General features: G+C 53.9%; 392 protein-coding genes and 1 pseudogene (1 of these 393 only partly in view). 179 read left to right on the plus strand and 214 right to left on the minus strand.

The features are described from left to right. The 6 genes in view from hfq to DS878_RS09230 are tightly spaced (at most 37 nt apart) and all read right to left on the minus strand, a layout consistent with a single transcriptional unit that may run on beyond the window. Positions 1-200, minus strand: partial view of an RNA chaperone Hfq gene (hfq, locus tag DS878_RS09205; RefSeq protein ID WP_096781132.1) — the 5' portion only. It extends 52 nt beyond the left edge of the window; 200 of the gene's 252 nt are visible here — the first part of the coding sequence; it begins with the start codon at positions 198-200; its stop codon lies beyond the left edge, outside the window. A 37-nt stretch (positions 201-237) separates the two neighbouring features. After that, positions 238-1,254 (minus strand): tRNA (adenosine(37)-N6)-dimethylallyltransferase MiaA, encoded by a 1,017-nt coding sequence (miaA, locus tag DS878_RS09210; protein ID WP_113815683.1) that lies wholly within the window; start codon positions 1,252-1,254, stop codon positions 238-240. 13 nt (positions 1,255-1,267) lie between these two features. Further along, positions 1,268-3,184, minus strand: a complete 1,917-nt coding sequence (gene mutL / locus DS878_RS09215) for a DNA mismatch repair endonuclease MutL (RefSeq protein ID WP_113815684.1) — start codon at positions 3,182-3,184, stop codon at positions 1,268-1,270. A gap of 32 nt (positions 3,185-3,216) precedes the next feature. Then, positions 3,217-4,578 carry an N-acetylmuramoyl-L-alanine amidase gene (locus tag DS878_RS09220; protein WP_410003470.1) on the minus strand — a complete coding sequence of 454 codons (1,362 nt, stop codon included), beginning with the start codon at positions 4,576-4,578 and terminating at the stop codon, positions 3,217-3,219. 31 nt (positions 4,579-4,609) lie between these two features. Next, entirely contained in the window at positions 4,610-5,107 is a 498-nt protein-coding gene (gene tsaE / locus DS878_RS09225; protein WP_113815685.1) for a tRNA (adenosine(37)-N6)-threonylcarbamoyltransferase complex ATPase subunit type 1 TsaE, read from the minus strand. After that, on the minus strand, positions 5,104-6,666 hold the full coding sequence (locus tag DS878_RS09230) for an NAD(P)H-hydrate dehydratase (RefSeq protein ID WP_113815686.1): 1,563 nt from the start codon (positions 6,664-6,666) through the stop codon (positions 5,104-5,106). The genes tsaE and DS878_RS09230 overlap by 4 nt, the downstream gene beginning before the upstream one ends. 147 nt (positions 6,667-6,813) lie before the next feature. Between DS878_RS09230 and queG the strand changes: the two genes are divergently transcribed. Continuing rightward, positions 6,814-7,893: a tRNA epoxyqueuosine(34) reductase QueG gene (gene queG / locus DS878_RS09235; protein ID WP_113815687.1), complete on the plus strand. Its 1,080-nt coding sequence runs from the start codon at positions 6,814-6,816 to the stop codon at positions 7,891-7,893. On the opposite strand, the gene orn is transcribed toward queG, so the two are convergent. Then, positions 7,888-8,430, minus strand: a complete 543-nt coding sequence (orn, locus tag DS878_RS09240; RefSeq protein ID WP_113815688.1) for an oligoribonuclease — start codon at positions 8,428-8,430, stop codon at positions 7,888-7,890. The genes queG and orn overlap by 6 nt on opposite strands. Before the next feature lie 143 nt (positions 8,431-8,573). Between orn and rsgA the strand changes: the two genes are divergently transcribed. Continuing rightward, positions 8,574-9,629 carry a small ribosomal subunit biogenesis GTPase RsgA gene (rsgA, locus tag DS878_RS09245; protein WP_113815689.1) on the plus strand — a complete coding sequence of 352 codons (1,056 nt, stop codon included), beginning with the start codon at positions 8,574-8,576 and terminating at the stop codon, positions 9,627-9,629. Positions 9,630-9,648: 19 nt separating this feature from the next. Here the strand turns inward: rsgA and motB are convergent, their stop codons facing one another. Then, complete coding sequence (gene motB / locus DS878_RS09250; RefSeq protein WP_113815690.1) at positions 9,649-10,608, minus strand: flagellar motor protein MotB; 960 nt, start codon at positions 10,606-10,608, stop codon at positions 9,649-9,651. A gap of 25 nt (positions 10,609-10,633) precedes the next feature. Continuing rightward, the gene (gene motA / locus DS878_RS09255; protein ID WP_113815691.1) at positions 10,634-11,485 is read right to left on the minus strand and encodes a flagellar motor stator protein MotA; all 852 of its coding nucleotides are present in this window, start codon (positions 11,483-11,485) and stop codon (positions 10,634-10,636) included. 199 nt (positions 11,486-11,684) lie between these two features. Between motA and asd the strand changes: the two genes are divergently transcribed. Then, a complete protein-coding gene (gene asd, locus DS878_RS09260) occupies positions 11,685-12,542 on the plus strand; it encodes an archaetidylserine decarboxylase (RefSeq protein WP_113815692.1) in 858 nt (285 codons plus the stop codon). A 48-nt stretch (positions 12,543-12,590) separates the two neighbouring features. Here asd and epmA read toward each other — a convergent pair whose 3' ends face one another. Then, the gene (epmA, locus tag DS878_RS09265) at positions 12,591-13,559 is read right to left on the minus strand and encodes an EF-P lysine aminoacylase EpmA (RefSeq protein WP_113815693.1); all 969 of its coding nucleotides are present in this window, start codon (positions 13,557-13,559) and stop codon (positions 12,591-12,593) included. A gap of 7 nt (positions 13,560-13,566) precedes the next feature. Further along, on the minus strand, positions 13,567-14,142 hold the full coding sequence (gene efp / locus DS878_RS09270; protein WP_113815694.1) for an elongation factor P: 576 nt from the start codon (positions 14,140-14,142) through the stop codon (positions 13,567-13,569). 45 nt (positions 14,143-14,187) lie between these two features. On the opposite strand from efp, the gene epmB reads away from it, so the two are divergent. The 3 genes from epmB to DS878_RS09285 all read left to right on the plus strand — a co-directional run bounded on the left by epmB (position 14,188) and on the right by DS878_RS09285 (position 19,548). Further along, positions 14,188-15,237 carry an EF-P beta-lysylation protein EpmB gene (gene epmB, locus DS878_RS09275; RefSeq protein ID WP_113815695.1) on the plus strand — a complete coding sequence of 350 codons (1,050 nt, stop codon included), beginning with the start codon at positions 14,188-14,190 and terminating at the stop codon, positions 15,235-15,237. Between the two features lie 228 nt (positions 15,238-15,465). Continuing rightward, complete coding sequence (locus tag DS878_RS09280; RefSeq protein WP_113815696.1) at positions 15,466-17,274, plus strand: GTPase; 1,809 nt, start codon at positions 15,466-15,468, stop codon at positions 17,272-17,274. 189 nt (positions 17,275-17,463) lie between these two features. After that, positions 17,464-19,548, plus strand: coding sequence for an EAL domain-containing protein (locus DS878_RS09285; protein WP_113815697.1), 2,085 nt, complete (start codon positions 17,464-17,466; stop codon positions 19,546-19,548). Positions 19,549-19,578: 30 nt separating this feature from the next. On the opposite strand, the gene serB is transcribed toward DS878_RS09285, so the two are convergent. Both serB and parC read right to left on the minus strand, forming a co-directional pair. Beyond that, on the minus strand, positions 19,579-20,811 hold the full coding sequence (serB, locus tag DS878_RS09290; protein ID WP_113815698.1) for a phosphoserine phosphatase SerB: 1,233 nt from the start codon (positions 20,809-20,811) through the stop codon (positions 19,579-19,581). Beyond that, complete coding sequence (gene parC, locus DS878_RS09295) at positions 20,804-23,098, minus strand: DNA topoisomerase IV subunit A (protein WP_113815699.1); 2,295 nt, start codon at positions 23,096-23,098, stop codon at positions 20,804-20,806. The genes serB and parC overlap by 8 nt, the downstream gene beginning before the upstream one ends. 279 nt (positions 23,099-23,377) lie before the next feature. Between parC and DS878_RS09300 the strand changes: the two genes are divergently transcribed. Next, positions 23,378-23,641, plus strand: coding sequence for a hypothetical protein (locus tag DS878_RS09300; RefSeq protein WP_113815700.1), 264 nt, complete (start codon positions 23,378-23,380; stop codon positions 23,639-23,641). A gap of 101 nt (positions 23,642-23,742) precedes the next feature. Next, positions 23,743-25,380, plus strand: a complete 1,638-nt coding sequence (locus DS878_RS09305) for a methyl-accepting chemotaxis protein (protein WP_113815701.1) — start codon at positions 23,743-23,745, stop codon at positions 25,378-25,380. 32 nt (positions 25,381-25,412) lie between these two features. On the opposite strand, the gene DS878_RS09310 is transcribed toward DS878_RS09305, so the two are convergent. After that, entirely contained in the window at positions 25,413-25,997 is a 585-nt protein-coding gene (locus tag DS878_RS09310) for a YceI family protein (RefSeq protein ID WP_113815702.1), read from the minus strand. A gap of 55 nt (positions 25,998-26,052) precedes the next feature. After that, positions 26,053-26,613, minus strand: a complete 561-nt coding sequence (locus DS878_RS09315) for a cytochrome b (protein ID WP_113815703.1) — start codon at positions 26,611-26,613, stop codon at positions 26,053-26,055. A gap of 537 nt (positions 26,614-27,150) precedes the next feature. Here DS878_RS09315 and DS878_RS09320 point away from each other — a divergent pair. Next, positions 27,151-28,446, plus strand: a complete 1,296-nt coding sequence (locus DS878_RS09320) for an EAL domain-containing protein (RefSeq protein WP_113816632.1) — start codon at positions 27,151-27,153, stop codon at positions 28,444-28,446. Here the strand turns inward: DS878_RS09320 and DS878_RS09325 are convergent. From DS878_RS09325 to DS878_RS09345, 5 genes are all read right to left on the minus strand, one after another. Next, complete coding sequence (locus tag DS878_RS09325) at positions 28,433-30,208, minus strand: SLC13 family permease (protein WP_113815704.1); 1,776 nt, start codon at positions 30,206-30,208, stop codon at positions 28,433-28,435. The genes DS878_RS09320 and DS878_RS09325 overlap by 14 nt on opposite strands. Positions 30,209-30,329: 121 nt before the next feature. Continuing rightward, positions 30,330-32,225: a DNA topoisomerase IV subunit B gene (parE, locus tag DS878_RS09330; RefSeq protein WP_113815705.1), complete on the minus strand. Its 1,896-nt coding sequence runs from the start codon at positions 32,223-32,225 to the stop codon at positions 30,330-30,332. 113 nt (positions 32,226-32,338) lie between these two features. After that, on the minus strand, positions 32,339-32,857 hold the full coding sequence (locus tag DS878_RS09335; RefSeq protein ID WP_113815706.1) for a protease complex subunit PrcB family protein: 519 nt from the start codon (positions 32,855-32,857) through the stop codon (positions 32,339-32,341). After that, a complete protein-coding gene (locus DS878_RS09340; RefSeq protein WP_261977718.1) occupies positions 32,854-35,562 on the minus strand; it encodes a S8 family serine peptidase in 2,709 nt (902 codons plus the stop codon). Before DS878_RS09340 ends, DS878_RS09335 begins: the two co-directional genes overlap by 4 nt. A gap of 119 nt (positions 35,563-35,681) precedes the next feature. Further along, complete coding sequence (locus DS878_RS09345) at positions 35,682-36,302, minus strand: TetR/AcrR family transcriptional regulator (RefSeq protein ID WP_261977719.1); 621 nt, start codon at positions 36,300-36,302, stop codon at positions 35,682-35,684. Positions 36,303-36,461: 159 nt separating this feature from the next. Between DS878_RS09345 and DS878_RS09350 the strand changes: the two genes are divergently transcribed. The 6 genes from DS878_RS09350 (at position 36,462) to DS878_RS09375 (ending at position 45,368) form a co-directional block, all read left to right on the plus strand. Continuing rightward, a complete protein-coding gene (locus tag DS878_RS09350) occupies positions 36,462-38,258 on the plus strand; it encodes an acyclic terpene utilization AtuA family protein (protein WP_113815708.1) in 1,797 nt (598 codons plus the stop codon). A 22-nt stretch (positions 38,259-38,280) separates the two neighbouring features. Further along, on the plus strand, positions 38,281-39,147 hold the full coding sequence (locus DS878_RS09355; protein WP_113815709.1) for an SDR family oxidoreductase: 867 nt from the start codon (positions 38,281-38,283) through the stop codon (positions 39,145-39,147). Between the two features lie 10 nt (positions 39,148-39,157). Beyond that, positions 39,158-40,774 carry an acyl-CoA carboxylase subunit beta gene (locus DS878_RS09360; RefSeq protein ID WP_113815710.1) on the plus strand — a complete coding sequence of 539 codons (1,617 nt, stop codon included), beginning with the start codon at positions 39,158-39,160 and terminating at the stop codon, positions 40,772-40,774. Between the two features lie 384 nt (positions 40,775-41,158). Continuing rightward, on the plus strand, positions 41,159-42,313 hold the full coding sequence (locus DS878_RS09365) for an acyl-CoA dehydrogenase family protein (RefSeq protein ID WP_113815711.1): 1,155 nt from the start codon (positions 41,159-41,161) through the stop codon (positions 42,311-42,313). 119 nt (positions 42,314-42,432) lie between these two features. Then, positions 42,433-43,254, plus strand: a complete 822-nt coding sequence (locus DS878_RS09370) for an enoyl-CoA hydratase/isomerase family protein (RefSeq protein WP_113815712.1) — start codon at positions 42,433-42,435, stop codon at positions 43,252-43,254. Between the two features lie 152 nt (positions 43,255-43,406). Next, positions 43,407-45,368 (plus strand): acetyl/propionyl/methylcrotonyl-CoA carboxylase subunit alpha, encoded by a 1,962-nt coding sequence (locus DS878_RS09375; protein ID WP_113815713.1) that lies wholly within the window; start codon positions 43,407-43,409, stop codon positions 45,366-45,368. 1 nt (position 45,369) lies between these two features. On the opposite strand, the gene DS878_RS09380 is transcribed toward DS878_RS09375, so the two are convergent. Next, entirely contained in the window at positions 45,370-46,350 is a 981-nt protein-coding gene (locus DS878_RS09380) for an NADPH:quinone oxidoreductase family protein (RefSeq protein WP_113815714.1), read from the minus strand. 225 nt (positions 46,351-46,575) lie between these two features. Here DS878_RS09380 and DS878_RS09385 point away from each other — a divergent pair, with 225 nt between their 5' ends. The 5 genes from DS878_RS09385 (at position 46,576) to DS878_RS09405 (ending at position 51,243) form a co-directional block, all read left to right on the plus strand. Beyond that, positions 46,576-47,196, plus strand: coding sequence for a trimeric intracellular cation channel family protein (locus tag DS878_RS09385; RefSeq protein ID WP_113815715.1), 621 nt, complete (start codon positions 46,576-46,578; stop codon positions 47,194-47,196). A gap of 100 nt (positions 47,197-47,296) precedes the next feature. Then, positions 47,297-48,595 (plus strand): NCS2 family permease, encoded by a 1,299-nt coding sequence (locus tag DS878_RS09390; RefSeq protein ID WP_113815716.1) that lies wholly within the window; start codon positions 47,297-47,299, stop codon positions 48,593-48,595. Positions 48,596-48,624: 29 nt separating this feature from the next. Continuing rightward, on the plus strand, positions 48,625-49,167 hold the full coding sequence (locus DS878_RS09395) for an adenine phosphoribosyltransferase (protein WP_113815717.1): 543 nt from the start codon (positions 48,625-48,627) through the stop codon (positions 49,165-49,167). Between the two features lie 55 nt (positions 49,168-49,222). Beyond that, positions 49,223-49,885 carry a fumarylacetoacetate hydrolase family protein gene (locus tag DS878_RS09400; protein ID WP_113815718.1) on the plus strand — a complete coding sequence of 221 codons (663 nt, stop codon included), beginning with the start codon at positions 49,223-49,225 and terminating at the stop codon, positions 49,883-49,885. A 47-nt stretch (positions 49,886-49,932) separates the two neighbouring features. Beyond that, entirely contained in the window at positions 49,933-51,243 is a 1,311-nt protein-coding gene (locus tag DS878_RS09405; protein WP_113815719.1) for an ABC1 kinase family protein, read from the plus strand. A 79-nt stretch (positions 51,244-51,322) separates the two neighbouring features. Here the strand turns inward: DS878_RS09405 and DS878_RS09410 are convergent, their stop codons facing one another. After that, positions 51,323-52,006 (minus strand): SIR2 family NAD-dependent protein deacylase, encoded by a 684-nt coding sequence (locus DS878_RS09410; RefSeq protein WP_113815720.1) that lies wholly within the window; start codon positions 52,004-52,006, stop codon positions 51,323-51,325. Further along, the gene (locus tag DS878_RS09415) at positions 52,006-53,409 is read right to left on the minus strand and encodes an FAD-binding oxidoreductase (protein WP_113816634.1); all 1,404 of its coding nucleotides are present in this window, start codon (positions 53,407-53,409) and stop codon (positions 52,006-52,008) included. The genes DS878_RS09410 and DS878_RS09415 overlap by 1 nt, the downstream gene beginning before the upstream one ends. Positions 53,410-53,601: 192 nt before the next feature. Between DS878_RS09415 and serA the strand changes: the two genes are divergently transcribed. Next, the gene (gene serA / locus DS878_RS09420; RefSeq protein ID WP_113815721.1) at positions 53,602-54,831 is read left to right on the plus strand and encodes a phosphoglycerate dehydrogenase; all 1,230 of its coding nucleotides are present in this window, start codon (positions 53,602-53,604) and stop codon (positions 54,829-54,831) included. Between the two features lie 80 nt (positions 54,832-54,911). On the opposite strand, the gene DS878_RS09425 is transcribed toward serA, so the two are convergent. Continuing rightward, positions 54,912-55,568 carry an OmpA family protein gene (locus DS878_RS09425; RefSeq protein ID WP_113815722.1) on the minus strand — a complete coding sequence of 219 codons (657 nt, stop codon included), beginning with the start codon at positions 55,566-55,568 and terminating at the stop codon, positions 54,912-54,914. An 80-nt stretch (positions 55,569-55,648) separates the two neighbouring features. After that, entirely contained in the window at positions 55,649-56,665 is a 1,017-nt protein-coding gene (locus tag DS878_RS09430) for an alpha/beta hydrolase (protein ID WP_113815723.1), read from the minus strand. Positions 56,666-56,744: 79 nt separating this feature from the next. On the opposite strand from DS878_RS09430, the gene DS878_RS09435 reads away from it, so the two are divergent. Then, positions 56,745-57,638, plus strand: a complete 894-nt coding sequence (locus DS878_RS09435) for an alpha/beta hydrolase (RefSeq protein ID WP_113815724.1) — start codon at positions 56,745-56,747, stop codon at positions 57,636-57,638. Here DS878_RS09435 and DS878_RS09440 read toward each other — a convergent pair. From DS878_RS09440 to DS878_RS09450, 3 genes are read right to left on the minus strand one after another with little or no spacing between them, the layout of a single operon-like run. Continuing rightward, the gene (locus tag DS878_RS09440) at positions 57,616-57,894 is read right to left on the minus strand and encodes a GIY-YIG nuclease family protein (RefSeq protein WP_113815725.1); all 279 of its coding nucleotides are present in this window, start codon (positions 57,892-57,894) and stop codon (positions 57,616-57,618) included. The genes DS878_RS09435 and DS878_RS09440 overlap by 23 nt on opposite strands. Beyond that, a complete protein-coding gene (locus DS878_RS09445; RefSeq protein WP_113815726.1) occupies positions 57,887-59,287 on the minus strand; it encodes a sigma-54-dependent transcriptional regulator in 1,401 nt (466 codons plus the stop codon). The genes DS878_RS09440 and DS878_RS09445 overlap by 8 nt, the downstream gene beginning before the upstream one ends. After that, positions 59,284-60,756 (minus strand): ATP-binding protein, encoded by a 1,473-nt coding sequence (locus DS878_RS09450; protein WP_113815727.1) that lies wholly within the window; start codon positions 60,754-60,756, stop codon positions 59,284-59,286. The genes DS878_RS09445 and DS878_RS09450 overlap by 4 nt, the downstream gene beginning before the upstream one ends. 189 nt (positions 60,757-60,945) lie before the next feature. On the opposite strand from DS878_RS09450, the gene DS878_RS09455 reads away from it, so the two are divergent. Further along, positions 60,946-61,344, plus strand: a complete 399-nt coding sequence (locus DS878_RS09455; RefSeq protein ID WP_113816635.1) for a DUF4168 domain-containing protein — start codon at positions 60,946-60,948, stop codon at positions 61,342-61,344. A gap of 87 nt (positions 61,345-61,431) precedes the next feature. Here DS878_RS09455 and DS878_RS09460 read toward each other — a convergent pair whose 3' ends face one another. From DS878_RS09460 to DS878_RS15530, 4 genes are all read right to left on the minus strand, one after another. After that, a complete protein-coding gene (locus tag DS878_RS09460; RefSeq protein WP_261977723.1) occupies positions 61,432-62,235 on the minus strand; it encodes a mechanosensitive ion channel family protein in 804 nt (267 codons plus the stop codon). An 8-nt stretch (positions 62,236-62,243) separates the two neighbouring features. Then, a complete protein-coding gene (locus DS878_RS09465; protein WP_261977725.1) occupies positions 62,244-63,518 on the minus strand; it encodes a hypothetical protein in 1,275 nt (424 codons plus the stop codon). Between the two features lie 15 nt (positions 63,519-63,533). Continuing rightward, the gene (locus DS878_RS09470; RefSeq protein ID WP_113815728.1) at positions 63,534-64,373 is read right to left on the minus strand and encodes a 23S rRNA (adenine(2030)-N(6))-methyltransferase RlmJ; all 840 of its coding nucleotides are present in this window, start codon (positions 64,371-64,373) and stop codon (positions 63,534-63,536) included. Positions 64,374-64,478: 105 nt separating this feature from the next. Continuing rightward, positions 64,479-64,637, minus strand: a complete 159-nt coding sequence (locus DS878_RS15530) for a hypothetical protein (protein WP_222837452.1) — start codon at positions 64,635-64,637, stop codon at positions 64,479-64,481. Between the two features lie 223 nt (positions 64,638-64,860). Here DS878_RS15530 and DS878_RS09475 point away from each other — a divergent pair, with 223 nt between their 5' ends. From DS878_RS09475 to DS878_RS09495, 5 genes are all read left to right on the plus strand, one after another. Continuing rightward, on the plus strand, positions 64,861-66,159 hold the full coding sequence (locus tag DS878_RS09475) for an imelysin family protein (RefSeq protein WP_187298774.1): 1,299 nt from the start codon (positions 64,861-64,863) through the stop codon (positions 66,157-66,159). Between the two features lie 139 nt (positions 66,160-66,298). Then, a complete protein-coding gene (locus tag DS878_RS09480; RefSeq protein WP_113815729.1) occupies positions 66,299-67,714 on the plus strand; it encodes a di-heme oxidoredictase family protein in 1,416 nt (471 codons plus the stop codon). Between the two features lie 11 nt (positions 67,715-67,725). Further along, complete coding sequence (locus tag DS878_RS09485) at positions 67,726-68,781, plus strand: imelysin family protein (RefSeq protein WP_113815730.1); 1,056 nt, start codon at positions 67,726-67,728, stop codon at positions 68,779-68,781. 13 nt (positions 68,782-68,794) lie between these two features. Next, positions 68,795-69,895 (plus strand): DUF1513 domain-containing protein, encoded by a 1,101-nt coding sequence (locus DS878_RS09490; RefSeq protein WP_113815731.1) that lies wholly within the window; start codon positions 68,795-68,797, stop codon positions 69,893-69,895. A 185-nt stretch (positions 69,896-70,080) separates the two neighbouring features. Further along, a complete protein-coding gene (locus tag DS878_RS09495; protein ID WP_113816639.1) occupies positions 70,081-71,352 on the plus strand; it encodes an MFS transporter in 1,272 nt (423 codons plus the stop codon). A gap of 24 nt (positions 71,353-71,376) precedes the next feature. Here DS878_RS09495 and DS878_RS09500 read toward each other — a convergent pair whose 3' ends face one another. The 7 genes from DS878_RS09500 to DS878_RS09530 form a co-directional block, all read right to left on the minus strand. Next, on the minus strand, positions 71,377-71,748 hold the full coding sequence (locus tag DS878_RS09500) for a DUF4870 family protein (RefSeq protein WP_113815732.1): 372 nt from the start codon (positions 71,746-71,748) through the stop codon (positions 71,377-71,379). A gap of 65 nt (positions 71,749-71,813) precedes the next feature. Further along, positions 71,814-73,460 (minus strand): methyl-accepting chemotaxis protein, encoded by a 1,647-nt coding sequence (locus DS878_RS09505; protein WP_113815733.1) that lies wholly within the window; start codon positions 73,458-73,460, stop codon positions 71,814-71,816. Positions 73,461-73,687: 227 nt separating this feature from the next. Next, positions 73,688-75,718, minus strand: a complete 2,031-nt coding sequence (locus DS878_RS09510; protein WP_113815734.1) for a PhoX family protein — start codon at positions 75,716-75,718, stop codon at positions 73,688-73,690. Between the two features lie 258 nt (positions 75,719-75,976). Continuing rightward, positions 75,977-76,270, minus strand: a complete 294-nt coding sequence (locus DS878_RS09515; RefSeq protein WP_113815735.1) for a hypothetical protein — start codon at positions 76,268-76,270, stop codon at positions 75,977-75,979. Positions 76,271-76,360: 90 nt separating this feature from the next. Beyond that, complete coding sequence (locus tag DS878_RS09520; protein WP_113815736.1) at positions 76,361-76,618, minus strand: hypothetical protein; 258 nt, start codon at positions 76,616-76,618, stop codon at positions 76,361-76,363. Positions 76,619-76,808: 190 nt separating this feature from the next. Continuing rightward, positions 76,809-77,621, minus strand: a complete 813-nt coding sequence (locus DS878_RS09525) for a crotonase/enoyl-CoA hydratase family protein (protein WP_261977726.1) — start codon at positions 77,619-77,621, stop codon at positions 76,809-76,811. Further along, entirely contained in the window at positions 77,591-79,393 is a 1,803-nt protein-coding gene (locus DS878_RS09530; RefSeq protein ID WP_113815738.1) for an acyl-CoA dehydrogenase, read from the minus strand. The genes DS878_RS09525 and DS878_RS09530 overlap by 31 nt, the downstream gene beginning before the upstream one ends. A 211-nt stretch (positions 79,394-79,604) precedes the next feature. Between DS878_RS09530 and DS878_RS15475 the strand changes: the two genes are divergently transcribed. The 8 genes from DS878_RS15475 to DS878_RS09570 all read left to right on the plus strand — a co-directional run bounded on the left by DS878_RS15475 (position 79,605) and on the right by DS878_RS09570 (position 87,774). Next, positions 79,605-79,769 carry a hypothetical protein gene (locus DS878_RS15475; RefSeq protein WP_187298775.1) on the plus strand — a complete coding sequence of 55 codons (165 nt, stop codon included), beginning with the start codon at positions 79,605-79,607 and terminating at the stop codon, positions 79,767-79,769. A gap of 382 nt (positions 79,770-80,151) precedes the next feature. After that, positions 80,152-82,953 carry a monovalent cation/H+ antiporter subunit A gene (locus DS878_RS09540; RefSeq protein WP_113815740.1) on the plus strand — a complete coding sequence of 934 codons (2,802 nt, stop codon included), beginning with the start codon at positions 80,152-80,154 and terminating at the stop codon, positions 82,951-82,953. Beyond that, entirely contained in the window at positions 82,953-83,324 is a 372-nt protein-coding gene (locus DS878_RS09545; RefSeq protein ID WP_113815741.1) for a Na+/H+ antiporter subunit C, read from the plus strand. Before DS878_RS09540 ends, DS878_RS09545 begins: the two co-directional genes overlap by 1 nt. Continuing rightward, entirely contained in the window at positions 83,321-84,859 is a 1,539-nt protein-coding gene (locus DS878_RS09550) for a monovalent cation/H+ antiporter subunit D (protein WP_113815742.1), read from the plus strand. The genes DS878_RS09545 and DS878_RS09550 overlap by 4 nt, the downstream gene beginning before the upstream one ends. Then, positions 84,859-85,347 carry a Na+/H+ antiporter subunit E gene (locus DS878_RS09555; RefSeq protein ID WP_113815743.1) on the plus strand — a complete coding sequence of 163 codons (489 nt, stop codon included), beginning with the start codon at positions 84,859-84,861 and terminating at the stop codon, positions 85,345-85,347. Before DS878_RS09550 ends, DS878_RS09555 begins: the two co-directional genes overlap by 1 nt. Further along, positions 85,344-85,613 carry a K+/H+ antiporter subunit F gene (locus DS878_RS09560; protein ID WP_113815744.1) on the plus strand — a complete coding sequence of 90 codons (270 nt, stop codon included), beginning with the start codon at positions 85,344-85,346 and terminating at the stop codon, positions 85,611-85,613. The genes DS878_RS09555 and DS878_RS09560 overlap by 4 nt, the downstream gene beginning before the upstream one ends. Positions 85,614-85,667: 54 nt before the next feature. After that, positions 85,668-86,000, plus strand: coding sequence for a Na+/H+ antiporter subunit G (locus DS878_RS09565; protein WP_113815745.1), 333 nt, complete (start codon positions 85,668-85,670; stop codon positions 85,998-86,000). A gap of 130 nt (positions 86,001-86,130) precedes the next feature. Further along, positions 86,131-87,774 (plus strand): fatty acid--CoA ligase, encoded by a 1,644-nt coding sequence (locus DS878_RS09570; RefSeq protein WP_113815746.1) that lies wholly within the window; start codon positions 86,131-86,133, stop codon positions 87,772-87,774. A gap of 58 nt (positions 87,775-87,832) precedes the next feature. Here the strand turns inward: DS878_RS09570 and DS878_RS09575 are convergent, their stop codons facing one another. From DS878_RS09575 to DS878_RS09600, 6 genes are all read right to left on the minus strand, one after another. Further along, the gene (locus DS878_RS09575) at positions 87,833-89,092 is read right to left on the minus strand and encodes a D-amino acid dehydrogenase (RefSeq protein ID WP_113815747.1); all 1,260 of its coding nucleotides are present in this window, start codon (positions 89,090-89,092) and stop codon (positions 87,833-87,835) included. Between the two features lie 143 nt (positions 89,093-89,235). Next, entirely contained in the window at positions 89,236-89,592 is a 357-nt protein-coding gene (locus DS878_RS09580; RefSeq protein WP_113815748.1) for a translation initiation factor Sui1, read from the minus strand. 76 nt (positions 89,593-89,668) lie between these two features. Further along, positions 89,669-90,199: a DUF4136 domain-containing protein gene (locus DS878_RS09585; protein ID WP_113815749.1), complete on the minus strand. Its 531-nt coding sequence runs from the start codon at positions 90,197-90,199 to the stop codon at positions 89,669-89,671. A 75-nt stretch (positions 90,200-90,274) separates the two neighbouring features. After that, on the minus strand, positions 90,275-90,880 hold the full coding sequence (locus DS878_RS09590; RefSeq protein WP_113815750.1) for a YigZ family protein: 606 nt from the start codon (positions 90,878-90,880) through the stop codon (positions 90,275-90,277). 20 nt (positions 90,881-90,900) lie between these two features. Beyond that, entirely contained in the window at positions 90,901-92,217 is a 1,317-nt protein-coding gene (locus DS878_RS09595) for a sensor histidine kinase (protein ID WP_113815751.1), read from the minus strand. Beyond that, on the minus strand, positions 92,214-92,900 hold the full coding sequence (locus tag DS878_RS09600) for a response regulator transcription factor (protein ID WP_113815752.1): 687 nt from the start codon (positions 92,898-92,900) through the stop codon (positions 92,214-92,216). The genes DS878_RS09595 and DS878_RS09600 overlap by 4 nt, the downstream gene beginning before the upstream one ends. A gap of 218 nt (positions 92,901-93,118) precedes the next feature. On the opposite strand from DS878_RS09600, the gene DS878_RS09605 reads away from it, so the two are divergent. The 3 genes from DS878_RS09605 to DS878_RS09615 are packed head-to-tail and all read left to right on the plus strand — an operon-like array spanning position 93,119 to position 95,646. Beyond that, positions 93,119-93,469: a Spy/CpxP family protein refolding chaperone gene (locus DS878_RS09605; protein ID WP_113815753.1), complete on the plus strand. Its 351-nt coding sequence runs from the start codon at positions 93,119-93,121 to the stop codon at positions 93,467-93,469. A gap of 58 nt (positions 93,470-93,527) precedes the next feature. Next, positions 93,528-94,694: a GNAT family N-acetyltransferase gene (locus DS878_RS09610; protein WP_113815754.1), complete on the plus strand. Its 1,167-nt coding sequence runs from the start codon at positions 93,528-93,530 to the stop codon at positions 94,692-94,694. Between the two features lie 31 nt (positions 94,695-94,725). After that, positions 94,726-95,646, plus strand: coding sequence for a hypothetical protein (locus DS878_RS09615; RefSeq protein WP_148707076.1), 921 nt, complete (start codon positions 94,726-94,728; stop codon positions 95,644-95,646). Between the two features lie 7 nt (positions 95,647-95,653). Here DS878_RS09615 and DS878_RS09620 read toward each other — a convergent pair whose 3' ends face one another. Genes DS878_RS09620 through DS878_RS09630 form a run of 3 tightly spaced genes read right to left on the minus strand, consistent with a single transcriptional unit; the run spans position 95,654 to position 98,115 of the window. Then, complete coding sequence (locus DS878_RS09620; RefSeq protein ID WP_261977729.1) at positions 95,654-97,042, minus strand: hypothetical protein; 1,389 nt, start codon at positions 97,040-97,042, stop codon at positions 95,654-95,656. 27 nt (positions 97,043-97,069) lie between these two features. Then, entirely contained in the window at positions 97,070-97,381 is a 312-nt protein-coding gene (locus DS878_RS09625) for an AzlD family protein (protein ID WP_113815756.1), read from the minus strand. Next, on the minus strand, positions 97,378-98,115 hold the full coding sequence (locus DS878_RS09630; RefSeq protein WP_113815757.1) for an AzlC family ABC transporter permease: 738 nt from the start codon (positions 98,113-98,115) through the stop codon (positions 97,378-97,380). The genes DS878_RS09625 and DS878_RS09630 overlap by 4 nt, the downstream gene beginning before the upstream one ends. Positions 98,116-98,359: 244 nt before the next feature. On the opposite strand from DS878_RS09630, the gene DS878_RS09635 reads away from it, so the two are divergent. Further along, entirely contained in the window at positions 98,360-101,128 is a 2,769-nt protein-coding gene (locus DS878_RS09635) for a cation-transporting P-type ATPase (RefSeq protein ID WP_113815758.1), read from the plus strand. After that, complete coding sequence (locus tag DS878_RS09640) at positions 101,121-102,839, plus strand: cation:proton antiporter (protein ID WP_113815759.1); 1,719 nt, start codon at positions 101,121-101,123, stop codon at positions 102,837-102,839. The genes DS878_RS09635 and DS878_RS09640 overlap by 8 nt, the downstream gene beginning before the upstream one ends. A 15-nt stretch (positions 102,840-102,854) precedes the next feature. Here the strand turns inward: DS878_RS09640 and DS878_RS09645 are convergent, their stop codons facing one another. From DS878_RS09645 to DS878_RS09660, 4 genes are all read right to left on the minus strand, one after another. Beyond that, positions 102,855-103,757 (minus strand): NAD-dependent protein deacetylase, encoded by a 903-nt coding sequence (locus DS878_RS09645; protein WP_113815760.1) that lies wholly within the window; start codon positions 103,755-103,757, stop codon positions 102,855-102,857. A 16-nt stretch (positions 103,758-103,773) separates the two neighbouring features. Then, complete coding sequence (locus DS878_RS09650; protein ID WP_113815761.1) at positions 103,774-104,505, minus strand: spermidine synthase; 732 nt, start codon at positions 104,503-104,505, stop codon at positions 103,774-103,776. Between the two features lie 98 nt (positions 104,506-104,603). Next, entirely contained in the window at positions 104,604-105,167 is a 564-nt protein-coding gene (locus DS878_RS09655) for a DUF1415 domain-containing protein (protein ID WP_113815762.1), read from the minus strand. A gap of 169 nt (positions 105,168-105,336) precedes the next feature. After that, positions 105,337-106,923, minus strand: a complete 1,587-nt coding sequence (locus DS878_RS09660) for an ABC-F family ATPase (RefSeq protein WP_113815763.1) — start codon at positions 106,921-106,923, stop codon at positions 105,337-105,339. Between the two features lie 180 nt (positions 106,924-107,103). Between DS878_RS09660 and DS878_RS09665 the strand changes: the two genes are divergently transcribed. Next, a complete protein-coding gene (locus tag DS878_RS09665; protein ID WP_096781042.1) occupies positions 107,104-107,382 on the plus strand; it encodes a peptidylprolyl isomerase in 279 nt (92 codons plus the stop codon). Between the two features lie 60 nt (positions 107,383-107,442). Here DS878_RS09665 and DS878_RS09670 read toward each other — a convergent pair whose 3' ends face one another. Next, positions 107,443-108,633 (minus strand): M24 family metallopeptidase, encoded by a 1,191-nt coding sequence (locus DS878_RS09670; protein WP_113815764.1) that lies wholly within the window; start codon positions 108,631-108,633, stop codon positions 107,443-107,445. An 81-nt stretch (positions 108,634-108,714) separates the two neighbouring features. After that, the gene (locus tag DS878_RS09675; RefSeq protein WP_113815765.1) at positions 108,715-109,533 is read right to left on the minus strand and encodes a DUF2059 domain-containing protein; all 819 of its coding nucleotides are present in this window, start codon (positions 109,531-109,533) and stop codon (positions 108,715-108,717) included. Between the two features lie 167 nt (positions 109,534-109,700). On the opposite strand from DS878_RS09675, the gene DS878_RS09680 reads away from it, so the two are divergent. Further along, positions 109,701-110,342, plus strand: coding sequence for a lysozyme-like domain containing protein (locus tag DS878_RS09680; protein WP_113816641.1), 642 nt, complete (start codon positions 109,701-109,703; stop codon positions 110,340-110,342). 18 nt (positions 110,343-110,360) lie between these two features. Here DS878_RS09680 and DS878_RS09685 read toward each other — a convergent pair whose 3' ends face one another. Continuing rightward, a complete protein-coding gene (locus DS878_RS09685) occupies positions 110,361-111,260 on the minus strand; it encodes a LysR family transcriptional regulator (RefSeq protein ID WP_113815766.1) in 900 nt (299 codons plus the stop codon). A 137-nt stretch (positions 111,261-111,397) separates the two neighbouring features. On the opposite strand from DS878_RS09685, the gene DS878_RS09690 reads away from it, so the two are divergent. Beyond that, on the plus strand, positions 111,398-111,589 hold the full coding sequence (locus DS878_RS09690) for a hypothetical protein (RefSeq protein ID WP_113815767.1): 192 nt from the start codon (positions 111,398-111,400) through the stop codon (positions 111,587-111,589). Between the two features lie 115 nt (positions 111,590-111,704). On the opposite strand, the gene DS878_RS09695 is transcribed toward DS878_RS09690, so the two are convergent. Together DS878_RS09695 and DS878_RS09700 are read right to left on the minus strand one after the other, a co-directional pair. Beyond that, positions 111,705-113,387: an AMP-binding protein gene (locus DS878_RS09695; protein WP_113815768.1), complete on the minus strand. Its 1,683-nt coding sequence runs from the start codon at positions 113,385-113,387 to the stop codon at positions 111,705-111,707. 373 nt (positions 113,388-113,760) lie between these two features. Further along, a complete protein-coding gene (locus tag DS878_RS09700) occupies positions 113,761-114,189 on the minus strand; it encodes an Lrp/AsnC family transcriptional regulator (RefSeq protein ID WP_113815769.1) in 429 nt (142 codons plus the stop codon). Positions 114,190-114,305: 116 nt separating this feature from the next. On the opposite strand from DS878_RS09700, the gene DS878_RS09705 reads away from it, so the two are divergent. The 6 genes from DS878_RS09705 (at position 114,306) to DS878_RS09730 (ending at position 120,171) form a co-directional block, all read left to right on the plus strand. Continuing rightward, positions 114,306-115,400: an arginine N-succinyltransferase gene (locus DS878_RS09705; protein WP_113815770.1), complete on the plus strand. Its 1,095-nt coding sequence runs from the start codon at positions 114,306-114,308 to the stop codon at positions 115,398-115,400. Then, the gene (locus DS878_RS09710; protein ID WP_113815771.1) at positions 115,390-116,199 is read left to right on the plus strand and encodes a DUF1338 domain-containing protein; all 810 of its coding nucleotides are present in this window, start codon (positions 115,390-115,392) and stop codon (positions 116,197-116,199) included. Before DS878_RS09705 ends, DS878_RS09710 begins: the two co-directional genes overlap by 11 nt. Positions 116,200-116,386: 187 nt before the next feature. Further along, positions 116,387-117,046 (plus strand): hypothetical protein, encoded by a 660-nt coding sequence (locus DS878_RS09715; RefSeq protein ID WP_113815772.1) that lies wholly within the window; start codon positions 116,387-116,389, stop codon positions 117,044-117,046. A gap of 70 nt (positions 117,047-117,116) precedes the next feature. Beyond that, on the plus strand, positions 117,117-117,614 hold the full coding sequence (locus DS878_RS09720) for a hypothetical protein (protein ID WP_261977736.1): 498 nt from the start codon (positions 117,117-117,119) through the stop codon (positions 117,612-117,614). Between the two features lie 63 nt (positions 117,615-117,677). Then, a complete protein-coding gene (locus DS878_RS09725) occupies positions 117,678-118,463 on the plus strand; it encodes a ZIP family metal transporter (protein WP_113815773.1) in 786 nt (261 codons plus the stop codon). A gap of 28 nt (positions 118,464-118,491) precedes the next feature. Next, positions 118,492-120,171, plus strand: coding sequence for a GMC family oxidoreductase (locus tag DS878_RS09730; RefSeq protein WP_261977737.1), 1,680 nt, complete (start codon positions 118,492-118,494; stop codon positions 120,169-120,171). 19 nt (positions 120,172-120,190) lie between these two features. Here DS878_RS09730 and mtgA read toward each other — a convergent pair whose 3' ends face one another. From mtgA to DS878_RS09755, 5 genes are all read right to left on the minus strand, one after another. Continuing rightward, positions 120,191-120,886, minus strand: a complete 696-nt coding sequence (mtgA, locus tag DS878_RS09735; protein WP_113815775.1) for a monofunctional biosynthetic peptidoglycan transglycosylase — start codon at positions 120,884-120,886, stop codon at positions 120,191-120,193. Positions 120,887-120,894: 8 nt separating this feature from the next. Then, positions 120,895-121,815 carry a diacylglycerol/lipid kinase family protein gene (locus DS878_RS09740; RefSeq protein WP_261977739.1) on the minus strand — a complete coding sequence of 307 codons (921 nt, stop codon included), beginning with the start codon at positions 121,813-121,815 and terminating at the stop codon, positions 120,895-120,897. Positions 121,816-121,903: 88 nt separating this feature from the next. After that, positions 121,904-122,791, minus strand: a complete 888-nt coding sequence (locus DS878_RS09745; protein ID WP_113815776.1) for a DMT family transporter — start codon at positions 122,789-122,791, stop codon at positions 121,904-121,906. 128 nt (positions 122,792-122,919) lie between these two features. Continuing rightward, positions 122,920-123,156, minus strand: coding sequence for a TIGR02647 family protein (locus DS878_RS09750; RefSeq protein ID WP_113815777.1), 237 nt, complete (start codon positions 123,154-123,156; stop codon positions 122,920-122,922). 25 nt (positions 123,157-123,181) lie between these two features. After that, positions 123,182-123,658, minus strand: coding sequence for a hypothetical protein (locus DS878_RS09755; protein ID WP_261977742.1), 477 nt, complete (start codon positions 123,656-123,658; stop codon positions 123,182-123,184). A gap of 248 nt (positions 123,659-123,906) precedes the next feature. Here DS878_RS09755 and DS878_RS09760 point away from each other — a divergent pair, with 248 nt between their 5' ends. Then, positions 123,907-124,083 carry a DUF1328 domain-containing protein gene (locus DS878_RS09760; RefSeq protein WP_113815778.1) on the plus strand — a complete coding sequence of 59 codons (177 nt, stop codon included), beginning with the start codon at positions 123,907-123,909 and terminating at the stop codon, positions 124,081-124,083. A gap of 186 nt (positions 124,084-124,269) precedes the next feature. After that, positions 124,270-124,959, plus strand: coding sequence for a lytic transglycosylase domain-containing protein (locus DS878_RS09765; protein WP_113815779.1), 690 nt, complete (start codon positions 124,270-124,272; stop codon positions 124,957-124,959). 37 nt (positions 124,960-124,996) lie between these two features. Here DS878_RS09765 and putA read toward each other — a convergent pair whose 3' ends face one another. Further along, positions 124,997-128,626, minus strand: coding sequence for a bifunctional proline dehydrogenase/L-glutamate gamma-semialdehyde dehydrogenase PutA (gene putA / locus DS878_RS09770; RefSeq protein WP_113815780.1), 3,630 nt, complete (start codon positions 128,624-128,626; stop codon positions 124,997-124,999). A gap of 342 nt (positions 128,627-128,968) precedes the next feature. On the opposite strand from putA, the gene DS878_RS09775 reads away from it, so the two are divergent. Further along, a complete protein-coding gene (locus DS878_RS09775) occupies positions 128,969-129,421 on the plus strand; it encodes a winged helix-turn-helix transcriptional regulator (RefSeq protein WP_113815781.1) in 453 nt (150 codons plus the stop codon). Here the strand turns inward: DS878_RS09775 and DS878_RS09780 are convergent. From DS878_RS09780 to yeiP, 3 genes are read right to left on the minus strand one after another with little or no spacing between them, the layout of a single operon-like run. Next, positions 129,418-130,200 carry a hypothetical protein gene (locus DS878_RS09780; protein ID WP_148707077.1) on the minus strand — a complete coding sequence of 261 codons (783 nt, stop codon included), beginning with the start codon at positions 130,198-130,200 and terminating at the stop codon, positions 129,418-129,420. The genes DS878_RS09775 and DS878_RS09780 overlap by 4 nt on opposite strands. A 51-nt stretch (positions 130,201-130,251) precedes the next feature. Next, a complete protein-coding gene (locus DS878_RS09785; protein ID WP_113815783.1) occupies positions 130,252-131,430 on the minus strand; it encodes a YbfB/YjiJ family MFS transporter in 1,179 nt (392 codons plus the stop codon). Between the two features lie 30 nt (positions 131,431-131,460). Continuing rightward, positions 131,461-132,027 (minus strand): elongation factor P-like protein YeiP, encoded by a 567-nt coding sequence (gene yeiP / locus DS878_RS09790; protein WP_113815784.1) that lies wholly within the window; start codon positions 132,025-132,027, stop codon positions 131,461-131,463. A 284-nt stretch (positions 132,028-132,311) separates the two neighbouring features. Between yeiP and DS878_RS09795 the strand changes: the two genes are divergently transcribed. Continuing rightward, complete coding sequence (locus DS878_RS09795; RefSeq protein ID WP_113816644.1) at positions 132,312-133,166, plus strand: PA4780 family RIO1-like protein kinase; 855 nt, start codon at positions 132,312-132,314, stop codon at positions 133,164-133,166. A gap of 23 nt (positions 133,167-133,189) precedes the next feature. Here the strand turns inward: DS878_RS09795 and DS878_RS09800 are convergent, their stop codons facing one another. The 4 genes from DS878_RS09800 to DS878_RS09815 are packed head-to-tail and all read right to left on the minus strand — an operon-like array spanning position 133,190 to position 137,160. After that, positions 133,190-133,864 (minus strand): spermidine synthase, encoded by a 675-nt coding sequence (locus tag DS878_RS09800; protein ID WP_113815785.1) that lies wholly within the window; start codon positions 133,862-133,864, stop codon positions 133,190-133,192. A gap of 57 nt (positions 133,865-133,921) precedes the next feature. Further along, the gene (locus DS878_RS09805) at positions 133,922-135,970 is read right to left on the minus strand and encodes an FUSC family protein (protein ID WP_113815786.1); all 2,049 of its coding nucleotides are present in this window, start codon (positions 135,968-135,970) and stop codon (positions 133,922-133,924) included. Between the two features lie 13 nt (positions 135,971-135,983). Next, the gene (locus tag DS878_RS09810) at positions 135,984-136,844 is read right to left on the minus strand and encodes an HlyD family secretion protein (RefSeq protein ID WP_113815787.1); all 861 of its coding nucleotides are present in this window, start codon (positions 136,842-136,844) and stop codon (positions 135,984-135,986) included. 7 nt (positions 136,845-136,851) lie between these two features. Then, positions 136,852-137,160: a DUF1656 domain-containing protein gene (locus DS878_RS09815; RefSeq protein WP_315971922.1), complete on the minus strand. Its 309-nt coding sequence runs from the start codon at positions 137,158-137,160 to the stop codon at positions 136,852-136,854. An 87-nt stretch (positions 137,161-137,247) separates the two neighbouring features. On the opposite strand from DS878_RS09815, the gene DS878_RS09820 reads away from it, so the two are divergent. Beyond that, entirely contained in the window at positions 137,248-138,075 is an 828-nt protein-coding gene (locus DS878_RS09820) for a zinc-dependent peptidase (RefSeq protein WP_113815788.1), read from the plus strand. An 8-nt stretch (positions 138,076-138,083) separates the two neighbouring features. Here DS878_RS09820 and DS878_RS09825 read toward each other — a convergent pair whose 3' ends face one another. The 8 genes from DS878_RS09825 to DS878_RS09860 all read right to left on the minus strand — a co-directional run bounded on the left by DS878_RS09825 (position 138,084) and on the right by DS878_RS09860 (position 145,165). After that, positions 138,084-138,782 carry a crotonase/enoyl-CoA hydratase family protein gene (locus DS878_RS09825; protein ID WP_187298776.1) on the minus strand — a complete coding sequence of 233 codons (699 nt, stop codon included), beginning with the start codon at positions 138,780-138,782 and terminating at the stop codon, positions 138,084-138,086. A 107-nt stretch (positions 138,783-138,889) separates the two neighbouring features. Further along, positions 138,890-140,371 carry an esterase/lipase family protein gene (locus DS878_RS09830; RefSeq protein WP_113815790.1) on the minus strand — a complete coding sequence of 494 codons (1,482 nt, stop codon included), beginning with the start codon at positions 140,369-140,371 and terminating at the stop codon, positions 138,890-138,892. Positions 140,372-140,565: 194 nt separating this feature from the next. After that, positions 140,566-140,745 carry a hypothetical protein gene (locus DS878_RS09835; protein ID WP_113815791.1) on the minus strand — a complete coding sequence of 60 codons (180 nt, stop codon included), beginning with the start codon at positions 140,743-140,745 and terminating at the stop codon, positions 140,566-140,568. A 34-nt stretch (positions 140,746-140,779) separates the two neighbouring features. Next, complete coding sequence (locus DS878_RS09840) at positions 140,780-141,172, minus strand: hypothetical protein (protein WP_113815792.1); 393 nt, start codon at positions 141,170-141,172, stop codon at positions 140,780-140,782. A 131-nt stretch (positions 141,173-141,303) separates the two neighbouring features. Next, complete coding sequence (locus tag DS878_RS09845) at positions 141,304-141,648, minus strand: thioredoxin family protein (RefSeq protein WP_113815793.1); 345 nt, start codon at positions 141,646-141,648, stop codon at positions 141,304-141,306. Between the two features lie 15 nt (positions 141,649-141,663). Continuing rightward, positions 141,664-142,104, minus strand: coding sequence for a thioredoxin TrxC (gene trxC, locus DS878_RS09850; RefSeq protein WP_113815794.1), 441 nt, complete (start codon positions 142,102-142,104; stop codon positions 141,664-141,666). A 33-nt stretch (positions 142,105-142,137) separates the two neighbouring features. After that, positions 142,138-142,521 (minus strand): DUF2750 domain-containing protein, encoded by a 384-nt coding sequence (locus tag DS878_RS09855; RefSeq protein ID WP_113815795.1) that lies wholly within the window; start codon positions 142,519-142,521, stop codon positions 142,138-142,140. Positions 142,522-142,549: 28 nt separating this feature from the next. Continuing rightward, complete coding sequence (locus DS878_RS09860) at positions 142,550-145,165, minus strand: DUF2339 domain-containing protein (protein ID WP_113815796.1); 2,616 nt, start codon at positions 145,163-145,165, stop codon at positions 142,550-142,552. Positions 145,166-145,495: 330 nt separating this feature from the next. On the opposite strand from DS878_RS09860, the gene DS878_RS09865 reads away from it, so the two are divergent. From DS878_RS09865 to DS878_RS09940, 16 genes are all read left to right on the plus strand, one after another. Then, complete coding sequence (locus DS878_RS09865) at positions 145,496-146,680, plus strand: thiamine pyrophosphate-dependent dehydrogenase E1 component subunit alpha (protein ID WP_113815797.1); 1,185 nt, start codon at positions 145,496-145,498, stop codon at positions 146,678-146,680. A 1-nt stretch (position 146,681) separates the two neighbouring features. Beyond that, complete coding sequence (locus DS878_RS09870) at positions 146,682-147,659, plus strand: alpha-ketoacid dehydrogenase subunit beta (RefSeq protein ID WP_113815798.1); 978 nt, start codon at positions 146,682-146,684, stop codon at positions 147,657-147,659. Between the two features lie 26 nt (positions 147,660-147,685). Further along, positions 147,686-148,912, plus strand: coding sequence for a 2-oxo acid dehydrogenase subunit E2 (locus DS878_RS09875; RefSeq protein WP_113815799.1), 1,227 nt, complete (start codon positions 147,686-147,688; stop codon positions 148,910-148,912). 31 nt (positions 148,913-148,943) lie between these two features. Continuing rightward, positions 148,944-150,797, plus strand: coding sequence for a protein kinase domain-containing protein (locus DS878_RS09880; protein ID WP_113816646.1), 1,854 nt, complete (start codon positions 148,944-148,946; stop codon positions 150,795-150,797). A gap of 87 nt (positions 150,798-150,884) precedes the next feature. Then, positions 150,885-151,628 carry a class I SAM-dependent DNA methyltransferase gene (locus DS878_RS09885; RefSeq protein WP_113815800.1) on the plus strand — a complete coding sequence of 248 codons (744 nt, stop codon included), beginning with the start codon at positions 150,885-150,887 and terminating at the stop codon, positions 151,626-151,628. 88 nt (positions 151,629-151,716) lie between these two features. Further along, positions 151,717-153,849 (plus strand): type VI secretion system Vgr family protein, encoded by a 2,133-nt coding sequence (locus tag DS878_RS09890; RefSeq protein ID WP_113815801.1) that lies wholly within the window; start codon positions 151,717-151,719, stop codon positions 153,847-153,849. 566 nt (positions 153,850-154,415) lie between these two features. Beyond that, a complete protein-coding gene (locus tag DS878_RS09895) occupies positions 154,416-154,760 on the plus strand; it encodes a RidA family protein (RefSeq protein ID WP_113815802.1) in 345 nt (114 codons plus the stop codon). A gap of 38 nt (positions 154,761-154,798) precedes the next feature. Further along, the gene (locus DS878_RS09900; RefSeq protein ID WP_113815803.1) at positions 154,799-156,079 is read left to right on the plus strand and encodes an NAD(P)/FAD-dependent oxidoreductase; all 1,281 of its coding nucleotides are present in this window, start codon (positions 154,799-154,801) and stop codon (positions 156,077-156,079) included. 120 nt (positions 156,080-156,199) lie between these two features. Beyond that, a complete protein-coding gene (locus tag DS878_RS09905; protein ID WP_113815804.1) occupies positions 156,200-156,637 on the plus strand; it encodes a GlcG/HbpS family heme-binding protein in 438 nt (145 codons plus the stop codon). 709 nt (positions 156,638-157,346) lie between these two features. Further along, on the plus strand, positions 157,347-157,814 hold the full coding sequence (locus DS878_RS09910) for a tripartite tricarboxylate transporter TctB family protein (RefSeq protein ID WP_113815805.1): 468 nt from the start codon (positions 157,347-157,349) through the stop codon (positions 157,812-157,814). Between the two features lie 21 nt (positions 157,815-157,835). After that, positions 157,836-159,368, plus strand: a complete 1,533-nt coding sequence (locus DS878_RS09915; protein ID WP_113815806.1) for a tripartite tricarboxylate transporter permease — start codon at positions 157,836-157,838, stop codon at positions 159,366-159,368. A gap of 77 nt (positions 159,369-159,445) precedes the next feature. Next, entirely contained in the window at positions 159,446-160,390 is a 945-nt protein-coding gene (locus DS878_RS09920; RefSeq protein WP_113815807.1) for a Bug family tripartite tricarboxylate transporter substrate binding protein, read from the plus strand. Positions 160,391-160,404: 14 nt separating this feature from the next. Continuing rightward, positions 160,405-161,697, plus strand: a complete 1,293-nt coding sequence (locus tag DS878_RS09925; protein WP_113815808.1) for an aspartate aminotransferase family protein — start codon at positions 160,405-160,407, stop codon at positions 161,695-161,697. Between the two features lie 90 nt (positions 161,698-161,787). After that, positions 161,788-162,156 (plus strand): YidH family protein, encoded by a 369-nt coding sequence (locus DS878_RS09930; protein ID WP_315971923.1) that lies wholly within the window; start codon positions 161,788-161,790, stop codon positions 162,154-162,156. Then, on the plus strand, positions 162,153-162,485 hold the full coding sequence (locus DS878_RS09935; protein ID WP_113815809.1) for a DUF202 domain-containing protein: 333 nt from the start codon (positions 162,153-162,155) through the stop codon (positions 162,483-162,485). Before DS878_RS09930 ends, DS878_RS09935 begins: the two co-directional genes overlap by 4 nt. Positions 162,486-162,589: 104 nt before the next feature. Further along, complete coding sequence (locus tag DS878_RS09940; RefSeq protein ID WP_113815810.1) at positions 162,590-163,504, plus strand: LysR family transcriptional regulator; 915 nt, start codon at positions 162,590-162,592, stop codon at positions 163,502-163,504. Here DS878_RS09940 and DS878_RS09945 read toward each other — a convergent pair. Then, positions 163,467-164,054: a TetR/AcrR family transcriptional regulator gene (locus DS878_RS09945; RefSeq protein WP_113815811.1), complete on the minus strand. Its 588-nt coding sequence runs from the start codon at positions 164,052-164,054 to the stop codon at positions 163,467-163,469. The two genes, DS878_RS09940 and DS878_RS09945, sit on opposite strands and share 38 nt — an antisense overlap. A 130-nt stretch (positions 164,055-164,184) precedes the next feature. Here DS878_RS09945 and DS878_RS09950 point away from each other — a divergent pair, with 130 nt between their 5' ends. After that, positions 164,185-164,742: a carboxymuconolactone decarboxylase family protein gene (locus DS878_RS09950; RefSeq protein WP_187298777.1), complete on the plus strand. Its 558-nt coding sequence runs from the start codon at positions 164,185-164,187 to the stop codon at positions 164,740-164,742. A 107-nt stretch (positions 164,743-164,849) separates the two neighbouring features. Here the strand turns inward: DS878_RS09950 and DS878_RS09955 are convergent, their stop codons facing one another. From DS878_RS09955 to urtA (DS878_RS10000), 9 genes are all read right to left on the minus strand, one after another. Then, the gene (locus DS878_RS09955) at positions 164,850-165,203 is read right to left on the minus strand and encodes a zinc ribbon domain-containing protein (protein WP_113815813.1); all 354 of its coding nucleotides are present in this window, start codon (positions 165,201-165,203) and stop codon (positions 164,850-164,852) included. 6 nt (positions 165,204-165,209) lie between these two features. Then, positions 165,210-166,442, minus strand: a complete 1,233-nt coding sequence (gene fmdA / locus DS878_RS09960; protein ID WP_113815814.1) for a formamidase — start codon at positions 166,440-166,442, stop codon at positions 165,210-165,212. Between the two features lie 445 nt (positions 166,443-166,887). Further along, entirely contained in the window at positions 166,888-167,925 is a 1,038-nt protein-coding gene (locus DS878_RS09970) for an AAA family ATPase (RefSeq protein ID WP_113815815.1), read from the minus strand. A 27-nt stretch (positions 167,926-167,952) separates the two neighbouring features. Next, entirely contained in the window at positions 167,953-168,999 is a 1,047-nt protein-coding gene (locus DS878_RS09975) for an aliphatic amidase (RefSeq protein WP_113815816.1), read from the minus strand. A 159-nt stretch (positions 169,000-169,158) separates the two neighbouring features. Continuing rightward, a complete protein-coding gene (urtE, locus tag DS878_RS09980) occupies positions 169,159-169,848 on the minus strand; it encodes an urea ABC transporter ATP-binding subunit UrtE (protein WP_113815817.1) in 690 nt (229 codons plus the stop codon). 2 nt (positions 169,849-169,850) lie between these two features. Next, on the minus strand, positions 169,851-170,609 hold the full coding sequence (gene urtD / locus DS878_RS09985; protein WP_187298778.1) for an urea ABC transporter ATP-binding protein UrtD: 759 nt from the start codon (positions 170,607-170,609) through the stop codon (positions 169,851-169,853). After that, complete coding sequence (gene urtC, locus DS878_RS09990; RefSeq protein ID WP_113815819.1) at positions 170,609-171,796, minus strand: urea ABC transporter permease subunit UrtC; 1,188 nt, start codon at positions 171,794-171,796, stop codon at positions 170,609-170,611. Before urtC (DS878_RS09990) ends, urtD (DS878_RS09985) begins: the two co-directional genes overlap by 1 nt. 9 nt (positions 171,797-171,805) lie before the next feature. Beyond that, positions 171,806-172,732, minus strand: a complete 927-nt coding sequence (urtB, locus tag DS878_RS09995) for an urea ABC transporter permease subunit UrtB (RefSeq protein ID WP_113815820.1) — start codon at positions 172,730-172,732, stop codon at positions 171,806-171,808. Between the two features lie 84 nt (positions 172,733-172,816). Further along, the gene (gene urtA, locus DS878_RS10000) at positions 172,817-174,085 is read right to left on the minus strand and encodes an urea ABC transporter substrate-binding protein (protein ID WP_113815821.1); all 1,269 of its coding nucleotides are present in this window, start codon (positions 174,083-174,085) and stop codon (positions 172,817-172,819) included. Positions 174,086-174,386: 301 nt separating this feature from the next. Here urtA (DS878_RS10000) and DS878_RS10005 point away from each other — a divergent pair, with 301 nt between their 5' ends. From DS878_RS10005 to DS878_RS10020, 4 genes are all read left to right on the plus strand, one after another. Further along, positions 174,387-177,767 carry an ATP-binding protein gene (locus DS878_RS10005; RefSeq protein ID WP_113815822.1) on the plus strand — a complete coding sequence of 1,127 codons (3,381 nt, stop codon included), beginning with the start codon at positions 174,387-174,389 and terminating at the stop codon, positions 177,765-177,767. Next, positions 177,757-178,662 carry a response regulator gene (locus DS878_RS10010; protein WP_113815823.1) on the plus strand — a complete coding sequence of 302 codons (906 nt, stop codon included), beginning with the start codon at positions 177,757-177,759 and terminating at the stop codon, positions 178,660-178,662. The genes DS878_RS10005 and DS878_RS10010 overlap by 11 nt, the downstream gene beginning before the upstream one ends. Before the next feature lie 118 nt (positions 178,663-178,780). Continuing rightward, a complete protein-coding gene (locus DS878_RS10015; RefSeq protein WP_113815824.1) occupies positions 178,781-179,899 on the plus strand; it encodes a hypothetical protein in 1,119 nt (372 codons plus the stop codon). Between the two features lie 37 nt (positions 179,900-179,936). Next, complete coding sequence (locus DS878_RS10020; RefSeq protein WP_113815825.1) at positions 179,937-180,782, plus strand: DUF72 domain-containing protein; 846 nt, start codon at positions 179,937-179,939, stop codon at positions 180,780-180,782. Positions 180,783-180,797: 15 nt separating this feature from the next. Here DS878_RS10020 and DS878_RS10025 read toward each other — a convergent pair whose 3' ends face one another. Then, a complete protein-coding gene (locus DS878_RS10025; RefSeq protein ID WP_113816648.1) occupies positions 180,798-182,537 on the minus strand; it encodes a PHB depolymerase family esterase in 1,740 nt (579 codons plus the stop codon). Between the two features lie 181 nt (positions 182,538-182,718). Here DS878_RS10025 and DS878_RS10030 point away from each other — a divergent pair, with 181 nt between their 5' ends. The 6 genes from DS878_RS10030 to DS878_RS10055 all read left to right on the plus strand — a co-directional run bounded on the left by DS878_RS10030 (position 182,719) and on the right by DS878_RS10055 (position 187,479). Further along, positions 182,719-182,862: a DUF3096 domain-containing protein gene (locus DS878_RS10030; protein ID WP_113815826.1), complete on the plus strand. Its 144-nt coding sequence runs from the start codon at positions 182,719-182,721 to the stop codon at positions 182,860-182,862. Between the two features lie 379 nt (positions 182,863-183,241). Next, the gene (locus tag DS878_RS10035) at positions 183,242-183,511 is read left to right on the plus strand and encodes a ComEA family DNA-binding protein (protein WP_113815827.1); all 270 of its coding nucleotides are present in this window, start codon (positions 183,242-183,244) and stop codon (positions 183,509-183,511) included. A 161-nt stretch (positions 183,512-183,672) separates the two neighbouring features. After that, complete coding sequence (locus DS878_RS10040; RefSeq protein WP_113815828.1) at positions 183,673-184,452, plus strand: (Fe-S)-binding protein; 780 nt, start codon at positions 183,673-183,675, stop codon at positions 184,450-184,452. Beyond that, complete coding sequence (locus DS878_RS10045) at positions 184,449-185,885, plus strand: LutB/LldF family L-lactate oxidation iron-sulfur protein (protein ID WP_113815829.1); 1,437 nt, start codon at positions 184,449-184,451, stop codon at positions 185,883-185,885. The genes DS878_RS10040 and DS878_RS10045 overlap by 4 nt, the downstream gene beginning before the upstream one ends. Continuing rightward, complete coding sequence (locus tag DS878_RS10050; protein WP_113815830.1) at positions 185,882-186,535, plus strand: lactate utilization protein C; 654 nt, start codon at positions 185,882-185,884, stop codon at positions 186,533-186,535. The genes DS878_RS10045 and DS878_RS10050 overlap by 4 nt, the downstream gene beginning before the upstream one ends. Beyond that, complete coding sequence (locus tag DS878_RS10055) at positions 186,532-187,479, plus strand: DMT family transporter (RefSeq protein ID WP_113815831.1); 948 nt, start codon at positions 186,532-186,534, stop codon at positions 187,477-187,479. Before DS878_RS10050 ends, DS878_RS10055 begins: the two co-directional genes overlap by 4 nt. A gap of 9 nt (positions 187,480-187,488) precedes the next feature. On the opposite strand, the gene gloA is transcribed toward DS878_RS10055, so the two are convergent. Beyond that, complete coding sequence (gene gloA / locus DS878_RS10060) at positions 187,489-188,037, minus strand: lactoylglutathione lyase (RefSeq protein ID WP_113815832.1); 549 nt, start codon at positions 188,035-188,037, stop codon at positions 187,489-187,491. Between the two features lie 135 nt (positions 188,038-188,172). On the opposite strand from gloA, the gene DS878_RS10065 reads away from it, so the two are divergent. The 3 genes from DS878_RS10065 to DS878_RS10075 are packed head-to-tail and all read left to right on the plus strand — an operon-like array spanning position 188,173 to position 192,421. Next, positions 188,173-189,231: a YbhN family protein gene (locus tag DS878_RS10065; protein WP_113815833.1), complete on the plus strand. Its 1,059-nt coding sequence runs from the start codon at positions 188,173-188,175 to the stop codon at positions 189,229-189,231. Then, positions 189,228-191,462 (plus strand): glycosyltransferase, encoded by a 2,235-nt coding sequence (locus tag DS878_RS10070; protein ID WP_113815834.1) that lies wholly within the window; start codon positions 189,228-189,230, stop codon positions 191,460-191,462. The genes DS878_RS10065 and DS878_RS10070 overlap by 4 nt, the downstream gene beginning before the upstream one ends. Before the next feature lie 11 nt (positions 191,463-191,473). Continuing rightward, positions 191,474-192,421 (plus strand): YbgA family protein, encoded by a 948-nt coding sequence (locus DS878_RS10075; protein ID WP_113815835.1) that lies wholly within the window; start codon positions 191,474-191,476, stop codon positions 192,419-192,421. 9 nt (positions 192,422-192,430) lie between these two features. On the opposite strand, the gene DS878_RS10080 is transcribed toward DS878_RS10075, so the two are convergent. The 3 genes from DS878_RS10080 to DS878_RS10090 form a co-directional block, all read right to left on the minus strand. Beyond that, the gene (locus DS878_RS10080; RefSeq protein WP_113815836.1) at positions 192,431-193,162 is read right to left on the minus strand and encodes a YdiY family protein; all 732 of its coding nucleotides are present in this window, start codon (positions 193,160-193,162) and stop codon (positions 192,431-192,433) included. 40 nt (positions 193,163-193,202) lie between these two features. Then, positions 193,203-194,219 carry a rhodanese-related sulfurtransferase gene (locus tag DS878_RS10085; RefSeq protein ID WP_113815837.1) on the minus strand — a complete coding sequence of 339 codons (1,017 nt, stop codon included), beginning with the start codon at positions 194,217-194,219 and terminating at the stop codon, positions 193,203-193,205. A gap of 109 nt (positions 194,220-194,328) precedes the next feature. Then, positions 194,329-195,063 carry a DsbA family protein gene (locus DS878_RS10090; protein WP_113815838.1) on the minus strand — a complete coding sequence of 245 codons (735 nt, stop codon included), beginning with the start codon at positions 195,061-195,063 and terminating at the stop codon, positions 194,329-194,331. Between the two features lie 125 nt (positions 195,064-195,188). On the opposite strand from DS878_RS10090, the gene DS878_RS10095 reads away from it, so the two are divergent. Further along, a complete protein-coding gene (locus tag DS878_RS10095) occupies positions 195,189-196,160 on the plus strand; it encodes an NAD(P)H-dependent flavin oxidoreductase (protein ID WP_113815839.1) in 972 nt (323 codons plus the stop codon). A gap of 144 nt (positions 196,161-196,304) precedes the next feature. Here DS878_RS10095 and DS878_RS10100 read toward each other — a convergent pair whose 3' ends face one another. The 5 genes from DS878_RS10100 to DS878_RS10120 form a co-directional block, all read right to left on the minus strand. Then, the gene (locus DS878_RS10100; protein WP_113815840.1) at positions 196,305-197,786 is read right to left on the minus strand and encodes a DUF5666 domain-containing protein; all 1,482 of its coding nucleotides are present in this window, start codon (positions 197,784-197,786) and stop codon (positions 196,305-196,307) included. A gap of 44 nt (positions 197,787-197,830) precedes the next feature. After that, positions 197,831-198,232, minus strand: a complete 402-nt coding sequence (locus DS878_RS10105) for a hypothetical protein (RefSeq protein ID WP_113815841.1) — start codon at positions 198,230-198,232, stop codon at positions 197,831-197,833. Beyond that, positions 198,229-199,107, minus strand: coding sequence for a DUF6502 family protein (locus DS878_RS10110; RefSeq protein WP_113815842.1), 879 nt, complete (start codon positions 199,105-199,107; stop codon positions 198,229-198,231). The genes DS878_RS10105 and DS878_RS10110 overlap by 4 nt, the downstream gene beginning before the upstream one ends. Positions 199,108-199,333: 226 nt before the next feature. Further along, a complete protein-coding gene (locus tag DS878_RS10115) occupies positions 199,334-199,675 on the minus strand; it encodes a chaperone modulator CbpM (protein WP_113815843.1) in 342 nt (113 codons plus the stop codon). A 15-nt stretch (positions 199,676-199,690) separates the two neighbouring features. Continuing rightward, entirely contained in the window at positions 199,691-200,650 is a 960-nt protein-coding gene (locus tag DS878_RS10120) for a DnaJ C-terminal domain-containing protein (protein ID WP_113815844.1), read from the minus strand. Positions 200,651-200,928: 278 nt separating this feature from the next. On the opposite strand from DS878_RS10120, the gene DS878_RS10125 reads away from it, so the two are divergent. Next, positions 200,929-201,372, plus strand: coding sequence for a YtoQ family protein (locus tag DS878_RS10125; RefSeq protein ID WP_113815845.1), 444 nt, complete (start codon positions 200,929-200,931; stop codon positions 201,370-201,372). 36 nt (positions 201,373-201,408) lie between these two features. On the opposite strand, the gene DS878_RS10130 is transcribed toward DS878_RS10125, so the two are convergent. The 4 genes from DS878_RS10130 to DS878_RS10145 are packed head-to-tail and all read right to left on the minus strand — an operon-like array spanning position 201,409 to position 203,268. After that, complete coding sequence (locus tag DS878_RS10130) at positions 201,409-201,840, minus strand: DUF3010 family protein (RefSeq protein WP_113815846.1); 432 nt, start codon at positions 201,838-201,840, stop codon at positions 201,409-201,411. A 10-nt stretch (positions 201,841-201,850) separates the two neighbouring features. Next, positions 201,851-202,195: a PBPRA1643 family SWIM/SEC-C metal-binding motif protein gene (locus tag DS878_RS10135; protein WP_113815847.1), complete on the minus strand. Its 345-nt coding sequence runs from the start codon at positions 202,193-202,195 to the stop codon at positions 201,851-201,853. A 52-nt stretch (positions 202,196-202,247) separates the two neighbouring features. Further along, complete coding sequence (locus tag DS878_RS10140; protein WP_113815848.1) at positions 202,248-202,853, minus strand: class I SAM-dependent DNA methyltransferase; 606 nt, start codon at positions 202,851-202,853, stop codon at positions 202,248-202,250. Positions 202,854-202,899: 46 nt separating this feature from the next. Beyond that, positions 202,900-203,268: a hypothetical protein gene (locus tag DS878_RS10145; RefSeq protein ID WP_113815849.1), complete on the minus strand. Its 369-nt coding sequence runs from the start codon at positions 203,266-203,268 to the stop codon at positions 202,900-202,902. Between DS878_RS10145 and DS878_RS10150 the strand changes: the two genes are divergently transcribed. Beyond that, positions 203,267-205,513 (plus strand): LemA family protein, encoded by a 2,247-nt coding sequence (locus DS878_RS10150; RefSeq protein ID WP_113815850.1) that lies wholly within the window; start codon positions 203,267-203,269, stop codon positions 205,511-205,513. The two genes, DS878_RS10145 and DS878_RS10150, sit on opposite strands and share 2 nt — an antisense overlap. Here DS878_RS10150 and DS878_RS10155 read toward each other — a convergent pair. Further along, positions 205,452-206,921 carry a DASS family sodium-coupled anion symporter gene (locus DS878_RS10155; RefSeq protein WP_113815851.1) on the minus strand — a complete coding sequence of 490 codons (1,470 nt, stop codon included), beginning with the start codon at positions 206,919-206,921 and terminating at the stop codon, positions 205,452-205,454. The genes DS878_RS10150 and DS878_RS10155 overlap by 62 nt on opposite strands. A 220-nt stretch (positions 206,922-207,141) precedes the next feature. Here DS878_RS10155 and ovoA point away from each other — a divergent pair, with 220 nt between their 5' ends. Beyond that, complete coding sequence (gene ovoA, locus DS878_RS10160) at positions 207,142-209,304, plus strand: 5-histidylcysteine sulfoxide synthase (protein WP_113815852.1); 2,163 nt, start codon at positions 207,142-207,144, stop codon at positions 209,302-209,304. 43 nt (positions 209,305-209,347) lie between these two features. Here the strand turns inward: ovoA and DS878_RS10165 are convergent, their stop codons facing one another. The 3 genes from DS878_RS10165 to DS878_RS10175 all read right to left on the minus strand — a co-directional run bounded on the left by DS878_RS10165 (position 209,348) and on the right by DS878_RS10175 (position 212,261). Further along, complete coding sequence (locus DS878_RS10165; protein ID WP_113815853.1) at positions 209,348-209,785, minus strand: CZB domain-containing protein; 438 nt, start codon at positions 209,783-209,785, stop codon at positions 209,348-209,350. A gap of 380 nt (positions 209,786-210,165) precedes the next feature. Next, entirely contained in the window at positions 210,166-212,052 is a 1,887-nt protein-coding gene (locus DS878_RS10170; RefSeq protein WP_113815854.1) for a monovalent cation:proton antiporter-2 (CPA2) family protein, read from the minus strand. A gap of 5 nt (positions 212,053-212,057) precedes the next feature. Next, a complete protein-coding gene (locus DS878_RS10175) occupies positions 212,058-212,261 on the minus strand; it encodes a hypothetical protein (RefSeq protein ID WP_113815855.1) in 204 nt (67 codons plus the stop codon). 146 nt (positions 212,262-212,407) lie between these two features. On the opposite strand from DS878_RS10175, the gene DS878_RS10180 reads away from it, so the two are divergent. The 3 genes from DS878_RS10180 (at position 212,408) to DS878_RS10190 (ending at position 216,424) form a co-directional block, all read left to right on the plus strand. Then, positions 212,408-213,625 (plus strand): polyhydroxyalkanoate depolymerase, encoded by a 1,218-nt coding sequence (locus DS878_RS10180; RefSeq protein ID WP_113815856.1) that lies wholly within the window; start codon positions 212,408-212,410, stop codon positions 213,623-213,625. A gap of 159 nt (positions 213,626-213,784) precedes the next feature. Beyond that, positions 213,785-214,528, plus strand: a complete 744-nt coding sequence (gene fabG, locus DS878_RS10185) for a 3-oxoacyl-[acyl-carrier-protein] reductase (protein ID WP_113815857.1) — start codon at positions 213,785-213,787, stop codon at positions 214,526-214,528. Positions 214,529-214,621: 93 nt separating this feature from the next. Further along, complete coding sequence (locus DS878_RS10190; RefSeq protein ID WP_113815858.1) at positions 214,622-216,424, plus strand: PHA/PHB synthase family protein; 1,803 nt, start codon at positions 214,622-214,624, stop codon at positions 216,422-216,424. A gap of 10 nt (positions 216,425-216,434) precedes the next feature. Here DS878_RS10190 and DS878_RS10195 read toward each other — a convergent pair whose 3' ends face one another. From DS878_RS10195 to zapE, 6 genes are all read right to left on the minus strand, one after another. Next, positions 216,435-217,697 (minus strand): sensor domain-containing diguanylate cyclase, encoded by a 1,263-nt coding sequence (locus DS878_RS10195; protein ID WP_113815859.1) that lies wholly within the window; start codon positions 217,695-217,697, stop codon positions 216,435-216,437. Positions 217,698-217,718: 21 nt separating this feature from the next. Beyond that, positions 217,719-218,576: an ABC transporter permease gene (locus DS878_RS10200; protein ID WP_113815860.1), complete on the minus strand. Its 858-nt coding sequence runs from the start codon at positions 218,574-218,576 to the stop codon at positions 217,719-217,721. After that, positions 218,573-219,457, minus strand: a complete 885-nt coding sequence (locus DS878_RS10205; protein ID WP_113815861.1) for an ABC transporter permease — start codon at positions 219,455-219,457, stop codon at positions 218,573-218,575. The genes DS878_RS10200 and DS878_RS10205 overlap by 4 nt, the downstream gene beginning before the upstream one ends. Then, positions 219,454-220,611, minus strand: coding sequence for an ABC transporter ATP-binding protein (locus DS878_RS10210; RefSeq protein WP_113815862.1), 1,158 nt, complete (start codon positions 220,609-220,611; stop codon positions 219,454-219,456). The genes DS878_RS10205 and DS878_RS10210 overlap by 4 nt, the downstream gene beginning before the upstream one ends. Positions 220,612-220,632: 21 nt before the next feature. After that, on the minus strand, positions 220,633-221,706 hold the full coding sequence (locus DS878_RS10215) for an extracellular solute-binding protein (protein WP_113815863.1): 1,074 nt from the start codon (positions 221,704-221,706) through the stop codon (positions 220,633-220,635). A gap of 67 nt (positions 221,707-221,773) precedes the next feature. Next, positions 221,774-222,937: a cell division protein ZapE gene (gene zapE / locus DS878_RS10220; protein WP_113816649.1), complete on the minus strand. Its 1,164-nt coding sequence runs from the start codon at positions 222,935-222,937 to the stop codon at positions 221,774-221,776. Between the two features lie 289 nt (positions 222,938-223,226). On the opposite strand from zapE, the gene DS878_RS10225 reads away from it, so the two are divergent. From DS878_RS10225 to DS878_RS10240, 4 genes are all read left to right on the plus strand, one after another. Continuing rightward, the gene (locus DS878_RS10225; protein WP_113815864.1) at positions 223,227-225,662 is read left to right on the plus strand and encodes a response regulator; all 2,436 of its coding nucleotides are present in this window, start codon (positions 223,227-223,229) and stop codon (positions 225,660-225,662) included. A 139-nt stretch (positions 225,663-225,801) separates the two neighbouring features. Continuing rightward, a complete protein-coding gene (locus DS878_RS10230) occupies positions 225,802-226,737 on the plus strand; it encodes a LysR family transcriptional regulator (protein ID WP_113815865.1) in 936 nt (311 codons plus the stop codon). Between the two features lie 81 nt (positions 226,738-226,818). Next, the gene (locus DS878_RS10235) at positions 226,819-227,871 is read left to right on the plus strand and encodes a putative urea ABC transporter substrate-binding protein (RefSeq protein WP_113815866.1); all 1,053 of its coding nucleotides are present in this window, start codon (positions 226,819-226,821) and stop codon (positions 227,869-227,871) included. Beyond that, entirely contained in the window at positions 227,868-228,638 is a 771-nt protein-coding gene (locus DS878_RS10240; protein ID WP_113815867.1) for an MBL fold metallo-hydrolase, read from the plus strand. The genes DS878_RS10235 and DS878_RS10240 overlap by 4 nt, the downstream gene beginning before the upstream one ends. Positions 228,639-228,662: 24 nt before the next feature. Here DS878_RS10240 and DS878_RS10245 read toward each other — a convergent pair whose 3' ends face one another. After that, the gene (locus DS878_RS10245; protein ID WP_113815868.1) at positions 228,663-229,739 is read right to left on the minus strand and encodes an aldo/keto reductase; all 1,077 of its coding nucleotides are present in this window, start codon (positions 229,737-229,739) and stop codon (positions 228,663-228,665) included. 105 nt (positions 229,740-229,844) lie between these two features. Here DS878_RS10245 and DS878_RS10250 point away from each other — a divergent pair, with 105 nt between their 5' ends. From DS878_RS10250 to DS878_RS10275, 6 genes are all read left to right on the plus strand, one after another. Further along, positions 229,845-230,759, plus strand: coding sequence for an AraC family transcriptional regulator (locus DS878_RS10250; protein WP_113815869.1), 915 nt, complete (start codon positions 229,845-229,847; stop codon positions 230,757-230,759). 98 nt (positions 230,760-230,857) lie between these two features. Next, positions 230,858-231,802, plus strand: coding sequence for a phosphate/phosphite/phosphonate ABC transporter substrate-binding protein (gene phnD / locus DS878_RS10255; protein ID WP_113815870.1), 945 nt, complete (start codon positions 230,858-230,860; stop codon positions 231,800-231,802). A gap of 92 nt (positions 231,803-231,894) precedes the next feature. Beyond that, positions 231,895-232,713, plus strand: coding sequence for a phosphonate ABC transporter ATP-binding protein (phnC, locus tag DS878_RS10260; protein WP_113815871.1), 819 nt, complete (start codon positions 231,895-231,897; stop codon positions 232,711-232,713). Then, positions 232,710-233,519, plus strand: a complete 810-nt coding sequence (gene phnE / locus DS878_RS10265) for a phosphonate ABC transporter, permease protein PhnE (protein ID WP_113815872.1) — start codon at positions 232,710-232,712, stop codon at positions 233,517-233,519. The genes phnC and phnE (DS878_RS10265) overlap by 4 nt, the downstream gene beginning before the upstream one ends. After that, positions 233,516-234,325, plus strand: a complete 810-nt coding sequence (gene phnE / locus DS878_RS10270; protein ID WP_222837454.1) for a phosphonate ABC transporter, permease protein PhnE — start codon at positions 233,516-233,518, stop codon at positions 234,323-234,325. The genes phnE (DS878_RS10265) and phnE (DS878_RS10270) overlap by 4 nt, the downstream gene beginning before the upstream one ends. A 20-nt stretch (positions 234,326-234,345) precedes the next feature. Next, entirely contained in the window at positions 234,346-235,263 is a 918-nt protein-coding gene (locus tag DS878_RS10275) for an HAD-IIA family hydrolase (RefSeq protein ID WP_261977751.1), read from the plus strand. A 25-nt stretch (positions 235,264-235,288) separates the two neighbouring features. Here the strand turns inward: DS878_RS10275 and DS878_RS10280 are convergent, their stop codons facing one another. Together DS878_RS10280 and DS878_RS10285 are read right to left on the minus strand one after the other, a co-directional pair. Beyond that, entirely contained in the window at positions 235,289-236,296 is a 1,008-nt protein-coding gene (locus DS878_RS10280) for a zinc-dependent alcohol dehydrogenase family protein (RefSeq protein WP_113815874.1), read from the minus strand. 118 nt (positions 236,297-236,414) lie between these two features. Next, a complete protein-coding gene (locus DS878_RS10285; RefSeq protein ID WP_113815875.1) occupies positions 236,415-236,705 on the minus strand; it encodes a DUF6172 family protein in 291 nt (96 codons plus the stop codon). A 101-nt stretch (positions 236,706-236,806) separates the two neighbouring features. Between DS878_RS10285 and DS878_RS10290 the strand changes: the two genes are divergently transcribed. Continuing rightward, entirely contained in the window at positions 236,807-237,175 is a 369-nt protein-coding gene (locus DS878_RS10290) for a hypothetical protein (RefSeq protein WP_261977752.1), read from the plus strand. A gap of 29 nt (positions 237,176-237,204) precedes the next feature. Here DS878_RS10290 and DS878_RS10295 read toward each other — a convergent pair whose 3' ends face one another. Continuing rightward, a complete protein-coding gene (locus tag DS878_RS10295) occupies positions 237,205-237,846 on the minus strand; it encodes a DsbA family oxidoreductase (RefSeq protein WP_113815876.1) in 642 nt (213 codons plus the stop codon). A 170-nt stretch (positions 237,847-238,016) separates the two neighbouring features. Between DS878_RS10295 and DS878_RS10300 the strand changes: the two genes are divergently transcribed. Continuing rightward, positions 238,017-241,205: an EAL domain-containing protein gene (locus DS878_RS10300; RefSeq protein ID WP_113815877.1), complete on the plus strand. Its 3,189-nt coding sequence runs from the start codon at positions 238,017-238,019 to the stop codon at positions 241,203-241,205. 11 nt (positions 241,206-241,216) lie between these two features. Here the strand turns inward: DS878_RS10300 and corA are convergent, their stop codons facing one another. Both corA and DS878_RS10310 read right to left on the minus strand, forming a co-directional pair. Continuing rightward, positions 241,217-242,290, minus strand: coding sequence for a magnesium/cobalt transporter CorA (gene corA / locus DS878_RS10305; protein ID WP_113815878.1), 1,074 nt, complete (start codon positions 242,288-242,290; stop codon positions 241,217-241,219). A gap of 61 nt (positions 242,291-242,351) precedes the next feature. Continuing rightward, the gene (locus DS878_RS10310) at positions 242,352-243,377 is read right to left on the minus strand and encodes a CobW family GTP-binding protein (protein WP_113815879.1); all 1,026 of its coding nucleotides are present in this window, start codon (positions 243,375-243,377) and stop codon (positions 242,352-242,354) included. A gap of 127 nt (positions 243,378-243,504) precedes the next feature. On the opposite strand from DS878_RS10310, the gene DS878_RS10315 reads away from it, so the two are divergent. The 3 genes from DS878_RS10315 to DS878_RS10325 all read left to right on the plus strand — a co-directional run bounded on the left by DS878_RS10315 (position 243,505) and on the right by DS878_RS10325 (position 245,406). Then, complete coding sequence (locus DS878_RS10315; protein ID WP_113815880.1) at positions 243,505-244,509, plus strand: ribonuclease Z; 1,005 nt, start codon at positions 243,505-243,507, stop codon at positions 244,507-244,509. A 110-nt stretch (positions 244,510-244,619) separates the two neighbouring features. Beyond that, entirely contained in the window at positions 244,620-245,117 is a 498-nt protein-coding gene (locus DS878_RS10320; protein ID WP_113815881.1) for a DUF2780 domain-containing protein, read from the plus strand. A gap of 103 nt (positions 245,118-245,220) precedes the next feature. After that, positions 245,221-245,406, plus strand: coding sequence for a hypothetical protein (locus DS878_RS10325; protein WP_113816652.1), 186 nt, complete (start codon positions 245,221-245,223; stop codon positions 245,404-245,406). A 34-nt stretch (positions 245,407-245,440) separates the two neighbouring features. Here DS878_RS10325 and DS878_RS10330 read toward each other — a convergent pair whose 3' ends face one another. The 9 genes from DS878_RS10330 to DS878_RS10370 form a co-directional block, all read right to left on the minus strand. Further along, positions 245,441-246,046: a M15 family metallopeptidase gene (locus tag DS878_RS10330; RefSeq protein ID WP_113815882.1), complete on the minus strand. Its 606-nt coding sequence runs from the start codon at positions 246,044-246,046 to the stop codon at positions 245,441-245,443. Positions 246,047-246,155: 109 nt separating this feature from the next. Next, the gene (locus tag DS878_RS10335) at positions 246,156-246,611 is read right to left on the minus strand and encodes a GatB/YqeY domain-containing protein (RefSeq protein ID WP_113815883.1); all 456 of its coding nucleotides are present in this window, start codon (positions 246,609-246,611) and stop codon (positions 246,156-246,158) included. Positions 246,612-246,692: 81 nt separating this feature from the next. Then, the gene (locus tag DS878_RS10340; protein ID WP_113815884.1) at positions 246,693-249,524 is read right to left on the minus strand and encodes an EAL domain-containing protein; all 2,832 of its coding nucleotides are present in this window, start codon (positions 249,522-249,524) and stop codon (positions 246,693-246,695) included. 18 nt (positions 249,525-249,542) lie between these two features. Then, positions 249,543-250,799, minus strand: a complete 1,257-nt coding sequence (locus tag DS878_RS10345; RefSeq protein WP_113815885.1) for a hypothetical protein — start codon at positions 250,797-250,799, stop codon at positions 249,543-249,545. Beyond that, positions 250,796-251,248, minus strand: coding sequence for a substrate-binding domain-containing protein (locus tag DS878_RS10350; RefSeq protein ID WP_113815886.1), 453 nt, complete (start codon positions 251,246-251,248; stop codon positions 250,796-250,798). The genes DS878_RS10345 and DS878_RS10350 overlap by 4 nt, the downstream gene beginning before the upstream one ends. 120 nt (positions 251,249-251,368) lie before the next feature. Then, complete coding sequence (locus DS878_RS10355) at positions 251,369-253,810, minus strand: EAL domain-containing protein (protein ID WP_261977758.1); 2,442 nt, start codon at positions 253,808-253,810, stop codon at positions 251,369-251,371. Beyond that, a complete protein-coding gene (locus tag DS878_RS10360) occupies positions 253,800-254,639 on the minus strand; it encodes a tetratricopeptide repeat protein (RefSeq protein WP_113815887.1) in 840 nt (279 codons plus the stop codon). Before DS878_RS10360 ends, DS878_RS10355 begins: the two co-directional genes overlap by 11 nt. Before the next feature lie 153 nt (positions 254,640-254,792). After that, complete coding sequence (alr, locus tag DS878_RS10365) at positions 254,793-255,869, minus strand: alanine racemase (protein ID WP_113815888.1); 1,077 nt, start codon at positions 255,867-255,869, stop codon at positions 254,793-254,795. 9 nt (positions 255,870-255,878) lie between these two features. Beyond that, positions 255,879-257,135, minus strand: coding sequence for a D-amino acid dehydrogenase (locus tag DS878_RS10370; protein WP_113815889.1), 1,257 nt, complete (start codon positions 257,133-257,135; stop codon positions 255,879-255,881). A gap of 141 nt (positions 257,136-257,276) precedes the next feature. Between DS878_RS10370 and DS878_RS10375 the strand changes: the two genes are divergently transcribed. Continuing rightward, positions 257,277-257,774: a winged helix-turn-helix transcriptional regulator gene (locus DS878_RS10375; protein ID WP_113815890.1), complete on the plus strand. Its 498-nt coding sequence runs from the start codon at positions 257,277-257,279 to the stop codon at positions 257,772-257,774. Positions 257,775-257,826: 52 nt separating this feature from the next. Here the strand turns inward: DS878_RS10375 and DS878_RS10380 are convergent, their stop codons facing one another. Genes DS878_RS10380 through tauA form a run of 3 tightly spaced genes read right to left on the minus strand, consistent with a single transcriptional unit; the run spans position 257,827 to position 260,691 of the window. Then, the gene (locus DS878_RS10380) at positions 257,827-258,768 is read right to left on the minus strand and encodes an ABC transporter permease subunit (protein ID WP_222837455.1); all 942 of its coding nucleotides are present in this window, start codon (positions 258,766-258,768) and stop codon (positions 257,827-257,829) included. Then, positions 258,768-259,613: a taurine ABC transporter ATP-binding protein gene (locus DS878_RS10385; protein ID WP_113815891.1), complete on the minus strand. Its 846-nt coding sequence runs from the start codon at positions 259,611-259,613 to the stop codon at positions 258,768-258,770. Before DS878_RS10385 ends, DS878_RS10380 begins: the two co-directional genes overlap by 1 nt. Before the next feature lie 55 nt (positions 259,614-259,668). Continuing rightward, on the minus strand, positions 259,669-260,691 hold the full coding sequence (gene tauA, locus DS878_RS10390) for a taurine ABC transporter substrate-binding protein (protein ID WP_113815892.1): 1,023 nt from the start codon (positions 260,689-260,691) through the stop codon (positions 259,669-259,671). Between the two features lie 180 nt (positions 260,692-260,871). Here tauA and DS878_RS10395 point away from each other — a divergent pair, with 180 nt between their 5' ends. From DS878_RS10395 to DS878_RS10410, 4 genes are all read left to right on the plus strand, one after another. After that, positions 260,872-262,347: a PLP-dependent aminotransferase family protein gene (locus tag DS878_RS10395; protein WP_113815893.1), complete on the plus strand. Its 1,476-nt coding sequence runs from the start codon at positions 260,872-260,874 to the stop codon at positions 262,345-262,347. Between the two features lie 116 nt (positions 262,348-262,463). Then, a complete protein-coding gene (locus DS878_RS10400) occupies positions 262,464-263,243 on the plus strand; it encodes a sulfite exporter TauE/SafE family protein (protein ID WP_222837456.1) in 780 nt (259 codons plus the stop codon). A gap of 3 nt (positions 263,244-263,246) precedes the next feature. Further along, a complete protein-coding gene (locus DS878_RS10405) occupies positions 263,247-264,008 on the plus strand; it encodes an SDR family NAD(P)-dependent oxidoreductase (protein ID WP_113815895.1) in 762 nt (253 codons plus the stop codon). A gap of 22 nt (positions 264,009-264,030) precedes the next feature. After that, the gene (locus tag DS878_RS10410) at positions 264,031-265,404 is read left to right on the plus strand and encodes an aspartate aminotransferase family protein (RefSeq protein WP_113815896.1); all 1,374 of its coding nucleotides are present in this window, start codon (positions 264,031-264,033) and stop codon (positions 265,402-265,404) included. A 34-nt stretch (positions 265,405-265,438) separates the two neighbouring features. On the opposite strand, the gene DS878_RS10415 is transcribed toward DS878_RS10410, so the two are convergent. Beyond that, positions 265,439-267,439 carry a methyl-accepting chemotaxis protein gene (locus DS878_RS10415; RefSeq protein ID WP_113815897.1) on the minus strand — a complete coding sequence of 667 codons (2,001 nt, stop codon included), beginning with the start codon at positions 267,437-267,439 and terminating at the stop codon, positions 265,439-265,441. Between the two features lie 317 nt (positions 267,440-267,756). Between DS878_RS10415 and DS878_RS10420 the strand changes: the two genes are divergently transcribed. After that, the gene (locus DS878_RS10420; protein ID WP_261977878.1) at positions 267,757-269,265 is read left to right on the plus strand and encodes an acetyl-CoA hydrolase/transferase family protein; all 1,509 of its coding nucleotides are present in this window, start codon (positions 267,757-267,759) and stop codon (positions 269,263-269,265) included. A 45-nt stretch (positions 269,266-269,310) separates the two neighbouring features. Here the strand turns inward: DS878_RS10420 and DS878_RS10425 are convergent, their stop codons facing one another. From DS878_RS10425 to DS878_RS10435, 3 genes are read right to left on the minus strand one after another with little or no spacing between them, the layout of a single operon-like run. Further along, entirely contained in the window at positions 269,311-270,261 is a 951-nt protein-coding gene (locus DS878_RS10425; RefSeq protein WP_113815898.1) for an adenosine deaminase, read from the minus strand. Between the two features lie 56 nt (positions 270,262-270,317). Then, positions 270,318-272,099 (minus strand): DEAD/DEAH box helicase, encoded by a 1,782-nt coding sequence (locus DS878_RS10430; protein ID WP_113815899.1) that lies wholly within the window; start codon positions 272,097-272,099, stop codon positions 270,318-270,320. Between the two features lie 19 nt (positions 272,100-272,118). Beyond that, positions 272,119-272,616 carry a PaaI family thioesterase gene (locus DS878_RS10435; protein ID WP_113815900.1) on the minus strand — a complete coding sequence of 166 codons (498 nt, stop codon included), beginning with the start codon at positions 272,614-272,616 and terminating at the stop codon, positions 272,119-272,121. A 287-nt stretch (positions 272,617-272,903) separates the two neighbouring features. On the opposite strand from DS878_RS10435, the gene DS878_RS10440 reads away from it, so the two are divergent. Continuing rightward, entirely contained in the window at positions 272,904-273,653 is a 750-nt protein-coding gene (locus tag DS878_RS10440) for an SDR family NAD(P)-dependent oxidoreductase (protein ID WP_113815901.1), read from the plus strand. A gap of 69 nt (positions 273,654-273,722) precedes the next feature. Here the strand turns inward: DS878_RS10440 and DS878_RS10445 are convergent, their stop codons facing one another. From DS878_RS10445 to DS878_RS10455, 3 genes are all read right to left on the minus strand, one after another. Then, entirely contained in the window at positions 273,723-275,354 is a 1,632-nt protein-coding gene (locus tag DS878_RS10445) for a methyl-accepting chemotaxis protein (RefSeq protein ID WP_113815902.1), read from the minus strand. Between the two features lie 139 nt (positions 275,355-275,493). After that, on the minus strand, positions 275,494-276,477 hold the full coding sequence (locus DS878_RS10450; RefSeq protein ID WP_261977759.1) for a DUF4124 domain-containing protein: 984 nt from the start codon (positions 276,475-276,477) through the stop codon (positions 275,494-275,496). Next, the gene (locus DS878_RS10455; protein WP_113815903.1) at positions 276,449-278,611 is read right to left on the minus strand and encodes a bifunctional diguanylate cyclase/phosphodiesterase; all 2,163 of its coding nucleotides are present in this window, start codon (positions 278,609-278,611) and stop codon (positions 276,449-276,451) included. Before DS878_RS10455 ends, DS878_RS10450 begins: the two co-directional genes overlap by 29 nt. Before the next feature lie 415 nt (positions 278,612-279,026). On the opposite strand from DS878_RS10455, the gene DS878_RS10465 reads away from it, so the two are divergent. Continuing rightward, complete coding sequence (locus DS878_RS10465) at positions 279,027-279,527, plus strand: ureidoglycolate lyase (RefSeq protein ID WP_113815905.1); 501 nt, start codon at positions 279,027-279,029, stop codon at positions 279,525-279,527. 17 nt (positions 279,528-279,544) lie between these two features. On the opposite strand, the gene DS878_RS10470 is transcribed toward DS878_RS10465, so the two are convergent. After that, positions 279,545-280,339, minus strand: a complete 795-nt coding sequence (locus DS878_RS10470; protein WP_187298779.1) for a substrate-binding periplasmic protein — start codon at positions 280,337-280,339, stop codon at positions 279,545-279,547. Between the two features lie 149 nt (positions 280,340-280,488). Between DS878_RS10470 and DS878_RS10475 the strand changes: the two genes are divergently transcribed. Beyond that, on the plus strand, positions 280,489-280,713 hold the full coding sequence (locus DS878_RS10475) for a DUF3750 domain-containing protein (protein ID WP_261977760.1): 225 nt from the start codon (positions 280,489-280,491) through the stop codon (positions 280,711-280,713). Between the two features lie 26 nt (positions 280,714-280,739). Here the strand turns inward: DS878_RS10475 and DS878_RS10480 are convergent, their stop codons facing one another. The 3 genes from DS878_RS10480 to thpR form a co-directional block, all read right to left on the minus strand. Further along, positions 280,740-281,159: a hypothetical protein gene (locus DS878_RS10480; protein ID WP_113815907.1), complete on the minus strand. Its 420-nt coding sequence runs from the start codon at positions 281,157-281,159 to the stop codon at positions 280,740-280,742. Continuing rightward, on the minus strand, positions 281,152-281,754 hold the full coding sequence (locus DS878_RS10485; RefSeq protein ID WP_261977761.1) for a nucleotidyltransferase domain-containing protein: 603 nt from the start codon (positions 281,752-281,754) through the stop codon (positions 281,152-281,154). The genes DS878_RS10480 and DS878_RS10485 overlap by 8 nt, the downstream gene beginning before the upstream one ends. A 113-nt stretch (positions 281,755-281,867) precedes the next feature. Continuing rightward, complete coding sequence (gene thpR, locus DS878_RS10490; protein ID WP_113815909.1) at positions 281,868-282,395, minus strand: RNA 2',3'-cyclic phosphodiesterase; 528 nt, start codon at positions 282,393-282,395, stop codon at positions 281,868-281,870. Positions 282,396-282,513: 118 nt separating this feature from the next. On the opposite strand from thpR, the gene DS878_RS10495 reads away from it, so the two are divergent. The 3 genes from DS878_RS10495 (at position 282,514) to DS878_RS10505 (ending at position 284,981) form a co-directional block, all read left to right on the plus strand. Then, positions 282,514-283,068, plus strand: coding sequence for a nucleoside 2-deoxyribosyltransferase (locus DS878_RS10495; RefSeq protein ID WP_113815910.1), 555 nt, complete (start codon positions 282,514-282,516; stop codon positions 283,066-283,068). Between the two features lie 181 nt (positions 283,069-283,249). After that, entirely contained in the window at positions 283,250-284,425 is a 1,176-nt protein-coding gene (locus DS878_RS10500) for a hypothetical protein (protein WP_113815911.1), read from the plus strand. Between the two features lie 13 nt (positions 284,426-284,438). Then, on the plus strand, positions 284,439-284,981 hold the full coding sequence (locus tag DS878_RS10505; RefSeq protein ID WP_113815912.1) for a hypothetical protein: 543 nt from the start codon (positions 284,439-284,441) through the stop codon (positions 284,979-284,981). A gap of 78 nt (positions 284,982-285,059) precedes the next feature. Here the strand turns inward: DS878_RS10505 and DS878_RS10510 are convergent, their stop codons facing one another. Both DS878_RS10510 and DS878_RS10515 read right to left on the minus strand, forming a co-directional pair. Beyond that, positions 285,060-285,701 carry a DUF1294 domain-containing protein gene (locus DS878_RS10510; protein WP_113815913.1) on the minus strand — a complete coding sequence of 214 codons (642 nt, stop codon included), beginning with the start codon at positions 285,699-285,701 and terminating at the stop codon, positions 285,060-285,062. After that, on the minus strand, positions 285,698-286,750 hold the full coding sequence (locus tag DS878_RS10515; RefSeq protein WP_113815914.1) for a nuclease-related domain-containing protein: 1,053 nt from the start codon (positions 286,748-286,750) through the stop codon (positions 285,698-285,700). Before DS878_RS10515 ends, DS878_RS10510 begins: the two co-directional genes overlap by 4 nt. 217 nt (positions 286,751-286,967) lie before the next feature. Here DS878_RS10515 and DS878_RS10520 point away from each other — a divergent pair, with 217 nt between their 5' ends. From DS878_RS10520 to DS878_RS10530, 3 genes are all read left to right on the plus strand, one after another. After that, positions 286,968-287,288: a hypothetical protein gene (locus tag DS878_RS10520; RefSeq protein ID WP_113815915.1), complete on the plus strand. Its 321-nt coding sequence runs from the start codon at positions 286,968-286,970 to the stop codon at positions 287,286-287,288. A 1-nt stretch (position 287,289) separates the two neighbouring features. After that, the gene (locus DS878_RS10525; protein WP_113815916.1) at positions 287,290-287,802 is read left to right on the plus strand and encodes a hypothetical protein; all 513 of its coding nucleotides are present in this window, start codon (positions 287,290-287,292) and stop codon (positions 287,800-287,802) included. 242 nt (positions 287,803-288,044) lie between these two features. Beyond that, the gene (locus DS878_RS10530; protein ID WP_113815917.1) at positions 288,045-288,725 is read left to right on the plus strand and encodes an arginine N-succinyltransferase; all 681 of its coding nucleotides are present in this window, start codon (positions 288,045-288,047) and stop codon (positions 288,723-288,725) included. A 449-nt stretch (positions 288,726-289,174) separates the two neighbouring features. Here the strand turns inward: DS878_RS10530 and DS878_RS10535 are convergent, their stop codons facing one another. The 18 genes from DS878_RS10535 to DS878_RS10625 form a co-directional block, all read right to left on the minus strand. Further along, entirely contained in the window at positions 289,175-289,585 is a 411-nt protein-coding gene (locus DS878_RS10535; protein WP_113815918.1) for a hypothetical protein, read from the minus strand. A gap of 235 nt (positions 289,586-289,820) precedes the next feature. Further along, entirely contained in the window at positions 289,821-290,300 is a 480-nt protein-coding gene (locus DS878_RS10540) for a hypothetical protein (protein WP_261977762.1), read from the minus strand. Positions 290,301-290,586: 286 nt separating this feature from the next. Beyond that, positions 290,587-291,942 carry an SIR2 family NAD-dependent protein deacylase gene (locus tag DS878_RS10545; RefSeq protein ID WP_113815920.1) on the minus strand — a complete coding sequence of 452 codons (1,356 nt, stop codon included), beginning with the start codon at positions 291,940-291,942 and terminating at the stop codon, positions 290,587-290,589. A gap of 612 nt (positions 291,943-292,554) precedes the next feature. Continuing rightward, on the minus strand, positions 292,555-293,868 hold the full coding sequence (locus DS878_RS10550; protein WP_113815921.1) for a deoxyguanosinetriphosphate triphosphohydrolase: 1,314 nt from the start codon (positions 293,866-293,868) through the stop codon (positions 292,555-292,557). Between the two features lie 558 nt (positions 293,869-294,426). Then, positions 294,427-295,005 (minus strand): HupE/UreJ family protein, encoded by a 579-nt coding sequence (locus DS878_RS10560; protein WP_113815923.1) that lies wholly within the window; start codon positions 295,003-295,005, stop codon positions 294,427-294,429. A gap of 44 nt (positions 295,006-295,049) precedes the next feature. Further along, on the minus strand, positions 295,050-295,688 hold the full coding sequence (ureG, locus tag DS878_RS10565) for an urease accessory protein UreG (protein WP_113815924.1): 639 nt from the start codon (positions 295,686-295,688) through the stop codon (positions 295,050-295,052). A 168-nt stretch (positions 295,689-295,856) separates the two neighbouring features. Then, entirely contained in the window at positions 295,857-296,588 is a 732-nt protein-coding gene (locus DS878_RS10570; protein ID WP_410003471.1) for an urease accessory protein UreF, read from the minus strand. After that, the gene (gene ureE, locus DS878_RS10575) at positions 296,542-297,048 is read right to left on the minus strand and encodes an urease accessory protein UreE (protein WP_113815925.1); all 507 of its coding nucleotides are present in this window, start codon (positions 297,046-297,048) and stop codon (positions 296,542-296,544) included. Before ureE ends, DS878_RS10570 begins: the two co-directional genes overlap by 47 nt. 20 nt (positions 297,049-297,068) lie before the next feature. Then, positions 297,069-298,772, minus strand: coding sequence for an urease subunit alpha (gene ureC, locus DS878_RS10580; RefSeq protein WP_113815926.1), 1,704 nt, complete (start codon positions 298,770-298,772; stop codon positions 297,069-297,071). Next, positions 298,769-299,086, minus strand: a complete 318-nt coding sequence (locus DS878_RS10585) for an urease subunit beta (protein WP_113815927.1) — start codon at positions 299,084-299,086, stop codon at positions 298,769-298,771. The genes ureC and DS878_RS10585 overlap by 4 nt, the downstream gene beginning before the upstream one ends. A 63-nt stretch (positions 299,087-299,149) precedes the next feature. Then, on the minus strand, positions 299,150-299,452 hold the full coding sequence (gene ureA, locus DS878_RS10590; RefSeq protein WP_113815928.1) for an urease subunit gamma: 303 nt from the start codon (positions 299,450-299,452) through the stop codon (positions 299,150-299,152). Between the two features lie 41 nt (positions 299,453-299,493). After that, complete coding sequence (locus DS878_RS10595) at positions 299,494-300,405, minus strand: urease accessory protein UreD (protein WP_113815929.1); 912 nt, start codon at positions 300,403-300,405, stop codon at positions 299,494-299,496. Then, a complete protein-coding gene (gene urtE, locus DS878_RS10600) occupies positions 300,402-301,100 on the minus strand; it encodes an urea ABC transporter ATP-binding subunit UrtE (protein WP_113816658.1) in 699 nt (232 codons plus the stop codon). Before urtE (DS878_RS10600) ends, DS878_RS10595 begins: the two co-directional genes overlap by 4 nt. 35 nt (positions 301,101-301,135) lie before the next feature. Further along, positions 301,136-301,960: an urea ABC transporter ATP-binding protein UrtD gene (urtD, locus tag DS878_RS10605; protein WP_113815930.1), complete on the minus strand. Its 825-nt coding sequence runs from the start codon at positions 301,958-301,960 to the stop codon at positions 301,136-301,138. Next, on the minus strand, positions 301,957-303,081 hold the full coding sequence (gene urtC, locus DS878_RS10610) for an urea ABC transporter permease subunit UrtC (RefSeq protein WP_113815931.1): 1,125 nt from the start codon (positions 303,079-303,081) through the stop codon (positions 301,957-301,959). Before urtC (DS878_RS10610) ends, urtD (DS878_RS10605) begins: the two co-directional genes overlap by 4 nt. A 2-nt stretch (positions 303,082-303,083) precedes the next feature. Then, complete coding sequence (urtB, locus tag DS878_RS10615; RefSeq protein WP_113815932.1) at positions 303,084-304,688, minus strand: urea ABC transporter permease subunit UrtB; 1,605 nt, start codon at positions 304,686-304,688, stop codon at positions 303,084-303,086. Between the two features lie 110 nt (positions 304,689-304,798). Continuing rightward, a complete protein-coding gene (gene urtA / locus DS878_RS10620; RefSeq protein WP_113815933.1) occupies positions 304,799-306,106 on the minus strand; it encodes an urea ABC transporter substrate-binding protein in 1,308 nt (435 codons plus the stop codon). 220 nt (positions 306,107-306,326) lie between these two features. Further along, complete coding sequence (locus DS878_RS10625) at positions 306,327-308,552, minus strand: diguanylate cyclase domain-containing protein (RefSeq protein ID WP_113815934.1); 2,226 nt, start codon at positions 308,550-308,552, stop codon at positions 306,327-306,329. Positions 308,553-308,894: 342 nt separating this feature from the next. On the opposite strand from DS878_RS10625, the gene ggpS reads away from it, so the two are divergent. The 4 genes from ggpS (at position 308,895) to DS878_RS10645 (ending at position 315,312) form a co-directional block, all read left to right on the plus strand. Beyond that, on the plus strand, positions 308,895-311,168 hold the full coding sequence (gene ggpS, locus DS878_RS10630; protein ID WP_113815935.1) for a glucosylglycerol-phosphate synthase: 2,274 nt from the start codon (positions 308,895-308,897) through the stop codon (positions 311,166-311,168). 40 nt (positions 311,169-311,208) lie between these two features. Then, positions 311,209-312,651, plus strand: a complete 1,443-nt coding sequence (gene gtfA, locus DS878_RS10635) for a sucrose phosphorylase (protein WP_113815936.1) — start codon at positions 311,209-311,211, stop codon at positions 312,649-312,651. 180 nt (positions 312,652-312,831) lie between these two features. Continuing rightward, positions 312,832-314,913 (plus strand): putative bifunctional diguanylate cyclase/phosphodiesterase, encoded by a 2,082-nt coding sequence (locus DS878_RS10640; protein WP_113815937.1) that lies wholly within the window; start codon positions 312,832-312,834, stop codon positions 314,911-314,913. A 153-nt stretch (positions 314,914-315,066) separates the two neighbouring features. Beyond that, the gene (locus tag DS878_RS10645) at positions 315,067-315,312 is read left to right on the plus strand and encodes a hypothetical protein (protein WP_113815938.1); all 246 of its coding nucleotides are present in this window, start codon (positions 315,067-315,069) and stop codon (positions 315,310-315,312) included. Between the two features lie 62 nt (positions 315,313-315,374). Here DS878_RS10645 and DS878_RS10650 read toward each other — a convergent pair whose 3' ends face one another. From DS878_RS10650 to DS878_RS10670, 5 genes are all read right to left on the minus strand, one after another. Next, a complete protein-coding gene (locus DS878_RS10650) occupies positions 315,375-316,205 on the minus strand; it encodes a mechanosensitive ion channel family protein (RefSeq protein ID WP_113815939.1) in 831 nt (276 codons plus the stop codon). A gap of 78 nt (positions 316,206-316,283) precedes the next feature. Continuing rightward, positions 316,284-317,108, minus strand: coding sequence for a sulfite exporter TauE/SafE family protein (locus DS878_RS10655; RefSeq protein WP_113815940.1), 825 nt, complete (start codon positions 317,106-317,108; stop codon positions 316,284-316,286). Between the two features lie 104 nt (positions 317,109-317,212). Next, a complete protein-coding gene (locus tag DS878_RS10660; protein ID WP_113815941.1) occupies positions 317,213-318,739 on the minus strand; it encodes a tripartite tricarboxylate transporter permease in 1,527 nt (508 codons plus the stop codon). A gap of 2 nt (positions 318,740-318,741) precedes the next feature. Then, entirely contained in the window at positions 318,742-319,188 is a 447-nt protein-coding gene (locus tag DS878_RS10665) for a tripartite tricarboxylate transporter TctB family protein (protein ID WP_113815942.1), read from the minus strand. Then, entirely contained in the window at positions 319,185-320,162 is a 978-nt protein-coding gene (locus DS878_RS10670; protein ID WP_113815943.1) for a Bug family tripartite tricarboxylate transporter substrate binding protein, read from the minus strand. The genes DS878_RS10665 and DS878_RS10670 overlap by 4 nt, the downstream gene beginning before the upstream one ends. Positions 320,163-320,344: 182 nt before the next feature. Here DS878_RS10670 and DS878_RS10675 point away from each other — a divergent pair, with 182 nt between their 5' ends. Continuing rightward, a complete protein-coding gene (locus DS878_RS10675; protein WP_113815944.1) occupies positions 320,345-321,991 on the plus strand; it encodes a sensor histidine kinase in 1,647 nt (548 codons plus the stop codon). After that, positions 321,970-322,653: a response regulator gene (locus DS878_RS10680; RefSeq protein ID WP_113815945.1), complete on the plus strand. Its 684-nt coding sequence runs from the start codon at positions 321,970-321,972 to the stop codon at positions 322,651-322,653. Before DS878_RS10675 ends, DS878_RS10680 begins: the two co-directional genes overlap by 22 nt. Before the next feature lie 50 nt (positions 322,654-322,703). On the opposite strand, the gene DS878_RS10685 is transcribed toward DS878_RS10680, so the two are convergent. Both DS878_RS10685 and DS878_RS10690 read right to left on the minus strand, forming a co-directional pair. Further along, a complete protein-coding gene (locus DS878_RS10685; RefSeq protein WP_261977768.1) occupies positions 322,704-323,525 on the minus strand; it encodes a hypothetical protein in 822 nt (273 codons plus the stop codon). A 129-nt stretch (positions 323,526-323,654) separates the two neighbouring features. Continuing rightward, positions 323,655-324,014 (minus strand): DOPA 4,5-dioxygenase family protein, encoded by a 360-nt coding sequence (locus DS878_RS10690; RefSeq protein WP_113816660.1) that lies wholly within the window; start codon positions 324,012-324,014, stop codon positions 323,655-323,657. A gap of 203 nt (positions 324,015-324,217) precedes the next feature. On the opposite strand from DS878_RS10690, the gene DS878_RS10695 reads away from it, so the two are divergent. The 4 genes from DS878_RS10695 to DS878_RS10710 are packed head-to-tail and all read left to right on the plus strand — an operon-like array spanning position 324,218 to position 328,114. Continuing rightward, positions 324,218-324,907: a DUF3348 family protein gene (locus DS878_RS10695; RefSeq protein ID WP_113815946.1), complete on the plus strand. Its 690-nt coding sequence runs from the start codon at positions 324,218-324,220 to the stop codon at positions 324,905-324,907. Continuing rightward, positions 324,904-326,859 carry a DUF802 domain-containing protein gene (locus DS878_RS10700; protein WP_261977770.1) on the plus strand — a complete coding sequence of 652 codons (1,956 nt, stop codon included), beginning with the start codon at positions 324,904-324,906 and terminating at the stop codon, positions 326,857-326,859. Before DS878_RS10695 ends, DS878_RS10700 begins: the two co-directional genes overlap by 4 nt. Next, complete coding sequence (locus DS878_RS10705; RefSeq protein ID WP_113815948.1) at positions 326,859-327,512, plus strand: OmpA family protein; 654 nt, start codon at positions 326,859-326,861, stop codon at positions 327,510-327,512. Before DS878_RS10700 ends, DS878_RS10705 begins: the two co-directional genes overlap by 1 nt. Then, the gene (locus DS878_RS10710) at positions 327,512-328,114 is read left to right on the plus strand and encodes a DUF2894 domain-containing protein (protein WP_113815949.1); all 603 of its coding nucleotides are present in this window, start codon (positions 327,512-327,514) and stop codon (positions 328,112-328,114) included. The genes DS878_RS10705 and DS878_RS10710 overlap by 1 nt, the downstream gene beginning before the upstream one ends. Positions 328,115-328,157: 43 nt before the next feature. Here DS878_RS10710 and DS878_RS10715 read toward each other — a convergent pair whose 3' ends face one another. Genes DS878_RS10715 through DS878_RS10725 form a run of 3 tightly spaced genes read right to left on the minus strand, consistent with a single transcriptional unit; the run spans position 328,158 to position 331,992 of the window. Continuing rightward, positions 328,158-328,442 (minus strand): hypothetical protein, encoded by a 285-nt coding sequence (locus DS878_RS10715; protein WP_261977771.1) that lies wholly within the window; start codon positions 328,440-328,442, stop codon positions 328,158-328,160. After that, positions 328,423-331,230 carry an AAA domain-containing protein gene (locus tag DS878_RS10720; RefSeq protein ID WP_113815951.1) on the minus strand — a complete coding sequence of 936 codons (2,808 nt, stop codon included), beginning with the start codon at positions 331,228-331,230 and terminating at the stop codon, positions 328,423-328,425. The genes DS878_RS10715 and DS878_RS10720 overlap by 20 nt, the downstream gene beginning before the upstream one ends. A 45-nt stretch (positions 331,231-331,275) precedes the next feature. Beyond that, positions 331,276-331,992 (minus strand): NYN domain-containing protein, encoded by a 717-nt coding sequence (locus DS878_RS10725; protein WP_113815952.1) that lies wholly within the window; start codon positions 331,990-331,992, stop codon positions 331,276-331,278. Positions 331,993-332,146: 154 nt separating this feature from the next. Here DS878_RS10725 and DS878_RS10730 point away from each other — a divergent pair, with 154 nt between their 5' ends. Next, the gene (locus tag DS878_RS10730; protein ID WP_113815953.1) at positions 332,147-332,674 is read left to right on the plus strand and encodes a TIGR02281 family clan AA aspartic protease; all 528 of its coding nucleotides are present in this window, start codon (positions 332,147-332,149) and stop codon (positions 332,672-332,674) included. Positions 332,675-332,864: 190 nt separating this feature from the next. Here DS878_RS10730 and DS878_RS10735 read toward each other — a convergent pair whose 3' ends face one another. The 7 genes from DS878_RS10735 to tkt form a co-directional block, all read right to left on the minus strand. Continuing rightward, entirely contained in the window at positions 332,865-333,710 is an 846-nt protein-coding gene (locus DS878_RS10735) for a CPBP family intramembrane glutamic endopeptidase (RefSeq protein WP_113816661.1), read from the minus strand. 139 nt (positions 333,711-333,849) lie between these two features. Next, positions 333,850-334,443 carry a hypothetical protein gene (locus DS878_RS10740; RefSeq protein ID WP_113815954.1) on the minus strand — a complete coding sequence of 198 codons (594 nt, stop codon included), beginning with the start codon at positions 334,441-334,443 and terminating at the stop codon, positions 333,850-333,852. Between the two features lie 132 nt (positions 334,444-334,575). Then, complete coding sequence (locus DS878_RS10745) at positions 334,576-335,373, minus strand: EcsC family protein (protein WP_113815955.1); 798 nt, start codon at positions 335,371-335,373, stop codon at positions 334,576-334,578. Positions 335,374-335,722: 349 nt separating this feature from the next. Next, on the minus strand, positions 335,723-336,787 hold the full coding sequence (gene fba, locus DS878_RS10750; RefSeq protein ID WP_113815956.1) for a class II fructose-bisphosphate aldolase: 1,065 nt from the start codon (positions 336,785-336,787) through the stop codon (positions 335,723-335,725). A gap of 86 nt (positions 336,788-336,873) precedes the next feature. Then, positions 336,874-338,034, minus strand: coding sequence for a phosphoglycerate kinase (locus DS878_RS10755; RefSeq protein ID WP_113815957.1), 1,161 nt, complete (start codon positions 338,032-338,034; stop codon positions 336,874-336,876). 64 nt (positions 338,035-338,098) lie between these two features. After that, a complete protein-coding gene (locus DS878_RS10760; protein WP_113815958.1) occupies positions 338,099-339,142 on the minus strand; it encodes a type I glyceraldehyde-3-phosphate dehydrogenase in 1,044 nt (347 codons plus the stop codon). After that, entirely contained in the window at positions 339,142-341,142 is a 2,001-nt protein-coding gene (gene tkt / locus DS878_RS10765) for a transketolase (protein WP_113816662.1), read from the minus strand. Before tkt ends, DS878_RS10760 begins: the two co-directional genes overlap by 1 nt. Positions 341,143-341,399: 257 nt before the next feature. On the opposite strand from tkt, the gene DS878_RS10770 reads away from it, so the two are divergent. The 7 genes from DS878_RS10770 (at position 341,400) to DS878_RS10800 (ending at position 348,729) form a co-directional block, all read left to right on the plus strand. Further along, the gene (locus tag DS878_RS10770) at positions 341,400-342,404 is read left to right on the plus strand and encodes a metalloregulator ArsR/SmtB family transcription factor (RefSeq protein WP_113815959.1); all 1,005 of its coding nucleotides are present in this window, start codon (positions 341,400-341,402) and stop codon (positions 342,402-342,404) included. A 120-nt stretch (positions 342,405-342,524) separates the two neighbouring features. After that, on the plus strand, positions 342,525-343,715 hold the full coding sequence (gene metK / locus DS878_RS10775) for a methionine adenosyltransferase (RefSeq protein WP_113815960.1): 1,191 nt from the start codon (positions 342,525-342,527) through the stop codon (positions 343,713-343,715). A 223-nt stretch (positions 343,716-343,938) separates the two neighbouring features. Then, a complete protein-coding gene (gene ahcY, locus DS878_RS10780) occupies positions 343,939-345,312 on the plus strand; it encodes an adenosylhomocysteinase (RefSeq protein WP_113815961.1) in 1,374 nt (457 codons plus the stop codon). A 12-nt stretch (positions 345,313-345,324) separates the two neighbouring features. After that, positions 345,325-346,194 (plus strand): methylenetetrahydrofolate reductase [NAD(P)H], encoded by an 870-nt coding sequence (gene metF / locus DS878_RS10785; protein WP_113815962.1) that lies wholly within the window; start codon positions 345,325-345,327, stop codon positions 346,192-346,194. 248 nt (positions 346,195-346,442) lie between these two features. Continuing rightward, the gene (locus DS878_RS10790) at positions 346,443-347,201 is read left to right on the plus strand and encodes a transporter substrate-binding domain-containing protein (protein ID WP_113815963.1); all 759 of its coding nucleotides are present in this window, start codon (positions 346,443-346,445) and stop codon (positions 347,199-347,201) included. 96 nt (positions 347,202-347,297) lie between these two features. Continuing rightward, positions 347,298-347,969 carry an amino acid ABC transporter permease gene (locus DS878_RS10795; RefSeq protein ID WP_113815964.1) on the plus strand — a complete coding sequence of 224 codons (672 nt, stop codon included), beginning with the start codon at positions 347,298-347,300 and terminating at the stop codon, positions 347,967-347,969. 13 nt (positions 347,970-347,982) lie between these two features. Continuing rightward, on the plus strand, positions 347,983-348,729 hold the full coding sequence (locus DS878_RS10800; RefSeq protein ID WP_113815965.1) for an amino acid ABC transporter ATP-binding protein: 747 nt from the start codon (positions 347,983-347,985) through the stop codon (positions 348,727-348,729). 87 nt (positions 348,730-348,816) lie between these two features. On the opposite strand, the gene DS878_RS10805 is transcribed toward DS878_RS10800, so the two are convergent. Then, entirely contained in the window at positions 348,817-349,107 is a 291-nt protein-coding gene (locus DS878_RS10805) for a type VI secretion system PAAR protein (protein WP_113815966.1), read from the minus strand. A 168-nt stretch (positions 349,108-349,275) separates the two neighbouring features. Then, a complete protein-coding gene (locus DS878_RS10810) occupies positions 349,276-350,379 on the minus strand; it encodes a TRAP transporter substrate-binding protein (RefSeq protein ID WP_261977772.1) in 1,104 nt (367 codons plus the stop codon). A gap of 349 nt (positions 350,380-350,728) precedes the next feature. Between DS878_RS10810 and DS878_RS10815 the strand changes: the two genes are divergently transcribed. The 4 genes from DS878_RS10815 to DS878_RS10830 all read left to right on the plus strand — a co-directional run bounded on the left by DS878_RS10815 (position 350,729) and on the right by DS878_RS10830 (position 355,211). Continuing rightward, positions 350,729-352,078, plus strand: a complete 1,350-nt coding sequence (locus DS878_RS10815) for an adenosylmethionine--8-amino-7-oxononanoate transaminase (protein ID WP_113815968.1) — start codon at positions 350,729-350,731, stop codon at positions 352,076-352,078. Positions 352,079-352,093: 15 nt separating this feature from the next. Next, positions 352,094-352,834, plus strand: coding sequence for a 16S rRNA (uracil(1498)-N(3))-methyltransferase (locus DS878_RS10820; protein WP_113815969.1), 741 nt, complete (start codon positions 352,094-352,096; stop codon positions 352,832-352,834). Then, complete coding sequence (locus DS878_RS10825; RefSeq protein ID WP_113815970.1) at positions 352,831-354,060, plus strand: DUF445 domain-containing protein; 1,230 nt, start codon at positions 352,831-352,833, stop codon at positions 354,058-354,060. The genes DS878_RS10820 and DS878_RS10825 overlap by 4 nt, the downstream gene beginning before the upstream one ends. 110 nt (positions 354,061-354,170) lie before the next feature. Then, positions 354,171-355,211 (plus strand): HDOD domain-containing protein, encoded by a 1,041-nt coding sequence (locus DS878_RS10830; protein WP_113815971.1) that lies wholly within the window; start codon positions 354,171-354,173, stop codon positions 355,209-355,211. Here DS878_RS10830 and DS878_RS10835 read toward each other — a convergent pair. Continuing rightward, entirely contained in the window at positions 355,189-356,523 is a 1,335-nt protein-coding gene (locus tag DS878_RS10835) for a YihY/virulence factor BrkB family protein (RefSeq protein ID WP_113815972.1), read from the minus strand. The genes DS878_RS10830 and DS878_RS10835 overlap by 23 nt on opposite strands. A 197-nt stretch (positions 356,524-356,720) precedes the next feature. Between DS878_RS10835 and DS878_RS10840 the strand changes: the two genes are divergently transcribed. Beyond that, positions 356,721-357,971 carry an OmpP1/FadL family transporter gene (locus tag DS878_RS10840; protein ID WP_113815973.1) on the plus strand — a complete coding sequence of 417 codons (1,251 nt, stop codon included), beginning with the start codon at positions 356,721-356,723 and terminating at the stop codon, positions 357,969-357,971. A gap of 40 nt (positions 357,972-358,011) precedes the next feature. On the opposite strand, the gene lpoB is transcribed toward DS878_RS10840, so the two are convergent. The 4 genes from lpoB to DS878_RS10860 form a co-directional block, all read right to left on the minus strand. Next, on the minus strand, positions 358,012-358,614 hold the full coding sequence (lpoB, locus tag DS878_RS10845) for a penicillin-binding protein activator LpoB (RefSeq protein WP_113815974.1): 603 nt from the start codon (positions 358,612-358,614) through the stop codon (positions 358,012-358,014). Positions 358,615-358,626: 12 nt separating this feature from the next. Then, on the minus strand, positions 358,627-359,019 hold the full coding sequence (locus DS878_RS10850; protein ID WP_113816663.1) for a YcfL family protein: 393 nt from the start codon (positions 359,017-359,019) through the stop codon (positions 358,627-358,629). A 61-nt stretch (positions 359,020-359,080) separates the two neighbouring features. Beyond that, positions 359,081-360,556, minus strand: a complete 1,476-nt coding sequence (locus DS878_RS10855) for a COG3014 family protein (RefSeq protein WP_113815975.1) — start codon at positions 360,554-360,556, stop codon at positions 359,081-359,083. Between the two features lie 54 nt (positions 360,557-360,610). Then, on the minus strand, positions 360,611-361,546 hold the full coding sequence (locus DS878_RS10860) for a D-2-hydroxyacid dehydrogenase (RefSeq protein WP_113815976.1): 936 nt from the start codon (positions 361,544-361,546) through the stop codon (positions 360,611-360,613). Positions 361,547-361,622: 76 nt separating this feature from the next. Between DS878_RS10860 and tmpT the strand changes: the two genes are divergently transcribed. The 4 genes from tmpT to DS878_RS10880 all read left to right on the plus strand — a co-directional run bounded on the left by tmpT (position 361,623) and on the right by DS878_RS10880 (position 367,318). Continuing rightward, positions 361,623-362,276, plus strand: a complete 654-nt coding sequence (tmpT, locus tag DS878_RS10865; protein ID WP_113815977.1) for a thiopurine S-methyltransferase — start codon at positions 361,623-361,625, stop codon at positions 362,274-362,276. 238 nt (positions 362,277-362,514) lie between these two features. Continuing rightward, entirely contained in the window at positions 362,515-364,437 is a 1,923-nt protein-coding gene (locus DS878_RS10870; RefSeq protein WP_113815978.1) for a PrkA family serine protein kinase, read from the plus strand. Positions 364,438-364,472: 35 nt separating this feature from the next. Further along, positions 364,473-365,762, plus strand: coding sequence for a YeaH/YhbH family protein (locus DS878_RS10875; RefSeq protein ID WP_261977879.1), 1,290 nt, complete (start codon positions 364,473-364,475; stop codon positions 365,760-365,762). After that, positions 365,759-367,318 carry a SpoVR family protein gene (locus DS878_RS10880; RefSeq protein WP_113815980.1) on the plus strand — a complete coding sequence of 520 codons (1,560 nt, stop codon included), beginning with the start codon at positions 365,759-365,761 and terminating at the stop codon, positions 367,316-367,318. Before DS878_RS10875 ends, DS878_RS10880 begins: the two co-directional genes overlap by 4 nt. On the opposite strand, the gene DS878_RS10885 is transcribed toward DS878_RS10880, so the two are convergent. From DS878_RS10885 to DS878_RS10895, 3 genes are read right to left on the minus strand one after another with little or no spacing between them, the layout of a single operon-like run. Next, on the minus strand, positions 367,307-368,668 hold the full coding sequence (locus DS878_RS10885; protein ID WP_261977776.1) for a sensor histidine kinase: 1,362 nt from the start codon (positions 368,666-368,668) through the stop codon (positions 367,307-367,309). The genes DS878_RS10880 and DS878_RS10885 overlap by 12 nt on opposite strands. Then, entirely contained in the window at positions 368,665-369,336 is a 672-nt protein-coding gene (locus DS878_RS10890) for a response regulator transcription factor (protein WP_113815981.1), read from the minus strand. The genes DS878_RS10885 and DS878_RS10890 overlap by 4 nt, the downstream gene beginning before the upstream one ends. Continuing rightward, on the minus strand, positions 369,333-369,701 hold the full coding sequence (locus DS878_RS10895; RefSeq protein WP_113815982.1) for a PepSY domain-containing protein: 369 nt from the start codon (positions 369,699-369,701) through the stop codon (positions 369,333-369,335). Before DS878_RS10895 ends, DS878_RS10890 begins: the two co-directional genes overlap by 4 nt. Positions 369,702-369,735: 34 nt before the next feature. Between DS878_RS10895 and DS878_RS10900 the strand changes: the two genes are divergently transcribed. Further along, the gene (locus DS878_RS10900) at positions 369,736-370,344 is read left to right on the plus strand and encodes a PepSY domain-containing protein (RefSeq protein ID WP_113815983.1); all 609 of its coding nucleotides are present in this window, start codon (positions 369,736-369,738) and stop codon (positions 370,342-370,344) included. Here DS878_RS10900 and DS878_RS10905 read toward each other — a convergent pair. Both DS878_RS10905 and DS878_RS10910 read right to left on the minus strand, forming a co-directional pair. Then, complete coding sequence (locus DS878_RS10905) at positions 370,341-371,072, minus strand: LrgB family protein (protein WP_113815984.1); 732 nt, start codon at positions 371,070-371,072, stop codon at positions 370,341-370,343. The genes DS878_RS10900 and DS878_RS10905 overlap by 4 nt on opposite strands. Further along, entirely contained in the window at positions 371,065-371,445 is a 381-nt protein-coding gene (locus DS878_RS10910) for a CidA/LrgA family protein (RefSeq protein WP_113815985.1), read from the minus strand. Before DS878_RS10910 ends, DS878_RS10905 begins: the two co-directional genes overlap by 8 nt. Before the next feature lie 205 nt (positions 371,446-371,650). Between DS878_RS10910 and DS878_RS10915 the strand changes: the two genes are divergently transcribed. Further along, the gene (locus DS878_RS10915; RefSeq protein WP_113815986.1) at positions 371,651-373,096 is read left to right on the plus strand and encodes a WS/DGAT/MGAT family O-acyltransferase; all 1,446 of its coding nucleotides are present in this window, start codon (positions 371,651-371,653) and stop codon (positions 373,094-373,096) included. A 42-nt stretch (positions 373,097-373,138) separates the two neighbouring features. On the opposite strand, the gene DS878_RS10920 is transcribed toward DS878_RS10915, so the two are convergent. Together DS878_RS10920 and DS878_RS10925 are read right to left on the minus strand one after the other, a co-directional pair. Continuing rightward, a complete protein-coding gene (locus DS878_RS10920) occupies positions 373,139-373,576 on the minus strand; it encodes an RrF2 family transcriptional regulator (protein WP_113815987.1) in 438 nt (145 codons plus the stop codon). Positions 373,577-373,605: 29 nt separating this feature from the next. Next, on the minus strand, positions 373,606-373,974 hold the full coding sequence (locus DS878_RS10925) for a YbaN family protein (protein ID WP_113815988.1): 369 nt from the start codon (positions 373,972-373,974) through the stop codon (positions 373,606-373,608). A gap of 195 nt (positions 373,975-374,169) precedes the next feature. On the opposite strand from DS878_RS10925, the gene moaA reads away from it, so the two are divergent. From moaA to DS878_RS10940, 3 genes are all read left to right on the plus strand, one after another. Next, positions 374,170-375,162 carry a GTP 3',8-cyclase MoaA gene (gene moaA / locus DS878_RS10930; RefSeq protein WP_113815989.1) on the plus strand — a complete coding sequence of 331 codons (993 nt, stop codon included), beginning with the start codon at positions 374,170-374,172 and terminating at the stop codon, positions 375,160-375,162. A gap of 97 nt (positions 375,163-375,259) precedes the next feature. Further along, positions 375,260-376,873 carry an FAD-dependent oxidoreductase gene (locus tag DS878_RS10935; RefSeq protein WP_113815990.1) on the plus strand — a complete coding sequence of 538 codons (1,614 nt, stop codon included), beginning with the start codon at positions 375,260-375,262 and terminating at the stop codon, positions 376,871-376,873. Between the two features lie 42 nt (positions 376,874-376,915). Beyond that, complete coding sequence (locus DS878_RS10940; RefSeq protein WP_113815991.1) at positions 376,916-378,646, plus strand: thiamine pyrophosphate-binding protein; 1,731 nt, start codon at positions 376,916-376,918, stop codon at positions 378,644-378,646. Here DS878_RS10940 and DS878_RS10945 read toward each other — a convergent pair. The 15 genes from DS878_RS10945 to DS878_RS11015 all read right to left on the minus strand — a co-directional run bounded on the left by DS878_RS10945 (position 378,643) and on the right by DS878_RS11015 (position 397,536). After that, a complete protein-coding gene (locus DS878_RS10945; RefSeq protein WP_113815992.1) occupies positions 378,643-379,197 on the minus strand; it encodes a nitrous oxide reductase accessory protein NosL in 555 nt (184 codons plus the stop codon). The genes DS878_RS10940 and DS878_RS10945 overlap by 4 nt on opposite strands. A gap of 13 nt (positions 379,198-379,210) precedes the next feature. Beyond that, entirely contained in the window at positions 379,211-380,041 is an 831-nt protein-coding gene (locus DS878_RS10950) for an ABC transporter permease (protein ID WP_113815993.1), read from the minus strand. Beyond that, positions 380,038-380,970 carry an ABC transporter ATP-binding protein gene (locus DS878_RS10955; RefSeq protein WP_113815994.1) on the minus strand — a complete coding sequence of 311 codons (933 nt, stop codon included), beginning with the start codon at positions 380,968-380,970 and terminating at the stop codon, positions 380,038-380,040. Before DS878_RS10955 ends, DS878_RS10950 begins: the two co-directional genes overlap by 4 nt. Beyond that, a complete protein-coding gene (locus DS878_RS10960; RefSeq protein ID WP_113815995.1) occupies positions 380,970-382,235 on the minus strand; it encodes a nitrous oxide reductase family maturation protein NosD in 1,266 nt (421 codons plus the stop codon). Before DS878_RS10960 ends, DS878_RS10955 begins: the two co-directional genes overlap by 1 nt. 206 nt (positions 382,236-382,441) lie before the next feature. Next, positions 382,442-384,337, minus strand: a complete 1,896-nt coding sequence (nosZ, locus tag DS878_RS10965; protein WP_113815996.1) for a TAT-dependent nitrous-oxide reductase — start codon at positions 384,335-384,337, stop codon at positions 382,442-382,444. 61 nt (positions 384,338-384,398) lie between these two features. Next, positions 384,399-386,531: a transcriptional regulator NosR gene (nosR, locus tag DS878_RS10970; RefSeq protein ID WP_410003478.1), complete on the minus strand. Its 2,133-nt coding sequence runs from the start codon at positions 386,529-386,531 to the stop codon at positions 384,399-384,401. A gap of 145 nt (positions 386,532-386,676) precedes the next feature. Next, complete coding sequence (locus DS878_RS10975) at positions 386,677-387,078, minus strand: ribonucleotide reductase subunit alpha (protein WP_113815997.1); 402 nt, start codon at positions 387,076-387,078, stop codon at positions 386,677-386,679. A 37-nt stretch (positions 387,079-387,115) separates the two neighbouring features. Further along, on the minus strand, positions 387,116-387,502 hold the full coding sequence (locus DS878_RS10980) for a putative zinc-binding protein (RefSeq protein WP_113815998.1): 387 nt from the start codon (positions 387,500-387,502) through the stop codon (positions 387,116-387,118). 60 nt (positions 387,503-387,562) lie between these two features. After that, positions 387,563-388,339 (minus strand): Crp/Fnr family transcriptional regulator, encoded by a 777-nt coding sequence (locus DS878_RS10985; protein ID WP_410003472.1) that lies wholly within the window; start codon positions 388,337-388,339, stop codon positions 387,563-387,565. Between the two features lie 152 nt (positions 388,340-388,491). Then, a complete protein-coding gene (locus tag DS878_RS10990; RefSeq protein WP_113816000.1) occupies positions 388,492-389,298 on the minus strand; it encodes a peptidylprolyl isomerase in 807 nt (268 codons plus the stop codon). 63 nt (positions 389,299-389,361) lie between these two features. Further along, positions 389,362-390,039 carry a respiratory nitrate reductase subunit gamma gene (narI, locus tag DS878_RS10995; protein WP_113816666.1) on the minus strand — a complete coding sequence of 226 codons (678 nt, stop codon included), beginning with the start codon at positions 390,037-390,039 and terminating at the stop codon, positions 389,362-389,364. A gap of 23 nt (positions 390,040-390,062) precedes the next feature. After that, positions 390,063-390,815: a nitrate reductase molybdenum cofactor assembly chaperone gene (gene narJ / locus DS878_RS11000; protein WP_113816001.1), complete on the minus strand. Its 753-nt coding sequence runs from the start codon at positions 390,813-390,815 to the stop codon at positions 390,063-390,065. Between the two features lie 10 nt (positions 390,816-390,825). Continuing rightward, positions 390,826-392,397, minus strand: coding sequence for a nitrate reductase subunit beta (gene narH, locus DS878_RS11005; protein ID WP_113816002.1), 1,572 nt, complete (start codon positions 392,395-392,397; stop codon positions 390,826-390,828). Continuing rightward, a complete protein-coding gene (locus DS878_RS11010) occupies positions 392,394-396,137 on the minus strand; it encodes a nitrate reductase subunit alpha (protein WP_113816667.1) in 3,744 nt (1,247 codons plus the stop codon). Before DS878_RS11010 ends, narH begins: the two co-directional genes overlap by 4 nt. Positions 396,138-396,243: 106 nt before the next feature. Further along, on the minus strand, positions 396,244-397,536 hold the full coding sequence (locus tag DS878_RS11015) for an MFS transporter (RefSeq protein ID WP_113816003.1): 1,293 nt from the start codon (positions 397,534-397,536) through the stop codon (positions 396,244-396,246). Between the two features lie 154 nt (positions 397,537-397,690). On the opposite strand from DS878_RS11015, the gene DS878_RS11020 reads away from it, so the two are divergent. From DS878_RS11020 to DS878_RS11030, 3 genes are all read left to right on the plus strand, one after another. Next, positions 397,691-399,550, plus strand: coding sequence for a histidine kinase (locus DS878_RS11020; RefSeq protein ID WP_113816004.1), 1,860 nt, complete (start codon positions 397,691-397,693; stop codon positions 399,548-399,550). A 63-nt stretch (positions 399,551-399,613) separates the two neighbouring features. After that, positions 399,614-400,273, plus strand: a complete 660-nt coding sequence (gene narL, locus DS878_RS11025) for a two-component system response regulator NarL (RefSeq protein ID WP_113816005.1) — start codon at positions 399,614-399,616, stop codon at positions 400,271-400,273. Between the two features lie 70 nt (positions 400,274-400,343). Next, positions 400,344-400,832, plus strand: coding sequence for an SCP2 domain-containing protein (locus DS878_RS11030; RefSeq protein WP_113816006.1), 489 nt, complete (start codon positions 400,344-400,346; stop codon positions 400,830-400,832). A 58-nt stretch (positions 400,833-400,890) separates the two neighbouring features. On the opposite strand, the gene DS878_RS11035 is transcribed toward DS878_RS11030, so the two are convergent. The 3 genes from DS878_RS11035 to DS878_RS11045 form a co-directional block, all read right to left on the minus strand. Then, complete coding sequence (locus DS878_RS11035; protein WP_113816007.1) at positions 400,891-402,222, minus strand: ferric reductase-like transmembrane domain-containing protein; 1,332 nt, start codon at positions 402,220-402,222, stop codon at positions 400,891-400,893. Between the two features lie 99 nt (positions 402,223-402,321). Further along, a complete protein-coding gene (locus tag DS878_RS11040) occupies positions 402,322-403,215 on the minus strand; it encodes a U32 family peptidase (RefSeq protein ID WP_113816008.1) in 894 nt (297 codons plus the stop codon). 13 nt (positions 403,216-403,228) lie between these two features. Beyond that, positions 403,229-404,224, minus strand: a complete 996-nt coding sequence (locus DS878_RS11045) for a peptidase U32 family protein (RefSeq protein ID WP_113816009.1) — start codon at positions 404,222-404,224, stop codon at positions 403,229-403,231. A gap of 227 nt (positions 404,225-404,451) precedes the next feature. Here DS878_RS11045 and DS878_RS11050 point away from each other — a divergent pair, with 227 nt between their 5' ends. Further along, positions 404,452-406,479 (plus strand): methyl-accepting chemotaxis protein, encoded by a 2,028-nt coding sequence (locus tag DS878_RS11050; protein ID WP_261977778.1) that lies wholly within the window; start codon positions 404,452-404,454, stop codon positions 406,477-406,479. 55 nt (positions 406,480-406,534) lie between these two features. Here the strand turns inward: DS878_RS11050 and hemN are convergent, their stop codons facing one another. After that, positions 406,535-407,953 carry an oxygen-independent coproporphyrinogen III oxidase gene (gene hemN / locus DS878_RS11055; protein ID WP_113816010.1) on the minus strand — a complete coding sequence of 473 codons (1,419 nt, stop codon included), beginning with the start codon at positions 407,951-407,953 and terminating at the stop codon, positions 406,535-406,537. A gap of 457 nt (positions 407,954-408,410) precedes the next feature. Between hemN and DS878_RS11060 the strand changes: the two genes are divergently transcribed. The 13 genes and pseudogenes from DS878_RS11060 to apbC form a co-directional block, all read left to right on the plus strand. Next, entirely contained in the window at positions 408,411-409,772 is a 1,362-nt protein-coding gene (locus DS878_RS11060; RefSeq protein WP_113816011.1) for an ABC transporter substrate-binding protein, read from the plus strand. A 56-nt stretch (positions 409,773-409,828) separates the two neighbouring features. Beyond that, positions 409,829-410,764, plus strand: a complete 936-nt coding sequence (locus tag DS878_RS11065; protein ID WP_222837457.1) for an ABC transporter permease — start codon at positions 409,829-409,831, stop codon at positions 410,762-410,764. Beyond that, positions 410,761-411,639 carry an ABC transporter ATP-binding protein gene (locus tag DS878_RS11070; protein WP_113816012.1) on the plus strand — a complete coding sequence of 293 codons (879 nt, stop codon included), beginning with the start codon at positions 410,761-410,763 and terminating at the stop codon, positions 411,637-411,639. Before DS878_RS11065 ends, DS878_RS11070 begins: the two co-directional genes overlap by 4 nt. Before the next feature lie 71 nt (positions 411,640-411,710). Beyond that, the gene (locus DS878_RS11075; RefSeq protein WP_113816013.1) at positions 411,711-412,454 is read left to right on the plus strand and encodes a GntR family transcriptional regulator; all 744 of its coding nucleotides are present in this window, start codon (positions 411,711-411,713) and stop codon (positions 412,452-412,454) included. Positions 412,455-412,463: 9 nt separating this feature from the next. After that, positions 412,464-414,197: a fumarate reductase/succinate dehydrogenase flavoprotein subunit gene (locus DS878_RS11080; protein ID WP_113816014.1), complete on the plus strand. Its 1,734-nt coding sequence runs from the start codon at positions 412,464-412,466 to the stop codon at positions 414,195-414,197. A 68-nt stretch (positions 414,198-414,265) separates the two neighbouring features. Beyond that, positions 414,266-414,499, plus strand: a complete 234-nt coding sequence (locus DS878_RS11085; protein ID WP_023012262.1) for a ferredoxin family protein — start codon at positions 414,266-414,268, stop codon at positions 414,497-414,499. Positions 414,500-414,507: 8 nt separating this feature from the next. Next, on the plus strand, positions 414,508-415,467 hold the full coding sequence (locus DS878_RS11090) for a HEAT repeat domain-containing protein (RefSeq protein ID WP_113816015.1): 960 nt from the start codon (positions 414,508-414,510) through the stop codon (positions 415,465-415,467). Positions 415,468-415,533: 66 nt separating this feature from the next. Beyond that, positions 415,534-415,857 (plus strand): ferredoxin FdxA, encoded by a 324-nt coding sequence (fdxA, locus tag DS878_RS11095; protein ID WP_113816016.1) that lies wholly within the window; start codon positions 415,534-415,536, stop codon positions 415,855-415,857. Between the two features lie 3 nt (positions 415,858-415,860). Next, the gene (locus DS878_RS11100) at positions 415,861-416,052 is read left to right on the plus strand and encodes a hypothetical protein (RefSeq protein ID WP_113816017.1); all 192 of its coding nucleotides are present in this window, start codon (positions 415,861-415,863) and stop codon (positions 416,050-416,052) included. Then, a complete protein-coding gene (locus tag DS878_RS11105; RefSeq protein ID WP_113816018.1) occupies positions 416,030-416,341 on the plus strand; it encodes a DUF971 domain-containing protein in 312 nt (103 codons plus the stop codon). The genes DS878_RS11100 and DS878_RS11105 overlap by 23 nt, the downstream gene beginning before the upstream one ends. After that, on the plus strand, positions 416,338-417,345 hold the full coding sequence (locus tag DS878_RS11110) for a YeiH family protein (RefSeq protein WP_113816019.1): 1,008 nt from the start codon (positions 416,338-416,340) through the stop codon (positions 417,343-417,345). Before DS878_RS11105 ends, DS878_RS11110 begins: the two co-directional genes overlap by 4 nt. Before the next feature lie 34 nt (positions 417,346-417,379). Next, entirely contained in the window at positions 417,380-418,156 is a 777-nt protein-coding gene (locus DS878_RS11115) for a ferredoxin--NADP reductase (RefSeq protein WP_113816020.1), read from the plus strand. 71 nt (positions 418,157-418,227) lie between these two features. Then, positions 418,228-419,052, plus strand: a pseudogene (gene apbC / locus DS878_RS11120) (iron-sulfur cluster carrier protein ApbC); the annotation flags it as partial. A 60-nt stretch (positions 419,053-419,112) separates the two neighbouring features. On the opposite strand, the gene DS878_RS11125 reads toward apbC, so the two are convergent. Continuing rightward, positions 419,113-419,577 (minus strand): universal stress protein, encoded by a 465-nt coding sequence (locus DS878_RS11125; protein ID WP_113816022.1) that lies wholly within the window; start codon positions 419,575-419,577, stop codon positions 419,113-419,115. After that, entirely contained in the window at positions 419,549-421,168 is a 1,620-nt protein-coding gene (locus tag DS878_RS11130; RefSeq protein WP_113816023.1) for a BCCT family transporter, read from the minus strand. The genes DS878_RS11125 and DS878_RS11130 overlap by 29 nt, the downstream gene beginning before the upstream one ends. Before the next feature lie 113 nt (positions 421,169-421,281). Between DS878_RS11130 and cadR the strand changes: the two genes are divergently transcribed. Both cadR and DS878_RS11140 read left to right on the plus strand, forming a co-directional pair. Further along, positions 421,282-421,746 (plus strand): Cd(II)/Pb(II)-responsive transcriptional regulator, encoded by a 465-nt coding sequence (gene cadR, locus DS878_RS11135; RefSeq protein ID WP_113816024.1) that lies wholly within the window; start codon positions 421,282-421,284, stop codon positions 421,744-421,746. 85 nt (positions 421,747-421,831) lie between these two features. Next, positions 421,832-422,479, plus strand: a complete 648-nt coding sequence (locus DS878_RS11140; RefSeq protein WP_113816025.1) for a cation transporter — start codon at positions 421,832-421,834, stop codon at positions 422,477-422,479. A 20-nt stretch (positions 422,480-422,499) separates the two neighbouring features. On the opposite strand, the gene DS878_RS11145 is transcribed toward DS878_RS11140, so the two are convergent. Then, complete coding sequence (locus DS878_RS11145; RefSeq protein ID WP_113816026.1) at positions 422,500-423,417, minus strand: AEC family transporter; 918 nt, start codon at positions 423,415-423,417, stop codon at positions 422,500-422,502. Positions 423,418-423,603: 186 nt separating this feature from the next. On the opposite strand from DS878_RS11145, the gene DS878_RS11150 reads away from it, so the two are divergent. The 6 genes from DS878_RS11150 to DS878_RS11175 all read left to right on the plus strand — a co-directional run bounded on the left by DS878_RS11150 (position 423,604) and on the right by DS878_RS11175 (position 429,192). Then, positions 423,604-424,053 (plus strand): c-type cytochrome, encoded by a 450-nt coding sequence (locus tag DS878_RS11150; RefSeq protein ID WP_113816027.1) that lies wholly within the window; start codon positions 423,604-423,606, stop codon positions 424,051-424,053. Positions 424,054-424,063: 10 nt separating this feature from the next. Further along, a complete protein-coding gene (locus tag DS878_RS11155; RefSeq protein WP_113816028.1) occupies positions 424,064-425,479 on the plus strand; it encodes a cbb3-type cytochrome c oxidase subunit I in 1,416 nt (471 codons plus the stop codon). Between the two features lie 70 nt (positions 425,480-425,549). Next, positions 425,550-426,512, plus strand: a complete 963-nt coding sequence (locus DS878_RS11160) for a 4Fe-4S binding protein (protein WP_113816029.1) — start codon at positions 425,550-425,552, stop codon at positions 426,510-426,512. Positions 426,513-426,524: 12 nt separating this feature from the next. Next, positions 426,525-428,348: a nitric oxide reductase activation protein NorD gene (locus DS878_RS11165; protein ID WP_113816030.1), complete on the plus strand. Its 1,824-nt coding sequence runs from the start codon at positions 426,525-426,527 to the stop codon at positions 428,346-428,348. A gap of 1 nt (position 428,349) precedes the next feature. Next, entirely contained in the window at positions 428,350-428,940 is a 591-nt protein-coding gene (locus DS878_RS11170; protein ID WP_113816031.1) for a cytochrome c oxidase subunit 3, read from the plus strand. Positions 428,941-428,952: 12 nt separating this feature from the next. After that, positions 428,953-429,192: a cytochrome C oxidase subunit IV family protein gene (locus DS878_RS11175; RefSeq protein WP_113816032.1), complete on the plus strand. Its 240-nt coding sequence runs from the start codon at positions 428,953-428,955 to the stop codon at positions 429,190-429,192. Positions 429,193-429,388: the final 196 nt, after the last annotated feature.

Below are 429,388 nucleotides of genomic sequence, written 5' to 3' on the forward strand. Positions count from 1 at the left end.
TTCCGGGCAGGCACAACGGTAGAGATTGCGTGCTTATAGACCATCTGGCTGACAGTATTTTTCAGCAAAATTACGAATTGGTCAAAAGACTCTACCTGCCCTTGCAACTTGATGCCGTTAACCAGAAATATGGAAACCGGAATACGTTCCTTGCGTAAGGCATTAAGGTAAGGGTCTTGTAGCGAGTGCCCTTTTGACATGTGTATTCTCCTGTTTATTAGTAAATGCAGATAGTCATTATTCAGAACTAAATGTGGTGTGACATCTGATTTTTTTCAAGGCCGCTTCAACGATAAAACCATCTTCGCTGTTCAGCCAGTTCAAATCAGACCACTTACGGAGCCATGTGAGCTGCCGTTTGGCAAGCTGACGGGTGGCCGCAACGCCCTTACTTACAAATACGTCATAATCGTCTTCGCCAGCCAGATGACTCCAGGCCTGGCGATAACCGACACAACGCATTGACGGAAGATCCGGGTTCAGATCGCCTCTGCCCATCAGAGCACCGACTTCACTCAACAGGCCCTTTTCGATCATGTTCAGAAAGCGCCGATGTATTCTGTCATGAAGCACGCGTCTTTCCGGAGGCACCATGGCAAGCTGCGCTACAGTATACGGAAGCGATGAAGCTTCGTCTGCCTGCCATTGAGTAAAATAAGGGTAATCCTCAATACCCTCCGGGCCCGACTGTTGCTGAGCCCGCCGACCACCTTCAGACTCCCAGAAAGCCGAAATTGGCCGACCGGTCAGACGAATTACCTCAAGAGCTCTCAAGAGGCGCTGACGGTTATTGGGGTGAATCAGTCGTCCCGCCACCGGGTCGGCGGCCTGCAGTTCTTCATAGAGTGCATTCCAGCCGAGCTTTTCCGCTTCAGCCTCAAGGGTTCTGCGCAGCTCCGGGCTGGCAGCCGGCAGCCCGGACATACCGTGCAATAAAGCCTTGAAATACATCATGGTGCCACCAACGAGCAACGGAATACGCCCGGCACCGGATATGCGCTCCATTTCAGCCAGTGCATCCCGCCGGAAATCGGCGGCAGAATAGGTTTCAGAAGGATCGCAGATATCAATCAAACGGTGCGGAGCACGTGCCAGCTCCTCAGCCGTCGGCTTTGCAGTACCAATATCCATACCACGATAGATCATCGCCGAATCAACGCTGATGATGTCACAAGGCAGGCGGTCACAGAGTTCCATGGCCAGATCGGTCTTGCCGGAGGCTGTCGGCCCCATCAGAAAAATGGCAGGTGGCATTTTTGATTCCACTCTACCGCCCCCGCAAAAACAGTTTATCGAGTTCCGCCAGAGTAACCAGAGTCCAGGTCGGGCGGCCATGGTTGCATTGACCGCTGCGCTCTGTCGCCTCCATATCCCGCAACAGGGAGTTCATTTCCGGTATGGTCAGCTGGCGATTTGCCCGCACCGAGCCATGGCAGGCCATGGTCCCCAAAAGCTCGTGGACAACGGCCTCAACCCTGTCACTCTGGCCATGCTCGATCAGGTCAGATAAAACATCCCTGACAAGTTGTTCTGAATCCGCTCCCCGCAGCAGCGCGGGTACCTGGCGGATAGCAAGTGTTTCCGGCCCGATGCGCTCAATCTGAAGCCCAAGCTGCTGCAATTCGTCCCCATGGGTCTCTGCCAGAGCAGCCTCTTTCTGACTCACCGCGAGGGACACAGGCACCAGCAGCGGCTGACTTTTGAGATCCTGCTCTGCCAGCGCGCGCTTCATGCGCTCGTATGTGATCCGCTCATGGGCAGCATGCATATCGACAACGATCATCCCGGCACTGCTTTGGGACAGCACGTAAATGCCGTGCAACTGAGCAATGGCATACCCCAGAGGCGGCTCTGCCTGATCGTCGGCACTCCCCGGATAATCTGTCCGGGAGGCATCCACACTTCCCGCACTCCCATAGGGTGCGGCCGTTTGCGGAGAACTTGAACCACCCCCGCCGAGAGACTTGTAAAAAGCCATCTGGTCACTGGCCCGCCACTCCTGCTGTGGCGCTGACTGTCCACCAAAACCAGTTCCCGGCACATAATTTCCCGCTGCCGGCATCTCAGGCTGCCCGTTCCAGGGCTGAGCCGGAACAGGAGCCCCTTCTGCCGGAAGCTCGCCCTGCCCTGCAGCCTCACGGCTGAAAGACTGGGCTGTCGCACCACGAAAATGATCGTCCGGCCGCACATCGGCCAGAGCTTTGTGCAAAGTCCGGAAAATAAAGTCGTGAACCAGGCGACCATCACGGAAGCGCACCTCGTGCTTGGTTGGGTGCACGTTCACATCAACCGAGGCAGGATCAACCTCAAGATAAAGCACAAACGCAGGATGGCGATTATTATACAAAACATCGCGATAGGCCTGACGCACCGCATGAGCTACCAGCCGGTCACGGATGACACGGCCATTCACGAAGAAATACTGAAGGTCGGCCTGGCTACGGGAAAATGTCGGCAAAGCGACCCAACCCCAGAGCCGCAACCCTGTGGCTTCGGCATCGATAACCACGGCGTTGTCGATAAACTTCTGCCCGCACAGGGCACCAATACGACGTTCCCTGTCCTGCACAGACTCAGCTGGCCGCAGATTCTGAACAACCCGCTGGTTATGACGCAGCGTAAAACCTGCATCGAACCGGCTAAGAGCCTGACGGCGCACACATTCTTCAACGTGATTGAATTCAGTTTTCTCTGTGCGCAGAAACTTGCGCCTTGCAGGGGTATTAAAAAAGAGGTCACGCACTTCAACAGTGGTTCCCACCGGATGGGCCGCCGGAGAAATTCGTGCATCCATATCACGCCCTTCGACCTCTACACGGGAAGCCGCCTCCTGATCTTCTGTACGAGAGGTCAGTGCCAGGCGCGATACAGAGCTGATACTGGCCAGAGCCTCGCCTCTGAATCCCAGGGAAGATACGGATTCCAGATCATCAAGGCTGGAAATCTTACTTGTGGCATGGCGGCTGAGCGCCATGGGCAAATCACTTTCGGCGATACCGCTGCCGTCATCACGTACCCGGATCAGCTTGACGCCACCCTGCTCCACTTCCACATCAATACGGTCTGCACCGGCGTCGAGCGCATTTTCTACCAGTTCCTTGACGACAGAAGCAGGGCGCTCAACTACCTCGCCCGCAGCAATCTGGTTTGCCAACCGCGGCGAGAGCAATCGGATGGAGGGCATATTTCGGGACTACCTCTTGTTCAGAATGTTGCTCAGGATGAGGGAATGCGAATGGTTTGCCCTACCATAACACGGTCGTCCCTCAAGCCGTTAAACTGCATGAGCTCGCTGACAGTAGTCTGATTTTCCCTGGCCACGCCTGAAAGCGTATCGCCACTCTGAACCCTGTACTGACTGACACGACTGCCCCCCTGGCCATTCTGCTTCTGCCATGCGAGCAAGGTCCCGGGCGGAGGTGTTTTACGAAAATACTCGTCAATACCCTTCATGATCGCACCAGCCAACTTGCGGCGGTACCAGTCTGTAGCCAGATTCTTTTCTTCCTGGGGATTTGAGATAAAACCCGCCTCCACGAGAATAGACGGGATATCAGGTGATTTAAGCACTGCGAACGCCGCCTGTTCCACACCAGGCTTATGCAACTGAGCCACACCATTGAGCTTACCCAGCACAGAACTGCCCACACCCAGGCTGGCATTGATACTCGCCGTCATGGACAGATCGAGCAATACACCGGCCAACATATCATCACGCCCATCCAGAGAAACACCGCCGGTTCCGCCGATCAGGTCAGAGCGGTTTTCACTCTGGGCCAGCCAGCGCGCTGTTTCACTCGTCGCGCCCCGCTGAGACAACGCAAAGACTGAAGCACCCTTGGGCTGGGGCGTACGAAATGCGTCTGCATGTACAGAAACAAACAGATCCGCACTGTATTTGCGAGCGAGAACCGTCCGGTTCCTCAACCCGATGTAATAATCTCCCGTCCGGGTGAGTTTGGCGGTATAGCCTGGCTGTTTATTGATCATCTCCGCAAGAATGTGTGCCATTTTCAGAACCACATCTTTTTCGCGCGTACCTCTGGGCCCGATAGCTCCCGGATCCTCACCGCCGTGGCCCGCATCAATAACCACAATGACATCGCGTTTGCCGGCTGAATCATGGGTAACAGTAGGCTTGGCAGCCTTCGCCAAACGACTTCCGTTTTCATCAATAAGGTCAAGCACAAGGCGATGACCATACTGTTGGTTGGGTTCTAACTGGAAGCTGCGGGGTTTGATGTCACTGGCCAGATCAAGAACCACTCGCAGGTCTGTGCCATTACGTGTGGCACTACGGATACGCCGGACAGGGCTGCCAGACAGATCAAGTTTGGAGAAATCTGTTTTCAGGCGGGTGTTCTTGAGATCAATCACCAGGCGTGCGGGGTTCTTCAACGCGAACATATTGTGTTCAACCTTGCCCGCAGTATCCAGTACCAGCCGGGTGTGATCCGGCGCCGGCCAGATACGAATACCCTCCACCTCAGTGCCAGCCTGCGCGGGCAGGCCCGACAGAAGCAGCCACAAAGATGCCAGCGCGATCGTTGTTTTCATCATAAGCTTGAGTTTCGTCATACAGCTTGCCTGTTTATCCAGCACCGGTCCGTCAATGGTCCGGCCCTATCAGTTCAAGTTCGTTCAAAAATGATGCACCCAGTTCCGAACGTGCCCGGACCACCGCCGAACGACCTTCACCCTGGTGCTCCAGGTGCACGTCAAGATCCGGTGACGGAAGCAGCCCTTCTCCACGCTCCGGCCATTCAATAAGGCAAATACTCTGGCCGTTGAAGTAATCCCGGATACCCATGTATTCCAGCTCTTCGGGATCACCCAACCGATACAAATCAAAATGATAGGCTGGGGGCGACAGATCTTCGTAGGGCTCAACAAGCGTATAAGTCGGGCTCTTCACCGCACCTTCATGCCCCAGCCCACGGATAACTCCCCGGCTGAAGGTGGTCTTACCCATCCCGAGATCGCCCTCAAGAAACACTGTCAGTCCACGGCCTGACTCTTTTGCCAGGCGAGCCAGTTCACTACCCAGTTTCTCCGTTTCGGCCTCACTTTCAAGAAACAGCCTCCGCTCATTCCCGAAAATGCTCATCCGTCCTCCCAACTGCAAGCACCGCCCGGCTCTGCTTCTTTGAAAACCTGCGGCAATGCATCGATTACATCGGTCGGTATCAGCCCCATGTGTCCTTTGTCGGCTGATGCCCTGCAGGCAGCTTCAAGATGCACAACCGCTCCGATTGTTGCTGCATGCGCAGGCGTATCAATCATCTGGGCGTAGAGCGCACCGATGATGCCCGATAACACGTCTCCCATGCCTCCGGTAGCCATTCCGGGGTTGCTGCCGCCGGCAATATCCACCACATCCATTCCGGACGCGATAACCGTTCCGGCCCCCTTCAGCAATACTACTCCCCCGTACAGGGACTGGAGTTTATTGGCGGCAGCTATGCGATCCACCTCTATTTCCGGAACCGTGCAACCCAGTAACCTGGCAGCCTCGCCCGGATGTGGTGTAAGAATCTGAGTGCTGGCACACGTGGTTACCCGGGACGAAAGCAGGTTAAGAGCATCCGCATCCAGAACACGGGGTTTACCACTTTCAACCACCTGCTGAAGCATTTGCTGCCCCCAGGCATTCCGGCCTAAACCCGGGCCACACACTATGACCGTTGCCGAATCCAGCATAGCCGGCAATTCCGAGCCATGAATCAACCCCTGAACCATGACTGACGGGCATCTCGCCAGGGCCGCAGTGACGTGTTCAGGGCGGGTTGCCAGTGAAACCAGCCCGGCACCGGAGCGCACCGCAGCTTCCGCAGCCAGTATTCCTGCTCCACCGAACCCCCGGTCTCCGGCAACCACAAGTACGTGCCCAAACCTGCCCTTATGTGCATTAGCCGCGCGGGCGGGCAGCAACTTTTTTACCGAGTTCCAGCGCTGAAGCATGGCTATCGGGCGCTCACCACTTTCCACAACCCCCGCATCCGCATTCAGCGTTTCAACAATCACATCACCACACACCGCAGCACCCTGACCGGTATACAGTCCGAGTTTTCGGCCGATAAATGTGACCGTCAGGGCTGCCTGTATTACCTCGCCCTCGGCAGCTCCACTGGTAACATTCAGTCCGGATGGCAAATCAACTGCCAGCACCGGCAACCCGGAGCGGTTGCAGCGCGAAATCACACTGGCAAAGGGTTCTTTGGGGGCCCCGGAAACACCTGTCCCCAACATGGCATCAACAATCAGTTCCGCCGATTCAAACACAGACGCGAGCCCGGGTTCGTCTAAGTCTGCCAGCTCCTGCACTTCCACCCCGTCCGCCACTGCCTTCTGCCAGGCCTTGCGGGCGTCACCACCGAGTCTTTCCGTAGGTGCAACCGCAATACAGCGCACAGTCAAACCCTGGCTCACTGCCTTGGCTGCGACAAGATAACCATCCCCGCCGTTATTACCTGCGCCGCAAAGCACAAGTAACCGCTCTACCTCGGGCCAGTGCCCGACCAGACGGCGAAATGCCGCACGAGCAGCGGCCTGCATCAATTCAAAGCCGTCAACACCTTGCCGCTCGATTATGTACTGATCAATACGACGCACAGAATCGGCGGAAAACAGTGCATCTGATAAACTGCCTCCAGCGTGCGGTGGCATGAGCCTTTGCTCCCGTTAAAGAAACCGGTTTAAGAAAATTGGCCAGCTATCTGTAAAGCATAGCAAAACCGAAGAAAAGGTCATAACTTAATCAAATTAAATATACTTACTGCCAACGCCTGCCGGGAAACTGGCACAACGGAACCTATGAGCACACCTGAAACCAACACCTCTCCCATTCCGGAACTGACTGATTTGCCAGCACTTATCCGGCAGTGGGCCAGAGAACTCGGATTCTCCGCCGCCGGCATCACAACCGCAGACACCGGCAAACATGCCCAGCACCTGCAGGACTGGCTGGCCGAAGGTTATCAGGGTGAGATGGGGTATATGGCTCAGCACGGGGATAAACGCTACACCCCAAAATCGCTGGTGCCCGGCACAACCCGGGTTATCTCGGTGCGAATGGACTACATGCCCACACCGGACAGCCCGAAAGAAGCGCTTACTAACCGTGAAAATGCTTACATTACCCGCTACGCGCTTGGCCGTGACTATCACAAACTGATCCGCAAGCGGCTGGCAACTCTGGCAAAAAAAATTGACGATGCTGTAAGCGGCTATGATCATCGTGCCTTTGTTGATAGCGCCCCAGTACTGGAAAGGGCTTTGGCGCAACGTGCCGGGCTGGGCTGGATCGGCAAAAACAACATGCTGATACACCCAAAGGCAGGATCGTTCTTTTTCCTTGGTGAGATATTTACCAGCGCCCCTCTGCCTGTAGACCCGGCCTTTGAAACCGACCATTGCGGCACCTGCTCCGCGTGCCTCGACCTGTGCCCGACGGACGCTTTTGTGGGGCCACACAAGCTGGATGCCCGGCGCTGCATCAGTTACCTCACCATTGAACTCAAAGGCAGCATCCCTGAAGAACTGCGCCCGCTGATGGGTAACCGGGTTTTTGGCTGCGACGACTGCCAGCTTGTCTGCCCCTGGCAAAAATTCAAAAAGCCCACCCGAGAGGATGACTTTCAGCCCAGACACGGCCTGAACAGCAGCTCACTGGCAGAACTGTTCTTATGGACTGAAGAGCAGTTTTTAAAGAGAACCGAGGGTTCGGCAATTCGCCGCACAGGCTATGAGGGATGGTTGCGCAACCTCGCGGTGGGGCTGGGCAATGCGCCTTCTACAATCCCGGTCATTGAAGCCTTAAAACAGCGCGCGGACTATCCTTCAGAAATGGTCCGCGAGCATGTTCACTGGGCTCTGGCACAGCATGATTTATAGCTTGAAAAAGTGTTCCCGGTAGTAGCGCAACTCGTTGATGGAATCACGAATGTCGTCGAGCGCCTGATGACTACCCTGTTTCTTCACGCCTTTCAGCACATCCGGGCGCCAACGGCGGGCCAGCTCTTTTACGGTAGAGACGTCAAGGTTTCGGTAGTGGAAGAAGTCTTCCAGCTGGGGCATGTATTTCACAAGGAAACGGCGGTCCTGACCAATACTGTTACCACACAGAGGGGATTCTCCGGGCTCCATATATTCTTTGAGAAAAGCGAGTGTTTGTTGCTCGGCCTCGGCTTCGGAGATTTTGCTTTCCCGGACACGCCTGGTTAACCCGCTTTCACCGTGGGTGCGGGTGCACCATTCATCCATGGAGTCCAGCAAGCTGTCGGGTTGGTGCACTGCTATAACAGGGCCTTCGGCCACCAGGTTCAGTTCTGAATCCGTGATGATGGTGGCCATTTCGATGATGCGTTCTTTTTCCGGATCAAGGCCGGTCATTTCCAGATCAATCCAAACCAGGTGATTGCCTGCTGACATTCTACTTTCCTCGTTAACCAAACATCTGGGTAGGCGGAGCTGTTATACCATTGGTGAAACAGCCATATTAAAGCCACACATAATTAATTACCGTATGATGTCACAGCAACGTCACCACTTTCATCCGTGTTATTTGAGATTTTATGGCAAAACGGCAACTGAACAAGCAACAGCAATTCCGGATCAAGAAGGTTCAGGAAGAACGAGCAGCCCGCGCAGCTCGCAAGGAGAAGTTGGTTCAGGCGCAGGCTGACGCCGGGGAGCTGGGGCCTGAACAGGAAGGATTGATTATTGCGCACTACGGGCAGCAGCTTGATGTGGAAGCTCTGGAAGGTGAACGCAAAGGTGATGTTGTTCGCTGTTTTGTCCGGGCGAATATCGACAGTCTGGTAACAGGTGACCGGGTTGTCTGGAGGCCTGGCAAGAACGAAACAGGGGTGATTGTTGCTCGCTGTGATCGCGACAATCTGTTGCAGCGACCGGATAACTTTGGTGCTGTTAAACCCGTAGCAGCGAATATTGATCACATTATTCTGGTGATCGCACCGGAACCGGAACCCCACGACAATCTTATAGACCGGTATCTTGTGGCCTCTGAGATCACGGATATTCCTGCCGTTATTCTCCTGAACAAAACTGACCTGATCACTGACCGCAACCGGGCACAGATTGATGCTCTTCTGGCACGCTATGCCGCGCTGGGCTACGAGATAGTCCGCACCTCGGCAGTTCAGTACGATGGCGGACCTTCTCCAGAAGTTGAGGCACTGGTAAAAGGCAAAACAAGCGCATTCGTGGGCCAGTCCGGGGTAGGAAAATCGTCCATTATCCAGACACTGATGCCGGACGAAGCTATTCGGGTTGGCGCGGTTTCAGAGAGCACTGGCAAAGGGGTTCATACCACCACGACAGCAAAGCTCTTTCACCTGCCCATGGGCGGTGATCTGATTGACTCGCCAGGAATCAGGGAGTTCGGCCTCTGGCATATGTCACCGCAGGAAATCGAATATGGGTTTCGCGAGATTCGAGATGTGATTGGCTACTGCAAATTCCGCAATTGCCGGCACATGGGTGATCCCGGCTGCGCCATTGATGCGGCAGCGGAAGCGGGCAAACTCAGCCCGGAACGGCTTCGAAGCTTTCATCGCATTCTGGAGGATATGGCTGAGCAGCAGTCACGGGGCTTGAAGGCCACCTGATATCACCCTGCCCGGCGATTTACCAGTTAAGCTCGCCGGGACCAGGCTCCGCTTTTTCCTTCAGCCAATCTCCGCTTTCCAGATTTTCGCGTGCTTTTTTCTGCTCTTCTTCCGATGGCGCCGTTAGGTCGATAAGGGGCTCGCCCGTTGCGCTGGCGCTGCTCTGGATACTGTTCACGGTTTTCTTGTTGAGCACGATAATAGAAATCCGGCGATTCACGGGCGCTGTCGGCTCGCTCTGATTAAACAGTACGGAATCACTCAACCCCACCACTCTTGCAATCTGCCGGGCGCTAACACCACCTGCGACCAGAGCCCGGCGAGCAGTGTTAGCACGGTCGGCTGAAAGTTCCCAATTGGTATATCCCGGACGACCGCCGAAAGGGGTCGCGTCTGTATGGCCGGTAATGCTGAGTCTGTTATCCACAGTCCCAAGGGTTTTCGCAAGTTCAAACAGAATTTCCTGAGAATAGTATTTCAACTCAGCTTTACCACTATCGAACATGGGGCGACCTGAGCGGTCAACAATCTGGATTCGCAGGCCTTCATCCGTGATATCGATTAACAGCTGGTCTTTGAATTCCTGTAGCGTTTCATTCTCTTCAATGCGTTGCTTCAGCTCCTGAAACAACTCATTCATGCGGCGCTGCTCAAGGGTTTCAGAGAGTGCATCCACCACATTATCACTGATCGGAATCTGGCTTGGATCAACATCCATGCTTGCCTCATTGATTACAGAAGCACTGCCCTCAAGATCCACAGGGTTAGGTGATCCACCGTCAGTAAATCCGACCGGATCGCGGAAATAACCTTCAACAGCTTTTTTCTGTTCCGGAGACGCCGTGGCGGTCAGCCAGAGCACGAGAAAGAACGCCATCATTGCCGTTGCGAAGTCAGCAAAGGCCACCTTCCAGGAACCACCATGGTGCCCCCCGGCGACAACTTTTTTACGCTTTATGATTATCGGCTGTTGTTCCACAACTCGGCTCCGGCCTCAGGTTACGCTATTTGGCGCGCACATGATCGTTCAGTTCCTGAAAACCAGGTCGCTTATCGGTTGGCAGTGCTTTACGACCAAACTCAATGGCCATCTGGGGAGCCTGCCCCGAAACCGTGGCAACAATAGCGGATTTAACGCACTCGTAGGCCTTGAGTTCATATTTGGCAGCATGCTCCATGGCAATGGATGTCGGACCAACAAAACCATAGCCCATCCAGATACCCAGAAAGGTTCCCACCAGCGCTGCCGCCACACTCAAACCAATGCGTTCCGGCCCTTCACTAAGGAAGTTCATGGTAATAACAATACCGAGAACCGCCGCCACAATACCGAGACCTGGCAGCGCATCGGCAATTTTATTCACCGCATGGGCAGGTTCTTCAAGCTCGTGCTGGCGACTGTCGATTTCGTTTTCCATCATGCCTTCGAGCTCATGGGTTGCCATGTTTCCGGCACTGATAATTCTCAGGTAATCCGTAATAAAGGCGAGCAGTTCTTTTGATTTAAGGATGGCCGGGTAGCGGCTGAAGATCTGGCTGGACTCGGGGTTATCGATATCTTCTTCGATGGACATAACACCCTGCTTTCGGGATTTATCAAAGATCTCGTAAAGCATGCTCAGCAAATCCATGTAATAGGATTTGTTGAATGGAGAGCCTGTCAGCAGGCGCAACACACCGGAAAAAACTTCCTTCACAGTATGAAGGGGGTTGGCGATTATGAAAGAGCCTATGGCCGCACCAAAAATAATGAGAACCTCTGTCGGCTGCCACAACACCATCAAGTTGCCGCCGTGCAGGGTGTACCCGCCAAGAACGCTGGCAACAACAATCACTGCGCCAATGATAAGTAACATGGGAAGAATGTAAGCCTTTATATTTAGGTTGTCGGCCGGTGCCGGTATTGGTCACGGGTTTTCAGGCTTGATCATAGCAAGCCTCTGCGTTATCCGCGAAGCCATGAAACAATTTCTATACATACAGACGCATGCACAACACTCTTGTCGTACTATTTGTTAAACTCCGCACCTCTAGAAGAACGCACAGGATCCCTTAATGTTCGACAAGTTGTTTGTTCTGAGCCAGTACGTCACGCCCCAGCATACTGTTTCCAGCGTGGCTGGCCGCCTGGCAGACAATGAGCGCGCTCCTGCGCTCAAAAACCGGGTAGTCAAATGGTTCGTAAAACGCTACGACGTTGACATGAGCGAAGCCGCCGAGCCAGATCCGACAGCCTACCCCAGCTTCAACGCTTTTTTTACCCGGGCCCTGAAGCCCGGCGCCCGCCCGGTTGCCGAAGGACATAATACACTTGTAAGCCCCGTGGATGGCACTATCAGTCAACTTGGCCAGGTCACCGGTGACCGGGTATTCCAGGCCAAGGGACAATCCTTCAGCCTGACAGAACTGCTTGGCGGCGACACACGTTGGGCGGATACTTTTTCGGAAGGTCAGTTTTCAACCATTTATCTCGCCCCCAGGGATTATCACCGCATTCACATGCCGCTGGCGGGCACGCTTCGGGAAATGATTCATGTTCCGGGCAAGTTGTTTTCAGTAAACCCGGCAACAGCGGAGAATGTTCCTAACCTGTTTGCCAGAAATGAACGTGTTGTCTGCATCTTTGATACAGAGGCAGGCCCTATGGCGCTGGTGCTTGTAGGCGCCATGATTGTGGGTAGCGTTGAAACGCCCTGGGCAGGCGTTGTGGTGCCCAGCAACAGCGGCGTTAAAGCGATCACCTACGAAGGCGAGAGCCCAGTTTCGTTTGCCAAAGGCGAGGAAATGGGGCGCTTCCGCCTGGGCTCTACGGTGGTGATGGTTATGCCCAGGGGCAGTGTTAGCTGGAATGATGAGCAGGTTGCAGGAAAGCGGGTTCGTATGGGTGAGGCATTTGGTACGGTTGGCGCTTGATTGTGTTTAGCCCTGCCTGAAACGAAGTTCGGCACTTCTATAAAAACTTCACGCTCGTTCTAGCGGAAACGCCAATACATCTGCGATATCACGAGTACCAGTTTTTATCATCAATAGACGATCCAGCCCTAGCGCCACCCCAGCGCAGTCTGGCAAACCCTGCTCTATAGCTGCCAGAAAAGCCTCATCAATCGCCATTTCAGGTTTTCCAGCTGCTTTTCGTAGACGATTGTCTGCCGCGAAGCGGGCGCGCTGTTCGTCTGCGGCAGTGAGTTCCCAGTAGCCGTTGCATAACTCCAGGCCATTAATATAAAGCTCGAAGCGGTGCGCTACGTCAAAGCCGTCTACGTTGGAAATTCTGGCCAGAGAGGCCTGGGAGGCCGGGTATTGGTTTATAAATACCGGCGTTTCAGTACCCAGGTTTGGTTCAACGGCGAAACTCATGAGCAAGTCGAGGCAACCATCGCGGCTGAGGCCCTGGAGTTGTTCGGGCTCAAGCCATTGCCGGCAGCGCTGGTGCAGGTCATTTTCTGTCACCACGAAGGGGTCGATGCCAGCCCAGTCAATCATAGCCTGGCGGTAGCTCGTAATTTGTGGTCGGGGGCAATTGAGCCAACCGCAGACCAGATCGGCAACCTCTGCCATCAGGTCGTTTTCGTCAAAACCGATACGGTACCATTCCAGCATGGAGAATTCCGGGTTGTGGCGGCTGCCACGCTCGCCGTTACGGAAGACTTTCAAGATCTGGTAAATGGAGCCGGAGCCCGCGGCCAGCAGGCGTTTCATGTGGTACTCCGGAGAGGTCTGCAGCCAGCCACCCTCAACGCCCTGGACGCATACTCCGGCGGATATACTATCAAGGTTGGGCTCAGTTACGCTGCAACGACCAAGTACCGGGGTTTCAACCTCCAGCACACCCCGCTGCGCAAAAAAACCGCGCACGTAAGATAACTGTTGTGCGCGGATTTCCAGGGCTGACCGGGAGCTGGCAGGCTGCCAGTCGGGCTGGCTTTTCATTTCAGGCTCAGCTGCTTTTTACCCGGTTCATGTACTCACCGGAGCGGGTATCCACCTTGAGTACTTCGCCAATGGTGATGAACAGAGGCACGCTGACAACGGCACCGGTAGACAGGGTAGCCGGTTTGGAACCGCCCTGAGCTGTGTCACCTTTCATACCCGGATCAGTTTCAACAACTTCCAGCTCAACAAAATTTGGCGGCGTGACTGTAAGAGGTGCGCCGTTGTACAGGGTAACAGTGTAAACTTCCTGCTCTTTGAGCCACTTAACCGCATCCCCCACGGCTTTTGCGTCGGCAGCAAACTGCTCGAATGAACCGTCGGTCAGCATGAAGTGCCAGAATTCCCCGTCGGTATAGAGGTATTCCATATCATGGTCCATTACGTCTGCAGCTTCGATACTTTCACCAGACTTGAAGGTACGCTCCCATACCCGGTTACTGGTCAGATTGCGCAGCCTGACCCGGTTGAAGGCCTGGCCTTTACCTGGTTTTACGATTTCGTTTTCAAGAATAATACAGGGGTCTCCATCCAGTAATACTTTAAGACCGCTGCGGAATTCGTTGGTAGAATATGAAGCCATGAAATGTCCACCTGCCAAAATGCTGTTTAAAATTCGAAGGCCGCTATGATACAGCGAACCCCTATCTCTATAGAAGCCCGGCTTTCAGGCGATGATAACCGGAGCTGGCAACAACTGCTTTCCGATTCGATAACTTCACCACAGGAATTACTGAAGAGGCTGGACTTGCCAGCCGAGACCTGGCTGGCTGGTGCCGAGGCAGGCCACCATCTATTCCCTCTCAGAGTCCCTGAGCCCTTCCTGGCACGAATGGAGAAGGGAACCCCCAGCGACCCCCTGCTAAGACAGGTACTGCCCCTGGGCCTGGAGGGCAACACAGCTGAAGGTTTTGTAACCGACCCGCTGCAGGAAGACAGTGCAATACAAACTACCGGCCTGATTCGCAAATACCAAAGCCGGGCCTTGCTGATGGTGACCGGACAATGTGCCGTTAACTGCCGTTATTGTTTTCGCCGTCATTTCCCTTACGCAGAACAGCGCCTGAGCCCCTCCAGCCGGCAAAAGGTGCTGGATACACTTGCGGCCTCCCCTGAAATCAATGAAGTCATTTTCAGCGGTGGCGACCCTCTGACGGTCAATGATCAGCTTTTGTCCCAGTGGGCATCAGCCATTTGCAGCATCCCCCATATCCGCCGTATACGATTGCATACCCGCCTTCCGGTAGTGATACCGCAACGTGTGTGTGACGCGCTGTTAAAGTGGATCACTAACACTCCGGTGCAGGTTGTGATTGTGCTTCATATCAACCATCCAGCGGAGATTGACCAACCGACCCGGCGCGCTCTGGGCTTCCTCCGTTCGGCGGGCGTAACCTTGCTGAACCAGAGTGTTATTCTCAGGGGCGTCAATGATAATGCTGGCGTGCTGGAGGATCTGAGTGAGGCGCTTTTTGATGCCGGAGTCCTGCCTTACTACCTCCATGCATTTGATCCGGTCGCGGGGGCTCAGCATTTTGACGTCTCCGATGAAGAGGCCCGTTTGCTGGTTCGGGATCTGTTGTCCAGGTTACCGGGGTTTCTGGTTCCACGGCTGGTTCGTGAAGTTCCCGGAAAGACAGCCAAGACTCCCATCGACCTGTACTCGAAAGCTCTATAATATGAAGATTATGAAAAGTTGTACTGGTTTCACATGTCAGACATTGTTAACGCAGAATTTTCTCGCATTCTTGCGCTGGATTGCTACCTTAAAGTCCAGTACCGTCTATTTTGTAAAAAAATGTATTTACGGTGTTTTCCTGGTAAACCGGCAAACTGAAACAGTGTCCGCAGCATCGGACAAGAGAGCCAGGAATTCGAAACCCAGTCCTGATATTGGCGCATACTCATGGATGGAATGACCCTTAAACCAGATCTCCGTGTTCCCGAGCAGAAAACGTCAAGCCTGTCGTTCTGCGATACTACGCCCAAAGCGTTCAGGACATGGATCAGTCAACTTCCCATGGCCAATATTGGCGAGTCCTCCCGCCAGCTTTATCACGCTATCATAGAACTCAACCATTTGTTCCTGGCGCCACAGCAACGTTTTCAGTTTCTTGAACTGATTCGCAAAAAAATTCATTTTGTTTGCGACGAACTCTCCCGTCACTATCTCGGCCATGCCGTAGCCTTACCTGAGAAACAGCGTAAAATTGCCAACCTGTCCCAGGCACTCCAACTGCATCTTGCCAGCGGCTATAAGCTTTGTATTTTAGAGGCACTGGACGACGGCGGCCTGGACAAGAACCGCAAGCTGATTACTACGGCCATTCACCGGGCCATATCCGAACTTGCTTCAACAATCCTGCGATCTCACCAGCTCTATTGCCCAAGCCCGGCACAAAGCTGGCTGGAATGCCACCGCATGTTCCGGTTTGCATACCGCAACAAGCTTGCAGGGACAGCCGTGGATGACGACACCCTGAAGCAAAGACAGGCAAGCACCGTGGCAGACAGCTATAAGCGCCTCCTGCTTCTGGGTTGCGCACGGCCAAACCAGCTCCGACAGTCTGAGTTACTCCAGGCATATGACCTGTTCGAATCCTGGACTGAGCAAACCCACTGCGGGCCCGACACCGGCGAAGATACCCTCTTCGTCGTAAATATGGAGCGGGATAGCGCTCCGGTATACAGGAGCCTGCTTGAATCCAAGCCAGGAGATGAAAGCTTCGGATTTGATACCCGAGAACTGGCAACCACAATTTCCGAGAACCTCAACGCCAGGCTTCGTCAGCTGCCAGTTCCCGATACGCTGGTTCTACCAGGCAATGTCAACGATACTCTGCTCACTCACCTGAGCCAGGCTCTGGGGATTCTGGCAAAACGGAATTTCAACCGTATTGCCAGTCAGGGCACGCTCGAAATATGCGTAGGGCTTACGGCAGCGCACTATTTCATTGCCGGGGAGAAATCGTTTACTGAGTTTGTCACGGGCAATGACAATGGCAATGCGGACGAAGAAAACCTTTTTATCCGTACATCGCGCAAGCGGAGCGACGCCTGGGCCGGTGCTCCTGATGCGTCTCCGACAGATGATCATCTGCACTCTGCAGACACCCCAATCAACTTTCGTGGCAGCTTCGGGAACACACCAACGACCGCAACCGACAGAAACCGTCCCAGATCCCACATCACATTGCTGGTTAACACAAGCCCAGGTGGCTATTGCGTCTCATGGGAGTCCAATGTTCCGCCGTCGATGCAGGCCGGAGAGATACTTGGAGTGCGAGAGCAGCGGTCACACCCGTGGAGTATCGCGGTTGTTCGCTGGATCCGACAGATCAAAAATCATGGCACTCAGGTCGGCATAGAACTTCTGGCACCCAGCGGCTCACCCTGCGGTGTCCGCCTGATCCAGAAAGTTGGCAACAGCAGTGAGTACCTGCGCGGGCTTCTGCTTCCCGAAATCAGCGTCGTTAATCAGGCCGCCACACTGATCACACCGCGACTTCCGTTTCAGGAAGGCAGTCGTATTTCCATGCTGCACAGCGGCCGTGAAGAACAGGGGCAATTACTGAAAAAGATATCGTCAACAGGCAGTATCAGCCAGTTCGAGCTGAAATTACAAAGCAACATCACAGCTCCATCTCCTGAGGACGCCTCACTGTCCGTCGGCACCAGTGAAGACGACTTTGATTCCCTGTGGCCATCGCTCTGAAAATCCTCCGGCAACTTTGTATATTTGCCGGAGGCTTGTTATTACGCCTCAACCCCTGCATCATTCATCGGTAGTGATAGTCCGGTCTCGCAGTACCAGTTCACAGTTTCCTGCAAGATGCTGTAGTTAAGGTAGAGTTTTTTCTGCCGGGGCCGGCTCAGCCAACCTGTATTACGAGACGCCTTAGGAATGCAGAAACAGAACGCCACCGTACACCTGCTTATCCTCGACCCTTCCCAGAACGATGCCGAGTCCCTGGTAAGCCTGCTCAGAAATGCCGGCAGGGCCACCCGTGCACACCGCATTACGTCCGAAGAGGATCTGGAAGAAGCTCTGAAGAACAGCAACTGGGACCTGCTTCTGGCTCGCGATGTCGAGCAGGAATTCTCAGCGGACAGCGCTTTGGCCATGATCCGGCGTATGGACAAGGACATTCCATGCCTGTTTCTGACCGAGGAAGAAAGCCGCGAACGAACGGTAGCCGTCATGAAAGCCGGCGGTCAGGGTACGGTTCAGTCTGGCCATAATGATCTACTGGTTCTCAAGGCCAAGCGCGAACTTGCAGCCCTTGAAGATCGCCGCCGCCGCAGAGCGCTGGAATCCCACCTGCGTGAAGCAGAGCAGCGCTGCCAGCTGCTGCTTGAAAGCTCCAAGGATGCCATCGCCTATATCAACGACGGCATGCATATCTATGCCAACCAGTCTTACCTGGAGTTTCTGGGGTACGAAGACATTGATGATCTGATGTGCGTTCCTGTGCTCGATACGCTAACAGCCGAAAGCCAGAACGACTACAAGGCGTTCATGAAGTCCTTCGCGGAGAAGGGTGAAGATGGCATGACCATCAACTGCACTGCAAAGCGCAGCGATGATCAGGAACTGAAGGTGACCATTTCAGTATCAGCTGCGACTTACGACAGCGAGGTCTGCACCCAGATCGTAATGCAGCCAGAGCACAGCGATGCGGAACTGGAAGAGAAGTTACGCGAAATCAGCAGCCAGGATCTCCTTACCGGTTTGTATAACCGACAATACCTGATGAAAGAGCTTGAACAAGCTATCGCCAACGCCGGCAAAAACAATCAGACCGGGGCCCTGGCGTACATCGCTCTCGATAATTTTATTGCCATGAAGGGCCAGGTAGGAATTGCCGGCGCAGACTTGCTGCTTGGCGATCTCGCAACCCTGCTGAAGCAAGAGGCCGCAGATGACCTGGTACTGGCACGCCTCAGCGATGATGCATTCTGCCTGTTGTCCATGCCTGGTGATGAGAAAACCCTGACAGCCCGGTGTGAGCAAATCCGCAAGGCAGTAGATGAGTACCTTTTCGATATCAACGGCACTACAGTTCCTTTGACCGTCAGTATCGGGATTACATCAATCACCGAAAACTCTCCAAAAGCTGAAGAGTTGATGGCCCGGGCTCATAATGCATCCTCCGACGTGCGCAAACTGGAAGGCCACGCTCAGGGCAATGGTATCTGCACCTACAACCCTGCAAATTATGAAACTCTGGATGATGGCAGCGCCATAGATGCAATATTGAAGGCGCTGGACGAAAACCGCTTCAAGCTCCTGTTCCAGCCCATTATCAACCTGCGCGGTGAAGGTGAAGAGCACTACGAAGCTTTCGTGCGAATGCTGGATCAGGATGAAAAAGAAGTTTCGCCTTACGACTTCCTGCCACCCATGGGTCCAAGTGATACCGCCATCAAGATCGACCGCTGGGTTATTCTGCAGTCAATCAAACAGCTATCCAGCCATCGCTCGAAAGGCAACGATACACGCATGTTCCTCAATGTGACGGCAGAAACCCTGCAGGACAAAACCTTTACATCCTGGTTAAGCGTTGCGCTGAAAGCGGCTCGCCTGCCCGGCGACGCACTGATTTTCCAGATCCGCGAAGGCGATGCCAACAAGTATATGAAGCAGGCCAAAGACTTCACCAAAACCCTGCACCAGCTTCACTGCAAAGTGTCCATAGCCCAGTTTGGCTGCGCTTTGAATCCGTTCAACACCCTGAAACACATCGATACGGATTACGTGAAAATTGACGGCTCCTTCACGGAAGAGATCCAGAAAAACGAAGAAGCCAGGGAACAGGTGAAAGAAATGGTGAAGAGCCTGCACAGTGCCGGAAAGCTGACCATTATGCCGCTGGTGGAAAATGCCGCGGTTCTTGCCACACTTTGGCAGGCAGGGGTGAACTACATTCAGGGATATTATCTGCAGGCTCCGCTACCGGAGATGAATTACGAATTTGGCGATAACTGAAACCCGGATGCACCCAGAGAGAACGCCGGTTCAAAAACCGGCGTTCTTCAAGCCCTGATTCGTTTCACTCTCACGGAAGCCGATAAGGTACAGGATAGCGTCCAGCCCGAGAGTCGAAATAGCGTGACGGGCGGATTCCTTGACCAGCGGTTTGGCCCTGAAGGCAACACCAAGCCCCGCCTGGCTAAGCATAGGCAGATCATTGGCTCCATCGCCTACCGCAATGACCTGTTCCCGGGAAATATGTTCTTTACCGGCTATTTCCAGTAACAGCTCAGCCTTACGCTTGCCGTCCACGATCTGGCCGGAAACCTCACCGGTCACTTTGCCATCGCGAATCTCCAGCTCGTTAGCGTACACGTAATCAATGCCCAGCTTGTTCTGAAGGTGTCGGGCAAAGTAGGTGAAGCCACCAGAAAGAATCGCTGTACGGTACCCGAGCGCCTGCAGGCTCAGAATCAGATGCTCCGCTCCTTCAGTCATCTTCAGTCGTGCTGCAACCCGCTCCAGCACGGATTCATCCAGACCCTTGAGCAGAGCAAGGCGCTCAGCAAAGCTCTGGCTGAAGTCCAGCTCCCCTTGCATCGCACGCTCAGTAATCTCCGCAACCTGCTCACCAACTCCGGCCTCCCGGGCAAGCTCGTCAATAACTTCAGCTTCAATGAGAGTCGAGTCCATATCAAACACTACCAGCCGACGGTTGCGCCGGAAGATAGAATCTTCCTGGAACGCAATATCTACATTCATCTCACCCGCAATGTGCAGAAAATCAGCTCTCAACTGCCCCAGGTCAGAAGGTGTACCGCGGACTGAAAACTCTACACAGGCGATTCCGTTACTGGTCGGGTTGAGCGAAGGCCTTGCCGACAGTCTGGTGATATTGTCAATGTTGAGACCATGACGGGCTGTGATTGCAGAAACCCGGGCAATCTGTTCTGCCTTGATATCGCGGGAAAGCAAAGTGACGATGTAACAGGCTCTGTTACGCCCTTCGGCCCAGGTCTGGTATTCCTCTATGGTAATCGGGGCGAATCTTACCTGAAGATCCAGCGAGTGCAGGCGGAACAGCAGATCACGGATGACTGGAGAAGATTTCGACTCATCCGGGATTTCAATGAGAATCCCCCAGGTAAGATGGTCATGAATAACCGCCTGACCTATATCGAGAATCCGTACATCGTACTGTCCCATGATGCCGGTAATTTCCGACGTGAGTCCGGGTTTATCGCGTCCGGATACGTTGATCAGAACAAGTTCACTCACTGTCGGAACTCTCCTCTTCCTTCGCCCTGGCCGCAGAAGGAATAACATCAATAGCATCTACCCGCTGCAGACCTCGGGGCAGCTTGTGCCCCCTTCTGCCACGCTCACCCAGATAATGCTCAAGATCGCTGAACTGCAGCCCCATCTTGCGCTTGCCTGCACGAACCTCTAGCTGATCATCCTCTGCAAATACTGCTACTGCCACCACATACTCTTCACGGTTCTGGACCCGGGCTGAGGGAATACTGATAATCTTGTTGCCCTTGCCCTTACTCAGCTCCGGCAGTTCGCTAAGCGGGAAAACAAGCATTCTCCCTTCATTGGATATCGCCCCCAGATACAGGGTTTTGTCCGTAACAGGAATCACCACCGGCGGCATGATCTTCGCTCCTTTCGGAACACTGACCACAGCCTTTCCGTTTCTGTTTTTGCTGATCATGTCAGTCAGCGAAGTCACGAATCCGTATCCGCCATCCGTCACCAGCAGTGCTTTGCGTGCGGGATCGCCCATCAGCAGACCAGCAAAAGTTGCCCCCGGAGGAGGATTGATCCTACCGGTTAAAGGATCACCCTGGCCTCTGGCTGAAGGCAGGCTGTGGGCCATAAGTGAATAGGCCCGGCCGGTAGAGTCCAGAAAGATCGCCTGTTGGTTATTGCGCCCCTTGGCTGCCAGTGCAAAGCTGTCTCCTGCCTTGTAGCTCAGTCCATCCGGGTCAATATCATGGCCCTTGGCCGCACGCACCCAGCCTTTATCAGACAGAATCACAGTGACCGGGTCATTTGAAACCAGGTCGTTCTCACTGAAAGCCCGCGCCTCTTCCCGCTCAACAATCGGGGAACGACGATCATCGCCGTAGGTTTCTGCGTCAGCCTGCAATTCACTTTTGATCAATTCCCGCAAACGATCTTCAGATCCGAGAATCGCCTGAAGCTCGTCCCGCTCTGCGGCAAGCTCATCCTGTTCACCGCGGATTTTCATTTCCTCAAGCTTGGCCAGGTGCCGCAACTTCAACTCAAGGATGGATTCAGCCTGATCTGCAGACAATCCGAACCGCTCCATAAAGATCGCCTTGGGCTTATCTTCGGTGCGGATAATATGGATAACTTCGTCAATATTCAGATAGGCAATCAACAGGCCTTCGAGAATGTGCAGGCGCGCCAGCACCTTATCCAGCCTGTACTGCAAACGGCGAATGACGGTGGAGCGCCTGAACGCCAGCCATTCTGTCAGCATCTGACGCAGCCCTTTAACGCCCGGACGGCCATCGTTACCGATGACGTTGATGTTCACCCTGTATGTTTTTTCAAGATCAGTGCTGGCAAACAGGTGGGCCATCAGGCCGTCGAGATCGACCCGGTTGGAGCGGGGCACAATGACCAGGCGAGTCGGATTTTCATGATCAGACTCATCACGAAGGTCAGCCACCATAGGCAGCTTTTTAGACTGCATCTGTTGCGCAATCTGCTCCAGTACACGATTACCAGAGGCCTGGTGAGGCAGATCTGTTACCACAATCTCGCCTGCTTCCCGTACCCAGCGGGCACGCATACGCAGCGAGCCCCGGCCGGTTTCATACATCTGACGAAGATCTTTCCGGGGTGTGATAATTTCCGCGCTGGTCGGAAAATCCGGCCCTTTTACATGTTCACATAACTGATCTACGGTTGCGTCCGGGTCGTCCAGCAGCCGCATACAGGCGGCAGTCACTTCTCTGACGTTATGGGGCGGGATATCCGTTGCCATGCCCACAGCTATGCCCGTGGTACCGTTGAGCAACACATGGGGCAACCTTGCCGGCAGCACGGACGGCTCGTCCATGGTACCGTCAAAGTTGGGCGTCCAGTCCACAGTACCCTGACCAAGTTCCGACAGCAGCACGTCAGCAAAACGGGCCAACCTTGATTCCGTATACCGCATGGCCGCAAAGGATTTGGGATCGTCCGGCGCACCCCAGTTACCCTGGCCGTCTACCAGCGGATAACGATAGGAAAATGGCTGCGCCATCAGCACCATGGCTTCGTAGCAGGCACTGTCCCCATGAGGGTGGAACTTACCGAGAACATCACCCACCGTACGGGCAGACTTCTTGTATTTGGACGTGGACTTGAGTCCCAACTCTGACATGGCGTAGATAATTCGCCGCTGAACCGGCTTCAGTCCGTCGCCGACATTGGGAAGTGCGCGGTCAAGAATGACGTACATGGAGTAGTCGAGATAGGCTTTTTCCGTGTAGTCCCTGAGTGATACCCGCTCAAAGCCTTCATCCGTTGTCTGAAACTCTGGCATGGATGCCTCTTTTTTGCCTGTATTACCTGATTTTGAAGGAGTTCGTGATGCTAACCTGTGCACCCCGAATAATCACCGAACTTATGAAGTGACACATTATATGGAGCACCGGGCGGATACACCAACAACCTGCGGATTTATTGGCAAAAACTGTTCATAGAAAGCTGTATCCTGCAATTCCAATAGCGGAATTCCCGCATGGAGAGTCTGTAAGCTGAGCCGTATGCTCGTTTCAGTGATGAATAGAAGACCGTTTTCCCTCCAAACAAGCGGAACACTATGAAACCTAATCTCAAAGCCTGCGGGCAAGCCATGGCTACAGCAATGGTGAATGCAGCTCTGGCCGTGGCACTGATGCTTCTGGTTGAATTTGCAATCAGTGGCACGTTTCAGGTTCCTGCAGCCTATCTTGTGGCAGGTTTACTGATATGGCTGGTTATTTTCGCCGCTCAGTTCTGGCGCCAACGGCATCTTTGCCGTGCCTGCGAAACCCACCAGGATGCCACCAACACAGCACACCAAAACCTGCACACTGACGTCTGAACGTCATGGTGGGATAAACACCACCACAATAAATTCCTTAAAACCTGCTCTATCCTGCTATGCTTTTAAAAAAAACAAGCAGACACGGACACGAGCATACTATGACAATTGGCAAACGCTTCGGACTTCGATCCAAAATCGCACTCCCCTTCGCCATCACCTCTATTGCCCTGGTTTTTATTGGATTATTCAGCGTTAACACTACCCGCAATCTGGTTTCAGGCACGGAAGATATAGCTGACACCTACCTGACCTCGGTCAGCCTTATCCTGAACGGCGACCGGGATCTCTATCAGGCGCTCGTCGCCCAGACATCCTATGTGGAAGCCAGCGCAAAGAATAAAGATGCTTCCAGCTTTCTTTCAGAATTCAGGGAGAACGCCGGCCAGGCAAGAGAACGCTTCGAGACAACGGTAAAACAGCTAGAAGGCACCGGCGTTTCAGCGGTAGCGCAAGGATTTGATGCTGCCTTCGAAAACTGGCACAAATCTGCCATGCAAGTAATCAGTCTGGCGGACAGGAATTTACCGGAACAGGCACGGGAACTGGCAACGACTGAAACATCCCCCCGTTTTGACTCTCTGCGTAACTACTTTGATGAGGTCGGCGCTCATGTAGACCAAAGAGCGCAAGCGCGCACTTTGGCCCTGGCCTCTGAAGGACAAAGCAGCTCCGTAACAATTCTGGTCATCACAGCGGTTGCCATTCTCGGCAGCATAGCGCTTTTTGTCATATTCCTGAGGATGATCATCCAATCCATTTCAACCCTCAAAGAGCAGCTGGACAACATTGCACAGGGTGAAGGGGATCTGACCCAGCGCGTTCCGGTTGAACTGGATGACGATCTGGGCGCTCTTGCCGGAAGCTTCAACCAGGTTCTTGGAAACCTGCAGTCAATGGTCGCGTCAATCCAGCAACTGACCATAGAGCTGGGCAAAGGTGCAAACAGTCTCCGCCAGGCTTCCAATGACAATAACGAGGGCATAAGCCGGCAAACCGACGCTATCTCGATGGTAGCAACTGCTATCAATGAAATGCAGAGCGCTATAGAAGAGGTAGCCGGAAATGCATCTCAAGCGGCAGATGTCACAAGAGAAGCCGAGCACAAAGGTAGCAACAGCGCGAAAATAATCCGCGAATCTTCAGAACAGGTGCACCGCCTCTCAGCCCAGATTACGAAAGCAGTGGAAGTTATCCGCAAGCTCTCCGACGACTCCGACAACATCACATCGGTTCTGGATGTTATCCGTGGCGTTGCAGAACAAACCAATCTACTCGCTCTGAACGCGGCTATAGAGGCAGCCCGGGCCGGAGATCAGGGTCGGGGGTTTGCCGTAGTCGCAGATGAAGTCCGAACACTGGCCCAACGTACACAGCAGTCTACGGAAGATATTCAGGCCATGATTGAAACACTGCAGACGGGTGTTTCAGATATTGTTTCAGTTATGGAAACCGGAAGCCAGGAAGCGTCTGAAACAGTGAAGCTGTCAACAGAAGCCGAACAGGAACTGAACGCCCTTCTTGAGGCCATGACCCGGATTGCTGACATGAACATCAGCGTTGCTTCCGCCACGGAGGAACAGACTCAGGTTGTTGACGAAATAAACCGCAGCATCACAGAAATCAATGACCTTGCAGCTGAAAGCGCCTCCAGGTCGGAACAAATTGACGGTATCAGCCAATCCCTGGATGGCTATGCACGAGAACTTGAGAACCAGACAGGCAGATTCCGGGTTTAACCCCGGAATCTGTTTTGGCAGGAGAACCGGATTTACTGACGGATGCCCTCAACCGAAATAATGATCTCTACAGTCTCGGATGCTTTCCCCAGGTTCGTGGGAATGCCAAAGTCTTCAAGGCGTAGCTCAGTCTCGGCTTCAAAGCCCATGCGGTACCCGCCCCAGGGATCATTGCCGTAGCCAAGCATTTCAACGTCCAGAGTAACCTCACGGGTGACACCGCGAAGAGTGAGGTCACCTACAATATCCGCCTCTCCGTCATCATCAACAACCACACGTTTGCTCTTGAAGCTCGCTTCCGGGTATTCATCCACATACAGGAAGTCTTCGCCACGCAAGTGTTTGTCCCGCTCAGCGTGATTCGAATCCACACTGGAGGTATCAATCGTTACACTTACCGAGCTGTTTTCAGGGTTATCAGCATCATAGGAAAACTGACCATCAAAATCGTTGAAACGGCCATAAAGCCAGCTGTAGCCCAGATGGGAAATCTTGAACGTAATAAACTGGTGCGCACCTTTGCTGTCAAACGCGTAGGTCCCTGAGTGTTCATCAGCCTGTGCAGCACCACCTACCAATGCCATGGACACAGCAGATGCAAGTAACAGCTTCTTCATAAGACTCTCCTTTTATCAAACAAAAACACGCCAAATCAGAGCAGGATTACACAAATCAGTTATCCCGGTGTACTGGAATCAGGATCCGCCGCAAGGTCATATCACGGTCAATCCAATGATGCTTCAGCGCACCGGCTGCATGAATCAGAGCCAGGACGACCAGAGCCCATGTGCTCCAGTAGTGCACCTGCCCTGCAATATCCTCCAGACCTTTCACCTGACCAGTCACCGATGGCACCTCAAACCAGCCAAATACGCTAACTGACGAGCCGTCTGCGGTTGAAATCAGAAATCCGCTCACCAGCGCTACAAAAACAAGTACATACAATAAGCCGTGAGCGGCATGAGCAGTGACAGTCTCCCAACGCTTATGTTCCGCAATCGGGTCTGGCGAGCCTGTAAAAAAGCGCCAGAATAACCTGAACACCATCAAGGCAAACAACAGAACACCGATACTCCGGTGAGTATCCGGAGCGCGACGATACCAGTCATCGTAGTACGACAGATCAACCATCCAGAAACCCAGAGCAAACATTCCAAACACTGCAAAAGCAGCAATCCAGTGGACAACAATAGCCATCAGCCCATAACCGGAAGATGTATTGCTTAATTGCATGACAGCCACGCCCTCTTGTTCCCTTGCCTGTAATTCGAGGCAAGAAGTATAAAAACCCTGTTACGCAAAAAAAACCGGAATGTTTTGCCCGCTATGATCAGAAATTCTGATCAAGTTTCTCCGGGCCTCAGGCGTTCGGCTTTGGTCGCATGCGGGTTCTACGGATTGTTGAAAACCATGGCCACGATAGACTCTATCCATGCTGAAATGCCCCGTCGGGGGCCTCATTGAACGAGAGGAAAAAACATGGAACTTGAATTCGACGAATCCGTTGTAATCCCAAGCAACAACTGATCTGCCATGGCCCCGGTACGGGGCCTCCCTGTCGTCCGCAGCCCGTACCAATTGCCGAAACATTACCAGTCGCTTCCGGTTTCTTCATGAAACAGTGGCAATGTTCTCCGGTTTTTGGCAATCTCTATCCCAACCATCAGTTTACTCAGGGTTTTTCCGGTTTCGAGAGGACTGATTCGTGATCGTACAGGCGCGTGCTTTCAATCGCACCTGATGCATTCGTTTAATGGCCCGACACTCACTATGCGGCACGCCCTCCCGGAAACACCGACAGACCCCGAACTGGATGTGCTGTCGCCGATGTTACACAGAAACGGCAACTCCTGGTCGGCGGATTTTCGTGGCCTGAGCCTGCGCACGGCCCTTCAACCCATTTACAGCATTTCCCACAAACGAATCATTGGCTACGAAGCCCTGATTCGGGCGTTTGACCCGGATAACGCCAACGTCTTGCCGATACACCTTTTTGAGCTGCCCGCATCAGATGCCGAGACGCTCCTTCTGGATCGACTGTGCCGGTATCTCCACATGCAGAACTACAGCATCGCCGAAGATCAGCTGAACTGGCTGTTTCTGAATGTTTCCCCGCGGGTTGTGACCATAGGCAACCGGACAGATTCATTTTTCGGCGAACTGCTTGCAAAGACCAAGCTACCGCCACACCAGATCGTTATCGAGATTGTCGAACAGCCAACTGATGACGCTGAACGCCTGCGCGAGACAGTTGCCTACTATAAGAAGCTGGGATGCCTGACTGCCATTGATGACTTTGGCGCCGGACATTCCAACTTTGAGCGAATCTGGAACCTGTCACCTGACATAGTCAAACTTGACCGTAAACTGCTGACACGGGCAACAGAAGATCATAAAGCACGACAAATACTGAACGGCATCGTTTCACTGCTGCATCAGTCGGGATGTCTGGTTCTGCTGGAGGGTGTGGAAACCAGCGATCAGGCCATGATTGCGATTGATGCCGGCGTGGATTTTGTTCAGGGGTTCTTCTTCTGCCGCCCCAGCACAGACCTGACCCAGCTCAGCAATATATCGACAGACTTTGACCAGTTACTGCAAAAATATAAAGCCAGCCACCAGATAACCCGTGACCCCACCCATCTGCTGGTAGAATTTTTCCAGGACGGGTTTCATAGAGCGACCGAGCAGCTACAGAGTGGAGCCACCATGGCCCAGGCGTGCAGCAAGCTGCTGAGCCACCCCACAGTTTCGCGCTGCTATCTGGCGGATGACAAAGGCGTTCAGATTGAGGACACGCTGATATCGGATGCCGGATCCCGAAATCTGGATCCACGTTTCAAGCCACTTGAAAGCACCAGCCACGCAGACTGGTTCCGGCAACAGTATCTTCGCCAGGCACTGGCCCAGCCAGGAAACCTCCAGGTTTCCACACCCTACCTCTGCGTAACCGGCGCTTACATGTGTGTCACCCTGTCGCTCTGCTTTACTCACGGAAGCGACCTCCGTGTACTCTGCTGCGATGTTCTGGCCAACACATCTGCACCTTTTGTTACCCCGGACTGATTCCATATACCAGAGAAATTACCGTAACCGAAGCCAGGCCAATGAACAGGTTCATTGGCAGACCAACCCGTACAAAATCCGAAAAATGATAGCCCCCGGGACCAAAGACCATCATGTTGGTCTGATAGCCCAGAGGGGTGGCGAAACTGGCTGATGCAGCCATCATCACCGCTATGACAAAGGGTTCAGCCGCCACACCCATGGCATTGGTCATGGACAGCACCACAGGGATAACCAGAACGGCAGCCGCATTGTTCGTAATAACTTCCGTAAGAACAGACACCGAAAAATAAACCAGAAGCAGAGCCAGCAATGCATCACCCTTACTGAGCCCCAGGATGGCGCCGGCAACATAGGTTGCTGCTCCGGTCTGTTGCAGGGCGGCCCCCAGGGCAAAAGAAGAACCAATAGTCATCACCACAGGCACATCAACGGATTTCTGCGCCTGTCCCACAGAACAACAGCCACTCAGTATCATCAGAGCAGCCCCCAGCAAGGCCGCATTGAGCATGCTGAGCACACCACAAGCCGCAAGCCCCACCAGGACAATCAGCACTCCCCAGGACAGCCACGCACGATCGTGCCTGGGAGCCTCTGTCCCCAAATCGTTTATGAGCAAAAACTCTCTGTTGTAGCGCTGGCGGCTCACAAACGCAGGCCGGGCTTCGAGCAAAAGCACATCTCCAGGTTTGAGGCGAATATTTCCAAGATTTCCCGACACCCGCGCACCACCGCGGGCAACGGCCAGCACAACCGCGCCATAACGCTCACGGAACCTTGCATCCCGGATCGTCAGACCAAGCACTTCAGATTGTGGAGACAGGGCAGCTTCAACCAGACACCGTTCTGCACGATCCTTACTCAGGCTTGGTTCATCCGCGTGTACAGAGGGCACAATACCGTTAATACGCAGCACGTCCGAAATCGCCTGGGTGTCGCCCGCAAACACAAGCCTGTCGCCACCGCACAAACGCTCCTCTGAAGGAACCGCCGTTACAACGCTGCCATCACGCTCAATCTCTACCAGATAAAGCCGTTCCAGCTCCCTCAGGCCGGCCTGGCCCACCGTTTTGCCGACCAAAGGCCCGCCAAATGCCACAGCGACCTCCAGTGTAAACTCTCTCATAGCACCGAATTTGTGCTGATCCTCCCTGTTTGGCAAAGCTCTGGGCATGAAAAGTAAAATGGCCGCGACGCCCAGAATCGCTACTGGCAGGCCCACGGCTGTGATGGAAAAGATGGAAAGCCCGGCTTCGCCGGTCAACTGCTCGTACTGGCCATTGACGACCAGGTTGGTACTGGTACCAATCATGGTCAGCGTGCCACCAAGGATGGCGGAATAGCTCAGGGGAATCATGAGTTTGGAAGGTGAAACTCCGATCTTCCGGGACCAGGCATGAATGGCCGGAATCATGGTTGCTACGACGGGGGTATTGTTGAGAAAGCCACTTAAAAGAGCAACAGGAAGCGTAATCCTTGCCTGAGCAGAACGGACCGTTTTCGGGCTCCGGAGCAAGTGCCTTACCAGCAGATCAACGCCACCGGAATGGTGAATACCTGCTGCCACCACAAACAAAGCGACAACGGTCATCAACCCGGTGTTACTGAAACCTGCCAGCGCCTGATCCGCCGAAATAATGCCGCTGGCACTCAAAACGACAAGAACGCCCATCATAACCAAATGAGGCGCGTAGCGTCCTGAGCTCATGAGCAACAGCGCGCCCCCTGCGAGGCCGAGCGCAAACCAGCCTTGCCAGTCCATCTGCGGTTTTCCCGTTCGTAAAACCAGCAGAATAACGGGTCTTAAAAATAATTAAAAAGAATAACAAATTCTTTTTATAGAGTGCTATCGAATAACTGGTAAGCGAAACGCCTCTGCACGATCAAACAGCAACATCGGCCATATTGCCATAGGCTTCAAGCCAGGCTCTCCGGTCAGACGCACGCTTCTTGCCAAGAAGCATATCCATCCGACTGTCGGTATCGTCACCATCCTCAATAGTCAGCATGACCAACCGGCGGGTATCCGGTGCCATAGTGGTTTCCCTGAGCTGCAGCGGGTTCATTTCGCCCAACCCCTTGAAGCGGGTTACCGAAATCTTGCCCTTACGCTTTTCGGCTTCTATGCGATCAAGAATACCCTGCTTTTCATGTTCGTCGAGGGCATAAAACGTTTCCTTGCCGACATCCACCCGATATAAAGGTGGCATGGCAACAAACACATGACCTGCCGCAACAACCGGGCGAAAGTGTTTGAGAAACAAAGCACAGAGAAGCGTGGCAATGTGCAGGCCATCAGAGTCTGCGTCGGCAAGAATACAGATCTTGTTATAGCGCAGGTCATCAAGCTTTTCCGAGTTGGGGTCAACTCCGATTGCAACAGCAATATCATGAATCTCCTGGGAGGCCAGAATCTCACCAGAGTCTACTTCCCAGGTGTTCAGAATCTTCCCGCGCAACGGCATAACCGCCTGAAATTCACGATCCCGGGCTTGTTTGGCGGAACCACCAGCCGAGTCACCCTCAACCAGAAACAGTTCCGAACGGGCAGTGTCGCCCCCGGAGCAATCTGCAAGCTTACCGGGCAAGGCAGGCCCGGAGGTTACCCTTTTACGGGCCACTTTCTTGCTGGCCTTGAGCCTGCGCTGAGCATTACTGATAAACAGTTCCGCCAGCACTTCAGCCACATCAGTATGCTGATTCAGCCATAAGCTGAAGGCATCCTTGACCACCCCGGAAATAAAACCTGCGGCCTCCCGCGAAGACAACCGTTCTTTGGTCTGTCCTGAAAACTGCGGTTCCTGCATTTTGAACGATAGAACGTAGGCAGCCCTCTCCCAGACATCCTCCGGGGACAGCTTCACACCCCTGGGCAACAAACTCCGGAATTCACAAAACTCTCGCATGGCTTCCAAAAGCCCGGTTCGTAGACCGTTTACATGGGTGCCGCCCTGGGCTGTGGGAATCAGGTTGACGTAGCTTTCCATGACCGTTTCACCGCCTTCAGGAAGCCACTGGATTGCCCAGTCAACAGCCTCTTTGTTGCCGGAGAAACTGCCAGTAAACGGTTCCAGAGGAACGGCCTCAATATCGGCCAACTCGGTGCGAAGATAGTCCTTTAAACCATCCTCGTAGAGCCACTCATCCTTCTCTCCGGTTTTTTCCTGCACAAAAGTCACTGCCAACCCGGGGCAGAGCACGGCCTTGGCCCTCAGGTTATGGCGCAGACGGCTGACCGAAAAATTAGGGCTATCGAAGTATTTCGGGTCCGGTGTGAACTTGATGCGGGTACCGGTGTTGCGCTTCCCGACGGTGTCGATAACCTCCAGCTCAGAAGCCTTGTCTCCATTTGCGAAGGTCATGCGATGAAGCTGGCCGTCGCGCCGGATTGTTACTTCCAGATGGGTAGATAGCGCGTTCACCACAGAAACGCCCACACCATGCAAACCACCGGAGAAATTATAGTTGCCCTGGGAGAACTTTCCGCCCGCATGCAGCCGGGTCAGGATCAATTCAACACCTGGCAGCCCTTCTTCTTTATGGAGGTCAACCGGCATGCCCCGGCCATCGTCTTCAACACTCAGCGAGCCATCAGCGTACAACACCACATCAATACGACGGGCATGACCTGCAAGGGCCTCATCCACACTGTTGTCGATAACTTCCTGGGCCAGGTGGTTAGGACGACTGGTGTCAGTGTACATCCCGGGGCGCTTGCGCACCGGGTCCAGGCCGCTCAGTACTTCAATGGCGTCGGCGTTATATTGTTGCTGGCTCATAGACAGGAAGAAACTCCGAAGAATGAAAAATCGTTCCCATAGCTTAGGGATTCGTCGCCAAAGATCAACGGCTGATTACTGTTTGTATGGACATCCTGCGAACAGCGAAATATTTAAAGCTTAACAACAAGATCCCGTTCCCGAACACCCGACACCCGGATTTCCGGCCAGTTCGAGGCCGGCACTGCAAGCACAACACAAGGAGAGGTGATAACTTGTGAGACCATTGTTTCCGGCGAAGGCACCCGTAAAGTCATGGCAAGACGTAAGGTATTGTTCCCGTTTTCAACTGAAGCGGAAGCCAGGCTGACACTGTAACCGCCTGTAGGCTTTTCGCCCAAGGTGACAAACAGCAGGTGCTCCCTGGTCAGGTCCACCTGCCGCAACTGCTGAACCGCCATATTCTGAGCTGGCAGATCCAACAGTTGCTGCAAGCGCTCGGCGTTTTGGACATAAGCCAACCCGGGGCCCGTCAGCCCGCAGTGGGCAGACTGGGTAACCTGACGCACCAAAGGCTCTGGCGGCTTGTCTTCCTGAACTTCTGACGAGGCACAACCAACCAACAAGGCCTGACTGATCAACAAAGACACCACAGGCAGGCCTGCGAATACTTTCCTGCATACTGCAATCAACGCTCTGCTCCGATTGTTTTGGGTGCAGTCGTATCAGCCGACTGTAGCGTTTTGAGTTTGTAACCCGTGAATCCAGGGCGAGGCAATACATCTGGCGTTGCCACCGAGATAGTGGGACGGGAATAGCTTGTAGTCATACGAATACCGGTCAGGTCGGTGTTCTCGTCGATGGTAATCACCTCCCGTACACCTGTTACCGGGTACTCCGCACAGGCCTCTCCGGACTGACAGATAATGCCATCGTTATCCAGATCCGTGCCCGCTACAAGATAGTAGTCACCTGGAGGCACATCTGAGAAGCTGGCGTCCGAACGCCCGTCATCCAGGCGGAAACTGAACTCATATGTCCCGTTAACGGCCGTCATTGAAGTCTGGGCGGCAGCTTCAAGTTCCCCATATGCATTCGGCTCAGTGTATACCAGCAACACAAAATGCCTGCCCGCATCCCGGGCGCTTTCATCGGTTACAAGTTCGGCAACTACCGGAATCTCAAGCACTCTGTCACTGTCGGTGGTGTAGTTAATTTCCAGCCTGGTGCGCACAGGAGTACCCGGATCCAGCTCGTCTTTGTTGAGTGAAACCCTCAATGTGAACGGCGGTCCCAAAGAAAGAGACACATCAAGCCAGTCGGGGCTCACAATGACCGGATCAATCGTCAGGCTGTTACTCTCGTCACCCAGCACCTGCAAGTCAATATCCTGAAATTCCCGGGTCTCCGACGACAGGCTGACGATTGAAGGCGATGCGGAAAGAATCGTGACCGAAGGGCTCTCGATCGCCGTCAGTGCCGCCTTGGCCGCATCAATTACCCCATACCCCAGGGCATCTGAACGTCCGCCAGAAACCGGCAAAGTAAGCTTCCCATCCTCAAGCCAGCCTAATAAGTCCCCAGTATCCAGGTCTGGCTTCAGGCTTTTCATAATTGCAAACACGCCGGCCACATGAGGCGATGCCATGGAGGTGCCCTGAAGCCCGGAATAATCCGGCTCAAACCCTGTTGTGCCTAAACTGCCACTGGCGCTGATCACCAGATCCGACAGGCCATCAAGGTTCGCATCCCTGAGTGCATCGCCACCGGGAGCCGCAAGATCAATCCAGGAGCCGAAGTTGGAATAGCTGGCGAGATTACCTCCACCATCCACCGCACTGACAGAAAACACACCCTCTGCGGCGGCCGGGTATGTTAGCAGTGAACTTGTCTGGTTGCCCGCAGCCGCCACAACAATCACGCCATTGTCGACGGCGTCGGTTATAGCATCCTGCAGCGCTTCTATTTCAGGCAGGCCACCAAGGCTTAGATTGATAATGTCAGCCCTGGGCGGTGAGCTGTCGCCCACCCAGCGGATTGCATCAATCAGATCTGTGGACGATCCGACACCCCCCTCACCCAGCACCCGCACAGGCAAAACTTTACTGCCAAATGCCACACCCGTCCCGCCCAACAGGTTCGTAGCGCTGGCCGCAACCGTACCCGCAACATGGGTGCCGTGAAATACATTGGTGCCCGCAGCATTTCCCGGGTCTCGTGGATCATCATCCCGGCCTGGAGAGCTATCATTGTCGAATTCTGCTGAGACGAAATCAGCTCCGGGTGATTCAGAGGATGGATCGACGGGAAGCGGATTAACAACAGCCGAGGCGAGGTCCGGATGCCAACCCGAACTATCTCTGAACAGCCCGGTATCCAACACTGCTACTGTGACATCAGAACCGCCCTCTGCATCCAGCTGCCATGCAGCGGGAAGGTTTATCAGGTCGTAATGCCACTGTTTTGGATACAGAGGCTCATCGAGCGGCCCCTGTGCCGATACAATATAGTCAGGTACCGCACTCGCAACCCCGGGCTGCTGCCTCAGGGTATCAATCCAGTCCAGAGTATCCAGGTCGTTGGTGGCTGCCTGCGCCGACACGCGACTGGCCGGCATGGCCATTAACCAGTGCTTATGATCCAACTCCCGAACAGCCTGCCCCACCGCCAGGCTGGATACAAACATCCGCTGGCTGGTCGTGTCCGACATGGTCACAATCGCCCGCCCCGGAACAAAAAGGTGGCTGGGCCAGTCCAGATTCAGGGCCGCAGACTGGACACCCGCAGTTTTTGACAGCACATAACGAATAGGAGGAGGATCAAAATCACCAGCGGAAACCACAACAAGATAACCACCCGCAGCCTCCGTTACTGGCAGCGCCACACTGGCAGAGAATACCCCGTTAGCCGGGTCTGTGATCTGCGACTCCACAGCGGTTCCGTCCATGCGCTGCAGCTTCAACGTTACCAAGGGTCCGTCAACCTGCTCGGACTGGTCGGTATCAACAAGAAAAGTGCGCAAATACACTCGCTCACCGGGCACAAGCGGAACCTGAAACCGGTCTTCCGGATCCAGAGGAAAGTCATCGTAAGGGTCGACGGTGTCCCGGGTATCTTCACTATAACTGACATACCCCGCGAGAATAAAAGAGGCGGGTAGCAACTGGGGTTGTGTCAACGGGAGCCTGCCGACCACCAGGCGATCCGCCGAATCACCGTCAACCCGGGAATTGGCTTCAATCCCGATGGAGCCGCTTACAACAACCGGCGCCAGAGACACCGGGGTATTGCCTCCACCGTCTGCGCTGTCGCCAGACGAGGACGACCCGCTGCCACAGCCACCCATGACCAGCGAAAGTACCAGGACACCAGCAACCCGGTTGTTTACACAATCCATGATACGCACTCCGAAACATCAGCCGTTGAACGCCTATAGTGCCACTATACTGAGGATTCGTGACAGGTTTCCCTCACTGAAATACCGACTACTACACAACTCTATGCCCGGATAGCAGGTTATGACTGACTGAAGCCCAGCATCGCGACCACCTGATCAGTCAGTCCGTCCAGAGTCAGGCCACCACGCTCGGGGCGATACCAGGTGACCGTCCAGCTCAGTGCGCCCATCAACATGCGGCGAACAACAAACGGGTCGGCCGCAAGAGCGCCCTCATCTTTCAGACTGCCTAGTACCTCCAGCCACAAAGCCTCATAAATATCACGAAGCTTGAGCACTTCAGCCCGGGACGTTTCAGAGAGGCTTCTCCACTCGTACACCAGAACAGCCATAGCCTCACCAGTCTGGCCGTTTATTGACTCCAGCTCTGCCCTTACCAGTGCCCTCAGCTTTTCACGGCTGGAATCCGCAGCATCCATAGCTGCCTGCATGACAGCTGTGTTCAGCCTGATGGTTTCAACCATAACCGCTTTCAGAATCTCTTCTTTGGTACGGAAGTGATGGAAAAGACTTCCCGACTGAATGCCTACTGCCGCGGCCAGGTCCCGGACTGTCGTTCGCTCATAACCCTTATCCCGAAAAAGACGCGCCGCCTCCCTGAGCAGACGGCCCCGGGCACTGTCCGGAGCAGAAACCAGGTTGTCAGCAATAAGCGACTGAAGAATGTCATCTCGGTTCACGGGCGGGGGATCCACTGGCTTTAAAAGAGTGGACATTCTATCTGATATTTATATGTTTACAAACCAAGCGCTTGCTTGGTATCGTCTGACGTATGGATCAGATATTGGCCTGCCCACGAGTACGGAGCCCGGGCCAGCACAACAACTGGATGCAAAACCATGCCTGATTCCCGGAAACCCGTTCGCATCGGTTGCTCCTCTGCATTCTGGGGCGACACCGAAACGGCGGCAGCTCAACTGGTTCACAAAGGCAACATTGATTATCTGGTTGCCGACTACCTTGCCGAAGTCACCATGTCGATCATGGCTGGCCAGAAGATGAAGGATCCAGGTCAGGGCTACGCCCGGGACTTTGTGGAAACGGTTATGGGGCCTTTGCTTGGTGATATCAAAGCAAAAGGCATCCGCGTGCTGGCGAATGCCGGCGGAGTCAATCCGGTGGCCTGCCGAGACGCTCTGCAATCTTTGTGCGACAAAGCCGGTGTAAAGATGAACATTGCACTGGTGCTGGGTGACAACCTGCTACCAAAAAAACAGGCTCTGAGCGAAGCCGGAACAACCGAGTTGAGTACTGGTGCGCCTATGCCGGCCATGATGGTAAGCCTGAACGCCTATCTTGGCGCACCGGGCCTGGTGGAGGCCTTGAAACAGGGAGCCGACATTGTCCTTACCGGCCGGGTCGTAGACAGCGCACTGATACTCGCCCCGCTGGTTCACGAATTTGGCTGGGACTGGGCAGATTACGACAAACTGGCCCAGGGCAGCCTTGCGGGTCATCTTCTGGAGTGCGGCGCGCAGGTAACGGGCGGCAACTTTACAGACTGGGAAGACGTTGCCGAAAGCTTCGCTGATATGGGGTTCCCGATTGCCGAAGTCGGTGCAGACGGCACTTTTGTCATTACCAAACCCGACGGAACCGGTGGTCTTGTGAGCCGGGGCACAGTGGCGGAACAGCTGGTCTATGAAATCGGCGACCCACGCGCCTACCTGCTACCCGATGTCACCTGCGACTTTACCGGTGTTGATCTGGAAGAAAGCGGAACAAATCGTGTCACCGTGCGCGGTGCTCGTGGCCTTCCGCCAACCGGCAGCTACAAGGTGTCCGGCACCTGGCCGGACGGTTTCAAGTGCACCGCAACCTTTCTGCTCGCAGGCATTGATGCCCCGAAAAAAGCCCGGGCCGTGGCTGAAGCAATTCTGACCAAAACATCTCGGCTGTTCCGGGAGCGAGGCCTGCCCGACTACACCGAGACCAGTATCGAACTTCTGGGTACCGAAACCACTTATGGCAAACAGAGCCGGGGCCAGAGCACCCGTGAAGTAGTCGTCAAGATTGCTACGGCTCACAGCAATAAAGGAGCGCTCGTGCTGTTCTCCCGGGAGATTGCACAGGCAGCAACGGGCATGGCGCCAGGTCTTACCGGCATTGTGGGGGGACGGCCAGCGGTGTGGCCGAAAATCCGGCTCTACTCCTGCCTGGTGTCCAAAGAAGAAGTGGCCGTGTCAGTTGATCTCGACAATAAGGTGACATTTGTTGATATAGATTCCGGCGGTGGATTCCACCCCGGGCAGATCACAGACCAGCCGAAAGGCAAACCGGCGCAAGCTACAGATACCACCGTGCGTCTGATTGACCTGGCCTGGGCCCGCAGTGGCGACAAGGGGGATCACAGCAACATTGGTGTTATTGCGCGCAAGCCCGAGTTTGTTCCCTTTATCGAAGCCGCACTGACCGCGGATGCGGTTGCCGAATGGATGAGTCATACCCTGAATCCCGAAACCGGAAAAGTCACACGCTGGTCGCTACCCGGGTTTCATGCGTTTAATTTTCTTCTGGAGCACAGTTTGGGCGGAGGCGGTATTGCGAGCCTGCGGATTGATCCGCAAGGCAAAGCGTTTGCCCAGCAATTACTTGAATTTCCGGTACCCGTACCTTCAACACTGGTTCGTGCCTGAACGTTAAATAAGGTTTTAAACCATGAGCTATCAATCTGTATTCCACCCCGGCCTGTTCAGGGGCCGGATATTTATCGTGACCGGTGGCGGTTCCGGTATCGGCCGCTGCACGGCCCACGAACTCGCCTCCCTTGGGGCAAGAGTTGCGCTTGTTGGTCGCAAGTCCGAAAAGGTTGAAGCAGTAAAAGCAGAAATTCTTGAAGACGGCGGCATTGCCTCGGCTCATGTGTGCGACATCCGTGAAGAAGAGGCAGTGCAAGCCACGGTGACAGCGGTCATCGAAGAGCATGGAGGGCTGAACGGCGTGGTTAATAACGCAGGAGGTCAGTTCCCCTCACCCCTCGCCGGCATCAATCAGAAAGGCTGGGAAACCGTGGTGCGTACCAACCTCACCGGCGGATTTCTGATGGCAAGAGAAGCCTACACCCAGGCGTTGATAAAAACCGGTGGGGCCATCGTAAACATAGTGGCGGACATGTGGGGAGGCATGCCCGGCATGGGGCACTCAGGCGCAGCAAGAGCCGGCATGGTGAACTTCACGCAAACAGCTGCGGTGGAATGGGGAGCTTCCGGCGTCCGCGTAAATGCCGTTGCACCCGGCTGGATTGCTTCGAGCGGCATGGATAGCTACCCGGAGCACATGAAACAGTGGATTCGCGGGCTCGCGGACAATGTTCCTGTCAAACGCATGGGGACAGAATCTGAAATCAGCGCTGCTATCTGCTTTCTCCTGAGCCCCGGGGCTGCGTTTATCAACGGTGACTGTCTGCGTATTGACGGTGGAGCCTCACAGGGTACCCGCGTGTGGCCTCTGCCCAAAGCAAAGAACAACACACCCTTTAATGGCTTTCACCGTGCAGTAACACCCAAAGTTCTCAGTGAGGATTAAGGAAAGCTTTATGCAGACACTGGAATCCAGGGTTAATCCACAATCTGAAGAGTTTCGGAGCAATACCGAGGCCATGAACACCCATATCCAGATGTTCCGCGACCTGGAGCAGAAGGTTCTGGACCTGGCTGAAGCCGCACGAGAAAAGTTCACCAGGCGGGGAAAGCTCCTGCCCCGGGATCGCATCAACCGCCTGTTGGACAAAGGCACTCCTTTCCTGGAACTTTGCTCCCTGGCCGGTTACAAAATGCATGACGACAAAGACGGCAGCATGGCCGGCGGCAACATCATCGCCGGTATTGGAACAGTCAGTGGCATACGCTGTCTGGTGGTCGCCAGCAACAGCGCCATCAAAGGTGGCACCATCACACCTGCAGGCCTGGATAAAACCCTGCGCCTGCAACAGATCGCCAAAGAAAACAAACTACCGGTTGTTTCCCTGTCAGAAAGCGGCGGCGCCAACCTGAACTACGCCACCGACATATTCGTGCAGGGTGCACGGAGCTTTGCCAACCAGGCCCGGATGTCTGCAGCAGGCCTGCCCCAGATTACCGTTGTGCACGGCAACGCTACTGCTGGCGGAGCCTATCAGCCGGGCTTGTCTGACTATGTAATCGCTATCCGTGGCCAGGCAAAAATGTTTCTGGCAGGCCCTCCACTACTGAAAGCCGCAACCGGCGAAATAGCCGATGACGAAGAACTCGGCGGCGCAGAAATGCACGCCCAGATTGCCGGCACCGCAGAATACCTGGCCGAAGACGACGCTGACGGCATCCGCATGGCCAGGAACATTCTTGAAGCCCTGCCCTGGAATGAGCATCTACCTCTGAAGCGCGAGTTGAAATGGGATGAGCCGCTTTATCCGGCAGAAGAGCTTCTGGGCGTCATCCCATCTGATGCAAAAAAAACCTGGGACGTTCGGGAAATTCTGGCACGAATTGCTGATGGATCCAGGTTCATGGACTTCAAGAATGAATTCGACAATCACACCGTATGCGGCACCATCCGCATTGAAGGGCACGCTGTCGGGATTATCGGTAACAACGGGCCGATTACACCGGCGGGCAGTGCAAAAGCAGCCCAGTTTATTCAGCTCTGCGATCAGGCCGGCACGCCACTGCTGTTTCTGCACAACACCACCGGTTTTATGGTGGGGACACACGCCGAGCAGAACGGCATCATAAAACATGGATCGAAAATGATTCAGGCGGTCGCCAACTGCCGTGTACCCAAGGTCGCAATCGTAATCGGCGGATCCTATGGCGCAGGCAACTATGCCATGTGTGGCCGCGGCCTGGATCCGCGTTTTATCTTTGCCTGGCCCAACAGCCGCACAGCCGTCATGGGTTCTGCACAGGCCGGTAAGGTAATGCGCATAGTGGCGGAAGACAAACAACGCCGCAACGGCATAGAGCCTGACCTGAAAACCCTGGATTTTCTGGAGCAGGCCACAGCCAAAAAGCTGGAGGATGGTTCCACGGCTCTGTTCGGTACAGCCCGGCTCTGGGACGACGGTCTGATTGATCCACGAGACACGCGGCGCGTAGTCGCCCTGGTTCTGGACGTGTGCCGCGAAGCGGAGATCCGTCAGTTGCGGCCTAATACATTTGGTGTGGCCCGCCTCTAGGGGTTGTAAATAGGCGGACGGCACCGGAGCGAAGCACCACCCAAAAAGCGCCCGTAAATACGTCCCTGTAGGGCTCGGTCGCGCCATCCCTGGCGCTCCACGTTTTTGGGTGGTGCTTCGCCCCGGTGCCGATCAACCTGGATTTATCGCACCGAACAAATATTGAAACAGAAAATAGTTAGCTGGTGGCGGTGCAGTTGCAGACATAAGCGGCTGTGGGGACAGGCTTTCAGAAAATGTCGGAGGCCATGGATGGCCGGAGTCAAGCGCACACGGACGTGCTTGTAGCGGTTTTCTGAAAGCCTGTCCCCACAGCCGCGACCCAAGTCAAAGAACCAGCGCCAATAGATGTAAGCAAGAACTAAATATCAGGAGAACAACAACGTGAAATTCACAGCCGAACACGAAGCCCTGAGAAAAACAGTTCACGACTTTGTACAGAAAGAAATCAACCCATATTGCGATGAGTGGGAAGAAGCAGGGGAATTCCCCATTCATGACATATTCAAAAAAATGGGCAACCTAGGCCTGCTGGGCATTCAGAAGCCTGAAGAATACGGCGGTATGGGGCTGGACTACAGCTATAACCTTGTAGCAGCTGAAGAACTGGGCATGGCCAACTGCGGCGGTGTACCTCTGGCGATTGGTGTGCAAACCGATATGTGTACCCCGGCCATATCCCGCTTCGGCTCCGACGAACTCAAGCGTACCTTCCTGGCTCCGGCCATTGCCGGTGACATGGTGGGCTGCATTGGTGTGAGTGAAGTCGGCGCCGGTTCCGACGTGGCAGGAATGAAAACTACCGCAAAAAAAGACGGCGACGACTACCTTATCAACGGCTCTAAAATGTGGATAACCAACGCCCCGAGAGCAGACTTCATATGCCTTTTAGCCAACACCAGCGACGACAAGCCACATAAAAACAAATCGTTGATCATGGTCCCCATGGACTCCCGGGGCATAACCATGAGTCCGAGTCTGAACAAGCTGGGCATGCGCTCCTCGGAAACTGCCCAGATCTTCTTTGACAACGTTCGGGTTCCACAGCGCAACCGCATTGGCGCTGAAGGCATGGGCTTTATGATGCAGATGCTGCAGTTCCAGGAAGAGCGGTTATGGGGTGCTGCAAATGTTATCAAAGCGCTGGAAAACTGCATCAACCAGACTATCGATTACTGCAAGGAACGCAAAACATTCGGCACACCACTGATTGATAACCAGGTGATCCACTTCCGTCTGGCCGAACTACAGACTGAAGTAGAGGCCCTGCGCGCCCTTACCTATCAGGCCTGTGAACTGCACATCGAAGGCAAGGAAGTCACCAAGCTCGCCTCCATGGCCAAGCTGAAAGCCGGGCGTCTGGGCCGCGAGGTTACTGATAGCTGCCTGCAGTACTGGGGGGGCAATGGTTTTATGTGGGACAACCCGGCATCCCGTGCATTCCGCGATGTTCGTCTGGTATCCATCGGCGGCGGTGCCGATGAAATCATGCTGGGGATCATCTGCAAAATGATGGGAACCTTGCCAGGCAAGCGCTAAAGCTGAACCTAGATGCCAAGCCGGTAATGCGATTGAACTCTTCAGGACACGCCCGCGAGTACGTCCTTGTAGGGCTCGATCGCACTACCGGCCCCAAATAATGTTCGTGGAGTCTATCGATGGAAACCTTGCCTCACTGCAAAACACTGGTACTGGAAAAACAGGGGCCAGCCCTGCACATCACCATCAACCGGCCAGACACCCGGAACGCGATGAGTCTGCAAATGGTGGCGGAGTTATCCAGGATCTTTACCGAAGTGGAATCTGATGCCAGCATACGCGCCGTGGTAATCCGGGGCTCTGGCGGTCACTTCTGTGCAGGCGGTGACATCAAAGACATCGTCGGTGCCCACAACCAGAAAACCGGTGAAGGCGAAACCGACCCCTTCTACCGTCTCAATCGTGCATTCGGTCAAATGATCCTGCAGGTAAACGAATCCTCCAAAGTAGTCATCGCCATCACCGAAGGTGCTGTGATGGGTGGCGGTTTTGGTCTGGCCTGCGTATCCGATGTCGCTATTGCGGGCCCGACTGCCAGATTCGCCATGCCAGAAACCTCCCTCGGCATCATCCCAGCCCAGATCGCTCCGTTTGTAGTTGAACGCATCGGCCTGACCCAGGCCCGCAGGCTTGCGTTGCTCGGGTTAAGAATTGGAGCAGAAGAAGCCTGTGCGCTGGGCATCGTGCACCAGGTCGCCTCATCCGATGCTGAGCTGGACGGCATGCTGGCTCAAGCGCTGGAATGCATTCGCCATTGCGCACCAGGCGCCACCGCGAAAACCAAAGCCCTGCTCCACAGTGTTGGGCGCGAGCCCATGAGCGGATTGCTCGACAGTGCAGCTGAAATGTTCACAGCAGCCGTCCGCGGCAGTGAAGGTTCCGAAGGCACAATGGCATTCATGCAAAAACGCCCACCAGCCTGGGCAGACGAAAACCGTTGATTGCGGAGCGAGTGAGAGGGAAAGAGGCTTCCAGAAAGTGTTGGAGGCCAAGGACGGCCGGAAACAAGCGCACATGGATGTGCTCGTAGCGGTTTTCTGGAAGCCTCTTTCCCTCTCACTTACGGCCTTGCACCGATTAAGAGAAATACGCCATGTTGAAGAAATTACTAATAGCAAACCGGGGCGAAATCGCAGTCCGCGTCATTCGCACTGCCAAAGCCCTGGGATACCGCACCGTGGCCGTATACTCAGAGGCTGACGTCAACGCCATGCACACCGGGCTGGCAGATGAAGCCGTATGCATAGGGCCAGCTCAGGTATCCGCGTCTTACCTGAACACCGGGGCCATACTCGATGCTGCCCGTAAAACAGGCGCTGACTGCATACACCCGGGTTACGGTTTTCTTTCCGAAAATGCCGGTTTTGCCAACGCCTGCAAAGACGCAGGTATCGTATTCGTAGGCCCTCCAGCCAGCGCCATTGAACTCATGGGCAGCAAGCGCCGTTCAAAGATCGCCATGCACAAAGCCGGAGTCCCCGTCGTTCCCGGATATGAAGGCGACAACGCCAGTGATGATGAACTCATCTCCGCTGCAGCCGACATTGGCTACCCTCTGATGATCAAAGCCTCCGCCGGCGGCGGTGGCCGAGGCATGCGTCTGGTCGAGAAAGAGTCAGAACTGGCCAGCAACATCAAGCGCGCCAGATCCGAATCAAGGCAAGCCTTCGGCGACGACGAACTGATCCTCGAAAAAGCTGTTATCGAACCTCGCCACGTGGAAATACAAGTCTTTGCCGATCGCTACGGCAACGCCGTGTACCTGGGCGAAAGAGACTGCTCAGTGCAGCGCCGGCACCAGAAAGTCGTGGAAGAAGCTCCTTCCCCTTTCGTGACCCCCGAGCTCCGGGCTGCCATGGGCAAAGCTGCCGTTAAAGCAGCCCTCGCCTGCAACTACGAAGGTGCTGGCACCGTCGAATTTCTCGTGGACAAGAACCGGAACTTCTATTTTCTGGAAATGAACACCCGCCTGCAGGTAGAACACCCGGTTACCGAATTGATTACCGGGCAAGATCTGGTCGCCTGGCAGTTGATGGTGGCTGAAGGCCTGCCTCTGCCGATAGCTCAGAATGACATTGAACTGAACGGCCACGCCATCGAAGTCCGGCTCTACGCCGAAGATCCCTCTCAGGGGTTCACCCCTCAAACAGGCCTGATGCATGTGTTTGAACCCGCAGAAGGCGAAGGCCTGCGCTTTGATACAGGCGTCCGCTCCGGCGATACGATTACGCCTCACTACGACCCCATGCTCGCAAAAGTTATCGCCTGGGGAGAAAACCGGGATCAGGCCCGCCGGCGGCTGATCCGGGCCCTGGAAGACACCTGCGTCTTTGGTGTAAGCACCAACCGGTACTTCCTCAGCCGCATTATTTCAGACAGCAGCTTTGGTGCTGGCGAGGCAACCACCGCCTTCCTGCAGACGAGATTCAACAAAGACCCGTCGCTGCAACCAGCCAAACCAGAGATCCGCCAGCTTGCCCTCGCAGCCTGCATACTGACTCACGGCACTACCGGGGAGGAATACTGGAGCAACGCACCAGCCACCTACATTCCCATGAAACTCGACACTGGGAATGAAACCGTTGAACTACTGGTGAAGCGAAGCGGCAATACGCTTTCCTGCACACTGAACGACAAACATCATGAGATAGCAGTCATCAGCATTCACAACGGCAGCTTATGCACCAACGACAACGGGGTTCGCCAGCGCTGCCGATATCACCATGAAGGGGACTCGCTGTATTTACAGGCACACGGAGAATCCTGGGCAGTAAGAGACCTTACTCATCAGCCCGCAGCCATTGCCAGCGGGCCTGGCAACGGACACATCCAGGCCCCGATGGACGGTTCCATTATCGACGTGCTGGTTGAGCCCGGCCAGCCAGTTAGCCAGGGCGACCCCCTGATCATACTGGAAGCCATGAAAATGGAGCACCCGGTTAAAGCCGGCTGTGACGGCATTATTGCCCAGGTTCTGACACGTAAAGGCGACCAGGTGAAGCGCAATCAGGTGCTCGCCGAAGTCTCCTCAGGGGAAGCCATTCCGGGGCGCTGAATCAGGCTCCGACTTTAAGGACTACCTTGCCTGTAGCTCTGCGGCCGGTCAGCGCGCCAAGGGCTTTTACGTAATCCTCAAACTCAAAAACCTCACTGATTACCGGGTCGATTTTGCCCTCGTTATAGAGCTTCATCAGCTCCATCATATTCTGGGCACTCGCCTCGGGTTCATTCCGGGTAAAGCTGCCCCAGAACACACCAACAACAGAGCAGCCTTTCAGTAACGTGAGATTTGCCGGAATCCTGGGGATATCGCCTGCGGCAAAGCCAACGATCAGATGGCGGCCATTCCAGGCCATGGCCCGCAATGCCTGCTCTGTAAAATCGCCACCCACAGGATCGTAAATGACATCCACACCCTTGTTATCAGTCAGACGCTTTACTGCGTCCTTCAAAGGTTCCTCTGAGTAATTGATCAGCTCATCGGCACCGGCTGCCCTGGCCACTGCCAGTTTCTCAGCGGAGCTGGCTGCAGCGATAACGCGCGCGCCCATAGCCTTTCCCAGCTCAACCGTTGCCAGCCCTACGCCACCACTGGCCCCCAGAACCAGAAGAGTCTCTCCGGGCTTGATATCGGCTCGCTGCTTGAGGGCGTAGTAAGAGGTGCCATAAACCATGGTAAACGCCGCTGCCTTCTCATCACTCATGCCATCAGGCACTGGCAGCAGGTTGCGCTCCGGAACAATCACTTCCTCGGCAAATGAGCCATAGCCCGTCAGACCCGCAACCCGGTCACCGACCTTGAAACGGGTTACCTTATCACCCACCGCAACCACTTCACCGGCCATTTCGCCACCAGGTGAAAAGGGTCTGGCCGGCTTGATCTGATACTTGTTTTCGATAATCAGCGTGTCGGGAAAGTTCAGACCTGCGGCTTTCACCCGGACTTTAACATCGTGTTCTTTAGCTTCAGGACTGGGCACATCTTCGATGACAAGTGTTTCCGCAGGGCCATATTCCTTACAGAGGATCGCTTTCATTAGGGCTCCTTTTGATGGGTTCTGTTGTTATTGACTTGCATCAAGCTAAACAGACTCAACCCGCGAAGCAAATAAAGAACCTTTATCCGGATTTATAAACAGGGCTTATAGCCTGATTATTACGGGCAGGTTTCCAGAGATGAATCGGGCGTCATTTTCCGCTATTCTTCCCGCTCCTGATCCGAGCCACTTGGCAGCCATCCGCCTTTCCCTCAGGGTTCAACTATGCTCGATGTCATCTATTCCCTTGAAATGATTGGAATTGTAGCCTTTGCCATATCAGGCATGGTGGTTGCGCGCTCCAAGAATATGGATCCGGTCGGCGTTTTTACCATCGCATTTATCACGGCCCTCGGTGGTGGAACCCTGCGTGATCTCATCATGGATAACCATCCGGTCTACTGGATAAAGCACGAGGAGCAACCCATTCTTATTCTCGCAATGGCGATTGTTTTCAGTTACTGGAAACATTCCGAACGTATTCGCGAGTCCTGGATTGTATTTCCGGATGCCATCGGGCTAGGTACTTTCTCCATACTGGGAGCACAGCTGGCTCTTGACCTGGGACATTCGTGGTTTATCGCGTCAATGCTCGGCGTTATGACAGGCACATTCGGTGGTGCCCTTCGCGATACGCTCTGTAACGAGGTGCCCTTCATTTTCCGCAAGGACCAGATCTACGCATCCATTTCCTTTGCAGGCTGCTGGCTTTATTTCCTTTGCCAATGGGCGTTGCAAAGTGAAGCCCTGTCGTTGACGATTGGCCTGTTATTTATCGTCATTGTGCGAATGGCTGCGGTACGTTTCGATATCCGGTTACAGCGCGACCCTGCACAAGGCCAATAGCGGGCAAGCGCCAATCATCTCTTGGCCCGGGACATCCCAGCCAGTAAGATTACCGTTTTTTCACCCTACACTCTGACATCCCTAGAGGCAGACTCCCCACATGCTCGAACGACTGTTCAAACTTCAGGCCCACGGCACCAATGTACGTACAGAGCTGGTTGCGGGCATCACAACCTTCCTGACCATGGCGTATATTATTGTCGTCAACCCGGACATCCTGTCCTCAACGGGTATGGACTTCGGCGCGGTGTTTGTCGCCACCTGTCTTGCGGCGGCTATTGGCTCCCTGATCATGGGGCTGCTGGCAAATTATCCTATCGCTCTGGCTCCGGGTATGGGGCTGAATGCTTTCTTTTCTTTCACTGTGGTGGGCAGCCTGGGCTATAGCTGGGAAATAGCTCTGGGGGCGGTATTCCTTTCAGGCTTTATTTTCCTCCTGCTGAGCATTTTCAAAGTTCGGGAGTGGATCATTAACAGCATCCCCATGTCGCTACGCTTCGGCATTTCTGCAGGCATAGGGTTCTTTCTCGCTCTGATCGCTCTTAAAAATGCCGGCATCGTAGTAGATCACCCCGCCACCCTGGTAGGTCTGGGCGATCTGAAATCCGCGGAAAGCCTCTTGTTCTTTGGCGGGTTTGTACTGATCTGCGCACTGTCATTCCGTCGTATAACCGGCTCTGTGATGATCGGCATTATTTCTATAACCGTGATCGCCATGATGCTGGGGATGGTTGAATACAAAGGCTTCTTCGCAGCCCCCCCAAGCCTTGCGCCCACATTCATGCAAATGGACATTGCCGGCGCACTGAACCTAGGCATGATCAGCATTGTGTTTGCCTTCCTGTTTGTCGATTTGTTCGACACTTCCGGCACCCTCATTGGTGCGGCCCACCGTGGTGGATTACTGGACAAGGACGGCAAGCTTCCGCGTCTGGGCAAAGCCCTGATGTCTGATTCCGTTGCCACCATGTCCGGCGCAGCACTGGGTACCTCAACAACCACCAGCTATATCGAATCCACTGCGGGCATCTCTGCCGGTGGCCGTACCGGTTTGACCGCCGTAGTTGTAGCTGTTCTGTTTCTTGCGTGCCTGCTGCTATCCCCGATTGCCAGCATTATTCCATCGTATGCGACAGCTCCTGCACTTTTATACGTTGCGGTATTGATGGCCAGCGGCCTTAAACTGATAGACTGGGACGACATTACCGAAGCCGCACCTGCGGTTGTTACCGCGCTGATGATGCCACTGACCTTCTCCATCGCGAATGGCATTGCCATGGGTTTTGTCACTTATGCTGTCATCAAGGCGCTGAGCGGACGCTGGTCTGATCTGAGCCCAAGCGTGATGGTGATCTCCGCCGTATTCATCCTGAAATTCATCTTTCTGGACGCAGCCTGAGCTGCGCCCGGACGGAGGGGCTGACTTTTATGGATTACTTTTCCCAGAGCATCAAACAAGCCATTCGCACTGTGCCGGACTGGCCCAAACCCGGCGTCGCCTTCCGTGATATCACCACTGTGCTACAGGATAAGACTGCCTTCCGGAAGCTGATTGATGCATTCGTTCATCGCTACCACGGCCAGAAGATTGATGCTGTGGCAGCGGTGGATGCCCGGGGTTTCATCATTGGCTCAGCACTGGCCTATGAGCTCAATGCCTCGCTGGTTCTTGTGCGCAAGAAAGGCAAGTTACCGTTCGATACGCTGGTGGAGGACTACGAGCTCGAATACGGCACCGCGTCAGTGGAACTGCATCAGGATGCCTTCAAGCCCGGTGACCAGGTCGTGCTTGTAGACGATCTGATTGCTACCGGCGGAACCATGCTGGCAGCCAGTCGTCTGATTCGACGCATTGGTGCAGACATAGTGGAGGTCGCAGCCATGATTGACCTTCCCGACCTTGGAGGCTCAGCCAAACTGCAGGAAGAAGGCCTCAAGGTCTATACTGTATGCTCGTTTGAGGGCGAATAGACGCTGACGCCCCGTCATCCTCGCGAGTACGCAAAACGGCATTGGGAGCTGCTTTATGGAACAATATCAGCACTACTGGAAAGACGGCACACCGGTGCATCTGCCTTTGGGAAAGATTGTCTGCGTTGGCCGCAACTATGCGGAACATGCGAAAGAACTCAATAACCCGGTACCGGCTGAGCCTTTGCTGTTCATTAAACCCGCTACCGCCGCAGTCCATGTAACGCGCCCTCTCAAGCTCCTGGCAAACCGGGGCCAGGTGCATTTTGAAACTGAACTGGCGGTATTGATTGGCAAGCCCCTCACTGACGCGTCCCCCGGCGAGGCCCAGGCGGCCATTCTTGGCTACGGCCTGGCACTGGATCTGACGCTCCGGGATCTGCAAAGCCGGCTTAAAGAAAAGGGACATCCATGGGAACTGGCAAAAAGCTTTGATGGCGCCTGCCCCCTGTCCCCTTTTGTGGCAGCTGAACGTTTCACTGACGATCACATCACCTTCAGCCTGGATATCAACGGGCAACGCCAGCAAAGCGGTGATACACGGGATATGCTTTTCCCGATCATTCCATTACTTACGCACATAAGCAGCCATTTCACACTGCTGCCCGGTGATATCGTGCTCACAGGCACCCCGAAGGGTGTCGGCCCTCTCTCCTCAGGGCAGACACTTTCACTGCAACTGGAAGACCAGTTGTCTGTTTCCACTAATGTGGTTTAACTTGGGCCGACACAATCTTTCTTTCTGAAGAGCACGTATAGTCAGCCATGGCAAAAAAACCGGTTACCTCACGCAGTGGACGATTCTTCAAGCTTGCGGGTATGACGGCCTCGGTAGCTGGGCAGTATGCGGGCCAGAAAGCCCGCAGCATGTTCAGCAGCGAAAACGACGACGGTGCCCGCAGCGAAAGTTATACCCGCATGGCAAACCGCATCACCGATACACTCGGTGAAATGAAAGGTGCGGCCATGAAGCTGGGCCAGATTGCCTCCCAGACTCAGGATTTCCTCCCCCGGGAGTTTTCCGATGCGCTTCAGAAGCTTCAGAAAGAAGCGCCACCCATGCCCTTCGAAATTATTCTGGAACAGATAGAAACCGAACTGGGAAAACCGGTAGGTGAGCTGTTTGAATACCTGCAGGACACACCCTACGCCGCGGCATCAATAGGTCAGGTACACCGCGCCAGACTGCATGACGGCACAGATGTCATTGTAAAGGTGCAGTATCCGGGTGTTGATGAATCCTGCGATTCTGATCTGAAACAGTTACGCCTTGCTCTGAAGCTTGGCGGTTTGCTGAAAATGCCCAAGGAATCGGTCGACCAGTTATTTACGGAAATCCGTGAACGGCTCAGGGAAGAGCTGGACTACGAAAACGAAGCCCGAAATATCGATCTGTTCCGGGAGTTCCACGAGAAGGATCCCTGGGTGATTATTCCTGCTGTTATTCCCAGCCATTCCACTCGCCATGTGCTTACACTGGAACTGGAGGAAGGTGACCATGTAAGTGAGGTCACTCCGGAGCGCTACGACCAGACGACGATCAACCTGATTGGTCATCGCATGTTTACGACCATGGCGGACCAGCTATTCCGTTTCCAATGCATTCATGGTGACCCCCACGCCGGAAACTTTGCGTACAGGCCGGATGGCAGCATTGTTATGTACGATTTCGGCTGCGTGAAGAAGCTGAAACCCGAAATAGTCGAAGCCTACCGCAACGCGGTTACTGCAGCGCTGGAAGAAGATTACAAGGCGCTGGATGCGTACCTGGTTGATCTGGGTGCCCGGGTTGGGAGCCAACCGGCCATTGATGAAGCCTACTACGCCATGTGGCGGGACATTCTGATTGTGCCCTTTGATTCGGAGCAGCCTTATGATTTTGGCCAGTCCAGTATTCACAAGGATGTAGCCGCCAAAACAAGCACAGTGTTCAAGTACCTGGATTCGTTCAAACCGCCGGTTGAAAGTATTTTTATTGACCGGATGATCGCAGGGCACTACTGGATGCTGAAGCGGCTGGGAGTACAGGCGGCGTTTGGTGAAGAGCTTCGGAAATATCTGAGCACCACACAGTGATTTGCGCCTGGTGCTGACGGCAGCGTCAGGACATTGCGCCTGAAACTGTGCGGAGCCATGGCTCAATGAGGTCCGATACCTATCGAGCCAGGTAGTTTGCAGCCCACTCAGCAATACCTTCACTGGCTCCTTTCCGGATAACTCTGGCCCGGGAAACGCCTGCTGGTTCACCAGGATCTACTACCGTAATCGGTACGTCTCTTTTCACCTCGTGCACCAGACCGGCTGCCGGGTAAACCTGCAGCGAGGTACCTACAATAAGCAGATCGTCGGCAGTGCGAACCAGATCAGCCGCGGTTTCCAGCATGGGAACTTCTTCGCCAAACCACACAATGTGCGGACGCAGCTGCTGCCCGAGTTCACACTGTTCCCCCAACTCTATATCCCGGTAGCCAATGTCGTATACCAGCTCCGGGTTCAATGAGCTTCTGGCTTTAGTGAGTTCACCATGGAGGTGAATTACGTAGCTGGAGCCGCCACGCTCATGCAGGTCGTCTACATTCTGGGTAATGATGGTTACGCGATGGTGCTTTTCCAGTTCACCGAGCAGCCTGTGAGCACGGTTGGGCTGGGCTGCGGCGAGCTGGCGCCGGCGTTCGTTGTAGAAACGCAGTACCATTTCCTGGTTACGGGCGAAAGCTTCCGGGGTGGCAACGTCGTATACACTGTGCTGCTCCCAGAGACCGCCATTATCGCGAAATGTAGAGAGGCCGCTTTCGGCGCTGATTCCAGCACCGGTGAGTACTACTATGTGTCTTTGCATCAGTCGAAAATTTTGCCCGGGTTGATAATTCCATTGGGGTCAAATACCTTTTTGATCCCTTTCAGGTACGCAATTTCTGCTTCGCTGCGGGTGTATTGCAGGTAAGGCTTTTTGGTCATGCCTACGCCATGCTCAGCAGAAACGCTGCCTTTGTACTTCTCAACGATCTCAAATACCCACTTGTTAACCTGCTGGCACTTTTCGAAAAAGTCTTCTTTAGCCATATCTTCCGGCTTGAGGATATTCAGGTGCAGGTTGCCGTCGCCAATGTGACCAAACCAGATGATCTCGAAATCCGGATAGTGCCTGGTGACCACCTCATCGATTTCCTGCAGGAATCCAGGCACTTTGGAAACAACAACGGAAATATCATTTTTGTAGGGCGTACGTGGTGCGATGGATTCCGAGATACGCTCACGCAGCTGCCACAGGTTCTGGGCCTGGGTTTCGCTCTGGCTGATGACTCCGTCCAGCACCCAGCCATTTTCCATGCACTGCTCGAACAGACCCATGGCGTTATCCATGACCTGATCAGACGTTGCCTCAAACTCCAGCAACGCATAATAAGGGGCCTCGGTTTCAAACGGAGCCGGCACTTGTCCATGGGCCAGGACATGCCCCATAGCCTGATGTGAAAAGAACTCATAGGCGGTCAGGTCGAGCCCGCCCTGGAAGGTTTTGAGCACATCCATGGTGTTACCAAGATCACTTAGCCCAAGCACCAGAACCGTGAGGTTATCCGGTTGACGTGAGAGCTTCATGGTAGCTTCGGTGATAAAGCCAAGCGTGCCCTCGGCACCGATAAACAAATGGCGAAGATCGTAGCCAGTGTTATTCTTTTCCAGATCCTTGTTCAGCTCAAGAATGTCGCCTTTTCCGGTTACCACTTTAAGACCTGCAACCCAGTCGCGGCTCATGCCATAACGGATTACTTTGATACCGCCCGCGTTGGTAGACAGATTACCGCCAAGCTGGCTGGAACCGGCAGAAGCGAAGTCTACCGGGTAATAGAGATGGTTTTCCTCTGCAAAATTCTGAAGTTGTTCCGTCACTACACCGGCCTGGCAGCGAACCAGACGGTCACTGGCATTGAAATCCAGGATCTGATTCATATTGTCAAACGCAACAACGACTTCTCCGCTGGCGGCCACTGCACCCGCACTCAGGCCCGTGCGGCCTCCCGAAGGAACCAGGGCTACACCGTGTTCGTTGGCGAACTTCACCAGTGCCTGAACCTGCTCAGTGGTTTTGGGAAGAACAATAGCCAGGGGATTGGGCGCGTAGATACGTGTCCAGTCCTTGCCGTAGTTTTCGAGATCAGCTGCGTCAGTCAGTACCTTTCCAGGCGCTGAGTCAGTGGCAACCAGCTCTTTGAGGGAAGCAATGATCTGTTCGGATTTCATGAAGGCATAAGTCTCATCAAGGTTGGGCTGGCAGCTCTGGACAGAAAATTCCAAGCTCAGTTGATCCAGGCGAACCGGCACACTGTGAAAAGTTGCTTTTATGGTATCATACCGCCCCTGTTCTGTGAGCCAGCCCAGACGATGACTGGTTACAGGTCACTTCATGCGACGAAAGGTTCGGAAGCAAAGCCCATGTCAACGACGTCTCTCGAAAAGAGCAAAATCCGCATTCTGCTGCTGGAAGGCGTGCACCAGTCCGCACTGGACACCCTGAATGCTGCAGGCTACACCAACATTGAGTACCTCAGTCACTCTCTGGCCGAGGAAGACCTTATTGAGAAGATTGCCGACGCGCACTTTGTCGGTATCCGCTCGCGCACTCAGTTGACTGCGAAAGTATTCGAGGCAGCCAGAAAACTGGTTGCCGTGGGTTGTTTCTGTATCGGTACTAACCAGGTGGATCTGCAAGCAGCGACTCGTCGCGGTATCGCAGTCTTCAATGCGCCATTCTCCAACACCCGCAGTGTTGCAGAACTGGTTCTGGCGCAAGCTATCCTCCTGTTGCGTGGTGTTCCTGAGAAGAGTGCCAAGGCGCACCGGGGCGAATGGCAGAAGTCGGCAAAGGACAGCTACGAAATTCGTGGTAAAAAACTGGGCATTATCGGCTACGGAAACATCGGCACCCAGTTCAGTGTTCTGGCTGAAGGCCTGGGCATGGACGTGTACTTCTATGATGTGGTGTCAAAACTGCCCATCGGCAATGCCACCCAGGTAGGAACCATGCAGGAACTGCTCAACATCGCTGATGTTGTGAGCCTGCACGTTCCTGAAACGCCGGCTACCAAGTATATGTTCAAAGCCGAGCAACTGGCCCAGATGAAACCAGGCTCTATCCTGATGAACGCATCACGGGGCACTGTTGTTGATATTGACGCCCTCGCCGATGCCCTCAGAAGTGGCAAGTTGCTGGGTGCAGCAATTGACGTATTCCCCGTTGAGCCCAAATCCAACAACGAAGAATTCGTGTCCCCGCTGCGGGAATTCGATAATGTGATCCTCACTCCGCATGTGGGTGGTTCTACCATTGAAGCCCAGGAAAACATCGGGCGAGAAGTGGCGGAGAAGCTGACCATGTATAGCGACAACGGTACCTCCGTGTCGTCTGTCAACTTCCCGGAAGTGGCACTGCCTTCGCATCCGAACCAGCACCGCCTGCTGCACATTCACGAGAACGTGCCCGGAGTGATGTCCGAAATCAACCAGGTATTCTCCGAGAATGGCATCAACATTTGCGGTCAGTATCTTCAGACCAAAGAAGACATTGGTTACGTCGTAATCGATGTGGATAAAGCTTACGGTGAGCTGGCCCTGGAGAAACTGCTTCAGGTAAAAGGCACTATTCGCTGTCGCGTGCTGTTTTAAGCTTCAGCCCATAAAAAAACCGGAGCCTTTGCTCCGGTTTTTTTATGGCCGGCAGTGCCGGAACCCGGGTTTCTGGCCCATTACTGCATAGGTACCAGCGTCAGCTCTACGCGACGGTTCTGCTCACGCCCTGCAGCGGTATCATTGGATGCAATAGGGTAGCGCTCTCCGTAACCCACCGCACGGGTGCGGCTGGATGCAATGCCCTGATTAAGCAGGAAATCCCGCACTGAGCCAGCACGGCGTTCACTGAGCAACTGGTTGTAACTGTCTGAACCCGAGCTGTCAGTATGACCCTCAATCTGGATAATGGTCTGGTCAAATTCTTTCAGTACCAGAGCAACCGACTCGAGAGTATCGGTGAAACCACCCCGGATCGAAGTCTGATTCAGGTCGAAAGTGATATTACCGGGCATGATGAGCTCGATCTGGTCACCATTGCGGACAACTCGAACACCACTCCCCTCCAGCTTCTGCCGCAACTGGGCTTCTTGCCGATCCATGTAATAACCAATACCACCACCAATGGCCGCACCGCCTGCCGCACCAATCAGGGCACCCTTGCCACGATCGCTTTTGCTGGAAGTTGCAGCGCCGATGGCTGCACCACCAATAGCACCAATAATACTGCCTTTGGTGGCATCGGAGGTTTTCTGCTCACCCGTGTACGGGTCATAGGTCATACAGCCGGCAAGGCCCATAGTCGTCACTGCTAATGCAAGCATGGTTTTCTTCACAGCATTCTCCTGTAGCTGGTTTTTCTGCAGATGCCTTTCAGCTTCAAGCCTTCAGACTCCCTGATCTTGTCATCATGACGTCAGGAACTGGTAATAGCATCTGCCGTCGGATGTTCAAAGGTGTCAATAATCGTATTGAAAACGGTTGCTTGCAAATCTTTCGCTTCATTAACCAGATGATGGCGGCCGTCGGCAATTCTCACTTCTTCTACCGATGCAAACTTGTTCCGGATAATTCTAAGGTTGTGCTGCCAGTCTACCGTCTGGTCTTTCTCACCCTGAATAACCGTAACCGGAAAGTCTACGGGCCGGGCAGATTCAATATGCGGTATCCAGATGCGTAACGCGCTCACCCAGTCCACATGAACCGACCTGGCCTGGAGTGGATCATGTTCTCGCAGGAAGCGCAAAAAACGGGTATTGCCACTGTTGGCTGAAAACACGCGTTGCCACCGGGAGAGAAACGGCTTAGCCAGAGAGTGCAATACCTTGGCGCCAAGCCAGCCGGCAGGACGTACCAACGGTGCCAGCAAAACGACTTTGCGGAATTCCGACGTCTGCCGGGTATGGTGGTTCGACAGCAAATAATCAATCAGTATACCGCCACCCGTACTCTGCCCCACAGCAAACCATGGCCCGCGAACCTGTTCACGGACATTGGCGAGAACTTCTGACAAAACCCCCTGATATTCCAGAAAACTGCCTATGGCTGCAGGTGTCCCACTGGAAAGCCCGTGGCCCGGCTGATCATAGGCAAGCACGTCAAAACCGGCGCTAAGGCAACGGTCTATCAACTGGCTGTATAAACCCACATGATCAAAGTAGCCATGCAGAATAAACACAGTACCCCGCTCTTCAGAAGGTTCCGGCAGCCGGAAATAATGCACCATAACCTCATGCTGGCCAGCTTTTACATAGCCCTGATGATAAGCAACTTCCGGATGCTCCACCCAGAGGTCAAGGCCATAAAAGCGGCAATAGGCCACCATTTCCTCGCTAAGCTCTCGTTGCTCTCCGGGAGCAAATGGCTCCAACCTGCTCAGCAAAGACTTGCGATTCCAGTCCGGTATTTCTATGGTATCCGTTTTCCAGTACACGTAGAGTTAAACGCCTGTCATGAATAGATAATATGAATCCAGATGCACAATCCTAACCCATAGCGGGGGCATAACACAGATGTTGCAACATCTTCTTGAAACCGGACTGCGTCAGACCATGAATCGCCTGGTCAGGCCAACACTCCACCCGGCAGTACCGGTTTCGGTTCAGCGCACACTGATCAGCCAGGCATACCGGAGTTCGGTTCCACCCCGAGGCTGCCGCTTTCAGTCAGATACACTGGCAGATATTCCGGTGATCAGGAGCTCCTTCGGCCAGGCGACACGCGGTGCGGTACTCTATCTCCACGGTGGCGCTTATATTATCGGATCTGCCGCCACGCACAGAGGTATTACCGGCCATCTGGCCAGGGCCAGTGGTTGCATGGTCGTTGCACCGGACTACCGTCTTGCCCCGGAACATCCTTTCCCGGCGGCACTCGACGATGCAGAAGCCGTATGGCTGGCACTTATTGAGGAAGGGTTTACGCCCGGGCAAATAGCCATTGCCGGCGACTCGGCCGGGGGTGGCCTGGCTATTGCGCTAGCCATGCGTTTGCGTGACAGAAATCAGCCCCTGCCTGCGTCCCTTACCGTTTTCTCTCCCTGGACAGATCTTACTCAGGAAGCGCTGTACTCTCCGGAGTGCGAACCTGTGTTGCAAGCAAAGTGGACAGCAAAAGCGGCAAAGCTTTACGCCGCCCAGGAATCCCTTCGCAACCCGCTGATCTCACCCGTTTTCGGCAATTTTGAAGGTTTGCCTCCTATACTGATACAGGTCGGAAGCCAGGAAATCCTGCTGAACGATGCGGAGCGGCTTGCAGAGGCAGCCCGTATGGCTGGCGTAAAAACACAACTCGAGGTATTCAACAATCTTTGGCACGTGTTCCAGATACATAGCGGCCAGCTGGAAAGAGCCACTGCCGCTGTGAAAACAGCAGGCGAGCATATCAGAGCATATCTGGCAGACTGAGTTTGCCGACAACAAGCGCTTCTTTGCGTTGTTTCGGCCAGCGCTTGATATGCCACTCCAGCTTCGACGCACGGCTACGATCGCCCACCGGCGAGCAGAAAACCAGTTCCAGCGGGCCCTTGCCCCTGAGGCTTCGCGCGCCCTTTGGGGCGCCAGCCTGATGTTCTGCAAAACGGCGGGGTACATCGGTGCTAATCCCGGTATAAAGCGAACCATTGGCAGTACGAACCATATAGACAAACCAGCTACTATCCATCCACCAGCCCTCTTTCACTGAACGACTCACTGGATGCCAGCCACCGGTACAAGGTCCGCCGGTTTATACCTAAAATCTGTGCGGCGCGACGCTTGTTGCCATTCACAGCCTGCATCACCTCACGCACATAATCCTGCTGCAGATGTTCGAGTGTCGGCCATTCAGAAATTCTGTCATCCGGCCGGGTCGAGCGCAGGCTCGCAGCACCGCCTTGTCGCTTCCGGATCCGCTCAGGTAAGTGATCTGGCTGGATGGTATCACCTTCACAAAAGGTGACTGCCCTCTCGATCGCACTGGCCAGTTCACGGACATTCCCTGGAAACGGATAATCCATCAGTATACGGGAGGTGACCTCACTGATTTTCAGGAATCCGCGCTTATGACGCCTGGCAGCTTCCCGTATGAAATGCATGGCAAGCAGATCAACATCATCGCCCCGCTCCCGCAGAGCAGGAATACGAAGACTCAGGGTTTCCAGCCGATAGTACAGATCTTCACGAAAGCTTCCCTCCCGCACCGCTTTGAGCAGATCCACATGGGTTGCCGCCAGAATCCGCACATCCACAGGTTCTTCCTGGTCTGACCCCACCGGTTTGACCATGCCTTCCTGCAGAACCCGGAGCAGCTTCGCCTGCAGAGCCAGTGGCATTTCTCCTATTTCATCCAGCAACAAAGTGCCACCATGAGCCTCTGTAAACAGCCCTTTTCGTGCCTGGCGTGCTCCGGTAAAGGCGCCAGCTTCATGACCAAAGAATTCGCTCTCCATGAGCTCACCCGGGATACCTGCGCAATTCACTGCTACAAAAGATCCGGAGTTCCTTTCGCTGGCCCGATGAATCGCCCTGGCAACCAGCTCCTTACCCGTTCCGCTTTCACCACAGATCAGTACTGCTGCTTCGCTCCGGGCAATCTGCCGGATTTCAGACCGGAGCCGAACCATGCTTTCGTGCTCCCCAATAAGGCCATGAGTCTCATCAGTCCCACTTTGTGAAAGAAACGTCTCCAACTGCCGGCCCTGCTCAGCCTGAATCAGTAGCCTGCGAATTTTCAGGCGCAGGTGGTCCGTAGATAATGGCTTGGTGAGGAAGTCATCCGCCCCGGCTTTCAGCGCCTCAACGGCCTGATCGACTGTTCCGAATGCCGTAATGACAATAAAAGGAAGGCTATGCCCTTTAGCCTGAACCTCTTTCAGGAGCTCAAGCCCGTCCCCGTCCGGAAGTCGGAGGTCTGAAACAATCAGGTCCGGCGTGTTTTCGGAGAGCAGCCGGCATCCCTCCTCTATAGTCCCCGCCCGGGTTACCCGATAACCATCAAGTTCAAGTTCTTCACTTAACAAAAGGCCCAGACTGCTATCGTCTTCCAGCAGCAGAATCTTTGCACTGTACTCACTCATGTTATGGTCTCCGCTGGCCAGAAAAGACTTATCCTGCAGCCTCCGGTTTTATTACTTCCTACTTCAACCCGGCCGCCATGCTCTTTCAATACACTACTGACCACAGCCAGCCCAAGGCCAGTGCCTTCACCCGCCGCCCGGGTGCTGTAGAAGGGTTCGAAAACCGCTTCCCGTTTCTCCACTGCTATGCCCGGACCATCATCGTCTACCCGAACCTCCCACTCACCAGATTTACGATGCAGGGATAAAACAACTTCCGAGCCTGCGGCCTGACACGCATTTCGCACCACGTTCAGACACGCCAGTTCCAGCCTTACGGGTTCCGCTTTCACGCAGGCGCTCACATCAAGCCCCTGACTCAATAAACGCCTGCCACGGCACTTTTCATCCTCACGGGCACGATCCAGAACATCTTCAAGAACTGTGTTCAGGCAGACAGGCCTTCTCGAGTCAGGCACATGACGGAAGCAATCCAGCAATTGCCGGATAATGGTGGTCATACGCCCTACCTGGTAGCCGATATCATCCAATTGCCGGCGCTGCTCACTCGTGAGCTCGTGGCGGGCCAGAATATCTGCACGTCCCTGGATCACATTCAGGGGTGCGCCCAGTTCATGAGCAACCCCGCCAGCCACACGCCCGATCATGGCAATCTTCTCCTGGTATTCCAGGCGCTCAGCAAGTTCTCGCTCCCTGGCTACACGTTGCTGTATTTCCTCCTCCGCCCGGGCCATGCGCTCACCCATATCCCGCACGCCACCGTATATCTGCCGCAATTCCCGCGGACCGGATGGCTCCGCATCAAGCCGCCAATGGCCCGGAGCCAATGCAGCCATATTATTCAACAGCTTGCTGACATGACGGCCAACCGCACCATAGTGACCAAGAACCACCACCAGAATGATTGTTACCGCCAGCGCAGACCAGATAGATACAGCCCAAAGGCGGCTTGAAGCCAGCAGTTCGTGAAAATCGCTGCGCCTGCGGGTTATCTGCAACAAGCCCTGAATCCTGCCATCATCTGCCACCAAAGGTGTAAAGTGCGAAAACACGGATTGCCCATCTACCCAACGAAAAGCTCCTCCCAGCTCACCACTATTTATGACCTGCTCAGCACTGGCACTGTTACCCACATCGGTATCTGCAAGCCCAAGGCTGGCTATTCTTGCGCCATCTTTATCAAAAACGGACGCTCCCGACACGCGGCCAATCCTGAATATCGACTTAAGGGAATCACCTATTACCAACTCATCATTTTCCTGCATAGCCCGTGAAAGCGGGCCTCTGGCCGCCCGGGCAACCAGCTCCAGATCCTCTTGCAAGCGATCATTCAGGGCTTTCTCGACGGTGCCAACCCCCAGATAAATCGCGAGACCACTGATAACCAGCAGAGGCACCACAATACTCAATACAAGAGTTAACTGTATCGACCCGATAACCTGACCCGCGCTTCTCAGAGAAGCTTTCATTTTGCCTCCAGCGACATAATTGCCACACATTTCTGCCACATGTGGCAATTAGCCACAACCATCATTACCTGAGATTAACCCGAGGACAAACACAACTATTTGTTATTTATGGATTTTTCGAGTTTCTAAAACATGGCACAGGGATTGATTGGTCCCGGAAGAGTGACAATGAAACAGGAGATAACGACCATGAACAAACTACTTATATCCCTTACTGCATCCATTGCCCTGCTTGCCGCGGGCCCGGTCCTGGCGCAACAAAGCCAGCAAAGCCCCGCGATGACCGGGGACTCCGCCGGATACTCGAATCCGGCTGCAGCAGGCACCCAGAAAACTGACTACACCGACGCAGAGTTAAAGCAGTTTATTGGTGCTCAGGAAGGCATCACAAAAGTTCGGGAAGAATATATTGAGAAAATCGAGTCCGCAGATTCTCAAGAGAAAGCACAGGAACTGCAGATGGAAGCTAACGATGAGATGGTTTCGGTCATTGAGGATTCGGGCATGGATATCCCTACCTATAATGCCATTGCAACTGCCTACAGCAGCGAACCAAAGGTCCGGAACCGTATCGAAGCACTGATGTAAAACCAGTCAGAACCGGACAAGCTGTTTGCTAACCTGGCCCCGCAATTGCGGGGCTTTTTGCGGGAAAGCAAAGGCAGTTGCCACTGGTCAGTTAGCAGCAACGGGCACGGAAACAAACTTCACTCCCTGTCGCGCCAACTCGGCCGAACCCCGTGCCGTTAGTTCGGAGATAAACTGGAACTGCTCTTTGGGATCAAACGGATAAGCCTTCAGGCGGTAGTGCATACCCCAGGGCTTGTTGAATACGATCACCAGCACAGGCAGCCAGGTCTTTGTTCGTGGGCTGGTAAACGCCACATCCCGGAGCAACTCCCGCACCCGACCGACATCATGATTCGCTTCCAGATGAAAGTCAGCCACGCACATCAGGTTGTCCGTGCCGTTATTTCCGTTAGCAATTAATGAGTTCCACAATTTGTTGTGGGGAATGACCACAACTGTATCGTCGGGCGTAACAATCTCAGCCGCACGTGTACCTATGGCGCGCACCTGTCCATATTGCCCGTCTACCTCAATCCAGTCGCCAGGGCGATAAGGCATCTCATAAAGGGTCACAATACCGGCAATCAGACTGTTGGCGTAATCCTTGAAAGCAAAGCCAAGAGCCAGAGCCAGAGCGCCGAAGATCGCAACCATGTTTTCAAATGATGGCTCAACCAGAATAGGCACCACAATGACAATCGTGGAGAGAATAATCAGCAGGCGCAGCAAAGGCACAGATGCCAGAAGGTATAGACGCGGCTTGCCACCGAGCTTTTCAGCTACTCTGGGAAACACCTTCTGGATTACCATTATGATCAGTGAGGCAATCAGGACAACGAGCAAAGCCTGTAACAGTGCCTGTCCGGTTATGGAGGCAAATGCATCCTTGATTCCAAGGTCATCAATCATGAGGGCTCCTAGAACTGATCAAGCGGGAATCCCCAGCTCTGCAGGTGACGCCTGACAGTGGGATAACCGATGGGTGTTACGCTCCAGCGTTTATTGCTCTGGTCACAGGCCACCAGATCTGCCCGCTTCAGGCGTGACAGAACAAGGCTGAGTTCGTAAACGGAAACACCGGTAACCGTCTCCAGTGAGTCCATATCCAGACCGTTATGCAATAACAGGCCATGAAGCACAAAGCCAGTGACACTCTCCTTACTCTGCGGCATAGCAGGGAGGCTTAGCCGGGCCAGCGGCACCACCCAGCAATCAGCTGCGCCGCTTTGCTTCTTCGGCTTTTCATCTGCTTCCTCCAGCTTGGCATCATCGTCTGGCCGGGCACGCAAGGATCTCTGCCAGATAGCCAGAGCAACACCCGGGTTACCCCGGGCCATTGCGGCCAGATCACGCAAAAAAGTGCTGTATTTTCGTTTTTCAGTGTCGTCCGGTTTCGCCAGAGGCAGCACGTACTCGCCGTCACTGGTCATTCTTGCCGTCACGACACGTTTACCATTATCTGATGCCAGACGCGCGAACCAGACTCCCAGTCTCTCTGCGTCCATAGGTGCAGGCGTCCAGGGTGACATCTGGGCATTTTCAAGATATTGCCCCCAGTATCGCCAGCACCAGCTCGAGCACCCGACGATGCCCCTGCCCGTGTCGCCATTTGCAATCCGGCGAAACAACTCCTTGACCAGTGCCAGGCCGGAGAGACACCGGAGCCAGAAGTCTGCAAGTTCGGGAATCACCCAGGGTCGCGACAAATCCTGCCTGTCCCACCATTCGCAGGCTTCCTGATCATCAAATGACAGTGCGTCCGGTGGTAAAACAATGCGCCACTCTTCACCGCCACTTTCAACTGAACCTGACTGTCCTGGCTCTGAAAAGCACGCCAGGGCCTGCTGTATGCCAGAAAAAGGCGGTGCGACAAGACAAACAACCTCTCGGGTGAGCGAACCATCCTTTCGTGCGTCTTCAAGCCCGCATGCAATAGCGGCAGCCTGATCTGCGTAGTCCGGCTCAGGCGCCAGCCGTCGTTTCTGGGCAGCCGACAGCTCCGGCAATTCATCCATACTCTCGAAGGGTTCCTCAGCCTGAGACACTCCGACACGCAACTGTTCGAGGGCATGACGAATGGCATCCTTGAGTGAACGCCGCACAGATGTCTGCGGCAGCACCCACTGTTCCAGGGGAACCAGCCCTCCGGGAAGGCAGGGGTCGTCCATATTCTCGCTGGTTTTGTCCTTCAAAAACGACTCCTTGGCTTATTCCGGTATCAACCAACTGCATTCATGGGAAAGGCCCAGTTTCTGCTCACCCACAATATCTTCAATCATGGCAGAAAAACGATCGTCAAACCCCCATGGCGGATTGACCACCAGCATGCCAGAGCCGGTCATGCCACGCTCAGGTGGCGTTGTCAGATGTACTTCGCTGCACCACACCTTGCGCAGCGGGCTATCTTTAACAGCCTGTTTCAGGGCAGTTTGCAAATGACTGGTAAGCACCGGATACCACACAAGATAAACCCCATGACGGCATTTCTGCCATGCTTTGTGCAAGGTATTTGCAACATCCAGGTACTCGGATTTAATTTCGTAGGAAGGATCAATCAACGTCAGCAATCTGGGTTGCGAGGGAGGTAACCGCCGCAGCAGCCCTTTCAAACCATCTTCGTGCAGCACCCGGACACCATGCTCCGGTGCCCAGCCAGCCAGCTGGCCATTCTCATTGGGATGGAGTTCAAAAGCTGTCAAGGAGTCACCCGGGCGCAGAAACCGGCTAATCCAGACAGGAGAACCGGGATAAACAGTGAGCCGACCCTCGCCCGCATTGAGGCGCGACAACATCTGTATAACCGGCTGCCAGTCCCCGGATGCCAGCCCCTGCCGGCCGGCCCAGAGCTTTTGCACGCCCGCATCGGCTTCCGCTGTTTTCCGGGCGCGCTCACTCTCAAGATCGTAGATAGCACTACCAGCGTGGGTATCGAAACAGGCAATGGCTGATGGTTTGGCCTGCATCATCGAAAGCGCAAGCGTTAACGCCGCATGCTTCTGAACATCAGCAAAATTTCCCGCATGGAAAGCGTGGAGGTAACTCAGCATAGAAAGGCTCCCTTAATCAGGAACCATTAAGCCCGAGCGCACGCCCACTGTGCAAGGGAACACCTGAAAACACTCTCCTGAGGGACAGGCAGATCAGAGCGGGCTTCAACCTGCCCGGCTATTACCGGAAGGCGACCGGGCGCCACTATCCCCATCATGATTCCCACGCTGCCCGCTGTTCCTGTCAACGGATTTGCGAATCGACTGCCACGCCGAGAAAACACTTTTTGAAGAGCCTGCTAGCTGAATCGCTGATCTACTCATGTTGCTTCTCCCCGAAACAAGACCATGTTCAGATTAAAATCTAGCATTTCCAATTTTATTTGCAAATGATTCTCATTAATTTTTATTATTTATTTGTGTTGATCGCCCCCGCCCATGTTTTCTCGCGGACAAAGCAGTCTTGCGTTGTGACGTTTTAGCCAACATAATACGAACGATAATACATCCTATTTCCATAACAGTTTTATTTCACCTGGAGTTTTCAATGAAAACAATGTTCCGTCCAGCGCCCCTGGCTCTCACCATTGCCGCCGTCATGAGCGCTGGCTGCGCCCTTACAGCCCAGTCAGAATCAGCAACAACGGCAACTGCCACCAAAGCTTCAGTTGTCGAGCATTATGCAGATCTGGCTTACGCGGGCTATCAAGACGCACTTATCACAGCCAAAGCACTTGATAAAGCCACGGACAAATTAATTGCCAACCCGACCGAAGCCAACATGAAGGCGGCCAAAGAAGCCTGGCTGGCGGCACGGGTACCCTATCAGCAAACTGAAGTATTCCGTTTTGGTAACACCATTGTCGACGACTGGGAAGGTCAACTGAACGCCTGGCCACTGGACGAAGGCCTGATCGATTATGTACAAGCCGATGATTACCAGTATGAACTGGGCAACGCTGGCGCAACTGCCAATATCATTGCCAGCAAAAGCATCAATGTGGGTGGTGAAACCCTTGATGTGACAACCCTGACACCAGAATTGCTTGCCGGCCTGAATGAGATCGGCGGTTCAGAAGCAAACGTAGCCACTGGCTATCACGCCATCGAATTCCTGCTGTGGGGTCAGGACCTGCAAGGCTTTGAAGCCGGTAACGGTCAGCGCCCGGTAACCGACTACGCCACCGGAGCAGACTGCACAAATGGCAACTGTGAGCGCCGTGGAGAGTACCTCGACGCAGTCACTGACCTTCTGATCTCCGACCTGGAGTGGATGGTTGCCCAATGGGCGCCAGGTGCCTCTGACAACTACCGTAGCCAGCTTATGAGCGCAGACGCTGACGAAGGTGTACAGAAAATGCTGTTTGGTATGGGATCCCTTTCGCTGGGCGAACTCGCGGGCGAACGCATGAAAGTAGCTCTTGAAGCCAACTCATACGAAGACGAGCACGACTGCTTCAGCGATAACACTCATAACTCCCATTACTACAACGGCCAGGGCATACAGAACGTATATACCGGAAACTATCGCCGTGTAGACGGCAGCCTGGTATCCGGCCCGTCCCTGTCTGACCTGGTAGCACAGAGCAACCCGGAACTGGATACGCGCCTCAAGGCCGAGCTTGAAGCTTCAATGCAAGCACTGAGTGTGATGAAATCCAGGGCAGAATCAAGCCAGGCCCCTATGGCATTTGATATGATGATTGCACCGGGTAACGCAAAAGGCTCAAGCATTGTAAATGGAGCTATTATGGCTCTCGTCGAGCAGACCGGCTCCATTGAACAAGCTGCCCGCGAACTGGGTATTGAAGCTCTGTCACCGGACGATGCCGGCCACGCTTTCTGATCGATATAAGCCCTGAAACAGGGTGACTATCCGGGGGCGTAGCCGCCCCCGGTATTCATAGAATAAGAACGAGCCATGGATAGCCTGCTTTGAAAAGAGCAGTTTCTCCATGGCTTATTCAATTGTGCGGTGAGAAATAATGACCAGAAAACGACTACCGAATGCGCTGCTGCCCTTGCTGTTCGGCATTAGCCTTTCAGCTCATGCCGCTACCCACGCGGGTTTTCCGCTGCAGGAAAGCGCAGATACCGGAGGAGATGGCACGGTTAAGCAATCCGACACCAATGCTTACTCCCTTCCACAAAGCAATCTGTCCATGACCAAACGCCTGGATTTCAGCGTTGGCAACAGTTTTTTCCGCAATCCCTGGGTTGAAGCACCGGCAAGCACCACTGCACGGGACGGTTTAGGCCCGCTGTTTAACACCAACTCATGCCAGGGATGCCATATTAAAGATGGTCGCGGCCAGCCTCCAAGCCCTGATGAAACCGCAGTGTCCCTGTTCCTGCGCCTGGCTGTTCCGGCTGACCCGGAGACAGATGCAGAGGTTCTGCGTACTCACGGCTTCAAGCCGGCACCTGTCTATGGCACTCAACTGCAGACGGCAGCCCTGCCTGCGGCAAAACCAGAAGCCGATCTGGTGCTCACATGGAAGACCCAGACCAAAACACTGGCAGACGGAACACATGTAGAGCTGCGAGAGCCCATATACACTATCGAGAACCCTAACTACGGCCCTCTGCCGGAAGACCTTTTAATCTCTCCCCGGGTCGCACCGCCCATGATTGGTATGGGACTACTGGAGACTATCCCGATTTCGGAGATTGAGGCTCTGGCTGACCCACGAGATACAAACGGTGATGGTATATCCGGAAAACTCAACCAGGTCTGGGATCTGGCAACAGGGCAAACTGTACCCGGTCGTTTCGGCTGGAAAGCAGCCGAGCCAGATGTGCATCAACAAAGTATGGGTGCATTTTCCGGCGACATGGGACTTACTTCCAGCCTGAAACCCGCCACTGACTGCACTCCGGAACAAAAATGTGACCGTTTCACGGATGGAGGCCAGCCAGAAGTCAGCGACAAGATTGCGAATTTTGTTACTTTCTACGCCAAGAGCCTCGCCGTACCTGCTCGACGCAATATGGATGATCCATCCGTACAAAAAGGCGCACAGCTGTTTAATGAAACAGGGTGCGCAGCATGCCACACACCCATGCACACCACGGGAACAGACCTGGAGCGTCCTGATCTGAGCGAACAGACTATCTGGCCATATACCGATATGCTGTTGCACGACATGGGGCCAGCCCTGGCCGATGGCCGCGATGAATTCCTGGCCAACGGAAATGAATGGCGCACCCAGCCACTCTGGGGCATTGGCCTGGCACAGACCGTAAATCCGCAAGCGGGCTTTCTGCACGACGGGCGGGCACGAACTCTGGAAGAGGCGATACTGTGGCATGGCGGCGAAGCAGCCCCGGCCGTAGCTCGTTTCAGCGAACTCAGTGCCGAAAACCGTCGGGCCCTGCTCGACTTCCTGAACTCACTTTAACGGAACCTGATATGAAGCGCCTGACATTTTCTGTTTCTCTTTGCCTCGCCTCATCACTGGTCGCTTCACCTTTGGCTGCGGCAGTTACCAGCCCTGCTGACGATCAGGCTGCAGACTACCGAAAGCAGTGGCACAGCGACATTTATACCGGGTATCAGAACCTGGCAACACAGAGCAAGACACTGACAAACCAGGCAGAAACCTACTGCCAGACACCTTCTCCAGAGGGCCTCAGGCAAACAAAGCAAGCCTGGCTGGATGCGTTTCTTGCCTGGCAGGAAGTCCGCTTTGTGGATTTCGGCCCAGTGGAACTGGGTAATCGTGCCTGGCAGTTCCAGTTCTGGCCGGATCCGAAAAATCTGGTGGCCCGCAAGGCATCGTACCTGCTGAAAGATGATGCACCGCTTACACCTGAGCTGATAAGCCAATCCGGCGTCGCCGTGCAAGGCTTTCCAATGGTCGAATTTATTTTGTACGACCAGACATTCAATACCAGTGACAGAGCGCTTCCTGCAGACCACACCTGCAAGCTCCTGGTTGCGGTAACCAATCACATTGCCGATAACAGTGAAAATCTGGCTCGCGACTGGAATGACTTTCAGAGCAACTACTCTGGCAATGCCCAGTACACAGAAACAACAATCAAGGCGGCGATGGCTGGACTGGAAATTCTTGAAGAACGTCGCCTTGCCGCTCCTATGGGATTGCGTGGTAACGGAAAACGTTCGGTGTACAACGCGGATGCCTGGCGCAGCGGAACAAGCCTGATTGCCGCCGAGGCCAGCGTTCGGGGATTGAAACACTACTTCCTTCCGGCGTTTTCCAGACTGCTCAATGACAGGAAGCTACCTGAACTGGCCCGGAACATTGAACAGCAGTTTGATGAAGTGCTGGCCAACTTTCCGGAGCTCGACCAGCCAATGGCACCATTGCTGGTTGATGATAATGCATTCAGATCACTGCAAAGCCTGTATATCGATATCACCCAGTTAACGGCTCTGGTAAACGATGAAGCCGCCGTTGAGCTCGGCATCGTACGCGGCTTCAATTCCAGTGACGGCGACTGAAGGAGCTGTATCCATGCCAGAACTGACTCGCAGAAGCCTTCTGAAGGCTGCGCTGGCTGGCAGCGCAGCAGTCACACTTAGCGGATGCGGCATATTACCCGAAAAAGCCTCCGGCAAAGGTGCGCAGCAATATACCGGCGCCATAGGCTTACCCGGCGGTCATTTCGCCGTAGGCGCAATTGCGCCAGACGGAACAATGCTCTGGCAGTCCCCTGTAAGCACGCGCTGCCACAGTGGCTGCAATCGCCCCGGAACAGCCGAGGTGCTGTTCTTTGAGCGCCGACCCGGCTGGTCGTTTTATGTGTTCGACAGCAAAACCGGCGAACGCCTGCATCACATAAAGGCTTCCGAAGGAGAGCACTTTGTAGGGCATGGCATATTCTCTCCGGATGGGCGGTTTCTTTACGCCACAGCCAGCCGCTACGACCCTGGCGAAGGTATTGTTGCCGTCTATGACAGCCGGCAGGGCTATCAACGGGTAAACACTTTTGAACTGAACGGTACAGGCCCGCACCAAATTACTCTCCACCCGGACGGACAAACGCTGGTTGTAGGGTTAGGGGGAATTCTGACCCACCCGGATTACGATCGCATCAAGCTCAATCTGGACTCCATGAAACCCGCGCTGGTTCTGGTGGACAGGTTATCTGGTGCGACTATCGGCAGTTTCAGCCCATCCCACCACCAGCTGAGTACCCGGCATGTGGATGTCGCACCAGACGGTACCATTTATGCTGCGTATCAGTATCAGGGCCCGGCCCATGAACTGCCTCCACTCATCGCACGCTACCGCAAGGGCCGCTACGAAGAGATTGACCTCGGGGAATCAGTACACCGGAAACTGGGCAACTATATTGCCAGCATTGTTGCGCACCCTGAAAATGACCTGGTTGCTATAGCCTCCCCTATTGGCGGCACAGCACTGGTCTTTAATGGCCGCTCAGGAAAAGTGCTGGAACAAGCGTCTATAGCAGACTGCGCCGGCGTTGAAGCCCTGGCGGGTGGCGACTTCCTGGTCTCCTCCGGTCGCGGCAAGCTGATTCGCATTGGCAAAGGTCAGCCAGCCAGAGAAATCGCCAGCATGTCAGTGCTTTGGGATCACCACCTGGTATAACCAGATGGTGATCTGTACATTAGGGTTCTGGGGTGCCGGCAGGGCTGGTATCCTTGGTTCTCCATTTTCCGGAGGACGACAGCTTGTCGCAGCAACAGAACCTCACACCAGATAACACACCCTCGGAAGAAAGTACGCAAACATCAAACCGCCCGCTTGAACAATCTGTTGAGCGGCTTTACAGCCTGATCGCCAACGAGGAAGACGCTCGGGTCTGCAAAGACATCCCGACAGAAGCCTGCAGTGCTGTACCTGGAAATTTTTTCCTGATTCTTGCGGCCAACGTACTGACCAAGCTGGGCGACCTGTTGATCAGCCCCAAAACGGTGCTGGCGTGGCTGATGAGTGCCGTTGGAGCACCTGCACTGGTGGCCTGGCTTGTCCCCATCAGGGAATCCGGTTCCATGGTGCCGCAGATGATGATTGCTGCCTGGGTTCGTCGCAAACCTGTGCGCAAATGGTTCTGGACCCTCGGCAGTTTTGGACAGGCGGTAAGCGTTACGGGCATGGCTGCATGCGTCTGGTTTCTTGAAGGCTATACCGCAGGTGGCGGCATTGTAGGCGCCTTGATTCTGTTCTCCCTGTCGCGTGGCTTCTGCTCTGTAGCCATGAAGGACGTTCAGGGGAAATGCGTACCAAAAACCCGCCGCGGCAGGCTTTCGGGCCTGGCCACCACCATTGGCGGCACTGCCACCGTTATTCTGACGGTATTACTGTTTTGGGAACGGGGCGATCCCACCCTCGCCTTTTACAGCCTTCTTCTTTTGCTTGCGGCTGCACTCTGGATTATTGCGGGATTTCTGTTTGCCGGCGTGAAAGAACAAAAAGGCGAAACCGGTGGTGGCGGCAACGCCATCAGGGAAGCATTCAAAAGCCTGTCGTTACTACGCGACGACGCGCCTTTCAGAAACTTCGTGATTACCCGTGCGCTCCTGCTATGCTCGGCTCTTGCCTCACCTTATTTTGTTGTTCTGGCCCAGAAAGAATCCGATACAGCCTTGCTGCTGGGGGTATTTCTTCTTGCAAGCAGTCTGGCCAGCTCTGTATCTGCCAGCTTCTGGGGCTGGATGGCCGATTCATCCAGCCGCAGGGTCATGATTCGCGGGGCAGCTATCGCCAGCACTGTGTGCCTGATAGTTGGATTTACTGCCATGTTTGCGGGTACCGGCCTTGGCAACGGCTGGTTCTATCCCCTGGCCTTCTTTGTGTTAAGTATCGCCCATGCGGGCGTAAGGCTGGGCAGAAAGACCTATCTGGTGGATATGGCAGGTGGTAACAAGCGTACGGACTATACCGCGGTCAGCAACACAGTGATCGGCATTTTATTGCTGGTGACAGGAGGCTTTACGGCATTAATTTCACTCATATCAGACGCCGCAGTCATATTGGTACTCGGACTGATGGGGCTGGCCGGGACAGTCAGCGCACTTCGGTTAAAGGAGGTAACCGACGACTGATTCTCCCGTCACCGGGAAGCCGTTTCAGAAAGGTGCCTTGCCATCATTGAGCGCCAGGGCACCTTTCACAATACGGTAGATAAACCAGATAGAGATACCCAGAAGAATGAACCACCCGACGATCAGAAAGGTGGTCACAATACCGATAACACTCCACAACAGCCCTATCCAGAAAGTACGGATCTGCCAGCGGAAATGTGGCTCCACCCATGTGTTGCGGACATCGTCCAGCTTGACGTAATTAATGATCACACCCACCAGTGCGGTAATGCCGCCCAGAAAAAATGACAACCCCTGAAGAATATAAACAACAACAGCGAGATTACGCGCGGGATCAGACTTGCGTGACACCTCGTCTGCCTTTACTCCGGCAGGAATGAATTCCGAGTCAGCCAAGGCACTTCTCCTTTTTCAATATAAGCCGAAAGTTTAACACAGCCCCTGGCTTTGGTTTTCCACCGCTACAGTCGGTGATTGTCCGGACGATATCCAAGCCGGAAACCACCCCAATGCTTGCCATTTACATAAATCGGAACAGAAAGATCATGCATGATTTCGCCTGTATCCCGGCGATATGTTTGCAGCAGCATACTCTCCTTGTGGCTGCCACAGCGGATAGCCGTCCGATCGCTAAACAGCCGCTTGCTTCGGCTGCGCATGAGATCAACCTCGGGATCACCGGTAGGTGCGTGGGCGAATTCACGATTATGAGTGGGTATATAACCGTCCGGTGACTGAGCCGCCGCATACACCAGGGCCGGGTGAGACTCTTTTACCCGCTCCTGAACAACAGGCAGGTTCTTATCGGTAAATGCGTCAAAGCTGCTTGAGTATTTCGCCGGCTGAGTCCCCTGGATCGGCGTTCTCGTTTTATCAAACAACTTGCTTTCCGTCAGCTTACCTTCACGGATTGCCTCCTCAAATATCCGGCCAATCTGCTCTGCACCATTCCGTGCCTGATCGTAGAAGAACCGGTGGTAACTGGAACCGCTGTTCAGGGCAAACGCCGCATTCGCCACTTCCGCAAGCTCCATCAATGTAGCTGCCTGCTCCGCCAGTGACGCAACACTCTCATCACTCTCCGAGATCTGGTCCCTGACGGTTTCAATGGCTGAAAATACGTGCGTAAGGCTGACCTCGTTAGCCTGATCTATTTCAGCGATGCGCGCCACCTGCTGCTGAACACGATCTGACTGATCCCGTATCTGGTCAAGCCGCTCTCCCACCGTCTCAACCGACGCAAGTCCATCCTCAACACTGCGAGCAAGGTCTTCGATGCGACTGACGATCAACACAGTATCCGACCGGATTTCCTGCAGGGTCTCAGCCACCTCGCCGGTAGCCTGGGCAGTGCGGCCTGCCAACTGTCTTACTTCATCCGCAACCACCGCAAAGCCCCGGCCCTGATCTCCAGCCCGGGCAGCTTCTATGGCTGCGTTGAGTGCCAGCAGATTGGTCTGTTCCGCAATACTCTGGATAGTGGTGGTCACACCCTGAATTTTGTTGGATTTTTCATTCAGAGCCTGAATCAGGCGAAGGTTTTCGCTGGATTGCTGATGCACTTCCCGTATGCTGTCAATCGCCGTCGTAAGTGCCTCGCGCCCCTCGGTGCTCGCCTCCCTGTTTTGCAGAGCCATAGTGGCGGCATTGGTTGCCTGCTCGGAGGACTCCCTGACAGTTTCAGTAATCTGTCCTGCGTAATCCGCCATCTGGGCGGTTTCCTCAACCTGAAGATCCAGGCGTAACTTGAGCTGGTCCGCAGCGTGGGATACCTGAGCCGCAGAAATGGCGTTTCTGTCAGCGCTTCCCGAGAGCGTTCCTATCAGCGCGCGTCCGGCTTTGGCATCGGAAATCAGTTGTTGGCATTGGACCTGAAGCGGATGATCATCCGCCAGAGCACCCTCATTAAGAGCTTTGAGACCACGCTCCGCTGGCTCCAGAACCCGAACGATCATGAAACCGCAGGCGACTACAAGACCGACAACAAACCCGATCAGTACTGACGCAAGTTCAAGGCCTAACACTTGCGCCACCACCGCACAGACAATTGCAACAACAACCGCAATCGCCACTCCCCATAAAATTGAAGCACGATCCAACAACACCATATCAACCTCTTATTTATCGTTGCTTTTGCAAACATTTTGTTATCTAAGGCCATAACGGACTAACGGAGACTAAAGAACGGGCAAGAAGAAATAACTCATACTTTAGTGCATTTATCATGCTTATCGGCGGGGAAATGCGTTTCTGAAACAAAAAACCGCAAACCCGACTCACATCGTTACGATGCGGGCCGGGTTTGCGGGTTTTTCGGGCTATCTGGCGGTGAACATCAGGCGCCGATTACACCACCGTCGTCACGGGTAACGATCACGGTAGCATCACGGGGACGATCTTCACTGGCATCAGGCCAATTCCCACGCGGGTGCTGAATGTTCACAAACATGGTTTTGCTATTCGGCGTGGTTACGACACCAGTAACCTCACATCCAGACGGTCCAACAAAGAACCGGCGGATTTCCCGAGTCTCCGGGTTTGCTGCAAGCATCATCTGGTTGCCATAGGTATCATTGCTGTAACCATCAGTCTGGATCCAGAGGACACCATTGTAGTCAAACCAGAGACCATCCGGGCTGTTGAAAATGTTGTCGTCTGTCAGAGAAACAACCACATTACCATCGACAGTGGTTTCCGTTCCCTGCTCACCGGCGAACACGAATATATCCCACTCGAATGCGGTAGCAGCATAATCGTTGCCGGCTTCCTTCCAGCGAATAATGTGCCCGTTGCGGTTCTCTACGATCGGGTTCGCAGCGTCAGTTTCCGCGTCCGTCCGCTGACTGTTGTTTGTCAGGGTGAAGTAGACTTCACCTGAGTTTGGATCAACTGCACCCCACTCAGGACGATCCATCGGAGTGGCACCTGCAATATCAGCTGCAAGACGGGTATTGACGATCACATCAGCCTGACTCTCGAAACCCTCGAACAATATTCCGCTGCGGCCCACTTCGGTGCCTTCCGCTGCCGCTACCTTGGCGGCAAAGTCTGCATCATCAAGAGACAGTGATAGCCATTCACCAGACCCATCGTCGTTAAATCTCGCTACGTACAGGGTACCATCATCCAACAGCGAACCACTCGCCGTGGCTGCATTGTAAGGCTGGGAAGTCACGAATTTGTAGATGTATTCGTAGCGGGAGTCATCGCCTGAGTAGCAGACAACCGGCTGGCCTTCGGTGACAGGTGCGAAGATCACACCCTCGTGACCAAAACGGCCAAGGGCTGTGCGCTTCTGAGGCTTGCTCTCCGGTGCAAACGGGTCGATCTCAACCATGTAGCCAAAGGTGTTGGCCTCGTTGCGGTAGTCGGTCTCGGATGAGCCACCGTCCTGTGGCGTTACGTTGAAACGCACGTACTGATCCAGACCGCTATCCGCCAATTCCCAATCGTACCGCGAACTACTGCCCACCCCGTGACGGACATACTCACGAGGACGGTCTGCCGCACTGGTTGCGAAATAGCCGTGCCAGTTCTCTTCAGCGGCCAGGTATGTGCCCCAGGGCGTTGGCCCCATTGAGCAGTTATTCAGAGTTCCACGAGTTTCCGTGGCATTCAGGCTGTATGGGGTTACCAGCTTGCTGTATCCGCGAGCAGGCCCGCGGATATCCATAGCTGTACCACCGGTGATGCGGCGGTTATAAGCACTGCCGAAAACGACGTCCCACCTGCCGTCACTGTCCTGTTTGATGTGTACTACCGAAACGCCGTGAGCCGCAATCTCCTTACGAACCTCATCGGCCGGGCGGAAACCACCGTTGTCACCCGAATCAGTAGGACCATTGGCGTGCAATGCACCCTGGTTAATGTACTCGTGGTTCATCACCAGGAGTCCTTCGGTAGAGTCATTCCCGCCAGTCTTCAGGTCAATCGGGTAAAAGTGCATGCCATCATGATGCATGCCTACCTGCTGCTCTTGCTCAGCACCGGTATTGGTACCATCGGCACGGTATTCGGGATAGGAACCCGTGATCGGTGTTCCCCAGGGCAGGAAAGCCTCAGAACTGTATCCTTCAGGAACAACAACTGCGTTCTCAGTGGAAACCGGAACGGCCTTGAAACCCAGCTCGGGCGACAGCGAACTGCTGCCAGTAGTCGTGCCGGAGCTTTTGCTGTCGCTGCTGCCACAACCAGCAAGGCTAACACCCATGATGCTGGCCAGCGCAGCGCCAACGCCACCCTTCATAACAGTACGTCGCTGCATACGGGCAGCCAGAACTTCATGGAAAGGTGTGTTATCAGAATGGTTAACTACCGGCTCGTAGTCGGGGTCCAGATAATTTGAATCCAGGTCATGCTTGGCCATCTTATGTCTCTCTCTGTCTCTCGATTCTTAACAAACGGGTGTGTTTCCGAGAGGACAGTGTTGACGAGAAACATGACAGTGTAGAGACACTAAAAAGACATAGTGGTTAATACTTATGCCGGCGTAGATTTGGCCACATTCTTCTACGCTGGCTGATCCGAGTTTTCCGTAATATGGCTGTTCTGATTCCCACGAAATAAAAAGGGCAGCCTGACCGAATCATGGCTGCCCTCATCCGGGAGGTAAAACCAGAGAAGCTTATTTGGTTATTTCATCATAACCTTCTTCCATAGCGTCGCCCGCATCCTCAGCAGCGTCGCCCATTTCTTCGCCGGCGTTTTCAATACCTTCTTTCATTTCACCCATTACGCCTTCGTCCTGGCCGGTGGCTTCTTCATAGGTCTCTTCAATCGAATTGCCGGCATCGTCCATCATTTCTTTTGCGTTATCAGCGGCCTTATCAAAATCGGCTCCCTCATTATCTTCGGAGCTGCAGGCAGCGAGCCCCAAAGTCAAAAACATAAGAAGTGCGCTGAGAGTTAACTTGTTCATAACATATCCCTCTGTTGGTAAACGTGTGTAACCGTGCACAGGGTACGGCCATGTCCGGTGCCACACAATTACCTGCCGATTACCTTTTATTTAACCGGCCTCTCCAGAAATCCTCTGGCCATCAAGCATCAGCACCCGGTCAAACGGCAACATGACACCGCGACCGAGAAGAACAAAATCCTGCCCGGCCCGGCTGAAGACATCACGCACTACATCATGAGCCATACAGACCTGCCCTGCGCCATCGCGGTACACAACCTCCAGAAGCTGCGCACTGGACACATATTCCCGAAGCTTCTCAAGGACCTCGCCGGGAGCTGCAGAAAACGAAGTATTCGGAGCTGTCATGACCTGTTCACCCTTATATTTATTGTTTTGCTCTGGAAGTCTGGCCCAGATCCCGGGACTCTGCCAATTAATTGCTTTTTATCATTTTGTACCAGTCTTCAGAGGCAGAGCTTATGGGGAAGCATTCAGACAATGCTGCCGAGGAGCCTATAAGGGGGCATTCGGCAGCGTGGAGTTCGGGTGACTGGCCTTATCTTCCTTTGAAGACTGCGTCTCGTCTTTCCAGGAATGACTGAATACCTTCTTTAACATCTTCGCTTGCCATCACCGGTTGCAAATCCGGAAACAACCGTTGCTTGGCCGCTTCCTGGCCTTCGCTTACAGCAATTTTTGACGATCTCAGACTACCTTGCACACCCAGTGGTGCGGCACTGGCTATCTTCTCCGCAATCTCCAGAGCTGCGCTGAACTGTTGGCCCGGCTCAACCAATTCCTGTATCAGACCCCAGTCATAGGCCTGCTCTGCCGTCCATTCGTCGCCTGTCAGCAGATAACGCTGTGCGTTACCCCAGCCGATTTCACGCTGCAGGCGAATAGTAGCTCCACCACAGGCGAAGATGCCGCGTTTGACTTCCAGCTGTGCAAAGCGGGTGCCTTTAGCCGCTACACGGACGTCTGTGTTCAGCATCATCTCGACACCGCAGGTGAAACAGATGCCTTGAGCAGCAAAGACCACTGGTTTACCGAGACCATCGCCGGTTATATGGAACGGATCCAGCTCGCCTTCACCCGGCTCTATACCCTTACCTTTTGCGAACACCTCTGCCCAATCGTCCAACTGCAAACCACTGGTAAAGTGGGCACCCTCCGCATACATCAGGCCCACTCTCAAATCATCATCATCATGCTCCAGCTGATAATAGGCAGCTGCGATTTCGTGGTACATGGCCCGGTTCATGGCATTCATTTTATCCGGGCGATTCAGCCCGATGAGCAGGATATGTCCTTTCTTTTCAAGATTTACCAATGCCATCAGAACCACTCCGCCTTCATGTTCAGACAAGTGTCATCCATATTCCGCAACAGCACTAAATCCTGCGCCACTGTTGGCAACTCCCAATGGAAGAAATACTGGGCAGCCTGCAGCTTGCCCTGATAGAAATTGCGTTCTTCATCGCTATTTGCCGAAGCGAGCGCCCGGGCGGCCGCATTGGCCTGGCGCAACCACATCCAGGCTACGATGATGTGGCCGAACAAATGTAAATAGCAGGACGCATTGGCAAGGGTTTTATCCACTTCACCGCTCATCAGGGATTTACCCAGACTCTGGGTAACTTTAACAGCCTGCTGCAAGGTCTCGCTCAGGGACAAGGCCCATTGCTGACAGCGATTGGTCCTCGCCGCCTCCAGATCCACCTGCATCTCCTGCATCAGCAGTTGCAAGCCATGGCTTTGATCCTGCCAGATCTTGCGGCCCAGCAGATCCAGTCCCTGAATGCCGGTGGTGCCTTCGTGGATAGGGTTCAGCCGGTTGTCGCGCCAGCATTGTTCCACCGGGTATTCCCGGGTGTAACCGGCACCACCGTATACCTGAATAGCCAGGTCATTGGCTTTCGGGCCATGCTCGGAAGGCCAGGTCTTGATGATCGGCGTAAGCAGATCGAGCAGCTTGCCAACTTCTTTGCGCTTTTGTTCATCCGGGTGGGTGTGCTGATCATCCATCAGCCTGGCACCATAGAGGCATAGAGCCAGGCCACCTTCGCTGTAGGCTTTTTGGGCCAACAGCATCCGGCGTACATCGGCGTGTTCAATAATCGGCACCTGAGGGCTTTCCGGGTTCTTCTCGGAAGCCTTGCGGCCTTGCAACCGGTCTTTTGCGTATTCCAGGCTATGCATATATCCGCGATAGCCGATCACTGCCGCACCAAAGCCAACACCAACCCGGGCTTCGTTCATCATCTGGAACATGTATTTCAAACCCTGATGGGGCTCGCCCACCAGATAGCCATGGCAGGGCGCATCGTCACCGAAACTAAGCGCTGTGGAAGTAGTACCGCGATAACCGAGTTTGTGAATCAAACCGGCAAGACTGACGCCGTTGCGGTCCACCGGATTACCGTCGCTGTCTACGCGGAACTTGGGAACGATGAACAGGGAGATTCCCTTTACACCGGCCGGAGCGCCTTTGATTTTGGCCAGCACCATATGAACGATGTTTTCAGTAATGCTCTGTTCACCACCGGAGATGTAAATTTTCGCACCTTTGATCAGATAGTGACCATCATCGGTTGGTGTAGCAGAGGTGCGGATATCTGCCAGCGATGACCCGGCATGGGGTTCAGTCAGGGCCATGGTTCCGGAATAACGACCACTGAGCATGTTGGGCAGGAAGCGGGCTTTCTGAGTGTCATTCCCGAAAACACGAATAAGATTGGCAGCAGCGGTGGTCAGAAAAGGATAGCCTGCGGTACCCGGATTAGCAGCGGTGAAGAAGCCATTACAGGCTGCCATCACGGATTCAGGAAGCTGCATACCCCCCAGCTCATAGTCATAGCGACCTGCGATAAAACCCGCTTCGGCGTATGCATCAAACGCCTGCTTCACTTCAGGCAGCATTTCTACCTGGCCATTAACGAATCTGGGCTCGTCTTTATCGGCTGAGCTGTTATGGCTGGCAAACTTCTCACGGGCCATTTTATCAGCAGTTTCAATGACAGCATCAAAGGTATCGCGACTGTGTTCGCTGAAGCGGGCACGGCTTGTCAGACTTTCGGTATCAAGAACTTCGTAGAGCTGGAACGCCAGATCGCGGCGATCAATCAGAGTATCGGTCATTTATGCAGCTTCCTTGTGGCTGGCTGGAGCATTTCTGGTTGCGTACAGGCTCTCATAACCGGGTTTTCGTGGGAACCGGCGTTTGTGACATACCCATGACAAAATCTGCCAGCTCTCTTCTGGCCCGGGTTATGCATCATATTGTCCAAAGGGCCACTGTCCGGATGTTTCCGTAAAATATACTGACAGGTGTCATATGGGAGAGAAGTCCATGAACACATCAGCTCAACAAACACAGTTTGAAGTGCTTAACCGTCTGTACAACATGAAGCTTGAACAGATAAAGCAGGCCAGCCACCAGGGCCACAGCCTGAGAAATCAGGTACTGGAGGCTGAAGCTGAGGCTATTTTCAAAGCGCTTAAATCGGCCCGATGACAATAAAACTGCATATAATTGCCTCATAGTGCCCCGTCGCGTCACTTCTCACTATCACATTTGCACTTGATTCATCGCAAGTTGACTTGACCTGCGAGCCCCGGCACGTATCATCAGTTTCCAGGTTTTACTAACGGAGCAACCATGACCGTCAGGTCCTTCGGCTGCATGCAAAGCAACCGCCCCCCTATTACCGCTGACATCGCGCGGCATCGCGGGCGTTTACCGTATTTTCCAGACCCGCCGGCCTCTCGCTGACCCAACTGCTGTCATCCTCCATGACCGCCTGGTTGCGACTTATGCAAGGTGACTGAGCGAGGACTAGACTCAGGCTTATACGCCATATCCATTCATAAAAAAGAAAGCCGCTAACGAGGTTGCGATGTCGCTACCGCTGGTTGTACTACTGCCCTTTCTCGGCGCCATAGCCGCGCCCCTGTTTGCCCAGGGTGGGCGAACCGCTATTGCAATAGCATCATCTGTTCCTGCGCTGATTGCACTGGCAGCGCTGTTTCCACACTGGTCTGTCCTTTCAGCTGGCGGCACCGTACTGCACAGCTATGAGTGGCTTCCTGTCCTCGGATTATCTTTCAGTTTCCGGCTCGATGGACTGGCCCTGCTGTTCGCCCTGCTGATACTGATCATCGGCCTCCTGATTATTCTCTATGCCCACTATTACCTGAAAGCGAAAGAGAATGTCGCCAAGTTCTACTCCCTGCTTCTGTGCTTCAAAGGATCCATGCTGGGCATAGTCCTCTCTGGCAACCTGTTGCTGATGCTCATTTTCTGGGAGCTCACAAGCCTGACCTCATTCCTGCTGATCAGTTTCTGGACTCACAAACAGGACGCGCGCCGCGGTGCCCGGATGGCCCTGGCGGTAACTGGCGGCGGCGGTCTGGCCCTGCTGGCGGGCATTCTGCTCATCGGCAATATTGTCGGGAGTTTTGAACTGGATGATGTGCTCGCCGCGGGAGATCAGATAAAAGCCCACGCTCTTTACCCTGTTGCACTGACCCTGATTTTGCTCGGAGCCTTCACAAAATCCGCTCAGTTCCCGTTTCACTTCTGGCTGCCCCACGCCATGCAGGCACCCACGCCGATCTCTGCTTACCTGCACTCTGCCACTATGGTCAAGGCTGGTATATTTCTGATGGCGCGCCTTTATCCTGCGCTGGCAGGAACTGAGCAATGGTTCTACATGGTCAGTTTTACCGGCATGGCAACCTTGCTGCTGGGCGCTTATATCGCCATGTTCAAGCATGACCTCAAAGGGCTGCTCGCGTATTCAACCGTCAGTCATTTGGGCCTGATCACCCTGCTTCTGGGTATGGGGACCCAGTTGGCGGCCGTCGCGGCGATATTCCACGTGATAAACCATGCCACTTTCAAAGCATCACTGTTCATGGCAGCGGGTATCATTGACCATGAAACCGGCACCCGGGATATGCGCCGGATCAACGGGCTTTGGCGCTACATGCCGCACACAGCCACTCTGGCCATGGTTGCCGCCTCCTCCATGGCCGGTGTCCCTCTGCTGAACGGCTTCCTCAGCAAGGAGATGTTCTTTGCCGAATCCCTGCAGCTCAATCTCCCCGGGCTCTGGGCCTGGCTTCCACCGGTTGTTGCTACTCTGGCGGGTATCTTTGCGGTCGCCTACTCGGCCCGATTCATTCACGACGTTTTCTTCAACGGCAAACCTGTGGATCTGCCTAAATATCCGCCCCATGAACCACCCCGTTACATGAAAATCCCGGTGGAAATTCTCGTGTTTGCCTGCATTATGGTGGGCGTATTCCCCACTGTGTCCGTAGGCCCGCTGCTGTATTCAGCTGCATCTGCAACTCTGGGCGGCAATGTACCTGATTATCAGCTGGCGGTTATTCATGGCTTTAATCTGCCCCTGCTGATGAGTTTTATGGCCTTTTTCGGCGGCCTGCTCATGTACAGCCAGCGCCGGCGTTTTTTCGCTTTCCACGCCCGCTTCCGGGAAGTGGATGAAAAAGCGGTGTTTGAGGCCGTGGTATCAAAGGTCGTTAGTCTCGCAAACCGCTTTACGGGGTGGGTTGAGAATGGCTCTCTGCAGCGTTACGCCATACTTCTGGTGCTGAGCGTCATCGCAGTCACCGCCCTGCCCCTGGCTGGTAACGGCTTTTATATCGGAGAGAACGGGTTAAGCCCCGTTGACTGGCCCACTGCGTTTGCTGCCGGCGTACTAATCATTGCTGCGCTGGCAACGGTCGTCTGGCACAGGGAGCGGTTTTTTGCTCTGGTACTGCTGAGTGTTGTCGGCCTGATAGTAGCGCTGGCATTTGCCCGCTTCTCCGCACCGGACCTGGCCATGACGCAGCTCTCGGTAGAAGTTGTCACCATTGTTCTTCTGATGCTTGCGCTCTATTACATGCCATCCTGGACACCTATGGAGAGCTCAGGGCCGCAACGTTTCCGCGATATACTGATCGCTCTTGTGGCGGGTAGCGGGATGACCCTGATCACCCTGACCATGCTCACCCAGCCGTTCAGTACCATTTCTGAATTCTTCCTGGAGAACAGCAAACCGGGCGGCGGCGGAACCAATGTGGTCAACGTGATCCTGGTCGACTTCCGGGGCTTCGATACATTGGGCGAAATTACCGTACTGGCTATAGCCGCGCTTGGCATTTACTCGATGCTCAAGAACACGGCTCTGACCCCTCCCCCGGGAGATGGTCTGGGCCATGCGTGGACACGGGATCATTACCCGCTAATGCTCAGGCAGATTGCCCGGCCCATGCTGCCACTGGCGCTTATGGTATCTGCCTATATTTTCCTGCGCGGACACAACCTTCCGGGCGGCGGTTTTATTGCAGGCCTGATTACCTCCGTCGCACTGATTCTTCAGTACATTGCCAGCGGCATGATCTGGACTCAGGATCGCATTCCGTTCCGCTACCATAACGTTATTGGTCTCGGTCTGTTGTTTGCGACCATTGCCGGCGCCGGCAGCCTGGCCTTCGGCTATCCCTTCCTGACATCAGCATTTGGCTATATTACCTGGCCGGTTGTAGGCAAATTCGAAGTTGCCTCGGCCATGGTATTTGATCTGGGCGTTTACCTGGCAGTGATTGGTGCCACCCTGCTGGCACTTGTCAGCATTGGCCGACTCTCGCCTCACTCTGCCATCAAGAGCCAAAAGGAGGGCGTGTAATGGAACTGCTATTTGCACTGGTTATCGGTGCCTTGACGGCATCCGGCGTTTATCTGTTGCTGCGCGCCCGTACCTTCCCCGTGGTTATGGGGCTGACTCTGCTCTCATACGGCGTAAACCTGTTTCTGTTCGCTACCGGGCGTCTGGCGACCGGCCAACAACCAGTCATAGGAACCTCAGCCAGTTATTCTGATCCATTGCCCCAGGCACTGGTACTCACGGCGATTGTTATTGGCTTTGCCATGACAGCCTTCCTGGTGGTTCTGGCCCTGCGTAACCTGGCCGACAACGAAAACGACCATGTGGACGGCCAGCATGAAAACACATCGCCCACTTCAGAAGAACAGGAACAGGAGGTAACCAGTAAATGACTCACTGGCTTATTGCTCCGATTCTGATACCGCTGCTCGGCGGCATTCTTCAGGTCTTCATGGGCTATGCGCCCATTGGCCTGCGCCGGACTCTGGCTATCGCCACCACCGTGCTGATGCTGGTGTCTGCGGTTGTACTGCTGGTGCTCGCCAGTGATGACAGTTACCGCATCTATGGGTTTGGTAACTGGCAACCGCCCTTCGGCATTGTTCTGGTTCTTGACCGGCTAGCCGCACTGATGCTGGTACTGACAGCAATTCTCGGATTGTTCTGTCATATCTACGCCAGTGGTGGCGCCGATGAGGGCAACAGGCAGTTCCACACTCTTTTCCTGTTCCAGTTGATGGGGCTGAATATCGCCTTTCTGACTGGCGATCTGTTCAACCTGTTCGTAGCCTTTGAAGTTCTTCTTATCGCGTCGTATGGGCTACTCATGCATGGCGGCGGCACCGCGCGAACCGTTCCCGGCCTCCACTATGTCGTTCTGAACCTGGTGGGCTCAGCACTGTTCCTGATTGGTGTTGGCATGATTTACAGTGCCACAGGCACACTGAACATGGCGGATCTGGCTGTAAAAATCCCACAGGTATCTGGCAGTAACGTCAACCTTGTTAAGGCCGGCGGCATGATGCTTCTGGTAGTTTTCGGCCTGAAAGCCGCAATTCTTCCCCTGTGTTTCTGGCTGCCCAAAGCCTATGCAAAAGCAACCGCCCCTGTTGCGGCTCTTTTCGCGGTTATGACCAAGGTGGGGATTTACGCCATCGTAAGAGTTTTCCCGCTGATCTTTGGTGAAGGTGCCGGAGAGCTGGCGAACCTGGGGATGGACTGGCTCTTCCCCCTGGCCTTGATAACCCTGAGCATGGGCGTTATCGGAGCTCTTGGCGCCAACAACCTGAAAACACTTGTAGCCTGGCAGGTTATTATTTCCGTAGGGACACTGCTTGCACCTATCGCACTTGGCTCCGTGGCTGGTCTTTCGGCAGCCCTGTTCTATCTGGTCAGCACTACCTGGACGGTCGCAGCCTTGTTTCTCGTGTCCGAGTTGGTAGCAAGCCAGAGGGGCCTGGCTGCAGATAACATTGTTCCTGCGCCGAAGATGCACTACCGGACATTCCTGAGCGTGTTGTTCCTCATTGGTGCAGTAGCCGCAGCCGGCCTGCCGCCCCTCAGTGGTTTTTTCGGTAAGCTGCTTATTCTTCAGTCCGTTGAACCAGGTGTAGAAATGGCCTGGCTGTGGGGCGTACTCATGGTTGGAAGCTTCATTACGCTTATCGCATACAGCCGGGCCGGCAGTATTGTTTTCTGGAGGAACGTAGACGGCTACGTAGAATCGCCGGGGCCAATTAACAACAAAATGGCCATATCAACCGGCATCCTTACCTGCCTGACCATGGTGATCGTTGTACTGGCAGAGCCTTTGAGTGACTACACTCGCGCCACTGCTGAGCAATTGTATGATAACCATGGATACATCAATATTCTGCAGACTCCCGTACATGTGCCGCAGAATCCGATAGTAGGGGAGATAAACTGATGTTTGATCGCCTGAGTTTTCCTCAGCCCTGGCTAAGCCTGATTCTCTTCCTTACCTGGCAGATCCTCAGCGATGGCCTGTCCGGTGGCAGCATCGCTCTCGGCCTGTTCCTCGCCTGGCTGATCCCCCAGATCACTCACGGGTTCTGGCCTGAGCGCCCCGCTTTCGTAAAAACCTGGCGCATGCCGGCTTATATACTGCGAGTCCTGATGGATATTGTGGTGGCAAGCTTTTCAGTGGCCTGGCTTATACTCAGTCCGCGCCCTCCTCGCCCGGCGTTCGTTTGCTACCCTTTGAAACTTGAACACCCTTTGGCCATATCCATTCTCGCCAGCACCATCTCACTAACGCCAGGAACTGTGAGTGCCGATGTCAGCGACGACAACAAGACCTTACTGATCCACGCGCTGGATGCCACTGATGATCAGGAAGTTATTGATGCCATTTACAACCGCTATGAGAAGCCGTTGATGGAGATGTTCCAATGATTACCATTGCTCTGAATCTCACCATCGCCATGGTGATCCTTGCCGCCCTGCTCAATGTATATCGCCTGGTCAAGGGGCCGGATGAGCCAGACCGGGTTCTGGCGATAGATACACTCAACATCAATGCTATTGCTCTGATTATTTTACTGGGAATCACTTTGAGCACGCGCATGTATCTTGAGTCTGCCCTGCTGATTGCAGTGATGGGGTTTGTCAGCACCGTTGCCATGGCAAAGTACCTGAAGCGGGGTAGTGTCATTGAATAACGACCTCAGCCATCACGGAAGCCGGTTCCAGCCCATGCGCAAAGGAGACAACTCATGAGCACGCTTGCAGAATATGCCATCTCCGCTCTGCTGCTTTTTGGTGGTGCATTTACTCTGATAGGCGCCATAGGTCTGGCCCGCTTGCCGGATTTCTATACCCGGCTGCATGGACCAACCAAGGCAACCACCGTCGGAGTGGGTTCCATCATGCTGAGCTCGGTTATCTACTTCAGTGCCATTGGCGAGAAAATCGGCATTTCCGAAATACTGATCACGGTCTTTCTGCTGATGACCGCACCGGTGAGCGCCAACATGCTGGCCAAAGCGGCCATGCACATCGGCGTACAGACCACGAAAGATACCAAAGGTAAACCCTGGGAACAGTAGCTGACGCAAGATCCGGGATCTTATCGGACGTTAACAACGACAAGCAGCATACTTTCGGTTTTTCTCGTTGTATGTCAGATTGAGCCAGGGTCTCAGATAACACTATAAAACAGGAAAGAGGATTCCATACATGGTACAGACACGAATTTTACCTGCCGCCGACAATGCCTATCAGTACCCTCTTCTGATCAAACAGTTGCTGCTTTCGGGGCCAAGATATTCTCCCGGTCAGGAAATTATTTTTGCTAACCGAAGCAAGTACACTTATACCGACCTTGTAGAGCGTATTCACCGCCTCGCTAATGCACTCAAAGACGCCGGCGTAAAACCAGGTGACACAGTCGCGGTTATGGACTGGGATACTCCCCGTTATCTTGAGTGCTTTTTTGCAGTTCCGATGATGGGCGCTGTACTGCATACCGTAAATGTGCGGCTGTCACCGGAGCAGATTGTTTACACCATGAATCACGCTGAAGACGACGTGGTACTGGTGCACGACGATTTCATTCCCATCCTGGAGGGTGTCCGGGACGAGATTGAAACCGTCAAAACCTATATTCAGCTCACCGATGAACAATCGCCGGCAGATACAACAATCGACACCGCCGGAGAGTACGAAGCTCTTCTTGCTGCCGCTGCGACCAGATTCGACTTCCCGGATTTCGATGAGAACAGCGTTGCGACGACTTTTTACACAACCGGTACCACCGGTAATCCGAAGGGCGTTTTCTTCAGCCACCGTCAACTTGTACTGCACACTCTGGCTATGTGCGGCTCACTTGCAGCCTATGATGAAGTGCCGCTACTCCGCTCGTCGTCGGTCTACATGCCGGTTACACCAATGTTCCACGTTCACGCCTGGGGCGTCCCCTACGCAGCCACCATGATGGGCATCAAACAGGTTTATCCTGGCCGCTATGAGCCGGAGTTACTGGTTGATCTGATCAAGGAACACAAGGTGACCCTCTCCCATTGTGTTCCAACCATCATGCAGATGATGATGGGCACCGAATCCATCAAAACAGCGGATCTTAGCAGCTGGCACGTTCTGATTGGTGGCAGCGCTTTAACCGAATCCCTGTGTAATGCAGGGGCGAAACTCGGGATTCGCATGTACACAGGGTATGGCATGTCAGAAACCTGCCCGCTGCTCAGCGCAACCTATCTAAAACCGGAAGACCTTGAACTGCCACTGGAACAGCAAACCGCCAAGAGAATCAAAACCGGCGTAGCTGTGCCCATGGTGGAACTCGAGATTGTTGACCCATCCGGTAACCCGGTGGCACACGACGGAGAAGCCAAGGGCGAGGTTGTTGCGCGGGCACCCTGGCTCACTCAGAGCTACTACAAGGAGCCGGCTAAAGGAGAAGAGCTCTGGGAAGGTGGCTGGCTGCATACGGGCGACGTTGCTTCCATGGAGCCAGACAACACGCTCACCATCAAGGACCGTATCAAAGACGTGATCAAGACGGGCGGTGAATGGCTGTCATCTCTTGATCTGGAAAACCTGATCAGCCAACACCCGGCGGTAGCCGCGACGGCTGTTGTGGGCATTCCTGATGAGAAGTGGGGTGAACGTCCCTATGCTCTGGTCACCCTCAAGCCGGGCGAACAGATAAACCTGAAAGATATACAGAACCACCTGCAGCAATATGTGGATAGCGGCGATATCAATAAATGGGCAATACCTACCCAGATCGATTTTGTTGAAGACATACCGAAAACAAGTGTAGGTAAGATCAACAAAAAACTGATTCGTGATCAGTTACAGTAATCAGAAGTAATACCCCAAATGGCCCGCGGGTTTCCTGCGGGCCATTTTTGTTTTGACCCTATAATCTCCCGTCCGAAAACGTGAAATCCACTTCGGGCTTTCTGCCTGCAACAATATCGGCCAGGGCGGCCGCTGAACCACAGGAGTGAGTCCAGCCAAGAGTACCGTGTCCGGTATTCAGGTAGAGATTGGCAAAATGACTTTTCCCCACGTAGGGCACATTGGACGGCGTAGTAGGACGCAACCCCGTCCAGAACTCTGCCTGATCCCAATACCCGGCCTCCGGCATGATTTCTGCAGCTCTGCGTACAATGGAACGACAGCGAGTGTAATTGAGGTTACGACTGTATCCACTCAACTCAGCTGTGCCTGCCACCCGGATACGGTCACCAAGCCGGGAATACACCAGTTTGTACTCATCATCTGTCAGGCTGACACTGAACGCAGCTTCTTTATTCTTTACCGGTACAGTTATTGAGTAACCTTTTGCCGGATAGATATTCAAAAACAGCCCGAGTTGCCGGGCAAGCACCGCACTGAAGCTTCCAAGGCTAAGCACATAAGCATCTGCCCGCATGGTTTCATGGTGGCCGGCCTTAAGAACCTGTATACCGAGAACACGTTCACCGGCGTGTTCAAAACCAAGCACATCCGTGCCATAACAGAACTCAACACCCGCTTCCTCACATCGTCGGGCAAGTGCCTGGGTAAACTTGCGGGCATCACCGGATTCATCTTCCGCAGTGTAGGTTGCCCCCGCTATTTTGTGCTGGATATGCTTGAGCGCTGGCTCCAGCTCCACCGCCCTGCTGGCATCAATTACCTGTCGCTCACACCCGAGATCACACATAATCCGGGTTGGCTCAAGTGCCGCATCAAACTCAGCCGGATTGGTATAGAAATGCAGAATGCCCTTTTCCATCTGGTCATATTCCAGCCCGGCTTCCTCGCGCAACGCCTGCAACTGGCTGCGACTGTATGTGCCGAGATTAACCATCTGACGGATATTGTGAGCAGCTTTCGCCGACGTACATTGGGCAAGGAAAGACAATGCCCATCGCCACTGGGCCGGATCGAGCCTGGGGCGGAACAGTAGAGGTGCATCCGCCCGGAACAACCATTTGAGCACTTTCAAAGGTGCAGCAGCGTTAGCCCAGGGCTCTGCATGGGAGACGGAGATCTGACCACCATTTGCATAACTGGTTTCCAGGCCGGCCTGACTCTGTCGGTCAATAACCGTTACCTGATGGCCCTGCTTTTGTAAAAACCAGGCGGTGGTTGTACCAACAACCCCTGCACCCAAAACCAGAATATGCATACTTGACTCCGCTCAAAGAGAGCCCGCAACGCTGAAAATGATTCAGGGGATTCCAGCCGGGCTCTGGTCAGTATTCAGAAAAGGATATATCTGTTCGCGTGTCTGATTGTAGCCTGAGGCTACAGCACCTGTGACTTATACCATCAGCCACCTGAGCGTTTTACAACCCAGCCTTTTTGCTCAAGAAGCGGCACAAGAATGTCTCGCTGATCTCCCTGAATTTCAACCACTCCCTCTTTTACTGTGCCACCCGTACCACATTTTGCTTTGAGCTCTTTGGCGTAGGCTTTAAGTTCTTTCTCATCCATAGGTATGCCGGTTACCAGTGTTACGCCTTTGCCCTTGCGCCCCTTGGTTTCCCGACCGACCCGAACAATGCCGTCACCCTCTGACCGCCGGGCCTTGCCGCAGGTACAGTCGGCGACCGGGTTACGGCACTCAGGACACATACGCCCCTGCTCGGTTGAAAAGACCAGCCCGCCTGACGATCGTTTTGCCATTTATCCTCCGTAATATCAGGCCTGAAGGACCTGAACACCACAATAACCTTAGGTCTGTATGAGCCGGGAGCTTTGTTCAGTCCTTATCGGGAGGGTACTTGGTGAACATCTCAGTGACCACCTCGTCAACCAGCTTGCTCCGGGTTTCCGGAGACTGGCTTTCATTCAGGTAACGGCGGCTGGCCGCGCGCCAGACAACTTTTTCAGAGCCTTTGTCGACCAGTTCAATTACCAGTTTCCCTTCCTTAACTTCGCGCACGGGAGGTGGTGCAGAAAGCCCCCAGCCAAAGTTACCTGTACCAAAGCCAAAGCCAAGCCCGACGCCAGACTGCTCAAGGCGATCCTCTTCCACAATTTGCCAACTCACCAGAAGATCTGCGTCCGACACATCAACCTTGTCCATAGCTTTGCCGTTCATCTCTCGCTCAACGGCATTCTGAACGCGATGTCCATCCAGACTCACAAACGAGGAGCTGCCGGAATCTGGCGCAAAGGCCCAGGAGGAATAGTCATCAAAGGCCACGGCGGAATTATAGTCAGTTACCACATTACTGGCGCAGCCACTCATTGCCAGTGTCACCAGAGCTGCCATCAGAAGACGAGCCATTGCATACTCCTTGGTTTTATAGCGTTCTGGTACCAGTATACGCAAAAGACGGTTACCCGATGCGATATCGCCGGGTCATTTTTCAAAACTGTAATCCATTTTGTGCGCATCACAAAAAGCACAAAAGGCTTCTGCGTGGTCTTCGGGAACAAGAACGCGTGCACTTACATCAACGCCATAGTTAACCGAATCCAGCTCAGCCCCGTGAACGTCACACCAGTGCCGCAGCGGCTGTTCACCTGCAAACCCCATGGTTACGTTTGCCGGATTGAGCGGTTTATGGAAAACCCTGTCTACTTCCGAAAGCACACTCTCAGCAGCACCGGCATAGGCCCTTACAAGACCACCGGCACCAAGTTTGATGCCACCGAAATAGCGGATCACCATGACCAGAACATCGCCCATATCCTTGTGCTGAATCACGCTGAGGATGGGCTTGCCCGCAGTTCCTGAAGGCTCGCCGTCATCGTTCATTCCCGCTTCCGCTGCAGAGCCGGGGCGCCCGATCTGGTAGGCCCAGCATATATGCCGTGCATCGGGATGATCCTGATGCGCCTTTTCCACCCAGTCTTTTACCCCCTCCCGGTCAGCCACAGGGACAACCCGGGCAATAAAGCGGCTTTTCTTTACTTCTGTTTCCCGCTCCAGATAGCCGGCTGGTACCGGGTAATCTTTTTTCATGGACTCGCCTGAGGTTATCGTTAGTCGATGGCGAACACCGGGAGCCGGACCTGGATCTGCAAGCCACCCGTTTCGCCATTGTTTGCAGCGATTTCGCCGTCATGAGCCAGGATGATATCCCTGGAAATCGCAAGACCGAGCCCCCAGCCCTGCCCCCCACGGGATTTATCCGCCCGGAAAAACGGCTCGAAAAGATGTTCGAGAATGTCGTCCGCAACACCCGGACCTTCATCCGCAAAAGTAAGAGCTATCCAGCCTGGGGACAGTGCCAGCGAAACATGAACTGCCTTACCCGGTGGAGTGTGATCCAGAGCATTCTGCAGGATATTGTCAAACGCCCGCTGCAACAGGCCGGCATCGCCAAGCACGGATACTCCGGAGCTTTCAGGCGTTGAACGCAGCTTGCAATCCACACGCTGGTGTTCCGCATAATCTGCGGCATCCCGTAATACATGATTCAGCAATTCCAGCGGCCGTATTGGCTCCCGGGCAATGTCCCCACCCTGTTCGATTACCCGGTACAAGGTCAGTATCTGCCCGGTCATGGTTTCGAGGCGCTCATTCTGACGGAGTATACTGGCCATCAGTTCGTCTTCAACACCACCCTCACTGGCAAGCTCAATAGCAATTCGCTGACGCGCCAGAGGCGTTCTGAGATCGTGGGAAATGTCTCTCAACAGGTGTTTCTGCCGTTCCAGCAGGTTGCAAAGCTGATCGGTCATCGCATTAAATGCCGTTGCCAGCTGCCCCACTTCATCCCGGCGTGCAGCTATACCCTCGTTGACCCGTAATTCTGTATTACCACTGGCTATGGCCCGTGCGGTGCTTTCCATGTGCCTCATGGGCCGTGACACAAAACGTGCAATCAACCAGCATGCGAGAGTAATCAGAACAAATGCAAACCCCATCTCTATATACTTGAAAACCCGGGGTTCCAGCCAGCCCTCTCCGTTCATTTTAGGCCAGGCGATCAGGCGGTATCCGCCGTCCAGATCAACAATTGCAGGCTTCTGCCGATACCAGCCTGATTCAATTCGTGAACGAATAGCCGGTGGTAAACGCTCATTTTCGTCAGCCGTGATCATCATCAGGTGCAGACCCAGCTCGTCCCCCTGAGCACTGAGAAACTTGTACGCCTCCCGGCGTCCGCGGCTATCTCTGATGGCCGCAACCTCAAGTCCGAGATCCCGTAATTCAAGCTGGCGTTCGATCCCGGCTCGCTCACGATCCAGCAGCACCTGGGAGACAAGACTGCTCACAACCACGGTTACAGCCATGGCCAGCCAGATCAGGAGGAATATCCTCCAGAATAACGGAACCATCAGCCGGCGCTTCATTCTGGCACCCTGTAGCTGTAGCCCAGCCCCCGCACCGTCTCAATTCTGGGAGGATCATCGTTGCCCAGTTTCTTTCGGAGATTGCTGATATGCATGTCCAGCGTGCGGTCAAAGGCCTCAAGGCGGCGCCCCAGCGCCCATTGCATAAGGTCCGTTTTACGCACAACACTACCAGCGTGGGCCAGCAGTACCTGAAGAATTTCGTACTCGGTGGCAGTCAGATCCAGGGGTTCACCATGGTGATATATACGCCGGTGGTCAGGCTCCACACGCAAATCCCCATAATGTCTCTCGGCCTTCACATCCGTTTTCTGGTCCCAGGCGACCCGACGCAGAATTGCCTGAAGCCGGGCGACGAGTTCCCGTGGGTTGCAGGGTTTCGGAATATAGTCGTCTGCACCCACTTCGAATCCCACAATGCGATCTGTTTCGTCACCCCGCGCAGTCAGCAACACCACCGGCAGGTGGGTTTCTGCACGCAATTCACGCAATACCTCAAGGCCGTTAATGTCCGGCAGCATGATGTCCAGGACGACAATATCGCAGTGCTGCCCAAGAGCCAGCGCCAGGCCATCTTTACCATTGGCTGCTTCGCGTACGGTGAATCCCTGGCCGCCTAAATAGCGGGCGAGCAATTCACGAAGCTCGTCGTCATCTTCTACCAGCAAGACTCTGTTCTGCATTGTTTGTCTCTACCCGGGTTTACTCAATAGGTGTATACAATATGTATCTGCCCGCAGTTTAACACGCCCCCTGCAACCTGCCGGCGCCACGCAAGTGTTCTTTGCAGAACCTTTACATGCCCTTGACGCTCCTTTACCAAGACTCGCAGTACTATGGGGGCGAATCATGCTTATGCCGAAACCGGCCAAGCAGCTACTCAACTGTATAAGGAATTATCATGAGCAAACGTAAAACTTCTATCATTGCAGCCGGCCTTCTGGCCTCGACCCTCCTTGCTGCCAGCCCGGCGGTGTTTGCCGACGATCATTCACATCATCGCGGCGACGGCCCCCATGACAAGAAGGAAATGTGCGAACACCTGCGTGAAGGCAAAGGTCCCTTTAATAATGCCGAACGCGAGAAAAAGATGGCCGAGCGCGAGGAAGCCATGGCCAATCGCCTGAAGTTAAACGACGATCAGCGCGAAATCTGGAATGAGATTCACGAAGAAAGACGCCAGCAACACGAAAAGCGCATGGAAAAAATGATGGAAAAGATGAAAAAGCGCTGCGATATGGCACCAGAGTGATCACGATTCGGTTTTTTTGACGTAAGGTAACGGGAGCCATCAAGGAGTCCGTACCTGTATGTCAGAAACCGAAGAATCGATCATAACCCTCGATACCTGCCAGTCCGTATCCGATATCCCCCGGGAAACATGGACACGGCTGGCTGGCATCGACAATCCGTTTCTCCGGCATGAATTTTTCACAGCACTGGAAACCTCCCGCTGCACCAGCAAAGCAACCGGATGGAATCCCAGCCACATTTTATTTCGCCTGAACGGCCAGATTGCCGGAATTGCACCCGCCTACCTGAAAACCCATTCCAGGGGAGAATATGTCTTCGACTGGTCCTGGGCAGACGCTTACCAGCGTTATGGCCTGGATTATTATCCGAAGCTGCTGATCGCCGTCCCTTTTACACCCTCGCAAGGGCCGAGGCTGCTGCTTGATCCAGCGTTACGCAGTGCACTGAACGCCCATCAGATTCATGATCTTCTGGACTCTCTGATCTCGCGTCTTGGCGCACACTCCTGGCACCTTCTGTTTCCTGATGCAGTGGATCAGAAGCTGTTACAACGCGAAGAACAACTGCACCGGATTGGCTGTCAGTTCCACTGGCACAATCGCCAATACGAAGGCTTCGACGACTTCCTGAGCCAACTCACCTCCCGCAAACGCAAATCCATACGCAAAGAGCGCCGTCTGGTGGCAGAGCAGAACATCAGTTTCACACGCTTTCATGGCCGGGAGATTCCCGACCATGTTCTTGCTGCTTTCTATGTTTTTTATCAGGCCACCTATCTGAAGCGCGGGCAACGTCCTTATCTGACCCAGGAGTTCTTTGAGCAACTTCGGGAGACAATGCCCGACCACTTGCACGTGATCATGGCGCTGAAAAATGGTGAAATGATTGCGGGCGCTCTGTTTCTGAGCGGCGGCAAGACTCTCTACGGCCGCTACTGGGGGTGCCTTGAAGAGTACAACCACCTGCACTTTGAAACCTGCTATTACCAGGGAATAGAATTAGCCATTGAACTGGGACTTCAGACCTTTGACGCCGGCGCTCAGGGAGAACACAAACTGGTGCGGGGCTTTGAGCCAGAGCTGACGCATTCATGGCATGGAATCGCCCACCCGGGGTTTCGGGAGGCTATTGAAGCGTTTACACAGGAAGAGGCAGATCAGGTTATGAATTACTATGAGGACGCCAAAACGGCGCTTCCGTTCCGGAATAATGACGGAGCCTGATAATGACCGGCCAAGCCATACAAGGACTGAAATGAACAACACCGAGGCAGAACTTAAGGATTACTATTGCTACTTCCCGGTAACGCCGTGGAAATTCTGCTTGATGTCGATCTGCACCCTGGGTTTGTACGAGTTTTATTGGAGCTACAAGAACTGGCAATACATCAAGACCCGCGACGGTTCCGGAATCCGGCCCGTCTGGAGGTCTGTGTTTTACCCTTTCTGGTATTACGCCTTTCTCTCTGACCTCGCCCGCAATCATGCACCAGAGGGCATCAGCAACAAAGCATACATGGTTGTGCTGGCTATCGGCCTGCTTATTTTAAGCTATATCTGGAAGGCTCCCGATCCATACTGGCTTCTTTCTATCTTTACCTTTGTGCCCATGTTGCCCGCCGTTTTCGCAATATCAAAAATTAACGGCGCCCGGCCAGAGGTGAAAAAGCGTGCAGGGCACAAACCGCTTAACTTTGTGGCTTATCTGATCGGTGGGCCAATAATGGTGTTTTCCATACTGCTCAGTATCGGTTTCTTCCCAAGCACAATGGTGGTTACCGGCGATTCATTATGGGAGCGTGACTTGCGCTATTTACGCAATCAGGAAATTCTGGCGGAAGATGAAGATATCATTTACTTCTATTCCGGCGGCGTACTGTCGATCAAGGAAGATGGGCAGTTTATAAGCGAGGACTATGTCACCTCCTACGGGATGGATCCGGAAGACGGTATCGTCTACAGCGCTTTTGCGGCGTATGAAGACATTGAAAGAGTAGATGTGAAGTGGTCAACATCCTTGCTTGAAGATACTGTCATCACGATATCGGATGTTTATGGCAACGAATTCGAGCTATGGGTCTCATCGGAGTCCGGTGGAGACAAGAAGTTTGTAAAAGAGCTCAAGCGCCTTTGGAATATGAAGCGGGCAGCACCCCCGGGTACCATTGCCGTGTAGCTTTGGATCATACCCTCGCAAACTCAAGGTACCGGCTCGCAGCCTGCATTTTCTCATCCTGGCTGCTCAACAGTTCGAGCCGCAACCGGTCGATGATGCTCATATATTTATCCAGCGGCGACTCTGATTTTCCAGACTCTTTGGTTTCTTCAATAAACGCCTTTTGTTTTTCCCGGATCTCATTGAGCTTTGTCAGCGCATCACGGATTGCCTCAGTCCGGGCATCCAGTAACCCGCCGCTTCCGCTACCATTGCCTTCGGGGGACTGTTCTGCGGATAACACCTGCTCAGGGTGTTGCTCAGCCAGAGTAATCTCTTCCAGGGTACGCACCTCACCGTCGACGGTCAGGTATATGCCTGAAGCCTGAACCTGCCCCAGGGGTATACCCTGATGATTCGTTAATGTGAAACTGTCTTCAGCGCTGCCTACATACAGAGCCTGGACCCCAACCTCTCCCAGGGTCTTCAGCGCCTGCGAACCACCGGCAGTCTGCACCCACACGGAGAGCGATGAAAACACCTCGTCGTTGCTATCGATCCACTGATTACCATCGTCATCAAACCTGGCTAATTCGCCAAAACCGGAACCACTCTGGGGCCCGAACAATTCGGTGCCATCATCCACTTCGCCGTTTCCATTGCGGTCGAAGACAAGATAACCACTGCCGCTGCCAAGGGTTGCGAACTGACCGGTTTCTCCATCGCCATCAAGATCAAACTCGAACAACGTATCTGTAAGCCGCGCCGTCGAGCTGCCAAAGTTGATAACCAGAGGGTCAGTCATCGGACGTTCTTCAATACGAAGATTTTCAGAGTACTCGTAACTCCGGGATTGGGACTGACGCAGGGAGAGTGTGAAATCAATGGTTTCACCATTCTCCAGCGTAATGCTTCCACTCGACGCGAATGAACGGGTTTCGCTCTCGGAATAGAACATGTAGCGGCTCGCCTCAACGGATATACTGCCGCTTGCGTGAGAACCGGACTCACCACCCAGGGCAGCGCGGCCTACGCTGATGGCCTGTTGGCCACGAAGAAACAGCTCAGAGGTTTTCTCCACCAGCTCGGCGCTGGAAAACGCCGCATTACGGTCACCACCGCTTACAGTGCCGGAACTGCTGAACCCGAGCTGTTCCTGGCTACTGTATCGGTAAGCAGCATCGCGGGCGATATTCAACTGTGAGCCATTTCCCTGGCCTTCTGTCCCGGTGCCAGACAATTGCTGCTGGTTAATCCGCAACTGGCTCTGGTCGAAACCTGTAACCTGCCGGGAATTCCCCTGAAGAAAAGAAATCTGACTGGACACAATCATGGTGCGGGCCTGCCTCTCGATACCTCGGCTCAATACCCGCATATCGGCCAGCAGGAAGCAAACTTGAGAGTTTTCCGCACACACTGTCTCTCCGCCAGCTACCCCCAATAACTAAAACAGATACCGGACAAGCCCAGCCGCAAGAATACCCGCAGCTATGGATGGCAATGGTTTCCTGATAATCAGCATTGTGCCGGCAGTAACCGACAGGGCCGCAACCGCACCCGCATCACCGCTGAATGCCATGGGTACGATGATAGCGATAAGCACAGAGCTGGCCATGGTGTTGATAAAGCTCTCAATACGAGGGCTTATCTTCACAAAGGACATAACAAAAACGCCACCAAACCGGGTTACCAGAGTAACCAGTGTCATAATCAGGATCAGGGCAAGAACACCCACCGTGTTGGTTTCGATGGTCATGCAGCTTTCTCCCCGGCGCCGGCGTCATCCGGCTTTTTTTCAAGCCAGAAGAACCCGACCACACCACCGGCAAGGGCACCCGCTACCACATGGGTATTGGCAGGCAGCCATTTCCACGCCGCCAGGGAAGCAAACGCAGCCAGAGTCCAGGCAACCAGCACCCGGGGATTTTTCTTTCCTCCGAGCGCCATGGAAAGCAGAAAGCAGCCCAGCACCATATCCATTCCAAGGCTTTTCGGATTCTGCAAAAAACCACCGAAATAAACGCCCAGCCAGGTGCCCACAATCCATGCAAGCCAGAGCACCAGTCCTCCGCCCAGAATCACCTCAAGGTTGCGCCTGCCCCCCTGGTATTCCTGAGCAGATACAGCCCAGTTAGCATCAGTAAGAAACAGGAGAAGGCCGTAGCGTTTTCCGGGAGAAACATCTTTGAGCATGGGATAAAGCGAGGCGCCCATAAGAAGATGGCGGGAGTTGATAGCAAATACCACGATCATGACGGGGATAACCGAGACTTCCGCCCCCCACATATCAATGGCGGCAAACTGCGAAGCTCCGGCAAATACCAGGGTGCTCATGAGCAGGGATTCAAGAGGCCCCAGCCCTTTCTGTACGGCTGCAAGGCCAAATGCAGCACCGAATGCCACTACAAATAATGAAATAGGAAACATCCGGACAAATTCTGAACGAACTTTCGCGGGCTGAAACTGGTAGGGATAGGTGGTGTTTGTCATCTACGCAAGCTAAGGAAATTTTCCGGGCGCGCGTATAAGTAGTTTCCACCAATCTGAGTTGTTAATCTGATTCGGCGACCTGTAACTATGGGGGTAGTATTTATCTATAACCTGTTCGGATCTTGAGCTACATCAAACCTGGAGACAAGGTGTGAAAATCAGGGAATTCTGACGTAGCCTTCAAATATATTTGGGCTATATCGCAGTGTATGATGGGCCTGTGTTGATCTAAGGAGAGGCCCAAATGACCACTCGCCCCGTCAAGGACCCTACTTCCCCCAAGTGGTTCGCACTTGAGGGGGAAGAGGTTCTCAGGAGCGTAGGCTCAGGCCCTGAAGGCCTGAGCACCACTGACGCAACAGAACGACTTAACCGCCATGGACCTAACCGGCTACCGGAAACTCCACCGGATGGCCCCCTTCGCCGGTTCCTCAGACAATTCCGAAATCTTCTTATCTATGTGCTCCTGGCCGCTGCTGTCGTAACGGCGGTACTTGGGCACATGGTCGATACCGGTGTCATCCTGGCCGTTGTAGTAGTCAATTCGGTGATCGGCTTCATACAGGAAGGCCGCGCCGAACAGGCCCTGTCGGCGATACGCGACATGCTGGCTCCGGAGGCGCAGGTGCTCCGTGACGGGCGCCGGGCAACCGTGCCTGCTGAGGAACTGGTGCCTGGGGACATGGTGATTCTTGACGCGGGAAACAGGGTACCCGCCGACCTTCGGTTAGTTACCGCCAAAGGCCTGCGTGTGCAGGAAGCAGTGCTGACCGGCGAATCTGTTCCGGCCGACAAAGCAACAGACCCGGTTTCCCCGGACGCACCCATTGGCGACCGGCGGTCAATGGCCTATAGCGGTACGCTGGTCGCCACAGGTACCGGTCGTGGCATTGTTGTGGCAACAGGATCCTCGACCGAAATCGGACGCATCAGCGGGCTTCTGACCGGTGTTCAGACAACGACCACACCGCTTTTGCAGCAGATGGAAGTCTTCGCCCGCCGCATAACCGGTGTGATCCTTGCTCTGGCGGCCATCATTCTCGCCTTTGGCTACGGCGTGGCCGGGATGGGTTTTTCCGAAGCCTTTATCGCGGTGGTTGGGTTGTCGGTTGCAGCGATCCCCGAGGGGCTGCCCGCTATTCTGACCGTGACCCTTGCCATCGGCGTACAGGCGATGGCAAGGCGCAGCGCTATCGTGCGTCGACTCCCAGCCATAGAAGCTTTGGGCTCCATATCCGTCATCTGTACGGACAAGACAGGCACGCTGACCCGCAATGAGATGACGGTGACCACCGTTGCTACCGCACGGCAACACTTCACCGTGACAGGATCAGGATATTCCCCCCACGGGGACATTATGTTTGACGACAGGAAAGTCGAACCCGGCACCCATCCACTCCTGCAAGATCTTGCTCTTGGCGCCATGCTTTGCAACGACGCTGAACTGCGGCACACAGAGGCAGGATGGACTGTTCAGGGCGATCCGATGGAGGGCGCCCTGGTCACTTTCGCCTGCAAGGCCGGATTGGTAGCTGGCGATGTGCGCCCTGCCAACCCACAGACCGACGCAATTCCCTTCGACGCCGAGCACCGCTTTATGGCGACGCTGCATCATGATCATCACGGCAACGCAACTATCCATGTAAAGGGAGCTCCCGAGCGCATCCTGGCCATGTGCACCAGTCAGCACGAGGATGAAGACGGGGCCAGCCCGTTAAATGCCGGATACTGGCAGCGCATCGCGTCTGGAATTGCAGCTCAGGGACAACGCGTTCTGGCTATAGCTACAAAGCCCGCACCACAGGATGCGCAAACACTCTCATTCGATGAAGTGGAAAACGGGCTGACACTTCTCGGGCTTGTAGGTCTGATCGACCCACCCCGTGAAGAGGCCATCGCCGCGGTGGCCGAGTGCCAGTCAGCAGGCATTCAGGTAAAAATGATTACCGGCGATCATGGGGGTACGGCTCTGGCCATCGCGCGGCAACTGGGGCTTCAGAACACCGATGATGTGCTGGAAGGCGCACAGATTGACGGACTGGACAACACAGAACTGCAGGAACAGGCTGCCCGCATTGACGTCTTTGCACGTACAAGCCCTGAGCACAAACTGCGGCTGGTTGAGGCACTGCAGGCAGATGGACTCGTCGTGGCGATGACGGGGGACGGTGTGAACGATGCTCCATCGCTGAAACGCGCCGACATTGGCATTGCTATGGGCAAAACCGGAACCGAAGCCGCTAAAGAAGCGGCCGAAATTGTGCTGGCTGACGATAATTTCGCCACCATAGCAGCCGCCATCAAAGCGGGCCGCACCGTATACGATAACCTGAAAAAGGCCGTTCTCTTTCTGCTGCCAGTCAATGGCGGTGAAGCGATGGCACTGATTGCAGCTCTCCTTCTGGGCCTTACGCTGCCGATTACGCCGGTACAGATCCTGTGGGTCAATATGGTCAGCTCGGTCGTGCTGGCCATGGCACTTGCTTTTGAGGGTGCGGAACCCGGCATTATGCATCGTCCGCCACGCCCAGCCTCAGAGGCAATCCTGTCCCGTTTCGTTATATGGCGCGTCGTGTTTGTGTCGATGCTGCTCTGCACGGGCATATTCTGGATGTTCATCCTGGCCCGGAGACAGGGGGCAAGCATTGAGGAAGCTCGCACTATTGCAGTCAACACTCTGGTGGTTATGGAGATATTCTATCTCTTCTCCGTGCGCTTCCTGAATACAACCTCGTTGTCATTCAAAGCAATACTTGGAACGCGGCCAGTGCTTATCGCAATAACTGCAGTCACCGCACTACAGTTCCTTTTTACCTACGCGCCCTTTATGGAGACTTTTTTCAACACCCGACCACTGACCATAAGCCAGGGTCTGGCTATCATTGCAGTCGGGCCGGCGCTACTTGTGATTCTGGAAATAGAAAAACGTATCCTGCGTTACCGACAGCATCAATCCTGTGCACCGCAGCGCTCCCTTCGACAATCAAAAGTAAAAGGACGACCCAGTGACTGAAGCGCTTCAGGGCTATATGTTCTACGAATTCGCAGCACTTCTCGTGCTCGCCGCTGGCGTCGGCTTCGCCGGACTTCTTCTGCGCCAGCCGTTGATTGTCAGTTTCATAGCGGTGGGCATTGTCGCTGGCCCTTCGGTGCTGGATATCGCCCGGTCCGATGAGCAAATCGATCTTCTGGCCGAACTTGGCATCGCGGTTCTGCTGTTTCTGGTCGGTCTGAAGCTGGATTTCAATCTGGTGCGAACATTGGGGCCTGTAGCCCTGGTTACGGGGCTAGGCCAGGTCATTTTCACAACTGTCTTCGGTTTCGCCATAGGCATTGCGCTTGGTCTGGATATGCTCACAGCCACTTATGTTGCAGTAGCACTGACCTTTTCATCGACCATCATCATCGTCAAACTTCTATCCGACAAACGCGAAATCGATTCGCTTCATGGGCGAATCGCGCTTGGCTTCCTGATTGTTCAGGATCTGGCAGTTGTGGTTGCGATGATTGTGTTGTCTGCCATTGGGGTGGGTGCCGGAGAGGATGCAGCATTTAGCGACGTTCTGGTGGTTCTTGGCTACGGTCTGGCCATGCTGGGAGCCGTGGCATTATTTATCCGCTATGTATCAAACCCTCTGGTCGACCGCCTGTCGCAGGCCCCGGAACTCCTGGTGTCATTTGCCATCGCCTGGGCAGTACTGCTGGCGGCCATGGGGCATTACCTGGGCTTTGGCAAGGAGCTTGGCGGGCTTCTGGCTGGTGTTTCTCTGGCCTCCACTTCCTATCGCGAGGCAATTGCCGCGCGCCTGACATCGCTGCGGGACTTCCTGCTGCTCTTTTTCTTCATCGCGCTCGGGGCTTCTCTGGATCTGTCGGTACTCGGCGCCAGCGTCGGGCCAGCCATTGTCCTGTCGCTTTTTGTGCTGATCGGTAATCCGCTGATCGTACTGGTCATTATGGTGGCAATGGGCTACCGCAAACGTACAGGCTTCCTTGCGGGCCTTACCGTGGCACAGATCAGCGAGTTTTCCCTGATCTTCATGGCCATGGGCGTATCTATCGGCCACGTCAACGAACAGGCGCTGGGGCTCGTGACTCTGGTCGGTCTTATCACCATCGCAGCCTCAACCTACATGATTACCTATTCACATCAGATCTATGACCGGATAGAACCGCTTTTGAGGATCTTTGACCGCCCGATGATCGCAACCCAACGAGAGGATGCGCCATCAAGCTCTCAGGGGCATGATGTAATCCTGTTCGGGATGGGGCGTTATGGGCTTGGCATCGCCGGGGTGCTTCGGGAAGCAGGGCTGAGGGTACTTGGCGTCGACTTCAGCCCGGCAGCAGTTCGCAATGCCCGCATGGAGGGGTACGATGTGATCTTTGGCGATGCAACCGACCCGGAGTTTCTTGCGCATTTGCCGCTTGGCTCCGCCAAATGGCTGGTGCTGGCTGTACCCGAGCACGACACCGGGCTGACCCATGACGACCCGCGCCGGACGCTGCTCAGGAGCGTTCAGGACCTTGGCTATCAGGGCAAGGTCGCCGTTGCGGCACACAGGGAACAGGCGGCGGCTGCGCTCATCCGGGCAAAAGCAGACATTGTACTGATGCCCTACCGCGATGCGGCCATAGCAGCGGCACGTATGATTCTGGATGGAGAGGCCACAGCAGAGACTTGTGTGAACGACCCGACCGGCCAGAAGGAATTGTACGAATGATCAACCGGCCGCTGGCTATAAACACCTGAGAGAGGCCTCCAGGGCCTCCCCTATTCTGGCATTGAGTTTGAGATCGGCCAGCTCTTCCGCCCGGGTCCGGCCCAGGTTAAGAGTAGCAACGGGCTTGTGGAGCTCTTTGGCATACCGGCAGAAGCGAAAGCCCGAGTAGACCATCAGCGATGATCCAATCACCAGCAAACCATCACTGGCTTTAAGTGCCTCTACCGCTGACTGCACTCGCCGTTTAGGCACAAAGTCCCCGAAAAACACCACGTCCGGTTTCAGGATACCGCCACACCGGAGGCAATCTGCCAGGCGAAATTCTGAGAAATCCACCTCCAGATCTGCATCGCCATCTGGCGCTGTATCAGCCGTGTAGTGTCCGAAATCAGGGTTAAGATCAGCACAGCGTTCGTGTACATCATCTCTGGGGCAGCGGTAGCCACAGGTCATACACACCACTTCATCCGCACGCCCGTGCAGATCGCTCACGCCTTGAGTGCCGGCTTTCTGGTGCAGCCCGTCAACATTCTGGGTTACGACAAGGCTGGAATGATTCCGTAATTCGAGATCAGCAATGTGATAGTGGGAGGGGTTAGGCACGGCGTTACGCATCACCGGCCAGCCAATAAGGCTACGCCCCCAGTACCGTTGGCGGATTTCAAAGTTCTCCATGAACTCCTGGTGCTGCACAGGCTGCTTTCGCTTCCATGCACCTTCACCATCGCGATAATCCGGGATACCTGAATCGGTGCTCACGCCAGCGCCTGTAAGAATCAGAAGTTTAGGATTCTGGCGAATGAAGTCCGCCAGCAGCTCGCCGGCCTGCTCCGGCTCGTGCAAAACCAGAGGTTCATCCAGCTCCGGGAGGCGCTGGCTGGCACTGAAAGGACGGGTACGGTAAGTCGTAACTGGCATACACACTCCGGCAGGGTCAGCCCGGTTTGCGGGCCACATAAACGGTGTTAAACGACTCTCTGTTCTGGAATGGATTGTAGAAGCTCACAACGTGACAAACCACTTCAGTAAACATATCCCGCAATATGTCCATAAATACGGGGTCTTCCCCCTCATTGGACCACATGGCGAAAATACCTCTGGGTTTGAGCTGCCCTGCCATGCGGTTGATATTTTCGGTGGTGTAGAAGCTTGCATTAGACTCGTTCAGCAGCGCACGGGGCGAGTGGTCGATATCCAGCAGGATAGCATCAAATTCCCTACCGGGAACTTCAGGATCAAAACCTCCAGTCACTGGATCAGCAACTGCGAGATCGAAAAAACTGCCGTGAACATAGCGGCTGCGGGCATCCGCATTAATATCTTTACCGAGAGGAACATACTCCTGCTGATGCCAGCGTATAACCGGTTCCAGATACTCAACTATCAGCAATTCACCGACGCGTTCATGCCTCAGTGCTGCAACGGCTGTATAACCGAGCCCCAGACCGCCAACGACAACGCTGAGATTGTCGCCTTCGGTTTCAGCTAGTCCGAGATCAGAGAGAGCGACTTCGGCGTCCACAAACATACTGGACATGAGAAACTCTTCGCCGAGCTTTACCTCGAAAATGTCTCTGTCGCCCAGTGCCGGAATGCGGCGACGGCGGAGAGTGATTTCGCCGATTTCGGAGGGTTGGCTATCTAGTTGTTCGAATAGTCGTGCCACTCTGGTTCCTCTCTAACGTCGTTAAATTGTCTATCGCCGGGCCTGCGACAATCCTGACTCAGTGCAGTCGCCGGTGGGTTACCCACCGGCTCTTTGGCCTACTCCCCTGCTTCAGGCGAATTTTGATGGCAAGCGAAAACCACCTCTCGCATTTTCTCTACACCTAGCTTATTCATCAGCTCAATATTCCGCGGTGGTATACCGTCTACATCCGGATGGCTGTCAATCGCAGCTTCCAAACTCGCTTCCCGCAGCAGGTGCAACATTGGAAACGGCGAGCGATTGGTGTAGTTCTCCGCCGCGTCCGGCGAGGTGTCTGCAAACTGATAGTCCGGGTGGAAACTGGCGATCTGGTATACGCCTTCCATATCCAGATACGCGAGCAAACCGTCGGCTGCATCCAGAAACTCGTTGTAGTCCGCGAAGTTCTGTAGAACATGAGGGTGAATCAGAAGCGTGGTTTCGGTTTCTGGTTCATCATCCAGCCGCAGGAGTTCAGTTTGCAGAGCCTGGAGCAGAGAGTCTTCGTTATCGGCGGCAGTAACCACAAATCGAACGCGATCCCTGACCAGTTCCCGTTTGGCGAACGGGCAAAGGTTATAGCCAACAACGACGTCTTCGACCCAATTCCGGGTTGCTTGAACTACTGATTCTTCGCTCACGGAAAACTCCCCTATTGTTGGTCCAACCCACCAAGGTCAGATCGGGCAGTCGGGCGAGACTGTCCAAAAATGTGCGGAGCCATGGATGGCGGAGCCAAGCGTACACGGACGTATTAACAGCGGTTTTTGGACAGTCTCGCCCGACTGCCCAGCCTATGAGTTTTATAACTCAGAGGTATCCCTGACTGCGAAGATAATCATCGTAAGAGCCACTAAAGTCCGTAACCCCCTCAGGCGTCAATTCAATAATCCGCGTCGCCAGTGAGGAAACAAACTCACGGTCATGGCTCACGAAAATCAGCGTACCCGGGTAGTTCTCAAGGGCCAGGTTCAGCGCCTCGATGGATTCCATATCCAGGTGGTTGGTTGGCTCATCCATCAGCATCACATTAGGCTTCTGCAAAATCAGCTTGCCGAACAGCATGCGCCCCTGCTCACCACCGGAAATAACCCGCACCGATTTGCCAATATCATCACCGGAAAACAGCATACGGCCGAGAGTACCTCTTATCAGCTGCTCTCCCCCTGTTGTCCATTGAGCCATCCAGTCCGTCAGCGTGTCATCTGCAGCGAAGTCCGCCGTGTGATCCTGAGCGAAATAACCTACTTCAGCGCTGTCAGTCCATTTCACCTCGCCGCTGTCAGGCTCGTAAGCACCGGCCAGACACTGCAGCAAAGTAGTTTTACCAATACCGTTGGGGCCAATTATCGCTACGCGCTCTCCGGCTTCGACTTGCAGATTCAGCTTGTTGAACAGAGTGTTTCCATCAAAACCCTTGGTCAGATCACGGATGGTAACCGCCTGGCGATGCAGTTTTTTGCCCTGTTCAAAACGGATAAACGGGCTGACGCGGCTGGAGGGTTTAACCTCATCCAGCTGAATCTTGTCGATCTGGCGCGCACGGGAGGTGGCCTGCTTGGCTTTGGAGGCGTTGGCGGAGAAACGGCTCACAAACTGCTGCAGTTCTGCAATCTGGGCTTTTTTCTTCGCGTTATCCGAAAGCATGCGTTCACGGGCCTGGGTAGCGGCCGTCATGTATTCATCATAGTTGCCCGGAAACAGTTTCAGTTCACCATAGTCCAGATCCGCCATATGAGTACATACGCTGTTCAGGAAGTGGCGATCGTGAGAGATGATGATCATGGTGCTGTTACGAGCAACAAGAATGCTTTCCAGCCAGCGGATGGTATTGATATCAAGGTGGTTGGTAGGCTCGTCCAGCAGGAGCACATCCGGATCCGAAAACAGCGCCTGCGCCAGCAGTACCCGCAGTTTCCAGCCAGGTGCAAGATTACTCATGGGGCCATCGTGCTGTTCCAGCGGAATATCCAGACCCAGCAGCAGTTCGCCGGCACGGGATTCGGCGGTGTAGCCATCCATCTCAGCAAACTGAACTTCCAGATCTGCAACTGCCATACCGTCCTCTTCGCTCATTTCTGCCAGAGAATAGATACGGTCCCGCTCTTTTTTGACGTCCCACAGCTCTTCATGGCCCATGATCACGGTGTCCATAACCGAGCAGTTTTCATAGGCATACTGATCCTGTCGCAGTTTGCCCAGACGGACGTTCGGCTCCAGCATGACCTGACCCGCGGAGGGTTCAAGGTCGCCACCGAGGATTTTCATCAGGGTGGATTTACCGCAGCCATTAGCGCCGATCAGGCCGTAGCGATTGCCGTTACCGAACTTGGCGGAAACATTTTCAAACAGGGGTTTAGCCCCGAATTGCATGGTGATATTGGCAGTAGAGATCAAGAAAAAAACCTATAGATGTTAGGGCCGGCGCCGGGCCGGCTAAAGAAAGCCGGCATTGTACAGGTTTGTAGTGACAACCGTGAGACCGCACAAACACCGATAAAAAGGCTTGCCTCAGGCAAAGGGGACGGGCAGCATTCCCTTTCTGAAGTACCCATTCATTCTAGAAGGATAATTTCCATGGCACAGGCAACCGCACGCCACATTCTGGTAGACAGCGAAGCAAAATGTGAAGAGCTGAAGAAAGAAATTGAAGGTGGAAAGGATTTCGCTGAAGTTGCAAAGCAGCATTCCTCCTGTCCATCCGGCCGCAACGGCGGCGATCTCGGTTCATTTGGCCCCGGCCAGATGGTTCCGGAATTCGACAAGGTGGTTTTCAGTGGAGAAGTGAACAAAGTTCTCGGGCCGGTAAAAACCCAGTTCGGCTATCACTTGCTGGAAGTCACAAGCCGCAGCTGATCAGCCGCAGTTGCTGAATGACAAAACCCTCCGCTGAACCATGGCGGAGGGTTAAACAGCTCAGCCAGGCGGCGAGTCCAGAGTCCAGGGATTGGAGGTCATCACTACTGCGCCCTGTTGCGTTATCCGGACTGTATCGCTACAACCGATTCCCCAGCATCCTGGAATCCGCAGACAAACAGGTAAGTGAAACACCATACCCGGTTCAAACACGGCTGACTGCCGGCGGGCAATGTAGCCCGAGCCTTCCACCCATGACGGCGGAAACTGCGCGCCAACTGCGTAACCAAACACCCCGGAAAAAAACACATCTCCGGCCAAAGGCTCCAGTACCTTGTCTGCAGCTATAGCCGCTGAGTCAAAACTTCGCCCCGGCTGCATGGCGCCAACCAGAGTATCCACCACCCGCCGACAACCATCAAAAACTTCCTGCATGCGCTTTGTGGGCTTACCAGCGATGACCGTACGCATCATCGGTGCAGTATAACGCTGCCAGGATGCACCGAATTCCAGAAATACAGGTTCCCCCTCCTGCACTTCAAAGCGTTTGTGATTGGTATGGATCACGCTACTGCGGCGCCCTGCCACAACTATCGGTTGCATGCTCATGAACTCACTGCCAGCATGCAACATTGCCTCAGCACCGGCAGCGGCAATCTCACTATCGGTAACACCCGGCCGTACCAGAGCAGCCGCAGCATCCAGACCAAGGCTGGTGATATCTGCACTGCGCTGCAGGCACTCCATCTCGGCGGTCGATTTCACAATACGCAGCTGTTTCAGCAGAGCTGAGGCATCTGCAAATTCGCAACCGGGCAGCCGCTGGCGCAGCCCTTCAATGACGCCATATCGCAAAGAGCCATGCCAGCAATCAATGCCAACACCAGCCCCGGCACTCGCCAGCGCCTCAGCAAGAGGATCAAGCACCTCGCTCACACTCTCCCAGCGATAGCCCACCACCTGATCCACTCGAGTGGTTACCATTGCCGGCCCCATTTCAATTGACGGCACCTGTAACAGAAGCGAAGAAGGGCTGACCACCAGGGCAACATGAACTGAGACTTCAAAGGTGCTGTAGCCAGTGAGATAGTAGATATCGGATGGATCGGTAACCAGCAGCGCCCCGAGTTGCCGGGCCGCGATCAGAGCCCTCAGACGCTGCAGGCGCTGCTCAAATTCGGCTGCCGGGAACGGGCATTCGCTTCCCCTGAGCTGACCGGCCAGAACCTTTTGGTAGGCATTGAAGTCCATAAGCACTCTCCTGAAAGCGGTTCAAGTGTGGCTTGTTATTGGAGAGTGCGCCCAAATGCCGGATCCTTCAAATCCGGCGTGCTATTTTTGTGGGGACAGGAAACGTGCAAGCTGGCTTCCGATAGATTCAACCGGTTCGGTAATTGCCTGCTGAATACTCCCGGTAACGGTTTTTGAAAACGCCGCCCCTGCTCCGCTTTCCAGGAAATCGATGTACAGCCCCATTTCCTGGGAACTGATGTTTTCATAAGTATGCAGGTAGCTGTCGTACACCTGTTGTTCCACAACCCCACGTATTGTCTCGCGCTGGTTTTCTATGCTCTGTCTGAGTTGATCGTAATTATCTGAATCACTGCTGAACGCAGCCATGGCGCTTGCCAGCCCCAGCTGTACAGCAATTGTGGTATCCACCGTGCTTTCGGTGGCGCGGGATGCACGGTCAAACCGCTCAAACATCCTTGAACGGTCAGTGCCATTGTACTTCCTGTTCAGCTCCATCGCTCTGGACTGTATCTGCTGCCATGCAGCGGGATCAGAAGCTGCAATTTCTGCCGCCGAGATCTTCTGCGCAACAGGAGTCTTGTACCAGTTCTCAACCTCCTCAAGCTGATTTCCGGATAGATCCTGCTCCAGGTTTTCTACAATCTGCTGTTCTATGTCCACAGCGCTGAAGCTGTTCGTGACCACAAACCCGATGGTGTCTGCAACCATGGGCGGTAACTGCTGATTGCGCTTCAGCCCTTCACGGATACCTTCACTCATCATCGCGGGGTAACGTTCAACAATATCGTCAACAGGCGATGCAGCCAGAACCTGTTGGGCGCTGGGCGCTGCCATGACTGGACCAGCCAGAAACAGACCACTGAATAAAAGAGGTTTAACTAGGGTGCCAAGCTTCATTTAACTATCATCCTGTTTGGTGGATGCTGCGTTTATGACACGCACACCCTCCCCTGAGCAAGTAATCCATGGGTTCCGGAGATGACAGTTTGGTAGGAAAATTCTGGAAGCCTGCACGTCCTCGCAGGAGACGGCGCCAGACACGCCGTAATCGATGGAAATCCCGCCTGAAATGGTACGGCCTTCCAGTTGTCGGTGTACTTATCGGGACCTGGGCAACCCTGCGCTTCAGCCTGTTAGCTCCAGAACCACCTGTAAACCCCGACAATGTCTGTGACATTTTCCGTGAGCATACGGTCTGGTACGACTACGCACGCAGCTCTCAGGAAAAGTGGGGGACACCCATAGCCACGCAGATGGCTTTTGTATACTACGAATCGTCCTTCCGCAGCCATGCCAAGCCACCCAGGACCCTGTTATGGGGGATAATTCCCTGGACACGGCCGACCACAGCCTATGGCTATGCCCAGGCTCTGGATCCGGCATGGGGAGAATACCTTACAGCGAATGGCGATGGCTGGTTTACAGTACGTACCGATATGGCGTACGCACTGGACTTCGTAGGCTGGTACAACCATCTGACCCATCAACAGCTTGGTATTCCATATCACAGCCCACACCGGCTATACCTCGCATACCACGAAGGGCGCGGCGGTTACGCCCGCAGAACATACACCCGCAAGCCAGGAGTAATGGCTCTGGCTTCCCGGGTTCAGAACCGGGCATTCCGGTACGATAACCAACTCAAATCCTGTGAGCAGGAGTTCCAGTGCTGGCGCTGGTACCAGTTCTGGCCATTCTGTAGCTGAACTCTGACCCCTCAGCAATCACGCTGAAGGGTTAAACTCAATCATCGAAGCCTGAGCCTGCAATCGCTCAACCAGAAACTCCATGACAATTCGTACTCTAGCCATTTGCTGAGTATCCTGATTTACATGCACCCATAAATCGACGCTTTCACCCTCAATCGGATCTGACAGGCGGCGCAACTCTTTTGTGCCCTCACCCAGATAGCAGGGCAAAACGGCCAGTCCCGCACCAGCCCGGGCCAGAGAGTACATAGCATGCAAACTGTTACAACGAATGACTGAAGTAATGTTTTTCAACTGTTTGCGATACCAGCGCCCTGTCGCCAGATGGCTGAAGGTCTCATCCGGAATAATCCAGAGGCAGTCTTCAGGCTGATTTTCAATGTCCATATTGCGATGGCGGCGGCAATAACTGGCTGAGCCGTATACCGCGGACTCAATCGCTGCAATACGTTCACCTTCCAGGGTTGCCTGAGGTTTGTTCTCAGGGCGCAGGGTCAGGTCTGCCTCCCTGTGGGTGAGGTTGGTGACGTCGTTATCGGTGAGCACTTCAAGCTCAATATCCGGGAACTCACGCACCAGTTCAGCCAGCACCGACCCGAGCAGTTCGCTCATCATCGTGTCTTCGGCTGCCACACGCACCTTGCCTACAGGTGCAGAGTCCTGTCCGACCAGCTTACGTTCGAGATTTTCCATCTCGACAGCGAGCTTTTCGGCATTGCGAAAGGCGGTTTCCCCAACGGGAGTGAGCTGTAACCCATCGCGATTTCGTTCAAAAAACTGCACACCCAGCGACTCTTCCATCTGGTCCAGACGGCGTAAAACCGTGGTTTGGTGTACACCCAATAATTCTCCTGCTTTCGCGAGCGTTCCGCCTATTGCCAAAGCATGTATATATCGAAGATAATCCCAGTCCATAGCTACTGCATATTTGCAACGTGAGTACGGATTTTAACGTATTTAAGCTGCAAAAAAATACCTTTAGTATTCTTCATAAATTCGGGTCAATCCCTTTATTCATTAACATCAAGTTACCAGCCAAGGAGGAAGTCGCTATGGCTCAAAAGCACATTGCAACCGTTCACCCGCTACCGTCCAGCATCCTCCACAACAGTGCTGGAGTCAGAAGTCAGCACACTCGTGCGGCTGCAAAGATGGCAGCAAATTTCGTGAGCCGCAAGCTACGCTCCTTTAACCGCAGGGCTGTTGCCGCAGCGGATATCACCCAGATGCAGGGTGGCCACTGAATTCCGGTAGGACAAACGTAAAGAGCTGCGCCTCATAGCGCAGCCCTGTGAACGCAAGTCAGACTGAAAACGCCGACGATTCTCATGAGGATCGTCGGCGTTTTGCATTACGCGGTCAGAATTCCCAGATTACTTTTCTTTTCTGCTCAAACCATTCATCCATTTTACGGTTGTAAACATCCTCGATCACATTGCGCCTGATCTTCATGGTAGGTGTAAGCATCCCGTTCTCCATTGTCCACGGCTCTTTCACCAGAACCACAAATTCGATTTTTTCATGTGCTTCACAAGCTTTATTAACCGCATCCAGCTCATCAGACAGTTCCCGCTCCAGCCCTTCCCGGTTTACCCCTGCGACAAGTTCCTCCCGTACTTCTTCCGAAAGCAACAGCATCAGGCAGGGCTGAGGCTGGTTTGCACCGGCCAGGCATACAACTTCCACCGATGGGTGGTTAAACCGGTTCTCTATAGGCACAGGCACCACATACTTGCCTTTAGAGGTTTTGAACAGATCTTTCACCCGTCCGGTAATCCGCAGATAACCGTCGGCGCTGATTTCGCCCATGTCCCCCGTCTTCAGGAAGCCGTCGCCAGTTACATCCTCCCGGGTTTTCTCTTCATTCCGATAGTAGCCCAGCATCATTCCCGGGCTTTTCACCTGCAACTCACCACCATCACCGATACGATGCTCAACGCCGGGGCTTGCCACACCCACATAACCGATTCTGGCCTGTTCTGGCCGGCTGGCATGGGAGTATCCGAAGTTCTCCGTCATGCCATAGACCTCCAGCAGCTCCAGTCCAAGGTTGCGGTACCAGGTGATAACCTCTTCCGATAAAGGTGCAGCGCCGGTCAACGCAGCACGGCAATGGTCCAGCCCCAGTTGCCGGAGCACCTTCTTCTTCACCATCGAGCTTACAAACGGAATGCTGAACAACAGTTTCTGTTTCGTAAGGGGCAATTTGGCACTAACCCCCTGGTAGAACTTCATCCATAGACGCGGGACCGAGAAAAACAGAGTTGGCCGGGCACGCTGTAAATCCTGCTGAAAGGTGTCCAGCGTGTTGGCAAAATACACATGGAAGCCGAAATACAGTGACTGAGTTTCCACCGCTGCTCTTTCTGCCACGTGAGCCAGCGGAAGGTAAGACAGCATACGGTCGTCTGCCGACACGTTAAAAACCTGCTGCAAACCATCAGCAACAGACATCATGGCTCGGAAACTGTGCATAACCCCTTTCGGGCGTCCGGTACTTCCGGAGGTGTAGGCAATGGTAGCCAGCGCATCAGGATCTGGCATTCTCGGTAACGCAGGAGGACTTTCAGCAATGATGTCCAGCCACCGGGGACAATCTGACATCGGCGACATGGGCAGGGAGATGACCGGGAGGTTCGAGGGAATATGATGTTTAATATCGTGCCACCCATCCGCTGTACCATCGAGCTTTCCCAGGAAAAGCAGCTTTGTTTCGCTGTGTTCAAGAATATAAGCGGCAGCTTCACCCGTAAGGGTGGGATACAGGGGCACAGAGACATATCCGGCGGCCCAGATGGCGAGATCCGACAGAATCCAGTGAGCGCTGTTTTTGCCCAGAATGGCAATATTGCCAGGTGCCGGAAGATCAAGACTCCGGAGATAGGCCGCCATTCGTGAGACCTGATCGGCCGCCTGCTTCCAGGTGATGTCTTCTACTGTGCCATCAGGATAAGGCTGGGTCAGATATATATTGTCCGGGATCTGCGCCGCCCAGTAATACAGGCAATGCACGGAGGTCTGCCTGAGAGTGTCCACAGCCATGAAAAACTCCTTATTGTTGTTATCATTTATGAGCCTGGAACCTGTGTCATAACCAATTCAGGATCAACTTCATAGTAGCGCGTTTTTATTAGAGCGCTCGATATCTGCCTGATGACAGGATGTAAGCGGACGCCTGAAACAGATTATTTTTTGTGACATTAATCAATATTGGTCTAGAGTGAAAAATGACGCGTATCGAATTCCATAACTCATAGGAGATTGCCATGAGACAGTCGACTCGCTCATTCCTGATTTTCCCGGCCTGGGCCATTATCCTGCTGGGTTCGGCAGCTTTCTTTTACAGCGCTTACACAGGCATGCTTGGGTCCTGATACTTGATTCAACTCAGAGATAATATCTCTCTGGTAAGCGCCTAACGCCGAAAGCGGGTTTCCAGAACAACTGCCGAGTTAGTGCGCTCAACACCCTCAAGATTACCTATCTCATCCAATACGGCACTCAACTCTTCCAGAGTCTGTGCCGCAACAATTGCGATGAGATCGTATTCGCCGCTTACCGAGAACAGCTGGGACACCTGGCTGATACCCTCCAGCGCGGCATTTGTTCGCGCAGTCAGCTTCTGGACAACTTTTATTGAAACATGAGCTTCTACCTGGCTGGACAAAAAGGCTTCACCTAACTGCACGGAGTACCCCTTGATCACTCCACTGTTTTCCAGGCGGGCAATGCGGTTTTGCACCGTCGAGCGCGACAGATTCAGGGCTTTCGCCATATCCGTAATACTGATTCTGGCGTTCTGGCGCAACAGCATAAGCAGCTGCTTGTCTTTGCTTCCGGTCATTTTGCTCATCCAGCTATTCAATATGTGAAAATTATAGGCCACTTTGAACAAAGTGCATCTGCAATCTGACACCACATAGCTTCATACTGTCCTGAAACAACGGCAGGTTGCAGCCCATGATCATTCGCCCGATTACCGACACAGATCTGGATACCCTGTATAAAATAGCCAGTGAATCCGGCCCGGGGTTCACATCCCTCATGCCCGACAGGGATGCGCTGGCGCAAAAAATCGCCCATTCCATGGCCAGTTTTGAACGCTGCGTTACCCGTCCTGATAACGAGCACTACCTGTTCGTTCTGGAAGATGGCACAACCGGCGATATTCTGGGCACTACAGGCATAGAAGCAAATGCAGGGCACACCCGGCCTCTTTATCACTTCCGGCGCAACACGGTCACCCATCACTCCCGGGATCTGAACCTTCGTCGATGTGTGGAAACGCTCACGCGCTGTAATCACTACACAGGTTATTCCGAGATCTGCTCCCTCTATCTGCGACCGGAGTTCCGTCGGGCTGGAGCTGGCAAACTACTGTCCAGGGTACGTTTCCTGTTTATGGCACAGCACCCGGAACGTTTTTCAGACAAGGTTATAGCTGAAATGCGAGGAGTATCGGACACCTCTGGCCAATCCCCATTCTGGAACTGGCTGAAAACCCATTTCGTTGACATGGAATTCGATCAGGCAACCCAGCTTGCTGGCACCGGCTTTACAGACTTCATCGACAAGCTGATGCCTTCCCATCCACTCTACACTTGCCTGATGAGCCCGGAAGCACGAGCGGTTCTCAGCCAGGTACACGAGAATACCCGGGCAGCCTGGAAGATACTTAAGTCTGAAGGATTTCAGCATAAGGGTTTCATTGATCTGTTTGATGGCGGACCCACTGTTGAGTGTGCACTGGCCGACATTCGCAGCGTGAGACTCTCTTCTGCATGCACCGTCGTAATTGATAAAGCGAATGCAAAAGCAGACAGTGGTTTTTTACAGAAGAATGAACCAGCCCTGATTACAAACACAGGCACAACAGACTTCCGGGCGACCCTTACATCCGACGTACCTGCCCTGAGGGATACGCTGACTGTTCCCCCTGCCCTTGCGGAAAAACTGCATTTGCGCAATGACGACCCCGCCCGCGTGCTGCATTTTAACCAGGCGGCATCGGCGACCTCCCGAAATACAGCCACGGAGTTAAACTATGCATACTGACCGGAACACCTTGTTCGAGAAGCTCTGGCAGAACTATCGTGAGGTCACACCTTCGGCTGCGCAAATCCACCAGATTCTGGGAGCCGAAGAAAACCAGGCGATCGTCAACGACCATATCGCCCTGCGAACGTTTAACCTGGCTCCCGTTGGCCTGAACGCTCTTGCACAGCATTTTCTTGCACTGGGGTATCGCGAAGGGGGCGAGTACCACTTCAAAAACAAGAAACTCTATGCCCGGCATTATGAACACAGTGACCCGGAGGCTCCGAAAGTATTCATTTCGGAGCTGTTGACTGAGCAGTGCTCGCCAGAACTTCAGGCCAGAGTAAATGAGCTGGTAGCCGGAGTAACGCAGGAGCAGGTTGCAGCGGACAATTTCCTATACTCGGGCCGGCACTGGGATCTGGATTACGACACCTACCGCAATCTGCTGAAAGAAAACGAATATGCCGCCTGGCTTGCTGCCTGGGGCTACCGCGCGAACCATTTCACCGTGAGTGTGAACCACCTGCAGCACTTTCATACTGTCGCCGATGTGAATCAGCTCCTGAAAGACAAAGGGTTCAGGGTGAACTCTGCTGGCGGTGAAGTGAAAGGGTCGCCTGAAGACCTTCTTGAGCAGTCGTCCACCATGGCTGACCAGGTCCCGGTAGAGTTCAGGGACCGGAATGCCACCATTCCCAGCTGCTTTTATGAGTTTGCACTGCGCTATAACAAACCTGACGGCAACCGCTATATGGGCTTTGTTGCAGCCTCAGCAGACAAGATCTTCGAAAGCACTAATTTCAGTACGCAATAGCTTCATGAAGTTTTGAAATACATATCGCTTACCAGTACTTACAAAGGGATAACCTTTTTACAACGGTACGGCCCGTCATCATTGTCTACCTTTCAGACACGAATACGTTTCGGATACTGCCGGAAGTGATACAACAACAAAAATGTGGTGGAGGAAGCACTCAAGTTGCCTCCACCAAGGAGAAACCATGTCTGCATCCACCAATCATCTCGAAGAACGTACACGGGATTCAGATGAGCTGCTCGAAGGCATCATGCCTTCAGCTATCACTCTTGCCATGATGCTGCGTCACAAAAAAATGGCTGCATGGCTACGCTGCGAATATGATGGCTATCAGGATCGTGACGCCGCCCCTCCCTATCGCCTGGATCTATCCGGTCATATAGTGGCAAAATCCCCACAGTATGGATGGATTCCCGCGCCTGTGGCCGATGATCAGCAGAAGCTTGAGCTTGGGCATATCGATCTTATTGAAGGTACCAAGTCTCTCGAAAAAGTCTGCATCAACAGCAAAAAAGGTGATGGAAACCGTCTATTGCTGGACGAAGAAGATATGGCCATCCTGCAAAAACAGATCAACCTGAGTGCAGAGCTGGCCATTAACCTCAGCCGCGATGTGTACTCTGGCCTGCTCAGAACCGTAAGGGGCGCCGTTCACCTATGGACGCAGGCACTGATTGAACGCGGGCTGGAAGGCGAGCACAACCACTACAGCGCCGAACAGCGCGCCCTCGTCGCGGACCTGGACATTCCGGAATATTTCTGGCGTAAAGCCATGGATGAATTGGACCAGTTGCCAATTCCGGATGTACAGTCAGCAGGCTTTTTCAAGAGGATGTTCGGATAGGCAAGCTGCGCTAGACTAACTCCTTGCTACCCGATAAACCTGTATTCGTTTAATGCAGCAAGGAGTATTGATGAAGCCTGCCTTCACGTTTCTGCTGGCCTGCCTTCTTACGTTGGCGGGCTGCCAGTCTTTGCCAGATAAAACCCCGGCCAACAAGCCCGACAACGAAAATCTGCCGTCAGGCTCTGGAAACAGCGATCAAAACACGGTGCTACTCAGTGCCCGGCATTGCCTGAGCGAGTATGTGCGCGACCAGAGCAGAGTTCATTATGGACCCTGCCTTAAAATCATCAGTGTGGGCGACAAAACACCACAGGTCCGGGATGATGGTTTCATAGCACTACCCATAGCCACTTCGCTGACCCTTGGCGTTAGTTGCGTGTACCGCCATGCAGACGGGTCACCTATTCCCCTAACCATGGAAACGACAGAATTCAGCATTACACCGCAGACGTTTACTGAACCGGGAAAACGCTGGTACCTGCATGCAAACACCAAGGCAAGACAGGTGATTGGCTGCGTACCAACACTATCCCGCTCTACGACACCGACATACAAAACGGACTGACAGCTTGAAACAGTTTCTGCAATATTCGCAAGACATGCCTCCAACCCAAAGAGTCCGGCCATCATGACATCCGATATCAGCATAGTCTGGCTTGGTGCTCTGGCAAGCCTGTCCGCCGGCCTTGCTACCGGCATCGGGGCCCTTGCAGTCTTCTTCGTAAAAACCCTGTCTGACCGGCTGCAGGACAGCATGCTGGCCTGCGCCGCAGGTGTAATGCTTGCAGCCTCTTTTTTCTCATTACTGCTTCCTGGGCTGGAGCACGGTGAGGCACTGCTTGGCTCTACCTGGGCGGCAGCGCTGCTGGTTATTTTCGGGATATTGTCGGGCGCGGGAGCTCTTTACTATATTCACCAGAGACTACCCCATGAACATTTTAATCTCGGACCAGAAGGCCCTAACGCCTCGCACATCCGTCGCATCTGGCTCTTTATTATTGCCATAACCCTGCACAACTTCCCGGAAGGAATGGCTGTAGGCGTTGGCTTTGCCGGCGGAGATATACGCAACGGCTATGTTCTGGCAATAGGAATCGGTATCCAGAACATTCCCGAAGGTCTTGCCGTTGCCGTATCACTGATGGCTATTCAGTACTCCAGAACCAAAGCATTCACAATTGCCCTGCTGACAGGCCTGGCCGAGCCTGTCGGCGGCATATTCGGCGCGGCTATGGTATGGCTGGCAGAACCGGTTATGCCGTGGACTCTGGGCTTTGCTGCCGGCGCCATGCTTTTCATTATCAGCAATGAAATTATTCCGGAAACCCACCGGAACAGTTACAAAACGCTGGCAACCTTCTCACTTATGGCAGGCTTTGTTGTAATGATGTTTCTGGATGCCACACTGGGATGATGCGTTAAATCGCTATGGAGAAACTACCTTGCCCGACAATAACAAAACAGCGGGTCCGTTTGAGTTTGACTATATCGTAGCCGGAGCCGGTACAGCCGGCTGCCTCCTTGCCAACCGACTGAGCGCAAATCCTGAAAACAGGGTTCTGCTGATCGAGGCAGGCGGGCGTGATAACTATCACTGGATTCATATCCCTGTGGGTTACCTCTACTGTATCGATAATCCACGCACCGACTGGTGTTTCCGTACAGAGCCGTCACCGGGGCTCAACAACCGGTCACTGATATACCCCCGGGGCAAGACTCTGGGCGGTTGCTCCAGCATCAACGGCATGCTGTATATCCGTGGTCAGGCCAGGGACTATGACCGGTGGGCAGAGATAACCGGCGATGACGCATGGAGCTGGAGCAATTGCCTGCCAGACTTCATGCGCCATGAGGATCATCATAGTCTGGATACTGAAGACCAGACAGATAGCACCCACCGACGGTTCCATGGCCATGGTGGCGAATGGCGGGTAGAACGCCAGCGCCTGAAATGGCAGGTGCTTGAAGACTTTGCGGCGGCGGCAGTCCAGGCAGGCGTACCACGCACAAAAGACTTCAACTGCGGCGACAATGAAGGTGTGGATTATTTTGAGGTAAACCAGCGTGCTGGCTGGCGCTGGAACACCTCCAAAGCCTTTTTGCGACACGCCTCGAAAAGACCCAACCTCACGGTCTGGCATTCCACACAGGTCTTGCGGCTGGAAATGGATACCGGTGGAGAGCGGCCAAGGTGCACCGGCGTGCGCGTGGCTACTGACTCAGGCAGTGAAAGGCTCGCATCGGCCAGTCGCGAAGTCATTCTCTCAGCCGGTTCGATCGGTTCACCCCAACTCCTGCAATTATCTGGAATCGGGCCATCCGACCTGCTCCGGGAGATGAAGATTCCGATAGTTGCAGATTTGCCGGGCGTAGGTGAAAACCTGCAGGATCACCTGCAAATTCGCTCCGTATACAAGGTAAGCAACGCTCTCACCCTGAACACCATGGCCAACTCGCTGATGGGTAAGGCCCGGATTGGTATCGAGTACCTGCTTAAACGTTCGGGCCCCATGAGCATGGCACCCTCACAGTTGTGTGCGTTTACCCGCAGTTCCGAAGAATACGACTACCCCAATATCCAATACCATGTTCAACCTCTGAGCCTGGATGCATTTGGTCAACCCCTGCATAACTTTCCGGCCATTACCGCAAGCGTATGCAATCTGAACCCCACCAGCCGGGGTACTGTACGTATCCGCAGCCGCAATCCTCTGGAGGCACCGGCAATCGCACCCAACTATCTGAGCACCCCGGAGGACAGAAAGGTTGCGGCCGACTCACTGCGAGTGACTCGCCGCATCGCCGGCCAGCCAGCCTTTTCAAAATATGAGCCTGAGGAATACAGGCCCGGGACACAATATCAGACCGACGAAGAGCTAAGCCGTCTGGCCGGAGACATAGGCACCACAATTTTTCACCCTGTGGGTACCACCCGCATGGGACAAGCAGACGATGAAATGGCAGTTGTAGATTCCCACCTGCGGGTAAGAGGCGTAGCGGGTCTGCGAGTGGTTGACGCTGGCGTGATGCCCGTAATTACCAGCGGCAACACCAATTCACCGACCTTGATGATTGCGGAGAAAGCAGCGAAGTGGATTCTGGCCGGAGATAAAGCAATCTGAGCAGACAGCAGTTTCATGCCTACAGATTTTTCAGATACTGCAATCCGGAAAGCTGATCCATCTGTCCTCGAATCCAGAATGCCCTATCCCGGACATAGGTTGAAGGGACTGCAACACTCAGTACCGCAGGGTTGGGCAAAACCGCCGCAAGTCGCGCAGCTTGCGCTGCAGACAAGTGGCGGGCGGAAATACCGAAATAGACCTGGCTCGCAGCTTCCACGCCATAAATTCCGGGACCGAACTCGGCGATATTGAGGTAGACTTCCAGAATCCTCCGCTTCGGCCAAAGTCCGTCAACAGCAAGCGCAAGACCCGCTTCCAGAGTTTTACGGACAAAACTGCGCCCATTCCAGAGAAACAGGTTTTTTGCCGTTTGCTGGGTAATTGTACTGGCACCCCTGAGCCCCTCTCCTGCGCGATATTCAGCCAGCGCCTGGCGAATGGCAAGAAAATCAATACCCCGGTGATCCGGAAAGCGCTGATCCTCACTGGCAACAACCGCAAGCGGCATCCATGGAGAAATGTCCGGAAAACTGACCCATTGTTGCCGCACTTCCTGACCCGGGTGCGCGATGCTGTAACCCAGAATAAACGCAGAAGTGGGCGGGTTAACATACCGGAACAGAAGCAACAGAGAGACGAATAACAGGATCAGAGCAAACAGCACCCAGGCCACCGCACGCACAAACCGTTTTATTATCGATTTTCGCGCCATAAATTCCCTTACCCGAGTCCCGGCTGCCTGGATGCAGTTTCGCCGGTGCTCACCACTGTAGTTCCGATAACCCTGAGACAGTGCTTGCGACACACTACGCGCAAAGGCGTAGTACCTGCTTCGTCACCATCCACAGTTACTGTCTTTGGTCTCGAGGTCAGAATCTCACAACGCTGACCCTTCAGATGTACAACCGTACTGGTGCGTTCCGGGGATTTGCCGCTGAACCGAACCATAAGAAATGTCAGAAGCAGTTGCACCAAAGGCCGGGGTTTCACAGCAATAACATCCAGAAGCCCGTCATCAGCCATAGCCTGGGGGATCTCGTTACCGCCACCAAAAAAGGCACCACTGGACACCGCAATCGATAGCCAGCGCCCGCGTAAAAATGCCTGATCGCATGTTATTTCAGCGTGAAATCCTCTCTTGGCACTCACTCGGCGCAACAACTCAAAACCATAGCTGAATCGGCCAAACATCTTTTTTGTGGTGCCCTGAGACTCTCTGACCGGAAGTGTGCCCAAACCAACATGGGCAACGTTCAGGAACAAGCCGCCGCCAAATTCGGCCACATCAACCATCTGTGTTTCGCCGCGCTGAACCAGTTCGCACACATCTGCAGGCTCTTCCGGTAAATCAAGGTTACGGGCAAAATCGTTGGCAGTACCCGATGGCAGTACCGCCAGTATTGCATTGCGCTCAAGGCATAGACGGGCACCGGCGTTGACCGAACCGTCGCCACCCGCAACCATAACAACATCACCCGGCTGCACTTGCGCCTCCCAGGTCTGCTCCTGGAAATCACAACACTCCGGGTTACTGATGCCAGCGCCTGCCAGTTTTTCGAGCCAGAACGCCCTGTCCTTCTGGCCATCACCTGCGCCTGGATTCGCAACCAGCCAATAAGTCATATCATCTTTTCTCTGCATCGGCCCGCATAGTTTCCGGAAAGCCATTGCCTCCAAGATACCTCAAACAGGCCGCTGCTGATGTTACGGTCATGACACAGGGGGAGCCTTAGCCGGGGCGTCTGTGAGAAACCACCAGAGCAACTCCTGCAATAGAAATAATTCCACCAGTCATTGCCAGCACGCCCAATCGCTCATCGAACAACCAAAAGGCTTGCAGAGCCGTTACCGGTGGCACGAGATAGAACAGACTGGCAACCTGCGAGGCCGCTCCACGGCGAATTAACCACATCAGCAGCAGTATCGCACCAACGGAAACACCAAGAACCAGCCATGCGATAGAAAGCTTTAGCTGCAGTGACCACACAACCTCACGGGTCTCCATCAACAAAGCAGCAACGGCAAAAAACAAAGATGCAGCGCCGTATTGAATAATGGTGCCAGCCACGAGGTCTGCGCCGGTGCCGTGGCGCTTCTGATATACGGTACCAACAGAAATGCCGGTCAGAGCGAGCACGGCCCAGGCCAGTGTCCAGAGCGGAAAGCCGGAGCCCGGGCTGTTGCCGCCAAACTTCTCGACCAACACCAGTGTTACACCCAACAATCCCAGCCCGAGCCCGAGCCATTGCCTGCCGGAAACAGACTCTTTAAGAACGAGAACCGCGGCAGCCGCCGTCACTAAAGGTTGCAGGCCCACCACCAAAGACACAATACCCGCGGGCATCTCGCCATGAATAGCGTAATAAGTGCCACCGAGATAACAGCCATGGACCAGTAACCCGGTCACCACAAGATGTCCCGCAGACTTCCACCCCGGCCAGCGGGTTTTAAGCAACCAGGCCAAACCAAGAAGTATCGCAAGCGTCAGGAGCATGCGAATCAGCAGAAGAGTAAAGGGCTCCGCGTAGGGCAAACCGTACTTGGCACCGATAAAACCGGTACTCCATAACCAGACGAACAGAGCGGGGACAAAAAACGAATAGAACAAGGATTGCATATGAAGCTGCCAGAATCAGGTATCTGAAAAGTCCGTCAGTTTAGAGACTAACTTGCATGCAGAACAGATACAGACACCCGACCTGACAACCATTACAGATGGCACTCAAGATCAGAACAAGTGCCTGATCAGGTCGTGATTATGGATTGTAGCTTCTGGGTCAATTCTACGGCCTCACTGCCAAGAGGTGTCAGGTAGCCGCCGTCATCCTGAGTAATCAGGCCTTTGGCAAAAAGGCGCTGTGCGGCCTCAACGGTTTCGGGTGCCGCGTCGTGCCGGTGCACTTTTATACCGGCCTGGCCTGAAGAGGATTCAAACTGAGACAGCAGATTGAGCTCGGCAATATGATCTGGAGAAAATGGCATTGTTATTCCTTGGCTGTTTTGGTTGTCAGATACTTTCAGTTTTTTTGTCATTATCAAGGGTCATATCCCGCTCAGTTTCATTCCACTGACCGGAAAATGTTTCATACGCATCCGAGAAGCCTTTTTTGGCCCGCTCCCATGCAGACGCTGAGCTGGCTTTGAGTTCGTTATACCAGGTCTGTACCCGTTCCCGCTGCTCATGCAAAGAGTCCAGGCTATCCTGCGAGCGCTTCCGTGCTGTGTTGCTCATGTCATCCCAGTTTTCCGAAAGCTCTTGCTCGAGCTCAGCAATCCGCTTATCGAGTGCGGTGAGCGTCCGGTCAATTGACTCCTCTGCCTGATCTTTTTGATCGGATCCGTATTCCTGCAACGCCTTCCCGAGCTCCTGGCTTTCCTGTTTGAGCCTGTCCACTGACGAATCGTTTGATTCCGCCTGAAGATGCGCTGCAAATGCACAGGACGCAAAAACAAGCAGAGTACAAATTGTATGTTTCAGGATCATAAATTACTCCAGGACCTGGTTCTTCAAGGATAGCAGTAGCACAACAATAACAATATCCCGAGCTGAAGCTTACCTTATAAAAGCGTAATCAATCGCCAATAAAATCGATTTATATCAATAAAAACAAAACTTTAAAAAATAAAACCAGCGAAAAAATCTGAAAAGGAAAGCTGCTGACATGAACGGAATTTGTACATTCCGATCGCCTGTGCCACGTTGAAAGGGAATCCAAATATGGAGGAAAGATTATGCTCTATTGGGCTGTTGTTTGCCTTATCGTCGCTATTGTTGCAGGTGTCCTTGGTTTTGGTGGCATTGCAGGAACTGCGGCAGGCATCGCCAAAGTACTGTTCTTTATCTTTCTCGTTCTGCTGGTCATTTCTCTCGTCGCCAATGCAGTGCGCGGAAAAGGCCCCAAACTCTAAGCTTCATGAGAGTTTAATCAGTGTTTTGGCCCGGGCACCCCGCTACATGCCCGGGCCTCCTTCCCGGTAACATTTCTCCGACAAGACATAATGTCATTTCTGTGCGCTAAGGCCGTATAATTTCAACAGCCTGCATTTAACATGAACAGCAACACGACTGTTGATTGAGCTTTCCGTGAGTAGCAAATGATACGCCCCCAACACATTGCACTGATTGTATTGATCTGGCTTTCTGCTCCGGCTTCGGCAGATAGTATCAAGCGGATTGTGCACCCCGACGGGCGCGTTGAATATACCAACGTTAAAAGCAACAACCCCGGACGCGCCTCCAGCAAAAACGAGACTGTGTTCCGTTACAAAGACGATAACGGTATTGTTGCTTACAGCGGAACCCGGCCTTCTGTAGCAGATTTCGAGGTTATCAGTTTCTACTGCTACGCCTGCGACCCGGACTCTCGTGTTAACTGGCGCACAACGCCGTTGTACTCTGGCCGCTACGACAAAGAAATCAAAGCAGCAGCCGAAGAGAATGGCGTTGACCCAGCACTGGTGCGCGCGGTTATTCACGCGGAATCCGCGTTCAACGAAAAGGCGCTATCTCCGGTGGGTGCACAGGGGCTTATGCAGTTGATGCCGGGAACAGCAGAGGAAGTTGGTGTCAAAAATCCGATGGTGGCGGCAGACAACATCCGCGGAGGCGTCACCTACCTTGCAAAAATGCTGAAACGATTTAAAGGTGATACCAGGCTGGCAACAGCAGCCTACAATGCCGGCCCGGGAGCCGTCAGCCGTTACGGCGGGATTCCCCCCTATGCTGAAACCAAAGCTTACGTTGAGCGAGTGGGCATACTGCGCGAGCGATATGCCAGTAACTGACCACTAGACCAACAGCCCCTCCCTGGGCCGGACAGGTCTACTCGGATGCTGCGATCAGGCTGGCGTTGCCACCTGCAGCAGTTGTATCCACGCAAAGATGACGCTCAATCACAAAACGCTGATCAAGAGTATGCTCGGTAATCAGCGGTAGTAATGCTCCATCACGCCGGGCCAGAGCCAGGCGATACTTTTTCAGGAGTGGCTGTTCAGCGCAGCTGACCACTGCTTCAAATCCTCTCACTCTGACTAGTGCCTCCGGTTCGAGGTTGCCTTCAACGCCAACAACAGGCAGCCCGGCGTGCGCAGCGCGGCTCACAGTGTCAGCAATACCTGGCGCGATCACCACCACCTTGTTGCCCTGAGACAATGCCATAGCGGCCTGAGCCAATGCTGTGTCTTTATCCGGGCCAAGACAAAGTATGGTCCCACGGGCGTGATTGGAGAGCCGGTTAAGCTCACCCGTTGGCCCTGGCAGTTCTTCAATGTGGGCGTCCAACGGCTCGGGGACCCTGCCGAAAACAGGCTCCAGGGCTTGAATTCTGGGTGCTGGAGCAAGAACTTTACACTTACCCAGGCTGCCGATCAGCTCTTCCAGCTTCTTGCCATCGATCACTTTAGCTCCGGGGTCAGCCGGGCGCTCAGCTGTGGCGCCTTTAAGAAAACGACGAACATATTGCGGGCCTCCCGCTTTCGGCCCGGTTCCGGAAAGGCCCTCACCACCAAACGGCTGGGATCCCACGATTGCACCAATCTGGTTGCGGTTCACATAAATATTGCCAACCTTGATGCGGCTTGAGATCCGGTCCACCCGGTTATCAACCCGGCTATGGATACCGAAAGTCAGGCCATAGCCTTTCGCATTTATAGCATCAACAACCTTATCGATGTCTTTGGCCTCAAAGGTCGCCACGTGCAGTACCGGGCCGAAAATCTCTTCTTCCATATCTTCTATTCCGCTGACTTTCAGTACAGCGGGTGAGACAAACAGGCCTTTTTCCGGCACCGGGAGTTTTTTAAGCAGGAGGCCTTTTTGTTCAAACTTATCGCAATGATCCACGATTTTCTTGCGCGCCGCCTCGTCAATGACCGGACCGACATCTGTGGAAAGTTCCCAGGGATCACCAATCCCGAGCTCTTCCATGGCGCCGTAGAGCATCTCCAGCAGGTGGTCAGCAATATCCGTTTGCACGTACAACATGCGCAGCGCCGAACAACGCTGACCAGCGCTCTGGAACGACGAGGCCAGCACATCCCGGACTACCTGCTCAGGCAGAGCCGTTGAATCCACAATCATGGCGTTCAGGCCACCGGTTTCCGCCGCCAATGGTGCATCCGGAGCCATGTTTTCTGCCATTACCTTATTGATGCGCTGAGCGGTGGCCGTGGAACCGGTAAAGCACACACCTGCCACCCGTGGGTCAGAAGTTAGTGCGGTCCCGACTGTAGCGCCGGAGCCTGGCAGAAGCTGTATCGCATCTTCGGGGATTCCTGCTTCGTGCATCAGTTCAACAGCACGAACCGCCAGCAGCGACGTTTGCTCCGCAGGTTTGGCAACAACTGCATTGCCCACAGCCAGGTTGGCAAGAATCTGGCCGGCAAAGATTGCCAGCGGGAAGTTCCAGGGTGAGATGCAGCAGATAACGCCGCGGGCTTCACCGCTGTCTTTGTAGCGCAGAGCTTCATTAGCGTAGAACTGTGAAAAATCTACAGCCTCGCGAATTTCAGCAATGGCATCCAGCAAGGATTTACCCGCTTCCCGGGTTGTCAGAGCAAACAACTCGTGGGCATTTTCCTCCAACAGGTCCCCAACTTTGCGAACACAGGCTGCGCGCTCTTCCACCGGCATGGCGGACCAGCCTGCAAAACCCTGCTGTGCTGCGCCAATAGCGGCAGACACATCGGCTTCATCAGCCTGGGTAATATGCCCGACCAGATCATCTGGATTCGCCGGATTTCTGACTTCCAGCACTTCTGTACCCCTGCTGTCCGCAGCAATGAGCGGGCCACCCACCCAACGATAGCTGCGAAATTCCCCGCGGCCCTTATTGACTCTCTCTACTGTCACCGGATCGGTAATATCCCACCCTTTGGAGTTACGGCGTTCAGCCCCAAAAAGATTCTCCGGACGTACAATTACTTTGCTCGAAAGGTTGTCACCCAACGCCTGAACGACATCAATGGGATCCCGGGCAATATCCTCCGGGGTTATACTCGTATCTACGATCTGGTTAACAAAGGAGCTGTTAGCTCCGTTTTCCAGCAGCCGGCGAACAAGATACGCCAGCAGATCGCTGTGTTTACCAACGGGCGCATATATTCGGCAGGGAACACCACTCTCTTCGAGAACCTGATTGTGCAGCGATTCCCCCATGCCATGTAGACGCTGGAATTCATAATTCTTCAGGCCGGCAGCTTTAGCCAGTTCCAGGACTGCGGAAACAGAATGCGCGTTATGTGTAGCGAACTGCGGGTATATGCGGTCGCTCATGCGCACCAGTTTTCTGGCGCACGAAAGGTAGGAAACATCACTGCATGCCTTACGGGTAAACACCGGAAAATCAGGCAGCCCCATCACCTGAGCACGTTTGATCTCAGCATCCCAGTAGGCGCCCTTCACCAGGCGAATCATGATACGACGGTCAAGCTTTTCAGAAAGTGCGTACAACCAGTCAATGGTATGGGAAGCGCGTTTGGCGAAAGCCTGAACAACAACGCCAAAACCGTCCCAGCCAGCAAGCTCCGGATCGGACAGAAGTCCTTCAATGACATCCAGAGACAGATCGAGGCGATCCTGTTCCTCGGCATCAATATTGAACCCCATATTCGCAGCCGCTGCTTTCTTGGCCAGTTTCAGGGCACGGGGCAACAGCTCGGTCATCACCCGTTCTTTGTGGCCATACTCGTAACGGGCCAGCAGCGCCGAGAGTTTGACGGAAATACCCGGATTTTTGCGAACATCACCTTTGCAGTTTTTGGCGATACTATCGATGGCGTTGGAATAGGATTCAAAATAACGACGGGCATCGGCATCGGTACGTGCGGCTTCGCCAAGCATGTCGTAGGAATAGGTATATCCCTTGGCCATATAGGACCTTGCCTCACTCTGGGCCTCTTCGATATCACGGCCCAGAACAAACTGCCGGCCCATTTCTTTCATGGCCTGGCCTGCAACTGTGCGAACCACCGGCTCACCAAGACGCTTGACCAGCTTGCGCAGTGTATCCCCTACCGTGTGACGCTCAGAGTCTTTCAGCAGGTTGCTTGTCATCAACAGCGCAACAGTTGTGGAATTGATAAACGATGACGTCGCCTTGCCAACGTGAGCACTCCAGTTGCCGGAGGTGATCTTGTCTTCAATCAAAGCATGGATGGTGGTGTTGTCAGGCACACGCAACAGCGCCTCGGCCAGGCACATCAGCGCAACACCCTCTTTGGTGGTGAGGCCGTATTCCGCAAGAAACTTTTCCATGATCGTGGACTTCGCATTTGCGCGGACACTACGCACCAGGTCTGCGGCCCGGGCGGATATTGCTTCACGCTCTTCGCGGGACAACTGAGCGTCAGCAATCAACTCGTGAATCACTTTATGTTCATCTTCGAGATAATAATCGCGAATCGCCTGCCGGCTTTCAGAAATTTCGGGAGTCACTGATTGCTGTGCTGACATAGCTGCACTCTCTCGGTTGTTTGCTCAGTTGTTTGCCTTTTTCGCATTCTACCTACAACATCAAAGTCGGTTTCACTATAAAAAACATAACCACAAACAATTAAGACTTTATTAATCTATAAAATTTGATAAATGACCTTTCGTATAACAAAATAAAGGGAAAATTGACCTTCCCATTAACCTTTACCCACCAAAAACCCTGTAGCATCTGGCGTTTACAATCTAAAGCATAGCGTCCATATCGATGACTTGCCCGAAAGTGACAAACCCGGGCTTTACCGGGAGTTTTCGACCGGAATAACGGGGGAAATCAGGTACAAAAAAGATATAAGGCCCAGGACCATGAACGAACTCGACCGGATCGACCTCTCAATTATTCGTGAATTACAGAAGAACGCGCGGATCACAATCACCGAGCTTGCCTCTCGTGTCGGCCTCTCGAAAACTCCGTGTCAGGTTCGCATGCGGCGGCTTGAGGAGCAGGGGTTCATCACCGGTTACACCGTACTGGTTAATCAGACCAAGCTGGGGCAAAGCCACATTGCTTTCGCGCAGGTTACCCTGAGTGATACCAGCAGCGATGCGCTGAAGGCCTTCAACAAGGCCGTCAGACAAATTGCTGCGATTGAGCAGTGCCACATGATGGCTGCCAATTTCGATTACCTGATGAAAGTGCGGACCCGCAACATGGCAGAATACAGGCAAGTATTGGGTGAGCAGATTTCAGCACTGCCCCACGTATTGCAAACAAGTACGTTTGTAGTAATGGAAAGTGTAAAAGATGCGGGGCTCTAAGGAGCCGGGTTGTTGACCCGGGCCAGTCCCAGAGTAGATACATGCAAACCAAGCTCACTCCGGTACAGCGCATTACCGATACCAAGCACAATATTTTCTACCGTGAAGTTAGAGGACACTGCACTGGCACCACCAATGGAGCGGGACTCCAGAACGAGTACCAGGCGCAGCAAATCAAGAAGGCGGATGACCAGGTCCAGAATACCGAAATCTTCTGGCGCGTCACCGATGCGAGCTATCACGTATGCTTTGGCGGCTTCTACCACAAAGGCTTCGTGGTCTGTCAGATGCTCGGAACTCAGGCACTTAATGGATTCAACACGCTGTTCCCGCTCCCGCCTGATAGCCTCCATGCAAACCTGACCGGAGTTTTCCGGGGTACTACCGCCGCGCAGAAGGCCCGCGAGCCGGAAATCCACTTTACCCTCGCTGCGCATCTGCTCATATTCGTTGTTCAGGCTTTCTTTTGCGTGGGGCAGATAACGGCGGATTGCCGCCTCCCGTGCCCGCTCCAGGTCTTCAGTCGTCGCCAGGCTCACCAGTGAACTCATCACGCGCACGCAATGGAGCAGGTGCTGCCAGTCAGCAGCCCCGATTGAATGCGGATCATCCGGCAGCACACGCTTTGCAGACACAAACTTGAAATACAGGGCTGTTACTTCCTGCTCGGAAAAATCAGACGTGCGAATAATTCGCCGCAGCCCCAGCTTTTCTATATCCCGCAAAAGACTGGGAATCAGCATCAGGACGTAATGCTGCGCACCTTCTGATATCAACATGCTGACGGACACTCCCATTTGAACATGTGGCTACCATAGCACCAAGAGCGCTCATACAGCAGGCTCAGCTTCCCTGCTCTTGGTCTGGCGCGCCAGATGAAGCACCCACACACCAAGCCCCATCACCAATAACGTAAGCCACAGGCCGTTGGTGTAATTACCCTCGACATCTGCAAGATAACCCACAACAGCAGGCGCCAGCATCTGGGCGATACCATAACTGAAGGTTAGCCGGCTCATGGGCCGGGAAGGATTCTCGGGAAACTCCCTCCCCACCATAGCCAACATCATGCTGACGATACCGATAAAACTGGCACCATAAATAACGGCGCTAAGCATGACGCTGACCATGCTCGTGTTGATGATCAGCATCAGGATACTGAGCGCATTGAGCGAGTATGCGAGGTAGAGAGCCATCCACTGCCCCCATCGGCGCGTGAACACATCCCAAAGCCAGCAGGCTGGCGTGGCTGCAAGGCCGGCAACCAGCCAGATCAGCCAGCCGTGGCCACTGAGTGCCGGTATGGACTCGGCAATAGCCACCAGGAAAGTCGCAGTTACCACATACCCTACTCCGGCACAGAAATAGGCTATCTGCAGAATCACAACAAACCGGCTGCGCTCATCATTGGCTGCCGAGCTTCCGGTTCGCGGCAAGGCACAGGCACGATAATCCGGCATCCAGCGCCAGGCAGGAACCAGCAACGCCAGACCCACAAGCCCGTATATCACCCACTGCTGATCCCAGCTGAAGGGCCCTTTGATCAGCTCCGCAAGAACCGCCGTCAGAACAATCCCGAGTCCAATGCCTGAAAAGAACACACCAAGTTCGGATTTTTCGTTGTTTTTGATCAGCCAGCTCATCAACAGGCCGGCACCGAGCAGCATGCCTGCAGAAGTACTCAGGCCTGAAACAAAACGCAGGGCAAACCACAACCAGATTTCCGTGGTGTACCCCATGAGAACAGTAGAGACAACCGCCACAACAAGCCCGAGCTGATACAGCTTTACCTTGAGATCAAGATCACTGATCCGGGTAATAAGCAACGCGCCCGTAAGGTAGCCTGCATAATTTACTGTCGCCAGCATACCTACCACAGACTGGCTCAACCCAAGCGCTTCCATCATCTCGGGGATCATTGGCGTGTATGAAAACCGTGCAACACCGACCGTGACCATTACAGTGATCACACTAGCCGCCAGTACCCTTATTGTTTCTATTGTTTTCACGGGGCTTCCCTGGTTCAGAACAACTTCGGATCAGGCGCGGCTAAGGAACTTGCGTTCTTCCACGTTGATTTTGATCCGGTCACCGGTAGAAATATGCTCAGGAACCTGAATCACCAAACCGGTTTTCATTTTTGCGGGTTTGGTACGTGCTGTTGCAGAGCCACCCTTTACAGATGGGTCGGTTTCCTCAATATCAAGTTCTACAGTTGGAGGGAGCGCCAGGGCTACAGGCGCGTCGCTGACCAGAACCACCATAACACCCTGAGTATCTTCAGTGATAAATAGCAACTCATCTGCAATTGCATCACGACTCAGACTGTATTGGGTAAAGTCTTCGCTATCCATGAAGACATATTCATCGCCATCAGAATAGGAAAAGGTCGCTGGCCTGCGCACGAGATCGGCGAGGTTCAGCATATCGGAGTCCTTGAACGTCTCGTCGATCTTGGCTCCGGTTACCACGTCGTACATACGCATGCGATAAAGACTGCCGCCGGCCCGGCCCTGAGGAACAGAGCGCTCAATGTCCTTTACAAAATACACCCGGCCTTCGTATTCAACTGCAGAATTCTTCTTGATTTCATTTGCTCTTGGCATTTTTTAAAGCTCCGAAACAATACCGTAAACGCGTTCATACCGGGTATCAGCCGGCGGATTTCACACCCGGCAATTCTACCCGCAGATCAGCCCCGCCGATACGGGGCAGGCGGACACTATAGGTCATTCTGTAAAAAGCTTCCCGGCCCTATAACCGGATTCACATAAGAAATAGCAATTTGATGTAAGCTATGCTTCATTGTGACCATCCTGTCGGCCTTCTCCTGATTTCAGGTTTAAGCATACACTTGGTCGGCACGCATACGGCTAAACTGAAAGGTTTTATGAAAGTACCCAAGAGATTGCAGCCCCTGGTCGACGACGGCATGGTGGACGAAGTGCTTTACCAGCTCATGAGCGGTAAAGAGGCACAGGTTTACGTGGTGCGGTGTGGTGAGCATGTGCGCTGCGCGAAGGTGTTCAAGGAAGCGCAGAAACGGAGCTTCAAGCAGGCCGTTGAATACCAGGAAGGCCGGAAAGTACGTAACAGCCGCCGGGCCCGGGCAATGAGCAAAAAAACCCGCTACGGCCAGAAAGAACAGGAAGATGCCTGGCTCAATGCCGAAGTGGATGCCCTGTACCGGCTGGCTGAGGCCGGGGTGCGCGTACCTGCCCCCATGGGCTTTGTGGATGGTGTGCTGCTGATGGAGTTGATTGCCGACGCCGATGGCAAAGCAGCTCCGCGCCTCGATGATGTCACTCTCACTCCAGACCAGGCGCGGGATTATCACGAACGGATTATCGCTGAGATTGTTCGAATGCTGAGTGCCGGGCTTATTCACGGCGACTTGTCAGAGTTCAACGTACTGGTAGACAGCAACGGCCCAGTGATCATCGACCTTCCCCAGGCAGTGAATGCTGCCGGCAACAACAACGCCGAACGTATGCTGGAGCGGGATGTGGACAACATGCGCCGCTATTTTGCCAAGTTCGCACCCGATCTGCTGATTACCGATTATGGCAAGGAAATCTGGGCGCTGTACGAGAGCGGCAACCTGCATCCTGACAGCAAACTGACCGGGTGTTTCGAACACGATACCCACAGTGCTGATGTCGACGAGCTAATGGCGGTGATTGACGCTGCAAAAGAGGAAGAAAGGGATCGGCAGGAACGCATGCAGGAAGACGACGAGGACTGATTCCGCCCCGTCATTCCGGACACTTACCATGCAAGCCAGATAACGTGTCTGGCGCCCTTCCCGGGGCGATGAGCCCGAACAGTCACCGCCTCTGCAGAGAGCCCGGCCCGCTTCAGGCATTCGGTAAAGGTTGGATCCTGACCTGCAGACCAATAGGCCAGGATACCCTCTGGCCGCAGTGCTTCCTGCGCGGCAGCAATGCCCGCAGAAGAATACAGCCAGTCATTTTCTTTACGTGTAAGGCCTTCCGGGCCGTTATCGATATCCAGCATAATGGCATCGTAACTGGCCGGAGAATCCTTGATCAGCTGCACTACATCACCAATATGCACCCGCGCACGAGGGTCTTTCAGCGGATAACCCGCCGCATTGCCCAGCGGCCCCAGATTCCACTGTTCTACTTCAGGCACCAGCTCTGCAACGGTTACCTCTGCAGTCTCCCCCAGAGACTGCAAAGCGGCCGCCAGGGTAAAGCCCATACCCAGCCCGCCAATAAGCACCTTTGGCGCCGGATGATCTGCAATGCGTTCACAGGCCAGCGTGGCAAGTGCGTCCTCAGAGCCGTGCAGGCGGGTATTCATCAGCTCGCCGCTTGTGCCGGCAATACGGATGGAGAACTCATCGTTACGCTGCAACAGGCGCAGTTCTGTGCCCTTGCCCGGAATAATCGCAGTGCCAAGCAATTCGAAACGAGCCATACAAAACCTCTGAAGATGAAATCCCACGGGAGAGTCCGGGGTTAAGGCAGATGAAACTCAGCTCTGCGCTACTGTACGAGCGGTACGCTCTAGCGTCAGGGCAATACGCTCGAACATCCCCTCGATGGTTACTGTTTGCGAATCCGGCTCTTTCACTGAGTGAAGCGCCTTGAGAAGCTCCGAGCTCACTTCCCGGAACCGGGAGTTCATCTGGCCCTTGGAGCTCAACAGGTAGGTGTCGGCCAACACCTGTTGCCATTCTGCCAGTTTCGCATCAACAGCGGCACTGCGGTGGTTCTTGATACGTTTTCGCAAACGAATGGACATGTGACCTATGTTAAGCCCGGTAAACCCCAGATCTGTCATATTGCGACTGAGACTGCCCGAACTCTGGTCATAATTGGCAAGCCGCAAGAGGCGCTCACCCATTCGGCCATTAAACCAGTTTTCCGGCCTGCGGTGGTAATCAATGCCTACCAGATCCCGAGCCGTTGCCTTGAGTAAACGACGCTGCATCAGCTGGCTGTCCGGGGGCGTGATCAGTTTGAACACCCAGTAGAGTACACTCATACCAACAAACAGCCCCAAAGCATTACTGGTGGCGACCTCCATGTTGAATGTCATGTGATTGCCTGGCTGTACAATCAGCGTGAAAGGGATACATAAACCCAGACCGTAAGGCAGGGTCTTGCGGTTCGCAATGGCCAGCAACGCGACGAAGTAAGGGCCCGCGAGTATAAGCACCAGCAACTCAAAGTCGCCGCTGCTGCCAGACAACAGTCCCAACCCAAAAAACAGACTCAGCGGGATTGCAACCACAACCCCCAGCAGCAGGCGCCGTAGGATTGAGGTCAGTACAACCCGGGAAAAACGGGCAAACATCACCGAAAATACAACCGGCATAATCATCAGCATAATGGCCGCCGGGCTGCCGGTGCTCAACCATACCGCCGCCCCGAGCATGAAAACCATCGCCGTCCGGAAACCGTTAACGGCACCGATCAATGGGTCCCGGTGAGTTTTCAACCTTGAAGCTTTCAGCAGCGTCTGATCACGGTTTTCAAGGGCGTTATAGGCCCGCAATACCATGGCCAGATCCGCCACCAGCTCTGCAGCGGTCTGGGTAAGGCGAATCACAATAGCGGATTCATTTACATACGCAGCCCGATGCTCCAGCAACGCACGCCTCAGGGCCTGGGCCTCAATATAGGATTCCTCAAAACTGTCCGCTTCAGCGACTTTTATAAATTGGGTTCGCATGTCCTCCAGCAACTTGCTAAACGCCGGCGAAACCAGGTCCGGGTGGTTACGAGGGAAGCGCCCCATAATTTGTGTAACGGCGAGCAACGACATCACTTTGTTGCAGAGCAAATTTGCCGCCCTGCTCCGCCCCGGCCCCTCAGGCCCTTCATAAGCAACGGCACTGGAATCATCATTCAGTACAATCAGGTTTTCCAGAATCTGATCCGCGTGCTGGTGACGCTGCTCGTGAGTGCTGTCCGGATCAAGTTCAAGGGAGAGGTATTCGAGGGTTTTATTGATGACTGTTCGGGCATGACTGCGGAGGCTGTCCTTTACCGTAACGGGCCACAATAGCTGGCTGACCAGCATTGCACAGAGGGCGCCTACAGTGATTTCACTAATCCGTGACTGGGCGATGTCAAACACCGCACGGCTATCTGCCAGGTTAGGGGTCAGCATCACCAACAGGACTACCAGCCCGGCGGTCATGCCCGACATGGCAAAGGCATAGATGAAATTGGTGTTATGCACCATGGACGATGCTGCGGAATTCAGACCGATCCAGATGGTAAGGCAGGCAAGAGCAAGCAATGGGTATGGCATGAAAAACGCCAGGATCAGAATTCCTGCGCCGCCGCCCACCACCGATCCCAAAATCTGGCAAACAGCCTTTTCCGTCACCAGCCCGCTTTCCGGGCGGATCTGCAGAAACATGGCAGATACCAGTGCCCAGTATGGGCGATCAAGCTGCAGGTACATGGCCACAAACAATGCCAGCGCCACAGATATCACCCCTTTCAGGGCAAATATCACAGCACTTCTGTCAGGCATCAAAAGCTGGGCCAGCAGCGGGTGGAGCATCATGCAGGAAGCTCCGTCACTCGGTTTCCAGATAAATGGAAACTGTCATGCCTGCGCTGATATTTACGCCTTCAGGGAGCGGATCAAGCTCGATATCGACCGGAATACGCTGGGCAAGACGCACCCAGTTAAATGCCTGTTGCACCTGAGGCAACATCTGGCTGTCACTACGGGTATTTGAATCAGCTATACCCTGCGCGATGCTGACCACTTCCCCTGTAAGCTTCTCATTGCCAGAAAGCAGGGTAATCCGGGCTTTCTGCCCTACCTTCACCCGTTGCAGTTTGGTTTCTTCAAAATATCCGGTCACATAAAAAGAGTCGCTTTTGATCAACGACAATGCCGAAGCCCCTCGGGAGACATAATTGCCCTGGCGTAAAGCAAAATTATTTACAGTACCGCTCTCCGGTGCCAGCACCTTCGTTCTCTCCAGATCGATCCGCGCCGTATCAAGTTCCGCCTGAGCAAGTTGGTAGCTGGCTTTGGCAGATTCAGCGCGGATACGGAAGGTTTCCAGACTGCCGTCGCTGACGGACTGACGATCAGCCACCTCTTGCCTGTTTTCATACTGATGTCTGGCGAGCTCCCAGGCTATCTTCTCCTGCATCAGCCGTGCAGCGGCCTCTGCGTACTTCGCCTGGTAACGGGTATCATCGATTGTAAAAAGAATATCACCCTCACTGACAGTCTGATTGTTTCTGACACTCAGGCCCGTTACCCACCCGGATACATCAGGAGCAATAGTGATAACATCGGCCCGAATCCGGCCATCCCGGGTCCAGGGAGAATACAGATAGTAATTCCACACCCAGATTCCGGCCGCGACGGCGACAGCCACCACCAGTAATGTAAGCCCAATACGCCCCGGTTTTCCCATGAAAGCCCTAATCTCCAAACAGATAAACGATAGCCGCCAGATAACAAACGAAGACAGCCACATCAAACCAGGCTTCCTTCCAGATATAACGGCGCAGTTCCAGATAATGCAGTACCATTCTCGTCGCAGCTGCAAGTAGAAACGCCAGAGGCGCAATCACCAGCAGCGGACTGAATAGCATTCCACCAATACTCATCTCATGAAGCATATCACCCCTGCTACCGACGCTTGTGACCCTGCCACCAGACATTTCAGCCTTGAAAGAAAGCGCATAGCGCACGGCCTCCTGAAGAAACACCGAACGACTTGCTGTCAAGCGCTTGATCATAGATGCAGGTGGAGCAATTGGCCAATCTGTATATGCTAGAGTGATCGCTGTATTTATAACGTGAGTTTATAAAGGATGTCCTCCGCCACCGTATTTGCCGTCTTTGCCGCAGCCTTCATAGCCCTGGCTATTTTCTATCTTTTCTTCTACAGATCCTGGCGCCGGGAGCGTGAGCTGAAGCAACCCTTCCCGAAGGTCTGGCGAAAACATATGCGATCAACGGTACCTCTGTACCGCCGGTTACCGAAACACCTTCAGAAGATCCTGGAAAAACAGGTCCAGCTATTCCTCACAGAAAAGAATTTCTATGGATGTGCCGGATTTGAAGTGAATGACCGCGTGCGGGTAGCTATCGCAGGACACGCCTGCCTTCTGACGATCAACCGTTCATATTCGGATTACGATGAGGTTCGCAGTATTCTTGTCTACCCGGATGTTTACCGGGTACAGGCTACCGAACGTGACGGCATGGTGGTGGGCATCAGCGATCAGGTGCGGGCTGGTGAGGCGTCCTCTCTGGGACAAGTCGTACTGGCCTGGTCGGAATGCGAAAATGGAGCAATACACCCCGAAGGTACTCACAACGTGATCCTCCACGAGTTTGCTCACCAACTGGACTATCTGGATGGCAGCGCGGATGGTGCACCACCCCTGGGAGGAGAACAAGCCAGGGAGTGGCAGCAAACCATGACCATAGCCTATGACAACCTTCGCCACTCACTGAGGCATCGCCGTAACAGCTGGCTAGACCCCTATGGTGCTACAAAGCCGGCAGAGTTCTTTGCGGTGCTGACAGAGGCCTTCTTTCAGCAACCGCAATATCTGAGAGAGCAACAACCGGCAGTTTATGGGCTGCTTTGTGACTTTTACAGAATTGATCCTGGCGAATTAGCTCCGCGCTGACCTGTCAGTCAGGCAGTAAGGCCCAGGCTCTCCGCATCCTTCTCAATACACTGATCCAGCAGATCCAGGTAACCGGCCTTGGCTTTCAGCTTGGTCTGAGCATGCGCCCTCATGTTGAGCTTCCGGAAGGCCTGAGCGAGTTCGTTAGCGCGGTTCAGAAGCTGGTCTGGCGCTACAACTTCATCGAGAAAACCTGCAGACACTGCGCCCTCTGGGTTGTAGATTTCAGCATTGATGACCGCGCGGTAAAAATGGGCAGGTGCCAGGCGGTGGCGCGCAATTTCTATACCCGCGTGATGCATGGTCATTCCGATGGCTACTTCGTTAAGCCCAAGTTTGAAGTTGCCTTCAATGCCAATCCGGTAATCCACAGACAGCATGATAAACGCACCTTTGGCAATAGCGTGGCCGCTGCATGCACCGATGACCGGCAACGGAAACGCAGCCAGGCGACGGGTGAATTTTGAGCCAACATTGACCAGAGCAGCCGCTTCCTTCATGCCCTTCTGCATTTCCTTCAGATCATAGCCACCGGAAAAAATACCCGGCTGCCCGGTCAGGATAACCACTGCCTTGTCCTGTTCCGCCTGATCCAGAGCCTTGTTCAGCTCTTCAAACACCTCATGGCCAAGGGCATTCGCCTTACCGTTATTGATCACGACTGTCGCGACACCATCGTTCAGCGAGTAATCTACAAAGTTCGTCACCAGCATTTCCTCTTGGTGGAGTTAGGTCTGAATTCGCAGAACTTTGCCAGCTTATGGCGCCTGCGACAAATTATTCTTCACCAACTGCCGGTTTCTTTCATGACTGATCAGTTACGGTGCTGAAGCCTCATGCGCAATTGAGCGCTAAAACCTTTCTTTGATGACAGGGGTATCAGATAGCTGTCACCATCGAACTCCGCCTTGCTTCCACCACGTTCACTCCACTGTTCGTCCGTGGTGACATAACGCAGATTCCAGCCATCTCCGACAGGCGTCATTTTCAGTGTGAGTGTGTCCCGGTACAGGTATTCACCTTCTACCCTGTGCTCGGTCCACAATGCACCATCAACAAAATAATCCGTCGCTGAGACCGCTAATTCTACTGTCATTACCAGAGTTCGCCCGCGCTCAACCGTGATCTTCGAGCTATCGAGAAAAGTAGAAAACAGCACCGGGGAACGAGCAGTATCCAGTCCGGCCTGCTTTGGTTTCATCATTTCATCAAATTTCCGAAGCACTGCACTGAAGGTTTCCCGGCGCCTCTCCGTCAACCTATAGCTGCGTGCTCCCCGGGGCGATACAGTCGCCTCGAAATAATAGGACGCCCGAACCCTTCTACCCTCCTGCCGTGCCTTCTCAACAGACGGTGGTAGTGGCAGCGATTCAACCTTCATCACGCCATCGGCGCGAACATCACCAAACAGGAACCGTACCAGGTTCTGGTAACTGTCTTCGGAATTAACAATCCCGTAGGGACCACTGTGGCTCCGGTATACAAAGGCTCTTGGAGCACCCCGGACACTGGCATTCTCAATGGCAACCAGGCCGTCACTCATCTTGCCTGCCAGCCACTTCGATACGCCTTTGGCCGCCCCGTAATCCTGTTGATTAGTTCCGATAAGGCAGAAAAACCGGTCCGGGCTGAACTTGCCATCCAGCGAATCCACCCGTTCCGGCCTGCCGGCCAGCCCCAGGTAACCCGCCATGGTTTCACGGTTGAAGTTGTTGATGTCCCAGAGCCCGAGAAACGAAGGCACATTGATTCCGGCCATCTCTATACCGTTATGTGGCGTAGCGTAGGTAAACACCTTATCAATCATTTCCCGTACTTCCGGTGTACTGATCCCGTCATTCTGCAGCATGCACCGACACACCAGGCCGCCCATGGAATGCGCCACGAGGTGAACCTTGAATTCTTCCAGAAGCTGCGGGTTATCGCCGCACAAGCGCTCACGAATATTGAGTATCAGATCCCGAAGCTGCAAGGCTGCAGCGGGGATGGAAAGTGGCTTCCCTTCTCCAAAGTCTCTGTCTGCCTGATCGTAATAACGGTAGATAATGACACTCTTCCGGGTAATATCCCGATCAATCTCTGCACCATCGGAGAAGGCATCGGTATAACCGTAATCCTTCATCAGGCGCATCATCGGTGATTCAAAAACCTGCTTATAGACAGTCCCATCCCAGGATTGACGAACCTTTGTCGCGCCCAGGTTAAAGCCCATATAGGGCATGGATACAGTATCGGCAATCTCACTGTCGGTCATGGCATAGCCACGGACATATATGATGGGATGGAACTGGCTCATGATGCATGCTTCCTTTCAGGCTGATCCTGCCATATACGCATGCGATATTCGTTCCGGAAACGCCTTTATGATGAAGCTGCGAGCACTTGGACCGCTCCGGTTCGAGCCGTTTTAGATTGGCTTGGTAGAAGTGTAAAAAAGACTGACGAACAGAGCGGCCCCAGACATCACCTCGGGTTGCTTAACCTCCATGCTCAAAAAAAGTAATGCCGAACCATTTGAGCCACGATCAGCAAGGCAACCAAAGGGAAAATGAACCTCGTAAGGTTGCCGTAATTCCGCGATTCGCCTTTCGGAGCATATTTCTCAACCAGAGGCAGAATAACGATCAAGGCCACGAAAAGAACAGCGAGAATAATCAGCAAGGCTTCCATAGTCAGCTCCTTATTCTAAAGGCCGGCTGGCCATTCAAGGCTTCAGTTCAATCGTCGGCCGTTGCTGCTTGTCACTGCGCAGGGCACAGAACTCCTGGGTTGCTCCACCCTTGTATCGCACTTTCACGTTGAAGCCTGCACCAGGCGTATGGTTGAGCACAAGCACCCGCTTTCTGCCGGGTGCAAGGCGGAAAGCCTGTATCGATGATTGAGTATCTGCAGTTCCAAAGTCCAGTTTTATGGACTCGACAGGGACCTCACTCCGGTTGTGAAATGTGACTTCCATTCCGTGAACAGGCGCAGTATTGCGACCCATAGCCCAGCCGACCGCCAATGCGGCCACAAGTGCCAGATAAAAATACCGGCGGCGCATGCGAGGGCAACGGGGCTCTTCGCCAGAAGAAGCGCTGACATTGGTATCGTCCATTGAACAAACTCCCGAAAAAACTTATCCCACAAATCTGTGGATAACTTTGTGAAAAGGTGCGGGACAAGCAAGCTCAGGCCAGTGAAAACGGGTACTCGCTATATATGACCGTTAAGTGACCAGATCATTTATTACTCAGCAGCACCCTGCTGAATTGCCAGACTATACGGCCGCTCCAGGGCAGCTCGTACTTCACCAATGGAAAACACTCTGGCGAACTCTCCAAAACGCTGGCCTTCGAACCAGAGATGAATCACTGGCAAGGAAAAAATACTGCGTGCAGCACACAGAGGCCCCGATACCTGGCAGTCAACATAGAGCATCAACAACTCAGGAAACTCATCCCGCCCCAACTTTTCCAGTTGGGGCTTAACGGACTGGCATACACCGCAACTTTCCCCACCGTACAATACAAGAACAGCACGGCTCGTACTGACAAGGTCCGCCAGTGCCTCTTCACTGTCAATCGTAAGCATTGGGCCCGGCACGTCTCAGCATCCGTTACTCTGCAACCACTGATTTATCTGGGCCTGATTCATGGCACCGCTCTGGCGCGCCAGTTCACGACCATTCCGGAACAGAATCAATGTTGGAATGCTGCGAATGCTGTATTGCCCGGCGGGGCCCGGATGCTCTTCCGTATTAAGCTTCGCAAACCGGACCTTGCCCCGCCAGCCCCCGGCCGCCTGCTCGAACTGCGGTGCCATCATTTTACAGGGGCCGCACCAGCTCGCCCAGAAATCCACCAGCACGGGCAAATCACTGTTTCCCGTATGAGCAGAAAAACTCTGCGAGGTCAGCTCCAGCACACCTCCTGGCCATAAAGGCTGCTTGCAGGCTCCACAATTCCCCCCCGCTTCCACCCGGTCCGCCGGCACACGGTTTGTCTTGTTACAATGGGGACAAACGACATGTTTAACGTCATCACTCATGACTGCACCTCACCGCAGGTTAAATCCATCAATCTAAAAACCGGAAAGTTCGTCTTGCAGGTCTTTTTTCAATTCGTCCGCTTCAGTTATCCACAGTGTTTTATCCTGGCCCGGAAACACGCCTACCTGCAAACCGTCTTTCGACAGGCCCGGGACCCACTTCTTGAAGAAGTCAGGCAATGAAATACTTCTCGAAGTCAGGTCGTCCGAACCCCTGGCGTAGGCAACGGCAAATTCAGAGCTGGGCCAGACCGGCAAGTGTGTAAGCCCGTCATCCTCCGAAACGATTGTCAAAAACCGATTCTCTGCATTGACGAGTATCCAGATTTCCCGCTCCTCCAGCACTTCGCTGAGAAAGTAGTCATATCGTTCTTCGCCGCTCATCTCAAGCACGCTCGCCAACTGCTCATCGGTCATAATATACGTCTCTGTTTAACAATTAGATTTACAGGGTCTTTGTACTGGCACGCTGCGCTTTTCGATACATCCATGCAAGCCCCAACAACGCAAGCCCCAACCCCATAAACGCGGCAACCCGCCAAAACCCCTGCAGGCCAGCCATATCGATCAGGAAGATTTTCCCAATCACTACGCCCAGCAACGCCATGCCCGCCTTATACAACACAATATGGGCACTTTTCGCCGAATAAACCGTCGAGTAAATAATCGCTGCGATAGCGTATAGCATGCCAACTACTGAATAGGTATATAGTTCCCCCTCGGTCATACCAAACCACAGCGCCATATCACTGCCTTGCCAGAACTGTCGGATTTCCAGAACAGTGAACAGGAGAAAGCCTCCTGCCGCCACACACAGTGACCAGAGCCTGGGCACAATCTCCGGGACGCGGCTGACAACAAGTGCCAGCAGCACCGGGCCACCAAAAGCGGGTAGCAACATATTGAAAACAGGCGTACCGCTAATAGCACTCTCGTTCCACCAGGGGTTGTGCAGGGTCACCAGAGTCACGTAGCTGATCCCCGAGAGCGCCAGCAGGATCCATGAGAATATCCGATAGAGCCAGGCCAGAGACTGGCTGGCTTTGGCGCGAACCGCATAGGTCACACTGAGGGCACCCCATAGCAGGGTATTCAGGGTTGCTTCTACAAGACTGTATTCGTGAGTGAATATATCCCCGTCGTACAGCCAGTAACGCAACTCTGTCCCCATGAATAACACCAGAAGATGCAGGGTCGCGCCTTCCAGCCAGGGACGAATCGAGTGATTTTTGTCCGCAAGTCTGGTTGCTACCGCTGCCAGCAGCGTGGCGCCACCGTATGTCCAGAGTGACCAGTGAACACTGGCATCATAACCCTGCAGCCAGGGATTAAAGGTCAGGCGAGCAACAACCAGTGCCAACACACCTTTGAGCAACATGTACAACTCGGGCATCTGGTAACGCCGGGCCAGCCAGGTAAGACTGACAAACTGGACGGAAAGTGCCAGGGTTAGCGACGCTTCACGGAAGGCCATAACCGTGGCCAGAGAGTAGCAAACATGTGCGGCCAACACCGCCCAGACCACTCCATTTTCATAGCGTGCATTCCCTTCCATCCTCCAGGCCAGAACACCATACACAGCGCCCGACAGCAGAGTGATGACAGCCCAGACCACCGACGTTTCGCCATAGCCATGCAGCAGTAACCAGCCGAGCACAAGCCACACAGGTGAGGAAAGTAACGTCAGCGACGCCCAGCGCCGTTGATCAGCATTGCGCCCCCACTGCCACAAACCAATACCGGTGGTAATAATGGCCGCGGCGATAAGGTAGCTGATAAAACCGGCCTGTTGATTCAGAGGAATCTGCAGCAGATATACAAAATCTCCTTCAATCCCGCCCATATAGAGCAGCCAGCCCGCAGCGCTCGCTAAAACCGCACACCAGGGTAAAAACCAGAGAGCCCCCCGGCTCTGGGGAATCAGCGAGGCCGCAGGCAGGATGAGCAACCAGCCCCATAACGATGAGTTATCCCCAGCCTGATGAGCAATCGAGATACCCCAGATAGCCAGCAGCGGCAGGAATGCCTCACGCAAACGCGACGACGGCGCCTGCTCCTGACCCGGTAAAAAGGCAAAGACCATAAACAGCCCGGCAAGATAACAGGCCGTTGCCATTTCTGAGGGAGCTGCAGCCAGGGTAACGGCCCACCACAATAGTGCGCCTGCAAGCGTGGCGTACCAAAGCCAGTCGCGGAAAACGTAGCGCATTAACAGAAGTGAACTGAGTGTAATCAGGAAACTGTACGAAAGCACAAAGGCAACACTGCCGCCCTCACCCCCAATCAAAAGAGGCACAAGATAGGCCCCGCTCAAACCCATGATAGCGAGCAAGGGTCCATGCACCAGCGCCAATACCATGGTCATCAGGGACACAGCAGCCAGGACGATTAACCCGACGACAGCGCTGATCAGTTCATAGTGGTGAACACCTGCAAGCACTGCTGCGTACAGGGTAATGCTGCCGCCACCCGCCAGTGCAGCAAACACCTGATCGGAACTCATATGGCGCCGGCGAAGGAACTCAGCACCTGCGTGCAGGGCAAGACCTGTGGCAAGAGCAAGCAGCAGTTGTTGAACAGGACCAATCAACCCGGCATTTATGGAATGGCTGACCATGAAAATGCCAGCCAGGGCTACGCTCAGACCACCCAGCCAGACCATCCAGTTTTCTTTAAGGGCAGCGAAAATGCGGGAGGGCTCGCGAGGCTCAACCCAGTCATCGGCTTCTGTTTTTGTTTCCGGTTCCGGCTCCGGCTCCGGAAGAGTCGACCACTGTGCCACCGTAACTTCTTCTGTGGCCTGACGCTCAGGCTCAGCCGGTCGGTCAGAAACGATCTCTTCCGACTCTTCCTGCAACGGCACCTGCAAAGGTGACGAAACTTGTCCGTCTTGCCGGCGCAACCCGGCAACTTCAAGCTTCAGGGAAGCAACCTCACGCCCCAGTGACTCAATACGGGCAACCTGCTCATTTCGTTTACAAAATGCCAAAAAGCCAAGAACAGCACCCACAGGTATAAACAGCGCGAGGCCCACACCAAGAAGAATCAGTATTGCTTCCAAATCCTTTTACCTTTTTCGAGAATCCAGTCAGATGGTGGGTGAGCCACCGATGTTATGTGCCTAGTCTATCCTCTCTCAGGCGACAGCTCATCTGAAAGAGCACACTACCCAAAGCGCACACTTTACGTTAAGGTCAACTTTGCCAGACTTGAACAGGTTTTACCCAAACCGGAAAGACTGGCAACGGGAGCACCACCGCGACACCGGCAGGGTTGCATAATGCGCTCTATACTTCTGGGAAACACCAGTAGTCAGAGCACCGCTCCGTATATAACCGAGGCCCTCACAAGGGGCAATCTGTTCCTCAAGCCACTACCCAGGAAGAGGATTATGACAACAACAAAATCCAGAACCGTTTATACCCCCGTTTTTACAGACGGTGGGGAATTCCGCATTCCAACATTCAGACTTCTGAAACAGGACGGCTCGCTCTACAAAGGCGGAAAAGCTCCTGATATCAATAAAGACAAAGCTCTGCGAATCTACCATGCAATGGTGACAACCCGCGTACTGGATGAACGCATGCTGGGTGCCCAGCGCCAGGGTCGCCTGAGCTTTTATATGCAGTGTACCGGAGAGGAAGCCTCCATTATTGGCAGTGCTGCCGCTCTGGACGATGCCGACATGATCATGGCCCAGTACCGTGAGCAAGGCGCCCTGGCCTATCGCGGCTTCACCATTGATGAGTTCATGAACCAACTGTTCGGCAACGAACTGGACTACGGCAAAGGTCGCCAGATGCCGGTTCATTACGGTTCCAGCAAACTCAACTACATGACCATTTCATCGCCACTGGCCACACAGATCCCCCAGGCCACAGGCTATGCCTATGGGCAGAAAATGGCCGGCGACGGGCACTGTACTGTGGCCTATTTCGGTGAAGGAGCGGCTTCAGAAGGTGACTTCCACGCCGCCCTGAACATGGCAACCGTGCACCGCGTACCCGTGATTTTTATCTGCCGGAATAATGGCTACGCCATTTCCACACCGGCAACCGAACAGTTCGCTGCCGATGGCGTGGCTCCCCGCGCGTATGGTTACAAGATGGATGTCATCCGGGTTGATGGGAACGACACCCTTGCGGTCTACCAGGCTACCGAAGCCGCCCGCAAACTGGCGGTAGAAGAGAATCGCCCGGTACTCATTGAAGCCATGACCTATCGCCTGGCCGCACACTCCTCATCCGATGACCCATCAGGATACCGCAGCAAAGACGAAGAAGCCGTATGGCGCGAGAAAGACCCGATCCTGCGCATGTACAACTGGCTCATCCGGCAGAAGTGGTGGAGCGAGAGCGAGGAGAAAGAACTACAGGAGCGTCTGCGCCGGGAAGTGCTCGAAACCATGAAGCGAGCCCAGAAGCGCCCCCCTCCCCCGCTGGATACCCTGATCACAGATGTGTACGACGAGGTGCCACCTGCGCTGAACGCGCAGTTTGAAACCCTCAAAGCCCACATCCGTAAATATCCGGACGAATATCCCAAGTCGGCAGGCTACGTTCAGGGAGGGGCATAATATGGCGAAAATGAACATGCTGCAGGCCATCAACGATGCTCTGGATATAGCGATGGCGTCCAACGACCGTGTTCTGTGTTTTGGAGAGGATGTCGGTATTTTTGGTGGTGTATTCCGGGCTACCAGCAACCTGCAACAGAAGTACGGTAAAGACCGCTGTTTCAACACGCCCCTTGTAGAACAGGGCATTATCGGGTTCGCCAACGGTCTGGCTGCTCAGGGCTCATTTCCGGTGGCCGAGATCCAGTTTGCTGACTATATCTTTCCGGCCTTCGACCAGATTGTTAACGAGTCAGCCAAGTTCCGCTACCGCTCGGGCAACCTGTTTAACGTTGGAGGCTTAACCATTCGCTCACCCTACGGCGGAGGCATAGCCGGTGGTCTTTACCACTCTCAGTCACCAGAAGCTTATTTTGCCCACACCCCGGGCCTGAAAGTTGTCGTGCCGCGCAACCCGCATCAGGCTAAAGGCTTGCTACTGGCCGCCATTAACGACCCAAACCCCACCCTGTTCTTTGAGCCCAAGCGTCTTTACCGCGCCTCCACAGGCGAGGTCCCGGAAGGTGAATACCGGTTGCCACTGGGTGAAGCCGAGGTCCTGAAAGAGGGTACAGATGTAACGGTACTGGGCTGGGGTGCACAGATGGAAGTGATCGACAAAGCCGTCGAAATGGCAGAGAAAGAAGGTTTCTCCTGCGAAGTCATCGACCTGCGCACAATTCTGCCCTGGGACATAGACACGGTTGCTGAATCGGTGCTTAAAACCGGGCGGCTGGTGATCACCCACGAAGCACCTCTTACGGGTGGCTTCGCCGGCGAGATAGCCGCAACGATACAGGAACGCTGCTTCCTTTATCTGGAATCACCGATCGCGCGGGTCACGGGAATGGATACACCCTTCCCTCTGGTGCTTGAGAAAGAGCACTTCCCCAATCACCTGAAGGTCTATGAAGCCATTCGGGAAAGCATCGAATTCTAAGCGGATATCCGGACAGGAGAACAATGATGAGTGATTTTATACTGCCCGATATCGGCGAAGGTATCGTGGAATGTGAACTGGTTAAATGGCTGGTAAGTGAAGGCGATCTGATCGAAGAAGATCAGCCAGTCGCCGAAGTGATGACCGATAAAGCACTGGTGGAAATTCCGGCCCCCTACAAAGGCCGGGTTACCCGCCTGTACTGGAAAGAAGGCGATATTGCCAAAGTTCATGCACCTCTGTTCGAGCTGGTGGATGAAAGTGGTGAAAACGACGCCCCTGAATCCGAGACAAAACAACCTGAGCCTGCCCAAAGCCCGGCGCCGGCAGCGGAGCCAGGCTCCAGACCCACCACATCGCCGGACCAGCAATCGATTCCTGCCAGCCCCGCAGTGCGCCGTCTGGTGCGTGAGAACGGCCTGGCACTGGCGGATATTGAAGGCTCAGGTAAGGATGGGCGGGTTCTCAAAGAGGATGTGCTCGAACACCTGGAGCAACCTGTACCGGAAAGCAATCCGCGCAGACCGGAAGCCCGGTCCCGCAATCAGCAAACCCGCATTGAGCCCATCAAAGGCATGCAGGCCGTTATGGCCAAACGCATGGTGGCATCCGCATCGACCATTCCGCACTTCAACTTCAGCGAAGATATTGATGTCACGGAGTTGCTGAGTCTGCGACAGCAGCTCAAGCCGGAGGCGGAAGCCCGGGGCTCCCGCCTCACTCTCATGCCGTTCATCATGAAAGCCATTGCACTTGCAGTGCGGGAATACCCGATACTCAATAGCCAGATCAATGAAGATGTTACCGAGATCCACTACCTGCCAGGCTGTAACGTTGGTATGGCTGTGGACAGCAAAATCGGGCTGCTTGTGCCGAATGTTAAGAACGTGGACCAGCTTACCCTGCTTGAGATTGCCGACGAGGTAACGCGGCTGACCGAAGCCGCCAGGGAAGGCCGGGTAAGCCCCGAGGATCTCAAAGGTGGCACCATTACCATCTCCAACATTGGCGCACTGGGTGGCACTTACGCATCACCTATTATCAATGCTCCGGAGGTGGCTATTGTGGCTCTCGGGCGCACCCAGAAGCTGCCGCGCTTTGATGCCAGCGGGCAAGTAGTTGAACGCGCGATCATGACCATCAGCTGGGCCGGCGACCACCGCATTATTGATGGCGGCACCATAGCCCGCTTCAACAATCTGTGGAAGAGCTACCTGGAGTCACCACAATCCATGTTACTTCACATGGGCTGATCAAATGGCGCACCCGAACCAGTCATCGCCGATGCCGCAACCATCGCAGCTGCAGCAATTCTACATCCCGGAAGAACAGTCGGTTTACCTGCTCAGCCATAACGATGCGCGAAAGCTGAAAGACTGGGTTGAACTCTGTACAACCCAACTGAAACAGATGGGTTATGTGGACATCGCGATGATTGGCAAAGGTGCCTATGGCTTCGTGTTTTCCGGCAGGTTGCCGCTGGAGGGAGCACGGGACCTCGAGCATGTGTTCAAGTTCACCCGTATAACTCTGCCCCAACACCTCCACGACCGGCTGGAAGACGAAGCCTATATTCTGGAACAGGTAGAGCACCCCCGGGTGCCTCGCCTGATCGCTTTCTACCGCGCCGGAAAGCAGCCAATTCTGGTGATGGAACGCGCACCAGGCTTTAACCTGGAAGAAGTTTCATTGCGGGAAGGCCGTCTGAGCCCTCGCCTGATCATCCACATTGCCGACCAGCTTGCCGATATTCTGCGCAACCTGCGGCGCGAATCCGATACTGGAAAGCGCCCTATCGTGCATGGAGACATCAAACCTTCCAATCTGGTATTTGATGAAGAGAACGAAAACATCGCCCTGATCGACTGGGGCTCCTCGGTGTTTGCCCAACTGGACGCCAACCAGCAGTTTCTCAGCCCCAATGTGATGGAGTTGATGTCTGATAACCTGCAACAAACCAACGCACGTCTGGGCGATGTTTACTTCATCGGCGAAGAACAACTGTATGGCGGCCTGTCATCGCCAAGATTCGATGAGCAGGGTGCAGCGGCCACTCTTTATGCACTGGCCTCGGGGCAATCCTGCAGGTTCGGACACCAGGCGATACCCGCCACCTCCCTCGGTTTACCCATGGAATTTGCACGCATGCTGGACGGCATGCTGGGGCCGGATCCAGCTCTGCGCTTACGTGCCGGTGACCATTACCTGAAGGAGATGCCACGCATGGCCCGAACGGTGATGATCGACTTACCCGAACCCGATCCCATACCACTGGTGCCAGTGTGGACACGGCTTTCCGGGAGAGAGATCGACACAGTGGTCTACAGTTCCCGCAAATCCTTTCTCCGCCAGGAAGGTGCCCCGGAAACCCTGAACGATGTCAACGACGTGCAGCTTGACCGCTACTACAAGAACTTCATGCAGGGTATGGGGGAGACCGAAAAAGCATTCCTGGCAGCGGTCAGCCGGCTCGGCCGATACCCGGTTGAAGGCGGGCTTGCTGTACGCTGGGAAGCCGATGGGATATACGTGGATACGTCTTTGAACCTGCATGACCCGGCACTCAAAAAAGCGTTCACCACATCCGTGAACAACATGGTGAATCTGGCTCAGGCGATCTACCGACAGGGTATCTTCAAAAGCTGCCTGTTCAATGCCCGGGACACTTTACACATTGAGCGCGATAAGCCCGACCAGCCGTTCGTGGCTCCACCGGACATGCGAATACCCTACCAGGTAAGCTCGGCACCGGAAGTAGAAGACCGCTCACGGGTACACTCCTACTTCGAAGACGGCCCAGATCCGGAAGAATTTCTGGTACTGCCGCAAACCATCATCACATCCCTCGAGGCACTCAATACCATTCGCCACACCGGGATGATCATCTTCGAAGCCCTGCCTCTGCACCTGAAAATCCACAGTCAGTATCGATTACTGGATCCGGAGAAAGAAGATGAATTCCGCCTGCGGCTGGATGAAATTCTGGCGGCAGTAGACCAGATTACCGGGCTGGGCGTGTCCGGCTTTATGAAAATGCCGTACAAGGACACCCGCTTCTTCCCTCATATCGAACGCCTGCCGGAGCGGTATTACCCCAGAAACCCAAGACAGGAAGTGCCATTTGAAGAGCCGCAGTAGGCTAACGCTTTATTGCTTCGTAAATGCCGCCGTTTGGTTTACGATGCGCCCCTTCCGACTCCTTCCGCCAAAACCATCAGGCCTGCCATGTCCTCAAATCACCTGTATACCGACCTGTCTGGCTATTACGACTTATTATGCGCGGATATCAACTACCACGCACAAAGCCACAGCGTTCAGAGGCTGCACCAGCTATTCGGGAACCATGGCAAAACACACCTGGATCTGGCCTGCGGTACAGGCCCTCACCTACGCCACTTTATCGATTTCGGGTATGAAAGCAGTGGTCTGGATATAAACCAGCCCATGCTCGATATCGCTCAAAGCCGGTGTCCGGAAGCCCGGTTTTTATTGGGGGATATGTGCAACTTTGAACCTGATGAGCCTCTGGATCTGATCACCTGCCTCCTGTATTCCATCCACTACAGCGCTGGCACTGAAAAGCTGAAGCAGTGCATTGCCAGTGTGTACCGTGCACTGAAACCTGGTGGCGTATTTTGCTTCAACTCCGTTGATAAAAACAAAATAGATAACCGCCTGTTTGAAAGACATACTGCAAACAAAGGGAGCAGTGCATTCTCCTTCAGCTCTGCCTGGCACTACTGCGGGGAAGGTGAAAAACAATCCCTTAAACTCGAAATAAGGAAGACAGCCGATGGCGTTACTCAATGCTGGGATGATGAACATTCCATGGTGGCACTGAGCTTTAAGCAACTGACGACAATTCTGCAGCAGTACTTTGACGTCCATATCTTCGAACACGATTATGAGAAAATCATGCCCTGGAACAATGAGACGGGGAACGCCATTTTTGTCTGTGTGAAAGCTTAGACTGGTTACTGGATTTCCCGAACCAGCACTGGTAACTTCCCCTACAGATTTATCAACCGTTAAACACATACCTTCAAGGATTGAAGATATGCCCCTGGCAAATGGATTGCAGTTCACCGTACGTGTCGGTGGGCTTCCCGAAGACGTATTTTCTGTCGTCAGCTTCGCACTGACCGAAGGTCTTTCAACACTTTTTCATGGCCGTCTGGTTCTGGCCAGTGCAGTCTCCTCTATTGAAGCCTCGGAGGTACTGGAACAACCGGCAGATCTGATAGTCTGGCAGCATGGCAGTCCGCTTCGGCGCTTCACCGGCGTGGTCAATGAGTTCGCCCGGGGCGACAGCGGCCACCGCCGCACCCGATATGAACTGGTAATCCAGCCCCCCTTGTGGCGTTTAGGAATGATGCACAACAGCCGCATATTCCAGACCCAGCCCACAGATACCATCGTGCGCACCCTGTTGGAAGAAAGGGGGATCGTAGACACAGTATTTGATCTCAAACGTGCGCCCGAAGAGCGGGAATATTGTGTTCAGTATCAGGAAAGCGATCTGGCATTTATTGAGCGCATGGCCGCTGAGGAAGGCTGGCATTATCGGTATCATCATGGCAATGCAGGCAATGATCAAAATAGCAATGATGAACCCGGCCTGATCATCGCCGACCATCATGGCAATGCACCTCGCCTCAAAACCGCAGAATACAACGGCAAAGCCGGTGGCAGCACCCAGCAGCCTGCGGTGTTTCGTTTTCACTACCAAGAGCGGGTTCGCACTGAATCCGTTGTCACAAAGGACTATACCTTCAGAAATCCCGCTTATTCATTGGTTCATGAACACAGTGCCGCCAGCATCAACCAGCGTCAGGATTACCAACACTTTGATTACCCTGGCCGGTTCAAAAGCGATGCCAGCGGCCAGCCATTCACACAGGCTCGACTGGACGCCCTCAGAAACGATGCCAGTACCGCCAGTGGGGAAAGTAATCGCCCGGACTTTAGCTGCGGCGCCAAAGTAGAACTCAGGAACCATGACAGCGACAAACTGAACCGGGACTGGCTGCTCACCGCCATTACCCATATAGGCCAGCAACCCCAGGCGCTGGAAGAAGAAAGCGGTTCTGAACCAACCACATATCACAACCTGTTCAGTGCTGTTCCCGCCAGCAAAACCTGGCGCCCACTGTGCAATCACCGCCCGCTGGTGGAAGGGCCGCAGGTTGCGATTGTGACCGGTCCCGAAGGTGAAGAAATTCACTGTGACGAATTTGGCCGGGTAAAGGTCAGATTTCCCTGGGATCGCTACTCTGAAAATAACGAATACAGCAGCGCATGGTTGCGGGTAAGTCAGGGCTGGGCGGGCGGCCAATATGGTTTCATGGCATTGCCAAGAATCGGCCACGAAGTGATTGTGTCTTTCCTTGATGGCGACCCGGACCAACCCCTTATCACCGGCAGAACCCATCATGCTACCAACACACCACCCTACCCCTTGCCAGAGCATAAAACCCGGACCACCCTGAAAACCCAAACCCACAAGGGTGAAGGCAGCAACGAGTTACGTTTCGAGGACGAAGCAGATAAAGAGCATATCTACATCCACGCTCAAAAGGACCTGGACCTGCTTACCGAGAACAACCGTACCGAAGTCATCAGAAACGACAGCCACCTGACCGTTGAGAATGACCGGTTCAGCCAGGTAACAACGAACGACCACGCCAGGGTCGATGGAGAGCACAGGGAAACTATCGGCGGCGACTACAGCCATACAGTTCACGGCAGCCACCACAGCAAATCCGGCAAAGGCCAGCTCATCGAAGCCGGCAATGAAATCCACCATAAAGCGGGAATGAAGATAGTAATCGAAGCTGGTGCAGAAGTGACCCTGAAGGCCGGTGGCAGCTTTGTAAAGGTGGATCCGAGTGGCGTAACCGTTTCCGGGCCGCTGGTGAGGATGAACTCCGGGGGGGGACCGGGGAGCGGGCGTTCAGTGGCTGCCCAGAAACCACAAAAGCCTGCTTTAGTTGCTGAAAACGATCCGGCGGCAGGAAACTCCGACAGTTTGCCCGTAACCGGTACACGAGCAGTAGCTAATCCTCAGCCCGGCCCGGACTTTAAACTGCGTGAAGCTGCAAAGAGTGATGCACTGCTAAGCAAGCCATGCGGTAAACAACCTGATGGACGCTGCAGCTTCAACCCCTGTCCTTGTGAGGTCAGGGCATGATAGTAGCCCTGAAGAAAAACCGGAGAAAAGCGAATCCAAACTTTATGTGCCTATAGATAAAGCTCCGTTGGGCGCACCAAAGCAGATCTGCAGCCTGGGTGAACGCCCCGGATTTCGAACAACTCTATCGAAACAGGCCCCACCGGTCGATTCAGGAGATGGGCCCCGACACTGCTCGGCTATCTGTCATGTGCTATCTGACAGGATCCATTACAGACATCATGCCCTGGCAGGCCACGTCAGAAGTCTGACCAGCGTATAGCTGCCGGATCCAAATACCTTCCTACCTCAGATTCCATTCCCCAACCCGGTTTGACAGCCTTTCACCCGAAACGAAGAAGCATTGGCTCACCGGTACACCGGGCCAAGCCATAACAAATTCTGATACATATAAACATATTATCGATTGGATCTTATAGAGTCTGATCTTTTACTCTGGGAGTAAGTTCGTCTGGCGGCAGAAAAAGAAGCCCTGCCCCGTGACCAGCGCATCCAGAGATGCCGGACGTGAACCAGACAAAATCACGCAGTCTATATCCAATGGCCTGAATATCTGAGGACGCACAATGATTAAACGCTATCACTCCAATAAAACACTGAGCAAAATCGTTACTACCGACTCCGTCGTATATCTGGCCGGACAGGTTGCTGATGACACCACCCAGGACGTCAAAGACCAGACCCGTCAGATTCTGGCCAAGGTGGACAAGTTGCTGGCGGAAGTCGGGAGTGATAAATCCAAACTGCTGAGCGTGATCATTTGGCTTGCCGATATCGATGAAAAGGATGCCATGAACGAGGCCTGGTTCGAGTGGATCGCCCCTGAGAACACACCCGCCCGCGCCTGTGTGGAGTCACGGCTGGCCCGCCCTGAAATTCGCGTGGAAATGAAAATCGAAGCGGCCCGCTGATAGAAGCCGAGCAGGATTGCACCAACCAGGATATGACCATGACATCAGTTGCACACGACACCACCCATGAAAAAACCCACGTCGGCATTATTGGCGCCGGTATCGTCGGGTTGTCCTGTGCACTGTGGTTGCTTCAGGCAGGTTACAGGGTAACCGTTATTGACCGGGGCCAGCCGGGTGAAGGAACGTCCTTTGGAAATGCCGGGGTTCTGGCGGGTTTTGCCCGGCTTCCTTTTACCCGGTTTTCAATGTTGAGCAAAATCCCCAGATTGCTGATGGACCGGGATAGCCCCCTGTCGGTGGCGGGTCATTATGTTCCGGACCTGATGCCCTACGGCTGGCATTACTTCAGGTCCTGCTTCAACTATAAAACCATGAGGTCCGCCCTCACCGAGCTTCAAGCCAGTGCTTTTGATGCCGACCAGGTGCTTCTGAACCTCACCGGCGGCAAGCACCTTGTCCAGAGCAAAGGCAGTCTGGGCCTGTATGCCGATGCCGGTAGTATTGCACAGGCAAAAACAGGTGAGATGCGTGAGCGACAGCAGCAAGGAGTTAACCTGGAATTCCTGGACGCTCTCCAGGTCCATGATCTGGAGCCTGGGCTGGCGCCTTTTTATGCCGGTGGTGTCTATTACCCGGATACACGATTCACCGTCAGCCCGATTGAACTGAGCCGCTGTTACGCACGCTATTTCGAGGCCCAAGGGGGCCGGATTATCCGCGACAAGGTCAACTTCATCGATGTTAAGGATCACGGGGTAGCGGTTCAGTCATCCCTCCAGTGCGAGCAGTTTGATCAGCTGGTCATTGCCGCGGGTGTTGCCTCCAAACCCCTGCTTGCCCAGCTTGGGCTGAGCATCCCTCTGGTGAGCGAAAGAGGCTATCACCTGATGATTGATGCGGAAGGAAAGCAGCTGAGCCGCCCCATTGCCTGGCTGGACAAATCCGTGTTCATTTCACCGATGGAAGGTAGCATCCGCATGGCGGGTACCGCTGAATTCGCAGATGAAAACGCAATGCCCAATCGGGGCCGGGTCGAGTGCATGAAACGTCATGCCCATACCATGCTGGGAGATGACCTTAACATTGAGTCAACCTGGGTGGGCAGCCGCCCGTCGACTCCCGATTCCCTGCCGGTCATCGGGCCCCTGCCGGGACAACCAAGGATAACCCTGGCCTTCGGGCACGGCCATCTCGGCCTGACCCTCAGTGCAGTAACAGGAAAACTGGTTGCGGAGACCATACAGGGGACCAAACCTTCTGTGGATCTGGAAGCATTTTCTCCACTCCGCTTCAGCCAGCAACGGTCGGTAGCCTGAGCATTTTCGTTTGTGGTTGAAAGCAAGAGACATAGTTTTCATAGCAGACCGGCCTTATAGGCCATAAGACCGGAAACTCCCGGTGCCAATTTTCGATATATCATTTTTAAGGAACTCAAAATGCTGTCAATCAAACGTCTCGATCAGAATGATGCTCAATTGTTGATCAAGGGCGCCCGGGCAAAAGCAGAGGAAATCGGGGTACCCATGTGCATAGCGATTACTGACGAATCCGGTTCACTGATTGCTTTTGAGCGTATGGATGGAGGCAAAATCACCAGTGTTACTATCGCTCAGGACAAGGCATTTACGGCTGCCGCCGCACGCAAGGCCACACACCAATACAATGAAACCTGTATACCTGGAAATCTGGGCTTCGGAATTCACACAGCGCTGGGAGGCCGGTTATGTGTGGTCGGTGGTGGTTTACCCGTTGAAATAAATGCTGAGGTGGTAGGCGGAATCGGGCTGAGTTCCGGCACCCCCCAACAGGATATGGCCTGTGCCCAGGCCGGCCTTGAATACTTCCTGGAAACGGTCGGTCAGAAACAGGGATGACAAATCCCTGCCACATATCATAACCTGCTATAAGAAAGCGCCCTTAAATAATCATTTGGGCGCTTTTTTCACATCTGATTCCCGCATAACAAACACCATTTTTCTATCTTCTTAAATATATCTACTCCGAAACCGGATATCATTTTCACACGTCCAACTCAACAAACAAAAACCATACCAACCAACAACAAATCTAGCCAGGACGACACACCAGGAACGACTCCATACACCTGACCAACTTCCATAAAAAAACATCAAAACAATATTATAAACTGAAAGTTATTTCTTATAGATAACCCTGACTTTTGATGAATTTAAATATTACATTTACACATAGAAAACACCACCTCATTAGCCTCTACATATGAGCAGGTTACACAGTGGTGCAGTACCATCAAGAAAATCCCTAAAACAGTGCAATTACAAATAAAGAAAAACACTTAAATCGACCTAACTATCTGTTTTTATTAGATTTTACATATTATGGCACGACTTGCGCAATAAAGAAGTATATAGATTTTTAACCGAGCGCACCAAAACAGTGAATGTCAGACATTTTTATACCATTGCGCGCCATCAAATTAACTTTTTAATAGCATTTTTGCATACATCCGAAGCCTTAATTTGTTTGTTCAAGCCGGCATTTTCATCAAAACCGGACATATTTCCACACTTCGGTCATTGAATGTGGGGATGCAGGGGAGGAGTTATGGATAGAAGAAAACTGGACGTCATTTTGTCCGCCGTATTAATAACGACATCAATAATCATATTGACAAACGACAGCCTGGTTGAAGGCGGCGTTGAATCCGAACTGGGGTCGATGTTTTTGCCGCGCGTTATCGCAGCATTAATCATCATATTTTCGGCAAGTATTGGCATCAGCTCGGTTCGTGGACTTTTAATGAAAGCGGAAGCCAGCGACTGTGAACGACTTGATGTCGCCGGATTTTCCGGGATATTTCTATATATAGGTATTTTTGTTGCTTACTGGTTTCTGGTCCCCCTGGCTGGATTTCTGATCACAACTCCATTTGTCATGTTTGCCATAGCATTACTTCTTGGGGGCCGGAACTGGATCCCGATCATTACCATGTCTGTAGTAACTCCGGTCATTATTTACTATGGATCCCTTCATTTTCTGCGGGTTTACCTTCCAGTCTGGAACCTTTCATAAGCTGGCGGAGAGGATAAATAAATGATTGACAATATACTCAACGGATTTGCTTCCATCCTCGCTGTGGGGCCTATTCTGGGGATCATAGCCGGCATAGTTATAGGAATTGTTTTCGGTGCAATTCCCGGGGTTTCCGCCATCATGGCCATAGCCATCATTCTGCCCCTCACCTTCTATGTGGATCCGGTGATTGGCATATGTATGCTGCTGGCTGTGTACAAGGCCGGAATCTATGGAGGTTCCATATCGGCGGTCCTTATCAATACTCCGGGCGCCGCTGCTTCATTTCTGACCGCAAAGGATGGGCACGCTCTGACCAGGGCAGGCAAGTCAGGTAAAGCCCTGGACATGTCCCTGTATGCATCGGTTTCCGGAGAAGCCCTGGCAACCCTCGTCCTTATCTTTATCGCAGCCCCCATCTCAATGATTTCCCTGCAGGCCGGCCCCATAGAAAAGGTATTTCTGCTGCTGTTTGCCTTTACCGTCATCGGCTCCATGGCGGGGGAATCCATACCTAGAGGGCTACTCTCCTGCTGCCTTGGTATGCTGTTCGCGATGGTGGGTATGTCGACCATTACCGGAGCATCCCGTTTCACCTTTGGTGTTCCTGAACTCATGGCCGGTTTCACCTTCACCCCCATGCTGCTGGGTATTCTGGTGATGCCTGAGGTTCTCAATACCATCAGGCAACGCAAGATTCCCCACGACAAGCTCGCCATAACCAGATCGCCTGTGCCGTCAGACAACCGGATCAGCTGGAAAGAATACCGCCAGAATTTCTTCACGATTCTCAAATCCAGCGGCATTGGCACTGTCATTGGCGCCCTGCCGGGACTGGGTTCCAGCACCGCAGCTTTTATTGCCTACGGTGAGGCAAAACGTACCACGAGCAAGCCGGAGGAATATGGCAAGGGCTCTGTAGAAGGTATTGCCGCTGCGGAATCCGCCAATAATGCGGTCTGCGGTTCCAGCCTGATTCCCATGCTGACCCTGAGCATTCCGGGGGATGATGTCGCCGCCCTGCTGATGGGCGCCTTCCTGATACACGGCCTGACTCCGGGCCCCATGATCTTTATGGAGCACACGGAGACCATATACGCCATTTTCGCCGGTTTCCTGATTACCGACCTGTTCCTGCTGGGCATCGCCAAATCCGGCTTCAGGGCCTTTGTCAAAATTGCATCTCTCAGGCGCTATTACATATTTCCCTGTGTCACTGCATTTGCCTTTACCGGTGCATTCACCGCCGGCCAGAACATGACGGACATTCTGATTCTGATTTCCTTCATGGTCTTCGGTTACATGATGCGCCTTGTGGGCCTGAACCCCGCCATCTTCATCGTGGGCTTTATTCTGACCCCGCTCCTCGAACAGAACCTTGACCAGGCCATGGCCATAGTCGGGACGGATTACCACCTTCTTTTTGCCAAGCCTTTCTCACTTGTATTTATCGCGCTGTCCGTGTTCTTCGTTTACTCAAGCACCCGCATGAGAAAGAAGACCAGCCCAAAAACTGAAAAAGAGCAAAAGGTTTTGGGGGAGGCCGTTTGCTGAACACTCAGGCCATTCAAGAGTTTGATTGCCGGAAATAACTGATATCGAAAGACCTTTAAAATGCACGGGAGTTTAATATGAACATCGTAAAAAAATCGTTACTGGGATTCATGGGGGCACTGGCCATCGGTGCATCGGCTACGCCAGCACTTGCTGATTACCCCAACAAACCGATCAAGGTCATCGTCCCTTACGGAGCCGGGGGTGATTCCGACCTGACCACCCGTATCTGGGCTGATGCCGTCGAGGACGAGCTTGGCGTCCCGGTTGTGGTGATCAACAAGACCGGCGGCGGCGGTGTCGTGGGTACAGGTATTGCGTCCGCCGCCCGGAATGATGGCTATACACTGGTTAACGCCGGACTCAGCACCATGCTGGTGTCGCCGAACTTCAGCAGTACTCCTTACGACTTCGACAGTTTCACCCCCATCATCAAAATGACTTCCCTGCCTTTTGCGGTGGTTGTCTCAAAGGAAAGCCCCTATCAGACATTTGAGGAATTTGTTGCTGCGGCAAAAACCAAAACAATGACTCAGGGCTCCTTCGGGGCCTCCTCTTCAGGCACAGTTCTGGCAACAATTATTGCCGATCAGGCGGGCTACAAGCCGAAATTCGTACATGCCAACTCCACTTCCGAGTCCATGACGTCTGTGATTGGTGGCCATATTGACTCTGCCATTTCCCTGCCCCCGGCCTTCGGCCCCCATGTGGAAGCCGGCCGCGCAACTATCCTGGCCATGAATCAGAAAATGGAGAAATTCCCGAATGTACCCACCTTCGCCGATTACGGCATAAAAGGCAGCTTTGAAGGCTGGTCTGGCATCTTTGCACCCAAAGGGGTTCCCCAGGAAGTTGTCGACAAACTGGTGGCCGTTACTGAAAAGGTCATGCAAGACCCCAAGGTGATTCAGTCCTACCAGAACATAGGTGCGATTGTTGATTTCAGATACGGTGATGACTGGATTTCAGATATGAAACTCACCTATCAGATCATGAAAGACACTGCCGAAAAGATGAAATAAGGCCGGGACCAATAATGAGTACCAACACTTCACAATGGGTTGAAGACTTCGAGGGCCAGGACGTACCCGAACTGATCATTTCCTCCGGTCAGGGGGGCTGGGTCAAGATCGAGGGACGGGATCTGGCTTACGAGGCCGTATCCGGCCACAGTTGCCTGAACCTGGGGCATGGTCATCCCGAACTGGTTGATGCAGCACAGACAGCCATGAGCGGCCTGTCCTACTGCTCCCCAGAGCATCTCAGCACAGCCAGTATGACGCTGGCAGACCGCCTGAGCTCACTGCTCGGGGGTAACTACATGGTGAAATACGCACTCAGTGGCGGCTCGGCCAATGAAGTTGCACTGGGCATTGCCCGGCGGCGCTGGTCTGCCCTGGGGCGTCCTGAAAAGAAAATCTGCCTGTCCCTGGATCGCAGCTATCACGGCAATCTCGGGCAGGCCCAGTTTGTAACCGGGTTCGAGGCTTTCCGTGTTGAGGGGCGCCCGGACAGTCCGGACTTCATGCACATTACCAGTGCCCGGAATGCGGAAACCGGCGACACCTTCTCCCTGGATGAACTCCGGCAACGGCTGGAAGCCGATATCGCTGCAATAGGCGCCGAACGCATAGCGTGCCTGTTTGTTGAGCCGGTGAATTTCGCCGGCGGGGTCATCATTCCGCCCAGGGGATATCTGAAGCTCCTGCGTGAACTCTGTGACCGGTACGAGATCACCCTTATCGTTGATGAGGTGATCACCGGATTTGGGCGCTCGGGTACCTGGTTCGCGTTCCAGCACGAAGATATCCGCCCGGACATGGTCACCATGGGCAAAGGGATTACCGCCGGCTATTTCCCGCTGGCCGCAGTGGCGGTCGATCGCACCATCTACAACGATCTGCGCCAGCACCAGGTGCCACTGAAGATGGTCATCACCATGGCCAGCCATCCTGTGGGTTGCAGCATCGCCCTGAAAGCGATCGAGATTGTCGAAAGGGATGGACTCTGCGATCAGGTTGCCGCAAACGAGAATCGGATCCGGGCCGGGTTTGAGGCCATAGCCCAGAGCCCTGTGCTCCGAGACATTCGCGGCTTTGGTCATATGTGGGGACTGGAGTTCTGCGACTTCAACGGCAGAACAGCTGCCGATATAGCTGCGGACGTGGCCAGACGCTGCGAGCACAACGGCTGTATTGTCGCTGCAGCCGATGGAATCATCCGGGTCAATCCGCCGCTTAACATAAGCACCGAAGAATGCGACATGATGATTCAGGCCATGGTCAGGTCTGTCTCTGAAATCGCAGATGAGCTAGCCATAGGAAGCTGAAAGCTCTTCCGAGGTATGCCATCGACCGCCTCCAGGGCCGGGAAAGCCATACCCCGGCCCTGCAACCCTATAAGGTCTCGGATTTTTGTGATGAACAACAGGATTGGCAAACGAAGGGTGGATTGGCGGCAGTCCGGTAAAGCCCCGGACTATCGCTTTTCTCTGGCGAATGAGAGGACCTATCTGGCCTGGACACGCACCGCGCTGGCCCTGCTGGTGGGGGCAATAGGAATAGACCAGCTGACACCGGACCTGGCCAACCCGGCCATACGTGGCGTGCTTTCCGCATTCCTGTGTGCCTGCGCGGGGCTTCTGGCCATATTTGCCTACCGGCGATGGGCGGCCAATGAAGCCTCGATGCGGAAAAACGAAGAACTGAAATACACCAGCTTCCTGAAGATTATCAGCTTTATTGTGTTCTGCTTCAGTCTCCTGGTCATTCTGGTCATAGTGCTGTGAGCAGCATTGAAAGGGATCCGGGGCTGCAGCCCGAACGCACCATGATGTCCTGGTTCCGGACCTGTCTGCTGATGCTCTGGGTAGGTCTGATACTGGTAAAAATAGGGCTTTATCACTCGGCAATAGCGCTGTGGATTGTCGGTGCCGGAATGCTGATATCGCCCCTGGCCGGCGTTCTGTACATCAGAAAACGGTTTACCAGACCTTTTTCCGATGACATGGCAGTTGGGCATTCGGAGGTTCTGGCCAAGAAGGCACTGTCAGCCGTGGTTCTGATAACCACGGCCACATATGGCGTCTATACCTTGAAGGCTTTTGTAATTTACTGACCAGCTCCTGAAGGCTGCCTGTTCCTTTGCAACCGCAGGATTATCAAGGGTAAACCGGATACAATGCCTGCTCAATTCCGGTTCAGGTTATACGGGTACAGACAATGAATCTGAAACAGCTCAGGGCATTCAGGGAAGTCATGGTTACCGGCTCGGTTTCCAAGGCAGCAGAGAACCTGTTCCGTACCCAGCCAGCCATCAGTGCGCAGCTCGCCGGCCTGGAAAAGGAAGTTGGACTCAAGCTTTTTGAACGCCGCGAAGGCCGGTTGCATCCAGTTCCAGAAGCTGAATACCTTCTTTCCCAGGCTGTCGAAATTCTGGATAAAGTTGATAATCTTCAGGAAAACCTGACCAGCGTTAAAAATCTCAATACCGGCAGAATCAATATCGTCGCCATGATCGGGCCCTCAATATTCTTTTTACCGAACCTTATAAGTAAGTTTGTAAAAGACCGGAAGCATGTAGACATATCCCTTTTCTCAAGCAGCTCCTTTCAGACCCAGCAATTAATGTCTGCCCAGCGTTATGATGTGGGCATTGTCGATGAAGGCACACCGGATCTGGACTCAGGTCTATCCCTGGTTGACCACGAAAGGCTGGATTACCATTGTGTTTGCGCCGTTCCGGCAAATGACCCCCTGGCCCGCAGGGAATTCATTACCGCAAGGGACCTGGACGGAAAGCCACTGGCAATGCTGGCAGAAACCCATGGCATCCACAAAGAGATAAAGCGGGTATTCGAAGAGCAGGGACTGACTATGAACTGCAGGTTCGAGACACAGTATTTCCTGCCTCAGCTGGTGTTCGTTGAACGGGGTCTGGCCTATGCCATAGTGGATCCGATTACCGTGGACAGCTACTACTCCAATTACAAATCAGATGACCGAATTGTGTTTTTACCCTTCCATCCGTCGATCACATTTTCCATATCCATCATCACACCATCCCACCGCCCTCTTTCCACACTGGCGAACCATTTTGTCATGTATCTGAGAGAAGAGTTGCAGAGTTTTCAATAGTCCCGGAGCGGGCCAACACCCGGAGCGTCGGCTCCAGCTCCGCCAGCAGCTGCTCTCCCGGAATCTGCCGGCCAACCACCAGAAGCCCTTCGTAAAGCACCAGAACCGTCGTCGCACCTGTGGCATCGGCACCTGAATCCATCAGTATTTCCCGGAAACGCTGGCACAGCCAGTTCAGGTGGTCTCTGAAAACCTCCTTGACGGGTCCTTCGGATTGCATGAATTCTGCGGCCGCATTGGCGAACAGGCAGCCGTTGTAATGATCGTCCTCACACCGCTCGGCAATGCGCCGAAACAGTTCTCTGAACAGCTCAAAACCACTGCCCTGGTGCCCTGAGATCACCTGTTCTATGGCATCCCGTTCGCGCTCATCGGCCCGCACCAGCACCGCCAGAATCAGATCTTCCTTGGAGGCAAAATGCTTGTACAGGGTGGTTTTGGCCACACCGGATTCCGCCTGTATCCGGTCGACACCGGTGGCGTGAAAGCCCTGGCGGTAGAAAAGGCCCTCAGCAATATCAATCAGTAACTGTTTTTTCGGGGAATGCATCAAGGAATCCGGACAGAAAACCAAACAATTGCCATAGCTTATCAGAGTTATCCCGGACTTGATGATACAGATCTGTACACCTATGATCCTGAAGAACTACAGATCTGTACACCCCGAATTTGGAGAAACCATGTCTAGATTGCCGTTGAAAGAAATCGAAAATGCCTGTGAACAGAGTGCTCCGGTACTCCAGGGTATTAAGAAACAGCTGGGTATGCTGCCCAATTTTTTTGCCGGACTGGCCAACCACTATGGTTCACTGGCTGGTTACCTGGCATTCCAGGAATCCATGAAACAGGATAGCCGGCTGACCGGAGCCCAGCGGGAGCTCATCGCCCTGTGTATTGCCAATGCCAATGGCTGCCACTACTGTGTCAGCGGCCACACACTGTCGGCAAAACATGCCGGAGTCAGCCCGGAAGATGCCCGGGAGGCGCAGAAAGGCAAGGCATCCGCCCCCTTTGATCAGGCCCTGCTGGATCTTGCTCTGGAGGTACTGGACAGCCGTGGGCATGTCTCTGAAGAATTGCTCACATCGGTTCGGGAACGGGGCGTATCGGAAGCCCAGGTGGTTGAAGTGGTCGGACTGGTCGGACTGAATTCATTCAGCAACTGGATCAACAATGTGGCTCGCCCTCCCATCGACTTTCCGGAAGTCCCCCTTCAGGAAACAGCAAACCGGGGCTGAGCCTATAAAGCCCGGATGCGCCGCAGCGCTCCGGGCTTTCAGGCGAAATCATCGATCTTTTCAAAGCCCAGCGAGGGGCTAAAAAAAGATCGATTAAACACGCTCCATCAATGACTGATCATCCAGGGGCGCATGGATGGAAACATCTTTTTCCCGTCAGCGGTATAAAACAGCATGTGTTTGCCGTCTGCTTTTTTCTTGCAACCGCAACTCTTCCGATGTTCCGCATCCCGTGCACGCTGATCAGCGGTGGAGATAATCGGCTCGTGCCTGGCTTTCTCATTCCGGGCCTGAGCCTTGCGCAGAGCCGGATCCATAGCCAGTATCTCCGGAGGCAATACAATCACCCTCGGTGAAAGCACCTTGCACTCAGGGCAGTTTGCCGGGTGTCCGGCTTCCTCCATGGTGCCCAGCTCCTGGAACAAACCGTGCTCCCTGCACTTGTAGTCATACAATGGCATGGTCTGTTACTCCTTGTCTGGCGACAGGGGTACGTCAGTGCCCGGGGTAACCATCTTCGTCGGGCCTTCCGCTGTGGGATTAATGTCAAAGTCGAAGATTTCCGTGGGCAGCCACAGGGTTGCACAGGCGTTGGGCACATCCACAACACCACTGATATGACCTTCCACAGGCGCGCAGCCGAGCAATGCATAACCCTGAGCCGGTGTATATCCGAACTTGGTCAGGTACTCGATGGCGTTCAGGCAGGCCTGGCGATAGGCTACCTGTACATCCAGGTAATGCTGCTGACCGTCTTCATCCACCGAAATGCCTTCAAAGATCACGTAGTCTTCATAACGAGGCTTGATGGTACTGGGCTTGAACACCGGATTCTTGATGCCGTACTTGGACATACCATCCTTGATCAGATTTACTCGCAGGTGAATCCAACCAGCCATTTCGATCGCACCACAGAAGGTGATCTCACCGTCGCCCTGGCTGAAGTGAAGATCGCCCACCGACAGGCCGGCACCTTTCACATACACAGGGAAATAAGCTTTGGAACCCCGGGACAAATCCTTGATATCACAGTTGCCACCGTGTTCGCGAGGAGGCACGGTACGGGCCGCTTCTGCTGCGGCTTCCTTGGCAGCGTCACCGGCCAGTTTACCCAAGTGCGCAGTGTCGGCATACGGCATGTTGGCCAGGCCAGGTACACGGTTCGGCTCGGTATCGTAGAGCTCTTTCTCCCGGCGATTCCACTCCGTCAACATTTCTTTGGAAGGCAGGCAGCCAATCAGGCCAGGGTGAATCATGCCGGCGAATTCGACATTGGGAATATGGCGGGATTTGGTAAACATGCCATTGAAGTCCCAGATGGATTTTTGAGCCTCGGGAAAATGCTCCGTCAGGAAGCCGCCACCATTTTTCTTGGCGAAGAAGCCATTAAAACCCCACTGGCTGTCCTGAAATGCACCAATATCCAGGATATCCACTTCCAGTAAATCGCCGGGCTCAGCGCCTTCAACGGCAACAGGTCCAGACAGGAAGTGCACCTGGGTAAGATCCACGTCGCGGATATCGTCCGCGCTGTCATCATTTTTGATCTGCCCACCGGTCCAGTCGTAACATTCCAGAACAAAATCGTCCCCCGGCTTGACCGTCACCGCCATGGGGATATCCGGGTGCCAGCGGTTGTGGATCTGCTCATTCTCGTAAGCGGATTTAGTTCTGTCTATCTTGATAAGGGTTTCAGCCATTGTGGTAACTCCTCAGCGAATCATGGTGGTCGACTAAACATCAACATGGACACTATTGATGAATCCACCTGGAGCGAACATTCGTTAATAACACCACCCGCCTACGTCATTTAACGTAGGCGGGTGGTGGCTGATGTTACCTTCAGGCTTTTACGTGGAGCGGATAGTTACTTAGGCATAGGCCCTAACTTCACCCCGTCAGGATAGTATTTCCAACCATCCCGGACCTTGACCTTGTCATCCCAGGGAAGCTTGTAATTGCCCTCGGCAACTACCTGCACTCACCATTTTAAGACTCCTGATGAATGCCTGATGAAGTTCTCAGCAGTTGCAACGGCATTATTGCAACGTTATAACGTTCTTTGACTACGTCAAATAACGTAGTCTTTCAAAGTGTGTGATAATAGGGATTACAGGCTGATCACAAGACGAACAACACGAAGAATCAAGCCCCTGGCCGGACAATCAACTGAAGGTCCGTGTAGTCCACCACAAACTCCGTTGCCGCAGGATTCGCCAGCATTGCCCTGGCAACTACCGGCCCCAGTTCATGGCGAACCAGGCGGGCCAGATCGCGGGCACCATAGCGGGCATCATAATCACGACACAGGAAATCCCTGACGGCCGGAGTGAGCTCCAGTTCGACATGATGGTCCCGCAATCTCCGGTGCAGTTTTTCCAGTTCAAGGTCCAGCAGTTTTGCCGACTCGCTTGCAGGCAAACGCTGGTACTGCAGGATAAGGTCAATACGGTTGACGAACTCCGGGTCAAAGCGACGGTTCAGTGCCTCATCCAGAATTCGCGACTCTGAGGCCTGACGGGGCTTGAGCAGCTTTCGCCAACCTCGTCGGAAACGATTCTGGTATTGCAACAGTTCCGCTGCGCCCAGGTTGCTGGTCATGAATATCAGGGTGTTGTGAAAATGGATCGTCCTGTTGCCGGACGGCAGGGTCAGCACCCCGGAGTCGAGGACATTCAATAGACTCCGGATCACCTCCGGGCTGGCTTTCTCCAGTTCATCGAACAGAACAATACCCGGCTTGCTGTAGCTTCCCTGAATCTTGTCCGCATCAAACAGGGTATGTCCCTCCTTACTCCCGACATAACCCGGGGGCGCGCCGGTAAGCGCAGATGCATAGTGTTCCTGGCCAAGCGTGTTCATGTCGATGCGGCACAATGCTTGTCGGCTGCCGTGAATCAGTTCCGACAGGATATGGACCGTCTCCGTCTTACCCACTCCGGTAGGCCCCATGAGCAGGCACACCCCCAGTGGCCGGTCTTTTGAACCAAGGTCCGCCCGGACAACCTGAAGCAGGCTGTCCAGGCGTTGTAAGGTTTCATCCTGCCCGACGATCCGCTTTTTAAGCACCCGGGACAGGTGGTCAGGATCAAAGGTAAAACGGGTCTGCCTCAGACCCTTTGGGGTTTCCTTCTCCGCAATGACGCGCCGGTTGGCCTCAAGCTGATCATTAATAAAAGGCATATAGGCTCTCTTCCAGGGCGGCAGGAGTTACTCGCCGGCCGATTTTTCTTTGCCATCTACCGGCAGTTCACCAACCGGGCATTCCGCCACACCGATGGTACTCCGAGTCATGGCCTCAACGTTTTCCTGAGCCTGTTTGGCATCCATGACCCAGGTGCGGTAGAAATCAAACGGGCAGTCGGCCACGCCCTTGTCGCCGTCGCCAGAGTTGTGAACACCCGTGTAGCCCCGATGCAATAGCTTGAACAGGTGGTTCTGGGACTGGTCATTTTCCCGGGCATCACGAATCTGGCTGACAGAAAGCTGGGCATACTGGATACCCATGTCTTCCTCACCACACTCACCGAGGGTACGGCCATCAAAGCCGATAATCGCGGAATGGCCAAAGTATGAATACACACCATCAAAACCGGATGCGTTCGCAACCGCCACATAACAGTTGTTGGCCCAGGCCATACTCTTGGCCATCATGACCTGCTGTTCCTTGGCCGGGTACATGTAGCCCTGACAGCGCACAATCAGCTCTGCCCCTTTCATGGCGCAGTCCCGCCAGATTTCCGGATAGTTGCCGTCGTCGCAGATAATCAGGCTGATTTTCATGCCCTTGGGGCCTTCGCTGACGTAGGTGGTATCACCCGGATACCAGCCTTCAATCGGACACCATGGAATACATTTGCGGTATTTCTGGACAATCTCACCTTCGTTATTGATGAGAATCAGAGTGTTATAAGGCGCTTTATTAGGGTGATCCTCATGGCGTTCACCGGTCAGGGAGAAAATGCCCCAGGTATTGGCTTCACGGCAGGCGGCAGAGAAGATGGCCGTTTCTTCGCCAGGAATCGTGGCAGCGGTTTCCATCATCTCGTCATTGTCATACATGATGCCCATGGTGCTGTATTCAGGGAATACCACCAGATCCATACCCGGCAAGCCGACTTTCATGCCCTTGATCATGTCCGCAATCTTGCGGGCGTTATCCAACACCTCGGCTTTGGTGTGTAAGCGGGGCATCTTGTAGTTCACTACCGCCACACCAACGGTATCGTTACTGCTGGAAATATCACCGTGTCTCATAGACTACTCTCCTGGAAATTTTGCAAATGTCCGTGGCCGTTGAGGCAGATGACTTCTTCCGAAACCGTATGCGGCAAGGATGCCGCATCCGAGACTACAAGGATGTATTCACGGCGCGTTTCGGAAGAAGTCACCCGCCTCAGCGGCTTTCCTCCAAAATTAAACAGCCAGATAACTGGCAATCTTCTCCTGATCTGCCTCAGCCCGGCTCTCTTCATGGACGATCGCGCCCTTCTCGATCACCAGAATCCGGTCCGCAGCATCCATTACAAAACTCAGAACCTGCTCCGAGACCACAATCGACAACCCTCGCTCATCGCGGATACGCCGCAGAGTCTGCGCGATTTCCTTGATAATGTTGGGCTGAATGCCCTCCGTAGGCTCATCGAGCAACAGCACCTTGGGCCTGGTAGCCAATGCCCGGGCAATGGCTAATTGCTGCTGCTGGCCACCAGAAAGGTTGCCGCCACGCCGGTTCTGCATCTCCTTGAGTACCGGGAACATCTCGTACAGATCTTCCGGCACTTTTTTCTCGCCCACGGCTGCCAGCCCAGTCTCAATGTTTTCCCTCACTGTAAGAGTCGGGAAAATCATCCGTCCCTGGGGAACAAAGCCGAGCCCGGCGCGTACACGCTGAAAACTTTTGAGGCTGCTCAGATCCGTGCCGTCGAGCGTGACTTCACCCCCTTTGGTAGGGGTCATGCCAATAAGGGACTTCATCAACGTGGTTTTGCCCATACCATTGCGGCCAACCACAGCCACAATTTCATTCTTTTGCACATCCAGGTTCAGGTCCTGGATGATGGTACTTTGGCCGTAGGCCACCAAATGATGTTTGATGCTTAGCATGATCAGTGCCCCAGGTAGACTTCGATGACTTTAGGATCCGACTTCACGTGATCGATGGATCCTTCAGAGAGGACCTTGCCCTGATGCATAACCGTTACCCGATCGGCAATGTCGCCGACAAACTGCATGTCGTGCTCAATAACCAGAACCGTGTGGTCCTTGGTGATCACCCGGAGCAACTCCGCCGTTTTCTTCCGTTCTGCAACGGACATACCGGCCACAGGTTCATCCAGCATCAGCAGATCCGGTTTCTGAATCAGTAGCATGCCAATCTCCAGCCACTGTTTCTGACCGTGGCTGAGCAATGCGGCAGGTTCGTTAAGGGCCTCTGTGAGGAAGATGGTTTTCGCAACGTCTTCCACTGCCTCAATAACCTTTGCGTCCCGTTTGAACGCCAAAGCCCCAATCACTGTGTGCCCCTTCGGATAAGACACCTCGAGATTTTCGAACACCGTGAGATCTTCGAACACAGACGGAGTCTGGAACTTCCGGCCCACGCCTGAATGGACGATCTGGTGCTCCTTGAGCCTGGTAAGCTCCTTACCTGCGAACTTGATAGACCCTGACGTGGCTTTGGTTTTACCGCAGATCAGATCCAGTACCGTAGTCTTACCGGCGCCGTTAGGACCGATGATGACCCGGATCTCTTTGGGATCCAGATAGAAGGACAAATCGTCCACCGCCTTGAAACCATCAAAGGAAACGGTCAGGCCCTCAACTGCCAGCAGGAAATCCCCTTTATTGCTTTTGGCTGCGCTCATCACGATTTCTCCGGGCTGTAGGTTTCAGTCATCGGGCTATAGCCATCGGTTGTCCCTGCGGCAGGCGTACTCACCGCAGGCACTGCCTCACTCTTGTTACGCTTGAAGACCTTGTTTTCCAGGGGCATAACGTAGCTCTTGTAGAGTCCCGCCAGACCATCGGGGAACGCCAGCACCACACCAATGAACAGGGCTCCCATGGCAAAAGGCCAAAGCTCAGGGAAGGACTCGGAGAAGCCGCTCTTTGCCGCATTCACCAGCAGGGCACCGTAGACAGCACCAAGGATTGACAAACGCCCCCCCAGAGCACAGAAGATGACCATCTCTATCGACGCAACAATGCCGATGAACGACGGCGACATGAAGCCCACCAGAAGGGTGAACAGTGCGCCGCCGATACCGGCGAAAGCAGCTGCCAGGCAGAAAACAAAGATTTTGAATGCCGCCACGTCATAGCCAGAGAAACGCACACGCATTTCCTGGGCGTTCATGGCCACGAGAATACGCCCCAGCTTCCGGTTCTGAACAAAGCGGGCCGCAAACAGGCAAAGAAAAAGCATGCCAACGCAGATGAAGTACAGGATGTTCCTGGCCTCGTCAGTGCGTATGTCCCAGCCCATCAGCGTCTGCAGATCGGTAATGCCGTTCACGCCACCGGTGTAACCCTGTTGTCCGATAATCAGGATGGTCAGGACCGCAGCAATAGCCTGGGTAATGATGGCGAAATACACACCACCTACCCGCCGGGTGAACATGGCAATGCCAATGACGAACGCCAGCAGAACCGGCACTCCGATAACTGCCAGCAAGGTAAACGAGAAACTGTGGAACGGTTCCCAGAACCAGGGCAGCTCGGTGAGTTGGTTCCAGTCCATAAAGTCCGGAATGCCGGGCGTGGACTGAATAGCTGTGGCTTCCGGCGTGGAAGCCTCCAGTTTCAGGAACATGGCCATGCAGTACCCGCCCAGGCCAAAGAAGACGCCCTGGCCCAGACTGAGAATGCCGGCCTTGCCCCAGCACATGACCAGACCAATCGCTACGAATGCGTAGGTCAGATACTTGCCCACCATGTTCAGACGGAAGGGTTCCAGAACAAGGGGCAAAAGAACCACCAGCAGAAAAGCCAGTGCGAGGTAATACATTCCCTCACGGGAGGCAAACCATTTCATCAGGGGTGAATGCTTCATGACAATCTCCTAGCGACGGACCTTGAGGGCCATGAGTCCTTCCGGACGTATCATCAGAATGCCGATCACAACCAGCAGGGTAAGTACCTTGGCCATGGATCCGCTGAGGAAAAACTCCATGGTGGACTGGGCCTGAGAGATGCCAAAGGCAGATACAATCGTCCCGATAAGGCTTTGAGCTCCGCCAAACACCACAACAAGGAAGGTATCCACTATGTAAGCCTGGCCAGATGAAGGGCCGGTCGACCCGATCATGGTGAATGCTGCACCGGCAATACCGGCAATGCCGCAGCCCAGAGCAAACGTCGCCCTGTCTATGCCCGCACTGTTGATGCCCACGGCTTCTGCCATGGGGCGGTTCTGAACCACAGCCCGAACCTTCTTGCCATAGCCGGAGCGATACATAAGCAGGTACACACCCACAGCGACCGAAAGTGCAATGACCATGACGAACAGTCCGTTGATTGGCAGATCGACCATCTCGGTTACCGGGATTGCACCCATCATCCACTCTGGCAGATCAACACCCACTTCCCGGGCACCGAAGATGGATCGGTATGCCTGCTGCATAATCAGGCTGAGGCCCCATGTGGCCAGGAGGGTATCAAGTGGTCGATGATAGAGGTGCCGTATCATGAGCCACTCAACGAGTGCTCCGAGCGCGCCACAAATCAGGAAAGCGAGAATCATGGCGATAAAAAAGTACCCGCCAAAGAGTCCTGGCAGATAGGACTGGAAAAAACCGGATGTCAGGTAGGTTGTGTAGGCGCCGAGGATCATGAACTCCCCGTGGGCCATGTTGATCACCCCCATCTGGCCAAAGATGATCGCCAGACCCAGGGCCATCAGTACGAATACTGAAAACAGGGAGAGCCCGGCAAACCCCTGCATGGCAAATATCGACATCAATTCACTGCTGGTGTAGCCATCGAACATGACTCTTACTCCCCGTTCAAACCAATATACTTAACGTTCTGGAGGCAATAGACGCCGGCGCCCAGAGGCGCCGGCTGTCCAGACTTACTGGTAACCTTCCGGGAATGGATCTGGCTCCATCAGCTCTTCTGTCTCGTAAACCACTTTGTACTGGCCATCAAGCTGAGCCTGGCCGATGCGGGTCTTGGACCAGAGGTGATGGTTCTCGTGGATACGCACGTAGCCTTCAGGCGCCTTGTCGAACTCAATACCAGCGAACTCTTCGCGGATCTTGTCAATATCGAAGGAACCTGCCTTTTCAACCGCGGCTTTCCAAAGCCATGGGCCGAGGTAGGCCGCCTGGGTTACGTCGCCGATAACCATGTCATCGCCGTAGGCTTTCTTGAACGCCGCAACAAACTCTTTGTTGTTGGGGTTATCAAGGCTCTGGAAGTACTTCATGGACGCGTAGATACCTTCCACGTTCTCACCACCTATACCGCGGATTTCGTCCTCGGTTACGGAGATGGTCAGCAGCAGAGGTTTCTCGTCGGTGAAATCCACACCGGCGGCTTTCATCTGCTTGTAGAAAGCTACGTTGGAGCCGCCCACAACTGATGCGAAGATTACGTCCGGCTTACGGAGCTTGATTTTGTTGATAACCGAGTTGAACTGGGTGTGACCTAGTGGGTAGTACTCTTCACCCACCACTTTCAGGCCCAGTTTGTCGATGTGCTTGCGGGCAATCTTGTTGGAGGTACGTGGCCAGATGTAATCCGAACCCAGAAGATAGAATGTCTTGGCACCTTTGTTTTCAACTGCCCAGTCGATACTTGCGAGAATCTGCTGGGTGGCTTCCTGACCGGTGTAGACAACGTTGGGGGACTGTTCCAGACCCTCATAGAAGGTGGGGTAATACAACATACCATTGAACTGCTCGATCACCGGCAGGATGGCTTTACGGGACGCAGAAGTCCAGGCGCCGAAAATAGCAGCAACATTGTCCTGGCGTAGCAACTTACGGGTTTTTTCAGCAAAAGTTGGCCAGTCACTGGCGCCATCTTCCTGAACAAATTCGATCTGGCGACCCAGAACGCCGCCGGAAGCGTTAATCTGGTCGATAGCCAGCTTTTCGGCCTGCACTGAGCCGATTTCACTGATGGCCATGGTTCCGGTGATTGAGTGCAGAATGCCTACCGTGACGGTGTCGTCAGTGACGGCCAGCCCGGTAGTGTTTACCTCAGCCGTGCTTGGTGTAGCCGCGTGCGTCGATGCCGCAAACACGACAGATGCCGCCAGAGTCATCAGACTCTTTCGAAAGCCCAGTCCCTTTCCCGCCGGTCGCCCGATGGCTGTTTTATCTGTGTTATCCATAGTGATTCCTCGCAGTATTTGAAACCCAGTGCCGCTCGTCCTAACGAAAGCAAAGCGCCCACCCAAACAGTCTGCTCAGTCCACTCCCCAGTGCCCATTAGGCAATCGCCCCAGCGAACTACGTCATTTGACGCATTCCTGATCAGAAACGATCTCGGTAGAAACACACGGGGCTACTTTTTTATTTGTTTTTTGATGGCATTTGACAGTGGCATGAATCTTGTTGCGGGTTTCAGGTCAGGTGCCAAAACTTCTATTCCGGCCCACAACGGTGCAGGCAAGTACGAAAGGCACAGTTACAATGACAACACGACAGACTATTTTCCGGGTTCGGCGTAACTACAATCAGTGGGTCGCAAACCAGACGCTGGAAGACTATGCCTTGCGCTTTACCGCCAAGAGCGCCCGGCGCTGGTCAGCTGTCAGGGTCAGTAATACCGCACTCGGTGCCATATCATTCCTGGCTATGGAAGCCATTGGTGGCTCCATAACACTGCACTACGGTTTTGATAATGCGATCGTGGCCATTATCGTCGCCTGCCTGATTATTTTCCTGACCGCCATACCCATCAGCTACTACGCAGCCAGGTACGGGGTGGATATAGATCTGCTCACTCGTGGTGCAGGGTTTGGTTATATCGGCTCCACCATCACATCACTGATCTACGCGTCATTCACATTTCTGTTTTTCGCCATAGAGGCAGCGATTATGGCCATGGCCATAAAAATGCTGTTCGATATCCCTCTCACCATCGGTTACCTGATCTCTGCGGTAGTGATCATCCCGCTGGTCACCCACGGCATCACAACCATCAGCCGGTTTCAGCTCTGGACTCAGCCTTTGTGGGTTGTACTGCAACTCGCTCCTTTTGTTTTTATCATCTGGTCCGACGCATCCTCCATCAATGACTGGACACAGTTCCAGGGGCTCCCATCCTCAGGCGAGCCGGGGCTCAACGTGGTGATGTTCGGTGCGGCTTCCGCCGTGGTGCTGTCACTGATTGCTCAGATCGGCGAACAGGTAGACTTTTTGAGATTCATTCCTGAGCCGGCAAACGCCAAAGAAAAACGGCGCTGGTGGATAGCCGTTATGGCCGGAGGGCCCGGCTGGATCGTGATCGGCATGCTGAAAATTCTCGGAGGTTCCTTTCTCGCGGTTCTGGCAATCAACCACGGGGTATCGGCTACTGACGCTGCCGACCCCAGTGCCATGTATGTGGTGGCCTTCAACTACATTACCCACTCTCCGGAGCTGTCCATCGTGGTTGCCGGGACGTTTGTCATCCTGTGCCAGCTCAAGATCAACGTGACCAATGCCTATGCCGGTTCCATTGCCTGGTCCAACTTCTTTTCCCGACTGACCCACAGCCACCCGGGCCGGGTGGTCTGGCTATTCTTCAATGTCGCTATCGCACTGCTGGTCATGGAGCTGGGGGTATATCAGGCACTGGAAGAAACCCTGGGCTTTTTTGGCATTATAGCCATTGCCTGGGTCGGAGCCCTGGTGGCTGATCTGGTGATCAACAAACCCCTGGGCCTGAGTCCTGCCTATATCGAGTTCAAACGGGCACACCTGTATGACATCAACCCTGTTGGCGTTGGCGCCATGATTTCAGCCTCTGTCATCGGCATTCTGTGCCATACAGGGGTAATGGGAGTCATCCCTCAGGCGCTCTCCCATTTCATCGCGCTGATAGTAGCCTTGATAACGGCTCCACTTATCGCGTGGTATACCGGTGGTCGTTTTTATACCGCACGAAAGTTCACTCCTATTGCTACAGATCACCAGCTGGTTCTTTGTACTATTTGCGAGAACAGTTTCGAGTCGGAAGATATGACGGACTGCCCGGCCTATGAAGGCACCATCTGTTCACTATGCTGCTCTCTCGACGCCCGCTGCGGTGATGTCTGCAAACCTGGTGCAGGTTTCCGGGATCAGGTCCAGCAATTCCTGGCCCTGCTGATGCCCAAGCTGCTGCTGGACACCATGCACTCCCGTCTCGGATCATTTTTGTCCTTGCTGCTTCTGGTCAACGGACTGTCTGCAGCACTTCTTTCTCTGATTTACGCCAAGACACCAGTCAGTTCATTGGCCGAAGCCGAACTGCTGGCAGTGACTTTGTGGAAAGTCTTTTTCATTCTGATAATTGTTACCGGAGTCTTCTGCTGGCTCTTTGTTCTCGCCCAGGCAAGCCGGCTGGTGGCGGAAGAGGAATCCCAGCGCCAGACCCGGCGCCTGACCGAAGAAATTAAGGCCCATGAACGAACGGACAAAGCCCTGCAAGAGGCAAAGGAAAACGCAGAAGCTGCCAATGGTGCAAAAAGCCGTTATCTCACCGGCATCAGCCACGAGCTTCGCTCACCACTGAATGCCATCCTGGGCTATGCACAACTGATGGAAAACGATGATTCAGTACCACCCCATCGCCGGGAAGCACTGGGGGTAATCCGGCGCAGCGGCTTGTACCTGGCAGATCTGATCGAAGGTCTGCTCGACATCTCCAAGATCGAGGCCGGGAGGCTCGACCTGCGCAGGGACCGGGTGCGCATTGGCATGCTGATGGAGCAGGTTGTCACCATGTTCCGCCTGCAAGCCGAGGAAAAAGGGCTCGCCTTTAACTATTACTGCCCTAACCCGCTACCAGACGTTGTTACTACCGATGAAAAACGCCTGCGGCAGATTCTGATCAACCTGCTGTCCAACGCTATTAAATACACCGACAAGGGCTCCGTCACCCTGACCCTGAAATACCGCAGTCAGGTTGCGGAATTTACCATTGAGGATACCGGTGAAGGCATATCCCCGGAAAATGCAGAGCGCATTTTCCGGCCTTTCGAGCGTATTCGTACGCCTGGGCAAAGCCGTGTCGGAACAGGACTCGGGCTGACCATCACACGGCTTCTGACGGAAATCATGGGTGGCGACATCAATCTCGAGAGTGAACCGGGCAAAGGCAGTATTTTCCGGGTCAGCCTGATGCTCTCGACACTCCACACCGCCTCCCCGAATTCTGTTTCAGCACCTGCCCGGCGTATCTATGGTTATCAGGGCAGACGACAAAAAGTGCTGCTGGCAGATGACGATGACTCCCACCGCCAGGTCATCAGAGCCCTCTTGTCGCCCCTGGGTTTCGAAGTCTTAGGTACCGGCAATTCACTGGAAGTTAAGGGGCTGATCGAGCGTGAGCGGCCCGATCTTGTACTGTTGGATGTGTCCATGCCGGGCTATACCGGCTGGGAGATCCTTCAGCAGTTACGGGACGACAATCATCAGATGCCGGTAATCATGGTTTCTGCCGATGCTAACGAAGGCCACCACTCCGCAGAGTCTCCATGCCTTCACAATGGCTACATTATCAAGCCAGTCAGGCTGACCCTGCTATTGGACACCATGGCCAGGACTCTCGGACTGGAATGGCGCTTTGAAAAAAACCCGGAGCCTGTCGCGGTTGTGCCGCCACCGCCGACTGGCGACATTCCTCTGCCCGCTGAGGAAAGCTGCCATACCCTCGCCAACCTGGCCCGGATCGGGCATCGCAAGGGCCTGCAGGAGGCCCTGTACGAACTCCGGTGCAATGGTGAGGCAGACGTCCGGTTTACCGATGAAATTGAACGACTTGCCAATGATTTTCAGTTTGAACAAATACTTGAGTTAATTGAGGTCGCGGATAATGAAGCTTGATGATGACCGTAAAACGGTCGTGATGGTGGTGGACGACGCAATAGATTCCATTCGAATGATCAGAGATGCCCTGGAAGAGGCCAGCATGACCGTACTGATCGCACTTGAGGGGAATCAGGCACTCACAATCAGCCAGAACATCACGCCCGACGTGGTGCTCATGGATGCACTCATGCCTCATATGGATGGCTTTGAAACCTGCCGGCGTCTGAAGGAAAATCCGGCCTTCGCCGACATTCCCATTATCTTCATGACAGGTCTGAGTGATACCGAACATGTGGTGATGGGCCTGAAAGCAGGTGGCGTCGATTATGTAACAAAACCCATCAATACAGCTGAGCTTCTGGCCCGAATGGACGTACACCTGGCTAACGCCAGAATGTCACGGAGTGCCCGTAACGCCCTGGACAGTACAGGTCAGAATCTGTTTGCCATTGATCATGATGGCAACCTGCTCTGGAGTACACCGCAAGTCTGTGAACGTCTTCCGGACACCTCACATCCGGACTTTCAGACAATTCGCACCGGGCTTGCAGAATGGATCAGCCGCAATCCGGAGCCCGGGCACGTGATGCCCTTACAGGCACTGAACATCCAGCACTCGGTAGAATACCTGACGCTGGTGGATGGCCGGGAGTACCTGTTACGGCTGAAAACACCACAAAGCCAGTCCAGTGCGACTGCAGCTCTGAGAGAAAGGTTCCAGCTGACCCTGCGGGAATCGGACGTGCTTTTGTGGATAGCCAATGGCAAAACCAACCGGGAAATTGCACAGATACTGGACATGAGCCCTCGCACAGTGAACAAGCATCTGGAGCAGGTATTCCGGAAGCTGGGCGTCGAAAACCGCACATCTGCTGCAGCCAGCGCCATACGTTTGCTGGCAGCACAATAAAAGCAACAGGACACGGCGTGCTGTAAAAACCTTGATAACCAGCCGGTGCAAAGACTACAACCCACTCCATTCGCGCTAGACTGACCAGAATGAACAATCGATACGCGGTGGTGATCATTTGAAAAAGCTACTCCTGATTTCCGGCATAGCCCTGCTGATGGCGGCTGTTTTCAGCACCATTGCTGAACCGGTCCCTATTGAGGAGAAGCTGATTAACATTCAGGCCCGGGACCTGCTTGTAAACTTCCCGGAGATCGAGGAGGAATCCGTTGAGATTCAGGCCATACTCCTGGATATGTCGGACGACCCGCTTCTGCTTCTGAAAGCCCGGGCTGCGTTCATGCGCTACCCGGACATGGCCCGGAATCTGTTTCCGCTTTACGCTGAGGAACCTGAATTCCGGGAAATTCTGAAACGGTATGGCGAGGAAATTCTGCCCCCCATCCAGCATTTTGTAACCCACCCAATCAGTACAATTGAGTGGATGAACAGGATCGCCGGTTCCTATCAGGCTTTCAGGCAACGCTTTATCGACACCCCCGAAACAGGCAACCCGCAAACAGCCCCGGTCAAGGATCTCTCGCCAGAAGAACGAGGCTGGTACGCTGTCAATTTCATTCAATCAGAGGGCCACGACTTCCTGGGCCAGTTTGTTGTAGACAGCCAGGGCGCGACTCAGTGGATCAGTACGGAGCGGGTACTAGAGGGCGTAAATCAGTTTTTCGCCAGCGGCATACGTGACCTGGAACGGAACTACCGGCTGGACAATGAGATTGCCGCCAGTGACCTTGGCTGGGCGTCGGTGGACGTACTGGTGTTTGCCAGTGCAGTGAAAGTACTGCGCATTGGTCGCGCAGCTGCCATCGCCTCCGAAACGGCAAGCCGTGGCACCCGCTCTGCCGCCCTGGCCGCGAGAGTTACCCGCAGCGGGAAAATGGTCCTGAATAGCGCCCGTTATGCCAGGTTGCCCCTAGTAATCGGAGCGGGCTATCTCGTTGTCTCCCACCCCGGCATTATCAACGACCTGTTTGCTGGTGTGGCGGACGTACTCGGCTATCCCGTGATGGCCGTTCAGTTTGTGGGCTGGCTGCTCTTGCTTATCCCCGCGCTTTACATAGGCAGCTGGCTTTTATGGTTACTGGCGCCACTTTTGGTCGGCCTGCTGCGTACTCTCAGTCATCTTGTAGCGATCATGAGCGGCAGGCGGCATCGTCATTCCGGATACGGTAAGCTGTAATACAACCCTGAACCCCTGCACACCGGAACCACTGGCAATGGCACCTTCCTACTTTCTTGGCTGCCCGCAATGGCAACATCCTGCGTGGAACAGCGCACTGCCTCCAGGCAAGAGCCCACTGGATCGCTACAGCCGTTTTTTTAACTGTGTGGAAGGCAACACGACGTTTTATGCCACACCGAGCAAAGAGCAGTGTCAGCAATGGCGCCTACAGGTACCCGACGACTTCCGTTTTTTGCTCAAGTTTCCCCGCGACATCACTCATGACCGCTTGCTTTCCGGTGTCGATATGGCTGTGCGGGATTTCCTGGGCGTTATTGCACCTTTGCAGGACGTACTCGGCCCTTTTCTATTGCAGCTCCCTGCTGCATTCGGTCCGGAGCACCTGAACAATCTCTGGCGCTTCATTGACGCTCTGCCGGAGCTGCCTGGATGCTCGGTAGAAGTCCGCAACAGCGCTTTTTTCAGCAAGGGCGAAGCCGAGAAAACCCTGAATCGTGGACTTCGGGAACGTAATGTCGCACGCATATGTATGGATACCAGGGCTTTGTTTGCAGCAATTCCCGATAACGAAACCACCATTGAAGCCCAACGAAAGAAACCCCGGGTTCCCGTACACTTGCTTCCCGGTGATGCCACTCCGGTAATCCGCTACATCGGCCACCCGGAGCTGGAAGCAAACCGACGCTATCTCGCGCCCTGGGTTGAGCGGGTGGGCACCTGGATTGAGCAAGGCCAGCGACCGTATTTTTTTCTGCACATGCCAGACATTAGCGATGCGCTATCTCTCACCGAGATCTGGACCAGTCTGCTAAGCGAGCGCGTGGACGGCATTGAAGCTCTTCGTTTTAACGAAAAACAGCCCCAGATGGGGCTGTTTTAAGTCTGTTACCAACGTCTACTGACACTGCCCCTGCTCGAAAACGCCCTCCGAAGTTTCCTTGACCCAGGCATAACCACCGGGAATGGCTCCAAGGTAATCATCACCTCCGGTGCTGTAGTAGCCACCGGCATAATAGGCACGACCGGCCATGTTGTGGCTCAGATTACTGGCATTCCAGTCCTGACAGGAAAATGGATCGTCACCATTTCCACCAGCATTATCATTTCCGCCGCATGCGGCAGGCTCACTGGCAAACCACCGGCCCGGATCACCTTCATACAGAACCACATTGCTCCAGCTATCAAACGAGCCCCCGATATCCGCATCGTCACCGTTAGCATAGGCCCGAAGATTGTAGTTGCCGCCAGCATAAGCGCGGCCCGCAGATACATGAGCACTGGGCGACGCACTCACCTGCTCGCAGGTTTCGGTCGGTGCAGTCGGGTCCCATACCTCAACCTGACGCTCTGCTGTGGTGACATTGGCATCAGCGTCCGTTGCCGTGTAGATGCAGGAGTAGGTGCCTGCAGCCGATACATTTACGGAACTACAGTCCGCTGTTACTGCAACAGATCCATCTTCCGCATCTTCTGCTGTAGCACCTGGATCAGTAAACGACGAATTCAAAGCAACAGACATGGGGTTATCACCGATCAGAGTGATAACAGGAAAGCCTTCCGGAGCAGTGCCGTCACGACTGTGTGCGGCAAAAAAGCTCCAGATAATATCCGGATAGCTCGGCCCTGTACGTATGGCCCACTTGCCATTGTTGCCGTCCTCACCACCAACCCAGTAATGGCCGTGATCAGTATCCTGCAGATCCGGCGTGCTCAGAGGACCATCAAGATAAACCGTCTCAACCAGCGAGCGGGACCCACTGGTTCCATCCTGGGTATAACGGGTACGAATGCAGCCGTAGTTATTCTGGTAATACGGAGAACAGGCAGCAGACTCTGCCCGGGCTTCATCAGGGGTATCAAAAGCCGGATCACCAAATGCTTTGAGATGGGCATCACGGATGTGATCAGCAGAAGTTTTTATAACCGTGCAATCATTATTGTTCTGCAACACCATCAGAGGAATTGGATAGGCCTCGTCCAGTTCAGCTTCCATATCGGAAACGACCTGAGACACACTGTGGAATGTTGCACTCCCCGGACACTGGCCAGACAAAGATACTGAAGATGCATCCTCGCCATAGGGAATACCGGCGGCCGGTGCAGCTGCCGCCCAGTATTCATTGTGCGTGACCGCAGCTACAACTGTCATGGCCCCGCCAGATGACAACCCGGTGATGTAACGACGCTGAGGGTCTACGGCGTAGTTGCTTTCCACCTCCAGCGCGATCTGATAGAGATCCTCTACTTCCCCGGCACCCTGGTGGCGGTGATGATCAAACCAGAAACCCCAGCAGTTCTGATTGCGCAACCCGTCATAACTGGTGATATAGGGCGCAACGAGAATAAAACCGTACTGATCGGCGGCTGCCTTCAGCCCCCAGTCACTCAGGACATCGTCATTGGTCTGTTTGCAGCCGTGCAGAGCCATCACCATGGGCGCGGGCGACTGGATATTGTCCGGAACGTATACTTTATAATCTCTGGCGCGGGACTGATTATAGGCTTGCTGTGGGAGAGTATAGGAGGTGGTCTGGCCTGCACTGGCAGGCAGCGATGGCAGCAGCAATAAAGTAATGGATACCGCCAGCGCCGGTGTGGCGACACGACGTAACCAGTTGAACGTAATGTTCGACATGAGGTGCTCCTTCTTGGATTTATTGTTCAGCACCTGAATAACAAGAAAAAACCATGCCACATGGATAACACTTTAATTTAAAAGCACTATCCTTTTTGGGTAAGATAAAAACTGACCGGGCAGCCAGACAGAGTGTCCGGAAATAACGACGCTTCAGAAATAACTACCCAAAAGGACAGATATGACACTTCACCTCGAGCTTGCTCCACTCATCAGTCTGGGTGCAGGGATTGCCATTCTGGTGGTTCCACGACTGCTCAAATACATTGTTGCTGGTTATCTGATTGTTCTTGGTGTTCTGGGATTGCTGGGATACTCGCTTTGACGTGTCGCGCCCGGCGACTAGTCAGTAGCGTACGCTCCTTGTAGGAAATATCGCACATACCCGATAGCCAATCTCCGATATGCCCAGAGCCCACCCTGGCTAGAATGGTTGGTGTCAGGGATGACAAGCCAGCAAGGAACGTTGGCACAGGGATGAAGCGCTCAGGATGAGCCATAGCCTGAAGGAACAGGCGGGGTCAGCCACGGAATCGGGGATCACATGGAATGTGGTCCTTGCCCGTGCACTGCATATTACCGCCGTTATACTTTCTTCGCTTTTCTTTCTGAACCCGCACACACCAAAGAAGCCTTGCTCCTGCCGCCTTGCGCTCTGACTCAAAATCATAACAACGCATTTCAGCATCAGGAGTCATGTTCACATGAAGCACACATCTCTGTTCGCTACACTCGTATTACTGTTCGCTCTGGCAACCGGGGCTGTCCATGCGGACGATTCGGTCGTAAACATCAACAGCGCAGACGCTGTCACCCTCACCAGCCTTGAAGGCATCGGCTATAGCAAAGCCGAAGCCATTGTTGCGTACCGCGAGGCAAACGGTTCTTTCAAAACGCCAGAGGATCTGGCCAAGGTAAAAGGCATTGGCGAGCGCACGGTTGAAAAGAACGCCGAACGCATAACGGTAAAGTAGGTGTCGTAGGACAATAACTCCTCCACCACTAATAAAGCGGCGGCCTTCTGCTGCCGCTTTTGCCGCTGCACACCACGCCCTCATAAAAATCGTCTGGCAACCTTCCATCAGCCACCCTATGATTACCGGACAACAATTCTAACCGGCTCGAGTGGCACAACATGGCTGATCTCATCAAGGTTTACCCGCCAAAACCCTCCCACGTTTATTTTTACGCGACCTGTCTGGTGGACATGTTCTACCCGGATGCGGGCATGGCCGGCATACAGCTGCTGGAACGTGAAGGCATCCGGGTTATCTTTCCCGAAGACCAGACCTGTTGTGGTCAACCGGCGTATACATCCGGCTATCATGATGACGCCAGGGCCGTTGCCAGAGCCCAGCTTGACCTGTTTCCGGAAGACTGGCCCATTGTAGTGCCTTCCGGCTCATGCGGCGGGATGATGCGCAAACACTATCCTGGCCTTTTCAAACATACCGATCAGGAAACGAAAGCTGCCGGAATTGCCGCCAGAACCTGGGAGCTTACAGATTTCCTTCTGAATGTTTGTCACATCAGACTGGAAGATCTGGGCGAGCCCACCAATGTCGCCATGCATACTTCCTGCTCCGCCCGTCGTGAGATGGGCATTGCAGAGGTAGGTCCCCGGTTAATCGGTCAGCTAAATAACGTAAACCTGATTGAACAGGTGCGGGCAGAAGAATGCTGTGGCTTTGGAGGCACCTTCGCGGTACGCCATCCGGAAATTTCCGGGGCAATGGTCAGCGAGAAAGTGGACACGCTAACCGATACTGGCGCCGGAGCATTCGTGACAACAGACTGCGGCTGCCTGATGAACATTGCAGGGTTTGCCGAGAAAAACCAGAAACCCCTGTCGGGCCAGCATATCCTGAGTTTTCTCTGGGAGCGAACGAATCCAGGCCAAGGGGATAAGTCATGAACCAGACAACCCGGACTCCTCAGCATATAGACGTCAGGGAGTTTCACTCCAGAGCACGCACAGCTATTGCAGACCCGAAAATACGGAAGAACTTCCGCAAGGCCATGGACGGGTTGATCGTCAAGCGTAAGGATGCCTTCGAAGGCTGGGATCTGGAAGCGCTGAGAGAGCTGGGCGCAAATATCCGCCTGCGGGCACTGGCTGACCTGCCCGACTTGCTCGAACAGCTTGAGAAAAAACTTACCGACAATGGTGTCAACGTACACTGGGCGATCGACGGTGATGAAGCCTGCCGGATTATTCGGGACATCTGCGTCGCCCGAAATGCCAAAACAGTGATCAAAGGCAAATCCATGGTCACCGAGGAAATGGAGCTGAACCATTACCTTGCTGACCACGACATTGAAGCTCTGGAATCAGATCTGGGCGAATACATAGTGCAGCTTGCCAGCGAAACGCCCTCCCATATCATCATGCCTGCGATTCACAAGAATACCGGTGAAATTTCTGAGCTGATGTATGAAAAAACCGGCACCGATCTTTCTAACGATGTGGAATACCTGACCGCCAGCGCACGCCAGCAGTTGCGTGAGAAGTTTATGAATGCGGATGTAGGTGTGTCAGGTGTGAATTTTGCGGTCGCCGAAACCGGCACTCTTTGCCTGGTAGAAAACGAAGGCAACGGGCGTATGACGACCACAGTCCCACCCTGTCATATTGCCGTTACCGGGATAGAGAAAGTAGTAGGTTACCTCGAAGACGTAGCTCCTCTTCTGGCGCTACTGACGCGATCGGCAACAGGGCAGCACATCACCACCTACTTCAACATGATCTCCGGCTCCCGCAAACCGGATGAGCTCGATGGCCCTGAAGAAGTCCATGTTGTGCTGGTAGACAACGGTCGGTCATCGATCTATCAGGATGACGAACTGCTGGACACCCTGCGCTGCATTCGCTGCGGCGCCTGCATGAACCATTGCCCGGTATATACCCGCGTGGGTGGGCACACTTATGGCACCACTTACCCCGGCCCTATCGGCAAAATTCTGATGCCGCATCTTATAGGTCTGGATGAGGGCCGGCATTTACCCTCCGCCTCAAGTCTGTGCGGCGCCTGTGGTGAAGTCTGTCCTGTCAAAATTCCGATACCGGATTTACTGGTTCGCCTGCGCCAGGAATCTGTAGATGGCGACAAACTGAACCCTGCCAAAGTGCGTGGCCACGGCGCAAAGCGTAACGCTCTGGAAGCCTTGGTCTGGAAGGGCTGGAGCTGGATGCATGCCCGCCCCGGGGCCTACCGGTTCGGCACCACAGTGGCATCACGCCTGCGCAAGCTACAACCTGGAAAACTTGGTGGCTGGACGCGCTACCGGACAGCACCGAAACTTGCTGCCAGAACACTCCACGAACGCATGAAGGAGCGCAGCCAATGAATTCCCGGGACACCATCTTACAGCGCCTGCGCGAGCGCAGCGGCGGCAAACTGCACAGACCGGACTGCGATTTTTCTGTGCTGGAGCGACCATCTTCATCAGTAGCAGAACGCGTTGAGCAGTTTCAGAGAACCATAGAGTCGGTGCACGGAGAGGTTCACCGGTGCACACCAGAGTCCTGGGTCGCGCAGCTTGCCGGAATTCTTTCATCCCGTGGTGCCCGCAACCTGCTCATACCCGCAGCCCACCAGATCGGGCACGCATTACGTGATTCCGGGCAGGATGACCTGCCCGAGCTGCTCATCTATGACGAACCCGTTGTAAGCTGGCAGGCCCATCTGTTCAACAATGTTGATGCCAGCATCACCTCCACCCGGGGCGGCATTGCCGAAACAGGCTCACTGATCCTCTGGCCAACACCAGACGAACCCCGCCTCATGAGCCTCGTCCCTCCCATCCATGTTGCCGTACTGAAAGCCTCAGAGCTTTACACAACATTTCATGAGGCAATGCGCGTGCAAAACTGGATGTCTGGCATGCCAACAAACGCTCTGTTAATCTCCGGGCCATCAAAAACCGCCGACATTGAACAGACTCTGGCATACGGTGTTCACGGCCCCAAAGAACTGATCGTACTGGTTATCGAATGATTCGAGGCGCCCTGCTAATCGCCCTGGCAGCCCTGCTCTGGGCGACCACGGGGATCGTTGCAAAGTTTCTGTTTACCGGAACTGAGCTGCAAGCCACCACTCTGGCTTTTCTCAGGCTGGCTGTAGCCCTGCCATTTTTCTGGCTGCTGATGCGCAGAGAACAACGGCTGGGCGACAACCTCGGTACCAAAGCTCCAGGCAAACCCTTCAGGCAACTTGACCTGAAATCCTTCGCTCCACTTGCTGCACTTGGATTCTTTCAGGCGATTTATCAGGGTAGCTACCTGCTTGCGGTGGACCTGACCGGTGCAGGTATCGCCACGCTCATTGCGCTGTGCCTGCCTCCGGTTCTTGTAGCTCTGCTTGCAGCTCCGCTACTGGGAGAAAAGCCCGGGCTGCTGACCATCATGGCACTGATCACCGCCGTGATCGGCACAGCCATGCTTGTGCTCAGCGACATGGATACCAGTGGTACCCTGCGCCTTGCGGGGATACTCATGGCGCTCCTCGCAGCCGTTGTCTATACAGGATTCACCCTGACCAGTCGCTACAGCTCCATGGACACACCGGTCTTTACCACCGCATTTATCTGTTTTTTCACAGCAGCGCTGATCCTGCTGCCTGTAGTGCTACTCGGCGGTGGTTTCGAAGGCATCGGCAAGCTCAAGCTCCAGCATTGGCTGATGGTTGCCTTTATCGGCATTGTGCCCACCTGTATCGGATACGTGAGCTTTTTCGCCGGTATGAAAACAACTCCAGCCACGCTTTCCAGCATTATCGTCACGCTGGAGCCACTGTTTGTTGCCTTGCTTGCCTGGATCTTTCTGGATGAGATCCTTGGGCCGGTTGGCATTGCCGGTGCATTGATACTCACAGTAGCGGTAGTTGTGGCTTCACGCTATGGAGGAACGCCCGATGCCGCCTCGAAAGACGACGCCGCATAGTCCGTCTGATCAGCTGTTCTTACGCTGTTTTTCCAGCATGTCCGGCTGCAATATCTCGATCCAGTACCCATCCGGATCCTTGATAAAAGCGAGGCCTTTCATTTTGCCGTCGTCAGGCTTTTTGACAAACTCAACCTTCAGGTTCTCAAACCGCTCGCACGCTGCATAAACATCAGGCACTGCAATACCAATATGACCAAAACCCTGGGGCTCATCATTGCCATTGTGATACGCAAAGCCGGCGTCATTTTCCGTACCCCAGTTATGAGTCAGCTCCAGCATCGCTTCGCGCCCGAACGTATAAGTGGTTCGGTGAGCGTTGTCCGCCGGTACAAGCCCTGCCTGCTGGTCATCAAGGTAAGCCAGGAAATAGAGCGTGAACTTCATTTCCGGGAAGTCCAGCTTACGCACCAGCCTCATCCCCATTACCCGCGTATAAAAGTCCATGGAGCGTTCAGGGTCCTTGATACGCAACATGGTCTGGTTAAATACGTAACCTTCCGTTTCCGGAACAGGCTCTTCATACAGGCCTGGTGCTTGCTCAAAATGCTTGGGCATGGAATTTTCCTTTCTCGGTGTTAAAAATTCGGACAGTATATCTGCGTCGGAACTGGATGCCAGCCATCGGCCTGCATGTTGGTTTATGGTTGCTGATGTCCTGTAGACTGCCCATCTGATTCTGACGGGAAGCCCATGACTGATAATACAGACACCAGCTACCAGCAACGAGCCTCCGCTCGACGTCTTGCACTGTTCAGCCTGCTGTTTATAACACTCACTGCAGCAGGACTTTACGCCGTGTACGATCAGTTCGCCGGCCGCAGTATCAGTTTCGATTCCCGACTGGTAGCTCCCCGGACTCTTTTTGCAATTACTGCCCTGCTGCTCGTGTACCTGATTTCCGATGGTTTACGCCTGTACTTCACCCTCAGGGCCCTGGGCCACCGGCTTTCGTTCGTCGTGATATTTCGTCTGGTTTTTATCAACCTGTTTTTTTCCAACATTACTCCTATGGCAACCGGCGGTGGCTTTGCACAGATCTGGTATTTGCACCGCCATGGAGTTCCAGTGGGCCGGGCCACAGCCGCTACGACCATACGCACGGTTCTGGCGGTGCTGTTCATTTTCTCACTTACTCCGGTCTTCCTGCTCACTCTGGATGCCTTTGATGACCAGACGATTACAGGTGATATCGGCTTTGCGCTGGCCATTTTCATTCTGCTGTACCTGAGCTTTTTCATAATTCTGCTGTTCCGCACCCACTGGCTGATATGCCCACTCAATTTCCTGCTCAGGACATTTAACCGATGGCATTTCATAAGCGACACCCGCCATCAACACTGGCAGTTCAAGGCAAAACGGGAAATGATGCGGTTTTCATACAGCTTCAGCGATTATCTCAGGGGCGGGCCGGTTTTTGTAATTCTGTCAGTTGTGTTCACTGCTGTATTCCTTCTCAGCCTGTTCAGTTTTCCCGCTCTGCTCATCTATAGCCTGGGCTACCATGTTGATTATCTGGTATCAGTCGGGTTGCTGGTTGTGACAACATTTATTATGTACTTCTCACCGACACCCGGCGCTTCTGGTATTTCCGAAGGTGTGTTCGGCAGCTTTTTCAGCAGTATGCTTTCAGGAAATCACCTGATTCTGGTTATCGTAAGCTGGCGCCTGATCACTATTTACCTTGGAATGATCATCGGCCTGGTCGTTCTGCAAAGAGAACTTATTAAGAACCGCAGGAAACCAGGATGACATTCCGCAACCCGTTAAAGCTACTCTTCTATCTTTGCCTGCTGATCGTCATATTGCTGGTAAGTTACAAGGCTTACCTGAACTTTTTCATCAAAGACTTCGCTGGCGTCCATACAGGACAAGTGGAACGCATTCATCATGATATATCAGCTACAGAGCCGTTCAGCTTCGCTGTAGTGGGCAACATCAACAACTCTGTGGGCATTTTTGAAGAACGCATTATTCCGGAGCTGAATGCTTCAGGAATGGATTTCCTGGTTTCTGCCGGCAATGCGGTCAGTGGCGGCGGCGAAGACAAATACCGGGCCCTTTACGGGACGCTCAGTCACCTCAGCATTCCTTACTTACTGACATTCGGCGCCCACGAATACGAGGATTTTGGCAGCTACCGCTTTTACGATCACTTCGGCCCCCACTTTTTCAGTATTCAGGCAGGTAGCAGCAGGCTCATCTTTCTCGACAGTACCGGGAAAACACCCTGGCAGTGGCAGATCCGGTGGCTGGATGACCTGCTTAGCCAGGACACCTCAAAAGCCAGAATCCTGTTTATAGGGCATCCTCCACTGAAACCCTCACAAAACGCTCTGTTTGACCAGCCTGGAGATTATCTGGCGCCGCCGGAGTTCCGAAGCGCTCTTTTGCAAGCCACCGAAAAACACAGTATCGACATGGTTTTCTCTGCCAACCTCTCACTGTACTCAGAAAGGCAACTGGGAAATACAGTGTTCGTTACCACAGGCGGTGCGGGCGGATTGATACTGAATAATGAGACCAGTTTTTATCACTACGTGCAGGTGAGCGTAAGCCCTGATGGCAAGGTCAGCCACAGTCTTCAGCGCCTTGAAGTTGGCCAGCATCCGGCCCTCAAACGTCTGGAAAGCCTCTGGTTTTTTGTCTATTCCCTGTTCTATACGGGGTACCTCAACTTCCTTCTGATTGTGGCAGTATTCGCAGCCATAACGATCAAACTCTACACCCTTATTTTTGTCGGCAAGGACTACTACCCCGACTACGATCTTGACCCGGCACCCTGGCTGGAAAAACCGTTAAGAGTCGCAATGTTCACCAACAACTATCTGCCGTTTATTGGCGGCGTCCCTGTTTCCATCGCCCGTCTTCGGCGAGGCCTTGAAAACCTGGGGGATAAGCTGTTAATCGTGGCGCCACGTTACAAGGATCAGCCAGAAGTTGAGGAACATGTACTACGGGTGCCGTCCCTGCTGGCCTTGGGCGAAAAACGTGAATTCCGGCTGGCCAACATTTTTCTTTACCGTATTCGCAAACGGGTACGAGCGTTCCATCCGGATATTATTCATCTGCATCACCCCTTCTGGCTGGGTTCTCTCGGGCTGTTCATGGCCCGCAGGCTCAAAGTACCAGCCATCTACACCTACCACACCAGGCTGGAACACTACGCTCACTTTGTGCCATTGCCGGGCATGATCTTCCGGAATTTCATTTCCCATGCTTTGATAAAGCGCTTCGCCAATAAATGCGATGGCGTTATCGTGCCCACCTATTCAACCGAGGAATACCTCCGGATGATCGGCGTAAAGACGCCCACCTTCATCCAGCCCACCGGAATCGAGTTCAAACGTATTCAGGCTGTAACAGCCGGTGAAATTGCAGAGCTTCGCAAAACCCTGAAACTGAAAGACGAGGTGATTTTCATCAGCGTATCGCGTTTGTCGAACGAGAAAAATATCGACTTCATGATCGATGCAATCCATACGCTACGCCAGCAAACAAGCAAACCGTTTCACTTCCTGATGATTGGCGAAGGCCATCAGAAAGAGCGCCTTCAGGACAAGATCCGGGAGCTGGGACTGGGAGCGCATATCACACTTGCAGGCTCAGTATCGCCTGATGATATAGCTGTCTGGTACCGGCTCGGCGATGCCTTTTTGTTTGCATCCAAGTCTGAAACCCAGGGCATGGTCATTCTGGAAGCCATGGCCGCAGGCCTTCCTGTGGTCGCAGTGCGCTCCAGCGGCATTGACGATGTGGTGCGCCACGGATACAACGGTTTCAAAACCCCGGAAAGACAGGATCAGTGGTGCCTGCATGTAAAGCGCTTACTGGAAGATGATGACCTGAGACACACGCTTTCGAGGCAGGCTATGGAGTTTGCCAGGGATTTTTCTGTTGAACAGTTTGCTATGGATGTACGCGAGATTTACGCTACTACTCTGGCACTCTGGGATAAGCACCGGGACAACAAGCCATCATAACGGAGAGATGCGTGAGCGGCATTCCTGTAGGAATCAGCACCTGCCTGCTGGGCAAAGAAGTTCGCCATGACGGCGGCCACAAACATTCACGATACTGCACACAGGTATTGGCACAATATTTTGACTTCCGTCCTGTATGCCCCGAGCTGGAAGCGGGCATGGGCGTTCCCCGCCCCGCTATTCATTTGCGGGAATACCCGGACGGCATCCGCCTGACAGAAGTAAAGGGCTCTGCAGATCACACAGATGCCATGCAGGAATTCACAGCCAGGATATTGCCGGACCTGTCCGATCTTCGGGGCTACATTCTCATGGCCAAATCCCCCAGCTGCGGCATGGAACGTATCAAGGTTCACAATCCCGGGGGTCAGGTGGTGCGACGTGACGGCCGAGGCATGTTTGCTGAAGCGCTGATCCGCAACTACCCGTTGATGCCTGTTGAAGAAGAAGGCCGCCTGAACGACGACGCAATCCGGGAGAATTTCATTGAGCGGGTATTCGCCTATGACGACTGGGCCCAGAACGTTGCGGGCGAAAACCTCACGGCAAAAGCGCTTATCGAGTTTCATACCCGACACAAATTCCAGCTGCTGGCGCACTCTGAAAAGATCTACAGACAGCTAGGCCCCATGCTTGGCGATCTTAAAGCGGACGCACTCGAAACCATCTCCGGCCGCTATATTCAAGCGTTTATGGAGGCTATGACGAAGACAGTAAGCCGGGGCTCTCACATTAATGTGATGCAACATCTGATGGGTTACCTGCGAGACGCCATAGGAGACGAGGATCGCAAGGTACTGATGGAACAGATTGAAGCCTATGGCCGCGAGGAAGTTCCACTGGTTGTGCCCATGACCTTACTGAGAATGGCCCAGCGCAGGGAACCCGCGGATTATCTGAAGCTGCAACAGTATCTGAGCCCCTACCCGGATAAGCTGGGGCTCAGAAACAAAGTCTAGAGATTCTGTTCAGAAACCGTAAAGCAGGGTTATAGCTGTCTCGGTATCCGTAGAGTCTGTGCCTGCCGGAGCATCAGATACGTGCTTCACACGGTAGGCAGCTTTCATCGAGAGGTTGCCTACGATGTTGGCTTTGATTGCAGTCTCGGACTGGCTGATCACATTGTTCTCTTCGAGCCCAATTTCCGTGCTCAGTTTCTGGTGAAACAGTGCATTATCAGAAAGTTCATAGTCGAACTGGGCGGCCAGCCGTGCGATAGCTTCCTTCTCGGCGTCTTCACCATCAGAATTTACGACTTCCAGTTTGTTGTAGCGATAACCAACACCCGCCGACAGATCAAGAAATGAACGCTCGCCACGTTGCCAGACACGGTTCCCATAACCAGTGGTTACAGCAGACTCGAAATCGTATCCGGAAAAACGGTCATTCTCATAACTGCCACGCAAAAACCAGTACTGGCTATCGTCAAACTTGTAGTTGGTTTCCACAGAACCTTTATACTTTTCCGCCGTGGTTTGATCCTCAGCTTCGGAGTAATTGGAGCTGAGCTCGGCAATGTTACGCCAGTCCACCACTTCATGAACCAGGCCCAGACGTCCATTGACGTTGGTCTCTTCAGTATTGCCAGAGGTGATAAGTACGCCGAGTTCCGCCTCGCCTTCCCAGTCTTTCGCTTCCTGGCCGTAGACCAGTGGTGATGCGGCAATGGCAATAAAAGCAATGGTTTTTCTGAAACTCATGAAAGCTCCTTACTAACTGGTTTAAGCGTTTTTACACTGGTTAACGAATGGCAGCGTTCTTACGCTCACCCTTCAGGCTTTTCTCGGCCTGGCGTTCACGTTCCAACTTTTTCCGCGCTTTGCGTTCGGCGATAATACGGGCGGCCTCACTGCCTACATGGGCTTCCCCGCGAGCTTCCGCCAGGCGCATCTGATTCTCCCGCTCCGCAAAGCGCGCTTTCTGCTCGTCGCTCAGAGAATCAATACACCGGTGACAGCTAACTCCCTGTTGATAGTCGGGGTGCTGTTTATCAGCATCGGTGATTGGACGACGGCACGCATGGCACTGATCATAGCCGCCCCGCTCCAGACGATGATTGACCGTAACCCGGTCGTCAAATACAAAACATTCACCTTCCCACAGGCTCTGTTCTTCCGGCACCTCTTCCAGGTATTTCAGAATGCCACCCTTGAGATGATAAACCTCTTCAAACCCTTGCTCCCTGAGGTAGGCCGTTGATTTTTCGCACCGGATACCTCCGGTACAGAACATGGCAACTTTTTTATGTTTTGCCGGATCAAGGTTTTGCTTCACGTATTCCGGAAACTCACGGAAAGTATCTGTCGCCGGGTTAATCGCGTGCTTGAAGGTACCGATTTCCACTTCGTACTGATTACGGGTATCCACAAGAATCACGTCGGGGTCCGAAATCAGATCGTTCCACTCAGTGGGCTCCACATAGGTGCCGACGATGCGCTTCGGATCAATACCCTCAACACCCATAGTGACAATTTCTTTCTTTAGCTTCACTTTGGTGCGCTTGAACGGCTGAATATCGACAAACGACTCTTTGTAATCAATGCCGGCAAAACGCTCGTCGAGGGCCAGCCATGCCTGCACCGCATCGATACCGCTGCGGCTTCCGGCAATCGTACCGTTAATTCCTTCCCGGGCCAGCAACAAAGTGCCATGCACACCCTGGGCCAACATGGTATCCAGCAGCGGCTGGCGAAGGTCTTTGTAATCATTCAGAACGGCGAACTTATAGAGTGCGCAGACAACAATATTGTTGCTCATGAGGATTCTCCTGCAGGCCGGATCGTAAATCCGGAGCATGGGTTTATGTATCTGGAGGGGTTAAGCCAGAGAAGGCGCCGATTTTAACCCACTCTGGCTTATGTTCAAGTCAGGGCTGACCGATGCGGGAAAGTTCACGCTCCACAAGAGCAGAAAGCTGGCCCCAGCCCGGACGGGTCAGGCGAATGTTATCCACCAGCACAGTGGGTGTGCTGGTCACCTGCAACTGCATGGCCACACGACGGCTCTCTTCAACAGCCTCACGATGCAACTCCGTGGTCATACAACGCTGGAAGCGGCGCTCCTCAAGCCCCAGATCATTACCATAACGGGTAAAGGTACTGACAGGGTCGTTTGAACCACTCCAGTCAGACTGGGAATCATAAAGGCGTTCGTGCATTTCCCAATAGGCGTTCTGGTCACCGGCACAGCGTGCCGCCTGGGCGGCCGGAAGCGCATTCTGGTGCTGCTGCAGCGGCATGTCAAAATACACAAAGCGAACCTGCCCTGTCTCTACATATTCCTGTTTCAGGCGTTTGCTGGCCTTGGAAAACGTACCACAGGCCGGGCACTGAAAATCTGCAAATTCCCGCACAACCACCGGGGCATCCTCAGCACCCACAGAAACGCCATACTGATCCAGCTGCTCAGGAAACGGCTCCGCATTTGGCGCAGCTACCGGCAGATCGCCGGAGGTTGGCGTGGGCCCGGCTGTAAGAAAAAAGGCCCCCAGAACAATAGCCGCCAAAACCAGCACACTGATACCGATTACCACCGGCTTTCGCGAGTTATTTTTTCGCGGCTGCGGGACTCCGGTCCGGTTGCGACGCTTTGCTTCACCCATCCTCTGATTCCTTTTGTTTTACGACATAATTCGATAATTTTATGCAGGTGGACGTTTCCACCATCACTCAGGCAGTCTAAGATCCTTTATACCCTACAAAAGTTCCAATAAAAAAAGGCGATCTCATGTCACTTCCCGCTTTTCGCAAGGATTCTCTCAGCCTCCCCCTGGTCGCAGCTCCAATGTTTTTGATCTCTGGCCCCGAGCTTGCACTTGCTTGTTGCCGGGAAGGTATCGTTGGCAGCTTCCCGGCTCTGAACCAGCGTACGAGCGAAGGTTTTGAGGACTGGCTGATTGAAATGAATGGGAATATCGGGAAGCTGAAAGAAGAACGCCCGGAATCCAGTATCGCACCCTACGCTGTCAACCTGATCGTACACCGCTCCAATCCACGCTGGCAGGCCGATCTTGAATTGTGCGTAAAGCATCAGGTGCCCATTATCATCACATCACTGGGCGCTGCCAGTCAGGTGGTAGATGCCGTACACAGTTACGGCGGAGTAGTATTCCATGATGTAACCAACCAGAAACACGCGCGTAAAGCGGCCGAGGCCGGTGTAGACGGAATTATCGCGGTTGCTGCCGGAGCCGGGGGGCATGCAGGCACCATCAACCCCTTTGTTCTGGTTCATGAATTACGTGAAGTCTTTGATGGCATCATTTTGCTGGCCGGCGGCCTCTCCCACGGCGAAGACATTCTGGCAGCGCAAGCCCTTGGCGCAGATCTGGCTTATATGGGTACGCGTTTTATCAACACCACCGAATCCCGGGCGGAAGATGCCTATCGCAATATGATTATTGAATCGGTATCCGACGACATCATCCATACCCCGGCAGTTTCCGGCATACCTGCGAACTTCATGCGGCAAAGCCTGGAGGCTGCAGGCTTCGCCATGGACAAATTGAACCAGGCTGGCGAAATCAACTACGGAGAAAAGCTCAAGCCGGTGGCTGACGAAGCGAAGGCATGGAAAACCGTCTGGTCCGCCGGCCAGGGGGTCAGCCAGATCCACGATATCCTGACAGTCAGTGATCTTGTAACCCGCCTGACGGAGGAATACCGTAGCGCTCTGTCCCGATTACATCCGGACGTTTGACGCTTTTCCTTTCCTCTCACCAGCCGCCGCTGTTGCGGCGTTCAATGTCAGCCGGTTGGTCGCCGCAGCCCCCTGCGAAGCAAGGGGCTCATATGTATGGCACAACCCGAGTCGGAAAGGACACATCTATATTTGGTTTTGTAATCAGTCCAGCTCAATACTGGATGCTTCATACTGATCAGTAGTATCGTCTTTTAGTCTGTACTCGACCTCAACGACAACCGTTTCCTCGCTCTGAAGAAGTGCCTCCAACTGGTCACGGGAAACAGTCTCAAACACATCGTCATTTGCATCGATAGTGACACCAAGAAGGGTAACCGAAGAATACAACAGCCCGTCCTGAGTCAAGATGCCCTCAATCCCATACGTACCATCCGGCTCAACCTGGAGTTCCCGCTCTATTTGAATGGCCTCAACATAAACAACACCATTGCGATCCACCTTTTGAAGCCCCGAAACGTCAACCAGTACTGCACCTGTACCCGGCACCAGATCATAAATAGTCAACGTATTCTCGGTATCATCATCAGTAATTATGGTTCTAGGCGTTATACGAACTTCTACTCCACCGATGGAAAGACGGCCTGTGTCTACAGACACTGTATCAACACTGCCGGAGATTGCCGCATCGCTGTCCAGAGTATGAATCTCGTCAGCGAGAACCTGGTCGCCCCCGGAAAAGTCTCCCTCAACCTGAACAAGCAAGCCCTGATTCAGCTCTTCCAGCGCAACGTCACTTAACCTGGTCTCATCCGTTACCCGGATAGTCAGTCCGTTAAGCCCGAAGGTTCTATCATCGGGACTGAAATCCGACGACACAGGCCCTGCCATATCAATACTATGATCTGACGGCAGATAGAGTCGGAAATCATCATCCTGAATTTGTGCAGCTATGACTGCATCACCCGAGGAATCCAAACTGCCTTCAACCTCAACATACATACCGGGCTTCAGGTCCTGTAACGTAAAACCTTCTGTAAAGCTGGACTCATCGAACCTGATGACCAATCCATTCATTGTGAACTGATCAGCCTCCAGTGAACCGGAATCCACCAGACCCTCCAGCTCTATAGCGTTTTCACCAAACGCCCAAGGGTTGAAACCAATGTAACTCGCACGGAAAATTCCATCAGACGTCCTCCATGCACTTATTCTCACGAAATCCCCGTTTTTCAGCCTGGCCCGGGGTTGGTCTTTAAAGACTGTTTGCCGATCAGCAATAACCTGCTGGCCGTGTATCTCGAAGGTAGCCCTGCCTTTAGAATCCAGCTGTAACTCCGAAACCGTGCCTCGCAATGTGTCATCGTAGGACATGGAACTCGCTGTACCAGTTCCATCCAGACCCCACTCACCGTCTATCCTGAGAATCATCCCCTCCCTGAGGTCACTTTCAGAATCAATACCGTCATTGCTTTCTACTTTTCTGTCCCGAATACCATCAGTAAAGAACTCAACGCCATTCACAAACACACTACCAAACCCGGAAACCGGCCCGACACTGGAGCCTGTGCCTCGAATCCCGCCATCTGCAATGCTGAGGCCACCGCTATCACAGGCAGAAATCAGGCAAAAAGTCAGTGTAGCTGCCAAGATGGAAACCTGGGGTTTACGGGGTATTGGTTGCATTACTCTCTCCGTTTCGGGTAGCTTCACGACAGCCTGGGCTGACATCAGGTTTCATCTCTATGTCGCCCGTCTGAACCCCGTTCGGAACCACGCCTGCGGCGTCTGACGCCAGGCGATATGTCCACCCCGGGGACATCATGAACATAGGTGCTTCGTCGGAGCAGAACATGGCCACTGTCCAACTGCTCGACAACGCCTTTGCGCAGCAACTCATTGAGAACTACCGATGGAGCGAAATCCGGGTTTACTGACTGCACAAGTTCGCGGAAGGTGGGTTCACTCTGGCCGGACAGCGCCAGCAAAACCGGATGCTGATTTTCATCAAGAAACGCCAAGGCACTGATCCAGTAGCTCACAACTTCTCGGCCAGCAGCGGATAACACAGCGTTCGCAAGCTCGGTAGGCTCCCAACGACAAACAAATTGCGGCTGGCTGTTGGGCTTCATACTGACCTCTCTTTTTTTGAAGCGGTTGAGCGCGCTTCTACTGAAGGAGCTTCTTCAAAATAAAAAACACTGACGCCTGTTCTGAACGATTCCTTTGTTGATCCATCAACCTGACTACCTGACACATCGCGATCTTTTGGTCCGAGCCAGGAATCCATTTTTTCCAGTAAAGCCTGCGACTGCTCTGCTGCATGCGCACGCCACTCATCCATGACTTCCGGAGGAATGTTGTTATACGTCAATGTGCGCTGAAATAAGGGCTGTCCGCCGTCTTGACCACACACCAGGTTATGATCCACTGTGGCTATGAGATCTGATACATCCTCACCAAAAAACTGCAACATTTCCTTGCTGTCTTCGGCCGGCACATAAGCTCGTTTTATAAGGATCACTTTGCCGGTATCGCTATCCATCGATACCATCCCAACCCTCACCAACTCGTCCAGCACTGAACGCGGGGGCATATCTCCGCTGTACTTTTTCACCAGTTCGCTGAAACCCTGAACTCCGTCAGGTGCAAGCTTTGCGGGGAGGCCATCCGAATCCTGAAAAGCCGGGTCGTGCACCCAACCAGAAACAACGCGGGACGCACGGTTGGTGTGCAGAACCTCGAGTTTCTCCAGATGCTGGCCTGCAAGAATCTCGCGCTGACGTTTGACTTCCTTGCGCGTCAACCCGGTCATCACTGCCGCACCGGAATCTGTAGGTTTCCGCCTCCCGACAGGGAAATCCTCTATAGCCGCTTCCACATAGGCTCGTTTTACCAGTTCGGCAAACTCCCCATACGGGATACCGTTTCGCAATAGCAACCTCGCAAGAGGTCGCAAAATGCGGAACAAGGCCTTATGTAGTGTCGTGTTATGCGGCTCACTCATATTTGGGATTATATTCCCATATTAAGGTATATAGCCATAGATGGTGCGAGGTAATCCAGGGAAAACTTCAGAATGCCCAGGAAGACAGGCAAGCCAAAGTCTTTGACTGCGACGCAATGGCGATCCCGGAATGCATGGAATACTGACGGAGAGAACAGAGAAGAGTTGCGAAAAGCCGGGGGCGGCAAAAGCAAAAAACCGGGGGAGCGGCTCCCCCGGCCAAGAGTTAGTCTATCAGTTGCTGCAACCGGTGGTTGAGTCGTGCAACTTCCCGGCGCATTTCCTGAACTTCATCCAGAAGCTCCAGTGACATGGCCAGCCCTGGAAGATTCATTTTCAGGTCTCTTTGCAAGCGCCGGGCTTTATGCAGGCGGGCAAGTGCCGCCACATCAAACTGCCACTGACGGGCCTCGGTTGAAGGCTCTACCGGCGTAATAATGCCGTAATTCACCAGCTTGATTACAAACTCCGCGTGGCACTCTCCCCGCTCGCACACCTCGTGAAGGGTATAGGTGCTGCCATCGGAGTCCATTACCTCAACGGTCAGAATACTGTCTTTATCACTCATCCCTTACTCTCCCCTTCACAGATGGAGTTTGCTGCGTGGATCGAAGTTCTTCTCGGCTTCTGCGAGCTGTTCGTAGAGTTTTTCTGCCTCCGCGGAATGCTGCTCCGGTATGGCAATCTGGAGAACAACTATCTGGTCACCCGGGTGTTTTCCAGGAAGCCCTTTACCCTTGAGTCGAAGCTTGCGACCGGAGGAGGTTCCTTTTGGCACTTTTACATTCACTCTGGAACCGACAGTCGGCACCATGATTGTCGCACCCAAAGCTGCTTCCCAGGGAGTCACCGGAACAGTCAGGACAATATCCCTGCCTTCAACACTGAACAGCGGATGAGGCGCCAACTCGACTTCAATCAGCAAATCGCCGGGTTCACCACCGCCGATACCCGGGGAACCCTGTCCTTTCAGGCGCAGATGCTGCCCTTCACGCATGCCAGCGGGAATTTTCACTTTCAGGGTTTTCTTACGTGCAATTATGCGGCCCTTGTCATCGGCCTCATGAACAGTGAAGGAAACCTGCTTCTCGCATCCATTAAATACTTCTTCCAGAAACAATGGCAACCGGGAGAGAACATCTTCACCGCGCATGCGCACGCTGCGCCGGTAACCACCAGCACTATGCCTGCCAGCCTGACCACCACCAAACATCTGTTCAAAAAAGTCACTGAACTGCCGGGAATCCGCATCGGTGTAACCTCCACCGCCAAATCCGGATTCGCTCTGCCAGCCCGGAGGCGGCTGGAAGGAGCCATCAGCCTGGGGACCGTACTTGCGCAACTGGTCGTATTCTGCACGCTTTTCCGGGTCCTTTAATACTTCGTAGGCCTCGCCAAGCTCCTTGAACTTCTCGCCGGCATCATCCTCTTTGCTGACATCCGGGTGATACTTCCGGGCCAGTTTTCTGTAGGATTTTTTGATTTCCTCGGGGGAGGCAGACTCGCTCACACCGAGCACGGCGTAATAGTCTTTGAAATCCATTGAACTCCTCGCATCTAGTCAAAGATTGTTCCCTGGTTATATATAATCGGCGCAAATGGTGGAAATACAAGCTTAAGCCTGTGCTTTCGCAGATATAATAGCCCTGACTTGAGCTAAAGCAGATATTCGAAGAAAAGGGTAACCGGAAACACCGGCGGAGCTGGCGAATATGGCTGTTAACGAGGGCATTCAACCTGCCGAGATTCTGTAAACCGGCGAGCTGTGATAGGGTTCCAAAGCTCGAACCTATCTTATCCATCTAATTTCAGGAAAACTCCATGATCTGGACTGTTTACCTCTCTGGCGAAATCCATACCGACTGGCGTGAGCAGATTCAGGCCGGGGCAAAAGACGCCTGGCTGCCTGTGGAATTCACATCGCCTGTCACCGATCACGAGTCCAGCGATGCGGCGGGGGACATACTGGGCAAACCGGAAACTGCATTCTGGCGGGATCACCAGTCATCCAAAGTCAATGGCATTCGCACCAAAACGCTACTGGAGCAGTGTGATCTGGCCATTATCCGCTTCGGCGACAAGTACAAACAGTGGAACGCTGCTTTTGATGCCGGCTTCTGTGCCGCTATGGGCACGCCTTACATCACTTTGCACGCCGATGACATTATCCACCCGCTGAAGGAAGTAGACGCATCCGCCATGGCCTGGGCACAGACTCCCGAGCAGGTTGTTGAGATTCTGAAGTACATTACAACAGCACAGTAAGAGCAGACCGGCCGTCTGGTGAAATAGCAGCAATTGCTATTTCGCCAGGTGGCCAACATAAGCTGAAACAAACGCGGTTTCCTGAAACACCTTCAGGCCAGTCTCTGAAAATGGAACAGGCATGGGACTGGAGGCCAGCGTCGATTTGATGGTAGCTGGCGAAAGCAGAACAACCTCAACGTCAGTATCAGGCATTAACTGAATAGCGGCCTCCATCTTGAAACTGATCGCGCCGCCAGCAAACTTGCCTTTAGGCATGCGCTCTTTGATAGCAACTTTTTTTACACCGTGCCCGGCCAGAAACTCCGCAAAAGACGCCTGAAACTGTTGCAGGTCTTCGCGCGAGTGATTCTTCCTGAGCGTAATTTTGCGGACCCTGGTCTCCGGCAAGGTGAACTGCCCCATATCCAGGCTCAGCAAACACACCACCGCATCACTGCCGCTCAGTTCAACACCACAAATAAGCATAGCCACACCTCTAGGCACAACACTTCTTGAATTTAAGACCGCTACCGCAACTGCAGGGATCGTTCCTGGAGGGCAGCTTTACCTGTGTGACTGTGCCACCCTTATTCAGCATGGCCGTAAGCTCAGCAACAGACTCAACAGAGCCCTCGCTGGTATCAAGCGTAATGTCTGCGTACAACTGAGCATCTGCTACCAAAGCTTCAATCTGCTGTTTGCGGGCTTTACTGGTAACCACAAGCTTCAACGGAAATTTCTTGCTACCACTTTTCTTGCTGGCGTTAGTCTGAAAGCCGCCATAGGCCGTGTGATGCTGGCGCGCATCCTGCCGGCCCTTGAAAAAAAATTTGTCTGACATACTGGGATCCCGAGGTATGGGAGAAGGAAAGGAGCGACTAGAATACCACCGGCTAGCACCTTGAGGCGATCAGCAAAAACACCGGGTAGTTGCCAGTTTCCCTCTCAATCATACTCGCAGACACCACCTCTGCATCGTCAAAGCCGGCCTGCCTGGCAGCAGAGGCAATCTCCCCCCGGTCAAACCCGAAATGGAATACCCCTGTGTCTTCGGTATGGAAAGAGCCGTCTTCCTTATCCAGATCGGATATGGCAATAAACCCGCCGGGTTTTACCAACTCATAAAAACGCCTGAACATGGATTCTACGTCACGTACGTGGTGCATGGTCATGGAGGATATGACACCATCGAAACGCTCCTCCATCGTCTGTTTCTCCAGATCCAGCTCCCGAATCTCCAGCTCACAAGCCAGCTTGCCCTGCTTCTCCGCCAGCTGCCTGTTCATGGACGGCGAGATATCCACTGCCGTGATCTTTTTCACATGAGGCGCAATGCGTTCCAGCAACAATCCTGTTCCGGAACCAAAATCCAGCAGGTGCATAGCCGGCACAAGCTCCGCCTTTTCAAGGATGGTGTTGGCGATGTTGCTTACATTATCGACACGGGCAGGGCTTTGTTCGTATACCTGAGCCTTGTGGGCAAAAAAATCGTTACTCATAAACACCTCGAATGTGCAGTATTCTCTGATACCCGGGGGGGGGAGGTTAGCTCAACGCATCAGGCACCAGGCAGTTAATCAACGTGATCGAAAGGTCCCGGAAAACTGCATCCGAAGATACTGTGTCCGGAAAGCGGTCGTATACCCCTCGCCTGCAAGTGGATGTGCGCGTCTCAGCCTTCCTGACACAAGTGGCATATGCTTCAGACCCATCTGCCCGACCTGTGGCTTTCTCGCAAAGAGAAGGCACCTGCGTAATAATCCAATCCGCCGCCATACCAAGCTCAACGGGATTGGATTCCAGGTTGGTGAACCTTTCAGCACCAGCCACTTGCGGCTGCTCACGGGACTGATCCCAGAGAACAAACACCAGTGCGGCAGAAACCAGAGCGACAGTAACAACCGGGAATTTCATGAAAGCCTTTATGGGACTAAGTGGTAAACAAATCATTATAACGCTGCTGGGGCTGGCCTGTCTGGCGGGTTCGTATTACCTCATGCAAACCGGGCTCGACGAGCTTAGCCATGCGCGCCAGATGGAACGTATGCCACAAACCCCCATTGCAGCACTGACCAGAGGGCCCTATGTCATTGCCGGCGAAGCCGAAAAAGCTCCAGACATACTGATCACACCCTACTCCGGCTCCGAAGCCCTTTACTATCGCTACAAGCTTGAGGAGGAATACAGGGATTCAGACGGCGACTTACGCAGGCGAACACTCGAATCCGGGCAGCAGGGCGTGGACTTTCTGATACAAGACCCCAGCGGCAAGGTGACCATTGCACCAGGCCATGACCTGTCAGAGATTGAGTGGAACCTTGAACGCACCTACAGTTCGCGGAGCGGAAACAAGATCTACTCGGAATGGGCACTGAGGCCTGGCGAGAACCTGCGGGTAATCGGGCGCTATGATCACGAGAACAAGAAAATGGTGTTTACCGGCCTGGAAGACTTCAGTCTGCCAGCGCTGGTTTCAGGCTTCACACTGGATATTGACGGAGGGGGCCGACTGTTCAGTGCTGCTATCAGGATCTCCATTGCCACCGGCTTGCTGGCTCTGGGCGTGGCCCTGCTGCTGATAGCCGTAAAAATACACCGCTTCTGGGTGTACGTGTGGATAATGAGCCTGGCCGTCTCGGGAACTCTATCTGTTCTGGGCGTAACCAGGCTGAACCAGGAATGGCAGGGAATCGCCACACTTTACGAATCCCGCTATCAATACCTCAACGCTGGCGCGGACCAAGGCGAGAACACCCCACTTGTACTTGCGGATCTAAGCGCCTTGCGACAGCTAATTCAAGAAAGTACCAGCGGATGGCTTGACCGGTGGAAATACAGAGCCCTTGTCGAAAAGCGCCTGCCCATGCCGGAACTGGATACCAGCACTGCAGAAAAAGCGAGACAAATCGTTGAAAGCCAGCCGGATATCAGGTTTCAACATGCGTGGACAAGCATGGGGCTTTCAGCGGCAAGTTCAGTATTGGCCATCATGCTCATTCTGGTCGCATTACGCACTGTCAAACTGAAGCGTCTGATAGAAGCTGTACCTACCTCAAGCACCGAAGGTCTGAGTTTCGGGCTTTCTGAACTGAAGGCGATGGTAGATGTGGATGATGCATTCCCCCCGATTCGTGACCCGCTTCGCAACGAGAAATGCGTGGCTTACGACTACACAGTTGAAGAGAAACGGGGCTCCGGGAAAGACGCAAAGTGGCATACCGTAGAACACCAGGAAAAACGGGTACCCTTCTGGCTGGAAGACAACGAAGGCCGGGTATTGGTCTATCCCGAGGGTGCCCGCATCGCCTATCCGAAACACCACTCAGAAATCCGTGACAATAAACGCTATACCGTCCGGTTTCTGGACACGCTGGTCAATGTTTATTGCCTTGGGTTTGCGGGACTCGACCGTAAGCAGCCGGACCGTCTGGCCATGCAAAAGGATGGAGACTCCCCCTTTCTTATCTCCACGAAAGAGGAAGAAGACATCATACTTTCACAAGGTGCCGGCGGCCTGACGGGCACAGCCGTGAGCCTTGGCCTGTTCCTGTTTTCCGCTACTGTCCTGCTGGCTGCTGACGGCAGTTTCAGCCCGGACAACCTTATGTTTTCTGCTCTGGCTGTGCCATTGGTACTCTGTGCTTACCTGGGCGTTTTGCACTATAACGATATCGTTTTCCTGAAAAACCGTGTCGACAGGGCCCGCGCCAACATCGACACCATACTCCAGCAACGCCATGACCTGTGGCCCAACCTTGAAAAAGTGGTAACAGCGTCATTGGCGCATGAGAAAACCCTGCTCCAGGCCATTGCCAGCCTGCGAAACGCCAACCCTGTGGAAGTGAATTCTGTAGAACAGATGGACAAACTGATACGTGTTGAAAAACAGGTAACCACAACGCTACTGGCCCGGATAGAGGGCTACCCGGACCTGAAAAACAACACCGTGATCAGCAGGTTTATGAACATAATGAATGAGACAGAGAACTATCTGGCGCTGCTAAGGAACAGCTACACCGAAAGCGTGATGATCTACAACACCCGCATCCAGTCCTTTCCGGACCTGATTCTGGCGAAGCTGTTCCGGTTCAGGCAATTTACCAGTAACCCAGCAACTTCCACCAGAGGCCGCCAACGACTACCCAAATGGTCAGATTGACCAGGCTCATTATAAATCCGGCTTTCCACCACTCACTCAACCCGACATAGCCGGAGCCGAAGATAACTGGCGATGTGCCCGTGGCGTAATGGGTTAGCGTCATCATAATGGATGAGGTGGCAGCCATCATCAGCACGAAAGCCATGGGCGGGGCACCCAGGCTGAGGCCAACCACCAGAAAGGCCCCCATCATGGCGGTAATATGGGCTGTGGTACTGGCAAAGAAGTAGTGGGAATACAGAAACACCAGAATCAGGAGCGCGGTGGAGGCAGGCCACGCCAGCCCCGTGCTGACGATGCCACTCTGGATAGCGCCCGAGAACCATTCAATTACCCCCAACTCGTTAAGTTGAGAGGCCATCATCACCAGTGCGCCGAACCAGACAAGGGTATCCCAGGCACTTTTTTCGGACAGTACATCCTTCCAGTTCAATACACCCGTAACCAACAGGATCGACAAACCCACAAAGGCTGTCGTGGTTGCATTCAGTTTGAACGAAGCACCCAAAATCCACGCCGGTACATCTGCCCATAACAATAGCAAAACAACAAATACACCGAGCATGATGCCTTCATCGCGCGTGAGCTTTCCCAGTTTTTCGAGGCGCTCACGGGCAAAGTTCACCGCATCCGGAGTCGATTTGATCTCCGGCGGGTACATCATGTAAATCACCAGTGGCATCAGAGCAATAGCCACGACGCCTGGCAAAAGCATCGCAAGGGCCCAGGTCGTCCAGCTCAGGCTGATTGCAGCTCCCGTAGCATCAGCGATTAATTTCACGGTTAGCGGGTTAGGCGCAGTGGCGGTAATGAACATAGCAGAGGTTATAGGGTTGGCATGGTAGTTAACCAGCGCAAGATACTTACCAATCTTATTGGTATTGCCATCGTCCGGCGTGCAGCCAAAACTCTTTGCAATGGACAGCATAATCGGGTGAATAATGGCTCCCCCACGAGCTGTATTGCTGGGCGTAACCGGCGCTATAACCAGCTCCGAAAGGGCCAGACCATAACCAATACCAATCGTCCGTTTACCAAACATGGCAATAAAATAGTAACCAATCCGCTCTCCGAGCCCGGTCTTGATCAACCCCCTGGAAATCATGATGGCTATAGCTATAAGCCAGATCAGCGAGTTGCTGAAACTACCCAGAGCATCACGAATTGCCGTACCCGGGTTGTCACTGGTCACACCACTGGCAGCTACCACCGTAATCGCCACTATGGAAATAGCGCCAATCGGCATCGCCTTGCCAATGATGGCTGCAATCGTCGCCACGAAAATAGCCAGCATCAGCCAGCCCTGAGCTGACACACCCTCAGGCGTGGGGATAAACCAGATCGCAACCCCGATGAAAATCGCAACAAGCGCCGGCCATGGACGGAAATCAGGTGTAGCTGATGGCATCACAACAATCCTTTGATAGTTTTGGCAAATGACACTATTCCAATCAATTGATTTGAATCAGGCAGGAACAACGATAGGCTATGCCTTGACGCACTTTGCTGCAAATAATCTGGCGGGGCACCCGGCATTCGGCTTATGTGATAGCCGGAGTACACTGGCACACGGTGCCCGCAACCGTATTCATAGCTGAACCAACACAGAAAAAGGGACGCGTTCGAGCATGACTTCACCAATCCAGGGTACTAAACTCCCGGAAAAAACATCCACGACGCGGCCGAATGCACCTGCGCTATTCAGAACACCCAGGCTGGACAGTGGTATTCCAGATGAAAAGCGCCAGGAAATAGCCCAGTATTTCCTGAACACATTTGACACATACACCAGCCTTTTCAATTGCCTGGCCGATGATAATGGGTTCTATCAAAAGTCTATTCCATTGCGACATCCACTTATTTTCTACCTGGGACATACTGCAACCTTTTTTGTTAACAAACTCGTACTGGCAAAGCTCCTCCGCGAACGCGTTGATCCACATATGGAGTCGATATTTGCAATAGGCGTGGATGAAATGAGCTGGGACGACCTGAACGACGATCATTACGACTGGCCAAGTGTGTCCCAGGTAATGGACTATCGTGCAAAGGTACGGACAACAATGCTCGATCTGATCGATACATTACCCCTGACCATGCCCATTAACTGGGAGAGTCCCTGGTGGCCATTGATCATGGGTATTGAGCACGAACGAATTCATCTTGAAACCTCCTCCGTTCTGATCCGGCAGCACGACCTTGCCAGAGTCCGTCCGCACCCTGACTGGCGCCCATGCCAGCATACCGGAGAGGCGCCAGCCAACAATCTGATCAGCGTTCCGGCTGGCACAGTTCACATCGGCAAACCTTACGAAGATGCTTATTACGGCTGGGACAACGAATACGGAGAACACCAGGCGGAGGTCGAAAAGTTCAAAGCCAGTCAGTATCTGGTAAGCAATCAGGAATTCCTGTCATTTGTTGAGGCAGGCGGCTATGAACAGGACAGGTACTGGAGCGATGAAGGGCGCTCCTGGCGTGATTTCGCCGGGGCAAAACACCCTACATTCTGGCGCTGGCACAATGGCTGGCACCTGCGCCTGATGACCGAAGAAGTACCCATGCCCTGGGACTGGCCTGTAGAAGTGAACTACCACGAAGCAAAAGCCTTCTGTGACTGGAAGGGAGAGCAGACAGGTCAACCCGTGCGCATGCCCACAGAAGACGAGTGGTACCGGCTGTGCTCGGAAGCAGGAGTGCAAGAAGTCGGGGACGCCCCTGCCAGCGCCAACCTGCACCTGGACCACGCTGCATCCTCCTGCCCCGTAACACGTTACCAGCATGGTGAATGGTTTGATGTCGTGGGCAACGTATGGCAATGGACAGAGACGCCTATCTACCCCTTTGACAACTTCAAGGTTCATCCACTGTACGACGACTTCACTGCGCCGACATTCGATGGCCAGCACAACCTGATCAAGGGAGGATCATGGGTTTCGTGCGGCAACGAGGCACGCTTGTCTTCCCGCTATGCTTTCAGGCGTCATTTTTTCCAGCACGCCGGGTTCCGGTACATCACATCTGATTCCGAAGTAGTCGAACCCAACGCTTATTATGAAAGTAACAAACTGCTAGCTGAATACGCAGAGTTTCACTTCGGTGACCCGTCGTTTGGTGTGGGGAACTTTCCCAAAGCTCTTGCAGATCTGGCACTGGATGCCATGCAAGGAAAGACTGCACATAAAGCACTGGATCTTGGATGTGCCTGTGGTCGCTCCAGCTTCGAACTGGCACGTAAGTTCGATGTGGTGGAAGGCGTCGATTTTTCAGCCAACTTCATCAATCTTGGTGTTGAAATGGCTAACCGGGGCTCCGTGCGGTACTCGCTCACCGAGGAAGGTGATCTGGTGAGTTACCATACGCGAACGCTCAAAGGACTCGGCCTCGACACCTATGCAGACAAGGTTTCATTTCACCAGGGTGACGCTTGCAATCTCAAACCCACATTCACCGGTTACGACCTGGTTCTTGCTGCCAACCTGATTGACAGGTTATACCGGCCAAGGCGCTTCCTCGACAGCATTCATGAGCGTATTAATGACGGCGGACTGCTGATTATTGCCTCACCTTACACCTGGCTGGAAGAACATACGCCAAAAGAGGAATGGATTGGTGGCTTCAAGAAAGACGGGGAAAACTACACAACGCTGGATGGCCTGCGAGATCACCTCTCCAACCATTTCCGGTTAGTGGGAGAACCCAGAAAGGTTCCCTTCGTTATCCGAGAAACCCGGCACAAGCATCAGCACACCTTGTCTGAGGTTACAGTCTGGGAGCGGTTGCCACGCTGACAAGCATAACCAGGGGAGCCATCAGGCTCTCCTGTGTTTTCTTTTATTCCGTCCCCTCATATACATCAAGGATTTCTTGCTCTAGAAGGCCAATTGCCTCTAAAAGGGTTGCCGACACAGCTACCAGCTTTTCCATTAAACGTCCGGCTTGTTCCTGCTTTTTCCATTTTGCACTGGCTTTGGAACCAAACAGCTTTTTAAGGGCGGACCTGTCATCTTCGCCAAAAAGTAATCTGAATATTTCCATATATATCTGATGAAGTATTTGATGCGAAGTCTCAATTGCTTCAAATGAACTCAACGACGACAGCTTTTGTCCCTCTCCGTAGTACCATTTGCCAAATTTACAATCTGTATGCATAACAGGAACATGATCCTGTTCAACAGGAATACCCGCAACAAGTGCCTGTGCGTATGACCGCCAGCGAATATGAGCCGATTTTGCCTGGCGCAGTTGGGACAATGCGTCCTTTTTACTCATTTATACATCCTTTAATTTACTTATCGGTCAAGTAGAGTATTAAAAACGCATTTCAGCAATGGTCTTATCGCCTGGTTTCTCAAGCTCGCCAACCCGACATTCTGGCCGAGCACACAGGTACTGTACGTCAACTGTTTTGACAAAGCCTGCTCAGCTAACAAAACTTAACGTTTTAACTTTTTGTGAAAGTATTGGTGAATATGTGTAGCAATAAATGCCACACCTTAACAAACCAGGAGTGAGCATCAGCACCATGCCCACGTTGCGGTAGAACCCGTAATGCGATGTGCAGGCCCTCTTGACGACTTTACGCTGGGCGCAGCATAAAAGTTTCAGGTGTACTGGCCCGGATAAATCACAGGCCTGCTTCCAGCGCCGGATCAATGATGTTCCGGCGGCGTCCAGACAGGGACATCCTCAGGTTTTGGCTCTTCCCAGTCTCTGTGCATGGCAGTACTCAGTGCCTCTTCCAGCTTCATGAAAAGCTCACCATAGCGAGGACTGAAGTTGATCCCCCCCTCAATTTCTTTCCAGGCCTCAAACAACTGATCTTTATGGGCCTGCTCATGATTGACAAACGCCCAGGTCATCTGCCGCGCCCGCATAGGATGAACCCCCAGAGCCGTAAGCGTGTAGCCACCAAGTTCCAGTGCAGAGTGATAGGTCTCACTGATCACATCGTCAGCACCCGCTTCCCGAAGCTGGTAGCCGTGACCACGATCGAATGCCCGGGCCAATACCCATACACTCGGGTAGAACTTCTTCACGTGTTGCACAATCTCTACGGCGCGCTCCCGGTCATTGATCGCTACTACGAGCAAGCGGGCCTGCCCGATACCGGCTGTTTCAAGCAACTCAGGGCGACTTGCATCACCAAAGAAACTCTTGATGTGAATCTTGCGGAGATTTTCAATCTGCTCAAATTCGTGGTCCAGTGCCACAACAGGAATGTCGTTGGCTCTCAGCAAGCGACAGATTACCTGCCCGAAACGCCCCACACCTGCCACAATAACTAGAGCCTGCTCATCAATCGTGTCTGCTTCCCGTTCATCATTCCGTGCACGCCGGTAACTTGGCAGGACTATCCGGTCGTAAGCAATAAACAATAAAGGCGTAAGGAACATGGACAACGCTACAACCAGCGAGAGGATCTGAGCGATATCTGCCGGAATCACGGAATTCTGTACACCATAGGTAAGCAGTACAAAACCAAACTCGCCTGCCTGTGCAAGCCCAAGGGTAAACAGCCAGCCGTTACTGCCACGATTTCTGAACACCAGCGCCAGTATGAGCAAAATGAGCGCTTTTATCACAATCACCGCTACGACCAGACCAGCAACGATGCCCCACTCGGCTACCAATACCCCGAAGTCAATTCCCGCACCTACGGTGATAAAAAACAATCCCAGCAGCAGGCCCTTGAAGGGTTCAATGCTGGCTTTCAGCTCATGGCGGAACTCACTGTTGCCCAATACCACGCCAGCGAGAAAAGCTCCCAGGGCGGGCGAGAGATTCACAACGCTCATCAGCGCCGCAATACCAATAACCAACATTAATGCCGTGGCAGTGAAGATCTCACGCAACCTGGATTGCACCACATAACGGAACAACGGCCGGCTCAGATAGTAACCACCAATAATAACGGCAGCGACTGCGCCCACAACAACCAGGGCATGGCCCCATCCTGGCAGCCCATCGACCAGGCTCAGCCCCGATTCCGTGCTGGCAACAGGACCTTCGCCCGCATTCAGGCCAGGCAACGCCAGCAGAGGGATCAGGGCGAGCATCGGAATAACGGCAATATCCTGAAACAGCAACACTGAGAAAGCGTTGCGCCCGCCTTCGGTATTTGACAGGCCCTTCTCTTCCAGGGTTTGCAACACGATAGCAGTAGACGACAGCGCGAAGATCAGACCTACCGTCAGCGCCGTCTGCCACTGCAGACCAAACCAGGTGGCCACTGTCATGCCAGCCGCAGAGGTCAGGGTTACCTGCAAGCCGCCGAGCCCGAACAGGTGCACCTTTCTTGCCCATAGCCTCTTCGGATCAATTCCCGTCCCAATGAGGAACAGCATCATGACAACACCAAATTCCGCGAAATGCTGAATAGTGTTGGTTTCCTGCCCCACCAGACCCATAACCGGCCCGATCATCACCCCGGCAACCAGGTAACCCAGCACTGAACCCAGGCCATAACGCTTTGCCAATGGCACAGCAATCACAGCTGCGAGCAGATAGATAAAAGCCTGAATAAAATAGGTGGTCATAGGGGTCAGATATCAATGAACCTGGGGGTGAGCATAATCACGATACCCAGTGCCACCAGTGCAAAGGTGTTCGTGACAAGGTAAGGATAAAGGATCAGAGCAATACCACAGTACCGGACAACCAGGTTCGACTGCCGGCGGCCGTAGATAAAATAACCGATGCCAATGGAGCTGAAAATCAGCCCCCAAAACAGGTTAGCGGTTTGCATAGAGCGGAAGTCTCCAAAAGCTCATTGCACAGACATTTACAGCCTGGAATTTCGATTCACCAAAAACATGCTAGTGTATCGATTACAGATCCCCGACAGGCGTGCCGGGACAACGCCCCCAGCCATAACTCAAGCAGGACAATGCAATGATGTATTTTGCCCACGAGATAGGTCGCGCCGCGTTAAAGCCCATGCGCATACTGACCAGTGCCCAGAGCACCCTGCTCCGACACCCCAAAAGCCCCTTGTCCAGGATTCCGGGAGCGCGCAGCATTGCCTCCGCCTATAGTGTATTCGGAGATCTGACCCGTCGCTATCCGAAACCAGCCTTCAATCTGAACACAACCATTTGCGATGGCGAGCAAGTCGACGTACACGAAGCCATTATCAAGCGTAAACCCTTTGCGCAGCTCAAACACTTCCAGCGAGATGTCACACGGCCGGAAGACCCGAAACTGCTCATAGTCGCACCTCTGTCCGGGCACTATGCATCACTGCTACGCGGCACCGTAGAAGCGATGTTGCCAGACCATGACGTTTACATCACCGACTGGCGCAACGCCTGCCAGGTTCCGCTGTCGGAAGGCGACTTTGGCCTCGACGATTACATCGATTATGTCATGGACTTTATCGACCACCTGGGGCCGGACACCCACGTACTGGCTGTTTGCCAACCAGTGGTAGCCGTGCTGGCTGCCACATCCATTATGGCAGAGGATAACCACCCTGCGACACCTCGTTCTCTGGCGCTGATGAGCGGCCCCATAGATGCGCGCGTTGACCCGACAGAACCCTGCAAACTGGCTACCAAACATAAACTGATATGGTTCAGACGCAACCTCGTCCACCCGGTGCCGGCCCCCTACCCTGGCGCCTTTCGCAAGGTTTACCCCGGCTTCCTGCAACTCACGGGGTTTGTGAACATGAACCTCAAACGCCACGCTGCTGCATACCGCGAATTGTTCAGATCCATTCGTGACAATGAGACGGAAAAGGTTTCCCGCCACAGAGAGTTCTATGACGAATATCTGGCCGTGATGGATCTGCCTGCGACCTATTACCTGGATACCATTAAGCGAGTCTTTCAGGAATTCCATCTGGCCCGTGGCTGCTTCAGATACCGCGGCCGCCTGGTAAACCCGGCGGCCATACGTAATACCGCGCTGATGACCATCGAAGGTGAAAAAGACGATATTTCCAGCCCTGGGCAGACCCGGGCGGCCCAGGACCTCTGCATTAATGTGCCGGACTCCCGTCGCATACACCACCTCCAGCCGGGTGCTGGCCACTACGGCGTTTTTAACGGAAGTGCCTGGCGCAACGATATTTCTCCCCGGCTGAAGGCATTCATCCGCGCAGCCTGAACGGTTGCTTTGAGCTAATTTCTTGTAGCACCTCTGGTGCTCTGCTAGCTTGAATTATGAGTGCTCTTTGCACCGACCCCATACCGCCGGCGTGGCACTCTCAATGGACAATAATAATTAACCAGATCGCAGTGATTACATCACTCGAAGGAGAGCGTCATGAAAGACCTCAAAGGCAAGGTAGCCATCGTAACAGGTGCCTCTCGTGGCATCGGCCGTCATATCGCGCTACAACTTGCCCAGCGTGGCGCAGACATCGCAATAAACTACTGTTCCCGTCAATCCGATGCAGACAACGTCATCCGCGAAATTGAGGCGACAGGCGTCCAGGCCCTGGCATTCCAGGCCGACCTTTCCGGAATGCCAGAAGCACGTGACCTTATACGCAAAGTCCAGAATCAGTGGGGACACATCGACATTCTGGTGAACAATGCCGGTATTACCCGCGACAAATCCATGAGAAAGCTTACCGACGACGACTGGAATGCCGTTCTCGATACCAACCTGGGAAGTGTCTACGCCACATGTTCGGAAGTGCTGAACATCATGATGGAACAAAAGTACGGCCGCATCATCAATATCACGTCGTTCGTCGGCCAGGCCGGCAACTTCGGACAGGCGAACTATGCAGCCAGCAAGGGAGGGATCATTGCATTTACCAAAACCCTCGCACTGGAAATGGCAAAGTACAACATAACCGTCAATGCTATTGCTCCAGGCTTCACAGAGACCGAGATGCTGGCTCAGGTACCGGAGAATATCCGCGAGCAGATTATTGCACGAGTACCCATGGGCCGATTTGGCAAACCTGAGGAAATCGCCCGGGCAGTTGTATTCCTGGCAGCGGAAGGAGACTACATCACCGGCCAACAGATTAACGTCAACGGCGGCGTGTATATGTAATACCGCGTCGCGGCGGGTGCATCCAGTTCAGGCACCTGCCGTTGTTTCTGATAAATCCGCGCCCTGAATGAGCGCGGAGTGGAGACTGAGCCCATGTCTGAAAAACCGGTTATAACCCAGCCCTCCTACGAATCCGATCCCGACGTCGTACCGCAGTCACTGATGCGCGCAGGCGTCCATGGCAGAAACCTTCTGAAACGCTCGATTATGCGCCGGCTGCGTGGTGGCCAGCCCAACCCGGCCAGTTTCAGGAGTATGGCAAAGCCCTTTGTTTCACTGACTGGAAAGCTCATAACCCAACCGGACACCCTGATCCTTGCCCAGATTCGCCTGCTCAGGGACAGCTCCCGATTAGGATGGGGCATACTGACCAGCGGTATAGGCAATAAGCCACTGGCCGTGGCAGAACCAGATCCATGTGACGGACGCTTCCGTGATCAGATCTGGAGTGAGGCCATGGCATTCAACGTCATAAAACAGGCCTACCTGTTATCAAACCGCTGGATAATGGACACGATCAACGACGTCCGTGGCCTTGACGATCACACCAGACGCAAGTTGAGGTTCTTCACCGGTCAGATGACCGACGCTCTCGCACCGAGCAACTTCATCCTGAGTAATCCTGAGGTACTGAGGGCAACCATACAGAGCCGGGGCAAAAACCTGCTGAAGGGCCTGGCAAACTTACTGCGGGATCTGGATGAAGGTAAAGGCCCCATGCCCTTCCGCATGTCTGATCCGGACGCCTTCACTATCGGTGAGAACCTGGCAAACACGCCTGGCGACATCATTTACCAGAACGAACTGATGCAGCTCATTCAATACCGTCCGACCACAAAAACCGTGCATCGCCGTCCGTTGCTGGTGATTCCGCCCTGGATCAACAAGTACTACATTCTCGATCTGGGAGAAAAAAAATCCTTCATACGCTACTGGGTAGAACACGGCCATACGGTGTTCGTTGTGTCCTGGGTTAATCCAGGGCCGGAGATGGCGCACAAGAGCTTTGAAGACTACATGCTTGAGGGACCTGTCGCCGCCATGAATGCCATTGAGCAGACCACTGGCGAGCGTGAACTCAACACCGTCGGCTACTGCATTGGCGGCACCCTGCTCGGCTGCACCCTGGCCTGGCTCGCGGCCAGGGATGACGACAGGGTCAAGAGCGCTACGTTCCTTAATAGCATGATGGACTTCTCAGACGTCGGTGACCTTGAGGTGTTCATCGACGAAGATGCCATCAGTAAACTTGAAAAAGCCATGAACAAACAGGGCTATCTTGAGGGTGCCTCAATGGCAACAGCATTCAACATGCTGCGGGCCAACAGCCTGATATGGTCCTTCTTCGTCAACAACTATCTGCTGGGCCATGATACAGCGCCCTTCGACCTTTTGTACTGGAACTCCGACGCCACCAGAATGCCAGCAGCCATGCACAGTTTTTATCTGCGCAACATGTATCTGCACAACCGTTTGCGCGAGCCAGGTGGTATTGAACTGGGAGGCACGCCCATCGATCTGGGAAAAGTCATGGTGCCAACTTACTTCGCATCGGCCATTGAAGATCACATTGCCCCTTGGACCTCATGCTATAAAGGCGCTCAGTGTATGGGCGGTCCTGTGCGTTTTGTACTCGGTGGTTCAGGGCACATCGCCGGCATAATCAATCCACCGGAACGAAGAAAATATGGCTACCGTCTTAACGAAGACAGCAATCTGAACCCGGATGACTGGCTGGAGGGGTCGAGACAACTCGAAGGTTCCTGGTGGCCTGACTGGGTTGCCTGGGCCGAACAATTCAGTGGTGGCGAGGTAAAAGCCCGTGATACCGCAAAAGGGAAGCTACCCCTTATTGAACCTGCGCCAGGGGCTTATGTGCGGGATTGCCCAACGTAAAGCCAGTCGGTTATGGACCAGCGCCATCCGTTGAATAGAAACTGATATTGTTTCTGCCCATGCTTTTAGCAGAATACATTGCGGTGTCTGCATTTCTGATAAGCTCAACGGACGAGTGTCCATCAGAGGGGAACATGGCAATACCGATGGACACACCTATCTGAAGCATCTCACCAAGAACCTCAGCGGGCTCACTGAGCGAACTGACAATACGGTTCGCCACCTCGGCAGTTTCATCCTTTCCCTGCGGATTATTAACAAGGAAGATAAACTCGTCGCCGCCGACACGGGCCACAGTATCTGACTTGCGCACCAAAGCCAGCAGCCGTTTCGCCACATCTTTCAAAAGCTCATCTCCGACATTGTGGCCAAGCCGGTCATTAATGAGTTTGAACCCATCGAGATCGAGGAACATCAATGCAAACTGGCTGGGTTTACGGTCAGAATTGAGCAGCTTCTGATCAATCCGATCCATCAGCAATGTGCGATTGGGCAAGTCCGTCAGGGCATCATGAAACGCCAGGTGCCTGATATGTTCGTCTTTACGCCAGAGGGCTGTAATGTCACTGAATACCGATACATAGCGCACAGGTTCGCCGCTCTCATCGGGCACCATACTGACAGTCATCCGCTGCAGGTACAGCTCTCCATCTTTTCTGCGGTTCCATATCTCGCCTTTCCATCGACCGCAGGTTTCTATCTCATGCCACATAGCTTCATAAAATGCCGGGTCATGGCGGTTAGAGCGCAGAATACGGGGATTTTGCCCAATGGCCTCTTCAGGCGAATAGCCCGTTATTTCAACGAAACCCGGATTAACTGACAGAATCTTCCCGTCGACATCGCTGATCAGAACACCATCAAGCGTATTCTCAAAAACACACGCAGCCAGCTTGAGTTTCGCCTCGGTTTCCTTGAGAAGGGTCACTTCACTGGCCTGTATCGAAAACCCTCTGACCTTACCATCAGCATCTATATCAGGGATGTAATGCCCGATAATATGCCCCACGCTTCCATCGGCTTTGGTCAGAGTGCGCTCAAACCGTTGCGGTTCACCAGCAAGAACTCCCTGAATGTGGGGTTCATTCAAAGCAAATAACTGCTCGCTTACAAGGTTCTGGAACCGAATCCCGATAATCTTCTCAGGCGGCATTCCAAACCACTCACTGAAGGCATTGTTGGCGTAGCGGCAGCGCAAATCCGTGTCCCAATACCCCATCATGTTCGGCGTACTGTCAACGATGGTTTTTATGAACTGGTCGCCCTCAACCATACCGGGGCCTGCAAGAACCCATCACTCTTTCTCCGGACGCTGCGTAAATACCGAGATCAGCGCCAGACATGCAGACCCCACCATCAGCAATACTGAAACCGCATTGAGCACTGGCGTGGAACCTTCCCGCAGCCGGTCAAACATGGCAATGGTTAAAGGGGCGTCCGAGCCCACCAGCATCAAGGTGGTATTGAAGTTCTCAAACGACATCAGGAATGCCACTACGCCAGCTCCCAACAGTGCAGGCTTCAGGAATGGCAGAGTCACAGTGGCGATAGCAGTGAGCCGGCTGGCACCAAGGTTCATTGCAGCCTCCTCCTGGGTAACATCAAATTTCCTCAGGCGTGCGGAAATCACCAGAGTCGCGATGGTCGTAATGAACGCAAACTGACCGAGCGCAACCAGCACCAGACCCGGTCGCAGAGCTTCGATATCATAGTCAAACGTCACCTCAAACCAGTTAGCTACGGTACTGCTGAACACCAGAATGGAAACACCAAGAATCACACCCGGTACCACCAACGGCATCAGCATAAGCACATAAAGAAAGTTTTTCCCCGGAAACTGCTCCCGCTCAAACAAAAAAGCATTGCACGTCGCCAACGCCAGGCTTGCCAATGTGGTTACAGTCGCTACCTGAACACTCACACCTATACTCTCAAGCAATGCGTCATCGTGGAACAAACCCAACCGTGGCTCATGCTCACCAAAGTACCAGTCCAGAGTAAAACCATTCCACGGTAATGATGGGAACAGCGAATCGTTAAAGGAGAACGCTGCAACCACCACCAGAGGCGTAATCAGAAAGATAAAAAACAGTAACACGTAACACAGGTAAGACACCCGATAAAAACGACTGCTGGATATCGAGGGGATCATGACATCACCCGTGTAAACGACTGCTTGGTAACTTTCAGGCCTGCCCAGACAATCAGCGACGAAAGCACCAGCAACAGAATGCCAAAAGCTGCGCCCTGCTCCCAGTTAAAGCGGGTAATAAACTGGGTGTAGATCTGCTCGGTAAACCACAAACTGTCCTTGCCCCCTAACAGGGTTGGCGTCAGGTAGTTCCCTAACGTAAGCATGAACACCACAATGCAGCCGCTCATTATGCCTGGCATGGCGTGGGGGATCACAATGCTCCTCATTACATGCCAGCTGCTTCCGCCAAGGTCGTAACCGGCTTCAATCAGGCTGTTATCCAGGCTGTCGAGAGTGGTCACCAGTGGCACCACCATGAACAGCATGGAGGTATAGATGAGCCCCACCATAATAGCTGCATCGTTATAGAGCAGCTCAACCGGCTGGTCGATGAACCCCAGCCACTGCAAGGCTCCGCTGATCAGCCCGGTCTCCCGCAACAGAATCATCCAGCCGTAGGTGCGCACCAGCTCACTTACCCAGAAGGGAATCAGGCACAGAATAAACAACGCCATTTTAGGCCTGCCACTTAGCACCTTCGCAATATAAAACGACACGGGGAAGGCAATCATCAGCGTGAGCAAAGTGGCAACAATGGACATGACAGCAGTGCGAACAAAGGTATTCCAATACAGAGGTTCGGCAAAAAAGGTAATGTAGTTACTGAAGCTGAATTCATATTGCCGCGATGCAACGCGCTCTCGCAGGGACACCAGCACCATATCGATATGTGGCAGAATAATCAGTAAGCCAAGCCAGAGCACAACAGGCGCAAGCAGCAGCCAGAAACCGAGGCGATACTGTGTCCGGCTGAAGCTGCCTCCAGGTCCGGCGCTCATTGCGCTACCTCTGGTTGTGCCTCTGTCTCCGCCGGCACCGGAAAGCAAAGACATTGATTCGCCTGCCAGCTTACATACACTGAACGACCTGGTTCAAGGGCGTGAAAGTCCGCCGTTTGAGGCAGTGCCACCGTGAGAACAGCACCTTCGGCCGTTTCTACCTGAAGCTGACTGCGCGCACCGTCGAATAGCGTGCGCAATATGGTGACCTGCAGACAGTTATCCTGCTCGGTCTCCGGTTTCACCATGCTGATCTGCATCACTTCCGGCCGGATGAACACGGTAATGGGCGCACCTGCTGGCATCGGCTGGCTGCTATGGCTCAACAGTCTCACTCCGTGCTCGGTTACCAGGGTAATGGTTTCACCCGACTGCTCTTGCACCTGCCCTACATACTGGTTGCTATCACCGATAAAACCCGCCACAAAGGCTGTTGCAGGCTGGTAGTAGAGCTCTTGTGGTGTGCCCACCTGCTCAAACCGGCCCTTATTCATCACCGCCACCTGATCAGACATCACCAGCGCTTCAGACTGATCGTGAGTGATGTACACAAACGTGGTATTGAACTCCTGCTGCAGACGTTTGAGCTCAATTTTCATTTGCTCACGCAGCTTCAGGTCCAGTGCACCCAAAGGCTCGTCCAGCAACAACACCGCTGGTTTCAGTACCAGACATCGGGCAATTGCTACACGCTGCTTCTGTCCGCCGGAAAGTTGATCAATGCGCTTGTTGCCATAGCCTGGCAGCTGAACCTTATCCAGCACGTCATTAATCAGAGCCTCGTGCTCGCGCTTGGGAATACCCTTACGTTTAAGCCCATAGGCAATGTTCCCGGCAACAGACATAGTGGGAAACAGCGCCAGATGCTGGAATACCATGTTAACCGGGCGTTTGTTCGGTGGCGTATGAAGTACTGAACGGCCTTTGATCAGAATGTCGCCGGAATCCGGTTCCTGAAAACCTGCCAGCATCCGTAACAATGTGGTTTTACCGCAGCCAGAGGGGCCGAGGATGGAAAAGAAAGCACCGCGGGCAATACTGAACGATACCTTATCAACAGCGGCAAAATCACCGAAATGCTTGCTCAGCAGGGAGCAGGCAAGATCTTCCTGCTCCTCTGCACTGGCATCCGAAACGAATGCTTGTTCCGACATAGACTGCAACCCTGGTCATGATTATTTAGCGGCTTTTACCCGATCAAGTACCTTGCCTTCCATTTCTTCAAGGCCGGCCGGAACAGGCGGGTACCAGTTGATATTGTCGAGATCAGCCTGCGGAAAACTCTCCTTGAACTGAGCCTTCAGGGTGTCATTAACGAAATCGTCGCTACCCTGAGAGGCAGTAAAGTTACCTGCGGATTCCGTAATACGGGCAGCAATTTCCGGCTGCATAACAAAGTTTATCCACTTGTAAGCCGCATCTTCAGCTTTGGTTTTGCGGGGCAGGACAAATGTATCAATCCAGCCCAGCGCACCAGACGCTGGTGCGACAAAAGTGATCTCCGGGTTTTCGGAGTTAAGCTTCCAGCCACCGGCATCCCAGGCCATTGCCGCAGTCACCTCACCTGAACGCATCAGGTTCAGCAGCGCATCACCGCCAGACCAGTAGGCTTTAACATTGCTTTTACAGTCCACTAATTTCTCTTCAACTTTATCAAGAATACGCTGGTATTTCTCTGTGTCACCATAGGCTGCAAAGGGGTCTTCCCCGAGAGCGAAAGCAAAACCAATCAGCGTTGGCCGCTTGAGGCGATACGATACAGAACCGCTCAGCGAATCATCACACAGGTCGGTGTAATCCTTCACCGTGGCTGCTGCCTTACGGTTAACAATCAACCCACTGGTTCCCCACACGTGTGGAACGCCATAAACCTCGCCTTCAAACTGAGTATTTTTCTCGGTTGCTGCCAGCATGGACGGGATAATCTGTGCCGTCTTGATCTTGCTCATATCCATCGGCTTATAAATATTGAAATCGGCCTGAGCACTTACAATCCGATCCTGGCTTGGCTGGGCCAGATCGAAACCTGCGCCACGGGTAGCTCGCAGCTTTGAAATCATGTCTTCGTTGTTGGAGAGGGTTACCTTGACCTCGATACCGGTCTCCTTCTCAAACTGCTCAACCACATCCTGCGGCGCGTATCCACCCCAGGTAAGCAGCCGGAGTGTTTCGGCCTGGGCAGAAACAGAAAACGCTGCGGTTGCAGCAGTGATAATCGTCAGGTATCTGAATTTACGGAGCGGTCTCATGGTCTGGTCTGTCCTTGTATGCGACGAGAAGCAATCTCGGGGAATTCATGACCTTAAATGTAGTGTGTTACAGATTTTTGACAAGTCGCTGCCCCCTATTGGTCACTGAACCGAAGCGCCGCAACTGCATTTCCTGCAGGCGGCTCAGGGTTCGGCGGAATGGAAACGCCAAGGCTCCCTCCCTGTATAGCTCGTTCAGGGGCACAGCCGCATCAAGATAGAGAGGAATGCAACGGTCATAACACTCATCTACCAACGCAATAAACCGGCGCACACCGTCATCCAGATGGGTTAACGCAGGCAACTGGCGATCTCCGGCGGCCACCTGAGTTACGCCATCCTCAGTACCCCGGGCGATCGCGGTTTGCTGTCCGCCACCTGTGAACCGGGGTACTTCACTCAAAAAAACATGTGAAAAGCGATCGCACAGTTCAATAAAATCCTGCGCGGCCAGTTTCTGTTCACACAGGTCGTCATAACGGCACCACAATACATGCCGGCTGCGTCCTATGACCCTGATCTCACGATGCCCGAGCACAAAGGGCTCGCTGTGGAGCCGTTCACCATCACTGAGCAGTTTGTCCAGTTCAGCTTTCAGGGCCTGCGGATCCTTGACCCAATAACGTTGCCGACGCTCACCGGGGTGTAACCGGTGGTCCTGGCCACCATCAACACTTAGAACCTGCATATTCTGATTGAGTGCGGCAATCGCCGGCAGCAGGCGCTCACGATTGAAGCCATCTTTATAGAGGTCATCAGGTGACTGGTTGGACGTAGCCACCAGCACCAGGCCCTGGGCAAAGAGTTGCTGAAACAAACCTCCCAGCAGCACTGCATCGCCGATATCACTGACAAACAGTTCATCCAGGCACAATACCCGGGCCTCGGCCGCCAGTTCCTGTGCCAGCAAGTGAAGCGGCTCCTCCTGCCCGGTCAACTGGAACAGACGCCGATGCACCCAGCGCATAAAATGATGAAAGTGCTGTCGTCGTGCAGGTACGGTCAGGGCCTGGTGAAAGCGATCCATAAGCCAGGTTTTGCCCCGCCCCACAGGCCCCCAGAGATACACTCCATGAATATCCGGCTCAGCTGCCTGCAATTGTTCATAACAGCGTTCCAGGCAAAGAGCCGACTGATGTTGAGCAGGGTCATCTGTAAAGCCTGAAGACAATGCCTGTTGATAAGCTGCGTAAGGAGAGAGCCCCTTAGCCACTGAGCTACAAAACTTCATAGAAGCGTTCAGAACCCCCGTTTCACTGAACTCAATTTCCTGCAGAGTCTGATCACCTCTGGAACAGCATTCGTATTCTAAACTTTTTTCCCCGCCGGCACCCATTGCCCGACCATCAACTGCACCAATGGTGCAAGATCATCAAAGAAATACAAAAAGTGTCGCCGCTGCGGGGTAACCAAGAGAGGAAATTTGAGATACGCTTCACAGTACTCCCGTCAAAAAAGTAGCCCTGATTGATAATTTCCTCGTCTGGCCCGGGAGCAACCCATGATACCGGAGGTGCAGAATGACAGGGACCAGTCCTGAGCAGAAGCTTCAAAAACTCAGACGCCGGTACATTAACGGCCTGCCCGATCGAATGGGAGAGCTCAGAGATTCATGGAGCCGGCTCGTGCACGTTAGCTGGAATCCGAAAACGCTGGAATCCATGTATCAAAGCGCCCATAAACTGACTGGCAGCGGTTCTACTTTCCAGTTTCCAGCCATAACCGATACAGCACGAACACTGGAAGAACTGTTACAGGCGCTACTGGAAAAACCCGGTGCCACTGCCGCCGAACGCCAGGAAGTCGACGCTGCCCTGAACGCTCTGGAAAGCGCCATTGACGTGGCTTGCCAGGCTACCCCGGACCAGGACGAAATGCCCGCCGCTGTGCCAACAACCGTCCTGGAGAAACGAAAAAGCTATCGCATTGCTGTGATTGAAGATGACCCGGACCAGGCTGCTCATCTGAAAAACTGGCTGGAACAACAGGGTTATTCTGCCGAAACATTTGAAAACCCGGACACCTTCACCGAGCGCTGCGACGATCAGTCATATCAACTGATCCTGCTGGACATCAGCTTTCCCCAGGGCCCGCTGGAAGGCATCGGCTGGCTGGAGCGCATGAAATCCCGGGCTGGCGCCAACACCCCGGTGATAATGATGTCTGCCAGGAGCGATATGGTCGCCCGGTTACGTGCACTCAGAGCAGGCTCTGATATCTACCTGACCAAACCTATTGATATGGGTGTACTTGAAAAGCGCATTCAGCAGTTGCTGGAAAACTCCACCTCAACACCGCCAAGAGTGCTATGGGTAGATGACGATACCGACCTTCTCGCCTACTACCAGTCGATGCTGACCGGCGAAGGCTATGAAGTAGAAGGGCTGAGCCAGCCCGTACGCATTCTGGAGCGCATCGAAGCATTCCAGCCGGATGCTATAGTGCTGGATCACGATATGCCCGGCTGCCAGGGAATGGAGCTGGCAAAAGTGCTTCGGCAGGATGCCCGGTACATGACCATACCTATTCTTTTTGTATCAGCCGTGCCCGCATGCAGAGAGCTGTTCGAGCAACAAAGTATCGCTGGAAACGATTACTTTCAGAAGCCCCTGAACAAAGAGCTGTTCCTGAGTTCACTGCATCGCCACCTGATGAACGCCAGGCTTATTGCTGCACGTATCAGTCTGGTCAGCCAGCGTAAAGAATCCCGCGGTCTTCAGAACTATGATTACTTTCTGACCGAACTCGTGGACCTGCTGGCCAGACTGGCAAACGAGCAGGAAGACCATGTGCACTACCTGATTCAGGCAGGCATAGACAGGCGTGAGTATCTGCGGGCGCAATATGGAGCCCGAGCGATGGCCAACCTGAACACACGTATGGGAAAACGTTTTGCGGAGCAACTCGCCGTTGAGGACTCAGGTTGTGCCCTTGGCGGCGGCAGATTTCTGTTCCGGATTACAGCTCCTGCTGCCGATGAAGGCAAAGCCGTCCTTGAGCGCTTCCACCACAGACTTAACAACCCCGAATGGACGTTCGAAGATTCCACTACCCCCATCACTCTGAGCCTGGGTGCCTTGACCCTGAGCCCGGCCATGGATGAAGACAAGGCGCTGCTTGAGGTGGAAAAGGCCTGCAGCGAGGCCATGCAGTCCGGTAGTAACAAACTGGTATGGCAACAGGCGACCGAACAGCCGTCCGAATCGAAACGGGACGATCGTATTCAGGAACTGGTAGCAGCACAGTCTTTCAAGCTTCACTACCAACCCATAGTAAACATGGAAACCGACCACACCATTTTTGAAGCTCAAGTGCGGCTGGTGGATGAAGATAAAGCCGTGTATCTACCATGGCAGTTCCTGCCGGGGCTGTCTCAAAACGGGCGGGGCCCGTTTTATGAGCTGGACCACTGGGTCATTCAACATGCTGTTGAAGACCTTGCACATCTGGAAGGCAAAGCGTCCGCCAGCCATGCCATAAGCGTTAAACTGTCTTCACCCATGGTAGATGTGGAGCGCCTGCTCACAACGCTCAGCACGGCGATTCGCAACGCCCGAATCAAGGGCGAGCGCCGTATTTACCTGGCCCTGTCATGTCCGACTGTCTTAAAAGATGTGCCCAGAGCCAGAAAAATCGCAAATCTGATTCAGGAAATGGGCTGTGGTCTGATCATAGAGCACATTGACTCCGCAACGGCCTCTGTGGAGCTCCTGAAAGAACTAAGCCCCGTGGACTTCGTCAAGCTGGAGCCAACACTCGGTGCCAGCGCCCGGCATACTGCGGAGCTGGAAGACCTCCTGCACCAGCTCAAGACTGCCCTCAACTCCAGCCAGAAAATTGTTGTCACCGGTGTAGAAGATGCCAAAGCATTGTCCTGGTTCTGGGAGCATGGTATTCGCAACTTCCAGGGGTACTTCATTCAGGAACCGAAGGGAGCCATGAGTTACGAGCTATGAGTTCAGTATAAAACATGCCCCAGGTACGCTGGTCTTCTACATACGAATACAGCAAACTGCTGCTCTCATCATTGCGAAATACTACAATTGGGTTATGACAACTCCAACCGAGCAGGTAAGGAACCAAGAAGCCTGAAAGATGCAGCTAAGCGACATCGAACTACGTCTACTTGACGTATTTATAGCCGTTGTGGAGAGCCAGGGCATTGCCAATGCCCAGACACTTCTGAACCGAGACGCTTCAACAATCAGCCGACAACTCCGACAGCTGGAGGAGCGGCTGGAGCTTCGTTTATGCGAGCGCGGCAGAAGCGGCTTTCAATTGACTCCTGACGGGGAAAAAGTATTCCGCAGCACACTTGAACTCAAACAAGCTGTACACGCCTTTGAAGACCGGACAGAGAGCCTTAAAGGACACCTGTCAGGCGAGGTTCGGCTCGCGATTATAGACAACCTCATTACCGATCCGAATTGCCCGCTGCGCGCGGTACTCGCTCGCTATGGCGCACGCTCTGACAATAAAACCCACCTGCACATGGAGATCATGTCTCCACCACGAATAGAGCATGCCCTGCTTGATCACCAGGCAGATCTTGGTATAGGCATTTTCCTGACTCACCTGCCAGAACTTCACTACGAACCCATGTACGAAGAAACCGACTGGCTGGTATGTGCTCCCTCAAATCCTCTTGCCGAAGCGGAAACACCAGAGCAGATTCGTAGCAAGCTTCAGTCTTGCGCCAAAGTCGCAAGGAATTTCCTGGGCGCCAAGGGAACCAGGCATCTGGGTGGAGACCCCTCCAACGTCACCGCCTGGGTAGCCAATCTCGAAGCCGAGGCCCTGCTGATTCTGGCGGGAACCCACGTCGGCTTTTTACCCAATCATTACGTTCGAAACTGGATTGAAAGCGGGCAGATGGTTGCCGTACGACCAGACCATTTTCACCGTAAATCTGTCATAGAGGTCGCTTTCCGACGCGGCCGGGAAACCCAGAAGCCCGCAGTCAATGCCTTCCGTGAAGACCTTTTCGCCACACTCGAACTATGTGGCAAGCCTGCATCCCGCGTCAGGTAAACCTGCATAATCAGTCATTCTTCTATGTCGGTATCTGGGCAACACTATCTTCCATAGACCATACCCACATAGGAGAAATATATGAGACTTGCGGGAATCTTTGCTTCTGCATTGTTAATGTCACTATTGAGTCATACAGCCTTCGCTGCAGACACACCTTCTTTTCGCATTGCCTGGACCATTTATGCTGGCAACATGCCTCTTGGTTATGCCGAGGAAACAGGAATACTGGACAAGTGGGGCGACAAATACGGGATTGACGTCTCTGCGGTTCAGCTGAATGACTATATAGAAGCTCAGAACCAGTACACCTCTGGCGAATTCGATGGTGTGATTGCTATCACCCTTGATGCCCTGACTATCCCCGCCGCCAGCGGTGTCGATTCCACGGCAGCGGTAATGCTCACTGCATCCAACGGCAGTGACGGCATAGTGATGAAAGGAAGCGGTAAGAGTATTGAAGATCTTACGGGGGAACGCATTAACCTGGTACAGTTTTCAGGCTCTCACTATCTCCTGGCGCGTGCGCTCGATAAATATGGAATGAGCGAAAGAGATGTCACCGTTGTTAATACCTCTGATGCGGACATTATCGCAGCGTTTCAGTCCCCGGAGACTCAGGCTGTAGTCACCTGGAAACCGCAACTCAGCCAGGTTATCGAGCAAAATCCTGACTCCACTTTACTTTTTGACAGCGCCGACATTCCAGATGAAATAACCGACATTCTTCTGGTTCATACTGAAACACTCAAAGAGCACCCAGAGCTCGGCTACGCTCTGGCAGGGGCATGGTTCGAAGTTGTATCAATGCTGGAGCCGGGCCATCCAAAGCGGGATGAAGTTATTGCACACATGGCCGCAGCAGTCGGAACCGACCGGGCCGGATTCCTGAAGCAAATGAAAACCATCGATTTTTACACCCGTGAAGAAGCTGCCGAACTGGTTACCAGCGATGAATTTTCCTCGATCCTTGGAGAGATCAGCAGCTTTGCCTGGGACAAAGGCCTCCTGGGGCCTTCTGCAACCAGCGCTGATTTCATCGGCATCGAATTTGATGATGGCAGCACCCAGGGCAACGAACAGAACGTGAAACTGCGTTTCCCAACCAGCTACATGTTGGAAGCACAACGATGAAAATTGCTAATCGATGGTTCGAAACCAGGCGCATTGACGATCGCATCACCCTGCTGTGGGAGCCGCATGTTGCACGTGTGGAACAGTGCAACATGTGGCACATAAGAGGCCGCGACGCTGACCTTCTGGTCGACGCGGGCATGGGCATCGGCAGCCTGAAGAAGGCAATGGCCGAGCTGCTGGACAAGCCCGTAATAGCTGTTGCTACCCATACTCATATGGATCACGTTGGCAGCCTGCATGAATTTGACCAGCGTCTGGTTCATCCTCTGGAAGCTGAGCAATTACGCAATCCGGAAGATTACCCTGTACTGTGCAGCTGCCACTGGCCCGCTGGTATGCGCGAAGCAATCGAGAGCCAGGGTTACGAAGTTCCCGATATACTCATCGATGCATACCCGCACGAGGGGTTCGATCCAATGGCTTTTCGCACACAAAAAGCCGAGCCCACCAGACTGATTGATGAAGGCGACGTGCTGGACCTCGGCAATACAGCCTTTGAGGTGCTACATCTGCCAGGACACTCTCCTGGCAGTATAGGCCTGTGGGAAAAGTCCAGTGGTACGCTGTTTTCAGGCGATGCCATATACGATGGTCCGCTGCTGGATGCTATCCCGGGCGCCGACATCGAGGCTTACATTAAGACCATGGAGCGCATACGCGCCTTGCCCGTCAAGGTGGTCCACGGTGGGCACGACCCAAGTTTTGGCCAGGCCCGCCTTCATCAACTCGTTGATCACTACCTGAAAAGTACCAGCAACAAGTAGCAGTCGGTCCCCGCAAAGATGGCTCTATAGCGCCCGATACTCGCCCTGCCGTGCCAACATCCAGCCAGGGTATTCCGCGGGTAGGCGGCTCACATTATCCAGCGCCGCCAACTCATCGGCGGAAAAGCGGATGCGTGCCGCCTGAATGTTATCCAGCAGCTGGTCTTCCCGCCGGGCACCCACAATCACGCTACTTACAGCCTTCTGATGCAGCAACCATGCGATGGCGACCTGGGCAACACTAGCCAGGTCGCCATCGATGTTTTTGCCAGCAGCGATTTCTCGCATAACTGCGATAACCCTGCTGCCACGCTCACGGTTAACGGGAGGAAAGTCGAACTTCGCGCGGCGATTTTCTTCCGAAACACCCGCCCCTTCATACTTGCCGGAAAGATAACCACCCGCCAGCGGGCTCCAGACCATCAGTCCGATATTTTCGGATTCGAGCATGGGGATAACTTCCCGCTCAAGGTCCCGGCCCACAATGGTGTAGTGCGCCTGCAACGACAGAATCGGACATAACCTGCGGGCCTGAGTAATGCCAACAGCTTTCATCACTTGCCATGCAGCCCAGTTCGACAGTCCGATGTAGCGCACATGGTCATGCTGCACCAGGGTGTTCAGCGCCTCAAGGGTCTCATCTATTGGCGTAGCCGGGTCAAAGCCATGAATCTGGTACAGATCGATATAGTCTGTCTGGAGACGCTGCAGACTGGCCTTGCACTCATTCATGATGTGGACGCGAGAAGCGCCGCGGGCATTCGGCCCTGCCCCCATGGGACCAAGAACCTTGGTGGCAATCACAACATCTTCACGGGGGACACCCAGGTTTTTCAATGACTGGCCAACAATGCGCTCACTGGCACCACCACCGTATACATTCGCGGTGTCGATGAAGTTGATACCGGAGTCCAGCGCGATTCGCACCAGATCGTCAGCTTGCTCCTGCTGCAGTTTTCCTATCAGCCCCCACATATCGTCTCCACCGCCAAAAGTCATAGTGCCAAGACATAAGCCGGAGACAAACAGGCCCGACCGGCCAAGGGTGCGAAGGTGCATAGGGGTATCATTAATGGTCTGGGGAATATTTGGAGTTGTCATAAACGATCGTCTCATGAATGTGGAAAAACTGGCGATGCAAAACACTGGATTCATGGTACGGTGAAACAGACAAGGTTCAGCTGACAAAAACTCTCAGGCTCTTGCATGATCCTATCAACCTCAAATACCCCGCCAAGGGACCAGCTCCGCGACCTTGTTGAAAAACAGTGGCTTGCTGATGGCCCTGAGTGTGCGATTGATGGCTTGTGCCTTACCCGGTCACAGGAGCCCAGCGGCACCATCAGGGCGCTGTACCACACTTCTTTCTGTATGGTGTTACAGGGGGCAAAGGTCAGTACGATTGGGGATAAAGCCTTTCAATACGGCCAGGACGAATGCCTGTTTGCATCAGTCAATGTTCCAGTCACCTCACGCATTGTTGAGGCGAGTGCGGACAAGCCCTATCTGGCATTGAGCCTGTCCATTGACCCAGTAATGATCTCCGAGCTGCTGCTGGCACAACCGGAAATGGCATATCGCGGGGGAAAGCAGCCTGCACTTGTCACAGCACCTATGCCACATGAGCTGTATGGCCCGGTTATCCGCTTACTCCATCTTCTCGACCAGCCACATGACCGCCAGGTACTGGAACCGCTGGTGCGCAGGGAAATCTGTTGGCGTTTGTTGCGCTCACCATTGGGGCCGGCATTGCAGCAAACTGGCACCAGCGACAGCGAAACTGCACGCATTGGCCGGGTAACGGCCTGGATGAGAACAAACTATCAACAGAACATCAGGGTGGCAGAGCTCGCAGCAATGGCAAACATGAGCCCGGCCTCTTTTCACCGGCACTTCAAAACCATTACCCAGGTGACACCCGTACAATTTCAGAAACAGGTGCGCCTGCAGGAAGCCCGCAGGCTACTGCTGGGGGAACAGGAAGTCGCCAGTGTCGGCTACAAAGTGGGCTATGAAAGCCCATCTCAGTTCAGTCGTGACTATCGAAAACTTTTTGGTGCTCCACCAGGAAAGGACAAAGCCATAAGGCGATCAAGCGTAGCGATTGAAACCTGGAGATGAGACATTCTCAAACCGGAGTTCTCGACGCTGTCATGTAACCATAACAATCCATAGTTAATCTCCTGTAAATGATGAATTCATGACGCAGGAATACAAACATGAAGAAGTTGGTAACACTGACATGCGCAGCCCTTATGACGCCTGTGCTCGCGCAGGGCGCATTCAAACTGGACTCCCGATACGCGGATCAGGACGGCGATCTGATTGCAGACATTCCTGCCAGGTCGGAACAGGTCGACCCTTCCACGCTGATTTTTGCTTACACACCGGTGGAAGACCCGTCAGTTTACGCTGAAGCCTGGTCTGATTTTCTCGATTACCTGTCTGCAGAAACCGGCAAAAAAATCCAGTTCTTCCCGGTTCAGTCCAACGCTGCGCAAATCGAAGCCATGCGTGCCGGTCGCCTCCATATTGCGGGTTTCAATACCGGTTCGAACCCGATAGCCGTAGCATGTGGCGGTTTCCGCCCGTTCACTATTATGGCGTCCGCGGATGGTTCCTTCGGCTACGAGATGGAAATCATTACCCATCCAGACTCAGGCATTACCAATGTAGAAGGGCTGAAAGGTCGCGAACTGGCCTTTACTTCTGAAACCTCGAATTCGGGCTTCAAAGCACCCTCGGCCATACTGAAAGCGGATTACGACCTTGTGCCCGACAGGGATTTTACTCCGGTATTTTCCGGCAAACACGATAACTCCATCCTCGGCGTTGCCAACAAGGATTATGACGCCGCCGCGGTTGCCAACTCTGTTATGTCCCGGATGCTGAACCGGGACGTTATCAGTGAAGACCAAATTGTATCTCTGTACAAATCCCAGACCTTCCCCACTACCGGATACGGCGTCGCACACAACCTGACGCCGGAACTGCAGGAAAAGATCCAGCAGGCGTTTTTCTCCTTTGACTGGGAAGGCACATCCCTGGAGGAGGAGTTCTCCAAGTCTGGTGAGGCTCAGTTCATCCCGATTACATTCCAGGAGCACTGGGAAGTCATTCGCAAGATCGATGATGCCAACGGCGTGGTTTACAACTGCCGTTAAAGGCTCAGAGCGCACCCCTTCGTCAGCGGGCTGGCCATGTCGCAAGATGTGGCCGCCCCGCTGTCTTTTTTTATCAGCGATGGCAGCAAACTGTGCTTGAACTCAAAGCCTTGTCAAAAACCTATAAAACCGGAGACCGGGCACTGAGTGATATCAGCTTTTCAGTGCCTGCAGGTCAGGTTGTAGGCCTGATTGGTCCCTCTGGCGCAGGCAAATCCAGCCTGATCCGGTGCATCAACCGCCTGGTTGAACCCAGTTCCGGCAGCGTCTGTCTCGGTGAAACAGAACTGACCACTCTTAATGGCCGGGCTTTACGTCAGGCCCGTCGGCGTATCGGTATGATTTTCCAGGAATATGCCCTGGTTGAACGCCTTACAGTGATGGAGAACGTGTTATCGGGCCGGCTCGGCTATGTCTCCGGCTGGAGGTCTTTCCTGCGCCGGTACCCGCAGACAGACATTGATCAGGCCTTCGGCTTGCTGGACCGGGTGGGGCTCAGCGAGCACTACAACAAACGTGCAGATGAACTCTCCGGCGGACAACGGCAGCGTGTGGGTATTGCCAGGGCTCTGGAGCAGAATCCGGAACTGTTGCTGGCAGACGAGCCCACCGCTTCGCTGGATCCGAAAACCTCCCGCCAGATCATGCGGCTGATCCAGAGCGTTTGCAGGGAAATGAACCTGCCGGCCATCATCAATATCCACGATGTGGTACTGGCACAAAACTTTGCTGACCGGATCATCGGGTTACAGGCCGGCCAGGTGGTATTTGACGGCCTGCCCTCAGCTTTGTCCCACGATGCACTGACCCGCATCTACGGCGCCGAAGATTGGGACCAGGTGCAACAGAACAATGAGTCACAGAATGACGAAGTTCAGCTCAGCAACACCAGAGTGCCGGAACGATCATGAGCGGTGAAGTCACGTCTTCCCGAACCTGGAAGCGCCCCCCGGTATTGCTGAAAAACCCGGCCTGGCGCTGGACCATTCTGTCCGGCACCGCCATCTATCTGTTTCTGGCGATCAGTTCAGTGGAGGTCGACTGGTTTCGGGTTTATGAAGGCCTTGAGCGCGGCTGGCGATTCATCCAGGGGTTTCTGACTCCGGATTTCAGCTCTCGCTGGCGGGACATACAGACCGGTCTGATTGAGAGCCTGACCATGACGCTTACCTCCACCGTGGCAGGCGTACTGATCTCTGTGCCGATCGGCATTGGTGCAGCTCGCAATCTGGCTCCGGCGCCTGTCTATATGATTTGCAGGAGCATCATTACAGTTTCGCGCTCATTTCAGGAAATCATTATCGCGATCCTGCTGGTCGCCATGTTCGGGTTCGGGCCATTTGCCGGGTTTCTTACACTGACATTTGCCTCCATCGGGTTCCTTTCCAAGCTGCTGGCGGAAGAAATTGAAGATTGCGACAGCGCCCAGATTGAAGCCATTCGCGCTACCGGCGCAGGTTGGTGGCAGGTAATCAACTATGCTATCCAGCCCCAGGTGATGCCGCGGCTGATCGGGCTTTCCCTGTATCGGTTAGACATCAACTTCCGGGAATCTTCTGTCATCGGCATTGTAGGTGCCGGCGGAGTGGGAGCTACCCTGAATACGGCCATTGATCGCTACGAGTACGATTCGGCAGGAGCCATTCTGATCATCATCATCGCTATTGTATTGGTAGTGGAATACTCATCATCCTACATCCGACGGTGGGTACAATGATGCCCGGAGCAGACGCACAGACCTGGAGATTCCGCAGCCCGAAACAGCACCTGATGCGCTGGACTGGCTGGTTCTGGCTGATAGCGCTAACGGTGTTCTGCTGGAACCTGATGACCGAAAACACCATATGGGCTTTCGTAGCGGACGCACCGCGTCAGGCATCAGATATCGGCGGCCGCATGCTTCCCCCACGCTGGGGCTACCTCAGTGATCTCTGGCAACCGCTATGGGACACACTGAACATAGCAACCCTTGGAACACTGATCGGCGTGATCATTGCGATACCCGTAGCCTTCCTGGCCGCAGGTAATACAACGCCAAGCCGTCACTTCGTGCGCCCCCTGGCCTTGCTGATCATCGTGACCTCACGCTCAATCAACTCCCTTATCTGGGCCCTGCTACTGGTAGCCATTATCGGTCCCGGCCTTCTGGCCGGCATTATTGCTATCGCCCTCCGCTCTGTAGGCTTCGTTGCCAAGCTGTTGTACGAGGCCATTGAGGAGATTGACGAGAATCAGGTGGAAGCCATACGGGCAACGGGGGCCTCAGGTATACAGGTGATCGACTACGGGATTGTCCCGCAGATCCTGCCAGCGTTTTGCGGCATTTCGGTCTTTCGCTGGGACATCAACATTCGCGAGTCTACTATTCTCGGTCTGGTAGGCGCAGGAGGCCTGGGCCTGCAACTCCAGTCATCCCTGAGTACATTGGCATGGAATCAGGTAACCGTGATATTCCTTGTTATTCTGGCCACAGTGATCGCTTCAGAGTGGGTGTCTGCTAAAGTCCGGCAGGCCGTACTCTGATGGCATATCCAAAGCCATATATGAAATCACCTTCAACACTTTGGGCATTTGATGCCTATCAGCGTATTCGTCCGCGGCTTCCGGAACCTGTTTCAACCTCTATTACACCCGAACTGGTGCCATCGCTGGCGGCCATTGCAGATCGCTTTGATGGTTTTATCTTCGATGCCTTCGGTGTGCTCAACGCTGGCGATATGGCTCTACCTACGGCGGTTGCCCGCTTTCATGACTTGCAGGCAATGGGCAAGCACTGCCTGGTATTGTCCAACGCTGCTACCGCGCCACAGCAGCAGTTGGTGCAGAAATACCGTAACCTCGGTTTTCCCCTCACACAGGATCAGCTGATCTCCAGTCGCATGCTGGTAACCGATGCCCTGGCATCCGCACCTGAACAAACATGGGCCGTTATGGCGCCTGCATCGGCGCACGCCGACCAACTGCCCTGTCGTAGCTTTGTCATTACCAGCCAGATTGTGCAAACCAGCCGCGAGAAACTCGATAGCGCCGATGCCATATTGATGTTGAGCGCTCAGGACTGGACCGAGGAACTACAGCACGGCCTGATCGACAGCCTGCGCCGCCGACCACGACAGGTCTGGGTGGCAAACCCCGATCTGGTGGCACCCCGTGAGAACGGCCTCTCTCTGGAACCGGGGCACTATGCTCACCACCTTACAGACGCCACAGGCCTGGACACGGTGTTTTTCGGCAAGCCCTTCAGCAATGCGTTCGATGCAGCTAAAAGCAGACTGGCTCACATACCTGCTTCCAGATTACTGATGGTGGGAGATACCCTGCACACGGACATTCTCGGCGGGCGCTGCGCAGGTATCAGCACAATGCTGGTGACAGCCCACGGAGCGCTCAAAGGCATGGATGTGAATGCCTGCATTGCGACATCAGGCATAGTTCCGGATTTTATCGCCCCGGAAATCTGAAAAGCCGTGAGGATGCCCGTACCCTCTAGAACTCCAGACAAATCTTGCCAAAGTGTGTGCCAGACTCTTCATAGCGGAAAGCATCAGCAATTTCGTCCAGCGAGAATGAGCGGTCAATTACAGGACGCATGTCGTTGGCCTCAATGGCGCGAATCATTTCCTGCTGCTGCGCCCTGCTGCCAACGATCAGGCCTTGCAGACGCGCCTGTCTGGCCAACAGTTTAAGGGTGGGAACATCGCCAGCGACACCAGTAAGAATGCCAATCAGTGAGATATGGCCACCGATACGCACGGCGTCAATGGATTCCGGCAAGGTACCTGGGCCACCCACCTCGATAACGTGATCAGCTCCCTGACCACCAGTCAGCTCCAGCACACGCTGACCCCAGGCCGGTGTCGTTTTGTAGTTGATGGTGTCATCGGCACCCAAGGCCTTCAGACGTTCGAGTTTTGCATCGGACGATGAAGTAGCAATCACCCGGGCTCCCATCATCTTTGCAAACTGTACGGCGAAAATGGAAACGCCTCCGGTACCCAGAGTAAGAACCGTATCGCCGGCTTTCAGATTACCGTTTACCACCAGCGCCCTCCACGCGGTAAGCCCGGCCGTTGTAAGCGTGGCAGCTTCTGCATGGCTATAACCCTTTGGGGCATGGGTAAAACCCTGGGCCGGGCCGACCACCCGTTCCCGGGCATAGCCGTCGACGCCATCGCCAGGGGTGGTACTGAAATTATCGATCGGTGCTGGCCCGTCGAGCCAGTGGGGGAAGAAAGTTGAGACTACATGATCACCTACAGCAAACTCGCTCACGCCTTCTCCGACAGCTTCAACTACGCCGGCACCATCCGCCATGGGAATGCGGTTATCTGCGGTTGGCAGGGCTCCGACAACCACGGCGTAGTCGTGATAGTTCAGTGAATTGGCGTGGATCCGCACCAGGATCTCGTCTGGACCTGGTGCGCCAGGGTCTTTGCCCTCGGTTACTGTAAGCTGGTCCAGTCCGAATGGGTGGGATACTGTTGCGAGCTTCATTTGGCGGCCTCTATTGCTGATTGGATACGCAAGAGTCTGGGCATAGCGCGACCCTCTGGATAAGTATCCGTGCAATTCTAGTCAGCCGGCTCCGTCGGACAATGGTACTTGAGTACCGTTATCGGGGTGAGTCCTCTACCTTTACAGCTTTTGCTGTAATTTCCACATAAATGGTCATAACGTTGTTTGCAACAAGGTCATCGATTGTTTCCATTAACAATGGCAGCTCCACCACAGCAGCCGCCTCTTCAGACTGCCCACACCTGCAATCAAAGCCCCAATATTTAGTATCTGAGGGCAGAGGTTTCTTGCGTTCTTTTTTGAGGAACTTTCTGATCTCGTGCTTTACCGAGTCAACGACACGCGGCACTTTGATTTTCGGGTGGTCTAAGTTGAAGGTCTTCTTCATCGGGATCCTGCCAGGCTGGGAAAGGTCTATTGGCGCGCAGTGTACCACGTCGCCGGGAGGTCAGGCCTTGCAAGTCGCGTCAAAGGCAAAGGTTGAGTACCATGGCAGGTATTCCCCTAATTCACCCTAAGGCTGGCCAGATTCGAATGTCAGAAGATCCACTCAAAGTCCTGTCCGACATGGCCAGCGACGCCCACGCCCGCATTCAGACAGCACACCAGCACATTAACCCGGTGGTAGAAGTACGCCGGGGTATGCGTGATGCCGGCATTCCCGCTGACGTGATGACCATCGACTGTTTACGCACCCGCAGACGCATCACACTTATTCTGCACGACAACCAACCGGGGCTGCTGCTCTATCAGTTTGTGACCATTGAGAATGAAGTCGGAAACGACTTTAAACAAATGGCAATTTCTGATTTAAATACAGACACCTTGTTTTGCTGGATGCAGGATTATTTTGGCTGAGAATTTGAGGAAGCCGCAAAGCCTCCACCTCAATCCGCCCCAATCTCCCGCAATGCCTGCACCAGAACATCGGGCTCCTGAGCTCCGGCGATAAGGTACTTGTTGTTGATTATGTAAGCAGGTACAGCCGTAACACCTGCTTTCTGATAATTAGCCTCATCCTCACGCACCGCACGGGCATATTGATCTGAATCCAGCACTTCCCGGGCTTTCTCTGAGCTCAGTCCCACGGCCTCAACACACTCCAGAAGCGTATCCTGGCTGGAAACATTGTTTCCTTTGCCAAAATAGGCGCCGAACAGAGCTTGCTTCAGTTCGGTTTGCCGACCTTGTTCGCCAGCCCACTTGACCAGCCTGTGAGCATCGAAGGTATTACAGGTTAATCGCTCCTGCAGCTTCTCAAAGTTAATACCGAGACCCTGCGCGATCGCCATCATCTGATTCTGGGTCGCACGCGCCTCTTCCTCGCTCTTCCCATACTTTCGAGCCAAAGCAGGCAAAATAGGCTCACCCTCACCACTGTGCTCCGGATTCAGTTCGAACGCATGCCATTCAACAGTAAATTCATACTCTGAAGCCAGTTGCGCCATCGCCAGTTCCAGACGCGCGTAACCGATGGCACACCATGGGCAAGCGATGTCGGAAACGATGTCAATCTGTATCTTTTTCATAGTAATTCCTATTTAAACAGCTATATAAATCCAGATAAAACAAGGGCCAGTAACTACCTCCCAGTCAGCGCGGCCAGGCTGCCCAAACTATCTTCGCGACCAGCTTGAATTCTGCACAAAAACAACCAACACTCATAACACACCCTTTGGCCACAGAGAGCAGCACTTTGATGCCCCCCCTGGACAATGAGTCCGAACGGAAAAGAAGGCCCCTCCCAGGCCCGCAAGCTGCGCCCAGAGGTGAATCAACACACGCCCGCATCCACCGGTTAACACAGATATACCGGACGCTCAGCGAGCACAATCACGCCATTATTCGTATAAGTGATGAAAAAGAACTGTTCCCTATAGTCTGCAAGATCGCCGTCGAATTCGGTGGAGTCAGCATGGCCTGGGTCGGGATTGCCGACCCGGAATCAGAGCAGATTGTCCCAATAGCAAGTTATGGCGCAAATACAGACTACCTGATGTCTCTCCGGATCTCGACGCGGAAGGGCCAGGCAAGCGCGCTGATGCCAACAACAGTGGCCTATAGCAACAACCATTCAGTAGTCATCAATGATTGGGCCGACAACCCAGCGGCGACTCACCAGGAGAATGGCACAAGACACGTTCACTGGGGAAGCTGCGGCAGCTTTCCCATCCCGCGTAAAGAGCTACCTTTTGCAGTTTTGTCGGTCTATCACGAGGAAGAGAATTTCTTCGACGTGGATACGATCAACCTTCTCGATGAAATGGCCTACGACCTTACCTTCGCACTCGACATCTTCGACCGGGATCAGGAACGCCGCAGCGCACTGGCATCTCTGGAAGCTAACGAACAACGGTTCCGGGCCTACTTTGAAGGTTCCATGTTCGGCATGGCTGCCATCCTCCCGGACAACACCTGGCTAGAGGTTAACCAGGCATTGTGCGACATGTTTGGTTACACCCCCGATGAACTTAAAAAGCAGACCTGGTTCGAACTAACCCACCCCGAAGACAGGGAAACCAGCCAGACCTTTTTACGGCAGTTAATTGATGGGTCAGTTAACGACTTCATGATTGAAAAGCGGTATATCCGGAAATCCGGGGATGTTGTCGACGGGCTCCTGGCCGCCCGTGCCGTTCGCAACGAAGATGGTAACCTGGCATATATCGTCGTGCTGGTTGAGAACATCACACGCCGAAAGATGGAAGAACGACGGGAACATATGCGGCAACTGGTTCTTGAGACGGTCGCCAGGGGCAGCTCTCTGGATGAAATCATGCTGCAGGTTATCGAATCCGCTGAAACAATTTATCCTCGGTCCATGTGCTCCGTTTTACTCATGAATAACGAAGGCACACACCTCCAGAATGGCGCCGGGCCGAGCCTGCCAGGATTTTATACCGAGGTTACCTGCCACCTGAAGATCGGCCCCGGGGTTGGTTCATGCGGAACCGCCGCCTACACAGGCAAGCGCACCATTGTCGCAGATATCGCCTCTCACCCCTACTGGGAAAACACCAGAAGCATTGCGGCCAGGGCCGGCCTTGCGGCTTGCTGGTCTGAACCTATTCTCTCCAAATCAGGCAAGGTTCTGGGTACCTTTGCCATCTATCGCCGGGAACCGGGCCAGCCGGATGATCACGAAATTGCATTGATAGAAAGCGCCAGTAACTTGATGGGTATCGCTATCGAGAGAGTCCGTGCCCAGGAAGAACTCCTCCTCGCCGCTTCCATCTATCGCAACAGTTCCGAAGCCGTGATGGTGACAGATACCGAAAACAAAATAATTGCCATTAACCCCGCCTTTGAAAAAATAACCGGTTACACCCTTGAAGAAATCAAGGGCAAAGACCCGGTCCTTCTTCACTCTGGCCGCCACGATCCCAATTTCTTCAAGGTTATGTGGCAAGAAATAAAGGAGCATGGGTTCTGGCAAGGTGAGGTCTGGAATCGTCGCAAGGATGGAGAAACCTTTCCTGAATGGCTCACCATCAATGCCATTTACACCAACAGCGGTGACGTACAGTGTTACGTGTCTATGGGTTCGGATATCACCAACAAAATCCGTTCCGACGAAGTCATCTGGCGCCAGGCAAACTACGATTTCCTGACCAACCTTCCAAACAGGTACATGTTCCAGGACCGCCTCGAACAGGAAATCCGCAATTCCCATCGCGAGGGTTCCATGCTGGCGCTGCTGTTTATCGACCTGGACCACTTCAAGGATGTGAACGACACTCTGGGGCACCCGGTGGGCGACCAGTTACTGATCAAAACAGCAGATCGAATCAACCGTTGCGTAAGAGGTGCCGATACCGTGGCCCGGATGGGCGGTGACGAGTTCACCGTTATTCTGCGTGATCTGAGCCAGACCATAGACGCCGAAAAGGTTGCAGAGCAGATCATCAGTGAGCTGGCCGTCCCCTACGCCATCAATGGAGAAACCATCTATGCACCTGCCAGCATCGGCATCACCTTCTGCCCTGACGATGCATCAGATGTCGACCAACTGATCAGCAACGCCGACCAGGCCATGTATGCCTCTAAAACTTCCGGGCGAAACCGCATAAGCTATTTTACCCGCGCTCTTCAGGAATCCGCCCAGAAACGCCTGTCTCTGATATCCGATATGCGCGTGGCCGTCGAAAATAACGAGTTCGAACTGTATTTCCAGCCGATTATTAATCTGGAAACCGGAGGCGTCGTCAAAGCGGAAGCACTGATACGCTGGAATCATCCAAGGCACGGCATCATCAGCCCGGTTGAGTTTATTCCCCTGGCGGAAGAAACCGGGCTGATCGTCGAAATCGGCGACTGGGTATTCAGGGAGGCTGTCACAAAAGCCAAAGACTGGAGCAAGCTGGTAGATCAGGAGCCACAGGTGTCTGTCAACGTGTCGCCGGTGCAGTTCCAGAGTGACGCTCTGAATATCGCCGACTGGCTGACATACCTGCAGACTATAGGGCTAGGTGATAAACACCTGAGCATCGAAATTACCGAGGGCCTGCTGCTTAACGCAAGCAAGGATGTGACAGACAAGCTTCTCAGGTTTCGTGATGCCGGAATTCAGGTAGCAATTGACGATTTCGGTGTCGGCTACTCCGCCCTGTCCTACCTCAGGCGATTCGATATTGACTACCTCAAGATTGATCAGTCCTTCATCAGAAACCTCGAAACTGAACAGAACGATCTGGTGCTTTCCGAAGCCATAGTGATCATGGCTCACAAACTCGGCCTGAAAGTCACTGCTGAAGGTGTTGAAACAGAAGAACAGCGCCAACTGTTACTGAGCATTGGCTGCGACCATGGCCAGGGCTACCTTTTCTCCCGACCGCTCCCCGCTGCCGAGTTCGAAGAGTTCCTGATAAAGACCATGAAGCCACTCTGAGTTCTCAGGCGCTATATCCAGTGCCTGCGCCGGAAGAACCAGACCATACCCAGAACTGTCATCACCATCACGCCCCATACCATGGGATAGCCATAATACCAGTTCAGTTCCGGCATAGCCCAAGGACTGTCAGAGTGATTAAAGTTCATCCCATAGACCCCCACTACAAAAGTGAGTGGAATAAAAACCGTTGCAATAATCGTCAGAACCCTCATGGTATCGTTGGTCCGCTGGCTCACACTGGAGAGGTAAAGATCAAGCATGCCTGTGGACATATCGCGGAAGCTTTCAAGTAATTCAATAATCTGAATGCTGTGGCCGTAACAATCCCGGAAATACACCAGTGTATCCATGTGGATCAGTTTGTCCTCGCCCCGCATCAGTGTTGCAACAAGATCTCGCTGGGGCCAGAGCACCCTTCGCAATGTCAGGAGTTCCCGTTTCAGCTTATGCAATGACGACAAGGTGTCCTGATCCGGGCTATCCAGCAAGTCTTCCTCAAGAGCTTCGAGCTGGGCACCGAATTGTTCCAGTACCGGGAAACCGGCATCAATGATGAAATCCATCAGGGCATAAAGCAGGTAATCGATACCGCGGTTTGAGAAGTGACGGTTGCCGGGTTGTCGCATGCGCTTGCGTATCGGTTCAAAAGGATCTTCCGCCAAGGGACAAAAACAGATCAGATAATTTTCGCCAACGAACAGGCTAACCTGAACCAACTCCAGGTTCCGGCCATCGTATGCAGGCAGTGCCGCGACAATAAAAACCTGATCATCATACACTTCGGTTTTGGGGCGCTGACCACGGTTGATGACATCTTCCAGCGCCAGATCGTGGAGATCGAACATCTCACCAAAACCATTTAGTGTGTCCGCATCAACATGCCCATTCACCTGAATCCAGGTTTTGGTTTCGCGGGCCAGAAACTTCTGACAGTCACGCGCTGACGCAAGGCGGTGCTCCTCAATCCGGGAGTCCGTATAATCAATCAACTGTATCGTAACCGGTGTTACAGGTTTTTGATTGGCCACCAGAGTTCCGGGTGCCGTGCCAGGGCGATGATAGTGGTTGTCAAAAAAAGCCATAACTCATTCTCCGGGCAGGAAACAGTTGTTCAGTGGCGTAACTTCTCACTCTCGACAGAGCTTAACCGGGCAGTACACAGTCAATCACAGCCTCTTCCAGATACTCAAGTGCATGCTTGTCAGCACTGATGCATTCGAGACGACTATCAAGGCTGTTCTCCAGCTCCGTTTCCGAGAGCACATTATCCGCTTTGTCATAGGCAATGACACCCTGATCGGTTCTGAACACGCCTTTGATGCGCTCGGCGTCCGCACCTGTCAGCAGCGCCGAAAGCCTGTGCGCATCGAAAACCCAGTCCGCGCTGAACACCCAGCCCTGGCTGTAAAAGCCCTCATTTTTATTACCAACGTCAAGATAACCTTGTGCCGGGACGTCGATCTTTCTGACAAAGGAGAGGGGACGGCCGGAATCATTACGGGGGCCGGAAAGATTGTGATCACCGGGTGAAGCATCTAGCCAGCCAGGCTCCAGCTCACCCCAGCTCACCTGAAAAACTGATTTGTTTCCGGCATTCAATGCCCTGTCCAGATAATCCAATAACGCTGGAAAATCGGCAGATTGATACTGCTCAGCTTTGTTAGCCACGATAATATCAGCGACACTCAACTGCTGGTTAAATGTTGTGTGGTTTACATACCGGTGATCATGAATTTTCCGGGCATCAACCAGAGTTATTGTTGCACGCAGATCCAGTATTTCCCGATAGTGCTCTGAGCCCAGCACCTCCAGCACCTCTTTGGGATGGCCCAGACCAGTAGGCTCAATAAGCAGACGATCCGGCCTCGCACTTGCAATCAGCATATTCAGAGCAACCTGCATAGGCAAGCCGGCTGCGCAACACATACAGCCACCGGGCACCTCTCGAATGAATACCCCCTGTTGCCCGCTTTCGTGGCCGGCAAAAATACTGCCATCTATACCCACTTCGCCGAACTCATTGACCAGCACCGCCCATCGCTCTGCCTCAGGCTTGTGTTTCAGAAGATGCAAAAGGGCCGTGGTTTTTCCGACACCCAGAAAACCGGTAATGATATTGGTTGGAATCGCTTTAGAGACAGGCATTAAAGAAACGTTCTCTCGTAACATTGATTGAAGATCCGGGCACAGGCACCATTATAGAGTACGTTGCGCCCCCGGCGAGTGACATGTGTGAGATCAGAAGATCCCGTCCGGTAGGGCTATAGATCATGATTGCGAACAGAAACGAGGCACTATGGAGTTCACCTTTCTGGGCACCTCTGCCGGAACACCGACACGGTCGCGCAACGTAAGCGCTCTGGCTTTATCGCTTTCCGGACACAAAGCCTGGTACCTGGTGGACTGTGGCGAAGGCACACAACACCAGCTGTTACGCACCCGGTACTCGGTAATGCAGCTGCGAGCGATCTTCATCACCCATATACACGGTGACCACACCTTTGGTCTTCCAGGGCTGCTCACCAGTGCGTCCATGCTTGGGCGCACCGAAACCCTGGACATCATCGCCCCGGCCCTGACATGGAAGTTTATCAACACAACGCTTGCAACCAGCGACTCCAGCCTCGGCTACAAACTCAACTTCATCGATTCCGAAGCCCCGGATTTCTGCTGGCAGGATAATCATTTTGGCGTGACAAACGTAGCTTTATCCCACCGGGTACCCTGCCGGGCGTATGTATTTACTGAAAGAAATATCGAGCGACAACTTTTGCAGGACCGGCTGAGACAGGATGGGATTGAAGCCGGACCCTGCTGGGGCGAATTACAAAAAGGCAAGGACGTAACACTGGAAAATGGCCATTTACTGAGAAGTGACGATTACACCCGGATAACCCGTAAGGCCCGCCGCCTGATCATCGCCGGCGACAATGATGACCCAGCTCTGCTGACGGACGCCTGTAATGGCACCCACCTTTTGATTCACGAAGCCACCTACACCCAGGAAGTTGCCGACCGGGTTGGCCCCTGGCCCCAACACAGCTCCGCTGAGCAAGTAGCAAGGTTTGCCAAACAGGCACGACTACCCAACCTGATACTTACCCATTTCAGCTCCCGCTATCAGTCCGCGCCAGGTAGCACTCCCAGCATCAACCAGTTGGCAGCAGAAGCAATGCAGCATTACCAGGGCCAGTTATTTCTGGCTCGCGATTTTGACACCTACCGGCTGGACAAGAGCCTGTCACTGAACCGCCTGAGCCCGGATAACCCTGCACACAACGAACTTTCGGGGGCCAGTTAATCGAAACACCGGCAACCTGGCCCTGGCGTCTCGGTTTCCCGCACTTTCATTATCCCATTGAATCCCCATATATTATTAGGATACTAACTCTCGACCCAGCAGGATCTAAAATGAACGACATTCTAAAAAAATTCCTTTTTGTTTCAAGCATTTATCTTTTAGCGCCTGCTGCTGGAGCTTTCAGTCTGGATAGCGCGCTGTCCAGCGGCACACAAGCACTCACCTCAACAACAGAAGTCACCGGTGAAGCCCAGCAACTGCTGGGGCAGCTTGAAGGCCAACTCGGTGTCACTGAAACCCAGGCAATTGGCGGGACCAGTGCATTGCTGCAACTGGCCCAAAGTGAACTTGGCACAGACGCCATGAGCTCACTCACCAGCAACGCTTCAGGCCTGTCCAGCCTGCTGGGAGGAGGCAGCAGTCTCACTGGAAGCGTACTTTCCAATATTTCATCTATGAGCGGAGTAACATCGGCTTTCTCTGCGTTGGGCATGGATAGTTCCATGATCCAGCAATTCGTACCGATTGTTATGAGTTTCCTGGGAGACCAGGGTGTTGGCTCTTCCTTGCTAGGCCAGTTGCAGGGCCTTTGGACGCCAGCCGACTGAGCTTGCGCACATTACAGAACGAGCGCTGTGGCACGATCAACATTGACGAATCACCCTGCGGCATGCCTGAATATAAGGCATATCAATGGGCGGAGGAACGGATATGAAGTGGATCGTACTGATCATTATTTGTGCCGCAGTAGCTTTCTGGCTTTATCAGGGCCGTCGCAAGAACAGCATTGAAGACCCTGATATGAAGACCATTGAGGAGAAAGATTACTACCTCACACCGGATGATACCCCGTCCGATGATTCGTCCTCATCGGGTGACAACAACCCGCGTCACTGAGCCATTCCCTGCCCCGGCTGTACTGGAATAAAAATCAGACAACATAGTTCTCACCCTGTTCAAAGCGAGTCCGCACCCAAGTGATTTGGGGGTGGGCTGTTGCCAGTTGATAGTGAGGTGAATCCTTAAACGAACGCCAGTCACCCCCCCAGACCAGCCCTCCTTTCGCGTATTCAGCCACAGCATCATAATCGCTCTGACTCGTTGAATAGGATCCGTCTGCTCTGAAAACACCAATGTCCCAGGCAATGCCAAAATTATGATTACTCTGCCCTCCCCGCGCCTTCGTAACAACCGGTCCAGGGTTGCCGTAGCGCCCTTGACGAAAGAGCTGGTTCTGCTCGTAGTAGGTACGGGTTCCAGAGATAATTTTCACATTCACACCCCGGCTCAAGGCCCGCACCATGAACTTGCGGGCCTCCCGCTGGGCGCGGATCGACAGGGATGAAATCATCTGTTCTGTACGGCGGTCAAAGGTGCCAAGCTCGTTCTTCAGCTTTTCGTATTCGATATCAAAAGCGGTTGCAGCAGCCTCGGAGAGGCGACCCCACAATCCATCCAGTGCTCCGCGATAAAAGCCTTCTGACTTCAACAGGCGTTGAAAAAAGAGCACATCCTCGCCAAACAATCTGTCGCTCATTCTGAGCCTCCCAAATGGTTATCAGTGGTAGAGCAATGCCCGACCACAAATTACCACCTTCTCTGGGCTTTACAGCTTAAGGATAGATCATTTTTCAGGCTGGCAAGTCTTAGCCCGCCAGCACGGCTCGCACCTTCTTGCCCAGGTGCCCCATTTCGACACGGCCAAGTACTTTTGGCCGCAACTCGTTCATCACACGCCCCATATCCTGCATACCTACAGCTCCAGTTGAGCTGACTGCTGCACGGATAAGGCCATCCAGTTCTTCCTCAGTGAGCGCGACGGGCATGAATTCTTCAATAATAGCCATTTCCGCCCGCTCCTTGTCGCCCAGTTCCTCACGACCGGCATCGTCGTACTGACGGGCAGAATCCCGGCGTTGCTTGAGCATTTTGTCCAGTACCTTCAGAACATCTTCATCATTCAACTCACGGCGTTCATCAATCTCGATCTGTTTGATCGCGGCCTGAGCCATACGCAATGTAACGAGCCGGTCTTTATCCCTGCTTCGCATCGCGTTTTTTACAGCACTGCTCAGTTGTTCCTTAAGTGATAATTCCGTCATTGTTGAACTCCTGCTCCAAAAGTTATGAGGATTAACCTCGCAATAATCGAAGGGGACAACCACCACTGCCACTATGTATTATCAATCGCTTACTGGCGAGTTCATTAACTCCGGTGATGGTTTGCCAATGTAGTAGCCTTGTGCAAAATCGACGCCCAGTTCCCTCAGCTTAATCAGCGTTACCTCGTCTTCAACGAACTCGGCAATCGTCTTCATACCGAAAGCGTTAACCATATTGGTCAGGCTTTCAACAAACACCTGATTATCCGGATTCTTGTCCAGGTCCAGAATGTATGAACCATCGAGTTTGACATAGCTGAGAGGCAGCTTTTTGAGGTAACTGAACGATGAGAAGCCAACACCAAAGTCATCCAGAGCAACCATGACCCCCATGGCATCGATTTCTTCCAGATTCGACAGAACCATCTGGAAATTTTCAATATAGGCAGTTTCTGTCAACTCCAGAATCAGCTGACTGGGTGAGATGCGATATTTACTAATCAGTTCAGCCAGTCTCGCCGGCAAATCTGCAGACTGCAGCGTTGGTGCAGACACGTTAACAGCAAAACAAACCGGGCAGCCCCTGGCATTTTCGGAGGCCAACCGCTGGATAGCATGCTCGAGCACCCAGTCATCAATCAGCCGGATCAGCCCCATACGTTCTGCAGTGGGAATAAATTCACCGGGAAAAACCGGATTGCCAGAGTTGTCGTTCAGTCTCAGCAGGACCTCATAATGGGTAATCTCGTTTTCCCTGAGGAACAGAATTGGCTGAAAATGCAGCTGAAACAGGTCATCTTCGGCCAAAGCACATTTCAACAACGCCGTCAGATCGTGATCCCGGCGCAGCCCCTCCAGGTTGCTGTCTTCCGGATCAAAAATCTGCCATTGGTTGACGCCTTTTTTCTTGGCCCGGTACATCGCCATATCCGCATGTACCACCAGTTCCTGCTCGGTGGTGCCGTGGTCAGGAATCAGGGATGCTCCAATACTGACGCTATACTCGGCTGTGCGATTCTCTGCCGGGATAGCAATTTCGCCATTGAGCTGAGTTGAAAGTTTGGCGAGCACGGTCTGAAGCTGGGCCCGCGTAATCCCCGGCAGGATAGCGGTGAATTCGTCACCAGCAAGCCGGCTGATGACGTCGCTGGCTCGTACGCTCGCGGTCAGGGAATTGGCAATCTGGACAAGCACACTGTCACCGACCGCATGGCCATAAAGGTCATTGATCTGTTTGAATCGATTAACATCGATGAAGATGATGGCGCCTCTTTCTTCAGTTTCGAGAACTTTTGCCAAGTTATGCTGAAACGCCCGACGGTTTCCTATGCAGGTTAAAGGATCGTGATTTGCCAGCCACTCCAGCGCTTGTTCGTCCCGTTTACGCTGAGTCAGATCGACACCGGTGGCGAGAACAACAGACTGCCCGTTTTCGTCTTCAACCAGGGAGCACGTCCAGTCTGCGTATACTGTGTGGCCGTGGCCATTGGTAAACTGCGTGTCCAGCTGAATGACATCACGCTTGCCATTTTGCAGGAGTTTGATTTTGTTGTCGTAGTCCGTACAGGCGACGTCTGAATTGAAAATCTGTGAGAATCTGGTAATTGGCCGGCTGAATTCTTTCTCAAAGCTCGAGTTAGTGGTGAGGATGGTGCCGTCTGTAGTGTGGGTGACAATAAACAGATGCGAACTATCGATCAATCGCTCGAGGAAAGCACGGGACCGGGAAATGATGGCAATCTGACCTTTGAGAGAATGATTTTTCTTTTTGACTTCAATATGCAGGGTTTCCAGCTCCTGAGTGACAAATCGCGTACTGTTCTCAAGCAATGTGAGTTCGTCACTGATATAACCCTGATGACTCCGTATCTTCTGCTGCGCTTTCTCATACTCATGCTTTGGTAACAGATTAAGTGCCTCAACAACTGCAATCAGTCGTCTCAGGGGACTCAGTATCAGCATGACAAGAAGGGCTTCGGCAATGACCAGTGCCATCACCCCCGTCAACAAGCTCGCTGTTACAGAACTGACCAGATTATTGTATTCAGGGGTTTCGTCGATAATAGCTACGAAGTGTGGGACAGCACCTATGGTTTTGAAGCGGGTCAGGTCAAGCCTGTTGAAAAGAAGCCTTCGGGATTCATACTCAAAGGCCTGGTCACTACTGAGAGTGTCGAATGGCACTATTGCTTCAATTCCCTGGAGCTGGGCAAAGGTCTTTGGGAAGTTACTTGCGGCCCACACCCGTTTGTTCCAGTTGCCAAGCGAACGCTCATTCTCCGTATCGCTGCTGTATCTATCCAGATCGTCGAGAAGAATGGCCAGCTCGTCGGAGGATATCTGCTGAAACTGCTGGATTACGTCGGCAATGTTCTGGCCAATCACCATCACAGCTTCTGCGCCATTGCCCAAAACAAACGGCTCAATAACAAACTGGGAGCAGCCAAAACCGCAGTAAAGAAAAGATTGGGGCATTCCTGGATCGCTCGCTTGCACGAGTTGCTCGGTTGCCTGAATCAAGGCGCCCGGGTCCTGGAAAAACACCGGATTCATTGCTATACCCAATCGGTTTCCCGCTGCCGAATAGACCGCAAGGTAATCCACTCCGGTATTAATATTGAGCCTGAACCACTCGCGCTGGAGAAAACTGTTCATCTCCTCCTGCTGATGATTCTTATCGGCCGTCTGAATCCGCGGGCTCTCTGCGATCAGCTGGGCAAGTTGTGACAGACGGAGTACGTTTTCCTCCAACTGCCAATCAATTACGCGCTCTTGTTGCAGATGAAGATCTGTTACCCGATCTTCATAGTGATCGAGTGTTTTGAAAACTTGCTGGGCAACCCAGGCTGCAATAATGACAACCAGTACCAGGCTGAGAAATACGACAGCCTTCCATTTGATACTAACAAACATCGCTGTGCGCCCGCGCCGTTAAAACTGAAAGGTCAGCGAGACGACATAATAATTCCAGTGTTTGTCTATGCTATCGTTTTCCATACCTTTGTAGCTGGGCAGCCAGGCACTGCCCTCATTGAAACTGGCCTGACCTGTGACTGTCCAACGCGGATAGAACATCCACTTACCCCCCAGACTCCAGCCTTTACCATACCCCCGGTGGGGATTGCTGGCCGAAGCTATCATATCTCCTCCGGAACGATTGCTTTTATCAAGATAGAGTTCTTCGTAACGGGCAAACCATGAAGTAGAAACCGTCGGAAGCCATTCAACCTGCAGATAATAGGCTTCGGTGGTCGTGCTCTGGTTGCGGGACACGCCTGCGACCTGGAGTTCGAGGTCTGTGAACAGGTTCATGTACTCTGCCGTTATTACCCAGTCGTCGTAGCTGTACTGGGCGGAGAGAATGGCAAACAGAATATCAATCCTCGTCCCTGTGACGTAGTTTTGTGGATTCGCGACAACATCTGCAGGACCCGCAATAAACAAAGCCATCTGCGCGTCTGTAACGCTCATGGGGTTGTCCAGATCCAAGCTCGCGTCCAGCAAACTTAAACCAAACTTCACACCCCTATGGGCTGCAGGCACGAAATTCAGATTCAGACCTTGCAGTGCGATTTCATCAAACTCGCCCTCGCCTACAGGGACCCCGAACAGGTAGTACTCGACACGCTCACTTTCTACGCTCTTCCGCCCTGCGAAGAGTTCCCAGTTCAGTTGATTGTCCTGGAACAACAGGGAGCCATAGAGGTTGATCCCATCAGTAGAAAGAATGCTATCCCTGAAAGAATCAAAATAAATTGAATCAGGCACGTTAAAGCCAGGCCGTGCGGACGGTATGTCACGGGTGGCGTTATAGAAGCCCACATTATTTTTGACACGACCGAGACGAACACCGGCGGTTACGTCCATATCACTGTAATAAAGGTAATCGGCAAGCAGGAAATCAATCCGTGCATTACCGTCGTCGGTCTCGTCCCGTTGCCGGCTGATGACCTGCCCTGCCAGGCGAAACTCCGGCGATATCTCGGTAAAGCCGTTAAGACCGAGCTCACGGAATTTGAAGGAGCCATCCAGGGACTCTGTTCCCGAGTATGGATTGTCCGGACTGTACAGATACGACTGGTTCACGAACCCATGGAGTTCAGACGAATTTCCCAGTTCGAGTGCAGTTGCGGGCGCCATTATCATTGCGGCGGTGAGACCCAGGACTGTCGAGGAGAGTTTTCTCATTGTTCCTTATCTCCCAGGGTCACAATGTTTCCAGTGGGGTAATCTGCGGAGGTATATCCGATAGCACCAGGTGTGCTTTGAATCATTTCAACCATTTCAGCCTGAGACTTGACGACAGCTGGTGCCTTGCCCGTTCCGGTAAAAAGCATCCGGTTCCATATGCGATCGAGTTGGTGAGCCTGAATGTGCAGCCGGTTAACGACGAACTCCCGGTGAAGCTCATTGTCGCTTGGCAGAGTAAAGACCTGGATAGCGAGTCCGTTTGGCCACTTACGGATTTGCATCGCAAAAATCTGGCTCAGATAGGCAGAATCGAGCCTGGTGATTTCCGCATCATCGTTGAGTATGACTTTTGGTGCCGAAAGGAGAGGCAGGGAAAAGAAAAACAGTGCGGCAAGCACGAGTACTCTGCCCCCTGCTTTCAAGTAACCGCAGTTAGCTCTATCCATATAACCCGTTCGTTTCCCTATGTACCTGAGGTGGCGACATCAAACAACAACCACGACTACGTTTACTGCGGCGGGACTAATACTAGCCGATTTCATAACCAAAAGTTAATTTTTTATGTTTCAATTTGTTGGGTTTTTAACCACATGACTGTTCCGGCTCAATAGCCTCGGCGCAGGCATGCCAAAGTATTCTCCCTGGGAGAAATCAATACCCAGCTCCACAACTCGTTCCTGCACCGCTTCGCTATGTACATACTCCGCCACGGTCTTGATCCCCAGGCTCCGGGCAAACTGCACAATACCTTTTGTCACCAGAAACGCCGTGTGGTCCTGCGCCAGGTAGCGAATCAGGCTACCGTCTATCTTGATGAAATCCACATTGAGCTTGCGTAGATGGGAAAAATTGGAATATCCGGTACCGAAGTCATCAATGGCGATCCGGCATCCAAAGGATTTCACTTTATCGATAAAGTGCAAAACATCGCCGTAACTGCCGATACTATCGGATTCGAGAATCTCGAAGATCACCCGTTCGCCAACATTACCCGCCTGCAGGTGTTCCAGGATCAGAGCAAGGGTTTCCGGATCAGTGATGTCTACATAGGACAGGTTAATGGAAAACTCGTAAGGCTCGGTGGCAAATGCGGCAAACGCCTTTTCCACCATTATCCGGGTGATCTGACGGTTAAGCCGGAGTTTATTCGCCACTTCAATAAACTGCCCTGCTGCGATCGCGCCGTGCTGGGGATCTTCCATTCGCACCAGGCACTCGTACTTGGTAAATGAGCCCCTCGAATTATCGTGAATCGGTTGAAAGTAAGGAGTCAGTGAATCAGTTTCGATGGCCCTCTTCAGGCGTTGCGCCCAATAGATATTTTTCTCGTAGCCTTTTTCAACTTCCTGGCTCTGGTCATAAAACAGGTACTGACGCATCTGATCCCGAGCCTGCAAAACAGCAATAGTTGCGTGGTTCAGCAGGCGATCCGGTGCGGCGTCGTCCTTTCGTTCTCTCTGGAAGGCAATACCTGCGCTGGTATCCAGGCTTAACGCCTGCTGCTGCCAGACAACCTTTTGGCCACACAGGTAGTTGGTCAGTTCACTGGCAAACGTGCGCACGCGGGACTCAGCAACACCCGGCCCCAGAAGGGCAAATTCGTCACTGGACAGCCGATAAAGTTCAGGAGGCTGGCCAAAGGGATGGGAATGGGTGCCCAAAAATGAACGTACGTACTTGCGCATGGCCAGCAGCACGGCATCACCACATTCGTTGCCAAACAGACTATTAATTTCCTTGAAACGGTCCAGGTTCAGCAGGATGAGGCAGGCGTCCTGCCGGTCTTTCAAATCTCTCAATAAACGCACACGATTTGGCAGACCGGTCAGGACATCCGTGTAGGAAGCCTGCAATTCACGCATGAGCTGTATGATCCGATAAAGCAGGTAAAGGCTCAGCACCAATAAAACCGACCCTGTTATCAACAGTATCCGGTAGTTGGTATCGCGCATAGGCACCAATACCCTGTCGATCTCATCCTTCGGAACCCCTGCGCCATAGACCATACCTGCAGGTGTTGTGGCGTAATACAACTCATAGAGCCGCCCCCCGACATCAAGCTGTCGGGTACGCATACGTTTTTCAGTGGGAATGCTATCACCCGTCACTGACGGCATTTTCGGAGCTTTTCCGGAAAGCTTCGCTGCCAGAATCGCATCGATAAGCTTCTGCTCCTGAACCGGATCTTCGTTCTGACTGAGGCTGGACAGGTTCCGGTTGTTGCGGTCATTGAGAAACGCAAAACTGTTTGGCGTGACTTCCATGCGACTGACCAGGTCAACAACCTGATCCGAAGCCCAATCAATAGTCGCTATGCCTATGACCTTACCCTCAGCACTGATCACCGGCTGAGCAAGCGTGAGAACTGCACGCTCGGTTGCCATGTCAAAGTACACGGGTGACCAGTAGACAGACACGCCTGATACCGGTTCACTGGCGCCACCTCTTCCCAGAGTCAGATCAAACCAGCGTGTTTGCCGGAAATCAGTTGATCGTGACTGTATTCTGGGGCCGTCCGTTCCGGTGTTGACCAGATAGGGCGCATAGCGTTCAGCGGATGGCGCAACAATGCCTGGTTCAAACCAGAGACCGGCGCCAGAGACGCTTGTCTCACCTTCAAGAAGGCTTTTCAGTGTTTTTTCAAGTTGGTTCTGCAGTTGATGCTGGGCTGCTGCCGAATCCGGCTGTACCCGCGACAAGCGGTAGAATGTTTCACCCATAGCTGCAAGGGTTGCCACCTCGCGTTCCAGCGCCACCTGGTGGGCATCAATACGAACCAGTCCGGTGAAAAAAACATCCCTGATCTGCTCCCGGCGCAACTCATACATCGCCCGTTGGGAGTAGCTCAGGTTTAAATGGGACAGCAGGATCATGCCAATAGCAAAAAGGGCAACCAGCAGGAGGAGCAACCCCATAATGGAGTGCATGGCATAGCTGCTTCTCCAGAAACCCAGATGTGGCCGTGTCCACCCGGACAGGGCTGACCAGAGCTTACGTTTAATTGGCATTCGCGCCCGCAGAGGATGAAACCAGATTATCGAGAGCATCCTGAGCACCGGCATGACCGAGTTCGGCAGAAGTCAGGAACCACTTGGCAGCCTTGCTCTTGTCCTGTGCTACACCGGCTCCCTGAGCGTACATTTCGCCCAGCAGATATGCGGCCTGTCCGGATTCAGGCGCGGCTTTAAGGGCCCAGCGATAGGCGGATTCATGATCCCCCAGAGCGTTCTGAATCTGGGCCATGCTTGCCTGCGCCCCCGCAACGCCACTTTCAGCAAGACCGCGACAGGCTTCGAGAGCACCGCTGAAGTTGCGAATCCGGGTGAGCAGGTAGCAGTCATTCAACTGGCCGGACACGGCCAGGTTTTCATCATGCCCCCCGCTTTCACCCTTCAGGGATTCACTGGCGGCCGGCCGGGAGGGTTCTGGTGCCTGTGCCCTGGGCATGGCTTCAAGGCGCGCCTCATAGGCTGCTACATCCTGCGGACAGGAAAAGCTGTACCCCCGACGATAGGATTCCAGACCTGTTTCGGTAATTTCATCTGCGTTATAACGCCGGGCGATAGCAGCACAGCGGGATTCACGCTCCTCCCTGACTTTTTCAAGCTGGGCTGTCCGGGCGGGATCACCTGCGTAGCGATGGAGATACTCAGTTAGCGGATCAATATATGGCTGATCAAAAAGCGGTTTGATTTCCTGATCAAGATCCGCAGCAGGAACCTTTTGTCCGATTTTACTCAGCGCCTCACCTGTGCGACTCAGAACGTCACTGGTCTTTAAATTACCACAGCCTGCAATCAGCAGCGCGCTCATCATAATGACAGGCAATCGATACATCAGGTTCACCAGAAAATTCCAAGGGTTGCGAATACTGCTTGGGAAAACAGCCCAGATGTGATGAACTCTAATCCACCTCTTCCCTTATGTCCCTGACGACATTGTAACCTAATGAAACCCTGTCAGATGAGATAGCAATCACTATGCTGAAACTCAACCTTTTACCCTGCGATGCACTCGACGGGTAACGCCGGTGAACAGCGTATAAGAGATGGTGTCGCACCAGGGTGCCACTTCGTTTGCCAGCAGGTTTTCACCCCAGAACTCCACAGAGGAACCCCGGCCGGCATTGATACCGGTCAGATCCACTGTCAGCATATCCATGGATACCCGGCCGATGATGCGGGTGCGCTGGCCGTTGACCAGCACCGGAGTACCGTTTCTGGCCTGACGGGGATAACCATCTGCATAACCCATGGCCACGGTACCAACGCGGGTTGGCTCATCGCAGGTCCAGGTACCGTTGTAACCTATGGCATCACCGGGGTTCAGGTTGTGCACTGCGATTACTTCCGAGGTCAGGGTCATGGCTGGTTTCAGCTGAGCCTGCACATCCGGCTCACCGGCAAAGGGCGAGGCCCCGTACAGAATGATGCCCGGTCGCTGCCAGTCGTGGTGAGCTCCGGAATGCTTCATGGTAGCCGCCGAATTGGCAAAGCTCATGGCCGACGGACATTCCCGGTTAACGCTGTCGTAGATTTCCATCTGATGCTGTGTCACCGGACTACCCATATCATCCGCAGAGGTAAAGTGGCTCAGCATGGTAACGCTGTTAACCTGGTGCATGGCCTCAAGACGCCAGTATGCCGCCTTGTATTCTTCCGGGCTGAAGCCCAGACGATGCATTCCAGTGTCCAGTTTGAGCCAGACATTCACCGGCACCGCCAGATGCGATGCCGCAATGGCCTCCAACTGAAACTCATTGTGCACCGCCGTCCAGATATTGTGGCGGCAGATATAGTCCAGCTCATCGACGGTGAAGAAGCCTTCCAGCAGGACAATGGGCTTGAGAATGCCCCCTTCACGAAGCTCCACTGCCTCTTCAATACAGGCAACGGCAAAACCGTCTGCCTCAGCTTCCAGTTTTTTCGCCACCTCAATGGCACCATGGCCATAGGCATTGGCTTTGACCACCGCAAGAGCTTTCTGCTCAGGCGCCTGGGATTTTGCGACCCGGTAGTTATGGGCTATAGCATCCAGATCTATAGTTACGGTTGCTGCTCTGGCCATGATTCAGCCTCAGTGGTATCTGGCAACAGACAGGCCGTCCGGACTGATGTCCGGTTTCCTGCCGTTAACCATGTCGGCGATGTATTTTGAGGTACCCAGTGACATGGTCCAGCCCAGGGTGCCGTGGCCACTGTTGAGGATCAGATTGTCGTATCTGGTTTCACCCAGAATAGGCACGCTGTCCGGTGTCATGGGGCGCAGGCCGGTCCAGAACTCGGCACCGTCCACATCTCCGGCTCCCGGGAACAGGTCCTTGACAGAGAATTCAATGGCACCCCGGCGCCTGGGATTCAGTTCCTTGTTGAAGTTGGCGATTTCCGCAATACCGCCAACCCGGATACGGTCATCAAAACGGGTCACGGCAACCTTGTATTTCTGGTCCATAACCGTGGAAACGGGCGCCTTGCTTTCATCAAGGATCGGCATGGTCAGGGAGTATCCCTTGAGCGGGTAGATCGGCAGATTGATCCCGATTCTGTCCAGCAGATGGGGCGCATAGCTGCCCAGTGCCACCACATACTTGTCGGCCTTGAGCTCACCGGCTGTGGTTTTCAGCGAGGTGACCTTGCCCTTGCTGGTTTCGATGGCCTGGATTTCAGTTTCCATCATAAACCTCACACCCAGCTTCTTGCACTCCTCCGCCAGGCCTTTGGTGAACTTGTGGCAATCACCGGTACCGTCGCCGGGCAGATACAGGCCGCCGACGATTTTTTCCTTCACATTAGCCAGGGCCGGCTCGTGCCTGATGCAGGTTTCCACATCCACCATCTCATGGGGCACGTTACAGCGCTGCAGAATAGCCACATCACTGGCGGCACCGTCCAGCTCCTTCTGGCTGCGGAATACCTCAAGGGTGCCTTTCATGCGCACGTCATAATCCAGACTCAGCTCGCTGTTCAGTTCCCGGAAACATTCGGCGCTGTAACGGGCCACCCGCAGCATACGCTCCTTGTTTACATCGAATGCCTGGGGCGTGCACTGGGCCAGCATTTTCATCATCCAGCCAATGGTTCTGGCATCGAAATCCCGGACGTTGAAATAGAGGGGTGAAATGTCCTGCATCATCCACTTGACGGCCTTCACCGGCACACCCGGAGCGCCCCAGGGGGTGGAGTAGTCGAAAGACAGCATGCCGGCGTTGGCATAACTGGTTTCAGTGGCCGGAGTGTCCAGCCGGTCAACCACGGTAACTTCATTGCCCGCCTTGGCCAGATACCATGCGGTAGTCACCCCGATAACGCCGCTGCCCAATACCAGAACTTTCATAAACAGCCCCTCAATGACGGTGGTAGCAATTAATTTGATATCCCCAGTCTATTATCAAATAGCCAGAGGAAAGCTTTGATTTTTTAATTTTTGCAGGGTAAAAACCTAAATATTCTATTCAATCCAGTGGAAACATTTACCATGCCAGACAACAGAAAGCGCCCTCTCGACAAACTGGACATCAGCATCCTCAGAACCCTGCAAAAGGATGGACGGATCAGCTACGTGGATCTCGCCGACAAGGTGGGCCTTAGCTCAACACCCTGCATTGAACGGGTACGGCGACTGGAAAAAGAAGGCTATATTGAGGGCTATCACGCCCGACTGAATCCCGAACTACTCGGGTACAACATGCTGGTATTCGTGGAGATTTCCCTTTCGTACCAGTCGCCGGACTCCTTCAAGAAATTCAGTGAAGCCGTGGAAACACTGCCCTATATTCTGGAATGCCATCTGGTGTCCGGAGATTCCGACTATCTGATCAAGGCACGGATCAGGGGGATTTCCGAGTATCGTGCTTTACTTGGAGACATGCTGCTGACTCTCCCCGGGGTCAAGAATTCAAAGAGCTATATCGTGATGGAAGAGCTGAAAGAAAGCCTGTCATTACCACTGGATCAGAACGCCATACAGCCCTGACTTCCACTGACAAGGGGCACCTTGTGGTGCCCCACGTGAACCCGGATTCCGGCTATTTGCCTTTCCAGGGCACCAGCTTCCGCTCTGCATAACGCATCAGCATGTCAAACAGATAGGCGATTATGCCGATGACGACTATCCCCATGATGACCACATCGGTAACGAGAAATTCAGCAGCATTCAGCACCATGAATCCCAGGCCTGCCTGGGCGGCTACCATTTCCGCAGCTACCAGAGTTGTCCACCCGAATCCAACACCAATACGCATGCCGGTAAGAATTTCCGGTAGAGCGCTCTTCAGAATGATGTAACGGATCACCTGCCATCGTGACGCACCCATCGAGTAGGCAGCATGAATCTGTTCGATGGCCACTGAACGAACACCCGCCCGGGCACTCAGCGCCATGGGCGCAAAGATTGCCATATAGATCAGCACGATTTTTGACACCTCGCCGATTCCGAGCCAGATGATTACCAGCGGCAAATAAGCCAGCGGCGGCAATGGCCGGTAAAACTCGATGATCGGGTCAAACAGGCCCCGGGCAACCCGGTTGACGCCCATCAGAATACCGATAGGAATGGCGGTTACCATTGCCAGGGCAAAGGCACCGAACACCCGGTACATGCTCCACCCTGTGTGTTCCAGTAACGAGGCACCGGCAAAACCGTCGGTCAGTATTTCCCAGAACCGCTCTACCACAGCAACGGGTGAAGGCAGAAACAGCGGACTGATCCAGCCGGCTGCAGTGACTGTGTACCAGAGCAGCAACAAAACAGTTGCTGTTACGACACTGATAGCCAGGCTTTTGCCACGCCCCGGAGCTCCATAGGACTCTCCTGGCATAACGGGCCCGGCCGAGAACAGATTCCTGATCCGCTGCGGCAGTGTCGGGGATTTCTTGTCGCGGGGCCGGACTTCCTTGCTGAAGGCAGGAGCGGCCGTTTTTCCCCCGCCCATGGTTGCCTTTGGAGTCAGTGCTTTCGTGGCTATCATCAGTGCAACCCTCCAACCGTTTCGTCTCCGTGGATGATGCTCAGAACCTCTTCACGCATGGTGATAAACTCAGGCATCGACTTCACCTTGCGTGCATCCCGGCACTCCAGAAAACGTTCGTTAAAGTCCAGTCTGAACTCATGGGTAATACGCCCTGGACGGGGGGACATGATGATCAGACGAGAGGCCATAAAGAGGGCTTCTTCGACGCTGTGAGTAATGAAAAACATCATTTTTTGCGTCTCTTTCCATACATCCAGAAGCAGCTCCTGCAACACTTCACGAGTGAGCGCATCCAAAGCCCCCAGAGGCTCATCCAGCAAAAGCATTTTTGGATCGTTGGTCAGGGCGCGGGCGATCCCGACCCGTTGTTGCATCCCGCCGGAAAGCTGATAGACGGGGTGGCGATGAAAATCTTCGAGGCCGACAAGCTTCAGGAAGCGTGCTGCACGCTCCCTGCGTTCTTTCTTGCCAACACCCTGAAGTTTCAGACCGAATTCGGTGTTTTCAACCACGTTCAGCCAGGGCAGCAGGGCATGCTTCTGGAACACAACGCCACGCTCCTTGCCCGGCCCGTCAATTTGATCCTGTAAATCAACGCCACAAGCCACTCGTGGCAGACCGCTGATCTGGCTGTCACCCAGGGTCAGAAAGCCTTCGGTTGGAGAGATAAAACCGGCCATCAGGCTCAGCAGCGTGGTTTTTCCGCAACCGGAAGCCCCCAGGGCAACAACGAACTCACCTGGATCTATGGTGAAGTTAATATCCGATAACGCGCGCACCTGCTCACCGCCGTTCAGGCCAGGATAGACAACTGAGACATCATGAATCTGCAGTTTGCTCATGGAGATAGCTCCTGTATCCGGAAGGTGCCCCCGAGGGGGCACCTGAAAAATATCTTCAGAGTTCCTGCGCCTTTCGGGCATAGGAGGGATTTACAAAAACACTGTAGTCATCCTTCAGAGCAGGAATCTTGCCCTGCGCCTCAAGGAACTCGGACGTAAAGAGCAATGCACGGGCTGCACCACCCTCTTTCCCACACTCCAGCCATGCGCAGGTCAACTGTTCTTCCAGAGGTACAAATTCATACAGCGCCAGCACGTCCAGAACACCTTCAGCCTTGCCTCCGGTCATCTTGGCGATACTCATAACCATAGGTGACTCAGATGTCAGGCTGCCTTTGCTGGTGCGATAGTCTTCATCAGCATCGCTCATCAGCTTGATAACGCGGGCCACGACTTCAGGATTCTGTTCGGCGTACTCCCGGCTGGCGACAATCCCGTCAAATGTGGCTTTGCCCCAGCGACTGAGTTCACCGGAACTGATCAGCACCTGTCCGTCCTGCTTGAGCCTGCCGAGAACAGGATCCCAGATGAAAGCAGCATCAATATCGCCCCGAGTCCAGGCGGCTGATATCGCATTGGGTTGCATGTTCAAGATTTTCAGATCCCCCTCGTCCAGGCCAAACTGCTCCAGAGCAAACAGAGCATGGAAGTGGGTTGTGGAAACAAAAGGTACTCCGAGAGTTTTTCCCTTCAGGTCCTGTGGCGCCAGAATACCGGAGCCATTTCGCACAACCAGAGCCTCGGCTTCATTTATATTCTCCAGAATCCACACCAGCTCGACATCCACACCACGGCTGATAGCCGCCGCTATCGGGCTGGAGCCGGCCGATGCAATATCGATATCGCCGGAAGCCATGGCAGTGATCACTTTGGCGCCAGAATCGAAACGACGCCACTCAATGTCGAGGCCAGTAGCCTGCTCCAGGGCATCACTATCGATAACCGTTTTCCAGGGATTCATCATGCCCTGATATCCGATGGTCAGAGTGTCTGCCGCTGCAGCTGTGCTGAGGATAAGACTTGTTCCGAGGCCTGCCAGCAGATATTTCAGACCTTTGGTAATTGTCACGTTGTGCATAGGTTTCTCCCGATGGGGTCATTTAAGGTGCTTGGGTGTGCCTGTCGTGTATTCACACTAGACTTGGCGTTAGCCGGGTAAGTAGATCCAGTTTCGCGGGAATATGGGGCCAGTCCCTGGCATGGCATATCAATTGCTTCATTGTGAAGCATCGATGTCTTTTTCAGGTGCAAACGCCCCATGAACGATCACTACCTGAACACCCCTTTCGCGGATGATCGCCCTCTGCAACAGCAAATTCAGGAACGGCTGGTAGATGCAATTCTGGGAGGCCATCTTCCGGTCGACACCCCTCTGCCCTCGTCGCGTAAGCTGGCAGCGCAAATGAAGGTTTCACGCAATACGATTGTTCTGGTGTACGAACGCATGGTTGACGCCGGCTATCTTCTGCCCAGCAAACGGCGTGGGTATTTCATTGCGCCAGCGTTCCACAACCCGGACATGATCGATATTCGGGACAAACCGTCGAATGGTGATGATTCGCCGGAATGGCCGGAACGCTTCAGGCTCCAACCAAGCCAGTACCAGACAATCGTCAAACCAAATCAGTGGCAGCAGTATGAGTATCCCTTTAACTATGGCCAGATCCAGCAAGAGTATTTCCCGATAGAACACTGGCGTGACTGTGCCCGCCGTACGCTGAGTACTACGGGGCTCACGGACTGGCTGCATGATCGCATTGATATCGACGATCCGATGCTGGTGGAGCAACTGCGCACCCGACTACTGCCCAAGCGGGGAATCTACGCCGAGCCGGAAGAAATCCTGGTTACCATAGGAACCCAGAATTCCCTGTACCTGCTGGCTAACCTGCTGTTCGATGGCAATACCCGCGTGGCACTTGAAAACCCGGGATTTCGGGATGCCCACAGTATCTTTCAGAGTTTCAATGCAGACCTTGTGCTGCAATCACTGGACCAGGAAGGCATCGTGGTTGATGACCAGCTCGCAAGTTGCAACTACATTTACGTTACGCCAAGCCATCAGGTACCTACCGGAGTGGAAATGAGCCGGAGCCGGCGTATAGAACTGATGGACCTGGCCCGCCGCAGCAATGCCGTTCTGATCGAGGATGACTACGATGCGGAAATCAATATGCAGGACAACCCGATTCCGGCGATGAAATCCAACGACCCGGACAATCGCATTATCTATCTGGGCAGCTTGTCCAAATCCATGTCCCCCGGCCTTCGCATTGGATTTATGGTGGCTGACGAACAACTCATCGCTGAAGCCCGGGCACTGAGGCGTCTGATGTACCGTCATCCCGCCAGCAATAACCAGCGACAGACCGCTTACTTTCTGTCGCTGGGGTATTACGACTCTTACCTGCGAAAGTTACGAACCCTGTATTTCAATAAACTGGTACGTATGGAAGCTGCACTGAAAGAGCACCTGCCAGACCTGATGACCCGCGATGTCAGAAGCGGTGCATCTTCTTTCTGGCTCAGGGTGGCGGAGGGGATTGATACCGAACAACTGAGCTGGGCTACCGCTCGCGAGGGTGTGCTTATTGAGCCGGGGGCCGTACATTTCCTCAACACATCACCACCCCGCAATTACCTGCGCCTGGGATTTTCCACCATACCAACCCACAAGATTGAACCCGGAATCGCAAAACTAAAAACCATCCTTGACCGGTTCACTGACCTTTAGCAGCACTCTGGCTCCATAATCTCCCGTAACTGGATCTATAAGGATTCAGGTCCCGCCTCCTAACGTGTCATCTCATGGTGTCTATTCGGACACCAGCGGACGAGGACAGGAGCCAGGTGGACAACCTTACGGAATACCTCAACCCGGAACTTGGCTGGGCCATGCTGCTGATTCTTGGCGCTGCACTGGTCCGCGGCTATACCGGTTTCGGTTTTGCTGCGGTTGCTATCACCGGACTCAACCTGGTGTGGCCGCCACAGATCAGCGTACCTGTAATTCTGCTGCTGGACCTGATCGGGTCCGCTGGCCTGCTCCGTTCCGCCTGGCCTGAGTCTGACCGGGCCCTGATCGGCCGCCTGTCCTCCGGGGCCCTGCTGGGCATTCCCCTGGGACTGACTCTGTTGATCCAGCTACCAGAAACCCTGCTCAAGCTGTCCATCAATACCGGCGTTCTGGTTATGACCCTTTTCCTGTTTTTACGCCCGAGCCCGGCGCGTCGGGAATACCCCTGGCTGACCCGGATCGCGGGTGGTATTTCCGGTGCCTTTACCTCCGCCGCATCCATCGGTGGGCTACCTATTGTCTGCTACCTGATGAGCACACCGCTGGACGCCAGAAGCCAACGGGCCTCCATGGTGGTTTTTCTCGCGGCAACAGATCTGGTGGCCCTGATTCTCATGGCCGGCAGCGGATTGCTGGGCCTGCACCTGGTGCTACCCATACTGCTTCTGTTAGTTCCCACACTGCTGGGCGTGCATCTGGGCAAAATCGCCTTTCACCATTTCCGACCCAAATCATTCCATCCGGTGGCCCTGCCGATTCTGGCCATGCTGTCCATAAGCGGACTCTGGTTAAGCCTCCGGTCACTTCTTTCCACAACGGTTACAGGAGTCTGAACCATGTCAAAAACTGCTTTTATCACCGGTGCCACTTCCGGCTTTGGCCGTGCCTGTGCCCTGCGCCTGGGCCAGGCCGGCTGGAACCTGATTCTGACCGGTCGCCGTCAGGAGCGTCTCGATGCCCTGCAGGATGAACTGGGCAGCCAGTGCCAGGTGCTGACCCGGACCCTGGATGTGCGTGACGCCAGCGCCGTGCAGGAGTGTGTAGACAGTCTGCCGGCCCCCTTCGACGAAGTGGATCTGCTGCTCAACAACGCCGGTCTGGCCCTGGGTACGGAACCGGCCCAGAACTGTGACCCGGACGAATGGAAACAGATGATCGATACCAACATTCTGGGGCTGACCACCGTGACCCACGCCCTGCTGCCGAAACTGATCAGCAAGGGTGCCGGAGCCAGCATCATCAACCTGGGCTCCATTGCCGGCCACTGGCCTTACCCGGGCGGTAACGTCTACTGCGGCACCAAGGCCTTTGTGGAACAGTTCTCCTATGCCCTGCGCTGTGACCTGTCCGGCACCGGCGTGCGCGTCTCCAACCTGGCGCCGGGGCTGTCGGAAAGCGAATTCACCCTGGTGCGCACCGGCGGTAACCAGGACGCCTATGACCAGCTGTACAAGGGCGCCGATCCGATTCAGCCGGAAGACATCGCCGAGACCGTCTACTGGCTGGCCAGCCTGCCGGCCCATCTGAACGTCAACCAGCTGGAAATCATGCCGGTTTCCCAGGCCTGGTCCCCGTTTTCCATTCATCGCAAATCCTGATCAAGACAAGGAAACAAACATCATGAACAGCCAAGTAAAACCTGAAGCAACCGTCGCAGCCCTGGACCGGGAGCATGTATGGCATCACCTGACTCCGGGTGCTGCCGCCGCCAAAGGGGTTCCCATGTTCGTCCGCGGAGAAGGTCTCTCTGTGTGGGACTCAAACGGCAAGGAGTATCTGGATGCCTCTGCCGGTGGTGTCTGGGTGGTGAACGCCGGCTACGGACGCACCGAAATTGCCGATGCGGTCCGTGACCAGCTGACCAGGCTCAACTTCTTCGCCAGCTCCATGGGCAGTGAACCGGCCGCCCTGTTTGCCGGCAAACTGCTGGAAAAAATGCCGGGCATGAGCCGGGTGTTCTATTCCAGCTCAGGCTCTGAAGCCAACGAAAAAGCCTACAAAATGGTGCGCCAGATTGCCCACAAGCACTTCGGCGGCAAAAAACACAAGATTCTGTACCGGGAACGGGACTACCACGGCACCACCATCTCCGCCCTGAGTTCTTCCGGCCAGGCAGAACGCCGCGCCCAGTTCGGCCCCTTCACCCCGGGCTTTGTGGAAGTACCCCACTGCTGCGAATACCGCAACCAGTTTGGCAGCGTGGACAACTATAGCGAAGCCGCCGCTGCGGCTATTGAGGAAGTGATCCTGCGGGAAGGTGCCGATACCGTGGGCGGTATCATTCTGGAGCCCATCACCGCCGGTGGTGGCGTGATCCTGCCGCCGGAAGGCTATCTGGAAAAAGTCCGCGAAATCTGCGACCGCTACGACATCCTGATGATCATCGACGAGGTGGTCTGCGGCCTGGGACGCACCGGCAAATGGTTCGGCTACCAGCATTTCAACATCCAGCCGGATATTGTCACCATGGCCAAGGGGGTGGCCTCCGGCTACGCCGCCATCTCCTGCACCGTGACCACTGAACGGGTATACGACCTGCTGCAGGAAGAAGACGCGAACGACAAGCTGGGCTTCTTCCGGGATATCTCCACCTTTGCCGGCAACCTGGCAGGCCCCGCCGCGGCCCTGGCCAATATGGAAATTCTGGAGCGGGAAGGACTGGTGGAGAACAGCGCCGTGCTGGGCGAATACTTTCTGGAAGGCCTGCGCAAATTACAGGAGAAACACCCCGTCATCGGTGATGTCCGCGGCAAGGGTCTGTTCGCCGGGCTGGAGCTGGTTGTGGATCGCGATACCAAGGAACCGGTTGACGAATCCGTGGCCATCGCCATCGCCGGCAAGTGCAAGGAGCTGGGCGTGCTGATCGGCCGCACCAACCGCAGCTTCGAGCGCTTCAACAACATTCTCAACTTCAGCCCGGCGCTGATCGCCACTGCCGGGCAGATCGACCGGATTGTCAGCGTGCTCGATCAGGCACTGACGGGGCTTGAATAACACAAGAAAGCGGGTGGTATAACACCACCCGCTGCTACACCCGGAAACCTTGAGCCAGAGCCTGGAGCTCGTGAGCCAGTTGTGCCTGGCTCACGGTAACCTGAGAAATTTCCTGGGAGCCAGAGAGCGTCTGAAGCGAAGTGTCACGCACAGTCGCCATGTTGCGGGAGATATCCCGGGTGACTGACACCTGCTCCTCTGCCGCTGATGCAATCTGGATAGCCATGCCGGAGATACGGTCCACATCCCGGAGAACATCGGCGAGAGTTCCCTCCAGAGCCCCGGCCTCATCGGCACTGCGGTTAGCCAGTTCATGGCTTTCGGTTACCGCCCCGTGGACATCGGCAGTGATCGTCTGCAGGCCGGCAATAATGGATTCGATTTCAACCGTAGACTGGTGCGTTTGTTGTGCCAGCGTACGCACTTCCTCTGCTACCACCGCAAAACCCCGGCCATATTCTCCGGCGCGGGCGGCTTCAATGGCGGCATTCAGAGCCAGCAGATTGGTCTGATCCGCAACACTGCGAATCACATCCGTTACCCGGGTAATAGACGCACTGCTTTCCTGCAGGCGTGCCATCTGGTCACTGACCTGTTCAATCGAGCTTGCCAGGCTGCGAATGTGGCTCACACTGGTCTGCACCACCTGACGCCCGGTTTCGCTCTTGCCGGAGGCGCTGGCAGCAGCTTCTGCCACATTCTGAGTGTTGCGGGAAATATCCTCGGAGGTACTGGTCATTTCTTCCGCAGCGGTGGCTACCTGCTCCACCAGTTGCTGCTGCTGACTCACCTGGTCAGCATTTTTCCCAGCGGTTGCCCGTGTCTGTTCCGTGGCAGAGGCCAGTTCAACACTGGTCTGGTCAATCTGGGCCAATGCACCGGCAAAGCTTTCCATCAGACTGTTCAGGGCAGTGCCAATCAACCCCATCTCATCTTTCGAACTGACACGGGTACGAACCCCCAGATTCTTCTCATCCATGATCTGGCGGAAATCTCCCAGCAACCGATTAACCTGCCCACTCACTCCACGAATAATCATCACTGCCAGCAGAGTCACCGCCAGTATGACCACCACTCCGACAATGGCTGCCTCCCACAACTCAATTGCAGCCTCATCAAGCACTGCCTGTGTTCCTGCAGCCATATCCTGGCTAACCATACTCTTGAGCTGACTAATCGCTTCAATTGACTGGCTGGCGCGATCAAACCATTCGATATTGGCCATGCCCAGAAAACCGTATTTACTCCCGATCAATCTGTCCCGCAGCGCATTGAATTCAACTACCGGTTCCGATTCCCGCATGGTTTGAAGCGCATCATAGAAGCCATTACCCAAGGTTTCACCAGCTTGAGTAAGGAGCGCATCCTGGCGGCCCGCCGCACGACTGACCCGGGAGGCCAGAGCCAGAGTTGTGTCCCCTTCTTTGAGCACCTGGGCCCCGGCTTCCATTTCCTGCCCGCCCCATTCTGTTGCTTCCGTCATTGCCAGGAAAGCACTCAACTGGCGAGTCAAATGCGGCTCATCGGCACGCTGAAGAATCGGCGGAAGCAAGTCCATCAGGCCTCTGATGCTATCGGTGTAGCTGGCCCGCACGGTTTCAATGAGCAGGTCACTGTCGTCCATGAAGTTTCTCCGAAGGCCCGCAAGCGTGGTCAGCAAATCATCCACCCTGTTCAGCTGAACAGCGACGATCTGCCGATCCTCTGCTGGCATGGTGTCGATAAACGACTGGACTTCCGCAAGGCGGACAGCAGTCGCCTCTTGCTGCAGTTCCAGACGCTCCACAACCCGGCTGTCACTGCCACCGCTCGACAAATAAAGTTCAGAGAGCCCGCGCTCCCTTTGAAGATCTGTCACCAGCGGATCAGCCACCAGCACCAGATTAAACAGAGTCTGCAGCGACCGGGTATTCTGCAGGTTGGCGTAACGCTCACTGACCGTCGAGACGGAAAAATAGAGGATGCCCAATAACGCGGGCAGAATAAGCAGCAACAGTTTGCCGCGCATTGAAAGGTTTCGAAGCAAGAACAGCATAATTCTCCAGCCCTGAATAAAATCTGACTCGTTGGACAGGACTCAACGCAAGAAGGGTGCCATCAGCAACCGAAGCAACCAAAGGCTTTTGCCGCACCAGCCGCACCAGATCAGTGCCTGGAGAGACAGAGCGCCCTAAAAGAAGACCAACCTCTTCACACCCTGGCGTATTGTAGCCTGAGGCATTTATTCCGTTCGTGAGAGTAAGTGTCGAGGCTATTAGCCATAGGTTTTAGGTATAGACACCTATTTATCATGGTATTATTACCAGCTTTTTTAAAACCACTACCCGCATAAAGAAAACCGGAGACCCCGTGATTACAGCCCCCCGAATTCTCTGTCCCGAACTGCGTGAACGTATCATGAGCGCCAAGGAGGCTGCCGCCCTTATCCCGTCCGGCGTTAATGTCGGAATGAGCGGGTTCACCGGCGCCGGCTACCCGAAGGCCGTTCCGCAAGCTCTGGCCGGGCATATTCGGGAACATCGCGCCCGGGGTGATAACTACCGGATCAGTGTCTGGACTGGCGCCTCCACCGCACCAGAGCTGGACGGAGCCCTGGCCGAAGTGGATGGCATTGAAATGCGCCTTCCCTACCAGAGCGATCCGGTGTGCAGGCAGAAGATCAACGAGGGACGAATGGAATATATCGACATTCACCTCTCTCATGTTGCCCAGCACGCCTGGTCCGGCTTCTTCGGTAAACTGGATGTGGCAGTGATTGAAGTGGCTGGCATAGCCGAGGATGGCAGACTGATTCCCTCATCATCCGTCGGCAACAATAAAACCTGGATCGATCAGGCAGACAAAGTCATCCTGGAAGTGAACTATGGCCAGACTTCAGGCCTGGAAGGCATGCACGACATTTACTACAGCACCGCCCTGCCGCCACGACGCAAGCCGATCCAGATGACAACACCAGAAGACCGGATTGGAGAGAAATACCTGCTGTGCCCGCTGGAAAAAGTCATCGCCGTGGTGGAAACCAACGCCCCCGACCGCAACTCCCGTTTCAGCGCCCCGGACGAAAACTCCCAACGCATCGCCCAACACCTGCTCAGATTTTTCGAGATGGAAGTGGCAAATAACCGGCTGCCAAAGGACCTGCTGCCGCTGCAGTCCGGTGTCGGTAACATCGCCAATGCGGTACTCGCGGGCCTGAACGAGGGGCCGTTCGAAAACCTGACAGCCTACACCGAGGTACTGCAGGATGGCATGCTCACCATGCTTAAATCAGGAAAGCTGAAAATGGCTTCCGCCACCGCCTTTTCCCTGAGCCCGGAAGCTGTCGAGGAATTTGCACAAAACATCGATTTCTACCGGGACCGCATCATCCTGCGCACTCAGGAAATCAGTAACCACCCTGAAATCATTCGGCGGTTAGGCGTCATCGCCATGAACGGTATGATCGAAGCGGACATCTACGGCAACGTGAACTCCACCCACGTCATGGGTAGCAGGATCATGAACGGCATCGGTGGCTCCGGCGACTTTGCCCGCAACGGCTACCTTTCCGTGTTCATGACTCCGTCTACCGCCAAAGACGGCGCTATCTCCAGCATCGTTCCCATGGTTTCCCACGTAGACCACACCGAGCACGATGTGCAAATCGTGGTAACCGAACAGGGGCTGGCCGACCTGCGCGGCCTGGCGCCACGCCAGCGTGCCCTCAAAATCATTGAGAACTGCGCCCACCCGGACTTCAGGCCACAACTGCTCAGCTATTTCGAGCGAGCCTGCGCCAGTGGCCGGGGGATGCATACACCACACCTGCTGGGTGAAGCACTGAGCTGGCACGAGCGGTTTGAGGAAACAGGTCAGATGTGAGTACTTTGACCGGCTGTCAGAACAGCTCGGATTCTCCATTGGCTGTCACGCCAACCGGGCATCCATGCTGTTCTGGGCCAGCCGACGGGCCTGATCTTCGGTCATCCCCAGACCATCACGCAGCGCCACGAAGTTCTCCAGTGCATAACCGCCGAAATAGGACGGGTCATCGGAGTTCACGGTGACCTTCAGGCCGCGCTCCAGCAGCTCCAGAATGTTGTGATGAGCCATGTCAGGGAACACGCACAGCTTGATATTAGACAGCGGACAAACCGTTAGGGGAATCTGCTGTTCCGCCAGCCTGTCGAGCAGCCTCGGGTCTTCTGCAGCACGAACCCCGTGATCAATCCGGCTCACCTTGAGCAGGTCCAGTGCCTGCCAGATATACTCAGGCGGGCCTTCCTCACCGGCATGGGCAACCGCCAGAAAGCCCTCGGCCCGTGCCTTGGCAAATACCCGCTCAAACTTGCCCGGAGGGTTGCCTTGTTCGGAGCTGTCCAGACCTACCGCAAAAAACTGGTCACGGAACGGCATCGCCTGCTCAAGAGTCCGGAAAGCATCGTCTTCAGACAGGTGCCTCAGGAAGCTGAGAATCAGCCCACCGGAAATTCCCAGCTGTTCGCGGCCATCGCGCATGGCCCCACGAATGCCATTGATAGCCACTTCAAAGGGAATTCCACGCCCGGTATGGGTCTGGGGGTCGTAGAAGGGTTCAACGTGCACCACACCCTGGGCCTGGCACTTCTGCAGGTAAGCCCAGGTGAGATCATAAAAATCCTGCTCGGTGCGCAGCACGTTGGCGCCCTTGTAATACAGATCCAGAAATTCCTGCAGATTATTGAAGGCATAGGCCTGTCGCAGCGCCTCCACATCCTTCCACGGCAATTCAATACCATTACGCCGGGCCAGCGCAAACATCAGTTCAGGCTCGAGAGCACCTTCCAGATGAAGGTGCAGCTCCGCTTTGGGCAGGGCTTTCAGCCAGGCTTCGTTCATCGCAGTCTCCGGGAAAGTTTTATAGTCAATCAACAAATCAGCACAGGAAGAAGGCTTCAGGCTTCATTCGCCTTACGATAGGCACCCTGATAATCAAAAATCCTTTCCTGCACCTGCCAATAATGCTTCTGTTTACGGGCAATGACAAAGTCAGGTGCCGGCAACAGGCTCTGTACTTCCAGTACCTCTTGTATCCCGCTGAACTCTTTCGGCTCCTGGCCGTTGGCGAATCGCCTGCCAAACAGCCGGTTGAAAACGCTGCGCTGGGCCGGGCGGCTGAAATCAAAGGACTCATTGAGCTCCTCCCCGTCCTCCCCGTGGTAGGTGATCTTCAGCCTGCTGTCGGGTTTGTCTTTGTGGGGGGCCAGGGTGATTCCGGCACAACGGATCACCATGGCATCCTTGAGTTTCAGGGCATCCTTCAGCTGGTCATCCGGGTCGATAATGGCTCTCCCGCACTGATGGCAGTTGCGGGCGGCTATGTCATTTTCGCCGCCGCAGTGGGGACATTCCTTGAAACGGAAGCGATAGTCGCATTGTTCAGGGCGTTCGCTCTGCGCTGCCAGCCCATCCTCTTCCTCAGGATCCAGCAGCCCCTGGCAACGGCGCCCGTAGTGTTCAATCACATGGCCGTCACCGTCAGTTTTGCCCCAGAAAATATTGGCAAAGCCACAGGCCGGACAGAACACCTGCACAGGCTCACTATCGGGATTGGGCTTTTTCTCCCCCACTTCCGGGTGGTACAGGTTGACCCGGTTGCCGGCGTAATCAATCACCAGGCAGTCCTTCTTGCCTTCGTCCAGGCGCAGGCCCCGGCCCACGATCTGCTGATACAGGCTCACGGACTGGGTGGGACGAAGAATGGCAATAAAGTCCACATGGGGCGCATCAAAGCCGGTAGTGAGTACGGAAACATTCACCAGATACTTGAGCTGGTGCTGCTTGAAACGCCGGATCAGCGAATCCCGTTCATTCTGGTCGGTGGCGCCGGTAATCAGAGCCGTTTGCTGCTCCGGCAGATAGCCGGTGATCTCCCGGGCATGATCCACCGTGGCCGCAAAAATCATCACCGCCTGGCGCTTGGCGGCCAGCTCCATCACCTGTTCGATAATGGCCCGGGTCACCCGCGGATGTTTGCCCAGCAGCTGGTTCACGTCCTTTTCCGCATATTCACCAAAGCTGTTCCGGGGCAGTGCGGAGAAGTCGTATTGGGCCACAGCCGCATCCACCAGTTCGGGGCGGGTCAGGTAGCCCCGGTTGATCATATAGCTCAGCGGCAGCTCATAAATGCAGTGCACAAAAGGCCTGTCCTGTTCACTGCGGACAAAGCCCCGGTAGTGATAGCGATAGATCCATCCCATGCCCAGGCGATAGGGGGTGGCGGTCAGCCCAAGTACTTTAAGGGAGTCGTTCTGTTGCCGCAGCTGCTCAATGATCTTCTGGTACTGACTGGTTTCCTCACCGCTGACCCGGTGACACTCATCGATGATCAGCAGCGAGTATTCATTGCTGAACTGCTCCAGATTGGCGGATACGGACTGCACACTGGCGAAGGTAACCTGATGCTGGTTTTCCTTGCGCTTCAACCCGGCGGAGAAGATACCAGCGGTCAGCCCATAGCTCTGATATTTTGCATAATTCTGCTCAACCAGCTCCTTGACGTGTGTGAGCACCAGAATCCTGCGCCGGGCAAGCCGGGCCAGTTCGGCAATGACCAGGCTTTTTCCGGCACCGGTGGGCAGCACAATAACCGCAGAATCGTCGGATTTGCGGAAATGATGCAGAGTGGCATCAACGGCTTCCTGCTGGTAGGGCCGGAGTTCGAAAGGAGCATTCATTTGAACTGCTCCCAATTCTCTATGCGCGACCGTGGGCCTGCGATTGCAGCTGTCCAGTATCTACCCGGACAAAGATTGAATCAGCGGTCACTGTAAGAACATCGCCAGCCCAGACTTCGCAGATCACCCGGCTCTTGCGGCCGACTTCGCCTTCTACCCAGGCCTTGAGCGTTAGCTCCACACCCATTGGAGTCGGCTTGATGAAGGTGAGATTAAGCTTGCCTGTGACGCACTCAATGCGCGGCATACTACCGGGCTCACGGCCCTCTGCGCGATAATGATAGGCCATAGCGGCCCAGTTGGAATGGCAGTCCACAAGCATGGCCAGCAAACCACCGTAAACGAGTTCCGGCCAACCGTGGAATTTCGGATCCGGAGTGTGGGAACACACCACGTGAACACCGTCCTCATGCCAATAACTCTTCAATTGCAGGCCTTCAGGGTGGGCACTTCCGCAGCCGTAGCAAACCCCGTCCGGGGCGGCCATATCCTGCAAGGCGATGGGAACACTGGTCATAATCAAAGGATCCTTCGAAAATCTGGTCACTAAAGCGGCGAAAAAGCCGCAACTTGACCTGCATAATACCTAAAAACAGCACAACAATTAAAAACATAATAAAAATCAACAACCTTATATGCAGCCTCCCCACACATAAGTAGAAGTATCAGTTTCATTCATGCTGCCAGGCCATATTTTAAATATGTCGACACGCATATGGATTGGCGGTAAACCAGCCTTTTTGTTCCATCACTGCTCTTGCCGATGAACGAGTGTGTTAACCAACCATTGCGAGGGTACAAATCATGAGTGATTTCTCCGGAAAAACAGCACTAGTTACTGGCGCAGGTTCAGGCATTGGCGAAGCCGTCGCACTGCGACTGGCAAAACAGGGTGCAGCTGTTGTTGTTTCCGATATAAACACCGAAGCTGCAGAGAAAGTCGTTCAGGCTATCAAGGAAGCTGGAGGTAAGGCAGCAGCCTTCACTGCAGATACCTCTGATCATGAACAGGTCAAGGCAGCAGTGGACTTTGCCTGCTCCGAATTCGGAGCATTGAATCTGGCCTTCAACAACGCCGGCATTCTTGGCGCCACCGTTCCCACCGGGGAACTGAGCATCGAAGACTGGCACAGGGTCATCAGCATCAACCTGAACGGGGTATTCTATGGCTTGCGCTACCAGATTCCCGCCATGCTGAAAGCTGGTGGTGGCGCCATCGTCAACACAGCATCCATTCTCGGGCTGATCGGCACAGAAAACCTGGCTGGTTACGTTGCTGCAAAACACGCAGTGTCCGGGCTGACCAAAACAGCGGCGCTGGAATACTCATCTAAAGGTGTCCGCATCAACTCGGTACATCCTGGCTATATCGACACCCCGTTGCTGAGCAGCCTCGACAAAGAGACCTATGATGCCCTGAAATCTCTTCACCCGATCGGCCGTTTGGGCCGGCCTGAAGAAGTGGCTAATGTGGTCACCTTCCTGCTGTCCGACGAAGCGTCTTTTGTATCCGGCAGTCACTACACGGTAGACGGCGCCTACACCGCGCAATAACCGGAGACCGGCCGCTGAGTGTTTCCTGGATACAGGGGACACCAGCGGCTCCGGATCGACAGCCTCCTTCTACAATCGGAAAATCTGAATATTCCCCAGCAACCTGGAGGAAAGAGACTGCAGGTTCTGTCCTTCCTGTCTGGTGGACTCAGCAACTTCATCGACCGCCTGGGCCAGCGAGCGGATGCTGGCAATACCCTCATCGATATCCCGGGCAACCTGAGCCTGTTGCTCTGCAGCTGAGGCGATGTTGTGATTACGAGCCGTTATCAGTTGTATGTCCTGCTTGACACTATGCAGTGATTCTACTGCCTCTCCAGCCAGCTCACTGGTTGCCTGCCCTTGCTCGGCAGAACTTTCAATAGACGCCACAGCAGACTGCACATTTTGCTGAATGGCACTGATCATTTCTTCGATAGAAAGAGTCGAAGACTGGGTTTTGCTCGCCAGATTCCGCACTTCATCCGCTACAACGGCAAAACCTCGCCCTGCCTCACCTGCTCTGGCAGCCTCAATCGCAGCGTTCAATGCCAACAGATTCGTTTGCTCGGCTATGGAGCGGATGACATTCAACACCTCTCCAATGTCCTGGCTTTTTATTGCCAGAGCCTGAATCAGTCCGGATGTCTCCTGAATTTGCTCCAGCATGTTACGCAGGGAAACTACTGTCTGCTCAACGCGTTCACTGGACGCCTCAGAAGATCTGAGTGACGCTTCAGATTCTTCTGATGTAGCCACTGCATTCTGCGCCACCTCATTTACCGAGCTACTCATTTCGTTCACCGCACGGGAGGCTTCCTGCAGCTGTTTGTTTTGCTGGTCCGCCAACTCGGCACCACGTGTGGTCACCTCGGAAATCCGGTCGGACGAGCTGTTCAATTGATCCGCAGAATCACGAATGTCGCTAACCGTTGCAAGTAATGACTGGCGCATGCTCTCGAGAGAGCGCATCACATCCGCTGTTTCATCTTTGCCTTTGGCAGAAATGGGCTGTGTCAGATCACCCTTGGCAATGGACTGGGCAACAGCCACAGCACGGCGCAAAGGAGTAGTGATCGACCTGGCAATAAGCAGCGCTGCGACTGCAGCAAGGATCACCGCTCCCAGCGTAATCACCCAGCTGATCATGGAAAAACCGGATGTAAGCTCACGGGTTTCCTGTGTTATGACGTTATTCTGGCTTTCTTTCAGATCAATAAACTCATTGATCAGCTTCAGCCATTCAATAAATGCCGGTTTAGCATCAGTGAGCATCACATGGGTAGCAGCATCACCCCGCCCCGAGTTTCTCAGGGAGATCACCTCTTCGATTATCGGCAAGGTATGGGATTCAATCGCTTTGATCTTTTTCAGCCCCGCTATTTCCACCGGATCACTGTCAGTTTCACCGGCAAGAAGAGCGTCCAGTTTTTCAGCTGAGTCAACATAATCCCTGCTCAGCGAACGAATTTCCTGCACCGACGCCTGGACCTCAGCATTCGTTGGAACCATCACCACATCCCGCAACGCAATGGCCCGGTCGTGAACACTTCCTCGGAAGTTGATGGCGTAACGCTGCTTAACACTGTTGATATCGTTGATCGTCGTCAGGGCGCTACCTACCTGAGACATCTTCATAACCGAAAACATAGTCAACAGAGTCATCAGGATAATGACAAAGGCAAAACCAATAGCAAGTCGTAAACCGATTTTTGCGTTCATTGAACTATCATTCCTTGAAGCGGGCGCTTGAGTCTGTCGGGGTGGGGTCGCCCTGGAATCAGGGCTACCAGAAGTATTATCGACCGGTTTATATTGAACTTTAGTCTCATTTTCGGTCAGGATTGCTCCCGGCAGACGCCTAAAGCCTGATAATCGCGTCACCCTGGTTGTGCAACCAGCGGCTCCAGTCCAACCCCAGCATTCTTACACCACCAATGTAATTCTCATCGACAAGGTAATAAGAGAGGGTGCGATCACCCCGGTTGAAGGTGTGCATCAACCGGGCAATAAAGTTACGCCCGGTCGGTTTGGATAGCAGAAAATAGATGAACTGGCCGGACTGAGCCCTCATGCTCCCCTGCCGCGACATATCTGAATGTCGCCACTTATCACTGGGCAGCTTTAAAAGCTCATCAATGTCCGCCAAACGACCCTGGTCACGGGCTTGTGCGACGATCCACCGGTTTTCAGCGTGACGCTCAAAATACAAGCCTGATTCATCACGCTCCAGCACCTCCATCTGCTCAGCGAGCCCTTCATTTATCCAGGCAGGGGCGTAGGGGACGATGGTATCAACAACCGCATGACTCACCTCATGCTTGATCGTTTTAAAGGTGAGACTTCTGTTTTCGCGCACATAAACGACGATCTGATTTTCAGAAGGTATATACAGGCCGTATGAAGCAACCGCCATACCTCTGTCATTGCGAATCAGGTAATTCCGGTATTCCTCGCTGTTCTTGAAAATCAGGATATTGACGGGCACAGTCTTGTACATGTCGAAGGACAGCACCCGATCAAAAAACTCGTAAACGTTGTTCACACCGTCAACAATCTGCTGTTTTTCCCCGGCGCTCAGCTCTACATCTACGGTTTTAATATCGATATTGAACCGGGACCATTTCGACGCCCCGGGCTTCACGCTGACAACTTCCTGTTTGACTCTGTGGTCTTTGCGGTCGCTGAAATGAACCTTTCCGTCGTCATCTACCCATTTATAAATCTCTGCAGAACCGGTGCTTGCAGCGACCATAAACAGCAAAAAAACAACGATCAGGTGCATGGTTTTGCGGCAAAAAACAAACCTGTGCCTCTTATCTTCTTCCGCGTGAAGATAGCCCACCAAGGGTGCCTCCTGCCGTGCCATCCACAAGAGAAATAAACTCCGAAACCGGTACCGGGCGACTAAAATAGTGCCCTTGATGAAGGTCGCAGCCGAGCCCTTTGAGAACTTCGAAGTGAGCCTCTTTTTCCACGCCTTCGGCCACAACGCTAATACCAAAATTCTTGCCTAAATCGATAATGGATTTAACCATAATCATATCCATTTCATCGTCGAGCAGGTCGCGAGTAAAAGAGTGATCAACCTTAATCTCACTAATCGGTAAGTGCTTTAAATAACTTAGCGATGAATAGCCCGTTCCGAAATCGTCCAGAGAAAACGACAATCCAAAGGCCACCAATTCATTTAATTTCTCTATCATTTCATTGGTGTCACCCAGTAAAACTGTTTCTGTAATCTCCAGCTTTAACCTGGAACGATCGATACCCGATTCAGAAACAATTTTTTTCACATTCTTCACAAAATCCCCAGACCAAACCTGCCTGGCACTGGTGTTAATGGATATACACAAATGTTGATATCGCGAATCAGACTGCCAGGCCTTCAGTTGTTTGCAAGCTTCAGCCAGCACCCAGTCACCCACTGGTAGTATCAGGTTAGACTGCTCAACAGCAGCGATGAAATCTCTTGGCCTGACCAATCCTCGCTCAGGATGAGCCCAACGTATCAGCGCCTCGGCAGACACCAGATTCCGGTCTGCATCGTACTGGGGCTGATAGTGCAGAACAAAATCCCCCTGGACCAGTGAGAGCCGCAATTCATTCTCTAAACGCGTAGTCTTATCAATTTCTTCGTGTATGACCGGATCAAATATTGCACAATCATCACGGCCATTACTTTTAGCCTGATACAGTGCCAGGTCAGCCAACTGGAGTAATTCGGCCGCCTGATTCAAACCAGGCTCAAAAATAGTAATACCGATACTCGCTGTGATCGCATAGTCAATAGCGGGGCGGTTGTTATTCAGCTCGATGCTTACTTTTTCACCGACTGAAAACTGGATATCCTGGGCAATTGATTTTGCTTTAGCTGCTGCTTTGCGCGGATCAGAGGCCAGTTCATTCAAAACAATGACAAACTCATCGCCACCAAACCTGGCAACCGTATCATCCCCACGCACCAACGAATTAAGCCGGGCCCCCAGGACCACCAGCAAATCATCACCCGCCTGGTGTCCATAGGTATCATTCAAGTTCTTGAAATTATCCAGGTCTACAAAAAGAACTGCACCACATTTCCCGGAACGCCTGCAACGGTCAAGCGCGACACCCAACCTGTCATTCAATAATGCACGGTTTGGGAGTTTGGTCAGGGAATCATAAAAGGCCAAGGACTCTATTTTGGATTGATTAATTTTCTGCTGGGTAACATCCTGAACTATCCCTGCCAGCAATAACGGCTTGCCTTGTTCATCATGCTCTACAATACTTCCCCGGTCCCAAAGCCATATTACTTCGCCGTCGGGGCGCTTGAACCTGAACTCAATATCGTAAGGAATGTTTTTTTCTAACAGTGCCTCAAGAGCATCGCTAACCCGCTGTTTGTCGTCCTCAACAATACGAGACATAAAATATGAGAACGAACCTTTTGAACGATTGATACCTGTGATCTTTTCCCAGCCTTTGCTGAACAACACCACGTTGGTTTCGGTATTCCAGTCCCACATCCCTTCCCGGGAAACTGCCAGCACCAACTCCAATCGCTTGGAGTTAAACTCCGCCAGATTCTTCAACTCGGTAATATCAGTAATATCACGCGCGATAACCGCAATGTTCAGATCACCATTTCTGTTTTTAAACGGGATCTTCAGCGACTGATAATGACGAATTTCGCCAGTATTATTATCAGTAGAGTCTTCATAAACCGTCTCAGGCTCGAAGCGACTCATAATGCTCTGAACATTTTCCTTAAAAAACCTGCCCTGCTCCTTATTCCCAGTGAAATAGGAGTCTTCTTTACCAATCATTTCTTCGGGTGTGGTGCCATATAGTCTGGCAACGTAACTGTTGGCAAAAACAAAATTGCCATCCCAGTCTTTGGCCAGGATGGGCTCTGGTATTGCATTAACAATGTCAGACAACAACCTGTTTTTTTCTCGTTCCGCATCCAGTTGAGACTGGGGTGAATCGCCCATGAAATGACTGCCTTTTTTAGAATTCGGAAACTTTCGTAGTGATCTCTGGAGGTCAGAAAAACCAGGTTCTGACGCAAATGTGCACACAAATACTACAAAAAACACTGCTTCTACACCAGAAGAACCTAAACCCTGGTGGAGGCAATTACCCTGCCATGATTGCCGAACAGTCTGCCAAAGAAATCGCACAAAAAACCGACGAAGCTGCTGAACACCAAGGACAACTGCATGCCGGATATGAAAGGTACAGCTACAACTGCGGAGTTGGCCGATGCTATAGTGAGATCATTGTGGCTGGCTCTATGCTGCGGCCATGGCCTGTCACATCCGATCGACAGTACTGCGTGGTGGTTTGAGCGATGACGATATCTAACCATAAAATTACCGACCTGCGATGGTTAAGCGGAGACCTCATATGAGTGAGCAGTTATTGCAATTGACGGCCGAACCGCTGACCCCCGAAGCTTTCGCTGACTTTGGCGAGGTGATCGATCACCGCTGTGCGGAATATTTCATGATCAATAGCGGGCGCACCCGGCGCTACCATGATCTGGCAAAAGTCGAGACATTAGGTGAAGACGCGAGAACGCTGATCAGTATCTTCGTCAGCCAGCCAGTACAAATACCTTTGGAGCTGAGCTTTCTTGAACGCCACCCGCTGGGCAGTCAGGCTTTTGTGCCGCTGAACGGTGAGCGCTTTGTCGTTGTAGTAGCTCCCCCTGGAGACGTGATAAACCCAGACCAGGTGCGGGCTTTCGTTACCGACGGCCAACAGGGCGTCAACTACCACGCCGGCACATGGCATGCCATTCAGTCTGTACTGGAGCGCGAAGGCACCTTTCTGGTAGTGGATCGCGGAGGCAAAGGAAACAACTGCGACGAGCACCCGCTGGCACTAAGGGTAATGCTCGGGTAACCGGCACAATTTTCTGATCAAAAGGTCCATTTCCTGGCAATAGCATCCAGAGAACCATCCGCCACCAATGATTGGTAGGCCACCAGCAATCGTTTGAGCTCATCAGCATTGACCGACGCCTTGCTGACCCCGAAGAACACGGGTTCCTTGATCACAGTAAAAGGATGGACCACCAGACCGTAGTCAGGATTGCGCCTTCTTTCGGCCTGCACATCCAGTGGCTCATCGAAATAACCAAGCAGCCTGCCAAACAAAACCTTGTCGTCATTCTGGGGACCGGTCGACTCTTCAGCGCAGGCCCTGAACTCATTGTCGCTTCTCAGCCTTTCAGCAAACTCATCCCCGTAAATCACATTGGGCTGAATACCAAATTTCAGACCAAGCGACTTACACTGAGCCACCAGATCATCAAGAGAATTGATCGGCAACTCAGCATTTTCCCTGGTGACAATCAGGCTCATCTGGGTATATCGCTGCGGGCCAATCCAGTGCAGATACTCAGACCGCTCATCAGAAATGTTTACATTTGCCAGAAGGTCGACCTGCCCCCGCCGGGCCATGATCAGAGCTCGCGACCAGGGGATTTCAACGATATTTGGACTGAACCCCGCGCGCTCAGCCAGAGCAACGGCCATCTCGACATCAATGCCTTCCCATTGCTGCTCTGCATTCTTGTAATAGTTGGGGTAGAAGTTGCCCACTCGAACATCAAGGCTATCCATAGCCTTCGAACTGGCAGCTATTACCATAAAAATCATCAGCATCAAGGTACGGCGTAAACGGGTATTGGTACGCGAACGAAATTGAAACAAAGAGTGCATCCTTTCGAAATTACCTGATTTAAAAATAGCAGGTTTTCGCGCTAAGGTGATGATAAAACCTATACTGAACGGGTTTTGATTGCCAACCAATGCATGTAGTCCGAGGCACCCCTGAACTGATCAAACCCCTTCGATGGCTCATGAGAACCACAGTATTTCTGTTGGTTTTGCTGGCAGGCCCCGCAATGATTGCGGCCTGCAGTAGCTCCTCTGGCCAGAGCTGGCGCGGCAATTTTGCGGTCCACACCTGGATTGCAACCAAGGAGCGCGAGACATCCACCTATGAGGTTCACGAAGTTACTGGCTGGGGTTATGAGAAGGTGCGATCCCGCCCCGCTTACTCATTTACCCATATTGGGCATTAACTTACCCAATATGGGTAAGTTGCATTTTATCCTGTGGCAAGTGCAACCATGGCTCGCCTGATTTCTTCAGTTATTTCCATGAGACTTTTCACCAAGGCTTCGTCTACGTCGATATTGCCTTCATATTCTGCAAGGTTTCGCTTGCGATGGGCCTGATCAAGAACCCGCCATTTGGCTGGCGGCAAGTCGAGCGTATGCTGCAAGCATTGAAACACCAGGTATCGATTGTCCGACCGATAACCGCAATGTCTAAGTGCAGCCAGAGAAAGCGCGTGCGCAGCGTTATAGGACAAATCAAAGCGGCTCTCCAGACTAAGTGTTTCCAGACCCGCATCCTTTAATCGAAGGCTACCGGATTGGATAAGCCCCTGAACCTCATCGGCATCTACCGCCTCATGGTGAAGCTTGTGTATCCGGACCAGGTTATCCAGTGCTTCTTTATTCATTGATGCTTCCTTTCAACAATATGTACTGTCCATCCAGGACTTTCCTCAAAAACGGGTTATTGTTGGCCCGGCGTTTCTCAAACTCTTCCTGCTTGTAGAGAGTTGGGTTGATGGTACGGGAGAGCTTGGCCTCTGCTGGCTCCAAGGCTTCAAAGACCTCCTCCAGAGTGAGGGAGTCCGATACCAGCATCAGATCGATATCGCTGTTGGCATGATCGGTCTTCTTCGCCACCGAACCATAAATCAGGGCCAGATCGATCTTATCACTGATCGAATTGAGAGCATCTGCAACCTGCTGTTCCGGACCGAGCAGTTTGGAGACAAGAGAAGATAACTCCGGAAAAACAGGCGAGTCCGGATTGACCCTGTATCGTTTCTGGCTCCCCTGCAATGTCACCTGCACCAGGCCACTATCCACCAGACGCGCCAGTTCCCGCTGCACCGCCCCCGAACCCGCTTCCGCCTGCTCGATGAGCTCTTTTATGGAAAAGTCCCTTTCTTCACGCGCGAAGAACAGCCGCAGTACCTTTTGGCGGGTTTGTGAAAACAGGGCATCCGCCAATCCAGTGCATTTAGATGTTTTTACTGCTGGCATGCTGACGGCACTCTTAAAACCCATTTTGGGTAATTCTATACCCAAAATGGGCATCCTGAAAGTCTGAAGCCGAATTGCTTAAACCGTCCACCTGATCAGACTGGAATCTGACTTTAAGGAAAGCGCTCTATCACCGTGTACACAGAACCTTCGGCGCCTTGCCTGCTCTCAAAAAGCACGAACTCATCCACCTGAAACACCCCGAATTCCCGTCCCTCATAATCAGCCAGCAGACTCTCAACCGAACCGGGCTGACGCCGGAATCTGGACAGAGTGATATGTGGGCGGAATGCGCGACCTTCCGTTGTAAATCCAAGCCCGTCCATTTTGCTTTTAATCGCGCCATGAAGACTGGCAACGGGAACCTCCGGCCGGACTCCGGCCCAGAGAACCCGGGGAGCAGAAGGTGGACCAAAACAACCCAACCCCGTAACACTCAACTCAAAAGGCACCGGGCGAATATGGCGGGCAGCCTCGCACACAGCCGGCAAACACTCCTCCTCAAGGTCGCCAAGGAACAGCAAGGTGAGGTGCATCTGCTCAGCACTCTGCCATCTGGCACCGGATACCTCTGCCCTGGCCTTCAACAGACGGGCTTTGATGTGAGCAGGAATCTCCAGACCAAAGAATAGTCGGCGCATGATTTTGAGCATCCATAAAAAGGAAACAAAGCCGTACCCGGGTCTACCATGGACAGCTGTTACCATTCAGACTAGAAAATAAATCTGTCCCAATTATATACCAGCCTAAGAGGCCCCTATGGCAAAGCCAAAACGCATCTACCTCGCCGGGCCGGAAGTCTTCTTCCCCGCCAGCGAACACCAGCTCATCGTAGCCGAGAAAAAACGCATCCTCCGGGAATACGGGTTTGAAGGCATAGACCCACTGGATACCGAACTGGTGTTTTCAGATGACCAGGCAAAGCCCGATCGCGGGCATAACATCTACAAGGCCAACCGTGAACTGATGGACAGCTGCGACGCCATCATCGCCAACCTGACACCCTTTCGCGGCATCAGCGCCGACCCGGGTACCGTGTACGAGGTGGGATACATGATAGCCCAGGGCAAGCCCGCATTCGGGTTCACCCTGGATAGCCGACACTACCGGGAACGGGCAGGTGCCACCGGTCTGGACGACATGGGCCATAGCATTGAAGACTTTGAACTGAGTGACAACCTGATGATTGAGGGCGGTATCCGTGAGTCCGGAGGTCAACTCTTTGTGGCTGAGCAGCCAGGCGAACACCCGTTTTTCTCCGCAGAACTGTTCCACCGTTGTGTTCAGGCGCTTACCTATACCCTGTCGAGATAAAGCCGGGAAAATAAGTATGTCCCTGCATCCGCTAATCCAGTGTGCTCAATGTTGTTACTGCTGGAGCCAGACTGCTTCAACCGGCACTTTTTTCAATGAATGTCTCTTGTTACCTAAAAACACTGATCTAAATTATTTTTCATGTAATACTTCGGTTTTCCCTTATTACAAATAGCCGCTAATGACCGCAATCAAGCGAATTCCCTTTGTCCTGGCTCTGGCTTTAACAATTGGCGGCTGCAGCAGCAACAAGAACATTCAGTTCGAGGGGGAAGACCTCGAAAAACCTGCTTATGACGGCACTCTGGCTCGCGTCTCTATTTTCGGAATTTCTGACGGTCACGGTGCCACCGACGACGAAACTCTCGATAAGTTGCAGGCCATCGCCAAAGAAAAATTCCAGGCAAACAAAAACCTTTTCAGTGGTTCCGGCAACCAGTTATACACACTGAAAATCAACTCCTCAGTTGCAGAAAGCGGCATTGAGTGCACAAGAACCAAGCTCAGTTATACCACCGAGGGCACTCTTACGACCAACTACATTCTTGCGACACTGGAACGCCATCCCCGCACATTATTCGATGTGGATATCGAGACAAAAGGCCATCACGAAACCTCAGTCATGTCTGATATCGAAAATATCGTCAATTGCGGAACCCAGACAGCCATTGCCACAGACGCCATATCCAGAAGCATCCGAATATTTGACCTTTTGGTTAAGCAAGCCAATGGCATGGACGTAACCCATGACCTGGAAAAAGTGAAAAGCGACGAGGATATTGAGGGCAGCGCCATCGTTATGAGGGTGTTCAGTGGAGCTCTTTATGCCGTGGTTGTGCCCATCGGAGTAACCGTTGAAACCATCGCGGAAACCGACTGGAGCGACACCATTTCTGCGGCGGCGAAAGCCGCAAGCAACCTGCCGGCCGCAAGCTATGACCCACTGGCAATCAACAACAGCACGCCAGCCTATACCATGAGCCCGCCCTCACCCACGCCCACGCCGGCTATCCAGACTGAGCCCACTCAACAACAAAGCCCGTCTTCCGTCAGGGCAACACAGAGCAACCCGCAAACGCAGCCCGCACCCAAAGCGACCAAACCTGCGCCGAAAACGGTGACAACGGAAATCCAGACCAGTGGCACCACTAACATGCACTTTCCTTATGACCAGGCACTGAACCTGGCTACCACCAATGCTGACACTCTGGCCAGACAGCAGTGCCGGGAAAATCACCGGGGCAAAATAACCACGCTTAGCGACCCGAACATGGTAAGAAAAGAATGCACAGCAAACCGTAACGACGAATACCGTTGCGTGGTTCAGATCACCCACACTTGCGAATACACACAGTAAAAGGGCTGCCTTTATGAAATATCTGCTACTCGTAATTCTGACTCAGTCTTTACTCGGATGCGCGGTAGCTTTCCCGCCCAGTGACGAAGGCATCAATACACAAGCAACAACAGCCAAGCAGAGCTTCTACATTGCCAGCACCAGCGACAGCAACCCCTCTTGCCATGACGAAACACTTATCGAAGAGCTGCAAAAACGCTTTGAATCGCTGGACTACATTGAGGCAAGCACCAAAGGCAATGCTGATCTGGCGCTGTTTCTTGAATCAGAATGTCGCGTAGAGCAAAACGGCGCGGACATGGCTTCTGCCATCCTTCCCTTTATCTCTTTTTTCATCCTGCCCATCACAACAACAACTCAATATCATGTTCGTGTAGAGGCACATGAATTCGGCACTCCTGCAAAAGAGTATTTTTTCGATGGCAGCAGCAAGGTACTGGCCCATCCCTTTTACTTTGGCAAGCTAAGGGATAAGCACAAGGAATACGTAGACCAGTCTACCCCTGCCATGAGCAGCATAATTATCAACGCCCTTGAAGAAGACCACTTCCTGTAGATTTACCTTTTCATAGAAAAGGCTCCAAAGGGGCCTTTTCCATGTTTTTACCGGCACAGATTTATTTTCATTGCCCTGCTACCAGATAAGCGGCCGCAAAGAATTCAATAAATCAAAGTCCAATTGCTGCCGCAAAGTGCCCGCTTCCGGGGCAACAAGCAGCCAGCCAAGAGCCCCCAGATTGGCGCAAACCGCCAGCCAGAAAACAACCTGATAGCTCACCTTTCGCGTTTTATGCCGAAAAACCTGTTGTGCCATAAGCGCACCGGGCCAGCCACAGAATAGTTCAAAGAAATGCAGCCTGTTCTCAGGCGTACGCTGTGCACCCCGCTGCGCCGCCCGCTTATCAATCCAGTACATCACGAACAACACCAGACTCACCCCGCCATAGGCAGCCGGGATAGAAACAGGCATATAACCCCGATGGAACAGACCTGCCAGAGTCGTGAAAAACCCCAGCACAACAACTGCCGCCACCCAGACTCCCGGAGCAATACTGGCGCCAATCTTTGCTGCTCCCGCATACTGAAAGCGCCCAGCCCTCAGCCGGCCCCGGTCATCCTTCGAGATGCTGTAAGTCACCTTGCGATCAGAAACCGGCCGCCCCCGGCCTGCATAGCTGCTGATATGAGCAAAGACCCGCTCACCACCGCCTTCCGGAGTAATGAACCCAAATCCCTTGGCATCATCCCAGACAGTGAGAACTCCTTTCTGATTCAATTCACTTCTCCTTGCAGGGCCTCGTACCGGGCACATGCCTTATCTCTGTCTCTCAAAATACGCGGATCCTGATTGCCGATAGCGGCAGCAATAAGGGCGTTACATTCCTGCCTTGCCAAAAACAACTCAGAAGGCGGTTGGTGAATATCCCGAGCAACTACCCCTGAGGAGGACGCTTGCGTAATAGGGCTCGAATCTATTTTGAGTTCGCTTTCCGGTTGCCGTGGAGTGCGCTGCGGTACTTCTTCAACCCGTTGCTCAACGTTCCTTTTAGTGCCAGTCGCCAACGCACCTGAAACGAAATCCGAATACGCGTTCAACACAATCGTACCGGCACCCAGCATCAATGCTATAAAAACCAGCGGTTTGAAAAGCCCAGGACCCCGGCTACGGGGCACACTCCCACTACGCTCGGCCACCAACTCCCTCACGTGGCGGGCATGCGCCTGGTCGGTTGCAAATGATGCCTTGAGGCGGCCGGAGGCGATCTTTTCCCTGACCTCTTCCACTTCTTCCTGGTTAAGAACAGGATCCGTTTTCGACTTGATATAACGGACATACCCCAGGCCTTGCGTGACATTTTCCGGCATGGGCGTTTTGAATGTGCTGTCCCCCACAAACACCACCAATGAATATATCTGGTGATCACCTAGCCCAAGCAGGGTCTGCAGAGTTTTCACATGCTTGTAGTTCTGATGCAGCGGGTTCTGGAATTTGTGACTGGAACGGTAAATCTTCTGAGTCCAGGAACGTTGATGAGAGCCACCGAAGATCCAGCCCTTCATGTTTTTGGTCTCGACAACGAATACGCCAAACTCCGAAACCAGCACATGGTCGATCTGCGTGGTGCCATCTTCCGTGGGGAGGGTCACATTCTTGATGAGATGGTAGCGGGATTTATCCAGGTACCTCCGCGCGGAGAAATTGACCAGGAACTCCCCAAACTTACCCTTTAGCCAAGGGGATCTGAGCAGGCCTGCAATGATTAAAAAAGCTAACAGATAATAAAGTGCAGTAATAAGGGGCTGGAAAGCCGGGCTCAAATCCATTTCTCAGACATCCTTGTTGTGCAATCCTGAATCAACCCAGCGCGGACCATAAATCAGTCTTTGGTTCGATGCCTTAGGATTTTTGTAACTCCTCGCCAATGGGGCTCCAGCTTATCTTGGGCCAGGAAGAGGGGGTGGGGTCATTGTCGACAACCACAATTCGTTGTATCTTCAGCTTCGTAGCCTAGGAAGGGCCGTGTTTAAAAGGAACGAAACTATGGACTCTGATCAACGCGAGCACATATCTGCAGTCATAAATTATTTCTGGGGCGAAGGGACAACTTCTCCTGAATCTGTAAATGAAGGCATGGCATCCATCGCCTACGAGGCATTGGAAGAAGCACAAAACTGCTCAGCAACAATGGACTTGGTGCCTCGCCATATCTCTGGCCGCCCGAACGGCAAATACATCATTAAGCAAGTCTCAAAAATTGGTAAACGAATTGCTTCTGGCGACACTCAACTCTACGAAGCCTGCCGGCAGCGTGTAGCGATAAACTTTCGCAACCAAATGGAAATGGCAAAACAAGGACTGTGATATGAAGAAAACCGCCCTGCTAATAGGTTTGGCCTGCACCTCTCTCCCGGCCTGCGCGCAAACCGATCAATTCATTACAGCCGCCTATGATGGTATGAAGTTTCAGGTACCAGAATCACCCGTTATCGTCGGATCGCTTGGCGCCGACAACGACATTCTGCTGGTCAAATATTCCCATACCATCGGCAAGCAATACATCAGTTTCGGGACAGAAAACACGCTCGAAACAGGAGGCTGCAAATGGTCTGACTTTTTCGAAGCGACACTGTCGAAGGATAAGGCCCACAGCTGCGATAAAGCCAGTGTAGAGTCTTTCCAGAAAGTGTTCATTGAAGGTGGAGACTCCGGCACTTGGGAAATTGGAGATAAAGCCTATTACCACTTCCTGTCTGATCAGGGTGCCTCCTTTGTTTTCTTCCAGTCGAATAACGGCAACTTGATCAAACTGGAATCCGACTTTCTTGATGCCGATGGTTTTCTGCGGGTGTTAGGGGATCTCCAGGCCGAAGAATAGTCTGAGCATCGATTTCTTTCTTGAAACTCTCATGGGCAATATGCCGCCGGAGAAGCCGCAAAAATAAACCTGTCCCGAGTTTCGAACGCTCCTACGGTTGGGATAATCATTCCACCCCGTATAAACTGCACTAGAGCAACCCAAGAAACCAAACCTTTTCAAACCATCCTCGGTGGGAGATGAGCCGACTGCTCCACGGACCCAACGAAGCGAATTCAAACTGCAATCAGGTGACACTGGCAATGAGTATGGCAACCGAGGATAAAACAGCATCAGCTCCGCAGCCCGAAAAGAAGGGCTTCAGTGGCTTGCATGTCTTCGGCATTGTGCTGCTCACTATCGTTGCCACCGTCGGCGCTGGTTACTGGTGGTTAAGCCACTATGTGTTTCCTGAGAACTTCGAGCCCGTAACCCTGAATGCCAGTGAACAGGATTCACTCAACAACAAACTCAATACTCTGGGCATTGATACTCAAGGCGGTGAACCTGGCAGCCCGTTGCAGCCGGTACCCTATAGTGAAGAAGGCGCCAGCCGGGAGGTACGTTTCAGCGAGCGGGAACTCAACGGCATGCTGGCCAATAACACCGATCTGGCTCAGAGACTCGCAGTAGACCTTTCGGACGATCTGGTGAGCGCCGTGCTTCTGGTGCCTCTTGAAGAAGACTTCCCTGTACTCGGCGGCAGAACCCTGCGAGTAAATGCCGGTGTGGAATTGTCCTTTGCCAACGGTCGCCCCCTGGTTAAGTTAAGGGGCGTCAGCCTCATGGGTGTACCCATTCCGAATGCCTGGCTGGGTAACCTCAAGAACGTGGACCTTGTTAACGAGTTCGGCACCAACCCGGGATTCTGGCAATCCTTTGCAGCGGGTGTAGATCATATCCAGGTTGAGGATGGCCGGTTGCTTGTGCGGCTTAAGGAATAGCGCGGGTCGTCCGCCCAGAAGACGAGACATGCTGAATGGTTCCGGAGAACAAACGACTGCGGCAACAGGCTCGCGGGACACCTTCATGATCTCGAAGCGATTCCGCGAAACCTTTTCTTCAAACAGTTTTCTCAACACTATCTCGTCCTATGTTTAACGAGGCTGTAGAAAAACCCTTCTCAGAGCTTGATCCATGGAAAAGGAAAACCGGGACAGATTTTCGCAGTCCCGATTTCCAATCAAGTGCAGACTTCGTAAGCTTGATGCTTGGACATCAGGATTTCTTCGCACTCAGGGCTGGTACAGCTCAGGGTCCGTTTAAGCTCGTCCTCGGAATACTTCCGAGTCAAAAGATCAATCATTCTCAAAGCCGTATCGTAATACCGGCATTTTTCGTTTTCTTGGCTCACTACAGCAGATAACTGCTCTTGGGGTTTCCGAGCAATAACTCAATTAAGTAGGTTGCGGTAACGAGAGCAAGCCATTTCTTTATATGCCTGACTCTTGGGGTTTCCGTCTTTGCGGTACTCAGAAGTCCAGAAGTCACACATTTCTTTGCTGCTCGCAATCGCATTTCGCCTCTGCTCTGCCTGGTTTCTCGCACGGCGCTGATCAGCCGCTAACCGCTCCTCCCGCGCCTTTTGAGCCCCTGTTTCTTCTTCCGTAGGCGCCGCCGGTGAGTATGAAGGGACAGAAATCTCTGGAAACCCAGACTTGCCGTTTGTAGAAAGCCTTTCAGTCAGCGTATCGTTGAAGGAATCCAAGACCACGAAGAAGATAAACCAACCAATGATGCTTATGATGATCCACGATACGATATTGGCAACAACTACTGCGGAGAAAACCTTAAACCAGGACATTACGCACTCCATTGAAAACCATTAGGAAGCTTACCGAAGATATTTGCGGTGGGTCCACAGTGAATGATCAATCCGTTCAGGTTTTACGCGGTTTTACAGAGACGCTGCAACGACTGTAGCATCTTCATCACCGAGGGCTCCAAACACGAGGGCCGTGAGCACTACTATACGATGTGCATGAGCGGCAATTGCAAAGCAAAACTCAAGAAAGGGAAATAGATCTGTCCCGGTTTTCCTAGTGCTCCTTCAACTCGCGATAATTCTCACACGCCTTTTCACGCTCCCTCGCCAACCTGGGATCACTATTGCCCATAGCGGCAACTGTCGCCGCATTGCATGCCCGACGCGCCTCATCCAAAGGATCAGGCGTTGGTGCGGAACCTATATTGGCAACCGTTGGTTTGAAAGAGACAGCGGCATTGCAGTACATATTCTGGATTTTTACCTGTTGCCAGTCGTCTGACTCCGACGCTCTCAATTGCGAACACAGCGCATTGAACAGCCGGGCAGCCTTAGCAGTGCATCTGGAAAACTGACTAAGGTTTTGCTGATGGTTGGCACAAACACTCTCAGAACGCACCCTCCAAAGCTGATGCTGGTACGCAACCGATACGCCCTCGTATTCGATAACAACGGGGGTAACCTGAAGGTTTCTGGTTTCATTGAAATGATTCGATACCGTCGATTGCACGGTATTGAGGTAAGCGGAAAACACAAAACTCACCGGGTCCAAAATTTCATACTCCAAAATAAACCATGGTTGAGGGCCGAATAATCAAGCCAGGTATTCAACACCTGTATCAGACAGCTTCAGAAATTTGGCGGGAACACGATGACGCGCTCATACTCTGAGAGATTGACCTTGCCTAGATTACCTACATTTTCGTAGTCGATGAAAGCCCATTTCATTACTCAACTTCCTAAGTCGGTTCAAAAATAGATCTGTTCCGGTTTTCGCAAAACCGGGGAACTCCACGTCCTAATTGGCGCGCTTGCTAACCCTACATTTCAAATTGATAAGCATTACCACCTTTTATTTTTTTCAACAAATCAACACATGCTTGTGAATATTTATGTGCTTGAACTTTATTACCTGCTTTTATGGCAATGTGATATTTGTTATCACTAACTTTAATGTTTTCACCACTCTCTTCTGCAAGCTGCTTGATTAATTCATTCGCGTAGTGCCAGTAATTATACCCGAGCTCAGAAGCAACATTGGTAAGCGAATAAGGATACATTGCATTCAACGCAGATGGGTTATCTAAATTAGTAATACCATATAGTTTTGCGAACTCAGAATTTGATGACACAGCATGCTCTAGAGTTTGAAAATCAACCTCAATGGTCTTTGTGGGTATATCATGCCTGACTAGATTATAGGTTCTAGCCAGAACAGATCTGAGTAATTTTGGGTTAATTGAGCTTAGCGCATCGTTTGATCCCAGAGCATCGAAAACCCATTTAAAACAGTTTGCGGAAATACTTTTCACTCGAACACTTCGATCATTATCTATCGGTATTAACCTCTCCAAAGCATGCTTCCCAGTAAGTTCAGCATCCTCCTTCCATTCAACCAAGTATATATTTGGTATTAACTCATTGTTCGCAGATAGAATCTCATCTATATCGGAGAGAATCGCCCTTACATTTGGATCTTGAGCACTGTAGCCCATGATAATCAATGGATGCTCCGCAAAAAATGTGAGCAATTTTGCACTTAAGTATTTTTTCTTGGCTGAAAAATGGTCGTAATCTTTCTGCGTTAAAACGATACTTTCAGGCACTGATGAACACCCATGTATTTTTATGATTTCACCGACTGATGCGTAATTTATTCGAAGTATTTCCTGTCCTATGACCGGGGTGTAGTTCGCAAACAAACTCTCTAGCAATCCATCATAGTTAGTTGTAATTATTGCGTATGGATTTATAGCTTTTAATGACGCCAATTCTTTTGAATATAATGCCAGTTTATTTTCCGCTTCAGATGATGACTCTATACCTCTGAATATTTCCGAAACCACATACTTAATATATATGTCAGCTGGCTGGTCGGATTCGAATAAATTGTCTGGGAATGAATCTTGGTCACTCCAGGCCCACTCACGTATGTATTCTGCGAACTCACTACTGATAGCGATAGGACTATTGTGTTTTTGTTGATAGTAAGCAATATTTTTATCGATCTTTGGGCATTGGTTCGCTAAGATTTCAAGCAACTCATTCCAGGTAGGTGTATCAATGTATCTTTGAGACATGCCAGATCCAAAAAAAAGTATTGGCTGGACGCCCATCCCTTCCAAGCAGCTCTCGATATCATCGACGATTATTGATTGGTACTCTTGAAAATTCATAATTCAGTCTCAATTAATATTTGATATTCCCCGAGAAGGAGTTGACGCCGAAGCACAGCGGCGGCTGAAAGCCATCCGGTGGCCGCAGGCCACGTGCTGCTGCGACTTGTTAAAACGTCGATAGTTTTACCAACAGTCACCAGAGTTTCCTTGAGACTTGTCTCGTAATTTTTTGAAAACATCAGGAACCACATCTAGATATCGCAATGCCCCATATGAAAAAACTATCACTAATAGAGATAGCAAATACTTCGAATATATAACAAACGACTGAGGCTCGGCTTGTATTCGATAAATTGATTCATCAATCCGTTCACACCGGTATTGTGGTACGAGCATGTGGGGCTTGTTTCTTTCAAAACAGTGTGGATCTTTAACCTTTACATCGACTGTCCAAAAATTCTTATACAAAGTCATGCTTGACATCGGAAGGTGTTGTCAGAAAGCAGTAGCGTCAGCAGCATCAGGCAGCCTGAAATAATCATAATCCGAGTGCCTTGCAGCTTTTCAGAAGTCATTGACTCACCTTTTAACGCCAGCCAGCATGCGCGGCTTTGCAGTGGAGGCGGAGCCGCAACGAAAAAGGCGTCGCGATGCCTGGCCTTGTTACATTCACAAAGCTCGACCAAGCAACTGATTGGCCACATGTGTTGCATGATTATCAGTCATACCTGAGACCATATCAGTTATACGCAGGTAACATTCATGATAATCCATACTATCCGTAAACTTGTTTACACCCATTAAATCCATAACTCTTTGGGATTTAAATGAAACCTGGCCTCTCTTGACTTCATTAGCTGCACAAACAAAGGCTGACAGTATTCTATCTAAAGTTTCATATGATCCAAGCTCAAGTTCAATCTTCCTTCTGTGCAGGAAGATATTACTCTTAGTTATTCTTTTAGCCTCTTCTATTCCTCGATTTTCAACCCCCTCCATTCTAGAAATTAGGTCACCACTAAAATTTCCAGACATTATATCTTCGTAATTTGACTTAAAAATATCCGTTACTTTTTTAATCAGATTATCTATCGCTTTTGAGCGTATTGTTGAAACCCGGCGGCGCGAGCTAAATTCATCGCCCATATCTGAATAGTAATCATTTTCAATCCCCGCTAAGTTATTAAAAATAACCGAAACATCTTCAAATTTAAGTATGTTTAGCTCCAAGGCATCTTCAATATCTAAAATCTTATAACAAATATCATCAGCTGCTTCCATCAAGTATGACAGTGGGTGGCGCAAGTACTGCTGACCATTTGAACATTCAAGACCTAAATCTCTCATTAAGTCTTGAACAATCTTCCTTTCTGACTGAAAGAAATTAAATTTCCCTTTGCTTTCAGCTAGCGCATGATCGGAAAACCAAGGATACTTAATAAGCGTACCTAGTGTTGCAAACGTGAGCTTCAAGCCACCTTTTCCATAGTTGTTTTCTATATTTGTTACGACCCTCAATCCCTGCGCATTGCCTTCAAATATTTCAAAGTCATTCCTCTCACGTTTTGATTGTAATACTAGCTTGTCTCCATTTTCTTTGAACCAATGCCGTATGGCAAACTCACCCGCATGACCAAATGGTGGGTTTCCAATGTCGTGAGCTAAGCAGGCTGCTTGCACAATCGCACCTATTTCTTGAGCTTGGATGCCCTGAGGCAGTTCAGAGTTTTCTTCAAGGAAGGTACCTACATTGTGCCCAAGACTCCTTCCGACACTACCGACTTCGATTGAGTGCGTTAAACGAGTATGAATATGATCATTGTTCGAAAGGGGGTGTACCTGAGTTTTTCGGCCCAGTCTTCTGAACGCTGAAGAAAATACAATGCGATCATAATCTTTATGAAATTCACTCCGAATATCAGATTCATCTGATGCAGTTGCTTTGTTCAATCTTCTTTTTGACAGGAGTTTTTCCCAATCCATAAAACCTCTTCCTTAAAAAGGTAACAGTGGTTAGAGAGCGCGCTTCGTTATTACCGAAAAACTGACCGCCATGAAACACGCATACCACAGTTTGAAAACCTTAAATTAATCATTTTAAATCAAACACCTAGATACATTAAGACCTTGCACACCCTGCAATAATTTGACGTCTTCAATATTGCAATAACGAAGCGCTGACGTCGCTTTCCCCCTTACCTCTTCTGACTTTCTCCTGAAAAACAGGCTCGCAGAAACCCTATCGATCAAGCCTTCCGACTTGTCGTGAAAGCAGAGCGCACACAGGATAATAGCCAGCAAAATTAGCAGTATGAAATACGAGAAATCAAAAAAATGCGGTGTCAGTACGGGGGTTTCCATCGGCCGTTATCCATAACAGTTGGTGCTTTTTTCTGTCTTGTTTTACTACTGAAGATAAACCATCTCAGCACTCTCTGTCTCCCCCCTATTACAAAAATACATATCTTTATGCCACAAAAAAAGCTGCACGGTCTCCCGCACAGCTTTCTTTTTAATTCAGGTTTTAAACTAAATAGTTATTTATGCAGCCGCCAGAAAAGCTCCGGTTGCAGCAACCACACCACCCAGCACCCGGCCGAAGCGGCTATCGGTTTTCTGCATCAAAGCACCAAGCCCCCGGCCTACAAAGGTAAGGGCCAGTGTGCCAATGGAGAAGCCAGCCAGGTATGCCACAAGCGCGGAGCCAGCAGGCATTTCGGTGCCGTGGGCAAAGCCGTGGAATACCATAAAGGCGGCGACCAGTGTTCCGCCTACCGCGGTAGGCAGTTTGGCCATGGTGGCTATAAGAATACCGGCCAGCAACACAGAGAGTGCGATGCCGGTTTCAACGCCGGGCAGGCTCATGCCTCCCCAGGCAATGGCTGCACCGAGGATCATGCCGCCGATCACAAACAGGGGTGTGCTGTTTTTCATAGTGGCGGACTGGCGCACGCTCCAGAAACCGATGGCGGCCATGGCCAGCAGGTGGTCCAGGCCCAGCATGGGGTGCAACAGGCCGCTGGCGAAGCCGGTGCCTGCGTCGTGGCCGGCGTGGGCGGAGGCGGCAGTGGCGGTTACCATCAGGCCGGTGGCCATTAGTACTCGGGTGATTGCTTTCATAGTATTTTTCTCCTGGTTCTCAATAAATTCTGTGCACCGGGCCTTCAGGCGGTTTCGGCAAGTTTTTCCGTGCGTCGTTCCGGCAGCATTCCGCGTTCAAGGATGAAGCTGATAATGGTTTCCAACCCTACTCCGTCGTACAGGTTGGTGAACACGAAGGGGCGTTCACCACGCATTTTTTTGCTATCCCGCTCCATCACGTCGAGGGAGGCGTGTACCTGTTCGGCAATGTCGATCTTGTTAATGATCAGCAGGTCGGATTTGGTGATGCCGGGGCCGCCTTTGCGGGGAATTTTGTCGCCGGCGGATACGTCGATCACGTAGAGGGTGAGGTCGCTCAGTTCCGGGCTGAAGGTGGCAGAAAGGTTGTCGCCACCGGATTCCACCAGTACCAGTTCCAGGTTCGGGTGCCGGCTTTGCAGGTCGTCGATGGCCGCCAGGTTCATGGAGGCATCTTCGCGGATAGCCGTGTGCGGGCAGCCTCCGGTTTCCACGCCGAGGATACGGTCGGCTGGCAGGGCGTCGTGCTTCAGCAGGAAGTCGGCGTCTTCACGGGTGTAGATGTCATTGGTTACTACGGCGATGTCGTAGTGGTCTTTCAGGGCCTTGCACAACTGGCGCAAGAGGGCGGTTTTTCCGGAACCGACCGGGCCGCCGACTCCAACTCTCAAACAATGTGTCATAGCTTTATCCTCTTTCGTAACACTCCGCGTCTGCGTTGATCAGTAAGTCCTTCCGGGACACGCTGTAAATACATCCCTGTACGCTTGACTGCAGCATCCATGCTGCAGACAGTCCCGGAAGGACTTACTGACCACTGCTCCATACTCCGGAGTGCATGTCTTTATGTTTCAGCTTCTGAAAAGCCGTGAATACTGGGTTTCGTGTAAGGCGCTGCCAAGGGCCAGGCCGGGCAGAATGGGGCCAAGCTCCTCGTCATTCCGCTGCAGGGCAATCTCTACAGCGGTTACCAATAAGGGGCGCATGTGTTCGGTTACTCGCTGGGCTGCGGTGTGGCCAAGGGGCAGTGCTTTGCAGGCAACCGCCAGCTGGTTTTCCAGCCAGGCCCAGGCATAGCCAAGCAATGTCTGGCGCTCGGGTACGTTCCGGTAATGGGCCACCCAGGCGAACATGGTTATGTATCCGGGTTCGTCTGGAATCAGGTTCGCTTCCGGTAGCAGGCCAAGGCTGCGCAGGAGGGTGACAAGAGCCGCGCCAAGGCGGGTGTCTTCATCACTCAGTTCTGCGGTTTCCCGGGTGGCGTGCAGCCAATCGTTCCACTGGGCAATGGCTTCGGCATCTCCGGCCGCCCAGGCTGTTTGCAGGCGCACCAGCAAAGGCAGTTCGCAGCGGCTAAGGCCATCTTCAAGTACGCCTTCCAGCCATTCCTGCAAGTCTGCTTCGTTATTTACCCAGCCCAGCTCAAAGGCGCTTTCCAGCCCCTGGGACCAGGCAAATGCTCCAATGGGCAGCGCCGGGCTTACCAGTTGCATCAGGCCCAGCAATGCCAGGTCGCCTGATGCAGCAGCCGGGGTGTCAGTGGGAGTGAGCATGGTGATGGCCGTGGCTATGGCTGTGATCATGGCCGTTGCCGGCTTGCCCCACCTGCGCATAAGCGCCCGGTTCAGGATCAAAGGTTGCCGTGTGGTGAACAACCTCTGCACCCAGATGCTCGGCCAGTTCTTCCAGAACATGGTCAGGCGGGAAGCGCACCCAGCCACCCTGTTCGTTCTCGCCAATGGCGAGTGAAACATGGCGATTGCCGAGGTGGTAGCACAACCGCGCCAGCGGCAGGCCGGCTTCGATGTAAGCGGTTACTACCGGCTCTTCCGCTGCGCGGATGCGGATGATCTCTCCGGTTTTTGCCTGCAGCAGGTCGCCGTCACGCAATACCGGGCCACGGTCCAGAAACAGGCCAACGTCTTTGCTCGTTTCTGTGGTGGTGCGTAACCGGCCCCGCATGCGCAGTTCATAGGGCAAGGTAAGGTTGTCGAATATTTCAGCGGTTTCCACGTGGGGAATGCGCTTGATAAGTTCCAGCATAAGTTTCTCCGGTATCCGGCTCAGAACAGGTGGTAGCGCTGGGCCAGCGGCAGTTCAGAAGCCGGTTCGCAGGTCAGCAGTTCGCCGTCTGCGTGCACTTCGTAGGTTTGCGGGTCCACGGTGAGATGTGGGCACGCGTCGTTCAGTTTCATATCGCTCTTGCGGACTTCCCGCACGCCTTTGCAGGCAGACAGCGGGCTGTCCAGGCCCAGCTCTTCGCCAATACCGGCATCCACTGCGGCCTGGCTGACAAATGTCAGGCGGGTGGCACTGGCAGCTTTACCAAAGGCACCGAACATAGGCCGGTAGTGCACGGGCTGAGGTGTAGGGATCGAGGCGTTCGGGTCGCCCATTGGGGCGGCTGCGATCATGCCACCTTTGAGGATGCAGGCAGGCTTCACGCCAAAGAAGGCCGGGCTCCAAAGCACAAGATCCGCCAGCTTGCCCACTTCCACCGAGCCCACATCGTGCGCTATGCCGTGGGTAATGGCGGAGTTGATGGTGTACTTGGCGATGTAGCGCTTGGCGCGGAAGTTGTCGGCACCCAGTTCTTCATCTTCCGGCAGCAGGCCGCGCTGGGTTTTCATCTTGTGGGCCGTTTGCCAGGTGCGGCAGATAACCTCCCCTACCCGGCCCATGGCTTGTGAGTCGGAGGAGATCATGGAGATCACGCCCATGTCGTGGAGTATGTCTTCCGCCGCTATGGTTTCCCGGCGGATACGGGAGTCAGCGAAGGCCACATCTTCCGGAATGTTGGGATCCAGGTGGTGGCAGACCATCAACATGTCCAGATGCTCGTCGATGGTGTTCACCGTGTACGGCCGTGTGGGGTTGGTGGATGACGGCAGTACATAGGGTTTGGAGCAGGCAGTGATGATATCCGGCGCGTGGCCGCCGCCGGCACCTTCGGTATGGAAGGTGTGAATGCAGCGCTCTTTGAACGCGGCCAGAGTATCTTCCACAAAGCCGGATTCGTTCAGCGTATCGGTATGGATGGCTACCTGTACGTCGTACTTATCGGCCACTGTCAGGCAGTTGTCGATACTGGCCGGGGTGGTGCCCCAGTCTTCGTGCAGTTTGAGGCCGATGGCGCCTGCTTTGACCTGCAGTTCCAGTGCTTCTGGCAGGCTGGCGTTGCCTTTGCCCAGAAAACCTATGTTCATGGGCAGGCTGTCTACCGCCTGCAGCATTTTACCCATGTGCCAGGCACCGGGTGTGCAGGTGGTTGCGTTGGTGCCGGTTGCCGGGCCGGTGCCGCCACCCAGCATGGTGGTGATGCCGCTCATGAGGGCTTCTTCCACCTGCTGCGGGCAGATGAAGTGAATATGGGGGTCGACGCCGCCGGCGGTGAGGATTTTGCCTTCGCCTGCGATGATTTCAGTGCCCGGGCCGATCACTATGTCGACATCTGGCTGGGTGTCCGGGTTGCCGGATTTGCCGATGGCGGCGATGCGGCCTTTCTGGATGCCCACGTCTGCTTTTACGATGCCCCACCAGTCAAGAATCAGGGCGTTGGTGATGACAGTGTCCATCACTGCATCGTCGCAACGCTGGCTCTGGCCCATGCCATCGCGGATAACTTTACCGCCGCCGAATTTAACTTCGTCGCCGTAATGGGTGTGGTCTTTTTCGACTTCAATCCACAGTTCTGTGTCGCCCAGCCGTACGCGGTCGCCAACGGTGGGGCCGTACATGTCGGCGTATGCCTGCCTTGTAATCTTCATTTCTGCGCCTCCAGTTTACCCATCACATCGCCACGAAAACCGTAAATCTCACGACCACCGGCAAAAGGAATCAGAGTGACCTGCCGCGACTGGCCCGGCTCGAAACGAATGGCCGTGCCTGCAGCTACGTCCAGCCGGTAGCCTTTGGCCTGGTCACGATCAAACGTAAGGGCGGGATTGGCTTCGGCGAAGTGGTAGTGAGAGCCGATCTGAACCGGGCGATCGCCTGTATTGGCAACGTCCAGCGTGATGCGCGGGCGATCTGCGCAAAGTTCGATATCGCCGTCTTTGAGTTTGTACTCTCCGGGAATCATAAATAGCCTCCTTTAAAAGCCGATGAGAAGCGTTGGCGAGGCAGGTAGCTTCTCATTGGCCTTTTAAACAATGGGGTTGTGAACAGTGACGAGCTTGGTGCCGTCCGGGAAGGTGGCTTCTACCTGCACTTCCGGAATCATTTCGGCTATGCCGTCCATCACGTCGTCACGGGTGAGAATTTCGGCGCCGCTGCTCATCAGTTCGGCAACGGACATCCCCGCTCTGGCGCCTTCCATGATTTCAGCGCTGATCAGGGCAATGGCTTCCGGGTAATTCAGCTTCAGGCCCTTGGCCTTGCGGCGTTCAGCCAGCAGGGCGGCCGTAAACAACATCAGTTTGTCTTTGTCTCTGGGCGTTAATTCCATGGTGTATCACTCCGGTTATCGCTACTCAATTCAAAGGGTGTTCAGGTCAGCCAGATGCGGGGGACGCTGGCTGGCTGGCCGGTTAGTTCTGGCCTGAGCAATTCCCAGGCTTGCTGGCATAAGGCCCAGGCTTCGTTTCTTTCCTGCCCCAGATAACGCAGCAGCAACACGCCACGGCGGCAGGTAACGGCCCAGCGCTGGTTAGCGGGCAGGTGTTCTCTGAGCATTTCAATGGCTGCGGCTTCGTTTTCCAGCCCGACAACCCAAAGGGTGGCCTGTACTGTGGCGCCGCCCTGGCCCCAGTGGCCTTTGAAGCGGCTGTGCGTGGGATCCATGGGCTGGCGTTCGAGCCACAACGGGCGGCCGTTCATCTGCAACCGGAAACTCTGTTCCAGGTGACCGGAAACAAACGGCAGGTTGCTGGCCGGGCGACCGAGAGCAAGGATTTCCCAGCCAATGCACCTGGCACCGGTTTCCAGCTCTATGGTGGTGCTCTGTTTGCCCCGGGAGCCATCAAAGGCCAGGGTTTCCTGAGGCAGGTATTCGAGGATGCCGTTTCTTGCCACCTGCAGGTGGGTATGCTGGCCCCAGGCAACGCCGTGGCTGTCGGCTTTATAGAGCTTGGCGGCAGCTGGCGTGGTTAACAGCGCGTGGGCACCTTCACCAACTGCGGCTTCAATTCGGAGTTCGTCACCGCTGACCAGCCCGCCGGGCGGGTGCAACAGGTAAACGTGGCAGCAGCCGTGCCGGCCTTCCGGGTAGAACGGCCGCTGAACCCTTAAGGGGCCATGGTGTTTGCGGCGTACCAGCCGGGTTACGGGAAGGCCCTTGTCTTTGTCTCTTGCTTCAAAGCCAAGAGACAGGCCGGCCGCCCAGTGTCGCTCCAGATCAAATCGATGACCCGAAACGCGCGCTGGTTGCCGGAATGGTTCTAACCGCTGAAAAACTGTCATACCGTCAGGTGCTTCTTGATAAGTTCATCTGTCAGACCGGCGATTTCACCTTCAGCCACACGGCGGCCCCGGTCGAGAATGGCAAAACGGTCTGCATATTTGCGGGCAAATGGCAGTTTTTGCTCCACCAGCAGCACGGTGAGCCCGTCTTCCTCAATCAGTTTGCGGATAACCTCGCCAATCTGGGTAACTATGTTGGGCTGAATGCCTTCTCCGGGTTCGTCCAGAATCAGCAGGCGTGGCTCTATCACCAGGGCCCTGCCAATGGCGAGCTGTTGTTGCTGACCACCGGAAAGATCGCCGCCCCGGCGATGGCGCATTTCCTTCAGTACCGGAAACAATTCGTAGATGCGTTCGGGGATTTTCTTGCTGCCGTCTTTTCTGACCGCCAGCCCCGTGCGCAGGTTTTCTTCTACGGTGAGCAACGGGAAGATCTGCCGGCCCTGAGGTACATAACCGATACCCAGGCGTGAGCGGTCTTCAACTTTCTTTTTGGTGAGCTCAATGCCTTCGGCGAATGTGAGGCTGCCGTTTTTTACGCTTTCCTCACCCATGATGCATTTCATCAGGGTGGTCTTGCCTACACCGTTACGGCCCATCACGCAGGTGCACTGGCCTTTGGGTACGTCCAGGTCCAGATCCCAGAGGGTGTGGCTTTCACCGTAATACTGGTTGAGTTTGTCGACTTTGAGCATCAGGCTTTCATCTGGCATCAGGCTTTCATCTGGCATCAGGCTTCCTCCCCGAGATACACCTTGATCACTTCGGGATCACCAGAAACCTCATCCATGGTGCCTTCCGCAAGCACGCTGCCCTGATGCAGCACAGTCACCTTGCGGGCGATAGAGCGTACGAAGCCCATATCGTGCTCGACCACTACCACAGACTGCTTGCCGGCAAGGCCTGTGAGCAGTTCAGCTGTGCGTTCCATTTCCTGTTCTGTCATGCCGGCAACCGGTTCATCCACCAGCAGCAGGCGCGGCTTCTGCATCAGCAACATGCCGATTTCCAGCCACTGTTTCTGGCCGTGGGATAGGATGCCCGCCAGGGCCTGTCGCAATTCCTTAAGACCGATCATCTCCAGCACTTCATCAATGCGCTCCCTGTATTCCGGGGTCATCAATGCGGTGAGTGTCGGGAACACCCGTTTGTCTGCGGCCATGGCCAGTTCCAGGTTTTCGAATACCGTCAGCGCTTCAAATACTGTTGGCTTCTGGAACTTACGGCCAATGCCGAGGGAGGCAATATCCGGCTCGTTCAGGGTAAGCAGGTTATGGCGGCTACCAAACCATACAGAGCCCGAATCCGGGCGGGTTTTGCCGGTAATGATGTCCATCATGGTGGTTTTACCTGCCCCGTTCGGGCCGATAATGCAGCGTAACTCACCGTCGTCGATGGTCAGGTTAAGGTTGTTGATGGCCTTGAAGCCGTCAAAACTTACGTTCACGTCTTCCAGGTAGAGGATGGGGCCGTGCCGCACATCTACGGGGGACTTTGCCGGCGCGAGAAATTCAAACACCCGGTCCCTGTTGGTCATTTCCTGAAGAAAGCTCATGCGGCAGTCTCCTGCGCTGAGGGTGTGTTACTGGGGCCTCCCGCTTTGCCGGGTTTGAATACCAGGCCGGCAATCCCCTTGGGCAGGAACACGGTCACCAGAACAAACAGGCCACCAAGAGCAAACAGCCAGGCATCCGGCATGATGCCGGTGAATACCGTTTTGCCGTAGTTCACCAGTATGGCACCAATAACTGCGCCGTATAGCGTAGCGCGGCCACCCAGGGCCACCCATACCACCACCTCGATGGAGAACAGGGGTGAGAATTCACCCGGGTTGATGATGCCTACCTGAGGCACATAGAGCGCCCCGGCCACACCAGCCAGCATGGCAGAAACCACAAACACAAACAGTTGTACCCGCTCTACCCTGTAACCCAGAAAGCGTGTGCGCGCCTCGGCATCCCGGCAGGCAATACTCACACGGCCCAGTTTGCTGGTAACAATGCCACGGCAGATCACATAGCCAATCGCCAGAGCAATACCCGTTGCGATAAACAGCCCGAGCCGGGTGGCATCTGTGCGCAGATCAAAGCCCAGAATATCTTTGAAATCGGTCAGGCCGTTGTTGCCACCAAAGCCCATTTCGTTGCGGAAGAACGCCAGCATCAGGGCAAAGGTCAGCGCCTGAGTGATGATAGAGAGATATACCCCTGTCACCCGTGAGCGAAAAGCCAGAAAACCAAACACCAGAGCAAGAAGCCCCGGCGCCAGCAGCACCATGATGAAAGCAAACCAGGCCATGTCGAAGCCCAGCCAGTACCAGGGCAGCTCGTGCCAGTTCAGGAACACCATGAAATCCGGCAGGACCGGATCGCCATAGACTCCACGATCACCAATCTGGCGCATCAGATACATGCCCATGGCATAGCCACCCAGGGCAAAGAAGGCGCCATGCCCGAGGCTGAGAATACCGAGATACCCCCACACCAGATCCACTGCCACAGCCAGCAGCGCGTAGCAAAGGTACTTGCCCAGCAGAGTGACCGTGTATGAGCTTACATACAGGGCGCTGTCCTGGGGCATGAGCACATGCAGCACACTGACAATCGCCAGGGCGGCAAAGAGCACGCCTAGAAAGATACGGGTAGAGCGTTCCTGCAGAGGTCTTGTGAACCACATATTTAACCCTCCGCCGCACGGCCCTTTTGGGGAAAGAGTCCCCGGGGGCGTTTCTGGATGAAAAGAATGATGAAAACCAGCACCATGATTTTGGCAAGCACAGCGCCGGCCCAGGGTTCCAGCAACTGATTGAGGGTGCCCAGCGCCATACCCGCCAGCAGAGTACCCCAGAGATTGCCCACGCCGCCGAACACCACCACCATAAAGGAGTCGATGATGTAGCTCTGGCCAAGGTTGGGGCCAACGTTAGTGATCTGGGAGAGTGCAACACCGGCAAGGCCTGCCACGCCGGAACCAAGGGCAAAGGTGAGAATATCCACCCTGGTCGCTTTGATACCCATAGAGCGCGCCATGGCACGGTTCTGGGTAACTGCACGTACTTCCAGCCCAAGCCGGGTCTTACGCATGATCAGCATCAGGCCTGCGAACACGACAAGCGCAAAACCGATCACGTACAGGCGGTTAAGGGTTAAAGACAATGCTTCGTTGATCATCAGCGAACCACTCATCCAGTCAGGAGTGATGACGGTCCGGTTAAGCGGCGAGATAAGCGTGCGCACCAGTTGCTGCAGGATCAGGCTGACACCAAAGGTGGCCAGCAGGGTTTCCAGAGGACGGCCTTTCAGGTGCTGGATAACGCTGCGTTCTATTGCGATGCCCGCCAGTGCCGACACCAGAAATCCGGCGGGGATAGACAGGATCAGCGCCAGGCCGGGCTGGCCCGGTAGCAGTTGCTGCATGCCCCAGGTGGTGTAGGCACCCAGCATGATGAGTTCGCCATGGGCCATGTTGATAACGCCCATCACGCCGAAGGTGATGGCAAGGCCGATAGCCGCCAGCACCAGCACCGAACCAAGAGACAACCCGAAATACAGGGTCTCGACGGCACTGTTCAGTTTCAGTTTCTGTTCAATACTTGCCATGGCCCTGGTTGCCGCGGCTACCAGTGCAGTATCGTCACTGCGCATAGCTTGCTGCAGTGCAGCGCGTGCTTCTGAGTTGAGGCTGCCAGACAACATTGCCACAGCTGCGATATCGCCCTGCTCTTTCACTTTATAGATGGCCAGAGCTTCTGTGAGAGCCGCCTGAACCGGCTTGCTCTCTTCAGCTTCAATCAGTTCCGGCAGTCGCTCTGCCAGGGTGCCATCCACGCTGCCTTTGAGGGCGCGGGCGGCGGATAAACGGTTGTCCTCATCCGGACTTTTAAGGTCTATAACCGACAGAATACTTGCCAGTTCATTACGCAGTGCGTTGTTAACGCGAAGGGTGTCTATGTCGCGACGGGAGATTTCGCCCAGGTTTTCACCGGTGAGTGCGTTTTCCACGGTCCAGTTCCGGCCCCGGTTTTTCAGCACGATAACGAATTGCCCTGTGGATTCGATGTAGGCCAGCTTGTTGCTGGCGAATGCTTCCAGCCAGCCACGCGCGCGCTCATCACCACTGCCGGCAATCTGGTTAACAGCCTTTATCTTTTCCGCAAACGAGGATTCCCCCAGAGCGGTAAGCATTTGCTGTGCTTGCGAATCTTCTACCTGTGCCAGAGAAATACCGGGGCACAACAAAAGGAAGGTAAGCAGCAGGTGGTTGAGCAGTCGGGAGATGCCCATGATTGCGTCCTGTCCTGGTAGGTATGGGGTTTTGCCAAAACAATCGAGTTAAAAAAGCGGACGAGGAAAAGGCCCCCGCCCGCAAAAGGTACTTACGAACCCGTTAAAACTTACTCCGCAGCTTTTGCCTGGCCACCGCAAGTTCCGGTAACCACATTGAAGTTTCCGCAGAACATAGGTTTGCGCCAGTCACTGATCAGGTCTTTGGAACCTGGCAGGAAATCAGACCAGGCATCGCCCGCCACGGTAGATGCAGTTTCCCAGACAACGGAGAACTGGCCGTTATCCTGAATCTCGCCAATCAGCACGGGTTTGGTGATGTGATGGTTAGGCATCATGGTGGCGTAGCCACCGGTGAGATTGGGAACAGCTACACCGATGATGGCGTCTTTCACTGCGTCCACATCAGTAGTGCCTGCCTTCTTGACCGCTTCAACGTACATATTGAAGCCGATGTAATGGGCTTCCATGGGGTCGTTGGTTACTGCGTCTTCGTTATCTGTGTATTCAGTCCAGGCATCAATGAAATCGTAGTTGGCGTCACTATCAACGCTCATGAAGTAGTTCCATGCCGCCAGATGGCCTACCAGTGGGGCCGTATCTATACCAGACAACTCCTGCTCGCCCACTGAAAAGGCTACTACCGGAATGTCTGCAGCATCGATACCCTGGTTACCAAGCTCACGGTAGAAGGGAACGTTGGCATCACCGTTGATGGTTGAAACCACCGCAGTCTTTTTGCCAGCGCTACCAAATGCCTTGATATCGGAAACAATGGTCTGCCAGTTGGAATGACCAAACGGCGTGTAGTTGATCATAATGTCTTCTGCGGCCACGCCTTTATCCTTGAGATAGGTCTCCAGGATCTTGTTGGTGGTGCGTGGATAAACATAGTCTGTACCTGCCAGAACCCAGCGTTCAACGCCAATATCGTTCATCAGGTAATCAACGGCAGGAATGGCCTGCTGGTTGGGCGCTGCCCCGGTATAGAACACATTTTCGGAAGACTCTTCGCCTTCGTACTGAACCGGATAAAACAGCAGTCCGTTGAGTTCTTCTATAACCGGCAGCACCGATTTGCGGGAAACCGAGGTCCAGTTGCCAAAGATTACATCAACTTTTTCTTTTGCAAGAAGCTCACGCGCCTTTTCTGCGAACAGCGGCCAGTTGGAGGCCGGGTCTACAACCACCGGTTCCAACTGACGGCCCAGCACACCGCCGGCTGCGTTCTGTTTTTCGATCAGCATCAGCATGGTGTCTTTCAGGGTAGATTCACTGATCGCCATGGTGCCGGAAAGGGAGTGCAGGATACCGACTTTAATAGGATCTTCGGCGGCAACAGAATTAAGAGAGATACTAAGAGATATTGAGACTGCCAGTGCAGAAAGGCCCAGCTTTACGTTCTTGTTAATTCCCATGTCATCGTCCTTTGCATTCTAGTGGGTTGCGCAGTTCGTCAGTAACGCAACCCATGCTCTGCATGAGCCGTTCCAAACCATGGAAGCTTCTTTATATTTCAGATTGTTACAGGGAAACCAAACAACACGGGGCAGGTTATTTTGAGCGACACAGCCCCAAAATGGTGCGGTAGAAATATGCCCGCCCCAACGTGGTGCGACAGGCTTCAGGCTCAGGAGATCAGCATATCTTTCGGGAAGCTTTTCTGGCGGTATTGATGATGTGGTCCAGCTCCTGGCCGTCGCGGGGGTACTCGGCAATACCAATGCCGCATGACACAACCAGTTCCTGGCCATCTTCCAGCACGATTGCTGACTGCAGCGCGCTGACTATGCGATCTGCAACCTCAGCGGCGTATGCCATGCCCTGGCCGGGAAGCAGCACAATGAATTCGTCCCCACCCCAACGGGATACGGTATCAGCCTTGCCAATACATGAATTTATCCTCTGGGCCACATGCCAGAGCACGGCATCGCCGCCCGCATGCCCCAGCCTGCCGTTTATCTGTTTGAAGCGGTCAATGTCTGCATACAGGATGCTGACGAGACCCTGCTGTCTGTCGGCCTGAAACATGGCTTGTTGCAGCCGGTCGGCCAGCAGCAGTCGATTAGGCAAATCCGTGACCTTGTCGAAATGCGTCAGATACTCCAGCTGCTGATTATTTTCGAGATTGGCGATCGCGAAAGAGATATCGTCGGCAATCTCGTACAGAAGCTTCATTTCGACATGATCAAATGAAAACGGCTCGCGCTGGTAAAGCACCAGAGCCGCGTCCGTGGTTTTGCCTCTCGCCGTCAGCGGGAAACTGGCCATGGCCTGTATTCCGTGATCGATCAGGTCCGTCAGGTCCGGGTTGTCATGCTCCTCTGCCAGGTTATCCCGGGTAACAACATTGTGTGTCTGCAGGCATTCATGGACAGCATCAATTTCGTAACCGGACAGTTGCCGCATCTGGAATTGCTTGTCGTTAGCGTGGGCGTGCAGAATTCTGAGCAGGCCCGAGCTCCTGTCGTGCTCCACAACCAGTGCTGCGGGCAGACCACCTTCTTCAACCGTAATCCAGGTGACCTCTTCGTATAGCGCGTCGAGGGTCTGGGCCCGTACGATCAGCGTATTGATCCCGCTCAGAACTTTATGAATGCGGTTGAGGCGACGAATTTTCAGCTCGGCCTCTACGCGCTCGGTGATGTCCAGAATCGCCGCTACTACATAGTGCCCCTCAGCTGTCTGCACCGGGTTCAGGGCAATCTCGGCCCGGAACTCAGTACCGTCCCGGCGTAAGGCGAACAGATCTTCGCTGTCACCCATTAACCGCTGCTCCGGACCGCTCAGATACTCGCGGCGGAAATCCATATAGCTCTCGCGGAATCGGGCGGGCATAAGGTGCTCTATCTGCGAGCCTACGAGCTGACCTTCCGGGCATAGGAACATGGAGTGCGCGAACTGGTTAGCCATCTGGATGGTGCCATTCGCATCAACCATCAGCGTAGCCACAGGGGAGGAATCCATCGTCGAGAGGAAACGCTCTTCCTCCCGGTTGAGGGCGCTGGCACCAAGCCAGCCGACAAAAACCAGCACCAGAATACTGGACAGACTACTCAGTGCAAAGCCGAATGCCTCAGCATAATAACCGGCAACCACGCCTTGCATACTGAGCCAACCCATCAATACCGGAGTCACAATAATAACTGGCAAAAGGCGCCGCATGGAGCGACCACCAACGAAGGAACTGGCAACCGTACGCACCACACCGGCACCAGGCCGGACCAAAAGCATGCCGGTACCGCAGAGCACAAACAGCGCCGCAGTGTGCACAGCCATGGTAGAAAATACAGGAAGCCTGAACTGGCGCACGCCGAAGATATAGCCGATCAGCGCCGCGCCGCTGATGACGATCACGGCCAGGGCAAGAAGCTGCAATACGGTTGTGGCGTGGCGTAACGAAGTAACCTTGGCCAGCCATGCGATGCTCAACAGGCTGAAACATATAGCCGTGCCCGCCGACATGCGCCCGGGCGAGTTTTCAGGAAGCGTTTCCGTATCCGGAATCACAAAGTTATCGATGCCCAGCCGCCAGCCTGCCCCGTATTCAAGAAGCGTAAGGCCAGATACTACCAACAGGAAGAGTGCCAGAGACACGGTGGTGGCCACCCCTGCAGGTGACCGCTCCAAGTGCGGATGTCGCCAGAAAAGGAAGCCACAGGCGAGAAAGCAGAGCGCCGTATTGATCTTCATTGTTTCCAGGGCGGGTAGTACACGCTTGCCCATCTGGACATCGAAGATCCATGCCAGCACAACCAGAACACTGATCAGGATGACTACCAGGCCAATACGGCTGATGATAGTACTGTAGATTCCCAGTGAACCTGTATCTGCCACTTTGCGCGGATAGCATATCCCTGGCATGTCACTCTCCCCCCTTCCTATCCCGGAATGGGCTCGACGTTACTGCGCCAATTCGTCGGCCAACACATCTCCCTTAAACTTAGCATACTCACGGGAATATGGAGCGAAATGAGCAGGGTGACTGAAGCCCCGAAATAATGCGGCCCGCACCATACTGCACCATCCTGGCCCGGCACAGCCCAGTTTTATCCAACAAAACGGATATTTAATGAGTGACCGCAGTTCCTTGTTTTTATGAAACTATTCAGGGAGTTCATGCACCAAATTCGTGCCTTTTCTCCATCGCCCGGTACAGATCCTGCAGGCAGCATAAGAAAATAGCTCAGACAGGAGTGCACCATCATGCTACTAGCCACCGATCTGGATGGAACCTTTCTCGCGGGTAGCCCGGATAATCGCATCAGACTGTACCAGCTGATTGCAGCCCACCCGGAAATCCAACTGGTGTTCGTAACCGGTCGCGGACTGGAGTCAGTATTGCCTCTGCTCTCTGACCCGACCATTCCGCAACCTGACTACATCATCTGCGACGTAGGCTGCACCGTAGTACACGGGGACTCCCAACAGGCAATACAGCCATTACAGGGAGAGATTGACGAAATCTGGCCAGGGGAACAGATCATTGAGGCCGCACTGACCTCATTCGAAGGCCTCCAGCGCCAGGAGGTTCCCCAGGAGCGCCGCGTATCCTATTTCTGCCACAGCACAGCGGTGGGCCATGGCCTGAAAGCCAAAGCAGAGGCGCTTTCCTGCGACGTCCTCTTCTCAGGGGGCAAGTATCTGGACATCCTGCCCCGTGGCGTCAACAAGGGCAGCACGCTGACCCGGCTGATCGAGTATCTGGGTGCCGACCCGGAAGCGGTTCTGGTGGCGGGCGATACGCTGAATGATCTGTCGATGTACCAGCAGAACTTCAAAGGCGTGTGTGTCGGGGATTCCGAACTCGCTCTGCTGGAGGAAACCGAGCAACAGGCGCGCGTGTATCATGCAGACGCCACTGGCTGCGGCGGCATTCTGGAAGCATTTGAACATTTCGGTTTTCTGGGTCACGCCGGCATAGACGCAGAGATCCCCGATACCATGCGATCAGGCAAATCGGACCTGGTCATCGTTTATCACCGCCTGCCCTACGAAGAGGTAGTGGAGAACGGTGAGCTGATCCGGCGCCGGCCCCGGTCGCCCAATGGAATCATTCCCACACTGCTGAGCTTTTTTGCCGATGGCAAAGCCGGTTCCTGGGTTGCCTGGTCGATTGATGACCCGGAGCTGGGCCCCTTCCAGACGCACACCGAAGTGGACACCAGCCGCTATGAAAAGCTCGTAGCGGCGCGGGTAGGATTAACCGCCGAAGAAGTCGACATCTTCTACAAGCGCTTTTCCAAAGAGGCCTTCTGGCCGACCCTGCACACCTTCTGGGAGCGCGCTACCTTCCGGGATGACCACTGGCAGGTGTTTCTCAAGGTCAACAAACTCTTCGCTGAACGCACGGCGGCGGAGGCAGCAGACAATGCCGTGGTGTGGATCCACGATTACAATTTGTGGATGGTTCCGGCCTTTCTGCGGGAACTGCGCCCGGATCTGACCATAGCCTTTTTCCACCACACCTACTTTCCGTCTGCCGATGTCTTCAACGTACTGCCCTGGCGCCGGGAAATCATCAGTAGTCTGCTGCAATGCGACCACATAGGGTTCCATATTCCCCGGCAGGCTGAGAATTTCGTCGATGTGGCCCGGGGGGTTACACCGCTGGAAGTTACCCGCAGAGCCGGGTGTGCTCCCCGCTTTCTGACATATGGCTGTGCCGTGGGTCTGGATGAGATGAGCACCGAAATCAAAGTGAACGAGCGCAGAATCGGCCTTGGCGCGCACCCGGTCGGGCTCGACCTGAGCCGTGTTCGCAACGCCCTTGCCGATACCGACGTTATCTCGCGAATGGAAAGCCTTCGTGAGGAACTGGAAGGTATACGGCTGATCCTTTCCGTAGAGCGACTGGATTTCACCAAAGGTATTCTGGAAAAGCTGCAGGCATACGAGCGAATGCTGACGGAGCACCCGGAACTGGAAACAAAAGTCACGCTTATGATGGTGTGCGTACCTGCGGCAAAGGGTATGACCATTTACGAGGAACTGCTCTCGCAGATTGAGCAGACAGTAGGCCGCATTAATGGCCAGTTTGCTCAGGTGGGCTGGACCCCCGTGCAGTTCTTCTTCCGGGCCCTGCCCTTCGAGGAACTCGTGGCCTATTACACCATGGCCGATGTGATGTGGATTACGCCACTGCGGGATGGCCTGAACCTGGTTGCCAAGGAATATATTGCCACCCAGGGGCTTACCAAAGGCTGTGGGGTACTGGTGCTTTCCGAGTTTGCCGGAGCTGCAGCCGAACTCCGGGGCGCCATTCTGGCCAACCCACACCACCCACAGGACCTGGCGGACACCTGCTACTACGCACTGGCAATGAGTCCGGACGAAGCCAGAAACCGCTTGAGCGAGGCGTTCGAAATCGTGTGCCGTTACGACATTGGCTACTGGGGAGACGAATTCATCGAGGCAGTGGAACAACGGCGGATCAGCAAACTGAAAAAAGTTGTATCGCTGGGCCAGAGCGCCGCCTGATCTTCATTCACCTGAAAAATGATAACGCAGGAGCCGAGCCATGCTGCTCAAAAATGCAGTGCAGCTGATCTGCTATCCGGACCGGATTGGCAAAGACCTGAAAGACCTTCATACCGTGGTGGAAAAACACCTTTCGGATGCCATCGGCGGCCTGCACATTCTGCCGTTTTTTCCGTCCAATGCTGACGGCGGCTTTTCGCCACTAACCCACAAGGAAGTCGACCCGGCTTTCGGAACCTGGGACGACATCGAAGCGTTCACCCAGAAGTACGACCTGTGTGTGGACCTGACGGTAAACCACATCTCCGATGAGTCACCGGAGTTCCAGGATTTCATCGCCAGGGGATTCGACTCCAGGTATGCCGATCTGTTCGTGCATGTGGACAAGTTCGGCGAAATTTCCCACGACGATCTGGCCAGGATCCACATTCGAAAGGAAAAAGAACCCTTTCGGGAAGTAACCTTTGCCGATGGCACGAAAACAAGAGTGTGGTGCACCTTCACCGAACAGCAGGTCGATCTGAACTACGACTCAGACCTGGCTTACAAGTTAATGGAAAGCTACATAGGCTTCCTTACGTCCAAAGGCGTGAACCTGCTCAGGCTGGATGCCTTTGGCTACACCACCAAACGCATCGGGACCAGTTGTTTCCTGGTTGAACCAGAGGTTTACCGCATTCTCGACTGGATCAACGAAGTGGCCCTGAAGCACGGTGCCGAATGCCTGCCAGAGGTGCACGACCACACCAGTTATCAGTACGCCATCAGCCGCCGCAATATGCACCCCTATGGATTTGCTCTGCCACCACTGCTGCTGTATTCACTGCTTGATGCCAACAGCGTGTACCTCAAGAACTGGCTCCGTATGTGCCCGCGCAACATGGTAACTGTGCTGGATACACACGACGGCATCTGCATACCCGATGTAGAGGGGGTACTGCCAGACGATAAAATCAAAGTACTGATCAATAACATCGACGCCCGCAGTGCCGACCCGATTCTGCGCCGTTCCGCAGCAAATATTCACAGCGTGGGCGCTATCTACCAGCTTACCTGCACCTTCTACGACGCCCTGATGCAGAATGACGACGCCTACATTGCTGCGCGGGCTATCCAGTTTTTCACACCGGGCATTCCGCAGGTGTATTACGTGGGGCTTCTGGCTGGCTGTAATGACCAGGAACTGATGGAGAAAACAGGAGAACTGCGCGATATCAACCGGCATTATTACAGCCTGGAAGAAGTGGACCAGGAGATGCAGAAACCGGTGGTACAACGCCTGCTGAGCCTGATGAAGTTCCGCAGCAACTATCCGGCATTTGATGGCCGGTTCGAGCTGAACTACTCCAACGACTCGAGTGTTGCCATGGCCTGGCGCCACGGCGATTATTACTGCCACCTGTTCGCGGAGCTGAACTTCAAAACGGTGAAGATTGAATATCTCGATGTAAAGAGCGGGGAAACCATGCAGCTGGATTGCTAGGCGCATACCCGTAATATGTAATGTCATACAAAACAAACATTCTCTTCACGCAATAAAACATATTTGCACTATCTAACCATCAATTACCTACAATAAAATGAGTTATATCGGGTAATAATGAACAGGCTGATCTTCATCGCCCCCCCCCCAGACTGCCTTCTCATATAAAACAGGTTTTCAATGTTAGAAAGCAGTTACAACGAAGTGTTAGTTGCCTGTTCAATATTGGTTGCAGTTCTCGCAGCCTACACCGCCCTGAATATGGCCAGCCGTGTATCCAGCGCCTCGGGCAAAGCCGCTGTGTTGTGGCTGATTGGCGGCTCCTTCGCGATGGGGTTTGGCATCTGGTCGATGCACTTTATAGGGATGCTCGCCTTCAGCCTCCCCATTGATCAGGGGTATGACGTTCCCCTGACGGTACTTTCATTACTCATTGCCACTGCCTCTTCTGCACTAGCACTTTATCTGGTCTGCCAGGAGAAGCTTCCGTTTAGCCGCCTGGTATCCGGCGGTATTCTTATGGGACTGGGCATTGCTGCCATGCACTATATCGGCATGGACGCTATGCTCATGAACCCTCATATTGTTTATGTCCCCTCACTGGTCGTGCTATCCATCATTATCGCCATAGCCGCCTCTCTGGGAGGGCTCTGGCTTGCTTTCCGCCTGCGCGAAGTCGACAAGCAGGCCACATTTGCCCGTATGGGTGCAGCTCTTGTTATGGGCTGCGCCATCATAGGCATGCACTACACAGGAATGGCCGCATCCAGGTTTCCGCTCAATAGTTTCTGTGGTGCGGCTAACAGTGGCATAGATACAAAATGGCTGGCCACACTGGTCATCATTGTAAGCATCGCGGTGTTTGCCATTGCGCTTATTGTATCAATGCTCGACGTTCGCACGAACCGGCTGTCGGAATCACTTGATAGCGCCAACAATGAACTGATCAAGCTGGCCCTTCATGACAACCTGACCCATTTGCCGAATCGTGTTCTGCTGAACGACCGGATGGAACAAGCGATACACCGGGCCGAGCGGAATAACAGTGAATTCGCAGTGCTCTTTCTGGATCTGGACGGCTTCAAAACTATTAATGATATCCACGGGCACCATGTGGGAGACCTTTTGCTACAAGAAGTCTCGCAGCGTCTTCTGGGGAGCAAGCGGGAAGGAGATACGGCGGCAAGGCTTGGCGGAGATGAATTTGTAGTGCTTCTAGAGCCTGTCACACCGGGAAACTCAGCGATTTTTGCACAACGTTTGATTGATAAAATTGAACAGCCTTATGAGGCTGCAAACCACCACCTTCAAATATCAACCAGTATCGGCATCGCCATTTACCCCCAGGACGGCCAGACCGAGCATGAACTGATGGTCCACGCTGACGCAGCCATGTACCACGCCAAAAAGCAGGGCCGCAACGGCTACTGTTTTTTTAAGCGCAGCATGAACACCGATGTACATCTGCAAATGCAGATGCAGCAGAACCTGCGACACGCGGCAGACCGCAACGAACTGGTTTTGCACTATCAGCCCAAACTGATCGCACCGAGCGGCCCCATAACCGGGCTGGAGGCACTACTGCGGTGGCAAAGCCCTGATCACGGCCTCCTGTCACCGGATCGCTTTCTTCCGTTGGCCGAGAGCTCAGGGCTGATCGTACCTATTGGTAACTGGGTAATTAACGAAGCCTGCCGGCAAATGAAAGTCTGGCACGATCAGGGTCATAAGGACTGGAATGTGGCGGTAAATCTTTCCGCAGTGCAACTGGAACACGATAGCCTGGTAGATGTTGTCCGTTCAGCATTGACGCAACACTCGCTTGCCCCCTCTCACCTGGTACTTGAGATTACAGAGTCAACGGCAATGCGCGATGCCGAAGCCAGCCTCAAAGTGTTGAACGACCTGTCTGCTCTTGGCGTGTCCATTTCCATCGATGACTTCGGCACAGGTTACTCAAGTTTGCTGTACCTGAAACGCCTGCCAGCCAATGAGCTGAAAATTGATCGCGGCTTTATTACCGAACTGGCTCAGGGCAATGATGACGAAGCAATCATCCGGGCAATCATCGCCCTGGGGAAAACGCTGGGTATGAAGATTGTTGCAGAGGGCGTTGAAACAACTGATCAACAGGAACTTCTGACAGGACTTGGCTGCAATACCCTGCAAGGCTATCTGTTGGGCAAACCCGCTCCACCAGATACATTGCTCGATACGATTACCCACCTGACCAAACGCTCTGAGTCTGCGACCATCACTTGACTTGACGCGAAGCGTTGCGCAATCCCACGCCCTGTGTTTGTATAGAAAGAGGCGGATCAAAGGAATCACTCTGCCTTTGAACCGTTCAATCTGCAGCGAGATCTCCCGGTCTCAAGCGGCACAGAATCACTATTAAACGGAGTTAGTATTGTTATGGCTTATGAAACAATTGATGGTCAAAAATACGAAAAAGAACTGCTGGATCTGGCCCGTAAACACACGACAGGGCAAGGCGAAGGCAAGTTGTCCAAAGATGAGGTCGCCGATCTTTTCAAATCAGCCCAGGATGGAACCAGTGTGACTGAGACCGAAAAAGCTACGCTGGGATACATCCGTAACAACTTCGAGTTCACAGATGCTGCGGCCAAGGATTTCGACGCAGCTTTCAGCAAGCTCTGATTCAGTAAAGCGATAATCGGGGCTTCAACATTCCCCGATTATCGCCCTTCCCTGATCTGCCGTTATTCCTTTTCGTTCACCAGAATAACTTTCCGATGGGGATACGGAATTTCTATACCAGCCTCATCGAGGGCTTTCTTGATCTGTTCAGGCACCGAGTACAGCACACTGAAATAATGCTCGCCTTCGCAAAAAGGCCTGACCAGAAAGTCCACCGAACTGTTATTCAGGGTTTCAACTTCAACGAATGGCGCCGGATCGGCCAGCACATGCGGATGCTTCGCCAGAACGCTGTCGATCACCTTGCGGGCTTCATCGATGCTTTCGTTGTAGGCAATACCGAAATGCATATCCACACCCCGCACCGGATGGTGGGAATGATTGGTAATCTGCTGCCCCCAGATCTGACTGTTGGGGATGATGATCTGCTGGTTGTCGAAGGTTTGCAGGATGGTGGTAAACATATCCACTTCCGTTACGTTTCCGAACTTGCCGGCAGCATCGATAAAATCACCCACCTTGTAAGGGCGGAAAATCAGCAGCATTACGCCAGCCGCCAGATTCGACAGCGTACCCTGCAATGCCAGACCCACGGCCAGGCCAGCAGCACCCAGAAGGGCAATGATGGAGGCAGTCTGAACACCAAAGCGGTTCAGTACGGCAATACCGACAAACGCCAGGATGGTATAGCGCACAACGCTGCCAAAGAACTTGAACAGAGTGTCATCCAGCTGGTCGTAACTCGCAGAGATACGGACAACAGACTTGTAAGCCTTGCCAGCAATCCAGAAGCCAACTACAAGGATGACCAGAGCCAGAAGAATATTGGTTGCCCAGTCCAGGGCAGCGGGAAGGTATTGGTTGATATCCAGTTTGTCGATTAGTTCCTGCATCACATTAAGCTTCCTGATAGTAGAAGCTGATTAAACTAAATTAACTTCAGGGGGTGCGCAACCGGTTTTCTTCTGCGGTCAAAGCAGCACGCTGACCATCCCTACGCTGCTGACCACCAAAAGCACTATTCCCAGCAACCGGAAAAACACCGGTGTTTCCGCCTTCACAATTCGCTCGTGAAAACGCAGGCCTATCACATGTCCTATGGCAGCGCAGGGCAGCAACCACAGGTGATGGATAAGCTGCAGGTCGAGCCCCACCCAGATGAATGCTGCCAGCTTTATCAGCACCAGAATGAACCAGAGGCCAAACAGTGTATCCCGCAACTTCTCCCGCGCCAGATGCTGCGCGGCAACGGCAATAACCAGAGGAGCGCCTATCAGCGAGGTGCCGCTGATATAGCCGCCAGCCATCAGCAGGGCTACATCCACGCTTTTGCTCTTACTGCGAAACGGCCGGTTAAGGATGTACGACACCGAATAAATCGCAACAATCACAAAAATAATCGCACTCAGCACATTTGCCGGCAGCGTAAACAGGCCAAACACGCCAATCAGTTTGGGCACGATCATAATCCGCAGAATTCGCCACAGGTAGGGCCAGTCGACCGTGCCTTCCGGCGCGTTCGCGGCAGCATCTGGCCCGAACCCGGTCAGTTTCTCGCGGCTTTTACCAGCTTTCTTGTTCCGGGAACTGCGATTGTTCATCCAGATGGTCAAGGATGAAAATACCAGCAGGTGCACTGCGATTATGGGCAGGAATACCAGCGGGTCGTCTTTCACCAGCAACAAAAATGGCAATGACAGAACCGCGCCGCCAAAGCCCAGCCCGGAGCGCACAAAACCACTCCAGATAAAAATAAGGGCAATCAGGACGTACTGAATTAAGGAAAGATCTGACATAACTTCCGGAGCAAGGAGAGAAATTTGTCCAAGTGTAACGGTTTTCCCAAAAAAACACCGGGCAAAGCCCGGTGCAAGTTCCTTTATATTTTCGCCAGAGCGGCTTAATCGCTTACCGGCCCCTCCTTGATGGCATTGCGCATGCGCCGGCGCAGTATAGGCCCGAACAAAGTCGGCAACACCAGACCAAGTCCGGCGACCAGCCACAAACCTATGGCCAGAGGGCTGGACCAGAGAGTTGTCCAGTCGCCATCAGACAGAATCAGTGCGTGGCCAAGATTCTTCTCCATTTCCGGCCCCAGCAGCAGACCCAGAATAATGGGCACCATGGGAATTTCCAGCTTGCGCAGAATAAACCCGCCAACCCCGAAGACGATCATGAAGTACAGATCAAAGGTACTGTGGCTTATGGAGTAAATACCCACAAACGCCACCATGGTCACAATCGGCAGCAGGTACATGGGTGGCACAGACAACAGCCGCACAAACACGCCGATCATCGGAATATTCAGCACCAGCAGCAGTACGTTACCAATCAGCAGTGCTGCGATCACGCCCCACACAATGTCCGCGTTCTGGGTGAACATCAGCGGCCCCGGTGTGATATTCAGGGAAATCAGCATGGCCAGCAACACTGCGGTGGTTCCGCTGCCCGGTACACCCAGGGTCAGCATTGGCACCAGAGCACCAGATGCGGCACCATTGTTACCTGCCTCCGGCGCTACAACGCCACGAATATCACCTTCGCCAAAGCGGCCTTTTTTGCCCAGTACCGACTTCTCCAGTGTGTAGCTGATAAAGCTGCCCAGAGAAGCACCCGCTCCCGGCAGCACACCGGCAATAAAGCCCAGCAAACCACCACGGAGCTGAGTCGGGATTGTGGATACAACCTCTTTGAAGCTCAGTGTCAGCTTGCCCACGTTCACTTTACTGCGGCCTCTGCCCATTCGTGCTTCTACAAAAAACAGCAGCTCGGATATGGCAAACAGGCCAACAATCGCCAGGATGAAGTCGATGCCTTCATACAGCTCAAGCACACCTCCGGTGTACCTCTGGGTTCCGGTGGAAATATCGATACCCACAGTAGAGATCATAATGCCCAGTGTTGCTGCAATGACCGTCTTCATCGGGTTTTTGCCGGTAATACCACCCAGTGTGGCGAAGGCCAGCAAAAACAGCGCAAAGTATTCTGCCGGCCCGAAAGTAAGCGCAAAACGCGCCAGCACGGGCGCCAGCATGATCAGCCCTATGGTACCGATCAGACTCCCCGCAAAAGACGCAATCGCCGAAATGGCCAAAGCATCTGCGGCACGACCTTTCTGGGCCATGGGATAGCCATCCAGGCAGGTCATCATGGCTGGCTCGTCGCCCGGAATATTCAGCAGGATCGACGAAATACGGCCACCATACATGGCACCGGCATATACCGATGTGAGCAGGATCATTGCAGTTTCAGGCGGCAGACCCAGAGTGAAGGCCAGCGGTATCAGAATGGCAACACCATTCGCCGGGCCCAGACCGGGCAGACAGCCAATCAAAGTGCCCACAAAGGCACCAAACAGCGCAAACATCAGGTTGTACGGTGTCAACGCCACCGCAAACCCTTCCATCAGAAAGCCTATGGTTTCCATATTCAAAAGCCTCCCAGCAAGCCGTTGGGCAGGCTTAACGATAACCCATAGTTAAACAGTCCAAACACTACAACCGCGCTGATCAGGCCGGTTACAAACGACTTGGTTGCCGGTGCGCCCATACGCCAGCTCAAGGCGCCAACCGCCAGGGTGGTGGAGATAATAAAGCCCAGTGGCTCCAGCAGCATCGCGTAAACCACCAGCACAATGACCGAAATCACCAGTTCCAGCGCAGACTTGCCCACCGGCCACCTGGCATCGGCATCCGGTTTGATCATCAGATACAGACTGCCAATCACCAGCACGATCGCCAGTATGGTGGGAAAGGTTTCCGGCCCTACACCCTCGGCACCGCCGAAGGGTTCAGGCCATTGCTGCGCCACCCAGCCATAGGCAACCGCCAGCACCAGCAGGAACAAGCCCAGAATACGATCGCCCATGCCAGTCATTTCAGCAGACCTATTTCCCGGGAAAGATCTTCGATCTCCTGTACCTGATTGATCACAAAGCTTTCAAACTCTGAGGCTTTCGGGTGGAAGGGAATCAGGCCGTTGCTTTTCATCACCGCTTTCCATTCGTCGCTGGCGTACAGGGTGTCGATTGCGTCTACCCAGTACTGCTGAGCTTCTGCCGGTGTGTCTTTCGGCATATAAAATCCACGCCAGTTAGGGCCGAGCGCATCAACACCCTGCTCGCGGGCGGTCGGAATATCGCTGAACTTACCCGGCAGGCGCTCCTCTGACAGCACCGCCAGCACGCGCAGATCACCGGATTCCATAAAACCGGTGGCTTCCGACACATCACCGGTAAAGGCATCTACCTGGCCGCCTACGACCTGGGTCATGGCTTCGCCGCCGTTGTTGTAGGACAGGTAAGGAATGGACGGCAGGTTTTCAGCGCCTGCAGCCTTTGCGGCAATAAGGACTTTGAGGTGATCCCAGCCACCACGGGCACTGCCGCCGGCAAACTTGACCGAACGCGGGTCTGCTTTCAATGCGTCCATCAGTTGATTCAGGTTTTCATATCGGGAGTTTTTGCCTACTGCAATGATGCCGTAGTCTGCACCCAGCGCGCCGACCCACTTCACCATGGAGGCATCCATACCGGGAAACTGCTTCTGCGCCAGCCGGGTAGTGGTGGCTGTGGACGCCGCGACAATCAGTTTATCGTCGTTTTTGCGCTTACTGACGGTGTGTGCGTAGGCCACTCCGCCACCTGCACCGGCCATGTTCACGGTTTGTACCGATCCATCCACCAGATCAAGCTGCTGCATGACATTGCCCACACTGCGGCAGGTAAAATCCCAGCCGCCGCCCGGATCAGCCGGTGCCAGACACTCAACTTTGCCGCTGGGCTGCCAGGCTATGGCAGACATACTGAAGGCGGCCACAGCCGCAAATGCGATTGTTCTTTTAATAAACATACACATTACCTCTTTGTTGTTGAGCGGTCAGAGTAAAAGGCAATGCGTAGTTCCTGAAGTTTGCGGGCGTAACGCGTTTAAAGAAACTAATGTGCTTTTTGTTCATAAAGTTCACGAGCAAACCGGCCAACGGTGTCTTACCCTTTAGCCATCCAACCGATGGACGATTCTGACTGAAGCCTATGCCTGTTAAACGACGCACCAAACTCAAAACCCGCATGATTATCACCCTGGGCCTGGTGAGCGCCCTGCAGGCGGCATTTATCGGCGTATTTGCCGGCTATTACCTCAGCGAATCCCTCTACAATGAAATTGGCCAGCGCGCGCTGATGGTAGCCAAAACCGTTGCTGCCAGCCCCGCCATAATCCGCGGTATACAGCAGCGTGACATTGAGGCTCTCAACGCCCTCACCCGCACAATGGCCACCACCAACGAAGCCCTTTTTATCGTGATTGGCGACCACAACGCTATCCGCCTGGCTCACCCTTCGGCAGAGCGTATCGGCCAATCAATGGCAGACGATGACGGAGATTATGGCCGCCGCGCACTGGTAGACGGAGAGGGCTACGTAGCTCTTGCGCTGGGCAACCTGGGCGAATCCATGCGTGGCAAAGCGCCGGTGTTCGAGCCAGACAGCGGCGACATTATCGGCATTGTGTCGGTGGGATACAGCGTGAGCCAGGTGGAGGCTACTGTGCAGCGCTATAATTTTGTGCTGTATGGCGTTCTGGGCGTAGTCCTGCTGGTCAGCATTCTGGCAGCCGTGGTCATCGCCAGCCGGTTCAAGCGTGCCATTTTCGGCCTGGAGCCGGAAGAAATCGCAGGACTCTTTCAGGAGCGCGATGCCACACTGCAATCAGTACGTGAAGGCATTATTGCCATCAACCGCCATGGCATTATTACCACCGTTAACCGTGCAGCTCTGACCACTCTGGACCTGAGTGCAGACCGCGAGATTGCAGGGCGCCCTATTCTCGAAGTGCTGCCGGAAAGCGACCTTATGTCGGTTCTGAGCACAGGCACGCCGGATTTTGACCGCGAGGTGTGGCTACGCAACCGTCAGATGGTGGTCAACCGGCTACCCATGCGCCAGGGCAACGACATTATCGGCGTGGTGGCCAGTTTTCGGCTACGCAACGAGCTGGATCAGGTCAGCCAGCAACTGACTCACATTCAGCAGTACGCCGACACTCTGCGCAGCCAGACCCATGAATACTCCAACAAGCTGCACACCATTGCCGGGCTGATCCAGCTGGGCGCCTACAAGGACGCGCTGAAGCTTATCGGCAATGAAGTCAGCAGCCACCAGGCGCTGATTCACCTGCTGCTCGAAGCGGTGCCAGACCCCATCATTGCAGGTTGTCTGCTTGGCAAACACAACAGGGCCCGGGAAATGGGCCTGCACCTGGACATAGACCCTGACAGCCAGATGGCCGATCTGCCCGACAACCTGCCACGGGACCAACTGGTAAGTGTACTGGGCAACCTGATTGATAACGCACTGGAAGCCACTCGTCGCCATACTGGCGCAAACGGCCGGGTACAGCTCTCGATGACCGACCTCGGCCAGGAACTGATTTTCGAAGTGGAAGACCAGGGCCCTGGGGTCGCGCCAGAGGTACAGAACCGGATTTTTGAAAAAGGCGTAACCAGCAAATCCGGCCACGAACACGGTTTCGGGCTACATCTGGTCCGCCAGTTTCTGGACAGCTGGGGAGGTTCTGTAACCGTGGAAAACCTGGGGGAAGCAGGCGGTAGCCGCTTTACTTTATACTTACCGAAAAAACCCACAGTCAGGAGCCAACCGTGCCCCCCATCCGACTGCTGATCGCCGAAGACGACCGCCAGATTGCGGAAATCCAGCGCCGCTTTATCCAGCGCCTGGACCAGGTGGAGCTATGCGGCATTGCCCACACTCTTGCCGATGCGCGGGAACAGGCCGAGGTGCTGCAGCCGGACCTGATTCTTCTTGATGTGTATTTCCCCGACGGCAGCGGCCTGGACTTACTGCGAGAGCTGCGTGCCGGTAACAACAGCAGCGACGTGATTCTGATTACCGCCGCCAAAGAAGTAGAGACACTGCGCACGGCCCTGCGCGGCGGCGTGTTTGACTACATTCTGAAGCCACTGGTGTTCGAGCGTCTGGAAGAAGCCATCAACCGCTACAGCGATCACCTTGCACGCCTGTCGGCACTGAAACATCTGGGGCAGGACGAAGTAGATGCCCTGCTCCCCCGCAATGCCGGCGACGCCGGCAATGACAGCACGCACCGGCTGCCGAAAGGCATAGATGTGATTACGCTGGACAAGATCCGGGAGCTGATTGCCGACAGGAAACCCTGGAGTGCAGAAGAAGTGGGCAACGCCATGGGAGCATCACGCACCACCGCAAGACGCTACCTGGAATACATGACCGGCACAGGCACGCTGGTGGCCGAGGTTAACTACGGCAGCGTTGGCCGGCCGGAACGGCGCTATCGGGTGCGGTAAGGCCTCCGGATCACCGAAGCCTGAACAAGCCTACCGGGGCTGACCGGAGATTATTGATCCGCCCGGACAAAAACCCAGTTTATTCCAACGTTGTCGCACACGATGACATCTCGATTGATGGTGTCACACAGCGACAGGCTTTCTGGCAACTCATCGTGGTATCGGGCTTTCAGCCCCAGAGTTTTCCGGTCCTGCTTGAGCAGTTCGTAGGTCTGTTCCATTCGCTCGGAAAAATCCACGCCGCCGCTTTCCAGAGTGTGAAAGGCGTTGTGAAATGCCGTGAAACTCATAGTATTTGCGCCAAGGCCAATAGTCAGCATTTTCGGAATATAACGATCATAAGCGGCCGAAAGATAGGTTCGTACGGCTTCATCATCGTTACGTTCACCATCGAAAGGCTCTATTCCGAGGCGGTTATCCGGTTCCAGCACCCCCTCATCCAGCGCTGCCAGTGCGCGATTGGCGGCCAGTTCATAGGTCTGGCCCGGGCATTGGATGAGCTCTCCCTGCAATTCGCAGCCCGCCAACCCCTGAGCAATGGAAAGCCCGGGGGCGGATTCTCTCAGGGGCTCTTGCGGTGGTGCAGTCGCCTCCGGTTGCGTGACCGCCGCCGGTTCAGGAGCAACAGAAACCTCGGGCAATGTCAGCCCGAGACTCCTGGCCGGCCGACGCAGCAACAGTGCCTGCACCCTTTGATCATTACGCCTGAAATCCATCATGGAAGGCAGGCCCGCACCTCCACCACTCTCTACAACCTCACAGTAAATACGTTCCAGGTCCGTCTGGGCTGACGCCAGACAAGCTTCATCAGCACTGGCGACCGACATCCAGCCAAGGGCGAGAATCATGGGTAATTGTTTTTGGCTGGCCATCAATCAGACTCCATCTGATGCATTTTTATTGCGTACCATGCAGCATCCTGTTCTACCACATTTACGTTCACCGGAATAACGAGGCACTATCAAAGTGGTACAACAAGCCCAAGAGTTGTTTAACGGCCGTCACATTGCCTGCTCAAACATGGACAAATCGAGCTCAGCGCTGTCTCCCAACCAGTAGGCATATATTGTGTGGTCTTCCAGATCATTGCCGGACAGAGCATGAATCAGAATCGTGAGACCTTCTCTGTGTCGTTCAAGCCAGCTGACAAACTCATCAAAATGCTGAGCACCAAATGTAATCTGGCAACTCCACTCTGGATGGGGGCCGACCATCTGCTGATGAACACGGCCAACCTTCAGACCGAACTTTTTCCCCGCCTGCTCACATAAGGAAGTCGCAAACGACAATGTCTCTTTCTCGAAATATACGTGCGCATGGTAAGCCTTATGAGAATTAACAGGACGCTTTATTTCATTCATCAGGTTCTCCATTTGACTCAACAGATCGGGCATCTATGCTTCTGTCTGCGCCAAACAATTGTGGCCCATATTCCTTCCCGCAGGCTCATGGTTTGGTGACAGACATTTTCTCACCGCACGGTCATTATCATTCATTCCCCTTAGCCAGTAGAATAGCGGCCTCAAATATCACCTGCCCGGAACCGCGAGTGAGAGAACACCCAATGCCATCTATACCTCTGGCACAGACAGGCCCCAGGGACAGACTGTTGCAGCAACTGGCTAAATCAGCCGTGTTGCCTGAATACAGCCAGCTCCCTTGCATTTCCGAGCGGCTCGGCCGTTTGTTCGGGCTGGGTGACACCATGAACCTGGATGCCGCGACCGCTTACCGTACAAGGCAACCGGGCGAGGTGCAGGGAGCGATGGCAGACAGGCTGACCGACGAGCTGGCCACAACCCGCCAGGCGCTGGTTCGCCGCATTCAGGCCTGGGCGGATGAGCTGGAATTTGAAGGTGAGCCGGAGTTTGAGACTGTGCAGGATGCCTGTCTGGCACTAAGGCGCAGAATCACCGCAAACAGCCGTCAACTCCGGGACAAGGTACGCAAAGCCATGAAAACACAGGGCCAGACCCTCGCCCGGCTGGCCGAACTGGATTCGGTGTTCGACCACACCATGACGGGCTATACCAGCCAGTGCTTTTCCCAGCTTTCCCGGGTGCTGGAACAGCGTTTCCAGGCCTTACAGACATCCTCTGAGCAACTCCAGGCATCAGACCAGCAAACCGGACACTGGTTCCACCGCTACTGCGAGGAAACGCAGATTATGTTACTCGCCGAACTGGATGTTCGGCTGGAACCGGTGCTTGGTTTGCTTGAAGCCTGCCACAACGAGGTTAACAAGACCCTATGATGAGTAGACTGTTTTTTACCCTGGCTTTCGCCATCGGCCTTGCAGCAGTGTGCTGGGTTGGCGCAGGCTTTATCGGATCCGACAGGCTGGCACTGGCCTTCACCGGCATTATTGCTGTGGTGTATTGCCTGGGCTTTGGTGAGCTGCTGAATTTCCGCCGGCAAACCCGCCAACTTGCAGACAAAGTTAACCAGCTACCCGGAGCCCATGATCAGATATCCTCCTGGCTGGACGCCCTGCCCCAGCCCATGCAGTTTCCTGTGCAGCGCCGAATTGAAGGCCATGCTGCAGGCCTGCCTGCGCCCCAGCTGACACCCTACCTGACCGGCCTGCTGGTAATGCTGGGCCTGCTGGGTACATTCGCCGGCATGATCGTAACCCTGGGCGGCGCAGCGTCGGCACTGGACAACAGCACCGAACTCAGCGCCATTCGCAGCGCTCTGGCCGCCCCCATCGCCGGGCTGAGCCTGGCATTTGGAACATCCATAGCCGGTGTTGCCGCCTCGGCCATGCTGGGGCTGGCATCAACCCTGAGCCGCCGGGACCGGTTACAGGAATCCCGGACACTCGATGCGGTTCTGCGGGAAAAACTGCACCACCTGTCGGCCGACCATCAACGCCAGCAAGCTTTCCAGGCTCTCGAAAGCCAGGCCAAAGCTCTGCCGGAGATGGCATCAGCCATGGAGCGTATGACCGCACGAATGGAACAACTCGGTCAGCAACTGGAAGAATCCCTCACCCGCAATCAGCAGGAGTTCCACAGCACAGTCGGCAGCCATTACCAGACTCTGGCCAACTCCGTCGCTCAATCACTGACCAAGGCACTGGATGACAGTTCCAGGCAGGCCGCCGAACGGGTAGAACCTATAGTCATCAATGCCATGGAACTCCTGCAAAAAGAGGCACAGACAGTGCACCAGGCCTGGTCTGATGACACTCGTCAGCAGTTGGCTGAACTGACCTCCAGCTTTCAGGCAACCACCACTGAGGCCAGTGCGCGCTGGCAGCAGAACCTGTCTGAGCAGCAAAAAACCAGTGCTGCTTCTGCCCGAACGCTGCAGGAATGCACTGAGGCGCATCAGGCCAGGCTGCAGGAACACAGCGAGCAACACCACGCCAGACTGCAAGACCAGTCCCGGGAACTCATTGAAAGCCTGCAGCAGTCACTGACCGGGTATCAGGAACACCTCCGGCGCAACAGCGCAGACCTGGTGAACAACCAGAAAACCGGCATCGATGAACTGCTGGCCACCATTGGCCAGCAACTGTCCGGGCTGCGGGATCAGGAAGCTGTGCGGGCCGATGCGGTTGCTACCCGCCTGGAGAGCCTGGAAGCCACAGCCGCGAAACATCTGGCGGAACTTGGCACGGCGCTGGAAACACCCATGACCCGCCTGATTGAAACCGCGTCTGAAACCCCGAAAGCCGCCGCAGAGGTTATCCGCCAACTGCAAACAGAAATTGCCCGTAACAGTGAGCGGGAAAACGAACTGCTGGAAGAACGCCAGCGGCTGGTTCAGGAGCTGGACAGCCTGCTGGAAAACCAGCGCAACAGCGCCGAAAGCCAGCAGAGTGCCGTTGATTCACTCATCAGCGGCGCCAAGGAAACCCTCACTGACATCAGCGAGCGCTTCAACACACTGATTCAGGAACAAAGCCAGCAACTGGACAAGCTTGGGAACGACATCACCGGCAGCAGCCAGGAAGTGGGCGCACTGAGCGATGCCTTCGCGCAAGCCATTGAACTGTTCAGCCAGTCCAACCAGCAGGTGGTCGCCAGCCTGGCGGATATCCAGAAAGCTCTGGACAAGGCCGGCAGCCGCCATGATGAACAACTGGCCTACTACGTTGCCCAGGCGCGGGAAATCATCGACCTGAGTGTCAGTTCCCAGCAGGATGTCATTGATGCCGCTGCAGCACTGCACCGGGCTGACACCAGCGAGGCCGGCTGATGGAACAGCTGGAAGGCGGCGAACAACAATCCGCACCGGTCTGGGCCATATTCTCGGACCTGATGGCTGCGTTGGTGGGCATTCTGGCCCTGATGCTGGTATGGGTAATAGGCATTCAACTGGAACTCAGCCAGTCGCTGGACCAGGAAATTGAAAAACGGGAAGCCGAAGAGCAACGCCGGATGGCGCTGGAACAGGCTCTGGAAGACCCGCTTACCAAAGGGCTGGTGACCTTTCATGATGGCCGCATTGGTATCAGCGGCAACGTGCTGTTTGAGCTCAATTCCGACCAGCTCCAGGCCGAGGGTGAGGAAGTGCTGGAATCACTGGTCCCGCCCCTGCAAACCTATCTTGAACAGCACGATGAACTGCTCATGGTAAGCGGCTTTACCGATGACCTGCCCATGCACCCCGGCAGCCGTTATGGGGATAACTTGGGGCTGTCAGCCCAGCGGGCGCTGACGGTTACCCGAACCCTCACCAGTCTGGGCCTGCCCAATGACCGCGTGTTTGCCGCTGCCTTCGGCCCACATCACCCGGCCGTGCCCAATGTAGATTCTGAATCCCGCGCCCAGAACCGGCGGGTAGAAATCAGCACAGTGCCACGGGCGCCATCCACGACGGACGAACAAGAAGGCGGGGCCGGCAACTGATGACTGCGGATACAACCCTGCACTCAGCTCTGGAAGAACTCAGGCACTCCGGCGCCGACCGGTTTGACCCTGTCCGCTTCCGCTACCTGCAAGCCTGCGAACGACGGCTTCGCAGCAAAGCACTGCAACATGGCCCGCACTGGCAAAAACTGGAACAGGCAGTCTCCGAATACCAGGCCAGACTCAAACCCTCAGAGCAACCTGAGCCTGCCCCTGCGCCCCGCGAACCTTCGCTTATGTCCACCCTGCTGGATGCTCTGAACCAGACAACAGAAGCACCCGCCACAACGCCCCGCTCAGCCCTTGAGCAGAGAATTTTCGGGGCAACAGAGGAACCCTCACCAGCATCAGGCACAGCCCCCCCCCAACCCCTGAAAGCCATGGCCAGAGCCAAAGCAGACCAGAGCACTCACGCGCTGCAGGAGCGTATTCAACAGGCTATCGAAAGCACCCCGAAAGATGCCGGCCCCATGAATGCCCACAGGCTGGTCAGCCGGGCTATTGCGGAGATGCAGAAACTGTCGCCGGAGTACCTGAACCATTTTGTGAACTACACGGATACGCTGATGGTATTGGAGAAGCTTGGGCGGAAGGGTGGTTAGGACTTACTCCACTGAGTTGCTGCGGCACCTTGGTCCATCTGTCTCACGTACCCGCTTTCATACTCCGGTATGCCTCACAGGTTTTATCTCGTTCACGAGCCAGGCGAGGATCGCTGTTCCCCATAGCTGCAACTGTAGCGGCATTACGCGCCTGACGCGCCACCTCCATACACAAAGCATTGAACAACTGAGCAGCCTTCACTGTGCAAGGAGAAAACTCGCTGAGGTTATGCCGGTAATTCGCGCAGACACTCACCGGACGCAACCGCCAAAGCTGGTGCTGATAAGAGACCGTCGTTCCCTCATACTCAATGGTTACAGGAGTCATCTGAAGATTTCTGGTCTCTTCGAAATGATTCGATACTGTTGACTGAATCGTATTGAGATAAGCTGAAATCGCGAGTAGTGCCGGTCACTGTACGCAAAAACTCTGTGATCTTTTGTTCAATATGGCTTTCGACCGTTTTCAGGCGAAGCAAAGGCAAGCCTCCTTTGTGGAGGATGCTATTTTTCAGGGCGTCCCATCGTTTCTGTTGCGGCTTATCGTGATCACCTCCGTCCACCTCAATGACCGCCAGAGGTTTTTTACCCACCTTGAAATAGAGCACAAAATCACAGCGGCTTCTGCCGTTCAGAAACCCGCGCTCTTTTGCTGTCAGAGTTTTATTTCCAAGTGACACCAACTGATTCAGGGCTATCTGTGTATGAAAGGTTACCGCCTGATTGGCAGGCCGAGAAAGCCGTTCGCGCAGTATCTGGGCCACGATCTGTTCTGACTTAAATTGTGAATCGCTCGCTCTTAAAGAAGACCTCAACTTTTCCAGAGACTGATCATACTCGGCGTACAACAAATCAAAAGCCGACACCACTGGTGAACGATGAACATTTGCTGTTTCATTCGAGTAATACTCAATATAGCGAATCAAGGCCGCAACAGGCCCGTTTTCAGCGCTGAACACCTCTTCACCGGTCACCAGAGTAAACTGTTTCTTTGCCCGGGATACTGCCACGTTAATCAGATGGGGGTCGTCCACAAACTTCAGATTTTTTTGGTTACTGGCTTTCTTGTCCAATACCGTTGAAAAGACAATCTCATCACACTCCCTGCCCTGGAACTTGTGGGTAGTATCCTTTATGAAACTGGCAGGAAGATGCGAGTGTGACAGTGCGATCTGCGCATTGTATGGAGCAATAAATCCTCGCTTGGCCCCCTCATCCCACTGGCTGCTTTCGCCCCGTTCCAGCACGTGGAGCAACGAATCCAGCTCTCGCTGGTTTTTAAAGAGTCGAGCGTGATTTCCTTTGGCGGTTACGATCAGCTGCAAGGCATCTTCGCCCGTATCCAGGGTCATCGGAATAAGCTCGTTGTCATAAAACTGCTGATTACAAAACTGGATAATTCTGGGGTGGCACCGATAATGCTCCTTCAGAAGAGTCACCGGAATGGTTTCGCCAAAAACACTAAGGCAAGAGTCCAGTAGGCTGTATTTTTCGCAGTCATACCTTTCATCTGGCGCTGCTTTGCCAATCTTCGCGAAAATTGGGGGCAACTGTTTTCTGTCACCAACGATAACGAGGTTCCGGGCGCAACCCAGCGCCAGTATTCCCGGGATAATATCCTGCTGGGACGCTTCATCAATGATGACGTAATCAAGAACCGTTCCGGGCTTAAGCGAGTTAATGATGGAATGCGTACTGCTGCCGATAATTGGATAGCGCTTCAAAAACGCATCGATCCGGCCCCGGTAATCTTCCGAAGTGAAGCCGTCCTCAGACCATTTTTGTTGTTGAAGCTGGTATTTCAGGTAGGTCATCGATGCATTGGTTACGCCCGCTAATAGCGCGTCGAAATCACCATTCTTCAAAGTCTCCTGACAGGAAGCCAGGTCAGCTTCCTTTTCCTGCAATGCCTTATCGTAGTAGCCCAGCTGCAAAGCAAGGATCATAGCGTTGCGCTTATCGGATGCGCTAAAAGGTTTGGTGCGCAAAATCCGGAAATTCAGCCACAGCTCTATTCTGGTCCTCAGGGTGATGGGCTTGTCATCAAGCATAGTCAGATAGGCCATCAAGTCCGTGATCTTTTGCTTGGATAACCGGTATTTTTCCAGGGGATCGGTTTTGAGTGAGTGCGGGTGAGATTCCAGACTTTCCTGCCGCCATTGCAATAGATATTTCCGCTCGATGTTGAGCTCATTTATTTGAGCTTGCAGTTTCGCTACTTCATTCCGTGCATGCAGAAACTGTTTCAAATGCTCTATCTGGTCCTCAATTTCTTGCAATAGCGGCGCAGGCGGAGACTCACCTGTTGGAACCTTAGGTGAGTTGGCAAAGAAATTTTTACGATTCTCTCTGTTGCCGAGTTTGGCGACAAGAAAGTCCAACCCTTCTTCGCCGAGCTTCTCATAGACATTTTCAACGGCGGCATTATTGTTGGAAAGGATGGCAACGGTTTCGTTCCGTAGCAGAATGTTGGCAAGGATATTCAATATCGTCTGGGTCTTTCCCGTGCCGGGAGGCCCCTCAATAACACTGACCTGTGAGGAGAAAGCGCCCGCCACGGCCTTTAGTTGGCTTTCATTGATGCCGAAAGGAAAAATAATGTTTTCTGAAGTTTCCCTTGGCCGACTATGCCCTGTGCAGTATGAATTCAATACAACCTCTGGATTTGCAGGCAAGGCTTTCAGTTGACGCAGCACATTGTCCGCAATCGCTGCATCTTCCTTGGGGTTCGCCTTCGCCCTTTCCAGCCTGGCCTCGGCCACAGAAACGAAGTAACGGAAGATGTCGCCATCTTTGAGCTCTGTTTTTTTAACAAGCCGGATGTTGTCCATATTCATAACGTAGGGTTTGGAATTCTCTGAATACTGGACAACTGCTTGCTTGTTACCATACACCACCACTTTATCCACGTGACCGAACACGCTACCGCTTTTCTTCACAAGGAGCGCGTCTTCCACCACCTCGGTGGGCGTGATATCGCATTCACTGAGAGGACGAGTGTAGGATTTTCCTGAGGGGAAAAAGCAGGTCAGCTCCAAGCCCTGGCGAGCATTCCGTATTCTCCAGTCGCTGATCTGCCCGGTCTTGTTCTGGCCGTTTACATGGATGGTGACCATGGTCCTCTCGTTATTATTTGCGCTGACACCTTTCGGGATAGATAATTATCCTGTTTTTTTCTTCCGGACATCCCTCACCAGATAGGAATTACCCGGGCCGCGCTTCAGCTCAAACAAGTCTATTGCCTTGATGAGACTGCTCAAATTTTTATAGCCGTAGTTTCTGGTATCAAACGAGGTTTTATTCGAAATATGCGACCCGACTGGCCCTAATGCTGCCCAGCCATCATCCTCTTCCGTCGCTTCAATTGCCTGACGAAGCAGATTAATCAGCTTGGTATCCGATTTTATATTTTTCGTTGGAGCTTCGTCTGTATCACTTTTCTCTGGCTTTTGATCCAGAAACAAGAACTTGGAACACGCGTTAACAAATGGCGCAGGAGTCTTCCGTTCGCCAAAGCCTAAAACCACCTTACCCTCAGCCAGCGCACGGGTGACCATTGGTGTGAAATCACAATCAGACGACACAAAACACATCACGTCTATATCCTTTGTGTACATCACATCCATGGCATCAATCACAAGGGCTATATCCGATGCGTTCTTTCCTTTCGAGAGGTCATACTGCTGCACTGGCTGAATAGCATATTCATGCAGAAGATCCTCCCAGCCTTTCAGAGACGCTTTTTTCCAGTTTCCGTATGCTTTTCTGATGGTTACCACACCGTATTTCGCAACTTCACTGAGAACATCCTCGAACTTGCCCGCCGGAGCATTGTCCGCATCAATGAATAGCGCAATTTTCTGCTTTGACTCATCCATTTACATCTTCTCCTTTTTCTATAGCCTCAATGCTTGCGGCTCTACAAAAGCTGATGCCCGATAACCTCTTAACCCTGCCATAAAAATCAGGTGGGGCGCCTGGAATGGGTTAGACTTCAAACAACCTGTCGGACGACCCACTACAAGGAACAGAATGAGTAAACCTGGCACCATCAGACCCGAAATCCGATACCTTCTTTACTTCGCTGTTTTCTGGGTTGTGTTCCTCTCCGCTGCAACCTATTTACTCGGTAGCTGGGACTCCCACAAAACCAACCCCAACCAGCAACTGATCAGTCACAGCCGCGGCGGCGTCACCGAAATCAAACTACAGGCAAACCGCCAGGGCCATTATCTGGCAAATGGCACCATCAACAACCAAAATGTGACCTTCATTCTGGATACAGGCGCGACAACCGTGTCTGTCTCAGAACACATCGCCGAAAAAGCAGGCCTTGTCCGAATGCAGCCCAGCCTTGCACGTACTGCTGCGGGCACAGTACGTGTCTGGAATACAACCATTCCAGAACTCCGCCTGGGCGATATCACATTCAATAATGTACCCGGCACCATCAGCCCGGACATGGACCCGGACATGGTCCTGCTGGGCATGAGTGTACTTGGACAGCTTAACTTCTCTCAACAATCGGGCGTTCTGACCCTGAGCCTGGGAACGCATTGAGAATGATGGCGCTCACTATCGTGACTAAGGCCGTCTGGCGGAGGCCTATCGGGGTCTTTGATATAAATTGATTTACCACCCCCCTGAGCACCGTATCGATCATATTTTTCACGCCTCAAATATCTGGGGTATTCCTCATTGCCATTGAACGAGGCTCTAGAAAGCCCTCGAAATCTTTTCGACGGCGCTCCTACGAAAAATCCAAGTGTGCTTTCGATGATGAGAGCCCCGGCCGCATGACGTGTGACCCAGCAACAACTGCAGCCGCTACAAGGATGTTGCCGATGAGCGTGAACGGGAAGATCTCCGGTGCCAGGCCCAGGAACTCGCCGGTGAAGTTCATCATGCCGTGGAACAGAAGCACCGCCAAAATGCTACGGTTCGTGCTGTTGTACACCCACACGATTAGCAGAGTTTGCAGGACTATGGAAGGCAGCCACCACCACAGCTCTGGGTTGAACGAGGTGTTCGCGTAGTAGCCCGGGAACCACACGAAAGGCGCGTGCCAGACAGCCCACGTGGCCCCGTTGATAAGACCGGCAACCACCGGGTTGAACCGCTCCTGAAGCTCGTCGAGCCAGTAGCCGCGAAGCCCGATCTCCTCGACGGCCGGAAAGACGAACGAGAGCAGTAGCACGAACGCGAGGGCTTGAGGCGACAAGACCGCGTCCCAGGCGATTCCCAGGGGGCGGTCCGTGATGCCAAAGACGAGCGCTGCTCCCGCCATGAGCAAGTCGAAGACAAGCCAGAACAGAAGGATGACGGTGAGCCAGCGCACACTGATGCGGCGGATGTCGACGAGTCGAGAACCGATGTCTCTGAGGCGTCGCCTGCCGCCGGTGAGACCCGCCAGCACCACGCCTGCGATAAGCGGACTTGCTCCCCCAACAAGGAACAGGATGATCTTGGGGAAGGACCACACCGACTCACCTGATGCAAAGATGGGAGACCAGAACAGGTATGCCCAGCCGAGGTATACGAGCGGGAAGCCAACCACTCCGACCTTGACGGCCAGCGCTCTGGCCCTCTCATACACCCTGGTCAAGTCTCGATCCTCCCAACGGCATAGCGGTCAACACCAGGAACCTTGTTCGCGCGTCTAACGCTTTTGTTTAGCGGTGCCCCGACAGGGGCGTCCGGTGGAGCCCGCAGGCCGGAACAAACTACAATATTTGTTAGAATCTGCCAAAAAGTGAACAGGTTTTCGGAACCGAACTATTGTTGCCATTTTGGTTTTCTGTGTTTTCACTAAGAGATTTGGCATTTAATATATTCTTATTAGGATACCTTGATGTTATGGAAAACATTTCCTTCATGGGGGAACCCTCGGGTTTCTGATAGTAACATAGCTTCAAGAAGCCTGACTCAGAACCAGAAGGATACTGATCGCCATCGATAGTAAATTTCTCAAAAGAAAACCCTCTATTATTTAAATCTATCTTATCGACATAGACCTTACCATCAATTGAAACTGATAAAAAATGTTCCCCTTCAGTCCAAACACGGATACTTGCCCCTTTTAACGAACACTCTGATGACTCTATGATTCCAGGAAAAATAACCCCTTCACTTAACAAACTGGCTTTAATCTCATCACGTAGCTCTCGCGTCCCTTCTTTGAAAATAGTTTCAGGATTATTCACATAGTCAAATTCAAACGAGGCGTAATCAAGTTCGGGGTGACAGGTTCTAAATATAAACGGCACTCCATAATCCGAATATGCTTTGCCTGAAATGCAAATAATCAGAAACAGCAACGAAAGTCGCATGACGCCTCCAGAAATTCTAACGCCCAGCTAAGCCGACGGAATGGACTTCCCCCAATAAAATGGACACGCCCAATCACAGGCTAGGAATGTCTAGTGGAACGGGGTAAGTCCATGTCCGAGCGCTTTGATTTGTTAGCCAAGCGTGGGAAGTTCTTGATATATTCGCTGCACAAGTTCCTTTCCATGCTTTCGCTCCAAACGTCGCACAACAAAATGCCCTTTAGCCATGTCTTGGAAATGGTCCATAAAAACAGTGTTAATAATTGCTCCACCAGCAGCACCAATTGCTGGCACAGCCTGAGCGGCTGCCTTATCTGTTATTTGTATGCTATACCTCTCTGCGACCTCAGCAATAAATCTGACCAATACAGGCGCCCCCTCTTGAGTTAATGTTTTGGTCGCCAAAAAGTCAGCCGCGTCTGCAACTAACTTTGCTAATGCAGCTCGTACTGCATAGTAGCCACTCTCCGCGCCATCGTCTGACTCGCTAGCACCTCCGAGCGCGAACACCTCAAGGCAAGCGAGCTTAACTTCTACTTGAGAAATTGATTCCCCTTCACTTCTTGCAATATCTGCAATTGATCTAAGCATAATGGTGGTAGATAGTGCCAACTCTGCTGCAATAGCAGAAATCCCAAAGAAGCCTCCAATTCCGCCAGAAATGGCCACCCCTAATTTATGCCAATTATTTGAAGATGATTCGCCCGGTATATCTTTCATCGTAAAAATAGCTGCATCGGAAGCCTTCATTAGGGCAGTTTGAGTGACATCGCTAATTTTCCCTTTCCATTCCACTGGAAGCTGACCTAGCCCCTTTTCTATTGGACTACCAATAAGATTCGTAACCTTCGCTGCAACACCAGGGTTTTCCAAAATGTTTTTCGCCGATTGCAGTTCTTTCCGATCATTTTCTGGAAATTCGATTCCCATTACTTCTAAAGCTCCTATATGGCTAACAGCGTATTAGATAGAACGCTTAATTATTGCAATAACACCGCCCCCTCAACACTTTTCCATGAACCGGTAGTCGCACTGAGTTCTTTCTAACGGCATTGCATTAATCGCAAACAGAGCAACATTCATAGCTTGCTACCCTCTACATTAATCCATTCTCAGGCTATCTTCCGTAGCTCTTTGCAAAAGCTTGTTAAGTCGGGTGAAGAAAGGTGTTTTGTAGTCTGTTTATGCGGCAATCGGAATGTATGGGGCTATCGAGAAGGGAATCCGGAGGGGGAGTCACAGCCCCGGGCAGGCGCCCAGGGCTGTTGTACTGCAAGTCTTACTTAACTTTCGGATCCAGCTCACCAGACTCGTAGCGCTCAAACATGCGCTCAAGGTTGATGGGCTTGATCTTGCTGGCGTTGCCGGCACAGCCGAAGGCTTCGTAGCGTGCGATGCAGATATCGGTCATGGCTACCATGGTGGCCTTGAGGAATTTGCGCGGGTCAAACTCTGCCGGGTTCTGGGCCATGAAACGGCGAACAGCTCCGGTGCTGGCAAGGCGCAGGTCGGTATCGATGTTTACCTTGCGCACGCCGTGCTTGATGCCTTCAACGATTTCTTCAACCGGTACGCCGTAGGTTTCCGGAATTTCACCACCGAATTCGTTGATCACTTTCAGCCATTCCTGGGGCACAGAGCTGGAGCCGTGCATAACCAGGTGGGTATCAGGGATACGAGCGTGGATGGCTTTAATCTGGTTGATCGCCAGAATGTCACCTGTTGGCGGACGGGTGAACTTGTAGGCGCCGTGGCTGGTGCCGATGGCGATGGCCAGTGCGTCTACGTGGGTCTTTTTCACGAAGTCGGCGGCTTCTTCCGGGTCGGTCAGCATCTGATCCATGTCCAGAGTGCCTTCGGCGCCGATGCCGTCTTCTTCGCCGGCCTGGCCGGTTTCCAGGGAGCCCAGGCAGCCCAGTTCGCCTTCTACGGATACGCCACAGGCGTGCGCCATTTCAACGGTGCGGCGGGTTACGTCTACGTTGTATTCGTAGCTGGTCGGGGTTTTTCCGTCTTCACCCAGTGAGCCGTCCATCATAACGGAACTGAAGCCCAGCTGGATGGAGCGCTGGCACACTGAAGGGCTGGTACCGTGGTCCTGGTGCATAACTACCGGGATATGTGGCCATTCTTCAATAGCCGCCAGAATCATGTGACGCAGGAACGGAGCACCGGCGTATTTACGGGCACCGGCAGAGGCCTGAACAATAACCGGAGAATCGGTTTTGTCGGCGGCTTCCATGATGGCGCGCATCTGTTCCAGGTTGTTTACGTTAAAGGCTGGCACACCGTAACCATGCTCGGCGGCGTGGTCCAGCATTTGCCGCATCGAAATCAGGGCCATTTGGTTGTCTCCTTGGTTTAAAAAAAGTCACATAAGTTTGAAATCATATTCAGCACGCAGGAGCGTTTTTTTCCCGGCTCAGAACTCTATGCTCCGCGCTCTTCCAGTACGGCAACGGCCGGCAGTACTTTACCTTCCACAAATTCCAGGAAGGCTCCACCGCCGGTGGAAATATAAGAGATCTTGTCAGCTATATTGTATTTGTCAACGGCTGCAACTGTGTCGCCACCACCGGCCAGTGAGAATGCATCGCTCTCGGCGATGGCTTCAGCCAGGGTTTTGGTGCCGTTGCCAAACTGATCAAACTCGAACACACCTACGGGGCCATTCCACAGGATGGTTTTGGCGTTCTTGAGCAGTTCCGCGAACTGGCCTGCGGTTTCCGGGCCTACGTCGAGGATCATGTCGTCTTCAGTCACGTCGGAAATATTCCGGATGGTGGCTGTAGCACCTTCCGCAAACTCACTGGCAACCACTACGTCGACCGGCAGCGGGATCTTAACGCGGGAGGCGATGTCTCTGGCAGTATCCAGCAGTTCGTGTTCGCACAGGGATTTACCAACTGGGTGGCCGGCTGCGGCCAGGAAGGTGTTGGCGATGCCGCCACCTACGATGATCTGGTCACACACTTTTTCGAGGGCGTTGAGCACGTCAAGTTTGGTGGATACTTTAGCGCCACCAACAATGGCTACAACCGGTTTGGCCGGGTTATCCAGGGCTTTGCCCAGGGCTTCCAGTTCCGCAGCCAGCAGTGGGCCTGCGCAGGCTTCCGGTGCAAAGCGGGCTACGCCGTGGGTAGATGCCTGGGCACGGTGGGCTGTACCGAAGGCATCCATCACGTAGATGTCGCACAGGGCAGCGTATTGTTTGGCCAGGGTTTCGTCGTCTTTCTTTTCGCCTTTGTTGAAGCGAACGTTCTCGAACAGCACCACTTCGCCGTCGGCCACGTCAACGCCACCAAGGTAATCTTTAATCAGGCGCACTTCCTGGCCCAGCACCCCGGTGAGGTAATCAGCAACCGGCTTCATGGAGGAAGCTTCGTCGTATACACCTTCTTCCGGGCGGCCCAGGTGGGACATCAGCATTACCTTGGCACCGGCGTCTCTGGCAGCTTTGATGGTGGGCAGGGACGCGCGAATGCGGGCATCACTGGAAATCACGCCGTTTTTTACCGGCACGTTGAGGTCTTCGCGGATCAGAACCCGCTTACCAGCGAGGTTCAGGTCGGTCATTTTTTTGATGGCCATAACACTAATATCCTTAACGTTTAAATCATGAAGATTGAGGCAGGCTCTCTGGCCAAGCCTCTTTTCACTCTTGAGCCTCTGTGGTTTTACCCAGCCAACTCTGGCTTACATCCAGCATGCGGTTGGCAAATCCCCATTCGTTATCAAACCAGACCAGCAGTTTTACCATATTCCCCCGGGTTACCCGGGTCTGGCCGCCGTCCACAACACCGGAATGAGCATCGTGGTTGAAGTCGGAGCTGGCCAGCAGTTCATCGGTGTAACCGAGAATGCCTTTCAGCGGGCCATTTGCTGCGTCTTTCAACACGCGGTTTACTGCGGCTACATCCGTGGTTTCTCTCACATTGAACACCATGTCGATAGCAGAGACGTTCATGGTGGGCACGCGCAAAGCCACGGAGCTGAAACGGCCTTCCATGTGAGGAAGCAGGCGCTCAACACCGCGTGCCAGCCCTGTATCTACCGGGACTATGTTGTGGAGCGCACTGCGGGTAAGGCGCAGGTCCTGCTGATGGTAGGCGTCTATGACTGGCTGGTCATTCATGGCGGCGTGAATGGTGGTGGTACAACCCTGCTCCACGCCGAAAGCTTTATCCAGTACACAGATCACCGGAACCAGACAGTTGGTGGTGCAGGAACCTGCTGCCACTATCCGGTCGGTTTCTGTGATTTCAGACTCGTTGATGCCGTAAACCACGGTGCGATCCACATCCGATTCAGCAGGCTGGGAAAACAGCAGTCGTTTTGCCCCCGCCTGAAGGTGTCGCTCTGCCGTGGCCCGGTCGGAATAGGAGCCGGAGCATTCCAGTACCAGATCTATGCCCAGTTCATTCCACGGCAACTCGGCCGGGTCTGAATGGCTGAGCACACGGATGGGATCACCGTTAATGATCAGATCCTGCCCCTGCACCGCAATGCTTCCGGAAAACCGGCCATGGGTGGAATCGTATCGGGTAAGGTGTGCAATCGTGTCGATATCGGAAAGCTCGTTAATCGCGACCACCTGAAGGTGATCGCGAAAACCGTTTTCGTACAGAGCACGCAACACGCACTGGCCAATACGGCCATACCCGTTGATCGCAATACGATAGGGCGCAGGTACTGTCATCAGGCGTCCAGCAATTCCGCAGCTACTTCGAGTACGTTTTCTACGGTAAAGCCGAACTCTTTGAACAGTTCGCCGGCCGGGGCAGATTCACCGAAGGTGGTCATGCCCACAACGCGGCCATCCAGGCCCACGTACTTGTACCAGTAATCCGCAATCGAGGCTTCGATGGCAATGCGGTTGGTAACTTCCAGCGGCAGCACCTGCTGCTTGTACTCGGCACTCTGGGCATCGAATACGTCAGTTGATGGCATGGAAACAACGCGAACTTTCTTGCCCTGCTCACGCAGTTTGGCAGCGCTGTCCTGTGCCAGGCCTACTTCTGAGCCGGTGGCAATCAGGATAAGGTCTGGAGTGCCTTCGCTGTCTGTCAGCACGTAGGCGCCCTTTGCCACATCCGCCAGTTGCTGTGCGTCACGAGCCTGTGCAGGCAGGTTCTGGCGGGAGAAGATCATGGCGGTGGGGCCGTCTTTGCGCTCAAGAGCACTTTTCCAGGCAACCGCGGATTCAACTGCGTCGGCCGGGCGCCAGGTGCTCATGTTCGGAGTGGTGCGCAGGCTGGCCAGTTGCTCAACCGGCTGATGCGTCGGGCCGTCTTCACCCAGACCAATAGAATCGTGAGTGAACACGTAGATAGCACGCTGTTTCATCAGTGCGGCCATGCGCACGGCGTTACGGCAGTATTCCATAAAGATCAGGAAGGTCGCGCCGTAAGGTACAAAACCGCCGTGCAGGGCAACACCGTTCATGATGGCGGCCATGCCGAACTCACGCACACCGTAATAGATGTAGTTACCGTTGGCATCGTTTTTACTTACGCCTTTACAACCGCTCCAGAGAGTGAGGTTGGAGCCGGCCAGGTCGGCAGAACCGCCAAGCAGTTCCGGCAGTAACGGGCCGTAGGCATTCAGGGTGTTCTGGGAGGCTTTACGGCTGGCAATGGTTTCGCCTTTGTCCTGACATTCCTGAATGTAAGCCTGGGCTTTTTCAGAGAAATCTGCAGGCAGATCACCGGCCATACGGCGCTTCAGTTCAGCAGCCAGTTCCGGTTCCGCTTTTTCATATGCAGCAAAGGCTTCGTTCCAGGCGCTTTCGGCGCTGGCGCCTTTATCTTTGGCATTCCAGGCGTCGTAAATGTCGGCAGGAATCTCAAACGGGCCGTAAGTCCAGCCCAGGGCTTCGCGGGTCAGTGCAATTTCATCGTCACCCAGCGGGGCGCCGTGGCAATCTTCTTTACCCTGTTTATTGGGTGAGCCGAAGCCGATGATGGTTTTGCAGCAGATCAGTGTGGGCTGTTCGGTGTTGGCACGGCCAGCCTCAACAGCGGCACGGATGGCATCGGCGTCATGGCCGTCAACACTGGGGATTACCTGCCAGCCATAGGCTTCAAATCGCTGCGGTGTGTTGTCGGTAAACCAGCCTTCAACTTCGCCATCAATAGAGATGCCGTTGTCGTCGTAGAACATGATCAGTTTGCCCAGGCCCAGAGTGCCCGCCAGCGAACAGACTTCGTGAGAGATGCCTTCCATAAGGCAGCCATCGCCCAGGAATGCGTAGGTGTAGTGGTCAACAACTTCATGGCCCGGGCGGTTGAACTGTGCCGCCAGGGTTTTCTCTGCCAGTGCGAAGCCCACTGCGTTAGCAATGCCCTGCCCCAGTGGGCCAGTGGTGGTTTCTACACCCGGGGTGTAACCGTATTCCGGGTGGCCAGGCGTTTTTGAGTGCAGTTGGCGGAAGTTCTTGAGATCGTCAATGGAAACGTCATAGCCGCTCAGGTGCAACAGTGAGTACTGCAGCATGGAGCCATGGCCGTTGGACAGTACAAAACGGTCGCGGTTGGCCCACTGTGGATTAGCAGGATTGTGGCTCAGGTAATCGTTCCACAGTACCTCGGCGATATCAGCCATGCCCATGGGCGCACCCGGGTGGCCGGATTTGGCTTTCTGAACCGCATCCATGCTCAGCGCGCGAATGGCGTTGGCGAGATCTTTACGAGAGGGCATTAACGTTTCTCCAATGTTTTTCAGGGAAAGTAGGGAGCAACCCAGGGCTTTTAATGGGGCGATAAAAAGCTGCTCAAAAATAAGGCGCGTATTTTCGCCGATTAGGGTGTGCCGGGGCAAATCATGATGCGCCTTCTGTGCAAATATCCTGGCGCAGATTCCCGAAAGAGGTTGATTTCAAAGAGTGATAATTCTATATCAAAATATTTTGATATGGCTATTGATTGATCACCCAAACCCACTTACACTCCGCAACCATGACAAGTTTGAATGCACAGGCTAACCAAATATCCTCCGTGGACGTGCTTGCCCCTATCTTCAAGGCAAGCGGCGACCCTCTGCGCCTGGAGATTTTGCGTGTGCTGCGGCGCGATACCTTTGGTGTGCTGGAACTCAGCCAACTGTTCGATATGCGCCAGTCCGGCATGAGCCACCACCTGAAAGTAATGCACAAGGCAGGGCTGGTAGAGCCGCAGCGTGAAGGCAACTCGATTTTTTATCGGCGCCCGCTGCACCTGGATAACGACAAGCCGACAGATCTGACGATCCGGCAGATTTTTGAAGCTGTAGACCGCGCACCTTTGCCCGCGCATCTGCAGGAAAAAATTGAATCTATCCGTAACCAGCGCGCAGATCAGTCGCAGGCGTTTTTCTCCCGGCATTCAGATCAGTTCCGGGAGCAGCAGGAATTGATTGCGGCGTTTGACCTCTACGCGGTGCCTGTGGCCGAGATGATTCGCAAGCGGACACGCAAACACCACTGGCAGACGGCTCTGGAAATCGGGCCGGGTGAAGGCGGCTTCCTGCCGGTGTTATCAGAGCTTAGTGAACATGTTGTGGCGCTGGATAACAGCCGGGACATGCTGGCCAAGGCAACGCGAACCTGCATTGACCAGCACCTCAACAATGTCGATCTGATAGAAGGCATAACCGACACACTGCTGGCCCGCGGTGATGCGTTTGATCTTGTAGTGGCCAATATGGTGTTACACCACGTACCCAGCCCTGCAGACATTTTTCTGGATGCTGCGGCCTTGATGAATAACGGCGGTTGCCTGGTTATCAGCGACCTGTGCCGCCACGACCAGAACTGGGCAAAGGATAACTGCGGCGACCTCTGGCTTGGTTTCGAACCGGAAGAGCTCACCGCCTGGGCAATAGCTGCGGGCCTTAAATCCGGTGAGCAATTGTTTATCGGGTTGCGTAACGGTTTCCAGATTCAGGTCAGAGAATTCTGGAAAACCCAGCTACCCTTGAGGTAACGGAACCCAGGGATAGCAATGCCTCCCAGGGAATATTCAAAAACTTTGATATTGGTGTAAGTAGTATTACTTACACGCTATAACCCACAAGATTTCGAAACGCTCACAGAGGAGCAAGCTATGTCCGACTACAACATTTTCACCTCCGAATCGGTCTCCGAGGGCCACCCGGACAAACTGGCCGACCAGATTTCCGACGCGGTTCTGGATTCCATTCTTATGGATGATCCCCACGCCCGCGTAGCTTGCGAAACCATGGTAAAAACCGGTGTAGCCATTGTTGGTGGTGAAATCACAACCAGCGCATGGGTAGATCTGGAAGATCTGGTTCGCGGTGTGATCAAGGACATTGGCTATACCTCCTCAGACGTCGGCTTCGACGGGGACACCTGCGGCATTATCAATATCATCGGCAAGCAATCTGTGGATATCGCCCAGGGTGTCGACCGTCAGAAACCGGAAGATCAGGGCGCTGGTGATCAGGGCCTGATGTTTGGTTATGCCAGCAACGAAACTGAAGTGCTGATGCCTGCACCGATCACCTTTGCCCACCGTCTGGTTGAACGCCAGGCAGAAGCCCGCAAAAACGGCGTACTGCCGTGGCTGCGTCCCGATGCGAAAAGCCAGGTAACCTGCCGCTATGAAAACGGCAAGGTTGTGGGCATTGATGCGGTTGTACTTTCAACCCAGCACGACCCGGATGTCAGCCAGGCTGATCTGAAAGAAGCCATTATGGAACTGGTCGTGAAAAATGTGCTGCCGGCCGAACTTCTGCACAAGGGCACTCAGTTCCACATCAACCCCACGGGCAAGTTTGTTATCGGCGGCCCGGTTGGTGACTGCGGTCTTACTGGCCGCAAGATCATCGTCGACACCTACGGTGGTATGGCCCGTCACGGTGGTGGTGCCTTCTCGGGCAAAGACCCCTCGAAGGTTGATCGCTCTGCTGCCTATGCAGGCCGTTACGTGGCCAAGAATATTGTCGCCGCCGGCCTGGCTGACAAGTGCGAGATTCAGGTTTCCTACGCCATCGGCGTGGCGCAACCCACATCCATTTCCGTAAACACTTTCGGTACCGGAAAAATCGGCGACGACAAAATTATTGAGCTGGTCCGCCAGCACTTTGATCTGCGCCCTTACGCCATCACCAACATGCTCGACCTGCTGCACCCCATGTATCGGGCTACAGCGGCCTATGGCCACTTCGGCCGCGAGCCATATGAGATGACCGTTGACGGTAAAACTTTCACGGCTTTCCCTTGGGAAAAAACCGACCGCGCAGCAGCTCTGAAAGGCGCCGCAGGTATCTGAACAATTCTCAGGCGTATGAATGACCTCATGCGCCCGAAGCTTGAACAAGGAGATGGGGGGCAGCTTCCGTGGAATGTCGATGGCCAAGGACGGCCGAAGACAAGTGCACATGGATGTGCTCGTAGCGGTTCCACGGAAGCTGCCCCCATCTCCGAATACTTCAGATTTCAGAGGCCACAGAAATAAACTCTCTGGCCAAAACAGAACTAATCGGAGAACACCAATGAGTAACTTCAACGACTATAAAGTCCGCGATATCAACCTGGCCGACTGGGGCCGCAAAGAAATCAAGATCGCCGAAGGCGAAATGCCCGCCCTGATGGCTCTGCGTGAAAAGTACAAAACTGAGCAGCCGCTGAAAGGCGCCAATATCATGGGCTGCATCCACATGACCATCCAGACAGCAGTGCTGATCGAAACGCTGATCGAGCTGGGAGCAAATGTGCGCTGGTCATCCTGCAACATCTTCTCCACCCAGGATCAGGCCGCCGCAGCCATCGCGGCCCAGAACATCCCTGTGTTTGCCTGGAAAGGCGAAACCGACGAAGAGTATGACTGGTGCCTTGAGCGCACTATCGGTGCCGACGTGGAAGGCTGGGAACCCAACATGATTCTGGATGACGGCGGCGATCTGACAGCCCTGCTCCATGAAAAATACCCGGAAGTTCTGGCTAACTGTCACGGTGTGACTGAAGAAACCACCACCGGCGTACACCGTCTGCAGGAAATGCTGCGCGAAGGCACTCTGAAAGTACCGGCCATCAACGTAAATGATGCGGTTACCAAATCGAAAAACGACAACAAATACGGTTGTCGTCACAGCCTCAACGACGCCATCAAACGCGGCACAGATCACCTGATGGCGGGCAAGAAAGCTCTGGTAATTGGCTACGGTGATGTAGGTAAAGGCTCCGCTGCCTCCCTGCGTCAGGAAGGCATGATCGTCAAAGTATCCGAAGCTGATCCTATTTGTGCGATGCAGGCCTGCATGGACGGTTACGAAGTGGTTTCCCCGTACATCGATGGTATCAACACGGGCACTGAAGCCTGCATAAACAAGGCCCTGCTACAGACTACCGACCTGATTGTAACCACCACCGGCAACATGAACGTGTGCGACGCGCATATGCTCAAGGCACTGAAATCCGGCGCGGTTGTCTGCAACATTGGTCACTTCGACAATGAAATCGATACCGCCTATATGCGCAAGAACTGGGAATGGGATGAAGTTAAGCCTCAGGTTCACGTTATCTATCGCGACAAGGCGGTTAACGATCACCTGATTCTGCTTTCTGAAGGTCGCCTGGTGAATCTGGGCAACGCCACTGGCCATCCTTCACGGATCATGGACGGTTCTTTCGCAAACCAGGTTCTGGCTCAGATGTACCTGTTTGAGCGCAAGTTCGCGGATCTGCCGGAAGAAGCCCGTTCAAAAGGTGTTTATGTACAGGTTCTGCCCAAGCAACTGGACGAAGAAGTGGCCCGCGCCATGGTTGAGGGTTTCAGCGGTGTGATCACCAGGATGACCCCGGAACAGGCACAATACATTGGCGTACCGGTCGAAGGCCCGTACAAGCCAGAAAGCTACAAATACTGATCAGGTAATACCATGCAATCCCAGAAACAGTTCAAACGCCGTTTCAGCTTCGAGTTCTTTCCGCCCAAGACCGACCAGGGCAAAGAGAAACTCCAGGTGGTGCGCGATCAGCTTGCCGGGGTGAATCCGGATTTTTTCTCCGTCACCTTCGGTGCGGGCGGCTCCACACGGGACCGCACCATTGAAACCGTGCTCAACCTGCATAAACAGGGCATTTCTACAGCACCACATTTATCCTGCGTCGGTGGCACCCGGGAAGAAATTGCGGAGCTGCTGGATCTGTATAAAGAGAATGGTATCAACCGGATTGTCGCCCTTCGGGGTGACATGCCTTCCGGTATGGGTGCCTCTGGCGAAATGCGTTACGCCAACGAACTGGTTGAGTTCATCCGCCAGCACAGTGGCGACCATTTCAACCTCGAAGTAGCGGCCTACCCGGAGTTCCACCCCCAGGCCCGCAATGCCGAAGAAGATCTGAAAAACTTCGCCCGCAAGGTAGAAGCCGGCGCCAACAGCGCCATTACCCAGTACTTTTTCAACCCGGAAAGCTACTTCTACTTCATCGACCGGCTGGAAAAGATGGGAGTTACCATTCCGGTGGTACCGGGCATCATGCCGATCGTGAATTTTTCCAGCCTGGTGCGCTTCTCTGACATGTGCGGTGCAGAAATACCGCGCTGGATCCGCAAGCAGCTGGAAGCCTACGGAGATGACAGTGTCAGTATCCGTAAGTTTGGTGAGGAAGTGATCACCCGCATGTGTGAAAAGCTGCTGGAAGCCGGCGCACCCGGGCTGCACTTTTACACTCTGAACCAGGCTGAGCCCAGCATCAGCATCTGGAAGAACCTTGGAATCAGTGAACGGGAAAAAATCGCGTTCTGATCAGATTCCACAACACCAGGCACCTCGCCGGGTTATGCCACAAAGCCATAACCCGGCCTCCACACTTCCCGTCATCCGCCACAGTAATCAAGTCACGCATTTGATATTGGGTGCGCTCCTGAGTAATAGTCTAAAGTGTACGTGGTGCAGTTCCACTAACGCTCCCCGGAGATAACAGTCACCAACAGTGAATCTTCCGGCCTGCCTTACCGGGCATACGGAGCCTCATAAAAAGAGAAGGAGAAAGCATGAGCACGAAATGGCTGAAAACACTGGGCACTGGCCTGGCACTTACCGTTGCGGTCAGCACGGTTAGCGCTGAAACCCTGCGAGTAGCCACAGACCCAAGCTTCGTTCCGTTCGAAATGCTGGACCAGGAAACCGGAGAAATGATCGGTTTCGACATGGAGATAATCGCTGAAGTCGCTCAGCGCGCCGGCTTTGAATACGACGTTAATACCATGGACTTCAACGGCATCATCCCTGCCCTGCAAACAGGCAACGTGGATATCGCCATTGCCGGTATTACCATCACCGAAGAGCGTGAAAAAATCGTCGATTTCTCTGACCCCTACTACGATTCCGGCCTGCGGATTCTGGTTCGTCAGGACAACAATGAAGTAACAGAACTGTCCGACCTTGAAGGCCTGAAGATTGGCTCAAAAATCGGCAGTACCAGTTATGATTTTCTGAAGAAAAACCTGGATAAGAACGACGGCGTAACGCCCTACCCAGGCAGCTCTGATATGTATATGGCTCTGATGTCCCGTGCAGTCGACGCGGTATTCTACGACGCCCCGAACGTTGGCTATTTCGCCCGTACCAAGGGTGAAGGTGAAGTCAAAACCGTTGGCACGCTTTACGAAGGCCAGCAGTATGGCATCGCTCTGAAAAGTGGCAGCGAATGGGTCGACGAGGTGAATGAGGCTCTTGCCTCCATGAAAGAAGACGGAACCTACAAAACCATCTACGAGAAGTGGTTTGGCCCGATGCCGGAAGGCAAGTAACAGCCGAAGGGGCTCACGTGGCCCGTTCCTCTTGTTGCGCCGGGGTGGGCTTCACCCCGGCTGCTTCTGACTCCAACCCCGGCGGAGACGTACACTGTGGAATCCCAGTTCCAGTTTGACTGGCAAGCAGCCATCGACTCTATTCCCTTTCTGCTCAAGGGAATACCTTACACTCTGATGATTTCATTTGGCGGCCTGCTTATAGGCTTTGCCCTCGGCATCCTTTTTGGTCTGCTGAGCATCAACAAAAAGTGGTTTCTGAAGTGGCCCGCGACGGCCTACATAGAAATCTTTCGTGGTACTCCGATCCTGGTTCAGGTTCTGTTTATCTTTTACGGCCTGCCCGATCTGATTGGCGGGCCCATAGACCCTCTGACTGCAGGTGTTGCCGCAATTGCCCTGAACTCGGGCGCTTACATTTCTGAAGTGGTACGTGGTGGCGTTCAGTCCATCGCCAAGGGACAGACCGAAGCCGGGCTTTCTCTGGGCCTTTCCCGTACTCAGACATTCTGGTCAATCATATGGCCCCAGGCATTCCGGCGCATGATCCCGCCGCTTGGCAACCAGGCCATTGTCAGTATCAAGGACACCTCACTGTTTTCGGTTATCGGCGTCGGCGAACTCGTACGCCAGGGTCAGGTTTACATTGCCAGCACCTTCACTGCCTTTGAGGTGTATTTCGTGGTTGCAATCATGTATCTGGCCATCACCCTCTCCTTGTCACTGATTCTTCGCCTTGTTGAACGGCGCGGACTGGCTTCTGTCTGAAGGAACCTGACCCATGACTCAGATTGTAAAAATGAAGGGCATGAACAAGTACTTCGGCAAGGTGCATGTCCTTAAAGATATTGATTTAACCGTAGAGCAAGGCGAAGTAGTCGTTATTATCGGTGCCAGCGGATCAGGTAAATCCACCCTGATCCGCTGCGTGAACGGGCTTGAAGAGTTCGAATCCGGCCACCTTGAAGTCGAAGGCCAGGAGCTTGCTCCGAACGGCGGCAATCAGCAGGCTCTTTCGCAAATCCGTAAAGAAGTAGGCATGGTGTTCCAGCAGTTCAATCTGTTCCCTCACCTTACGGTGAAAGAGAACATCATGCTGGCGCCCCGGAAAGTGAAAAACGCTCCTAAACCTGTCGCCAACGCCACCGCAGAACGCCTGCTGGAGCGTGTAGGCATCGGCAGCCAGGCTGACAAATACCCCGGCCATCTCTCCGGCGGCCAGCAGCAACGGGTTGCCATAGCCCGTGCCCTCGCCATGGAACCGCGACTGATGCTGTTCGACGAGCCCACCTCGGCGCTGGACCCGGAAATGATCGGTGAAGTGCTGGACGTAATGCGCGAACTGGCCAAAGAAGGCATGACCATGATGGTCGTCACCCACGAAATGGGCTTCGCCCGGGAAGTGGCTGACCGCGTGATTTACATTCACGAAGGCCAGATTGTGGAAGAAGGCAAGCCGGATGACGTGTTCGATAATCCTCAGAATGAACGTACTCAGGCGTTTCTATCGAGGGTGCTGGCGCACTGATGTCGCTAAGCCATAGTAATTAAGCCCTCGCTCCGGGGGTTTAATTACTACCTCGCTCGCCATAAATCATTACCCTTTTCGCCAGCATTAGCTGCCAATAACCACTGACCCCGAGCCAATAGTCACACCCCCACAGGAAATCTTGCTACCGGTCACCGCAGCCGGTATGCCATTAATCATCACAGAGGCAGAACCGGCAGCAATCACGCGCGGGTGCGAAGAGTGTTTAGGCTTGGAATGGGGCGCCAGCGGATCACCAACCCGGGCTACGGGCTTGCCATCAATCAGAACATCCGGGGAACCGGCGATTACCGGCGTAGGCGGGAAACCCTCGTGATCGGAGCCCATGTCTCCGAGAAGCACAACAGCTTTACTCATATCGCATCCTTTGCGTCGTTTTCGTCCTTGATGAATCATCACCTGTGATCGGGCAACTCAGGCTCCGGCAAGTGACACTTACATCTTATACCGTCTGTACACTTTGACCAAGTCGTCCGGTTCACACTGTGAACCGGACAAGCGGAGCTGGCCTAGGCATTACTTCGTTTACTTACGTAGCCCGCCACGGGGATGGCTGTTCAGGTAAGCCTGATCAGATATCCGGGTCCAGCGACGTGCTTTCCACAGGAATCTGGACTGTGAATCCAATACCTCTCTGGCAAGCGGATCTTCGTTGGCCCGGGCTTTCAACTGCTCCTCAGTCACGTCATACAACGCTTGGAGAATCTCCGGAGAAAACGTACGAATCTGAACGCCGGGATACTCAACCTGGATGGTCGACCAGTTCTGAGCGCTCTCGTACGTTGATTGTATATACATATCGTATGCTGACGTACGCATGGCAATCTGGAGCACCTTCTGAAGCCGCTCAGGCAGGCGCTTCCAGCTGTCCTGATTGATCAGGAACTGCAATTCGGTGGCGGGCTCATGCCAGCCCGTATAGTAAAAACGGGCGATTTCATGGAACCGCATACCCAGATCCAGAGAAGGCCCAACCCATTCAAGGGCATCGATGCGCCCTTCATTCATGGCCTGGTAAAGTTCGCCTGGCGGTAAGTTGATGGGCTCTACTCCAAGCTCCTGCAGAACTGCCCCTGCAAAGCCCGGAACTCGCATCCTTAACCCCTTAAGATCATCCAGGGTATTAATTTCCTTTCGGAACCAGCCCCCCATCTGATTGCCGGTGTTTCCTCCAGGGAACGACAACATGTTGTGTTTACTGTACACCTTCTGCGTCAGCTCCAGCCCTCCGCCATGGTAAAACCACGCGTACTGCTCCTGGGGCAGCATTCCGAAAGGGACGGTGGTGAAAAACAACATATTGAAATCGACGTCTTTCCAGTAATAAGAGGCCGAGTGCCCCATATCGTACTCTCCGGATTTCACCATATCGAAAACACCGAAAGGCTTCTTATGCTGATTAGCTGAAACCACTTCAATTTGCAGCTCACCATCTGAAAGCTGATTTACCATCTGCGCCAGATTGGCTGTGGTGTCGGCAAAAATAGGGGCATTCTCAGCCCAGGTCTGGGCCAGACGCAGCTTGTAAACCGTTGGTTCAGGGGGAGGAGCTTTTACAGCGGCGGCTTTGGGGTCAGCGTCATTACAGCCAGCGAGCAGAACTGACATCACCAGAAAAACAACGAGCACACTTAGTTTTCCAACTTTAGCGGGATACATATACGACCTGCCTGTTCACATTGTTGTTTGTTTTTTAGTTAAATCACGCGTAGCTATTCGCGATTCAAGGGCAATGTATACAACGATCTAACAATACGCAGGAATAAACGAAAACTATGTAGTATTTCTGTAGCGTGTCTGTGGTTGCTCCGTCAGATACGAACAGGGCCGCTACGGGCACAAAGACTGCCGCTGGAACATCAGTTCCTGGCCACCTAAGCAGAACCCATAGCCACACCCCGCTGTTAACTGTAATATCCTCACAGGTTAACAGCCAGATTTTGTCATTACAGAACCATCGTCTTACCGGAGCCCCACCATGCGCAATGCTGACCTTGTCGCCCGCGGCCTGAAATCCGTGTGGCACCCCTGCACCCAGATGAAAGACCATGAAACCCTGCCCCTGGTTCCGATCAGACGGGGCAAAGGCGTCTGGCTGGAAGATTTTGAAAGCAACCGGTATATCGACGCGGTCAGCTCCTGGTGGGTCAACCTGTTCGGCCACGCAAATCCCAGGATCAATGCGGCGATTCAGAAGCAGATCAGCGAGCTGGAGCACGTCATTCTGGCGGGATTCACCCACGAGCCTGTGGTGAATCTGTCTGAGCGGCTCATCGAAGTGACCCCTAAGGGACTGAACAAGTGCTTCTACGCCGACAATGGTTCGTCGGCAATTGAGGCTGCACTGAAGATGAGTTTTCACTACTGGAAGAATCAGGGGCGCCCGGGCAAAAAGAACTTTGTAAACCTGAGCAACAGTTACCACGGGGAAACTCTTGGCGCTCTGGCATTGGGCGATGTCGCGTTGTACAAGGAAACCTATAAGCCCTTATTGATGGAAGTGCTCACTGCCCCTTCTCCGGATGCTTACAACAAGGAAGCAGGCGAAACCGATGAAGCCTATGCCCTTCGCCAGTTTGAAGCTATGGAAAAGCTGCTGGAGGAGAAGCACGAGGAAATCTGTGCTGTCGTGGTAGAGCCATTGATTCAGTGTGCGGGTGGCATGCGCATGCACCATCCTGTTTACCACACCAAACTGCGCCAGGCCTGCGACCGCTACGGCGTGCACCTGATCGCAGACGAAATCGCCGTCGGGTTTGGCCGTACAGGCACTCTGTTTGCCTGCGAGCAGTCCGGCATTACACCAGACTTCATGTGTCTGTCCAAAGGGTTGACGGCAGGTTACCTGCCGCTCTCAGTTGTGCTCACCACCAACGATGTTTACAACGCATTTTACGATGACTACGAAACCCTGAAGGCCTTTCTGCACAGCCATAGTTACACTGGCAACCCGATCGGTTGTGCTGTCGCACTGGCAACTCTCGACATTTTCCGGGATGACAATGTAATCGAGAAAAATCGCAGGCTTTCGGCCTGCCTGGCAGAGTCCGTCGCTCACCTTGCTGACCACCCCAACGTGGGGGATATCCGTCAGCACGGCATGACTCTCGCAGTGGAAATGGTCAAAGATAAAGCATCCAAAACCCCTTTTCCCTGGCAGGAACGCAGGGGAGTTCGGGTTTATCAGCACTCTCTGACCCGAGAGGCCTTGCTTAGACCCCTGGGTAATGTGGTTTACTTCATGCCACCTTACGTCATCACCGAAGACCAGATTCGTCATCTGGCCCAGGTCGCGACCGAGGGTATCAACATCGCTGTCCGGGACTGACCAGGGTAAACACGCATGCGCATCCCCAGAATTTATACCAACTCGCCACTTAGCGAGGGCAACCACACAGATCTGGATGAAAACGCTGCCCAGCATGTGGGCCGCGTATTGCGCATGCAGCCCGGGCAGGTTCTGAGACTATTCAACGGTGATGGCCAGGACTACCCGGCTACCATTACCGACGCTAACAAGAAGCGAGTGGAAGTGCTTGTAGGTGCACCTGAGATAAATCGCACCGAATCTCCCTTGCAGATCACTCTTGGCCAGACCCTTTCCAAGGGTGACCGCATGGATTATGCCATTCAGAAAGCTGTTGAAATGGGCGTCTCCTGCATTGTGCCGCTCACGACCGACCGCAGCGAGGTAAAACTCAAAGGTGACCGTGAAGAAAAACGTCTGCGCCATTGGCAATCCATTGCGGTGAGCGCCGCAGAACAATGTGGCCGGGCACGGGTGCCCGGGATTCTGCCGATCATGACGGTGGCACAGTGGCTTGAGTACAGCCGTGACTGCGACCTGCGCCTGGTTCTGCATCACCGTACCGAACAGTCTCTGGCCTCCATGGACAAGCCTGCACACATCGCCCTGATGATTGGCCCCGAAGGCGGCCTGACAGCAGAAGAAATTGCCCTCGCGGAAAAAGAGGGATTCATGGCTGTTGCTCTGGGCCCCCGAGTGCTCAGAACTGAAACCGCTCCTGTCGCCACTCTGGCACTGTGTCAGTGGCTGTGGGGGGATATCGGGAGCCAGGAATGACAAACCTGCTCACCAGCATGGAACTCTGGCAATACCTCAGCATTCCTGTAATTGCTGCACTCATTGGCTGGACCACTAACTGGCTTGCCATCAGAATGACTTTCTACCCTCTGGAGTTCGTGGGCAAACCGCCGCTGCTGGGCTGGCAGGGCATTATTCCGTCTAAAGCCAGAAAAATGGCCGCTATCAGCGTCGATGCTACCATCTCGAAAATCGGCACCGTACGGGAGATCTTCCAACAGATTGATCCCAAAGTTCTCGCTACGCACATCGTCTACTCTGTCGACCCTCGCATCGAAGAATACGTAGACGAACTCATGCTCAAAGAGTACCCGACATTATGGGAAAACCTCCCTGCTTCCGGCAGAAGGCTCATCTACGATCGGGTGCGGAAATCCACACCAAAACTGGTGGACAACCTGGTTGACGAGATCGCTGACAACGTCGAAGAACTTCTTGATATCAAAAGCATGGTGATTGAACGCCTTGCTGCCGACAAACAACTGCTGAATCGCATTTTCCTGGAGTGTGGCGAAGCTGAATTCCGCTTTATTGTGAATTCCGGCCTCTACTTCGGCTTCCTGTTCGGCCTGATTCAAATGGTTGTCTGGTACTTTTATCAGAACTGGTGGGTACTGCCTGTTTTCGGACTGATGGTTGGCTGGGCAACCAACTGGATTGCGCTGAACGTTATTTTCCGCCCGCTACGCCCACTGAAATTCGGTGGCTTCCGTATCCAGGGCCTGTTTCTGCAGCGCCAACCTGAAGTTGCGGAATCTTTCTGCCATATAGTGACCCATGAGATCCTCACTGTCGGCAACATCATTAATGCCATACTGGAAGGCCCGGAAGGTGATCGCGCACGCAACATGGTAAGAAAACACATCAAGCCACTCGTAGATGAAACCGTGGGTCTCGGCAAGACAATTACCCAGGTCGCAATCGGTCCAGCCAGCTTTGCAGCACTCAAGAATCAGGTGGGTGAGAAGGCCGTAGAACTGTCAAAAACCTCCTTTAACAACCCGGTGTTCGAGACAGATCGGGCCCGCGCTGTTGAGTCTATTATGGTGGAGCGCATGGCTGCCCTTTCGCCGGTAGAGTTTCAGGATCTGCTCCGACCCTGTTTTCAGGAGGACGAGATCAAACTGATTCTGGTAGGTGCAACTCTTGGCTTTGCTGCCGGTATCTGCCAGCTTGTCTTTGTTTTTGGCGGAACAATGCTCTGAACCGGCCGCTAACCATAGCGGTTTTAGTTTGTGCAAGGCTGCGGCAGACCTCTATACTAAAGTATTCGTGGGCACGTACTTTTCACGGCTGGTTGACCCGGAGGCGACGGATGCCAGGCTTCTTTTCCTGGATTTCAGGCTTTTTCAAGACAGCAAAACCATCACTTCCTCCGGTTTCTGAGGCCAGGCTATTCAACCCTGCAAAAACCTCCGAGCCTGGCGAAGATCCCGATGTAGTACAAGCCCTGACACTGCACCTTGAAGAAAACGTTTTCTGCTGGCTTCTCGATACAGGGCCTACCAACCTGCATACGGAGCGCCCCTCGTCGACCGCTGCACTCGAGGAACTTCATTCACGTCTTATAAACAACACGATGGAAGAAGTCCCCAGGCGGCCGATGACTCTGCCCATGCTGATGAGAGCGCTCTCGGACGATGGGGCCGACCGCCAGAAACTGACCGAGATTATTCTCGGTGATCCCTCCTTAACAGATCAGATTCTGCAGGTTGCCAACAGCCCTTACTTCCGGACAGGTGAGAACACAATCGAATCTGTAGACCAGGCAGTATTTATTCTCGGCATGGATGGCATCCGGAGTGTGATCGCTGCTGCTGTGATGCGTCCGATGATGGCCGCCCGCAACAGCCGGGAAGCGTTGTTTGCCCAGAGGGCCTGGCGCTGGGGTCTGACCTGTGCACGTGCTGCCGAGTTTATAGGCAAGCTCCGCAAAGAGGATGCAAGTGCACTCTTTACTACGGGGTTATTGCCGGCGCTCTCCTACATAACCATCAACAGGGAACTTCAGCGTATTTGCCGGGCGCAACGCGGTGCAGGAGAGCCCGACACTACATTGATTGCTAAAGCACTCAAGCGCTATCAGTGGATGGCTTGCCAGTTGATCGCAACGGAATGGAACCTGCCCCCGAAGTACCACGCTTACCTGATGGCTGCAGAGCGCCCTGCCCCGGATCAGGACCAGACAACTCTGAGTGACGGCATGGTGATTGGCAGCCGCGAAGTGTTGCGCCATGCCCACCAGAGAAATCTGCCAGAGGAAGATCTCGCTAAAATTATTCGCCTGACCCCGGAACAGACAGACCAGGTGCGCAAGGCACTGAAAGCGGTTCTCAGTGAGGGCGCTCGGGGCTGAGCTCTTCGCTCCTGCTGTCTTTCAGTAGTGTTGCGAAGGTCGTGAGTTCATTCTTGTGGCCACCCTCAAGCAACCCGGCTGGAAATACGGGTGGCAGTCTGTCAACAACACGATCCTCATCACGGCGCACCGCCTGAAGCACATCACCTACCGTAATAAGATCCAGAGCACGCCCAGGCACAAGCTGGTCGCCCTGTTTGCCTGCCAGTGAAAGCAAGCCCGCGCGAATCAGCTTGTCACTGACACCGCGTGTCACTTCACCTGGCACCCGCAACGCCTGCTCCAGAGCCTCCTGCTGCGGCGCCCTGGCTCCTTCGCTGAAAGGGCGGGCCACCAGCCAGACCATGGCCAAAGCAACTTTTTCCTGCAGTTCTGGTGCTAACTGAACGTGGGTGCGCTTGGCAACTGCCCCGGGGTTTTGCAGGTAAAACGCAAGGCTTGCACCCAGAAGAAGAATCATCCAGTTCAGATAAATCCAGATCAGCATGATAATACCAATCGCAAAACTGGAATAAATAGCGGCGTACTTGGCCGAACCAGCCACAAAAGACGCGAACAGCATTCCACCCGCCTGCCAGGAAACTCCGGCAACCAGTCCGCCAATAAAGGCGTACCTCAGTTTTACCCGGGTATTGGGCATGAACACATAAACAAACGTGAAGGCCCCCACCACGAGAAAGAAGGGGGTAAAACGACTCACCACCAGGATCAGTGACCCGAATGGTTCAATGGCTATGAGCGCCTGAACAAAGGACGATGAGAAAATCGTCGCGCTGACGCCGATGGCCGATACCATCAGCAGTGGCCCGACCATGATAACGCTCAGATAATTACTGAATCTCTGAGCCACTGAGCGCATCTCCGGCACCCGCCAGATCATGTTGAATGATCGCTCGATTTTCTGTACCAGTGAAACCACAGTGTAAACCAGTAACGCCAGGCCTACCGAACCCAGAACCCCCACTTTCATGTTGTCCACAAAGCCGAGGATACGTTCAGCCATTTCAACGCCTTCCGGCCCCATGGGCTGAAAGAACTGGAACAGGAATGGCTCCATGCGCTGGTGAACGCCCAGGGCTTTCAGCACGGAGAAACTCAGAGCCAGCAAAGGCACAATACTGAGCAAGGTGGTGTAAACCAGGCTCATGGCATGAAGGGTCAGCTGCCCGCTAATCACGTCGCGGATCAGCGCGTAAGCGGAGCGCCCTACCTTGTACAGCCAGGTCCAGGGCCAGGTCTTTGGCGGGTTCGGGTTTGCAAGAATCCAGGTTTCTGCAGCCTGGAGCCGCTCTTTGAATTGGAAGGAAGCCACTTTAGATCCTGTCGTTCCTGTTTTGTTCAGATTATCAGGTAGATATCCGATATATGCCAAGTATGACTGATTGACAGTTTTTTGCGAGACAACCCACTCAATATAACCATATGGATATTAGTTACTTCCTCTTATAACTAAACGCCTGTAAAAAGGCAGCTATCAAACGATATGACGCTTAACTGAATGGGTTTTACATGCGCATCAAACTGGCTCTGGGAGTTTTCGCTCTCACCACACTCGCCCCAACCCTTGCACTGGCAACCAATGGCTACCTGAGCCATGGGTACGGCACTATCAGCATGGGCATGGCGGGCGCGGGTTCGGCTTTCTCCCAGGACAGCATGGCTGCGGCTACCAACCCGGCGGGTATGGTTTTTGTGGGTAACCGGGTCGATGGGGGTATCGAGGTATTTTCTCCAAGGAGAGAATATTCCGTTGATGGCCCACTTTCGCCGCCGCCCGCATTTTCTTTGCAGCCCGGCACTTATGAAAGCAGCAAGAACGGCTTTCTCATCCCCCACTTCGGTTTCAACCGTGAACTCTCAGACACAACAACCTTTGGTGTTTCCGTGTTTGCCAACGGGGGCATGAACACAGATTATTCCGGCGAGAACGGCGGCACCTTCTATGGTGGCCGCGCTGGCGTTAACCTTCAACAATTGTTCATAGCACCAACACTGGCCTGGGAGTTCGCCGACAATCAGGCTATCGGCATTTCACCAATAATTGCCTACCAGCGCTTTTCAGCTGAGGGTCTGCAAAGCTTTGCGCCATTTTCGTCCGACGCCAGCGCCCTCTCAGGCAACGGCACCGATGACGCCTGGGGTTATGGCTACCAGATCGGCTGGCAGGGCGAAATCACCGACACACTGCGCGGCGGTATCAGCTGGCGCAACATCCTGGAAATGGGAGAGTTTGACAAGTACCGGGGTCTGTTCGCCGAGCAGGGTGATTTCGACATTCCGCAAATGTTCAATGCGGGTATCGCCTGGTCAGGTATTCAGGACCACTGGATCCTGCTGGATATCCAGCATATCCGATACAGCGAAATCAACAGTGTAGGCAACCCTGTAATGCCTATCTCTCCCGGATCCCTGGGAACAGATCAAGGGGCCGGGTTCGGCTGGGACAACATGACCATTGTGAAGCTGGGATGGCAGTGGCAACAATCTCCTGACCACGCATGGAGAGCTGGAGTCAGCTACGGAGAAAGCCCGATATCTGATGAGGATGTTCTGTTAAACATCCTCGCCCCGGGTGTTCAGGAATGGCACTTCACGGGCGGCTTTACCCACGGTTTCAGCGAGAACCTGGAATTGTCGGGCATGGCCTTCTTCTCACCGGCAAAAACAGTTACCGGCACCAACCCGCTGGCACCAAACCAGACCATCAGCCTGGAGATGTATCAGGTTGGCGCTTCCGCAAGCCTGGGCTGGGCTTTCTGACTGTAGCCGTCAACACAGGCGCTGACAGCTCCTTCCCGGACTACCAGGAAACGGAGCTGTCAGAACCACGCTTGATGATGGGTGTTTCGCCTTCCCAGATGGCCAGGCCAGACACCAGATCGGTCAGCGACAACTGGATGTAGTATTCCACCTGCTGTTCTTTACCCACCTTATGGTTGCGCTGGATAATTTTTCCGGAAAGACTCAGATCCGGGGCCTGGAGTGTGCCTTTGCGCTGCACTCCGGACTGGTCGAACTCCTCAGAATCACGCAGTTCACGTGCTTTCATGGTCATTTCATCTTCCGCACCGTTTAGACCAACCGCTGTTGTGGTCACTACCTTTCCTGACTGCAGAAGGGATACGCGGATTTTCTTGGTGAGCTGATCGGTATCGATGCGTTGCATGGTGTCGTTGGTAATACGACTGACCACCATGACATAACGGCCGCCGTCAGGGTTATTCACCGCGCCGCTTGCTAGCATGTCTTCGACAGCATCCGAGGCTGCTTTTTCAAAATCCCTGTAGTCCATGGTCATGGCAACCGGACCATCGTCGGCCGCTGGATCAATATAACGGGTGGGCGCGGCACAGCCGGCGATAACAGCGATACCGGCCGAGATGACAAGAGCACGTATCAACATGGGAACTTCCTTCTATAATTTGGGTTCACGGAGGTGCAACTGGTAACTGGTTACGCGGGCATGCGGGGCTGTGGCGCTGAAGTATCGCACCTGCCCGGTCAGCAGAGTTGCTTTCCGGTAACCCTCACCAACGCTTTTAACAACCATGCCATTGGCATCAAACCAGGTCACTTTCCACGCAAGTTCGGTGTCTGATCTGGCCTCTACCGCAAACTGTACGTGCAGCAGGCTGGTCCCATCGGGTTGCGCCAGGCGCTCCTCAAAGAGTTCAGTAACAGCCATGGTGTAGATCACTTCCGGATCCACCTTCAGGTTCTGCCTCTCGCTCAGTGAGCGGGTTTCCGGCTGAGAGGCACAACCGGCCAGACCCAGAACCAGCAAGCTGGCCAACAGAAGAATTTTCATAATGTGCATCCTGCCTTTCGCTGTGTTGACGATAAAATCTGTAAAAATGTTTTCTCTCATCTCATTCGGGCATGCGCGTTAATGTGGCTTTGTTTTTTCCCTGCAAATCCAGGGTGATCACTGTGGCCGGAGCCTTCAGCGTCGGTCGCTTAACATAGATCAGCGTGAATGCCTGTTCTGGTATATCCAGGTCACCCAATACACTCCCCTGGTGATCCAGCAAGCTCAGCTTTCCATCATCCGGACGCCTGATACGCATGGCTTCCCAGTGATCCGGAAGCCCCTGCCAGCTGCGAAGATCAGCCTGGGTTGTTGCTGCAGCATAGGCCGCTGCAAACAACTGCCCCCACGGGCCAAACTGATCCGCAGCCTCGTTCTGGAGTACCGCTTTGCTTATGGCGGATGCCACCGCCCTGGCGAGTATTCCTGTAAATCTTTCCTGCATCTCGGTACGGATAACCTTACCCATATCCGAGATTCGTTCACTCCGCACTACCTGGCCGGAAGCATCGACCACACCGAGACCGCCAGGTACAGCGGAGCGCTCAGTATACTCCGGTAATGCGATACCGACATACGCAGGTGCCCGCCGGGTTCCGCGCACGATGAACAAGGGTACGTCCAGCCGCACCTCTTTCAGAACCGGACCCAGTCCGTTTTCATAAACAATCCACACCTGCGGCGGCAGGTCGTTCAGCCTCTGTGTTCCTGAGGCAAGAAGGGTCGCCAGTTCTGCGTCAGCCTGCAGTACGCCGCTCCCAGGGTTCATCTGTGCAGCACGGGAAAGTGACGTAACTGCCCGTTCATAATCCGCACCATCTTCAGCGTTGGCCAGGAAGTAGATACCGTGGAGATAGGTACTTGAAGGCACGATGAATTCGGGGAAAACAGACCAGCCTGAAAGCGCACCATACTGACTGTTAACCGCTGACTGAAGGCTGCTGCTGTTCAGGCTGTTGCGAACCAGCAAGGCTTTCTGGTTCCCGCTCTGGGCATCACGTTTCAGGGCAGCCTGTTGCTCTGCAATTTCCTTGCGGAAAAAATCAACAGCGCGGCGGGTCCGGTCGTTGGCCCGGTTAAACTCTACCCGGGCGTATTCCGTATTGCCCGAGGCCAGAAACGCCAGCCCTTTGTAGGTGTTCACCAGAACAGCCTCAGACATCAGCGCTTCATAATCCCGCACTGAGTCGTTAACCATGACCGACATCAGCCCTTCCGTAGCGCTGGCCAGTGCACCCTCGGTATCCAGGTATTTCATGCCTTCTTCAGCCAGATCATACGCTTTTACAGCATCATCAAAACGACCTGTGAGCAGATACATTTCACCCTGATGCAATAATTCAAGCAAGTGTTTGCGGGAATCAACAGGCTTGTTGTCTGACACGCTGAAGCTCATGGCCTTCAGCGCGGAATTGTAGTCGCCGCTTGTGTAGGCTGAATTAAACGATGCCAGCTGATCACGCTGCTGGAACGACGAACACCCGGAGATAAGGATCGTCACGACCGCTGCAAAAACCACATTCCACGGATGCTTCAAACTACCATTCCTTGCAAACCGCCATACCCTGCCCCGGGGTCCCGCGCTGATGCGTCAGGCAACCGAAACAAGATTTCGCGCTGTAATTTCCACGATCCGTTGCCGGGCCTCCCGGCTTGCCCAGGCAGAGTGCGGTGTAATGATGAGGTTCGGGATATCACCGGCCAGCAGAGGGTTGCCTCTGCGTGGAGGCTCTTCAGTCAGCACATCAAACCCGGCACCACCAATAACACCAGTGCGCAGTGCCGCTGCAAGGGCTGCTTCGTCCACCAATCCACCACGGCTGGTATTAATCAGCAGGGAATCGGGCTTCATCATCTGCAACTCTCTGGTACTGATCATGTTACGGGTTTCATCGGTAAGCAGGCAATGAAGTGAGAGAACATCCACCTGAGGCAAAAGTTCATCCAGCGGGATTCTGGGATAGCCGTCTGTCTCCCCTGCCGGTTGTCCCGGGCGGGCGCCCAGCAATATATTCATGCCGAAAGCTCTGGCCCGTTCTGCGACACCCTGACCGAGATCCCCGTAACCGACAATACCCAGGGTTCGACCTTCCAGCTCCATGATCGGGTGGCCCATCAGGCAGAACATATCACTTTCAGCCCAGCGCCCGGCCCGCACATCACGGTCATAATCCAGCAGCCGGGTTGCCAGCGCCAGTATCAGAGCCATAGTGTGCTGCGCCACCGTTGAGCGGCCATAGTTCGTCACATTCAGCACACGGATACCATGCTCTTTCGCCGCCGCCAGATCTATGTTGTTCAGTCCAGTGGCCACTACAGCGATGGTTTTCAGCTCCGGACAATTCTCAAAATGTTCCCGCCCAAGCACAACCTTGTTGACCAGCAGGGTATCAAAACCACGGATGCGCTCCGCCACCTGGTCCCGGGCGGTTGCATCATATTTCACCATGGGGCCGGTAACCTGCTCCAGAGGTGCGAGATCTATATCCTGGCCTAACGTGGCCGTATCAAGAAACACAGCTTTCATACTTTCTCTTCCTCATCAATACCGCCCGGGATTAAGGTAGACTAAATCAAACATCCAAATACAAGAGAGCGGAAACATGGAACACGAATTCTGGCACGAGCGCTGGAGCAAAAAAGAAATCGGCTTCCACGAAGGCACCGTCAATAAGTATCTTTATGACCACTGGCCAGAACTGTCCGGCGGTGGCACTGAGAGCGTATTTGTCCCTCTATGCGGCAAAGCCCACGATATGTGGTGGCTGAATGACCGCGGACACCCTGTCCTGGGCGTGGAACTGAGCAAGATCGCCTGCAAGGATTTCTTTGAAGAAGCCGGCGAAAAAGCCATGGTTCATCCGGGCGAGCCTTTTACTACATTCCGGCATGATAACCTGGAGCTCTGGGCTGGCGACTTCTTCCAGCTGGTTCCCGACGATCTGAAGCATATCCGTCTGGTGTATGACCGCGCTGCCCTCATCGCTCTTCCCCAGCCTATGCGCAAAGATTATGTTGAGCATCTTACGGCAATTATTCCGGAGGGCACCAGAATCCTGCTAATTACTCTGGACTATAAAACCAGAATCACGCCACCGCCGTTCAATGTCAGCGACGAAGAAGTCCGGGAGCTCTATTCTGCCGATTATGACATTGAGCACGTCCTTACCAACACTCTCCCCAATGACCACATGTTCACCAAGCGCAAAGGCCTGATCGGCGCAACCGAGAGCGTATTCCGGCTCACCAAACGGTAGGTCCGGAACCCGGGCGGTAACATAATTTAATGAACCTTAACCATTCAGTGCCTGTCCAACCAGCTAACCGTGAACTAAGCTCAGGTTGAACAGGCCGAAATCCGACACAGTTCGTGACCGGCTGAAAACATCCATTCCTTCCATTAATAAAAAAACGAATCGCCGGTATGGCGACCGTATCTTTGACGGGGATATTGCGTGTACTGAAAACTGAAGAACAGCGAGCGAGGGGCTACCCATGAACATACTGCAGCAGTTTAAAAACCGGTATGAGAGCACCCAGGAAGAAGAGTACAGTCTTGAGGAGTACCTCGAGATCTGTAAAAAGGACCCCACGGCCTATGCAACGGCCGCAGAACGATTACTGATTGCCATCGGCGAACCCGAATTCATCGACACTTCCCGTGACACACGCCTGTCACGCATCTTTTCCAATAAAATCATCAAACGATACCCGGAGTTTGCGGAGTTCTACGGCATGGAAGAAGCCGTGGAGAATATAGTGTCGTTTTTCCGGCATGCAGCCCAGGGCCTGGAAGAAAAGAAACAGATTTTATACCTGCTGGGACCTGTTGGCGGTGGCAAGTCGTCACTGGCCGAAAAACTCAAGTACCTGATGCAGAAGGTACCCTTCTATGCGATCAAGGATTCTCCGGTAAACGAATCGCCCCTCGGGCTTTTTGATCCGGCAGAAGATGCAGCCATTCTGGAAGAAGAATTTGGCATAGCCTCCCGCTACCTGAAATCCATCATGTCACCCTGGGCGGTAAAGCGCCTGCATGAATATGGCGGCGATATCAGCCAGTTTCGCGTTGTGAAAAAATATCCGTCAGTTCTGGATCAGATTGGCGTATCCAAGACCGAACCGGGAGACGACAACAACCAGGATATTTCAGCCCTGGTGGGTAAAGTAAACATTCGTATGCTGGAGGATTACTCCCAGGACGACCCGGATGCCTACAGTTTCAGTGGCGGCCTGTGCAAAGCAAATCAGGGGCTGATGGAGTTTGTGGAGATGTTCAAGGCGCCCATCAAGGTGCTGCACCCTCTGCTGACCGCTACTCAGGAGGGCAACTACAACACCACTGAAGGCATGGGTTCTGTGCCATTTGACGGTGTGATTCTTGCCCACTCCAATGAATCTGAATGGCAGACTTTCCGCAACAACAAGCACAATGAAGCATTCCTTGACCGGGTTTATATCGTCAAGGTTCCCTATTGCGTGCGCGTGACGGAAGAAATCGAGATCTACAAAAAACTGTTGAAAAACAGCTCGCTGGCCGGCTCACCCTGCGCCCCGGACACCCTGGACATGCTGGCACAGTTTTCAGTGCTTTCACGTATCAAGGAACCGGAAAACTCCAGCATCTTCTCCAAAATGCGGGTCTACGATGGCCAGAACATAAAGGACACAGACCCCAAAGCCAAATCCATTCAGGAGTACAGGGATGCAGCGGGGGTTAACGAAGGCATGGACGGGCTCTCTACCCGGTTTGCATTCAAGATTCTCTCCAAGGTGTTCAACTTCGATACCACAGAAGTAGCCGCCAACCCGGTGCACCTGCTTTATGTGATTGAAAAGCAGATTGAACAGGAGCAGTTTGCTCCGGAAATTCAGGAACGCTACCTGCGTTTCATCAAAGAGTTTCTGGCACCGCACTATGTTCAGTTCATCGGCAAGGAAATCCAGACAGCCTATCTGGAAAGCTACAGCGAATACGGCCAGAACCTGTTCGACCGCTATGTAACCTATGCTGATCTGTGGATTCAGGATCAGGAGTTCCGGGATCCGGAAACCGGCGAAATTCTCGACCGCTCTTCAATCAATGAGGAGCTGGAGAAAATCGAAAAGCCGGCCGGAATCAGCAACCCCAAAGACTTCCGCAACGAGGTGGTCAACTTTGTGCTGCGAGCCAGGGCCAATAATCAGGGCCAGAATCCGTCCTGGCTCAGCTACGAAAAACTGCGCAGCGTGATCGAGAAGAAAATGTTCTCCAACACCGAAGACCTGCTGCCGGTTATTTCGTTCAACCCCAAAGCCAGCCAGGAAGATCAGAACAAGCACAAACAGTTCGTTGAACGCATGGTCGACCGGGGTTACACAGAGAAGCAGGTGCGCCTGCTTGCAGAGTGGTACCTGCGAGTTCGCAAGTCTCACTAGCAGAACCCGGATTTGCAGGAGTATAAATTATGGGCATGACCCACATCGTCGACCGACGGCTGAACGGAAAGAACAAGAGTGCGGTGAACCGGGAGCGGTTTTTACGCCGCTACCGCCACCATATAAAAAAGGCGGTTTCAGATGCGGTGCACCGACGTTCGATAACCGATATCGAGCATGGGGAAAAGGTCAGCATTCCTTCGCGGGATATTGACGAGCCTGTATTTCATCATGGCCAGGGCGGGCATCGTGAAATGGTGCACCCGGGCAATCAGGAGTTTGTCGCTGGCGACCGCCTGCCCAAGCCCGAAGGTGGTGACGGCCAGGGCCAGGGGCAAGGTCAGGCCAGCCCCGATGGTGAAGGCATGGATGAGTTCGCCTTCCAGATTACTCAGGAAGAGTTTCTGAATTTCCTGTTTGATGATCTTGAGCTCCCGAACCTCGTCCGTAAAAAGCTAAAAGACACTGAAACCTTTAACTATGTACGCTCAGGTTTCAGTACCCAGGGTGTTCCCGCCAAACTGGATGTAGTGCGCTCGTTACGCGGCGCCCATGCCCGCCGCCTGGGTCTGGGTGGCGCTCGCAAGAAGAAAATACGCGAGATGGAGGCACAACTCGACGCCCTCAGAGCTGCACCTGAAGAGCTGGATGCGGCGTTCAGTCATGAAGATCAGATCAAGGCGCTGGAAGACGAAATTGCACGTCTGAAGGCCAATGTGAAGCGAATTCCGTTCATTGATGAAATTGACCTGCGCTACCGTCAGCACCTGAAGCAGCCCAAACCGGCAACCAGTGCGGTTATGTTCTGCCTGATGGACGTATCCGGCTCCATGACCCAGATGCACAAGGATACTGCCAAGCGCTTTTTCCTGCTGCTGTACCTGTTTCTTAAAAAGAACTACAAAAAAATCGACGTGGTTTTCATACGTCACCACACCAGTGCCAAGGAAGTGGACGAGGAGGAATTTTTCTATTCCCGGGAAACCGGCGGAACCATTGTATCCAGTGCGCTGAAGCTGATGCACAGGATTATCGAAACCCGCTATTCACCGGCAGAATGGAACATCTACGCAGCACAGGCCTCCGATGGCGACAACTGGAACGATGACTCTCCTGTGTGTGGCAAGCTACTGACCGAAAGCATTCTGCCTCTGGTGCAGTATTTCGCCTATGTGGAAATTACACCTCAGGATCACCAGATGCTCTGGCATGAATACGAGCAGGTACAGGCACGTTTCCCTGAGAGCTTCGCCCAGCAGCAGATTGCTGACCCCAGCGAAATCTATCCGGTATTCCGGCAGCTTTTTGAGAGGAAAGCGGCATGAGCAATACACTCGATCATTCCACCACCCGGAACAGCCCTGGGCCGGCACTGCGTGAACCTGTATCCACCGGATCTGAATGGACGTTCGACCTGATCCGCCAGTACGATGAGGAAATTGCAAAATGCGCGACCGAGTTCGGTCTGGACACTTACCCGAATCAGATTGAAGTGATCAGTGCCGAGCAGATGATGGACGCATACAGCTCCGTTGGCATGCCAGTGGGCTATAACCACTGGTCGTTCGGCAAGCAGTTCCTCAGCACATCCAAAGGCTATCAGCGCGGGCAGATGGGGCTGGCCTATGAAATTGTCATCAACTCCGACCCCTGCATTGCCTATCTGATGGAAGAAAATACCCTCCCCATGCAGGCACTGGTCATTGCCCATGCCTGCTATGGCCACAACTCCTTCTTCAAAGGCAATTACCTGTTTCGCACCTGGACAGACGCCAGCGCCATTATCGATTACCTGGTGTTTGCCCGGAATTACGTTTCTGGCTGCGAAGAACGCCACGGTGTAGATGCAGTTGAAGAAATACTGGACTCCTGCCACGCGCTGATGAATTACGGCGTTGACCGTTACAAACGACCCGCTCCGATTTCTGCCGATAAAGAGGCCTTGCGTCAGCAAGAGCGCGAGGAATACCTGCAACGACGGGTAAACGATCTGTGGCGTACAATTCCTAAACCGGACAATGACGAAGATCCGGCAAACCGCAAGAAGCGCTATCCGGAAGAGCCTCAGGAAAACATTCTGTACTTCCTTGAGAAAAACGCGCCCCTGCTGGAGACCTGGCAAAGGGAGATCATCCGGATTGTGCGCAAGCTCGCCCAGTACTTCTACCCGCAACGCCAGACACAGGTCATGAACGAAGGCTGGGCAACTTTCTGGCACTATACCCTGCTCAACAGGATGTACGAGAAAGGCCTGGTAACGGATGGCTTCATGCTGGAGTTCCTGCAAAGCCATACCGCCGTGGTGTATCAGCCGCCGTTTAACAGTCCCTGGTATTCCGGTATCAATCCATACACTCTGGGGTTCTCCATCTTCACAGACCTGCGCCGGATCTGTGAGTCACCCACCGACGAAGATCGCATGTGGTTCCCCGACATTGCCGGCTCTGACTGGCTGACAACCCTGCACTTCGCCATGGCAAACTTCAAGGATGAGAGTTTTATCCAGCAGTTCCTGTCACCCAAAGTCATGCGAGACCTGAAACTGTTTGCCATTGAGAACGATGACCGGGAAGACAGTTACAAGGTAACCGCTATCCACGATGAACCAGGTTACCGGGAACTTCGTGAGAAGCTGGCCCGCCAGTATAATCTCAGTTACCGGGAACCCAATATCCAGGTGTGGAACGTGGATGTACGCGGAGACCGTTCTCTGACGCTGAGGCATGTCCCCGTAGACAGGGTGCCATTAGGCAAGGATACGGAAGAAGTTCTGCGCCATGTGCACAGGCTCTGGGGCTTTGATGTGCATCTTGAGAGCGTGGACGAAGGCACCCTGACGGATGAGTACCACTGCCCGCCGAAACCAGAGCTAGGCCCCTGACTCGGGGTACATCAGGGGCAGAGTAACCTCCGCAAGCAAACCTCCGTCGGCGCTGAGGTCCAGCCTCAGGCTGCCACCGTGCAAAGCTGCCAGTTCTGCAACAATCGCCAGGCCCAGCCCGGAGCCGGATTTCACCTCATCCAGCCGGCCTCCGCGGCTCATGGCCTCCTGACGGGTTTCCGGAGACATACCAGGCCCATCGTCGGATATGCTGAGTAACAGTGACTTGCCTTCAACCCTGCCCGTCAAACGGAAGGAGCTTTTGGCCCAGTTGATCGCATTTTCCAGCAGGTTCCCCACAATCTCCTGCAAGTCCTGGGCGTCAATCCTCACCCGGAGTCCCGGCGGTAACTCACTTTGAAACACCAGGCCACGCCTGCCGGCCAGGCGCCGGACGCCCTCAATTACGGGCTTCAGCACAGCGGCAATATCCTGTTCAGCGCCTAGCGCCACAGGCCCTGCCGCAGAAGCCCGGGCAAGATGGTGCCTTACTGCTTCGTCCAGCCGTTTAAGCTCTGACCACATGGCCGCCTGCTGGTCTTCTGGCAGACGCTCCGCAAGAGTGGTGAGCACAGCGACCGGCGTTTTCAGTGCATGGGCCAGATTACCTGCGGCGGTCCTGCCCCGTGCAATCAAACGCTGGTCTCTTTCAAGTACCGTATTGATCGCTTCCGCCAGCCTGGCTAATTCTCTGGGCAGACCGGTTTCAACGAATGGCTGCCGGCCCTGCTCAACCGCTTTCAGACTTTGTTCAATACGACGCAGGGGTGCCAGCCCCCAGCGGATCTGCAATCCGATCAGCGCAAGAAGCAAACCACCGAGAGTCACCATCGACAACCACAACAGCGTCTGGAACCGCGCGACCTGAGCCTCTACTTCACCCAGATCGGCAGCAACCTGTACATGCAGAACATCATCAAGATTGGGAAGCCGGATATCCCGCTCCAGCAAGCGTAGTGGCTTGTTTCTGGGGCCGGTAATCCTGTGAAAGACCATACCGGGTTCATGAAAAACCGCAAGCCGCTGATCCCAGAGTGAACGCGAAGTAAGTACACGCTCACTACCATCACTGATCTGCCAGTACCAACCCGAGAACACCTGATCGAATCGCGAATCGCCCAGCTGCCGGCTAGTCACCAGAGCATCCTGCCGGACATCGTAGCTGACCCCGGCAATCACAACATTGAGCAGGGATTCCAGCCGCTCGTTGAAGGCCGTGTTCACCGCCTCCCTGAAATTCCACGATAAAAGAACTCCTGCTGCGGGCAATACCAGCAGAATCAGAACCAGAGCCGACACCAGCATACGCGTCGCAACAGGGAGCCGGCGCAGCCGCTCAGTCAGCATCATGAGGCCTCATTATCCGCGACCATCCGGTAGCCTTGCCCCCGCAGGGTTTCAATGCATTTGCTGCCAAGCTTTCGCCGCAAGCGGCTCACCTGAACATCAATCACATTGGAATCCGGTTCTGCATCGCCGTCATACACATGCTCGGTTAACTCTGCCCGGCTGACAACGCGCGGTGCAGCATGCATGAGATGGGAGAGCAACCTGAACTCCTGGGCCGTCAGAGAAACCGGCATACCAGCCCGGGTTACCTGAGCACTGTGAGTATCAAGAGAAATATCCCCGACCCGGATAACCGGATGGGCGTGGCCATGGGCACGGCGCACCAGCGCCCTCAACCGGAACAGGATTTCTGCTGTTTCAAACGGCTTGGTGACATAATCGTCTGCGCCGGCAGAAAACCCGGCGGCTTTATCTGACCAACGCTCCCGGGCCGTCAGAATCAGCACAGGCAATTCGATACCCTGCTCGCGCCAGGCTGACAGCCACTGAGTGCCCTTGCCATCGGGCAATCCCAGATCCAGAACAATCGCATCGTAGCGTTCAGTGCTGACCAGAAAATCTGCCGTGCGCCCATCACCTGCAATCTCCACCAGCAGGCCGGCATCCTCAAGCGACGCAGCAAGCCCAAGTGCAAGCGGCTCATCGTCTTCTACCAATAGAATCTTCATTGGCGTTTCATTCTGTTGATGTTGCTACCTTCAATACCGATAAGCTCCCCGGTTACCGCATCCACTTCAAACTCGACCACCTGGCCCTCTGGCCCGAGCAGTTCGATTTCGTACAACTTCCGGCCATCATCTTCCTCAAAATCCACATCGATTACCTGCCCCACCCAGTCGCGCAGCAGACTATCCAGGATATCGCCAAGAGGCTTTATTCTCCCGGCCTGAACTTCTTCATGAAGCTTGCGCCAGTCGTCGTCAGCGGATACCGGCGCAGCCCCTAAAAAGCACAGGGCAGCTGCAAACGTCAGTGCGATGAATGCGGAGGTAGGAATGACCAGTTTCAACAGATAGCAGGGAAGGCTTTTCATGGATTCATTCTGTCAGAACCAACATGAATGAACCATGAACGAAACCCTCACCCTTCTGCAAGCCGCATCTGCATATGATGCTCTCAACGTCCGGGAAGGTTCATCTGTAACCATCCTCAAAGGACGCATTCAGATAACCAGAGACTTGCGAAGAACCAACGAAAACTCAGGAGTAACAACCATGAAAATGATCATTGCAACCACACTCGCAATCGGCCTGGCTGCGGCCCCCCTGGTTCATGCATCCGGCACCATCGATGATGCCAGGCGCGCTGTCCAGATCGGAACAGACTACGGTATTTCACATTTCCACAGTATTGAACTGGAAGACGACCACCATGATGATGACAGCATGGAAATTGAAGGCTGGGTAGATGGCCAGTGGTACGTTGAACTCGATGTTAGCAGCGATGGCTCCATCCGCAAGGAGGAGCGGCGCAAGCGTAAAGACGGCCCACAGGGCATGTCCTCCGCCGACACACTGGGCTACATTGAAGCCAGCGTGAATCACGGCATGAGCCGGATAGAAGAAATCCAGATCAAGGGCAATGGCAAAATTGAAGTGGAAGGCAACAATGCCGACGGCCGGGAGTTGGAAATCGATTTCCGTACCGGCAGCATGAAGCCTGTCAAGGTGGATTAAAACAGTACCTCTATCCAGTCCACCATCCACGGCACTATAAGCGCGGTCGCAAATGCTGATAGTGCCATGGCCAGTCCGGAGAAGGCGCCCATCCGGCTACTGACCTGAAAGGCCCGCGCGGTACCTATGCCATGGGCTGAAACGCCCATGGCAATTCCTTTTACCGCATCATCCTTTACACCAATCCACTCAAACAGTTTTGTGCCCAATACAGCGCCGATAATACCAGTAGCCACCACCAGTACAGCCGTCAGCGAGGGCAAACCTCCGATTTTTTCGGAAATGCCCATGGCCACAGGCGCAGTAGCTGATTTGGGAGCCAGAGACATCTGGATTTCCAGCGATCCCCCCAAGAGTCTTGCCAGAAAAACAGAGCTGCCTGCAGCAATACCAACACCACAAATCAGCGATACCAGAACCGGCAGCCACAGTTGTCGTAACCTTGAAAACTGCTGGTAAAGGGGCACTGCCAAAGCCACGGTGGCAGGCCCAAGCAGGAAGTGAACAAACTGTCCTCCGGCAAAATAGTCATCATAGGATATGCCGGATGCGAGCAGTAATGCGATCAGCATGGCTACCGACGTGATGACTGGATTGGCCAGCGGGCTACCCTTGGCTTTCAGGTAAAGCCGGTACGCCAACCCGTAAGCGGCCAGTGTCACCGTAAGCCCCAGTAACGGAGTTTCCGAAAGATAAACCCATATGTCCTGCAGTCCGGGGTTATTCATGGCTCTGCCCCTGCGCCGCCGATAATTTTACAAACCAGCGACTGGTCTGCTGCATGATCAGGGCCGTGGCAACCATCGTAATCACGGTGCTGAACAACAGAGCAAGTGTTATCGGCAGCCATTCTTCAGCAATCCGGCCAAAGTGGGTCATCATGCCAACACCCGCGGGAACAAACAGCAATGACAAATGACTAAGTAACGCTATAGAGGCCTGTTCAACAGATTCTGCTGCCCGCCCCCGGATCATCATGGTGACAAACAGCATCACCATGCCCAACACCGGCCCGGGAATGGGCAGCCCTAACAGGCGTACGATAATCTCCCCTGCCAACTGGTACACCAGTAGCAAGGTGATTCCGTTGAGAAACTGCATAAATCTTCCCTCCTATTATTTCAAAACAGCAGAACTGGCTTTCCTGAAACCAGAAAATACATAGCCAGCGGAGCCCGCGAAATCTGCAGTTCCCACATTTTTTTCACATCGGTGATCGTTTGCAGCGAAAGTAACCCGTATACTTTCAATCAACAATTATAAAGCCTCACTTTCAAGCATGATATCGGGAAGAGGTACATAAGGAATGAAACGCCTGGGAACACTCGACGCCTCGTGGTTGGCTGTCGAATCAGAAGATACGCCGATGCATGTGGGCACTCTGCAGATTTTTTCATTACCGGAAGGCGCCCCTGAAACCTTCCTGCGTGACATGGTCAGCAGAATGAAAGAAACCGGGGATGTTGCTCCACCCTGGAGCTACAAGCTGGCATGGTCCGGTTTCCTCGGCCGGTTGCTGGTCCCGTCCTGGAAAGTCGACAAGAGCATCGACCTGGATTACCACGTACGCCACTCTGCGCTGCCCAAGCCAGGGGGAGAGCGGGAACTCGGTATACTGGTTTCGCGACTGCACTCCAACCCCCTTGATTTTTCCAGACCGCTCTGGGAATGCCACGTTATAGAAGGCCTGGAAAACAACCGGTTTGCGCTCTACACCAAGATGCACCACTCGATGATTGATGGCATCAGTGGCGTGCGTCTGCTGCAACGGGTCTTGAGCACCAACCCTGACGAGCGGGATATGCCACCACCCTGGTCGGTAAAGCCACAGAGTCGGAGGGGAAGCAAAACCGATTCAGAAGCCACGGTTCCTGCAGCATTCTCCCAGGCTCTGGATGCCCTCAAAGTGCAGGCCGACATGGCCCCTACGCTCTGGCGGGCCGGAAGCCGGCTCGTGCACTCGGTGCGCCATCCGGAAGACGGCCTGACAGCGCCATTCACCGGGCCCATCTCGAAAATCAACCACCGGGTAACCGGCCAGCGCCGGCTTGCCACTCAGCATTATGAACTTGAGCGACTGAAAGAGTTGGCACGAGTATCCGGCGCCTCAATGAACGACATCGTCCTCTACCTCTGCGGTACAGCCCTGAGGCGTTTCCTGCTGGAGCAGGACGACCTTCCGGATACTCCCCTGACGGCGGGCATTCCTGTCAACATCCGGCCAGCGGATGATCAGGGCATGGGCACCCAGATCAGTTTCATTATTGCCTCCCTCGCCACAGATGAAGCGGACCCCCTTACCCGTTTGCAGAACATAAAATCATCCAGCCGCCGGGCGAAGGAACACCTGCAAAAAATGCCAAAGAGCGCGCTTAACCAATACACCATGCTATTGATGTCGCCTTATATCCTGCAGCTGATGTCTGGCCTTGGAGGGCGTATGCGCCCTGTGTTCAACGTGACCATATCCAACGTGCCCGGGCCCCAGAGGAGGCTGTATTACGATGGTGCCCGGCTTGAGGCCATGTACCCGGTTTCGCTGATTGCCCACGGGGGTGCCCTTAATATCACCTGCCTGAGCTACGCGGGATCATTGAACTTTGGATTCACCGGGTGTCGGGACACCTTGCCCAGCATGCAAAAACTGGCAGTTTATACGGGCGAAGCACTGGATGATCTGGAAAAACTGATTCTTCCGCCGCCCAAACCCAGGCCCAAAAAAGTGCGGACCAACAAAGGCGGAACAGCCTGAACCTGAAACCATACCAATAAAAAAGATCGCGGCCAGGGAAGGTCAGGCGATCTGCAGCAGCCTGAGCAACTGAGGCTGATACTGATCCTTTATGACATCTTGCAGGGTATATTTGTCGAGCACCGACAGGAATGCCTGCAGGGCTTCTCCGAAAACAGGCCTGAGGCCACAGACCGAAGTGATTTTGCAGGTGTTATTGGCGGAATGACATTCAACGATACTGAGATCCTGTTCAGTTTCGCGCACAAGAACACCAACGTTAATATCTTCCGGCGCCATCTGCAGCCTCATTCCGCCTTTTTTACCCCGCACGGTTTCGATATAACCTTTCTTGTTGAGCTGGTGCACCACCTTCATAAGGTGGTTCCTGGAAATATCATAGCTATCTGCAATTTCCTGAATCGTAGCCAGGCCATCCCTTTGTGCCGACAGGTATATAAGCACGCGCAGAGAGTAATCCGTGTAGCGGGTAATGTGCATTCAAAACTCCAATTGTTCAGTAAACGCCGTCAGTAAGAGGGCCGGGTCAGCAAATAGCTCGCGACACCAAGCAAAAATATTCCCGAGACGGCAAGCACCGCAGCAGCAGCTCCGGCAACGAACAGAAGACCCCAGCTCAGTATCATCATGCTGCATGCGAGCACTTTGGCCTTTACCGGTATAACCCGGTTCCGGCGCCAGTCTCTGATGGCAGGCCCGAACGAGGGGTGTCCCTCAAGCCAGCTGGCAAATGCCGGTGAACCCTTGCTGGCAAAAAAAGCCGCCAAAAGGACAAAAGGGGTCGTAGGCAGTAAAGGTAAAACCACTCCGATTGCCGCGAGCCCTAGTGATACATACGCGAGAATTCTGAAACCAATTTTACCGGATTGCGCTGCCATAGCACACACCTCAGCCTTGCCTAATCATTTATCCATTATACATCTATTCACTGAGCAGATCCTGCAAGACGATCAAAACTCTCTGGCCCGGTTGGCTTACCCCGCGTGGGGTATCGGATTCACCGTTTTATTCTGCGATACTTGAGCTATTATCAATCCGTAAACGCATAATCAGCCGTTACAGGAAGCAACCAGATGTCCCAGAGTAAACTGACAGACCGTTTTGGCCGAACCGTCAATTACGTGCGTCTGTCCGTTACCGACCGCTGCGACTTCCGTTGCGTATATTGCATGGCGGAGGAGATGACCTTTTTGCCGAGACAGCAGGTCCTGACACTTGAGGAAATCGCCCGGGTGGCCAGAACTTTCGTTTCTCTGGGTACGGAAAAAATTCGTCTTACCGGCGGGGAACCGCTGGTTCGCAAAGACATTATCGAACTGGTTAAAGAAATCGGCACCTTCGGTTTGCGCGACTTTGCCATGACCACCAATGGCAGCCAGCTGCCCACCATGGCAGCCCCTCTTCGCAAAGCAGGCCTGAAACGACTGAATATCAGCCTGGACTCCCTGGATCCTGAAAAATTCGCAAGTATCACCCGCACCGGAAAGCTGTCTCGCGTACTTGAGGGTATAGACGCTGCCAGAGACGCAGGTTTCAAAGGCATCAAACTGAACACGGTGGTGATGAAAGGCGGGAACGATCATGAGGTTCCGGATCTTGTAGAGTTTGCCCGCAAAAAGAACATCGATATTACCTTCATTGAAGAGATGCCACTGGGTGAGATTTCCGAGCATGATCGCGGGCAGGCTCTGTGTACCAGTGAAGAAGTGCGTGACATTGTCCGCCAGCAACACGATCTGATTCCGACACCGGAAGACTCCGGTGGCCCGGCCCGTTATTACCGGATGTCAGACAGCCCTATCAAAGTGGGTTTTATTTCACCTCACTCCCACAACTTCTGCTCTACCTGTAACCGGGTGAGATTAACTGTTGAGGGCCGGTTACTGCTTTGCCTGGGCAATGAGCATTCTGTCGATCTGCGCCGGGTTCTGCGCAGCCATCCGGAAACTGACGACAGACTCCGGCAAACAATTATCGACTCCATGGATCTTAAACCGGAGCGCCATCACTTTTCCGCAAACGGCGATGTCCAGATTCTTCGGTTCATGAATATGACGGGAGGCTGAGTCACACCTCTGACCTGCGTCATTGTTCTGGCTTGATGGATCGCCAAGTATTAAGCTCTTATACCAATAATCAATAAAAATGAGCCGGTAATACCCCATGCATACCTATAAAACCGAAGTTGCCGTTATTGGTGCAGGCCTCGCTGGACTGGCAACAACGCTGGAGCTTCTGGATTTCAACATACCTGTAGTGTTGCTGGACGGCGCCCCTGGCGGTAAACCCGGCGGCCAGGCCAATGATGCTTTCGGTGGCATGCTGCTGAGCAACACTGCTGAGCAGGCCCGTAACAAGATCAAAGACTCCCCCGAGTTACTGCTTTCCGACTGGCACAATGCAGCCTGCTTCAGCGACGAAGACTATTGGCCAAGGCTCTGGGCGGAACTCTATGCTGAGCAAAACCGGCCGATGATCTATGACTGGCTGAAGCAACGAGGCATCCGCTTCTTCCCATCTGTGCAGTGGGTTGAACGAGGCCTGTATGGCAATGGTAACAGTGTTCCCCGCTACCACATCGCCTGGGGCTGCGGCCGGGGTGTGGTGCAAACCTTGTTGCAGCAACTGGAATCTCACCCCAACCGGAAGCAACTGACTTTTCTTAAAAATCACCGGGTTAATACCCTTGACCAGAGTGATGGAAAAATCACCGGGTGCCAGGGAAACATCACCAACAACCCCGGCACTTTTGTTGTATCTGCCACTCACACAGTGGTTTGTACCGGCGGAATTAACGGCAATCTCCAGAAGGTTCGCCAGCACTGGGACCCTTGCTACGGCCCGGCACCGGACAACCTGCTTAGCGGCTCCAGCCCGGATGCAGACGGCGCCATGCATGATGAAGTTGCCAGAGCCGGCGGGCGGGTCGTCAACCTTAATCAGATGTGGAATTACGCTGCAGGCATTCGTCATCCGGAACCTGCGTTCCCCGACCACGGTCTGAGCCTGATACCGCCACGCTCCGCGCTCTGGATGGATCGCCATGGCCGCCGGATTGGCCCCATGCCACTGATTACCGGTTTCGACACACACGATCTCTGCAAACAGATTGGCAACCTCCCCGGCCAGATTTCCTGGCAGGTGATGAACTACCGGATTGCCGTGCGGGAACTGGCCGTATCGGGCACTGACACCAATCCGGATTTTCGTGATGGCAAACTGCATCGTGTAATCTGGAATACGCTTCGTGGCGGCGACCCGGCTCTGGTGGACTGGCTTCTGGACTCTTGCCCGGACGTTGTCAGCGCGAACTCACCAGAGGAACTTGCGGTAAAGATGAACCAGGCCGCTGGCACCCAGGATGTTCACGCAGATCAGATGATTCGTGATATCCGCACCTATGACAGCAATATCGCCCGAGGCAAGAGGCTTCATAATGATGACCAGATACGCAGGCTGATACAGCTTCGAAACTGGCTGCCAGATCATTTTCGCACCTGCAACCTGCAATCTGTTCTCGACCCGGATGCAGGCCCGTTGATCGCTATCCGTGAACAACTGATCAGCCGGAAAAGTATGGGCGGCATGCAAACAGACACCCAGTCCCGGGTGCTCGATCAGGCCGGAAACGCCATTCCCGGGCTTTATGCTGCGGGTGAAGCCACAGGGTTTGGCGGCGGCGGAATCTCCGGTATAAGATCGCTGGAGGGTACGTTTCTGTCTAACTGTATTCTCAACGGCAGGCGGGCAGCTCAAAGCATTGCCTGTCGCCCGTAAAGATCACCATGCATCCACAATAATAAGTCTCAGGGTATACCCATGAAGAAATCCGGCGCCACACTCGTTCGCCATGCACTGGAGCAACTCGGTATTCGCCGCACGTTTGGCATTCCGGGCGTACACACTACTGAAATCTATGACGAGCTGAACCGCTCTGAAAGCATTGAGCCTACGCTTGTCACCCACGAGGGTGGTGGTGCCTTCATGGCGGATGCCGTAAGCCGCACCGGTGCCGAACTGGGCACAATGCTTATCGTTCCTGCAGCAGGGGTTACGCATGCCGCCAGCGGCATCGGCGAGGCCGGCATTGATGGCATTCCCATGCTGATTATTTCTGGCGGAATCCATTCGGAGTCGGGGCACCGTTATCAGCTCCACGAGATGGATCAGCACAGCCTGCTCAAGCCGATCACCAAGAAAACCTGGCGCATTACCAGCCACCGGCAGATCATACCCACGCTCTACGAAGCCTATGACACAGCAATGGGGGGCGAGCCGGGCCCGGTCTTTATCGAGATTCCGTTCAATATCAGTAATTTTCTGGGCGATGTGGACGACATGCCCCTTTACCAGGCTCCGCCTGCGCCAAAACAACCGGAACAGGCACTGATTGATGCTGCCGCCCGGGCTCTCGCAGACGCCAGGCAACCGGGTATTTTTGCAGGCTGGGGCTCTGTCGACGCGCAAGCAGACCTGATTGAGCTGGCCGAACTGCTGGACGCTCCGGTTTCAACCACACTTCAGGGGCTCAGCGCCTTCCCGGGAAACCACCCGCTGCACACGGGAATGGGCATGGGCAATTATGCCATACCGGCGGCAACCAATGCCTTTGCCAAAGTAGACTGTCTGCTGGCCGTCGGCACGCGATTCTCCGAAATCCCCACCGGCAGCTATGGCATCAATCCCCCTGAGAGCCTGATTCATCTGGATATCAACCCCGAGGTTTTCAACGCCAACTACCCCGCCAGCCACTCGATTGAGGGCGACGCCAGAGTTACCCTGCCCGCGCTCCTGAAAGCTGTAAAAGCCATAAAATCCGTTCCTGCCAATACCGGTATCCGGGAACAGATTGCCAGAGACAAAGCCGCCTACAAGAAAGAGTGGCGGGAGCACGACAGCGGTGATCGCGTAAACCCGGAACTGTTTTTCAGCCACCTGCGTGAGCAGCTGAAGGACGATGCGATCATCGTTGCTGACGATGGCAACCATACCTTTCTGGTAGCCGAGCTGATGCCCATTCTGGGGGCAAGGAATTACATGTCACCCAGCGACTTCAATGCCATGGGCTACTGTGTTCCAGGTGCCATCGGCGCCAAACTGGCTAATCCGGAGCGTCAGGTTGCAGGTATTGTAGGCGACGGCGCATTGCTGATGACCGGTATGGAGCTGGTAACAGCCGCACGCCTTCAGGCCGGAGTCATGATATTTGTATTCAATGATGGCGAACTTTCACAGATTGCCCAGGCACAACAGATTCCTTACAACCAGAAAACCTGCACAGTGCTGGGCACAGTAGACTATGAAGCTTTTGCCAGAGCCTGTGGTGTTGAGTTTGTATCAATGGCGGGAAATCACGACATTTCTGAAAGTATGGCAACCGCCCTGCAAAAGTCAGCCGCAGGGCATCCGGTTCTGGTGGACGTGCGAATTGATTATTCCAAGTCGACACGGTTTACCAAGGGCGTGGTCAAAACAAACCTTGGCCGGATGGAAACCCGGGACAAGGTGAGGATTGTCGGGCGCGCCCTTTGGAGGAAAGTGCGGCCTTAGTGGTGCATACCGCCATGCATGCTTCCATGCATATTACCCATGGGCATCTCAGTGTTCAGGTGTTCCAGGGTAATGGCTTCGTACCTGATCACCTCACCACCGTGCTCCATCATAAAGCCATGGGCAGCCGATTCCGTTGAGAAAGATGCGAGAGTCGGACCCATAGCGCCTTTACGTTCAGAGCCAACCACATAGAAGGCTTCGCGGGCGTCAATCAGAGCCGTATCTGCCGGGCTGTCCCATTCAGTCTGGCTCATATCATGAACGTACAGGGTATGGTTGCGGTTTACGTTCTCAGGCTGCAGTACCCACGAGAACATGTCTCGGGTGGAGCAGAACTTGTGGACAGTCTGCTCCTTTTCAGTAATCACTTCGCCTTTGGGTCCGGGAAAACGGGTTATCGCCATGCCACACACGTGGCACTCATCGCCGGATTCAATATGCACAGGTGCCGGCTTTTCAGCGACCGTTTCTTTCTCTCCGGAACACCCTGACAGGAATGCCAAAAACATCAGCACAGCGGGTAAAAAGACTGAACAAACAGGTTTCATGAAAATCTCCAGATCAGATACGACGCTTACGGAACAAAGCCCATGCGCCGGTTAAGGGAATAACAAACCAAAGAACCAGTGCCAGCCAGAGCCCGGCCGGGCCGACAGGCAAATCAGAGCCCAGGCTGAGAACACCACTGAGCTGTGCGCCATCGCTGAAGGCAACAATGTTGAGCAAACGGTATATATCCGTGGGGTTCAGCAACAATAGCCAGGGCAGTAAATCGGGATTGAATTCGCCCTGACTGGCAACCAGGACTCCCAGCAACAGCAGGTCGAAAACCAGAACAAAAAAGAACCAGATCGCAAGTGCCAGCCCCGCAGCAACGGGTTTCTCTCCCACCCGCACACTGACCACATATGCCAGTGCAATGAAGCCCCATCCAAGCAGTGTGGTTGACGCAATAAAGCGCAACATGGCAATGGCGAGCGCGCCAACCGCGATGTCGTCTACCAGCATGGCGATGGCTATACCGGCTACGCCAAAGCCAGCCAGGGTGGCCAGTGCGAGAGTCAACCCATGACCAAGAAACTTGCCGAACAGCAGTTGCCCGCGACTCAGTGGGTAAGTCATCAACAACAGGAGTGTGCCGCCCTCTTCTTCCCCTACAATGGCATCGTATGCCAGCAGCAGTGCGATAAGCGGGATAAGAAAAATGCCCAGGCTCGCCAGGCTGGCAATCGTTGCTGGCGTGGATGCGTAACCCACCTGCCCCGATGCCGCTGCTCCAAACCAGGCAATGCCCAGCGCTAGTGTTGCGAATACCAGAGCGATCGCAATCAGCCAGCGGTTTCGAAAGCTATCACTGAGCTCTTTACGGGCGATGGTCCAGATGCTGTTCATTGGGCACCTCCACGGTGAGCAAGTCCCCCAGAACCAATGAAGTGCACGTAGACATCCTCCAGCGTGGGCTGATAGATACCCAGGTCACGAACCTCGCCGGATGCCATCAGAGCTTTGACCAGTGCCATTTTTCCGGATGGCTGGACATCCACATGCAACCGGCCGTTATCGTGGTGCACCATCAGACCCTCCGTTGCCTGCGCGCTGTTTACTGCAGCTTCCAGCGCTTCCACGCTATTTTCGGGTTCAAGAGAGAGGGTTACCGGCATGTGTGCCTGTCGACGCAGAGCGCCAAGGTCGCCAACAGCTTTAAGACTGCCATCCGTAAGAATCGCAGCTCTGTCGATATAAGGCTCCACCCCGGGAAGTACATGGGAACAGAGCACGATGCCTGTACCCTTATCACGCAACTTGCGTAGCAACCTGTATAGATCAGCCGTCGCTACCGGGTCCAGCCCGACAGTGGGCTCGTCCAGCATCAGTAGCCGGGGTTTTCCGAGCAATGCCTGGGCAAGACCAAGTCGTTGACGCATACCTTTGGAATAGGTTTTAACCCGGGCATCCATGGCATCGTCCAGCCCGACCTGGCCCAGAAGCTCCGGAACCTGGCGCAGGCTCGCGCCTTTGAGCCGGGCAAAATGAGCAAGAATTTCCCGGCCGGTAAGCTGCGGGTAGAACATCACATTCTCAGGCAGGTAACCTATATGCTGGCTGACTCCGGGGTCACCCGCCTCGCCATCCAGCACCGACACCCTGCCTCCGGTTGGCCTCATCAGCCCCAGAATCAGTTTGATACTGGTGGTTTTGCCTGCTCCGTTGTGACCAAACAACCCGAGAATCTCTCCGGGCTCAAGGCGCAGATCAACGCCATTCAATACCAGTGCCTTATCGTACCGGTAGCTCACATTCTCAAGATGAAAACAGCTCATCAGGACTCCGGTTTTAACATTGAAGGAGGGCTCATCAGCGGGTGTGAATCGGTGACACCCGCGGCCTTAACGACAGGAAACGCCTCCTGAACCCAGCGCAGCGTGTCCACCGCCGGGCTGAACATCAGGATTTTTGCTTCAGGGTAGGTCCACAACAAGCGATCAACATTATCGTTGGGCTCGTAAGGCACATCACCAATGCCATCCTGGTTACGATCCCAGCCCAGGTAATCGCTCCAGTAATTGCCCCCACCATCCTTCGACCACTCCTGTGTTCGCTGGGCTACATACTTGACCTGGCGCTGATTATTGATAAATGCATTACGAACCACATCATTGTCTTCCGAGCCTGCGGTGAGATGAATGCCCACGCCGCTGTCCCGGAACACATTGTTTTCAAAGGTATTGTATAAAGAGTTATAAATGAAAACGGCCTTGCCTTCAGCCCCGGAAACGGACACCCCGGCGGTCTGGCCTTGCGACACCCCTGAAACCACATTCCCCCGAAGTACCGACTGGGTAATAAAGTTCATCAGAATGCCGTAGTTCTCATCATTCTCGGAGCGGTTATTGATTACCGTAAGACGCTTGCTTTGCATCAACGCATAACCCGTCCGGGTTCCCTGGGTCACATTGCCTTCCAGGAGATTATCCATGGAGTACATGTAGTGAATTCCGTAGCGCAGATCCGCCATAGTGTTATTGCGAATCCTGTTCCCGTTTGCAGTCTCTATATAAATCGCATCCCGCGTCTGACGAATATCATTTCCTTCAATCAACGCACCGGTGGTATTGAACAGATGGATGCCATTACCCCGATCGTTCGGACGAACAGTCGCATCACCACGGATAGTATTGTTCTTCACTGTCACTCCCGGCGTCGCATCCAGCCAGATACCAAATGCAGTACCCTGCAGATCGCTGTCCTCCACCGTCGCGCCACGGGCCTCCCGCTGAACGAAAACACCAGCATTCAACTTGTTCAGATCCGTACCCCAGTTCCGGATACGGCAGCCAGACAAGGTCACACCCTCCGCCTGAATCTCAACAGCATTTCCATTGCCTCCACCGTCAATCAGAGTTTCCGCAGCACAGGCAACAGTCACCCCCGGCACCCTGATAGCCAGCGACGAAAGGTTTTCGGGAGGAAGCTCGAAGGTAACTCCGGGTTCCAGATCATCCAGCTGCTGCTGTACATCGGCCCGGGCAGTCAGCGATAGAAAGGCGACGGTCAGGGCCACCCCTAAACGCAAAATCTGGTGCATCACATGAGTTCTCGAAGAAAGCTACTGCCAAAATTGGGCAATACACAGGAAGAGCCTCTACCAAAACTGTGCGGAGCCATGGATGGCGGAGCCAAGCGTACAGGGACGTATTCACAGCGTGTTTTGGTAGAGGCTCTTCCTGTGTATTGCTTCTCAAAATCAAGCAAAACCGGAGCCCTGTACAGAGCTCCGATTCCAAACCTGAATCAGGCCTTCTCCACCAGCATCCGGCCAGTCATCTCCATGTGCAGAGCGTGACAGAACCAGTTGCAGTAGTACCAGTGAACCCCAGGCTTATCCGCGACAAACGTCACCGAAGAAGTCTGCTGAGGACTGATTTCCATACTCACACCGTGGTTTACCATAGAGAATCCATGGGTCACGTCCTCAATGGTGTCCAGGTTGGTAACATACACAGTCACCTCATCACCCTGCTTCACCTTGAACTCAGTAAGACCATACATGGGCGCAACCGACGTCATGTAAACGCGGACCTTGTTACCGTCGCGGATCACCTTGTTGTCGAATTCCAGGGTAATACCATCCTTCTCTGCCTGCGCACGGGCACTGGCGAAGTATGGATCATCGCGGGTATAGACCTTCTTGGTCTTGATCTGATCACGACGGACCATAATGCAGTCGTGTGGCTCGGCAAAGGTAGGACCATCGTGAACCAGCTTCATTTCATCGCCGGAGATATCGATCAGCTGATCGTTCTCCGGGTGCAGAGGACCTACAGGCAGGAAGCGGTCTTTCGAGAACTTGGACAACACAACCAGCCACTTGCCATCAGCATCCCGGGATTCCGTCAGTGATGCATGGTTGTGGCCCGGCTGATAGTGCACGTCCAGCTTCTGGCGCAGATAGTTAACTTTCTCGCCGTTGTAATGCCTGATGGCATCAGCGATATTCCACTTGGCCACCTGGCTGTCGATAAACAGTGTGGTGTATGCGTTGCCACGGCCATCATAAGTGGTATGCAGAGGCCCAAGACCCAGTTCAGGCTCAGCAACGACCACGTCACGAAGTCCGATTTTGTCATCAAACACATCGTCCAGCTTATCAATCGCAATAACCGTACAGGTAGGCGACAGCTTGCCGGCAGCGATAAAATATTTGCCATCCGGAGAGGTGTTCACACCGTGCGGATTCTTCGGCACAGGAATATAGCGAGTCAGCTTTGAGCCGGAGCGTCCATCCACCACAGGCACTTTGGAATCACCCAGAGTCCTGAAGTCGCCGTTTTTAACGGCAGCTTCTATGCGCTCAACGTTGAACACCACAACCCAGTCGCGATCGTTACGCATAGTACCGGCCAGATCCGAAGCCTTCTCAGAGTTGTAACAGGTAGAAGCCGCATACTTGCCCGTGTAGTCAGCATCTGTGTTATCCAGATTGCCGTCTACAATCACCTGCCAGGCGACTTCCATGGTTTCCGCATCCAGTGCGTTAAACATGGTGTAGCTGTTCTCCATGGAGAAGTCGCTGCCGTCATTCGGATGAGGAATTACATATTCGGCATTACAGAACACATACTTTGTATGGGGCACTTTCTGCAGGCGCAGACCATGAATGGCCTGTACGTTCGGAATGTGAGTGATCTTGTCACACTTCATGATATCCAGACGAATGCGGGCCACACGGGTATTGGCTTTGTCGTTAATGAACAGATACTTACCGTCATAACGACCATCGGTCATGGAAACGTGCGGGTGGTGACAGTCGCCGTTCAGAAACTTGTTGTCGTGGCCAAGAACGTCTTTACTTTCATTGGTTATTCCCCAGCCTGTTGCCGGGTCAACGTTAAACACCGGAATACGCATCAGCTCACGCATGGAGGGTACGCCAAGAACACGAACCTCGCCCTGGTGACCGCCACTCCAGAAACCGTAGTACTCGTCCAGTTCACCCGGGCCCACGTGGATCTTGTTCTGGGCTTCTTTGGCGGCAGCGGCAAAGGCTTCACGAGTCATAACTGTGCCACCAAGGCCTGCGGCACCGACCGCTCCAGCCAGCGCAGTAGCACCAAGGAAGCGGCGACGGCTCAGACTGTTTTCGCCGTTTTCGGGCACGTCCTTTTCGCACTCATCTGTCTTTTTCATAGCATCCAACTCCGTTATTGGTAATGGCATTTTGTTTTTCATTTTTTTTGATTTTGTACAGCTAGGTTATCTGGACCACCGGAATCTCCTCCGGATGGCCCGGTGCGTTATGACCACGACGCTTGCCCCGGCGCTTGACGATCAGCGGAGGACATTTACGGTCATCGAAGTAAGTCATCTGGCAATCAAGACAGTAATGGCATTCCTGATAGTTGATGGTGCCGTCAGGGTGAATGGCCTGGACTTCACATTCTCTGTCGCACAGCCGGCATGGGTTGCCACACTCCTTGCGGCGCTTTAACCAGTCGAAAACACGCAGTTTTGTGGGTAGCGCAAGCGCAGCTCCCAGCGGGCACATATAACGGCAGAACACTTTACGGGTGAAAAGATTCACGAACAGCAGCAGGGCTGCGTAAGTTACAAAGGGCCAGCTACGGTCAAAGTGCAGGGTTATCGCGGTTTTGAATGGTTCAATCTCCGCCATCTTTTCTGCAGTTGCCAGTGAGTCCAGCGACACGCCGAAAAGCACCAGCAGGACAATGTATTTCACAGCCCACAGGCGCTCATGTATGGCCCATGGCACGGTGTACTGAGGCACTTTGAACTTGCGCGCGATCTCGTTGATGAGTTCCTGCAGAGCACCAAAAGGGCAGAGCCAGCCGCAATAAACAGCCCGTCCCCAGAGCAGCACGATGCCCGCCACGGCGGCCCAGAGTACAAACACAATCGGATCGATCAGGAAGGTTTCCCAGGTGAAACCGCTCACCAGGCTATGCACAAAAGCCAGAACGTTAACAATGGATAGCTGACCCAGCGCAAACCAGCCGATAAAGAACAGTGTGTAAGTCAGGAATGCGTGGCGGATCCAGCGTGTCATTCCGGGTTTCTTTACCAGCCAGTCCTGGAAGAACAGAATCAGCAGGAGCACCAGAATACCCGCACCCAGAACGATGACCTGAAACTGGCGCTGATACCACACCTGCACCCACAGAGGCTGCTCTTCAAGCCACTCTTCTTCGGTAACTACCGGCTCGGCCCGAGTGTAATACTGATCCGGGAGCTGATACTCCAGAGGAAATACCTGGAACTCACTGTCCAGGGGGCCGGTCTGGCGTTTCACGGTCAGCTCAAGAGTCCAGGGTGTACCCGGGTCAAAGTTGTGCTGCTGCCGGATAATGAAAATGGCCATTTCCCTGAACTCGGGCATGCCTTGGGCGTAGACATCGCTGAGCCGGTAAAAATCAAGATCACGAAAGTTGAAGGTATCCCCGTACTGACGGATCTGGATCCGGTCGAAAATACCACCGCGCACATAGCCAGAACCTTTGAAGGAATACTCGCCGTTGGCCATAACGGCAATGGCCTGCTCCCCTTCCAGCAGTTCAGAAGCAAGCCACTCGTACTGTTTCTCACCAAGAAGGTTACGACCAATAGCGGGTGCATCAAGAAAAGCCACATAAAGGTCAATGAGCGCCTCATCACGCTCGTCGGGCTCAGCGGCTTCTATCCACTCAGCTTCCGTGCCCTTGAATGAATCATCAACCTGGCCTCTGGTGAGCAGCATGCGGCGAATTGAGCCATCGCCCATCAGATCTTCCCAGGTGCGCGACTGAAAGCCGTCTGCAATAATTTCTGCTTTAGGGGGGCGTTTGGTGCCACTACCGGCGACCAGGCCCAGCTCAACACCTACACGGTGAGCTGTGCGCATAATCACTTCGTTAACCACCATCACGGTCACTGTTGCTCCCGACAGGCCGTCGACAGCCACCTTGCGATCAGAGGACGTTCCGCCCACTGTGACTCGCTGATCGGCCTTCAGGCCTGCGTACTGGTCAGTAAAGTCGTGAAGCTTGCTTTCAGGAATACCCACCAGCAGTATGGGTTCATGATGCTGAATGACTTTGGCAAAGCGAATGGTGCCTTCCGTATCGAGAACCACCATGGCGTTCAGCGGTTTACCGGAATAGGCAGGGGTCTGCACGAAATCCAGAGACTGATAAGCGTAGCCTTTCAGTTCATCGCCTGCATACAGCTTCTGAATGGCCCGATGACCTTCCCTGAATTCAAATCGCGTAACGTCTGGAAATGCTTTCTGGATGATCTGACGCCCGGCGACCGGCTCATACTGACTCACCGGTTCTGCCTGAACCGACGGGGCAATGGACAAGAGAAAGGCACAAAAACAGAGCGCAATGCGGAAAAAAACGTTCAAAGCAAAACCTCGACAGAAGCGGCGAATCACCAAACTCCGGATAGGACAACCCGGGGAGTTCAGATGTAAATCAAATACCTCTATATGGATATATCTTCCTGCCAGAAAGCCAGAGAGGCGGGTTGAATCAGCCCAGGCTTACTGCGTTTCCGCTTTTGTCCAGAGGAAGATAATTACTGACGTGCCCAAGACGGATGGACTCCACCATCATGGTCATCGGTTGTTGGGCTTCATCCGATGATGGAGGCGTGCCTCCCCGGCCTGACATTGCGGCGACAAATACAACATCCCATGCCTGACCAGTGCTTCGGGATTCTTCTGTCAGCGTGGAAAACTCGGGAGCTTCCTGCGGGGTTTTATCAACACAGATAACCGGAGTAAGCGCTCCGCCCTCACCTCTTTCGAACGCAGCTATTTCTTCTGCGGAGGCTTCCTCTGGCAGTTCTGCCCGACAGAAAACGAACAGCAGGCGCTGGGGCTGATGCTCATTTTCAGTTGCCTTGATCAAATCGTTGTAACTGCTAATCATGAACGCAACATCCTCAGAAATAGCTGGCAAGCGTTGATTACGCCTGGCGGACAATCAGTAGTTGGGCGTCTCTGCGTCGGAGAACCTCTTCGCAGACTTCTTCTACGGCTTCTTCACCATAACTCTGGCCATAATGCTTCCTGAAACCGAACTCGTATAAACGCACATGTTCATCAGCCACTACGCCGATATTTTCGAGGCATGTTCGGGCGCAGTGCAGAGGACAGCCATCAATGACGGTAATAGGCCGTCCGGAACGTGCAGTATTCACCAGAGAAGGCACCTTGCCGCCAACACCGGAAATGCAGGACATTTCAAATTCACCGGCGTGATCCAGTTTTACCGCTGCATTGTTCGCAAGCTGCGCCACGTCGGAACAGCCGGAACAGGAATAGATCAGGGGCCGTTGTTTTCTTGCTTTCACACACCCTCCTTTTACAGAGCCCGCAGGCCTGATTGCCGATTGAGCCAACTGCCAGCTGATCTACTGGCTGATATCTATCAATCGTTTGGGATCGGAGATGAACAATTTGCTCCGGTTAACACGAATCAGCCCGTTGGATTTGAGATCTGCCAGAATCCGGGAGAAGGTTTCTGGCTGCATCGCCAGCCTGGAGGCAACCAGACACTTCGGCAGAGGCAACTCAACTTCTCCACCTTCTGCTGCGCCATTAGGCAGCAAATCAATCAGATAGCGAATCAGGCGATCGCGGGCGTTCTGAACGGTCATGATCTCAAGGTCATGAAACCGGGACACAGCGCGCATGGCATAGTGCCGGAGCGCCGCGTGAGCGTATTCCGGGTTACTATCCAGCAGTTCCTGATAGGCTTTAACCGGGATCATCAGGACTTCACTGGATTTCAGTGCTTCTGCATAGCAGGCATAGCGGGCCGGGTCGGCATAAATCATGACCTCCGCAAAACAGTCGCCGGGAGCGATACTGTCGAGCGTCCGGTCCACGCCGGATGAGTCCAGCCTGTACAGCCGCAAACGGCCGGATATGACAAAGAAGAAGTGATGAGCAGGCATATCCTGCCGGTAAAGCAGCTGATGATGCCCCAGGCGAAGGCGGCGTGACTGCAAAATAAGGTTTTGCAGATCCACAGCACTGAGAGCGTTGAACAGGGAATGATTGCGCAGTGGCTCCAGCCCGCTCTCATCTTCTGTCAGTGTATTGACTGCGACCAGAACCGGCTTGGCGTATCGGGTTTCTGCAGATTGCATCGCCACCATTGTCATATCCCTCTTATAATCATGCATTCTAAATAATGCTTTAAATAATAGGAGATCAAACCCGAAAAAGCCCTCCCTCCATGGGGGTAGAATCGCTGTTACTCCCATGAATTTGACTTAACGCAACAATTAGCTTTACTAACTACTTACAGTACAGCTAATGCACCAAGGTTGATGCCTTACTGCATCAACGGTGAATCCGGGAGTTCAAGATCAATTCCACTGACGCCCGCCTCAGTGGCCAGAACCTGCAAATACTGCCGGAATGCCCGCCGGGTTACGCTCTCACTCAGATATTGGCGGATTTTCGGCTTCACATGCTCATAGGGCAGCTGCTCACCATCAATTCTCTGATCCACACGCACAAGGTGCCAGCCGTAACGACTCTCAATCAGTTCCGGGTTAAGGCCTTCTTTGAGCCTGAGAACCGGGCGTTCAAATTCTTCAACTGTTTGTCCCTTGCTGATCTGGCCAAGGCTGCCGCCCTGATGGCGGGATTCACATGCAGAGTATTGCCTGGCGAGAGAAGCAAACTGCGCACGACCTTCAAGCAGGGAAAGCAACAGCTGCCTGCCTACCTCCTCCTGGCGCATACGTTCCTGCACATCATCCGGCGCAGCAGCAAGCAAAATGTGACTGACAGCCATCAGTGTCGGGCTACGGAAACGACCAGGATTCGAGGCGTAAAAGCGTTCGCAGTCCTCCTCACTGGGTTCTGGCACATCAAGCTCCAGCTCAAGCACCCGGGCAATAGTGGTTTCCTCATCCAGTTCTTCCGGCAGTTTCAGCCTTCCGGCTTGTTGCAACAACAGCTCACGGATAACCAGACTTTTGGCCGCAGCGTGCCAGGCTTCAACAACTTCTTCAGCCGGGTGGTGTTGCATTTCCCGGGCGATATCCTCTTCAGATATCAGGGTTTCACCCACATAAACCGGTGGGAACTGGTTTCTGGGTTTTTCGGCTTCACCGGTGGGAATCAGTTGCATGGTCAGTCTCCGTATATGTCTTCATTGCCCCCTTGCCCTTCGTGGAAGGGGGCAGTTTTTCTGTTACGCCCTCTTACGCACGACCTGATACTTCCGGCCGAAGTATTCCAGAGGCACACTCAGCATGTGCACAAGGCGGGTGAAGGGGAAGAGTACGAAGATTGTCAGACCCAGAAACATATGGAGCTTGTAGATCCAGTGAACGCCTACCATGTAATCAGCGGCTCCGCCCTGAAAGGTGAAGATGCTTTGTGCCCAGCTTGCCAGCCGCATCATAGTGCCGCCATCCAGGTGGCCCAGTGTTGGCAGAATAGTCAGTAGGCCCAGTGCCACCTGAACCACCAGAACAACGATAATCATGTTGTCAGCAAAGGTGCTGCTGGCCTGAACCCTTGGATCTGTCAGCCGGCGATAGGCCAGCATGAGGCCGCCTGCCAGACACATCACCCCGGCAATACCACCCACAACAATCGCCATCACCTGTTTGGTGCCCGCGCTCATGAAAGGCGCGTACATAAAGTGCGGCGTCAGCAAGCCAACCAGATGGCCAAAGAAGATCACCAGAATACCCACATGAAACAGCACGCTTGCCATGACCATGTTTTTCTTGCGTAGTATCTGGCTGGACTGGGCCCTCCAGGTAAACTGCCCATGGTCGTATCTTGCCCAGGTGCCAACAAACAGCACCACCAGAGCGATGTACGGATAAATCCCGAAAATCAGTGTATTAAGATAAGACATCATTTTGGTCTCCTCCTGCGCCCTCAGGCGTCTCTCACGGCGGCACGCGCCTGAGCGGGCGTTACATCTGTCATCAGATGATCACTGAGATGGATGGTCTGGGTCTGTTCCAGCTCTCGACGGCGTTGCCCTACAACGCCTCCGGTGCTGCAAGAGCTGCCCTGATCGTCCACGAACTTCACCATTTCTTCTTCCCAGACCTTATCCAGAGCTTCAGGCGTATCATCACGCTCTTCCGAGGCTACGATCTGTGCCAGCTCCTGACGGTCTGTGGTTCGGCCGGACAGCTCCAGCAGTGAGTCCATTGCCACATGGTAAAAACTCTCACGCTGGTACAAGCGTTCACCCAGAAGCCCGAGAATGTGGTGGATATCTTCAAGCCAGTTCTGTATTTCTTTCCAGGGCCGGGTCGACAGGTATTCAAGGAACAACGGCAGGTAATCGGGCAATTCTTTCGCATCGATTTCCAGCCCGTTGGCGCGGTACTGCTCCATCAGATCTACCATGGCCTGGCCGCGATCCCGTGATTCACCATGCACGTGCTCAAACAACAACAGCGAGGTTGCACGGCCTTTGTCGAAAGTGCCTGTGTAGGCCTCTTCAAGATCCAGCAGATCGGTGTCGCACAAACGGTCGATACACTGGAGCAACTGCTCTTTATTTTTCCGTGGCAGCCGGCTGTCCTCCAGAACAACGGCAATCAGGGCGTCTTTGGAGGCCTGGAGCTCTGCTGTGGGATACTCCAGAATTCTTGCCAGTACTTTTAATAACCTCATAGCGGCCTCCTTATTCCTGCAACTGTTTCGGATCGATCTGCTTTACGGTTGTCAGCTTCTGCACCATGGTGGAGGTATTTTTACGACCGCCAAACATGCTGAACTCGCTGTCACCGCCACTGCAGCCGTTGCCGAAACTGAATCCACAACCGCCGCGTTCACCAAGCACATCAGGGAAGGCTTCCTTCGCCAGTTCACGATGGCTGGTAGGGATAACAAAGCGGTCCTCGTAGTTGGCAATGGCCAGATAGCGGTACATTTCATCCGCCTGGGCCTTGGTAAGGCCGGCTTCTTCCAGTGCCCGCAGGTCTTCAACGCCCTCAACGGTTTCTGCACGTTTGTACAGTCGCATCGCCATAATGCGCTTGAGCGCACGAACGATGGGCTTCTCGTCCCCTGCGGTAAGCAGGTTGGCCAGATACTTCACAGGAATGCGCAGGCTTTCGATCTTGGGCAGAACACCGTCGAACTGCACCTTGCCCGCTTCTGCAGCAGACTGGATGGGGCTAAGAGGCGGAACGTACCAGACCATTGGCAAGGTGCGGTATTCCGGGTGTAAAGGCAGAGCCAGTTTCCAGTCCACCGCCATTTTGTAGACCGGGCTGCGCTGTGCCGCCTGGATAACGTTCATAGGCACGCCGTCTTTCGTTGCCTGTTCGATCACTTTCGGGTCGTTCGGGTCCAGGAAGATTTCCAGCTGCTTTTCGTACAGTTCGTGCTCACCCGGAGTGCTGGCCACTTCTTCAATGCGGTCAGCGTCGTATAGCAGCACACCCAGATAGCGAATCCGGCCGACACAGGTTTCTGAACAGACCGTCGGCATACCGGCTTCAATACGCGGGTAGCAGAAAATGCACTTCTCGGACTTTCCGGTTTTCCAGTTGAAGTAGATCTTCTTGTAGGGGCAGCCGGATACACACATCCGCCAGCCGCGACACTTGTCCTGGTCGATCAGTACGATGCCGTCTTCTTCACGCTTGTAGATGGCTCCGCTCGGGCAGCTTGCTACACATGCAGGATTCAGGCAGTGCTCGCAGAGGCGAGGCAGATACATCATGAACGTGCTTTCAAACTGGCCGTATATATCGGCCTGAATCTGGTCGAAGTTCTTGTCCTTCCGGCGCTTGGCAAACTCGGTGCCCAGAATTTCTTCCCAGTTCGGTCCCCATTCGATTTTCTGCATACGCTTGCCTGAGATCAGCGAGCGTGGCCGTGCAACCGGCTGATGCTTGCTGTCACCTGCGGTGTGCAGGTGCTGATAATCAAAATCGAACGGTTCGTAGTAGTCGTCAATTTCAGGCAGGTCCGGGTTAGCGAAAATGTTCGCCAGAACCCGGAAGCGGCCACCGATGCGAGGGCGGATTTTGCCGTTTGCTTCCCGCATCCAGCCACCCTTCCACTTGTCCTGGTTTTCCCACTCTTTCGGGTAGCCAATACCGGGTTTGGTTTCGACGTTATTGAACCAGGCGTACTCCATGCCTTCACGGCTGGTCCACACGTTTTTACATGTCACTGAACAGGTATGGCAGCCAATGCACTTGTCCAGGTTCAGCACCATGCCTACTTGGGAACGGATTTTCATTTTACAGCCTCCTGAACAGTGTCGTTGCCTTCGCCATCAAGCCAGTCAACGTTCTTCATTTTGCGCACCACAACAAACTCGTCGCGGTTGGAACCTACGGTGCCGTAGTAATTGAAGCCGTAGGAGAACTGCGCATAACCACCAATCATATGAGTGGGCTTGGGGCATACCCTGGTGACCGAGTTATGAATGCCTCCACGGCTGCCGGTTACTTCCGAGCCGGGGATGTTCACAATCCGTTCCTGGGCGTGGTACATCATCATCATGCCAGGCATAACCCGCTGGCTGACCACCGCACGCGCGGCCAGAGCACCGTTGGCGTTGAAGACTTCGACCCAGTCGTTGTCTTCCACACCCACATCGCGGGCATCGTCTTCACTCAGCCATACAATGGGGCCGCCACGAGACAGGGTCAGCATCAGCAGGTTGTCGCTGTAGGTGCTGTGGATACCCCACTTCTGGTGCGGTGTCAGGAAGTTCAGCGCTTTTTCCGGGTTGCCATTCGGCTTGGCATTCAGCAGCGGTGCAGCCGCCTTGGTGTTAATGGGCGGGCGATACACCAGCAGGCTTTCGCCAAAGGCACGCATCCACTCGTGATCAAGATAGAACTGCTGCCGGCCGGTCAGTGTGCGCCAGGGAATCAGCTCGTGTACGTTGGTGTAGCCGGCGTTATAGGACACATGTTCATCTTCCAGGCCAGACCATGTCGGGCTGGAGATGATCTTGCGCGGCTGCGCCACTATGTCCCGGAAACGTATTTTTTCGTCTTCCTTATTCAGCGCCAGGTGGGAGTGATCCAGCCCGGTGAACTCAGACAGTGCAGCCCATGCCTTAACGGCAACCTGGCCGTTGGTTTCAGGTGCCAGGGTCAGTATTACTTCAGCCGCATCAATAGCGCTTTCAATCTTCGGTCGGCCCGCGTTAGCACCTTCAAGATGGGTATAGTTCAGGTTCTTCAGGAAGCTCACTTCCTTCTCGGTATTCCAGTTAATACCCTTGCCACCATTGCCCAGCGTATCCAGCAGAGGCCCCAGTGAGGTAAAGCGAGCGTAGGTGTTCGGGTAATCCCGTTCTACGGTAATGAAGCTTGGCGCAGTTTTCCCGGGAATCAGGTCACACTCACCACGCTTCCAGTCTTTCACGTCAAACGGCTGGCCCAGTTCGGCGGGCGCATCGTGCATCAGTGGCAGGGTGACCACGTCTTTCTCGACACCCAGGTGGCCTTCCGCCGCCTTGGAGAAGGACTTGGCGATACCTTTGTAGATATCCCAGTCACTGCGGGCTTCCCACGCAGGATCGGTGGCGGCCGTCAGCGGGTGAATGAACGGGTGCATGTCTGAGGTATTCAGGTCGTTCTTCTCATACCAGGTCGCGGTCGGCAGAACGATATCCGAGTACAGACAGGTCGTGGACATACGGAAATCAAGCGTAACCAGCAGGTCCAGCTTGCCTTCCGGCGCTTCATCGTGCCATTTCACTTCCTGCGGTTTGAGACCTCCATCGTGACCCAGGTCTTTTCCCTGCACACCACTGGTGGTGCCCAGCAAATACTTCAGCATGTACTCATGGCCTTTACCGGAAGAGCCCAGCAGGTTAGAGCGCCAGATAAACATGTTGCGCGGGTGGTTCTCCGGAGCTTCCGGATCTTCCGAGGCAAATGCCAGTGAGCCATCCTTCATGGACCGGGTCACGTACGCAGGAACCTCCATGCCGGCTTTTTCTGCTTCGGCAGCAATGCCCAGCGGGTTGCGGTTAAGCTGCGGTGCAGATGGCAACCAGCCCATGCGCTCGGCGCGCACGTTATAGTCGATCAGGCTGCCACCGAATCTGGATTTATCTGCCAGAGGGGACAGAATTTCATCGACACCAAGTTTCTCGTAGCGCCACTGGCCAGAGTGCGCGTAGAAGAAGGATGAACCGTTCATCTGGCGCGGCGGGCGCTGCCAGTCCAGACCAAATGCCAGCGGCTGCCAGCCGGTCTGAGGGCGCAGTTTTTCCTGGCCAACGTAGTGGGACCAGCCACCACCGCTCTGGCCGATACAGCCACACATGATCAGCATATTGATCAGCGCACGGTAATTCATATCCATGTGGTACCAGTGGTTCATACCGGCACCCACAATGATCATGGAACGGCCCTTGGTCTTGTGGGCGTTCTCACCGAATTCACGGGCAATACGGATGACTTTTTCGGCGGGTACGCCAGTAATTTTTTCCTGCCACGCCGGGGTGTAGGGTTTTACCTGGTCATAAGCAGTAGCTCCGTCATCGTCACCCAGACCACGGCTGATGCCGTAGTTGGCCACCATCAGGTCGTACACGGTTACTACCAGAGCTTCGCCACCATCAGCCAGCTCTACTTTGCGGCTGCCCAGCTTGTGGGTGAGGGTATCGCTGATTTCAACCGATTCGAAATGGTCGTGCTTGACGCCTCCAAAATACGGGAAGGCAACATCGACAACTTCGTCATGTTTTTCCACCATCGACAGTTGCAGGTTTACATAACCAGTTTTCGCAGTCTGCTTCAGGTTCCACTTGCCCTTCTCACCCCAGCGGTAACCGATAGAACCGTTAGGCGCGGTCAGCTGGTTGGTATTTTCATCAATGGCAATGGTTTTCCACTCGGGGTTATTTTCTTCACCCAGGCCACCCACCAGATCGCTGGCACGCAGGAACCGGCCAGGGACGTAACGGCCATCTTCCATTTTGTCCAGCTTCACCAGATACGGCATGTCGGTGTAACGGCGCACGTAGTCGGTGAAATACTCACTGGGGTTATCGACGTGGAACTCTTTCAGGATGACATGCCCCATGGCCATGCCCAGAGCCGCGTCAGTTCCCTGCTTGGGGTTCAGCCACTCGTCTGAAAGCTTGGAAACTTCAGCATAGTCCGGAGTGATGGCAACGGTTTTGGTGCCCTTGTAGCGAACTTCGGTGAAGAAGTGGGCGTCCGGAGTACGGGTCTGAGGTACGTTGGAGCCCCAGGCAATGATGTAGCCTGAGTTGTACCAGTCTGCGGATTCAGGAACGTCTGTCTGCTCACCCCAGGTTTGTGGAGAGGCTGGCGGCAAATCGCAGTACCAGTCGTAGAAGCTCAGGCATACGCCGCCAATCAGCGACAGATAACGACTGCCGGCAGCATATGACACCATAGACATGGCAGGGATCGGAGAGAATCCGATGATGCGGTCCGGACCGTGTTTTTTTGCGGTGTAAACGTTCGCAGCACCGATCAGCTCGTTGACTTCATTCCAGTCAGAACGCACAAAGCCCCCCATACCTCGGCGGGGTTTATACTCGGCGGTTTTCTTCGGGTCTTCCACGATGGAGGCCCAGGCTTCAACCGGATCGTTGAACTGCATACGGGCAGCGCGCCAAAGCTTCATCAGATGCTTGCGCATCAACGGGTATTTCAGACGGTTGGCGCTGTACATATACCAGGAGTAACTGGCACCACGCGGGCAGCCCCGGGGTTCGTGGTTAGGCAGGTCCGGACGGGTACGGGGATAATCAGTCTGCTGGGTTTCCCAGGTGACCAGACCATTCTTGACGTAGATTTTCCAGCTACAGGAACCGGTGCAGTTTACGCCGTGGGTGGAGCGCACAATCTTGTCATGCTGCCAGCGCTGACGGTAGCTGTCTTCCCAGTCGCGATTTACATCGTGGGTTTCGCCGTGGCCGTTTGCGAAGGATTCGCGCTTTTTGCTGAAGTAACTCAGCTTGTCGATCAAATGACTCATGGTCTCACTCTCCATCTACCCGTCTACCGGATCGTTTTCCGATTTGAGACCATTGTGTGGGAGAACAACCCTGAAATCTGCATGGTTACTACCACAAAACCACGGTCTACCACCGAGGTGGTAGACCGCTTATATCAAGGGGATAGAGGAGGTTCCGGCGTTCATCACGGCGGCAGAAAAAAGAAAACACAAGCTGACAGATACAAAGCAGAAAAAACAGGATCATGAACACGGCACTGCGGACACCCAGCCAGTGATTGGCCGCCCCGAATACAATGGGCAACAGGAAAGCCACTGAACAGGCACTCACGAGCAGCAGCCCGGCAACAAAAGCCACATTCTGGCGACTTTCAATAATGGCCATTCGCTGCAAACTGCCCATAGCACACCCAAGAGCCAGCCCCAGCACAACTATAAACACACTTTCAGCATACACAGGCAAAGCGAATTCAAAGGTGATGGTTGCATCCACTCCGCTTATAAACAGTGTCATGGGCGGATAAGACAGCACCAGCAACGCCAGCAGGCCAATCACGAGTGAGCGCCCGACCACTTTGGGGCTGTCATAGTAATCAGACAAGCCTCCTCCCATAATCTGTGCCAGTGCACCAGGGATAACGAACCATTGCGCGAGCCTGGCGCCAGAGTCCACCTGCAGCACAAACTGGGAAGACAAGTAATCCGGAAGCCACAACGCCAGTGCAAAAAAGCTCCCTGCAACCACTCCGAAATAAGCCACCAGTCGCCAGATCCTCCCCTGCCAGAGACACCCGAGCAGTTCGGTTACAGAGGTTTGGGATTCCGAGTCTGTCGCTGTATCTTCCGGCGCGGTGAGCAGTAAAAGAAGCGCAATGACAAGCAGCAGGACGATCAGGTAAGCAAGTGGAACTCCCTGCCAGGAAAAAGCTTGATGGAACAGGGGTACCAGGTAATAGGTAAACCCCGCTCCGGTAACACCTGCGCCAAATATCCCAAGCACCAGGCCAAGCCGGCTGCGTTTGCAGTTACTGGTTACAAACTGCAAACCGGCACTATAAAATCCGCCGGCCAGGCCCAGACCTCCGGCTGCCAGAAGATAGCCAGAAAAAGTATCTGTTATCAATAAAATCACCATGCAGACTGCAAGCCCCGCAAGGCATACGAGCATGATACGGCGGGCGCCGAATTTACTGGCCGCAAGCCCGGCCGGCACCGCTAACAAGGCACTGACTGCCATAGGCATGGCAAGCAGCAACCCGAACTGCAGGTTACTCAGGTTTAACTCTGCCCGAAGGTGTATACCTACAACAGCGAACAACGTCCAACAACCAGCCGCGATAACAAATCCGGTTACCGCAAGCGGCAAAATTACAGCCAGTGATACCAGCCGCTCATCCTCAAAGTCCGCATCTGATCCCATCTATTGACGCCCTTTTGAACAATTTCAAAGCTGCATTTCAGTTTCAGCTTTTGCCCTGAAGCAGGTCAAAGACTATGATGGGAGAATAACCTTTGGGGTAATTGACTATCCTCAAGGAGGTATCAAAGCCCGGCGACTGCAAAGACGAGATTCGATGAAATCCAGAAGCCCTCTTGTTAACCGGATTGCTATCGTTGTAAGCGCTGTTGTACTGACCTCCATTGTCAGCATGGCTACAACACTTGCGGTTTCAAAAAGCATTGAAGGTAACGCCACAGCTATCAATCTGGCGGGAGCTTTGCGCATGGGCGCATTCCGGTTACTGTCCCATGTAGCCGGCCCCGGGGTGAGCAGTACCAGCGGACACAATATTGCGGACCTTGCCTCTCAGTACGAGTTCAGCCTCAAAGACAACAACATTACCCGGGCGATCCCGATCACTGAAGATCACCCGCTTGCAAAACAGTACCGGTATATCACAACCTACTGGGAACAGACCCTGCGTCCGGCTCTGCAAAATCACACCCAGGGAATGCCGATCAGCGTGGATATGCTGGCAGCGACCGAACACTATGTGGGCTCTGTAAACAAGCTTGTCGGTATGCTTGAACAGCGAACCGAAGCACGGATTGACCTGCTGCACCTTATTCAGATCATCAGTATGGTGTTTTCCATCCTGATTATCATTGCTCTGTTCGTTGATCTCAGAGACCGGGTACTTAAACCCCTGCGCAAGCTCGTAAGCATTGCAACTGCAGTGGGTGAGCAGGACTTCACCCGGAAAGCAAACCTGAAGGGAAGCGATGAGCTGGCGCAACTTGGCAGCGCTTTTGACCAGATGAGCAGTGAGCTTGCGCTAACTTACTACGAGCTTGAGGAGCGCGTTCGCAGTAAAACCGAAGAGCTGAAAAAAAGCCATTCAGCGCTCCAGCTGCTTCACGCTGCCAGCCGTAACCTGTTCGCCACTCATGACCTGTGTAGTGGTGCAGTTCCCATGCTGCAAGAACTCGAGCAGCTGCTGGGCATAGGCCCGATCCGGCTTTATTTACACGACAAGGAATCCACAGAGCCGGTTCAGGCGGTTACAACGTCTTCTGTTGAACGCCCCTTCTATTGCCGCGACCACCACTGCAATGCCTGCCTGGCCACCCAGGAAGTCTATGATGAGCTGCCCATCGAAGATCATGATGGGCGCAGATTGTTATTGCCTATCCGTACGCCGGGCACTCTGCTGGGTACTCTGGAGGTATGGTACCCCGCTGAGAAAGGTCTTTCGGATACTGCCCGCCGCCTTCTTGAAACCCTGAGCGACCAGTTAGCCACGGCTATTTTCCTTGAACGGCAGATTACCGAGGAGCAACAACTCACGCTGGCCGAAGAGCGCACAGTCATCGCCCGGGAGCTACATGATTCACTGGCCCAGTCACTGTCCTATCTGAAAATGCAGGTAGCCCGGCTGCGCCGGCTGAATATCGACGGTGAACAGAAAAACGCCCACGAAGCCATACTGGACGAGCTGAGTACGGGGCTGAACAGCGCCTACCGCCAGCTCAGAGAGCTGCTCGCCACCTTCCGTCTGAAACTGGATACGCCGGACCTGGCCACTGCTCTGCGAAAGACCATTGAGGAGTTTTCCGGGCGGCTGGGAAAGCCCGTAAATCTGAAATTCAATCTGCCGCCCCAGACACTGTCTCCCAACGAGGAAATTCATACCCTGCAAATTGTGCGTGAGAGTCTTGCAAACGCAGTCAAGCATGCCGATGCTACGGAAATCTTTGTGGAAGTAGTTTTTGAATCCCCCCAGGTAAAGGTAAAAATACGGGATAATGGCAAAGGTTTACCTGAAGATGGTCAGCCGCTGAATCACTACGGCCTGATTATCATGCAGGATCGCGCCCTCACACTGGGCGGACAGGTTACCGTACAAAATCATGACCAGGGCGGCGTTGAGGTCGGCCTGACATTCGTACCCAAAAGCCGGCATCTGATACCGACCGAAACCTCGGACACCTGATTATAAAATCAAACGGCAGCCCCATTATGTCGCGATGGCAATTGAGAGAGGAAGCAAAGCACCATGTCTGAAACACCTGCAAGTATATTGCTGATCGACGATCACCCATTATTGCGCCAAGGCATAAAGCAACTTGTCGAAATGGAGCATGACATGGTGGTGGCTGGCGAAGCCAGTAATGCCGCGGACGGGATTCGTCTGGCAACCGAGCTTGAACCTGACCTTATCCTGATGGATCTCAACATGCCGGAAGTCAGTGGCATTGACGCACTCAAGAAGCTGCGGGATCTGAACGTAAGCTCCCGTATTGTAATGTTTACCGTTTCTGACCAGGAGGACGATGTCGTAGCTGCTCTGCGTGCCGGTGCCGATGGTTACCTGCTGAAGGACATGGAACCGGAAGACATGATCACCCAACTCCACCAGGCTGCGTTGGGTAAAATGGTTATCAGTGACAGGCTGACCACACTACTGGCAGAGGCTTTGCGCTCCAACAAACCGCAGCAAACGTCACGACCTGACTTTGACAGCCTGACACCAAGGGAAAAAGACATTCTGCGACTGATTGCAGAAGGTCTCTCCAACAAGATGATCGGCCGCAAGCTGGATATCAGTGATGGCACAGTAAAAGTTCATGTAAAACACCTGCTGAAAAAACTCAGCCTGCGCTCGCGGGTCGAGGTTGCTGTGTGGGCAGTGGAAGAAGGCCTGCACAAGGGCTGAGCTATATCAAATCAAGCAGCGCAGGTTTTGGTTACTCTGGGCAGACTGAATTCACTGCCCGGAGTTGGTTATGACCTTTCCATTGTTTGCTACTCTCCCACTACGCAATAGTCCCCTGGTCAGCGACACTCTGGCGCTGCTTACTGAATATCTGCCATCACCTTCGCCTTTGCTTGGCACTATAGACCGCGCTATCCCCATGCCCGTAAAACAACTCCTGGCTGAGGAGCCCCTGAACCGGATCTTTGCAGCCGCCATTGCAGATGGCGAATTTGACGACTTTGAAGGGCGCCGTATCCGTCTGGAATTAAACGGTGGTCAACCGGGGATTACCTTCGGTCTTTGGGCAGGCCGGCTCCGGGTACTGGAAGGTCCGGGGGAAGCTACCATTCGAGGTTCCCTCTCTGCATTCAAAACCCTGGCTAAACGCCAACAGGACCCTGACCAGCTATTCTTCCAACGCCGCTTGGTAATTGAAGGGGATACCGAGCTGGGGCTTGCACTGAAAAACCTGCTGGATAGCCTTGAGTGGGGCCTCAAACTACCAGAGCTGCCTTGATACTGAAGCCTTGCGCCTATACATCATGCAGCCCTGTGCGATGGTTTAGCGACAGCATTTATCGCATATCGAAAAACTCCCGATGCAGCCGCCTGTTCGGAACACCCCACTTCCGGAACTGACTGAACAAGCTATTAGCCATCGCCACTGGACCACAAAACCACAGACTGGACTGGGACCAGTCAGGCACGGCATCCCGGATATCTTGTGGCGTCAGTCTGCCATCGGTTTTGCTGCAACGAACAACCAGGTTCACGCCCGCTGATTCGGCGTCGGCCCGGAGCTTGTTCAGCGCACGCTCGCTAATATCCGGCGTTGCATGAAACAGATACACATTGCGCCCATCCGGCTTCCGGGCCAGAACATTCATGCGGGCAATGAACGGTGTGATGCCAATACCGCCACCCACCCATATCTGGGTACGACAGTCATCCTCGAAGTCAAAGCCACCGTAGGGTCCTTCCAACGCCACCTTCATGCCTTCATGCAGAGACCTGCTAACCCGGCGGGTATGATCCCCCAGCTCCTTGACCACGAACTTCAGGCTCCGTGACCCGGGATCCCAGCCGGAAGCGATGGTGTAAGGGTGGGCGCCTTCAGACTCATTGGATGTGACAAAAGCAAACTGGCCTGCCTTATGACCCTGCCAGCCTTCCCCAACCCTTACTGAACACTCGAACACCCTTAGCTCCGGATAATGGATAATCGATACAATTTCTCCGGTTACCCTACGCGCCCGGGCCGGCCAGCCCATCAATAACAGCACAGCTGCCACCGAACCAGCCACTGTCACAATCAAGGTCAACCAGCCAATCGGACCAGTCCAGTACCGGAATTCCATCAATATGAGGCTGTGCCATGCCAGAGGCAGAAACACAATAGCGAGCAGTTTGTGAGTTTTTCGGAACAGGTGATAAGGGACGGCTCTAACCAAAGCGAGAATGATCAGTAACGCCGCAATGTAAAATGCCCATTCGCCCAGAGTTTCCGCCAGTCCCCGTTGGCCTCGAAACCAGGCCTCAAGGCCGGCAAGCTCTTGCTTTGCACCCTGGCGAACCGGCTTGTCCAGCCAACCCCAGCCCACCATCCATTTAGTGCCCTGCGCCCACCACCAGTGCAGGGTTGCCATTACCAATGCGCCAATCCCCAGCCACTTGTGCAGGCGATACATCTTGTCGAGACCACCCAGCCAGCGCTCCAGAGTTCGTAACCGCAACGCTAACACCAGAGCCGCAGACATCATGAATACCGCTAGCAGCCCTGAATACTGCACAAACACATGGCGAAACGGAAAATACGCAAACGGGCTGACCCACAGGCTGTCTGAAAGCAGCCAGCTCCCCGTAACCAGCCCAATCAAACCCCAGAAAAACATTGAAATGCGAGTCATGAGACATCCTTGAACGAGTCTTTGTTGATCAGCAAGGTACTCTCAGCACGGTTAGGAAATTTTGATTTTCATCAAACAGGCCAGCAACTTACACAGGTTTTACACTTGCACCCGGTCCATACCTGGCCTGCCATACCAGTAGCCATCACAGGGGGGCGCCTCAACGAGCTGCAGAGGGTTAACCTCCGGAGCTTCACCACGGCGGGTCTGATCGAAACGACGAACCACTTCATCCATACCCTTATGCTCCGGGCTCAGGCGCACAGTGGCCACCCCCATTTGCGCCATATCCGGCATTTGTCGCATCAGGTCATAACGAGCGCCAGAGAGTGTGGAGGTACCGTTCAGCCGGAACAGTTCCCGGGACTCCCGGGAGCGCAGCTCCAGGCCGTCGGGGTGCTGCAGACAACGGAATTCGCAGTTATCTTTCGGAAGGTTGTAGTGCCGGGCTGTAAAACACCGGGACGACCAGGCCAGGGGCAGAAACCCCCAGGCAAACACTTCAGCAGGTAAATCCAGCCCCTCGGCTTCCAGTTCATCAATCAATTGGCGAAGGGTTTCACGGCCCAGCTCGACCGGCAGGCTCCAGCCCTTTAGCCCTTGTTTTGCAAGCAGCTTCAAAGTTGCGCTGTTGTATATGTTCATGGAAGGGCCAGTCACAAACGGCAGGTTGTTCTGAGTGGCCAGTTGCAAAGCGCTCTGATCATTGGCTTCTATCAGGTACTCCTGCTGGCTGCATATTCTGCGCAGCAACCGTAAATCCGCCTCGGACTCAATCAATGTCTGTGTTGAGAGCACCACTTGCTTGCCGGCATCTTTTAACACGCCAGCAATTTCCAGCCAGTCCGCCAGCTTCAGCTCACGCCGCCGGGAACATACTGTTTCGCCCAGATACACTGTATCAACCGGCCATTCCGCTGCCTTGGCATAAAAATCAAAAACAGTTTGTTTGGACCAGAACCAGAGAATCGGGCCCAGCGAGAGTTTCATCATGGGTTGTTCAGCCTCATTTCCATTTGCGGTGATAAGCGCCGATGGTAGTCAGGCCACCCTCGGACAAACCGGCCAGTGTGCTGTTCCAGACCGGTTCAACACGGAAGTCACTGGAGTTGGCATCCAACCGGTCCAGCGCCTGACGCCAGGTATGGGCAACATCCGCAATATAGGCGGGACTACGTTGCCGACCCTCAATCTTCACCGCGCTGATACCCAGTTCTTTCAGTTCCGGCAGCAGATCGAGAGTGTTCAGGCTGACCGGCTCTTCAATAGCGTGATACACACTACCCTCTACCTCAAAACGGCCTTTACACAGAGTGGGGTAGCCGGCAGATTCACCCTTACCGTATCGATCGATAAGCACATCGTTAAGGCGGGATTCCAGACCGTGAGGCGTTTCCTGCCAGCGCACAGCTTTAGCGGGTGAGCAGGCACCACGGGTATTGGGAGATTCGTCGGTCAGATAAGAAGAGAGATAACAACGCCCTTCCGCCATGATGCACAAGCTGCCAAAGGCGAACACCTCCAGCTCTACCGGGCTGTGTTTTGCAACACCGCGCACCTGGTCAATGGACAATACCCGGGGTAATACAGCACGACGAATGTCAAAGTTGTCTTTGTAAAAATTCAGGGCTTCGTAACTGGTCGCAGAGCCCTGAACCGAAAGATGCCGGTTAACCTGCGGGTACTTGCTGGCCGCGTATTCCAACAGACCCATGTCTGCCAGAATAATTGCATCCACACCCAGAGCGGCTGCGCGGTCAACAGCGGATTTCCAGGCGTTCCAGCCATCCGGCTGCGGGTAGGTGTTGATGGCGCAGAATACCCGGGCGCCTTTTTTGTGGGCGTATTCAATGCCCTCAGCTGCACGCTTGTCGTTAAAGTTGAGGCCAGCAAACTGACGGGCGTTAGTGCTGTCTTTAAACCCCAGATATACGGCATCGGCACCCTTATCAACCGCCACTTTCAAGGCCGGAAGACTACCGGCCGGGCAAACAAGTTCCATGGGCTATCTCCACACGAAAGTTCGGGAAACCATACTCCTGACCCATGCACCAGACATTGACCTTTGTCAGCGGAACGATGAGCTGTATTGCATAAAATATGCAGACAACACTTGATGACAAACCGATACAGAAAAACACCCACCATCTCAGGGAGCCCACAAATCTCTCTGTCTCAAACTGCTACACTTTCTCGCAATGTCTTCAACTAATAATAAGAGACCTCCGGATGAAAAACGTCATCAACAATCTTTCCATGCGTGGAAAGCTCATCACGCTTGTGGCGCCGGCCCTGCTTGTCATCATCTACTTTGCCATTGAAAGCATTACGCTCAATTCAGCAGAACTCGACGACATGCGCCGATTGCAATCACTGGTTCAGCTTGCTGATACGGGGGACCCTCTGATTGAGGCGCTGCAACTGGAGCGGGGGCGATCTGCAGTCGTACTTTCACGTGGCGTCGATCGTGAAGCCGCCCAACGGGCAGAGCAGGCATTGACAGATCAACGCAACCAGACTGATACGAGACTCGCCGATTACCGGTCTCAGATATCCAGCCTGAACGAAACGTTTAAATTCAGCCCTGCCATCATGAACAGTATTGAGACGGTACAGACAGAACTGAACACTCTGGATGAACTGCGCAACGATGCAGATAAACGTTCGATTAACAGCCTTGAAGCGGAGATCCGGTACACACAACTGGTAACGGGGCTGATCAACCGGATTCCTCTGGTTATCTCCAGCGCAACCGATTCACAACTGACCCGTGATCTCAATGCCTACTACGCATTGGCCGAGGCAACCGAAGCCGCAGGTCGTGAAAGCGCCGCCGGCGCAGCTCTGATCAACCGAGGAAGCTTTGACCTTCCCGCCGCCCAGAAAATTGCTTCCTTCGGGGGCCGTCAGGAAGCATTCATCCATGAAGCTGGTGCTATGCTCACCGAAGAATCTGATCTGCTTGCTGTACTTGAAAGCCTGCCGGACGCACCCGAGAGTCAAAGCCTGCAAAAACAGCGCGATACCTTATTCCGTAGCCCATCTGGCCTGTATGCACTGAATGCGGCGGAGTGGTTTGATATCACTACCGAGCGGCTGGCCAGGCTGAACAGCCTGCGAAAAACACTGATTGATATTGCTTCGGCGTCCGTCCTGAATAGCGTCGCTGAAGCCCGTCATGGCCTGATAGTCGCATCCACGATCGCAGCCACGGCTATCATCGTAGCCATAGCTCTTATGCTGCTCATGGTCAGCGCCATCAACCGGCAGATTAATAGCTTGCTCGATAGTGTCCGCTTTGCCATGGATAACAAAGATCTTACGCAACAAATCCATATCTCGAGTAAGGACGAGGTCGGGACTATCGGACGGGCGCTCAACGAACTGTTTGGCCGCTTTTGCGATGCCCTGCAGCAAATCGACAAGGCCAGTGTCCAGCTTGCAACTGCCACGGAAGAAACCAGCTCCACTGCAGACCATAACGCTGCTCAGGCCAAGAACCAGCAAGAACAGATAGCACAGGTAAGAAGATCTACTGAAGAAATGACGGCTACATCTGAGCAGATTTCCTCAAATACACAGCAAGTTGCAGATGCGGCCAGAAATGTAATGGAGCAAAGCAAAGCTGGCGAAGAAGTTCTGCATGGAAGCGTTCAGCGCATACGCTCGCTGGCCAGCTCGGTAAAAAACGTGAACGACGTAATTGAAGAACTGGAGAAGCGCAGCAGCAGTATCGTGGAAGTTATGGATGTGATCCGCACAGTCGCTGACCAGACCAACCTGCTGGCCCTGAACGCTGCCATTGAAGCCGCACGTGCAGGAGAACATGGTCGTGGGTTTGCGGTCGTTGCAGACGAGGTTCGTACCCTGGCTCGACAGACCCATGAGTCCACCACCAAGATCGAAGAAATCATCAATGACTTTCAGGTGATCACTGAAAATGCCAGCCGCTCCATCATTGCCAGCCACGAACTGGCAAATCAGGCCAGCGAGCAATCATCCGAGCTCGAACAGACCTTCTCTGCCATTCTGGGAGACGTCCACAGTATATCCGAAATGGCATCCAGAATTGCCTCGGCATCCGAACAGCAGGTTACATTAACCCGGGACCTGGCAAACAATATGGAAGATGTCAGTGGCTTAGCCTTGCTGACACTGACAGGATCCCAGGAAATCTCTCAGGTTACCGGGGAGCAGGCCCAACTCGCGAGACAACTGCAGGATCTGGCTAACGGATTCAAATTGTCAGCAACCTGAACCCAGGGTTGCTGGCTCCGGGGCTCACGCAGGTGCTCCCCGGAGAAAGAAAACATCAGATGATGCGTGAGAACCGCTGGCTGGCGCCTTCTTTGCGGTAGAAGTCGAAGATCTGGCAGATAGCACGGATCAGCAACCGGCCAGCAGGCTCCACCTGCAGTACCCGGCCATCATCGCCGATCAGTTCATCGGCCATCATCGGCCGGAGCCGCGCCAGTTCGTCTGCGAAATAATGGTCAAAGTCTTCCTGCCACTCCGCCGAGAATTGCTTCCGATCCAGCCGGAACTGGCAAATCAGCTGACCAATAACCCAGCGACGGATTCGGTCATCCCGGCTCAGGTTTACACCTTTGGTAATCGCCAGCTGACCTGCGTCGATAGAAGCTTCCCAGGCGGGCAGGTCGTGATTGTTCTGGAAATAGGCATCGTCGGTCTGGCCTATGGCAGAAACGCCAAGAGATACCAGATCGCAGTCCGAATGAGTGGTGTAGCCCTGGAAGTTCCTGTGTAATCGCCCTGCCCGCTGAGCCACAGCAAGGCTGTCGTCCGGTTTGGCAAAGTGATCCATACCAATGTATTCGTAACCGGCTTCAAGCAACCTGTTGATGGTGTTATGCAGAATCGTCAGTTTTTGCTGTGGCGATGGAAGAGTATCGCTCTTGATCCGGGTTTGCGGATAAAAGCGGTCTGGCAGGTGCGCATAGCTGAATACGGACAGCCTGTCCGGAGACATTTCAATCACCGCTTCCAGAGTCTCGGCAAAGCTCTCCGGTGTCTGGTGTGGCAGGCCATAGATCAGATCAAGGTTAATGGAACGGAACCCCAGGTGCCGGGCTTCGTTCAGCACTGTCTCGGTCATTTCCCGTGGCTGTATACGGTTAACGGCCTTCTGAACCTCCGGGTTCACATCCTGCACCCCCAGGCTGATCCGGTTGAAACCAAGCTGCCAGAGTGTGGGCAGCGTATCCTGATCCACTTCTCGCGGATCAATCTCCACACTGTAATCATGCTCATCACCGCTTTGCAGATTGAACAGCTCGGCGTAGCCTTCCATCAGGTGCTGCATGACATCTTTAGGCAGGAAGGTCGGCGTACCTCCGCCCCAGTGCAACTGTTTTACCGGCCGGTCCGCGCCAAACAGCTTCGACTGCATGGCCGCTTCTTTCAATAGCCTCTCCACATAGGGCATGGCCTTGTCGCGCTTTTTGGTAATCACCTTGTTACAGGCGCAGTAGTAACAAAGATGCGCGCAGAACGGCAGGTGGGTATACAGCGAAAGCGGGCGGCCACTGGCCTTGCTGCGCGCAGCTGCATCCACCATCTCCGTCACCGGGTAATTCTGGTTAAACTCCACCGCAGTCGGATAAGAGGTATAACGCGGTCCGCTGAGGTCATAGCGTTTGATCAACGCGTCATCCCAGATGAACTCCGGAAGAGTGGATTCATCTGTCTGCAGTGTGGAGTTGGAAGCCATAATAAAAAAACTCTGAACGTGTGATGTGGAGTGTCATCCGAGATGCGAGGCATTGTATGCCAGGTGAGCAACACGCATCTTGACGCGAGTCATCTTGACGAATATCCGGATTTTACCAGCCTGGTGCCTGAACTACCCTTATGCACATTGCGTATTCCGGCTACCTCTTTCGGGTAACAGAACAAGCCCCGGCTATTGTCCTGCCTGACTTGCACTACTTGTTATAACACCACGATGTTCACTTGCGCTGTTGTGGAACCGTCTATAGGCCACCGCACCAGACACGGGCGCCCTTCTGAATTTCATTTTTCTGTGCATTTCTCTCCTGAAATTTTCAAACCCCAATAAAAACAAGCAGCTCAGTTACATTCGTTCACATCTGGCACAGCAGATGCAACACCTATAGCAGGGGTCATGGCCTGTTAGTACAAGTGAACTACTTAGGAAGGTGATAACGATGAGAGAAACAAGAACCCTTGCAACACTCACACTCTGCGGATCGCTGGCGATGTTTGCCGGTATAGCCTCCGCAGAGACCATCCAGGTTGGTATCGGGCATCAAAGTATGGTGACCAACACCGTTTCTGGCGGAATTGTGCTGGAAAAGCTGGACCTGCTTAAAAAGCACTTACCTACCACAGGCAAATACGCAGACGTCGAATACGACATTGTGTTCCGGGATTATGATTCCGGCCCCCCTATCACAAACCAGATGCTGGCGGGAAAACTCGAATTCGGCGTTATGGGTGATTATCCGTTGATCGTCAACGGAGCCAAATTTCAGGAAACAGGCAAACAGGAAACCCGTTTTATTGGCGTAACCGGTTACAACCTCCGTGGAACCGGTAACGGTATCGTCGTTCCCATTGATTCCGACACCCAGAGCCTCTCTGATCTGGCAGGCAAAAACCTCTCTGTTCCCGTAGGCAGCGCAGCCTGGGGCATGACCCTTAAAGCCCTGAGCGAAGCAGGCCTGAGCGACAAGGTGAAGATTGTTAACCAGAGCCCTGCGGTCGGCGCAGCCAATATCCAGGCAGGCCGCATAGATGCTCACGCGGATTTCTGCCCTTGGTCCGAGATCATGGAGTTCCGGGAAACCGGGCGCAAGATCTATGACGGCAGCGAAGCAGGCGTTCCCACGTTCCACGGCATCGTAGTCCGCGAGAGCTATGCCAAAAAGTACCCGGAAATTGTGGAAGGCGTACTGAAAGCCACTCTCGAAGCCCAGAAATGGATTCAGGAAAACCCGATGGAAGCGGCAATGAAGGTTTCCGAATGGACGGGCGTGGAGAAAGAAGTCCTTTACCTTTACTTCAGCAACGGTGGCATCACTACCGCCGAAGCCAGCATCAAAACCGAATGGGTTGACGCCATGAAGTACGACCTCGACCTTCTCAAACGGGAAGTGGGCGTACCTGATCTTGATTTCGACCGCTGGGTGGACGATTCCTACCTGCGTGCGGCCTACAAAGCCATGGATCTCGATTACGACGCTCTGGTCTCATCTGTTGTTGATACCCAGCCCAACAACCCTGCGCTGAAGCCCGCTGAAATCTGGTTTCAGGACAAAGGCATTGTCACCTACGACAGCGTAGCTGACATGCTTGCCGCCAAAGAAGCAGCAGGGAGCCCCATCAACGCAACCTATGTCTACGACAACCTCACCGGCCTGAAACTGTTTGGCAAGGCTGCGTACATGGTGCGTGGAAGCGACGGTGAAGTGGTGGCTTTTCTCAAGAAAGCCGACTCCGAGAAATATATAGCTAATCACGGCGGCACCCCGGTCACACCGGAAAATGCCGTTGCCATGGCGTACTGACGAATAGCAGTGCAGGCACTGAGTGTCTGCACTGCAACAGTCTGAGGAGTGAATAAATGGATAACCATAGCAATGCAGCCCTGCTGACCGCGCCCATGGAGGAGACAGACGGTAGTCCGGGGGTTGAACAGATCATTCGAAAGGAAGCTACGATGGCATCTCCCATGGCAGAAAAAACAAGCGACAACGCTCGTCTGCCTGCGCGCATCTGGATGAAAACCATTGGAGTAAGGTATCTGGTAAGGATCATGGCGCTGATTGTCGCCGTGGTGCTCTGGGAATTCGCGTCCAGAAACGGTTTTCATTTCTACATCAATTTCGACAACATCCCCGCACCGTCGGTTGTGGGTACTGCGCTGGTAGCGGAACTGTCTGGCCAGGAATTCTATCTGCACATACTGCATAGCCTGGAACGCGTTGCGATTGCTTATGTGCTTGCAGTGGTAGTGGGCGTAATTCTGGGCGTAGCCATGGGGCGTTCCCGGTGGGCTGAAGACATCATTCTCCCGTACATTGAGCTATTACGCCCCATCCCGGCGGTTGCCTGGATTCCCCTGGCAATTCTGATGTTGCCAACCGAACAGTCCAGCATCATTTTCATCACCTTTCTGGGAGCTCTGTTCCCGGTCATCCTGAATACCGTTCACGGTGTGGAACAAACCAGCAGTGTACTGGTTCGTGCCGCCCGCAGTTTGGGTGCCAGTCGCACAGCGATCCTCTGGCATGTGGTATTACCCGGGGCAATGCCTTCCATTGTTGCCGGACTTGCCATCGGCATGGGTGTGGCCTGGTTTTCCCTGCTGGCAGGAGAAATCATCAGCGGCCAGTACGGCATCGGCTATTACACCTGGAACTCATACACCCTCATTCAATACCCGCAGATCATCATCGGAATGCTGACCATCGGCGGCCTTGGCACGCTATGCACGCTGCTGGTTCGCAAAGGCTGTAACCCACTGCTCAAGTGGCAAGCTAAAGGAGGCCGGTCATGAGCGAGGTACTAATGAACGACAACCGACTGGCCGTACTGGACCATAGCCGGTTAAGGGCCAAAGCGGGCAAACCCGGAACAGACCGGGGCCGGATATCAGTCAGGGACGTGGACATCGTTTTTGACACCCCCACTGGTTCTCATATTGCGGTTCAGAACGCCAACCTGACTGTCCGGCCAGGCGAGTTTGTCTGCCTTCTTGGCCCATCCGGGTGCGGAAAATCAACCCTGATGAACAGCATTGCCGGCTTTGTGCCACCGACTCGTGGTGACGTTACCGTGGATGGTGAAGCAGTAACCGAACCTGGCCCTGATCGCGGCATGGTATTCCAGCAGCACTCGTTGTTTCCCTGGAAAACGGTAAAGGAAAACGTGGCCTTCGGACCATTAATGGCAGGCGTAGGTCAGAACGAAGCCAACAGCGTTGCACGGACATTCCTTTCTCTGGTGGGACTGGCTGCGTTTGAAAATGCCTATCCCAACACTCTGTCAGGAGGAATGCAGCAACGAGTGGGTATCGCTCGGGCATTGGCTAACTATCCCAGCGTGCTGCTGATGGATGAACCTTTTGGCGCCCTGGACGCGCAGACCCGAATCATGATGCAGGAGAACCTGCTGGAAATATGGCGCGAGTTCCATAACACCGTGGTGTTCGTTACTCACGACATTGATGAAGCCGTTTTCCTGTCTGATCGGATCGTGGTTATGAGTGCCAGCCCGGGACGAATCATCGCTGACATAAAAGTTGATCTGCCCCGGCCCCGGGAGCAATCCCTGCTGACCAGTCCCGACTTTATGGCGCTCAAACGCCAGTGCCTGGACCTGATCCGAAAGGAAACTCTCAATGCCTTTCAGCAGCAAAACAAGGTGGGGTAAACCATGGCCAGTTCTTTTTCGATCTCACCCAAACTCGCCATGACCTGTCATAACAACCAGGAGGATGAGCGATGAACAATGCGACTCAGATAGTGGCCGGACACTCACCCCTGCCACTCTATGTCCAGATACGGGACAGCCTGCGGCGTCAGATTCTGGACGGCACCTATCAGGTTCACGAACGTCTGCCGTCCGAGAACGAAATGATGAATGCCTTTGGCGTCAGCCGGATCACCATTCGCCAGGCGCTCCGCGACCTTCACAACGAAGGCCTGGTGTTCAGTGCCCAGGGTAAGGGCACCTTCGTGAGCAAACCCAAAGCCGTTCAGAACGTACAGCGCCTTGAAGGCTTCGGGGAAGCCATGGCCGCCCAGGGCTATGAAGCCTCGGCACGGGTACTCAGCATCCAGCAAATGAAGCCCCCGAAAGCTGTCGCCGCCTCTCTGGACCTGCACCAGGGAGACGAGGTCATCGAAGTCAAACGAGTGCGATATCTCAATCGTTCTCCGGTATGCATCGAGAACAGCTACTTCCCGATGTTCATAGGGCAGCGCATGTTCAGCCTGGATCTTTCCGGGGACATTTTCCCCATGCTGGAGAACCTTTTCGGCATCCCCCTCGGTGGTGCTGACATCAGCCTGGACTCGATTCTGGCTGACGATGAAGCCCAGCGATACCTCAACCTTAAACCCGGCGAAGCCATTCTCAGGGTCGAACGCCTGACCCACAACAGAAGCGGCCAGCCCATTGATTTCGAGTATCTCTGCTACCGCGGTGATTCATTCAAATACCAGTTCCGGATTGACCGGAAATAGGAGTGCACGATGAAAATTAACGACATCCCTGTAATCGACACCGACGTTCTGGTCATTGGCGGTGGCACAGCTGGCCCCATGGCAGCCGTCACTGCCAAAGAGCAAGACCCGAGCCTCAGAGTCATACTGCTGGAAAAAGCCAACGTTAAACGCTCTGGCGCCATTTCCATGGGCATGGATGGCCTGAATAACGCCGTCGTGCCAGGCCACGCCACACCAGAGCAGTACGTCAAGGAAATCACCATTGCCAACGATGGCATTGTGCACCAGCCCGCACTCATGGCCTATGCCACCCGCTCTTTCCCGATGATTGAAAAGCTGGACTCCTGGGGTGTGCATTTCCAGAAAGATGAAACCGGTGATTACGACATGAAAAAGGTTCACCATCTGGGCACCTACGTTCTGCCCATGCCGGAGGGCCACAACGTCAAGAAGATCCTTTACCGTCGCCTGCGCCGTAACCGTGTCGAAATCGAGAACCGCTTTACCGCAACACGTCTGCTGAAAGATCCGGACGGCAACATTGCCGGCATGATCGGCGTCAACACCCGAACCGCCGAGCCCATCATCATTCGTGCCAAAGCCGTAATCATGGCCACCGGAGCAGCAGGACGCATCGGCCTGCCAACCTCTGGTTATCTGTTCGGCACCTATGAAAACCCGGCCAACAACGGTGACGGCCACGCCATGGCCTATCACGCAGGTGCTGACCTGGCGAACCTTGAGTGTTTTCAGATAAACCCGCTGCTCAAGGACTACAACGGTCCGGCTTGCGCATATGTGACCGGCCCCCTGGGCGGCTTTACCGCTAACGCCTACGGTGAGCGTTTCATCGAATGCGACTACTGGTCCGGCCAGATGATGCTGGAGTTTTTCAAAGAGCTGGAATCCGGCACCGGCCCCGTGTTTCTCAAACTGGACCACCTGGCCGAAGAAACAATCCAGGAAATCGAAACCGTACTGCATACCAACGAACGCCCTACCCGCGGTCGCTTCCATGAAGGCCGGGAAGTGAACTACCGGGAGCGCATGGTGGAAATGCACATATCCGAGATCGGCTTCTGCTCCGGGCACTCCGCCTCCGGGGTCTGGACCGATGAAACCGGCGCCACCACCGTGCCCGGACTTTTCTGCGCCGGCGATATGGCGAGCGTGGCTCACAACTACATGCTGGGTGCTTTTGTATACGGCCAGATCTGCGGCGAAAGCGCCGTGGAATTCGCGAAATCACGGACTGAGCCTCAGCTCGACGAAAGCTTCATCACCAAGGAACTGGAACGGATTCAGGCACCCATGAAACGGGCCGACGGCATCCCTCCGGAGCAGATGGAATACAAGGTACGCCGCTTGGTAAACGACTATCTGCAACCGCCGAAAGTAACCAAAAAAATGGAGATAGGTCTGGAGCGCATTCTCGCAGTAAGGGAAGACGTACCACAACTGTGCGCACGGGATCCCCACGAACTACTGAGGGCAATGGAAGTTCAGTCCATCATCGACTGCGCCGAAATGGCTGCCCGGGCCTCACTCTACCGCACCGAATCCCGTTGGGGTCTTTACCACTACCGGGTGGATTACCCGGATCAGGACGACAGCGAATGGTTCTACCACAGCCGCCTGTTCAAGAATGAAAACGGCGAGATGGCTCATGGTAAACGCCCTGTTGCGGATTACCTGGTACCTCTGGGCGAGGAAAAAGACGCCTACCAGAAAATGCGGGTCAAGAAAGCCGCCAACGCCTGACAAAACCGTACGGCAGCATCTGATGCTGCCGTACACAACGAATTTCCTTACGAGAGAGGAACACCAAAATGCCTATCGCCAATCACCATTCAAGCGTTCCCGTCATCGTAGACGAGGATAAATGCATTGCCGACAAGGGCTGTACCGTATGCATCGACGTATGCCCACTGGACGTTCTCTGGATTAATGAAGAGACAGGCAAAGCACACATGAAATACGACGAGTGCTGGTACTGCATGCCCTGTGAGGCGGACTGCCCCACCGACGCCGTTACCGTCAACATTCCCTACCTGCTGCGCTGAGGTAAGCCATGAAAACCTACGATGACCCCGAACTTCAGGCCATTGCCATAAAGCTAACCTCTGACGACCCGGGTATACGCCGGGTTGCCGTCATGGATCTGGTCGACTCCGGAGAACCGGAAGCCGTCGAACTGGTCATTCAGGCACTCCAGGATCCGGACACCAAAGTGCGCCAGGAAGCGGCAAAAGTAGTGGACGAATTCGAAGCCGAAGATATGGCAGACGCGCTGATTTCTGCCCTGAATGACAGCGATGAAGTTGTACGCAACAGCGCAGCCCATGCCCTGGCCGATCTCAAAGATCCTGCTGCCGCAGAACCACTGCTGAAAGCCCTGGAGAGCAGCACCGACAGTTTCGTGGTGTCTGGCATCCTGCGCGCACTCAAGCCACTGCGCAATCTGGGGGCCCAGAGCCCGGCACTTGCGCGGCTGGATGATCCCGACCCACAGGTTCGCCGTGAAGCCGTGGGTGTGATTGGCTGGTTAAAGCAACCGGAAAACCTGCCCGCACTGGTAAAAACCGCGAAGAATGACCCGGATCCAGACGTGCGCCGCTCCGCTACCGGCGCCCTGGTGTATGCCAACCCACAGCAGGTGGGCCAGGCCCTGGTCAGCCTCCTCAATGACGAACACTGGCAGGTGCGCTGCGAAGCCGCCAACAGCATCAGCAAGCTGGACCATCAGGCGGCCGCACCCGCTCTGATGGAAGCCACCAAAGATGATCTGTGGCAGGTGCGCGAGAAAGCCGTGGATGCTCTTGGAAAACTGGGCGTAGTAGAGGCTATCCCGGTTCTCGGAGAGTGCTCGAAAGACACCATGAGCAACCTGCGTAAAGCGGCAATAGGCGCCCTGGGCACCATTGCACACAAAGATGGCCGCCCCTATGTGGTGACGGCTCTGGACGACCCGGATCCGGACGTCCGCAAACTGGCCCGCTGGGCCATCTCTAAACTGGACGCGGCAGCCTGACCAAGCGGCCAGCCTGAGGCATAACAGGCTGGCCCTTACTCGCCGACCATAAACCAGGAGACTGCCATGACTTTTGTCGTTACTGAAAATTGCATCCGCTGCAAATACACGGACTGCGTCGATGTATGCCCTACAGACTGCTTCCATGAGGGGCCTAATTTTCTGGTAATAAACCCGGAGAGCTGCATTGATTGCAGCCTCTGCGTCGCTGAATGCCCTGCGGATGCCATTTTCGATGAAAAAGACCTTCCGGAGGATCAGCGCCATTTCATAGAACTGAATGCCGAACTGTCACAAATCTGGCCTGTCATTGACGCCACCTCAACGCCCATGCCTGACGCAGAAGAGTGGGTCGATCGTCCTGACAAAATGCAGTATCTGGAGCGCTGAAGCATGCCCCGACTTGTCATAACGAGTTGTTTCCGGGTGCTCTCCGTGTTGCTGGTAGGGATTTCTGCCGCCGCTATGGGAAGCGCTCGCCCGATGGAGCTGCCGGATCGCCATGTCCAGCCGCCCGAAACGCCAGAACTGGTGATTCTGTCCGAGGCAGGAGGAGGCCTTCATGTCCATACACACCATGGTTGAACCTCCCAGGGAAGTTCGCCTGAAGCGCAAGCTAAACGCGCTGGAACTGAGCTGGCCAGACGGCCTGACCACACAGCTGAGCTGCTTGTTGCTGCGCAAATCCTGCGCCTGCTCCCACTGTACCCAGGCCAAACGAACGGGCCGGCTAAGCCTCATTGATGCCGATGTTCGCGTGGAAAGTGTGGAGTTGTCAGGTGTTAGTGGCCTGCAGTTTCACTTCAGCGACGGTCACTACCGGGGCCTCTATCCCTGGGCTTTTCTACGGGAACTCAGCGAGCAGTTATCATGAACCAGGCTCAGCAGTCTACGTACACCTTGTGGTGGACGCCCATCCGGCAACGCTACCCCGGAACCGCCTTATGCGTTGTTCTGGCACTGGCTGGCAGCTTTCTCGCAAGCCAGTACGGAGCGCCTGCACTGATGCTGGTATTGCTGCTGGGTTTTGGTTTTGCCAGTCAGGCTGCGGATTCAAACCTGAAACCCGGAGTGGAATTCTGCAGCCGCCAGGTATTGCGCACCGGCATCGCCCTGCTGGGTGCAGGAATTGGCGTAGAGCAACTGATGACCGTTGGCAGCCTGCCCTTGCTGGTGGTACTTACCTGTGTGCCAATCACAATCGGGGCAGCACTTCTGCTGGGACGTTGGCTGGGATTACCTTCGATGCAAAGCCTGGTAGCAGGCGTTGCCGTTGCCATCTGCGGCGTCTCTGCAGCTATTGCAGTTGCTGCCGTCATTCCCCATGGAAAACTGGAAGACCGGCGGTTGCTGGGTGTGCTTGTGGGCGTTACAGCACTTGGCACCCTGAGCATGCTGGTATTGCCACCGCTGTTTGCAATGCTCGGCTACAGTGAATCGCAAACCGGACTGCTGTTAGGCGCCAGCATTCACGATGTGGCTCAGGCCGCAGGTGCCGGCTATCTGGTGTCCGACACAGCCGGCGATATTGCCACCCTGACCAAGCTCCTGCGCGTAGCGTTACTGGCCCCGCTGGTACTCCTGCTGGGGGCTCTGTTAAACCGCAACAGCGTGGGCAAGGCGGAATACCCCTGGTTCCTTCTGGGTTTTGTCATTCTGTTCGGCATGAACAGTCTTGGCTGGTTATCCGAAGACCTGCGTCATGCACTGACTAACACATCTCAGGCCTGTCTTCTGGTCACCATGGCCGCACTGGGCATGCGAACCAGCCTGTCATCCCTGATCGCACAGGGCTGGCGCCCGTTCGCGATGCTGGCACTGCTTAGCACCCTGCTCGTTATCACGGCCATGACATCCATGGCCACTTACTCACTCTGACACTGTCTGAAATTCGCCAATAAGGAGAAATACCATGGCTGCACTTGGAACCGAAAACGTCATCAGCGTCCATCACTGGAACGACACCCTGTTCAGTTTCAGAACAACCCGAGACCAGAGTCTTCGCTTTGAGAACGGTCACTTTGTCATGATTGGTCTGCCGGTGAATGGTAAACCACTGCTTCGCGCTTACAGTATTGTCAGCGCCAATCACGAAGAGTATCTGGAGTTCTTGAGCATCAAGGTTCCGGACGGCCCGCTCACATCAAAACTTCAGCATCTTCAGGAAGGCGACTCGCTGTTTGTAAGCCGCAAGCCAGTGGGCACTCTGGTCATGCACGACCTTACCCCGGGCAAAAATCTGTACCTGTTTGGCACGGGTACCGGACTGGCGCCATTCATGAGCATCATACGTGACCCCGAAACCTACGACCGTTTTGACAAGGTCGTGCTGGTGCATTGCGTACGTGAAGTCAGTGAACTGGCCTACCACGATTACCTCACCAAAGAACTTCCAAATCATGAGTTTCTTGCGGAGATTATCGGCGACAAGCTTATTTACTACCCCACCGTAACCCGGGAGCCCTTCCGCAATCAGGGGCGGATTACCACCCTGATAGAGTCTGGCCAGCTGGCAAGAGACACAGGCCTGCCACAACTGAACCCGGAAACCGATCGGGCCATGCTCTGTGGCAGCCCAGCCATGCTGAAAGACCTGTGCGGAATGCTGGACGACCTCGGGTTCAAAGCTTCGCCCCAGCAAGGCGAACCCGGCGATTACGTGATTGAACGCGCGTTCGTGGAACAATAACCGGAGATTCTGCCATGTCCAACCCTGTGTCCTACTTATCCGCTCAACAGCAGAAACGCCAGCCTCCGGAGCAGAAAGCGGTTCCGGGGGTGAAGCATATGATCGCGATTGCTTCCGGGAAAGGCGGTGTCGGCAAATCCACAACCACAACCAACCTTGCCCTTGCGCTTGCCAGCACCGGCGCCCGCGTTGGCATACTGGATGCAGACCTATACGGGCCCAGCCAGCCGCATATGCTGGGCCTGAAAGGCATGCCGGACAGTCCTGATGGAAAAATACTGGAGCCCATGATCGGACATGGCATACAGACCATGTCCATAGGATTTCTGGTTGATGAAGAGGCGCCGATCATCTGGCGCGGCCCCATGATCACCCAGGCCCTGACCCGCCTGATGTACGAAACACGCTGGGACAATCTCGACTACCTGCTTGTGGACATGCCGCCAGGGACCGGGGACATCCATCTCACCATGGCCCAGCGCATGCCCGTCTCTGGTGCCGTAATCGTAACAACACCTCAGGACATTGCCTTACTGGACGCCCGTAAAGGCCTGCGCATGTTTGAGAAAGTAAACGTTCCCGTGCTCGGCATTATAGAAAACATGAGCATCCACATTTGCAGCAATTGCGGGCATCAGGAACATATTTTCGGCCAGGGAGGCGCCAGACGCATGGCAAGTGAGGCCGGAACAACCTTACTTGGGGAGCTGCCACTGGACCTGGGGATTCGCACCGGATCAGACGCCGGCGAGCCCATCATGGCCGCAGAGCCTGACGGTCAGATCGCAGACGCTTACAGGGCAATTGCCTCTCAACTGACACAAATGCTCCCGGAGTCCGGTACTGCAGAAAAAGGAGTCCATAAACCGCCCCTTCCCACTATCGTCATGGACTGAACCAGGCTGTTCCGGGTGCTCGTGGGTATGCTGACAGGCTCAGAGTGAATTCCGGGCCTGTCAGCCGATATCGTCCGGAGCCGGTTCCTGCTCACATTTATCCAACGACGGAAGCACAAGTACCGGACAAGGAGCGTTAACGGCAACATACTCAACGGTTGCACGACGCATAGGCCAATGGCCACTGCCACCCCGGGAAACCAGTAACATCAGATCCACCCCTAGCTGACCGGCCATACCCACCAGCTTTTCGCCCGTGTTTCCTGCCACCACATGCAGGGTGGCGGTGCGATTCATGGGCAGATATTTCCGTGCGAGCAGATCCAGCACGTCGTGAACCTCGGTTTCTTTCTCTGCGGGAGAGTCCTCGTCTACGTGCGGAAAAAATCCGCCTCCTCCGGGGTTATATACGCTGGCAAGATGCAGTTCTCCATCCTCCGCCAGCAGATCAAGGGCGGCTTCCAGAGCACGTTTTCCCTCACCATCGTCTTTGGGATCAATGGCGATCAACAGTTTCCGGTACATACTCGCTCTCCTGTTTGTTTTCAGAGCTCGCTTCCACTTCGGGGAAGGCCCGGCCGCGGACCAGTTCATTCATACTGTAGCCACGATAATCTGCGCGAAGCGCCCTGAACAGCGCCACGGCCATGAAAATCAGCAGAATGCAAAACGGCAGCCCCAGGGATGTAATAACGTTCTGCAAAGCATCCAGGCCACCCGCTAACAATAGGGTAGCGGCAATAACACCCTGCGCTGCCGCCCAGAAAATGCGCTGTCGGACCAAAGAGGGCTGATCGTCCCTGCGGGTCAGCATATCAATGACCAAGGATGCAGAATCAGATGAAGTAGTGAAAAAAATCACGATAATAACCACACTCAGCGCCGATGCCACGCTGGAAAAAGGCAAAGCCTCCAGGAAGGCGAAAATAGCCACCGAAGGATCCTGCCGCACCTGTTCCGCCAGGGCGAGTTCACCACTCATCTCCACATTAATGGCTGATAACCCGAAAACCCCAAACCACACCAGAGTGAAAAACGTAGGAGCAAACAGAACACCTGCAACAAATTCACGAATGGTCCGGCCCCGGGAAATACGGGCTATAAAAATCCCCACATAAGGCGCCCAGGAAATCGTCCATGCCCAATAGAACAGGGTCCACTGGCGCTGCCAGTCTGTTTCCTTATAGGTTTCTGTCCAGAATGCCAGCCACGGCAGGGCATCGAGATAGTCCCCCACGCTCTGCACCATTCCCTCAGCAATAAACACCGTGGGCCCCGCAACGAATACAAATACAAGCAGAACCATGGCCAACAGAATATTGAGCTGAGACAGCCGGCGTACCCCTTTGTCCAGGCCCAGGGCCACCGAGGTAGCAGCGATGCTGGTAATGATTGCAATCAACACCACCTGAACCAGACCAGAGGACGGCGTGCCGAACAGATAACTCAGGCCACTGTTCAGCTGCAGCGTCCCCAGACCAAGAGAGGTCGCGACACCAAACAGAGTACCAAGCACGGCAATAACATCCACCGCCCAGCCCCAGGGCCCGAACACCCGGTCCCCAAGAATCGGATAGAACAGACTGCTGATACGCATGGGCAAGTTGTGCCGATAGGCGAAATAACCAATCGCCAGGCCCGGTAAGGCAAAAATGGTCCAGGTGTGCAGGCCAAAATGATAGAGCGCGATGGTCATAGCATCGCTGGCGGCCTGTTCAGAACCGGGTTGAACACCGTCAAAGGGAGGGCTGGAAAAGTGCGATATGGGTTCCGCGACACCCCAGAACATCAGAATGGTGCCTATGCCTGCCGCAAACAGCATAGTGAACCAGGTAAGATTGGAATAATCGGGGCGGCTGTCATCGGCCCCCAGACGAATATTGCCATAGCGGCTCACGGCCAGCGCAAGCAGGAAGACCAGCAGGGCGCTGACCGCAAGTATATAGAACCACCCAAGGTTGCTGGCTACCCAGCCAGTCAGCACCCCAAAGCTGTTTGCAACGGCTTCATCAAACGGAACCGCCAGGGCAACAAACAGGGCCGCGACCCCGGCCGAGGTGAAAAACACCCCCGGTATGGTCTGCAATCCCAACCGACGTTGCAGCCGCTCCAGCACATGAACCTCCGTTTCTTGTGAAAAGAACTCCAAAGGCCTTACGCTACCACATGCACCGACCCGTTGTGAGACGAATCAGAACACTTCCCGGGCATATACAGAGGCAACTGAACGTGAAAATCGGAGAGCTTGCAAAAATCTCGGCCGTACCCGTGGAAACCATTCGGTACTACGAAAAAATCCGCCTACTTCCTGAGCCGGACCGCGATACCAATGGTTACCGGACTTATCGTAACTCGCACCTGGGCCGCCTTTTGTTTATCAAACGCTGCCGCAGCCTTGATATGGCTCAGGATGAAATACGCGAACTGATCCGGCTTTCAGAAACTCCGGAAGCCGATTGTCAGGAAGTAAATGCCCTTCTGGCCCGTCACCTGAGCCATGTGCGCGAGCGCCTGGAAGAGCTTGCGGGCCTAGAAAAGAACCTGCAACAACTGCAAAAAGCCTGCTCAGATGCCGGCACAGTGCAGGAGTGCGGCATTCTTGACGGACTCAACACCGAAATAGAGGGCCTGAAATCCAGGAACAGCAGCCATGAAAATCACGTTCCGGGTACCCACAGGCCGGGTAAAACCTGAGGCGCTACTAAAATCTCCCATCGAGTGTTGACCCTGTAGTAACTAGAGGGTTTCTAATACAGACAGACTCGTATTGGAGGTGTTTATGGCATGCAGTTGCTCTGGTCCCGAACCGCAATCCCCGGCTCCGGGTTTTCGTCGCGCACTCTGGATAGCATTGTGGGTAAACCTGGCCATGTTTTTTGTGGAAGGCATCGCCAGCCTGCAATCCGGCTCTGTGTCGCTGATGGCTGATGCCATCGACTTCTTTGGTGACAGTGCCAACTATATTCTGTCTCTTTCTGTACTCTCGATGGGCATGCTCTGGAGAGGCCGCGCCGCCATGGTGAAAGGCCTTACCATGACAGCCTTCGGAATAGCTGTCTGGGCCCGGGCCATCTGGGTAATGGAGCAAGGCACCATCCCGGAACCCATGACTATGGGGACAGTTGGCATGCTGGCGCTGGCCGCCAACGTCAGCGTTGCAGTTATGCTGTTCCGGTTTCGCAGCGGTGATTCCGACATGCGCTCGGTATGGCTATGCAGCCGCAACGATGCCATCAGCAACCTGGCGGTAATGGCCGCAGCCCTCGGAGTTTTTGGTACAAACAGCGCCTGGCCGGACCTGATAGTCGCCGCCATTATGGGCTCTCTGGCAATCACAGCAGGAATCAGCGTTGTGCGCCATGCCCGCACCGACATCTCTGAAGCCAGAAGCCGGATCGCTAACGCCGCAGAGGCCAAATGTCCCTGATCTGCACAAACGCTGTATAGCTATAAGACCAGTGAAATCATTACTGGAATAAACGCCAGCGCAAAAAGAGTGGTCAGCAATACTGTTCCAGCCGCCTGTCGTGGAGAAGTGTCCAGCAAGGTTGCAATAACAACGGTATTTGCCGCGATCGGGGTAATGGATATAAGGAAAATAGCCTGGTGTACCGCCGGTTCATAAATACCCAGAACCTGTGAGTCCAGCCACCAGAAAGCCATTGCCACCAGCGGCCAGACCACGAATTTTCCGAAAAATGCCAGAGCTGTAAACCGCATATTGCCTGCCAGCCCACGGAAGCTGGTAATGCTCATACCAATGATCATCATGCCCAGAATACTGTATGCACCGCGCAGGTTGTCGAAAAGCGGCACAAACACATCGGGGATACGAAACCCTGAAAGATTAAGGGCAACAGCCGCCAGAAAGGCATATACCGAAGGCAGCTTTACGACCCGCAACAAAGATTCTTTCAGGTCATGCCGGCCACGGGCAGCCAGATAAAAACCCACCGAGTTTTCAAACAGGGTGGTGCCCAGCATACAGACGATATAAAGCCCAAGCCCCTCCTCGCCGAACAGCAGCAAAGCCACTGGCACGCCGAAGTAGCCTGTATTACCGGAACCGACGCACAAGGGAATGATGCTGGCGCTGCCATCAGTAATCACCCTTCTGGCCAGTTTAAGCTGGAGTATTCCCAGTAACGAAGACAGCCCAAATACCAGAAACGGCAACATGACGACTTCTGCAGACAGCGGCGCAGCCATTACGCCGGAGAACACCACTGAAGGCGTGACAATGTAGAGCATGATGCCAGCAATATGCTGACCACTGGCATTCAGATATCGGCCAGCCACCCAGCCAAGGGCAACGGTGACATAAAGAGGAAGCAGCTTGATAAACAGCACCAGCGCTGCGGCCATGACGCCTCCGAAAAGACAAATTGAGAAAACGGGTGCGAAGTCTACCACCTACCCCTCCGGAGGTAACTCCCCGGCGCAATAGTGTGATCCCCCCGTATGCTTGATAATCATCAACAGCATTTCAGATGCATCTTTATATCCTAGTAGGGCAGTCAGGTATTCCATAACGACCAAGGAGAGAGACCAATGGCCGAACGCTTTACCAAAAGCATGGCCAGAAACATATATCTGGGAGGAAGCACCTTCTTCGTCCTGCTGTTTCTGGTCCTGACTTTTGATACTCAATCAAGAGCTATGCCCGAAAGGGATAACAGGGATCAACTGACCGAGCAGGTAGTCCGGGGCAAACATGTCTGGGAAAACAACAACTGCGTCGGTTGTCATTCCCTCATGGGCGAAGGTGCCTACTTCGCACCGGAGCTTGCCAATGTGTTCGACCGCCGAGGCGGGGCCAACAGCGAAGTATTCAAGGCGTATATGAACGCCTGGATGAACGCCATGCCCACCAACGTGCCCGGGCGCAGGCAAATGCCACAATTCAACCTGACCGACCAGGAAATCGAAGATCTTGCATCGTTCCTAGAGTGGACATCAAAGATCGACGATAACGGCTGGCCACCCAACATCGAAGGCTAAGGGGGTAGACATGAAATACGAATCTCAACGGGTCGCCATGCCCTACTTTATCTTCGCTCTTGTCCTGTTTGCCGGCCAGATCGTGTTCGGCCTGGTTATGGGCCTGCAATACGTAGTAGGTGATTTTCTGTTTCCGGAAATTCCCTTCAACGTTGCGCGGATGGTTCATACCAACCTGCTGATAGTATGGCTGCTCTTCGGCTTTATGGGTGCAACCTACTACCTGGTGCCGGAAGAAGCACAAACCGAGCTGTACAGCCCGCTGCTTGCCTGGATTCTGTTCTGGGTGTTTGCCGTTGCCGGTACCCTTACCATCCTTGGCTACCTGTTTGTGGATTATGCCACTCTGGCTGATGTCACCATGAACAAGCTGTTGCCAACCATGGGCAGGGAATTCCTTGAACAACCTACGATTACGAAGATCGGTATAGCTCTGGTCGTGGTCGGATTTCTGTTCAATATCATGATGACTGCACTGAGAGGCCGCAAAACCGTGGTCAATATTGTGCTGGTTACCGGCCTGATTGGTCTGGCCGTACTCTGGCTGTTCTCCTTCTACAACCCCAGCAACCTGACCACCGACAAATACTTCTGGTGGTTTGTGGTTCACCTGTGGGTTGAAGGCGTGTGGGAGCTGATCATGGGTGCGATTCTGGCCTACGTTCTGATCAAGATTACCGGTGTAGACCGGGAAGTCATCGAAAAGTGGCTCTACGTTATCATTGCCATGGCACTGATCACCGGCATTATCGGCACAGGACACCACTTCTTCTGGATCGGGCCACCCGAGTACTGGTTGTGGCTGGGCTCTGTGTTCTCTGCACTGGAACCCCTGCCGTTCTTCATGATGGTGCTGTTCGCCTTCACCATGATCAACCGGCGCAAGCGTAATCACCCCAACAAGGTGGCCGCACTCTGGGCCATGGGCACTGCGGTAATGGCATTCCTGGGCGCGGGCGTATGGGGCTTCCTGCATACCCTGGCTCCGGTGAACTACTACACACACGGCAGCCAGATCACAGCGGCTCATGGCCATATGGCGTTCTACGGTGCCTATGTAATGATCGTGCTCACTATCATTTCCTATGCCATGCCGATCATGCGTGGCCGGCCGTATGGCAACAGCAACACGGCTCAGATCGTGGAAATGTGGGGCTTCTGGCTGATGACCATCTCCATGGTTTTCATCACATTGTTCCTGACCGGCGCAGGTATCCTGCAAATCTGGCTGCAGCGTATCCCGGAAAGCGGTGAAGCTTTATCGTTCATGGCCACTCAGGACAACATAGCCTTGTTCTACTGGATGCGCCTGGTTTCTGGCTGTTTCTTCATGGCGGGACTGGTCGTGTACTTCGGCAGCTTCCTGATCAAGGGTCAGGCCTCTCCTGCTGACGAAGCCCGCGGCCCTGCCATGCAGGACGCATAAACCGCAACCGCAGAACCTGCAGGGCCGGAACCTGATTCCGGCCCTGCTCACCCCGTACGGAGCTGTTGCCATGCAGCAAACCAACCCAAAAGACACACTCCAGAGCAAGCGGCTGATTACACGCTCTGCTTTCTTCGGGCTTTTCCTGCTGGCACCGGTTCTGAATATTTTTCGATATGATCTGACGGAGACCCGGTTTGTTCTGCTTGGTTTCCCACTTTCATTCAATCTGAATCTCGACTGGGTGGCTCAAAATTCGTCTATGGACGTCGCCAGCCAGATTCTGTTGTGGTTCATCCTTCCTGTTCTGACGCTGGTTCCCCTTGTGCTCTGGGTTGCCTGGAAATGGGGCAGGATATACTGCGGCTGGCTATGCCCACATTTTTCTGTAGTGGAAACCATTAACGACCTGATGACCCGCATTACCGGTCGCCCTACACTCTGGGAAGCCCTGAAAAAAGGTCGGCGCGGCAAGGCCATTCACTGGGCCGGCCTGATGTTTGTATGTGCTTTTATCGGCTTTTCCTGGGCCCTGGCCATGCTGTCATACCTTCTGCCGCCCATTCCCCTATACACCGACTTGGTCACTGGCAACCTGGCCTTCTACCCAGCCGTATTTCTGGCCGTGGCCACCACAGTTTTCACCCTGGATTTCCTGTTCGCCCGCCACCTGTTCTGCAAATATGGCTGCGCCTTCGGTGTTGTGCAGAGCATTGCCTGGATGACCAACGGCCGCGGGCGCCTGGTAACCTTTGATACAGCCCGCGCTGCGGCTTGCCGGGATTGCACCAAAGCCTGCGATGCAGCCTGCCCCATGCGATTGCCCACCCGCAGCCACAAACGCGCAAAATTCTCCTGCACCCAATGCCTGCAATGTGTAAGCGCATGCCGCGAGGTGCAAAAGAACAACCCCGAAGGCAGCCTGCTGCACTGGCAACCCGGTGAACCCAGCCGGCAGACCGTGCTGATCCCGGTTCACCAGTTACACACCAGCCACCAACCTGAGAGCAATCCCGCCAGACAGCGGGCTTAACAGGAGTTCAAAATGGAAGAGTGGGTCGGCTACAAATGGCATGAATACATCACCCGCCAGGCTCTGGGAGAATTCCCGGAGCACGCCGTTTACCTGAAAAATGAGGCGCGCACCCTTGGCGTTCTGTTCCGCGCCTTCGGGGGTGATCCTGCACTCAGCCTGGTGACCGCTGAACCCCGGCACTTTCGTCTGCGCAGAAAGTTTTTACACAAAATTGCGGGAACGCACCGGAAATTTGAACTGGCCTGGAGAGATGAGCAAAACCTTCGTCTGCCGGAAAAAGTAGCAAAATTCCCTTCCAGGCAGCTAAATCGTGAGCTCTACATCTGGCTCGCGGCGCTCGCAGCCTCCCCGGCTCCCGCCGATAATGACTGGTTTACAGGTAATCAGGCTCTGGTTCTGGATGTCATAGCGCGCTGGCCAGGGCTGGAACGCGTATATCAGCACCTGGTAAAGCAGATTTTGCACTGGCGCCCGGATCCGGAGACTCTTTCGCCCCCGGAAGCTCTGCGCGAACAGGCAATACGGCAAGCTCTGATTCATCCTGGCAGTGTTCCAGCCCTGCCCTCCGCAAGCACAGACCCCTGGCCAGTCATACTCTGGCTGTACCCGGCTCTGGAACAAGGCAAAGCCGGCGGCCAGGTGACGGGTGATGACGACCCCCGGTCTAGCCCGGGAGGCCTTACCAAAAAGAACAAGCGCAGGCAGGCTGAGCGCGTTGAGGCTTTCGACCGCGATCAGGGGCTAATGATCTTCCGTCTGGAAAGCCTGTTCTCCTGGACGGATTTCATTCCGGTTGACCGGGCCGGTGATGATACCGATGAAGAGGATGCAGAGGCTGTCGCAGATGATATGGATATGATTTCCGTCTCCAACGATCGCAAGGAAACCTCATCATCCATCAAGTTCGACCTGGATCTGCCCGCGGAAGAACACGATGACCTGCGCCTTGGCCCGGGCATACATTTGCCAGAATGGGACTGGCGCAGCCAGAGCTATCGGGAAGCCTTCTGCTGCGTGCAACCCATGCTGGCCAGGGATGCGACTCCTGCGGAGCTTCCTGAAGCACTACGTCGTCCTGCCAAGCAACTGCAACGCCAGTTCAGTGCCCTGAAGCCCCTCAAACAATGGCAAAGACAGCAACTGGATGGCGACGAACTGGATCTTGATGCCTGCCTGGAACGGGAGGTTCAGAACCGTCGTGGCCTGGGAGAAATCAATCAGAAGCTTTTCCGGCGCTGCCAGCAAAGCCAGCGCGACCTCGCATGCCTGGTTCTGGCCGATACATCGCTCTCAACCGAGACCTACATTAATAACCATCAACGGGTTATCGACATTGCCCGTGACGGCCTGCAATTGCTCAGCGAAGCCCTGCAGGCCAGCCGCGATCCTTTCGCCCTGTTTGCATTTTCATCACGCCGACGCGACCACGTAAGGTTCCATCACCTGAAAAGTTTTGAGGAACCCTATAACAGCACCATACGAGGCCGGATCCAGGCACTCGAGCCGGGTTTCTACACACGCATGGGTACTGCCATCCGCCAGGCAACCAGGCTACTACAGGCCCGCCACGAACATCAGAAAATACTGCTGTTACTCACCGACGGCAAGCCCAATGACCTGGATCTCTATGAAGGCAGATACGGCGTAGAAGACACACGCATGGCCGTTCAGGAAGCCCACAAAGTAGGCCTGACACCCTTTTGTGTAACCATTGATGACGAGGCAAGTGAGTACCTGCCTTACGTGTTCGGCAGCAATAACTACGTGGTGATCCGCGATCCTGCACAACTGCCATTGCAGCTCCCCAAACTCTACCTGAACCTGACACAGTGATATGAGCTACCTGATACTTCAACCTGAACCAGAAACGAAAGCGCGCCAGCTCCCTGGAGATCTCGCCGTATGGATTTTCATCTTTGCCGAACTGGCAGTGTTCGGCATCATGTTCATCGGCTTTGCCGTCGCCCGCAGTCTCGACCCGGCCACCTTCCACGCCGGCAGAGAGGTGCTGCACCCCTGGACAGGACTGCTGAATACCTTTGCCCTGATTACCGCAAGCTACCTGGTTGCAACGGCTGTTCATGAGCTGCGCCACGGGCGTTCCGGCGCACAATGGAGGTTATGGCTTGCCGTTGCGGTGTCCTGCATTTACACCGCAGGCAAGCTTTACGAATACGTGCACCTTTACAGCCTGGGTTATAACCTGGGTACAGACACCTTCTTCATGTTCTATTTCTTCCTGACGTTCTTTCACTTCATGCACGTGATTCTGGGGCAGGTCATCCTGATCGTGCTGGCTGTAAAAGTCGGCAATGGAGACTACGACGGCTCGGATATGAACGGTATGGAATCCGGCGCCTCATACTGGCACATGGTGGACCTTGTGTGGCTGGTGCTGTTTCCGATGATTTATGTATTGGCCTAGGGAGGGCTCACAATGCTTGCTGTTTATCTTGCTTTAATGATCTGCACAGCTTTGCCGGTGATCGCCCTGCAGGCAGGGATCGGCCCCGGGTTTCTGGCCTGGCTGGTTTTTGGAATGGTGATTGTGAAAGCAATGTTGCTGGTGGACTACTTCATGGAGATGAAGCATGCACCACGCGGATGGCGACTGGCAGCACAAATGTGGGCGCCTGTGATAGTCATTGCATTGGCGGGATTTAATACACTTACGTAAATTACGCTGGTTTTACTGCCCTTCACTCAGGCGTTCTGACCGGCTGACAAGACCCGCCCGGCGCTATGCCGGGCGAATAATTTGCCCTTACCGGCACAGGCTACATTCCGTCTTTCTTCATGTCGTCATGCATCATGCCATCGTCTTTCTTCATGTCATCGTGCATCATGCCATCGCCTTTCTTCATATCGTCATG

The organism is Marinobacter sp. F3R11 (assembly GCF_003318275.1).
Taxonomy (GTDB): Bacteria; Pseudomonadota; Gammaproteobacteria; order Pseudomonadales; family Oleiphilaceae; genus Marinobacter.

What these genes read in the sequence shown, in the direction of transcription:
- DS878_RS10100 (WP_113815840.1), bottom strand. Translation starts at nt 197,786, where the DNA reads ATGCAACCAATACCCCGTAAACCCCAGGTTTCCATCTTGGCAGCTACA.
- DS878_RS10230 (WP_113815865.1), top strand. Translation starts at nt 225,802, where the DNA reads ATGCAGCTAAGCGACATCGAACTACGTCTACTTGACGTATTTATAGCC.
- DS878_RS10545 (WP_113815920.1), bottom strand. Translation starts at nt 291,942, where the DNA reads ATGAATTTTCAAGAGTACCAATCAATAATCGTCGATGATATCGAGAGC.
- DS878_RS10475 (WP_261977760.1), top strand. Translation starts at nt 280,489, where the DNA reads ATGAGAACCACAGTATTTCTGTTGGTTTTGCTGGCAGGCCCCGCAATG.
- DS878_RS10380 (WP_222837455.1), bottom strand. Translation starts at nt 258,768, where the DNA reads ATGATAGCCACGAAAGCACTGACTCCAAAGGCAACCATGGGCGGGGGA.
- DS878_RS09320 (WP_113816632.1), top strand. Translation starts at nt 27,151, where the DNA reads ATGCGGCACGCCCTCCCGGAAACACCGACAGACCCCGAACTGGATGTG.
- DS878_RS11155 (WP_113816028.1), top strand. Translation starts at nt 424,064, where the DNA reads ATGAAATACGAATCTCAACGGGTCGCCATGCCCTACTTTATCTTCGCT.
- DS878_RS09310 (WP_113815702.1), bottom strand. Translation starts at nt 25,997, where the DNA reads ATGAAGAAGCTGTTACTTGCATCTGCTGTGTCCATGGCATTGGTAGGT.
- moaA (WP_113815989.1), top strand. Translation starts at nt 374,170, where the DNA reads ATGTCCCAGAGTAAACTGACAGACCGTTTTGGCCGAACCGTCAATTAC.
- DS878_RS10205 (WP_113815861.1), bottom strand. Translation starts at nt 219,457, where the DNA reads ATGAGCGCCGGACCTGGAGGCAGCTTCAGCCGGACACAGTATCGCCTC.
- DS878_RS10355 (WP_261977758.1), bottom strand. Translation starts at nt 253,810, where the DNA reads ATGCCAATTAAACGTAAGCTCTGGTCAGCCCTGTCCGGGTGGACACGG.
- narH (WP_113816002.1), bottom strand. Translation starts at nt 392,397, where the DNA reads ATGAAAATCCGTTCCCAAGTAGGCATGGTGCTGAACCTGGACAAGTGC.
- DS878_RS09455 (WP_113816635.1), top strand. Translation starts at nt 60,946, where the DNA reads ATGAACAAACTACTTATATCCCTTACTGCATCCATTGCCCTGCTTGCC.
- DS878_RS10550 (WP_113815921.1), bottom strand. Translation starts at nt 293,868, where the DNA reads ATGGATTGGGAAAAACTCCTGTCAAAAAGAAGATTGAACAAAGCAACT.
- DS878_RS10445 (WP_113815902.1), bottom strand. Translation starts at nt 275,354, where the DNA reads ATGAACGCAAAAATCGGTTTACGACTTGCTATTGGTTTTGCCTTTGTC.
- DS878_RS11060 (WP_113816011.1), top strand. Translation starts at nt 408,411, where the DNA reads ATGAGAGAAACAAGAACCCTTGCAACACTCACACTCTGCGGATCGCTG.
- DS878_RS09745 (WP_113815776.1), bottom strand. Translation starts at nt 122,791, where the DNA reads ATGCAATCCTTGTTCTATTCGTTTTTTGTCCCCGCTCTGTTCGTCTGG.
- thpR (WP_113815909.1), bottom strand. Translation starts at nt 282,395, where the DNA reads ATGCGCCGACTATTCTTTGGTCTGGAGATTCCTGCTCACATCAAAGCC.
- DS878_RS10145 (WP_113815849.1), bottom strand. Translation starts at nt 203,268, where the DNA reads ATGAAATTCCCGGTTGTTACTGTCGCTCTGGTTTCTGCCGCACTGGTG.
- ureE (WP_113815925.1), bottom strand. Translation starts at nt 297,048, where the DNA reads ATGCTGGAACTTATCAAGCGCATTCCCCACGTGGAAACCGCTGAAATA.
- DS878_RS10800 (WP_113815965.1), top strand. Translation starts at nt 347,983, where the DNA reads ATGACTCAGATTGTAAAAATGAAGGGCATGAACAAGTACTTCGGCAAG.
- DS878_RS10480 (WP_113815907.1), bottom strand. Translation starts at nt 281,159, where the DNA reads ATGAATAAAGAAGCACTGGATAACCTGGTCCGGATACACAAGCTTCAC.
- DS878_RS09910 (WP_113815805.1), top strand. Translation starts at nt 157,347, where the DNA reads ATGGATAGAAGAAAACTGGACGTCATTTTGTCCGCCGTATTAATAACG.
- DS878_RS10105 (WP_113815841.1), bottom strand. Translation starts at nt 198,232, where the DNA reads ATGAAGCCCAACAGCCAGCCGCAATTTGTTTGTCGTTGGGAGCCTACC.
- ureG (WP_113815924.1), bottom strand. Translation starts at nt 295,688, where the DNA reads ATGACACATTGTTTGAGAGTTGGAGTCGGCGGCCCGGTCGGTTCCGGA.
- DS878_RS15475 (WP_187298775.1), top strand. Translation starts at nt 79,605, where the DNA reads ATGAACACATCAGCTCAACAAACACAGTTTGAAGTGCTTAACCGTCTG.
- tsaE (WP_113815685.1), bottom strand. Translation starts at nt 5,107, where the DNA reads ATGAGCATTTTCGGGAATGAGCGGAGGCTGTTTCTTGAAAGTGAGGCC.
- DS878_RS09515 (WP_113815735.1), bottom strand. Translation starts at nt 76,270, where the DNA reads ATGAACAAGTTAACTCTCAGCGCACTTCTTATGTTTTTGACTTTGGGG.
- DS878_RS10905 (WP_113815984.1), bottom strand. Translation starts at nt 371,072, where the DNA reads ATGAATAACCCCGGACTGCAGGACATATGGGTTTATCTTTCGGAAACT.
- DS878_RS09840 (WP_113815792.1), bottom strand. Translation starts at nt 141,172, where the DNA reads ATGGACGATACCAATGTCAGCGCTTCTTCTGGCGAAGAGCCCCGTTGC.
- DS878_RS09690 (WP_113815767.1), top strand. Translation starts at nt 111,398, where the DNA reads ATGGCTCAAAAGCACATTGCAACCGTTCACCCGCTACCGTCCAGCATC.
- DS878_RS10940 (WP_113815991.1), top strand. Translation starts at nt 376,916, where the DNA reads ATGAAGAAATCCGGCGCCACACTCGTTCGCCATGCACTGGAGCAACTC.
- DS878_RS10245 (WP_113815868.1), bottom strand. Translation starts at nt 229,739, where the DNA reads ATGACAACTCCAAATATTCCCCAGACCATTAATGATACCCCTATGCAC.
- DS878_RS10055 (WP_113815831.1), top strand. Translation starts at nt 186,532, where the DNA reads ATGATTCGAGGCGCCCTGCTAATCGCCCTGGCAGCCCTGCTCTGGGCG.
- DS878_RS11075 (WP_113816013.1), top strand. Translation starts at nt 411,711, where the DNA reads ATGAACAATGCGACTCAGATAGTGGCCGGACACTCACCCCTGCCACTC.
- DS878_RS09555 (WP_113815743.1), top strand. Translation starts at nt 84,859, where the DNA reads ATGTTTGATCGCCTGAGTTTTCCTCAGCCCTGGCTAAGCCTGATTCTC.
- DS878_RS09510 (WP_113815734.1), bottom strand. Translation starts at nt 75,718, where the DNA reads ATGGCCAAGCATGACCTGGATTCAAATTATCTGGACCCCGACTACGAG.
- DS878_RS10870 (WP_113815978.1), top strand. Translation starts at nt 362,515, where the DNA reads ATGAACATACTGCAGCAGTTTAAAAACCGGTATGAGAGCACCCAGGAA.
- epmA (WP_113815693.1), bottom strand. Translation starts at nt 13,559, where the DNA reads ATGAAAAGCCAGCCCGACTGGCAGCCTGCCAGCTCCCGGTCAGCCCTG.
- DS878_RS11050 (WP_261977778.1), top strand. Translation starts at nt 404,452, where the DNA reads ATGAAAAACGTCATCAACAATCTTTCCATGCGTGGAAAGCTCATCACG.
- DS878_RS09445 (WP_113815726.1), bottom strand. Translation starts at nt 59,287, where the DNA reads ATGAGTGAGTACAGTGCAAAGATTCTGCTGCTGGAAGACGATAGCAGT.
- DS878_RS10130 (WP_113815846.1), bottom strand. Translation starts at nt 201,840, where the DNA reads ATGCTTATTTGTGGTGTTGAACTGAGCGGCAGTGATGCGGTGGTGTGT.
- DS878_RS09285 (WP_113815697.1), top strand. Translation starts at nt 17,464, where the DNA reads ATGCAGAAACAGAACGCCACCGTACACCTGCTTATCCTCGACCCTTCC.
- DS878_RS10005 (WP_113815822.1), top strand. Translation starts at nt 174,387, where the DNA reads ATGACAACACGACAGACTATTTTCCGGGTTCGGCGTAACTACAATCAG.
- DS878_RS10525 (WP_113815916.1), top strand. Translation starts at nt 287,290, where the DNA reads ATGAAGAAAACCGCCCTGCTAATAGGTTTGGCCTGCACCTCTCTCCCG.
- DS878_RS09695 (WP_113815768.1), bottom strand. Translation starts at nt 113,387, where the DNA reads ATGGCTGTGGACACTCTCAGGCAGACCTCCGTGCATTGCCTGTATTAC.
- DS878_RS10690 (WP_113816660.1), bottom strand. Translation starts at nt 324,014, where the DNA reads ATGAATGAAATAAAGCGTCCTGTTAATTCTCATAAGGCTTACCATGCG.
- DS878_RS09440 (WP_113815725.1), bottom strand. Translation starts at nt 57,894, where the DNA reads ATGGATAGTAGCTGGTTTGTCTATATGGTTCGTACTGCCAATGGTTCG.
- DS878_RS09810 (WP_113815787.1), bottom strand. Translation starts at nt 136,844, where the DNA reads ATGGGAAAACCGGGGCGTATTGGGCTTACATTACTGGTGGTGGCTGTC.
- DS878_RS09950 (WP_187298777.1), top strand. Translation starts at nt 164,185, where the DNA reads ATGTCTAGATTGCCGTTGAAAGAAATCGAAAATGCCTGTGAACAGAGT.
- DS878_RS11110 (WP_113816019.1), top strand. Translation starts at nt 416,338, where the DNA reads ATGAACCAGGCTCAGCAGTCTACGTACACCTTGTGGTGGACGCCCATC.
- DS878_RS10285 (WP_113815875.1), bottom strand. Translation starts at nt 236,705, where the DNA reads ATGAAGAAGACCTTCAACTTAGACCACCCGAAAATCAAAGTGCCGCGT.
- DS878_RS10040 (WP_113815828.1), top strand. Translation starts at nt 183,673, where the DNA reads ATGGCTGATCTCATCAAGGTTTACCCGCCAAAACCCTCCCACGTTTAT.
- DS878_RS10395 (WP_113815893.1), top strand. Translation starts at nt 260,872, where the DNA reads ATGAACGATCACTACCTGAACACCCCTTTCGCGGATGATCGCCCTCTG.
- DS878_RS10125 (WP_113815845.1), top strand. Translation starts at nt 200,929, where the DNA reads ATGATCTGGACTGTTTACCTCTCTGGCGAAATCCATACCGACTGGCGT.
- fmdA (WP_113815814.1), bottom strand. Translation starts at nt 166,442, where the DNA reads ATGGCTGAAACCCTTATCAAGATAGACAGAACTAAATCCGCTTACGAG.
- DS878_RS11100 (WP_113816017.1), top strand. Translation starts at nt 415,861, where the DNA reads ATGCCCCGACTTGTCATAACGAGTTGTTTCCGGGTGCTCTCCGTGTTG.
- DS878_RS10830 (WP_113815971.1), top strand. Translation starts at nt 354,171, where the DNA reads ATGCCAGGCTTCTTTTCCTGGATTTCAGGCTTTTTCAAGACAGCAAAA.
- DS878_RS10045 (WP_113815829.1), top strand. Translation starts at nt 184,449, where the DNA reads ATGAACCAGACAACCCGGACTCCTCAGCATATAGACGTCAGGGAGTTT.
- DS878_RS10090 (WP_113815838.1), bottom strand. Translation starts at nt 195,063, where the DNA reads ATGGGTGAAGCAAAGCGTCGCAACCGGACCGGAGTCCCGCAGCCGCGA.
- DS878_RS09940 (WP_113815810.1), top strand. Translation starts at nt 162,590, where the DNA reads ATGAATCTGAAACAGCTCAGGGCATTCAGGGAAGTCATGGTTACCGGC.
- narI (WP_113816666.1), bottom strand. Translation starts at nt 390,039, where the DNA reads ATGTCTTATCTTAATACACTGATTTTCGGGATTTATCCGTACATCGCT.
- DS878_RS09750 (WP_113815777.1), bottom strand. Translation starts at nt 123,156, where the DNA reads ATGCCATTTTCTCCAGATCATATTGCCGAGCTCAATCTGCTGTCTCAG.
- DS878_RS10640 (WP_113815937.1), top strand. Translation starts at nt 312,832, where the DNA reads ATGTTAGAAAGCAGTTACAACGAAGTGTTAGTTGCCTGTTCAATATTG.
- DS878_RS09475 (WP_187298774.1), top strand. Translation starts at nt 64,861, where the DNA reads ATGAAAACAATGTTCCGTCCAGCGCCCCTGGCTCTCACCATTGCCGCC.
- ggpS (WP_113815935.1), top strand. Translation starts at nt 308,895, where the DNA reads ATGCTACTAGCCACCGATCTGGATGGAACCTTTCTCGCGGGTAGCCCG.
- DS878_RS09560 (WP_113815744.1), top strand. Translation starts at nt 85,344, where the DNA reads ATGATTACCATTGCTCTGAATCTCACCATCGCCATGGTGATCCTTGCC.
- DS878_RS09625 (WP_113815756.1), bottom strand. Translation starts at nt 97,381, where the DNA reads ATGACCATCGAAACCAACACGGTGGGTGTTCTTGCCCTGATCCTGATT.
- DS878_RS10235 (WP_113815866.1), top strand. Translation starts at nt 226,819, where the DNA reads ATGAGACTTGCGGGAATCTTTGCTTCTGCATTGTTAATGTCACTATTG.
- parE (WP_113815705.1), bottom strand. Translation starts at nt 32,225, where the DNA reads ATGAGCCAGCAACAATATAACGCCGACGCCATTGAAGTACTGAGCGGC.
- DS878_RS11080 (WP_113816014.1), top strand. Translation starts at nt 412,464, where the DNA reads ATGAAAATTAACGACATCCCTGTAATCGACACCGACGTTCTGGTCATT.
- DS878_RS09405 (WP_113815719.1), top strand. Translation starts at nt 49,933, where the DNA reads ATGGCAAAAAAACCGGTTACCTCACGCAGTGGACGATTCTTCAAGCTT.
- mtgA (WP_113815775.1), bottom strand. Translation starts at nt 120,886, where the DNA reads ATGGCGCGAAAATCGATAATAAAACGGTTTGTGCGTGCGGTGGCCTGG.
- DS878_RS10215 (WP_113815863.1), bottom strand. Translation starts at nt 221,706, where the DNA reads ATGAGACCGCTCCGTAAATTCAGATACCTGACGATTATCACTGCTGCA.
- urtA (WP_113815933.1), bottom strand. Translation starts at nt 306,106, where the DNA reads ATGGGAATTAACAAGAACGTAAAGCTGGGCCTTTCTGCACTGGCAGTC.
- DS878_RS10975 (WP_113815997.1), bottom strand. Translation starts at nt 387,078, where the DNA reads ATGATTAGCAGTTACAACGATTTGATCAAGGCAACTGAAAATGAGCAT.
- DS878_RS09355 (WP_113815709.1), top strand. Translation starts at nt 38,281, where the DNA reads ATGAGCTATCAATCTGTATTCCACCCCGGCCTGTTCAGGGGCCGGATA.
- DS878_RS10740 (WP_113815954.1), bottom strand. Translation starts at nt 334,443, where the DNA reads ATGCGACTTTCGTTGCTGTTTCTGATTATTTGCATTTCAGGCAAAGCA.
- urtB (WP_113815932.1), bottom strand. Translation starts at nt 304,688, where the DNA reads ATGGGCATCTCCCGACTGCTCAACCACCTGCTGCTTACCTTCCTTTTG.
- DS878_RS09905 (WP_113815804.1), top strand. Translation starts at nt 156,200, where the DNA reads ATGCTGTCAATCAAACGTCTCGATCAGAATGATGCTCAATTGTTGATC.
- DS878_RS10455 (WP_113815903.1), bottom strand. Translation starts at nt 278,611, where the DNA reads ATGGGCGATTCACCCCAGTCTCAACTGGATGCGGAACGAGAAAAAAAC.
- DS878_RS09740 (WP_261977739.1), bottom strand. Translation starts at nt 121,815, where the DNA reads ATGCAGAGAAAAGATGATATGACTTATTGGCTGGTTGCGAATCCAGGC.
- corA (WP_113815878.1), bottom strand. Translation starts at nt 242,290, where the DNA reads ATGGCTTTTTTTGACAACCACTATCATCGCCCTGGCACGGCACCCGGA.
- DS878_RS11065 (WP_222837457.1), top strand. Translation starts at nt 409,829, where the DNA reads ATGGATAACCATAGCAATGCAGCCCTGCTGACCGCGCCCATGGAGGAG.
- urtC (WP_113815931.1), bottom strand. Translation starts at nt 303,081, where the DNA reads ATGTGGTTCACAAGACCTCTGCAGGAACGCTCTACCCGTATCTTTCTA.
- DS878_RS10110 (WP_113815842.1), bottom strand. Translation starts at nt 199,107, where the DNA reads ATGAGTGAGCCGCATAACACGACACTACATAAGGCCTTGTTCCGCATT.
- DS878_RS09370 (WP_113815712.1), top strand. Translation starts at nt 42,433, where the DNA reads ATGGAAACCTTGCCTCACTGCAAAACACTGGTACTGGAAAAACAGGGG.
- DS878_RS10520 (WP_113815915.1), top strand. Translation starts at nt 286,968, where the DNA reads ATGGACTCTGATCAACGCGAGCACATATCTGCAGTCATAAATTATTTC.
- DS878_RS10280 (WP_113815874.1), bottom strand. Translation starts at nt 236,296, where the DNA reads ATGAAGCTCGCAACAGTATCCCACCCATTCGGACTGGACCAGCTTACA.
- DS878_RS09360 (WP_113815710.1), top strand. Translation starts at nt 39,158, where the DNA reads ATGCAGACACTGGAATCCAGGGTTAATCCACAATCTGAAGAGTTTCGG.
- DS878_RS11020 (WP_113816004.1), top strand. Translation starts at nt 397,691, where the DNA reads ATGAAATCCAGAAGCCCTCTTGTTAACCGGATTGCTATCGTTGTAAGC.
- DS878_RS09875 (WP_113815799.1), top strand. Translation starts at nt 147,686, where the DNA reads ATGAGTGATTTTATACTGCCCGATATCGGCGAAGGTATCGTGGAATGT.
- lpoB (WP_113815974.1), bottom strand. Translation starts at nt 358,614, where the DNA reads ATGTTGATACGTGCTCTTGTCATCTCGGCCGGTATCGCTGTTATCGCC.
- urtD (WP_187298778.1), bottom strand. Translation starts at nt 170,609, where the DNA reads ATGAGCGCAGCCAAAAGCAATAAAGGGGATTTCCTGCTGGCAGTTGAG.
- yeiP (WP_113815784.1), bottom strand. Translation starts at nt 132,027, where the DNA reads ATGCCAAGAGCAAATGAAATCAAGAAGAATTCTGCAGTTGAATACGAA.
- hemN (WP_113816010.1), bottom strand. Translation starts at nt 407,953, where the DNA reads ATGGCTTCCAACTCCACACTGCAGACAGATGAATCCACTCTTCCGGAG.
- DS878_RS09805 (WP_113815786.1), bottom strand. Translation starts at nt 135,970, where the DNA reads ATGATGCTCCACCCGCTGCTGGCCCAGCTTTTGATGCCTGACAGAAGT.
- DS878_RS10860 (WP_113815976.1), bottom strand. Translation starts at nt 361,546, where the DNA reads ATGAAAGCTGTGTTTCTTGATACGGCCACGTTAGGCCAGGATATAGAT.
- DS878_RS09395 (WP_113815717.1), top strand. Translation starts at nt 48,625, where the DNA reads ATGGATTACTTTTCCCAGAGCATCAAACAAGCCATTCGCACTGTGCCG.
- phnE (WP_113815872.1), top strand. Translation starts at nt 232,710, where the DNA reads ATGAGCGGTGAAGTCACGTCTTCCCGAACCTGGAAGCGCCCCCCGGTA.
- DS878_RS09610 (WP_113815754.1), top strand. Translation starts at nt 93,528, where the DNA reads ATGTCAGAAACCGAAGAATCGATCATAACCCTCGATACCTGCCAGTCC.
- DS878_RS11040 (WP_113816008.1), bottom strand. Translation starts at nt 403,215, where the DNA reads ATGATGAAACTCTCGCTGGGCCCGATTCTCTGGTTCTGGTCCAAACAA.
- DS878_RS10675 (WP_113815944.1), top strand. Translation starts at nt 320,345, where the DNA reads ATGCCTGTTAAACGACGCACCAAACTCAAAACCCGCATGATTATCACC.
- DS878_RS11045 (WP_113816009.1), bottom strand. Translation starts at nt 404,224, where the DNA reads ATGGAACTTGTTTGCCCGGCCGGTAGTCTTCCGGCCTTGAAAGTGGCG.
- DS878_RS10900 (WP_113815983.1), top strand. Translation starts at nt 369,736, where the DNA reads ATGAACGAAACCCTCACCCTTCTGCAAGCCGCATCTGCATATGATGCT.
- DS878_RS11160 (WP_113816029.1), top strand. Translation starts at nt 425,550, where the DNA reads ATGCAGCAAACCAACCCAAAAGACACACTCCAGAGCAAGCGGCTGATT.
- DS878_RS10985 (WP_410003472.1), bottom strand. Translation starts at nt 388,339, where the DNA reads ATGCATGATTATAAGAGGGATATGACAATGGTGGCGATGCAATCTGCA.
- DS878_RS10080 (WP_113815836.1), bottom strand. Translation starts at nt 193,162, where the DNA reads ATGAGTTTCAGAAAAACCATTGCTTTTATTGCCATTGCCGCATCACCA.
- DS878_RS09765 (WP_113815779.1), top strand. Translation starts at nt 124,270, where the DNA reads ATGATACGCCCCCAACACATTGCACTGATTGTATTGATCTGGCTTTCT.
- DS878_RS09915 (WP_113815806.1), top strand. Translation starts at nt 157,836, where the DNA reads ATGATTGACAATATACTCAACGGATTTGCTTCCATCCTCGCTGTGGGG.
- DS878_RS10670 (WP_113815943.1), bottom strand. Translation starts at nt 320,162, where the DNA reads ATGTTTATTAAAAGAACAATCGCATTTGCGGCTGTGGCCGCCTTCAGT.
- DS878_RS10140 (WP_113815848.1), bottom strand. Translation starts at nt 202,853, where the DNA reads ATGAGTAACGATTTTTTTGCCCACAAGGCTCAGGTATACGAACAAAGC.
- DS878_RS11140 (WP_113816025.1), top strand. Translation starts at nt 421,832, where the DNA reads ATGGCATGCAGTTGCTCTGGTCCCGAACCGCAATCCCCGGCTCCGGGT.
- DS878_RS09470 (WP_113815728.1), bottom strand. Translation starts at nt 64,373, where the DNA reads ATGCTGAGTTACCTCCACGCTTTCCATGCGGGAAATTTTGCTGATGTT.
- DS878_RS09435 (WP_113815724.1), top strand. Translation starts at nt 56,745, where the DNA reads ATGTTGCAACATCTTCTTGAAACCGGACTGCGTCAGACCATGAATCGC.
- DS878_RS10315 (WP_113815880.1), top strand. Translation starts at nt 243,505, where the DNA reads ATGGAGTTCACCTTTCTGGGCACCTCTGCCGGAACACCGACACGGTCG.
- DS878_RS11015 (WP_113816003.1), bottom strand. Translation starts at nt 397,536, where the DNA reads ATGGGATCAGATGCGGACTTTGAGGATGAGCGGCTGGTATCACTGGCT.
- fba (WP_113815956.1), bottom strand. Translation starts at nt 336,787, where the DNA reads ATGGCCCTGATTTCGATGCGGCAAATGCTGGACCACGCCGCCGAGCAT.
- DS878_RS11175 (WP_113816032.1), top strand. Translation starts at nt 428,953, where the DNA reads ATGCTTGCTGTTTATCTTGCTTTAATGATCTGCACAGCTTTGCCGGTG.
- phnE (WP_222837454.1), top strand. Translation starts at nt 233,516, where the DNA reads ATGATGCCCGGAGCAGACGCACAGACCTGGAGATTCCGCAGCCCGAAA.
- DS878_RS09895 (WP_113815802.1), top strand. Translation starts at nt 154,416, where the DNA reads ATGATTAAACGCTATCACTCCAATAAAACACTGAGCAAAATCGTTACT.
- DS878_RS09340 (WP_261977718.1), bottom strand. Translation starts at nt 35,562, where the DNA reads ATGGATTGTGTAAACAACCGGGTTGCTGGTGTCCTGGTACTTTCGCTG.
- DS878_RS10950 (WP_113815993.1), bottom strand. Translation starts at nt 380,041, where the DNA reads ATGAACAGCATCTGGACCATCGCCCGTAAAGAGCTCAGTGATAGCTTT.
- DS878_RS09830 (WP_113815790.1), bottom strand. Translation starts at nt 140,371, where the DNA reads ATGAGCCAGTTCCATCCCATCATATATGTCCGTGGCTATGCCATGACC.
- DS878_RS10120 (WP_113815844.1), bottom strand. Translation starts at nt 200,650, where the DNA reads ATGGATTTCAAAGACTATTACGCCGTGCTCGGTGTGAGCGAGTCTGCC.
- DS878_RS10650 (WP_113815939.1), bottom strand. Translation starts at nt 316,205, where the DNA reads ATGCAGGAACTAATCGACAAACTGGATATCAACCAATACCTTCCCGCT.
- DS878_RS09220 (WP_410003470.1), bottom strand. Translation starts at nt 4,578, where the DNA reads ATGACGAAACTCAAGCTTATGATGAAAACAACGATCGCGCTGGCATCT.
- DS878_RS09920 (WP_113815807.1), top strand. Translation starts at nt 159,446, where the DNA reads ATGAACATCGTAAAAAAATCGTTACTGGGATTCATGGGGGCACTGGCC.
- DS878_RS10180 (WP_113815856.1), top strand. Translation starts at nt 212,408, where the DNA reads ATGATGTATTTTGCCCACGAGATAGGTCGCGCCGCGTTAAAGCCCATG.
- DS878_RS15530 (WP_222837452.1), bottom strand. Translation starts at nt 64,637, where the DNA reads ATGAGTAGATCAGCGATTCAGCTAGCAGGCTCTTCAAAAAGTGTTTTC.
- DS878_RS10585 (WP_113815927.1), bottom strand. Translation starts at nt 299,086, where the DNA reads ATGATTCCCGGAGAGTACAAACTCAAAGACGGCGATATCGAACTTTGC.
- DS878_RS10660 (WP_113815941.1), bottom strand. Translation starts at nt 318,739, where the DNA reads ATGGAAACCATAGGCTTTCTGATGGAAGGGTTTGCGGTGGCGTTGACA.
- DS878_RS09685 (WP_113815766.1), bottom strand. Translation starts at nt 111,260, where the DNA reads ATGGACTGGGATTATCTTCGATATATACATGCTTTGGCAATAGGCGGA.
- DS878_RS09590 (WP_113815750.1), bottom strand. Translation starts at nt 90,880, where the DNA reads ATGAAAAAAGATTACCCGGTACCAGCCGGCTATCTGGAGCGGGAAACA.
- DS878_RS10820 (WP_113815969.1), top strand. Translation starts at nt 352,094, where the DNA reads ATGCGCATCCCCAGAATTTATACCAACTCGCCACTTAGCGAGGGCAAC.
- DS878_RS09530 (WP_113815738.1), bottom strand. Translation starts at nt 79,393, where the DNA reads ATGACCGATACTCTGATTGATCGCCGCGATCTGGCGTTCCAGCTCTAC.
- DS878_RS09700 (WP_113815769.1), bottom strand. Translation starts at nt 114,189, where the DNA reads ATGACCGGAAGCAAAGACAAGCAGCTGCTTATGCTGTTGCGCCAGAAC.
- fdxA (WP_113816016.1), top strand. Translation starts at nt 415,534, where the DNA reads ATGACTTTTGTCGTTACTGAAAATTGCATCCGCTGCAAATACACGGAC.
- DS878_RS10115 (WP_113815843.1), bottom strand. Translation starts at nt 199,675, where the DNA reads ATGAGTGATAAAGACAGTATTCTGACCGTTGAGGTAATGGACTCCGAT.
- DS878_RS10175 (WP_113815855.1), bottom strand. Translation starts at nt 212,261, where the DNA reads ATGCAAACCGCTAACCTGTTTTGGGGGCTGATTTTCAGCTCCATTGGC.
- DS878_RS09305 (WP_113815701.1), top strand. Translation starts at nt 23,743, where the DNA reads ATGACAATTGGCAAACGCTTCGGACTTCGATCCAAAATCGCACTCCCC.
- DS878_RS09450 (WP_113815727.1), bottom strand. Translation starts at nt 60,756, where the DNA reads ATGAAAGCTTCTCTGAGAAGCGCGGGTCAGGTTATCGGGTCGATACAG.
- DS878_RS09490 (WP_113815731.1), top strand. Translation starts at nt 68,795, where the DNA reads ATGCCAGAACTGACTCGCAGAAGCCTTCTGAAGGCTGCGCTGGCTGGC.
- DS878_RS11070 (WP_113816012.1), top strand. Translation starts at nt 410,761, where the DNA reads ATGAGCGAGGTACTAATGAACGACAACCGACTGGCCGTACTGGACCAT.
- DS878_RS09755 (WP_261977742.1), bottom strand. Translation starts at nt 123,658, where the DNA reads ATGATCCTGAAACATACAATTTGTACTCTGCTTGTTTTTGCGTCCTGT.
- DS878_RS10485 (WP_261977761.1), bottom strand. Translation starts at nt 281,754, where the DNA reads ATGCCAGCAGTAAAAACATCTAAATGCACTGGATTGGCGGATGCCCTG.
- DS878_RS09410 (WP_113815720.1), bottom strand. Translation starts at nt 52,006, where the DNA reads ATGCAAAGACACATAGTAGTACTCACCGGTGCTGGAATCAGCGCCGAA.
- DS878_RS10155 (WP_113815851.1), bottom strand. Translation starts at nt 206,921, where the DNA reads ATGCCATCAGCTACACCTGATTTCCGTCCATGGCCGGCGCTTGTTGCG.
- ureA (WP_113815928.1), bottom strand. Translation starts at nt 299,452, where the DNA reads ATGGAATTAACGCCCAGAGACAAAGACAAACTGATGTTGTTTACGGCC.
- DS878_RS09955 (WP_113815813.1), bottom strand. Translation starts at nt 165,203, where the DNA reads ATGCCATTGTATGACTACAAGTGCAGGGAGCACGGTTTGTTCCAGGAG.
- DS878_RS10240 (WP_113815867.1), top strand. Translation starts at nt 227,868, where the DNA reads ATGAAAATTGCTAATCGATGGTTCGAAACCAGGCGCATTGACGATCGC.
- DS878_RS10025 (WP_113816648.1), bottom strand. Translation starts at nt 182,537, where the DNA reads ATGTCGAACATTACGTTCAACTGGTTACGTCGTGTCGCCACACCGGCG.
- DS878_RS10715 (WP_261977771.1), bottom strand. Translation starts at nt 328,442, where the DNA reads ATGACTCCTGTAACCATTGAGTATGAGGGAACGACGGTCTCTTATCAG.
- rsgA (WP_113815689.1), top strand. Translation starts at nt 8,574, where the DNA reads ATGGCAAAACGGCAACTGAACAAGCAACAGCAATTCCGGATCAAGAAG.
- DS878_RS09835 (WP_113815791.1), bottom strand. Translation starts at nt 140,745, where the DNA reads ATGGAAGCCTTGCTGATTATTCTCGCTGTTCTTTTCGTGGCCTTGATC.
- DS878_RS09665 (WP_096781042.1), top strand. Translation starts at nt 107,104, where the DNA reads ATGGCACAGGCAACCGCACGCCACATTCTGGTAGACAGCGAAGCAAAA.
- DS878_RS09595 (WP_113815751.1), bottom strand. Translation starts at nt 92,217, where the DNA reads ATGAAGCGCCGGCTGATGGTTCCGTTATTCTGGAGGATATTCCTCCTG.
- DS878_RS09670 (WP_113815764.1), bottom strand. Translation starts at nt 108,633, where the DNA reads ATGGACTTCAATGCCTACCAAAAGGTTCTGGCCGGTCAGCTCAGGGGA.
- DS878_RS10325 (WP_113816652.1), top strand. Translation starts at nt 245,221, where the DNA reads ATGAAGTGGATCGTACTGATCATTATTTGTGCCGCAGTAGCTTTCTGG.
- DS878_RS09845 (WP_113815793.1), bottom strand. Translation starts at nt 141,648, where the DNA reads ATGCTTACGATTGACAGTGAAGAGGCACTGGCGGACCTTGTCAGTACG.
- DS878_RS09710 (WP_113815771.1), top strand. Translation starts at nt 115,390, where the DNA reads ATGCATACTGACCGGAACACCTTGTTCGAGAAGCTCTGGCAGAACTAT.
- DS878_RS10815 (WP_113815968.1), top strand. Translation starts at nt 350,729, where the DNA reads ATGCGCAATGCTGACCTTGTCGCCCGCGGCCTGAAATCCGTGTGGCAC.
- DS878_RS09540 (WP_113815740.1), top strand. Translation starts at nt 80,152, where the DNA reads ATGTCGCTACCGCTGGTTGTACTACTGCCCTTTCTCGGCGCCATAGCC.
- DS878_RS10705 (WP_113815948.1), top strand. Translation starts at nt 326,859, where the DNA reads ATGGAACAGCTGGAAGGCGGCGAACAACAATCCGCACCGGTCTGGGCC.
- trxC (WP_113815794.1), bottom strand. Translation starts at nt 142,104, where the DNA reads ATGAGTGATGACGTTAAACATGTCGTTTGTCCCCATTGTAACAAGACA.
- DS878_RS09870 (WP_113815798.1), top strand. Translation starts at nt 146,682, where the DNA reads ATGGCGAAAATGAACATGCTGCAGGCCATCAACGATGCTCTGGATATA.
- DS878_RS09350 (WP_113815708.1), top strand. Translation starts at nt 36,462, where the DNA reads ATGCCTGATTCCCGGAAACCCGTTCGCATCGGTTGCTCCTCTGCATTC.
- zapE (WP_113816649.1), bottom strand. Translation starts at nt 222,937, where the DNA reads ATGAAGTTTTGTAGCTCAGTGGCTAAGGGGCTCTCTCCTTACGCAGCT.
- DS878_RS10710 (WP_113815949.1), top strand. Translation starts at nt 327,512, where the DNA reads ATGACTGCGGATACAACCCTGCACTCAGCTCTGGAAGAACTCAGGCAC.
- DS878_RS10790 (WP_113815963.1), top strand. Translation starts at nt 346,443, where the DNA reads ATGAGCACGAAATGGCTGAAAACACTGGGCACTGGCCTGGCACTTACC.
- urtE (WP_113816658.1), bottom strand. Translation starts at nt 301,100, where the DNA reads ATGCTCAAAGTCGACAAACTCAACCAGTATTACGGTGAAAGCCACACC.
- DS878_RS10770 (WP_113815959.1), top strand. Translation starts at nt 341,400, where the DNA reads ATGACAAGTTTGAATGCACAGGCTAACCAAATATCCTCCGTGGACGTG.
- DS878_RS09565 (WP_113815745.1), top strand. Translation starts at nt 85,668, where the DNA reads ATGAGCACGCTTGCAGAATATGCCATCTCCGCTCTGCTGCTTTTTGGT.
- DS878_RS10195 (WP_113815859.1), bottom strand. Translation starts at nt 217,697, where the DNA reads ATGGTTGAGGGCGACCAGTTCATAAAAACCATCGTTGACAGTACGCCG.
- DS878_RS10730 (WP_113815953.1), top strand. Translation starts at nt 332,147, where the DNA reads ATGAGTAAACCTGGCACCATCAGACCCGAAATCCGATACCTTCTTTAC.
- DS878_RS10915 (WP_113815986.1), top strand. Translation starts at nt 371,651, where the DNA reads ATGAAACGCCTGGGAACACTCGACGCCTCGTGGTTGGCTGTCGAATCA.
- DS878_RS10535 (WP_113815918.1), bottom strand. Translation starts at nt 289,585, where the DNA reads ATGTCCTGGTTTAAGGTTTTCTCCGCAGTAGTTGTTGCCAATATCGTA.
- DS878_RS10290 (WP_261977752.1), top strand. Translation starts at nt 236,807, where the DNA reads ATGGCAGGTATTCCCCTAATTCACCCTAAGGCTGGCCAGATTCGAATG.
- DS878_RS10030 (WP_113815826.1), top strand. Translation starts at nt 182,719, where the DNA reads ATGACACTTCACCTCGAGCTTGCTCCACTCATCAGTCTGGGTGCAGGG.
- DS878_RS10695 (WP_113815946.1), top strand. Translation starts at nt 324,218, where the DNA reads ATGCCATCTATACCTCTGGCACAGACAGGCCCCAGGGACAGACTGTTG.
- mutL (WP_113815684.1), bottom strand. Translation starts at nt 3,184, where the DNA reads ATGCCCTCCATCCGATTGCTCTCGCCGCGGTTGGCAAACCAGATTGCT.
- gtfA (WP_113815936.1), top strand. Translation starts at nt 311,209, where the DNA reads ATGCTGCTCAAAAATGCAGTGCAGCTGATCTGCTATCCGGACCGGATT.
- DS878_RS09800 (WP_113815785.1), bottom strand. Translation starts at nt 133,864, where the DNA reads ATGGCTCGTTTCGAATTGCTTGGCACTGCGATTATTCCGGGCAAGGGC.
- DS878_RS09635 (WP_113815758.1), top strand. Translation starts at nt 98,360, where the DNA reads ATGACCACTCGCCCCGTCAAGGACCCTACTTCCCCCAAGTGGTTCGCA.
- DS878_RS09545 (WP_113815741.1), top strand. Translation starts at nt 82,953, where the DNA reads ATGGAACTGCTATTTGCACTGGTTATCGGTGCCTTGACGGCATCCGGC.
- DS878_RS09485 (WP_113815730.1), top strand. Translation starts at nt 67,726, where the DNA reads ATGAAGCGCCTGACATTTTCTGTTTCTCTTTGCCTCGCCTCATCACTG.
- DS878_RS09865 (WP_113815797.1), top strand. Translation starts at nt 145,496, where the DNA reads ATGACAACAACAAAATCCAGAACCGTTTATACCCCCGTTTTTACAGAC.
- DS878_RS09230 (WP_113815686.1), bottom strand. Translation starts at nt 6,666, where the DNA reads ATGCCACCGCACGCTGGAGGCAGTTTATCAGATGCACTGTTTTCCGCC.
- DS878_RS09855 (WP_113815795.1), bottom strand. Translation starts at nt 142,521, where the DNA reads ATGACCGATGAGCAGTTGGCGAGCGTGCTTGAGATGAGCGGCGAAGAA.
- DS878_RS09280 (WP_113815696.1), top strand. Translation starts at nt 15,466, where the DNA reads ATGGATGGAATGACCCTTAAACCAGATCTCCGTGTTCCCGAGCAGAAA.
- DS878_RS10295 (WP_113815876.1), bottom strand. Translation starts at nt 237,846, where the DNA reads ATGAAAAAGATACAGATTGACATCGTTTCCGACATCGCTTGCCCATGG.
- DS878_RS09460 (WP_261977723.1), bottom strand. Translation starts at nt 62,235, where the DNA reads ATGATTGATGACCTTGGAATCAAGGATGCATTTGCCTCCATAACCGGA.
- DS878_RS09725 (WP_113815773.1), top strand. Translation starts at nt 117,678, where the DNA reads ATGACATCCGATATCAGCATAGTCTGGCTTGGTGCTCTGGCAAGCCTG.
- DS878_RS09585 (WP_113815749.1), bottom strand. Translation starts at nt 90,199, where the DNA reads ATGGCTCGTCTTCTGATGGCAGCTCTGGTGACACTGGCAATGAGTGGC.
- tkt (WP_113816662.1), bottom strand. Translation starts at nt 341,142, where the DNA reads ATGCCCTCTCGTAAAGATCTCGCCAACGCCATTCGCGCGCTGAGCATG.
- DS878_RS10385 (WP_113815891.1), bottom strand. Translation starts at nt 259,613, where the DNA reads ATGAGCAAACTGCAGATTCATGATGTCTCAGTTGTCTATCCTGGCCTG.
- urtA (WP_113815821.1), bottom strand. Translation starts at nt 174,085, where the DNA reads ATGGATAACACAGATAAAACAGCCATCGGGCGACCGGCGGGAAAGGGA.
- DS878_RS10755 (WP_113815957.1), bottom strand. Translation starts at nt 338,034, where the DNA reads ATGGCCATCAAAAAAATGACCGACCTGAACCTCGCTGGTAAGCGGGTT.
- orn (WP_113815688.1), bottom strand. Translation starts at nt 8,430, where the DNA reads ATGTCAGCAGGCAATCACCTGGTTTGGATTGATCTGGAAATGACCGGC.
- DS878_RS10955 (WP_113815994.1), bottom strand. Translation starts at nt 380,970, where the DNA reads ATGAGCTGTTTTCATCTTGAGAATGTGAGCTACCGGTACGATAAGGCA.
- DS878_RS10840 (WP_113815973.1), top strand. Translation starts at nt 356,721, where the DNA reads ATGCGCATCAAACTGGCTCTGGGAGTTTTCGCTCTCACCACACTCGCC.
- phnD (WP_113815870.1), top strand. Translation starts at nt 230,858, where the DNA reads ATGAAGAAGTTGGTAACACTGACATGCGCAGCCCTTATGACGCCTGTG.
- DS878_RS10070 (WP_113815834.1), top strand. Translation starts at nt 189,228, where the DNA reads ATGACATTCCGCAACCCGTTAAAGCTACTCTTCTATCTTTGCCTGCTG.
- DS878_RS09795 (WP_113816644.1), top strand. Translation starts at nt 132,312, where the DNA reads ATGAAAGTACCCAAGAGATTGCAGCCCCTGGTCGACGACGGCATGGTG.
- DS878_RS09720 (WP_261977736.1), top strand. Translation starts at nt 117,117, where the DNA reads ATGAAGCCTGCCTTCACGTTTCTGCTGGCCTGCCTTCTTACGTTGGCG.
- DS878_RS09645 (WP_113815760.1), bottom strand. Translation starts at nt 103,757, where the DNA reads ATGCCAGTTACGACTTACCGTACCCGTCCTTTCAGTGCCAGCCAGCGC.
- DS878_RS10465 (WP_113815905.1), top strand. Translation starts at nt 279,027, where the DNA reads ATGAGTGAGCAGTTATTGCAATTGACGGCCGAACCGCTGACCCCCGAA.
- DS878_RS09925 (WP_113815808.1), top strand. Translation starts at nt 160,405, where the DNA reads ATGAGTACCAACACTTCACAATGGGTTGAAGACTTCGAGGGCCAGGAC.
- DS878_RS10530 (WP_113815917.1), top strand. Translation starts at nt 288,045, where the DNA reads ATGAGTATGGCAACCGAGGATAAAACAGCATCAGCTCCGCAGCCCGAA.
- DS878_RS09970 (WP_113815815.1), bottom strand. Translation starts at nt 167,925, where the DNA reads ATGCCTTTTATTAATGATCAGCTTGAGGCCAACCGGCGCGTCATTGCG.
- DS878_RS10150 (WP_113815850.1), top strand. Translation starts at nt 203,267, where the DNA reads ATGAAAGCCTTTATGGGACTAAGTGGTAAACAAATCATTATAACGCTG.
- motA (WP_113815691.1), bottom strand. Translation starts at nt 11,485, where the DNA reads ATGTTACTTATCATTGGCGCAGTGATTGTTGTTGCCAGCGTTCTTGGC.
- DS878_RS10035 (WP_113815827.1), top strand. Translation starts at nt 183,242, where the DNA reads ATGAAGCACACATCTCTGTTCGCTACACTCGTATTACTGTTCGCTCTG.
- miaA (WP_113815683.1), bottom strand. Translation starts at nt 1,254, where the DNA reads ATGCCACCTGCCATTTTTCTGATGGGGCCGACAGCCTCCGGCAAGACC.
- metK (WP_113815960.1), top strand. Translation starts at nt 342,525, where the DNA reads ATGTCCGACTACAACATTTTCACCTCCGAATCGGTCTCCGAGGGCCAC.
- DS878_RS10665 (WP_113815942.1), bottom strand. Translation starts at nt 319,188, where the DNA reads ATGACTGGCATGGGCGATCGTATTCTGGGCTTGTTCCTGCTGGTGCTG.
- urtE (WP_113815817.1), bottom strand. Translation starts at nt 169,848, where the DNA reads ATGCTAAGCATCAAACATCATTTGGTGGCCTACGGCCAAAGTACCATC.
- DS878_RS11165 (WP_113816030.1), top strand. Translation starts at nt 426,525, where the DNA reads ATGGAAGAGTGGGTCGGCTACAAATGGCATGAATACATCACCCGCCAG.
- DS878_RS10050 (WP_113815830.1), top strand. Translation starts at nt 185,882, where the DNA reads ATGAATTCCCGGGACACCATCTTACAGCGCCTGCGCGAGCGCAGCGGC.
- DS878_RS11090 (WP_113816015.1), top strand. Translation starts at nt 414,508, where the DNA reads ATGAAAACCTACGATGACCCCGAACTTCAGGCCATTGCCATAAAGCTA.
- efp (WP_113815694.1), bottom strand. Translation starts at nt 14,142, where the DNA reads ATGGCTTCATATTCTACCAACGAATTCCGCAGCGGTCTTAAAGTATTA.
- DS878_RS10190 (WP_113815858.1), top strand. Translation starts at nt 214,622, where the DNA reads ATGTCTGAAAAACCGGTTATAACCCAGCCCTCCTACGAATCCGATCCC.
- DS878_RS10515 (WP_113815914.1), bottom strand. Translation starts at nt 286,750, where the DNA reads ATGGATTTGAGCCCGGCTTTCCAGCCCCTTATTACTGCACTTTATTAT.
- DS878_RS11035 (WP_113816007.1), bottom strand. Translation starts at nt 402,222, where the DNA reads ATGACTCGCATTTCAATGTTTTTCTGGGGTTTGATTGGGCTGGTTACG.
- DS878_RS09480 (WP_113815729.1), top strand. Translation starts at nt 66,299, where the DNA reads ATGACCAGAAAACGACTACCGAATGCGCTGCTGCCCTTGCTGTTCGGC.
- DS878_RS10825 (WP_113815970.1), top strand. Translation starts at nt 352,831, where the DNA reads ATGACAAACCTGCTCACCAGCATGGAACTCTGGCAATACCTCAGCATT.
- DS878_RS10805 (WP_113815966.1), bottom strand. Translation starts at nt 349,107, where the DNA reads ATGAGTAAAGCTGTTGTGCTTCTCGGAGACATGGGCTCCGATCACGAG.
- DS878_RS10170 (WP_113815854.1), bottom strand. Translation starts at nt 212,052, where the DNA reads ATGACCACCTATTTTATTCAGGCTTTTATCTATCTGCTCGCAGCTGTG.
- DS878_RS10880 (WP_113815980.1), top strand. Translation starts at nt 365,759, where the DNA reads ATGAGCAATACACTCGATCATTCCACCACCCGGAACAGCCCTGGGCCG.
- DS878_RS10440 (WP_113815901.1), top strand. Translation starts at nt 272,904, where the DNA reads ATGAGTGATTTCTCCGGAAAAACAGCACTAGTTACTGGCGCAGGTTCA.
- DS878_RS10310 (WP_113815879.1), bottom strand. Translation starts at nt 243,377, where the DNA reads ATGTTACGAGAGAACGTTTCTTTAATGCCTGTCTCTAAAGCGATTCCA.
- DS878_RS10225 (WP_113815864.1), top strand. Translation starts at nt 223,227, where the DNA reads ATGACAGGGACCAGTCCTGAGCAGAAGCTTCAAAAACTCAGACGCCGG.
- DS878_RS10760 (WP_113815958.1), bottom strand. Translation starts at nt 339,142, where the DNA reads ATGACAGTACCTGCGCCCTATCGTATTGCGATCAACGGGTATGGCCGT.
- DS878_RS10360 (WP_113815887.1), bottom strand. Translation starts at nt 254,639, where the DNA reads ATGTATCGATTGCCTGTCATTATGATGAGCGCGCTGCTGATTGCAGGC.
- DS878_RS09400 (WP_113815718.1), top strand. Translation starts at nt 49,223, where the DNA reads ATGGAACAATATCAGCACTACTGGAAAGACGGCACACCGGTGCATCTG.
- DS878_RS09930 (WP_315971923.1), top strand. Translation starts at nt 161,788, where the DNA reads ATGAACAACAGGATTGGCAAACGAAGGGTGGATTGGCGGCAGTCCGGT.
- DS878_RS10430 (WP_113815899.1), bottom strand. Translation starts at nt 272,099, where the DNA reads ATGAATGCTCCTTTCGAACTCCGGCCCTACCAGCAGGAAGCCGTTGAT.
- DS878_RS10200 (WP_113815860.1), bottom strand. Translation starts at nt 218,576, where the DNA reads ATGATCCCCTCGATATCCAGCAGTCGTTTTTATCGGGTGTCTTACCTG.
- nosZ (WP_113815996.1), bottom strand. Translation starts at nt 384,337, where the DNA reads ATGAAAAAGACAGATGAGTGCGAAAAGGACGTGCCCGAAAACGGCGAA.
- DS878_RS09945 (WP_113815811.1), bottom strand. Translation starts at nt 164,054, where the DNA reads ATGCATTCCCCGAAAAAACAGTTACTGATTGATATTGCTGAGGGCCTT.
- DS878_RS11085 (WP_023012262.1), top strand. Translation starts at nt 414,266, where the DNA reads ATGCCTATCGCCAATCACCATTCAAGCGTTCCCGTCATCGTAGACGAG.
- DS878_RS11125 (WP_113816022.1), bottom strand. Translation starts at nt 419,577, where the DNA reads ATGTACCGGAAACTGTTGATCGCCATTGATCCCAAAGACGATGGTGAG.
- DS878_RS09820 (WP_113815788.1), top strand. Translation starts at nt 137,248, where the DNA reads ATGTCCTCCGCCACCGTATTTGCCGTCTTTGCCGCAGCCTTCATAGCC.
- DS878_RS09880 (WP_113816646.1), top strand. Translation starts at nt 148,944, where the DNA reads ATGCCGCAACCATCGCAGCTGCAGCAATTCTACATCCCGGAAGAACAG.
- DS878_RS10500 (WP_113815911.1), top strand. Translation starts at nt 283,250, where the DNA reads ATGACCGCAATCAAGCGAATTCCCTTTGTCCTGGCTCTGGCTTTAACA.
- DS878_RS11115 (WP_113816020.1), top strand. Translation starts at nt 417,380, where the DNA reads ATGGCTGCACTTGGAACCGAAAACGTCATCAGCGTCCATCACTGGAAC.
- DS878_RS10885 (WP_261977776.1), bottom strand. Translation starts at nt 368,668, where the DNA reads ATGATGCTGACTGAGCGGCTGCGCCGGCTCCCTGTTGCGACGCGTATG.
- DS878_RS10945 (WP_113815992.1), bottom strand. Translation starts at nt 379,197, where the DNA reads ATGAAACCTGTTTGTTCAGTCTTTTTACCCGCTGTGCTGATGTTTTTG.
- DS878_RS11030 (WP_113816006.1), top strand. Translation starts at nt 400,344, where the DNA reads ATGACCTTTCCATTGTTTGCTACTCTCCCACTACGCAATAGTCCCCTG.
- DS878_RS09900 (WP_113815803.1), top strand. Translation starts at nt 154,799, where the DNA reads ATGACATCAGTTGCACACGACACCACCCATGAAAAAACCCACGTCGGC.
- DS878_RS10890 (WP_113815981.1), bottom strand. Translation starts at nt 369,336, where the DNA reads ATGAAGATTCTATTGGTAGAAGACGATGAGCCGCTTGCACTTGGGCTT.
- DS878_RS09520 (WP_113815736.1), bottom strand. Translation starts at nt 76,618, where the DNA reads ATGACAGCTCCGAATACTTCGTTTTCTGCAGCTCCCGGCGAGGTCCTT.
- DS878_RS10275 (WP_261977751.1), top strand. Translation starts at nt 234,346, where the DNA reads ATGAAATCACCTTCAACACTTTGGGCATTTGATGCCTATCAGCGTATT.
- DS878_RS09760 (WP_113815778.1), top strand. Translation starts at nt 123,907, where the DNA reads ATGCTCTATTGGGCTGTTGTTTGCCTTATCGTCGCTATTGTTGCAGGT.
- ureC (WP_113815926.1), bottom strand. Translation starts at nt 298,772, where the DNA reads ATGAAGATTACAAGGCAGGCATACGCCGACATGTACGGCCCCACCGTT.
- tauA (WP_113815892.1), bottom strand. Translation starts at nt 260,691, where the DNA reads ATGCACAACGTGACAATTACCAAAGGTCTGAAATATCTGCTGGCAGGC.
- DS878_RS09705 (WP_113815770.1), top strand. Translation starts at nt 114,306, where the DNA reads ATGATCATTCGCCCGATTACCGACACAGATCTGGATACCCTGTATAAA.
- DS878_RS10505 (WP_113815912.1), top strand. Translation starts at nt 284,439, where the DNA reads ATGAAATATCTGCTACTCGTAATTCTGACTCAGTCTTTACTCGGATGC.
- DS878_RS10020 (WP_113815825.1), top strand. Translation starts at nt 179,937, where the DNA reads ATGGCACCTTCCTACTTTCTTGGCTGCCCGCAATGGCAACATCCTGCG.
- metF (WP_113815962.1), top strand. Translation starts at nt 345,325, where the DNA reads ATGCAATCCCAGAAACAGTTCAAACGCCGTTTCAGCTTCGAGTTCTTT.
- DS878_RS10990 (WP_113816000.1), bottom strand. Translation starts at nt 389,298, where the DNA reads ATGCAACTGATTCCCACCGGTGAAGCCGAAAAACCCAGAAACCAGTTC.
- DS878_RS10560 (WP_113815923.1), bottom strand. Translation starts at nt 295,005, where the DNA reads ATGAAAGCAATCACCCGAGTACTAATGGCCACCGGCCTGATGGTAACC.
- DS878_RS09415 (WP_113816634.1), bottom strand. Translation starts at nt 53,409, where the DNA reads ATGAAATCCGAACAGATCATTGCTTCCCTCAAAGAGCTGGTTGCCACT.
- DS878_RS11105 (WP_113816018.1), top strand. Translation starts at nt 416,030, where the DNA reads ATGTCCATACACACCATGGTTGAACCTCCCAGGGAAGTTCGCCTGAAG.
- DS878_RS10250 (WP_113815869.1), top strand. Translation starts at nt 229,845, where the DNA reads ATGATCCTATCAACCTCAAATACCCCGCCAAGGGACCAGCTCCGCGAC.
- gloA (WP_113815832.1), bottom strand. Translation starts at nt 188,037, where the DNA reads ATGCCCAAGCATTTTGAGCAAGCACCAGGCCTGTATGAAGAGCCTGTT.
- DS878_RS09580 (WP_113815748.1), bottom strand. Translation starts at nt 89,592, where the DNA reads ATGGCAAAACGATCGTCAGGCGGGCTGGTCTTTTCAACCGAGCAGGGG.
- DS878_RS10960 (WP_113815995.1), bottom strand. Translation starts at nt 382,235, where the DNA reads ATGCACCAGATTTTGCGTTTAGGGGTGGCCCTGACCGTCGCCTTTCTA.
- fabG (WP_113815857.1), top strand. Translation starts at nt 213,785, where the DNA reads ATGAAAGACCTCAAAGGCAAGGTAGCCATCGTAACAGGTGCCTCTCGT.
- putA (WP_113815780.1), bottom strand. Translation starts at nt 128,626, where the DNA reads ATGTCAGCACAGCAATCAGTGACTCCCGAAATTTCTGAAAGCCGGCAG.
- DS878_RS10595 (WP_113815929.1), bottom strand. Translation starts at nt 300,405, where the DNA reads ATGACAGTTTTTCAGCGGTTAGAACCATTCCGGCAACCAGCGCGCGTT.
- DS878_RS10370 (WP_113815889.1), bottom strand. Translation starts at nt 257,135, where the DNA reads ATGAAAGTTCTGGTATTGGGCAGCGGCGTTATCGGGGTGACTACCGCA.
- DS878_RS10435 (WP_113815900.1), bottom strand. Translation starts at nt 272,616, where the DNA reads ATGACCAGTGTTCCCATCGCCTTGCAGGATATGGCCGCCCCGGACGGG.
- DS878_RS10925 (WP_113815988.1), bottom strand. Translation starts at nt 373,974, where the DNA reads ATGGCAGCGCAATCCGGTAAAATTGGTTTCAGAATTCTCGCGTATGTA.
- DS878_RS10410 (WP_113815896.1), top strand. Translation starts at nt 264,031, where the DNA reads ATGAACAGCCAAGTAAAACCTGAAGCAACCGTCGCAGCCCTGGACCGG.
- DS878_RS09605 (WP_113815753.1), top strand. Translation starts at nt 93,119, where the DNA reads ATGAGCAAACGTAAAACTTCTATCATTGCAGCCGGCCTTCTGGCCTCG.
- DS878_RS09505 (WP_113815733.1), bottom strand. Translation starts at nt 73,460, where the DNA reads ATGGTGTTGTTGGATCGTGCTTCAATTTTATGGGGAGTGGCGATTGCG.
- asd (WP_113815692.1), top strand. Translation starts at nt 11,685, where the DNA reads ATGTTCGACAAGTTGTTTGTTCTGAGCCAGTACGTCACGCCCCAGCAT.
- urtC (WP_113815819.1), bottom strand. Translation starts at nt 171,796, where the DNA reads ATGAAGCATTCACCCCTGATGAAATGGTTTGCCTCCCGTGAGGGAATG.
- DS878_RS10335 (WP_113815883.1), bottom strand. Translation starts at nt 246,611, where the DNA reads ATGACGGAATTATCACTTAAGGAACAACTGAGCAGTGCTGTAAAAAAC.
- DS878_RS10345 (WP_113815885.1), bottom strand. Translation starts at nt 250,799, where the DNA reads ATGAGAAAACTCTCCTCGACAGTCCTGGGTCTCACCGCCGCAATGATA.
- DS878_RS10685 (WP_261977768.1), bottom strand. Translation starts at nt 323,525, where the DNA reads ATGGCCAGCCAAAAACAATTACCCATGATTCTCGCCCTTGGCTGGATG.
- DS878_RS09375 (WP_113815713.1), top strand. Translation starts at nt 43,407, where the DNA reads ATGTTGAAGAAATTACTAATAGCAAACCGGGGCGAAATCGCAGTCCGC.
- DS878_RS09615 (WP_148707076.1), top strand. Translation starts at nt 94,726, where the DNA reads ATGAACAACACCGAGGCAGAACTTAAGGATTACTATTGCTACTTCCCG.
- DS878_RS10745 (WP_113815955.1), bottom strand. Translation starts at nt 335,373, where the DNA reads ATGGGAATCGAATTTCCAGAAAATGATCGGAAAGAACTGCAATCGGCG.
- DS878_RS10340 (WP_113815884.1), bottom strand. Translation starts at nt 249,524, where the DNA reads ATGTTTGTTAGTATCAAATGGAAGGCTGTCGTATTTCTCAGCCTGGTA.
- DS878_RS10010 (WP_113815823.1), top strand. Translation starts at nt 177,757, where the DNA reads ATGAAGCTTGATGATGACCGTAAAACGGTCGTGATGGTGGTGGACGAC.
- DS878_RS09885 (WP_113815800.1), top strand. Translation starts at nt 150,885, where the DNA reads ATGTCCTCAAATCACCTGTATACCGACCTGTCTGGCTATTACGACTTA.
- epmB (WP_113815695.1), top strand. Translation starts at nt 14,188, where the DNA reads ATGATACAGCGAACCCCTATCTCTATAGAAGCCCGGCTTTCAGGCGAT.
- DS878_RS11170 (WP_113816031.1), top strand. Translation starts at nt 428,350, where the DNA reads ATGAGCTACCTGATACTTCAACCTGAACCAGAAACGAAAGCGCGCCAG.
- DS878_RS09390 (WP_113815716.1), top strand. Translation starts at nt 47,297, where the DNA reads ATGCTCGAACGACTGTTCAAACTTCAGGCCCACGGCACCAATGTACGT.
- DS878_RS11150 (WP_113816027.1), top strand. Translation starts at nt 423,604, where the DNA reads ATGGCCGAACGCTTTACCAAAAGCATGGCCAGAAACATATATCTGGGA.
- DS878_RS10920 (WP_113815987.1), bottom strand. Translation starts at nt 373,576, where the DNA reads ATGCACATTACCCGCTACACGGATTACTCTCTGCGCGTGCTTATATAC.
- DS878_RS09675 (WP_113815765.1), bottom strand. Translation starts at nt 109,533, where the DNA reads ATGAAGCTTGGCACCCTAGTTAAACCTCTTTTATTCAGTGGTCTGTTT.
- DS878_RS10300 (WP_113815877.1), top strand. Translation starts at nt 238,017, where the DNA reads ATGCCCCCCCTGGACAATGAGTCCGAACGGAAAAGAAGGCCCCTCCCA.
- urtD (WP_113815930.1), bottom strand. Translation starts at nt 301,960, where the DNA reads ATGAGCTTTCTTCAGGAAATGACCAACAGGGACCGGGTGTTTGAATTT.
- DS878_RS10165 (WP_113815853.1), bottom strand. Translation starts at nt 209,785, where the DNA reads ATGAGTAAAAAGGACGCATTGTCCCAACTGCGCCAGGCAAAATCGGCT.
- DS878_RS09775 (WP_113815781.1), top strand. Translation starts at nt 128,969, where the DNA reads ATGAACGAACTCGACCGGATCGACCTCTCAATTATTCGTGAATTACAG.
- DS878_RS10725 (WP_113815952.1), bottom strand. Translation starts at nt 331,992, where the DNA reads ATGGATGAGTCAAAGCAGAAAATTGCGCTATTCATTGATGCGGACAAT.
- DS878_RS10320 (WP_113815881.1), top strand. Translation starts at nt 244,620, where the DNA reads ATGAACGACATTCTAAAAAAATTCCTTTTTGTTTCAAGCATTTATCTT.
- DS878_RS10375 (WP_113815890.1), top strand. Translation starts at nt 257,277, where the DNA reads ATGCCAGACAACAGAAAGCGCCCTCTCGACAAACTGGACATCAGCATC.
- DS878_RS11010 (WP_113816667.1), bottom strand. Translation starts at nt 396,137, where the DNA reads ATGAGTCATTTGATCGACAAGCTGAGTTACTTCAGCAAAAAGCGCGAA.
- DS878_RS10935 (WP_113815990.1), top strand. Translation starts at nt 375,260, where the DNA reads ATGCATACCTATAAAACCGAAGTTGCCGTTATTGGTGCAGGCCTCGCT.
- DS878_RS09385 (WP_113815715.1), top strand. Translation starts at nt 46,576, where the DNA reads ATGCTCGATGTCATCTATTCCCTTGAAATGATTGGAATTGTAGCCTTT.
- tmpT (WP_113815977.1), top strand. Translation starts at nt 361,623, where the DNA reads ATGGAACACGAATTCTGGCACGAGCGCTGGAGCAAAAAAGAAATCGGC.
- DS878_RS10655 (WP_113815940.1), bottom strand. Translation starts at nt 317,108, where the DNA reads ATGTCAGATCTTTCCTTAATTCAGTACGTCCTGATTGCCCTTATTTTT.
- DS878_RS11145 (WP_113816026.1), bottom strand. Translation starts at nt 423,417, where the DNA reads ATGGCCGCAGCGCTGGTGCTGTTTATCAAGCTGCTTCCTCTTTATGTC.
- DS878_RS09300 (WP_113815700.1), top strand. Translation starts at nt 23,378, where the DNA reads ATGAAACCTAATCTCAAAGCCTGCGGGCAAGCCATGGCTACAGCAATG.
- DS878_RS10910 (WP_113815985.1), bottom strand. Translation starts at nt 371,445, where the DNA reads ATGCAGTTTCTCAACGGAATCACCTTGCTACTGGTGTACCAGTTGGCA.
- narL (WP_113816005.1), top strand. Translation starts at nt 399,614, where the DNA reads ATGTCTGAAACACCTGCAAGTATATTGCTGATCGACGATCACCCATTA.
- DS878_RS10425 (WP_113815898.1), bottom strand. Translation starts at nt 270,261, where the DNA reads ATGAACGAAGCCTGGCTGAAAGCCCTGCCCAAAGCGGAGCTGCACCTT.
- narJ (WP_113816001.1), bottom strand. Translation starts at nt 390,815, where the DNA reads ATGAGGTTATTAAAAGTACTGGCAAGAATTCTGGAGTATCCCACAGCA.
- urtB (WP_113815820.1), bottom strand. Translation starts at nt 172,732, where the DNA reads ATGTTCGATGGCTACACCAGCAGTGAATTGATGTCGATATTTGCCATG.
- DS878_RS10720 (WP_113815951.1), bottom strand. Translation starts at nt 331,230, where the DNA reads ATGGTCACCATCCATGTAAACGGCCAGAACAAGACCGGGCAGATCAGC.
- DS878_RS10405 (WP_113815895.1), top strand. Translation starts at nt 263,247, where the DNA reads ATGTCAAAAACTGCTTTTATCACCGGTGCCACTTCCGGCTTTGGCCGT.
- DS878_RS10330 (WP_113815882.1), bottom strand. Translation starts at nt 246,046, where the DNA reads ATGAGCGACAGATTGTTTGGCGAGGATGTGCTCTTTTTTCAACGCCTG.
- DS878_RS10645 (WP_113815938.1), top strand. Translation starts at nt 315,067, where the DNA reads ATGGCTTATGAAACAATTGATGGTCAAAAATACGAAAAAGAACTGCTG.
- DS878_RS09570 (WP_113815746.1), top strand. Translation starts at nt 86,131, where the DNA reads ATGGTACAGACACGAATTTTACCTGCCGCCGACAATGCCTATCAGTAC.
- DS878_RS10350 (WP_113815886.1), bottom strand. Translation starts at nt 251,248, where the DNA reads ATGGATAGAGCTAACTGCGGTTACTTGAAAGCAGGGGGCAGAGTACTC.
- DS878_RS10065 (WP_113815833.1), top strand. Translation starts at nt 188,173, where the DNA reads ATGACTGATAATACAGACACCAGCTACCAGCAACGAGCCTCCGCTCGA.
- DS878_RS09325 (WP_113815704.1), bottom strand. Translation starts at nt 30,208, where the DNA reads ATGGACTGGCAAGGCTGGTTTGCGCTCGGCCTCGCAGGGGGCGCGCTG.
- DS878_RS09890 (WP_113815801.1), top strand. Translation starts at nt 151,717, where the DNA reads ATGCCCCTGGCAAATGGATTGCAGTTCACCGTACGTGTCGGTGGGCTT.
- alr (WP_113815888.1), bottom strand. Translation starts at nt 255,869, where the DNA reads ATGGCCAGAGCAGCAACCGTAACTATAGATCTGGATGCTATAGCCCAT.
- DS878_RS09315 (WP_113815703.1), bottom strand. Translation starts at nt 26,613, where the DNA reads ATGCAATTAAGCAATACATCTTCCGGTTATGGGCTGATGGCTATTGTT.
- DS878_RS10895 (WP_113815982.1), bottom strand. Translation starts at nt 369,701, where the DNA reads ATGAAAAGCCTTCCCTGCTATCTGTTGAAACTGGTCATTCCTACCTCC.
- DS878_RS10415 (WP_113815897.1), bottom strand. Translation starts at nt 267,439, where the DNA reads ATGCTGTTCTTGCTTCGAAACCTTTCAATGCGCGGCAAACTGTTGCTG.
- DS878_RS09380 (WP_113815714.1), bottom strand. Translation starts at nt 46,350, where the DNA reads ATGAAAGCGATCCTCTGTAAGGAATATGGCCCTGCGGAAACACTTGTC.
- DS878_RS09575 (WP_113815747.1), bottom strand. Translation starts at nt 89,092, where the DNA reads ATGCATATTCTGGTTTTGGGTGCAGGGGTTGTTGGTACAACCACCGCC.
- DS878_RS10700 (WP_261977770.1), top strand. Translation starts at nt 324,904, where the DNA reads ATGATGAGTAGACTGTTTTTTACCCTGGCTTTCGCCATCGGCCTTGCA.
- DS878_RS09780 (WP_148707077.1), bottom strand. Translation starts at nt 130,200, where the DNA reads ATGTTGATATCAGAAGGTGCGCAGCATTACGTCCTGATGCTGATTCCC.
- DS878_RS10495 (WP_113815910.1), top strand. Translation starts at nt 282,514, where the DNA reads ATGGCAAAGCCAAAACGCATCTACCTCGCCGGGCCGGAAGTCTTCTTC.
- DS878_RS10085 (WP_113815837.1), bottom strand. Translation starts at nt 194,219, where the DNA reads ATGAGCAACAATATTGTTGTCTGCGCACTCTATAAGTTCGCCGTTCTG.
- ovoA (WP_113815852.1), top strand. Translation starts at nt 207,142, where the DNA reads ATGACTTCACCAATCCAGGGTACTAAACTCCCGGAAAAAACATCCACG.
- DS878_RS09715 (WP_113815772.1), top strand. Translation starts at nt 116,387, where the DNA reads ATGTCTGCATCCACCAATCATCTCGAAGAACGTACACGGGATTCAGAT.
- DS878_RS09975 (WP_113815816.1), bottom strand. Translation starts at nt 168,999, where the DNA reads ATGAGACACGGTGATATTTCCAGCAGTAACGATACCGTTGGTGTGGCG.
- DS878_RS10850 (WP_113816663.1), bottom strand. Translation starts at nt 359,019, where the DNA reads ATGAAAATTCTTCTGTTGGCCAGCTTGCTGGTTCTGGGTCTGGCCGGT.
- serA (WP_113815721.1), top strand. Translation starts at nt 53,602, where the DNA reads ATGTCAACGACGTCTCTCGAAAAGAGCAAAATCCGCATTCTGCTGCTG.
- DS878_RS10570 (WP_410003471.1), bottom strand. Translation starts at nt 296,588, where the DNA reads ATGATCACAGCCATAGCCACGGCCATCACCATGCTCACTCCCACTGAC.
- DS878_RS10135 (WP_113815847.1), bottom strand. Translation starts at nt 202,195, where the DNA reads ATGTCAGACAAATTTTTTTTCAAGGGCCGGCAGGATGCGCGCCAGCAT.
- DS878_RS09630 (WP_113815757.1), bottom strand. Translation starts at nt 98,115, where the DNA reads ATGACAAACACCACCTATCCCTACCAGTTTCAGCCCGCGAAAGTTCGT.
- parC (WP_113815699.1), bottom strand. Translation starts at nt 23,098, where the DNA reads ATGCCAGAGTTTCAGACAACGGATGAAGGCTTTGAGCGGGTATCACTC.
- DS878_RS10875 (WP_261977879.1), top strand. Translation starts at nt 364,473, where the DNA reads ATGACCCACATCGTCGACCGACGGCTGAACGGAAAGAACAAGAGTGCG.
- DS878_RS10210 (WP_113815862.1), bottom strand. Translation starts at nt 220,611, where the DNA reads ATGTCGGAACAAGCATTCGTTTCGGATGCCAGTGCAGAGGAGCAGGAA.
- queG (WP_113815687.1), top strand. Translation starts at nt 6,814, where the DNA reads ATGAGCACACCTGAAACCAACACCTCTCCCATTCCGGAACTGACTGAT.
- ahcY (WP_113815961.1), top strand. Translation starts at nt 343,939, where the DNA reads ATGAGTAACTTCAACGACTATAAAGTCCGCGATATCAACCTGGCCGAC.
- DS878_RS10625 (WP_113815934.1), bottom strand. Translation starts at nt 308,552, where the DNA reads ATGCCAGGGATATGCTATCCGCGCAAAGTGGCAGATACAGGTTCACTG.
- DS878_RS09600 (WP_113815752.1), bottom strand. Translation starts at nt 92,900, where the DNA reads ATGCAGAACAGAGTCTTGCTGGTAGAAGATGACGACGAGCTTCGTGAA.
- DS878_RS10095 (WP_113815839.1), top strand. Translation starts at nt 195,189, where the DNA reads ATGTCACTTCCCGCTTTTCGCAAGGATTCTCTCAGCCTCCCCCTGGTC.
- DS878_RS09550 (WP_113815742.1), top strand. Translation starts at nt 83,321, where the DNA reads ATGACTCACTGGCTTATTGCTCCGATTCTGATACCGCTGCTCGGCGGC.